This is a genomic window from Streptomyces vilmorinianum, assembly GCF_005517195.1.
GTDB classification, from domain to species: domain Bacteria; phylum Actinomycetota; class Actinomycetes; order Streptomycetales; family Streptomycetaceae; genus Streptomyces; species Streptomyces vilmorinianum.
This window is the reverse complement of sequence record NZ_CP040244.1, coordinates 2,762,044-3,211,008: the sequence shown is the minus strand read 5'-3', so window position 1 is coordinate 3,211,008 and position 448,965 is coordinate 2,762,044. Positions and strand designations below refer to the sequence as shown.

420 protein-coding genes, 3 rRNA genes, 3 pseudogenes and 3 riboswitches (2 of these 429 cut by a window edge) are annotated in these 448,965 nt (G+C 72.2%); of the genes and pseudogenes, 204 read left to right on the top strand and 222 right to left on the bottom strand.

The annotated features are described in order from the left end of the window. The 5 genes from FDM97_RS15090 to FDM97_RS15065 form a co-directional block, all read right to left on the bottom strand. On the bottom strand, positions 1-486 hold the 5' end (the start) of the coding sequence (locus tag FDM97_RS15090) for an ABC transporter permease (RefSeq protein WP_137990927.1). Its footprint begins 2,076 nt before the window's first position; 486 of the gene's 2,562 nt are visible here — the first part of the coding sequence; it begins with the start codon at positions 484-486; its stop codon lies beyond the left edge, outside the window. Continuing rightward, the gene (locus tag FDM97_RS15085; protein ID WP_137990926.1) at positions 483-1,256 is read right to left on the bottom strand and encodes an ABC transporter ATP-binding protein; all 774 of its coding nucleotides are present in this window, start codon (positions 1,254-1,256) and stop codon (positions 483-485) included. The genes FDM97_RS15090 and FDM97_RS15085 overlap by 4 nt, the downstream gene beginning before the upstream one ends. Further along, on the bottom strand, positions 1,253-1,534 hold the full coding sequence (locus FDM97_RS15080; RefSeq protein WP_137990925.1) for an SHOCT domain-containing protein: 282 nt from the start codon (positions 1,532-1,534) through the stop codon (positions 1,253-1,255). The genes FDM97_RS15085 and FDM97_RS15080 overlap by 4 nt, the downstream gene beginning before the upstream one ends. Positions 1,535-2,076: 542 nt before the next feature. Beyond that, on the bottom strand, positions 2,077-2,841 hold the full coding sequence (locus tag FDM97_RS15070; RefSeq protein WP_137990924.1) for an SAM-dependent methyltransferase: 765 nt from the start codon (positions 2,839-2,841) through the stop codon (positions 2,077-2,079). 322 nt (positions 2,842-3,163) lie between these two features. Beyond that, positions 3,164-4,390, bottom strand: a complete 1,227-nt coding sequence (locus FDM97_RS15065) for an ROK family protein (RefSeq protein ID WP_137990923.1) — start codon at positions 4,388-4,390, stop codon at positions 3,164-3,166. A gap of 134 nt (positions 4,391-4,524) precedes the next feature. On the opposite strand from FDM97_RS15065, the gene FDM97_RS15060 reads away from it, so the two are divergent. Both FDM97_RS15060 and FDM97_RS15055 read left to right on the top strand, forming a co-directional pair. After that, entirely contained in the window at positions 4,525-5,742 is a 1,218-nt protein-coding gene (locus tag FDM97_RS15060) for an MFS transporter (RefSeq protein ID WP_137990922.1), read from the top strand. A gap of 124 nt (positions 5,743-5,866) precedes the next feature. After that, positions 5,867-6,631 (top strand): maleylpyruvate isomerase family mycothiol-dependent enzyme, encoded by a 765-nt coding sequence (locus FDM97_RS15055; protein ID WP_137994832.1) that lies wholly within the window; start codon positions 5,867-5,869, stop codon positions 6,629-6,631. Here the strand turns inward: FDM97_RS15055 and FDM97_RS15050 are convergent. After that, positions 6,618-7,043, bottom strand: a complete 426-nt coding sequence (locus FDM97_RS15050; protein ID WP_137990921.1) for a MarR family winged helix-turn-helix transcriptional regulator — start codon at positions 7,041-7,043, stop codon at positions 6,618-6,620. The genes FDM97_RS15055 and FDM97_RS15050 overlap by 14 nt on opposite strands. A gap of 87 nt (positions 7,044-7,130) precedes the next feature. Between FDM97_RS15050 and FDM97_RS15045 the strand changes: the two genes are divergently transcribed. Continuing rightward, complete coding sequence (locus tag FDM97_RS15045; protein ID WP_137990920.1) at positions 7,131-8,621, top strand: MFS transporter; 1,491 nt, start codon at positions 7,131-7,133, stop codon at positions 8,619-8,621. A 117-nt stretch (positions 8,622-8,738) separates the two neighbouring features. Here the strand turns inward: FDM97_RS15045 and FDM97_RS15040 are convergent, their stop codons facing one another. From FDM97_RS15040 to FDM97_RS15030, 3 genes are all read right to left on the bottom strand, one after another. Beyond that, the gene (locus FDM97_RS15040; protein ID WP_137990919.1) at positions 8,739-9,404 is read right to left on the bottom strand and encodes a response regulator; all 666 of its coding nucleotides are present in this window, start codon (positions 9,402-9,404) and stop codon (positions 8,739-8,741) included. Beyond that, on the bottom strand, positions 9,401-10,693 hold the full coding sequence (locus FDM97_RS15035) for a sensor histidine kinase (RefSeq protein ID WP_137990918.1): 1,293 nt from the start codon (positions 10,691-10,693) through the stop codon (positions 9,401-9,403). Before FDM97_RS15035 ends, FDM97_RS15040 begins: the two co-directional genes overlap by 4 nt. A gap of 104 nt (positions 10,694-10,797) precedes the next feature. Beyond that, positions 10,798-11,496, bottom strand: coding sequence for a TetR/AcrR family transcriptional regulator (locus FDM97_RS15030; protein ID WP_137990917.1), 699 nt, complete (start codon positions 11,494-11,496; stop codon positions 10,798-10,800). Positions 11,497-11,620: 124 nt separating this feature from the next. Between FDM97_RS15030 and FDM97_RS15025 the strand changes: the two genes are divergently transcribed. Next, positions 11,621-12,082 (top strand): nitroreductase family deazaflavin-dependent oxidoreductase, encoded by a 462-nt coding sequence (locus tag FDM97_RS15025; RefSeq protein WP_137990916.1) that lies wholly within the window; start codon positions 11,621-11,623, stop codon positions 12,080-12,082. Between the two features lie 57 nt (positions 12,083-12,139). Here FDM97_RS15025 and FDM97_RS15020 read toward each other — a convergent pair whose 3' ends face one another. After that, positions 12,140-13,519, bottom strand: coding sequence for a geranylgeranyl reductase family protein (locus FDM97_RS15020; protein ID WP_254705597.1), 1,380 nt, complete (start codon positions 13,517-13,519; stop codon positions 12,140-12,142). A 158-nt stretch (positions 13,520-13,677) separates the two neighbouring features. Here FDM97_RS15020 and FDM97_RS15015 point away from each other — a divergent pair, with 158 nt between their 5' ends. Together FDM97_RS15015 and FDM97_RS15010 are read left to right on the top strand one after the other, a co-directional pair. Next, positions 13,678-15,042 (top strand): dipeptidase, encoded by a 1,365-nt coding sequence (locus tag FDM97_RS15015; RefSeq protein WP_137990915.1) that lies wholly within the window; start codon positions 13,678-13,680, stop codon positions 15,040-15,042. Positions 15,043-15,111: 69 nt separating this feature from the next. Next, positions 15,112-15,792 (top strand): MBL fold metallo-hydrolase, encoded by a 681-nt coding sequence (locus FDM97_RS15010; RefSeq protein WP_137990914.1) that lies wholly within the window; start codon positions 15,112-15,114, stop codon positions 15,790-15,792. A 1-nt stretch (position 15,793) separates the two neighbouring features. Here FDM97_RS15010 and FDM97_RS15005 read toward each other — a convergent pair whose 3' ends face one another. Continuing rightward, on the bottom strand, positions 15,794-16,837 hold the full coding sequence (locus tag FDM97_RS15005) for an NUDIX domain-containing protein (RefSeq protein WP_137994830.1): 1,044 nt from the start codon (positions 16,835-16,837) through the stop codon (positions 15,794-15,796). A 204-nt stretch (positions 16,838-17,041) separates the two neighbouring features. Between FDM97_RS15005 and FDM97_RS15000 the strand changes: the two genes are divergently transcribed. Further along, a complete protein-coding gene (locus tag FDM97_RS15000) occupies positions 17,042-17,221 on the top strand; it encodes a hypothetical protein (RefSeq protein ID WP_137990913.1) in 180 nt (59 codons plus the stop codon). Positions 17,222-17,244: 23 nt separating this feature from the next. Here the strand turns inward: FDM97_RS15000 and FDM97_RS14995 are convergent, their stop codons facing one another. Beyond that, positions 17,245-18,198: an ROK family protein gene (locus FDM97_RS14995; protein WP_137990912.1), complete on the bottom strand. Its 954-nt coding sequence runs from the start codon at positions 18,196-18,198 to the stop codon at positions 17,245-17,247. A gap of 181 nt (positions 18,199-18,379) precedes the next feature. On the opposite strand from FDM97_RS14995, the gene FDM97_RS14990 reads away from it, so the two are divergent. Continuing rightward, positions 18,380-19,414 (top strand): LacI family DNA-binding transcriptional regulator, encoded by a 1,035-nt coding sequence (locus tag FDM97_RS14990; RefSeq protein WP_137990911.1) that lies wholly within the window; start codon positions 18,380-18,382, stop codon positions 19,412-19,414. A gap of 17 nt (positions 19,415-19,431) precedes the next feature. Here FDM97_RS14990 and FDM97_RS14985 read toward each other — a convergent pair whose 3' ends face one another. From FDM97_RS14985 to FDM97_RS14960, 6 genes are all read right to left on the bottom strand, one after another. After that, entirely contained in the window at positions 19,432-21,498 is a 2,067-nt protein-coding gene (locus tag FDM97_RS14985; RefSeq protein ID WP_137990910.1) for a serine/threonine-protein kinase, read from the bottom strand. An 85-nt stretch (positions 21,499-21,583) separates the two neighbouring features. Further along, positions 21,584-22,873, bottom strand: a complete 1,290-nt coding sequence (locus FDM97_RS14980; RefSeq protein WP_137990909.1) for a DUF6986 family protein — start codon at positions 22,871-22,873, stop codon at positions 21,584-21,586. A 152-nt stretch (positions 22,874-23,025) separates the two neighbouring features. Beyond that, positions 23,026-23,988, bottom strand: coding sequence for an electron transfer flavoprotein subunit alpha/FixB family protein (locus tag FDM97_RS14975; protein ID WP_137990908.1), 963 nt, complete (start codon positions 23,986-23,988; stop codon positions 23,026-23,028). 58 nt (positions 23,989-24,046) lie between these two features. Next, complete coding sequence (locus tag FDM97_RS14970; protein ID WP_137990907.1) at positions 24,047-24,832, bottom strand: electron transfer flavoprotein subunit beta/FixA family protein; 786 nt, start codon at positions 24,830-24,832, stop codon at positions 24,047-24,049. 189 nt (positions 24,833-25,021) lie between these two features. Continuing rightward, on the bottom strand, positions 25,022-25,537 hold the full coding sequence (locus FDM97_RS14965) for a flavin reductase family protein (RefSeq protein ID WP_137990906.1): 516 nt from the start codon (positions 25,535-25,537) through the stop codon (positions 25,022-25,024). 197 nt (positions 25,538-25,734) lie between these two features. Beyond that, positions 25,735-26,049 carry a TlpA family protein disulfide reductase gene (locus tag FDM97_RS14960; RefSeq protein WP_137990905.1) on the bottom strand — a complete coding sequence of 105 codons (315 nt, stop codon included), beginning with the start codon at positions 26,047-26,049 and terminating at the stop codon, positions 25,735-25,737. Between the two features lie 220 nt (positions 26,050-26,269). Here FDM97_RS14960 and FDM97_RS14955 point away from each other — a divergent pair, with 220 nt between their 5' ends. Next, complete coding sequence (locus FDM97_RS14955; RefSeq protein WP_137990904.1) at positions 26,270-26,992, top strand: lysophospholipid acyltransferase family protein; 723 nt, start codon at positions 26,270-26,272, stop codon at positions 26,990-26,992. A gap of 24 nt (positions 26,993-27,016) precedes the next feature. Here the strand turns inward: FDM97_RS14955 and FDM97_RS14950 are convergent, their stop codons facing one another. From FDM97_RS14950 to FDM97_RS14920, 7 genes are all read right to left on the bottom strand, one after another. Continuing rightward, positions 27,017-27,709: a B3/B4 domain-containing protein gene (locus tag FDM97_RS14950; protein ID WP_137990903.1), complete on the bottom strand. Its 693-nt coding sequence runs from the start codon at positions 27,707-27,709 to the stop codon at positions 27,017-27,019. A 13-nt stretch (positions 27,710-27,722) separates the two neighbouring features. Continuing rightward, positions 27,723-28,301, bottom strand: a complete 579-nt coding sequence (locus FDM97_RS14945; RefSeq protein WP_137990902.1) for a transglutaminase-like domain-containing protein — start codon at positions 28,299-28,301, stop codon at positions 27,723-27,725. 92 nt (positions 28,302-28,393) lie between these two features. Beyond that, positions 28,394-29,491, bottom strand: a complete 1,098-nt coding sequence (locus tag FDM97_RS14940) for a threonine aldolase family protein (protein WP_254705596.1) — start codon at positions 29,489-29,491, stop codon at positions 28,394-28,396. After that, positions 29,470-30,228, bottom strand: coding sequence for an SDR family oxidoreductase (locus FDM97_RS14935; RefSeq protein WP_137990901.1), 759 nt, complete (start codon positions 30,226-30,228; stop codon positions 29,470-29,472). Before FDM97_RS14935 ends, FDM97_RS14940 begins: the two co-directional genes overlap by 22 nt. Before the next feature lie 29 nt (positions 30,229-30,257). Further along, a complete protein-coding gene (locus FDM97_RS14930) occupies positions 30,258-31,664 on the bottom strand; it encodes a DUF6421 family protein (protein ID WP_137990900.1) in 1,407 nt (468 codons plus the stop codon). Positions 31,665-31,744: 80 nt separating this feature from the next. Further along, positions 31,745-32,728 (bottom strand): alpha/beta hydrolase, encoded by a 984-nt coding sequence (locus FDM97_RS14925; RefSeq protein WP_137990899.1) that lies wholly within the window; start codon positions 32,726-32,728, stop codon positions 31,745-31,747. Further along, complete coding sequence (locus tag FDM97_RS14920) at positions 32,725-33,861, bottom strand: LLM class flavin-dependent oxidoreductase (RefSeq protein WP_137990898.1); 1,137 nt, start codon at positions 33,859-33,861, stop codon at positions 32,725-32,727. The genes FDM97_RS14925 and FDM97_RS14920 overlap by 4 nt, the downstream gene beginning before the upstream one ends. A gap of 42 nt (positions 33,862-33,903) precedes the next feature. Here FDM97_RS14920 and FDM97_RS14915 point away from each other — a divergent pair, with 42 nt between their 5' ends. Next, complete coding sequence (locus FDM97_RS14915; RefSeq protein ID WP_432816216.1) at positions 33,904-34,509, top strand: helix-turn-helix transcriptional regulator; 606 nt, start codon at positions 33,904-33,906, stop codon at positions 34,507-34,509. Between the two features lie 144 nt (positions 34,510-34,653). Continuing rightward, positions 34,654-35,337, top strand: coding sequence for a glycerophosphodiester phosphodiesterase (locus FDM97_RS14910; RefSeq protein ID WP_137990897.1), 684 nt, complete (start codon positions 34,654-34,656; stop codon positions 35,335-35,337). Between the two features lie 28 nt (positions 35,338-35,365). Here the strand turns inward: FDM97_RS14910 and FDM97_RS14905 are convergent, their stop codons facing one another. After that, complete coding sequence (locus FDM97_RS14905; RefSeq protein WP_137990896.1) at positions 35,366-35,917, bottom strand: GNAT family N-acetyltransferase; 552 nt, start codon at positions 35,915-35,917, stop codon at positions 35,366-35,368. A 144-nt stretch (positions 35,918-36,061) separates the two neighbouring features. On the opposite strand from FDM97_RS14905, the gene FDM97_RS14900 reads away from it, so the two are divergent. The 4 genes from FDM97_RS14900 (at position 36,062) to FDM97_RS14885 (ending at position 39,265) form a co-directional block, all read left to right on the top strand. Then, a complete protein-coding gene (locus tag FDM97_RS14900; protein WP_137990895.1) occupies positions 36,062-36,688 on the top strand; it encodes a DUF5134 domain-containing protein in 627 nt (208 codons plus the stop codon). A gap of 105 nt (positions 36,689-36,793) precedes the next feature. Continuing rightward, a complete protein-coding gene (locus tag FDM97_RS14895; RefSeq protein ID WP_137990894.1) occupies positions 36,794-37,729 on the top strand; it encodes a M56 family metallopeptidase in 936 nt (311 codons plus the stop codon). Between the two features lie 45 nt (positions 37,730-37,774). Beyond that, positions 37,775-38,452, top strand: coding sequence for a phosphatase PAP2 family protein (locus tag FDM97_RS14890; RefSeq protein WP_137990893.1), 678 nt, complete (start codon positions 37,775-37,777; stop codon positions 38,450-38,452). Positions 38,453-38,581: 129 nt separating this feature from the next. Further along, on the top strand, positions 38,582-39,265 hold the full coding sequence (locus FDM97_RS14885; protein WP_137990892.1) for a TetR/AcrR family transcriptional regulator: 684 nt from the start codon (positions 38,582-38,584) through the stop codon (positions 39,263-39,265). On the opposite strand, the gene FDM97_RS14880 is transcribed toward FDM97_RS14885, so the two are convergent. Beyond that, positions 39,232-40,761: an LVIVD repeat-containing protein gene (locus tag FDM97_RS14880; protein ID WP_137990891.1), complete on the bottom strand. Its 1,530-nt coding sequence runs from the start codon at positions 40,759-40,761 to the stop codon at positions 39,232-39,234. The two genes, FDM97_RS14885 and FDM97_RS14880, sit on opposite strands and share 34 nt — an antisense overlap. A gap of 154 nt (positions 40,762-40,915) precedes the next feature. On the opposite strand from FDM97_RS14880, the gene FDM97_RS14875 reads away from it, so the two are divergent. The 4 genes from FDM97_RS14875 to FDM97_RS14860 all read left to right on the top strand — a co-directional run bounded on the left by FDM97_RS14875 (position 40,916) and on the right by FDM97_RS14860 (position 44,377). Continuing rightward, on the top strand, positions 40,916-41,533 hold the full coding sequence (locus FDM97_RS14875) for a DUF305 domain-containing protein (protein ID WP_254705595.1): 618 nt from the start codon (positions 40,916-40,918) through the stop codon (positions 41,531-41,533). A gap of 136 nt (positions 41,534-41,669) precedes the next feature. Next, positions 41,670-43,061: an FAD-dependent oxidoreductase gene (locus tag FDM97_RS14870; protein WP_137990889.1), complete on the top strand. Its 1,392-nt coding sequence runs from the start codon at positions 41,670-41,672 to the stop codon at positions 43,059-43,061. Positions 43,062-43,191: 130 nt separating this feature from the next. Continuing rightward, complete coding sequence (locus tag FDM97_RS14865) at positions 43,192-43,818, top strand: hypothetical protein (RefSeq protein ID WP_137990888.1); 627 nt, start codon at positions 43,192-43,194, stop codon at positions 43,816-43,818. A 13-nt stretch (positions 43,819-43,831) separates the two neighbouring features. Continuing rightward, positions 43,832-44,377 carry a flavodoxin family protein gene (locus FDM97_RS14860; RefSeq protein ID WP_137990887.1) on the top strand — a complete coding sequence of 182 codons (546 nt, stop codon included), beginning with the start codon at positions 43,832-43,834 and terminating at the stop codon, positions 44,375-44,377. A gap of 121 nt (positions 44,378-44,498) precedes the next feature. Here the strand turns inward: FDM97_RS14860 and FDM97_RS14855 are convergent, their stop codons facing one another. Next, positions 44,499-44,861, bottom strand: coding sequence for an ArsR/SmtB family transcription factor (locus tag FDM97_RS14855; RefSeq protein WP_137990886.1), 363 nt, complete (start codon positions 44,859-44,861; stop codon positions 44,499-44,501). Between the two features lie 143 nt (positions 44,862-45,004). On the opposite strand from FDM97_RS14855, the gene FDM97_RS14850 reads away from it, so the two are divergent. The 3 genes from FDM97_RS14850 (at position 45,005) to FDM97_RS35795 (ending at position 47,462) form a co-directional block, all read left to right on the top strand. After that, complete coding sequence (locus FDM97_RS14850) at positions 45,005-46,087, top strand: NADH:flavin oxidoreductase/NADH oxidase (protein WP_137990885.1); 1,083 nt, start codon at positions 45,005-45,007, stop codon at positions 46,085-46,087. Positions 46,088-46,199: 112 nt separating this feature from the next. Beyond that, positions 46,200-47,285 (top strand): WD40/YVTN/BNR-like repeat-containing protein, encoded by a 1,086-nt coding sequence (locus FDM97_RS14845; protein WP_137990884.1) that lies wholly within the window; start codon positions 46,200-46,202, stop codon positions 47,283-47,285. A gap of 18 nt (positions 47,286-47,303) precedes the next feature. Continuing rightward, complete coding sequence (locus FDM97_RS35795; protein WP_175438979.1) at positions 47,304-47,462, top strand: hypothetical protein; 159 nt, start codon at positions 47,304-47,306, stop codon at positions 47,460-47,462. Positions 47,463-47,530: 68 nt separating this feature from the next. On the opposite strand, the gene FDM97_RS14840 is transcribed toward FDM97_RS35795, so the two are convergent. Then, the gene (locus FDM97_RS14840; protein WP_137990883.1) at positions 47,531-48,208 is read right to left on the bottom strand and encodes a uracil-DNA glycosylase; all 678 of its coding nucleotides are present in this window, start codon (positions 48,206-48,208) and stop codon (positions 47,531-47,533) included. Positions 48,209-48,316: 108 nt separating this feature from the next. Between FDM97_RS14840 and FDM97_RS14835 the strand changes: the two genes are divergently transcribed. Together FDM97_RS14835 and FDM97_RS14830 are read left to right on the top strand one after the other, a co-directional pair. Next, positions 48,317-49,312 (top strand): N-acetylglucosamine kinase, encoded by a 996-nt coding sequence (locus tag FDM97_RS14835; RefSeq protein WP_137990882.1) that lies wholly within the window; start codon positions 48,317-48,319, stop codon positions 49,310-49,312. 87 nt (positions 49,313-49,399) lie between these two features. Then, positions 49,400-50,323, top strand: a complete 924-nt coding sequence (locus FDM97_RS14830) for a sirohydrochlorin chelatase (protein WP_137990881.1) — start codon at positions 49,400-49,402, stop codon at positions 50,321-50,323. A gap of 110 nt (positions 50,324-50,433) precedes the next feature. Here the strand turns inward: FDM97_RS14830 and FDM97_RS14825 are convergent, their stop codons facing one another. From FDM97_RS14825 to FDM97_RS14805, 5 genes are all read right to left on the bottom strand, one after another. After that, on the bottom strand, positions 50,434-51,480 hold the full coding sequence (locus FDM97_RS14825) for a lactonase family protein (protein ID WP_137990880.1): 1,047 nt from the start codon (positions 51,478-51,480) through the stop codon (positions 50,434-50,436). Between the two features lie 155 nt (positions 51,481-51,635). Then, on the bottom strand, positions 51,636-53,138 hold the full coding sequence (locus tag FDM97_RS14820) for an FUSC family protein (RefSeq protein ID WP_137990879.1): 1,503 nt from the start codon (positions 53,136-53,138) through the stop codon (positions 51,636-51,638). Positions 53,139-53,579: 441 nt separating this feature from the next. Beyond that, complete coding sequence (locus tag FDM97_RS14815) at positions 53,580-54,092, bottom strand: SRPBCC family protein (RefSeq protein ID WP_137990878.1); 513 nt, start codon at positions 54,090-54,092, stop codon at positions 53,580-53,582. A 72-nt stretch (positions 54,093-54,164) separates the two neighbouring features. Beyond that, positions 54,165-54,947, bottom strand: a complete 783-nt coding sequence (locus tag FDM97_RS14810) for a metallophosphoesterase family protein (RefSeq protein WP_137990877.1) — start codon at positions 54,945-54,947, stop codon at positions 54,165-54,167. Continuing rightward, positions 54,944-55,225, bottom strand: a complete 282-nt coding sequence (locus FDM97_RS14805; RefSeq protein ID WP_137990876.1) for a hypothetical protein — start codon at positions 55,223-55,225, stop codon at positions 54,944-54,946. The genes FDM97_RS14810 and FDM97_RS14805 overlap by 4 nt, the downstream gene beginning before the upstream one ends. Positions 55,226-55,395: 170 nt before the next feature. Between FDM97_RS14805 and FDM97_RS14800 the strand changes: the two genes are divergently transcribed. The 6 genes from FDM97_RS14800 (at position 55,396) to FDM97_RS14775 (ending at position 60,540) form a co-directional block, all read left to right on the top strand. After that, positions 55,396-55,878: an Lrp/AsnC family transcriptional regulator gene (locus tag FDM97_RS14800; protein WP_137990875.1), complete on the top strand. Its 483-nt coding sequence runs from the start codon at positions 55,396-55,398 to the stop codon at positions 55,876-55,878. 150 nt (positions 55,879-56,028) lie between these two features. Continuing rightward, a complete protein-coding gene (locus FDM97_RS14795; protein ID WP_137990874.1) occupies positions 56,029-56,424 on the top strand; it encodes a TOBE domain-containing protein in 396 nt (131 codons plus the stop codon). Positions 56,425-56,509: 85 nt separating this feature from the next. Then, the gene (modA, locus tag FDM97_RS14790) at positions 56,510-57,301 is read left to right on the top strand and encodes a molybdate ABC transporter substrate-binding protein (RefSeq protein ID WP_137990873.1); all 792 of its coding nucleotides are present in this window, start codon (positions 56,510-56,512) and stop codon (positions 57,299-57,301) included. Next, on the top strand, positions 57,298-59,226 hold the full coding sequence (locus FDM97_RS14785; protein ID WP_137990872.1) for an ABC transporter permease: 1,929 nt from the start codon (positions 57,298-57,300) through the stop codon (positions 59,224-59,226). The genes modA and FDM97_RS14785 overlap by 4 nt, the downstream gene beginning before the upstream one ends. Before the next feature lie 113 nt (positions 59,227-59,339). Then, positions 59,340-59,960, top strand: a complete 621-nt coding sequence (locus tag FDM97_RS14780; protein WP_137990871.1) for a DinB family protein — start codon at positions 59,340-59,342, stop codon at positions 59,958-59,960. 127 nt (positions 59,961-60,087) lie between these two features. Next, positions 60,088-60,540, top strand: a complete 453-nt coding sequence (locus FDM97_RS14775; protein WP_137990870.1) for an SRPBCC family protein — start codon at positions 60,088-60,090, stop codon at positions 60,538-60,540. 27 nt (positions 60,541-60,567) lie between these two features. Here FDM97_RS14775 and FDM97_RS14770 read toward each other — a convergent pair whose 3' ends face one another. From FDM97_RS14770 to FDM97_RS14755, 4 genes are all read right to left on the bottom strand, one after another. Then, positions 60,568-60,912 (bottom strand): hypothetical protein, encoded by a 345-nt coding sequence (locus FDM97_RS14770; RefSeq protein WP_137990869.1) that lies wholly within the window; start codon positions 60,910-60,912, stop codon positions 60,568-60,570. 105 nt (positions 60,913-61,017) lie between these two features. Further along, on the bottom strand, positions 61,018-61,812 hold the full coding sequence (locus tag FDM97_RS14765; RefSeq protein WP_137990868.1) for an HAD-IIA family hydrolase: 795 nt from the start codon (positions 61,810-61,812) through the stop codon (positions 61,018-61,020). 299 nt (positions 61,813-62,111) lie between these two features. Then, a complete protein-coding gene (locus FDM97_RS14760) occupies positions 62,112-64,547 on the bottom strand; it encodes an endo-beta-N-acetylglucosaminidase (protein WP_137990867.1) in 2,436 nt (811 codons plus the stop codon). Between the two features lie 169 nt (positions 64,548-64,716). Then, complete coding sequence (locus FDM97_RS14755) at positions 64,717-65,748, bottom strand: LacI family DNA-binding transcriptional regulator (RefSeq protein ID WP_137990866.1); 1,032 nt, start codon at positions 65,746-65,748, stop codon at positions 64,717-64,719. A gap of 125 nt (positions 65,749-65,873) precedes the next feature. On the opposite strand from FDM97_RS14755, the gene FDM97_RS14750 reads away from it, so the two are divergent. The 5 genes from FDM97_RS14750 (at position 65,874) to FDM97_RS14730 (ending at position 73,380) form a co-directional block, all read left to right on the top strand. Further along, on the top strand, positions 65,874-67,160 hold the full coding sequence (locus FDM97_RS14750) for an ABC transporter substrate-binding protein (RefSeq protein ID WP_137990865.1): 1,287 nt from the start codon (positions 65,874-65,876) through the stop codon (positions 67,158-67,160). 67 nt (positions 67,161-67,227) lie between these two features. Next, positions 67,228-68,100, top strand: a complete 873-nt coding sequence (locus FDM97_RS14745; RefSeq protein ID WP_137990864.1) for a carbohydrate ABC transporter permease — start codon at positions 67,228-67,230, stop codon at positions 68,098-68,100. Between the two features lie 2 nt (positions 68,101-68,102). Then, the gene (locus FDM97_RS14740; protein WP_137990863.1) at positions 68,103-68,975 is read left to right on the top strand and encodes a carbohydrate ABC transporter permease; all 873 of its coding nucleotides are present in this window, start codon (positions 68,103-68,105) and stop codon (positions 68,973-68,975) included. Positions 68,976-68,992: 17 nt separating this feature from the next. Then, the gene (locus FDM97_RS14735) at positions 68,993-70,276 is read left to right on the top strand and encodes a glycoside hydrolase 5 family protein (protein WP_254705594.1); all 1,284 of its coding nucleotides are present in this window, start codon (positions 68,993-68,995) and stop codon (positions 70,274-70,276) included. Between the two features lie 32 nt (positions 70,277-70,308). Continuing rightward, entirely contained in the window at positions 70,309-73,380 is a 3,072-nt protein-coding gene (locus FDM97_RS14730; RefSeq protein ID WP_137990862.1) for an alpha-mannosidase, read from the top strand. A 116-nt stretch (positions 73,381-73,496) separates the two neighbouring features. On the opposite strand, the gene FDM97_RS14720 is transcribed toward FDM97_RS14730, so the two are convergent. The 3 genes from FDM97_RS14720 to FDM97_RS14710 form a co-directional block, all read right to left on the bottom strand. Beyond that, on the bottom strand, positions 73,497-74,831 hold the full coding sequence (locus FDM97_RS14720) for an MFS transporter (protein ID WP_137990861.1): 1,335 nt from the start codon (positions 74,829-74,831) through the stop codon (positions 73,497-73,499). 116 nt (positions 74,832-74,947) lie between these two features. Beyond that, on the bottom strand, positions 74,948-75,307 hold the full coding sequence (locus FDM97_RS14715; RefSeq protein WP_137990860.1) for an ArsR/SmtB family transcription factor: 360 nt from the start codon (positions 75,305-75,307) through the stop codon (positions 74,948-74,950). A 78-nt stretch (positions 75,308-75,385) separates the two neighbouring features. Next, complete coding sequence (locus tag FDM97_RS14710; RefSeq protein WP_137990859.1) at positions 75,386-75,607, bottom strand: hypothetical protein; 222 nt, start codon at positions 75,605-75,607, stop codon at positions 75,386-75,388. 147 nt (positions 75,608-75,754) lie between these two features. On the opposite strand from FDM97_RS14710, the gene FDM97_RS14705 reads away from it, so the two are divergent. Both FDM97_RS14705 and FDM97_RS14700 read left to right on the top strand, forming a co-directional pair. Beyond that, positions 75,755-76,426 (top strand): DUF7019 family protein, encoded by a 672-nt coding sequence (locus FDM97_RS14705; protein ID WP_284440289.1) that lies wholly within the window; start codon positions 75,755-75,757, stop codon positions 76,424-76,426. Positions 76,427-76,447: 21 nt separating this feature from the next. Beyond that, the gene (locus FDM97_RS14700; RefSeq protein ID WP_137990857.1) at positions 76,448-77,170 is read left to right on the top strand and encodes a hypothetical protein; all 723 of its coding nucleotides are present in this window, start codon (positions 76,448-76,450) and stop codon (positions 77,168-77,170) included. Positions 77,171-77,191: 21 nt separating this feature from the next. Here the strand turns inward: FDM97_RS14700 and FDM97_RS14695 are convergent, their stop codons facing one another. Further along, on the bottom strand, positions 77,192-78,457 hold the full coding sequence (locus FDM97_RS14695) for a protein kinase domain-containing protein (protein ID WP_217510231.1): 1,266 nt from the start codon (positions 78,455-78,457) through the stop codon (positions 77,192-77,194). Between the two features lie 22 nt (positions 78,458-78,479). Beyond that, a complete protein-coding gene (locus FDM97_RS14690; RefSeq protein WP_137990855.1) occupies positions 78,480-82,160 on the bottom strand; it encodes a protein kinase domain-containing protein in 3,681 nt (1,226 codons plus the stop codon). A gap of 188 nt (positions 82,161-82,348) precedes the next feature. Here FDM97_RS14690 and FDM97_RS14685 point away from each other — a divergent pair, with 188 nt between their 5' ends. The 3 genes from FDM97_RS14685 to FDM97_RS14675 are packed head-to-tail and all read left to right on the top strand — an operon-like array spanning position 82,349 to position 83,854. Beyond that, positions 82,349-82,945 (top strand): TetR/AcrR family transcriptional regulator, encoded by a 597-nt coding sequence (locus FDM97_RS14685; protein ID WP_137990854.1) that lies wholly within the window; start codon positions 82,349-82,351, stop codon positions 82,943-82,945. 53 nt (positions 82,946-82,998) lie between these two features. Then, positions 82,999-83,697, top strand: coding sequence for a DUF6338 family protein (locus FDM97_RS14680; RefSeq protein ID WP_137990853.1), 699 nt, complete (start codon positions 82,999-83,001; stop codon positions 83,695-83,697). After that, entirely contained in the window at positions 83,669-83,854 is a 186-nt protein-coding gene (locus FDM97_RS14675) for a hypothetical protein (RefSeq protein ID WP_137990852.1), read from the top strand. The genes FDM97_RS14680 and FDM97_RS14675 overlap by 29 nt, the downstream gene beginning before the upstream one ends. A gap of 17 nt (positions 83,855-83,871) precedes the next feature. Here FDM97_RS14675 and FDM97_RS14670 read toward each other — a convergent pair whose 3' ends face one another. The 4 genes from FDM97_RS14670 to FDM97_RS14655 form a co-directional block, all read right to left on the bottom strand. After that, positions 83,872-88,842, bottom strand: coding sequence for a CHAT domain-containing protein (locus FDM97_RS14670; protein ID WP_137990851.1), 4,971 nt, complete (start codon positions 88,840-88,842; stop codon positions 83,872-83,874). Positions 88,843-88,906: 64 nt separating this feature from the next. Next, entirely contained in the window at positions 88,907-92,464 is a 3,558-nt protein-coding gene (locus tag FDM97_RS14665) for a right-handed parallel beta-helix repeat-containing protein (RefSeq protein WP_175439123.1), read from the bottom strand. A 159-nt stretch (positions 92,465-92,623) separates the two neighbouring features. Further along, positions 92,624-94,984, bottom strand: coding sequence for an ABC transporter permease (locus tag FDM97_RS14660; protein WP_349775383.1), 2,361 nt, complete (start codon positions 94,982-94,984; stop codon positions 92,624-92,626). Between the two features lie 41 nt (positions 94,985-95,025). Next, the gene (locus FDM97_RS14655; RefSeq protein WP_137990849.1) at positions 95,026-95,715 is read right to left on the bottom strand and encodes an ABC transporter ATP-binding protein; all 690 of its coding nucleotides are present in this window, start codon (positions 95,713-95,715) and stop codon (positions 95,026-95,028) included. A gap of 224 nt (positions 95,716-95,939) precedes the next feature. Here FDM97_RS14655 and FDM97_RS14650 point away from each other — a divergent pair, with 224 nt between their 5' ends. Further along, the gene (locus FDM97_RS14650; RefSeq protein ID WP_432816215.1) at positions 95,940-97,250 is read left to right on the top strand and encodes a sensor histidine kinase; all 1,311 of its coding nucleotides are present in this window, start codon (positions 95,940-95,942) and stop codon (positions 97,248-97,250) included. A 13-nt stretch (positions 97,251-97,263) separates the two neighbouring features. After that, positions 97,264-97,959 carry a response regulator gene (locus FDM97_RS14645; protein WP_137990847.1) on the top strand — a complete coding sequence of 232 codons (696 nt, stop codon included), beginning with the start codon at positions 97,264-97,266 and terminating at the stop codon, positions 97,957-97,959. On the opposite strand, the gene FDM97_RS14640 is transcribed toward FDM97_RS14645, so the two are convergent. Next, positions 97,919-98,674, bottom strand: coding sequence for a TetR/AcrR family transcriptional regulator (locus FDM97_RS14640; protein ID WP_137990846.1), 756 nt, complete (start codon positions 98,672-98,674; stop codon positions 97,919-97,921). The two genes, FDM97_RS14645 and FDM97_RS14640, sit on opposite strands and share 41 nt — an antisense overlap. A gap of 143 nt (positions 98,675-98,817) precedes the next feature. On the opposite strand from FDM97_RS14640, the gene FDM97_RS14635 reads away from it, so the two are divergent. Then, complete coding sequence (locus FDM97_RS14635; protein ID WP_137990845.1) at positions 98,818-100,452, top strand: amidohydrolase; 1,635 nt, start codon at positions 98,818-98,820, stop codon at positions 100,450-100,452. A gap of 59 nt (positions 100,453-100,511) precedes the next feature. Here FDM97_RS14635 and FDM97_RS14630 read toward each other — a convergent pair whose 3' ends face one another. Continuing rightward, positions 100,512-101,591, bottom strand: a complete 1,080-nt coding sequence (locus tag FDM97_RS14630) for a LacI family DNA-binding transcriptional regulator (RefSeq protein ID WP_137990844.1) — start codon at positions 101,589-101,591, stop codon at positions 100,512-100,514. 136 nt (positions 101,592-101,727) lie between these two features. Here FDM97_RS14630 and FDM97_RS14625 point away from each other — a divergent pair, with 136 nt between their 5' ends. The 5 genes from FDM97_RS14625 to FDM97_RS14605 are packed head-to-tail and all read left to right on the top strand — an operon-like array spanning position 101,728 to position 107,000. After that, positions 101,728-103,356 (top strand): ABC transporter substrate-binding protein, encoded by a 1,629-nt coding sequence (locus FDM97_RS14625; RefSeq protein ID WP_137994825.1) that lies wholly within the window; start codon positions 101,728-101,730, stop codon positions 103,354-103,356. Next, on the top strand, positions 103,353-104,306 hold the full coding sequence (locus FDM97_RS14620) for an ABC transporter permease (RefSeq protein ID WP_137990843.1): 954 nt from the start codon (positions 103,353-103,355) through the stop codon (positions 104,304-104,306). The genes FDM97_RS14625 and FDM97_RS14620 overlap by 4 nt, the downstream gene beginning before the upstream one ends. Beyond that, positions 104,303-105,181 carry an ABC transporter permease gene (locus FDM97_RS14615; protein ID WP_137990842.1) on the top strand — a complete coding sequence of 293 codons (879 nt, stop codon included), beginning with the start codon at positions 104,303-104,305 and terminating at the stop codon, positions 105,179-105,181. The genes FDM97_RS14620 and FDM97_RS14615 overlap by 4 nt, the downstream gene beginning before the upstream one ends. Positions 105,182-105,186: 5 nt before the next feature. Continuing rightward, positions 105,187-106,167 carry an ABC transporter ATP-binding protein gene (locus tag FDM97_RS14610; RefSeq protein ID WP_137990841.1) on the top strand — a complete coding sequence of 327 codons (981 nt, stop codon included), beginning with the start codon at positions 105,187-105,189 and terminating at the stop codon, positions 106,165-106,167. Further along, complete coding sequence (locus FDM97_RS14605; protein WP_254705592.1) at positions 106,164-107,000, top strand: ABC transporter ATP-binding protein; 837 nt, start codon at positions 106,164-106,166, stop codon at positions 106,998-107,000. Before FDM97_RS14610 ends, FDM97_RS14605 begins: the two co-directional genes overlap by 4 nt. 85 nt (positions 107,001-107,085) lie before the next feature. Here FDM97_RS14605 and FDM97_RS14600 read toward each other — a convergent pair whose 3' ends face one another. From FDM97_RS14600 to FDM97_RS14575, 6 genes are all read right to left on the bottom strand, one after another. Then, entirely contained in the window at positions 107,086-107,742 is a 657-nt protein-coding gene (locus tag FDM97_RS14600) for a hypothetical protein (RefSeq protein ID WP_432816214.1), read from the bottom strand. Continuing rightward, positions 107,739-109,076, bottom strand: a complete 1,338-nt coding sequence (locus FDM97_RS14595) for an MFS transporter (protein ID WP_137990839.1) — start codon at positions 109,074-109,076, stop codon at positions 107,739-107,741. Before FDM97_RS14595 ends, FDM97_RS14600 begins: the two co-directional genes overlap by 4 nt. A 44-nt stretch (positions 109,077-109,120) precedes the next feature. Then, positions 109,121-109,585, bottom strand: a complete 465-nt coding sequence (locus FDM97_RS14590) for a MaoC family dehydratase (protein WP_137990838.1) — start codon at positions 109,583-109,585, stop codon at positions 109,121-109,123. After that, the gene (locus FDM97_RS14585; RefSeq protein WP_137990837.1) at positions 109,582-111,108 is read right to left on the bottom strand and encodes an acyl-CoA synthetase; all 1,527 of its coding nucleotides are present in this window, start codon (positions 111,106-111,108) and stop codon (positions 109,582-109,584) included. The genes FDM97_RS14590 and FDM97_RS14585 overlap by 4 nt, the downstream gene beginning before the upstream one ends. 96 nt (positions 111,109-111,204) lie before the next feature. Continuing rightward, positions 111,205-112,074, bottom strand: coding sequence for an amidohydrolase family protein (locus FDM97_RS14580; protein ID WP_137990836.1), 870 nt, complete (start codon positions 112,072-112,074; stop codon positions 111,205-111,207). Then, positions 112,071-113,081, bottom strand: a complete 1,011-nt coding sequence (locus FDM97_RS14575; protein WP_137990835.1) for an SDR family NAD(P)-dependent oxidoreductase — start codon at positions 113,079-113,081, stop codon at positions 112,071-112,073. The genes FDM97_RS14580 and FDM97_RS14575 overlap by 4 nt, the downstream gene beginning before the upstream one ends. Before the next feature lie 137 nt (positions 113,082-113,218). On the opposite strand from FDM97_RS14575, the gene FDM97_RS14570 reads away from it, so the two are divergent. The 6 genes from FDM97_RS14570 to FDM97_RS14545 all read left to right on the top strand — a co-directional run bounded on the left by FDM97_RS14570 (position 113,219) and on the right by FDM97_RS14545 (position 121,063). After that, positions 113,219-113,677 (top strand): MarR family winged helix-turn-helix transcriptional regulator, encoded by a 459-nt coding sequence (locus FDM97_RS14570; protein ID WP_254705591.1) that lies wholly within the window; start codon positions 113,219-113,221, stop codon positions 113,675-113,677. Positions 113,678-113,764: 87 nt separating this feature from the next. Further along, entirely contained in the window at positions 113,765-114,268 is a 504-nt protein-coding gene (locus FDM97_RS14565; protein ID WP_137990834.1) for a hypothetical protein, read from the top strand. Continuing rightward, positions 114,238-115,656: a hypothetical protein gene (locus FDM97_RS14560; RefSeq protein ID WP_137990833.1), complete on the top strand. Its 1,419-nt coding sequence runs from the start codon at positions 114,238-114,240 to the stop codon at positions 115,654-115,656. The genes FDM97_RS14565 and FDM97_RS14560 overlap by 31 nt, the downstream gene beginning before the upstream one ends. Then, positions 115,653-117,107: a VWA domain-containing protein gene (locus FDM97_RS14555; protein ID WP_254705590.1), complete on the top strand. Its 1,455-nt coding sequence runs from the start codon at positions 115,653-115,655 to the stop codon at positions 117,105-117,107. The genes FDM97_RS14560 and FDM97_RS14555 overlap by 4 nt, the downstream gene beginning before the upstream one ends. Before the next feature lie 24 nt (positions 117,108-117,131). Next, on the top strand, positions 117,132-118,253 hold the full coding sequence (locus FDM97_RS14550) for an ATP-binding protein (RefSeq protein WP_137994822.1): 1,122 nt from the start codon (positions 117,132-117,134) through the stop codon (positions 118,251-118,253). Continuing rightward, a complete protein-coding gene (locus FDM97_RS14545) occupies positions 118,250-121,063 on the top strand; it encodes a DUF5682 family protein (protein ID WP_137990832.1) in 2,814 nt (937 codons plus the stop codon). Before FDM97_RS14550 ends, FDM97_RS14545 begins: the two co-directional genes overlap by 4 nt. A gap of 764 nt (positions 121,064-121,827) precedes the next feature. On the opposite strand, the gene FDM97_RS14540 is transcribed toward FDM97_RS14545, so the two are convergent. Together FDM97_RS14540 and FDM97_RS14535 are read right to left on the bottom strand one after the other, a co-directional pair. Further along, complete coding sequence (locus FDM97_RS14540; protein ID WP_137990831.1) at positions 121,828-122,637, bottom strand: hypothetical protein; 810 nt, start codon at positions 122,635-122,637, stop codon at positions 121,828-121,830. Positions 122,638-122,670: 33 nt separating this feature from the next. Then, positions 122,671-124,134 (bottom strand): SulP family inorganic anion transporter, encoded by a 1,464-nt coding sequence (locus tag FDM97_RS14535; RefSeq protein WP_137994821.1) that lies wholly within the window; start codon positions 124,132-124,134, stop codon positions 122,671-122,673. 479 nt (positions 124,135-124,613) lie between these two features. Between FDM97_RS14535 and FDM97_RS14530 the strand changes: the two genes are divergently transcribed. Together FDM97_RS14530 and FDM97_RS14525 are read left to right on the top strand one after the other, a co-directional pair. Then, the gene (locus tag FDM97_RS14530; RefSeq protein WP_137990830.1) at positions 124,614-124,928 is read left to right on the top strand and encodes a hypothetical protein; all 315 of its coding nucleotides are present in this window, start codon (positions 124,614-124,616) and stop codon (positions 124,926-124,928) included. A gap of 111 nt (positions 124,929-125,039) precedes the next feature. Continuing rightward, positions 125,040-125,471, top strand: a complete 432-nt coding sequence (locus FDM97_RS14525; protein WP_254705589.1) for a hypothetical protein — start codon at positions 125,040-125,042, stop codon at positions 125,469-125,471. Between the two features lie 33 nt (positions 125,472-125,504). Here FDM97_RS14525 and FDM97_RS14520 read toward each other — a convergent pair whose 3' ends face one another. The 7 genes from FDM97_RS14520 to FDM97_RS14490 form a co-directional block, all read right to left on the bottom strand. Continuing rightward, the gene (locus tag FDM97_RS14520; RefSeq protein ID WP_432816213.1) at positions 125,505-126,437 is read right to left on the bottom strand and encodes an NAD(P)-dependent oxidoreductase; all 933 of its coding nucleotides are present in this window, start codon (positions 126,435-126,437) and stop codon (positions 125,505-125,507) included. A gap of 34 nt (positions 126,438-126,471) precedes the next feature. Then, on the bottom strand, positions 126,472-127,080 hold the full coding sequence (locus FDM97_RS35790; protein WP_175439121.1) for a hypothetical protein: 609 nt from the start codon (positions 127,078-127,080) through the stop codon (positions 126,472-126,474). Next, the gene (ctaD, locus tag FDM97_RS14510; protein ID WP_137994820.1) at positions 127,077-128,780 is read right to left on the bottom strand and encodes an aa3-type cytochrome oxidase subunit I; all 1,704 of its coding nucleotides are present in this window, start codon (positions 128,778-128,780) and stop codon (positions 127,077-127,079) included. The genes FDM97_RS35790 and ctaD overlap by 4 nt, the downstream gene beginning before the upstream one ends. Positions 128,781-129,089: 309 nt before the next feature. Beyond that, positions 129,090-129,788, bottom strand: a complete 699-nt coding sequence (locus tag FDM97_RS14505; protein ID WP_137990827.1) for a response regulator — start codon at positions 129,786-129,788, stop codon at positions 129,090-129,092. Then, positions 129,782-130,087, bottom strand: a complete 306-nt coding sequence (locus FDM97_RS14500; protein WP_137990826.1) for a hypothetical protein — start codon at positions 130,085-130,087, stop codon at positions 129,782-129,784. Before FDM97_RS14500 ends, FDM97_RS14505 begins: the two co-directional genes overlap by 7 nt. Positions 130,088-130,110: 23 nt before the next feature. Continuing rightward, positions 130,111-130,761 (bottom strand): vitamin K epoxide reductase family protein, encoded by a 651-nt coding sequence (locus tag FDM97_RS14495; protein WP_137990825.1) that lies wholly within the window; start codon positions 130,759-130,761, stop codon positions 130,111-130,113. After that, positions 130,742-131,293, bottom strand: a complete 552-nt coding sequence (locus FDM97_RS14490) for a TIR domain-containing protein (protein ID WP_137990824.1) — start codon at positions 131,291-131,293, stop codon at positions 130,742-130,744. The genes FDM97_RS14495 and FDM97_RS14490 overlap by 20 nt, the downstream gene beginning before the upstream one ends. Before the next feature lie 186 nt (positions 131,294-131,479). Between FDM97_RS14490 and FDM97_RS14485 the strand changes: the two genes are divergently transcribed. Further along, a complete protein-coding gene (locus FDM97_RS14485) occupies positions 131,480-131,917 on the top strand; it encodes a pyridoxamine 5'-phosphate oxidase family protein (protein WP_254705588.1) in 438 nt (145 codons plus the stop codon). 54 nt (positions 131,918-131,971) lie between these two features. On the opposite strand, the gene hemG is transcribed toward FDM97_RS14485, so the two are convergent. Then, the gene (gene hemG, locus FDM97_RS14480; protein WP_137990822.1) at positions 131,972-133,366 is read right to left on the bottom strand and encodes a protoporphyrinogen oxidase; all 1,395 of its coding nucleotides are present in this window, start codon (positions 133,364-133,366) and stop codon (positions 131,972-131,974) included. Between the two features lie 244 nt (positions 133,367-133,610). Between hemG and FDM97_RS14475 the strand changes: the two genes are divergently transcribed. The 3 genes from FDM97_RS14475 to FDM97_RS14465 all read left to right on the top strand — a co-directional run bounded on the left by FDM97_RS14475 (position 133,611) and on the right by FDM97_RS14465 (position 137,692). Then, on the top strand, positions 133,611-134,000 hold the full coding sequence (locus tag FDM97_RS14475; protein ID WP_137990821.1) for a hypothetical protein: 390 nt from the start codon (positions 133,611-133,613) through the stop codon (positions 133,998-134,000). Between the two features lie 115 nt (positions 134,001-134,115). Further along, positions 134,116-135,735 (top strand): MFS transporter, encoded by a 1,620-nt coding sequence (locus FDM97_RS14470; protein WP_137990820.1) that lies wholly within the window; start codon positions 134,116-134,118, stop codon positions 135,733-135,735. Positions 135,736-135,820: 85 nt separating this feature from the next. Continuing rightward, the gene (locus FDM97_RS14465; protein WP_432816212.1) at positions 135,821-137,692 is read left to right on the top strand and encodes a cellulase family glycosylhydrolase; all 1,872 of its coding nucleotides are present in this window, start codon (positions 135,821-135,823) and stop codon (positions 137,690-137,692) included. Between the two features lie 99 nt (positions 137,693-137,791). Here FDM97_RS14465 and FDM97_RS14460 read toward each other — a convergent pair whose 3' ends face one another. Continuing rightward, positions 137,792-139,042, bottom strand: coding sequence for a monodechloroaminopyrrolnitrin synthase PrnB family protein (locus tag FDM97_RS14460; RefSeq protein ID WP_137990818.1), 1,251 nt, complete (start codon positions 139,040-139,042; stop codon positions 137,792-137,794). A gap of 132 nt (positions 139,043-139,174) precedes the next feature. Between FDM97_RS14460 and pdxR (FDM97_RS14455) the strand changes: the two genes are divergently transcribed. Then, complete coding sequence (pdxR, locus tag FDM97_RS14455; RefSeq protein ID WP_254705587.1) at positions 139,175-140,614, top strand: MocR-like pyridoxine biosynthesis transcription factor PdxR; 1,440 nt, start codon at positions 139,175-139,177, stop codon at positions 140,612-140,614. Here pdxR (FDM97_RS14455) and FDM97_RS14450 read toward each other — a convergent pair. The 4 genes from FDM97_RS14450 to FDM97_RS14435 form a co-directional block, all read right to left on the bottom strand. Further along, complete coding sequence (locus FDM97_RS14450; RefSeq protein ID WP_137990816.1) at positions 140,611-141,069, bottom strand: PPOX class F420-dependent oxidoreductase; 459 nt, start codon at positions 141,067-141,069, stop codon at positions 140,611-140,613. The genes pdxR (FDM97_RS14455) and FDM97_RS14450 overlap by 4 nt on opposite strands. Positions 141,070-141,109: 40 nt before the next feature. Beyond that, positions 141,110-141,496, bottom strand: a complete 387-nt coding sequence (locus FDM97_RS14445) for an ASCH domain-containing protein (protein WP_217510229.1) — start codon at positions 141,494-141,496, stop codon at positions 141,110-141,112. 75 nt (positions 141,497-141,571) lie between these two features. Further along, complete coding sequence (locus FDM97_RS14440) at positions 141,572-141,988, bottom strand: VOC family protein (RefSeq protein ID WP_137990814.1); 417 nt, start codon at positions 141,986-141,988, stop codon at positions 141,572-141,574. Positions 141,989-142,015: 27 nt separating this feature from the next. Further along, the gene (locus tag FDM97_RS14435) at positions 142,016-142,432 is read right to left on the bottom strand and encodes a cytidine/deoxycytidylate deaminase family protein (protein ID WP_137990813.1); all 417 of its coding nucleotides are present in this window, start codon (positions 142,430-142,432) and stop codon (positions 142,016-142,018) included. Positions 142,433-142,538: 106 nt separating this feature from the next. Between FDM97_RS14435 and FDM97_RS14430 the strand changes: the two genes are divergently transcribed. Then, a complete protein-coding gene (locus tag FDM97_RS14430; protein WP_137990812.1) occupies positions 142,539-143,093 on the top strand; it encodes an AAA family ATPase in 555 nt (184 codons plus the stop codon). 529 nt (positions 143,094-143,622) lie between these two features. Here the strand turns inward: FDM97_RS14430 and FDM97_RS14425 are convergent. Further along, positions 143,623-144,303 (bottom strand): type III effector protein, encoded by a 681-nt coding sequence (locus tag FDM97_RS14425; RefSeq protein ID WP_432816211.1) that lies wholly within the window; start codon positions 144,301-144,303, stop codon positions 143,623-143,625. Positions 144,304-144,429: 126 nt separating this feature from the next. On the opposite strand from FDM97_RS14425, the gene FDM97_RS14420 reads away from it, so the two are divergent. From FDM97_RS14420 to FDM97_RS14400, 5 genes are all read left to right on the top strand, one after another. Then, a complete protein-coding gene (locus tag FDM97_RS14420; protein WP_137990811.1) occupies positions 144,430-144,861 on the top strand; it encodes an Hsp20/alpha crystallin family protein in 432 nt (143 codons plus the stop codon). Between the two features lie 101 nt (positions 144,862-144,962). After that, a complete protein-coding gene (locus FDM97_RS14415; protein ID WP_137990810.1) occupies positions 144,963-145,352 on the top strand; it encodes a DUF2267 domain-containing protein in 390 nt (129 codons plus the stop codon). Between the two features lie 115 nt (positions 145,353-145,467). Further along, positions 145,468-145,980: a DUF5133 domain-containing protein gene (locus FDM97_RS35785; RefSeq protein WP_175439120.1), complete on the top strand. Its 513-nt coding sequence runs from the start codon at positions 145,468-145,470 to the stop codon at positions 145,978-145,980. A 54-nt stretch (positions 145,981-146,034) separates the two neighbouring features. Beyond that, a complete protein-coding gene (locus FDM97_RS14405) occupies positions 146,035-146,904 on the top strand; it encodes an IS5 family transposase (RefSeq protein WP_137990809.1) in 870 nt (289 codons plus the stop codon). Positions 146,905-146,975: 71 nt separating this feature from the next. Next, positions 146,976-147,284: a hypothetical protein gene (locus FDM97_RS14400; protein ID WP_175439119.1), complete on the top strand. Its 309-nt coding sequence runs from the start codon at positions 146,976-146,978 to the stop codon at positions 147,282-147,284. Between the two features lie 49 nt (positions 147,285-147,333). Here FDM97_RS14400 and FDM97_RS14395 read toward each other — a convergent pair whose 3' ends face one another. Next, positions 147,334-147,936, bottom strand: coding sequence for a DUF998 domain-containing protein (locus FDM97_RS14395; RefSeq protein ID WP_137990808.1), 603 nt, complete (start codon positions 147,934-147,936; stop codon positions 147,334-147,336). Positions 147,937-148,080: 144 nt separating this feature from the next. Beyond that, positions 148,081-148,992: an EamA family transporter gene (locus FDM97_RS14390; RefSeq protein WP_137990807.1), complete on the bottom strand. Its 912-nt coding sequence runs from the start codon at positions 148,990-148,992 to the stop codon at positions 148,081-148,083. A gap of 80 nt (positions 148,993-149,072) precedes the next feature. On the opposite strand from FDM97_RS14390, the gene FDM97_RS14385 reads away from it, so the two are divergent. Both FDM97_RS14385 and FDM97_RS14380 read left to right on the top strand, forming a co-directional pair. Further along, positions 149,073-149,978: a LysR family transcriptional regulator gene (locus tag FDM97_RS14385; protein WP_137990806.1), complete on the top strand. Its 906-nt coding sequence runs from the start codon at positions 149,073-149,075 to the stop codon at positions 149,976-149,978. A gap of 119 nt (positions 149,979-150,097) precedes the next feature. Further along, on the top strand, positions 150,098-151,414 hold the full coding sequence (locus FDM97_RS14380) for a phytase (protein WP_137990805.1): 1,317 nt from the start codon (positions 150,098-150,100) through the stop codon (positions 151,412-151,414). Between the two features lie 49 nt (positions 151,415-151,463). Here FDM97_RS14380 and FDM97_RS14375 read toward each other — a convergent pair whose 3' ends face one another. The 7 genes from FDM97_RS14375 to FDM97_RS14345 form a co-directional block, all read right to left on the bottom strand. Beyond that, positions 151,464-152,288: a pyridoxamine 5'-phosphate oxidase family protein gene (locus FDM97_RS14375; protein ID WP_137990804.1), complete on the bottom strand. Its 825-nt coding sequence runs from the start codon at positions 152,286-152,288 to the stop codon at positions 151,464-151,466. Continuing rightward, positions 152,285-153,616: a globin domain-containing protein gene (locus FDM97_RS14370; protein WP_432816210.1), complete on the bottom strand. Its 1,332-nt coding sequence runs from the start codon at positions 153,614-153,616 to the stop codon at positions 152,285-152,287. Before FDM97_RS14370 ends, FDM97_RS14375 begins: the two co-directional genes overlap by 4 nt. A gap of 395 nt (positions 153,617-154,011) precedes the next feature. Then, the gene (gene frdD / locus FDM97_RS14365) at positions 154,012-154,362 is read right to left on the bottom strand and encodes a fumarate reductase subunit FrdD (protein WP_137990803.1); all 351 of its coding nucleotides are present in this window, start codon (positions 154,360-154,362) and stop codon (positions 154,012-154,014) included. Positions 154,363-154,366: 4 nt separating this feature from the next. Beyond that, positions 154,367-154,768, bottom strand: coding sequence for a succinate dehydrogenase/fumarate reductase transmembrane subunit (locus FDM97_RS14360; RefSeq protein ID WP_137990802.1), 402 nt, complete (start codon positions 154,766-154,768; stop codon positions 154,367-154,369). After that, on the bottom strand, positions 154,765-155,508 hold the full coding sequence (gene sdhB / locus FDM97_RS14355; RefSeq protein WP_137990801.1) for a succinate dehydrogenase iron-sulfur subunit: 744 nt from the start codon (positions 155,506-155,508) through the stop codon (positions 154,765-154,767). The genes FDM97_RS14360 and sdhB overlap by 4 nt, the downstream gene beginning before the upstream one ends. After that, the gene (frdA, locus tag FDM97_RS14350; RefSeq protein ID WP_137990800.1) at positions 155,505-157,268 is read right to left on the bottom strand and encodes a fumarate reductase (quinol) flavoprotein subunit; all 1,764 of its coding nucleotides are present in this window, start codon (positions 157,266-157,268) and stop codon (positions 155,505-155,507) included. Before frdA ends, sdhB begins: the two co-directional genes overlap by 4 nt. A gap of 39 nt (positions 157,269-157,307) precedes the next feature. Next, a complete protein-coding gene (locus FDM97_RS14345) occupies positions 157,308-157,541 on the bottom strand; it encodes a hypothetical protein (RefSeq protein ID WP_217510228.1) in 234 nt (77 codons plus the stop codon). 713 nt (positions 157,542-158,254) lie between these two features. On the opposite strand from FDM97_RS14345, the gene FDM97_RS14340 reads away from it, so the two are divergent. The 12 genes from FDM97_RS14340 to FDM97_RS14285 all read left to right on the top strand — a co-directional run bounded on the left by FDM97_RS14340 (position 158,255) and on the right by FDM97_RS14285 (position 166,992). Then, complete coding sequence (locus tag FDM97_RS14340) at positions 158,255-159,175, top strand: F510_1955 family glycosylhydrolase (protein ID WP_137990799.1); 921 nt, start codon at positions 158,255-158,257, stop codon at positions 159,173-159,175. Positions 159,176-159,214: 39 nt separating this feature from the next. Beyond that, on the top strand, positions 159,215-159,637 hold the full coding sequence (locus FDM97_RS14335; protein WP_137990798.1) for a hypothetical protein: 423 nt from the start codon (positions 159,215-159,217) through the stop codon (positions 159,635-159,637). 99 nt (positions 159,638-159,736) lie between these two features. Continuing rightward, positions 159,737-160,903, top strand: coding sequence for a sulfite exporter TauE/SafE family protein (locus FDM97_RS14330; RefSeq protein ID WP_137990797.1), 1,167 nt, complete (start codon positions 159,737-159,739; stop codon positions 160,901-160,903). Positions 160,904-160,905: 2 nt separating this feature from the next. Continuing rightward, positions 160,906-161,169 carry a heavy-metal-associated domain-containing protein gene (locus tag FDM97_RS14325; RefSeq protein ID WP_254705585.1) on the top strand — a complete coding sequence of 88 codons (264 nt, stop codon included), beginning with the start codon at positions 160,906-160,908 and terminating at the stop codon, positions 161,167-161,169. Between the two features lie 281 nt (positions 161,170-161,450). Then, positions 161,451-161,705 (top strand): DUF2933 domain-containing protein, encoded by a 255-nt coding sequence (locus tag FDM97_RS14320; RefSeq protein WP_137990796.1) that lies wholly within the window; start codon positions 161,451-161,453, stop codon positions 161,703-161,705. Positions 161,706-161,779: 74 nt separating this feature from the next. Next, positions 161,780-162,091 (top strand): hypothetical protein, encoded by a 312-nt coding sequence (locus FDM97_RS14315; RefSeq protein WP_137990795.1) that lies wholly within the window; start codon positions 161,780-161,782, stop codon positions 162,089-162,091. Next, positions 162,088-162,732 (top strand): ATP-binding cassette domain-containing protein, encoded by a 645-nt coding sequence (locus FDM97_RS14310; protein ID WP_137990794.1) that lies wholly within the window; start codon positions 162,088-162,090, stop codon positions 162,730-162,732. The genes FDM97_RS14315 and FDM97_RS14310 overlap by 4 nt, the downstream gene beginning before the upstream one ends. Next, a complete protein-coding gene (locus tag FDM97_RS14305; protein WP_137990793.1) occupies positions 162,729-164,240 on the top strand; it encodes an ABC transporter permease in 1,512 nt (503 codons plus the stop codon). Before FDM97_RS14310 ends, FDM97_RS14305 begins: the two co-directional genes overlap by 4 nt. Positions 164,241-164,356: 116 nt before the next feature. Beyond that, positions 164,357-165,010: a DUF305 domain-containing protein gene (locus FDM97_RS14300; RefSeq protein ID WP_137990792.1), complete on the top strand. Its 654-nt coding sequence runs from the start codon at positions 164,357-164,359 to the stop codon at positions 165,008-165,010. 91 nt (positions 165,011-165,101) lie between these two features. Then, positions 165,102-165,536 (top strand): hypothetical protein, encoded by a 435-nt coding sequence (locus tag FDM97_RS14295; RefSeq protein WP_137990791.1) that lies wholly within the window; start codon positions 165,102-165,104, stop codon positions 165,534-165,536. Positions 165,537-165,650: 114 nt separating this feature from the next. After that, the gene (locus tag FDM97_RS14290) at positions 165,651-166,346 is read left to right on the top strand and encodes a hypothetical protein (protein WP_137990790.1); all 696 of its coding nucleotides are present in this window, start codon (positions 165,651-165,653) and stop codon (positions 166,344-166,346) included. Positions 166,347-166,416: 70 nt separating this feature from the next. Further along, positions 166,417-166,992 carry a flavodoxin domain-containing protein gene (locus tag FDM97_RS14285; protein WP_137990789.1) on the top strand — a complete coding sequence of 192 codons (576 nt, stop codon included), beginning with the start codon at positions 166,417-166,419 and terminating at the stop codon, positions 166,990-166,992. Between the two features lie 195 nt (positions 166,993-167,187). On the opposite strand, the gene FDM97_RS14280 is transcribed toward FDM97_RS14285, so the two are convergent. Continuing rightward, positions 167,188-167,661, bottom strand: a complete 474-nt coding sequence (locus tag FDM97_RS14280; protein WP_137990788.1) for a rho GDP-dissociation inhibitor — start codon at positions 167,659-167,661, stop codon at positions 167,188-167,190. A 484-nt stretch (positions 167,662-168,145) separates the two neighbouring features. Between FDM97_RS14280 and FDM97_RS14275 the strand changes: the two genes are divergently transcribed. From FDM97_RS14275 to FDM97_RS14240, 8 genes are all read left to right on the top strand, one after another. Next, positions 168,146-168,532 (top strand): VOC family protein, encoded by a 387-nt coding sequence (locus tag FDM97_RS14275; RefSeq protein WP_137990787.1) that lies wholly within the window; start codon positions 168,146-168,148, stop codon positions 168,530-168,532. Positions 168,533-168,696: 164 nt separating this feature from the next. Further along, on the top strand, positions 168,697-169,233 hold the full coding sequence (locus tag FDM97_RS14270) for a hypothetical protein (RefSeq protein ID WP_137990786.1): 537 nt from the start codon (positions 168,697-168,699) through the stop codon (positions 169,231-169,233). Positions 169,234-169,324: 91 nt separating this feature from the next. Beyond that, complete coding sequence (locus FDM97_RS14265) at positions 169,325-170,161, top strand: DUF4097 family beta strand repeat-containing protein (RefSeq protein ID WP_137990785.1); 837 nt, start codon at positions 169,325-169,327, stop codon at positions 170,159-170,161. Between the two features lie 87 nt (positions 170,162-170,248). Beyond that, positions 170,249-171,226: an ATP-binding cassette domain-containing protein gene (locus tag FDM97_RS14260; RefSeq protein WP_137990784.1), complete on the top strand. Its 978-nt coding sequence runs from the start codon at positions 170,249-170,251 to the stop codon at positions 171,224-171,226. Continuing rightward, positions 171,223-172,014, top strand: a complete 792-nt coding sequence (locus FDM97_RS14255) for an ABC transporter permease (protein ID WP_137990783.1) — start codon at positions 171,223-171,225, stop codon at positions 172,012-172,014. Before FDM97_RS14260 ends, FDM97_RS14255 begins: the two co-directional genes overlap by 4 nt. A gap of 71 nt (positions 172,015-172,085) precedes the next feature. Then, positions 172,086-173,330 carry a cytochrome P450 gene (locus tag FDM97_RS14250; RefSeq protein ID WP_137990782.1) on the top strand — a complete coding sequence of 415 codons (1,245 nt, stop codon included), beginning with the start codon at positions 172,086-172,088 and terminating at the stop codon, positions 173,328-173,330. Positions 173,331-173,334: 4 nt separating this feature from the next. Further along, positions 173,335-173,550, top strand: coding sequence for a ferredoxin (locus tag FDM97_RS14245; RefSeq protein WP_137990781.1), 216 nt, complete (start codon positions 173,335-173,337; stop codon positions 173,548-173,550). Between the two features lie 226 nt (positions 173,551-173,776). Then, complete coding sequence (locus tag FDM97_RS14240; RefSeq protein WP_175439118.1) at positions 173,777-176,017, top strand: MMPL family transporter; 2,241 nt, start codon at positions 173,777-173,779, stop codon at positions 176,015-176,017. A 121-nt stretch (positions 176,018-176,138) separates the two neighbouring features. Here FDM97_RS14240 and FDM97_RS14235 read toward each other — a convergent pair whose 3' ends face one another. The 5 genes from FDM97_RS14235 to FDM97_RS14215 are packed head-to-tail and all read right to left on the bottom strand — an operon-like array spanning position 176,139 to position 180,865. Then, positions 176,139-176,843, bottom strand: coding sequence for an HAD family hydrolase (locus tag FDM97_RS14235; RefSeq protein WP_284440288.1), 705 nt, complete (start codon positions 176,841-176,843; stop codon positions 176,139-176,141). Beyond that, the gene (locus FDM97_RS14230) at positions 176,840-177,925 is read right to left on the bottom strand and encodes an ABC transporter ATP-binding protein (protein ID WP_137990779.1); all 1,086 of its coding nucleotides are present in this window, start codon (positions 177,923-177,925) and stop codon (positions 176,840-176,842) included. Before FDM97_RS14230 ends, FDM97_RS14235 begins: the two co-directional genes overlap by 4 nt. A 2-nt stretch (positions 177,926-177,927) precedes the next feature. Further along, the gene (locus FDM97_RS14225) at positions 177,928-178,860 is read right to left on the bottom strand and encodes an ABC transporter permease (protein ID WP_175439117.1); all 933 of its coding nucleotides are present in this window, start codon (positions 178,858-178,860) and stop codon (positions 177,928-177,930) included. Beyond that, the gene (locus FDM97_RS14220) at positions 178,848-179,747 is read right to left on the bottom strand and encodes an ABC transporter permease (protein WP_137990778.1); all 900 of its coding nucleotides are present in this window, start codon (positions 179,745-179,747) and stop codon (positions 178,848-178,850) included. Before FDM97_RS14220 ends, FDM97_RS14225 begins: the two co-directional genes overlap by 13 nt. Beyond that, a complete protein-coding gene (locus FDM97_RS14215) occupies positions 179,747-180,865 on the bottom strand; it encodes an ABC transporter substrate-binding protein (RefSeq protein ID WP_175439396.1) in 1,119 nt (372 codons plus the stop codon). The genes FDM97_RS14220 and FDM97_RS14215 overlap by 1 nt, the downstream gene beginning before the upstream one ends. A 297-nt stretch (positions 180,866-181,162) precedes the next feature. Here FDM97_RS14215 and FDM97_RS14210 point away from each other — a divergent pair, with 297 nt between their 5' ends. Continuing rightward, a complete protein-coding gene (locus tag FDM97_RS14210; RefSeq protein WP_137990777.1) occupies positions 181,163-181,912 on the top strand; it encodes a GntR family transcriptional regulator in 750 nt (249 codons plus the stop codon). Between the two features lie 38 nt (positions 181,913-181,950). On the opposite strand, the gene FDM97_RS14205 is transcribed toward FDM97_RS14210, so the two are convergent. Further along, positions 181,951-182,634 carry a CDP-alcohol phosphatidyltransferase family protein gene (locus tag FDM97_RS14205; protein WP_254705584.1) on the bottom strand — a complete coding sequence of 228 codons (684 nt, stop codon included), beginning with the start codon at positions 182,632-182,634 and terminating at the stop codon, positions 181,951-181,953. Between the two features lie 147 nt (positions 182,635-182,781). Between FDM97_RS14205 and FDM97_RS14200 the strand changes: the two genes are divergently transcribed. From FDM97_RS14200 to FDM97_RS14185, 4 genes are all read left to right on the top strand, one after another. After that, positions 182,782-183,351: an SRPBCC family protein gene (locus tag FDM97_RS14200; RefSeq protein ID WP_137990776.1), complete on the top strand. Its 570-nt coding sequence runs from the start codon at positions 182,782-182,784 to the stop codon at positions 183,349-183,351. Positions 183,352-183,443: 92 nt separating this feature from the next. Continuing rightward, positions 183,444-185,039: a radical SAM protein gene (locus FDM97_RS14195; protein WP_137990775.1), complete on the top strand. Its 1,596-nt coding sequence runs from the start codon at positions 183,444-183,446 to the stop codon at positions 185,037-185,039. After that, the gene (locus FDM97_RS14190; protein WP_137990774.1) at positions 185,029-185,826 is read left to right on the top strand and encodes a class I SAM-dependent methyltransferase; all 798 of its coding nucleotides are present in this window, start codon (positions 185,029-185,031) and stop codon (positions 185,824-185,826) included. Before FDM97_RS14195 ends, FDM97_RS14190 begins: the two co-directional genes overlap by 11 nt. A 118-nt stretch (positions 185,827-185,944) precedes the next feature. Next, complete coding sequence (locus tag FDM97_RS14185) at positions 185,945-186,337, top strand: hypothetical protein (protein ID WP_137990773.1); 393 nt, start codon at positions 185,945-185,947, stop codon at positions 186,335-186,337. A 127-nt stretch (positions 186,338-186,464) separates the two neighbouring features. On the opposite strand, the gene FDM97_RS14180 is transcribed toward FDM97_RS14185, so the two are convergent. After that, complete coding sequence (locus FDM97_RS14180) at positions 186,465-186,752, bottom strand: TetR-like C-terminal domain-containing protein (RefSeq protein WP_254705917.1); 288 nt, start codon at positions 186,750-186,752, stop codon at positions 186,465-186,467. Between FDM97_RS14180 and FDM97_RS14175 the strand changes: the two genes are divergently transcribed. After that, positions 186,743-187,645 (top strand): zinc-binding dehydrogenase, encoded by a 903-nt coding sequence (locus FDM97_RS14175; protein WP_254705583.1) that lies wholly within the window; start codon positions 186,743-186,745, stop codon positions 187,643-187,645. The genes FDM97_RS14180 and FDM97_RS14175 overlap by 10 nt on opposite strands. Positions 187,646-187,791: 146 nt before the next feature. Continuing rightward, the gene (locus FDM97_RS14170) at positions 187,792-188,766 is read left to right on the top strand and encodes an expansin EXLX1 family cellulose-binding protein (protein WP_137990771.1); all 975 of its coding nucleotides are present in this window, start codon (positions 187,792-187,794) and stop codon (positions 188,764-188,766) included. An 11-nt stretch (positions 188,767-188,777) separates the two neighbouring features. Here FDM97_RS14170 and FDM97_RS14165 read toward each other — a convergent pair whose 3' ends face one another. Continuing rightward, positions 188,778-189,413, bottom strand: coding sequence for a TetR/AcrR family transcriptional regulator (locus tag FDM97_RS14165; RefSeq protein ID WP_137990770.1), 636 nt, complete (start codon positions 189,411-189,413; stop codon positions 188,778-188,780). 137 nt (positions 189,414-189,550) lie between these two features. Here FDM97_RS14165 and FDM97_RS14160 point away from each other — a divergent pair, with 137 nt between their 5' ends. Genes FDM97_RS14160 through FDM97_RS14145 form a run of 4 tightly spaced genes read left to right on the top strand, consistent with a single transcriptional unit; the run spans position 189,551 to position 195,418 of the window. Then, entirely contained in the window at positions 189,551-190,696 is a 1,146-nt protein-coding gene (locus tag FDM97_RS14160; protein WP_137990769.1) for a VOC family protein, read from the top strand. After that, a complete protein-coding gene (locus tag FDM97_RS14155) occupies positions 190,693-191,631 on the top strand; it encodes a fumarylacetoacetate hydrolase family protein (protein ID WP_137990768.1) in 939 nt (312 codons plus the stop codon). Before FDM97_RS14160 ends, FDM97_RS14155 begins: the two co-directional genes overlap by 4 nt. After that, positions 191,628-193,277, top strand: coding sequence for a bifunctional 3-(3-hydroxy-phenyl)propionate/3-hydroxycinnamic acid hydroxylase MhpA (mhpA, locus tag FDM97_RS14150; protein ID WP_137990767.1), 1,650 nt, complete (start codon positions 191,628-191,630; stop codon positions 193,275-193,277). The genes FDM97_RS14155 and mhpA overlap by 4 nt, the downstream gene beginning before the upstream one ends. Beyond that, positions 193,274-195,418: an acetoacetate--CoA ligase gene (locus tag FDM97_RS14145; protein ID WP_137990766.1), complete on the top strand. Its 2,145-nt coding sequence runs from the start codon at positions 193,274-193,276 to the stop codon at positions 195,416-195,418. The genes mhpA and FDM97_RS14145 overlap by 4 nt, the downstream gene beginning before the upstream one ends. On the opposite strand, the gene FDM97_RS14140 is transcribed toward FDM97_RS14145, so the two are convergent. Beyond that, on the bottom strand, positions 195,391-195,810 hold the full coding sequence (locus tag FDM97_RS14140; RefSeq protein WP_137990765.1) for a secondary thiamine-phosphate synthase enzyme YjbQ: 420 nt from the start codon (positions 195,808-195,810) through the stop codon (positions 195,391-195,393). The two genes, FDM97_RS14145 and FDM97_RS14140, sit on opposite strands and share 28 nt — an antisense overlap. Before the next feature lie 88 nt (positions 195,811-195,898). Here FDM97_RS14140 and FDM97_RS14135 point away from each other — a divergent pair, with 88 nt between their 5' ends. Beyond that, positions 195,899-196,987 (top strand): NAD(P)-binding domain-containing protein, encoded by a 1,089-nt coding sequence (locus tag FDM97_RS14135; RefSeq protein WP_254705581.1) that lies wholly within the window; start codon positions 195,899-195,901, stop codon positions 196,985-196,987. An 8-nt stretch (positions 196,988-196,995) separates the two neighbouring features. Here the strand turns inward: FDM97_RS14135 and mltG are convergent, their stop codons facing one another. Together mltG and FDM97_RS14125 are read right to left on the bottom strand one after the other, a co-directional pair. Next, positions 196,996-197,859 carry an endolytic transglycosylase MltG gene (gene mltG / locus FDM97_RS14130; RefSeq protein ID WP_137990764.1) on the bottom strand — a complete coding sequence of 288 codons (864 nt, stop codon included), beginning with the start codon at positions 197,857-197,859 and terminating at the stop codon, positions 196,996-196,998. Between the two features lie 329 nt (positions 197,860-198,188). Then, on the bottom strand, positions 198,189-200,024 hold the full coding sequence (locus FDM97_RS14125) for an ABC transporter ATP-binding protein (RefSeq protein ID WP_137990763.1): 1,836 nt from the start codon (positions 200,022-200,024) through the stop codon (positions 198,189-198,191). A gap of 109 nt (positions 200,025-200,133) precedes the next feature. Here FDM97_RS14125 and FDM97_RS14120 point away from each other — a divergent pair, with 109 nt between their 5' ends. The 3 genes from FDM97_RS14120 (at position 200,134) to FDM97_RS14110 (ending at position 205,240) form a co-directional block, all read left to right on the top strand. Next, positions 200,134-200,577 (top strand): MarR family winged helix-turn-helix transcriptional regulator, encoded by a 444-nt coding sequence (locus tag FDM97_RS14120; protein ID WP_137990762.1) that lies wholly within the window; start codon positions 200,134-200,136, stop codon positions 200,575-200,577. Between the two features lie 37 nt (positions 200,578-200,614). After that, positions 200,615-203,551 (top strand): FAD-binding and (Fe-S)-binding domain-containing protein, encoded by a 2,937-nt coding sequence (locus FDM97_RS14115; protein WP_137990761.1) that lies wholly within the window; start codon positions 200,615-200,617, stop codon positions 203,549-203,551. 255 nt (positions 203,552-203,806) lie between these two features. Then, the gene (locus FDM97_RS14110; protein WP_137990760.1) at positions 203,807-205,240 is read left to right on the top strand and encodes a Gfo/Idh/MocA family protein; all 1,434 of its coding nucleotides are present in this window, start codon (positions 203,807-203,809) and stop codon (positions 205,238-205,240) included. A gap of 71 nt (positions 205,241-205,311) precedes the next feature. Here the strand turns inward: FDM97_RS14110 and FDM97_RS14105 are convergent, their stop codons facing one another. After that, a complete protein-coding gene (locus tag FDM97_RS14105) occupies positions 205,312-206,916 on the bottom strand; it encodes a peptide-N4-asparagine amidase (RefSeq protein ID WP_137990759.1) in 1,605 nt (534 codons plus the stop codon). Positions 206,917-207,083: 167 nt separating this feature from the next. Here FDM97_RS14105 and FDM97_RS14100 point away from each other — a divergent pair, with 167 nt between their 5' ends. Next, positions 207,084-208,940 carry an ABC transporter transmembrane domain-containing protein gene (locus tag FDM97_RS14100; protein ID WP_137990758.1) on the top strand — a complete coding sequence of 619 codons (1,857 nt, stop codon included), beginning with the start codon at positions 207,084-207,086 and terminating at the stop codon, positions 208,938-208,940. Next, on the top strand, positions 208,937-210,718 hold the full coding sequence (locus FDM97_RS14095) for an ABC transporter ATP-binding protein (RefSeq protein WP_137990757.1): 1,782 nt from the start codon (positions 208,937-208,939) through the stop codon (positions 210,716-210,718). Before FDM97_RS14100 ends, FDM97_RS14095 begins: the two co-directional genes overlap by 4 nt. A gap of 167 nt (positions 210,719-210,885) precedes the next feature. Here the strand turns inward: FDM97_RS14095 and FDM97_RS14090 are convergent, their stop codons facing one another. After that, on the bottom strand, positions 210,886-211,677 hold the full coding sequence (locus FDM97_RS14090) for a metal-dependent hydrolase (RefSeq protein ID WP_137990756.1): 792 nt from the start codon (positions 211,675-211,677) through the stop codon (positions 210,886-210,888). A 132-nt stretch (positions 211,678-211,809) separates the two neighbouring features. On the opposite strand from FDM97_RS14090, the gene FDM97_RS14085 reads away from it, so the two are divergent. The 4 genes from FDM97_RS14085 (at position 211,810) to FDM97_RS14070 (ending at position 216,760) form a co-directional block, all read left to right on the top strand. After that, positions 211,810-214,323, top strand: a complete 2,514-nt coding sequence (locus tag FDM97_RS14085) for a DEAD/DEAH box helicase (RefSeq protein WP_137990755.1) — start codon at positions 211,810-211,812, stop codon at positions 214,321-214,323. A gap of 12 nt (positions 214,324-214,335) precedes the next feature. Then, entirely contained in the window at positions 214,336-215,199 is an 864-nt protein-coding gene (locus FDM97_RS14080) for an acyl-CoA thioesterase (RefSeq protein ID WP_137990754.1), read from the top strand. A 79-nt stretch (positions 215,200-215,278) separates the two neighbouring features. Beyond that, positions 215,279-215,764: a glutathione peroxidase gene (locus FDM97_RS14075; RefSeq protein WP_137990753.1), complete on the top strand. Its 486-nt coding sequence runs from the start codon at positions 215,279-215,281 to the stop codon at positions 215,762-215,764. Between the two features lie 207 nt (positions 215,765-215,971). Beyond that, positions 215,972-216,760 carry a putative protein N(5)-glutamine methyltransferase gene (locus FDM97_RS14070; RefSeq protein ID WP_137990752.1) on the top strand — a complete coding sequence of 263 codons (789 nt, stop codon included), beginning with the start codon at positions 215,972-215,974 and terminating at the stop codon, positions 216,758-216,760. Positions 216,761-216,810: 50 nt separating this feature from the next. On the opposite strand, the gene FDM97_RS14065 is transcribed toward FDM97_RS14070, so the two are convergent. Beyond that, a complete protein-coding gene (locus FDM97_RS14065; RefSeq protein ID WP_137990751.1) occupies positions 216,811-218,178 on the bottom strand; it encodes a cytochrome P450 in 1,368 nt (455 codons plus the stop codon). A 141-nt stretch (positions 218,179-218,319) separates the two neighbouring features. On the opposite strand from FDM97_RS14065, the gene FDM97_RS14060 reads away from it, so the two are divergent. Beyond that, positions 218,320-218,787, top strand: a complete 468-nt coding sequence (locus FDM97_RS14060) for a VOC family protein (protein WP_175439116.1) — start codon at positions 218,320-218,322, stop codon at positions 218,785-218,787. 39 nt (positions 218,788-218,826) lie between these two features. On the opposite strand, the gene FDM97_RS14055 is transcribed toward FDM97_RS14060, so the two are convergent. Beyond that, positions 218,827-220,053: an acyl-CoA dehydrogenase family protein gene (locus FDM97_RS14055; RefSeq protein WP_137990750.1), complete on the bottom strand. Its 1,227-nt coding sequence runs from the start codon at positions 220,051-220,053 to the stop codon at positions 218,827-218,829. Positions 220,054-220,216: 163 nt separating this feature from the next. Here FDM97_RS14055 and FDM97_RS14050 point away from each other — a divergent pair, with 163 nt between their 5' ends. Next, positions 220,217-220,864, top strand: coding sequence for a TetR/AcrR family transcriptional regulator (locus FDM97_RS14050; protein ID WP_137990749.1), 648 nt, complete (start codon positions 220,217-220,219; stop codon positions 220,862-220,864). Positions 220,865-220,888: 24 nt separating this feature from the next. Here FDM97_RS14050 and def read toward each other — a convergent pair whose 3' ends face one another. Next, on the bottom strand, positions 220,889-221,449 hold the full coding sequence (def, locus tag FDM97_RS14045) for a peptide deformylase (protein ID WP_137990748.1): 561 nt from the start codon (positions 221,447-221,449) through the stop codon (positions 220,889-220,891). 126 nt (positions 221,450-221,575) lie between these two features. Between def and FDM97_RS14040 the strand changes: the two genes are divergently transcribed. The 5 genes from FDM97_RS14040 (at position 221,576) to FDM97_RS14020 (ending at position 226,176) form a co-directional block, all read left to right on the top strand. Further along, positions 221,576-222,823, top strand: coding sequence for a Mur ligase family protein (locus FDM97_RS14040; RefSeq protein WP_137990747.1), 1,248 nt, complete (start codon positions 221,576-221,578; stop codon positions 222,821-222,823). A gap of 19 nt (positions 222,824-222,842) precedes the next feature. After that, complete coding sequence (locus tag FDM97_RS14035; protein ID WP_137990746.1) at positions 222,843-223,571, top strand: type 1 glutamine amidotransferase; 729 nt, start codon at positions 222,843-222,845, stop codon at positions 223,569-223,571. A gap of 189 nt (positions 223,572-223,760) precedes the next feature. Next, positions 223,761-224,786, top strand: a complete 1,026-nt coding sequence (locus FDM97_RS14030) for a 6-phosphofructokinase (RefSeq protein WP_137990745.1) — start codon at positions 223,761-223,763, stop codon at positions 224,784-224,786. A gap of 105 nt (positions 224,787-224,891) precedes the next feature. Further along, entirely contained in the window at positions 224,892-225,842 is a 951-nt protein-coding gene (locus FDM97_RS14025) for a cytochrome c oxidase assembly protein (protein WP_137990744.1), read from the top strand. A gap of 124 nt (positions 225,843-225,966) precedes the next feature. Further along, complete coding sequence (locus tag FDM97_RS14020) at positions 225,967-226,176, top strand: hypothetical protein (RefSeq protein WP_137990743.1); 210 nt, start codon at positions 225,967-225,969, stop codon at positions 226,174-226,176. 41 nt (positions 226,177-226,217) lie between these two features. On the opposite strand, the gene FDM97_RS14015 is transcribed toward FDM97_RS14020, so the two are convergent. Both FDM97_RS14015 and FDM97_RS14010 read right to left on the bottom strand, forming a co-directional pair. Further along, positions 226,218-226,568: a PRC-barrel domain containing protein gene (locus FDM97_RS14015; RefSeq protein ID WP_137990742.1), complete on the bottom strand. Its 351-nt coding sequence runs from the start codon at positions 226,566-226,568 to the stop codon at positions 226,218-226,220. Between the two features lie 53 nt (positions 226,569-226,621). Further along, a complete protein-coding gene (locus tag FDM97_RS14010) occupies positions 226,622-227,629 on the bottom strand; it encodes a DUF3048 domain-containing protein (protein WP_137990741.1) in 1,008 nt (335 codons plus the stop codon). 84 nt (positions 227,630-227,713) lie between these two features. On the opposite strand from FDM97_RS14010, the gene FDM97_RS14005 reads away from it, so the two are divergent. Both FDM97_RS14005 and FDM97_RS14000 read left to right on the top strand, forming a co-directional pair. Further along, entirely contained in the window at positions 227,714-228,433 is a 720-nt protein-coding gene (locus tag FDM97_RS14005) for a lysophospholipid acyltransferase family protein (RefSeq protein WP_137990740.1), read from the top strand. A gap of 64 nt (positions 228,434-228,497) precedes the next feature. After that, positions 228,498-229,532, top strand: a complete 1,035-nt coding sequence (locus FDM97_RS14000; RefSeq protein WP_137990739.1) for an NAD-dependent epimerase/dehydratase family protein — start codon at positions 228,498-228,500, stop codon at positions 229,530-229,532. Positions 229,533-229,582: 50 nt separating this feature from the next. Here FDM97_RS14000 and FDM97_RS13995 read toward each other — a convergent pair whose 3' ends face one another. From FDM97_RS13995 to FDM97_RS13960, 8 genes are all read right to left on the bottom strand, one after another. Then, positions 229,583-231,106 (bottom strand): alpha/beta hydrolase, encoded by a 1,524-nt coding sequence (locus FDM97_RS13995; protein ID WP_137994807.1) that lies wholly within the window; start codon positions 231,104-231,106, stop codon positions 229,583-229,585. Between the two features lie 186 nt (positions 231,107-231,292). Further along, positions 231,293-232,036, bottom strand: coding sequence for an urease accessory protein UreD (locus FDM97_RS13990; RefSeq protein WP_137994806.1), 744 nt, complete (start codon positions 232,034-232,036; stop codon positions 231,293-231,295). Further along, entirely contained in the window at positions 232,033-232,710 is a 678-nt protein-coding gene (ureG, locus tag FDM97_RS13985; RefSeq protein WP_137990738.1) for an urease accessory protein UreG, read from the bottom strand. Before ureG ends, FDM97_RS13990 begins: the two co-directional genes overlap by 4 nt. Positions 232,711-232,791: 81 nt before the next feature. After that, positions 232,792-233,457, bottom strand: coding sequence for an urease accessory protein UreF (locus tag FDM97_RS13980; protein ID WP_137990737.1), 666 nt, complete (start codon positions 233,455-233,457; stop codon positions 232,792-232,794). 10 nt (positions 233,458-233,467) lie between these two features. Further along, positions 233,468-235,189 (bottom strand): urease subunit alpha, encoded by a 1,722-nt coding sequence (locus FDM97_RS13975; RefSeq protein WP_137990736.1) that lies wholly within the window; start codon positions 235,187-235,189, stop codon positions 233,468-233,470. Further along, a complete protein-coding gene (locus tag FDM97_RS13970; RefSeq protein WP_137990735.1) occupies positions 235,182-235,526 on the bottom strand; it encodes an urease subunit beta in 345 nt (114 codons plus the stop codon). The genes FDM97_RS13975 and FDM97_RS13970 overlap by 8 nt, the downstream gene beginning before the upstream one ends. Before the next feature lie 16 nt (positions 235,527-235,542). After that, on the bottom strand, positions 235,543-235,845 hold the full coding sequence (locus FDM97_RS13965; protein WP_137990734.1) for an urease subunit gamma: 303 nt from the start codon (positions 235,843-235,845) through the stop codon (positions 235,543-235,545). 91 nt (positions 235,846-235,936) lie between these two features. After that, on the bottom strand, positions 235,937-236,566 hold the full coding sequence (locus FDM97_RS13960) for a TetR/AcrR family transcriptional regulator (RefSeq protein WP_137990733.1): 630 nt from the start codon (positions 236,564-236,566) through the stop codon (positions 235,937-235,939). Between the two features lie 103 nt (positions 236,567-236,669). Between FDM97_RS13960 and FDM97_RS13955 the strand changes: the two genes are divergently transcribed. After that, the gene (locus FDM97_RS13955; protein ID WP_137990732.1) at positions 236,670-237,659 is read left to right on the top strand and encodes an ABC transporter permease; all 990 of its coding nucleotides are present in this window, start codon (positions 236,670-236,672) and stop codon (positions 237,657-237,659) included. A 101-nt stretch (positions 237,660-237,760) separates the two neighbouring features. Here FDM97_RS13955 and FDM97_RS13950 read toward each other — a convergent pair whose 3' ends face one another. Continuing rightward, on the bottom strand, positions 237,761-238,036 hold the full coding sequence (locus FDM97_RS13950) for a type II toxin-antitoxin system Phd/YefM family antitoxin (protein WP_137990731.1): 276 nt from the start codon (positions 238,034-238,036) through the stop codon (positions 237,761-237,763). Positions 238,037-238,090: 54 nt separating this feature from the next. On the opposite strand from FDM97_RS13950, the gene FDM97_RS13945 reads away from it, so the two are divergent. From FDM97_RS13945 to FDM97_RS13935, 3 genes are all read left to right on the top strand, one after another. After that, positions 238,091-238,714 (top strand): ClpP family protease, encoded by a 624-nt coding sequence (locus FDM97_RS13945; protein WP_137990730.1) that lies wholly within the window; start codon positions 238,091-238,093, stop codon positions 238,712-238,714. 7 nt (positions 238,715-238,721) lie between these two features. After that, positions 238,722-239,027, top strand: a complete 306-nt coding sequence (locus tag FDM97_RS13940; RefSeq protein WP_137990729.1) for a hypothetical protein — start codon at positions 238,722-238,724, stop codon at positions 239,025-239,027. A 339-nt stretch (positions 239,028-239,366) separates the two neighbouring features. Further along, positions 239,367-239,539, top strand: a riboswitch (cyclic di-AMP (ydaO/yuaA leader). Between the two features lie 3 nt (positions 239,540-239,542). Next, the gene (locus FDM97_RS13935) at positions 239,543-240,019 is read left to right on the top strand and encodes a C40 family peptidase (RefSeq protein ID WP_137990728.1); all 477 of its coding nucleotides are present in this window, start codon (positions 239,543-239,545) and stop codon (positions 240,017-240,019) included. A 69-nt stretch (positions 240,020-240,088) separates the two neighbouring features. On the opposite strand, the gene FDM97_RS13930 is transcribed toward FDM97_RS13935, so the two are convergent. Further along, a complete protein-coding gene (locus FDM97_RS13930) occupies positions 240,089-240,757 on the bottom strand; it encodes a LysE family translocator (protein ID WP_137990727.1) in 669 nt (222 codons plus the stop codon). A gap of 72 nt (positions 240,758-240,829) precedes the next feature. Here FDM97_RS13930 and FDM97_RS13925 point away from each other — a divergent pair, with 72 nt between their 5' ends. Continuing rightward, positions 240,830-241,756, top strand: a complete 927-nt coding sequence (locus FDM97_RS13925; protein WP_137990726.1) for a LysR family transcriptional regulator — start codon at positions 240,830-240,832, stop codon at positions 241,754-241,756. 358 nt (positions 241,757-242,114) lie between these two features. On the opposite strand, the gene FDM97_RS13920 is transcribed toward FDM97_RS13925, so the two are convergent. The 3 genes from FDM97_RS13920 to FDM97_RS13910 all read right to left on the bottom strand — a co-directional run bounded on the left by FDM97_RS13920 (position 242,115) and on the right by FDM97_RS13910 (position 246,863). After that, positions 242,115-242,918 (bottom strand): phosphatidate cytidylyltransferase, encoded by an 804-nt coding sequence (locus FDM97_RS13920; protein WP_175439115.1) that lies wholly within the window; start codon positions 242,916-242,918, stop codon positions 242,115-242,117. Continuing rightward, positions 242,915-244,678, bottom strand: a complete 1,764-nt coding sequence (locus tag FDM97_RS13915; RefSeq protein ID WP_137990725.1) for a pyridoxal phosphate-dependent aminotransferase — start codon at positions 244,676-244,678, stop codon at positions 242,915-242,917. The genes FDM97_RS13920 and FDM97_RS13915 overlap by 4 nt, the downstream gene beginning before the upstream one ends. Before the next feature lie 889 nt (positions 244,679-245,567). Beyond that, the gene (locus tag FDM97_RS13910) at positions 245,568-246,863 is read right to left on the bottom strand and encodes a UDP-glucose dehydrogenase family protein (protein WP_137990724.1); all 1,296 of its coding nucleotides are present in this window, start codon (positions 246,861-246,863) and stop codon (positions 245,568-245,570) included. On the opposite strand from FDM97_RS13910, the pseudogene FDM97_RS37090 reads away from it, so the two are divergent. Next, a pseudogene (locus FDM97_RS37090) lies at positions 246,774-247,229 on the top strand (NUDIX hydrolase); the annotation flags it as partial. The gene FDM97_RS13910 and the pseudogene FDM97_RS37090 sit on opposite strands and share 90 nt — an antisense overlap. 12 nt (positions 247,230-247,241) lie before the next feature. On the opposite strand, the gene FDM97_RS36380 reads toward FDM97_RS37090, so the two are convergent. Continuing rightward, on the bottom strand, positions 247,242-247,712 hold the full coding sequence (locus FDM97_RS36380; protein WP_254705580.1) for a hypothetical protein: 471 nt from the start codon (positions 247,710-247,712) through the stop codon (positions 247,242-247,244). On the opposite strand from FDM97_RS36380, the gene FDM97_RS13900 reads away from it, so the two are divergent. Continuing rightward, positions 247,711-248,049, top strand: a complete 339-nt coding sequence (locus tag FDM97_RS13900) for a thioredoxin family protein (RefSeq protein WP_137990722.1) — start codon at positions 247,711-247,713, stop codon at positions 248,047-248,049. The two genes, FDM97_RS36380 and FDM97_RS13900, sit on opposite strands and share 2 nt — an antisense overlap. Before the next feature lie 819 nt (positions 248,050-248,868). On the opposite strand, the gene FDM97_RS13895 is transcribed toward FDM97_RS13900, so the two are convergent. The 6 genes and pseudogenes from FDM97_RS13895 to FDM97_RS13870 all read right to left on the bottom strand — a co-directional run bounded on the left by FDM97_RS13895 (position 248,869) and on the right by FDM97_RS13870 (position 253,376). Beyond that, positions 248,869-250,044, bottom strand: a complete 1,176-nt coding sequence (locus tag FDM97_RS13895) for a calcium-binding protein (RefSeq protein WP_137990721.1) — start codon at positions 250,042-250,044, stop codon at positions 248,869-248,871. Between the two features lie 345 nt (positions 250,045-250,389). Further along, positions 250,390-250,753: pseudogene (locus FDM97_RS37085) on the bottom strand (ATP-binding protein); the annotation flags it as partial. Positions 250,754-250,862: 109 nt separating this feature from the next. Then, positions 250,863-251,141, bottom strand: coding sequence for a hypothetical protein (locus FDM97_RS35775; RefSeq protein WP_175439114.1), 279 nt, complete (start codon positions 251,139-251,141; stop codon positions 250,863-250,865). Between the two features lie 73 nt (positions 251,142-251,214). Beyond that, the gene (locus FDM97_RS35770; protein ID WP_175439113.1) at positions 251,215-251,382 is read right to left on the bottom strand and encodes a hypothetical protein; all 168 of its coding nucleotides are present in this window, start codon (positions 251,380-251,382) and stop codon (positions 251,215-251,217) included. Positions 251,383-251,607: 225 nt separating this feature from the next. Then, on the bottom strand, positions 251,608-252,036 hold the full coding sequence (locus FDM97_RS13875) for an ATP-binding protein (protein WP_137990718.1): 429 nt from the start codon (positions 252,034-252,036) through the stop codon (positions 251,608-251,610). Positions 252,037-252,203: 167 nt separating this feature from the next. Next, on the bottom strand, positions 252,204-253,376 hold the full coding sequence (locus FDM97_RS13870) for an 8-amino-7-oxononanoate synthase (protein WP_137990717.1): 1,173 nt from the start codon (positions 253,374-253,376) through the stop codon (positions 252,204-252,206). 144 nt (positions 253,377-253,520) lie between these two features. Between FDM97_RS13870 and bioB the strand changes: the two genes are divergently transcribed. The 5 genes from bioB to FDM97_RS13845 all read left to right on the top strand — a co-directional run bounded on the left by bioB (position 253,521) and on the right by FDM97_RS13845 (position 258,364). Further along, a complete protein-coding gene (gene bioB, locus FDM97_RS13865; protein ID WP_137990716.1) occupies positions 253,521-254,813 on the top strand; it encodes a biotin synthase BioB in 1,293 nt (430 codons plus the stop codon). Continuing rightward, complete coding sequence (locus FDM97_RS13860) at positions 254,806-256,086, top strand: adenosylmethionine--8-amino-7-oxononanoate transaminase (protein WP_137990715.1); 1,281 nt, start codon at positions 254,806-254,808, stop codon at positions 256,084-256,086. Before bioB ends, FDM97_RS13860 begins: the two co-directional genes overlap by 8 nt. Before the next feature lie 367 nt (positions 256,087-256,453). After that, complete coding sequence (gene bioD, locus FDM97_RS13855; RefSeq protein ID WP_137990714.1) at positions 256,454-257,170, top strand: dethiobiotin synthase; 717 nt, start codon at positions 256,454-256,456, stop codon at positions 257,168-257,170. Positions 257,171-257,292: 122 nt separating this feature from the next. Further along, entirely contained in the window at positions 257,293-257,637 is a 345-nt protein-coding gene (locus FDM97_RS13850) for a VOC family protein (RefSeq protein ID WP_137990713.1), read from the top strand. Between the two features lie 61 nt (positions 257,638-257,698). After that, a complete protein-coding gene (locus tag FDM97_RS13845; protein WP_137990712.1) occupies positions 257,699-258,364 on the top strand; it encodes a class I SAM-dependent methyltransferase in 666 nt (221 codons plus the stop codon). Between the two features lie 4 nt (positions 258,365-258,368). Here FDM97_RS13845 and FDM97_RS13840 read toward each other — a convergent pair whose 3' ends face one another. Together FDM97_RS13840 and FDM97_RS13835 are read right to left on the bottom strand one after the other, a co-directional pair. Next, complete coding sequence (locus FDM97_RS13840; RefSeq protein ID WP_137990711.1) at positions 258,369-258,740, bottom strand: fic family toxin-antitoxin system, toxin component; 372 nt, start codon at positions 258,738-258,740, stop codon at positions 258,369-258,371. Then, entirely contained in the window at positions 258,737-258,964 is a 228-nt protein-coding gene (locus FDM97_RS13835) for an antitoxin (protein WP_137990710.1), read from the bottom strand. Before FDM97_RS13835 ends, FDM97_RS13840 begins: the two co-directional genes overlap by 4 nt. Before the next feature lie 47 nt (positions 258,965-259,011). Here FDM97_RS13835 and FDM97_RS13830 point away from each other — a divergent pair, with 47 nt between their 5' ends. Then, positions 259,012-259,878, top strand: a complete 867-nt coding sequence (locus tag FDM97_RS13830) for a TIGR03621 family F420-dependent LLM class oxidoreductase (protein WP_137990709.1) — start codon at positions 259,012-259,014, stop codon at positions 259,876-259,878. A 29-nt stretch (positions 259,879-259,907) separates the two neighbouring features. On the opposite strand, the gene FDM97_RS13825 is transcribed toward FDM97_RS13830, so the two are convergent. Next, complete coding sequence (locus FDM97_RS13825; RefSeq protein ID WP_137990708.1) at positions 259,908-260,318, bottom strand: Fur family transcriptional regulator; 411 nt, start codon at positions 260,316-260,318, stop codon at positions 259,908-259,910. 232 nt (positions 260,319-260,550) lie between these two features. On the opposite strand from FDM97_RS13825, the gene katG reads away from it, so the two are divergent. The 7 genes from katG to mug all read left to right on the top strand — a co-directional run bounded on the left by katG (position 260,551) and on the right by mug (position 268,880). After that, positions 260,551-262,770 carry a catalase/peroxidase HPI gene (gene katG / locus FDM97_RS13820; protein ID WP_137990707.1) on the top strand — a complete coding sequence of 740 codons (2,220 nt, stop codon included), beginning with the start codon at positions 260,551-260,553 and terminating at the stop codon, positions 262,768-262,770. Between the two features lie 102 nt (positions 262,771-262,872). Beyond that, the gene (locus FDM97_RS13815) at positions 262,873-263,361 is read left to right on the top strand and encodes a GNAT family N-acetyltransferase (protein WP_349775400.1); all 489 of its coding nucleotides are present in this window, start codon (positions 262,873-262,875) and stop codon (positions 263,359-263,361) included. A gap of 161 nt (positions 263,362-263,522) precedes the next feature. Continuing rightward, on the top strand, positions 263,523-264,863 hold the full coding sequence (locus tag FDM97_RS13810; RefSeq protein ID WP_137990705.1) for a hemolysin family protein: 1,341 nt from the start codon (positions 263,523-263,525) through the stop codon (positions 264,861-264,863). Beyond that, a complete protein-coding gene (locus FDM97_RS13805; protein ID WP_137990704.1) occupies positions 264,860-265,879 on the top strand; it encodes a hemolysin family protein in 1,020 nt (339 codons plus the stop codon). Before FDM97_RS13810 ends, FDM97_RS13805 begins: the two co-directional genes overlap by 4 nt. 120 nt (positions 265,880-265,999) lie before the next feature. Beyond that, positions 266,000-266,797 carry an SGNH/GDSL hydrolase family protein gene (locus FDM97_RS13800; protein WP_137994804.1) on the top strand — a complete coding sequence of 266 codons (798 nt, stop codon included), beginning with the start codon at positions 266,000-266,002 and terminating at the stop codon, positions 266,795-266,797. A 59-nt stretch (positions 266,798-266,856) separates the two neighbouring features. After that, on the top strand, positions 266,857-268,296 hold the full coding sequence (gene purB / locus FDM97_RS13795) for an adenylosuccinate lyase (protein ID WP_137990703.1): 1,440 nt from the start codon (positions 266,857-266,859) through the stop codon (positions 268,294-268,296). After that, complete coding sequence (gene mug / locus FDM97_RS13790; RefSeq protein WP_137994803.1) at positions 268,293-268,880, top strand: G/U mismatch-specific DNA glycosylase; 588 nt, start codon at positions 268,293-268,295, stop codon at positions 268,878-268,880. The genes purB and mug overlap by 4 nt, the downstream gene beginning before the upstream one ends. Here the strand turns inward: mug and FDM97_RS13785 are convergent. Next, positions 268,858-269,226 carry a hypothetical protein gene (locus FDM97_RS13785; protein ID WP_137990702.1) on the bottom strand — a complete coding sequence of 123 codons (369 nt, stop codon included), beginning with the start codon at positions 269,224-269,226 and terminating at the stop codon, positions 268,858-268,860. The genes mug and FDM97_RS13785 overlap by 23 nt on opposite strands. Positions 269,227-269,346: 120 nt before the next feature. Here FDM97_RS13785 and FDM97_RS13780 point away from each other — a divergent pair, with 120 nt between their 5' ends. After that, complete coding sequence (locus FDM97_RS13780; RefSeq protein WP_137990701.1) at positions 269,347-270,504, top strand: ROK family transcriptional regulator; 1,158 nt, start codon at positions 269,347-269,349, stop codon at positions 270,502-270,504. Positions 270,505-270,665: 161 nt separating this feature from the next. Here the strand turns inward: FDM97_RS13780 and FDM97_RS13775 are convergent, their stop codons facing one another. Next, a complete protein-coding gene (locus FDM97_RS13775) occupies positions 270,666-271,406 on the bottom strand; it encodes a GntR family transcriptional regulator (protein WP_137990700.1) in 741 nt (246 codons plus the stop codon). A gap of 260 nt (positions 271,407-271,666) precedes the next feature. Next, positions 271,667-272,551 carry an RNA polymerase sigma-70 factor gene (locus tag FDM97_RS13770; RefSeq protein WP_217510227.1) on the bottom strand — a complete coding sequence of 295 codons (885 nt, stop codon included), beginning with the start codon at positions 272,549-272,551 and terminating at the stop codon, positions 271,667-271,669. 114 nt (positions 272,552-272,665) lie between these two features. Here FDM97_RS13770 and FDM97_RS13765 point away from each other — a divergent pair, with 114 nt between their 5' ends. Continuing rightward, a complete protein-coding gene (locus FDM97_RS13765) occupies positions 272,666-273,496 on the top strand; it encodes an alpha/beta fold hydrolase (protein ID WP_137990699.1) in 831 nt (276 codons plus the stop codon). On the opposite strand, the gene FDM97_RS13760 is transcribed toward FDM97_RS13765, so the two are convergent. After that, the gene (locus tag FDM97_RS13760; protein ID WP_137990698.1) at positions 273,413-274,381 is read right to left on the bottom strand and encodes a DMT family transporter; all 969 of its coding nucleotides are present in this window, start codon (positions 274,379-274,381) and stop codon (positions 273,413-273,415) included. The genes FDM97_RS13765 and FDM97_RS13760 overlap by 84 nt on opposite strands. Before the next feature lie 47 nt (positions 274,382-274,428). On the opposite strand from FDM97_RS13760, the gene pdxR (FDM97_RS13755) reads away from it, so the two are divergent. The 5 genes from pdxR (FDM97_RS13755) (at position 274,429) to FDM97_RS13735 (ending at position 283,240) form a co-directional block, all read left to right on the top strand. Then, positions 274,429-275,889, top strand: coding sequence for a MocR-like pyridoxine biosynthesis transcription factor PdxR (gene pdxR / locus FDM97_RS13755; RefSeq protein ID WP_137990697.1), 1,461 nt, complete (start codon positions 274,429-274,431; stop codon positions 275,887-275,889). A 123-nt stretch (positions 275,890-276,012) separates the two neighbouring features. Then, positions 276,013-277,614, top strand: a complete 1,602-nt coding sequence (locus FDM97_RS13750; protein ID WP_137990696.1) for an alkaline phosphatase D family protein — start codon at positions 276,013-276,015, stop codon at positions 277,612-277,614. Positions 277,615-277,660: 46 nt separating this feature from the next. Then, positions 277,661-279,049, top strand: coding sequence for an SWIM zinc finger family protein (locus FDM97_RS13745; protein WP_137990695.1), 1,389 nt, complete (start codon positions 277,661-277,663; stop codon positions 279,047-279,049). Next, positions 279,046-281,748, top strand: a complete 2,703-nt coding sequence (locus FDM97_RS13740; RefSeq protein ID WP_175439112.1) for a DUF7824 domain-containing protein — start codon at positions 279,046-279,048, stop codon at positions 281,746-281,748. The genes FDM97_RS13745 and FDM97_RS13740 overlap by 4 nt, the downstream gene beginning before the upstream one ends. Positions 281,749-281,824: 76 nt before the next feature. Next, on the top strand, positions 281,825-283,240 hold the full coding sequence (locus FDM97_RS13735) for a GNAT family N-acetyltransferase (RefSeq protein WP_137990694.1): 1,416 nt from the start codon (positions 281,825-281,827) through the stop codon (positions 283,238-283,240). Here FDM97_RS13735 and FDM97_RS13730 read toward each other — a convergent pair. Beyond that, positions 283,167-284,372 (bottom strand): trans-sulfuration enzyme family protein, encoded by a 1,206-nt coding sequence (locus FDM97_RS13730; RefSeq protein ID WP_137990693.1) that lies wholly within the window; start codon positions 284,370-284,372, stop codon positions 283,167-283,169. The two genes, FDM97_RS13735 and FDM97_RS13730, sit on opposite strands and share 74 nt — an antisense overlap. Before the next feature lie 59 nt (positions 284,373-284,431). Here FDM97_RS13730 and FDM97_RS13725 point away from each other — a divergent pair, with 59 nt between their 5' ends. The 3 genes from FDM97_RS13725 to FDM97_RS13715 all read left to right on the top strand — a co-directional run bounded on the left by FDM97_RS13725 (position 284,432) and on the right by FDM97_RS13715 (position 287,239). After that, positions 284,432-284,929, top strand: a complete 498-nt coding sequence (locus FDM97_RS13725) for an Lrp/AsnC family transcriptional regulator (RefSeq protein WP_137990692.1) — start codon at positions 284,432-284,434, stop codon at positions 284,927-284,929. Positions 284,930-284,978: 49 nt separating this feature from the next. Then, on the top strand, positions 284,979-286,682 hold the full coding sequence (locus FDM97_RS13720) for a DUF885 domain-containing protein (RefSeq protein WP_175439111.1): 1,704 nt from the start codon (positions 284,979-284,981) through the stop codon (positions 286,680-286,682). 110 nt (positions 286,683-286,792) lie between these two features. Then, on the top strand, positions 286,793-287,239 hold the full coding sequence (locus FDM97_RS13715; RefSeq protein WP_137990690.1) for an Lrp/AsnC family transcriptional regulator: 447 nt from the start codon (positions 286,793-286,795) through the stop codon (positions 287,237-287,239). Here FDM97_RS13715 and FDM97_RS13710 read toward each other — a convergent pair. The 4 genes from FDM97_RS13710 to FDM97_RS13695 form a co-directional block, all read right to left on the bottom strand. After that, positions 287,229-290,483, bottom strand: coding sequence for an AAA family ATPase (locus FDM97_RS13710; protein ID WP_137990689.1), 3,255 nt, complete (start codon positions 290,481-290,483; stop codon positions 287,229-287,231). The two genes, FDM97_RS13715 and FDM97_RS13710, sit on opposite strands and share 11 nt — an antisense overlap. Next, on the bottom strand, positions 290,480-291,658 hold the full coding sequence (locus FDM97_RS13705; protein WP_137990688.1) for an exonuclease SbcCD subunit D: 1,179 nt from the start codon (positions 291,656-291,658) through the stop codon (positions 290,480-290,482). The genes FDM97_RS13710 and FDM97_RS13705 overlap by 4 nt, the downstream gene beginning before the upstream one ends. A 144-nt stretch (positions 291,659-291,802) precedes the next feature. After that, positions 291,803-292,429: a YigZ family protein gene (locus tag FDM97_RS13700; RefSeq protein WP_137990687.1), complete on the bottom strand. Its 627-nt coding sequence runs from the start codon at positions 292,427-292,429 to the stop codon at positions 291,803-291,805. Positions 292,430-292,466: 37 nt separating this feature from the next. Then, positions 292,467-293,885, bottom strand: a complete 1,419-nt coding sequence (locus tag FDM97_RS13695) for a PucR family transcriptional regulator (protein ID WP_254705578.1) — start codon at positions 293,883-293,885, stop codon at positions 292,467-292,469. 175 nt (positions 293,886-294,060) lie between these two features. Between FDM97_RS13695 and FDM97_RS13690 the strand changes: the two genes are divergently transcribed. The 3 genes from FDM97_RS13690 to FDM97_RS13680 all read left to right on the top strand — a co-directional run bounded on the left by FDM97_RS13690 (position 294,061) and on the right by FDM97_RS13680 (position 297,575). After that, positions 294,061-295,542, top strand: coding sequence for a long-chain-fatty-acid--CoA ligase (locus tag FDM97_RS13690; RefSeq protein ID WP_137990686.1), 1,482 nt, complete (start codon positions 294,061-294,063; stop codon positions 295,540-295,542). A gap of 52 nt (positions 295,543-295,594) precedes the next feature. Next, the gene (locus tag FDM97_RS13685; protein WP_137990685.1) at positions 295,595-297,085 is read left to right on the top strand and encodes a carboxylesterase/lipase family protein; all 1,491 of its coding nucleotides are present in this window, start codon (positions 295,595-295,597) and stop codon (positions 297,083-297,085) included. Positions 297,086-297,152: 67 nt separating this feature from the next. After that, positions 297,153-297,575, top strand: coding sequence for a CoA-binding protein (locus FDM97_RS13680; RefSeq protein ID WP_137990684.1), 423 nt, complete (start codon positions 297,153-297,155; stop codon positions 297,573-297,575). Here FDM97_RS13680 and FDM97_RS13675 read toward each other — a convergent pair. After that, positions 297,568-298,125 (bottom strand): YbaK/EbsC family protein, encoded by a 558-nt coding sequence (locus tag FDM97_RS13675; protein ID WP_137990683.1) that lies wholly within the window; start codon positions 298,123-298,125, stop codon positions 297,568-297,570. The two genes, FDM97_RS13680 and FDM97_RS13675, sit on opposite strands and share 8 nt — an antisense overlap. Before the next feature lie 44 nt (positions 298,126-298,169). After that, positions 298,170-298,742 (bottom strand): helix-turn-helix domain-containing protein, encoded by a 573-nt coding sequence (locus FDM97_RS13670; RefSeq protein ID WP_137990682.1) that lies wholly within the window; start codon positions 298,740-298,742, stop codon positions 298,170-298,172. 118 nt (positions 298,743-298,860) lie between these two features. On the opposite strand from FDM97_RS13670, the gene FDM97_RS13665 reads away from it, so the two are divergent. Then, positions 298,861-299,727: a DMT family transporter gene (locus FDM97_RS13665; protein ID WP_137990681.1), complete on the top strand. Its 867-nt coding sequence runs from the start codon at positions 298,861-298,863 to the stop codon at positions 299,725-299,727. 92 nt (positions 299,728-299,819) lie between these two features. On the opposite strand, the gene FDM97_RS13660 is transcribed toward FDM97_RS13665, so the two are convergent. Beyond that, positions 299,820-300,563, bottom strand: a complete 744-nt coding sequence (locus FDM97_RS13660) for an acyltransferase (RefSeq protein WP_137990680.1) — start codon at positions 300,561-300,563, stop codon at positions 299,820-299,822. Positions 300,564-300,684: 121 nt separating this feature from the next. On the opposite strand from FDM97_RS13660, the gene FDM97_RS13655 reads away from it, so the two are divergent. Then, on the top strand, positions 300,685-301,212 hold the full coding sequence (locus FDM97_RS13655; protein ID WP_137990679.1) for a gamma carbonic anhydrase family protein: 528 nt from the start codon (positions 300,685-300,687) through the stop codon (positions 301,210-301,212). 78 nt (positions 301,213-301,290) lie between these two features. Here the strand turns inward: FDM97_RS13655 and FDM97_RS13650 are convergent, their stop codons facing one another. Continuing rightward, on the bottom strand, positions 301,291-301,968 hold the full coding sequence (locus tag FDM97_RS13650) for a DedA family protein (RefSeq protein ID WP_137990678.1): 678 nt from the start codon (positions 301,966-301,968) through the stop codon (positions 301,291-301,293). 208 nt (positions 301,969-302,176) lie between these two features. After that, complete coding sequence (locus FDM97_RS13645) at positions 302,177-302,614, bottom strand: DUF4442 domain-containing protein (RefSeq protein WP_137994800.1); 438 nt, start codon at positions 302,612-302,614, stop codon at positions 302,177-302,179. Positions 302,615-302,746: 132 nt separating this feature from the next. Between FDM97_RS13645 and FDM97_RS13640 the strand changes: the two genes are divergently transcribed. Beyond that, positions 302,747-303,820, top strand: coding sequence for a hypothetical protein (locus tag FDM97_RS13640; protein ID WP_137990677.1), 1,074 nt, complete (start codon positions 302,747-302,749; stop codon positions 303,818-303,820). Between the two features lie 60 nt (positions 303,821-303,880). Beyond that, a complete protein-coding gene (locus FDM97_RS13635; protein WP_137990676.1) occupies positions 303,881-305,242 on the top strand; it encodes an MFS transporter in 1,362 nt (453 codons plus the stop codon). 241 nt (positions 305,243-305,483) lie between these two features. Here FDM97_RS13635 and FDM97_RS13630 read toward each other — a convergent pair whose 3' ends face one another. From FDM97_RS13630 to FDM97_RS13620, 3 genes are all read right to left on the bottom strand, one after another. Next, positions 305,484-306,275: a spermidine synthase gene (locus FDM97_RS13630; RefSeq protein ID WP_137994799.1), complete on the bottom strand. Its 792-nt coding sequence runs from the start codon at positions 306,273-306,275 to the stop codon at positions 305,484-305,486. Between the two features lie 143 nt (positions 306,276-306,418). Next, entirely contained in the window at positions 306,419-307,588 is a 1,170-nt protein-coding gene (gene tuf / locus FDM97_RS13625; protein ID WP_137990675.1) for an elongation factor Tu, read from the bottom strand. A 261-nt stretch (positions 307,589-307,849) separates the two neighbouring features. Further along, positions 307,850-308,566 carry a DNA alkylation repair protein gene (locus FDM97_RS13620; protein WP_137990674.1) on the bottom strand — a complete coding sequence of 239 codons (717 nt, stop codon included), beginning with the start codon at positions 308,564-308,566 and terminating at the stop codon, positions 307,850-307,852. A 68-nt stretch (positions 308,567-308,634) separates the two neighbouring features. Between FDM97_RS13620 and FDM97_RS13615 the strand changes: the two genes are divergently transcribed. Continuing rightward, positions 308,635-309,417 (top strand): TVP38/TMEM64 family protein, encoded by a 783-nt coding sequence (locus FDM97_RS13615; protein WP_137990673.1) that lies wholly within the window; start codon positions 308,635-308,637, stop codon positions 309,415-309,417. A gap of 17 nt (positions 309,418-309,434) precedes the next feature. On the opposite strand, the gene FDM97_RS13610 is transcribed toward FDM97_RS13615, so the two are convergent. After that, positions 309,435-310,928, bottom strand: a complete 1,494-nt coding sequence (locus FDM97_RS13610; RefSeq protein WP_137990672.1) for an IMP dehydrogenase — start codon at positions 310,926-310,928, stop codon at positions 309,435-309,437. Between the two features lie 495 nt (positions 310,929-311,423). Continuing rightward, the gene (locus FDM97_RS13605; protein WP_137990671.1) at positions 311,424-312,593 is read right to left on the bottom strand and encodes a thiolase family protein; all 1,170 of its coding nucleotides are present in this window, start codon (positions 312,591-312,593) and stop codon (positions 311,424-311,426) included. Positions 312,594-312,711: 118 nt separating this feature from the next. On the opposite strand from FDM97_RS13605, the gene FDM97_RS13600 reads away from it, so the two are divergent. From FDM97_RS13600 to FDM97_RS13590, 3 genes are all read left to right on the top strand, one after another. Beyond that, complete coding sequence (locus FDM97_RS13600) at positions 312,712-313,173, top strand: winged helix-turn-helix transcriptional regulator (RefSeq protein WP_137990670.1); 462 nt, start codon at positions 312,712-312,714, stop codon at positions 313,171-313,173. Positions 313,174-313,359: 186 nt separating this feature from the next. Continuing rightward, positions 313,360-314,235: an undecaprenyl-diphosphate phosphatase gene (locus FDM97_RS13595; RefSeq protein WP_137990669.1), complete on the top strand. Its 876-nt coding sequence runs from the start codon at positions 313,360-313,362 to the stop codon at positions 314,233-314,235. A gap of 311 nt (positions 314,236-314,546) precedes the next feature. Continuing rightward, positions 314,547-314,762 (top strand): hypothetical protein, encoded by a 216-nt coding sequence (locus FDM97_RS13590; protein WP_137990668.1) that lies wholly within the window; start codon positions 314,547-314,549, stop codon positions 314,760-314,762. 16 nt (positions 314,763-314,778) lie between these two features. On the opposite strand, the gene FDM97_RS13585 is transcribed toward FDM97_RS13590, so the two are convergent. Next, positions 314,779-315,369 carry a flavin reductase family protein gene (locus tag FDM97_RS13585; RefSeq protein ID WP_137990667.1) on the bottom strand — a complete coding sequence of 197 codons (591 nt, stop codon included), beginning with the start codon at positions 315,367-315,369 and terminating at the stop codon, positions 314,779-314,781. An 83-nt stretch (positions 315,370-315,452) separates the two neighbouring features. Here FDM97_RS13585 and FDM97_RS13580 point away from each other — a divergent pair, with 83 nt between their 5' ends. Both FDM97_RS13580 and lnt read left to right on the top strand, forming a co-directional pair. After that, positions 315,453-315,890, top strand: coding sequence for a nuclear transport factor 2 family protein (locus FDM97_RS13580; protein WP_175439110.1), 438 nt, complete (start codon positions 315,453-315,455; stop codon positions 315,888-315,890). Positions 315,891-315,952: 62 nt separating this feature from the next. Continuing rightward, complete coding sequence (lnt, locus tag FDM97_RS13575; RefSeq protein ID WP_137990666.1) at positions 315,953-317,656, top strand: apolipoprotein N-acyltransferase; 1,704 nt, start codon at positions 315,953-315,955, stop codon at positions 317,654-317,656. Here the strand turns inward: lnt and FDM97_RS13570 are convergent. Together FDM97_RS13570 and FDM97_RS13565 are read right to left on the bottom strand one after the other, a co-directional pair. Then, positions 317,598-318,503, bottom strand: a complete 906-nt coding sequence (locus FDM97_RS13570; RefSeq protein ID WP_137990665.1) for a Gfo/Idh/MocA family protein — start codon at positions 318,501-318,503, stop codon at positions 317,598-317,600. The genes lnt and FDM97_RS13570 overlap by 59 nt on opposite strands. 61 nt (positions 318,504-318,564) lie before the next feature. Next, positions 318,565-319,752, bottom strand: a complete 1,188-nt coding sequence (locus FDM97_RS13565) for an FAD-dependent monooxygenase (protein WP_137990664.1) — start codon at positions 319,750-319,752, stop codon at positions 318,565-318,567. 81 nt (positions 319,753-319,833) lie between these two features. Here FDM97_RS13565 and FDM97_RS13560 point away from each other — a divergent pair, with 81 nt between their 5' ends. From FDM97_RS13560 to FDM97_RS13550, 3 genes are all read left to right on the top strand, one after another. After that, positions 319,834-320,460 (top strand): TetR/AcrR family transcriptional regulator, encoded by a 627-nt coding sequence (locus tag FDM97_RS13560; RefSeq protein WP_137990663.1) that lies wholly within the window; start codon positions 319,834-319,836, stop codon positions 320,458-320,460. Positions 320,461-320,503: 43 nt separating this feature from the next. Continuing rightward, positions 320,504-321,034: a DinB family protein gene (locus tag FDM97_RS13555; RefSeq protein ID WP_137990662.1), complete on the top strand. Its 531-nt coding sequence runs from the start codon at positions 320,504-320,506 to the stop codon at positions 321,032-321,034. Positions 321,035-321,190: 156 nt separating this feature from the next. Next, a complete protein-coding gene (locus FDM97_RS13550; protein WP_137990661.1) occupies positions 321,191-321,667 on the top strand; it encodes a hypothetical protein in 477 nt (158 codons plus the stop codon). A gap of 29 nt (positions 321,668-321,696) precedes the next feature. Here the strand turns inward: FDM97_RS13550 and FDM97_RS13545 are convergent, their stop codons facing one another. The 7 genes from FDM97_RS13545 to FDM97_RS13515 all read right to left on the bottom strand — a co-directional run bounded on the left by FDM97_RS13545 (position 321,697) and on the right by FDM97_RS13515 (position 327,787). Further along, complete coding sequence (locus FDM97_RS13545) at positions 321,697-322,170, bottom strand: hypothetical protein (RefSeq protein ID WP_137994797.1); 474 nt, start codon at positions 322,168-322,170, stop codon at positions 321,697-321,699. Positions 322,171-322,348: 178 nt separating this feature from the next. Beyond that, the gene (locus FDM97_RS13540; protein WP_137990660.1) at positions 322,349-323,032 is read right to left on the bottom strand and encodes a uracil-DNA glycosylase; all 684 of its coding nucleotides are present in this window, start codon (positions 323,030-323,032) and stop codon (positions 322,349-322,351) included. Between the two features lie 80 nt (positions 323,033-323,112). Beyond that, entirely contained in the window at positions 323,113-324,690 is a 1,578-nt protein-coding gene (locus FDM97_RS13535) for an ABC transporter substrate-binding protein (RefSeq protein ID WP_137990659.1), read from the bottom strand. A 148-nt stretch (positions 324,691-324,838) separates the two neighbouring features. Further along, positions 324,839-325,606, bottom strand: a complete 768-nt coding sequence (locus FDM97_RS13530) for an SDR family oxidoreductase (RefSeq protein ID WP_137990658.1) — start codon at positions 325,604-325,606, stop codon at positions 324,839-324,841. Between the two features lie 26 nt (positions 325,607-325,632). Then, positions 325,633-326,394 carry a 3-oxoacyl-ACP reductase FabG gene (gene fabG / locus FDM97_RS13525; RefSeq protein WP_137990657.1) on the bottom strand — a complete coding sequence of 254 codons (762 nt, stop codon included), beginning with the start codon at positions 326,392-326,394 and terminating at the stop codon, positions 325,633-325,635. 167 nt (positions 326,395-326,561) lie between these two features. Beyond that, positions 326,562-326,945 (bottom strand): DUF3037 domain-containing protein, encoded by a 384-nt coding sequence (locus FDM97_RS13520; RefSeq protein ID WP_137990656.1) that lies wholly within the window; start codon positions 326,943-326,945, stop codon positions 326,562-326,564. Continuing rightward, complete coding sequence (locus FDM97_RS13515; protein WP_137990655.1) at positions 326,942-327,787, bottom strand: HipA family kinase; 846 nt, start codon at positions 327,785-327,787, stop codon at positions 326,942-326,944. Before FDM97_RS13515 ends, FDM97_RS13520 begins: the two co-directional genes overlap by 4 nt. 390 nt (positions 327,788-328,177) lie before the next feature. Here FDM97_RS13515 and FDM97_RS13510 point away from each other — a divergent pair, with 390 nt between their 5' ends. Both FDM97_RS13510 and FDM97_RS13505 read left to right on the top strand, forming a co-directional pair. Beyond that, positions 328,178-330,364, top strand: coding sequence for an alpha-N-acetylglucosaminidase (locus FDM97_RS13510; RefSeq protein WP_254705577.1), 2,187 nt, complete (start codon positions 328,178-328,180; stop codon positions 330,362-330,364). A gap of 76 nt (positions 330,365-330,440) precedes the next feature. Then, a complete protein-coding gene (locus FDM97_RS13505) occupies positions 330,441-330,863 on the top strand; it encodes a Rieske (2Fe-2S) protein (RefSeq protein ID WP_175439109.1) in 423 nt (140 codons plus the stop codon). Here the strand turns inward: FDM97_RS13505 and FDM97_RS13500 are convergent. Beyond that, entirely contained in the window at positions 330,850-331,509 is a 660-nt protein-coding gene (locus FDM97_RS13500) for a cysteine hydrolase family protein (RefSeq protein WP_137990652.1), read from the bottom strand. The genes FDM97_RS13505 and FDM97_RS13500 overlap by 14 nt on opposite strands. Before the next feature lie 124 nt (positions 331,510-331,633). Between FDM97_RS13500 and FDM97_RS13495 the strand changes: the two genes are divergently transcribed. Next, positions 331,634-332,101, top strand: coding sequence for a pyridoxamine 5'-phosphate oxidase family protein (locus tag FDM97_RS13495; RefSeq protein ID WP_137990651.1), 468 nt, complete (start codon positions 331,634-331,636; stop codon positions 332,099-332,101). An 18-nt stretch (positions 332,102-332,119) separates the two neighbouring features. Here the strand turns inward: FDM97_RS13495 and FDM97_RS13490 are convergent, their stop codons facing one another. Further along, positions 332,120-333,025, bottom strand: coding sequence for a LysR family transcriptional regulator (locus FDM97_RS13490; RefSeq protein WP_137990650.1), 906 nt, complete (start codon positions 333,023-333,025; stop codon positions 332,120-332,122). 74 nt (positions 333,026-333,099) lie between these two features. On the opposite strand from FDM97_RS13490, the gene FDM97_RS13485 reads away from it, so the two are divergent. Next, positions 333,100-334,119 carry a DMT family transporter gene (locus tag FDM97_RS13485; RefSeq protein WP_137990649.1) on the top strand — a complete coding sequence of 340 codons (1,020 nt, stop codon included), beginning with the start codon at positions 333,100-333,102 and terminating at the stop codon, positions 334,117-334,119. A gap of 756 nt (positions 334,120-334,875) precedes the next feature. Here FDM97_RS13485 and FDM97_RS13480 read toward each other — a convergent pair. Beyond that, positions 334,876-336,207, bottom strand: coding sequence for an aminotransferase class I/II-fold pyridoxal phosphate-dependent enzyme (locus FDM97_RS13480; protein WP_137990648.1), 1,332 nt, complete (start codon positions 336,205-336,207; stop codon positions 334,876-334,878). A 35-nt stretch (positions 336,208-336,242) separates the two neighbouring features. Here FDM97_RS13480 and FDM97_RS13475 point away from each other — a divergent pair, with 35 nt between their 5' ends. Both FDM97_RS13475 and FDM97_RS13470 read left to right on the top strand, forming a co-directional pair. Beyond that, on the top strand, positions 336,243-336,932 hold the full coding sequence (locus FDM97_RS13475) for a pyridoxamine 5'-phosphate oxidase family protein (RefSeq protein ID WP_254705576.1): 690 nt from the start codon (positions 336,243-336,245) through the stop codon (positions 336,930-336,932). A 10-nt stretch (positions 336,933-336,942) separates the two neighbouring features. Beyond that, the gene (locus FDM97_RS13470) at positions 336,943-337,581 is read left to right on the top strand and encodes an FMN-binding negative transcriptional regulator (protein WP_137990646.1); all 639 of its coding nucleotides are present in this window, start codon (positions 336,943-336,945) and stop codon (positions 337,579-337,581) included. Positions 337,582-337,688: 107 nt separating this feature from the next. On the opposite strand, the gene FDM97_RS13465 is transcribed toward FDM97_RS13470, so the two are convergent. From FDM97_RS13465 to FDM97_RS13455, 3 genes are all read right to left on the bottom strand, one after another. Continuing rightward, positions 337,689-338,663: a DMT family transporter gene (locus FDM97_RS13465; protein WP_137990645.1), complete on the bottom strand. Its 975-nt coding sequence runs from the start codon at positions 338,661-338,663 to the stop codon at positions 337,689-337,691. A gap of 162 nt (positions 338,664-338,825) precedes the next feature. After that, the gene (locus FDM97_RS13460) at positions 338,826-339,812 is read right to left on the bottom strand and encodes an EamA family transporter (protein WP_137990644.1); all 987 of its coding nucleotides are present in this window, start codon (positions 339,810-339,812) and stop codon (positions 338,826-338,828) included. A 41-nt stretch (positions 339,813-339,853) separates the two neighbouring features. Beyond that, the gene (locus FDM97_RS13455) at positions 339,854-340,393 is read right to left on the bottom strand and encodes a Clp protease N-terminal domain-containing protein (RefSeq protein WP_137990643.1); all 540 of its coding nucleotides are present in this window, start codon (positions 340,391-340,393) and stop codon (positions 339,854-339,856) included. Positions 340,394-340,592: 199 nt separating this feature from the next. On the opposite strand from FDM97_RS13455, the gene FDM97_RS13450 reads away from it, so the two are divergent. Together FDM97_RS13450 and FDM97_RS13445 are read left to right on the top strand one after the other, a co-directional pair. Further along, a complete protein-coding gene (locus tag FDM97_RS13450) occupies positions 340,593-340,802 on the top strand; it encodes a hypothetical protein (RefSeq protein WP_137990642.1) in 210 nt (69 codons plus the stop codon). A gap of 84 nt (positions 340,803-340,886) precedes the next feature. Continuing rightward, positions 340,887-341,315, top strand: coding sequence for a type II toxin-antitoxin system Rv0910 family toxin (locus tag FDM97_RS13445; protein ID WP_137990641.1), 429 nt, complete (start codon positions 340,887-340,889; stop codon positions 341,313-341,315). A 67-nt stretch (positions 341,316-341,382) separates the two neighbouring features. Here FDM97_RS13445 and FDM97_RS13440 read toward each other — a convergent pair whose 3' ends face one another. After that, positions 341,383-342,018, bottom strand: coding sequence for a PadR family transcriptional regulator (locus tag FDM97_RS13440; RefSeq protein WP_137990640.1), 636 nt, complete (start codon positions 342,016-342,018; stop codon positions 341,383-341,385). 194 nt (positions 342,019-342,212) lie between these two features. On the opposite strand from FDM97_RS13440, the gene FDM97_RS13435 reads away from it, so the two are divergent. Continuing rightward, entirely contained in the window at positions 342,213-343,022 is an 810-nt protein-coding gene (locus tag FDM97_RS13435) for a PhzF family phenazine biosynthesis protein (protein WP_137990639.1), read from the top strand. Between the two features lie 78 nt (positions 343,023-343,100). On the opposite strand, the gene FDM97_RS13430 is transcribed toward FDM97_RS13435, so the two are convergent. Both FDM97_RS13430 and FDM97_RS13425 read right to left on the bottom strand, forming a co-directional pair. Continuing rightward, positions 343,101-343,898 (bottom strand): CPBP family intramembrane glutamic endopeptidase, encoded by a 798-nt coding sequence (locus FDM97_RS13430; RefSeq protein WP_137990638.1) that lies wholly within the window; start codon positions 343,896-343,898, stop codon positions 343,101-343,103. A 139-nt stretch (positions 343,899-344,037) separates the two neighbouring features. After that, on the bottom strand, positions 344,038-345,537 hold the full coding sequence (locus tag FDM97_RS13425; RefSeq protein WP_137990637.1) for a glutamate-cysteine ligase family protein: 1,500 nt from the start codon (positions 345,535-345,537) through the stop codon (positions 344,038-344,040). 481 nt (positions 345,538-346,018) lie between these two features. Here FDM97_RS13425 and FDM97_RS13420 point away from each other — a divergent pair, with 481 nt between their 5' ends. Continuing rightward, complete coding sequence (locus FDM97_RS13420; RefSeq protein ID WP_137990636.1) at positions 346,019-346,633, top strand: hypothetical protein; 615 nt, start codon at positions 346,019-346,021, stop codon at positions 346,631-346,633. A gap of 325 nt (positions 346,634-346,958) precedes the next feature. Then, the gene (locus FDM97_RS13415; RefSeq protein WP_137990635.1) at positions 346,959-347,165 is read left to right on the top strand and encodes a DUF5999 family protein; all 207 of its coding nucleotides are present in this window, start codon (positions 346,959-346,961) and stop codon (positions 347,163-347,165) included. An 81-nt stretch (positions 347,166-347,246) separates the two neighbouring features. On the opposite strand, the gene gcvP is transcribed toward FDM97_RS13415, so the two are convergent. After that, positions 347,247-350,132 (bottom strand): aminomethyl-transferring glycine dehydrogenase, encoded by a 2,886-nt coding sequence (gcvP, locus tag FDM97_RS13410; protein WP_137990634.1) that lies wholly within the window; start codon positions 350,130-350,132, stop codon positions 347,247-347,249. A gap of 179 nt (positions 350,133-350,311) precedes the next feature. Next, positions 350,312-350,410, bottom strand: a riboswitch (glycine riboswitch). Positions 350,411-350,524: 114 nt separating this feature from the next. Between gcvP and FDM97_RS13405 the strand changes: the two genes are divergently transcribed. Then, a complete protein-coding gene (locus FDM97_RS13405) occupies positions 350,525-350,890 on the top strand; it encodes a PRC-barrel domain-containing protein (RefSeq protein WP_175439108.1) in 366 nt (121 codons plus the stop codon). Positions 350,891-350,950: 60 nt separating this feature from the next. Here FDM97_RS13405 and FDM97_RS13400 read toward each other — a convergent pair whose 3' ends face one another. The 13 genes from FDM97_RS13400 to FDM97_RS13340 form a co-directional block, all read right to left on the bottom strand. After that, positions 350,951-352,303: a DNA polymerase IV gene (locus tag FDM97_RS13400; RefSeq protein ID WP_137990632.1), complete on the bottom strand. Its 1,353-nt coding sequence runs from the start codon at positions 352,301-352,303 to the stop codon at positions 350,951-350,953. A 110-nt stretch (positions 352,304-352,413) separates the two neighbouring features. After that, complete coding sequence (locus FDM97_RS13395) at positions 352,414-353,046, bottom strand: MerR family transcriptional regulator (RefSeq protein WP_175439107.1); 633 nt, start codon at positions 353,044-353,046, stop codon at positions 352,414-352,416. 204 nt (positions 353,047-353,250) lie between these two features. Continuing rightward, a complete protein-coding gene (locus tag FDM97_RS13390; RefSeq protein ID WP_005475662.1) occupies positions 353,251-353,724 on the bottom strand; it encodes a bifunctional nuclease family protein in 474 nt (157 codons plus the stop codon). 53 nt (positions 353,725-353,777) lie between these two features. After that, entirely contained in the window at positions 353,778-354,521 is a 744-nt protein-coding gene (ftsR, locus tag FDM97_RS13385) for a transcriptional regulator FtsR (protein ID WP_137990630.1), read from the bottom strand. A gap of 29 nt (positions 354,522-354,550) precedes the next feature. After that, positions 354,551-355,492 carry an FHA domain-containing protein gene (locus tag FDM97_RS13380; protein ID WP_217510286.1) on the bottom strand — a complete coding sequence of 314 codons (942 nt, stop codon included), beginning with the start codon at positions 355,490-355,492 and terminating at the stop codon, positions 354,551-354,553. A gap of 81 nt (positions 355,493-355,573) precedes the next feature. Beyond that, a complete protein-coding gene (locus FDM97_RS13375) occupies positions 355,574-356,371 on the bottom strand; it encodes a DUF881 domain-containing protein (protein ID WP_137990628.1) in 798 nt (265 codons plus the stop codon). A gap of 5 nt (positions 356,372-356,376) precedes the next feature. Next, positions 356,377-356,709, bottom strand: a complete 333-nt coding sequence (locus tag FDM97_RS13370; RefSeq protein ID WP_015032176.1) for a small basic family protein — start codon at positions 356,707-356,709, stop codon at positions 356,377-356,379. After that, a complete protein-coding gene (locus FDM97_RS13365) occupies positions 356,706-357,635 on the bottom strand; it encodes a DUF881 domain-containing protein (protein ID WP_137990627.1) in 930 nt (309 codons plus the stop codon). Before FDM97_RS13365 ends, FDM97_RS13370 begins: the two co-directional genes overlap by 4 nt. A 100-nt stretch (positions 357,636-357,735) precedes the next feature. After that, entirely contained in the window at positions 357,736-360,231 is a 2,496-nt protein-coding gene (locus FDM97_RS13360; RefSeq protein ID WP_137990626.1) for a mannose-1-phosphate guanyltransferase, read from the bottom strand. A 116-nt stretch (positions 360,232-360,347) separates the two neighbouring features. Then, positions 360,348-360,956: a CDP-alcohol phosphatidyltransferase family protein gene (locus tag FDM97_RS13355; protein ID WP_137990625.1), complete on the bottom strand. Its 609-nt coding sequence runs from the start codon at positions 360,954-360,956 to the stop codon at positions 360,348-360,350. Between the two features lie 146 nt (positions 360,957-361,102). After that, a 5S ribosomal RNA gene (gene rrf / locus FDM97_RS13350) occupies positions 361,103-361,219 on the bottom strand. A 79-nt stretch (positions 361,220-361,298) separates the two neighbouring features. After that, positions 361,299-364,419: ribosomal RNA gene (locus tag FDM97_RS13345) — 23S ribosomal RNA — on the bottom strand. Between the two features lie 286 nt (positions 364,420-364,705). After that, positions 364,706-366,231 (bottom strand): 16S ribosomal RNA (locus FDM97_RS13340). The 16S, 23S and 5S rRNA genes sit together here, the layout of an rRNA operon. 679 nt (positions 366,232-366,910) lie before the next feature. Here FDM97_RS13340 and FDM97_RS13335 point away from each other — a divergent pair. Together FDM97_RS13335 and ptsP are read left to right on the top strand one after the other, a co-directional pair. Further along, positions 366,911-367,360: a PTS sugar transporter subunit IIA gene (locus FDM97_RS13335; protein ID WP_137990624.1), complete on the top strand. Its 450-nt coding sequence runs from the start codon at positions 366,911-366,913 to the stop codon at positions 367,358-367,360. Positions 367,361-367,443: 83 nt separating this feature from the next. Beyond that, the gene (gene ptsP / locus FDM97_RS13330) at positions 367,444-369,114 is read left to right on the top strand and encodes a phosphoenolpyruvate--protein phosphotransferase (protein ID WP_137994796.1); all 1,671 of its coding nucleotides are present in this window, start codon (positions 367,444-367,446) and stop codon (positions 369,112-369,114) included. Positions 369,115-369,170: 56 nt separating this feature from the next. Here the strand turns inward: ptsP and FDM97_RS13325 are convergent, their stop codons facing one another. Next, the gene (locus FDM97_RS13325) at positions 369,171-370,046 is read right to left on the bottom strand and encodes a hypothetical protein (RefSeq protein ID WP_137990623.1); all 876 of its coding nucleotides are present in this window, start codon (positions 370,044-370,046) and stop codon (positions 369,171-369,173) included. Between the two features lie 22 nt (positions 370,047-370,068). Continuing rightward, complete coding sequence (locus FDM97_RS13320; protein ID WP_284440287.1) at positions 370,069-371,343, bottom strand: MFS transporter; 1,275 nt, start codon at positions 371,341-371,343, stop codon at positions 370,069-370,071. Positions 371,344-371,390: 47 nt separating this feature from the next. On the opposite strand from FDM97_RS13320, the gene FDM97_RS13315 reads away from it, so the two are divergent. Then, positions 371,391-372,710, top strand: a complete 1,320-nt coding sequence (locus FDM97_RS13315; protein WP_137990622.1) for an aminotransferase class I/II-fold pyridoxal phosphate-dependent enzyme — start codon at positions 371,391-371,393, stop codon at positions 372,708-372,710. 56 nt (positions 372,711-372,766) lie between these two features. Here FDM97_RS13315 and FDM97_RS13310 read toward each other — a convergent pair whose 3' ends face one another. After that, a complete protein-coding gene (locus FDM97_RS13310) occupies positions 372,767-374,737 on the bottom strand; it encodes an acetoacetate--CoA ligase (RefSeq protein WP_137990621.1) in 1,971 nt (656 codons plus the stop codon). Positions 374,738-374,952: 215 nt separating this feature from the next. On the opposite strand from FDM97_RS13310, the gene FDM97_RS13305 reads away from it, so the two are divergent. Next, positions 374,953-377,310, top strand: coding sequence for a glycoside hydrolase family 31 protein (locus FDM97_RS13305; RefSeq protein WP_137990620.1), 2,358 nt, complete (start codon positions 374,953-374,955; stop codon positions 377,308-377,310). A gap of 82 nt (positions 377,311-377,392) precedes the next feature. Here the strand turns inward: FDM97_RS13305 and FDM97_RS13300 are convergent, their stop codons facing one another. Further along, positions 377,393-377,953 (bottom strand): NUDIX domain-containing protein, encoded by a 561-nt coding sequence (locus FDM97_RS13300; protein ID WP_137990619.1) that lies wholly within the window; start codon positions 377,951-377,953, stop codon positions 377,393-377,395. Here FDM97_RS13300 and FDM97_RS13295 point away from each other — a divergent pair. The 3 genes from FDM97_RS13295 (at position 377,952) to FDM97_RS13285 (ending at position 380,589) form a co-directional block, all read left to right on the top strand. After that, positions 377,952-378,761: a M15 family metallopeptidase gene (locus tag FDM97_RS13295; RefSeq protein WP_137990618.1), complete on the top strand. Its 810-nt coding sequence runs from the start codon at positions 377,952-377,954 to the stop codon at positions 378,759-378,761. The two genes, FDM97_RS13300 and FDM97_RS13295, sit on opposite strands and share 2 nt — an antisense overlap. 167 nt (positions 378,762-378,928) lie before the next feature. Continuing rightward, on the top strand, positions 378,929-379,405 hold the full coding sequence (locus FDM97_RS13290; protein WP_137990617.1) for a Zn-ribbon domain-containing OB-fold protein: 477 nt from the start codon (positions 378,929-378,931) through the stop codon (positions 379,403-379,405). Beyond that, positions 379,402-380,589 (top strand): lipid-transfer protein, encoded by a 1,188-nt coding sequence (locus FDM97_RS13285; protein ID WP_137990616.1) that lies wholly within the window; start codon positions 379,402-379,404, stop codon positions 380,587-380,589. The genes FDM97_RS13290 and FDM97_RS13285 overlap by 4 nt, the downstream gene beginning before the upstream one ends. 32 nt (positions 380,590-380,621) lie before the next feature. Here the strand turns inward: FDM97_RS13285 and FDM97_RS13280 are convergent, their stop codons facing one another. The 4 genes from FDM97_RS13280 to FDM97_RS13265 are packed head-to-tail and all read right to left on the bottom strand — an operon-like array spanning position 380,622 to position 384,871. After that, positions 380,622-381,227, bottom strand: a complete 606-nt coding sequence (locus FDM97_RS13280; protein ID WP_137990615.1) for a GTP-binding protein — start codon at positions 381,225-381,227, stop codon at positions 380,622-380,624. After that, a complete protein-coding gene (locus tag FDM97_RS13275) occupies positions 381,208-381,624 on the bottom strand; it encodes a DUF742 domain-containing protein (RefSeq protein ID WP_137994794.1) in 417 nt (138 codons plus the stop codon). The genes FDM97_RS13280 and FDM97_RS13275 overlap by 20 nt, the downstream gene beginning before the upstream one ends. Before the next feature lie 50 nt (positions 381,625-381,674). After that, a complete protein-coding gene (locus FDM97_RS13270) occupies positions 381,675-382,115 on the bottom strand; it encodes a roadblock/LC7 domain-containing protein (RefSeq protein ID WP_137990614.1) in 441 nt (146 codons plus the stop codon). Next, positions 382,112-384,871, bottom strand: a complete 2,760-nt coding sequence (locus tag FDM97_RS13265; protein ID WP_137994793.1) for a sensor histidine kinase — start codon at positions 384,869-384,871, stop codon at positions 382,112-382,114. The genes FDM97_RS13270 and FDM97_RS13265 overlap by 4 nt, the downstream gene beginning before the upstream one ends. Before the next feature lie 426 nt (positions 384,872-385,297). Here FDM97_RS13265 and FDM97_RS13260 point away from each other — a divergent pair, with 426 nt between their 5' ends. Further along, on the top strand, positions 385,298-385,720 hold the full coding sequence (locus FDM97_RS13260) for a hypothetical protein (RefSeq protein ID WP_254705573.1): 423 nt from the start codon (positions 385,298-385,300) through the stop codon (positions 385,718-385,720). An 85-nt stretch (positions 385,721-385,805) separates the two neighbouring features. Here FDM97_RS13260 and FDM97_RS13255 read toward each other — a convergent pair whose 3' ends face one another. The 5 genes from FDM97_RS13255 to FDM97_RS13230 form a co-directional block, all read right to left on the bottom strand. Next, entirely contained in the window at positions 385,806-390,689 is a 4,884-nt protein-coding gene (locus FDM97_RS13255; RefSeq protein ID WP_137990613.1) for a coiled-coil domain-containing protein, read from the bottom strand. Positions 390,690-390,748: 59 nt separating this feature from the next. Beyond that, entirely contained in the window at positions 390,749-391,645 is an 897-nt protein-coding gene (locus tag FDM97_RS13250) for a hypothetical protein (protein ID WP_137990612.1), read from the bottom strand. Beyond that, positions 391,642-392,040 (bottom strand): superantigen-like protein SSL4, encoded by a 399-nt coding sequence (locus FDM97_RS13245; RefSeq protein WP_137990611.1) that lies wholly within the window; start codon positions 392,038-392,040, stop codon positions 391,642-391,644. Before FDM97_RS13245 ends, FDM97_RS13250 begins: the two co-directional genes overlap by 4 nt. Next, on the bottom strand, positions 392,037-393,581 hold the full coding sequence (locus tag FDM97_RS13240) for a hypothetical protein (RefSeq protein ID WP_137990610.1): 1,545 nt from the start codon (positions 393,579-393,581) through the stop codon (positions 392,037-392,039). Before FDM97_RS13240 ends, FDM97_RS13245 begins: the two co-directional genes overlap by 4 nt. Positions 393,582-393,771: 190 nt before the next feature. Beyond that, complete coding sequence (locus tag FDM97_RS13230) at positions 393,772-394,476, bottom strand: GntR family transcriptional regulator (RefSeq protein WP_137990608.1); 705 nt, start codon at positions 394,474-394,476, stop codon at positions 393,772-393,774. A gap of 173 nt (positions 394,477-394,649) precedes the next feature. Here FDM97_RS13230 and FDM97_RS13225 point away from each other — a divergent pair, with 173 nt between their 5' ends. The 5 genes from FDM97_RS13225 to FDM97_RS13205 are packed head-to-tail and all read left to right on the top strand — an operon-like array spanning position 394,650 to position 398,885. After that, positions 394,650-395,930, top strand: coding sequence for an MFS transporter (locus tag FDM97_RS13225; protein ID WP_137990607.1), 1,281 nt, complete (start codon positions 394,650-394,652; stop codon positions 395,928-395,930). Then, on the top strand, positions 395,927-396,604 hold the full coding sequence (locus tag FDM97_RS13220) for a D-glutamate cyclase family protein (RefSeq protein WP_137990606.1): 678 nt from the start codon (positions 395,927-395,929) through the stop codon (positions 396,602-396,604). The genes FDM97_RS13225 and FDM97_RS13220 overlap by 4 nt, the downstream gene beginning before the upstream one ends. Before the next feature lie 24 nt (positions 396,605-396,628). Further along, positions 396,629-397,393: a LamB/YcsF family protein gene (locus FDM97_RS13215; RefSeq protein ID WP_137990605.1), complete on the top strand. Its 765-nt coding sequence runs from the start codon at positions 396,629-396,631 to the stop codon at positions 397,391-397,393. Continuing rightward, on the top strand, positions 397,390-398,025 hold the full coding sequence (gene pxpB / locus FDM97_RS13210) for a 5-oxoprolinase subunit PxpB (protein WP_137990604.1): 636 nt from the start codon (positions 397,390-397,392) through the stop codon (positions 398,023-398,025). The genes FDM97_RS13215 and pxpB overlap by 4 nt, the downstream gene beginning before the upstream one ends. Next, entirely contained in the window at positions 398,022-398,885 is an 864-nt protein-coding gene (locus FDM97_RS13205) for a 5-oxoprolinase subunit C family protein (protein WP_137990603.1), read from the top strand. Before pxpB ends, FDM97_RS13205 begins: the two co-directional genes overlap by 4 nt. A gap of 7 nt (positions 398,886-398,892) precedes the next feature. Here FDM97_RS13205 and FDM97_RS13200 read toward each other — a convergent pair whose 3' ends face one another. From FDM97_RS13200 to FDM97_RS13175, 6 genes are all read right to left on the bottom strand, one after another. Continuing rightward, positions 398,893-402,489, bottom strand: coding sequence for a hydantoinase B/oxoprolinase family protein (locus tag FDM97_RS13200; protein ID WP_137990602.1), 3,597 nt, complete (start codon positions 402,487-402,489; stop codon positions 398,893-398,895). Then, positions 402,486-403,346 carry an SGNH/GDSL hydrolase family protein gene (locus FDM97_RS13195; protein ID WP_137994792.1) on the bottom strand — a complete coding sequence of 287 codons (861 nt, stop codon included), beginning with the start codon at positions 403,344-403,346 and terminating at the stop codon, positions 402,486-402,488. The genes FDM97_RS13200 and FDM97_RS13195 overlap by 4 nt, the downstream gene beginning before the upstream one ends. Before the next feature lie 212 nt (positions 403,347-403,558). Then, positions 403,559-404,770 (bottom strand): glycosyltransferase, encoded by a 1,212-nt coding sequence (locus FDM97_RS13190; protein ID WP_137990601.1) that lies wholly within the window; start codon positions 404,768-404,770, stop codon positions 403,559-403,561. Then, on the bottom strand, positions 404,767-405,894 hold the full coding sequence (locus tag FDM97_RS13185) for a glycosyltransferase family 4 protein (protein WP_137990600.1): 1,128 nt from the start codon (positions 405,892-405,894) through the stop codon (positions 404,767-404,769). The genes FDM97_RS13190 and FDM97_RS13185 overlap by 4 nt, the downstream gene beginning before the upstream one ends. Positions 405,895-406,166: 272 nt before the next feature. After that, positions 406,167-407,582, bottom strand: coding sequence for a HEAT repeat domain-containing protein (locus tag FDM97_RS13180; protein ID WP_137990599.1), 1,416 nt, complete (start codon positions 407,580-407,582; stop codon positions 406,167-406,169). A 243-nt stretch (positions 407,583-407,825) separates the two neighbouring features. Then, complete coding sequence (locus FDM97_RS13175; RefSeq protein WP_137990598.1) at positions 407,826-408,218, bottom strand: ankyrin repeat domain-containing protein; 393 nt, start codon at positions 408,216-408,218, stop codon at positions 407,826-407,828. A 289-nt stretch (positions 408,219-408,507) separates the two neighbouring features. On the opposite strand from FDM97_RS13175, the gene FDM97_RS13170 reads away from it, so the two are divergent. Continuing rightward, entirely contained in the window at positions 408,508-408,702 is a 195-nt protein-coding gene (locus FDM97_RS13170; RefSeq protein WP_046907412.1) for a hypothetical protein, read from the top strand. A 37-nt stretch (positions 408,703-408,739) separates the two neighbouring features. Further along, the gene (locus FDM97_RS13165; protein WP_137990597.1) at positions 408,740-410,365 is read left to right on the top strand and encodes a hypothetical protein; all 1,626 of its coding nucleotides are present in this window, start codon (positions 408,740-408,742) and stop codon (positions 410,363-410,365) included. Between the two features lie 354 nt (positions 410,366-410,719). Here the strand turns inward: FDM97_RS13165 and FDM97_RS13160 are convergent, their stop codons facing one another. Then, positions 410,720-412,219 (bottom strand): SCO1417 family PLP biosynthesis transcription factor, encoded by a 1,500-nt coding sequence (locus FDM97_RS13160; RefSeq protein WP_137990596.1) that lies wholly within the window; start codon positions 412,217-412,219, stop codon positions 410,720-410,722. Positions 412,220-412,323: 104 nt separating this feature from the next. Between FDM97_RS13160 and yczE the strand changes: the two genes are divergently transcribed. From yczE to FDM97_RS13140, 4 genes are all read left to right on the top strand, one after another. Next, entirely contained in the window at positions 412,324-413,004 is a 681-nt protein-coding gene (gene yczE / locus FDM97_RS13155) for a membrane protein YczE (protein WP_137990595.1), read from the top strand. After that, positions 413,001-413,765, top strand: coding sequence for a glycerophosphodiester phosphodiesterase family protein (locus FDM97_RS13150; protein WP_137990594.1), 765 nt, complete (start codon positions 413,001-413,003; stop codon positions 413,763-413,765). The genes yczE and FDM97_RS13150 overlap by 4 nt, the downstream gene beginning before the upstream one ends. A gap of 41 nt (positions 413,766-413,806) precedes the next feature. Beyond that, on the top strand, positions 413,807-415,162 hold the full coding sequence (locus FDM97_RS13145; RefSeq protein WP_137990593.1) for an MFS transporter: 1,356 nt from the start codon (positions 413,807-413,809) through the stop codon (positions 415,160-415,162). 255 nt (positions 415,163-415,417) lie between these two features. Then, positions 415,418-415,792 (top strand): RNA polymerase-binding protein RbpA, encoded by a 375-nt coding sequence (locus tag FDM97_RS13140; RefSeq protein ID WP_026278069.1) that lies wholly within the window; start codon positions 415,418-415,420, stop codon positions 415,790-415,792. Between the two features lie 91 nt (positions 415,793-415,883). On the opposite strand, the gene fxsA is transcribed toward FDM97_RS13140, so the two are convergent. The 4 genes from fxsA to FDM97_RS13120 all read right to left on the bottom strand — a co-directional run bounded on the left by fxsA (position 415,884) and on the right by FDM97_RS13120 (position 419,943). After that, a complete protein-coding gene (gene fxsA / locus FDM97_RS13135) occupies positions 415,884-416,477 on the bottom strand; it encodes an FxsA family membrane protein (RefSeq protein WP_137990592.1) in 594 nt (197 codons plus the stop codon). An 85-nt stretch (positions 416,478-416,562) separates the two neighbouring features. Further along, positions 416,563-417,342: a polyprenol monophosphomannose synthase gene (locus FDM97_RS13130; RefSeq protein ID WP_137990591.1), complete on the bottom strand. Its 780-nt coding sequence runs from the start codon at positions 417,340-417,342 to the stop codon at positions 416,563-416,565. 521 nt (positions 417,343-417,863) lie between these two features. Further along, complete coding sequence (locus tag FDM97_RS13125) at positions 417,864-419,492, bottom strand: amidohydrolase (RefSeq protein WP_137990590.1); 1,629 nt, start codon at positions 419,490-419,492, stop codon at positions 417,864-417,866. A 10-nt stretch (positions 419,493-419,502) separates the two neighbouring features. Then, positions 419,503-419,943, bottom strand: a complete 441-nt coding sequence (locus FDM97_RS13120; protein ID WP_137990589.1) for an Lrp/AsnC family transcriptional regulator — start codon at positions 419,941-419,943, stop codon at positions 419,503-419,505. Positions 419,944-420,169: 226 nt separating this feature from the next. On the opposite strand from FDM97_RS13120, the gene FDM97_RS13115 reads away from it, so the two are divergent. Beyond that, positions 420,170-420,538 (top strand): hypothetical protein, encoded by a 369-nt coding sequence (locus FDM97_RS13115; protein WP_137990588.1) that lies wholly within the window; start codon positions 420,170-420,172, stop codon positions 420,536-420,538. A gap of 37 nt (positions 420,539-420,575) precedes the next feature. Here the strand turns inward: FDM97_RS13115 and FDM97_RS13110 are convergent, their stop codons facing one another. The 5 genes from FDM97_RS13110 to FDM97_RS13090 form a co-directional block, all read right to left on the bottom strand. Next, the gene (locus tag FDM97_RS13110) at positions 420,576-421,676 is read right to left on the bottom strand and encodes a phosphotransferase family protein (RefSeq protein WP_137990587.1); all 1,101 of its coding nucleotides are present in this window, start codon (positions 421,674-421,676) and stop codon (positions 420,576-420,578) included. Positions 421,677-421,688: 12 nt separating this feature from the next. Beyond that, complete coding sequence (locus tag FDM97_RS13105; RefSeq protein ID WP_137990586.1) at positions 421,689-422,825, bottom strand: Rv3169 family protein; 1,137 nt, start codon at positions 422,823-422,825, stop codon at positions 421,689-421,691. A gap of 413 nt (positions 422,826-423,238) precedes the next feature. Then, positions 423,239-423,373: a hypothetical protein gene (locus FDM97_RS36825; protein ID WP_284440286.1), complete on the bottom strand. Its 135-nt coding sequence runs from the start codon at positions 423,371-423,373 to the stop codon at positions 423,239-423,241. Between the two features lie 5 nt (positions 423,374-423,378). Continuing rightward, positions 423,379-424,551, bottom strand: coding sequence for an acyl-CoA dehydrogenase family protein (locus FDM97_RS13095; protein ID WP_137990585.1), 1,173 nt, complete (start codon positions 424,549-424,551; stop codon positions 423,379-423,381). A 174-nt stretch (positions 424,552-424,725) separates the two neighbouring features. Continuing rightward, positions 424,726-425,355, bottom strand: a complete 630-nt coding sequence (locus tag FDM97_RS13090; protein ID WP_137990584.1) for a TetR/AcrR family transcriptional regulator — start codon at positions 425,353-425,355, stop codon at positions 424,726-424,728. A gap of 144 nt (positions 425,356-425,499) precedes the next feature. Between FDM97_RS13090 and FDM97_RS13085 the strand changes: the two genes are divergently transcribed. From FDM97_RS13085 to FDM97_RS13075, 3 genes are read left to right on the top strand one after another with little or no spacing between them, the layout of a single operon-like run. Continuing rightward, complete coding sequence (locus tag FDM97_RS13085) at positions 425,500-426,048, top strand: DUF6230 family protein (protein ID WP_254705915.1); 549 nt, start codon at positions 425,500-425,502, stop codon at positions 426,046-426,048. Further along, complete coding sequence (locus tag FDM97_RS13080) at positions 426,039-426,935, top strand: DUF6114 domain-containing protein (protein WP_137990582.1); 897 nt, start codon at positions 426,039-426,041, stop codon at positions 426,933-426,935. Before FDM97_RS13085 ends, FDM97_RS13080 begins: the two co-directional genes overlap by 10 nt. Continuing rightward, positions 426,932-427,834 carry a hypothetical protein gene (locus tag FDM97_RS13075; protein WP_137990581.1) on the top strand — a complete coding sequence of 301 codons (903 nt, stop codon included), beginning with the start codon at positions 426,932-426,934 and terminating at the stop codon, positions 427,832-427,834. Before FDM97_RS13080 ends, FDM97_RS13075 begins: the two co-directional genes overlap by 4 nt. Here FDM97_RS13075 and FDM97_RS13070 read toward each other — a convergent pair. The 7 genes and pseudogenes from FDM97_RS13070 to FDM97_RS13035 all read right to left on the bottom strand — a co-directional run bounded on the left by FDM97_RS13070 (position 427,812) and on the right by FDM97_RS13035 (position 434,042). Beyond that, positions 427,812-427,976, bottom strand: coding sequence for an SCO1431 family membrane protein (locus FDM97_RS13070; RefSeq protein WP_137990580.1), 165 nt, complete (start codon positions 427,974-427,976; stop codon positions 427,812-427,814). The genes FDM97_RS13075 and FDM97_RS13070 overlap by 23 nt on opposite strands. Before the next feature lie 75 nt (positions 427,977-428,051). Further along, positions 428,052-428,192, bottom strand: a pseudogene (locus FDM97_RS36375) (peptidase C39 family protein); the annotation flags it as partial. A gap of 591 nt (positions 428,193-428,783) precedes the next feature. Continuing rightward, the gene (locus tag FDM97_RS13055; protein WP_137990579.1) at positions 428,784-429,092 is read right to left on the bottom strand and encodes a hypothetical protein; all 309 of its coding nucleotides are present in this window, start codon (positions 429,090-429,092) and stop codon (positions 428,784-428,786) included. A 369-nt stretch (positions 429,093-429,461) separates the two neighbouring features. After that, complete coding sequence (locus FDM97_RS13050; protein ID WP_137990578.1) at positions 429,462-430,142, bottom strand: hypothetical protein; 681 nt, start codon at positions 430,140-430,142, stop codon at positions 429,462-429,464. A 15-nt stretch (positions 430,143-430,157) separates the two neighbouring features. After that, positions 430,158-432,170, bottom strand: a complete 2,013-nt coding sequence (locus FDM97_RS13045; RefSeq protein ID WP_137990577.1) for an RNase A-like domain-containing protein — start codon at positions 432,168-432,170, stop codon at positions 430,158-430,160. A gap of 128 nt (positions 432,171-432,298) precedes the next feature. Then, positions 432,299-432,550 carry a hypothetical protein gene (locus FDM97_RS13040; RefSeq protein WP_137990576.1) on the bottom strand — a complete coding sequence of 84 codons (252 nt, stop codon included), beginning with the start codon at positions 432,548-432,550 and terminating at the stop codon, positions 432,299-432,301. Between the two features lie 124 nt (positions 432,551-432,674). Then, positions 432,675-434,042 carry a peptidase C39 family protein gene (locus FDM97_RS13035; protein WP_137990575.1) on the bottom strand — a complete coding sequence of 456 codons (1,368 nt, stop codon included), beginning with the start codon at positions 434,040-434,042 and terminating at the stop codon, positions 432,675-432,677. A gap of 220 nt (positions 434,043-434,262) precedes the next feature. On the opposite strand from FDM97_RS13035, the gene FDM97_RS13030 reads away from it, so the two are divergent. The 3 genes from FDM97_RS13030 to FDM97_RS13020 all read left to right on the top strand — a co-directional run bounded on the left by FDM97_RS13030 (position 434,263) and on the right by FDM97_RS13020 (position 437,537). Then, on the top strand, positions 434,263-434,889 hold the full coding sequence (locus FDM97_RS13030) for a uridine kinase family protein (protein ID WP_137990574.1): 627 nt from the start codon (positions 434,263-434,265) through the stop codon (positions 434,887-434,889). Between the two features lie 365 nt (positions 434,890-435,254). After that, the gene (locus FDM97_RS13025) at positions 435,255-437,150 is read left to right on the top strand and encodes an AAA family ATPase (protein ID WP_137990573.1); all 1,896 of its coding nucleotides are present in this window, start codon (positions 435,255-435,257) and stop codon (positions 437,148-437,150) included. A 90-nt stretch (positions 437,151-437,240) separates the two neighbouring features. Further along, the gene (locus tag FDM97_RS13020; RefSeq protein ID WP_137990572.1) at positions 437,241-437,537 is read left to right on the top strand and encodes a hypothetical protein; all 297 of its coding nucleotides are present in this window, start codon (positions 437,241-437,243) and stop codon (positions 437,535-437,537) included. A 41-nt stretch (positions 437,538-437,578) separates the two neighbouring features. On the opposite strand, the gene FDM97_RS13015 is transcribed toward FDM97_RS13020, so the two are convergent. The 12 genes from FDM97_RS13015 to ribD form a co-directional block, all read right to left on the bottom strand. Continuing rightward, on the bottom strand, positions 437,579-437,932 hold the full coding sequence (locus FDM97_RS13015) for a hypothetical protein (RefSeq protein ID WP_254705572.1): 354 nt from the start codon (positions 437,930-437,932) through the stop codon (positions 437,579-437,581). Continuing rightward, positions 437,929-438,531, bottom strand: a complete 603-nt coding sequence (locus FDM97_RS13010; protein WP_175439106.1) for an RNA polymerase sigma factor — start codon at positions 438,529-438,531, stop codon at positions 437,929-437,931. Before FDM97_RS13010 ends, FDM97_RS13015 begins: the two co-directional genes overlap by 4 nt. Before the next feature lie 269 nt (positions 438,532-438,800). Beyond that, positions 438,801-439,904, bottom strand: a complete 1,104-nt coding sequence (locus FDM97_RS13005) for a hemolysin family protein (protein WP_137990571.1) — start codon at positions 439,902-439,904, stop codon at positions 438,801-438,803. Next, positions 439,901-441,241: a hemolysin family protein gene (locus FDM97_RS13000; protein WP_137990570.1), complete on the bottom strand. Its 1,341-nt coding sequence runs from the start codon at positions 441,239-441,241 to the stop codon at positions 439,901-439,903. Before FDM97_RS13000 ends, FDM97_RS13005 begins: the two co-directional genes overlap by 4 nt. A 208-nt stretch (positions 441,242-441,449) precedes the next feature. Next, positions 441,450-441,902, bottom strand: a complete 453-nt coding sequence (locus tag FDM97_RS12995) for a PH domain-containing protein (RefSeq protein WP_137990569.1) — start codon at positions 441,900-441,902, stop codon at positions 441,450-441,452. Between the two features lie 31 nt (positions 441,903-441,933). Then, positions 441,934-442,782: an ATP phosphoribosyltransferase gene (gene hisG, locus FDM97_RS12990; RefSeq protein WP_137990568.1), complete on the bottom strand. Its 849-nt coding sequence runs from the start codon at positions 442,780-442,782 to the stop codon at positions 441,934-441,936. An 81-nt stretch (positions 442,783-442,863) separates the two neighbouring features. Then, positions 442,864-443,136: a phosphoribosyl-ATP diphosphatase gene (locus FDM97_RS12985; protein ID WP_053643769.1), complete on the bottom strand. Its 273-nt coding sequence runs from the start codon at positions 443,134-443,136 to the stop codon at positions 442,864-442,866. A gap of 35 nt (positions 443,137-443,171) precedes the next feature. Then, positions 443,172-443,657: a 6,7-dimethyl-8-ribityllumazine synthase gene (gene ribH, locus FDM97_RS12980; RefSeq protein ID WP_137990567.1), complete on the bottom strand. Its 486-nt coding sequence runs from the start codon at positions 443,655-443,657 to the stop codon at positions 443,172-443,174. 30 nt (positions 443,658-443,687) lie between these two features. Beyond that, a complete protein-coding gene (locus FDM97_RS12975; RefSeq protein WP_137990566.1) occupies positions 443,688-444,965 on the bottom strand; it encodes a bifunctional 3,4-dihydroxy-2-butanone-4-phosphate synthase/GTP cyclohydrolase II in 1,278 nt (425 codons plus the stop codon). Continuing rightward, complete coding sequence (locus FDM97_RS12970; protein WP_432816284.1) at positions 444,962-445,657, bottom strand: nicotinamide mononucleotide transporter family protein; 696 nt, start codon at positions 445,655-445,657, stop codon at positions 444,962-444,964. The genes FDM97_RS12975 and FDM97_RS12970 overlap by 4 nt, the downstream gene beginning before the upstream one ends. Before the next feature lie 44 nt (positions 445,658-445,701). Then, positions 445,702-446,310, bottom strand: coding sequence for a riboflavin synthase (locus FDM97_RS12965; RefSeq protein ID WP_137990565.1), 609 nt, complete (start codon positions 446,308-446,310; stop codon positions 445,702-445,704). Between the two features lie 2 nt (positions 446,311-446,312). Further along, positions 446,313-447,386, bottom strand: coding sequence for a bifunctional diaminohydroxyphosphoribosylaminopyrimidine deaminase/5-amino-6-(5-phosphoribosylamino)uracil reductase RibD (ribD, locus tag FDM97_RS12960; RefSeq protein WP_137990564.1), 1,074 nt, complete (start codon positions 447,384-447,386; stop codon positions 446,313-446,315). A 160-nt stretch (positions 447,387-447,546) separates the two neighbouring features. Beyond that, a riboswitch (FMN riboswitch) is annotated at positions 447,547-447,676 on the bottom strand. Between the two features lie 242 nt (positions 447,677-447,918). On the opposite strand from ribD, the gene FDM97_RS12955 reads away from it, so the two are divergent. Next, positions 447,919-448,965, top strand: partial view of a chitinase C-terminal domain-containing protein gene (locus FDM97_RS12955; RefSeq protein WP_137990563.1) — the 5' portion only. It continues 1,311 nt past the right edge of the window; only the first 1,047 of its 2,358 coding nucleotides appear in the window; the start codon lies at positions 447,919-447,921; its stop codon lies beyond the right edge, outside the window.

The window sequence follows — 448,965 nt, the reverse complement described above, 5'->3', positions numbered from 1 at the left end:
CTTCGCCGCGCCACGGTTGACGACGACCTCGCCGGACTGCTGCGGCGCGCGGCCTTCGGCCAGGGCGTACGGGTTGAGTTCCGCGTCCTCGATCCAGTTGCCGGCGAGGGTGGGCGGGCCCTGGCCGCCGACGGGCTTGCCGTCGGCACTGACGAGCTGGCCCGCGCCCTCGATCCGGGGGACGGCCGCGGCGACGCCGGGCACCTTCGCGATCCGGTCGGCGAGGGAGGCCTCGACGGGGCTGCGAGTGCCCTGGCCCTCCCCCTCGACGGTGACCACGCTCGTACTGCGCACGACGGCGTCCGTCCCGCTGGTGGCGTTGCCGAAGAGCGAGTCGAAGCTCGCGCGCAGGGTGTCGCCCATGACGAGGGTGCCGGTCAGGAAGGCGACGCCGAGCAGGATCGCGGTGAAGGTGCCCGCGAAGCGCCGCTTGTGGGCACGCAGGGAGGAGAGGCTGAGCTTCAGGGAGGCGCGCGTGGTGCTCATCGCGGCACCGCCTCACGGGGCACGGCGCCGCCGTCGAATGCCTTCATGCGGTCGAGGACGCGTTCGGCGGTCGGCTCCCCCATGCGGTCGACGAGCCGTCCGTCGGCGAGGAAGACGACCTCGTCCGCGTGTGCGGCGGCGACCGGGTCGTGGGTGACCATGACGACCGTACGGCCGGTCTGCCGGACGGTCCGGCCGAGCAGCCGCAGGACCTCCTCGCCGGAGCGCGAGTCGAGGTTGCCGGTGGGCTCGTCGGCGAAGACGACGTCGGGCGTGCCGGCGAAGGCACGGGCGACGGCGACGCGTTGCTGCTGGCCGCCGGAGAGCTGGCTCGGCCGGTGGTGCAGCCGGTCGCGCAGGCCGACGGTGTCGATCAGCGTGTCCAGCCAGGCCGGGTCCGGTGCGGTTCCGGCGAGGTCGAGCGGCAGGGTGATGTTCTCGGCGACGGTGAGCGTCGGCAGCAGGTTGAACGCCTGGAAGACGAACCCGATCCGCTCGCGGCGCAGCAGGGTCAGCCGCCGGTCGTCGAGGGCGGAGAGGTCGGTGTCGCCGATGAGGGCGGATCCCGAGGTGAGGGTGTCGAGCCCGGCGGCGCAGTGCATGAGCGTGGACTTGCCGGACCCGGAGGGGCCCATGATCGCGGTGAAGCGGCCGGCCGGGAAGTCGACGCTCACCCCGTCCAGGGCTCTGACCTGGGTGTCGCCGACGCCGTAGACCTTGACGGCGTCGACGACGCGGGCGGCGGCCGTGGCTTGGGTGGTGGCGTTCATGCCGCACGCCCCTTGGGTCCGGCGGTGCGGCCGAACTGCTCCTCCAGGACGGTCAGCCGCCTCCAGTACTCGTCCTCGTCGATCTCGCCTGCCGCGAAGCGGTGGCCGAGGAGCGCGATCGGGGACTGCTCGTCGTAGGCCGGGCGGGGGCCGGGGCCGCGCCGGCCGCGCCATCCGGTGCGGCGCAGGACGGTGATCACGGTGACGATCACGGCCGCCCAGACGAGGGGGAAGAACAGGACCCACGGACCGGGGCCCGCGTGGGCGAGTGTGTTCATGGTCTCTCAGCTCCTCGTGCGTGTGTCGGTGCTTCGAGACTCGCGCGCGGAGGGGGGTCCGGTCGTCGTACGGCCAGCGGCTTCGCCCGTACGACGTGGGGAGTACGGCGGGTGGTCCGGGCTGCTCCCGGCCGCCCTGTCCGTCTGTACCTACTGGTACGACCACTCCGCGTATGACGACGTCCGAACGACTGAGGACCCAGCAAGCCGCCGAGGCCGGGCAGGGCACCGGGCACCGGGCACCACCACTTCGCCGGGAAGCGGGATCGACGAGACCCTCGACCGGCTGCGCGGCCGGCTCGGGGAGATCGTCCAGGAGGGCCTGGAGAGCGGGGAGTCGACCGGCCCCCTGCGTCCGGACGAGCCGGCGGCCACGGCGGCGGCGCGGAGCGCGCCGCGCCGCGCCGCAGACTGCCGGTGCCGGAGGCGCTCGCCGGCCACGCACGCGAGGTCCGTGAGGACGGCGTGGCGGCGAGCGCGCTCGCGGTCGATCCCTGGCGCTGGGAGGTGCTGCACCTCCGCGCCGGAACGGGAGTCGCTGGTCAGCCGATCGGAACGAGGGTCAGATAGGTGATGCCGAGGGCGTCGCGGTAGCCGTTCAGCCAGCCGGAGCGCTGGCGGTCGACGCGTGCCCGGGTCTCGGCGGCGAGCGGGTGGTCGGGGTTCGCGGCCAGCCAGACCTCGGTGTCGTGGCGGTAGCCGGACTCGAACTCCTCCCACTCCTCACGGCTCGCCGTCTCGATCCAGGCGGGCCGGAAGCCCGCCTCTATCGCCAGGTCCACGAGCGCTCCGAGGAGGAAGTGCTCCCCGGTGTGCGCGCCGGGCCACATCGCGGCGAGTTCCTCGTCCGTCGGGGTCCGCTGCCAGAAGCCCTCGCCGAGGACGACCCGGCCGCCCGGCTTGACCAGGCGCCGCAGCTCGCGCAGGGCGGCGGCCGGGTCGTGGGGCTGCTCGGGGTCGCACAGGGCCTGGCTGGAGCCGAGGCAGAGGATCGCGTCGACCGGCCCGCGGGTGGTGCCGAGCGCCGACTCCTCCACGAACTCGACGCGCTCGGCGAGCCCGCGCTCCTTGGCCAGATCCCGGCCCCGGGCCAGGTCCTCGGCGTTGATGTCGATGCCGACACCGGTCGCCCCCGGCACGGCCTCCAGAGTGCGCAGCAGCAACTCGCCCCATCCGCACCCGATGTCGAGCACGGTGGCGGGCGAGGACGCGGCGAGCCGCTCGATCATGCGGGTGGCGCGGGCCTCGGAGAGCGGGCCGTGAAAGGTGAGGCTGTTGAGGCGCGGAGGAAGATCAATATCGGTCATGAGGCGGAACGCTAGTGCCATCGGGTCGGCGTTCCCACCCAATTGCGCGAGATGACGCGAGCGGCGCGAGGAGCCGGCCCGCGCGCGGTGCCTGGTCGGGACCACCGCGCCGGGCGCGCCGCGGCGGTCCGATGACACCGGGCCCGCCGCGCACGGACCGCGGCTGGGCGCGGGCTTGGCCGTGTCGAGTCGAGTCGAGTCGAGTCGAGTCATGTCGTGTCGTGCCGCGCCACGCAGTGCCCTGCCGTGCCGGTCTGGCGGTCTGACCGGAGACACACTCCGTCCGCCCCACCCGGTCGACCGGCCGTTGCGCCCGCGCCCGTCAGATCGCCGGTCGGCCGAGGGCGGCCAGCGGGTCGTCGAGGACCGGCTGCCAGGCCAGCTCCGCCGCGCCGACCAGGCTGTTGTGGTCGAGGGTGCAGGCGAGGATCGGGACCCCGCCGCTGCGGCCCCACAGGCTGCGGTCCGCGACGACCGCGCGGAGCCGGTCGGGGTCGGCGTCGAGCAGCTCGCGGTGCAGGCCGCCGAGGATGATCCGGTCGGGGTTGAGGATGTTCACCAGACCCGCGAGGCCCAGCCCCAGACGGTCGATCAGCTCCGCCGTCGCCGCCCGCACCCCCGGGTCGTCGGGGCTCGTACGCAGCAGGTCGCGGGCCTGCTGCAGCAGCGACACCTCCGGCCCAGGGGCGCGTCCCGCCACGGTGAGGAAGGCGAGCGGGTCGGTCTCGACGTCGAGGCAGCCGCGGCTGCCGCAGTGGCAGGGGCGGCCCTCGGGGTTGACCGTGAGGTGCCCGACCTCCAGGGCGAGGCCCGAACTGCCGGTGTGCAGGCGGCCGTCGAGGACGAGGGCGCCGCCGACGCCCCGGTGGCCGGTGGCGACGCAGAGCAGGTCCTTCGCGCCGCGGCCGGCGCCGTGCCGGTGCTCGGCGAGCGCGGCGAGGTTGACGTCGTTGCCGGTGAAGGCGGGGCCCTCGATGCCCGCCGCGCGGACGCGTTCGGCGAAGATCTCCCGTACCGGCGCGCCGGCCGGCCAGGCGAGGTGGAGCGGGTTGAGGGCGGTGCCCTCGGGTTCGGCGACGGCGGACGGCGCCGCGAGCCCCGCCCCCACGCAGCGGCGTCCGCTCTCCTCCAGCAGGGCGGCGCCGGCGTCGACGACGGCGCCGAGGACCTGGGCGGGGTCGGCGGAGACGGTGACGCAGCCGGGCGCGGTGGCCACGATGGTGCCGCCGAGGGCGACGAGCGCGGCGCGGAAGCCGTCGGCGTGGACCTGGGCGGCGAGGGCCACGGGGCCCTTCTCGTCGACGGCGAGGCGGTGCGAGGGGCGGCCCTGGGAGCCGGCGGCGGCGCCGGGGTTGGAGTCGACCCGAATGAGGCCGAGCGCCTCCAGTTCGGCGGCGACGGCTCCGGCGGTGGCGCGGGTGACGCCGAGTTCGGCGGTGAGCACGGCACGGGTCGGCGCGCGGCCCGTGTGCACCAGTTCGAGCGCGGGCCCGAGCGCGCCGCGCCCCCTGTCCAGCCGTGTCTTGGTCGTCGTCGCCTTGCCGTTCATGGGGCCGAGTCTCCCATGATCGGGCGACCGCGCGGTGTGCGCGGGTGCCTGCGCGCGTACCGGACAGCGCGAAGAGCGACCCCCGCCCGGCGGTCAGGTTGAAAACCGTGCCGTGACGCCCCTATCCTGAGTTTGTGCCGCTACTAAACAAAGTACGGACGGCCGTTCCGGGGGGCCCAGGCGGAGACACCGCCCCCTCCCTGTCCCGCCTCCGCTCCGCCCTGACCCTCTTCTTCGCTCTCGACGGTTTCCTCTTCGCCGGCTGGGTCGTCCGGATCCCCGCCGTCAAGCAGCAGACCGGGGCCTCCGCCAGCGACCTCGGGCTCGCGCTGCTCGGCGTGTCGGCCGGCGCCGTGGTGACCATGACCCTGACCGGGCGCCTCTGCCGGCGCTACGGCAGCCACGCCGTCACCGCTGTCACCGCCGTCCTGCTCTCGCTCTCCGTCGCCCTGCCCGCCCTCACCCACTCCCCGCTCTCCCTCGGCCTCGTGCTGCTCCTCTTCGGCGCCGCGTACGGCGGCATCAACGTGGCCATGAACAGCGCCGCCGTCGACCTCGTCGCCGCGCTGCGCCGCCCCGTGATGCCCTCCTTCCACGCCGCGTTCAGCCTCGGCGGGATGCTCGGCGCGGGAGTCGGCGGTCTCGTCGCCGGCAGTCTGTCCCCCGCGACGCATCTCCTGGGTCTGACGGTCGCCGGGCTGCTCCTGACGGCCGCCGCCGGTCCCGTACTGCTCCGGCAGCCCTCCCCCGCCCTGCCGGAGGCGGTCCCCGTCGCCGACCGCCCCCGGGGCAGGGCCGGTTCACGCGGGCTCGTCGTCGTCTTCGGGGTGATCGCCCTCTGCACCGCGTACGGTGAGGGCGCCCTGGCCGACTGGGGCGCGCTGCACCTGGAGCAGGATCTGCACGCGCACCCGGGCGTCGCCGCCGCCGGCTACTCTCTCTTCGCGCTCACGATGACGGCGGGCCGGCTCTCCGGCACCGCGCTGCTCGAACGGCTCGGCCAGACCCGCACCCTCGTGGCGGGCGGGACGACGGCGGCCGCCGGCATGCTGCTCGGTGCGCTCGCCCCGAGCGTCTGGGCCGCGCTGCTCGGCTTCGCGGTGACCGGTCTCGGCCTGGCCAACATCTTCCCCGTCGCGGTGGCCCGCGCGGGCGCGCTCGCCGGACCCAGCGGGGTCGCCGCCGCCTCCACGCTCGGCTACGGCGGCATGCTGCTCGGCCCGCCGTCCATCGGGTTCCTCGCCGACTGGTTCTCGCTGCCCGTCGCCCTGACCACCGTCGCCGTCCTCGCCGCGGGCGCCGCCGTGATCGGGTACGCGGCCCGCAACGCCCAGGTCTCCAGGGCGGGCTGAGCAGCCCGTACGCAGGCGGCCTGCCCGGCCGCTCGGCGACTGAGCTCGGCCGGCCGATCCCTCCGCAGACCTGAATTCGCCCCGCCCCGCGCCCGCCCCTGGCAGAATCCACCGCATGGGGATCATGAAGGTGGACGAGCACATCGAGGCCCTCGAGAGCGCCGGGCGCGGCCTGTTCGAGGCCGCGGCCGCGGCGGGCACGGACGCCGAGGTGGCGACCTGCCCGGGCTGGCGGGTGCGGGATCTGCTGCGGCACACGACGATGGTCCACCGCTGGGCGACGGCCTTCGTCGCTGAGGGATACACCTCCCCCCACCCCGACGGCGGCGAGCCGGATCTCGACGGCGAGGAGCTTCTCGCCCACTTCCGCGAGGGGCACGCCGCGCTCGTCGCCGCCCTGCGCGCGGCGCCCGAGTCCCTGGAGTGCTGGACGTTCCTGCCCGCCCCCTCCCCGCGTGCCTTCTGGGCGCGCCGGCAGGCGCACGAGACGACAGTGCATCGCGCGGACGCCGAGTCCGCCCTCGCGTCGGGACGCCCCGGCCCGGTGGCCCCCGCGGTCGCCGTGGACGGGATCGAGGAGCTGTTGCGCGCCTTCCACAGCCGCGATCGCAGCCGGGTGCGCACGCCGGAGCCGCGGACCCTGCGCGTACGGGCGACGGACACCGGTGACGTATGGACCGTACGGCTGTCACAGGAGGCGCCGCGCACGGAGCGCGGCGACGCGGGTGCGGCGGGTGCGGCGGGTGCGGCGGACTGCGAACTGAGCGGCCCTGCCGATCAGCTCTATCTGACGCTCTGGAACCGGCTGCCCGAAGGCGCGGTCTCCGTGACGGGTGACGCGTCGCTCGCCCGGCTGTGGCGGGAGAAGTCGGCGATCACCTGGTCGTAGCCGGACCCGGCGCGTCCTCCGCCAGCATGCGGGTCAGCACCGCGCGCTGGATGGGCAGCACCTCCGCGTACCGCGCGCGACCCTCGTCGGTGAGCTCGACCCGTACGCCCCGCCGGTCCTCCGGACACATGCCGCGCGCGACGAGGCCCTCCTTCTCCAGGCGGGCGATGAGCCGGGACAGCGCGCTCTGGCTCAGATGCACGCGGCCGGCCAGCTCCTGGACGCGGTAGGACTTCCCGCCGTCCGCCGGCGTCCCCTCGGCGAGGACGTCGAGCACCTCGAAGTCGCTGGCGCCGAGTCCGTGCGGATGCAGCTCCCGGTCGAGCTCGCACACCGTGCGGGCGTGCAACGCGAGGACGTCCCGCCACTCCTGTACGAGCGCACGTTCGGACTTGTTCGCAGACCCTGCCATGACCGCACGTTAGCAGAGAACTCCCACTTTGTTGCATCGGAATTAAATGCTCTTGCATCCAATGCATGTGCATGTACTGTGCTGCGCATGACCTCTCCGCTCACCGCTTCCCCGGCACAGGAACGCTGGAGCCCCCGCCTCTGGGGCACGCTGCTGGTCCTCTGCGCCGCGATGTTCCTCGACGCGCTCGACGTCTCCATGGTCGGCGTCGCCCTGCCGTCGATCGCCACCGACCTCGGCCTGTCCACCGCCACGCTCCAGTGGATCGTCAGCGGCTACATCCTGGGCTACGGCGGGCTGCTGCTCCTCGGCGGCCGCGCGGCCGACCTCCTCGGCCGCCGCCGGGTCTTCCTGATCGCCCTCGCCGTCTTCGCCCTCGCCTCGCTGCTCGGCGGGCTCGTCGACTCGGGCCCCCTGCTCATCGCGAGCCGCTTCGTCAAGGGCCTCAGCGCCGCGTTCACCGCCCCCGCCGGTCTGTCGATCATCACGACGACCTTCAAGGAGGGCCCGCAGCGCAACCGGGCCCTGTCCATCTACACCACCTGCGCCGCGACCGGATTCTCCATGGGCCTGGTCCTCTCCGGTCTGCTCACCGAGCTGAGCTGGCGCTGGACCATGCTGCTGCCCGCGCCCGTCGCCCTCATCGCCCTGGTCTTCGCGCTCCGGCTGATCCCGCACAGCGCCCGCGAGAAGACGGCGGGCGGCTACGACCTGCCGGGTGCCGTGACCGGCACGGCCGCGATGCTGCTGCTCGTCTTCACCGTCGTCCAGGCCCCCGAGGCCGGCTGGGCCTCCGCCCGTACGCTGCTGTCCTTCCTGGCCACCGCCGCGCTCCTGGCCGCCTTCGTGGGGATCGAACGGCGCAGCGCGAGCCCGCTCGTACGGCTCGGGGTGCTGCGTTCCGGCTCCCAGGTGCGGGCACAGCTCGGCGCGGCCGCGTTCTTCGGCTCGTACGTCGCCTTCCAGTTCATCGTGACCCAGTACATGCAGTCACTGCTCGGCTGGTCGGCCCTGCAGACGGCGCTGGCGTTCCTGCCGGCCGGTGTGCTCGTGGCGCTCTCCTCCACCAGGATCGGCGCGGTCGTGGACCGCTACGGAACACCGCGCGTTATCGCGACCGGCTTCACGCTCCTCGTCGTCGCCTACGCGCTCTTCCTGCGGATCTCGCTCGTCCCGCAGTACGCGGCCGTCATCCTGCCCTCGATGCTGCTGCTCGGCGCCGCGTGCGCCCTGGTCTTCCCCTCGCTCAACATCCAGGCCACCAACGGCGTGGACGACCACGAGCAGGGCATGGTCTCGGGGCTCCTCAACACCTCGATCCAGGTGGGCGGCGCCGTCTTCCTCGCCGTGGTCACGGCGGTCATCACGGCCGGCGGAGGCGAGGGCGGCTCCCCGCAGGAGGTCCTGGACGGCTTCCGGCCGGGCCTGACGGTCGTCACGGTCATCGCCCTGGCGGGTCTCCTGATCACACTTCCCGGGCTCCGCGCCCGCCGGCAGCGGGGATCCCTGGTGGTGGCCGGCTCCGCCACCTCCGTCGAGGGGACGCCCGCTCCGGATCGCGTCGCCGTCCGCGACTGAGACACGGAGATACGCCGATACGGAGATACGGGCGTACGGGTCCGGGTGCGACCGGAGAGCGGCCGCACCCGGACCCGTACGCCATACGCCCATACGCCCGTACGCCCGTACGCGTCGTCAGCCCAGCCAGCCCGGGCGCACCAGGCCCGACTCGTAGGCGAGCACGACCAGTTGGGCGCGGTCCCGGGCGCCCAGCTTCACCATCGTGCGGCTCACATGGGTCTTGGCGGTCAACGGGCTGACGACCAGGCGCCGGGCGATCTCCTCGTTCGACAGGCCGATGCCGACCAGGGCCATCACCTCCCGCTCCCGCTCGGTGAGTTCGTCGAGACCGGACACGGCGGCCGGGGGCTTCGACCGGGCCGCGAACTCCTCGATGAGCCGCCGCGTCACCCCGGGCGAGAGCAGCGCGTCGCCGTGGACGACGGCGCGCACGGCCCTCAGCAGTTCCTCGGGTTCGGTGTCCTTGACGAGGAAGCCGGAGGCGCCGGAGCGGATCGCCTCGAAGACGTACTCGTCGAGCTCGAACGTGGTCAGCATGACCACCTTCACCCCGTCGAGCTCCGGGTCCCCGGTGATCCTGCGGGTGGCGGCGAGGCCGTCGAGGAGAGGCATCCGGATGTCCATCAGGACGACGTCCGGGCGCAGTTCGCGCGCCTTCGCCGCCGCCTCCTCGCCGTCGGCGGCCTCCCCCGCCACCTCGATGTCCGGCTGGGCGTCCAGGAGTGCGCGGAAGCCGGCCCGTACCAGTGACTGGTCGTCGGCGAGCAGGACACGGATCACGGAGTCTCCTTCGGGCGGACGGGGAGGACGGCACGCACCCGGAAGCCGCCGTCCGGGCGGGGGCCCGCCTCGATCGTGCCACCGAGGGCGGCGGCCCGCTCCCGCATTCCGGCGAGTCCGTTGCCGCTGCCGCCCGCGTCGCCGCCGGTCGCGGGTCCCTCGTCGTCGATACGGAGCTCCACGCTGCCGGGCCGGTACGCGACCACGACCCGCGCGGTGCGGGACCCGGAGTGGCGCACCACGTTGGTCAGCGCCTCCTGGACGATCCGGAAGGCTGCGAGGTCGGTGCCGGGCGGCAGCGCCACGCGCTCCCCCTCGGTCGAGGTGTGTACGGTCAGCCCCGCGGACGCCGCCTGGTCGACCAGCTCCGGGAGCCGGTCGAGTCCGGGCGCCGGGGCGCGGGGGGCCTCGCCCAAAAAGGAAGGGTCTGCGCGGAGCGCATCGCTGGAAGGGTGGTGGCGGGAGACGGGTGGGCGCAGGGTGTCGAGCACCTGGCGGACCTCTCCCAACGCCTCCTTGCTCGCCGCCTTGATGGTGGTCAGCGCGGTGCGGGCCTGTTCCGGGTCGGTGTCGAGCAGGGCGAGACCGACCCCTGCCTGGACGTTGATGACGGAGATCGAGTGGGCGAGGACGTCGTGCAGCTCGCGGGCGATCCGCAGCCGCTCCTCGTCGGCCCTGCGTCGCTCGGCAGCGGCGCGTTCGGCGCGCTGCTGCGCCCACTGCTCGCGGCGTACCCGCACCAGTTCGGAGGCGGCGAGGATCGCGACGACGAAGGTGGCGACGGGGATCTCCTGCCCCCAGGGGGCGGCGGAGTCGCCGTCCGGGGGCAGGTGGGGGTAGAGCCAGTGGGCGAACAGCAGATGGCCGGCCCAGAGCAGCCCGAGCGCCCACCAGGCGGATCGCCGGTGGCCGTGCACGATCGCCGCGTAACAGGCGACGGCGACGATGAGGAAGACCGGGCCGTACGGGTAACCGGCGCCGAAGTAGGCCAGGGTGACGGCCGCGGTGGCGAAGACCACGGGGACCGGGTGGCGGTGGCGCAGCAGGAGCAGCGCGGAGCCGAGGAGCAGCAGCGAGCGGCCGAGCGCGTCCAGCGACTCCCGGTCCTGCTGGTTCCTCGCCGCGAAACCGGAGCCCACCATCACGAAGACGGCGAGGAGGAGGGTGGATCGCCAGGGCAGTCCGGCATCGGGCTCGCGGTCGGCCCACTGCCGCAGCCAGGGCGGTCCGCCCTGCGCGCCGCGCGCCCAGGGCGGAGCGCCGTGACCGTGTCCGCGCTGTTCGTCCATGCCCGCCACGCTAGACGCAGACCGGTCCGGCGGGCGTCAGCCGGACGTGGTGATCACGTGTACTCCCGCTGGAGTACACGGTCCGGCGCCTGCGCAGGCCGGGGCTACGCGCGGGACAACAGGCCGACCTCCTGGCCCAGTCGGGCGGCGGCCGCGGTGAAGAACGCTTCGCGTTCCTCCACGATCCGGTTGAACTGGCCGAACACCTCGAAGGAGACGAGCCCGAAGAGCTGTGCCCAGGCCGCGACCAGGGCGGCGGCGAGTGCGGGCGGCAGGTCGGGGGCGAAGTCGGCGGCCATGCGCTCGGCTTCGGGGCGCAGCTCCGCGGGGAGCGGTGGCGGGGCGATGCCGTCGGTGGTGAAGGCGTCACGGGCGATGCCGATGAGCACAAGTCCGACGCGGGAGGCCGGGCCGACGGTGTCCTGCGGGGCGGAGTAGCCGGGGACCGGGGAGCCGTAGATCAGGGCGTACTCGTGGGGGTGCGCGACGGCCCAGGAGCGGACGGCGCGGCAGACGGCGGTCCAGCGGGCGAGGTGGTCCGGGGTTCCGGCGGCAGCGGCGAGGGCCTGCTCGGCCGCGGCCCCGACGGCGTCGTACGCGTCGACGATGAGCGCGGTGAGGAGCTCGTCACGGCTGGGGAAGTAGCGGTAGAGCGCGGAGGAGACCATGCCGACCTCGCGGGCGACGGCGCGCAGGGAGAGCTTGGCGGCCCCTTCGGCGGCGAGCTGTCTACGGGCCTCGTCCTTGATGGCGGCGGTGATCTCGATGCGGGCGCGGGCCCGGGCTCCCTGAACGCTGGTCATGGAGAGCAGTCTGCCATGTTTCGGAGCACTGCACTGAAACGAGAGCACCGCTCTTGCTTTGGCGCACCGATCCGTGCACACTGTTCTCAAGCGAGAGCAGTGCTCACACTTTCTGGAGGATGCGATGTCCGCTCAGCCCGCAGCCCACGTCATGAAGCCCGGCTGGTTCACGGTCAACGTGCTGAACCGGGCCGTCGCGTGGATGACCCGCCGTGGCATCAGCGTCTGGGGCTCCCGCGTACTCGCGGTCCGCGGCCGCAAGAGCGGCGAATGGCGCCGCACCCCCGTCAACCTGATGACGGTGGACGGCGCCCAGTACCTGGTGGCCCCGCGCGGCCATGTCCAGTGGACCCACAACATGCGCGCGGCCGGCGGCGGCGAGCTGCATCTCGGCAAGCACGTGGAGACGTTCACCGCCGTCGAACTGTCCGACGACGAGAAGCCCGCCCTGCTGCGCGCCTACCTCAAGCGATGGAAGGCGGAGGTCGGCGTGTTCTTCGGTGGGGTGGGCCCCGACTCCTCGGACGCCGAACTGCGGGCGATCGCCCCCAAGCACCCCGTCTTCCGGATCACCATCACCGGGTGACGCCGGGCGGGCCCGAAGCCGGCCCCGAAGCCGGCCCCTGAGCCCGCCCGCGCCGCGTCACGAGGCCTCGGCGGCAGCCCCGGCGGAAGGCTCGGTCCCGGCCTCGCCCGGTCCGGACGAGGAGGTCGAGGCGGACGCGGCGGACGAGGAAGCCGAGCCGGCCGACTCCGTGACGCCCCGGCGCGCCGTGCCGCCGGTCGCCTGCATCCGGCGGTCCAGGACGTCGAGCGCCCGCCGCGCCACCCCACTCGAACGGACCAGGCCCGCCAGCGTGGTCGAGCCCCGGGTGATGTCCGTGAACGCGTTCCAGGCCGGACGCAGACCGGTGATCGTCGCGTGCAGCAGCCCCGGACGGCGCTCGAACAGCGCGAGCATCCGGCGCCCGACCGCCATCTCCACACCCAGGCCCGCCTTGATGGCGAAGGCGTAGTTCAGCGCCTGACGGCGCGCGTCGACGGCGTCGTTCGCCTCGGCGATCCGTACCGCCCACTCCCCCGCAAGCCGGCCCGACCGCAGGGCGAAGGAGATGCCCTCCCGGGTCCAGGGCTCCAGGAGCCCCGCCGCGTCGCCGCACACCAGCACGCGGCCGCGCGACAGCGGCGAGTCGTCGCTCCGACAGCGCGTCAGGTGCCCGGACGAGACCGCCGGCTCGAAGCCCGCGAGCCCGAGGCGGGCGACGAAGTCCTCCAGATAGCGCTTGGTGGCCGCGCCCTCGCCGCGCGCCGAGATGACGCCGACCGTGAGCGTGTCGCCCTTGGGGAAGACCCAGCCGTAGCTGCCGGGCATCGGGCCCCAGTCGATCAGGACCCGGCCCTTCCAGTCCTCGGCCACCGACGGCGGAACCGGGATCTCCGCTTCGAGGCCGAGGTCCACCTGGTCGAGCTTCACCCCGACATGGGCTCCTATCCGGCCCGCGCTGCCGTCGGCTCCGACGACCGCCCTGGCCAGGACCGTCTCGCCGTCCGCCAGGACGACGGCGACGGTGCGCCGGTCCGGCACGGCCGGGCCGTGCTGCTCGACCCGGGAGACGGTGACGCCGGTGCGGAGCTCGGCGCCCGCCTTCTGCGCCTGCTCGACGAGACCGGCGTCGAACTCGGGCCGGTTGATGAGCCCGAAGAGCATCCGGCGCGAACGGCGCGTACGGGCGAAGCGGCCGTTCAGGGAGAAGGTGACGGCGTGCACCCGGTCCTGCAACGGCAGTTCGAAGCCGGGCGGCAGCGCGTCCCGCGAGGGGCCGATGATGCCGCCGCCACAGGTCTTGTACCGGGGCAGTTCGGCCTTCTCCAGGAGCAGCACCCGGCGGCCCGCGACCGCGGCCGCGTACGCCGCCGACGCACCCGCCGGGCCTGCCCCGACCACGACCACGTCCCAGACGGTCGCGGCGTCCTGCGTCTCTCCCGCGCGTACCTCTTCGGCGTCTGCGTTCTCGCTGCTCACGATGTGCTTCTGCTCCTGATCCGACCGATGGTCCAAGCTCTTCGGGCATCCTACGGCGCGGCTCGTGGGGCTCCCCGCCGTAGGATCGGCAATACGTTCGCCGTACAACCGACATACGGCAACGTCCTTACAACGTCGCACCCACCAGGAGCGTGCCCATGACCGCCAATCCGATCGCCGAGACCGTCGCCGGCCTGATGCCCCGCGCCAAGGCGGAGCTCACGGAGCTCGTGGCCTTCGAGTCGGTGGCGGACGAGGCCGTGGCCCCGCGGAGCGAGTGCGAGGGGGCCGCGAACTGGGTGGCCGACGCGCTGCGATCCGAGGGCTTCCAGGAGGTGGCGCTGCTCGACACCCCGGACGGTTCGCAGTCGGTGTACGGCGTGCTGCCCGGTCCGGCCGGCGCGCCGACCGTTCTGCTCTACGCCCACTACGACGTGCAGCCGAAGCTGGACGAGTCGGCGTGGGTCACCCCGCCGTTCGAGCTGACGGAGCGGGACGGGCGCTGGTACGGGCGCGGTGCGGCCGACTGCAAGGGCGGCTTCATCATGCACCTGCTCGCGCTGCGCGCCCTGAAGGCGAACGGCGGAGTGCCCGTCACGGTCAAGATGATCGTGGAGGGTTCCGAGGAGCAGGGCACGGGCGGCCTGGAGCGGTACGCCGAGGCCCACCCCGAGCTGCTCACCGCCGACGCGATCGTGATCGGCGACACCGGCAACTTCCGCCTCGGGCTGCCGACCGTCACCGCCACCCTGCGCGGGATGACGATGATCCGCGTCCAGATCGACACCCTCGAAGGCAATCTGCACTCCGGCATGTTCGGCGGCGCCGCGCCGGACGCGCTGGCCGCCCTGATCCGGGTCCTGGACTCGCTGCGCGCGGCGGACGGTTCGACGGTCATCGACGGTCTGCCGGCGGACGCGGTGTGGGAGGGCCTTCAGTACCCGGAGGAGGACTTCCGTCAGGACGCGAAGGTCCTGGACGGCGTCGGCCTGCCGGGCAACGGCACGGTGGCCGACCGTATCTGGGCCCGTCCGGCCGTGACCGTCATCGGCATCGACTGCCACCCCGTGGCCGGCGCGACCCCGTCGATCCCGTCGACGGCCCGCGCGCAGATCAGCCTGCGGGTGCCGCCGGGCCAGGACGCGACCGAGGCGACGAAGCTGCTGTACGCGCACATCGAGAAGCACACGCCGTGGAACGCGCGGGTCTCCTTCGAACAGGTCGGCCAGGGCCAGGCGTTCAGCGCGGACGTGTCCAGCCCGGCGTACACCTCGATGGCGGAGGCGATGCGGATCGCGTACCCGGGCCAGGAGATGCAGAGCTCGGGCATGGGCGGCTCGATCCCGCTGTGCAACACGCTCGCCGCGCTCTACCCGGAGGCGGAGATCCTGCTGATCGGGCTGAGCGAGCCGGAGGCCCAGATCCACGCGGTGAACGAGTCGGTCTCGCCGGAGGAGCTGGAGCGCCTGGCGGTGGCCGAGGCGCACTTCCTGCTCAACTACGCCCGCTCGAAGCAGGGTTGAGCGTTCGGCGAAGCTCGCCGAGAGCGTAGAACCATACGGCGGACCTGGGCGGATGCGTAGGTTCGCCGTATGGAACTCACTCGGATCGCGCCGCGACTGCACATGCTGCGTTTCTCCGTCGGCCAGGCATATCTGTGGCGGGACGACGAGGAGTTGACCCTGATCGACGCCGGCTGGGTGGGCGCGGCGGACGAGATCGAGACGGCGATACGGGGAGCGGGCCTGGACCCCCGGGCCCTGCGCCGTATCGTGCTCACCCACTGCCACCGCGACCATGTCGGCTCGGCCCAGGAGCTCGCCGACCGGTTCGGCGCCCAGATCCTGGCCCATCGCCTCGACGCCCCGGTGATCCGGGGCGAGGCCCCGGTCCCCGAACCCGTCCTGCTCGACTGGGAGATCCCCCTGTACGAGCACGGTCTGACCGTGCCCGAAGCGCCGCCGACCCGCGTCGACCTGGAGGTGGAGGACGGGGACGCGCTGGGCTTCGGGGACGGGGCGGTGGCGGTGCACACCCCGGGACACACCCCCGGCTCCCTCGCCGTCCATCTCCCCGGGCACGGCGTCCTGTTCACCGGCGACACGGTGGCGACGGTGCAGGGGGTGACCTTCGGCGTGTTCCATGTGGACCGCGAGCGCGCCCTGGAGTCGATGCGGCGCCTGGCGGCGTTGAAGCCGTCGGTCCTGTGCTGCGGGCACGGGGCCCCGGTGACGGCGGACACGGCACGGCAACTGGCGGAAGCGGTGGGCTGATTCAGCCGACCGGCACGCCGGCCTCCAGGTTGAGCACGGTGCCGCGTTCCCGGGCGCGCAGGGCCCAGCGGAGGCGGCGGTAGCGGACCGGGGGCAGCAGTTCGGCGGCCTCCTCCTCGGTGACGAAGCGCCAGCCGCGGAGTTCGGCGCCGGGCAGGAGAAGCCGGTCCGCGTCGGCGGCCGGCAGCCGGCCCCCGTCGAAGAGGAGGCGCAGGCCGCCGTAGCCCGGCGGCTGCGGGCTTTCCCAGTCGACGAGCAACAGGCGTGGTACGGAGTCGAGTTCGAGCCCTATCTCCTCGGCGACCTCGCGCATCCCGGCGCGGGCGGGCGGCTCGCCGGGTTCGACGACACCACCCGGGAACTCCCAGCCGGGCTTGTAGGTGGGGTCGACGAGGAGGAAACGGTCCTGCTCGTCGAAGAGCAGGACGCCGGCCGCGAGCGTCTCGCCGGTGGGCTCGGGGGTCTGGACGATGCCGCAGGGGGCGGCCGTGCCGGAGGCGACCGCCTCGGCGACGGCCGCGGCGGCCTGGGCGGGGGTGAGTGCGGAGGTGTCGACGATGTGGGCGTCGGCGGTCAGCCAGTCGTGCAGGGCGGCGCGGTAGGGCTCGATGTGGTCGAGCGACCACTGGCGGACGCGCTCCAGTGCCTCGGGGTCCGAGTCGTCGGGTGTACGGCCCCGGATCCGCGCGCGCAGGATCGTTTCATCCGGGGCGAGCAGCACGTGCCGCACTTGAATGCGCCGGGCGGCGAGTGCCCCGAAGATCTCGTCCCGGTACTCCTGCCGCAGCAGGGTCATGGGGACCACGAGCACGCCGCCGACCTCGGCGAGCAGCGCGGCGGCGGCGTCCACGACCAGTCGGCGCCAGATCGGCAGATCCTGGTAGTCGTCGACCTCGTCGAGCCGCTTCTGCGGCAGCAGCCAGTTCATCGCGCCGCCGATGATCTCGGGGTCGTACAGCGTGCTGTTCGGGATCAGGTCGACCAGCTCGCGCGCGGTGATGGACTTCCCCGCGCCGAACGCACCGTTGACCCAGACGATCACGATTCCCCCTCTTCGGTAGCCCTCAGTGGCTTGCCCGCAACACCCTGCCACGGAAACCCCCGGGGGGAACCGGAGAGGTCCGGGCGGGCGTGGGAGAGGGCGGGTGGACGATTGTGAGACGCCTCACTCCACGAACGGGCGTGCGGACCGGTGCGTAACACTTCGGGACGGACCGTCGTTGGACCGGCGAGGCAAGGGGGTGCGGAGATGAGCCGTACGGTATTGGAGAGGTTTCCCGCGGGAGGCCCACGGGGCAGCTGGCCCGCCGAGGAGTTCGCGCGTGCCCGCCGGGACGAGGGACTCCCGGCGGAGGTGGTCATGGACCTGGACTCCGACGCGTTCCTGGTGATCGTGCAGCAGCGGACACCGGAGCCGGTCGGAGGCTGACCGCGCGGGAGGGTGACGGGCCGTCAGTCCCGGGTGCGCGAGGCCGTGGCCGCGGCCGCCGCCGCGCCGAGGAGGCCGGCATCCGTGCCGGTCAGTGCCGGTACGACGACGAGGTCACGGACGAACGACAGCGTGGCGTACGCGCCCAGGCTGCGCCGGAGCGGTTCGAACAGCACGTCTCCCGCGCCCGCCACGCCCCCGCCCACGACGGCGATGTCGATCTCGACCAGGGTCGCGGTGGCGGCGATGCCGGCCGCGAGCGCCTGCGCGGCGCGCTCGAAGGAGGCCACGGCGACCGGGTCCCCCGCGCGGGCCGCCGCGGCGACCGCCGCGGCCGACGTGTCGCCGTCGGGGCCCGGCCGCCAGCCGTTCTCCAGGGCGCGGCGGGCGATGTGGGGGCCGCTGGCGATGCGCTCGACACAGCCGCGCCCGCCGCAGGCGCACAGCTCGCCGTCCAGGTCCACGCTGATGTGGCCGATGTGCCCGGCGTTGCCGGTGGGACCGGGGTGCACCCGCCCGTCGAGCACCAGGCCTCCGCCCACGCCGGTGGAGACGACCAGGCACAGCGCGTTGTCGTGGCCGCGCGCCGCGCCCTGCCAGTGTTCGGCGGCCGTCATGGCGACACCGTCCCCGACCAGGGTGACCGGCCGTCCGCCGGTCACCCGGTGGACCCGCTCGACCAGCGGGAAGTCGCGCCATCCGGGCACGTTGACCGGGCTGACCGTGCCCGCGGAGGCGTCCACCGGTCCCGCGCTTCCGATGCCGACCGCGTGCGCCGACTCCCACAGCGCAGAGGCCGCCAGGTCCGCGAGCACCGCCTCGACCGTCCGCATCACCGTCTCGCCGTCCTCCCGCGCGGGAGTGGGCCGCTGCGCCCGTACGAGAAGGCCGCCGTCGCCGTCCACCAGCGCACCGGCGATCTTGGTCCCACCGATGTCCAGGGCGACGACGAGACCGGCGGCGAGGTCGGTATGCATGGGCGCGGAGTCTCCAGAAGGGCGGCCGAGGGCGATGAAAGGTGGGACGTACAGTCTCCCCCGCTCTGACAACGTTGTCCAGGGCCTATGCTCGACAACATCATCATCGTCCGACGCGACCACGACAGACCGCGTCCACCGATACCGATGCCGATACCGATACCGAGGAGATGCGCGCACCGTGGCCGAGACCGCCCGCCGCCCCGAGCACCGTTACGGCAACCGGCCGACGATGAAGGATGTCGCGGCCCGGGCCGGGGTCGGGCTCAAGACGGTCTCCCGGGTCGTCAACGGCGAGCCGGGCGTCACGCCCGACACCGAGCGCCGGGTGCAGGAGGCCATCGACTCGCTCGGCTTCCGCCGCAACGACAGCGCGCGCGTGCTGCGCAAGGGCCGCACCGCCTCCGTGGGCCTGGTCCTCGAGGACCTCGCCGACCCGTTCTACGGTCCCCTCAGCCGCGCCGTCGAGGAGGTCGCCCGGGCCCACGGCGCGCTGCTGATCAACGGCTCCAGCGCGGAGGACCCGGACCGCGAGCAGGAGCTGGCGCTCGCGCTGTGCGCGCGCCGGGTGGACGGACTGATCGTCATCCCGGCCGGTACGGACCACCGTTACCTGGAGCCGGAGATCAAGGCGGGCGTCGCCACGGTCTTCGTGGACCGCCCGCCGGGCCGCATCGACGCCGACGTCGTCCTCTCGGACAGCTTCGGCGGCTCGCGCGCCGGGGTGGCCCATCTGATCGCCCACGGACACCGCAGGATCGGTTTCGTCGGCGACCAGCCCCGCATCCACACCGCGACGGAGCGTCTGCGCGGCTATCGCGCGGCGATGGAGGACGCGGGCCTGGCCGTCGACGACGCGTGGGTCTCGCTGGGACCGACGGACCCGGAGCGGGTCCGGGCGGCCGTCACGGCGATGGTCTCGGGTCCGGAGCCGGTCACCGCGCTCTTCGCGGGCAACAACCGGGTGACGGTCACGGCGGTCCGCGCGCTCGCCGGGCGCGAACACCCGGTCGCCCTCGTCGGGTTCGACGACATCGAGCTGGCCGACCTGCTCGGGATCACCGTGATCGCCCAGGACGCGGCGGCGCTGGGCCGCACGGCGGCGGAACGCCTCTTCCGCCGCCTGGACGGTGTCGACGAGCCGACCGCCCGGGTGGTCCTGGGGACCCGGCTGATCGCGCGCGGATCGGGCGAGATCCCGCCGGTGCCCGCGTAAGCCCTTGACTCCCGCTGTCAGCAGACCGGGAGTCCCGGCACCGGCTGGTCGTTGTCGCCGCCCTGGATGTACACGACGCTGAAGTACACGTTGGTGTTGCCGCTGTCGTCGTCCGTCCTGGCCCACCAGACGTTCGTCCACTGGCCGTACGTCACCCGCCGGCCCAGGTTGACCTGGCAGTAGAAGTAGTTGGTGCCGGCGTTGAGGATCCCCATCTCGGCGCCCGAGTGGCTGTACGTCTTCTCGGTGCGCCACACCTGGCAGTTGTACTTGCCGCCGCCGATGGAGTGACAGACGGGCTCGGGCTCGGCCGGGGAGCCGCCGCCGGTCGTCGTGGTCGATCCGCCGCTCGTACTTCCGCCGCCTCCGGTCGTCGTCGTACCGCCGCTGGTGCCTCCGCCGGTCGTGCCTCCGCCGCCGGTTCCCGGCACGGGCGCCTTCGACGCCGTCGACGGGGTGGGGGACGCGGGCTTCGTCGTGCCGGTCTTCGAGGGCGTCGCGGAGGCGGACGCGGACCCCGTCGCCGTCGCGCTCGCCGTCGCCGCCGGGTCGCCCGGGTCGAGGACCCGGCCGGGGCTGGTGCCGGGCGTCGTCGGCGTCGGGCCGTCGGCCAGCCGCTCCTGCTCCACGCCACGGTCGCGGTCGCGGTCGACCAGCGCGTAGGTCACGCCGCCGCCGGCGAGCAGAACGGCGGCGACCGCGGCGGCGACCAGCGCCGTGGAACGCGTCTTCCGGGGCGCCTGCGGGGCCGTGGGGGCGGGGGTGCTCGATGCCGGGTGCCCGTGCCCGGCGGGCGGCCCGTAGGGCGACGACATCGACGCCGCGGCGGGCGACCGGTAGCCGTCCGCCCCGGGCGCACCGGCCGGACCGAAGGCCCCGGCGGGACGGTCGCCTCCCGGGCCGCCGGAGCTGTCCGCGTGGCCCGCGTGTGCCGTGCCTCCCGGACCGAAGGCACCCGGCCCGTGCGGCTCGGCCGGACCGAAGCCCTCGGCGGGACGCTCGCCTCCCGCAACCCCGGGCCCAGCCGCGTGGTCCGCGTCCCCGGGTCCGAAGGCCCCGGGCCCGTGCGGCTCGGCCGGACCGAAGCCCTCCGCGGGACGCTCGCCTCCCGCAACCCCGGACCCAGCCGCGTGGCCCGCGCCTCCCGGACCGAAGGCACCCGGCCCGTGCGCCGTTGCCGGGCCGAAGCCTTCCGGGTGGTGCGGGGCCGCGTTCGGTTCGGTCGGGGCGTGCAGGTGGGGCGGAGGGGCGTCCTGGGCCACGGCGGACAGGAGGCGGGCCGCCGTACGGGCGTCGGGGCGCTGGGTCGGGTCCTTCTGCAGCAGCTGCTGGAGCACGGGGCCGAGCGCCCCGGATCTGCGCGGCTCCGGCAGCGGTTCCACGACGATCGCGTTCAGGGTCGACCAGGTCGACGTGCGCCGGAACGGCGAGGAGCCCTCCACGGCCGCGTACAGGGTGGCACCGAGCGCCCAGACGTCCGAGGCGGGTCCGGGCTGGTGCCCCTGGGCCCGTTCGGGCGCCAGGTAGTCCAGCGAGCCGACGATCTCGCCGCTGCGGGTGAGGTGCGTGGTCGAGCCGTCGCCGGGATCGTCCATCGTGGCGATCCCGAAGTCGGTGAGGACGACCCGCCCTCCCCGGTCGAGGAGGACGTTGCCGGGCTTCACGTCGCGGTGGAGCACACCGACGTCGTGCGCGGCGGCGAGCGCCTCCAGGACCGCGGCTCCGATCCGGGCGGCCTCGCGCGGGTCCAGCACGCCGTGTTCGCTCAGCATGTCGTCGAGCGAGGGCCCGTCGATGAGCTCCATGACGATGACGGGGCGGCCCTGATGCTCGGTCACGTCGTGGACGGCGATCACCCCGGGGTGGCGTACGCGGGCCGCGGCCCGCGCCTCGCGCTGCATCCGCAGGTGCAGATCGGCCAGTTCCGGCCCGGACGAGTCGTTGTACGTCCGCAGTTCCTTGACGGCCACCTCGCGGCCGAGGACCTCGTCGACGGCGCGCCAGACGACGCCCATGCCGCCCCGGCCCAGTTGGCGCACGACCCGGTAGCGGCCGGCCAGCCGCTCGTTCTCCCCCGAAGACACCGATGCCCCGTTCTCTGTCGGCTGCGTTGAACGCGTACAGAGTACGGGGCAGGGGTGGACGCCTCCGTCCGGGTGGTTCCGGCCGTTACTGGGCCGTGGCCGTCAGGTCGCCGCGGCGCGGGGCGGCGAAGCGGTCGAGGTCGGCGCGGGTCATGCCGGTGAGGGCGTCGACCTCGGCGGTGTCGAGGGCGCCGCAGTCGATGCCGCGCAGGAGGTAGGAGCTGAGCGCCTTGGCGGTGGCGGGCTCGTCCATGACGTCGCCGCCCGCGTGGTTGGCGTAGGCGGAGAGGCGCTTGGCCGCGGCCTCGAAGCCCTCGCGATAGAAGGCGAAGACGGCGGCGTACCGGGTGGGGATGTGGCCCGGGTGCATGTCCCAGCCCTGGTAGTAGGCGCGGGCCAGGGCGCGGCGGGTGAGGCCGTAGTGCAGGCGCCAGGCCTCGTGGACGTGCTCGGTGGAGCCGACCGGGAGGACGTTGGTGGAGCCGTCGGAGACCCGTACGCCGGTGCCGGCGGCGGCGACCTGCATGATCGCCTTGGCGTGGTCGGCGGCCGGGTGGTCGCTGGCCTGGTAGGCGGCGGAGACGCCGAGGCAGGCGCTGTAGTCGAAGGTGCCGTAGTGCAGTCCGGTGGCGCGGCCCTCGGCGGCGCCGATCATGCGGGCGACGGCGGCGGTGCCGTCGGTGGCGAGGATGGACTGGCTGGTCTCGATCTGGATCTCGAAGCCGAGGCGGCCCGCGTCCAGGCCGTGGGCCTTCTCGAAGGCCTCCAGGAGGCGTACGAAGGCGGAGACCTGCTCGGGGTAGGTCACCTTGGGGAGGGTGAGGACGAGGCCGTCGGGGAGGCCGCCGTTCTCGATCAGGCCGGTGAGGAAGATGTCGGTGGTGCGGATGCCGCGGTCGCGTACGGCGGACTCCATGCACTTCATCCGGATGCCCATGTACGGGGCGGCGGTGCCGTTCCGGTACGCCTCCGAGATCAGGCGGGCGGCGCGGGCGGCGTCCTGATCCTCGTCCTGGCCGGCGTAGCCGTCCTCGAAGTCGACCCGGAGGTCCTCGATCGGCTCGCGCTCCAGCTTGGCCCGTACGCGGCCGTAGACGTCCTCGGCGAGGTCGTCGGCGAGGCCCAGGACGGCGGCGAAGGAGGCGGCGTCGGGAGCGTGCTCGTCGAGGGCGGCGAGTGCCTGGTCGCCCCAGGACCGGATGGTTCCGGCGTCGAAGACGTTGCCGGGGACGTAGACGGTGTGGACGGGCTGGCGGGTGCCCGGGTCGCCCGGGTAGCGCCGGTCGAGCTCGGCGTCCACCGCTGCGAGGGAGGCGCTGATGCCCTCGCTGACCGCTCCGGCGAGGCTCGTCGACACCTTCTCCTGCTGACCCATCCCACATCCTCCTGTTTTCCGCTTCACGGAATCAACAATCCGTATAGCGAAGTTAATAGTCGGCCAGGACCTGCGTCAATGGGTGTCCGAAACGGCCGGGGGCCGCGCGGTGATGATCACCACGCGGCCCCCGGACCGTACAGAACCGCAGGTCAGCCCTTACGGGACTTGACCTCCTCGGTCAGCTGCGGGACGACGTCGAAGAGGTCGCCGACCACGCCGTAGTCGACGAGGTCGAAGATCGGGGCCTCGGCGTCCTTGTTGATGGCCACGATGGTCTTCGAGGTCTGCATACCCGCGCGGTGCTGGATCGCACCGGAGATGCCGGAGGCGATGTACAGCTGCGGCGAGACCGACTTGCCGGTCTGGCCGACCTGGTTGGAGTGCGGGTACCAGCCGGCGTCGACGGCGGCGCGCGAGGCACCGACGGCCGCACCGAGCGAGTCGGCGAGCGCCTCGATGAGTCCGAAGTTCTCGGCGCCGTTGACGCCGCGGCCGCCGGAGACCACGATCGCGGCCTCGGTCAGCTCCGGGCGGCCCGTCGACTCGCGCGGGGTGCGGGAGACGACCTTGGTGCCGTGGGCCTTCTCCGAGAAGGAGACGGCGAGCGCCTCGACGGCGCCGGCGGCCGGGGCGGCCTCGACGGGGGCCGAGTTCGGCTTGACCGTGATGACCGGGGTGCCCTTGGAGACACGGGACTTGGTCGTGAAGGAGGCGGCGAACGCGGACTGCGTCGCGACCGGGCCCTCGTCACCGGCCTCCAGGTCGATGGCGTCGGTGATGATGCCGGAGCCGATGCGCACCGCGAGGCGGGCGGCGATCTCCTTGCCCTCGGCGGAGGAGGGGACGAGCACGGCGGCCGGGGAGACGGCCTCGTACGCGGCCTGCAGGGCCTCCACCTTCGGGACGACGAGGTACTCGGCGAACTCGGGGGCGTCGGCGGTGAGGACCTTCACCGCGCCGTGCTCGGCGAGGGCCGGGGCGGCGTCGGCGGCACCGTTGCCGAGCGCGACGGCGACGGGCTCGCCGAGGCGGCGGGCCAGCGTCAGCAGCTCCAGGGTGGGCTTGCGGACGGCTCCGTCGACGTGGTCGACGTAGACGAGAATCTCAGCCATGGGGATTCAATCTCCTGCGAACGAAAAGGGGGCGGACTTCAGCGGCTCGCGCGAGCCCTTAGATGAACTTCTGGCTCGCGAGGAACTCGGCCAGCTGCTTGCCGCCCTCGCCCTCGTCCTTGACGATCGTGCCCGCGGTGCGCGCGGGACGCTCGGCCGCGGAGTCGACCGCGGTCCAGGAGCCCTCCAGGCCGACCTCCTCGGCCTCGATGTCGAGGTCCGAGAGGTCCAGGGACTCCACCGGCTTCTTCTTGGCGGCCATGATGCCCTTGAAGGACGGGTAGCGGGCCTCACCCGACTGGTCCGTCACCGACACGACGGCCGGAAGCGAGGCCTCCAGCTGCTCCGAAGCGGTGTCGCCGTCACGGCGGCCCGTCACCTTGCCGTCCTCGACCTTGACCTCGGAGAGCAGCGTGACCTGCGGGACGCCCAGGCGCTCGGCGAGGATCGCCGGCAGGACACCCATGGTGCCGTCGGTGGAGGCCATACCGGCGATGACGACGTCGTAGCCGGTCTTCTCGATCGCCTTGGCGAGCACCAGCGACGTGGCCATGACGTCGGAGCCGTGCAGATCGTCGTCCTCGACGTGGACGGCCTTGTCGGCGCCCATGGACAGCGCCTTGCGCAGGGCGTCCTTGGCGTCCTCGGGACCGACCGTGAGAACGGTGACCTCGGCCTCGTCCGCCTCTTCGGCGATCTGCAGGGCCTGCTCGACCGCGTACTCGTCGAGCTCCGACAGCAGGCCGTCGACGTCGTCGCGGTCGACGGTCAGGTCATCGGCGAAGTGCCGGTCGCCGGTGGCGTCGGGCACGTACTTCACACAGACAACGATCCTCAAGCTCACGCCGGCTCTCCTACTGCATCGTCATAACTGGGCTGCCTTGTTGCTCGCAGCATAGGCGCCTGAAGGGCGGGTTTCCGGTCGGGGCGTCCGACGCCCCGAGCGAAATATTACTCGTCAGTACACCCAGTCCGTTACCGGTAAGCAAGCGCTCAGGCATGTGACCTTGCCAACGCCCGAGGAAGGGAACCCTCAGTCGCGCAGGGCGTTGAAGCGCCCCTGGTGGTAGAGGAGCGGCCGGCCCACCCCGTCGGGGTCTCCGGCCACCGCCTCGGCGATCACGATCCGATGATCCCCGGCCGGCACGCGGGCCACCACCCGGCAGACCAGCCAGGCGAGTACGCCGTCCAGGATCGGGACACCCTCGGGGCCCACGCTCCAGCGTGTCGCGGGGCCGAACCGGTCGGCGCCGCTCCGGGCGAACGTGCCGGCCAGCTCGCGCTGGTGCTCGCCGAGTATGTGGACGCCTATGTGCTCGGCCTCGGAGACCACGGGCCAGCTGGAGGAGGCGGTGCCCACGCCGAAGGAGATCAGGGGAGGTTCCGCGGCGACGGAGGTGAGGGAGGTGGCGGTGAAGCCGACGGGGCGGTCCCCGTGGGCGGTGACGACCGCGACACCGGCCGCGTGCTGCCGGAAGACGGAACGGAGGAGATCGGGAGAGGCCTGCCGAGGGGCGCCGATGGAGCGGAGCTCGGGCGAAACCGTCATGGAATTGTCCTTCTGCGGGGGCGTGGCGAGCGGGGTCCGTGGGTTCTCAGTGACCCGGACAGCGCGCACTCGCGTTGCGGGCCAGGTCCACGTGGGCCCGCCCGTAGAGAAGGAGTTCTGAGGGCACCCGGCCAGCCTGACGATCGGTGGCGGGCGCAGTCAAGCGCGTCCCGCGATGTGGGAGATGTGTCACGGCGTCAGACCGCGCGCCCCAGGGCGGCGATGACGTCCGCCCTGCGGGGCTGGCCGGCCGCGCGGACGACGATCCGCCCGGCGCCGTCGAGGACGAGCACGGTGGGGGTGCGGACGATGCCGTACTCCCGTACGAGATCGAGGCGCTCCTCGGCGTCTATCTCCACGTGGCCCACGCCCTCGATCATCCCGGCGACCTCGGCCAGCGTTCTGCGGGTGGCGCGGCAGGGCTGGCAGAAGGCCGTGGAGAACTGCACCAGGGTGGCCTTCTCCCCCAGCTCGACCCCGAGCCGGTCCGCGTCCAGCAGCTCTTGCGTCATGTCCTTCTCCACGCTCTCCACTCCCCTGTGCAGCGTCCCATGTCACCGTTCGATTCCCGCCATGACCACCCGGCGTGACGAGAATCTCCCCCTACGAAGCCGTCAGGACTGGTCACGAGGGCCCACATGGGGCACGATCTGCCCAAAGCCGAAAACCTACGGCTGCGTAACTTCCGCCGGGAGAACCCTCCCCAGGCACAGAAGAAGGGGTTCCTCTCAGATGGCAGAACTCGTCTATCGGCCGGTCATCGGCGCCGCACTGACCATGTTCAAGGCGCTCGACCTGAAGATCGACACCCAGGGTTCGGAGCACATTCCGCGCACGGGCGGGGCTGTGCTCGTGAGCAACCACATCAGCTATCTGGACTTCATCTTCACGGGCCTGGCCGCGCTGCCGCAGAAGCGTCTGGTGCGCTTCATGGCCAAGGACTCGGTGTTCCGGCACAAGGTGTCGGGTCCGCTGATGCGCGGCATGAAGCACATCCCGGTGGACCGCGCGCAGGGCGAGCACGCGTACAAGCACGCGCTGGAGTCGCTGAAGGCCGGGGAGATCATCGGCGTCTTCCCCGAGGCGACCATCTCGCAGTCGTTCACGCTCAAGAGCTTCAAGTCGGGCGCGGCGCGGCTCGCGCAGGAGGCCGGGGTTCCGCTGATCCCGATGGCCCTCTGGGGGACGCAGCGCATCTGGACCAAGGGCCGGCCGCGGAACTTCAAGCGCAGCCACATCCCGGTGACGATCCGGGTGGGCGAGCCGATGGAGGCGCCGGCGGACCAGTACGCGGGGGCGATCACCCGGCGGCTGCGCGAGCGCGTCCAGGAGCTCCTGGAGGCCGCGCAGCGCGCCTATCCCGTACGCCCCAAGGACGCGAGCGACACGTGGTGGGTGCCCGCGCACCTCGGGGGTACGGCTCCGACCCCGGCCGAGGTCAAGGACGCCGGCTGACGGGGCGCCCCCCGCGCCGAAACGTCACACCGGGGTACGGACGGTGATCCGTGCCCCGGGGCTCAGCTTCTCCAGCGACTCGGCGAGCTCGGCGCCGGCCGCCTGGAGTTCGTCGAGCGTCATGGGCGCCAGCGACTCCAGCAGGAAGATCGCGTTGACGGTGTCGTCGTCGATCCGGGTGCGCGGCCCCTGGCGCCAGTTCCAGCGACGGCAGGTGACGCCCGCCTCGTCGCGCCAGACGATCTCGCCCGGCTCCGGGTGCTCCACGGTCTCCTCGCCGCCGGCCATGGTCACGAACGGCTCGTCGCCGGTCGCGCGCACGAGCCGCATCTCGCCCTGGATGCGGTCCAGGTCCTCGCCGCCGACCGGGATGAGGTGCGCGACGCTGATCGCGTTGTAGGCGTCGACGAGCCGGTTGATCCGGGGCAGTCCACCGTCCGCGAGGGCGCGCTTGGCCAGCGCCTCGGCGGAGTTGCGGGTACGGGACGGCTTGGCGCCGAACGCGGTGTACGCGGCGCGCCAGGCGGCGATGTGCGGGTCCTTGTCCGGCGCCTGTCCGTCGAGCCGCTCGGCGAGGCGTCGGGCGGCGTCGTCCAGGAGGGCCGAACTGGCCTCGTCGCTGGGCCCGTTGACCAGTCCGTGGGCCTCGATGGCGAGATGGGTGAAGCCGGGCACGAGGGCACGCACCTCGTCGGACACCGTCAGGGTGAGGGGCATCGTCGTCCTTGCGTCAGAGGTCGGTCGGAAGGATCCGCAGGAGCTCCACGCTGTCCCGCGCCGACTGCAGGGCGCTCAGAACTCCCGGATGCGGTACAGCGTACAGCACCGGGAAGTCCAGTTCATTGAACTCCGGGTCGGGCAGGAAGGCCAACCGCTCCTGCGCCAGAGAGAATTGGGCTTCCTTGCCCGGCTCGCCACCGCGCGGATCCTGGCGGTGCCAGGCCTCCTGGCCGGGCATCCGGATCGCGACGAGGCCGTGCAGGACCTCGAACTTCTGGTAGCAGAGGGCGGTCGGGATCGACTGGGCACGCAGCAGCGCGACGAGTGCGTGGGCCTTGGCGTGACAGATGCCGGTGCGCTGGGCGAGGACGTCGGAGGCGCGCCAGGTGACGCGCTCGTCGCCGGTGTCGCTGGAGTGCGGGATGGAGTCCCGTACGAACTCGAAGGCCGCCTGGGCGTACGCGTGGACATCGCGGTGCCGGGAGCGCAGCGCGGCGGCCGTCTCGCGCACGAGGGGGTGCCCGTGGTCGATGACGTCGTCCGCGGCGAGGTAGGCGGAGAGGTCGGGGGTCTGCTGGATCAGCTCCATGTCCGCCGAGCCTAAGGAGACGGCCGACCGGAGTCAATCAATTTCCGGTCGGCCGCATACCTATGCGATCACATGGGGTCGGGCGAGAGGCGCTATCGCGCCATCTCCTCCTTCAGCGCCTGGAGGAAGGCGTCGACGTCGTCCTCCGTGGTGTCGTAGGAGCACATCCAGCGCACGTCGCCGGCGGCCTCGTCCCAGAAGTAGAAGCGGAAGCGCTTCTGGAGGCGGGTGCTCACCTCGTGCGGCAGCCGCGCGAAGACCGCGTTGGCCTGCACCGGGTAGAGGATCTCCACCCCGTCCACGGCCCGTACGCCGGCCGCGAGGCGCTGCGCCATCGCGTTGGCGTGCTGGGCGTTGCGCAGCCACAGGTCCTTGGCGAGCAGCGCCTCCAGCTGCACCGACACGAACCGCATCTTGGACGCGAGCTGCATCGACATCTTGCGCAGATGCTTCATGTGGCTGACGGCGTCGGGGTTGAGCACGACGACGGCCTCGCCGAACATCATGCCGTTCTTGGTGCCGCCGTAGGAGATGACGTCCACACCGACCGCGTTGGTGAACGCCCTCATCGGCACGTTCAGGGAGGCGGCGGCGTTGGCTATCCGGGCGCCGTCGAGGTGCACCTTCATGCCCTTGGCGTGGGCGTGCTCCACGATGGCCCGGATCTCGTCCACGGTGTAGACCGTGCCCAGCTCGGTGTTCTGGGTGATCGAGACGACCTGCGGCATGGCGCGGTGCTCGTCCTCCCAGCCCCAGGCCTGGCGGTCGATGAGCTCGGGCGTGAGCTTGCCGTCCGGCGTCGGCACGGTGAGCAGCTTGAGGCCGCCCATCCGCTCCGGCGCGCCGCCCTCGTCCACGTTGATGTGCGCGGACTCGGCGCAGACGACCGCGCCCCAGCGGTCGGTCAGCGCCTGCAGGGCGGTGACGTTCGCGCCGGTGCCGTTGAAGACCGGGAAGGCCTCGGCGCTCGGCCCGAAGTGGCTGTGCATGATCCGCTGGAGGTGCTCGGTGTACTCGTCCTCGCCGTAGGCGATCTGATGACCGCCGTTGGCGAGGGCGATGGCCGCGAGCACCTCCGGGTGGACGCCGGCGTAGTTGTCGCTGGCGAAGCCCCGGACCGACGGGTCGTGGTGACGACGCGCGTCGGTCTTCGAGGGCAGGGCCGGGTTCACGGCTTGGGGGTCAGCCACAGACGCTGTCCATTCACTTCCTGTGCGGGCCGGTCCCAGACGGCGGCGATCTCGTCGGCCAGATCCTTGACGTCGGTGAAGCCCGCGAACTTCGCATTCGGGCGCTCTTCGCGCATGGCGTCGTGCACCAGTGCCTTGATCACCAGGATGGCAGCCGCCGCGTCCGGGGCCTCCTCGCCCCCCGCCTTGCGGAACGAGTCCGCCATGGCGAGGGTCCAGGCCTCGGCCGCGGCCTTGCCCGCGTTGTACGCCGCGTTGGTGGCCACCGGCTTGTGCGCGCCGGCCTGGCTGACCAGGACGAAGCGGCCGCGGCCGCTGCGCAGCAGCCCGTCGTGGAAGGCGATCGAGGTGTGCTGGACGGTGCGGATGAGGAGCCGCTCCAGGAAGTCCCAGTCCTTGAGGTCGGTCTCGGTGAAGGAGGCGCTGCCGCGCCAGCCGCCGACCAGATGGACCAGCCCGTCGACCCGGCCGAACTCCTTCTCGGTCTTCGCCGCCCAGTCCTTGGTCGCGGCGAGGTCGAGCAGATCGACCGTGTCACCGATGACCGTGGCACCGCCGTGCGCGTACCGGGCGGCGTCGACGGCCTCGGCCAGGCGCGCCGGGTCGGCGTCCGAGGCGACGACGATGGCGCCGGCGTCGGCGAGACGCATCAGTGTGGCCCGGCCCGCCGGACCGGCCGCTCCCGCGACCGCGATGACGGCGCCCTCAAGCGGCCCGCCGTTTCCGTTGCCGTTCATGGTCGTCCCCTCCTCCTCCGTGACTGAGTTCACGCGGCAGCCTGCCCGGTCCGCGAAGCGTTCGCGGCGGTGATGCCCTTGGTGGAGGCGATCACGTCCTTCAGCTTCTTGGACAGGGCCTCATAGAACATGCTGAGCGGAAACTCGTCCGGAAGCACGTCGTCGACGAGCTTGCGCGGCGGCAGCGTCAGGTCGAGGGCGTCGGGACCCTTGGCCCAGCGGGAGCCGGGGTGCGGGGCGAGGTAGGTGGAGACGAGCTCGTACGCCTTGAACCAGTGGACCAGCTTCGGGCGGTCGATGCCCTCGCGGTACAGCGTCTCGATCTCGGCGCAGAGCTGGTTGGTGACCTCCGGGGCACGCTTCCAGTCGATCCTGAGCGTGTTGTCCGTCCAGCGCACCACGTCGTGCTTGTGGAGGTACGCGAAGAGGAGCTGGCCGCCCAGACCGTCGTAGTTGCGGTTGCGGTCGCCGGAGACGGGGAAGCGGAACATCCGGTCGAAGAGGACGGCGTACTGCACGTCCCGGCCGTGGACGTTGCCCTCGGCCTCGAGCTTCACGGCCTCCTTGAAGGCGGTGAGGTCGCAGCGCAGCTCCTCAAGGCCGTACATCCAGAACGGCTGGCGCTGCTTGATCATGAAGGGGTCGAAGGGCAGGTCGCCGTGGCTGTGGGCGCGGTCGTGGACCATGTCCCAGAGCACGAACGCCTGCTCGCAGCGAGTCTGGTCCCCGACCAGGGTGGCGATGTCCTCGGGCAGCTCGATGCCCAGGATGTCGACGGTGGCCTCGGTGACCTTGCGGAAGCGGGCGGCCTCGCGGTCGCAGAAGATGCCGCCCCAGGTGAAGCGCTCCGGCGCCTCGCGCACGGCGACGGTCTCGGGGAAGAGGACGGCCGAGTTGGTGTCGTAACCGGCGGTGAAGTCCTCGAAGGTGATGCCGCAGAAGCCGGGGTTGTCGTAGCGGGTGCGCTCGAGGTCGGAGAGCCACTCCGGCCAGACCATGCGCAGCACGACGGCTTCCAGGTTGCGGTCCGGGTTGCCGTTCTGCGTGTACATGGGGAACAGCACCAGGCGCTGCAGCCCGTCCGCGCGGTCGGCGGCGGGGTGGAACACCATCAGGGAGTCCAGGAAGTCCGGGACCTCGAAGCCGCCCTCGGCCCACTTGCGCAGGTCGGCGACGAGCGCGCGGTGGTACGCCGCGTCGTGCGGGAGCAGCGGGGAGAGCTGCTCGACCGCGGTCACGATCCGGTCGACCGTGGCCTCGGCCAGGGCCCGGGAGGGCGCGTCCTCGGCCTCGAAGTCGATGGACCCGTCCTTGCGCTGCCAGGGCCGGATCTCCTCCACGGCATTCTTGAGCTCGGGCCAGGCAGGGTGTTCGATCACCGGAGCAGCGGTGGATATCCCCCCACCGGTCACGTCCTGCACAAGAATTTCCGTCATTCCTCTTCCTCCACAGGAGAACCTCGTGTCAAGACACCGTATCCGTCTGCGGTTCCTCCAGACAAGAGGAGCAAGAGAAATTATCCTGCGCCACCCCCATGGTCACCGTGAATTTTCCTGTCCGGACCGGTTGAGGCAATCGCATCCGCCGCGCCACGCAGGGCCCGGGCAGCGTCGCCGAGGTACTCGGCCAGGGCCAGGAAGCCGTGGAACATCCGCGGATGGTGGTCCTCGGTGACCGCGACGCCGGCCTCGGCCAGGGCGGCGGCGAAGGCCCGTCCCTCGTCACACAGCGGGTCGCAGCCCGCGGTGATCACATGGGCGGGCGGCAGGCCGGCCAGCTCGGCGCGCAGCGGGGAGGCGAGCGGGTGGCGGGGATCCCCGTCCGGGCCGAGGTAGTGGTCGCGGTACCAGCGCATGTGGGCGGTGGTGAGGTAGTAGCCCCGGCCGTTGGTCCGGTACGACGCGGGGTCGCCGGCCAGGTCGGTGGCCGGGTAGATCAGCACCTGGCGGGCGAGCGCGGGGCCCCCGCGGTCGCGGGCGAGCAGCGCGGCCGCGGCGGCGAGGTTGCCTCCCGCGCTGTCCCCGGCGACGACGAGGGCCGTGGGCTCGCCGCCCAGCGCGTCGATGTGCGCGGCGGCCCAGAGCAGTGCGGCGTAGGCGTCCTCGACGGGTGCGGGGAAGCGGGCCTCGGGGGCGAGCCGGTAGCCGACGGAGACGACCACCGCCCCGGACTCCCGGCACAGGGCACGGCAGGTGCGGTCATGGGTGTCCAGGCCGCAGAGCACCCAGCCGCCACCGTGGAGGAAGACGACGGTCGGGCGGGGCGCCGGGTCCCCTTCCGGCCGGTAGATCCGTACGGGCACGGGCGGGGCGCCCCGCGGGCCGGGGACCGTGCGGTCCTCGACCCGCCCGACGGCGGGCGGCTCACCGGGCGGCGCGGGCGCGGCGGCGAGCACGCGGCGGGCCTCGACGGGGTCGGTGACGGCGCCGCCGATGTCGGGGAAGACGGCGGTCAGCAGATCGACGAAGGGGCGGGCGGCGGGGTCGAGCCGGTCGTTCACCGGCGGCCCCTCCGCTCGCGGGTGAAGTGGGGGATGACCTTCTCGCCCCACTGGCGCAGGGTCTCCAGACAGGCCTCCTGAGGCACGGTCCCCATCTGGATCAGACACATGATCTCGTCGGCCCCCGCGTCCCGGAGCCGTTCGACGTAGGCGATGGCGTCCTCGGCGGTGCCGTAGGCGTGCTCGGCGTTGAAGGTGGCGGTGGCGGAGGGCCGTACCGGAATGCGCTGCTCGTGGAGGCGCGCCACGACCTGCTCGGCCGCCCGGCGCATGTCGGCGGCCTCGTCCGCGCCGGCCACGACCGCTTCGTCGGGGATGCCCGCTCCCCCGTACCAGTGGCCGATCGCCTGCGCGAAGAAGCGCTGGCCCCGGATGCCGACGCGCCGCGCCTCGGCGCGGTCGTCGAGGACGATCGTCGGGCACAGCACGGAGAAGTGGTCGTTGACGACGGTGGAGACGAACCGCTCGCCGGTGCGCGCCGCGCGGGCGGCGTCGTAGGCCTGGCGCATCCCGGCGATCGACTCGGGTCCGGCGAAGCCCATCACGAGCGCGCCGATGCCGAGCTCGGCGGCCTGGGTGAGGGTCTCGGCGCGGCTGCAGGCGAGGAAGAGCGGGGGGTGCGGGGTCTGGCTCGGGCGGGGCAGGATCGGATGCGGATCGATCCTGATCAGCTCGGAGCGGTACTCCAGCTCGTCCTTCTGCCAGGCCCGGCCGATGATCCGCAGGGCGTCCTCGACCTCCTGCGCCGTACGGTCGCGGTCGACCCCGCACAGCGAGGTCTCCTGTTCGGTGCCACCCCGACCGGCGCCGAGGTCGAGGCGGCCGCCGGAGAGCAGGTCCAGCATGGCGGCGCGTTCGGCGACGCGGGCGGGGTGGTTGAAGTGGAACGGCATGCAGACCACGCCGTGTCCGATGCGGATGCGGTGGGTCCTGGCCGCCACGTAGCTGAGGAAGACCTCGGGGGCGGACATATGGGCGTACCACTTCAGGGAGTGGTGCTCGACGGCCCAGATCCGGTCGAATCCCATCTCCTCGGCCAGGACGGCCTGTTCGACGCAGTCCCGGATGACCTGGTGCTCGTGTTCCACGGTCGGGTCCGCCAGCTGAGCCTCGAAGATCACGGAGAACTTCATGTGCCCTCCAGGGGGTTGTGTGGGGGCGCTGCTGTTCTTTCAATGAGCCATATGACTAGTCGTCACATCGTGAAGAGGCAAGAGCCGGAACAGGATCTGCCGCCGACCGCCTGGGCGGTGCTCGGGCTGCTCTCCTTTCCCGGCGAGCGCACCGGCTACGAGCTGAAGAAGTGGGCGGACGCGTCGTTGCGCTTCTTCTACTTCTCGCCGGCGATCAGCCAGGTCTACGCGGAGCTGCGCCGGCTGGAGTCGCGGGGGTACGTGACGTCGGCCCGGTCGGGAGCCGAGGAGCCGCGGGCGAAGCGCCGGTACGCGATCACGGAGGAGGGCCGGGCTGCGCTGGCCGGCTGGGCGGGCGGGGACGGCGGCGCCGTGATGCTCAAGCACCCTCTGGTGCTGCGGGTCTGGCTGGGGCATCTCGCCGCGCCCGAGCGGCTGCGCGCGCTGGTCGAGGAGCACATCGCCCGCACCCGCGGGGAACTGAAGGAGGTCAGGGACGCGCTGGCCCGGGCGGAGGCCGTGGCGCAGTGGCGCCATCCGGCGGTGGCGCTGCGCTGGAGCGTACGGCAGCACCTGGCGGAGCTGGAGCTCGCGGAGGCGATGCTGGCGGACCTGGCCCGCCTGGAGGGCGCCGGGCCGCCGCCATGACCCGGGGGGGCGGCGGAGCGCCATGTTCCGACGGGTCCTGGCGCGTGCGCTTCCTTCTTGCGGCGCATTCATTAGGCTGCGCGACGAGCCGCACCGGGAGCCCGGAGGGACCCGGGCCCGGACATCGACGGAAGCGAGAAGATCTTGAGTTTCCTCACCATCGGTCATCGCGGAGTCATGGGCGTCGCGCCCGAGAACACCCTGCGTTCCTTCGTCCGCGCCGAGCGGGCCGGCATGGACGTCATCGAGCTGGATCTCCATCTGAGCAAGGACGGCGCCCTCGTCGTCATGCACGACGCCGACGTCGGCCGGACCACCGACGGCAGCGGCCCGATCGCCGAGAAGACCCTCGCGGAGCTGCGCGAGCTGGACGCCGGGGACGGGGAGCGGGTCCCCGTCTTCGAGGAGGTCCTGGACGCGGTGCGGTCCCCGCTCCAGGCCGAGATCAAGGACGTGGCGGCCGCCCAGGCGCTCGCCGAGGTGATGAACCGGCGTGACCTGACCGGGCGGGTCGAGGTGCTGTCCTTCCACGACGAGGCCCTGGCGGAGATCGCGCGGCTGGTCCCCGGGGTCCGTACCGCGCTCGTGGCGGACCTGTGGGGCCCCGACGTCGTCGACCGGGCCAAGGCGGTCGGCGCGGGCGCCCTCGTCCTGAACATCCGGAACCTCACCCTGGAGACCGTCGAGCACGCCCACAAGGAGGGTCTGCGGGTCATCGGCTGGGTGGTGAACACCCAGGACCACCTGCGGCTCGCCCGGGCCCTGGAGCTGGACGGTGCGACGACCGACTACCCGGAGATCCGCCGCACCGGACGCTTCACGGCCTGAGACCCAGGCCTCACGGGCCTCACGGGCCTCACGCCAGCGGCTTCACCAGGAGCTCGAACTGCAGGTCGTCCCGCTGCGGGACGCCGAAGCGCTCGTCGCCGTACGGGAAGGGGGTCATCTCTCCCGTACGGCGGTAGCCGCGCCGCTCGTACCAGGCGATGAGCTCCTCGCGCACGGAGATCACCGTCATGTGCATCTCGCGCACACCCCAGATCTCCCGCACCCGGCGCTCCGCCTCGGTGATGATCAGGCGTCCCAGGCCCGCGCCCTGGAGCTCGGGACGGACCGCGAACATGCCGAAGTAGGCGGCCTCGCCGCGGTGTTCGAGCTGGCAGCAGGCGACGACCTCGCCGTCGCGCTCCACCACCATCATCCGGCTGCCCGGGGTGGTGATCACCGCGCGCACGCCCTCCGGGTCGGTCCGCTGCCCCTGCAGGATGTCCGCCTCGGTGGTCCAGCCGGCCCGGCTGGCGTCGCCGCGGTAGGCCGACTCGACGAGCGGGACGAGGACGGGCACGTCGTCCTCGACCGCGTCTCGGTACGCGATACGGCCGGTGTCCTGGGATGTGGCGGTGTCCATGCTGTTCGGGTCTCCCCTCGGGGCGCTGACGATCCCCCCGAGCGTAACGCCCCTGTCCTGTGCTCCCCCTTGTACGCCTGTGCGCTCGCGTACGCAGGACCGGGCGCGGGCATCGACCCGGAGGGAGACCACGGGAGGTGTGCCGTGCACGGACCGGCGCTGTCGGCCTGGCTGTTGCTGACGCTGTGCGCGGCGAGCGGGGTGTACTGCCTGCTGCGGATGCGCCGGTGTGACGGTGAGGAGCGCAGAGCCGCGGCGAGCGAGGCCGTAATGGGTTTCGGCATGGCGGCGATGGCGCTGCCCGCCGCGGTGCTGACACCGCCCGCCTGGTCGTGGGCCGTGTACGCGGCGGTGTTCGGGGTGGCGGCGCTGCGGGCGCTGGCGGCGGCGCGGCGCGGCGGACACCATCTGCACCATCTGGTGGGCTCGCTCGCGATGGTCTACATGGCGGTGGCGATGGCGGTCCCGGCGTCAGGAGCGCAGGGAGCGCACGGGGGGCACGGGGCCGGTGGCACCGGCGGTGTGCCGCTCGTGACGGGTGCGCTGCTCGCGTACTACGCCGCGTACGTGCTGCGCTCGGGGGCGCGGCTGGTCCCGGTGGCGGTGACGGCGGGGGGTCCGGCGACGGCCGGCGGTCCGGCGACGACGTCGGCGCGAGCGTCGGCGTCGGCGTCGGCGCGGGCGTCGGCGTGGGCCACGCGGCCCGAGTTCGCGCGGGTGTGCCGGCTGTCGATGGCGCTCGCGATGCTGGCGATGCTCGTGACCCTGTGACGCTCACGGGCGGGCTCCTGGGCACCGCAGGTGAAACCGTGGCGTACGTCACTTGCCGCGCGAGGCCATACCCCCGAGTAGTACGGGACTCATAGGCTGGACGGCATGTTGGTCTCCCTCGCGTTGCTCGCGCTCGGCGTACTGACCGCCGTCGTGGCCCCGCGGCTGCTGTCGCGGGCCGACTGGGCGGAACGTGAGCCCGTGGTGGCGCTCTGGGTATGGCAGTGCGTGGTGGCGGCGGTGCTGCTGAGTTTCGCGCTGTCCATGACGTTCAGTGCGGCGGCGGCCTGGCAGGCGGTACGGGGCCAGATCTTCGCGCCCGCGCCACGCGGGGTGATCGAGGCGTACGAACTGGGCAGCAACCAGCCGTGGTCGGCCGTGCTCGCGGTGGTCCTCGCCTGCGGCGGCCTGTGGACCGGCGCGATGCTCACCCGGGAGATCAGCAGGGCGCGGGCGCGCCGACGGCAGCGCCGCAGTGAACTGCTCGTCCGTTCCCCGCTGTTGCCCGGCGAGGAGCCGGGCGGCGAGCGGCTGGTCGTCCTCGAGGGCGAGCGTCCGGATGCCTGGTGGCTGCCGGGGACCGCGCCCCAGCTGGTCATCACGACGGCGGCGCTGCGCCGGTTGAAGGGGCGTCAGCTCGACGCGGTGCTCGCGCACGAGCAGGGACACGCCCGGGCGCGCCACGACTGGCTGCTGCACTGCTCGGGGGCGCTGGCGGGCGGGTTCCCGGGGATCCCTGTCTTCGCGGCGTTCCGGGGCGAGATGCACCGGCTGGTCGAGCTGGCGGCCGACGATGTCGCCTCGCGGCGGTTCGGGCGGCTGACGATCGCGCTGGCGCTGGTGGAACTGAACGAGGAGCGCGGGGTGTTCGGGCCCGGCTCCGCGCCCGACACGGATCTTCCGCAGCGCGTCAACCGCCTGCTCACGGCCGCGCCGCGGCTCACCGCCGGGCGGCGGCTGCGACTGACGGCGACGGCGGCGCTGGCGCCCGTCGTGCCGGTCCTCGTGGCCTTCGTCCCCGCGCTGAGGGCGCTCGGATAACGCGGAACGGGGCGTGGCGGCCGACGGGTCGGGGAAGATCGGCCCATGCGCTCCTCCGCCGTGGTCTCCGGTGCTCTGGCCGTGCTGCTGCTCGTCCTCGTGGCCGTGGGCTGGCCCCCGCTCCTCTCCCTGGACCGTTCGGTCGCCGACGCGCTGCACCGCAGCGCCGTCGCCGAGCCGGGGTTCACTCAGCTCAACCGGATCCTGAGCGACTGGGTCTGGGACCCGTGGACGATGCGGGCGCTGATCGCCGTCGCGGTGGTGACGTTGTGGTGGCGGCGCGAGCGCCGGCTCGCCGTGTGGGTCGTGGTGGCGAGTCTGGTGGCGGCGGGTGTGCAGCAGGGGATGAAGGCGGCGGTCGGCCGTGGGCGGCCGGGCTGGCCCGATCCGGTCGACTCGGCGCGGTACGCGGCCTTCCCCTCCGGGCACGCCCTGACGGCGGCGCTGAGCTGCGGGCTCCTGCTCTGGGTGCTCGCCCTGCACTGGCCGGACGTCCGGCGGGGCTGGAGCCTGATCGCGGTGACGGCCGTGGTGTCCGTGCTCGGTGTCGGGTGGACCCGGGTCTACCTGGGGGTGCACTGGCTGTCGGACGTGGTGGCCGGCTGGCTGCTCGGCTGGTGCCTCGCGGCTGTGTCGATCATCACCTATCGCCGGTACGGGCACGGCGGCGGCCGGGCGGCTCCACCGGACCAGGACCGGAGGAGAATGGGAGAGGCGCAGTGAAGCCGTCTGTCCTGGACGATCCCCCGCGTCGCCCAGAACAGACGGCAAACCCGCTGACCAGCCACGAAGGCGTGACAGCAGACTGCGCTGAGTATATTGGCTGCGAGCCAGTCAACGCAGGAGTCCAGCATGTCCCCGCGTAGCGCATCGGTCAATGAAGAGCTTCGACGGCGCTCTCGCGAGCGGCTGCTCCAGGCGACGGTCGAACTCGTCTCGGAGCGTGGTTACGAGGCGACGACGCTGGGGGACATCGCCGAGCGGGCCGGTTCGGCGCGGGGGCTGATCTCGTACTACTTCCCCGGCAAGCGGCAGCTGCTGCAGTCGGCGGTGCACCGGCTGATGCACCTCACACTGGAGGAGGCGCTGGAGCGCGAGCCGCGGACGGAGGACGGACGCGAGCGGATGGCGCGGGCCATCGACGCGATTCTGGGCCTCGCGGTGGAGCGTCCGGTGCTCATGCGGACGCACATGGCGGGCATCCTGCAGGCCGAGGGGTTCGTGCAGTGTCCCGAGCAGCAGCGGCTGGCGGCCCTGCTGCGGGACACCGTGACGCGGTACGGCTCCACGCAGGTGGACGCGGATTATCCGCTGCTGCGGGCCCTGCTGATGGGAGCCGTCGTGGCGGTGCTGCTGCCGGGGGCGCCGATGCCGGTGGCCCGGTTGCGGGCGGAGCTGTTCCAGCGGTACGGGCTCGACTGGGAGCAGGGCATGCCGCCGGACGGGGGTCCGCCCGACGGCATGCCGTTCACGGCCTCGGTGTCACCTGACCGGGTGCCGCGTCAGTCGTCGAGGCCGGCGAAGTCCTCGAAGTAGTTCGGCTGTGTCTGGACGTTGAGCGCGTCCATCCGGATGCGCTTCGCCGGGTCCGTACGCGGGTCGTCGAGCTTCAGCACGTCGAAGCCCTTCGCGATGTCGTTCGAGTAGATGTAGCCGTTGTAGTAGTACGCGGACCACGAACCGCCCGTGCTGATCTGGCTGGTGGAGAGCGGACCGCGCTCGAAGTAGGCGATCTCCTTCGGCTTGGCGGAGTCGGTGAAGTCCCAGACGGAGACGCCGCCCTGGTACCAGGCCTGGACCATGAGGTCCTTGCCCTTGACGGGGATCAGCGAGCCGTTGTGGGCGACGCAGTTCTCGGTGTTCGCCTGGTGGCGGGGGATCTTGAAGTAGCTGCGGAAGACCAGCTTGCGGTTCTTTCCCTTGCCGACGATGTCGTAGATGCCGTCGGCGCCGCGGTTGGGTCCGACGGCCTCGTTGCAGGTCGCGCCGGAGCCGCCGCCGAGTTCGTCGGTGAAGACGACCTTGTTGGCCTTCTGGTTGAAGGTCGCCGAGTGCCAGAACGCGAAGTTGACGTTGTCCTGGATCTGGTCGATGACCCTCGGGTGCTCCGGGTCCTCGATGTCGAAGAGGATGCCGTCACCCATGCAGGCACCGGCCGCGAGGTCCTTGCCCGGCAGCACGGTGATGTCGTGGCAGCCGGTCGTCTTGGAGACGCCCGGGTTGGTGGGCGCGCCGGGGTTGCCGCCGCCGTCGGGTCCCTCGCCCGGGAACAGGACGGGGAAGTTGACGATCGCGGACTTCTCGGGCTCGTCCCGGGGCACCTTGATGACCGAGATGCCGTCGTGCGGGGGCTGGCAGTCGGGGAACTCGACGCGCGGCGAGTACGAGGAGACGTACACGTACACGTCGTCGTCCTTGGGCACCAGCGTGTGGGTGTGCGAGCCGCAGGCGGTCTCGACGGCCGCGACGTACTTCGGGTTGGTGATGTCGCTGATGTCGAAGATCTTCATGCCCTCCCAGGAGGACTTCTCCGTGGCCGGCTGGCTGACGCTGGCACAGGAGTTGTCGCTGCGGGAGGAGTCCGTGGAGAGGAAGACGAGGTTGCCGGAGACGGAGATGTCGTTCTGCGAGCCCGGGCACAGGACCTGGGCGACCGTCTTCGGGTCCCGCGGGTTGCTGATGTCGAAGATGCGGAAGCCGTCGTAGTTGCCCGCGAAGGCGTAGTTCCCCTGGAACGCGAGGTCCGAATTGGTGCCCTTGAGCGCGTCCTTGGGGATGTTCACAAGGTGCTTGATGTTGGCGCTGTGGACGATCTCGTCCACGCCGGGTATCTCGCCGCTCTGGATGGCGGACCGGGCTTCGGCCGCCTGTTCCGAGGTCGCGGTGCCCTGCGCGGTGGTGTCACCCGGGTCGGGTGTGGCGGCCGCGGGACCGGCGGCGAGCAGGCTGACGAGCAGTCCGGCCGCGGCGGTCGCCACACCCAGACCTCTGATCCGTGCGCGCGGGGTACGCGTGGTACGCAACGAAGTCACTCCGTCCTCCCTTGTATCCGTTCGTAGTCGAACGGTTGATGGACCCCGGCAGTATCGTCCTTAGCGTGCACATCTCAACAGATGGCAACACAGACGTAATCAAGTACCTCTGGAGGTCGTGTTGTTGAACCGACGTATCCGTGGAACTGTCGCCGTGGCGCTGAGCGGCGTCGCCGTACTGGCGCTGTCCGCCTGTGAGTCGAGCCCGGACGGGGACGTGCCGCAGAGCAAGGGGTCCACGGGTCCGGCGGTGGTGGCGCCGGGCAAGCCGGGTGAACCGGCCCGGAGGATATCGCCGGCCGAGGCGTCGAAGCTGCTGCCCGACGACAAGCCCAACGCCGCGGACTTCACGTACACGCAGATGATGATCGTGCACCACCGGCAGGCGCTGACGATGACCGCGCTCGTTCCGGACCGGGCCGGATCGGATCAGGTCAAGAAGTTGGCGGACCGGATCACGGCGGCCCAGCAGCCGGAGATCGGTGCGATGGAGGGTTGGCTGAAAAGCAACGGCGGTCCGCGCGAGCAGAGCGGTCACGACCACCACACGATGCCGGGCATGGCGAGCGAGGAGCAGTTGGCCGAGCTGAGGAACGCGAAGGGCGAGGCGTTCGACGAGCTGTTCCTGACGCTGATGATCACCCACCACGAGGGGGCGGTGACGATGGCGGCCGAGGTGCTGGGGCAGGGGAACAACGTGCTGGTGGAGGAGATGGCGAACGACGTGATCGCGCAGCAGACCGCGGAGATCAACCGGATGCGGTCGATGTAGGGCGCCGGCCGTCTGTGCGGTCCTGTCGGCCCGGGGCTGTCGGCCCGGGGCTGTCGTACGCCTCCCCCGCCGGGGCTTCCGGTGGGATGCTGGAAGTCTCTCGGCGGGAATTCCCGTGGCGGGAAGGAGTACGACCGTGCTGCGTGTCGCTGTCGTCGGATCCGGGCCCAGCGGGGTCTACACCGCCCAGTCGCTGGTCCAGCAGTCCGTGGTGCCCGGAGTCAGGGTCGACGTCCTGGACCGGCTGCCCTGCCCGTACGGTCTCGTCCGCTACGGGGTCGCCCCGGACCACGAGAAGATCAAGTCACTGCAGCAGAACCTCCGGGCAGTCCTGGAGGACGAGCGGATCGCGTTCATCGGCGATGTCGAGGTGGGCGCGCGCGGGCTGACCCCGGGCCGCCTCCTGGAGCTGTACCACGCCGTCGTGTACTGCGTGGGCGCGGCGCGGGACCGGCGGCTCGGGGTGCCGGGCGAGGATCTGGCCGGCAGCTTCTCGGCGAGGGACTTCGTCGCCTGGTACAGCGCGCACCCCGACGCGGCGGGCGACGGCTTCGGTCTCGACGCACGCGCGGCGGTCGTGATCGGCGTCGGGAACGTGGCGGTGGACGTCACCCGGATCCTGTCCAGGGGCGCGGCCGAACTGCGGCCGACGGACGTGCCGCAGGGGGCGCTCAGTGCGCTGTCGGCCAGCCGGGTGCGCGAGGTGCACATGGTGGGGCGGCGCGGTCCCGGGCAGGCCAAGTTCACGACGAAGGAGCTGCGGGAGCTGGGCGCGCTCCCGGGCGCGCGGGTGGACGTGGAACCGGCCGACCTGGCGCTGGACCCGTCGTTCGCGGACCCTTCGGCGCTGCCGGCCGTGAACCGGCGGAATGTGGAGGTCGTCCGCGGGTGGGAGGCGGGCGGCGCCGGCGGGGCGGACGCGACTGACGCGACTGACGCGACTGACGCCGAGCGCCGTATCAGGCTGCGGTTCTTCCTGCGGCCGGTGGAGTTGCTCGGCGAGGACGGCCGGGTGGCCGCGGTCCGCTTCGAGCGCACGGAACCGGACGACAACGGGGGTGTGCGGGGTACGGGACGGTACGAGGAGATCGAGGCGCAGCTGGTCCTGCGGGCCGTCGGCTACCAGGGGATCGCCCCCGCCGGGCTGCCCTTCGACGAGGCCCGGGGGACGGTCCCGCACGAGGCGGGCCGTGTGCTGCGCGACGGCGCCCCCTCGCTCGGCGAGTACGTCGCCGGCTGGATCAAGCGCGGACCCACGGGCGTCATCGGCACGAACCGCCCCTGCGCCAAGGAGACGGTGACCTCCCTGCTGGCCGACGCGGCGGAGCTGTCCGGACGGACGGTGGCGGCCGATCCGCTCGACGCGCTGCGGGCGCTGGGCCACGACCCGGTCGCCTGGCGGGGCTGGCTCTCCATCGAACGCGCGGAGTCCGCCCTGGGCCGCTCGCTGGGCCGCGGCCGGGTGAAGATCCCGGACTGGGCGGGCCTGCGGGCGGCGGCGCGGGGAATCGCGGATCGGGACGCCTGAGCGCGCCTGGCCCCGGGAGGGTGCTCTGCCCTCACCCGTGCCGGTCGGCGATGCGATGGGGGACCATTCGACCCCAGCGGGGCCCGTGGCCCGTGGAACAGACTGGATGTATCGGATCCGGGAGGTCCCCATGAACACCGACATGAGCATCGCCGCGGCCGCCGAACCCCTCCTCCTCGACGCGGCTCTGCCCGAGTTCCGGTTCTCCCGCCTGGAGTGTGTGGCGATCGCCGCCACGCCGGACGCCGTGTACAACGCGGCGCGTGATCTGGACATGTTGTCCATCCACTCGCCGCTGTTCGACGCCGTCGTCTGGGCGCGGGGGGTGCCGGACCGGGTGCGTCGGCGGCCCGTGGCCACGCCGCCGTCGATGCGGGTGTCCGATCTGTTCGACACCGCGGGGTCCGAGGATCAGCCCTGGGTGCCCCTCGGGGAACGCGCGGGCCGTGAGCTCGTGTTCGGGGCGGTCGGCAAGGTGTGGCGGCCCACCATCGAGTGGCGCCGGGTCGAACCCGGGGACTTCGCGGGGTTCGAGGAGCCCGGCTGGGCGAAGATGGCCGCCGCCTTCGTCGTCCACCCCTACGGGGCGCAGCGGTCCCTGCTGACGTACGAGGCGCGCACCGCCTGCACCGACCCGGAGTCCACGACCCGGTTCGGCCGCTACTGGACGCTCGTGTCGCCGGGCGTCGGCATCGTGCTGCGCGGGGCGCTGCGGGTGATCGAGAAGGCCGCTGAGACCGGAGAACGAATCTCGTGAGGAGATGAGCGTGATGCGTGCTGTGATCGTGTACGAGAGCCTGTTCGGCAACACGCGCGAGGTCGCCGACGCGATCGGACAGGGCGTGAAGGAGGCACATCCGGACGCCGAGGTCGAGTGTGTGGCGGTGGACGAGGCGCTGCCGGAGCGCGTCGGTCCCGCCGATCTGCTCGTCGTCGGCGGGCCGACCCATATGCGGGGCATGACCACCGGAATGAGCCGGAAGATGGGGCTGAAGGCCGAGGAGAAGGAGGCCGGGAAGGAAGGACGTCCCTTCGACCCGCTGGAGGGTGCCGAGGGCCCGGGCGTCCGTGACTGGTTCCACGACACGCTCCCGAAGGCCCACACCGGCACCCATGCCGCCGCGGCCTTCGACACCCGGGCGGACATGCGCCTGGCCGGCGGGGCGGCGGGCGGGATCGCGCGCCGGCTGCGCGGCCATGGCTACGACCTCGTCGCGGAACCGGAGGGGTTCATCATCGAGGACACCGAGGGTCCGCTGCGTGAGGGCGAGCGGGACCGCGCGCGGGCGTGGGGCGCGGCGCTCCAGGTCGCCTGACCCCTCGCGGCGGAAGGACACCGGCCCGGGCGGGGACGTGAGGTCCCGCCTGGGCCGGTCGCGGCCGTCGCCGGAGCACGGACCGGATGTCCTCCACCCGTCCTCGACTACGCGTTCTCGGCTACGCGTCCTCGGCGGGCCGGCCCTGCCGCGACGCCTGTGCCCCGGCCGCCTCCAGGACGCTGTCGAGGAGGCCCGGGAAGAGGGCGTCCAGGTCCTCCCGGCGCAGGGCGTTCATCTTGGCCGTACCCCGGTAGATCTGCTGGATGACCCCGCTCTCGCGCAGCACCCGGAAGTGGTGCGTCGTCGTCGACTTGGTGACGGGCAGGTCGAAGTACGAGCAGGCCAGTTCCGTCGCCTCGTGCGCCATGTGGCAGACGATCCGCAGCCGCACCGGGTCCGAGAGCGCGTGCAGCACCCCTTCGAGGCGGATCTCCTCCCGCGTGGGGTGATCCAGGGCCCGAGGGTTGGTCGCGGTCGTCACGGCGGCGCCTCCACTTCGTCGGGGGTACGCGTCGTCCCGCGCACCGATCCATTGTACGAGGAGCTTCGTAGTTTGACAGATGACGTACTACGACGAGTATCGTACGAGCATCCCGTCGAGGCCCCCGGAATGAGGAGTCCGCCATGAGCGTCGCCCTGTTCGAGCCGTACACCCTGCGATCGCTGACCATCCCGAACCGTGTGTGGATGGCGCCGATGTGCCAGTACTCCGCAGAGGTCTTCGGCCCGAACGCGGGGGTGGCGGGCGACTGGCACTTCGCGCACTACGCCTCCCGCGCCACCGGTGGGACCGGCCTGATCCTGGTGGAGGCGACCGCCGTCGCCCCTGAGGGCCGGATCAGCCCCGCCGACCTCGGGATCTGGAACGACACGCAGGTCGAGGCGCTCCGCCGCATCGCCCGCTTCCTCAAGGAGCACGGCACCGTGCCCGGCATCCAGATCGGGCACGCCGGCCGCAAGGCGTCCACCAAGCGCCCCTGGGAGGGTCGCGGACCGGTCGCCCCCGGCGGCCACGGCTGGCAGCCGGTCGGACCGAGCCCCGTCGCGTTCGCCGAGGGCTACCCCGTCCCGACCGAGCTGACCACCGAGGGGATCAAGGAGATCGTCGGCCGGTTCGCCGACGCCGCCCGCCGCGCCCTCGCGGCCGGGTTCGAGGTCCTGGAGGTGCACGGCGCCCACGGCTACCTCATCGGCGAGTTCCTCTCCCCGCACAGCAACCACCGCACCGACGAGTACGGCGGTTCCTTCGAGAACCGCACGCGCCTGGCCCTCGAAGTCGTCGACGCCGTACGGGCGGTGTGGCCGGAGGAGCTGCCGCTCTTCTTCCGGATCTCGGCCACCGACTGGCTGGATGACCAGGGCTGGACCGCCGACGAGACCGTCCGCTTCGCCGCCCTGCTGCGCGAGCACGGAGTCGACCTCCTCGACGTCTCCACCGGCGGCAACGGCGGCCCCGCGAAGATCCCGAGCGCCCCCGGCTACCAGGTGCCCTTCGCGGCCCGGGTGAAGGCCGAGACCGGTCTGCCCGTCGCCGCCGTCGGTCTGATCACCGAGCCCCGGCAGGCGGAGAAGATCCTCGCCAACGGGGAGGCGGACGCCGTCCTCCTCGGGCGCGAACTGCTCCGCGACGCCTCGTGGGCCCGCCGGGCGGCGCGCGAGCTGGGCGCCGAGACGCACGCGCCGAGCCAGTACGCCTGGGCGATCTGAGCGCCGTAACACGCCCCTGAACTGGGGCGGAACCACGTCCGGGGGGCCGTTGTCAGTGGCCGGGTGCAGACTGTCCCGTATCCGCGACAACGGCGTCCTGGAGGTGTCGGCCATGCCCGACGTAGTTCTGACCGTAGGCACCCGCAAGGGTCTGTTCATCGGCCGAAGGCGCGACGGCCGGTGGGAGTTCGACGAACCCCACTTCAACGCGCAGGCGATCTATTCGGTCGCCATCGACACGCGCCGTGCCACGCCACGGCTGCTCGTCGGAGGGGACAGTGCCCACTGGGGCCCGTCCGTCTTCCGCTCCGACGACCTCGGCGCCACCTGGACCGAGCCGCCGAAGCCCGCGGTCAAGTTCCCGCAGGACACCGGTGCTTCGCTGGAGCGGGTCTGGCAGCTGCACCCCGCGCCCGCGCACTCCCCCGACGTCGTCTACGCGGGTACGGAGCCGGCCGCCCTGTTCAGGTCCGTGGACGGAGGCGAGTCGTTCGAGCTGGTCCGCCCGCTGTGGGAGCACCCCACGCGCTCCCGGTGGGTGCCCGGCGGGGGCGGTGAGGCCGTGCACACGGTCGTGACCGACCGGCGCGACCCGGAGGCGGTGACGGTCGCGGTGTCGACGGCCGGAGTGTTCCGCTCCCGGGACGGAGGGGCGAGCTGGGCTCCCTCCAACCAGGGGGTCTCCGCGGTCTTTCTGCCCGATCCGAACCCGGAGTTCGGCCAGTGCGTGCACAAGATCGCGCAGGACGCGGGTGACCTGGACCGGCTCTATCTGCAGAACCACTGGGGGGTGTTCCGCAGCGACGACGCGGGCGCGAAGTGGACCGACATCGGGGCCGGGCTCCCGTCCGACTTCGGTTTCGCCGTCGCCGCCCACCCCCACCGGGCCGATGTGGCCTATGTGTTCCCCATCAACGCCGACAGCGACCGCGTGCCGGCCGAACGCCGCTGCCGTGTCTACCGCACGCGCGACGCCGGCGAGAGCTGGGAGCCGCTCACGGCGGGGCTTCCTGACGGCGACCACTACGGCACGGTGCTGCGGGACGCGCTGTGCACGGACGACGGCGACCCGGCGGGCGTCTACTTCGGGAACCGCAACGGCGAGGTGTACGCGAGCGCGGACGACGGCGACAGCTGGCAGCTGCTCGCCGGGCATCTGCCGGACGTGCTCTGTGTGCGGGCGGCGGTGATCGGGTAGGGCGACACGCCGCTGTCCGTGGGTGGGCCGGTCCCGGCGCCGCGATGCGAGCGGGTCGACTGGGACCGGGTGCGGCGGGAGACGGAGGAGTCACCCATGGCCGCCGCCTTCCTCTACCTGCTCGAACTGCTCGATGTGATCGAACGCCGTGACGGTGGCGGGCAGGACGATGCCTGACGAAGGCCATGACCTGGCCGCTCCGTGCCGGTGTGGCAGGTCCGGAACCGCCGTGCGCCTGCTCGCTCTTACGGCAGTCGCCAGTCCACCGGCTGTGCGCCCTGGCGGAGCAGAAGGTCGTTGGTGCGGCTGAAGGGCCGGGAACCGAAGAAGCCGCGGTCCGCCGACATCGGGGAGGGGTGGGCCGACTCGATGGCCGGCAGGTCGCCGAGCAGGGGGCGGGCGTTGCGCGCGTCCCTGCCCCAGAGCACGGACACCAGCGGCTTGCCACGGGCGGCCAGAGCGCGGATCGCCTGCTCGGTGACCTCCTCCCAGCCCTTGCCGCGGTGGGCGGCGGGCTTGCGGGGTGCGGTGGTCAGCGCCCTGTTCAGGAGCAGGACGCCCTGGCGGGTCCACGGCGTCAGATCGCCGTTGGAGGGCCGGGGAAGGCCGAGGTCCGTGTGCAGTTCGCGGAAGATGTTCTCCAGGCTCCCCGGCAGCGACCGGACGTCCGGCGAGACCGCGAAGCTGTGGCCGATGGCCATTCCGGGGGTCGGATAGGGATCCTGCCCCACGATGAGGACGCGTACCTCGTCGAAAGGCTGTTGGAAGGCGCGCAGGACGTGCTGTCCCGCCGGCAGATAGGTCCGGCCCGCCGCGATCTCCGCGCGCAGGAAGTCGCCCATCGCCGCGATGCGTCCGGCCACGGGACGCAGGGCCTCGGCCCAGCCGGGCTCCACCAGTTCACTCAACGGTCGTGCTGCCACAGCAGATCACCCTACCGGCCTACGGGAGGGCATTCCGACGGTCGCCGAACCGCACGGCGATAGGCTGCCCGCCGTCGTCCCTTTCCCTCTGTCTCCTGGAGCCGGTCCATGAGTTCGCGCGGGCAGTCATCGGGCCGGGTCGTCGGCGTCGACTCGGGAGGCTCGGGTCTTCGGGTGGCGCTGGCCGAGGCGGAGACCGGCCGCGTCGTGGACACGTACTCCTCACGGGAGCCGGTGCGGACCGGCCCGGGCGGCATCGAAGCGGCGCATCTGCTGGAGCAGTTGCTGCCCGCCATCGAAGCGATGCTGACCCGTGCCGGGGGCGGGCCCGTGCTCGCCGTGGCGGTCGGGGCGGCCGGGATGGCGACGCTCGGCGACGAGCTGCGCGCGCACCTGCCCGGCGCGCTGGACCGGGCGCTGGGTGTACGGAGCCTGGCGCTGGCCGCCGACGCCGTCACCGCCTACGCGGGGGCGCTCGGGCAGCGGCCCGGGGCGGTCGTCGCCGGCGGCACGGGGCTGATCGCGCTCGGCACGGACCTCGTGACCTGGCGCCGGGCGGACGGCTGGGGCCATCTGCTGGGCGACTGCGGCAGTGGGGCCTGGATCGGCCGGTCCGGCCTGGAGGCGGCGCTGCGGGCCTACGACGGGCGGCGCGGCGGTTCGCCGGCGCTGCTGGCCCGCGCGGAGGAGCGGTTCGGTCCGGCGGCCGGGCTGCCGGGCGCGCTGTATCCGCGGACCGACCGACCCGCCGTGCTGGCCTCGTTCGCGCCCGAGGTGGCCCGCTGCGCCTCGGAGGGCGATCGGGTGGCGGCCGGCATCCTGCGGCAGGCCGCCGCGCACGTGGCCGAGGCGGCGGCCGCGGTGTGCCCGGCCACCGAGGCGTGCGAAGTCGCGCTGACCGGCGGGCTGTTCAAGATGGGCGACGCCCTTCTCGTACCCCTGCGGTCCGAGCTGGCGGAGCAACTGCCCCAGGCCCGCACGGTGTCCGCGGCGGGGGATCCGCTCTCCGGATCGCTCACCGTGGCCTCGGCGCTGGCGACGGGGACGCTGCGCCTGCCCGTCGACCCGCGCCTGCTGCACGTAACGGAGCAACTGGGCCGTTAGGGAGTGGTTCGGACAAAGAGGGGCAGATAACGCTCTGCTGCACCTCACCGCACTGCGCGGCGGGCAAAACCAGTAGCATGCGGCGCCATGAGCTCCCCCACTGGGCCTGCTTCCGGCCTGCCAGTACGAATGCCGCGACCCCGCCAGACCGGACGGCACCGTCGCCCCGAACCCGTGGCGGCGCCCGAGGGCGCTCCCGCACTCGTCCTCGCCGTTCCCGGCGTGCCGTCGGCTGCCATACGCTCGCTGGCCGAAGAGGTCGTGAGCATCGCCCGTTCCGAGCTGCCCGGCCTGGAGGCCGTGATCGGCTACCTGGACGGCGACGACGCCGAGTACCCGACCCTCGCGACCGTGCTGTCGCGCACGGAGTCGCTGCGCACCGAGCGGTACGAGCTGGCCATGGCCGCCGGCCGCGAGGTCAGCGCGCCCGAGGGGCCGGCCGCCGTCGTGGTGCCGCTCCTCGCCGGCCCGGACAGCGCCCTCATGCGCCAGATCCGCCAGGCCGTGATGGACAGCGGCAACGTCGCCGAGCTGACGGACGTCCTCGGACCGCACCCGCTGCTCGCCGAGGCGCTGCACGTGCGCCTGTCGGAGGCCGGTCTGGCCCGCGCCGACCGCGCCCGCCTCTTCACGGTCGCCACCGCCGCCGACGGCATCGTCCTGGCGACGGTGGGCGGCGAGGAGGCCGTCCAGGCCGCCGGGATCACCGGCATGCTCCTGGCCGCGCGTCTGGCCGTCCCCGTGATGGCCGCCGCGCTCGACCAGGAGGGCTCGATCACCGCGATCGCCGAGCAGCTGCGCGGCTCCGGCTCGGAGCAGCTGGCGCTCGCCCCCTACCTGATCGGTCCCGAGCTGGCCGACGGCCTGCTCGACGCCGCCGCCAAGGAGGCCGGCTGCGCGGCCGCCGAGCCGCTGGGCGCCTACCCGGCGATCGGCAAGCTGGTGCTCTCGCAGTACACGGCCGCGCTGGGCATCGCCCCGCAGCAGCCGCAGGGCGCCCCGACCCACTGAGCGGCGCGGGCCGCGCCGACGGGTGGAATTCACGGGAGGGCCCGTACCGGACGATCCGGTACGGGCCCTTCCGTGTGCCGGCGTCCGTAGCGGGGTAGCGCAGCAGAGGCTCAGCCGAGGACGACGCAGGAAGCCGCGGGGGCGGCGATCGAGCCCGCCCGGCGCGGGATGCCGCTGTCCGGGTCGATGTCGAACCAGGTGACGTCTCCGGAGCGCTCGTTCGCCGCGTAGAGACGCCGCCCCGAGGGGTCGAGGGTCAGGTCGCGGGGCCAGCGCCCGCCGCAGGGGACGGTGGTGACGAGCTCGGCCTTCTCGCCGCTCGCGTCGAGCGCGAGGACGGCGAGGGAGTCGTCGCCGCGCACGGCGACCCACAGGAAGCGGCCGTCGGGCGCCACGACGACCTCGGAGGGGTAGCTCGGGGCGATGGCCCCCTCGGGAAGCACGGGGACCTCTCCGAGGGCTTCGAGGACCCCTTCCGCGGCGTCCCAGCGGCAGACCGTGAGGGTGGGGCGCAGCTCGTTCAGGACGTAGGCGTGCGTGCCGGCCGGGTGGAAGGTCAGATGGCGCGGTCCGGCGCCCGCGTCCAGGCGGGTCTCGCCGTGCGGCCGCAGCGCCCCGGTCGCGGGGTCGAGGGCGTAGACGCGTACGGAGTCGGTGCCGAGGTCCACGGCCGCCGCCCACGGGCCGCCGGGAGCGGGCAGGACCTGGTGGGCGTGGGGGCCGCTCTGGCGGTCGGCGACCGGGCCCGAGCCCTCGTGCCGGACGTGGTCGGTGGCCGGCCCGAGGGAGCCGTCGACGCGGAGGGGCAGGGCGGTGACGCTGCCGCAGCCGTAGTTGGCCGTCAGGACATGGCCGGAGGTGACGGCGAGGTGCGTGGGTCCGGAGCCGTGGACGGGCCTGGGCTCGCCGAGGGGGCGGGGGACGGCCCCGGAGACGTCGAGGGCGGCGACGGCCCCCTCCTCGGTCTCGGAGACGGCGTAGAGCACCCCGCCCGCGAGGGCGAGGAAGGACGGGTCCGCGACCGCGTCGGTCGCGCCCGTGACGGTGAGGGCGCCGGTCGCCGCGTCCACGTCGGCGGCGAGCACGCCCCGGCCCCCCGCCGAGGTGAACGACCCGATGAAGGCCCGTACCGGTCGCCGCGCACCCGTGCCGCCCATGGTCTCTCCCCTTGCCGCCGGGCGGTCGCGGTCGACCGCTCCGTAGTCGGGGCCGACGTTAGCAGGCGGTCTAGACCATGTTGGATCATGCGGCGGGGTCGCGTGACGCGATCAGGTGGGGCGCGATCAGGTGGGCCCGTGGAGCGCTCCGGTGGTCAGGAGCCCACGAGCGGGGAGCGCGGAGAGGTGTGCAGGGGCTCGCCGAGCTCGGCGAGCAGCCTCTCGAGGCCGTGCACGTGCGCGAGCGCCGGCGGGCCGGCGGGCGCTGCCGAGGCCGTCGCGGGCGCCGTGGTGACCTTGCGGGGCCGGTCGGCTCCGGGCGCGGTCAGGGCCTCGACGGCCGACTCGACGCGCCAGCAGGCGGCCGCGAGGCGGGCGTCGTGGCTGGCGTCCGGGTCGGAGGCGACCGAGACCAGCCCGCGGACCTCGTGCGCGCACGCGTCGAGGAGGGCCAGCACCCGGCGGGCACGCGCCTTGCGGGCCCGGTACGGGCTGAGCGGGTGGACCAGCGGGGCAAGGGAGAGGCGCACCCGCCCGAGGAGCAGCTCCAGCTCCTTGGCGTGCGGCGTGGGGTCGGCGGTGGGCGACCCGGCGAGGCGCGCGGCCGCCTCGGCGGTGCACACGTGCACGCACCACAGGACGCGCTGGATCCAGGCGTCGTTCGTGGCGTGGGTGGTCACGGGCAGCACGATCACCACGGCGAGTGAGGCGCACACCGCGCCGACGGCCGTCTCGGCCAGCCGCAGGACGAGGAGGCCGGCGTCGAGGACGCCGAGCAGGCCGTAGAGGAGTCCCGCCATCACCGTGACCGCCAGCATCATCCAGCTGTAGGAGACGGGGGCGGTGTAGAAGATGCCGAAGACGCAGAGGGCCACGAGGACGGCGGTCGGCAGCGGCGCCCCCTGGAGCGGGACGGCGACGAGCAGCCCGACGACGATCCCGATGACGGTCCCCAGGACGCGGCGGAAGCCACGGACCAGGGTCTCCCCGCGCGAGGCGGTGTTGACGAAGATCCACCACGCCGTGCCGACGGCCCAGTACCAGCGTTCGTCCGAGACGAGCTGTCCGACGGCCAGGGCGACCGTGCACGCGGCGGCGGCCTGGAACGCCTGCCGGGTGGTGGGCCGGGCCAGCCCCGTACCGGGCAGTCCCGCCGGAACGGCCGGAGGCGGAGTACGCCGCTCGATGGGCCACAGGACGAACCGCACCACGGCGGCGGCGACCAGCGCCAGGGCGACGGCTCCGTACAGCTCCGGCAGCTGGGCGGGGACGGCGTGCAGGAACTGCGTGATGAAGAAGTTCATGAACGCGAAGATCCCGAGCGCATGGCCCCGGGGGCCCCAGCGGCGGGCGTAGACCCCGCAGAAGACGACGGCGATGAACGCGGCGTCCCGGACGAGGTCGAGGCCGTGCAGGGTGGTCGCCAGGGCGAGGACCGGGAATCCGGCGGCCGGCAGCAGGGCCGTGGTCACCGTCTGGGCGCGCACGCTCGCGTCCATGACCGTGAAGAGGGCGAGGAGGGCCGCGAGCCCACCGGTGATCGAGGCTGCGAGGGAGAGCCCGCACAGCTCGGCGACGGCGACGGCGAGCCCGACACCGATCACGGCTCGGAGCGCGATCCTGAGCCTCACAAGCCCCGGGTCCGGAGCCACGAACATCCTCTTCACGGCGGTGTGCCGCCCCCTCGCAGTGGTGCGCGCCGGGCCGTACGCCGCCCGGGGTGTGGGGCGGCCGTGTGGGCACGGCGAAGGCGCCGCGGTCCGGATCCGGCCTCGTTGCCGTCCGGCGCTGCGCGGCGCCGCTGGTACATGGATGTCCCCAGGGAAACATCCGTTCACACAATGGCTCAACCGGCCCGCTCGACACTGCGCCATTGGCCCAGTCGGAGACCGTACTGTTCGACCACCGGCGGGCCAACGGATCAGCGCGGGCGGTGATGATCGTTTTCGTCCCGGCGTGGCTCAGGAGACGAGCTCACGCGTCCGGCGTGGCGCAGGGGCCGAACTCACGCGCCCGGCGCGGCTCAGGGGCCGGGCTCGCGCGGCCGGCGTGGCTCAGGGGCCGGGCTCGCGCGCCCGGCCCCTGCCACCGGCTCCGTGTCACCCGGTGTGCGGCGGCTCCCACTTGCCGCTCGGCATCGTCCCCGTGCCGGCCTCGCCGGGGGTGATGCGGCCACGCCACGCGCCGGTCTCCTGGCCGCGGTCCTCGATGTAGCCCTTGAACCTCCTCAGGTCCGCCCTGATGCTCAGGTCGAGAAGCCCGGTCGTGTCCCCCGTCCGCTCGACCATGCCCTCCGGCTCGAACTCCATGGCCAGGCTGACGCGTGTGTGCGCCTCGTCGAGGGGCTGGAACGTGACGACGCCCTTCTGCTTGGCGTCGCCGGCGACCGTGCGCCAGGAGATCCGTTCGTCGGGGAGCTGGTCGACGATCTCGGTGTCGAACTCACGCCGGACCCCGGCCACCTTCGTCTTCCAGTGGCAGTGCCTGTCGTCCAGCTGGCGGACTTCCTCCACGCCCGCCATGAAGGTCGGGAAGTCCTCGAACTGCGTCCACTGGTTGTACGCGCGGTGCACCGGTACGTCGACGTCGATGGATTCCTTCACCATACTCACGGGAATTCCTCCTCAGTCGGTCAATCCGGATCAATCGCCCATCACTCGCGTGCCCGTCGTACGGGACTTCATTCACCTCGGGGTCTCCCCGGCCGCTCGGGCGGAGCCGGCGCCGATGGGCTCCTCCACACCCGAGGGGTGCAGGTGGTAGAGGGCGCAGGCGCGGCCGGTGACGGCCTGGGCGACGTTGCGGACACGGATGCCGCCCGGGGTCACACCGTGCTCGGTGCCCAGATGGGCGTGGCCGTGCACCGCCAGGTCCGCTCCGGCCCGGTCCATGGCCTCGGCGAGCAGATAGCTGCCCAGGAAGGGGAAGATCTCCGGCGGCTCGCCGGCCAGGGTGTCGGGTACCGGGGAGAAGTGCGTCAGCGCGATCCTCGTCTCGCACTCGGCCTCCGCCAGCTCGCGCGACGCCCGCTCCAGACCGTGCGCGCAGTCCCGGCTGTGGCGTACGAACGCCTTCATCTCGGGCTCGCCGAACTCACCTGCGCTGCGCCCCGGGAAGCCACCGCCGAAGCCCTTGGTCCCCGCGATGCCCAGGCGGGTGCCCCGGACGGGCAGGACGACGCCGCTCCGTTCCAGGACGTGCACCCCGGCGTCGGTGAGGATCTCCGCCACGGCGTCCTGTTCGTCGGCGTGGTAGTCGTGGTTGCCGAGAACGGCGACGACGGGTATCGGCAGTCCGCCGGCCTCCTGGGCCACGACGCGCGCTTCGGCGGCGGTGCCGTGGCGGGTGAGGTCGCCGGCGAGGAGCAGGACGTCCGCGGACTCGCCGAGCGTTTCGAAGGCGGGCCTGAGCAGACCGCGGCTGTCCTCGCCGAGGTGGATGTCGCCGACGGCGGCTACGCGGATCACGGCAGGTCCTCCGCCCGCTCGGGCTGTGCGGTGTTGCCCGCGACAACGACATCGTCGTGGAGGGTGAGCCCGGCCAGCTCGGTGCGCGCGAGGTCGAGGACGCGGTCGCGGTAGGCGGGTGTCAGGACGGTGCCCCGGAGCAGCACGGCGGACCCGCGCAACTCGACGATCAGGCCGAGCTCGGCCAGCTCTCCGTCGGCCAGCCGTTCCCTGAAGTGCTCGATGCGGTACTCGGCGGACCCGGGCGGGCCGCCGGACAGGTCCTCGGGCGTGTTCATGGCTCAGTCCTTCGGCTCCTCGGTCGGGGCGACGGTCGGCGCGCGTCGCTCGGAGGTCGAACCACCGCGGAGCCCCGCGAGTACCCCCGGCGGCTCCGCGCATTCGCCGCGGGGTCCGCCGTGGGTACTGTCGAGAGATCCGGTCCGGTCGGAAGGAGACCCGAGGAACGATGGCGGTGGACGAGCTCGACACCCGCATCCTGCGACTGCTGATCGAGCAGCCGCGCACGAGTGTGCGCGAGTACGCGCGGATCCTGGGCGTGGCCCGGGGCACCGTGCAGGCCCGGATCGACCGGCTGGAGCGGGACGGAGTGATCACCGCCACCGGCCCGGTCCTCTCCCCCGCCGCGCTCGGGCACCCGGTGCTCGCGTTCGTCCACATCGAGGTCACGCAGGGGCATCTGGACGAGGTCGGCGACGCGCTCGCCGCCGTGCCGGAGATCGTCGAGGCGTTCTCGATCACGGGCGGCGGGGATCTGCTGACGCGGGTGGTGGCCCGGGACAACGGTCATCTGGAGGACGTGATCCAGCGGCTGATCCAGCTGCCCGGCGTGGTCCGCACCCGTACGGAGATGGCGCTGCGCGAGCGAGTAGCGCACCGGCTGCTGCCGCTGGTGGAGGCGGTGGGGCGGGCGTCCGGACGGACCGGTTGAGGACGGGGCGCCGGAACGACCGGAACTCACACAGCCGCACGCAGCCTCACGCAGCGCACCTTGGACCTTCCGCCAAGGCGGGTGGCAGATGCTACGAGATTCAGGGTGATCGATTGCAGATGCCAGGCCGAGAGGCCTAGCGTGGCGCACATGCAGTCCTACACCATCGGACAGGCGGCGCGTCTGCTGGGCGTCAGCCCCGACACCGCGCGCCGCTGGGCGGACGCCGGCCGGGTCGCGACCCATCGCGACGACAGCGGCCGTCGTCTCATCGACGGCCGCGACCTCGCGGCGTTCTCCATCGAGATCGCGCAGGCCGCACAGGGCGACGAGGAGGTCCCGTACACCTCGGCCCGCAACGCCTTCTCCGGCATCGTCACCGCCGTGAAGCTCGGCGATGTCGCCGCGCAGGTGGAGATCCAGGCCGGCCCGCACCGGCTCGTCTCGCTGCTCACGCGGGAGGCCGTCGAGGAGTTGGGTCTGGAAGTCGGCATGCAGGCCACCGCCCGCGTGAAGTCGACCAATGTGCACATCGACCGCGCCTGACGGGCGGACTCCCATCCGTCCCCGAGCGACCCGAGCGACCCGAGCGACCCGAGCGAGCGGCGCGCGCCCAAGGAGTGCTGTCCCCATGCGTCTGATCCACAGCTTCACCGGTCGCCGCGCCGCCGCCGTCCTGACGGCGGGGCTGCTCGTGTCACTGACGGCCTGCGACGGCGGCGCACCGTCCACGGAACCTTCCGGGGGCACCGCCAGGACCCGCCTGACGGTCCTCGCCGCGGCCTCGCTCACCGACGTCTTCACGACCGCCGGCGCCGCGTACGAGAAGACGCATCCGGGCACCGAGGTGACCTTCTCCTTCGCCGGTTCGCAGGAGCTGGCCTCCCAGGTACGGCAGGGCGCGCCCGCCGACGCCCTGGTCACCGCCGACACCACGACCATGGACGGGCTGAAGGCCGAGACGGGCACGCCCACCGTCATCGCCGAGAACCGGCTCGTCATCGCCACCGGGGAGGGCAACCCCAGGAGCGTCGACGAACTGAAGGACCTCGGCGACGCGCGGCTGAAGGTCGTGCTCGCGGCCCCCGAGGTGCCGGCCGGCCGCTACAGCAGGAAGATCCTCGACGCCCAGGGGATCTCGGTGCGGCCGGTCTCCCAGGAACCGAGCGTCCGCTCCGTGCTCAGCAAGGTCGAGCTCGGAGAGGCCGACGCCGGACTCGTCTACCGGACGGACGCCGCGAGCGCCGCCGACAAGGTCGACGCCGTCGAGATCCCCGACGCCCAGAACGCCGTCGCCTCCTATCCGGCCGCCACGCTGAACAGCTCGAAGCACCCCGAGGCCGCGGCCGCGTTCGTGGCCTGGCTGAGCACGCCCGAGGCGCAGAAGATCCTCCGGGACGCCGGGTTCCAGGAACGGCGATGAGTACGCGTCTTCCCGGCCGCGCGCCCGGGCCGCGCACACCGGTCGTCCTCGCGCTCCCGGCGCTGCTCGCCATCGCGTTCCTGCTGCTGCCGCTGATCGGCATCCTCGGCCGGACCGAGTGGAGCGAGCTCGGCGGCCATCTGACGGACCCCGGCACCGTCCAGGCGCTCAAGCTGTCGCTGATCGTGTCGTTCTGGGCGCTCGGCCTCTCCCTGGTGCTCGGCGTTCCGCTGGCCTGGCTGCTGGCGCGCGTGCCGTTCCCCGGCAAGGGCTTCGTGCGCTCCCTGGTGCTGCTGCCGATGGTGCTGCCTCCGACCGTCGGCGGGGTGGCGCTGCTGCTCGCGTTCGGCCGCCGCGGTCTGCTCGGCCCCTGGCTGGAGAGCACGTTCGGCGTCACCTTCCCGTTCCACACCTCGGGCGCGGTGCTCGCCGCGACCTTCGTCGCCATGCCGTTCCTGGTGATCAGCCTGGAGGGCGCGCTGGGTGGGCTGCGGCCGCGGTACGAGGAGACGGCGGCCTCGCTCGGCGCCTCGCCGGTACGGGTCTTCTTCACCGTCACCCTTCCGATGGTCGCGCCCGGACTGATCGCCGGCGCCGCCCTCACCTGGGCGCGGGCGCTCGGCGAGTTCGGCGCCACCATCACGTTCGCCGGGAACCTGCCCGGCACCACCCAGACCCTGCCGCTCCAGGTGTATCTGCTGCTCCAGGAGGAACCGCAGGCCGCGACCTCGGTCTCCCTCCTCCTGCTCGCCATCGCGATGGCCGTGCTGGTCGCGCTGCGCGGCCGGTGGACCGGCGGAGCCCCGGCCCCACGGCGTGCCGCACCCGCGCCCGCCGTCGATGAGCCGGGCCCGGCCCCGGCGGAGGGCTCCGCCGTACCGTCCGGGGAGCGGTGGTCGCTGCGGGCCGAGGTCACCGGCTTCAACCGGCTCACGCTGGACGCGGAGCCCGGCACCACGATCGCCGTCGTCGGCCCCAACGGCGCCGGGAAGACGACCCTGTTGCGCGCGCTGCTCGGTCTGACGGACCGGGCCCATGCCACCCTCCGGCTCGGCGGGACCGAGGTCAGCGAGCTGCCCGCGCACCGGCGGCAGGTCGCCTGGGTTCCCCAGGACGGGGCCCTCTTCCCGCATCTGTCCGCGCTCGCCAACACGGCGTACGGCTTGCGTGCCCGCGGCGTCGCGCGTGCCGAGGCGCGGCGCGAGGCCCGGCTCTGGCTGGACCGGCTCGGGGTCGGGCACCTCGCGCACCGCCGCCCCGCCGAGCTCTCCGGCGGTCAGGCCCAGCGGGTCGCCCTGGCCCGCGCGCTCGCCGCCCGTCCCCGGCTGCTGCTGCTCGACGAGCCGCTCGCCGCGCTCGACCAGACGACCCGGGCGCAGGTACGGCACATGCTGCGCTCCCACCTCTCGGGCTTCGGCGGCGTCTGTCTGATCGTCACCCACGACCCCGTCGAGGCCGTCTCGCTCGCCGACCGGGTCCTCGTCCTGGAGGACGGGCGCGCCCTGCAGGACGCCGCCCCCGCCGAGGTCACCCGCCATCCGCGCTCCCCGTGGGTCGCCCGGATGCTCGGCCGCAACGCCTGGCCCGGCACGGCCACCGACGCCGGCCTCGCGCTCGACGACGGCGGCACGCTGGTCGCGGCCGACCCGCTGCCGCCCGGCACGGCCGCCCTCGCGATCATCGCGCCCGAGGCCGTCTCCGTACACCGTGAGAAGCCCGGGGGGAGCCCCCGTAACGTCTGGCCCGGCACGGTACGGGAGATCACGGCCAGCGGCAGCCGGCTGCGTGTGCTGATCACCTCGGAGCGGGTGCCGTCCCTCGTCGCCGAGATCACCCCGCAGGCGGCGGCCGAACTCGGCCTGGCGGACGGTGTGTCCGTCTGGACGGGCGTCAAGGCGACCGAGGTGACCGTGGTGGCTCTCTGAGCCGGCGCGCGGGGACGCGCAGGACGCCGGGGACGCCCGGAAAACCGCAGGCGCGGTGCGGCGGGTGTGTGTCAGGGTGCCGGGTGCCCTGCCCTCTCGTTCTGGAGCGTTCGATGGACACCCCTCCCCGCCTGATCCCTCTGCTCGACCAGTTCGACTTCGCGCGGGAGCGGCTCCGGCAGCGCATGGCCGGGCCGTTCGTGGACAGCGGGAACGGAACGGATGTCGAGGTCGTGCCGCTCTCCGACGAGGAGTATCTCTGGGAGCCGGTCCCCGGCTGCTGGTCGGTCCGCCGTCACGCGGACGGGCCGGGCCCGGGGGCGACGCTCCTGACCGGTGCCGGCGACTGGGGGCGCGACACCACCCCGCCCCCGCATCCCGCGCCGCCGCCGTTCACCACCATCGCGTGGCGGCTGAGCCACCTGAGCGAGCTCCTCACCCTCCGCGCGGACCACACGGTCGGCAGCCACAGCCTGACCCGCGACGACTACCGCAGCCGCGGCGACGCCGCCGGCGCGATCGAGGCCTTCGACGCCGGGGCGACGGCCTGGCGGGAGGCCTTGCTCGCGGCCGACGACGCGGCGCTCGACACCGTGGGGCTCAGCACGTACCCGCACGGCAGCGATCCGGAGAATCTCTTCCTGGACATCGTCTGGTGGGTCAACCAGGAACTGCTGCACCACGGCGCCGAGATCGCGCTGCTCCGGGATCTCCACCGGTCCCGCACCGCCTAGGACCGTCCGGCACGCGTCGGCGGGACGGCCGTGCGTCGATGGCGTCGCGACCCCACCCGTGGGATCATTTGTATGAAGTGACAACAGGCACGACGAAGGTACGACGAAGACAAACAAAGAGGGCGAAATGTCTGCCATCAAGGAAACCATCGACATTTCCCGCAGCCCCGCGGAGGTCTTCTCCTACGTGACCGACCCCACGCATCTGCCCGACTGGCAGGAAAACGCCGTCGCGGCCCGCCCGTTGAGCGACGAGCCCATCGCCGTCGGGTCGAAGCTCTCCGTGACGCGGCACATCGGGCGCCGGGACATGACCATGACGATGCAGGTCATCGACATGGATCCGCCGAGGAGTTGGCACATGCACGGCATCGACGGGCCCGTACGCGGCGATGTCCACGGCACGATCGAGCCGATCGACAACGGTACGCGCTCCCGGCTGACGCTCGCCGGCGATTTCGAGGGACACGGCATCGGCAAGGCGCTCGTCCCGCTGGTCGTCCGGCCGCAGGTACGCAAGGAGCTGCCCAGGAACGAGCAGACCCTCAAGGGCATCCTGGAGGCCGGAGCCACCGCGTGACTCCGGCCGGGGTTCAGCGGAGGCCGATCAACTGAACACGACGGAGCGGAGCTTCAGCCGCTCGGAGGCGTGGCCGCCGAACGGGCGGAGGCTGAACCAGTCGCCTTCGCAGTCGGGCCCGGTGAAGACGGTGGCGGTGGAGTCGGTGTGGTTGCGCGGGGAGTGGGCGGGCGTCGTCCACTCCGGCGCGACCTCGGGGAGGGCGAGGCACACGCCGCTCGGCGGGTCGGCGAGGACGCCGAGGTGGGGCGCGCCGCTCGGGTCGTCGTAGACGTAGGTGAATTCTCCGTCGGCCGCGGAGGCGGAAGGCGCGGCGGCGAAGAGCAGGGCAAGACCGCAGGCGGCGGCGGTGGTGAGGGCGCGCAGGCGCATGGACGTCGTCCCATCCTTGGTCGTTATGGCCGGCGGATCCGTCCGGCCTCCCGGGCCCTCCCCTGGGACGATCATGCCTACACCGCGACTGACCTGCGGAAACGATCAGCCATCGCCCGTTCGGAGCAGTTCGGGAACGTCGGCGAAGGAGTCGAGCACGTGGTCCGGCTCGCCGTCGGCCGCGCGGTGGGTCTCGGGCAGGTACTTGCCGGTCTTCACCAGCGCGCCGGTGATGCCGCAGCGCTGGGCGGCGAGTACGTCGGACTCGATGTCGTCGCCCACCATGAGCGTGTCGGACGCCGTGGCGCCGAGGTGGGCGAGGGCGGTCGCGAAGAAGGCGCGGGACGGCTTGCCGGTGATCTCCGCCTCGACGCCGGCGGCCTGTTCGAGGCCGGCGAGGAAGGCCCCGGTGTCGAGGTCGAGCCCGTCGGCGGTACGCCAGTACAGATTGCGGTGCATGGCCACGAGCCGCGCGCCGTCCCGCACATGGTGGAAGGCGCGGTTGAGGGCGGCGTAGTCGAAGGCGTCGCCGGCCCCGCCGATGACGACCACGTCCGCGGCGGCGTCGTCGTCCTCTCCGACCAGGTCCAGCTCGCCGAGGTCGTCACGGACGTCCCCGGTGTTGATCAGCAGACAGCGCGCGTCGGGGTAGTGCTCCCGCAGGTGGGCCGCGGTGGCGGCCGGCGCGGTGAGGATGTCGTCGACGCCGACGGGGAAGCCCTCCGCGGCCAGCGTGGCGGCGAGGGCGGCGCGGGTCCGCGAGGTGGTGTTGGTGACCAGCGCGAGCGGGATTCCGTGGGCGCGCAGACGCTCCATGGCCGCTACGGCGCCGGGCAGAGGCTTCCAGGAGACGGTGAGCACGCCGTCGATGTCGATCAGGACCGCTTCGATACGTGGCATGGGGCTGCATTCCCTGCGACCGGCCGCGTCCGGTGGTCGTACGAGGCTCGAAGAAAAGGGCCCGTACACAAGCAGTCCCCGGTAGTCCATCTCCGGACTCGGACTTTCCAGCCGTCGCTGAAAGCCCTGAGATCCGGGAGGATCTGCCGGGGGCCTGGCCAGAGCCAGCGAGTGGGTCACGCGGGTCGGTGAACGTCTTCACCGGCGAGTGCGGCTCGCTCTGGTTTTCTGGTGTATTAGGGATTTTCCTCCTTATTCCGCCCACGTCAAGAGGGTGAGACGAGTCTTTCGAAGAAGGTTCAGGTCCCCCAGGCCTCCCACTCGTAGATACGGGCGGCGGGATCGGTGGTCTGGGTCGGGCGGGTGATCTCCAGGCGTACATAGCGCGCCGTGGTGTTCACCGGGTGCGTCGTGGTGGCCGCCGTGTTGCCGGTGACGGTCGCGGCGGTCGTCCACGGGTCGGCCGTGGAGCCGCGGACCTTCAGGGTGAAGTCCCGGGTGTTCCAGGACGCGCTCTCGCCGCCCGCGGCCGCGTGCTTCACCGTGAACCGGCTGAGCGTGCGGACCGCGCCGAGGTCGACCTCCAGCCACTTCGCGGAGGTCGTGGTGCACCACTTGTCGCTGTTGCCACCGGAGACGGAGCCGTTGACGGCCTTGGCGGGGGTCTCGCTGCTGTTGCACTGGCCGGACGCGGTCGCGGGGCGGTTCAGCGCGAGGTTGGACTCGGTGGCGCCGGACCAGCCGACGGTCGTGGTGGCGGCCGGTGAGCGGCCGTACTCGGTGGAGACGGCCTCGACGTCGAGCGTCGTCGTGGTCTCCGTACCGGCGCGGTCGAGGCGGGGGACGAAGAGGGCGTCGTTGGGGGTGGCGCCGAGGAAGATACGGGTGCCGTCGGCGCCGCGCCGGTAGACCTCGTAGTGGTGGACGGAGCCGGTGGCCGAGGCCGTCCAGGACAGGCGCAGGGACTTGCGCGTGGGGCTCACGTCGGTGGTGCCGAGGACGGTGACACCGGTCGGCGCGGCGGCGGTGTCGACGGCTCCGTCGTAGACGGCGAGCTGGCCGACCCTGACGTCGTACGAGGGAACGGAGCCGACGGCGGGCGCGGCCTGCAGGCCGATCTGGGCGATGGTCCGGCCGCCGAAGGCGGACAGGTCGAGGGTCTTGCGCTCCCAGCCGGTGGTGGCGGTGGAGCCGAGGTCGAGGGTGGTGAAGGTGGTCGGCGCGTCGGTGAAGGAGACGGCGGCCTTGAGGCGGGTGGGGCCGGCGGCCGGGGTCTTGAGGACGACGGACAGCTTGGTGTCGCCGGCGACCGGCAGCTTCGTCTGGTAGAGCCGGACGGTGTTGACGGCGTCGAGGGTGCCGCTCAGACGCAGGGAGGAGCCGCCCTCGTAGGCGTCGGTGTAGTCGATCGACGGGGTCAGCCTGCTGCCGCTTGAGCCGACCAGCCAGCGGTAGGTCGGCGGGACGTCCTGGAGCGAGAGGTTGTTCCAGCCGTTCGACGAGACCCGTACGCCGCCGGAGTGGAAGAAGTCGCCCTGCCCGGCGCCGAACGAGGTGACGAAGGGCTTGGCGGTGACGGGCGAGGACTCGGGGACGTAGTGCGCGAGTCCCTTCCACGCCGAGGTCGTCGTGGTGTCGGACGGGTCGCCGTTGGCGCCGACCCAGTAACGGGCCTCGCGGGCATGGGAGTCGGCCCGGCCGGTGGAGGAGGTGAAGGTCCATTCGGGCCGGTAGATGCCGAGGGAGGTGACGTGCGGCTGCCCGGCGGGGAAGACGGACGCCCAGGGGACGGAGGTGTTGTAGCCGTTCGCCTCGGTGTCGATGCCGGAGTACAGCTCGTACTCGCCGCGGCCGAGGCTCCGGGCGAGCGTGCGGGAGGAGCTCAGCCCCGAGGCGCTCCAGCCGAAGTCGAGGAACATCGAGTCGGAGGTCCGCAGCGAACCCTCCTGCAGGAAGGAGTCGTTGGCGGAGGTGAGGGCGTCCTGCCAGCTCACGGCGCCGGACTCGGTCATCGCGTCGTACCACATGAACTCGACCGGGCCGAGGGAACGGGCGTAGCGCATCGCGCCGCGCAGCTCGGTGGCGAGGGCCGCGTCGCCGCCCGCGGTCTCCTGGTTGATGAACCAGCCGTCGAAGCCGTAGTGCCGCGCGACCTGGGCGAGTTTGTCCGCGACCGGGTAGGTGGAGCCAGTCTTCTGCGTGAAGTCGCGCACCCACTGGATCTGTCCGCCGTAGGCGGTCGGCGGGAAGAAGACGGTGCCGTAGACCTTGACGCCGTTGCGGTGGGCGGCGTCGATGACGGTCGCGTTCGGGGCGAGGATCAGGCCCTCGCTCGCGGAGCCGCCCCAGAACACGAGCGTGTCGATGTACTGCCAGTGGCCGAAGGCGTAGTGGTGCGGATTGTCGGAGCCCTGCGAGGGGTTGTCCGAGGTGGGGCCGAAGGAGACGAGGGCCGCGATCTTTCCCTCGCCGGCGCGGGCGTTGGCGTTCGCCTTGAGGGCGGGGTCGGAGACGCGCGGCCGCAGCGGGACGCGGGAACGGTTGAAGCGCGCGTCGGGGTCGGTGGCCGGATCCCAGGCCAGGAGGGTGTTGGGGTGCCAGTAGGAGGCGTAGGGCTGGTCGCCCGCCGCCCGGACGGCGGCGCCTGCCTCGGGAGTGAGGGGCGTGAGAAGGGCGAGGCCGAGCAGGGCGGCGAGCAGGGCGGCGGTCGGCAGCAGGGGCAGGTGTCGTCTCATCCGATACTCCGGTCCAGCGGGAGGGTGGGGGTGCTGGGCGTACGGGAGGTGCGGCGGTACGAAGGAGGGTGCGGCGACGCGGGAAGAGCGGCGGCCGGCCCGTGGCATGGGCCCGTGCGGGGCCGGGGTGGGCAACGGTGCCCGTCTCGACCCGGGAGGCTAAACGGCTTTAGTGGGCCCGGTCAAGAGCCGGTGGCGCCGTGCTCTCCCGGACGGTGAGGCGCGGGGTGGGGTTCTTGATGTCGCGCGCCGCGGCGGGGTCGTCGACGACCGCGAGCAGGGCCCGCGCGACCTGCTCGCCGAGGGCGAAGGTGTCGCGGGAGAGCGCGGTGAGCGAGGGGTGGACGATGCGGGCGAGCGCGGAGTCGTCGAAGGAGACGATCGACAGTTCGCCGGGCACCGCCACGCCCATCTCGGTGGCCACGCCGAGACCGGCCACCGCCATCACGTCGCTGTCGTAGATGATCGCGGTCGGCCGCTGCGGCCGGGCGAGCAGCGCCCGGGTGGCGGCGGCGCCCTCCGCGTCGCTGAAGTCGGTCGGCAGGGAGACGGCCTCCGTGAGCCCGAGGCGCCTGGCGCTGTCCCGTAAGGCGCGGATGCGGCGCTGGGTGTGCTGGAAGGCCGGGAGGCCGGCCAGGTGCGCGATGCGGCGGTGCCCGAGGGCGGCGAGGTAGTCGACGATCGACACCATCGCCTCGCGGTCGTCCGCCCAGACGCTGGGCAGGCTGCCGTGCCGGCCGGGCCCGCCGATCACCATGGTGGGGACGCCGAGCTCTTCCAGGACGGGGATCCGCGGGTCGCGGACCTGGAGGTCGACCAGGACGAAGCCGTCCACGCGGTGCTCGGACGTCCAGCGCCGGTAGACCTCGATCTCGGCCGCCGTGTCCTCGACGACCAGCAGGTTCAGGGCGGTTCCGCGCACGGAGAGCCCGGCCTGGAGTCCGCTGAGGAGGTGGCCGAAGAACGGCTCGAGGCCGATGGTCCGCGCCGGGCGGGCCAGGACGAGGCCGACAGCGCCGGCCCGGGCTCCGCCGAGGGCGCGCGCGGCGCTGTGCGGGCGCCAGTTCATCTCCTCCGCCACGCGCAGGATGCGCTCGCGGGTGTTGTCGCTCACCCCAGGGCGGCCGTTGAGCGCGAAGGACACCGCGCCCTTGGACACCCCTGCCCTGCGGGCGATGTCGGCGATCGTCGGTCTGGCCACGCGGCGGCCCCTTCGGTCTCGCGCACTGTCTTGACAGCGGAGTGTAGCGGGAGCATAGTCCCCCATCGCTAGACCGGTTTAGTAACGCTGCCTCGTCCGCCAGAACAGACCGGGAGACCTCTCATATGCGCACTAGCAGCCACTGGATACGGCTGGCCGTGGCCGCGGTCGCCGCGGTGACACTCGCCGGCTGCGGCCTCGGCGACCCGAACGGCTCCGACGATGCGGGGGCGGCCGGCGGGGGCGAGGTCCGGGGCAGGGTCGCGCTCCAGACCTGGGCCCTGAAGCCGAAGTTCACCGCGTACATGGAGGGCGTGATCGACGCCTTCGAGAAGAAGCACCCCGGTGTGCGGGTCGAGTGGCTCGACCAGCCCGGTGAGGGCTACTCGGAGAAGGTGCTCAGCCAGGCGGCCGGCGGCACCCTTCCCGACGTGGTCAACCTCCCGCCGGACTTCGCGCTGCCGCTGGTGAGGCAGAACATGCTGCTGGACGTGGCCGGGGCCGACCCGAAGCTGGAAACCGACTACGTCGAGGGCGGCACCGCCGCCTACCGCTTCGCCGGCCACGACGGCACGTACGGCTACCCCTGGTACCTCAACACCGACGTCAACTACTGGAACTCCGCGCTGCTCACCCGGTACGGCCTGGACCCGAAGAAGCCGCCGGCCACCCTGGACGAGCTGATCGCGGCGGCCAGGACGGTCAAGCAGAAGTCCGGCGGCTCGGTCTACCTGATGAGCCGCAAGCCGGGCCTGATGGACTTCGCCAACGCCGGCGTGAAGCTGATGTCCGAGGACGGCGAGAGCTTCACCTTCAACACCCCCGAGGCCGCGGCCGTCCTCGACACCTACCGCGACGCCTTCAAGGAGGGGCTGCTGCCCCAGGACGTCCTGACCGAGACGTACGCGGGCAACACCAAGCTGTTCACCTCGGGCACGGCCGCCTGGACCACCGCGGGCGGCAACTACATCACCTCGCTGGCGACGGACAACCCGAGCCTCGCCCCCAAGGTGGTCTCCTCCCCCGCCATGGGCACCCCGCCGCTGTACGTCCAGGGGCTCTCGGTCTCCCGGGCCACCAAGAACCGGGCCACCGCGCTCGCGCTCGCCCGGTGGGTCACCAACGCGGAGAACCAGGCCGCCTTCGCCCACGAGACGAGCATCTTCCCCTCCACGAAGGCCTCGGCCTCGGACCCCTTCTTCAGCGAGAGCGACGGCACCAACGCCGGGGACGCCAAGGTCACGGCGTTCGCCTCGCTCGCGAAGGCCACGATGCTGGAGCCCGTCCAGGCCAACGACGCGATCAAGACCGTGATCAACCAGCAGATCGCCCTCGCCATGGGCGGCCAGGCCGGCTCCGAGGAGGCCCTGGACACGGCGGTCGCCCGCGCGAACCAGATGCTGAAGGACTGAGAACCGGCCCCGTGCGGACGGGCGGGCCCGTCCGCACGGCCCCCCTCCCCCGCCAGGAAGGCACCCCATGACACACCGGCGCTGGTTCACCCCGTGGCTGCTCGCCGGGCCGGCCGTGATCTGGCTCGCCGTCTTCAACCTGTGGCCCGCCGTGAACACGGTGATCCTGTCGTTCACCAACGCCAAACCGCTGGGCGGCGGACACTTCAGCGGCCTGGCCAACTACCGACGCGCCCTGGACGACGAGCAGTTGACCGACGCACTCGTCAACAGCATCGTCTATCTGCTGATCTGCCTGCCGCTGCTCACCCTGCTGCCGCTGCTGCTCGCGCTGCTGGTGGAGAAGAAGCTGCCGGGCATCACCTTCTTCCGTACCGCCTTCTACACGCCCGTCGTCGCCTCCGCCGTCGTCGTCGGGTTGATCTGGGGGTGGGTCCTGGACGACCGCGGCCTGGTCAACGGACTCCTCGGGCAGCTCGGGGCGGCCGATCAGCCGGTCTCCTTCCTCACCGACCGCTGGCTCCTGCTCTTCAGCGCCATCGGACTGACCGCGTGGAAGGGCCTCGGGTACTACATGGTCATCTACCTCTCCGCGCTCGGGAACGTGGGCCGGGAGCTGCACGAGGCGGCCGCCGTCGACGGGGCGTCGGCCGTGCGCCGCTTCTGGCACGTCACCCTGCCCGGTGTACGGACCGCCATGATGCTGATCTCCGTCCTGATCTCCGTCTCCGCGCTGCGGGTCTTCTCGGAGCTGTACGTCCTGTCCAACGGCACCGGCGGCCCGGGCGGCCGGGACATGTCGGTGGTGATGCTCATCCAGATGTACAGCCGCGGCTTCACCGGGCACATCGGATACGCCTCGGCCCTGAGCCTGCTGCTCTTCGTCATCACCGTCGGCCCGATGCTGCTCCTCGCACGGCTCAACCGGAAGGCGGCCTGACCATGCCCGCACGAGGATCACGGGGATCACGGGGATCACGGGGATTCTCCACGCCCACCCCGGCCGCGAACGCGACGCGCTATCTGCTCCTGACGCTGGTCCTGCTGCTCACGATCGGCCCGTTCCTGTGGCAGCTGTCCACCTCGCTCAAGGGCCCGGGCGAGGACGTCTACTCCCGTACGCCGGACTTCCTGCCGCGCGAGGTGACGTTCTCCAACTACGCCCAGGTCGCCGACACCATCCCGGTGTGGACCTATGCGCTCAACTCGCTGACCGTGGCGGCGATCGCGGTGGCCGGCAACGTCGTGGGCGCCACCCTCGCCGGATTCGCGCTCTCCCGGCTGCGGTTCCGCGGGGCGCGGCTGGTGCTCGGCCTGTTCCTGGCCACGCTGGTGCTGCCCGGCGAGGTCACGATCGTCTCGCAGTACGTGACGGTGCGCAGCATGGGCCTGACGGACACCCTCGTCGGGGTGGCGCTGCCCGGGGCGATCGCCATGCTGAACGTGCTGCTGATGTACACGGCCTTCCAGGCCGTCCCGCCCGACCTCGACGCGGCCGCGCTCGTGGACGGCGCGAGCGTGTGGCAGCGCCTGGTGCATGTGGGGCTGCCCAACGTACGGGGCATGCTGAGCGTGGTCGTGATCTTCACGTTCATCGGCGCCTGGGACGACTTCCTGTGGCCGCTGATCGTCCTCAACGACCCCGAGCGGTACACCCTCACCGTCGGGCTCCAGTACCTCGACGGAACGTTCTCCGCCAATCCCCGGCTGATCGCGGCCGGCACCATGATCGCCTTTCTGCCGATCGTCGCCGTGTTCGCCGCGCTCCAGCGGTTCTTCTTCAAGGGCGTCGAGGAAGGCGCCATCAAGGGATGACTGAAGGAAAGGACCCGATGCCGAGCATGCCCGCTCCGCTCGACGCGCCGCGCTTCGACGCCCCGCGCTTCGGCGTCAACTACACCCCGAGCCAGGGCTGGTTCCACCACTGGCTCGACTTCGACCTCGATGCCGTCCGCGCCGACCTGGACTCGATCGCCGCGCTGGGCCTCGACCACCTCCGGGTCTTCCCGCTGTGGCCCGTCTTCCAGCCGAACCGCACCCTGATCCGCCCGCGCGCGGTGGAGCAGCTGGTCCGGCTCGTCGACGCGGCGGCCGAACGCGGTCTGGACGTGGCCGTGGACGGACTGCAGGGTCATCTGTCCAGCTTCGACTTCCGGCCCTCGTGGACCGAGACCTGGCACCGGCGCAATCTCTTCACCGACCCCGAGGTGCTCGAAGGACAGGCCGCCTATCTGCGCACGCTCGCCTCGGCCCTGGCGGACCGGCCCGCCTTCCTGGGCATGACGCTGGGCAACGAGATCAACCAGTTCTCCGGCGATCCGCACCCCGATCCGGACCGGATCACCCCGGGTCAGGCGGAGAGCTGGCTGCGCCGCATGCTCGACGCGTGCGAGCGGGGGGCACCCGGCCGGCCGCATCTGCACGCGGCGTACGACGCCGCCTGGTACGTGGACGACCATCCGTTCACGCCGGCGCACGCGGCCCGGCTCGGCGCGGTGACGGCCGTGCACTCCTGGGTCTTCAACGGCACCGCGCAGCGCTACGGCGCCGACGCCGTCGCGACCGGGCAGCACGCCGCGTATCTGATCGAGCTGTCGAAGGCCTGGGCCGAGGATCCGGCGCGGCCGGTGTGGCTGCAGGAGGTCGGGGCGCCCGCCCCGCACATCGCCGCCGAGCGGGCCGCCGCCTTCACCCGTACGACGGTGGACGCCGCGCTCGACTGCCCGGACCTGTGGGGCGTCACCTGGTGGTGCTCGCACGACGTCGACCGCTCGCTCGCCGACTTCCCGGAACTGGAGTACAGCCTCGGCCTGTTGACGAACGACCGCGAGGTGAAGCCCGCCGGCCGGGCCCTCGCGGAGGTCGTGGCGGAGGCCCGTACGCGCACGCATCAGCCCCGCCCCCGCAGCACGGCCCTGGTCCTCGATCTGCCCGACGACGCACCGAAACGGTCGACCTGCGCCCCCGGCGGGGCGTTCTTCGAGGCCTTCATGCGCCTGGCCGCGGACGGCGCGCGGCCCGCCGCCGTACTGGCGTCGCGGGCCTCCGACCGCGATCATCTCACCGCACGCGGGATCACCGAGACGGTCACCGTCGACGACGTCGGCCGGGCCTGACCATCCACCTCTTACGTGATGGAGCGACTGCCATGCATGACGACCGCACCCTGATCGAGTCCCGTCTCCGGCGCGTCCTCGACGAGCGCATCCGGCCGGCGATCCATCCGGAGTCGGTGCCGCTGGACGTCGGGATCTGGACCGCGCCCGGCGAACCGGTGCCGGTGGACGAGGGGATCGCCGCCCCGCGCCGGCCGATCGCCGTCGGTGACGCCTGGGGAGCTCCCTGGGGTACGAGCTGGCTCACCGTCTCCGGGACGGTACCGGAGGCCTGGGCGGGCCGGACCGTGGAGGCGCTGATCGACCTGGGCTTCGACGCGAACATGCCCGGGTTCCAGTGCGAGGGCCTGGTCTACCGGCCCGACGGTTCGCCGGTGAAGGGCCTCAACCCGCGGAACCAGTGGGTGCGGATCGCCGCCCCTGCGGCCGGTGGCGAGGAGGTGCTGCTGCACGTGGAGGCCGCGTCCAACCCGGTGATCCTCGACTACCACCCCTTCCTGCCGACCGAGCTCGGCGACAAGGAGACGGCGGGCGACACGCCGCAGTACCGCCTGGCGCGGATGGACCTGGCCGTCTTCGACGAGACCGTGTGGCAGCTGGTGATCGACCTGGAGGTGCTCGGCGAGCTGATGGCGGAGCTCCCGGTGGAGGGTGCCCGGCGCTGGGAGATCCTGCGGGCGATCGAGCGGGCCCTGGACGCGGTCGACCTCCAGGACGTGAACGCGACGGCCGCGGCGGCCCGTGAGCAGCTGGCCGGGGTGCTCGCCTCGCCCGCCGAGCCGTCGGCGCACCGGATCAGCGCGGTCGGGCACGCCCATATCGACTCGGCCTGGCTGTGGCCGCTGCGCGAGACGGTCCGCAAGGTGGCGCGGACCACCGCCAACATGACCGCGCTCCTTGAGGACGAGCCGGACTTCGTCTACACGATGTCGCAGGCCCAGCAGTACGCGTGGATCAAGGAGCACCGGCCGGAGGTGTACGCGCGGGTCAAGAAGGCGGTCGCGGAGGGCCGGTTCGTGCCGGCGGGCGGCATGTGGGTGGAGTCGGACACCAACATGCCCGGCTCGGAGGCGATGGCCCGTCAGTTCGTGCACGGGAAGCGCTTCTTCCTGGAGGAGTTCGGGGTCGAGAACCAGGAGGCGTGGCTGCCGGACACCTTCGGTTTCGCGGGCGGCCTGCCCCAGATCATCAAGGCGGCCGGTTCCAGGTGGCTGCTGACGCAGAAGATCTCGTGGAGCCAGGTCAACACCTTTCCGCACCACACGTTCTGGTGGGAGGGCATCGACGGGACCCGGATCTTCACGCACTTCCCGCCGATCGACACGTACAACTGCTCGATGCGGGGCAAGGAGATCGCGCACGCCGTCCGCAACTTCAAGGACAAGGGCAGGGCGCGGCACTCGATCGCGCCGACCGGCTGGGGCGACGGGGGTGGCGGCACCACCCGCGAGATGATCGCGAAGGCGGCCCGGCTGCGGAATCTGGAGGGCTCGGCCCGGGTGCGCTGGGAGCGGCCGGCGGAGTTCTTCGCCAAGGCCGAGGCCGAGTACCCCCATCCGCCGGTCTGGGTGGGTGAGTTGTATCTGGAGCTGCACCGGGCGACGCTGACGAGCCAGGCGCGGACCAAGCAGGGCAACCGGGCGAGCGAGAACCTGCTGCGCGAGGCCGAGCTGTGGGCCGCCACGGCCGCGGTGCGGGCCGGTCTCCCGTATCCGTACGAGGAGTTGGACCGCATCTGGAAGACGGTGCTGCTGCACCAGTTCCACGACATCCTGCCGGGCTCCTCGATCGCGTGGGTGCACCGCGAGGCGGAGCGGACGTACGCGGCGGTGGCCGAGGAGCTGAACGGGATCGTCGACCGTGCGCAGCGCGCGCTGGCCGGCGACGGCTCGGCCGGCGGCGAGGTCGTCTTCAACGCGGCCCCGCACGCGCGCGCGGGCGTTCCGGCGGGAGGGGCGAAGGCCGCGGTCGGGGCGGCCGGGGGCTGCACCGTGGAGGCACGGCCCGGCGGCGGGTTCGTCCTGGCCAACGGACTGCTGCGGGTGACCGTGGACGGGCGCGGACTGGTGGTGTCCGTGGTCGATCTCGCCGGCGGCCGGGAGACGGTCGCTCCCGGGGCGGCCGCCAATCTGCTGCAGATCCACCCCGACTTCCCGAACATGTGGGACGCCTGGGACGTCGACCAGTTCTACCGGAACACCGTCACCGATCTGACCGGGGCCGACGAGGTCACGGTCGCCGTCGAGACCCCGCGGGCCGTGTCCGTGCGCGTGAGCCGTTCCTTCGGCGCGTCCCGTGCGGTGCAGACGCTCACCCTCGCGGCGGGCGCGAAGCGGCTGGACCTGGAGACCGAGGTCGACTGGCACGAGACCGAGAAGTTCCTCAAGGCCGCCTTCCCTCTCGATCTCCACGCCGACCGCTACGCCGCGGAGACCCAGTTCGGCCATCTGTACCGGCCCACCCACACCAACACCAGTTGGGAGGCGGCCAAGTTCGAGGCGTGCAACCACCGCTTCGTCCACTTCGAGGAGCCCGGCTGGGGTGTCGCCCTGGTCACCGCCTCGACCTACGGGCACGACGTCACGCGCACCGTACGGCCGGAGGACGGGGGTACCACGACGACCGTACGGATGTCCCTGCTGCGCGCCCCGCGCTTCCCCGATCCGCACACCGACCAGGGTGTGCACCGCTTCCGCCACGCGCTGGTGCCCGGTGCCTCCGTCGGGGACGCCGTCCGCGAGGGCTACCGCGTGAACCTGCCGGAGCGCCGGATCGCGGGGGACGCGGATGTGGCGCCGCTGGTGGCCCTGGACGACGAGGCCGTCGTGGTCAGCGCGGTGAAGCTGGCCGACGACCGCGGTGGGGACGTGGTCGTGCGGCTCTACGAGTCACGGGGCGGCCGGGCCCGTGCCCGGCTCACGACGGGGTTCGGCTTCGACGGGGTGACCGTGTGCGACCTCCTGGAGCGGCCGCGCGGCGATGTTCCGGTGGAGACGGTCCGCGCGGAGGACGACGGTGTGGTCCTCGCGCTGCGCCCGTTCGAGCTGCTGACGCTGCGCTTCGCGGGGGTCGGCCAGCGCGGGTGGAGGGAGTCGATGCGGTAGTCGTGAACGTGGCATCGCCCCGCGCAGGCCAGGGGGTGTCCGGCGGACCAGGGCCGGACAGGACGCGGCGTCTGGTGCGGTGCATCGCAAGGCGCCGGAATGACCTCATAGCGGAGCTATTGGGGCTTTTCGGCAACGCGGCGAGGTGCCGTGCCAGGCGTCGCGGACCCGGCCCTGGTCCGCCGGACACCCCCTGGGTGCGGGTGGTCGGGGGCGAGCTCGGGGTGGAGGTGTTCCAGCTCGTCCGGGTCCGAGCGGGGCCAGAGCCGTACCGCCGCGACGGCCCCGAGGAGGGCGACGACGCTCAGCGCGCCGGCCGCGACCGCGAGGCCGGCGCGCGCGGCCGTCCAGCCGGCGAGGGGGTAGGTGAGCAGCCAGCAGCCGTGGGCGAGGGAGAAGCGGGCGGCGAAGAGGGCGGGCAGGTCCGCGCTGCCCGCCGAGCGCCGCAGCAGCCGCCCGCCGGGTGTCAGGATGGCCGAGCCGGCCGCCCCCAGCAGGAGCCAGGCGGCGAGGAGGGCGGGCCAGGTCCAAGGGCCCGGGCCCGCCGCCAGGCCTGCGGGGAGGAGCGCGAGGACGCCCGCCGTCACGAGGGCGGCGGGGAGCATCAGGGCGCGGTCGCCGATCCGGTCCAGGATCCGCGGGAGCAGCAGTGCCACGGCCATGGAGCCCGCTCCGTACGCGCCGAGGGCGAGGGTGACGTCGCCGACCGGGCGACCGAGGACCTCCCGCACGAGGACGACGGTGGTGACGAGGACCATGGCGCCGCCCGCGGCGACGACCAGGTCGAGGGCGAGGAGGGCGCGCAGGCGCGGGGTGGCGAGGAGGAGGCGGGTGCCGAAGGCTGCCTTGGCGTAGGGTCCGCCGGTCCGCTCGGCCGGTTCGGGTGCCGGAAGCAGGACGGAGGCGACGAGGGCGGCGGAGGCGAGGAACCCGGCGGCGGTGCCGGTGAAGAGCAGGCCGGCCGGGACGAGGGTGAGCAGGGCGGCGGCCAGGGCCGGGCTGAAGAGGTTCTCCAGGTCGTAGGCGAGGCGGGAGAGCGACAGGGCGCGGGTGTAGTCGCGCTCGTCGGGCAGGACGTCGGGGATCGTGGCCTGGAAGGTCGGGGTGAAGGCGGCGGAGGCGGCCTGGAGCAGCAGGATCAGGGCGTAGATCTGCCATACCTGGCTGACGAAGGGGAGGGCCAGGGCGGCCGTCGCGCGGGTGAGGTCCATGGCGACGAGCAGGGCGCGCCGGGGTATCCGGTCGGCGAGGGCGCTGATGAGCGGGGCGACACCGACGTACGCGATCATCTTGATCGCGAGCGCGGTCCCCAGGACGGCGGAGGCGTCGGCGCCCGCGAGGTCGTACGCGCGCAGGCTCAGCGCGACGGTGGCGAGTCCGGTGCCGGCCAGGGCGACGACCTGGGCGGTGAACAGGCGGCGGTAGGTGCGGTGGCGCAGCACGGACAGCATGAGGACCGCCCTCGTTCGGCTACGGGGACGTCCTCACGGTAGCCGACATGTGCGCGCTTGCGCACATGATGAAACGACAGGGGCTCGGCGGGGAGAGGTCACTCGGCGGGGGGAGGTCAGTCGTGCCAGGGCTCGCCGGTCACCTGGTGGTCGGCGTGGCTGATCGCCTCGACGACGAGGCGCCGCATGTGTCCGTCCGGGAGCGTGTACACGACCCGCCGCCCGTCCTTGCGGTGCTGGACGAGGCCGCCGAGCCGCAGCTTGGCCAGGTGCTGGCTGACCGCGGGCCGGGCCGCGCCGCAGGCCTCCGCGAGGGCGGTGACGTCGGACTCCCCGCGCGACAGGAGCCACACCAGGTGCAGCCGGGTGGGGTCCGCCAGGAGCGCGAACACCGCGGCCGCGGCGGAGAGCTCGCGCGAGCCGGGGGTGCGCTGATGCACCACGCTCGCCGTCGGGGATACCTCGCGTTCTGGCATGGGGCCATCGTAGGCACGGGTACGGGTACGGAAACCGCCCCGGTGCCAGCGGCGCCGGGGCGGTCTCCAGGAAGCACGTCAGAGCTTGTGCATGCCCTTGTAGGGACTGAGGACTCGGACCTGGGTGGCCCCGAAGTCGACGAGCATCGCACCCGTCGGCTCCTGGCCAATGATCTTCCCGAGGCCGTGGCGATCGTGGGAGACGCGGTCACCGACGGCGAACTCCTTGATCACGGGATCGACGGGAGCCGCGAAGGGGCTGGTGGACAGGTGGCGCCGGGGCGCGGATCGGTTCGTCATCGTCCCGCCAGTATGCCCCTCGCGGCGGCCGAGGCACAGACACGCACGCACCCCCGGGCCCGGGCGGGCCGGCCCGGGCGCCGCTCCCGGACGCGCCACCGTTCTCAACTCCGCCGATTCCCAGGGAGGTTCGGCGGGTAGCATGCGATGCACCGCACGAGGGAGGGGGCACGTGTGTCGGTCCGCTACTACCTGTACATCAGTGATGCCAAAATCAACATGATGCTGCCCCAAATCGACGCATCCTGGTCACGCAAGCGCGTCACGGAGTTCGGCGTCGATCTGAAGGTGGCGAGCGCCAAGCGCAGCGTCGAGGACGCGGGCGCCGGCGGGGACCGGATCGCACGCCTGGAGCGCGTCGTGCGGCACTTGGAGGACCACGGCGACCTGGGGGACGTGGACGAGCCGGGCCAGTACGTGCACGGGGTGCTGCCGATGCAGTGGGGGACTCTCAGCAACGCGGACGGGGTGTACTTCGGCGGCCGCAGCGAGCGGACGATCGTCGGACTGGGCGGGTCGACGGCCCACCTGTTGGGAGCCGTCGCGGGCGAGCCCCCGGCGCGGACCGCGATCACCTCCTCATTGCTGCCCGTGCTCATCGACCAGCTCACCACCCTCGCCGATGGAGACGGGGCGGCTTCGCACGACCACCTGGCGACGGTCGTGCGGGCCCACGCCACACTCCGCGGTCCCGCGCAGACCGTCGAGTTCGTGGCCAAACGCCTGCTGTACGGACCGCACCCCTACCCGGAACTGGCCCCCCGGGACGACATGACCGTGCTGCTCGCCAGCCCCCTCTACGTCGCACTCGTCGACTGAGCGGGCGGGAGGCGACCGGGGATGGCGACCGAGGGCCGGAAGGTGTCCGAGCTGATCGAGTCGGCTTGCGCGGTCATGTCACAGCTCGCGATGGACCCCTTGGCCCTGGAGATCGACCCGGGCGGGACACGGCTCCTGGCGGTGATGCGGGAGAGCTCGCTCAGGGTCCGCAGCCGGGGCCCGTACACCCCGGACGACCTGCCGCCCGAGGCCCTGGACATGATCGAGTGGCTCTCTCTGCTCTGGTCGATGGAGCCCGAGCGCCCCCACTGCACGATCGCGGGAGGCGGCCGGTGGCCGGCTCTGGTGGTGACGTTCCCGGTCAGCTGGGTGCGGGTGCACTACCTCGTGCCCGAGGAGGCGCCGTGGGCCTATCCGCCGCATCCCGGCAACGAGCACCTGGGCACGGACATCAAGCTGGCCCTGCGCTATCTGGCCGGATCCCTGCGGGAGGCCGCGCGCGAGAGCGGCGACGAGCCTCCCGTCACGCTGTCCCTGAGCTTCCCCGAGGACCCGACGTACGAGGAGCGGGCCGCGAAGGTCGACGCACGGTTCCGCGACATCCTCCCCACGGTCGTCCCCACCATCGAGGTGGACCGGAGCCGCTGCTCGCCCAGGCAGCGGGCCGCCCACGACAAGGCCCTGCGCACGGGGGCGTACAGCAATCAAGGGGTGGCGCCGCTGGGCCGTACGGGCTTCACGGCCCGGATCGGGAACGCGTGCTTCCGGGACTCCGGCGGGTGACCGCGGCCGTCGAGTCCGCGGTCACGTGCTCTCCCGCAGCGCCCGCGCCAGTTCCGCCGCCGTCCTGACCTGGATGCGCGGGGTGTCGACCAGCGCCGCGTCCACGACGTCCGCGAGCCGTGGCGGAATCGACGCTCCGCGGTCCCCGATGCGTACGACCGGTTCGCGCAGCGCGATGGCCACCGGGTCCTTGTGGGCGGGGAAGTCGCGCGGGGTGGCGCCCGTGAGCATCCAGTACAGGCAGGCGGCCGCCGCCCAGACGTCGACCTCCGGACCGGCGTACTTGTAGTCGAGCAACTGGCTGCGCGGGACGAAGGGAATCGTGCCGCCCAGAGCACCCGTCCTGGTGTGCCCGGAGAGGCCCGCGTGCTCGAACGCCTTGGCCAGGCCGAAGTCCGCGAGCTTGACCACCGGCCCCGCCGCCGACTCCTCGCCGGTCAGCAGGATGTTGGCGGGCTTCACATCGCGGTGCACCAGGCCCCGGGCCGTGGCCTCGGCGCCGTCCGCGAGGCGGGTGGCGGGCAGCTCGGCCCGGTGGGCGTGATCGAGCCCCGCGAGGACCTGTCGTACGACGGACAGCGCCACGGGCACGGGCACTCTGCCCGCGTGCCGGGCCGCCAGCCGCTCCAGAGTGCCGCCGGGGCACAGCTCGCAGGCGAACCAGAACGCGTCGCCGCCCTCGGCACGGTCCGCACCGGCCGTGCTGTCGCCGCTGTCGCCGGTGTCGCCGGTGTCGCCGGTGTCGAGGAAGGCGACGATGTTCGGGTGGCGCAGGGCGCGGACGCTCGCGAACTCGCGGCGGAACGCGAAGCGCGCCTGCGCGTCGACCGGTCCCTGGGCCGCCACCCGCTTGAGCGCGACCAGCTCCCCCGTGGCCCGGTGCCGCGCGAGATGGACGACGCCCTGGGACCCACGGCCCAGTTCGCGGACGAGCACATAGCCGGGGACGGGCGGTGCCTCACGAGCCTCCTCCGGGCCGTCCGCGGTCGTCTCCACGGTGATCCGCAGCCGTACGTCCCCGATCGCGATCTCGTCCCCGTCCGTCAGCGGCTGTTCGGTGAGGCGGCCGAGCCGCGAACCGTTGACGTGCGTGCCGTAGCTGCTGCCGAGGTCCCGTACGCGCACTCCGGGCGGGTCGACGTCCAGCCGGCAGTGCCGGCGGGAGACCCTGCGGTACCGGTCGGGGATACGGATGCCGCACGCGGCCGACCTGCCCACGTCGCAGCCCGCCGGCTCGTCGTACACGTACTCCTCGACGGCGTCCGGGGTGTGCACCGTGATCGTCACCCGCGCGTTCACCGGGTCGCGCTCACCGGGTGTCGGTTCCGGCCGTGAAGTCGTAGTCCCAGTCCAGCTCCCACAGCCGGAGCGCCGGCCGGAGGTCGGTCGAGAGGACATTGCGGCCGTCGGCCGTGAAGACGACCTCGGCGAGCGACTCGGGATGGCCTTCGAGCCGGTGCACACACGCTCCCGTACGGACGTCCCACATTCGCAGGACACGGTCGTCGCCCGCGGTCAGGACGTACCGCCCGTCCGGGCTGACGTCGAACATCTCCGTGAACACCGGGAGTTCGCACAGGACGCGGCCCCGCTCCGTCTCCCACACCCGCACCACGCCCATACCGGAGGTCGCCGCGACCCGGCAGTCGGCGCTCATCGCGAGCGTGGAGTGGTAGGCGACGTCCTGCGTGAGCAGCTGCCGACAGGTGCGTACGTCCCAGACCGTGGCCTGTCGGGCGTCGCAGACGTACAGCCGCCCGCCGTCAGGACCGAACCTCAGGCTCGTGTCGCCGTAGCCGACGGGAAAGGTGACCAGCGGTCGACCGGTGGCCGTCTGCCACAGTCGGCCGGTGCGGTCCTCGAACCCCGCCGAGGCGGCGTACTTCCCGTCGTCGCTCAGCCGGACCGCTCCCACCTTGCCCTCGTGTCCCACCATCGTGCGGATCCGACCGGGGATGCGTCGCCGCAGGTCCCACAGGCCCAGCGCGCCGTCGCTGTCGCCGACGAGCGCGTACCCGCCCGCCGGGTCCATGGCGATCGTGGTGACGTGCCCGAGGTCCCCGTCCAACCGGGAGCGTCTGGTCCCGGTCTCGAAGTCCCACAGATGCGCGCTGCCGCCCCAGTCCGCCGTGAGGGCGAAGGCGCAGTCCTCGGGGATGAGCACCGTGTGGGCGTGGGCCTCCCGCTCGCCGAACACATGCGCGCACTCACCGGTCTGCAGGTCCCATACGCGGATGTGGCCGTCGGCTCCCCCGGTCACGAGCAGTTCGCCGTCGCGGCTCAGGCCGAAGACGGGCTTCTTGGTGAGGATCCAGCCGCCACTGAGGTCGTACCGCTCCCAGATTCCGAGGAGATCGGCGGGCCGCCCCGCCTCGCGGCCCAGCCGGTTCCACACCGTGCGCAGCTCGGGATGGCGTTCGAAGCCGGGAATCGCGCGCGCCGTCCGCAGTTCCGCGGCCGCCGCCACGGGCGAGCCCCGCTCGGCCAGTTCCACCGCGCGCTCGACGGCGCGCCGGGCGCGCGCCGCGCCGTCCTCGAGGGCGAGCGCCGTCCGGGGGCGGGCGTAGCTCCAGCCGGCGCGGAAGCCGGGCGCCGGCAGGTGCTGGATCTGGATGCCTCCGGAGGAGCCCACGACGACGACCCGGCCGTTCCCGCTGAGGGCCACGCAACTCGCCTGCAGGAACGGTCTGTCCTCGATCTCGAGGGAGATCGTGCGCAGGCAGCGACCGGAGGCCGTCTCCCAGATCCGCAGCCGCGGGTGCCGGCCGAAGCCCGCTCCGACCGAGACGGCGAGGGCGGCGTCCCCGCTCAGCGCGAAGACGTCGTACGGGCTGAGGCTGTCCCGCGCGGTGTGGCGGATCCGGTCGGTCCTGGTCTCCCAGACATGGAACTCGCCCATGTGACGTCCGGCAAGGAGTGCGTACGTGCCGCCGTGCGGGCTCAGCACGACCTCGTCGATGCCGGTGAGGTGGAAGTCGGCGGAGGTGACCAGTTGGTGGAGCGGCCGGGCGGTGGCGACGTCCCAGACCACGACGCTGCCGTCGGACGGCGCGGCGGACACCACGACGGCGGCGTCCTCGCTCAGCCCGAGCACGGTGGCCGACGAGGGCTCGTACCGGGCACCCGGCACGATCTGGCCGGTCGTCCTGTCGGTTCTCGGGTACCGCGACGGCGGGTGGACGAACTCCCGCTGCGGGCGGCCGTCCGGGTCCCACACCTGGACGGGCCCGCCGTCGTAGGCGACGGCGGCGGTGCCCGCGCCGTTCAGGGCGACCGCGGTGACGCGCGAGGCATGGCCCGGGAGGGTACGCAGCAGGGTCCCGTGCGTGAGGTCCCACACCTCCACGATGCCGTCACCGCGCGCGGAGAGCCCGGTCCGGCCGTCGGCGGTGACGGCTACGGCGGTGACGGCGACGGCTTCGGTCTCCCTGTCCGTTTCCGTTTCCGTTTCCGTGTCTGTGTCCGTGTCTGTGTCCGTGTCGGGCGGGGCGTCGTCGCCCGGTGCCCCGGTCCCGGGCAGCACGTGGCGGCAGCGGCCCTCCGGCGTCGACCAGACCCGGATCTCGCCCTGCCCGTCTCCGGTGAGCACGATCTCGCCCGTGGCGTCGACGGCGAGGGCCGTCACCGAGCGCGCGTGGCCTTCCAGCCGCACCCGCTCGGGGGTCCGCCCTCGGCGGGCCGACTCGGCGCGGGCCGCCTCGACTTCGGGGACGTCGGGGGCGCTGGCCAGCAGTTCGCGGGCTGCGGCGTCGTCCCCTCGCTCGACGTGGACGAGGCCCAGGAGGTGGTCCGCCCGCCAGCGCGCGCCTTCGATGGTGCGTGCCGTGGTCAGCTCCGACACGACCTGTTCGTCGGTGAGCGCGCCCTGGCGCCAGCGGTACAGGGCCCAGTTGTAGACGGTGGACGGGTGGTGCGGGTCGATGTCGGCGGCGGTGCGCCACAGTTCCTCGGCCTCGTCCGGGAGCCCGAGGTCGAGGAGCGAGAGCGCCTGGTTGGAGAGGCCGTCCGCGAGCAGGTTCGCCGCCTGCGGCGCCGAGCGGGGGTAGGGGGTGCCGACGACGTCCGCGTAGATCTCCGTGACGGCGGTGGCGAGCTCGTCCATCCGCTGCGGGCGGGCCGCCGGGTCGATCGCGAAGCAGCGCGCGAGCAGATCGGCGAGCGCCCCGGGCATCGCGGGCGAACCCGGCCCCGCGCGCCCTCCGGACTCCAGGAACGCGCGGAACACCTCCGGCGCCGTCTGCCCGTACCGGCAGGGCGGGCCGCCCGTGAACATCTCCAGGACGCACAGCGCCCACGACCAGACGTCCGTCGCGCGCGTCAGCGTGACCCGTCCGCCGGACGCCGCGTCGGCCTGCTCCGGGGAGCAGTACGCGGGCGTCCTACCTCCGTAGCTGGCCGTCAGGCTCGCCCCGTGCGGCACCGCGGGGCTCTCCCCCGCCGCCATGCGGGCGCCGGCGATGCCGAAGTCGGTGACCTTCGCCGTCCAGCCGGTGTCGACCATGATGTTGGCGGGCTTGACGTCCTGGTGGATCACGCCCTCCCGGTGCGCGTGATCGAGGCCCCAGGCGATCTGCGCGGCCAGGTCCAGCGCGCGGGCGGGGAACTTCGCACCACCGGAGCCCCCGTCCCCGTCCCCGCCCCCGCCCCCGTCCTCGTACAGTCGCCCGTCGCGGACGAGTTCCGCGAGCGAGCCGCCGCCGACCCACTCGGCGAACACGCACGGGATCTCGTCGATCCTGCGGACGTAGAGACAGTTGACGACATGAGGATGCAGCCCGAGCCCGACCCACATCCCGGCCTCGACCTCGAAACCGTTGCGCCCGGCGGCGGTCGCCACGAGTTCGGGGCGCGGCACCTTGACCGCGAGGTCGGTGTTCCACGCCCGGTGGCGGACGCGGTGGACCAGCCCCATCCCGCCGCTGTCCAGCACGTCGAGCACGTCGTACAGATCCAGAACGACATCCCCGCGCCGCCAACTCCCCGCCGTCATAGGTCCATTGTGGTCGGTCGAGTGACGGACGGGAACAGGGAGTCGTCCTGCCCGGGTGCGCCCGGAGCGCCGGGGAGCGCCCGGATGTCCGGACCCCGCTTCGACCAGGTGTTATGCCGCGCCGCCGGGCGTTTCGCGCCATTCCGCTTGCGCTACTCTGGCCGTCATGACGTCGACGGGACCCCAGCATGCCTCCTAAGCAGCAGCGCGGTGAGGCCACCGTCGACCGGCTTCTGACCGCGGCGCTGCGGGTGTACGCGGAGTCCGGCCAGCAGGGGTTCACCGTGAACGCGGTCACGGCGGCCAGTGGCGTCAGTCTGGGCAGCCTCTATCACCACTTCGGCAGTTTCGACGGCCTCGCCGCCGGTCTCTACATCCGCTGCATGGGGCAGCTGTGCGACGAGGTGTTCGCCGATCTGAGCCGTACGCGCACCCCGCACACCGGCGTCCGCGCGCTCGTCAAGGGCTATCTGAAGTTCACCGTGGAGCACCGCGACGCCGCCCTGTTCCTGCACGCCTCCGCGTACTCCGGCTATCTCGCGGCGCACGCGGAGGAGATCCGCGCGTTCAAGGCGGTCAAGTTCGCGTCCATCGGCGAGTGGCTGCGGCCGCACATCGAGGCCGGAGTGATCGCGCCGCTGCCCGCCCCCGTGATCGAGGTGCTCGTCATGGGACCGATCGAGGAGACCGCGCGGCGCTGGCTGTCCAGCACGTACGACATCGACCTGAACCAGGCCGCGCGCATCCTGCCCGACCGGATCTGGCGTTCTCTGCGGCCGGACTGACTACCGTGTGAACCAGGACGCGTTCACGAGGTACGGGGCGGGGAAAGGGAGCGATGGTTCCTGGGACGGTGCAGCAGCTGACGATTCTGCTGATCCTGGTGCTGCCCGGGGTCTTCTACCAGGCCGTACGGGAGCATCTGCGCGGCGCCGCCGCGGCCGAACAGGAGCCGCAGAACCGGATCGTGCGGGCGATCGCGGCGGGGGCGCTGCTCGACGCCGCGTACGCGGTGGCCGCGGGGCCGTGGCTGGTGGGGCTGCTCGACGGAGACGGGGCCGGGCCGGTGGCGGGGGTGCTGCGGCATCCCCGGCAGGCGGGGCTCGCGGCCCTGCTCCTGGTGGTCGCGGTGCCGTCGGGGATCGCCTGGGCGGAGGCCGCGTGGGCCAGGCGGCGCAGGCGGGCGCGGTACGAGCCGACGCCGACCGCCTGGGACGCGCTGTTCCGCGACCGGGGCTCGTGCTTCGTCCGGGCCCGCCTCAAGAACGGTCTGTGGGTGGGTGGTTGGCTGGGCTCCCGGTCGGCCGTCTCGGCCTATCCGCAGCAGGGGGACCTCTATCTGCAGGCGCAGTACCGCATGGCGCCCGACGGCAGGTTCCTCGGGCGGGTGCCCGACACCGGCGGTGTCTATCTGAGGGCCGCCGACATCGACGTACTGGAGATACTGCTGCGGCCGGCGTCGCCGAACACCGGCGCCGCACCGCAGAGCGAGGAAGGAGCTACGACGCATGACACAGCCTCACAAGCCGTCGGATGAGGACGAGTTCGCGGACCTGGACGACCTGGACAACTTGATCTCCGAGTTCTCCGATCTCCGGACGTACCGGCCGACGGATGACGCGGCCGAGCCGGACGACGTGCCGCAGGCGCCGTCGGGCACCGCGATGGGCGACGCCCCGCCCTCCTCCGCCTGAGCGCCGGGGGCTCCCTCTCACGGGCCGGTGTGGATGTGCGCGGCCCACAGGTGCGGGGCGCTGACCAGCCGGCGGCGCAGCGCCCGCACCGGGCGGTGCAGGGCCGTCGCCGGGGCGATGGCCCTGCCCTGCGCGAGATCCTCCGCCAGAGCCCCGTACAGCTTCTCCGTCAGCCGGGTCGCCACCTTGTCGGACACGGGCCACAGCGTGCCGATGACGTGGGGGTATCCGGCCAGTTGGAACGAGGAGACGAGATGCACCGACTCGTCGGGCAGCATGAACCCGCCCTGGGAGGTGGAGCAGGCCGACAGGACGGCCAGCACCGCCTCGCTCGGGCGCTGGGTGGCGGCGTCGAGTGCGGTGAGCCGGCCGTCGTGAAGGATCAGGCCGCTCTCCGAGGGATTGAGCGGATCGCTGACACCGTGGCAGCTGAAGTGGACCCACGGATGGGCCGGAAGCGCACGCCTGACCGCGTCCACGGTGGCGGCGGCGCCCGCGAGTTCGACCTGTGCGGGAAAGAGCTCGCGCAGCAGCTTCGCCTCGCGTGAGGCCCCGGGCAGCGGCGCGGCGCCGGGTGTCTCGGCGAGGGTCACGACCAGCGGCGCGGGATGGGTCGCGGCGGTGGCGGGAGCCTGCCGGGCGCGGACCAGGGCGCGCAGCGTCGGGGTGTACGAGGAGACGGCGCGGTCCATGACGTTCTCGGCGGAGCGGGGGTGCGGGCGGCCCGCCGCGTGCAGCGGCAGGAACGACAGCCAGCCGGTGGGGCACCACCACAGCCGGGTCCACGGTTCGTCGTCGATCGGGACCGTACGCAGTCCCAGCCGGTCGAGCACCGGTGCGGCGACGGAGTCCCAGAGCCACTCCAGGGTGTCGGAGAGCGTCCGCATCGCGACGACGGCCTGCCCGGCGCCCTGTTCTCCGTACGCCTCGTCGACGGCGACGACGAACCCCGTCGCGCGGGTCAGCGCCTCGTCCGGTGTGAGCGCGGGCAGCGGGACGACCTGGATGCCCTCGTCGGCGGTGACGAGGAGGGCGTCCGAGCGGTACCGGCTGACGTTGACCACGACGACCGGTCCCGCGGACGCCGCGGTGAGCAGCTCCGACACCCGAGGCGCGCTCAGGAAGCCTTCGAGGCCCGGGAGTCGGCGGATCCTGTCGAGGAGCTCGTCCCAGGTCCGGGCCAGGGCGTGCCGGGACTCGGCGAGCAGCCCGGCCTCGTGCTCGCTCTGCGCCGGGCCGGGCGCGTCCATGTCCGTACGGATGGCGGCGGGGCGCGGCGCACCGGCGCTGAGGGCGTCACGTACCCGTTCGAACTCGGCGGCCAGGGCGGGGTCGGCCGCGCGCAGCCGGGTGAGGTCGCCCCGGCTCTCGAGGCCCTGGGCGAGCAGCACGCCACGCCCCTGTTCGAGGAGCGTGAGCGCCGCCTCGGGGTCGCCCCGACGCAGCGCGAGCGCGGCGGCGTCGGAGGCGAGGCCCATGCCGAAGCCGAGCCGGGCCTCCTGGTCGGCGCGGCCGAGGCTGCGCGGGGCGAGGCGGGGCAGCAGGCCGACGGCGTACGTGTAGCCGGCGAGGGCCTCGTCGTCCCGGCCGGCGACCGCAGCGGCGTCACCCCAGACCCGGGCGGCGTTCAGCCGCACGGACACGGAGGCGACCCGGCTGTGCGCGGCCTGCCGGGCCAGGCGGGTCGCCTCGGCCAGGTCGGTCGGCTCGCCGAGGAGGGCGCGTGCCGCATGGGACCGGGCCAGGACCCACTGGGTGTGGGCCTGGTCGGGGTTGCCTTCGGGGATGCGGTCGAGTGCCTCCCGGGCGGCGGCCACCGCCCTGTCGAGCGAGGACCGGACGGCAGGACCGGCGTCGTCGATCAGGTCCGCGGCGGCCATGCAGATGGCCGCCAGGTTCATCAGGGCGACGGTCCGCCGGGGGTGGTGCTCGTCGAGGCTCGCGACGGCCTCCTCCAGGACGCGCCGCGACTCCACGAGGGCGCCGGCGTCCACGTCCCCGCTCAGGCCCGGCACCTGGCCGGACAGTGCGACGCTGTGCAGCAGGACGCCGAGGTTGACTCGGGCCATGTCCCTGCCGTGGCGCTCGCCGCCCTCGAACGCGATCGCCTCGCGCAGCAGTTCGGCCGCCTCGTCGGCGACGGCCCGCTCGCCCGTGATCTCGAACCGGACGCGCAGTGCCTCGGCGAGGTTGGAGAGCAGCCCGGCGCGTTCGAAGGAGGACGGCGGGCTCTCGTCGACGGCGCGGCGCAGTACGGTCACGGCCTCGGTGAGCCAGGTGCGGTCGCCGGTGACGCGGGAGCGCTGCATCAGGGCGGCGCCCAGGTTCGTGAGCACGCCCCCGCGTCCCGCGTGGCGGGCGGGCACGGTGGCGGCGGCCTCGCGCAGGACGCCGATCGCGGTGTCCATGAGGACGTCGTCGCCGGTGTCGGCGGCTCGGCCCCACAGGGCGTAGCCGTAGCTGGTGAGAACGACGTGGCGGTCGCCGGGCGCGTGGGCGGCCTCCATGGCCGCGCGGTAGTGGTCCAGGGCCTCGTCGCGCAGGGATTCGTCGTGGGTGCGGTGGTAGCGGTCGACGAGGACGTTGGCGAGGTTGACCAGGGCGCGCGACTCGGAGGTGCGCTGCTCGCCGGCTCCGTGCGTGCCGGTCACGGTCGCGTCGGTGCCGCGCGCCGCGGCGACGGCCTCCCGGTGCCAGTGGACGGCTTCTTCGAGGGGCGTGCCGTCCCCGGTGAAGCGGGCCAGGGAGCGCAGGGCGTTGCCCAGGCGGGTGAGGTGGTCGGCCGTGCCGGTCACGGTGGGGCCGGAGGCCCGCGCCGCCTCGCGCAGCACGTCGACGGCCTCCTCGATCAGGCCGGCGTCGGCGCGCTGCTGCGCGAGCCGTTGGAGCGCGTCGCCCAGATTGGCGAGGCGGTGCGCGCGGTAGTGGTCGTCCGGTCGGGTCGCGGCGACCGCGGTCCGGTGCGCCTGTACCCCTTCGGCGAGCTGCTCCTCGTCGGCGGTCAGGGTGGCGAGGCCGGACAGGGCGGCGCCGAGGTTCGAGCTGCTGACCGCCAGGTCGTGTGCGCCGGAGTGCGCGGCGGATGCCACGGACTGCCTCAGAAGGCGTACGGCCTCGGCGTATTCGGCCGGATCGACGGTCGCGGCGGCGCGCTCCAGATGGACGCAGCCGTAGCCGGACAGGTACTCCGAGCGCCGTGGATCGTCCTCGTCCAGCAGGTCGAGAGCCTGCCGGATCAGGGTGATTCCCTCGTCGCGTTCGTGGTGTACGCCGGAAGGTGTGTCGGGCGCGTCAGGTGCGTCGGGCGCTTGGGGTGTGGCCGTGCCGTCCGCTTCGGCCCGTACCGCGCGCCGGGCGAGCGCCATGCCGAGGGCGTAGCGCACCGAGGCCTCGTGACCTTCGCTCGGGGACCGCAGCGTGAGGCACTCCCGGAACGTCCGTACCGCCTCGTCGGAGGCCTGCGCGGCGGCGTCGCCGGTCCCGTGGCCCACCGCGTCGAGCGTTCTGGCCAGCTTGAGCAGGATGCCGGCCCGCCGTGGGGAGTCCGGCGGCGTCCGAGCGGCGAGGTCGCGCAGCAGGGCGACGGGCTCGGCGAGCGCGTCGGGTGCGCCGACGGCGTCGGCGTGCATCCGCAGCAGGTCGGCGAGGTCCGCGCCACGGATCACGCGCTGGTGGTCGTCGTGGCCGGTGGCCGCCAGCGCGCTCCGGGCGTGCTCGATCGCGGCCTCCAACTGGTCGAGGCTGCCTGTCGTGACGTACCGGGTGCGCAGGACCTCGCTCAGGATGTACTGGGCGTGGGTGTGGGTGGGATGTCCCGGCGGGGCGACCGCCACGGCGTCGCGCGCGGCGCTCTCCGCCGCTTCCAGGGCGTCGGTGCTTCCGGTGCGCAGGGTGCGGCCGTTGAGGACGAAGGCGAGGTTGGTCAGGTACGCGGCGCGTTCGAAGGGGTTGGGCGCCATGTCGGCCGCGCGCCGGCAGGTGTCGACTCCTTCGTCGTAGAGCGCGGTACGGTCGTCCGCCGACGCGGCCGGAAGCGGCGCGGACTCCGGTGCCAGGGCCAGGGCGATGAGCGCCGTCCCCAGGTCCGAGAGGTACGCGGCGAGCTGCTGCCCGGACCGGGAGGCGGCCGCCACGGCCGCGCGCAGGATCCGGACGGCCTCGGGCAGCAGGGCGGGGTCGTCGTGCCGTACGGCCGCCGAGAACAGCGACGAGCCGAGCTGGGCGTGGAAGAGGTCGTGGTGCGGGTCCTCCGGTTCGCTGCTGCCCGTCGCGCGGCGCAGCTCGGCCACGCTCTCCCGCGCGGCGGCCGGGTCCGACATCGCGTTCGCCCAGTGGGTGAGGACGAGCCCCAGGTTCCCGTGCCGGCGGACCTGTTCGGCGCGGTCGCCGGGCACGGCGGCCACCGAGGCGCGGCTCAGCTCCACGGCCTCGGTGAGGACGGCGTCGCCCGCGCCCTCCCGGGCGCCGTGGAGCAGGGCGAGGCCGAGGTCGGACAGGCAGGTGCCCTGGTCGGCGCTGCCGGCGGGGAAGCCCGCGACGGAGTGGCGCAGCAGGACGACGGCCGCGGGCAGCGCGGCGGGATGGCGATCGCGTTGGTACACCATCAGGATGCCGGCGCCCGCCTGGTACGCGTGGCCGGGATCGGTGTCCGCTCCGGAGGGCTCGCCGGCCAGGATCGTGACGATCGGGCGGAGATCGGGCGGTACGAGTTCGGGGCCGGCGCGGTGGACGTCGAAGAAGCACAGCACGGCCGAGCCGAGGGCCGCCAAGTCCTTCGCGTCGCCCGCGAGATAGCGGCACCACTCGTACCATCCGATCGCGTGGACCGTGACGAGGAGGACGTTCCCGTCCGGGAGGATCCCGGCGCGGCGCACCTCGTCGGCGACCCGGGCGGCCTCCTCGGAGAGGAACCAGCGCAGCGCGTCCGGGTTCTCCTCCGCCTGCACGACCCGCTCCAGGATGCGGTTCGCGGTCTCTTCGGCCGTCATGCGCCTGCGCCTCTCACTCTCGCCCCTCGTGTCGCCCCGCTGTCACCGTCTGCACCCGGCGCTCTCACTGCTCACCGGGAATGTCGTCCGCGAGCAGCAGCGTCAACTCCTCGCGTGTGGGCCGCTCATGTGCGGCGAGGCGCCCGGCCTGGCGCTCGACCATGCCCTCGAACAGGGTGCGCGCGTCGCGTCCGTTGGCGGCCTCGCCGCGTCGTGCGCGTCGTGCGAAGCGTGCGGTGAGCTGCTCCGCGACCCCGGCCTCGAGCCGGTACTCGAGGGTCCGCGCCTGCAGTTCGACCATCCGCGTCAGCTCTTCGGGCTCGTACGCGACGAACTCGATGGTGCGCGAGAAGCGTGAGCGCAGCCCGGGGTTGGAGTTCAGGAAGGTACGCATCTCCTCGGTGTAGCCGGCCGCGATCACCACGACGTCGTCGCGGTGGTCCTCCATCAGCTTGGTGAGGACGTCGATGGCCTCCTGGCCGAAGTCCGCTCCGGCGCCGAACCTCCGCGCCAGGCTGTATGCCTCGTCGATGAACAGGACGCCGCCGCGGGCCCGTTCGAAGACGCGCTGGGTCTTCTGGGCGGTGTGTCCGAGGTACTCGCCGACGAGTTCGCCGCGGGCGACCTCGACGAGGTGCCCCTTCTTCAGCGCGCCGAGTGCGGCGAGGATCTGCCCGTAGAGCCGTGCGACGGAGGTCTTGCCGGTGCCGGGCGGGCCGGAGAACACCAGGTGGTGGGCGACGGGCGGCGCGGGCAGGCCGGCCTCCGTGCGCCACCGGGCGAGCCTGATCAGGTCGACCTGCACGCCGACCTGCTGCTTGGCCGCGTCGAGGCCGATCATGCGGTGCAGCGCGGCGAGGGGGCCCGCCTCGGGCCGGCGTACGTCCGCGTCGGTGGCCCCGGTGCGGATGTCGTCGAGGCGCACGCGGTCGTTCCCGGAGATCGCCTCGCCGCCGTATCCGGTCACCTCGCAGTCCGTGAAGCGGCCGACGACGGAGGCGGCGAGGCGGATGCCGTCGCTCTCGCCGCCGCGCAGCACGGCCCGCGTCACCTGCACCCGGCTGCTGTCGCTCGCGAGGACGCCGCACCCGGCGGAGTCGGTGACGGTGAGCCCGTCGGCCTCCGCGTCCGCGCTCGACACGGTGAGCAGGCCCGCCTCCCCCGGCGTGGTGACGACGCAGTCGCGCGCCGAAAGGTGGCTCTCGTCACGGCAGTTGAAGCCGAACAGGGCGACCCGCTCGATGGTGCAGCGCTCCGCCGTGACCCGCGCCTTGCCCTCCAGGGCGATACCGGAGTGGGACAGGTCGGTGAAGGTCGCGTCCGCGAGGGTGACGGTGACGGCCTCGCCCCGGGCGAGCAGCCCGGTGGTGCACTGCCGCACGTGTACGTCGCTCAGTTCGACGGTCGACTCGTCGCGGATCAGCACGGCGCTGGACGTGTGGTCGCTGATCCGCAGCCCGGTGAAGCGGCCCTGCGCCTTGTGGACGACGAGCCCCAGCCGTCCGTCCGTGAGGCGGCAGTCGTCCACGACGGGCGCGCCGCCGTCCAGCACGCTGATGCCGGTGTCGCCGACGGCTTCCAGTGTGCAGTCCGCCAGGCGTCCGAGCCCCTGCTCCCCCACGCTCACGCCGGTGACGCGGCAGTGGTCGAACCGGACCCCGCGCACGGTCGGGTCGGCGCCGCGGGCGATGTACATGCCGTGCTTGGCGCCGGAGACGGTGGTGTCCTCGACGGTACCGCGGGCCTGGTCGACGAAGGAGAGGGCCGTGGTGTGGATGTCGCGGACGGCGCAGCGCGCCACGCGGACGTCGGCGTGCTCGGCCGCGAACACGGCGTGGCTGCCCGTGCCGTGCAGCCGGCAGTCCTCGAGGGTGGCGGTGGAGCCGGTCACGCTGACGCCGCAGCCCCGGGCGTCGGCCACCTCGCAGTCGACGAGCTCGGCGTGGGCTCCCTGGGTGAGGGTGACCGCGTCGCCCTTGGCGCCGAGGAACGCGGTGCGGCGCGCCGTGGCGCGGGCTCCGGTCAGCGTGGTGCGGCCGACGCGGATCCGGCAGCCGTCGGCCGTCAACTCGGCCTGAGGAAGGGCGTGTACGGCATGGTCGCCCCATCCCTCGACGGTGCAGTCCCGCAGCCGCAGCAGACCGCTCACACGCACGGCGGCCGAGGACCTGCCGACGATGTGCAGCCCGGTGAGGGTGACATGACCGGTGCAGTCGACGGCCGCCGCGTCCGCCGCCCCGTCGGTCACCTCGATCACCACGGTGTCCGTGCCCTGGGCCGCGCGCAGTTCGACGGTGCCGGCGAGGGTGAGGGCCTGGGGGTAGCGGCCGGGTTCGATCAGCACGCGGACGGGCCGGCCGCCCGTGTCGGCCCGGAGGGCGGCGGCGATGGTCCGGTGGGCGCCCGGCGCGGTCGGCGAGACGTGCAGCGTGAGCGGTTCCCCGGAGGCGGGAGCGGCTGTCGGGCCGCTGTCGGCGACCGACGGGTCGGGGCCGGCCCGGCGTAGCGCGGCGGCCAACTGTCCGGGGAACACGTCGAGTCCGTGCCGGTGGAGCAGGCCCGGCGAGTGCAGCGGCACGATCTCGACCAGCCGCTGGTCGCCGTGCACGGGGAAGGTCCGGTACGGCAGGGGGGCGGGCGGCTCCGTGCCCGGCGCGAGCCGCGCGAGGACGGCGGTCGCCTGGCCCGGGACTCCGCCGCGCCGGGTCAGCGCGGGCCCGGTCTCGAGGCCGCCCTCCAGCAGGCCCCAGGGCAGGGTTCGTTCGGTCCCGGCGACCGTGAGGCGTACGCCGTACGGGTCGACGCGCAGCCGGCAGGTCCGGCTGAGGCGGCGGATCAGCAGTCCCGTACCCGTCACGGCGAGGGCGCAGCCGGCGGCCGCGGTGGCGGCCGTCGAGGGGAACCCGATCCCCTGGCCCGCGGCCGCCGCGCCCGAGGCGATGACGGCGGCCGTCACGAACAGTGGCCTCAGCCGCAGGACCGCGGCGGCGCGCCGGGACAGCAGCCTGCCGCGGACGGTCACGCCGCCGGCCCGATCGACGGGCAGGGCGTCGGTTCCGTGCCAACGACCTCCCGCGTACGGCGCGAAGAGCTGACCGAGGCGCGCCAGGGGCACCGCCAGGGTCCGCAGGTCGAGCGCGACGGCCTCCTCGTACGGAGACCACGCCGGCGACCCGCGCAGCGTGAGCCCGGCGGGGCAGCCCGCGCGGGGCCGCACCATGAGGCGTCCCCGGAACGGGGTGGACGCATCGTCTGCCGATGGCGGTGTGTGCGGCTCGGGTAACAGGAACAGCGCCTCGATGTCCTGCCAGGCGAGCCGTACGCGCCGTGGTCCGCCGCGCAGTTCGAGCCCGTCGGCCGAGACGACGAGGGCCTGCGGCGCCAGGATCCGTACGAGCAGCCGTACCAGCACGACCGCCCACACGGCCGCGCCGGCGGCGAGCACGGTCCTGCGGATCGGCGTGCCGTTCCCCGCCCAGGCCCCGAGGGCGCAGAGCGCGAGCGCGCCGGCGGTGAGCGCGGCGAGCACCACGTCCGCCCCGCGAGACGAACTCGACGTGCCGATCCGTACGGCCTCGGGCGGCGGTCCGCCATGGACGTCGGGATCCAGAGCCTGCGCCATCACACCCCCGTCGGCATGCCCCCGCATGTCCGGTCAACGTAACCCAGCCGCGAGCTCCCGCGCCACGGAGGTCCCGGGAGGCCGCCGCCGTGCGCACAATTCACGCCACGTCACACCACGTCACACGCGCCGCACCCGCGCCCCGTGCCCGAGGCCCCGTCACTCCGCCCTGAGCGCCCGTGCCGTGGGCGTCCGCGCGGCCCAGAGCGCCGGGAACACCGCGCCCGTGGCCGCGATCGCCACTCCGGCGAGCGCCAGGCAGGCCAGCAACGGCGCGCCGTACACGTCGATGTGGTCCCGCGGGATGGTGGTGCCGACCGCGCGGCCCATCGCCGGCATCACCGTGCGCTGCAGCGCCACCCCGAGCGGGGCCCCGATCGCCCCGGCCACCAGGCCGATCGCGGCCACCGAGGTGAGGACCTGGACGACGGTCTGGCGCGGGGTCATGCCCAGGGCCTTGAACACCCCCAGGTCGCGGACGCGTTCCCGGGTGTCGAGGACCACGGTGTCGAGGACGCCGAGGCAGGCGACGGCGACCAGCATGAGGGTGAGCATCGCGATCAGTGCCTGCATCGCCCTGATCACGCTGGACTTCCCGGCCTCCGTGACGGCGGCCTGCGCGCCGAGCGGCCGCAGAGCGGCGTCGAGTTCTTCGGCGTACCGTCCCCTGTCCGTACCGGGCTTGATCTCGACGCTGAAGTCGGCCGGCTGGTAACGGGGTTCCAGCACGGCGATCGACGAGGCGTGGGTCCGGAGGGCCATCCCCTTGTCACCCAGGTCGAAGACCTCGCCCACGATCCGCAGCCGGACCGTGCGCCCCCGGTCGGTCAGGACGACCGTCTCCCCCACCCGCACGCCCGTGGCCTGGAGGAAGCGCGAGGCCGCGACCGCCTCGCCGGGGGCGCCGAACCAGCGTCCCGACACCATCGTGGCGCCGCTGCCCGAGGCATCGCCTTCGTACGCGACGAGCGGTGCGCCGCCCTTCAGACCGGCCACGCCCACCTGCGTCTTGGCGATCCGGCGGAAGGACACGGTGTCCGGGCGGGCCTCGATCGCCGCCGCCACCGCCGCCGGGTCGGCCGGTTTCGGGGGCTCCGCCTCGCCCGGCCCCGCGTCCGGTCCGGGCCGGGCCAGGGTGCGGACCGTGACGTCGCCGCCCCGGTCGGGGTCCCCGCCGGTCTTGACCGCGATCAGTGTGCTGCCGAGGCCGACGGCGAACGTCACCGCAAGGGCGCCGAACGCGACCGCGGCGGCCATCGTCGCCGTACGCGCCGGGCGGGCGAAGGGACTCGCCAGGCCCAGGGTGACCGGCCGCGGCAGCGGCAGGCGGCCCAGCAGATGCCGCACGCGGCGGCCCTGTGCGCCGTCCGCGGCCCGGCCGACGCCGATCACCCGCGCGGTCCGCAGGCGCGCCGCGCGCAGCGCCGGACCGAAGGCGGTCGCGGCCACCACCGCGAGGGCGCCGGCCGGCACCGCGAGGTCCACCCATACGGGGATCAGTACGGCCGCCGTCCCGTAGGCCTCGGCCACCTCCGCCATCAGCGGCACGGCGAGCGCGTTGCCGAGGGCGACGCCCAGCACGGCGCCCACCGTCGCGGGGATCAGCGCCTGGGCGACGTACGCCCGTCCCACCTGGAACGGGGTGAAGCCGAGGGACTTGAGGATCCCGATCCGCCGGGTCGCGGCGCCGACCGCGCCGCTGACCACGATCCCGATCACCAGCACCGACAGGGCCAGGCCGAGGAAGGCGAAGGCGGTGACGAAGGGGACGAACGCGGCCGTGTTCTGCTGCGCGGTCCGTCTGACGTCGAGATACGACTGGGTGCCGGCGATCGCGTGCGGCGGCACGGCGGCGGCGACGGCCGCACGGCCGGCCGCGAGGTCGGCGCGGGTGGCGGAGTCGGCGAGCCGGTACAGCATCTGCAGGCCGGGCTGTGCCCCCGTCAGCCGGGGCAGTTGAGCGGGTACGACCCAGGCGTCGGCGCTCTCCCCCACCGACTCGGCGATCCCGACGACGGTGAGCTCGGTGTCACCTGCCCTGAGGACCGTCCCGGGCTTCGCGCCCGGCCCTCGGGAGCCCGCCTCCAGGACGATCTCCCCGGGGGCGCGGGCCCAGCGTCCCTCGACCAGCTCCACCTCGTCCACCGGGGCGTCGGCAGAGGCCCGCCCGACCACCGTCAGGGCCGGCGGCTCGAAGCCCGGGGGCGCCCCGTCGTCCGCGTGCAGCCGTACGGAGGCGACGACGAACGGGCCCGCCGCCGCGGCCACACCGGCGGTGTCCGCGGTCGCCGCGAGCCGGCCGGAGGTCACCGCCCGGCCGTCGAACTCCACGGTGAGATGCGCCCCTCGCTGCTGGGCGAAGGCCCGGTCGAACGGCGCCTGGGAGGCGACGAGCAGCCCGACGGCGAGGACGGCGGCCGCCACCGAGAGCAGCGTCGTCACGACCATCACCGCGGTCTGCGTCCGGCGCCGCCCGATCCCGCCGCGGACCACCCTGCCCAGGGCGCCGCGCCTGCGCACGACGTGCCCCGCTTTGGCCCGCCCCGATACGGCCCGCGCGCTCATCGCGCGACCGCCGGGACGTCGCGCGCGATCCGGCCGTCGGCCAGCTCGATCGTCCGGGTCGCGCACGACTCGGCGAGCGCCAGGTCGTGGGTGACGAGAATGATGCTCTGCCCGTCGGCGTTCAGCTCGCGCAGCAGGTCGCGCACGTCCGCGCCGGAGGCGGTGTCCAGCGCGCCCGTGGGCTCGTCGGCGAGCAGCAGCGGCGGACGGTTCATCAGCGCCCTGGCGACCGCGACGCGCTGGCGCTCGCCGCCGGAGAGCCGGCCCGGGTAGGCGCGGGTGTGCCGGTCGATGCCGAGCTGCTCCAGGAGTTCGGCGGCGCGGGCAGCCGCCCTGGCGGGTGCCATGCCGGAGAGCTGGGCGGGGAGGAGCACGTTGTCGGCGACGGTGAGGTCGTCGAGGAGGTTGAAGAACTGGAAGACCATGCCGATGCGCGAGCGACGGTACTTCGCGGAGGCGGTCTCGTTCAGTTCGTCGACGCGCAGCCCGTCGACGAACACGCTGCCCTCGGTGGGGCGGTCGAGCCCGGCGATCAGGTTGAGCAGCGTCGACTTCCCGCTGCCGGAGGGGCCGAGGACGGCGAGGGCCTCCCCGGCCCGCACCTGGAGGGTCAGCCCGGCCAGCGCGGGTGGGCCCTCGTCGTACGCCTTGCTCACCTCGCGTACGTCGATGAGGGGGTCGGTCATGTGTCCTCCACGGCTGGGAATCGTCGCCGCCGACGCTAGGAGCGACCGGGCCGCGGGCACGTCGGCCGCGGTGGGGAGGACGCGTACCGTGTACGGCGGACGTCCCGGGCCGTCATCCCTGCGATGTACGCCCGGGGTGGACGGCGCTGCGCCTCGCGGCTGATCCGGCGCCCTCGCCCCCTTGGCACACTGACCCGGTGAGCAGGGTGACCAGGGTGAGCGTCGTGAGCAGGGGAAAGTCGGTTCTTCGGTGGCTGCGCGTGCCGTCGCGCGAGCCGCTGTCCTTCGGCGTGCTGCCGCGGTTGTCCCGCTGGGACGCGGCGGCTGATGCGTCGATCGCCCTGGTGCTGGCCGTGTGCACCGTCCTCGGCGATCTGGACCGGTCGTACGTGGAGCTCGCGTGGCAGCCCGAGAGGCCCGACGTCCCGCCTCCCGTGGAGGTCCCGGCCCTGCCCGTCCCGCCGCCGCCCCTGCCGGCCGTCCAGTACACGCTGCCGCCGGTGGAACTCTGGGAGCTGGTGGCGGCCGTGCTGACGGCGCTGCCGCTGCTGCTGCGCCGCCGCTTCCCGCTCGCCGTCTACGGGGCGGCGCTCGGCGCGACGGTGCTGCTGCACCAGGGGGATGTCGCCAAGGACGCGACGACGGTCGTCTTCGCCTCCGGTCTGATCGCGGCGTACAGCGCGGCCCTGTACAGCCCGCACCGCAAGGCCACGGCTGTCTCGCTGTGCGCCGGAGTGGCGCTGTACGCGGCGATGCCCCTGGTCCCGGACGTGGACGGGGCCCTGGTGCCCGTACTCGTCCTGCTCCCGGTCGCCCTGGCCGCGCACGGGCTCCACAGCTGGCGGCAGCGGGCGCGGGCGCTGCGGGAGGAGCAACAGGCCGCGCTGCGGCGGGCCGTGGAGCAGGAGCGTTCGCGGATCGCCCGCGAGCTGCACGACGTGGTCACCCACAACGTGAGCATGATGACGATCCAGGCGGGCGCCGCGCGCAAGGTCCTCGACACGGCGCCCGAGCAGGCCCGCGAGGCGATGCTGGCGGTCGAGGCGGCGGGCCGGTCGGCGATGTCGGAGCTGCGTCATGTGATGGGTCTGCTCACCATGGCCGCCGACGGCCCCGATCCGGCCACGGACGTGGACCTGGCCCCGCAGCCCGGTCTCGACCGGCTGGAGGAGCTGGCCCGCCGGGTGCGGGAGACCGGGGTGCCGGTGGAGCTGACGGTGCGGGGCGCTCCGGCCGAGCTGCCGGCCGGGGTGGACCTGGCGGCCTACCGGGTCGTGCAGGAGGGGCTGACGAACGCGGTGAAGCACGCCGCGGGGGCGAGCGTGTCCGTCGTCGTGGAGCACGCGCCGGGTGAGCTGCGGGTGGAGGTGACGGACACGGGCGGGCCGCCCCGGCCGCCGGCGGGAACGGGCGGCGGCCGGGGCCTGATGGGCTTGCGTGAACGCCTCGCGGTCTACGGCGGTACGCTGCACGCGGGCAGGCGCCCGCGCGGGGGCTACCGGGTCCGCGCGGTGATTCCGGTGGAGGAGCCGTGACGGTGGAGGGTCCGTGACCGAGGCACCCCGCGTGGTGATCGTCGACGACCAGGCTCTGGTGCGCACCGGCTTCCGGATGATCCTTGCGGCCGACGGCATCGAGGTGGTCGGGGAGGCGGCCGACGGCGACGAGGCGGTCACCGCGGTCCGCCGTACGCGGCCCGACGTCGTCCTGATGGACATCCGGATGCCGGGCACCGACGGTCTCGAGGCCACGCGCCGCATCCTGCGGGACGCGCAGGACGGGGCGGCGCCGCGCGTGGTCATCCTGACCACCTACGACCTCGACCGGTACGTGTACGCCGCGCTCGGTGCGGGCGCGAGCGGCTTCCTGCTGAAGGACGTGACCCCGGAGCACCTCTCGGCCGCGGTCCGTCTGGTCCGTTCCGGAGACGCGCTGCTGGCCCCGGCGATCACCCGGCGTCTGGTCGAGCGCTTCGCCACGTCGGGCGACCGTACGGCTCCGCTGCACCGCGACCTCTCCACGCTCACCCCACGGGAGTTGGAGGTCCTGGAGGCGCTGGCCAAGGGCGAGAGCAATGCCGAACTGGCCGCCCGTTTCCATCTCAGCGAAGCCACGGTCAAGACGCATGTCGCCCGGATCCTCTCCAAGCTCCGGCTCCGCGACCGCGCGCAGGCGGTGATCGCCGCCTACGAGACGGGCCTGATCACCCCGGGCTCCGACGGCGCCGCGCGCCCGGCGCGGTGACCCGGCCGCGCCGGGCGGGTTCGTCCAGGCGCGCGGCCGCCGCGTCGAGGAGCAGCTCCAGGGCGAAGGGATAGCCGCTGTCGCGCATGTCGGCGGCGAGCAGCGGGAACGTCGCCGCGATGTTCGGGTGCGTGTCCGGCGACAGCGTGCCGTACGAGGCGAGCCAGACCGCCTCGTCGGCCTCGCGCGCCGGAGCGGGGAGGGCGCGCGCGGCGGCGTCCTGCGCCGCGAAGGCCAGGGCCTGGTCGACGAAGGCGTGGTAGATCCGTACGGCGGTGGCGTCGGGGAAGCCGGCCCGGCGCAGCACGCCGAGGATCGCCTCGACCGCCGCCGTCTCGTGGGGGCGTCCGGTCGTCCGGTGCGCGGCGAGCACGGCCGCCTGCGGGTTGGCCTGGTACGAGGCGTGGATGCGGAGCCCGATGTCGCGAAGGTCGGCGCGCCAGTCGCCGGTCGGCTCCCAGCCCTCCTGGGCGCGCCCGACGAACTCGTCCGCCAGGGCGAGCAGCAGGTCGTCGGTGCTGCGGAAGTACCGGTAGAGGGAGCTGGGGTCGGCGCCCAGGGCGGCGCCGAGCCGCCGTACCGACAGCGCGTCCGCGCCGTGCTGCGCGACGAGCCGCAGGGCGGTCTCGACGATCAGCCGCTGTGAGAGCACGGCGCCCTGCTTGGTGGGCCTGCGTCGCCGCCGCTGTCCTTCGGGAACCACTCGCTCGGCCATGGGCGGACCTTATGACAACACCATTGACGTGTAAACGGGTGCGCCAGTTCCATGGCGGTCCTGCACACCCCTTCTCTCTCCCGTTTTCCCTCCCGTTTTCCCTCCCGTTTCCCTCCCGTCTTCTCTCACGTCCTGGAGCACCCATGACCAAGGCCGATCTGGTCTTCACCCATGGCCCCGTCCACACCGGCGATCCCGCCCGCACCCGGGCGAGCAGCCTGGCGGTCACCGGGGAGCGCATCACCGCCGTCGGCCACGACGAGGTGCGCGAGCTGATCGGCCCGGCCACCGAAGTCGTCGATCTCCGGGGCAAGTTGCTGCTGCCCGGCTTCCAGGACGCGCATGTGCACGCCGTGTTCGGCGGGACGGAGCTGGCCGAGTGCGATCTGACGGGCACGGTCGGCGTCGAGGAGTACCTGACCCGGATACGGGCGTACGCCGACGCCCACCCGGACCGGCCGTGGATCACCGGCGGCGGCTGGTCGATGGAGAGCTTCGAAGGGGGCCTGCCCACCCGGCAGCTCCTCGACTCCGTGGTACCGGACCGCCCGGTCTATCTGCTCAACCGTGACCACCACGGCGCCTGGGCCAACACCCGCGCGCTCGAACTGGCCGGGCTCACCCGCGAGTCGGCCGACCCGGCGGACGGCCGCATCGAGCGCGAGCCCGACGGGACCCCGAGCGGCACGCTCCAGGAGGGCGCCACCGCCCTGGTCGCCCGGCTCGTGCCGCCGAGCACCGTCGCCGACCGGCTCGCCGGCCTGCTGCGCGCGCAGAAGCTGCTGCACTCCCTCGGCATCACGGGCTGGCAGGACGCCATGCTCGGGGTGCTGGGCAGCAATCCGGATCCCTCCGACGCGTACCTCGCGGCCGCCCGCGCGGGCACCCTCACCGCCCGGGTCAACGGCGCCCTGTGGTGGGACCGCGAGCGGGGCGCCGATCAGATCGACGAACTCGTGGCACGCCGCGAGCAGTTGAACCACGGGCGGTTCCGGGCCGGTTCGGTGAAGATCATGCAGGACGGCGTCGCCGAGAACTTCACGGCCGCGATGACCGCTCCGTATCTGGACGGCTGCGGCTGCGCCACCGCCAACTCGGGTCTGAGCTTCGTCGATCCGGTCGCCCTGCGTCCGTACGTCACCCGGCTCGACGCCCTCGACTTCCAGGTGCACTTCCACGCGCTCGGCGACCGGGCGGTGCGCGAGGCCCTGGACGCGGTCGAGGCGGCGGTCGAGGCCAACGGGCGGCGCGGCAACCGCCACCACCTCGCCCACCTCCAGGTGGTCCACCCGGACGACCTGGAGCGCTTCGCGCGACTCGGCGCCATCGCCAACATCCAGCCCCTGTGGGCGGCGCACGAACCGCAGATGGACGAGCTGACGATCCCCTTCCTGGGGCCCGAACGGTCCTCCTGGCAGTACCCGTTCGGCTCGCTGCTGCGCGCCGGGGCCACACTGGCGGCGGGCAGCGACTGGCCCGTCAGCAGCCCCGACCCGATCGCGGGCATCCACGTGGCGGTGAACAGGAGGGAGCCGGGCACCGCCGACGAGCGGGTCTTCCTGCCGGAGCAGCGGCTCGACCTCACGACCGCCGTCGCCGCGTACACCGCGGGCTCGGCGCATGTGAACGGGCTCGACGACTCCGGCACGCTGCTCCCCGGCCACCTCGCCGACCTGGTGGTGCTCGACCGCGACATCTTCACCGGGCCCCCGGAGGAGATCGCCGAGGCCCGGGTGCTGCACACCTACGTCGGCGGCACGCTCGTGCACTCCGCCTGATGCGGGCGCCGGACATGACGCCGGTACGGCGCCCGCCGGCGCCGCTACGGCGCCCGCTGTCAGCCGCGGTCCGCCCGCCGCGAGGATCCTCGTACCATCAGGCGGGTGGGCACCAGCACTCCCGACGGTTCGTCGTCGCCGTTCTCCAGGGCCGCGACGAGGAGCTCGATACCCGCCTCGGCGACCTCTCCGGGCCGCAGGCTCAGGGTCGAGACCGGAGGGTCGGTGTACGCGGCGGTGGTCTCCTCGCTCGCGCACACCACGAGCAGGTCCCCGGGCACGTCGTAGCCGTGGCGGCGCGCCGCCTCCAGGACGAGCGGGGGGCTCAGCTCCGCCACCACGAAGAGGGCGTCGGGCCGTTCGGCCGCGGTCAGCGCGCCGTCGACCGCCTCGACGACCGGACCGTTGCCGATGTCGGCGGCGAGCGTCACCCGGGGCGTGTCACCGTGCGCGGCGCACCACGCGTGGTAGGCGGTCAGGACGCCCCGGTGGAAGCGGGTCGTGCTGTCCGGCAGCACGAGCGCGGTCCGCCGCGCGCCCTGGTCCCTGAGATGGTCCAGGGTCTCGCGTACCGCCGCGCCGGCGTCGACGTCGACCCAGTGCGCGCCCGCTCTGCCTTCGACCGACGCGTCGCTGAAGACGGGGATGCGGGCGGCGAGCAGGTCCTCGACGACACCGTCGTCGGCGACCGGGTCGGCGACGATCACCGCTTCGAAGGGCAGGTCGGCCCACTCTCCCTGGAGCGAGCCCGCGGGCAGCATCACCAGCGCGTAGCCGTGTCTGAGCGCCGCCGCGGCGGTGGCGCTCGTCAGCTGGGCGAAGTACGGCGACTCCAGGTACGTCCACGGCCTGCCCGCGAACTCCCCCACGACGTATCCGATCAGCCGGGCCCGTCCCGCGCGCAGCTGTCGCGCGGCGGCGTTGGGCCGGTATCCCATCCTGCGCGCCGTGTCCCGTGCCTTCTCCCGCACGGCCGGGGAGAGGCGTCCCGTGCCGTTGAGGGCCGCCGAGACGGTGGTCTTGGAGAGGCCCGCCTCGCGTGCGACGTCGACGAGACGGACGCGGGGCGGGGCAGTCCGCGGGGCCGGGTCCGAAGCGGTCCGTGAGGGGTGCCCGCCATGTCGGGGTGCATCGGTCATGGGCTGATGCTGCCACCCCCGCGACCTCAGCAAAACCGTTCCCGCAAAGCCTTGTGCGGGAACGTTCCCGCATCAATACTCGCTCCATCCCCCAGCGCCCGTCACTACACCCGTAAAGGGGTGGGTCTCCTTGCGCATGTCCCGAACCACCGCCGTGCTCGTCTGCTCCGCCGCCCTCGCGACCACCACCGCCGGCTGTTCCGGCGCGACCGGGCCCCGGTCCGGCGCCGCCCCCGCGTACACGGTCACGCCGAACTCCCCCGCGGCGAAGGGCTCCCTCGACTCCCTCACCTGGTCGCTGTACGCCGAGCCGTACACGCTCGACTACGCCCTCGCCTACGACTACCCGCCCAACACCGTGCTCGCCAACGTGTGCGAGCAGCTGCTGCGGGTGACCCCCGACCTGAAGATCGAACCCGGCCTCGCCACGACGTACACCAACCCGGACCCGAAGACCTGGGTGTACACCCTGCGCTCCGGCGTGCGGTTCCACGACGGCTCGACCATGACCGCGGGCGACGTGGTCGCCTCCCTGAAGCGCCACATGGATCCGGCCGTCGGCTCTCCGTGGGGCTCCGCGTTCAAGAACGTGGCCTCCGTCGAGGCGAGCGGTCCGCTGGAGGTGACGATCCGGCTCACCAAGCCCGATGTCCTGCTGGGCGAGCTGATGGCGGCCTCCCCCGGCACCGTCGAGAGCGCCGCCTTCCTCGCGAAGGCCGGAAAGGACTACGGCGGCCCGAAGGGCAAGGTGAACTGCACCGGCCCGTACGCGCTCGACAGCTGGGCCCAGGGCGACAGCGTCACCCTCAAGAAGCACGCGGCGTACTGGGACCGGTCCCTGGCCCCGAAGACCGACACCGTGAAATTCACCTTCATCGAGGACCCGGCCGCCCGTGCCAACGCCTTCCTCTCGGGCACGGCCGACGGCGGCTACCTGGTGCCCTCCTCCTCCCTTGCCCAGCTGCGCAACACCTCCAAGGGCACGGTCCACTTCGGCCCCAACACGGCCGCGGCCGACCTCTCGATCCTCGACTTCACGGGCCCGCTCGGTGACCTGAAGGTCCGTCAGGCCCTCTCCATGGCCCTCGACCGGGAGAACATCATCAAGGCCGCGGCCGGGGGCGTCGGGGTCCCCGCGAAGTCCCCGACCGCGCGGGGCGCGTGGGCGCTGGTGCCGGAGAAGACCGACGCGTACTTCAAGGCCCTGCCCGAGCCGGTGTACGACGTGGCCACCGCCAAGAAGCTGGTCGCCGAGGCCGGCGCCACGGGGCGCGAGGTCACCCTCGTCACCAGCTCGCTGGCCCCCGAGATCAGCGTCGTGGCCAACGCCGTGCAGGCGGCCGGACGGCAGATCGGGCTCGACGTCCGGCTGAAGTCCGTCGCCCCGGAGGCGTACAGCGGCATCTTCGTCGACCCGAACGCCCGCAAAGGCCTGGACCTCGTCATCACCAACGGGTACGACAACACGCCCGACCCGCTGGAGTTCTACCAGTACCTGCGCACCGGCGACTTCGGCAACTACGGCAACTGGTCGAACGCCGAGTACGACGCCGCCTTCGACCGGGCCAACGCCGAGCCCGACCCGGCCCGCCGGGCCGAACTGACCGCGGAACTCCAGAAGATCGCCGTCCGCGAGCTGCCGGTCATCCCGCTGTACGAGGCGCCCTACTCGGTCTTCCTCGGCAGCCGCGTGACGGGCGCCCCGACCGGCATCGCGCAGCTGTACTACCCGTGGGCCGCGACGATCGGGGCCGCACAGTCATGACGCGCTATCTGGCGGGCCGGCTCCTCGGCCTGGCGACGGTGCTGCTCGTCACGTCGGTCGTGGTGTTCGGCACGGTGCATCTCGCGCCCGGCGACCCGGTGTCGTTCCTGCTCCACGGCCGCCCGGCGACGCCGGAGACGGTCGCGGCGCTGCGCGCCCAGTACCACCTGGACGACCCGCTGCCCGTCCAGTACGCGAAGTGGCTGGGAGGCGTGCTGCGGGGCGACTTCGGCCGCTCCACGCAGTTCCACCAGGACGTCGGCGCCCTGATCGGCTCGCGCCTGCCGGGCACGGCCGTCCTCGTCGGGTACGCGGCGCTGCTGGTCGCCGTCCTCGGTGTGACCGGCGGTGTCCTCGCCGCCCTGCGCCCGGGCGCGGTGGACCGTGCGGTGCTGCTCGGCACCGGCGTGGCCACGGCCACCCCCTCGTTCGTCAGCGCCATCGCGCTCGTCTCGCTCTTCTCCGTCCAGCTGGGCTGGTTTCCGGGGCCGGGCGGCACGCCCGAGACCTTCACCGACCGGGTGTACCACCTGACGCTGCCGGCCTTCGCCCTGGCGACCACCTTCGCCGGTCTCCTCGCCCGGGTGACCCGGTCGGCGATGCTCGACGAACTCGGGCGCGAGCACGTGGAGGTGGCGCGCGCCCGAGGCGTCGCGGCCGCCGCCGTCGTCCGACGACACGTGCTGCTGGGCGCCCTGGGGCCGATCGTCACCGTCGGCGGCACCATGCTCGCGGGTCTGCTGATCAGCACGTCGATCGTCGAGACCGCCTTCAACGTGTCGGGCATCGGCTCGCTGCTCGTGCAGTCGGTGACGGCCAAGGACTTCGCCGTCGTGCAGGCGATCACGCTGCTGAGCGTGGCGGCGTTCGTCGTCGTCAATCTCGTCGTCGACCTGCTCGTTCCGCTCGTCGACCCCCGGCTCTCGCTCCACGCGGAGGCTTCCCGATGACCACCGCCGTCTCCCCCGCGTCCGGGGCGCTGCGCCGCCGCCCCGGCCTGCGCGCGCTGCGCGTCCTCGGCCAGGGCCCGCTGTTCACGCTGTCCGTGGCGGTCCTTGCCGTGCTCGTCCTGGTCGCCGCGCTCGCCCCGGTCCTCTCGCCGTACGACCCCGAGGCGCTCGACCTGTCGGCGAGCCTGGTGGGCACCGGCGGTGACCATCTCCTCGGCACCGACCAGTCGGGCCGGGACATCCTGTCGCGGCTCATCCACGGCGCGCGCACGGGGCTGCTCGGCCCGCTCCTCGTGGTCGGTGTCTCGACCCTCCTCGGCACCCTGCTCGGAACGGTCGCCGCCTGGCGCGGCGGCTGGGCCGACGCACTGCTGTCCCGGTCGATGGACCTGGCCTTCGCGATCCCCGGGCTGTTGCTCGCGATCCTCTTGGTGGCGGTCCTCGGCTCGGGCATGACCGCGCCCGTGATCGCCATGGCCGTCGCGTACACGCCGTACGTCGGCCGGCTGGTACGGAGCATCGCCCGTCAGGAGAAGGCCCGCCCGTACATCGAGTCGTACCGGGTGCAGGGCTGGGCGGGCGGGACGATCTGTCTGCGCCATCTGCTGCCCAACATCGCCCCGACGGTGCTCGCGCAGTCGGCGATGAACTTCGGGTACGCCCTGATGGATCTCGCCGCGCTGTCCTTCCTCGGGTTCGGTGTCCAGCCGCCCACGGCCGACTGGGGAGCCATGATCAACGAGGGTCAGTCGGCGCTCCAGCAGGGGGCGATGCTGCCCGCGCTCGCGCCGTCCGTGTGCGTCGTCCTCGCCGTGGTGGCGTTCGGCATCGTCGGCGAGGGCCTCGCCGACCGGATCGCGAAGCGGGAGCGGTGAGCGCCATGACCGAGCAGCACACGCCTGTACTGAAGATCGACGGGCTCGGTGTACGTCTGCCGGGCGCGCAGGCGGCGCGGCCGATCCTCGACGGTGTCACCTTGCGCGTCGGAGCCGGCGAGACCGTCGGTCTGGTCGGCGAGTCCGGGTCCGGCAAGTCGGTCGCGTGCCGCAGCGTGCTGGGCCTGCTGCCCGCGCGGGCGCGTACGGCCGGCGAGGTGCGGGTGGCGGGGCGCGACGTCCTGACCATGGACCGCGCGGCCCTGACCCGGCTGCGCGCCCGACAGGTCGCCATGGTCTACCAGGATCCGCGCGCCTCCATGAACCCGCTGCGCCGCGTCGGCGACTTCCTCACCGAAGGACTGCGCGGCGCCGGCACCCCGGCCGCCACGGCGGCGGCACGCGCCGAGGAACTCCTCGACGCCGTCGGCATCCGCGATCCGCGCGGCGCGCTGCGCCGCTACCCGCACCAGTTCTCCGGCGGCATGCTCCAGCGCGTGGTCATCGCGGCGGCGCTCGCGGGCGAGCCCGAACTGCTGGTGGCCGACGAACCGACCACGGCCCTGGACGTCACGACACAGGCCGAGATCATCGCGATCCTCACCCGTCTCCAGGCCGAACGCGGCACCGGAATGCTCTTCGTCACCCACGACCTGGAGCTGGCGTCGGCGATCTGCGACCGGGTGTACGTCATGTACGCGGGCCGGATCGTCGAGACCCGGGGCACCGACGAACTGTTCGACCACCCGCGCCACCCGTACACGGCGGGGCTGCTGGCCTGCACCCCCCGTATCGAGTCCGGGGCCCGCGCCCCACGGCCCATCCCGGGCCGGCCCGTCTCCCTCGCCGAGGCGCCGCCGGGGTGCGCCTTCGCCGCGCGCTGCGCCCACGCACAGCCCCGCTGCGTGGAGGAGACACCCGTACTGGCCCGCCACGGCGACGGCCTGGCCGCGTGCCACCGCGCCGACGAAGGGATCGCACTGTGACCTCAACCGCAACCGCAATCGACACCGGGACGTCGGAAGAGCTCGTCGTCGAGGGACTGTACAAGCGCTACGGGGACCACACCGCCGTGGACGACGTGTCGCTCACGCTCGCGCCGGGCGCCTCCCTCGGCATCGTCGGCGAGTCCGGCAGCGGCAAGACCACGACGGTCCGGATGCTCGTCGGCCTGGAGCGCCCCGACGGCGGCTCCGTCCGCATCGGCGGACGCGACCGCTCGGCTCCCGCCCGGGGCCGGGCCGAGCGGCTGGCGCGCGCCCGGGAGATCCAGATGGTCTTCCAGGACCCGTACCTCTCCCTCGATCCCCGGGTGACCGTGGGCCGTTGCGTCGAGGAGGTGCTCCGGCTCCACTTCGCGATGGACGCGACGGCCCGGCAGGCCCGCGTCGCCGAACTCCTCGACCAGGTCGGGCTCGGCGAGCGGGAGGCGGCAGCCCTTCCGGGCAGGCTGTCGGGCGGTCAGCGCCAGCGCGTGGCGATCGCCCGCGCGCTGGCCGCCGAACCGCGGGTCCTGGTCCTCGACGAGGCCGTGGCAGCCCTGGACGTGTCCATCCAGGCCCAGGTGCTGGAACTCCTCGGCACCATCCGGCGCGAGGTCGGCATCGGCTTCCTCTTCGTCACCCACGACCTGGCCGTCGTCCGGCACATCACCGACGAGGTGATGGTCCTCAGGGCGGGCCGCGTGGTGGAGAAGGGCCCCACCGCCGAACTCCTGGACGCGCCGGCCCATCCCTACACCCGTCTGCTGCTCGACTCCGTCCCCCGCCGCGGCTGGGACCCCACCCTCGCCGCGGCCGGCCGCCGGTCCCTGGACTGAAAAGGCCGGAGAGGAGCCGGGCACCGGACGGGGTCCGGTGCCCGGCTCCACTCTCAGGGAGTCGTCGTACGGTCGTCGGTGCGGGTCAGTGTGCGGTGGGGCGGTCCGTCAGGTTGAAGGGGCGCGGATACGGCCCGGGCAGGAAGCGCGTGTGGCGGGCCTCGGAGGACGGACCGGCCTGCCGGGCCGCCGTGTTGAGGGACGCGGGCGAGGTGTCGCCCCACCGTCCCGTCCCGATGCGCCGCTCCAGGGCGTGCAGCGCGGCGACCTGCCTCGTCCACGGCGGCGTCGCGGGGTGACGTTCGGCGATGGCGGTGGTGACCGGACCGCCGTACGACTCGCCCCAGGCGATCGTGCGGCGGGCCTCGCCGATCCGGCGGGTGAACGCGTCGAGCGTGCCGAGCTGGTCGGGCACCGCCTGTTCGACGGCCCAGCCGGTGCTCGCGTACGAGGAACCGGCCAGGGCGTACCCGCTGTCGAGGAGCAGGGCACGGGTCGCCTCGTCGGGCGCGTCGGTCGCCGGGTTGGGCGCGCCGGACGGCCGGTAGCCGTGGCTGAGGAGCAGCACCGTGCCGTTCCAGCGCGCCGGTACGTCGATCTCGTACGCCGCCCCGGAGGCGTGCGTGCCGGTGAGGTGGCGGGGCGGGGGCTGCGAGGGAGCGGCGGCGGTGAGGGCCAGGACCAGGGCGGCGGCCACGGTGGTGGCGGCCGCGCCCCGGCGGTGGGAACGCGTGATCGTCATGGGGCGACTCCTTGCTCGGCCGGGGAGACGGCGGTCCGGGCGGACAGGGAGGTGCGGTTCGTCTCGCCGAGGCGCCACACGGCGAGCACGGTGAGCGCGGCGGCGACGAGCAGGAGCAGCGCCACCGGCGTGGTGCCCCCGTACGTGGCGGCGAGGGACTGAGCGAGGAGCGGGGAGAGACCGCCGCCGATGAGCGTGGCCGTCTGGTAGCCGAGCGAGGCGCCCGTGTACCGCGTCCGGGTGCCGAACAGCTCGGTGAGGAGCGCGGCCAGCGGTCCGTACATGATCGACTGGGCGATGCCGTGGCCGATGACGCAGGCGAGGATCAGCAGCCCGGGACGGCCCGAGCCGACGAGCGCGAACACCGGGAACGCGGTGGCCGCCGAGAGGAGCGCGCCGAGGGCGACGACCGGCCGTCGCCCCCAGCGGTCGGACGCGGCGGCGGCCAGCGGCAGGACCACGAGCGCGACGGCGGCGGCGCAGGTGACACCGGTCAGGACCTGTTGGCGGCTGTAGCCGTGGCCGGTGGCGTACGCGATGAGGAACGTGGTCATGACCGACTGGGCGGCGAAGGGGGCGATGCCCACGCCGGCCCCGAGAAGCACCGCCCGGGGCCGGCGGAGCACGTCGAGCACGGGCGGCCGCCGGCGCCGAGCGGCCCCCCGTGGCTGCTCGGCGCGGAACAGCGGGCTCTCGGTGACCGAGACCCGTACGTACAGGCCGATCGCGAGGAGCACCACGCTCAGCAGGAACGGCACCCGCCATCCCCAGCTGAGGAAGTCCTCGTCCGGAAGGGTGGCCACGACGGTGACGACGGCCGTCGAGGCGAGCGTGCCCGCCGGGGCGCCGAGCTGGGTGAAGGCGGTCCACCGGCCGCGCGGACGGTCGCCGGCGTGTTCGGCGGCCATCAGGGTCGCGCCGCCCCACTCGCCGCCGATCGCGATGCCCTGCACGACGCGCAGCAGGACGAGCAGGACGGGGGCCCACACCCCGATGACGTCGTACGTGGGCAGCAGGCCGATGAGCAGGCTGCCGGTGCCCATGAGCGTCATCGTCCACAGCATGCTCGCCTTGCGGCCGAGCCGGTCGCCGAAGTGGCCGAAGACGATGCCGCCCAGCGGCCGGGCGACGTAGCCCGCGGCGAACGTGCCGAGGGCCGCGATGGTGGAGACCGCCGGATCGGCCTCGGGGAAGAACAGGTCGCCGAAGACGAGGGCGGCGACCGATCCGTAGACCAGGAAGTCGTAGAACTCCACTGCCGAGCCGAGCAGTCCGGACAGTGCGACGCGCCGCAACTGTCGGATGTCACCGGCGTGTTGGGGAGGGGCGGACATGGCGTACTCCCGGGGGAAGGGGACGGGCCGAGGGGGAGGAGGGGTCAGACGTAGAAGCGGGACAGCGAGCGCAGGACGGCGGCGGGCTTGGCGCCGCCCTCGATCTCGACGGTGCCGTCGACGGCGATCTGCACGCCTCCGGGGACGTCGTCCACGGAGGCGAGGCGGGCGGCGAGCCGGATGCGGGAGCCGACGGGCACCGGGGCGGGGAAACGGACCTTGTCCAGGCCGTAGTTGACCTTGGTGGTGACGCCCTGGACGTCGAGGAGTCCGGTGAACAGGGGGATGAACAGGGAGAGCGTGAGATAGCCGTGCGCGATCGGGGCGCCGAACGGGCCGGCGGCGGCGCGCTCGGGGTCGGTGTGGATCCACTGGTGGTCGTCGGTGGCGTCGGCGAAGGTGTCGATGCGCTGCTGCGTGATCTCGAGCCAGTCGCTCGTGCCGAGGTCGCCGTCGTTCTCCAGGGCGAGCTTCTTCAGTGCGTCGATGCCGTGGACGGTGATGGTCATGTGAGGTTCTCCTCGGGGAGTGAAGGGTTCTCGACGCCGTGGCGGCGGCGGAGTTCGGGCTTGCGGAGCTTTCCGGAGGCGGTACGGGGCAGCGCGTCCGTCACCACGGCCGATTTGGGGATCTTGTACGCCGCCAGGCGCCCGGCGAGCGAGGCGAGGACGGCGTCCGCGTCGAGCGCGGCGCCGGGGCGGGGCACGAGCACCGCGTGCGGCACCTCGCCCCATTTCTCGTGCGGTACGCCGATGACGGCGCACTCCGCGACATCGGGGTGGGCGAGCAGCGCGTCCTCGACCTCGGCCGGGTAGACGTTCTCGCCACCGGAGATGATCATGTCCTTGATGCGGTCGGTGATGGTGACGTAGCCGTCGGCGTCGACGGTCGCGGCGTCCCCGGTGCGCAGCCAGCCGTCGGTGAGCGCGGCGGCGCTCGCCTCGGGCAGCCCCCAGTAGCCGGGCATCACGTGCGGGCCGCGGACGAGCACCTCGCCGGTCTCGCCGGGCGGGGCCTCGCTCAGGTCGGGCCGTACGACGCGCACATCGGTGAAGAAGTGCGGGACGCCCGCGGATCCTGCCTTGCTGACGACGTGCTCCGCGTCGAGGAACAGCACCCCGGGCGAGGCCTCCGTCAGCCCGTACCCCTGCTGGAAGTTCAGGCCGCGCCGCTGGTACGCGGAGATCAGCCGGCCGGGGACGGGGGAACCGCCGCAGTTGAGCGTGCGCAGCGAGGACAGGTCGGCGTCCGTCCAGCGGGGCGAGCGGGCCATCAGGTCGTACATGGTGGGCACGCCGAACATGGCGGTGATGCGGTGCCGTTCGACGAGGGCGAGGGTGGCGTCCGCGTCGAAGGACTCGACCAGGACGCAGGTGCCGCCCTTGAGCAGCACGGGCAGGGTGAGCATGTTCAGGCCGGCCGTGTGGAACAACGGGGCGGTGACCAGGGCGCGTTCGTCGGCGCGCAGGTCGGTGTCGACGAGGACGTTGACCGCGTTCCACGTCAGGTTGGCGTGGGTGAGCACGGCGCCCTTGGCGCGGCCCGTGGTGCCCGAGGTGTACATGATGATGCAGACGTCGTCCCCGGAGACCGGCTCCTCGGGCGGGGTGACGGTGGCGATGTCCGCTGAGGAGATCAACTCCTCGTACGCGGTGCCGACTTGGATGTGGTGGGCGAGCCGCAGTGTGGTGCGGTCCGCGTATCCGGGCGCGTGCACCAGGGTGTGGGCTCCCGAGTCGGTGAGCTGGTGGTCGATCTCGGGCGGCGCGAGCCGTGTGTTGAGCGGGACGAAGACGGCGCCGAGCAGTCCGGCCGCGAACAGCGTCTCCAGGAACGACGGATGGTTCGGGCCGAGATAGGCGATGCGGTCGCCGCGGCGCACGCCTCGCTCGCGCAGTGCGTGTGCGAGCCGGCGGACGCGGTCGTGGAGCTCGGCGTAGGTCAGGGACGTGTCTTCGTGGATCAGGGCGGTGCGGTGCGGGGTCTTGCGCGCCCGGCGTGCGGGCCAGGCCCCGATTCCCTCGTTGCGCATGGCGGCGTGCGGCGCAGGATGCGGTGCGGAGTGCGGCGCAGGGCGCGGTGCGGAGTGCGGCGCAGGATGCGGTGCGGCGTGCATGGCGGCGGCCCTTCAGACGAGCCCGAGCAGCCGGGCGGCGTTCTCCTTGAGGATCTTGGGGCGGACCTCGTCCTTGATCGCGAGCTTGTCGAAGTCGGCGAGCCAGCGGTCGGGCGTCAGGACGGGGAAGTCCGAGCCGAACAGGACCTTGTCCTTCAGCAGCGTGTTGGCGTACTGGACAAGCTGGGGCGGGAAGTACTTCGGTGACCAGCCCGACAGGTCGATGTGGACGCCGGGCTTGTGCGTGGCGACGGCGAGGGCCTCGTCCTGCCAGGGGAACGACGGATGCGCGAGGATGACCTTGAGGTGCGGGAAGTCCGCGGCGACGTCGTCGACGTGCAGGGGGTTGGAGTACTTCAGCCGGATCCCGCCGCCCCCGGGGACCCCGGCGCCGATGCCGGTCTGGCCGCTGTGGAAGAGCGCGATCGCGCCGGTCTCCTCGAGCACCTCGTACAACGCGTAGACGAGCGCGCGGTCGTTGGGGAAGAAGCCCTGGATGCTCGGGTGGAACTTGAAGCCCTTGACCCCGTACTCCTCGACGAGCCGGCGGGCCTGGCGGACCCCGGCCCGGCCGCGGAAAGGATCGATCGAGGCGAACGGGATCAGGACGTCGGAGTTCGCCGCGGCGGCCTCGGCGATCTCCTCGTTCGGGACGGGCGGGGTGCCGGTCGCGGACTCGGCGTCCACGGTGAAGACGACGGCGGCCATGTGCCGCTCGCGGTAGTAGGCGGCCATCTCGGTCACGGTCGGCTTGCGGTCGCCCGCGACCTTGAAGTACGCGGAGGAGGCGTCGTGGAGGTGGTCGGCCAGGGAGGCGTGCCCCTGGGCGGAGACCTCGGCGTGGGTGTGGACGTCGATGGCGACGAGGGCGTCGACGTTCATCGGGCCTCGTTCAGGTCCGAGGTCGGGACCTTGGGGGCGGGGACCTTCGGGGCGGGGACCTTCGGGGCGGGGGTCTTCGGGGCGGGGATGCCGACCGTCTGCGGGGTCGCCCCGACGGAGGTGTGCCAGGCGGCGGCGATCCCGTCCGGGGTCCAGCCGCCGTCGGCGTAGGCCGAGGCGACCTCCCGCGGGTGCGACCAGAGTGTCAGCCGGTCTCCACCGATGCCGACGCACTGGCCGGTCACGTCACGGGCGGCGTCCGAGGCGAGGAAGGGCACGAGCGCGGCGCAGTCGTCGACGGTGCCGAAGCCCTCGCCCTTGCGCAGGAAGTCCGGCAGCGGCTCGCCCCGCTCCCGCATGGCCTCCACGTACGGCGCGAAGGCCGGGATGGTCTCCGTCATGGCGGTGGCGGCGACCGGAACGATCGCGTTCACCGTGATGCCGGCCTTCGCCAGCTCCATGGACCAGGTGCGGGTCATGGCGGCGATACCGGCCTTCGCGGCGGCGTAGTTGGTCTGCCCGAAGTTGCCGCGCTGGCCCGCGGGCGAGCCGACGAGGACGAGACGGCCGCCCTCGCCCTGCTCGCGCATCCGGACGGCCGCGGCGCGGGCGCAGGTGAACGTGCCCTTGAGGTGGGTGGTGACGACGGCGTCGAAGTCGTCGTCGGTCATCTTCCAGAGCACGCGGTCGCGCAGGATGCCGGCGTTGGTGACCATCACGTCGAGCCGGCCGAACGCCGTGACGGCCCGGTCGACCAGGCGCTGCGCGGCCTCGGCGGTGCCGACGGCCACGGCCTCGGCGACGACCTCGCCGCCGCCCGCCTTGCGTACGGTCTCGGCCGCCTGCTCGGCGGCCTCGGCGTCGAGATCGTTCACGACGACCCGGGCGCCGGCGCGGGCCAGCGCGGTGGCGTACGCGAGGCCGAGACCGCGCCCGGAGCCGGTGACGACGGCGACCTTGCCCGTCAGGTCGACGAGCCGGCCGGAGGCGGGAGTTGGAGAAGACACAGGTGGTCCCTTCGCACGGGGTGCTGGTGATCGGTCGCCGGACGGCGCTGCCGGTCCGCGACTGAATGGAAGCTAAGACCAATAATTGTTGACGTCAATAGTTGTCGCATGGGTCATGGATGGCGCATCCTGGGGCCATGAACCTGGCGATGGACTCCGACGAACCGTGGATGCGCTCGCTCCACTCCGACACCGGCTACCTGCTCTACCGTCTGGGGCTGCGCTCGGGACAACTGTTCAACGCGGCCCTCCAGGAGTCCGGCGTACGTCTGCGCCACTACGCGCTGCTGCGCTATCTGGCCACCGTGGAGGGCGCTCTGCAGCGGGAGTTGAGCACGAGCCTCGGCTACGACCCGAGCGCGATCGTCAGCCTCGTGGACGACCTGGAGCGCCTCGGCTTCGTGGAGCGCCGCCCGGCCCCCGGCGACCGGCGCAGCCGCATCGTCGTCCTGACCGCCGCCGGCGGGGCGTTCCTGCGCGACACCGACAAGACGAGCCGCGGCGTGACCGACGAGCTGGCGGAGCCGCTCACCGCGGACGAACGGAAGGTCCTGCACGGCCTGCTGCTGCGCATGGCGGGCGAGGGCTCGCTCTGAGACGGCGTTGTCAGTGGTCGCCAGTAGGTTCAGCACTGTCTCGCCGCCACGGCGTGAAAACCCTCGTCATGCAGAGGAGATGGTGCGTTGTCAGACTGGGAGAGGTCGAGCACGGCACGGGTGATACCGCCCGCACGGCCCCGCAAGCTCGCCAAGGTCCCGTTCGTCGAGCTGGCCGACGGACGGCTGCAGGGAGTGGTGTCCAGCGGGTCGGACATCGAGCGGGTCTACGTCTCGTCGGTCGCCGCCGGCACGTACGCGTTCGCCTGCAGCACCAACAACAACCGACCCTGCGGCGGCGCTCGGGGCTCGTTCTGCAATCACATCCGGGCGCTGATCGCTGAGGCGGTGCTGCAGTACGGCGCCGAGCGTGTCGCCCGCTATCTGAAGGTCGACCTCGCGGACGCGGCACCGAGCGCGCAGAGCATCGCCGCCGGCATGAGCGGCGCCCGTCCGCCGCAGGGGACCACCAAGGACGCCGCCCCCGTCTTCAGCCGGTTCCTGCGCCACCTGGCGTATCTGGAACTCGCTCCGACCACCGCGCCGTTGCCGGAGATGCAGTGGTTCCCGCCGACCAGGGCGGTGGCCTGATGCGCGCCGACCTGCTGGCCGAGGACATCGCCGGGCTCGACGAGGCCCTGGCGGCCGTCGACGCCTTCGACCGGGCGCTCGTCTCCGGTCTGCTCCGACCCCAGCCCGCCCAGGCCGCCGGTCTGGCCGAGCTCGCGCGGGCCGTCTCCGGGACGCCGCTGGCCGCCAGGGTCGCGGAGGCGGCCGAGAAGGCGGCGGCCGGGACCGCGGACGAGGACCACTTCGTCGCGCTCGCCGCGGCCCGCACGGCACTGCTCGGTTCCGTCCACGACGCGCTGATGACGCGTATCGACGAGGCGACCGGCCACTCCCCCGGCGAGGACGGTGTCCCGGAGCCGGGCGCGCGGCAGGCGCTGAACGTCCTCGTCGCCGCCCGCTCCTGGCTGTCCGACCTGGCGCGCTGCGGCTGGCGGGGCATCGACCAGGACGTGGTCTCCGGGTCGGCACAGGTCGTCTCCGCGATGCTTCCGGACCCGGCTCTGCGCCGCCTCGCGACGCTCCTTGACGGCTTCGCCGCCGAGCTGGCGGCGTCCTGCCCCGGTGCGGCCCTGGAGCGTGTTCCGGTGCGCCGCTGGGCAGACCTGTGGTCGCGCGCCATGCTCCTGACGCTGCCCGGCGCGGCCGGCGTGCCCGTGACCGGTACGGCCACCGGCCGCCTCCTGCCGCTCGGTGTCGACCTCCAGGAGCACGCGACCGCCGTGCAGGCGCAGGTGCACGCGGTGTTCGAGCCCGCGGACGGCTCCGTGCCCCGGCTCGTGCGGGCCGGCGTGTCGGTCCCGAAGCCCGACACGGTCGTCGACGCGGGCCTGTGGCAGCTCCTCCGCCCGCACATGTCGCTTCTGGCGGCCGTCGGCGAGGGCCGCTCGATGGACCTCACCGACATGCCGGTGACGGCCGAGGGCGACCTGATCTGGAGCGACGAGCAGGCCCGCGCGGGCGAGCCCGCCGACGCCTTCGCCACCGCCCGTGTCGCCCTGTCCTCCGCGACCACCCCCGTCACCGCCCCGCTCGACCGGCACCCGACGCGGATCGCCGTGCCCGTGTTCCTGGAGGGGTACGTCTCCCAGCAGGACGACGAGGCGCTGACGTTCACCGTCGCCGGGCACCCTCTGCCCGTCGACACCGACCGCGTTCCGGCCGCCGGCCCGCTCACTCCCGCGGCCGTCGCGGCGTCCGCCGCCTGCATCGGGCTGCTGCGCTGGGACGACGGGGCCTTCCGCCTCCAGCCGCTGGCCGTCGAGACGACCGTCCGGAAGAAGACCGTCGCCCTTCACGCGGGAGCGTGGGCCGGTGGCACGACCGACAAGGCCGGCGTCAGGGCCGAGAAGGCCGCCACCGACGCCGTGGCCGTCCTGCGGGAACGAGCGGGGAGGCTGCTGCGGAAATGACGGAGCCCACGACGACCGATCCGACCAACGAGCCGTACACCGAGCCGTACACCGAGCCGTTTATCGAGCCGTACACCGAGGGGAACGCCGAGGGGAGCGCCGAGCCGGACGCGCACGACAACCGCCGTCAGGTCCTCTACTGGCGGCTCCTGGCCCGGCTCTTCGACCACGAGGAGCAGGCCACGCTGGAGTCCGCGAGCCTCGCCGTCGTCGAGGACATCGGTCTGCCGTCGGCGCTGCTGGATCCGCAGGCCTCGGTCGACTCGATCGTGCAGCGCCATCCGGAGCTGGCCGCCGAGTTCGAGGGCCTCATGGTGCCCGAGGACGCGTCCGAGGTCGCCGCGGGCGGGCGCGACCGGGCCGCCGAAGTACGCCGCGCCGCACTGGTGTCGAAAGTGCTGCTCAACGTCTTCGCCACCGGCTCCGGTACGGTCACCGCCGGGCAGCTGTCACGGTGGCAGTCCGACGCGGGCTGGCTGGAGCGCGCCCTCGGCTGCGAGCCCGGCCGGCTGCGCGGCGGCGGGCGCGGTGCGACTCCGGACCTCAACCGGCTGATCCCGGCGATCGGTCCGGAACTCGGCGCCCTCGAGGCCGACCTCGTCAAGCGGATGCACCTGCGCGAGGTGCTCGCCGACCCCAAGCTGGCCGCGCGGCTCACCCCGAGCATGTCGCTGATCGAGCAGCTGCTGCGGGACAAGAGCAACCTCTCCGGCGTGGCCCTGGCCAACGCCAAGGCCCTGATCCGCCGCTTCGTCGACGAGGTCGCCGAAGTGCTGCGCACCCAGGTGGAGAAGTCCACGGTCGGCGCGCTGGACCGCTCGGTCCCGCCCAAGCGGGTGTTCCGCAACCTCGATCTGGACCGCACGATCTGGAAGAACCTCACCAACTGGAGCCCGGAGGAGGAGCGTCTCTACGTCGACCGCCTCTACTACCGGCACACCGCCCGCAAGACGACGCCCCAGCGGCTGATCGTGGTCGTGGACCAGTCGGGCTCGATGGTCGACTCGATGGTGAACTGCACGATCCTGGCGTCCATCTTCGCCGGGCTGCCGAAGGTGGACGTCCATCTCATCGCGTACGACACGCGCGCCATCGATCTGACGCCCTGGGTGAACGACCCGTTCGAGGCGCTGCTGCGCACCAACCTCGGCGGCGGCAACGACGGCCCCGTCGCGATGGCCATGGCCCGCCCGAAGATCACCGACCCCGCCGACACGGTGATGGTGTGGATCTCGGACTTCTACGAGTTCGACCGCTCCCAGCCGCTGTTCGAGGCCATCGAGGCCGTGCACCGCTCCGGCGTGAAGTTCATCCCGGTCGGCTCGGTCACCAGCTCCGGCCGCCAGGAGGTCAACCCCTGGTTCCGAGAGCGCTTCAAGGGACTTGGTACGCCGGTGATCTCCGGCCACATCCGCAAGCTCGTCCACGAACTCAAGACGTTTCTCGCTTAAGACTTTTCCATGAAAGGCCCTGACATGTCCGACCTGTTGCGCGCCCCCGCCGAGATCAAGTACGCCGAGGAGCTGGATTGGCTGGAGTCCGTCGACGACAGCCCCAAGCCGTTCTCCTGGCGTCTGTCCCCGAAGATGGTCCGCCTGTTCATTCTGGGCTCCGAGCGCTCCGACGGCCTGGACCGGGAGATCTCACAGAAGTGGTTCGGCGACCGCAGCTTCGTCGAGCGCTCGATCGTCACCCTGGCCTCCGACCGCGGACTGCTGCTCATCGGCGATCCCGGCACCGGCAAGAGCTGGCTCGCGGAGCTGCTGTCCGCCGCGATCTGCCGCAACTCCACGCAGGTCGTGCAGGGCACGGCCGGCACGACCGAGGACCACATCAAGTACTCCTGGAACGTGTCCATGGTCATCGCCAAGGGACAGTCGCGGGAGTCGATGATCCCCTCGCCGATCATGACCGCGATGGAGACCGGCACGATCGGCCGTTTCGAGGAGCTGACCCGCTCCACCAGCGACGTCCAGGACGCGCTGATCTCCATTCTCTCCGAGAAGTACATCTCGGTTCCCGAGCTTGACAGCGAGAACGGCGAGAACATCGTCTTCGCCAAGCCCGGCTTCTCGGTCATCGCCACCGCCAACAGCCGCGACCGGGGCGTCAACGACCTGTCGTCGGCGCTCAAGCGCCGGTTCAACTTCGTCCGCATCCCGGTGGTGACGAACAAGAAGAGCGAGGCGGAGATCGTCCGCTTCCGCACCGAGGAACTGCTGCGCCGCCACCAGATCGAGCTGGACGTGCCGCCGACGCTCCTCGACGTGCTGCTGCAGAGCTTCGCCGACCTGCGCGCCTCGTCGGCCTCGGCCGGCAGCGACGACGAGAAGCTCGAGTCCGCGCTGTCCACCGCCGAACAGATCGGTGTGCTGGAGGACGCGATCCTGCACAGCAACTTCTTCGGCGAGCGCGCGCTGACCGCGCACACGCTGGCCTCCTCGCTCGTCGGCTCGCTGACCCGGCGCGAGCCCGAGGACCTGGCCATTCTCAACAAGTACCTGCACGGTGTCGTCGAGCCGCGCAGCAAGGAGGAGGGCGGGTCCTGGCCGGAGTTCCTGGAGGGCGGCCGCGACGCGATCGCCACCCTGTCATGAGCGCCCCGACGGGACGTACGGAGGGGACGTTCACCGCGCTCCGCGGCCAGCTCCAGGAAGCCGCGGCGACGTTCGCGGACGGGCCCGACGCCCTGGAGGGCATCCTCCTCGGCATCGTCGACGACGTCGACCGAGCGGTGCGCGAGCCGCTGGAGATCTTCCCCGTCTGCCACCACTCGCCGGCGTCGGCGGTCGCGATGGCGCGCCGCCTGCGCGAGAAGCAGCCCAAGGTCGTGTACCTGGAGCTGTGCGAGGACATGGCGCCGCTCCTGACGGAACTGCGCAACTGCCGGCTCCCGGTCGCGGTCCAGGCGTTCGCCTCCAAGCTCGACGGCTTCCCGGAGGAGTGGGCGCCGCTCTCGGTGGTCGCGCCGATCACCGAGGCGTCGGCCGAGTACCAGGCGATCGCCTACGCCCTGGACACCCCGGGGGTGGAGCTCGTCCTCGTGGACCGCTCCTCGGACCACGTCTTCCAGTGGGACAGGCGCCGGGAGCCGGCCGCGGCAGCCGATCCGGATGTGCCGGCGGCCGAGGAGGAGACGGCGCTGCACGGCGACGCGGTCGGCGTGGACATCGGCGACCTGCGGCCGCGTTTCGCGGAACTGGAGGAGCACCTGCTGCACCACGGCAAGGTGCGGCACTGGTCGGAGTGGTGGCACCAGTACGTCGAGCTGCCTCTCGGCGACAGCGACCACGACACCTACCGCCAGGCCATGTTCCTGATCGGCAGCCTCTTCCGGCGCCTGGCCCCCGGCGACGCGGACCGGGTGCGGGTGGACGAGGACCGCGAGCGCTACATGTGGACCAGGATGCGCGAGCACCTGGCCGCCACCGATACCGATCCGGCGGACTGCCTCTACGTCTGCGGCGCCTTCCACGCGGCCAGCCGGGTCGCGGAGTTCGGCGTCCACGGCAGCGACACCTTCGAGATCGGCCCGCGCACCGCCACCACCTGGCAGCACGGTCTGATTCCGTCCAGCCACACGGCGATCGAGGCGCAGTTCGGCCTCGCCTCCGGCTCGGTGTCGATCGCCGCGACGGTCTGGGCGAAGAACCTCAAGCGCACGCGCGTGGAGCCGTTCCGGCTGGCGGGACAGGCGGGCACGAAGAAGCCGAGGCCCAGGAAGACCGCGGCCGCGGCCGCTCCCGTACCGGTGACGGATATCCCGGCCTCGGACCGGCTCACCGGCTTCCTCCAGCGCCCGCCCGTCCTCGACAGGCTTGACGAGGCGGAACTGCTCGGCTGGTCGGTGGAGATCGTCCGCGCCGCGCGCCGCAACGGCTATCTCGCCTCCACGGCCGACGCCATCGCGGTGTTCGAGACCTCGATCCTGCTGGCCGGGATGCGCGACCGGGCCAGGCCGACGCCGTACGACTTCCAGGACGCGGCCGTCACCTGCATCGAGAAGGACGCCGTCCCGGGCCGGCGCGACGTGCGCCGCCTCGTGGAGATCATGATGGGCGGCGACCGGACCGGCCAGGTCGGCTACGACGCGCTGCCGCCGCTGGCCCGCGACGTGCACGACCGGCTCGCGCCGCTGGGCCTGAAGCTCCAGCAGCGCGGTGTGCAGCGGGCTCTCCTGGACATCACGTCCCAGCCGGAACTGGAGCGCTGCTCCGACGTGCTGTGGATGCTGCGGTATCTGATGCCGCACGGCGCCGCGCGGCCGATCATGGGCGAGCGGAAGCTGGGAGAGCGGCCGATCCAGGAGTCGTGGGACGTGGCGCTCGGCACGCACCAGCGCGCCCTCATCGAGCTCGGCTACGAGGGCGTCAGCATCGAGCAGGTCCTGGAGCAGCGCCTGCGCCGCGCGGCGTACGACGCGCAGGCCACCGCGGCGACCGTCCTGGAAGCCGTCGAGGACGCGACGCTGTATCTGCGCAGCCGCCGGCTCGCCGACGAACTGGGCACGCGCGCGCTGGAGGCGCTGTCGGCCGAGCGCAGTGTCGACGGCGCGCCGGAGGTGCTGCGCCGGGTGCGGCGGCTGCTCGCGTACTACCGCACGAGCGAGCCGGTGCTGCCGCCGTGGATCGAGTCCTTCGTCAAGGCCGGTTACGCGCACTACTGCACGCTGCTGCCGACGGCGTTCACCGACGAGGACGCGACGGTCCGCCAGGTGGCGGCGATGCTGGGCTTCCTGTTCAGCATGGAGAGCCTGGCGCTGTCGCTGGGCTGCGACCGGACGCAACTGGAGCTCGCGGTCGCCCAGTCGCATCCGGAGGACGCGTCGAAGACGGCGCTGCTGTGGGCGGCGCGGACGCATCTCGGGCACCTGTCCCGGGCGGAACTCCGTTCGAAGTGCGACGAGTTGCTGGGCAACCCCTTGGTGGTGCCCGCCTACCCGCGCTACCTCAGCGGCTTCGTCCACGCCCTGGAGCCGGTCCCGAGCCTCACCGACTTCGTCGTGGAAGCCGTGTCGAACGCCTTCGGCCGGCTTCCCGACCCGGTGCTCCTGCCGTGGCTGCCGACCCTGATCACGACCCTGCGATCGGACGGCGCCGAGCTGGCCCCACTGCTCATCCGCGAGGCGGGACGGATCCATCCCGGCCGTCTCGACACGCTGGACACGTGGGTGCCGCCGTGGCGAACGCGACCGGAGCCGGTGACGGTGCCACGCCCACGGCACACGGCCGACGTCCCGGGCGCCGCCCTGCTCGCCGCACATCCCGCGACGTGCGACGCGGTGGCGCGCCTGCTGGGCTGCGAGGGAACGTGGGACGCGCCGGCCACCGACCCACGAGGCGCGTCACTGTCCGACCGCCATCCGGCCACGGCTCTGGCACTGGAGGCACTGCTGGCCACCACCTGACGCCGACGCCCTGGGAGCCACTCGCCGACCACCGCGGTGTCCCGGCGAGCGTGCCGGGGCCCACGGCTGGGGCACCGGCGACACGCGTCCCAGCCGGGACGTCCCGGCGCGGTGCTGGAGGCACTGCTGACCACCACCTGACGCCGACGCCCGGGGAGCCACTCGCCGACCACTGCCGTGCCCCGGCGAGCGCGCCCGGGCCCCACGGCTGGGGCGCCGACTCGCGCCTCACGCCCGGGTACGGACCAGGACGTCCTCGCGCGGTGTCCGTCCGGCGCCGCACGGTGTCGGTCCAGCCCCGGCTCACGCGTCCCGGCCGCGGTCGCCGCTCGGCGTCGCACGATGTCAGTCCAGGCGCCAGCTCCGCGTCCCCACCACGCCGCTTGCGCGGGCCGCCGCTCGAGGGCGCGTGTGTCGGTCTCGACGCCGCCTCACGCGTCCCGGCCGAGACGTCCCGGCGCGGTCGGCCGCTCGAAGCCACGCGTGTCGGTCTCGACGCCGCCTCACGCGTCCCGGCCGGGACATCCTGGCGGGTCGCCGTTCAGCGCCGCACGGTCTCGGTCCAGATGCCAGCCCCGCGTCCCAACCACGCCGCCGACGCGGCCGCCGCTCGAAGCCGCGCGTGACGGTCCACGCGTCCCGGCCGGGACACGGACACCCCGGCGCGGTGGCCGCCCGACGCCGCACGATGTCGGTCCAGGCGCAGGCGCCTCGCGTCCCAGCCGGGACGTCCCGGCGCGGTCGGCGCTCGGCGGCGCACGGTGTCAGTCGGCCCGCTCTTCGAGCCTCCGTGTGGCCCGGGCAGCGGCGCGGTGGGCGTTCTGGGCCGCACGGCGGGCTGCCTTCACCGCCTTGTCGGCGGAGGCGGCCTCGGCCTGGGCTTCCCGCCGGGCCTGCTGCGCCGCGCGCAGTTGTTCCTCGCGTTCGGTGACACGGGCCTGTGCCGCGCGAAGCGATCCCTCGGCCTGATGGAGCTCCTCGTCGCGGCGGCCGGCCTCCGCGACGGCGGCCTCAGCCTCCTCGGCTGTCGTACGTCGCTCTCGGGGCGGGGGCTCCTTCGCCTTCCGCGTCGGGCGAGCGGGTACGGCCTCCGGGGTGACCACACCGAAGCCGACCGCCGCTTCGGGTGCCTTCACGAGCGTGCCCCGCGCCCATTCATTCGCCACGTCGGCGCCGGCGAGGACCGCGTGGAAGATCTGCTCGACCTCGCGCAGGACCGTGTCGCTCACAGGCTGTCCGGCCTGCTCGGCCAGGCCGGCCGCCTCCCGGGTCAGCGCGGCGATCACCTTGTGCCGCTGCCCGCTCGCTTCCCGCATCTTCTCCGGATCGAGCAGGCGATGGGCCTCCCGCAGGGTCTCGCCGAGCGCGAGCAGCCGCTCGACGTCCGCCCGCCGTTCCCGTACGAAGAGATTCGACGCCCACGCCGCGGTCGTCGGGCGCCTCAGGGCGGCGATCGCCTTCGCCGCACCTGCGTCCTGTTCCTTGCGCGCCGCGGCGACATACGCGTCACGGGCCGCGGTGAACTCGTCGGGCCGCAGCCCGTACAACTCCTCGGTGACCTGCTCGACGTCCACTCCCCCACTATCCGCCGAGCCTGCGCCGGAGGCTCAGTGGCTGCCGGCGAGTTCCCCGGTGAGTCTGCCGTGGAGACGGGCGCTGGGGTCGTTCAGGCCGGTGATCTCGACGGTCTTGCCGCGCTGGGCGTACTTGGTCTCGATCGCGTCGAGGGCGGCGACGGATGAGGCGTCCCAGATGTGGGCCGAGCTCAGGTCGATGACGACCTTGTCGGGGTCGCCCGCGTAGTCGAACTGGCCGACGAGGTCGTTGGAGGAGGCGAAGAACAGCTCACCGGTCACCCGGTAGACGACCGTCGTGCCGTCTGGGTCGACGACCGCGGTGACCTCGGCGAGGTGGGCGACGCGCTTGGCGAAGATCACCATGGCGGTGACCGAGCCGACGACGACGCCGACGGCGAGGTTGTGCGTGGCGATCACGGCCACCACCGTGATCACCATGACGGCGATCTCCCCGGCGGGCATCCGCCTGAGGGTCTTCGGGGCGACGGAGTGCCAGTCGAAGGTCGCGAACGACACCATGATCATGACGGCGACCAGTGCGGCCATCGGGATGTCGGAGACGACCGGACCGAAGACGACACACAGCACCATCAGGAACGCGCCGGCGAGGAAGGTCGACAGTCGGGTACGGGCGCCCGACACCTTCACGTTGATCATCGTCTGGCCGATCATGGCGCAGCCGCCCATGCCGCCGAAGAAGCCGGTGACGACGTTCGCGATGCCCTGCCCGATGGACTCGCGCGTCTTGTTCGAGTGGGTGTCCGTGATCTCGTCGACCAGCTTCGCCGTCATCAGCGACTCCATCAGGCCGACCAGCGCCATCGCGAAGGCGTACGGGGCGATCGTGACCAGCGTTTCCGTCGTGAAGGGCACGTCGGGCAGGCCCGGCACCGGCAGCGACGACGGCAGGGCGCCCTTGTCGCCCACGGTCGGCACCGCGATGGCCGCGCCGACCGTGATCACGGTGAGGATCACGATGGAGACCAGCGGGGCGGGGATGACGGTGGTGATCTTCGGGAAGAACACCATGAGGGCGAGCCCGCCGACGATCAGCGGGTACACGGCCCAGGGCACGTTCCGCATCTCGGGGACCTGGGCCATGAAGATCAGGATGGCGAGGGAGTTGACGAACCCGACCATCACCGAGCGCGGGATGAACCGCATCAGCCTCGCCACGCCCAGCGCGCCCAGGATCACCTGGAAGACACCGGCCAGGATGACGGCCGCGATCAGGTAGCCCAGCCCGTGCTCACGGTTGAGCGGCGCGATCACCAGCGCGACGGCGCCGGTCGCCGCGGAGATCATCGCCCGGCGGCCCCCGACGATCGAGATGACCACAGCCATCGTGAACGAGGCGAAGAGCCCCAGCGCGGGGTCCACCCCGGCGATGATCGAGAACGAGATCGCCTCCGGAATCAGCGCGAGCGCGACCACCAGGCCGGCCAGCACCTCGGTACGCCAGACCTTCGGATCGGACAGCCAGTCGGGCTTCATGCCGCGCAGACGCGCGGCCGGGGACACGGCGGAAGCAGCAGAAGGCAAGGGAGAAAGAACCTGTCGTGCTCGGGCACACCCCTACGACAGGCCGGGGCGTACAGGAAGGCAGGGGGGCGGTCGACGGGCCGGCACATCGCATGGAGCCGTCCACGCGTCGGCGAACGTCGCGTCAGGGGCGAGGACTCACGGCGGGCAGACGGCGGCGCCGAGCGTCATGGGCTCGTGCACGCGCTCTCCTACGGGAATCGGATCTTCACCGGGAGCGCCATCGGCCCCGACACGGGACGGCGCGGGCCGCGTCGAGCCGCCCTCGCCGGCGACAAGCCTATCGCGGGGCCCGGACCGGACCGGCGGGTGGCCGCGGGTCGGATGCCGCGTTCGATCAAGTCGATGACGTGCCGGCCGCGTCGGCCCTGGACGCCTCTGTCGGCCGCGCGTCCTGTCCGCGGGCCTCCGCGTGCTTCTACGCTCGCCGCATGACCGAGAACGAGATCAAGCTCAAGGCGATCGCGGCACTCACCGCCCTGCGCGCCGGCGTGGGCGCGGACTACGTCTCCGACCTGCTCGGCGAGGTGATCCCGACGCAGTTCGTGGTCCCCGACACCGACGACGCGCGCGAGGTCGGGCTCGCGGTGCTCGGCCAGCTCTCCGACCCGCTGAGCGCCCTGATCAACGGCTTCCTCCTGGCGTTCGAGACGGTCGCGAACGCGTACGACCAGACCGATCCCGAGACGCCGACGGACGCCATTCTTCAGGCGCTCGCCCTCGACATCGCACGCGAGACCGACTGACCGGTCGCTCAGGCGATCCTGCGTCCCGCCGGGTGGGGCGGATCCGGCGATACTGAAAGGAGGGCGCGAGCCCTCCGCGGCAGCCCCTCTCGCGGGATGGAGGTGGCCACGATGCTGACCGAGCTGGCGGTGGAGCGTGTGGAGTTCGCCTGTGGCCGGTGCTGGCTGGAGTGGAGCGCCGACTACGACATCCAGCACTACCGCGACGAGGTGGGCGACGACTGGGAGTACGTCTACCGGGACGGCGTTCCCGTCGCCTCGCCCTATACGCCGGCCGGCGCACCGCCGTGCCCCCGGTGCGGCCGGCGCTGGGTGGGCCGCATCGTGGCCCGTCGGACGATTCCCACCCCTCCCGGAGCCGCGCACACCCCCCGTCTGAAGATCATCGACCGATCCTCGCACCGCTCGGAGCGGCACGGCGCGCCCCTCCTCGGGGCGGACGCCCATGTGCAACCGGAGCCGCTCGGACCGCCGCCCGACGAAGAGGCCTCGTTCGACGACACGACGCTCCGTGACGACTGGCGCCGGGACGTGACGGGCTGAGGGAGGGCGGCGTACGGGATCGGGTCGAGGGCCTCAGGCGGAGGACGACTCCTCGAAGCTGGCGAAGTACGCGGCCGCCATGTCCTCGTCGCCGTGTCCCTGGGCGGCGGCCCGGGCGAGACGTTCGGCGCCCGCGGCGGCGACGTCGAGGCGGATGCCGTGCTGCCGGGCGGCCTCGACGATCAGCCGCGCGTCCTTGGCGGCGGTGGCCACGGCGAAGCTGGCGGGGGACGTGCGTCCGTCGAGGACGAGACCGGCCTTGAGCCGCAGGTATCCCATGTCGAGCGGCCCTCCGGCGATGAGCTCGAAGAAGGCGCGCGGGTCCACCCCGAGGGCCTCCGCCAGGGCCACGAGCTCCCCCGCCGCGTTGGTGGCGGCGAGGACCCAGCTGTTGGCCACGAGTTTGAGGCGCGTGGCGCTGCCGGCGGCGCCGTCCTCGCCCGTCCACACCGTGCGGGCGCCCACCGCCTCGAGGACCGGGGCGACCTTGTTCCGGCTCTCGGCCGGGCCCGCCGCGAGGACCAGCAGCTGCCCTGCCTCGGCGGGCTCCCGCGTGCCGAGTACCGGGGTGTCGAAGAAGACCAGCTCGTGCTCGCGGGCGAGGTCGGCCAGCTTCCCGATGCCCTCGACACCGGCGGTCGTCGACTGCACCCAGGCGGTACCGGGCCTCAGGGCGGGGGCGGCCTGCCGCATGACGTCCAGCGCGGCGGCCGCGTCGTGGAGCACGGTGAGGACGACGTCCGCGTCCCGTACCGCCTCCGCGGGACTCTCGGCGATGTGCACGCCGCCGGCGGACAGGGGCTCGGCCTTGGCGCGGGTGCGGTTCCAGGCCCGGACGTCGTGCCCCGCGCGGGCGAGGTTGCGGGCCATCGCGGCCCCCATGATGCCGGTGCCCAGGACACTCACGGTGAGCTTGTCGGTCATGACGTCGTCTTCCTGCTCGGGGGCTGTGCGTGCCGTCGCCACCCGGCGACCCCTTCGACGGTAGGCGCACGCGGCGTCAGGATTCCCGTAGCGACCGCTGTGTGTCCGGGTGTCGGGCGCGGAGTCGGCCGCGGAGCCGCCCGCGCTCGCGCGCCGCCGCCGCACGGGGGATCGCCCGCAGCCGGGCCGTGAGCAGGGCGAGCCCCGCGAGAATCACGGGCACCGCCACGCAGGTGGTGCCGCCGACGCCGTACGCCCTGCCCCAGGTGAGGAGCGGCGCCGCGACGGCGAGGGCGGTGAGAAGCCCCGCACCGGCCCATTTCGCGAAGACGTCCTGCGGCCGGGCCGTCGCCCGTCGCGGTACGGGGGATCCCAGCGCGCTCCAGCACGCGGCCGTGTCCCGCTCCTCCTTCCTGTGGCGGGCGGCCGCCCGTACGCGCAGGACGGCGCATGCCACGCCCGCGGCGACGACGGCGCCGTACAGGACCCACCCCGGCGCGCCGACGAGCAGCAGGAGACCGGCCAGGGCCGCCCCGGCCCACCCGGTCACACAGGCCAGTGCCGCGAGGCGTCGTGAGGCCGGGCGGTCCGCCCCCGCCCGGAGGTCGACGAGGGCGGGGGCGTACCAGACGTAGCCGGCGGCGGTCACGGCGCCGAGCCCGAGGGCGGGGACGGTCGCCGTCATCGGTGGTCCGCCGCCTCGCGTGCGCCCGCCTCGCGTGCATCCGCCTCGCGTGCGTCCGCCGCCTCGATCGCGGTGATCTCGGGGTGGTGCAGGTCGAACGCCGGGGACTCGGAGCGGATCTTCGGCAGGGAGAGGAAGTTGTGCCGCGGCGGCGGGCAGGACGTCGCCCACTCCAGCGAACGGCCGTACCCCCACGGGTCGTCGGTCTCCACCTTCTCGCCGTACCTGGCGGTCTTCCAGATGTTGTAGAAGAACGGCAGGAACGACAGACCGAGCAGGAACGACCCGATGGTGGAAAGGGTGTTGAGGGCCGTGAAGCCGTCGGCGGCGAGGTAGTCGGCGTACCGGCGGGGCATGCCCTCGGCACCGAGCCAGTGCTGCACCAGGAACGTGGCGTGGAAGCCCACCGTGAGGGTCCAGAAGGTGATCTTGCCGAGCCGTTCGTCGAGCATCTTGCCGGTGAACTTCGGCCACCAGAAGTGGAACCCGGCGAACATCGCGTACACGACCGTCCCGAACAGCGTGTAGTGGAAGTGCGCGACGACGAAGTACGAGTCGGAGACGTGGAAGTCCATCGGCGGCGAGGCCAGGATGACGCCGGTCAGACCACCGAAGGTGAACGTGACCAGGAAGCCGACGGCCCAGAGCATCGGTGTCTCGAAGGACAACGAGCCCTTCCACATCGTTCCGATCCAGTTGAAGAACTTCACACCGGTCGGTACGGCGATGAGGAACGTCATGAAGGAGAAGAACGGCAGCAGCACACCACCGGTGACGTACATGTGGTGCGCCCACACCGTCACGGACAGACCCGCGATCGCGATCGTCGCGGCCACCAGACCGATGTAACCGAACATCGGCTTGCGGCTGAAGACCGGGATGACCTCGGAGATGATGCCGAAGAACGGCAGGGCCAGGATGTACACCTCGGGGTGGCCGAAGAACCAGAAGAGGTGCTGCCACAGCAGGGCACCGCCGTTGGCCGGGTCGAAGACGTGCGAGCCGAACTTACGGTCGCATTCGAGCGCGAAGAGCGCGGCCGCGAGGACCGGGAAGACCATCAGCACGAGTAGCGACGTCAGCAGGACGTTCCAGGTGAAGATCGGCATCCGGAACATCGTCATGCCCGGAGCGCGCATGCAGATGATCGTGGTGATGAAGTTGACCGCGCCCGCGATGGAGCCGAAGCCGGACAGGGCGACGCCCATGATCCACAGGTCGGCGCCCAGGCCGGGCGAGTGGATGGCGTCGGAGAGCGGCGCGTAGAGGAACCAGCCGAAGTCCGCCGCACCGCCCGGGGTGAGGAAGCCGCTCGCCGCGATCAGCGAACCGAAGAGGTACAGCCAGTACGCCAGCATGTTCAGGCGCGGGAACGCCACGTCGGGGGCGCCGATCTGGAGCGGCATGATCCAGTTCGCGAAGCCCGTGAAGAGCGGCATCGCGAAGAGCAGCAGCATGATCGAACCGTGCATCGTGAACGCCTGGTTGAACTGCTCGTTCGACATGATCTGCGTGCCGGGGCGCGCCAGTTCCGCCCGCATCATCAGGGCCATGACACCACCGATGACGAAGAAGAAGAGCGCGGAGACGAGATAGAGCGTCCCGATCTGCTTGTGGTCGGTGGTCGTCAGCCACGACACCCACGAGGGCCGGGCCGAAGGAGACGGCCGCGCCGGGCCGTCCGGGCCGGTGGCCGGTATCGCGAGCCGCTGTCCCGGCTCCTCGCTCTTCGTCTGAGTCCTGCGTGCCTCGTCCACCGGACGGCGACCTCCACTTCCGTTCTGTTGCCGACGGACCGGGAAGCTCCGCGTACGGGGGATTCAGCGGCGCGCTTCCCGGCCGCCGACACACGATCGCCGGAGACCGGTGTGCGCCGACAGGGCCGAACAGCCCTGGGGTCAAGGGGCCGTCGGGCCGAACGGCCCCGGGCATCGGGGCACTGAGCGGCACCGCCGTGTCAACGGTGGTGCCGCTGCGGCCGTGTCAGCGGTGGTGCCGTTACGGCCGTGTCAGCGGTGGTGCCGCTGCGGCTCGCGCAGCCGCTCGGCGATCATCGCCGCCTGGACCCGGCGTCCGACTCCGAGCTTGCCGAGGATGGACGACACCCGGTTCTTCACCGTCTTCTCGGCGAGGAAGAGGCGTTCGGCGATCTGCCGGTTCGTCAGCCCGAGCCCGATCAGGTCGAGGATCTCGCGCTCCCGGGGCGAGAGCCGGTCCAGCTCCGCGGGCCCGGCGGCCGCCGCGCCCGTGGGCTCGGGGCCGCGGATACGGGCCATCACACGGCTCGTCAGACGCGGGTCGATCAGCGACTTCCCGGTGGCCACCGCACGGACCGCGGCCACCAGATCCGATCCGCCGATCTGCTTGAGCACGTATCCGGCGGCGCCGGCCATGATGGCGTCGAAGAGGGCCTCGTCGTCGTCGAAGGACGTGAGCATCAGGCACGCCAACTCCGGCATCCGCGCCCGCAGTTCCCGGCACACCTCGACACCCTCGTGGTCACCGCCGCTCCCGGCGCCGAGCCGTACGTCGAGGACGGCGACATCGGGGCGCGCGGCGGGCGCCCGGGCGAGCGCCTCACGGGCGGTCGCCGCCTCACCGACCACGACGATCCCGGGTTCGGACTCCAGCAGATCGCGCACCCCCCTGCGGACGACCTCGTGGTCGTCGAGCAGGAAGACGCGCACGGACTCGGACGACGTCAGCATGCCGGCCCCGCGCAGCTTCCGCAGCCTTCGTTCCGCGCACACCCGGGCGCGGTGCCGGGTGCCGTGCCGGGCGCGGTGCCGGGCGTGGTGCCGGGCGTGGTGCGGGGCGTGGTGCCGGGTGCCGCGGCAGCCGTCCCGCGGGCGCAGTACCAGGCCACGTTGGAGCAGAAGCCCGCCACGAGCACCCAGGCGACTCCGCTCCAAGAGCCGCGTGCGAACGACACGACGGCGGCGCTGGTCGCGAGCAGACACAGCACGAGGGCCGCGCGGGCGACGGGACGAGAACGACGGGGGTTCACAGCGGTTTCCGTCTCCAGGGGTGTCACAGCAGGCTCCGCCAGTACGGCCACCAGCGGGTCGCGATGAGCAGCAGGACGCTCGCGCACCAGACGGCCGGAACGACCCAGCGGAACTCCGCGACGCCCGAGACCACGGCCCGGGGCGCGCGGAGAATCCCGTGCTCCAGGTTGTGCGCGGTCGTGTACCAGAACATGAGGATCGTCGCGGCCCAGGCCAGGCAGCACCACAGGCACAGGGCTCCGATCTCGTACAGCGCCTGGGTCATCAGCCACATGCAGAAGCCCACGCCGAAGAGCGTGCCGAGGTTCAGCCCGAGCCAGAACCAGCGGCGGTAGCGGGCCCCGGCCAGCACGCCGGCGCCGATCGCGACGACGACCGCGTACGTGACGAGGCCGAGCACCGGGTTGGGGAACCCGAACACCGAGGCCTGCTCGCTGCGCATCACGTTCGTGCAGGACAGCACGGGGCTGAGGTTGCAGGACGGCACGAAGTCGGGTTCCGCCAGGAGGCGGATCTTGTCGAGCGTGATCACGAAGGAGGCGAGGACGCCGAGCGCTCCGGTGATCACCAGGAGCCACGCGAAGCCGCGCGACGCTCCTGTGGTGCGGTCGCCGGCGGGCGGGGCGGTCGGGGCGGCCGGGGCGTGGGCGGGGTCAGACAGCAGGCTGGTCATCGAGGTCTTCCTGGGTCGTGGGTGCGGGGCGCGGGTCCGGGCTTGTCCGCTGCCGTATCGCGCCGCGGGCCGCTCCGACCGGCCACACGACCTCGACCGGGATCCCGCGCGCACGGGCGTAGGCGACCAGGTGCGCGGTGGCGTCCCGCCCGTCGGACGGGGAGCCGTCCCACACGGCCAGAAGCCGGGCCGACGCGGAGATCAGCGCCTCGTCGGCGGTGATGCGGGAGTGCCGGTCTCCGGGCTCGTAGGCCATCAGACGCACCTCCTGCGCGAGGGCGAGCAGCTCCCTGGTCGGCTCGACGTCCGCCGGCACGAGCGGCGCCGGTACGGAGCCCTGGGCGGGCAGGAGGACGACGAGCCGCCGCCCGGTCGCGCGCACGGCCCGCCCGAAGGCCGCCGCGGGCCCCGCCCCGGTGCGTACGAGACCGGGCGCCGGGTCCTCGATCCGCTCCAGTCGCGCCGTCAGCTCGCGCTCGACCGCTCTCAGGGTCTCCGGGGTCAGGTCGCCGTGCCCCACCGCCGTGATCATCCACCCGCTCGCTTCCTCGCCCTGCGGCGCTCATCGCTGTCGTCCGTCGTCACAGTGAACTGATCCCGTCGATCCCCCGACAGGGGCCGAACGGCCCTTCCCTGTCGCCGCCCGGTTGACCTGTACTGGGGTGGTCGGAGCCGATACGGCCCCTCCCCCACCCCCTCGGCCCACAGAAAGGGCATCGTGAAAGACGCAGGTGACGACGGTCGGCGGCGCACCGTCGAGCTGGACGGCGACGAGGCCCTGCGGCTCCTCGCCGGGGTGCCCCTCGGCCGGATCGTCTTCACCCGCAGCGCGCTGCCGGCGGTGCGTCCCGTCAACCACGTCGTGGACGACGGCGACATCGTCATCCGTACGCACGAGGGAGCGGCGCTGACCCTGCGGGCGCAGGAGGGCGGCGCGCGGGGTGTCGTGGTCGCGTACGAGGCCGACGACATCGACAGCGTCGCCCGCGTGGGCTGGAGCGTCGTGGTCACGGGCTACTGCGGTCTTGTGACGGATCCTCAGGAAGTGGCCCGCTATCGCACGTTGATCCAGCCGTGGACGGACCGGCAGGCGGATCAGGTCGTACGGATCCGCCCCGACCTGATCACGGGCATCCGCCTGGTCCCGGCCGACTGATCCCGCTCGCCGCCACCGCCACCGCCACCGCCGCTACCACCGCCGCCGCCACCGTCACGCGGCGGTGGCCATCGTCTCGTCGGCGGCCCGCTGTCCGCTCGCGACGCAGTTCGCGATGCCCACACCGTCGTACGCCGCGCCGCACAGCCGTATCCCCGGCAGCTTCGCGACCGCGTCCCGCATCCGTGCGACCCGCGCGGTGTGCCCGACCACGTACTGGGGAAGTCCGTCCTGCCAGCGGCTGACCTTCGCCGCCACGGGCGCCGCGGTCAGGCCCAGGGCGGCGCCCAGGTCGCGCCGCGCGGCCTCGACGAGGTCCGCGTCGTCGAGGTGCAGGGCCTGCTCGTCGCCGTACCGCCCGATCGAGGCACGCAGCACGAACAGCTGCGGCACCGACTCGCGCAGCCACCGCCACTTGTGCGTGAGCAGGGTCGCGGCCTTGATGGTGCGCCCGTCCACGGGCGGTACGAGAAAGCCGCTGCCGCCGGGCAGGACGGGCAGGTCCGCGCGGCGGAAGGCCAGGGTCACGAGCGCGGGCGAGGCGTACTCGACCCGTGCCAGCTCGGCGGCCGCGGCCGGTACCTCGGCCGCGAGGAGCCCGGCGGCGGACCGCGCCGGCGCCGCGATGACGACGCGGTCCGCCGTCAGGGAGCGGTCGGCCGTACGGATCCGCCAGGCGCCGTCCGCGCGGTCGAGCGAGAGGGCCGGGCTGTCGAGGAGGATCCGGCCGCCGCGGGCGCGTACGGCGTCGGCGACCGCGCCCGGAAGGCGTCCGATGCCGCCGCGGATCGACATGAAGACCGGGCCGGCCGGGGCGCCCTCGGAGGAGGCCCGGCGCAGCGAGGCGACGGCGTCGAGGAGGGAGGCGTGGCTCCTGGCCGCCTCGAAGAGCGCGGGAACGGTCGCGCGCATCGAGATCTGGTACGCGTCCCCGGCGTACACGCCGTCGAGGAGGGGCTCCAGGAGCCGGTCGACGACCTCTCTGCCGTACCGCTCGGCCACGTACGCGCCGATCGCGACATCGTCGTCGACGGCGGTACGGGGCAGGGTGCGGTCCTGTTCCACGCGGGCGATGCCCTCGGGGGAGATCAGGCCCGCGAGGGCCGCCGGCTCTCCCGGTACGCCCATGATGTGCCCGCGGGGCATCGAGTGGAGCGCGCCGCGGCTCCACACGTTCGCGGAGGTGGTCACGGCCGGTTCGAGGCACTCCCCCAGACCGACGGCCCGGGCCAGCTCGACCGCCTCGGGGCGCAGCGCGAACAGCGCCTCCGCGCCGAGGTCGACGGGCACCCCGGCGATCTCTCCCGCGAGGAGCTTGCCGCCGAGCCGCGCGGAGGCCTCCAGGAGTGTCACGCGGACACCTGCCTCGGCGAGCCGGTGGGCGGCCGCGAGACCGGAGATGCCCCCTCCGACGACGATGACGTGTTCCGGTGTCGCCCGACCATCCATGTGCTCGCCCTTCGCGTGGTGAAAACCGGCGGGCCGCCTCCGGCGCGGTTCGGTTCGGTTCGGGAGCGTCGGAGGGCTGTGGACCCGCAGGCAGTCAACGCCCCGCCCGCTCCGGCACACAGGGCCGAACGGCCCCATCCCGGTCTCCGGTCGTCCTTGTCCCACTCCCGCGCGCCCCCGCACGCCCCCACGAATTCCCGCATCGCCGCCCGTGGCCGGCGGGGCGCGAACTATCGTCGCCGGCATGAGCGCGGACGAGATCAGCCCCGAGCACGAGTGGCCGCTGCCTCCGGCGTGGATGTGGGAGTGCGACCGGTGCACGGACCTGTACCGGACGATGCGACGGGTCCTGGACGAGGTGGCGGAGGCCCGGCTCACCGGGGAACGGGGCATCGACTGGGACCCCTTCGACAGCAGCGTCACCCGCCAGATGGTCCTCGGCGAGCACATGGCCGCCGAGCACGTCACCCACCTGCCCGACTGGTCCTCCTCGTGCGACACCTGTACCTACCACCAGGAGCGCATCGCCCGCGCGAAGGAGCCCGGCCCGCGCGCCGACACCGCCGTCCGCCAGGGCGACGAACACCGCGCCCGCCACGTCTACGCCCCGCCCAGCAGCGTCGGCTTCCTGTGACCGGGAGCGCGTGACAATCGGCCCCCGGCCGGCCCGTCAGGCGATCGGCGCAACCTTCCTCCGGTCCCCTTGCGGGTCGAGGGCCGGTCCTCGAATCCGTTGCGAGGATGCGGCCATGACACCCAGCGCAGACGCCTCAGGAGAGCCCGCGACCGCACGGCTCGTCCTGCCGACCCTCGCGTCGGGGCAGTTCCTGATGGCGCTCGACAGCTCCGTCATGAACGTCTCGATCGCGACGGTCGCCGACGACGTGGGAACGACCGTGACCGGCATCCAGGGCGCGATCACCGCCTACACCCTCGTGATGGCCATGTTCATGATCCCCGGGGGGAAGGTGGGCGTCCTCATCGGCCGCAAGCGCGCCTTCATGATCGGCTGCGCGATCTACGGCTGCGGATCGCTGACGACGGCGCTCGCCCCGAACCTGCCTGTGCTGTTGCTGGGCTGGTCCTTTCTCGAGGGAGTGGGAGCGGCCCTCATCCTGCCCGCGATCGTGGGGCTCGTGGCCGGCAACTTCGCCGCGGAACGCAGGCCCGCCGCCTATGGACTCGTCGCCGCCGCGAGCGCCGTCGCGGTGGCCGTCGGCCCGCTCGTCGGCGGTGTCGCGACGACGTACTTCTCCTGGCGCTGGGTCTTCGTCGGCGAGGTCGTCATCGTCCTCGGCATCCTGCTCCTCGCGCGCCGCATCGCCGACGCGCCCACCGGCGGTCACGCCCGTATCGACCTCGTCGGCGCCGTGCTGTCGGCCCTGGGGCTCGGGGTGTTCGTGTTCGGCGTGCTCCGCTCGGGTGCGTGGGGCTGGTTCCGCCCCAAGCCGGACGCGCCGTCCTGGCTCGGGATCTCGCCGGTGCTGTGGCTGATGCTGGCGGGCCTGTTCCTCATCTGGCTCTTCCTCCGCTGGCAGGCCCACGTCGCGAAGAGCGGCGGGGAGCCGCTCGTGCCCCCGGCCCTGCTGGAGAACCGGCAGCTCACCGGTGGGCTGACGATGTTCTTCTTCCAGTACCTGGTGCAGATGGGCGTGTTCTTCGTCGTACCGCTGTACCTGTCCGTCGCTCTCGGGCTGTCCGCGATGGCGACCGGCGCACGCCTTCTTCCGCTCTCGCTGGCCCTGCTCGCCGCGGCGGTCCTGATCCCGCGCCTGTTCCCCGACATCTCACCGCGGCGGGTGGTCCGGCTGGGGATCCTCGCGCTGCTCGCCGGCTCGGTGGTCCTGATGGCCGCTCTGGACGCCGACGCCGGAGCGGAGATCGTCACCGTCCCGCTGCTCCTCATCGGCCTGGGCGTCGGCGCCCTGGCCTCGCAGCTCGGCGCGGTCACCGTCTCCGCCGTATCCGACCGGCAGACTGCGGACGTAGGCGGTCTCCAGAACGCCGTGACCAATCTCGGCGCCTCGATCGGCACCGCGCTCGCGGGATCGATCCTGATCGCCTCTCTGACGACCTCGTTCCTCGCCACCGTCCAGCAGAACCCCGCGATCCCGGCCGAGGTCAGCGCCCAGGCGTCCGTCAGGCTCGAAGGCGGCGTACCCTTCCTCTCCGACGCCCAGCTCCAGACCGCCCTCGACGAGGCGGGCACGGCGCCCGAGATCACCGAGGCCGCACTCGACGCGAACGCCACGGCACGGATCGACGGCCTGCGCGCCGCCCTCGCCGTGCTCGCCTTCACCGCCGTCCTCGCCCTGTTCTTCACCTCGCGCATCCCCACGACGCAGCCCCGCTCGCCCGGCCAGGCCTAGGGGCGCGGCCTCTCAACGAAAAGTGACGGGCAGTCAGGAATAGTCGGCTCGCGTGTTGACACGCACATTTCCCGCAGGGAATGTGATGAGCATGCCAAATTCGCGGGAGCGTGTGGTCGCAATCCTCGTGCTGCTGGTCTCTCTCCTCACCCAGGCAGGCACCCCCACGGCGTCGGCCGGCCAACCGGCCGACGCCCTCTGGTTCGACGGACCGGCCGCGGCCGTCCTCACCGTCGAGGGCGGGCGGTTCACCGACGGGCTCGGCCGTGAGGTGGTGCTGCGCGGATACAACGTCTCCGGCGAGACCAAGCTGGCGGAGAACGACGGACTGCCCTTCGCCTCCGCCGCCGACGCCAGGACGTCGGCCGCCGCGCTGCGGAGCCTGGGTGGCGGCAACACCGTGCGCTTCCTGCTCTCCTGGGCGTCCGCCGAGCCCGTACGCGGTCAGGTCGACCGCGCCTATCTTGCCGCCGCGACCGAGCAGATCCGGGCCTTCCTCGACGCGGGTGTCCGGGTGTTCCCCGACTTCCACCAGGATCTCTACTCCCGGTATCTGTTCCACGAGGGCAGCTGGTACACCGGCGACGGAGCACCCGGGTGGGCCGTCGAGGCGGGCGGGTACCCCCGGGAGTCGTGCGGGGTGTGTCTGTTCTGGGGCCAGAACATCCAGCAGAACACGGCCGTGACGCGGGCGACCTACGACTTCTGGCACAACGCCCACGGCGTACAGGACGCCTTCCTCGCCACCGCCCAGACCACCATGGCGTACCTCGCCGAGCACCTCACCCCGGCCCAGTTCGCGGGCGTCGCCGGCTTCGACCCGTACAACGAGCCGTACGCGGGAACGTACGACTCCGGCCAGAACAACAGGAGTTGGGAACGGGACGTGCTCTGGCCCTTCTACGAGAAGTTCCGCGCCCGCATGGACGCGGCGGGGTGGCGGGCCAAGCCCGCCTTCGTGGAGCCGGGGCTCTTCTGGAACGCCAACCTGTCGTTCCAGAGGCAGGAGGGCGGCTTCCTCGACGCGGGGACACTCGGCCCGCGCTATGTCTTCAACACCCACTTCTACGACCAGAAGGCGATCTCCGGGATCTTCATGTGGGGCAAGGCGGGCGACGGCCAGTACACCGGCGACTTCGGCACCGTGCGCGACCGGGCCGCCGCGACCGGTACGGCCGCCGTCGTCAGCGAGTTCGGCCACCCGCTGTCGGGGTCCACCTCCGACAAGGCCCCCACCGTCGACAAGGCGATGTACCAGGCGCTGGACTCCCGTGTGCCCGGGGCCCGTTGGTGGTCCGACCCCACGGGCTCGGGTCCCGTCCTGTCCTCCACCCAGTGGCAGTGGGACATCTACAGCGGCCGCCACCACGAGCTGATGAACGGCAACCCGGACAAGGTACGCACCGAGGGCGACGCCTGGAACGACGAGGACTTCTCCGGCGTCCGGCTCGACGACTCCGGCCGGGCCGTCCTGCGCCAGGACGCCCGCCTGCTCGACCGGCTCTACCCCAGCGCCACCGCCGGCCGCACGGTCGCCTTCACCTACGAGGACCGCTCGCGCGACGGCTCCACCACCCTGACCTGGAATCCCGTCCCCGCCGGCCTGCCCCATGTCGCCAGGCTGGTCGGCTCCGGCCAGTACGGTCTCCTGCTGTGGCGCTCGGACGGCGGCTCCGCCCCCACCGAACTGCACCTGCCGGCGTCCTTCGCCACCGCCGCGACCACCGTCGTCTCCGACCTCGGCACGGTCCACGGACCGCCCCCGTACACCCGGGACACCCCCATCGCGGTGACGCCCGAGCCGGGCGGCACGGGCAGCCGCCGGCTCCTGCTCACCGCCCCGGGTGCGGACGCCCCGCACTTCGCCCTGGTCACCAACGGTGCGACGGCCCCCGATCCCCAGCTGCTCGACGCCGCTCGGACCGAACTGACCGCCTGGGCCGCCGCCCACCGCTGACCTCTGCCTGTCCCTTCGGCGTCGCGATGCGCTGCGCTGCTACCGGCGTACCGGCGTGACGCTCGGGGCCCTCACGTGACGGCCCTCACGTGACGGCCCTCACGTGAGGGTCGTCCCCGCTCGCGCGAGCGCCTCCCGCAGTCTGTCGAGCGAGGATCGCGCCCCGAAGGCGCCGCATCGCGGCTTGGCCGACCGCAGGTCGACGAGGCGGGCCAGATGCGCCACGACCACGTCGAGCGGCGGCCCGCTCGCCGTCAGATCGGCATGCTCCTCCTGCGGGGCGCGCGCGGCGGGGACCTGAAGGAAGGGCGCCACCAGTCGATGATGGTGGAAGGCGGACACGGCCCCGTGCCGACGGCAGACAGCGAGGAACAGCTCCGCGTTCTCCCGCAGTTGGGCGGTGACCGGACCCCTCGCCGTCTCCCGGAGGAAGGCGGCGAGCAGGGGTTCGACCAGGACCGTGGCGCGCAGCACGGCCTGGTCCTCCGGCGGCACGTACGGGTACTTCTCCGTCAACACCCCTTGGTAGAAGGGGTCGTTCGGTGAGCAGAGGCCGAGCAGGACGTCGATCTCGTTGATCGCCGCGAAGTCACCGGCGTTCGCGCCCCGATACTCCGCTCCTCCCACGCGGTACGGCTTGAAGTACGGCCGGATGGTGAGGAAGAACCGGTCGACACCGAGGTTCTTGCTCAGCGTCCTGCCGAAGTCCATGACGTCGTCGAGCCCCGCGTGCGCCTCCCGGAGCAGAAACGCGGCCAGGGGGCTGGACACCCCGAGCGTCGGGATGCGCCGCAGCGCGGCCGCCGTGCGCTGGTACGCCAGGACGGACAGCCCGTTGTAGACGATGAAGTCCCGCTCGTCGTCGAGCAGGGTGAACGTGCGGAACCTGTCGCCGATCGCCTGGTTGAACAGCGCCTGATGGGCGAAGACGAACCGGGGGGCCACGCCGAGCGAGGCGGCGAGGGAGCTCGCGAGGGGCCAGGCCGAGGACTGCGGACCGTCGATCTCGTGGCGGCGGCAGGCGCCGAGATAGAGCCCGACGGACCCGAGGAGCTCGTACCGGGCGTGCGGATCCCCCGGAACCGCACGGCCGCCCCCCTCAGCGCCCGCGTCCGCGCCCGCGACCGCGCCCGCGACCGCGATCCGGCGGACACGTTCCGCGCCTTCCCGGGCGAGCTTCTCCTTGAGTTCTTCGAGTTCCGTGACGCCTCGGAGGATGTGCGTCCCGGCCGCGAAGTAGGCCTCCTCCAACCGCGTGTTGAGGGCGACGAAGTCGGTCCTGATCCATCGGTCGAAGTCGTCCAGGGCGTTGTTCATCCCGCAGGCCTCCGCGGCATCGGTCGTGAGCAAGGTACGCAACCATCCGACCGCCGGGATGGTCCGGTCGCCAGTACCATTGGGTGCCTTGTGAACCGGACCAATCAGAGCGGCCGAGGATCCGATTTCCTTCAGCTGCGGCGCCCGTCCGCACCGCCAGGAGGGTTGACCACCTGGCTGGTGGACGCGGTGCGCGACGCCGTCGCCGACGGGCGTCTGACGTCGGGCGTGTACCTGCCCGCGAGCCGCGTGCTCGCGGACGATCTGAAGGTGTCGCGAGGCGTCGTGGTGGAGGCCTACCGGCGCCTGGCCGAGGAGGGGCTCGTGAGTGGGCGCCCGGGCGCGGGCACCCGGGTGACGGCGGAGATCGCACGGACTCCGCTCCCCGGGGGCGTTTCTCCGCCGCCCGAGGGCGCGCATCCACCCGCCGCCCGCCTCACACCGTACGGTGATTCCGTACCGCGCCTGCCCCTCGCGCGGCCCGAACCTCCGGTGGACATCGACCTCTCCCCCGGGCTGCCGGACCTCTCCGGCTTCCCGCGCTCCGCCTGGTGGCGTGCCGAGCGAGCGGTCCTCGGTCGGGCGCCGGCGGCGGAGTTCGCGTACGGCGATCCTCGTGGGTCGCTCACGTTGCGCCAGGAGCTGGCGAGTTGGCTCGGTCGGGTGCGCGGGGTCCGCGCGGAACCCGAGGACATCATCGTCGTGGGCGGAGTCGCCCAGTCCCTCGCGCTCGTCGCCCAGACCCTGCGGGCCGCGGGCGGCGCGCGGATCGCCGTGGAGGACCCGGGTTCTCGTGGAGCCCAGGATGCGCTGGCCCACTGGGGCATGCAACCGGTGGCCGTGCCGGTCGATGAACAGGGCCTGGTGGTGGAGGAGTTGGTCCGCAGCGGTCTGCGTACGGCTCTGGTCACGCCGGCCCATCAGTTCCCCACGGGTGTCGTCCTGGCCCCGCAGCGCCGCCGCGCGCTGCTGGCCTGGGCGAACGAGGGCGGCCTGGTCGTCGAGGACGACTACGACGCCGAGCACCGCTACGACCGCTCACCGGTCCCCGCACTCCAGGCGTCCGCTCCCGAGCGCGTGGTCCACACCGGCAGCATCTCCAAGACCCTGGCTCCCGCCATGCGGCTGGGCTGGCTGATCGCTCCGCGCTCCCTGCGGGACGAGCTGGTCGCCGCGAAACACGCGAGTGATCTCGGGTCGCCGATCCTCCCGCAACTCGTCCTCGCCCGGCTGATCTCCCACGGCGACCTCGACCGGCACCTGCGGCTCACCCGCGGCCGCTACCGCGCACGGCGCGACGCCCTGCTGACCGCGTTGACCGCGCGTCTCCCCTCTGTGCACGTCCAGGGCATCGCGGCGGGACTGCATCTCCTGGTCGTCTTCCCGGAGTTGACCGGGAAGGTCGCGGACACGGATCTCTCGGAGCGCCTGCTGCGGGCCGGCGTGCTGACCCACCCGCTCTCCTGGCACCGCGGAAACCCGGGCCCACCGGGGCTCGTGCTCGGTTACGCCGCGCACCCGGCCGACCGGCTCCGTGAAGCCGCGCACCGCATCGCCCGGACCGTCCAGGCGGCGCGCCGGACCATTCAGGCGGCGCGCCCTTAGCCCTCGACGTCGAGCGCCGTGCCGTACAGCCGGTTCACGGCGAGCCGGACGACCACCCGGCGCTCGGCCACCTGCTGCTTCAGGAACGCTTCCTCGTCGTCCGGCTTCGCGGCCTCCGGGATCATCGCGAGCAGTTCTCGCCCGACCGCGTCACCCGGTACGGCGGTGGCCTCGGAGACCTCTGCCGTTCCCTCGGCGACGGCGAAGGACCACACGTCACCGCCCTGTACGTGGACGGCGGCACGCGGGTCCCGCCGCAGGTGCGTCACCTTGATGCGGTCCGCCGTGGTGGAGAACCGCACGATGCGGGCCTCGGGGTCCCAGCTGTAGAGCATGGTGGTCAGATGAGGGTGACCACTGCGCTTGTTGGTGGCGAGCGTGCCGAACCGCTGCCCGCGCAGCAGATCGGAGAGCGCTTCGTCGGACAGGGCACGGGGTGCGGGACCTTGAGTCATGACGCGATCAACTTCCCTGTGTGCCTGGGTATTCCACCGGTCAGGCGGCCGGCGAGCTCGCGCGGGTGAAGTGCAGACAGACGACGGGGGTGGTCTCGTCGACGCTGCGGCCTTCGGTGTCCTGCCAGAAGCCGAGGTGGACGCGGCGCCAGTGGTCGAGGTCGGTGTAGCCCTCGCCCTCGGCCTGGGCGAACGCCCAGGGCACCTCACTGAAGGGCACGGTGGTCACGGCGGTGACGTCGAGTTCGGCGAGGACCGCGCCGTGGTTGTCGAGCAGGGCGAGGCGTTCGCCCGGGAACTCGAGCTCTTCTCCCTCCTCGGTGTACTCCGTCAGCAAGGTGGCGGTCGCGGTCTTGGTGCCCGCCAGGACGAGAGCATTGAGATCGTCACGGAGGCTGCCGGGGCTGCCCAGCTCCAGCGTCCGCATTCCATCAATCCGTGGCCACATCCGGCCGAGCCTACCGACCCCGCCGACGTGCCCGAAGTACGGGCACCGCCTGGCTCAGCCCTCCCGCTCGCTGATGTCGATGAGCCAGGTGATGCCGAACCGGTCCGTGCACATGCCGAACACGTCGCCCCACATCTGCTTCTCGAGCGGCACCGAGATCGTGCCGTCACCGGAGAGCTTGTCCCAGTAGCCGCGCAGCTCGCCGTCGTCGTCCCCGCTCACGCTCACCGCGATGTTGTTCCCGGGCTTGTGCTCCATCCCGGGCGGGATGTCCCCGCACATGAGCGTGAAGCCGCCGGCCGTCTCCAGCATGCTGTGCATGATCTTGTCGGCGGCCTCGCCGGCCTGCTCCTCGCCGAACTCACCGTAGGTGCTCAGCGTCAGGGTGCCGCCGAAGACCTCCTTGTAGAACTCCATGGCCTGCCGGGCGTTTCCGTCGAAGCTGATGTAGGGGTTGAGTCGAGACGTCACGAGTGGTCCCTTTCGCGGAGATGCTTTCTATTCTTCGGCGTCGAGCTGGTGGTCGGCCCAGACGTAGCTCTCGGGCAGAAGATCGGTGATGGCGACGGTCCGGAGGCGGTCCCCTTCACCGACGATGACCCCGAGGGCGGGAAAGTAGTCGAGAAGGACTTGCCGACACCGGCCGCACGGCGGAACGACCCCGCGCTCGCGGTCGCCCACCGCGACGATTGTGTCCAGCTCGTAGGCGCCCTGCGCGGCCGCCGCGCCGATGAGGACCAGTTCGGCGCAGGGGCCTCCCGTGAAGTGGTACGCGTTCACCGCCGTGACGATCCGGCCGTCCCGCGCGCGGGCCGCGGCCGCCATGGTGTGGTTGTCGCCCCGGCAACGCGTGCGCGCGACGTGGGCCGCGGCCTGGATGAGTTCGTCGTCGACGTCGTGGGTTCGCGTGTTCATGCGCATGGTCGATTATTTCTGGGTACGCCCCGTCCATGCGGATCGTGCCCGCCACGGAGCGAAATCGGATCGCGTGGCGCGGTCGGGGCCTGGCACGCTGCCTCCCATGGAGCATCCGGAAGTACTGCTCATCGGAGGGCGTGCCGGTGTCGGCAAGACGACGGTGGGCTGGGAGGTTTCGGCACGGCTGCGCGCCACGTCGGTGCCGCACGCGATCGTCGAGGGTGACTTCATGGGCCAGGTGCATCCGGCTCCGGAGGGAGATCCCCACCGCGCCGAGATCACCGAGAGCAATCTGACGGCCGTCTGGGCCAATTTCGCCCGGCTCGGCCACCGCCGCCTGATCTATACGAACACCGTGAGCGTGCTGCCCGAGGCGACGGGCATGTTCGAGCGGGCCATGGGGGCGGGCGTGCGGATCGTACGCGTGCTGCTCACCGCCTCCGATGCCACCGCCGCCGCGCGGCTGGCAGCCCGGGAACTCGGCTCGGAGCTCGAGAAGGAACTGCGGGGCAGCGCCCGTAAGGCGCGGCTCCTGGACGAGCGGGCGCATGCGGACACGGTGCGGGTGGCGACCGACGGGCGGGCTGTCATCGACATCGCCCGTGACGTGGTGGCCGCCACCGGCTGGATCGGGCGGCACCCCACCGGGCGGTCCTGATCCGGTGAGGCCGGGGATCACCCGGCGGCCGAGCGCGTCGACGACCTTCGTGGCCGGGCCGACGGGGGGCCATGTCGTGGTCGTCGCCGACCACGCTGACCCTCCCGTCGCGGAGGGCGATCGGCTCGGCCTGGGACCCACCCCGCCAGGCGCCTACGGAATCGCCCACGGGATATGCCACATGACGATCCGGTGACGGCGCGTCCGGCGACGTGCCCGGTGTCCGCCGCCGGCGTTGTTCCGGGTGTGAGCTGCTTCGAAGGATCAGACGGTCTCGCCCATCCGGCGGCCCTCCTCGGTGCCTACTGGCTCGACCGGCCGGAACACGTAGCGGGCACGTGCGGGGGGTGCCGGCGTCTCGCTCTGCCCGCCGGTCGCCTCAGGATGGTGGCGCGCTACGCGATGGCCTGGCTGGCGGCGCTGACCGTCCTCGCCGCGCTCGTGGTCACGCTCGCGGGCCGGGCACCTCGCTGACCGTCATCCCTGTCGCCCTGGCCCCTGCCCAGCGCAGCCCAGCCCAGCCCAGCCCTCAGGCCGTACCGCGCTGATCCGTGCTGTCCCGGCGCAGCTCTTCCGCGCGGTGGAGGAGGCGGTCGACGGTTTCGGCGAGGTCGGGGCGGGTGGTCCGCAGGTGGTCACGGATCCCGGCCAGGGGGGCGACGAGCGCGGCGGCGTCGCTCTCGGCGAGGGCGCGGTCCAGCTCGGCAAGGGGCGTTCGCGCCGCGTCGGGCAGGTCCGTGAGGGCGGTGATCTGCCCGGCGAGCCGGCGCAGGTCGGCCGCGTGGCCGCGCGCCCAGGCGACGACGGCACGGTCGGCGGCGCGCCGGTCGCGGGTGGCCCTGACGCGCTGTTCGGCGGTGGTTCCGTCGGCGCCGGGCCGGAGCCTCAGGTAGCGGCGCTCGGCAGCCTGGCGGCTGGCCACGCCGAGCGGGTGGGCGAGCTCGGCCCAGCTGGCCCCGGCGTCACGGGCCGCCTCGATGAGCCCCGATTCCCAGCTGCCGAGCTCGTCGCGCACCTCGCGCAGCAGAAGCAGCGAGGCGAGCGCCCGCTCCGGCCCGTCCGCGCCCGGCGCGACACCGGTCCCGTCGGGGCCCGCGGTGCGTGCCGCACGCAGAGCCGCGCTGATGACGTCGAGCGCCGCGGTGGCGGCGAGGAGGGATTCCGGCCCCGTACGCACGTCATCGCTTCGGCTCCGGTCGCTCACGGTCACGTGATTCCTTCCGATCCGTCATCCCTTGGACGACTTTCTCCTTGTCATCACATGGATGACATGTTACAACGGAATCAGGTGAAGCGCATGGGCAGATGACGACTGAACCGACTGGAGGTGTTCGTGATGCTGATGCGCACCGACCCCTTCCGCGAGCTCGACCGGCTCACCCAGCAGCTGCTGGCACCCGGCACCTGGTCGAGGCCGTCCGCGATGCCGATGGACGCGTACCAGAAGGGTGACGAGTACGTCGTCGCGTTCGATCTGCCCGGAGTCTCCCCGGACGCGATCGACATCGACGTCGAGCGGAACATGCTGACCGTGAGGGCCGAGCGGCGACCGGCAGCGGACAGGGACGACGTCCAGATGGAGCTCTCCGAGCGGCCGCTGGGTGTCTTCTCCCGGCAGATCATGCTGGCCGACACGCTCGACACCGAACACATCGCCGCCGCATACGAAGCAGGGGTCCTGACCCTGCGTATCCCCATCTCCGAGCATGCCAAGCCCCGCAAGATCACCATCGAGAGCCGGGGCGACCGCAAGGAGATCAGCGGCTGACCGGAGCCGACCGACCGCACCTGTCGGCTCCACGGCGGAGGACGAGGGAGGCCCCCGTCCTCCGCACCCCACCTTCCGCCTCTCACGAGGGGACAGCAGCGATGCTCACGGACGTGTTCCTCAAGGAAGTCCGGGAACGCGGAAGTTACGACACGACCCGCGAGGCCGACCGCGCGGCCCGTGTGGTCCTGGCGCTCCTCGGCGCCCATCTGGTCGGCGGCGAACGCGCCGAACTCGCCGCCCGACTCCCCGAGACGTACGCGTTGATCCTGCTCAACCCGCTGCAGGCCGCCGAGCCCCTGTCCCCCGAACGTTTCGTGCGCGCCACCGCCGCATGGATCGAGGGAGCCACGGACGAGACCGCTCAGTGGGACATCGGCGCCGTGCTCAGCGCGACGGCGGACGCCGCCGGCGGAGAGCTCACGCACCGCATCCTGATGCAGCTTCCCCCCGGGTACGACGTGCTCTTCGGACGACCGATGCCACTGTGACACCGCGTCCCACCGGTGGCGGGACCGGCGGCGGTCGCTGAAGATGGGCGTACCTCTCGTACTCGCGCTGCCGTGCCCGCCCCCGCGCGCTCGGCCTGAGACGAAGGGACACCAGATGGCGATACCCCTCCCCGCGGCGGAGTCCTCCAGTGAGGACGCGACCAGCCGCGCACCCCACGTCATCGGATCGCCCACCCAGGCCGTGGCGATCGGCATGCTGATGGCCAGGACGCCCTGCACCGCGCCGGCGGCCCGCGAGATCCTGGCGGCCGCCGCGCACGGAGCCGGCGTCACGGTGCCCGAGATGGCCCGGGCCGTCGTGGACCGCTCACGCGGTCTGCCCCTGCCGAGCGGCATCGACCGCGGACTGCGGGTCGCCGTCGAAGCCGCCCGCACCCCCGCCACCGGCGTGCTGCGCGGGCTCCTCCCCGGCAGAGGCCGTACGGCGGAGGTGCTGAACCGCTTCCGCGAGTGCCAGGCGCGACTGCGCCGGGCCCCGGGAGACGCGGCCGCGCACACGGCCATGGACGACATCGCGTACACGCTGTGCGTGCTCATGGCCAGACGCACGGTGCACGAGGCCGTCACGGCGGCGGAACAGCACCTCGCCGCGCCCCCTCGCGCCTAGGCCGTGTTTTAGATCGGGGTTCCGGTCCACGCCTCACGCCGTGATGATCACGGTGTGGGGCGTGGAGATCTTTCTGATGAGCAGTGGTCGGTGCTGGAGTCGGTGCTGCCCTCGGCGGGTGTGAGCCGTAGGTCCGGGAACCGACGGCGGTTGATCAATGGGGTTCGGTGGCGGGTTCGGACGGGTGTTCCGTGGCGGGACCTGCCGCGTGAGTACGGGCCCTGGCAGACCGTGTATGGGCTGTTTCGCCGATGGCAGCGCGAGGGCGTCTGGGCCCGGATTCTCACCTTCTTGCAGGCGAGGGCCGATGCGGCCGGGCTGATCACGTGGGAGGTGAATGTCGACTCGACGGTCTGCCGGGCCCATCAGCATGCTGCTGGTGCCCGCCGGGACGGGGCCGGGCAGAAGGAGCCCCCGGGAGGGGTCGGGACCGAGCCGGAGGATCACGGGCTGGGCCGGTCGCGGGGCGGGTTCTCCACGAAGATCCATCTGGCGTGCGAGCAGGGCCAGAAGCCGTTGTCGTTGTTGGTCACGGCAGGCCAGCGGGGTGACAGCCCGCAGTTCGAGCCGGTCCTCGAAGCGATCCGGGTACCCAAGCCGGGTGGTGGTCGTCCCAGGCGCAGGCCGCTGCGGGTGCGTGGTGACAAGGCGTACTCCTCGCGCGCCAACCGTGCCTACCTGCGCAGACGCGGGATCCGCTGCACCATCGCGGAGCCGGCCGACCAGGTCCGCAATCGCAAGCGCCGTGGCCGCTTCGGTGGCCGGCCGCCGGCCTTCGACGGGGAGGACTACAAGGCCCGCCACGCGGTCGAGTGCGGGATCAGCCGCCTCAAGCAGCACCGGGCTGTTGCGACCCGGTATGACAAGCTCGCCGTCCGGTTCGAGGCGACCGTCCAGATAGCGGCGATCCATCAGTGGCTGTGAACCAGCCGCCGCCCGCGCGGTCGTGCCATGCTGATCACGGCATTGGGCAGCACATCATTGGGGAGGGTTCAGTGGCCGCCAGGTACTACTGCGCCGACAGCGAGAACGGCGACCACGTCGACGACCCGTCCGAGGACACCCTGTTCATGCTGATCAGTGACCTGAACGACTCGGACAACACGTTCGTCGTGATCCAACCCGACCAGGACGACCCCGTCTGGTTCGCCTCCGTCGCCGTCCTGGACGAGGGCGGATACGAGGTCGTCCGCCGCGACACCACCCGCCGCGAACACGACGTCACCGTCGAGGCAGACACCGACCGCATCGCGGGCGACCTCACCAAGTGGCTGGCCGCCCGCGCTTCCCAAAACACGGCCTAGGCGCCGGCGCCTGGGCACCGGAGCCTGGGCACCGGCAGGAGCGCCCCGGTCACTCAGGGGGTGCGTCGTCGTCGGGATGCCAGAGGCAGGAGGCGACGACCACCAAGGGCCACAGGGACTGCATGCAGGTCACCAGGCGTTCGGCGACGCCGGCGGCACCCTCGCGGTGCATCTCGATCAGGAACCAGCCCGCGCCGACGCTCATCAGAGTGGTCGCCGCGACGGCGGGCACGGGCCGCAGCCCCCAGGGGGCGGCTCCCCCGTCGCGATCGGCAGCCAGCACCGGCCACAGCGCCAGGAGAGCGAAGCCGACCACGGCGACCGAACCGTGGGGCAGGGAGCCCCCGCTGCTCGGCGCCGGGAGCATGGCCACCACGAACGCGGCCACGCCGCCGGCGCCCAGCGCCACACGTCCGGCGAACGCGGCGGGACGCAGCCCCCACGCGGTCAGCAGGTGGCAGACGCCCAGGGCGAGGAAGGCTCCGGTCATCACCCAGAATCCCGCGGCCCCGTAGGCCCCCAGGACGCTGATCGTCTGCGCGACGGGATCGTAGGCGGGCCCCTCCAGCGCCGCGGCGATCGACCAGCCTCCGATCAACACGACAGGGGCACACCCCGACGACAGCAGGGCCCACCTCGGAACGGCTCGCATCAGCCCACCGTACGGCGCGCGGTCGTGCCTCGGCCGCGCACACGCAGGCGGGTGGAATCCGAATGGGCCTGTGCCGGCCGCGACGCAACCCGGGTGGCCGACGCGCGTTCGTGCCCCGCCGCACCTCGACGGCGGGGAGCCGCGTCAGCGGGTGGGTGCGGGCAGCTGTCCCGCGACGATCGCGGCGAGAGCGAGGCCGAACCCCACCAGTTGAACCGGGCCGAGGGTCTGGTCGAGCAGGACGGCGCCGAGAGCCGCGGCGACCAGCGGCGAGAGCAGGACGAGAACCGCGACGGAGGTGACGGGCAGGGTGGTGATGCCGCGGAACCACAGGACGAAGGAGAGCAGACCGCCGACCAGACCGAGCCACAGGTAGCCGAGAGCGGCGCTCAGGTCGACGGCGGGAGGAGCCCCCTCGACGAGAAGGGTGACGGGGACCAGGAACAGGCCTCCTGCGGTGAGTTGCCATCCGGCGAAGGCGGTGGGGCCGGCTTCGGCGGGATGTCCCCAGCGCTTGGTGAGCGTCACGCCGAGCGCCATGGTGGCCGCGCTGCCGAGGCCCGCGACCACTCCGACGGCGTCGAACGCCGCCTTCGGACCGATCACCACCAGGCCGACGCCGACCACGCCGATCAGCCCCCAGGCGAGGCGCCGGGCGGACAGGCGCTCGCGGAGGACCGCCACGGCCAGGACGGCGACCATGAGCGGCTGGGCCGCCGCCAAGGTACCGGCAACGCCTCCCGGCAGACGTTCGGCCGCGATGAACAGCAGCGGGAAGAGCAGTCCGATGTTCAGCACGCCGAGCGCCGCGGCCTTCCCCCACCACGCTCCGCGCGGCAGCGTCCGGGCGATCGCCAGCGCGATCAGACCGGCGGGCAGCGCACGCAGGAGTCCCGCGAACAGGGGGTGCCCCGGCGGGAGAAGCTCGGTGGTGACGACGTACGTCGTGCCCCAGGCCGCGGGAGCGAACGCCGTCAGGACCGTACGCGACGGATTTCCACGGGGAACACCGCTGCCGGCACCGCCAAGAACCCTCTGTGCTGCTGGACTTGTCATGACTCGCAGTCTCGGCCGAGCGTGATCGATGAGTCCAACACATGTTTGTCAGTTCATCCATCGCGATACACGATGGATCCATGGAGCTCCAGCAGATGCGCTACGTCGTCGCCGTCGCCGAGACGAACAGCTTCACCCGGGCCGCCGAACGGTGTCTCGTCGTCCAGTCCGCGCTCAGCCACCAAATCGCGCGCCTGGAACGGGAACTGGGCGCGCGGCTCTTCGAGCGCACCAGCCGCCGGGTGCGGCTGACACCGGCCGGTGCGGCGTTCCTCCCCGCCGCCCGTCAGTGTCTGGACGCCGCCGAGCGGGCGGTCGCCGAGGTCGCCGCGGCCGTCGGCGAGGTACGCGGACGGCTCGCCGTGGGCCTGATCCCGAGCGTCGCCGCGGTCGACATCCCCGGCGCCCTGCGTGGCTTCCACCGGCAGTACCCGGACGTGCGCATCGGCCTGCGCGTGGGCGCGAGCGAGGAGCTCGCCGAGCAGGTCAGGGAGGGCGCCGTCGACGTGGCCTTCCTCGGGCTGCCGACCACGGCGCGCCCGCGAGGTGTCGCCGCCCGTGAACTCGCCCGCGACCGGCTCGTCGCCGTGGTCGCACCGGACCACCCCCTCGCCGAGGAGGAGGCGGTCGACCTTCGCCGGCTCTCCTGCGAGGTGTTCGTGGACCTGCCGGCCCAGACGGCCGGACGTGTCCAGTCCGACCAGGCCTTCTCGGCCGCCGGCCTCAGCCGCGACGTCGCGTTCGAGGTGACCAACGCGGACTTCCTGGCGCGACTGGTCGGACAGGGCCTCGGCATCGCCATGCTCCCCTCCGCGTACGTACGTCAGCTCACCGGCGTGACCACCATCGAGGTCACCGACGCGCCGGCCCGCGTCGAGTACGTCATCTGGAGCCGCGCCGGCCGCACCCCCGCGGCGACCGCCTTCCTCACCATGCTGGACATCCCGGCCACGCCCGGTACGGACGGGACGGAGCAACCTCTGTAGGCGGACATCCCACCGGGCACGCGGAACTGACGGGCCATCCGGTGTTCACCACGGCGTCCGGCCGACTACACCCGCCGCCCCTAACGTCTCACGGGTCCGCAACGCTACTGAGGAGTACCGTGAGCGCTTCCGCTCTGACCGCTCTGGCCGCCGCGCTCGTGATGGTGACCGGAGCCTTCGCACACGACCCGGTATCCGTCACCGCGCGCGTGGAGACGCCCGCCGTCCACGACGACGAGGCCGGTGGTCACGCCAATGCCGATGATCCCGCCGTCTGGGTCGACCCCGACCACCCTGGCCGCAGCCTCGTGATCGGCACGCTGAAGGAGGCCGGGCTCGATGTCTACGGTCTCGACGGCAGGCGCCTGCAGCACATCGCCGCGCCGAAGGCTCCCACCGAGGAGGCCGCCCCGGGCCGGTTCAACAACGTCGACGTCGTCTACGGTTTCGAGCTGGACGGCAGGAGGACGGACCTGGCCCTCGTGAGCGACCGGGGCCGTGACCGGATCCGGGCGTTCGCGATCGACCCCGCCGCCGTCGCGGCGGGGAGGCCGCCGCTGCGGGACGTGACCGCGCCGGACGTCGAGCCGGTCTTCGCCGCGACCGAGTCCGACGTGGACGATCAGCGCACGGCATACGGCCTCGCCGCGTTCAGCGACGACGACGACGCGTACGTCGTGGTGTCGCAGCGGGAGGAGACCCGCCTGCGACTCCTGGAGCTGGAGGACCGTGACGGGCGGGTGGGCTACAAGACGGAGGACACCCTCGACCTGCCCCGCACCTTCGCCCTGCCCGACGGAACGAGCTGGGCGCCGTGCGCCGACCCGGGGGAGCGCCCGCAGGTCGAGGGCATGGCGGTCGACCAGGAGGAGCACGTCCTCTACGCCGCCCAGGAGGCCGTGGGCCTCTGGCGCATCGAGCTCGACGACGAGGAGTTCGAGACCCCGGAGCTGAAGGACCGGGTCCGTGAGTTCGGCACGCCGTGGACGTACGACGCCGAGGAGGAGGAGTGCGTCCTCGACACCGACAACGATCCCGGCTTCGGCGGCGAGAACCTGAGCGCCGACGCCGAGGGCGTCACCGTCTACCACGGCGCCGACGGAGCCGGCTATGTGCTCGCCTCCAGCCAGGGGGACGACACCTTCGCCGTGTACGAGCGGGAGGGCGACAACGACTACGTCGGTTCCTTCGCCGTCGTCGACAGCACGGCCACGGACGGAGTGCAGCACTCGGACGGCTCCACCGTGGTCAACGTCCCCCTGGGCAGGGCCTTCCCTCAGGGGCTGCTGATCACCCACGACGGTGAGGCCACCCCGGCGGACGGGGACAGGGAAGCGACCAACTTCAAGCTGACGCGGTGGGAGGCCGTGGCCGGCGCGTTCCCCGAGCCGCTGACCACCGACACCACGTCGTTCGACCCGCGGGACGCCGACTGATCCAAGGGCGCGACGGCGGCGATGTGCGCGACGGCACATCGCCGCCGGCTCATACGGACGCGCCTCTGTTGAACCAGCCGCCGAACGCCTGCTCCTCGGACTCGGCCTCGGCCGCGCGCCGCTCGGCCTTCTCCAGCGCCTTCTCGGCCTCGGCCCGCCATGTCGCCGCGTCCGCGCGGGGCGGCGGAAGGTACGGACCTCGCTCGGGCGCCTCGGCAGCGGCTCCGAAGAAGTCGCCGCCCTTGCGCCTGTGGTCGTCCGTTCCCCACGCGCGGCCGGGGCCGCGCGGCGGCACCTTCTGCAGGTGCGGGATGTGCTTGGCGCAGTGGATGTACGCCTCCTCCACGGCGATCTCCACCCACGCCTGGGCACGGCGGCCGGGCACGGGGTCGATCGCGAGCCCGGCATGGGCGCGGCGCATGTCGGCGTCGGCCACGATCCGTGCCCTGCCGTTGACGTGGAGACCGATGCGGTCCCGGAGGAAGTCCACCATCAGGATGCCGACGTGGGGGTTCTCCTCGATGTTGCCGAGGCTGGCCTGGACGCCGTTGCCCCGGTACTCGGGGTAGGCGAGGGTCCGGTCGTCCAGGACGTGCAGGAAGCCGGGCGGGCCGGCGCGGAAGGTGTTGTCGCACTCGCCGTCGCCGTCGGCGGTCGCCAGGAAGAACATCTCCTGTCGTGCCACGAACTCCCGCATCCGGGTGTTGAGCCGGTCGAGGACCTGCTCGGCGTAGAACGTGTCGGCGCGCTCGGTGGTGCCCGTGCGCTGCTGGACCAGATGTTCGCCGTCGCTGCCCGGGCGGGTGGTGCGTGCCGGCGTCCCCTGCCGCGTCCCCTGCCGCTGCCGCTGCCCGGTCTGTTCGAATGTGCTCAATTCCTTGCCCCGACCAGTTCCTCGATGGAGTCGTGCCGTATGCGGGAGGTGGGGATGCCGATGCCCACCAGGGTGTCGACGCTGCGGCGGATCATGCCGGGCGGGCCGGACAGATACGCGTCGTAGGTGTGCCACGGGCCGTACTGGCACACGGCATCCGGGAGCCGGCCGCACAGGTTGCCGACGGGGCCGTCGTCGACGACCGGACGGACCGAGAGCCAGGGGTGCGACTGCTGCATGCGGAGCATGGTGTCGATGTCGTACAGGTCGTGGTCCCGGCGGGCTCCGTAGAACACCTGGACGGAACGGCGGTGGCCGTGCCGCGCCACGTCCTCGACCATGGCTTTGATGGGCGCGATTCCGGTGCCGCCGCCGAGACACAGCAGCCCGTTGTCGGTGGTGTGGTCCACGGTCATCGATCCGGCGGGTGGACCGAGACGGATCACGTCTCCCGGGCGGGCGCGGTGCACGAGGGCGTTGGAGACCCAGCCCGCCGGAACGGCCTTCACGTGGAAGGAGAGCAGCCCGTCGGAGCGGGGCGCGGAAGCGAAGGAGTAGTGCCGCCAGACGCGCGGCCACCAGGGGGTCTCCAGCGCGGCGTACTGCCCGGCGAGGAAGGGATAGGGCTGGTCCGGCCGGAACGTCACGACCGCGACGTCCCTGGTACGCATGTCATGGGCGACCACCTCCGCGTGCCACCAGGCGGGCGCACGCAGCTCGTCCTGGGCGGCGGCGTCGATCATGATCTGGGAGATCGCGGTGTAGGCGCCCACCCAGGCGGCCTCGGTCCTCGGCCCCCAGCTCTGCGGCGCGTAGCGGGAGAGGGCGCCGATGAGGCACTCCCCCACGGCCGGATAGTGCTCGGGAAGGGTGCCGTACTTCCGGTGCCCGCGGCCGAGGTGGGAGAGGTACGCGGTCAGGGTGGCCGGGTCGTCCGCATGGGTCGCGGCGGTGAGCAGTGCCTTGAAGAGGCGGTCGCGCTGGGTGTCCATCGCGGCGGGGAAGAGGGCGCGCAGGTCGGGGTGGCGGAGGAAGAGCAGGGCGTAGAAGTACGAGGTGACCTTGTCGGCGATCGGCTCGATCTCGGCCATGGTGCGGCGCAGGAGAGCGGCGTCGGAGGTGTCCTCGGGGCGTCTCGCTGTGACAGGGCCGCCGGGTATTCGGTCCGCCCCATCCTCCCGGGCCTCCCGGACCTCCGGGGCCTCCTGTGCCCCCTGTGCCCCCTGTGCCCCCTGTGCCCCCTGGTGATCCTGCCCGGTCCCGGTCGTTCCCCCGCTCGGGTCTCGCCCGAACCAGCCGTCGGCCGACGTGGTGGTCGGAGCATTCATCGGTTCGCCTCGCCTCGAACATCATTCGGTCGGTCTTCGCACGTGGGGTCCGAGTGTGCCCCGTTTTCCCTCTCCCTTTCGGAATTACCGGTGATTCACGCCCACTCCTTCAAAGGTGGTGGTATATGCCGCACTTGACGGGCACCCAGGCGTGCGAGCGGGCTCGACCATACCCCGCCCGCGTAAATCCATGAATGCGTCTCCGGCCGTCACCACCGCACAGAGTTCTGCCTGGTCAGCGCGGTGCATGGCCAGGACCTCGGGTTTCGTCGCGAGTTACCGATGAGTTCGCATGATGCGACAAGCCGCTCCCCGCACGGTTATGAGGAATTCGCCGACCGAATAGGCGCGAGTGCGACCCGAACTCCTCACAGAGTTCGTGCGGCTTCTTCACGTCAGACCCGGAACACCACGAACCCGGCCGCGACCGACCCCAGGACGGCGCCTCCGTAGCAGAAGACGATGATCGCCTTGCTCAGCTTCTTCAGCCGCAGGCCGTCGTACAGCGTGTAGCGGAAGCGATGCGCCCAGTGGAAGAAGCAGAGGACGCACAACGCGAAGAGAATCGCTTTGGTGAGGGGGTGACGCAGCACGGAGAGCAGATGCGCGTGACCGGGGTCCCCGAGCCAGCCCAGAGGAAAGGCGATACCGAACAGGAACAGCAGGACCGGGACCAGAAGCGCGGCGGCCATTCCTCCCGCGCTGAACAGCAGCCACATCAGCGGTTCCGGCGATTTCCTGCCCATCGCCCTACCCCTCCAGGATCAGCCACGCCGTGGCCGCCGTCAGCAGCGCCCACAGCAGGTAGTGCAGTGCCACGATCGAACGCGGCCGGACGCGGCGGCCGCGCAGTCGTACCACCAGGGCGCGCGGTGCCAGGTTGAACCACGTGAGGGTGTGCAGCAGGACGAAGAGCAGGGCGATCGTGTTGAGCAGGATCATCCACCAGTTGTCGCTCCAGTCCTGGAACCGCTCGTACGCGCCCTTGCCGTCGGCGATCGCGCCGACCATGAGCAGCAGGAACACGACGAACCAGGCGACGAAGACGCTGCTGAGCTCCCGCAGCACGAAGACGAGATAGGCGCGGCGCCCCAGCCACCAGAAGGTGGGGACGGGCTTGCGGTACAGGGCCGGCCGTGGTGTCCCGCTCATCGCGCGCCCCGGGGCCACAGGAGGTCCTTGAGCGACTGTGTGGCCGCCGTCAGCTTGTAGCGCTGGATGGCACCCGCCGGGTCGACCCCTTTGGGGCAGGCCGTGGTGCACTCGCCGACCAGCGTGCAGGCCCAGACCCCCTCGGCCGACGACAGGACGTCGCGCCGGTCGGCGGCTCCCTCGTCCCGCGGATCCAGGTTGTAGCGCTGCGCGAGAGCGACGGCCGCCGGGCCGACGAAGCCGGGGTCGAGCGCGTACACCGGGCAAGCCGAGTAGCAGAGCATGCAGTTGATGCACATGCTGTACTGCTTGTACTCGTCCATCTCGTCAGGCGTCTGCAGATACTCGCCCTCGTCGAGCGGCTTGTGCTCGTCGCGGATGATCCAGGGCTTGACCTCGGTCAGCTTGTTCATGAAGTCGCCGATCTCGACGACGAGATCGCGGATGACGGGGAAGTTGGCGAGTGGTTCGACCCGTACCGGGCCGGGAGCCGAGTCGGTCAGGAAGGCCGAACAGGTCAGCCGGGGCTCGCCGTTGACGGTCATGCCGCAGCTGCCGCAGATGCCCATCCGGCAGGACCAGCGGTAGGAGAGGGTGCCGTCGATGTGGTCCTTGATGTGGTTGAGCCCGTCCAGGACGGTCCACTCCTTGCGCAGCGGCACCTCGTAGGCCTGCCAGGTCGGTTCGGTCTCCTGCTCCGGCCGGTAGCGGGCCACCTGGAGGGTGATCCGGTCCGTCATGGCCCCTGCCTCCCGTACACGCGTTCCCCGGGTGCCCAGCGGGTGACGGTCACCGGCGGGTACTCCACCCGTGCGGTGCCGTCGGGTTCACGGTGGATCAGCGAATGGGCCAGGTACCGCCGGTCGTCCCGCGCGGGGAAGTCGGTGCGCTGGTGCGCGCCCCGGGACTCCTCGCGGCGCAGCGCGCTGTGGACGATGCTCCCGGACACGTCCAGCATGAACGACAGCTCGAGCAGGGCTGTCAGATCGGTGTTGAACGTCCGGCTGTGATCGTCGACGGCCGCACCGCCGAACCGTTCCCGCAGGTCGAGCAGTGTCTCGGCGGCCGTGGTCAGGGAGTCGCTGTCCCGGTAGATCCCGGCACCGCTCTCCATGGTGTCCTGCATCGCGCTACGGATGTCCGCGATGCGGTCCCGGCCCTCGGCGTGGTGCGCGACGAGGCGATCCAGCCGGCGGTGCTCGTCCCGGGCCTGCGCGAGGATCGCGGCGCTCGGGCCGGACCCCACGGAACCGGCAGCTCTCGCGGCGTACTCGGCGGCCGCCCGGCCGGCGCGGGCGCCGAAGACGAGCAGCTCCGGGAGGGAGTTGGAGCCCAGCCGGTTGGCGCCGTTGATGCTGACGCAGGCCACCTCGCCGGCGGCGTACAGGCCGTCGAGACCGGTGGCGCCGTGGATGTCGGTGTGGATGCCGCCCATCATGTAATGAACCACCGGCCGCACCGGGATCAGCTCCCGGACCGGGTCGATGTTCTGGTACTTCAGGCACAGTTCCCGTACGAAGGGGAGCTTGGTGTCGATGAGTTCCGCGCCCAGATGGCGCAGGTCGAGGTGGACGACGGGCCCGTGCGGCGTCGGCGTGGTCCTGCCCTTGTCGAGCTCGTGCACGAAGGCCTGCGACAGCCGGTCCCGCGGCCCCAGCTCCATGCTGCGCAGCACCGGACCCGGTTCGGGCCTGCCGAGGTCGTAGTCCTGCAGATAGCGGTAGCCGTCCTTGTTGAGGAGTGTGCCGCCCTCGGCGCGGGCTGCCTCCGTGATCAGGATGCCGGTGAAGGGCAGACCGGTGGGGTGGTACTGGACGAACTCCATGTCCTTGAGCGGTGCGCCGGCCCGGTAGGCCAGGGCCATGCCGTCGCCGGTCTTGATGTTGGCGTTGGTGGTGAACGGGTAGACCCGGCCGCAGCCCCCGGTGCACACGATGACGGAGTGGGCGGTGATGGTCTCGACCCGGCCGGTGGCCAGCTCGATCGCCACGACGCCGCGCACTTTGCCGTCGTCGACGAGCAGGGTGCTGACGAACCACTCGTCGTAGCGCACGATGTCCCGGTAGGACAGCGCGGTCTGGAAGAGCGTGTGCAGGAGGTGGAAGCCGGTCTTGTCGGCGGCGAACCACGTACGTTTCTTCTTCATGCCGCCGAACGCCCGTACGGCGATGTGTCCGTCGTCCTGGCGGCTCCAGGGGCAGCCCCAGTGTTCCAGGCGGAGCAGTTCGCGGGGCGCCTCGGCGACGAATGCCTCGACGGCGTCCTGGTCGCACAGCCAGTCCCCGCCGGACACGGTGTCGTACGCGTGTTCATCGAGGCTGTCGTCGCCGCCGGCCACAGCGGCGGCTCCGCCCTCGGCGGAGACGGTGTGGCTGCGCATCGGGTAGACCTTGGAGATGATCGCCACACTCAACCGTGGATCGGTCTCCGCGATGGCGATGGCCGCACGCAGTCCGGCGCCTCCGCCCCCGATCACCACGACGTCATGGGAAGCGGTCATGTCACCACCTGTCTGTCGGCGCTGATCCCGCGCGGCCCGTCATGCCTCGTGCTCGGCGCTGCGCTCGTCCAGCAGGACCGTGCCGTCGTGGCGGACGATCCTGACGTGGGTGCTGCCGTCATGGAACGCGCGACGGACCTGCAGGCAGCCGCATGCGTAGGTCACCTCGTCGATGAACAGCCCCGCGGTGTCGTCCTCCTGGTAGCGCAGCCCATCGACGATCCACCCGCACGGTGCCCGTTCCTCGGTGAAGTCGATGGTGTTGCCGACCATCGCCCACCTCCTCGACGACCGCCGTCGGCACCGCCCAGCCGATCACTGTACGTAGGCACAGGTGGACGCTTTGACCTCATTGGCCCCATCGTGCCCGGCGCCGACGCTCACAGCGAGCGTACCGCCGGGGCATCGCCGCCGCAGCGGACCGGCTCACCGCCCCCACGCGGGACGGCGGTGGCACCGCCTGCGGCGGTTGATAGTGTCCCGCGCGGAGGTCGGACATGAACGGGAGCGCAGACGCACGCACAGGCGGTGTCCGGGGACACTTCCTGCTCGTCGGAGTGCTCGTACTCGCCGTGTTCGTCATGCACTCCGTGGGCCATGCGGATGGTTCGCCGGTCCACGGCATGGCCGCCGCTTCGCACAGCGCGGGACGAGCCTTCGAAGAACCTACGGCCGACGGCTCCGCGCACCCCTCGGATCGGCACGACTGGTCGTCGGCGCTCACCGACCCCCTCGGCGCCACGGACAAGGCGGCACTGTGTGTCGCGGTGATCAGCACCTCCGCGGCCCCTTCGCCGCTTCGGCCCGCGCTTACCCGTCACCCCGCCTGGTCGCCCACGTGCGGGGCGGGGTTCGCCGGAAGCCCGCGATCCGCCCCACCGTCACGAGAACCCCACACCACCCGGTTGCCGGTCCTACGGCTATAGGCCGCCGCGCACCTTCCCCAGCGGCTCCCCGTACGACCGACAACCCGAGGTGAATCACGCATGCCCGCCTTCACGCTTCCGTTCCGCCGACCGCGCACCCGCTCACTCGCCACCGCAGGCTCCATCGCCGTCGGTGCGCTCCTCCTTGCCGCATGCGGCAGCGGCACCACCCCCGACGACGCCACGGCCGGAGGCGATCGGGCCAAGCCGGCCCCCGCCCTGCACAGCCACATCCACGGCCTGGGAATCGACCCGGAAGACGGCAGGCTCTACGTGGCCACGCACGAGGGAATCTTCACCGCGGACGACACGGGAAGCCCGCGGCTGGTCGGGGACAGCAGGGACGACTTCATGGGCTTCACCGTGGCCGGTGCCAGGACCTTCCTGGCCAGCGGCCACCCGGCGCCCGGCAGCGATCAGCCGGCCGACCACGGACTGATCAAGAGCACCGACGCGGGAAGGTCGTGGAAGTCCGCCTCGCTCAAGGGCGAGGCCGACTTCCACAGCCTGGACCACGCCAAGGGCGTCATCTACGGGTACGACAGCACCCGCGGCCTGCTGCGCGTGAGCAAGGACGACGGTACGAGCTGGCAGAACCGTGCACAGCTGCAGGCCCTTGACTTCGCGGTCGATCCCGCGGACCCGAGTCGGGTCGTCGCCACCACGGCGGAGGGCGTCGCGCGCAGCACGGACGGCGGCGCGACCTTCGGTCCCGGCGAGGGGCCGGGGATGGAGTACCTGTCCTGGGCGTCGCCCGGCTCACTGTTCGGCATCGACTTCACCGGCGCTCTGAGCCTCAGCTCGGACGGCGGCTCGACCTGGAGGAAGACGGCCACGGTGCCCGGAGGACAACCTCAGGCGCTGACGGCCGTCGACGACCGGCACCTCCTCGCTGCCACCCAGGACGGGATCTACGAGTCCCAGGACGCGGGGAAGACCTTCACCAAGCGCCTCTCCGTGGAAAGCGGCGACCACCACTGACGTACGGCGATGCACCCGGGTGCCACTACGATGCCGCTCGTGACCACCGCCGCGCCATCCCGCCTCAGGCTGCTGCCTGTGCTGCTGGTGGCGTGCGTCGTCACACTGTGCCTGACCGGGATGGCCCGTCCGGCCACGGCGATCCCGGGCATGGCCGGCTCGGTGCGGTCCATGAGCGGCGTGGGCCACATGGTTCCCGGGATGCACGCGGACGAGGCCGGCCCGGCCTCGTCCGTCTCCGACGCGCACAGCCTTCAGCGGCCCTGCCCGATGTCGAGCGTGAGCGACTGTGCGCAGTCGTCCGTCCCGCCGGTCGGCGGCGAGCAGAGTGCGTGCTCGCATGCCGGGGCCGCGAAGTCACCGGCGTTCATGCAGCCGGGACCGCCGCGCTCCGGTGTCCCGCCGCCCCTCGCTCCCCCCTCCCCTCCTGAACCGACCCGTCTGTGCGTCATCCGGACGTGACGGCGCCCCGTCCGCGGAATCCCTTCCCCGGACGCAGCAGCCATCACGTCCACTTCGGCACGCGTGCGTGCCGCCCGTCCCGTTCAGGAGTCCCGACGCATGCCGTCGTCCATCGCCCTGCTCGTCACCGGTCTCACGACCGGTCTGATCGCCGGGGGCGCCTCGTGCGCCGCCGTCCAAGGGGGCCTGCTCGCCGGTGCGGTGACCCGCCGCGCCTCCGCCTCCGCCACCGCAGCCCCCGCCCGCGTCCGAATCCACGTCCCCGCCATGGCAGGCGCGGGCCCTTCACCCGCGAAGGCGATGCCCGCCGCTCCCCCGGAGCCCAGGGCGCTCGTCCCGGTCGGCGCGTTCCTCGCGGGCAAACTCGTCTCCCACACCTTCCTCGGGGCGCTCCTCGGTGTCTTCGGTGACGTCCTGCAGCCCAGCCCGCGGGCACGGGCCGTGATGCTCGTGGCGTCCGGCCTCCTGATGGTGCTGTTCGCGCTCGACCTGTTCGGGGTCAAGGCGGTGGCTCGCTGGGTGCCGCGCGCGCCCGCCTCGTTCGGCCGGCTGTTCCGGCGCAGCGCCAGGACCGAATCGCTCGCCACTCCTGCCCTGATCGGTCTCGCCACCGTCCTGGTCCCCTGCGGTGTGACGCTGTCCGTGGAGCTGATCGCGGTGGCCTCCGGTTCGCCGGTGGCCGGCGCCGCCGTCATGGCGGGGTTCGTGATCGGTACGGCTCCGCTGTTCGCCGCCCTCGGCTACCTCTTCCGGCGCGCCAGTAGGGCCGTGTCCGAACAGCTCGCGGCGCTCACGGGCGTGGTGGTCCTGGCCGTGGCGGTCTGGACGGTGGCGTCCGGGCTCCAGGCGGGCGGCTGGGTCAGCCTGAACCAGGGAGGTACGCGTTCGTCGGCGGCCGTGCCCGTCTTCTCCCCCGAGCCCGGCGCCTCGGACAGCCCCGACGGTGCCGAGGAGCCGCCCGCCCCGAACGACGCACCCGTGCGCGTCGACGCCTCCGGCCGCCAGGTGATCACCCTGACCGTGACGGACTTCTACACCCCGACGCGGTTCACGGCCAAGGCCGGCGTGCCCACCACGCTCGTGCTGCGTGGCAAGGACTCGGGCGGCTGCGCGCGGGCCTTCACCATCCCGGAACTCGGCGTCCAGGAGATCGTCGAGCGCAACGGCGACACCGAGATCGACCTGGGCACCCGCGATCCCGGAAAGCTCCTGTTCTCCTGCGCCATGGGCATGCAGACCGGTTCCATCGACTTCGAGAAGGCGTGATCATGCGACTGTTCGGCGGCAGGAAGAAGCGGGAAGCGGTCACGGGAGCCGTCGTGGTCCTGGAGATCGACGGCATGCACTGCACGAGCTGCGGTCTGCTCATCGACGACGAGCTGGAGGAGATCCCCGGCGTTCGATCGGCGCGGACGGACGTCCGGGGTGGGCGCAGCACGGTCCGCTTCGAGGAGGGTGCCGAGGTGGACACGGACGTGCTGGCGGCTGCCGTACGCCGGGCCGGTGAGTACGAGGCCCGTCCCGTCGGCTGACGGGCGTGAGCTGCGAGGAAGGCGGCCTGGCCGGGAGCTCCCGGCCAGGCCTACGGCGAGGGCGGGGCGGGGCGGTACAGCGTGCCGCTGGAAGCCGAAAGCCCCGGCCTGGCGAAGCAGGGACTGGTCGGCCCAGCGCCCTGGGACCGGTAGGCCCTGTATCCACGGCCGAAACCGAGCGACCATGACGGTGGCGGAGCTGCCGAGGAGGGCGCCGGGCCCACACTCGCCGTCCGGAGCCGCACGTCGCGGGCCCGCTGTCTCCCGAAGGAGGCGCCGTGATGAACAACAAGAACCTCGGCCTGTACGCGATCGCGCTCGCCATCGCCCTCGTCGGTGCGCTGGCGCTCGGCGTGCCCGTGGGCACGCTCGCCCTCTTGGCCCTCGCCGTCGCCTGCCCGCTGATGATGTTCTTCATGATGCGCGGCATGAACGGCATGAACGGCGGCAACGGCAAGGATGACGAGCCCAGGGACCACGGCGATCCGCCGCACAAGCACGACCATCACCAGCACCCCGGATCCGGGCGGCCCTGACCGACCGGGTCGCCCACGTCGACGGCATGACGGGGTGAACGCCATGAGCGCCCGCACGCGGAGGTGAGACGGACATGGACACCCTTGTCTGGACCCTGATCCTCCTGGGATACCTGGCGACCATCGCGTGCGCCGTCCACCTCGCCCGCCGCCACCGTCGCGCCCCCGCGGGACTGGACCGTACCCTCCACCGCACCGCCCTCGTACTCCTGGCCGTCGGCGTGCTCCCCGTACCCGCCCTCCTGACCGCCGACGCGCCCGCCGCCGCCTGGGGCCTGTGGGGCGCCTCCGCCATCGCCGCCGCGCTGGTCCACGCCTACGCCGACACGCTGCGCGACCTGCCGCCTCACCCCCGTGAGGGGGCCGAGGACCGGAGCCGGCCGTGAGCGTTCACCACGCGGTACTGGAGGCGACCGGGATCGAGAAGGCCTACGCGCACGGCCTATGGCCGGCACGACACCGGATTCCGGTGCTGTGCGGCGTCGACATCACCCTGGCACCGGGCGAAGTGGTCGGCATCGTCGGCGAGAACGGCTCCGGCAAGAGCACCCTGATGAAGATCCTCGTCGGCCTGCTGACCGCCGACGCCGGTACGGTGACGTACACGGGGCGACTGGGCTACTGCCCACAGGAGCCGGTCGTCTACGAACGCCTCACCTGCGACGAGCATCTCGAACTGTTCGGCCGCGCCTACGCCATGACCCGCGAGGCGGAGCGGCGCGCGCGACGGGAGATCTACACGGCGCTCGGCTTCGAACACTACGCGGGCACCCGTGCGGACCACCTCTCCGGCGGGACCCTGGCCAAACTCAACCTGGGCCTGGCCCTGCTCGCGGACCCCGAGGTGCTCCTCCTTGACGAGCCGTACGCGGGCTTCGACTTCGACACCTATCTGAAGTTCTGGGACCTGGTCGGCGAGCGTCGCCAAACGGGACGGGCTGTTCTGATCATCAGTCACTTCGTCACCGACGAGGAGCGTTTCGACCGCATCGTCGACCTGCGGGACGGGCGGGCGGTGCCGCGATGACGTCCGCCCTGCCGTTCGTCCGCCGGTTCCTGGCCGAAGCCGCCCGGACCCCGGTGAACCTGCTGGTGCTCGTGCTGGTGCCTGTCGTGTTCGTGGTGGTGGCCGCGCGCCCGCTGGCGGACGCCGCCGAACTGCTCGGCGGTACGGGAGGGCCCGCGGTGCAGACCGCCACCGCCGGGTGGGCCGCGGGCTTCATCGCCGCAATCGCCATGTACTTCCAGATGCGCGCCGCCCGCGCGGCCGATCGCCGCCTGGTCCTCGCGGGGCTGGCCCCCCGCCGCCTCGTCACCGCCCGCATGGCCACGGGTCTCGCGTTGGCCCTGCTGGCCACGGCCGCAGCCCTGCTGACCCTTCAGCTGCGGACAGGACTCGGCGAAGACCCAGGGCGCGTGCCGGCCGGAACCCTCATGTACGCGGTGATCTACCTGGCGATCGGGGCGCTGATCGGCACGACGGTGACCAGCCCGGTCAACGGCACGGTGCTGCTGCTGTTCGTGTGGCTCCTGGACGTCTTCTTCGGCCCGGTGATGGGTGCGGCGGACCGGCCGGTGACCCGGGTGCTGCCGACGCACTTCGTGACGCTGTGGATGGTGGACCTGCCCTCGGGGCACGGTGGGCGGGTCGGCGATCTGGGCTGGGCCCTGACCTGGGCGGCCGCGGCCGTCGCGGTCGGTTGGGCGGTGATCACAGCCACCAGCCGCACAGCCGGGCCCCGCCGCCACGCCCGGCCCGGCTCGACCACCGCCCAACTGGCCGCGGGAGTACGGGCGGGGCTGCGGGAGGCCGGCCGCAACCGGGTGCTGTGGGTGCTGCTCATCGCGGTGCCGGCGGTCTTCGTCCTTCTCGCGGTGGCCACCACCCCCGCGGAGTTCACGTCGCTGACGGTGCGAGAAGGCGGGCTGACCACCGTCCAGCGGGCGTGGCTTCCCGACATCCACGGCGGCACCATGGCGCCGATCGCCATCGCCTCCCTCGCGGCGCTGTTCGGGCTGTTCACCGTCCTGAACGCGCGCGCGGGTGATCAGCGTCTTTCCCTCGCCGGTTTCCGCCCGGCTGCCTTGCTCGCCTCCCGTCTGAGTGTCGTGGTCCTCGGCGCGCTCTTGGCGACCGCCGCCTCCCTCGCGGTGACCGCCACCGTCTTCGACGCCCGCCAATGGGGCCTCTACATCGCCGCCAACGGCCTGATCGCCGTCACCTACGGCCTGGTCGGCGTCCTCCTCGGCCCGCTGTTCGGACGTGTCGGCGGGGTGCTCATCGCCTTTCTGGTGCCCTTCGTCGATCTGGGCATCGAGCAGAGCCCCATGCTCCGCCCCGATCCGCCCGGCTGGGCGCACGCCCTGCCCGGCTACGGCGGCACCCGAGTCCTGATCGACGCCGCAGTCACCCCGGGCTTCGACGAGACCGGCCCCCTCCTCATCGCACTCGCCTGGCTGGCCGGGCTGACCCTCGCCGCCACGGCACTGTTCCGCCACGTCATCACCCCAGCGCGCACCGGACGGACGTCGTGAAAAGCGGAGGCTCCGGTCGCGACGGGAGCGGGCGCCTCGGCGGCGTGGCGCCCGCCGGCACGGACCGTCCGCCGCGTACAGGTATGTCCTGATCCCCTTCGATCCGAGGAGCCCCCATGAAGACCACCCCTCCCCTGCATCGCCGTAGCGCCGTTGCCGCCGCCGTCGCCGCCTCCGCGCTCCTGCTGGCCGGCTGCGGTGACGACGGCAACGGCGGTGCCGCCACCTCTCCCAGCCCCACCCCGTCCGTCTCCGTCTCCGTCCCGGCAGGCGAACACAACCAAGCGGACGTCGCCTTCGCGCAGGGCATGATCCCGCACCACCGCCAGGCCGTCCTGATGGCCGACATGGCCGAGACCCGGGCCTCCTCCAGCGACGTCAAGGCCCTCGCCGCGAAGATCAAGAAGGCGCAGGAGCCGGAGATCGAGACCATGTCCGCCTGGCTGACGGCCTGGGGTGAAGAGGTCCCCCAGGGCATGGACGGCATGGACGGCATGGACGGCATGGACGGCATGGACCACGGTGACGCCTCGTCCATGCCCGGCATGATGAACGACCAGCAGATGGACGACATGCGAGGCCTCTCCGGCAAAGCCTTCGACACCATGTTCCTGACCATGATGATCGAGCACCACGAAGGCGCCGTCGAGATGGCCGAGACGGAGAAGAAGCAAGGCGCCTACGGCCCCGCCAAGGAGCTCGCCGACGACATCATCACCGCCCAGAAGGCGGAGATCACCCAGATGCGGACGATGCTCGGCACGAACTGATACCGAAAGGCACGATCACGAACCAGCTCTTCGCGTGATCGACGACGGGGCCGCTGGACCATGCCTTCCGGCCACCGGATAGGGTCACGGCGTGATCACGGCCCGGGCTGCATTCGGCACGACGCGGTCCCGCCGAACGCCGGGACCGCTGCGGCTGCTGTGGTTGGCCGCTCTGCTGTTCGCCTTCCTCTACACCCACGCCGCCGGGTCCGACAGCGCCTCCGCGCACGTCACCGGCGCCGCCGCCGTGCCCCAGCCGGTGTCCACCAGCACCGACGACGGTCATCACCACGGCGGCTCGACACCCGATGGACGCGGTGACGGCCACGGGGACTCCCATCCCGCCGAGGAGTGTGCCTCGGGCCAACCGCAGCAGGGCTGCGAGCTGCCCGTTCCGCACCCGGATCTCCTCGCCGATCGGACCCCGGCCTTCGCTGAGGCCAGGCCGCAGCCCTGGACCCGGACGTGGCCCTCCGGCCTTCCTCCCCTGCGAGATTTCCTCACCTCAGTGGTGCAGCAGGTGTAGATCCGGGCTCTTTGCCCCCATCTGCCCTGACTCTCATCGCCGACCCCGGACCCGCCCGCCTGCGGCTCGCCGGGTGATGAGCCACGTTCGCAGCACCCCAAGGAACCCGCACACATGACCACCTCCCAGCTCCTCGACGCCCGCACGACGGACAGCAGGCCGGACGCTCCGGCCATGGGACGGGCCGCCCGGCGCAAGGCCCAGTCCCGCAAGCGCGCGCTGGCCGCCCGCTACCTCGGCTACGTCGGCTACTTCGTCGGCGCCGGCCTCATCAGCGGCGCCGTCGTCCACCACCCCCTCGACCCCGACCGCTACACCCGCATCGCCGCCTACGGCGCGCTCGTCTTCCTCGCCGCCACCGTCCTCAACGAGTTCGTCCTCACCCGCGAGCGGCCCGGACTGCGGCGCATGGCGGCCGTGATCGGCTCCTCGCTGCTGCTCTCCTTCGGCATCGGCATGCTCAGCGGCGGCCTCCAGCACTTCGACGACTTCCCCGCCCGCGGCGCCGTCCTCGTCCCCGCCGGCATCGTCGTCTCCTTCGTCGCCTACGTGATCAAGGACGCCGACACTCCCTGGCAGCGCGTCTTCAGCCTGCTGGGCCTGACCGTTCTCACCGTGGCGGCCCTCGCCTTCTTCGGCCTGCGCGAGGTCGCGGCCTCCACGCAGACCACCCCCGGCGGCGGCCACAGCCACGGCACCGCCGAGGAGCCCCCGGCGGACGACCCCGCCCCCGCCACCAGCCCTTCCAGCGCCGCCACCACGGCTCCGGCCTCCACACCCCCGGCCCACGACGACGGACACGCTCACTGACGGCACAGGACACCGGCGGCGCGGTTCGTGCGGGTCGCGGTCAGGGCCGCGGTGGAGAAGACTGGCGGACGTGACCACCGCTCCCGAGCCTTCGCGACAGCGCGACGCTGTCCGCGTGCTCGTCGCGTACGCCGGTGTCCACGGCTCGACCCGGAGCATCGCCGAACGCATCGCCGCCCGTCTGGAGGAGCAGGGAGTCCAGGCGGACGTGCGGCCCGTCGACGCCGTGGACGATCTTCGCGCGTACGACGTGTTCGTCGTGGGCAGCGCCGTTCACGACATGGCGTGGCTTCCCGAGGCGCTGACGTTCGTACACCGAGGTGCCGAGCTGCTGGTCCGTCGCGGCGTGTGGATCTTCAGCGTAGGGATGCCTGCCGCACTGCGAGGCCCGTGGAAAGCGCTCGTGGCCAAGGAGGAAGACCATGTGGTCGGCGGCCTGATCGACGAGCTGCATCCGCGCGGGCACCGTCTGTTCTCGGGCGCCATCCAACCCGAGCACCTGTCGAGGACCGGGCGCATGAAGTTCCAGGCGATGGGCCTGCGCTACGGGGACCACCGTGACTGGCCCGCGGTCGACGCATGGGCCCGGGAGATCGGCCGCGATGTCGCCGAGGGCAGCGTGGATGCCGATGACGCGTCGACATGACACCGGCGGGTGCCCGCGCGCCCGGTGGATGGCCGCCATTCGGCTGCACGCCGGATGATCGGCGGGGTCACCCCGCAGTCGGACGGCGCCTGGTGGCGGAAGATCGACTGCGGGGCGATCGCGGCGCCCGCGCCCAAGGCCGGCAGCACGCGGTGCGCGAGGAGCGTGCCGATCCGGTGCCGTGGCCGGCGCGGTTCATGCGTGCCGCGCGGCTCCTGGCGGGGCCTGGGCCGCGGTTGTCGACCGGTGGCGGCGCCGCACGCCTCTCGGCGCCGCCGACGGCCGCTGGTGGACGATCCGCAAGCGGTGGCTCTCCCGTGCGAGTTCGCGGTCTTCGGCGTCGGTGAACCGCCCCCTCACGTCGTAGGTTCCGCAACTCGCCCGCCCGACGGGAAGCCGCTCGGCCGGCAGCTCGATCTCGTACGGTCCGCCCGGCCGGAACCCGCCGAGTGCGCTCCGGGTGGTCGCGACGAGGTGCCCCGCGCGCCACCGTTCCTCCTCGAAGGCCAGGCCGTCGACCTCCTCGCCGACCCGGAAGGTCAGGGCAACGCTGACCACCGCGCCTTCCGGCAGGTCGACGACTTCCCGCCCGCCCGTGTCCAGCGGAACGGCGACCCGGCCGAGCTCGTCCGACACCAAGGCCACGCCCATCAGCTCGAAGACCGCCATCTCGGACTCACGACCTCTCGCTCCGGGCTCACGGTGGGCATGGCGTCCGCCGGTCGCCGTTCCTGCATTCAGCCCCGTGCCATCCACCGTACGCGGTACTGCGGGCGAACTCCGGCGTCGCTGGGACCACCACACGATCAGTCCCACCAGGAACGAGACGATGTCGGACGGCTTGATCACGATGCCCCCAGGCGTCGGGTGCCGCAGCGGAGCGTGACGAGTCGGGCGCGGGCCGCGTCATGGCCACCTTCCGCCCTACCGATGGCTCCTGCCGCGCGCCTACCCGCCGTGCCCTTCACCACGCACCGCTCGCGCCTCGGACGAGGCGTCGATCGCACCCGCGCTCTGCCGTCTGCCGTCTGCCGTCTGCCGTCTACCCTCGACCGTTATCCTCCGGGTTCGCAGCACCCAAGTGCCCTGGCGGGCCTACCTGTAGGCCGTCTCTCGCCAGGCAACGAAATCCAGGAAGACCGGAGGACCCATCATGCGCGTCAAAGCCTTCGACCACCTCGTGCTCAATGTGACCGACGTCGACAAGGCGCTCGAGTTCTACACCGGCCCCCTCGGCCTCGCACCCGAGAGGGTCGAGGAGTGGCGGGCCGGCAAGGTGCCGTTCCCGTCCGTGCGCATCGACGAGAGCACCGTCATCGACCTCTTCTCGCGCCCCCGAGGCGAGTCCAACGTCGATCACATCTGCCTGGTCGTGGACCCTCTCGACTGGCAGGAGGTCATCGATTCCGGGACGTTCGACGTCCTTGAGGGCCCCGTCCCGCGCTGGGGCGCCCGCGGCTCGGCGCAGTCGGTGTACGTCAAGGACCCGGACGGCAACACGGTCGAACTGCGCTGGTACCCGCAGGACGCCGACAGCTGAGCAACCCGCCGACGGTCGGCCGTGAGCCCGGTGACGCGGATGCCGGGTTCGGCCGTCGGTGCGTGGCACCACACGGCGCCACCACGGCACACCAACGCCCCTCTTGGCGCCATGTGGCGCCACAATGACTTGCCATGGCGCCACTCTGATGCCACTATGACGTTATGGACCTGACGCCCTACGTCGATCACCTCCGCCGGGAGCTCGCGGTCGCCGCGAACGCCGGCGGGGACGAAGCACGAGCCCTGGCCGAGCGGCTGACCGCGCCCCTGGAGTCGGCCGCTCGGCTGACCCTCCTGAACGCGCTGTCCGCTGCCTCCGAGGAGATCACCCGCGACCTGGCCCCCGGCTCGGTGGACGTGCGGCTGCGGGGGCTCGACCCCGAGTTCGTGGTGACGGCGCCGCCCGCGCCCGACGCCCCGGGCGAGGGTGTGCCCGACACGGTGGCACCCATGGCGCCACCCGTGGCGCCGGTGGCACCACCGGCCGCGGACGGCGACGAGGGCGGTACGGCCCGGATCAACTTCCGGCTCCCGGCCCCCCTCAAGGCCCGCGTCGAGGACGCCGCCGGCCAGGAGGGCCTGTCGGTCAACGCCTGGTTGGTACGGGCGGTGGCCCTCGCCCTCGAGCCGGGCGGACCGGCCCAGCCCGCCGCACGCACCACCCGAACGGGCAAGAGTTACCGCGGTTGGGTCCGCTAGCCGGAGCACCACCACATCACCCGCGCCACCCGCGCACCACCACCGCATCACCCGCGCGAACACACACCAGAGCCAAGAGGACGGGACAGCCATGCCTTCTTTCGAAACCCCCGAGCCCATCACCGCGATCATCGAGTTCGAGGTCGGCAACGTGCGGATCGCCGCGAGCAAGCGCACCGACACGGTCGTCGAGGTGCTGCCCAGCGACGGCGCCGAGGAGGTCGACGTACGGGTGGTGCAGCAGACCAAGGTCACGTACGCCAACGGCGTCCTGACCGTGAAGGGGCCCAAGAAGCGCTCCCCGTTCGGCAAGTACGGATCGATCGACGTGACCGTCGAACTGCCCGCCGGCTCGCGTCTGCAGGCCGCCTCCCCCCTGGGGGACTACACCTGTGAGGGCCCGCTCGGGGAGTGCCGGGTCAAGACCTCGCTCGGCGACATCCGGCTCGACGAGGCGGGTGTCACGAACCTGCGTACGAGCACCGGCGACATCCGCGTCGGCCGTGCCGTCGGCGACGCCGAGATTCACGGAATGGGCCGGGTCGAGATCGGCGAGATCGTGGGCGCGGCGACCGTCAAGAACGGCAACGGCGACACCACGATCGGCGAGATCACCGGTCATCTGAAGGCCACCTCTTCCAACGGCCGTATCACGGTCGGCGTCGCCCACGCGTCCGTGGAGGCCAAGTCCGCCAACGGCGCCATCCGTATCGACGATGTGGCCCGGGGCGTGATGCAGCTCCAGACCGCCGCGGGCGACGTGGAGGTCGGCATCCGCGAGTCCACCGCGGCCTGGCTGGACGTCAACTCCCGCATCGGCACCGTCCGCAACTCGCTCGGTGCCGCCGAGAACCCCGACACGTCCGACGAGACCGTCGAGATCCATGCCCGTACCGGCGTCGGCGACATCGTGATCCGCCGCGCCTGATTTCCCCACCAGCCGCCGAGCTCGCCTCGGAGGCGCAATGCTCCCCGTGAAATGTCACATTTCCCAGCTTCCCGAGAGGCGGGCTGCATGACCACGACATCCACCGCCACGGCCCCGCCGGCGATCTCCGCCCGCGGCCTGCGCAAGTCCTACGGTGACAAGGTCGTCCTGAACGGCGTCGACCTGACCATCCCGACCGGCACGATCTTCGCCCTGCTCGGCCCCAACGGCGCCGGCAAGACCACCACCGTCGAGATCCTGTCGACGCTCATCGCGCCCGACGCCGGCCAGGCCCGGATCGCGGGCCACGACCTCGCCGAGCGGCCCGAGGGCGTGCGCGCGGCCATCGGGGTCACCGGCCAGTTCGCCGCGGTCGACAACCTCCTCACCGCCGAGGAGAACCTGCTGCTCATGGCCGACCTCCAGCACCTGCCCCGCGCCGAGGGCAGGCGGCGCGCCACCGAGCTCCTGCACCGTTTCGAGTTGGCGGAGGCCGCCCGGAAACCCGTGAGCACCTTCTCCGGCGGTATGCGCCGCAAGCTCGATCTGGCGATGACGCTGGTCGGCGACCCGCGGATCATCTTCCTCGACGAGCCGACCACGGGGCTCGATCCCCGCAGCCGTCGCACCATGTGGGAGATCATCCGCCATCTGGTCGACCAGGACGGTGTGACGATCTTCCTCACCACGCAGTACCTGGAGGAGGCCGACCAGCTCGCCGACCGCATCGCCGTCCTCGACCACGGCAGGCTGGTCGCCGAGGGAACCGCGGACGAGCTCAAGCGCCTCATCCCCGGCGGGCACATCCGGCTGCGGTTCGCCGACGCCGGCCAACTCGACGTCGCCGCACGCCACTTCGGCGCGGCCGCACGCGACGCCGAGGAACTCACGCTGCGCATCCCGAGCGACGGCAGCATCCCGACCCTGCGGGCCGTACTCGACGTTCTCGACGGCGCGGCCGTGCGGGCCGAGTCGCTGACCGTGCACGCCCCCGACCTCGACGACGTCTTCCTCACCCTGACCGGTCACGGCACCCCCGACACCACCGTGGAGATGGCCCGATGAGCACCCTCGCGTACGCCATCAGCGACTCCAGGACCATGCTGCGGCGCAACCTCAAGCACGCACTGCGCTATCCGGCGATGACGTTCTCCACCGTCGCCATGCCCGTCATGATGCTGCTGCTGTTCACCTACGCGTTCGGCGGCGCCCTCGGCACCGGAATCTCCGGCGCCCCCACCGGCGGCGGCGCCTACATCGACTACGTCGCGCCCGGCATCATCCTCATGACCGCGACCTCCGGCGCGGTGGCCACGGCGGTCGGCGTCTGCGTCGACATGACCGAGGGCATCGTCAACCGGTTCCGTACGATGTCGATCTCCCGTGCCGCGTTCCTCACCGGGCACGTCGTCGGCAGTGTCATCCAGACGCTGGTCGCCATCGCGCTGGTGATCGGCGTCGCGCTCGCCATCGGCTTCCGCCCCGACGCCTCACCCGTCGAGTGGGTGGCCGCGCTCGGACTCCTCGCGCTGCTCAGCCTGGCTCTGACCTGGCTGGCGGCCGGCATGGGCCTGGTGGCCAAGACCCCCGAGTCGGCCAGCAACACCCCACTGCCGCTGACCTTCCTGCCCTTCCTCGGCAGCGCCATCGTGCCGACCGACTCGATGCCGACCGGGCTGCGCTGGTTCGCCGAGTACCAGCCCTTCACCCCTGCCATCGAGACCCTGCGCGGGCTGCTGATGGGCACCGGGATCGGCAACAGCGGATACATCACACTCGCCTGGTGCGTCGGCCTCACCCTCGTCGGCTACGTCTGGGCGCGGTCCTCCTTCGGCCGCACCACGAAGCGGTAAGTACGGCTCCTCTCCCGGCACTTCGTTTCGCACGACACGTTCACCACACGTCACTCTCCACGGAGGACACCATGCAGCACGAACCGTCGACCCGACTCGAGACCACTGAGACCACTGAGACCACCGAACCCGTCACGCTCCCCACGCAGCGCGCCGCCGGCTGCCCCTTCGACCCACCCGCCGGCCTGACCGAGCTTCGCCGGGCGAGCCCGCTGACCCGGATGACGTACCCCGACGGGCACGTGGGCTGGCTGGCCACCGGCTACTCCACGGTCCGCTCGATCATGGGCGACACCCGCTTCAGCTCGCGGTACGAGCTGATGCACTACCCCTTCCCCGGGGGGCCCGAGGGCCCACTGCCGCCCGCGCCCGTCGGCGACATGACCGGGATGGACGCGCCCGAGCACACCCGCTTCCGGCGGCTCCTGATGGGCAAGTTCACCGTCCGCCGGATGCGGCAACTCTCCGACCGGGTCGCGGAGATCACCGCCGAGCACCTGGACGCGATGGAGCGCCGCGGGCCCGGAACCGACCTGGTGAAGGCCTTCGCCCAGCCCATCCCCGCACTGATGATCTGCGAGCTACTCGGTGTGCCCTACGCCGACCGTGAGCGCTTCCAGGACCACACCCACACGCTGATGGCCATGGACGTGACGCCCGAGGACCGGTACGCCGCCATGGTCGGACTCCAGGGGTACATGGCCGAGTTGGTCGCCGCCAAGCGCGCCGCGCCCTGCGACGACCTGCTCGGCGACCTGGCCCAGGACTCCGACCTCACCGACGAGGAGCTGATCGGCGTCGCGGGCTTCCTGCTCGCCGCCGGGCTCGACACCACCGCCAACATGATCGCCCACGGCACGTTCGCGCTGCTCGGCAACCCGGCCCAGGCCGAGGCCCTGCGCACGGACCCGGACCTCGCCCCCCAGGCGGTCGAGGAGCTGATGCGCTACCTGACCATCGCCCACACCAGCGTGAAGTCCGCGCTGGAGGACGTCGAGCTGGAGGGCCGGCTCATCAAGGCGGGCGAGAGCGTCACCATCTCGATGGAAGCCGCCAACCGGGACCCGGAGCGGTTCCCCGACCCCGACGTCCTCGATCTGCACCGCAAGGCCACGGGACACCTGGGCTTCGGGCACGGCATCCACCAGTGCCTGGGCCAGCAGTTGGCCCGCGTGGAGATGACGGTGGCCCTGCCCGCGCTGCTGAGGCGGTTCCCCACGTTGCGCCTCGACGTGCCGGCCGAGGAGGTGCCCCTGCGGACGGACATGAACATCTACGGCGTGCACCGGCTGCCGGTCACCTGGGACGAGAACTGATCCCATGGACGTCCATGTCGATCGCGACCGCTGCCTCGGCGCCGGAATGTGCGCCCTGACCGCCCCTCAGGTCTTCGACCAGGACGAGGACGAGGGCCTCGTCGTCCTGCTGGACGCCCGGCCGCCGCAGGAGCGGCACGCGGCAGTCCGCGTCGCCGCCGGTGTCTGCCCCGCCGTGGCCATCACCCTCACGGAGCGCGGCTCCTCCCCCGCCTCGTAACCGAGGCAAGCTCTCCACGAGCGTCACCGAAGTCGCCCCGAGCGACCGCCCCTCCGCGGGCAACTCCCCACCGACACCGGTCCGCCCCTTGCGCGCGGTGTCCCTGGTGCCCGATGAGCACCGTTCCTCCCCCGCAAAGACCCGGTCCGTCGCCGACGGCGCCTCTGGCGTACCTCCGGTGTGCCGTCGGCGGCGTGACCGCCTCACAGAACAGGACTCCTCCACTGTGGCCATGTTCCTCTCCCGACTGGGCCGCTTCGCCTTCCGAAGGCGGGGCCTGGTCGTCCTCCTGTGGCTCCTTGCCCTGGTCGGTGCGGGCTTCGCGGCCTCCACCGCCGCCGCCCCGCCGGCCGACACCTTCTCGATGCCGGGCACGGAGTCGCAGAAGGCGTTCGACCTCCTCCAGGAGAAGTTCCCGGACGCCCGCGCGGACGGCGCCGCCGCCCGCGTCGTCATCCGCGCCCCCGGCACCGAGAAGATCACCTCCCCCGTCCGCAAGGAGCAGGTCGAGCGGCTCGTCGCCGACCTGGCCGAGGCGCCCCAAGTCGAGCGCGTGGCCGGCCCGTTCGAGGCGAACGCCGTGAGCGGCGACGGTACGACCGCGTACGCCTACGTCACGTACGGGGCGAAGGCGACCGAGCTGACCGACGTGGCGCACGACGGTCTCACCGACGCGATGGAGCGGGCCCGGGAGACGGGTCTCGCCGTCGAGGCGGGCGGCGACGCCGTGAAGATCGAGCAGGCGATGGGCGGTACGGGTGAGCAGATCGGCATCCTCGTCTCCGCCGTGGTCCTGCTCCTCACCTTCGGCTCCCTGGTGGCCGCCGGAATGCCCCTGCTGACGGCCGTGATCGGCGTCGGCATCGGCGTCAGCGGCATCACGGCGCTCGCGGCCACCTTCGGCCTGTCGTCGACCACCTCGATCCTCGCGATGATGATCGGTCTCGCCGTCGGCATCGACTACGCCCTGTTCATCGTCTCCCGCTACCGCTCCGAGATCGCCGAGGGACGCGAGCGCGCGGAGGCCGCCTCGCGCGCCGTGGGCACCGCCGGCTCGGCCGTCGTCTTCGCCGGGCTCACCGTCATCATCGCCCTGGCGGGACTCGCGGTGGTGAACGTCCCGATGCTCACCAAGATGGGCCTGACCGCGGCCGGCACGGTCGCCGTGGCCGTCCTCGTCGCCATCACGTTCGTGCCCGCGCTCCTCGGCTTCGCCCCCGTCCGGGTCCTCGCCCGCCGGGACCGCAAGCAGTACACCGGCAAGCCGCTGTCGGAGCGTCAGCAGCGCGGGGCCGCCAAGCGCGCGGCCCGCCGCAAGCCGAACCTCGGCGCCCGCTGGGCCGGCCTCGTACTGCGCCGCCCCCTCACCGTCCTCCTGCTCGGCGTGCTGGGCCTGGGCGCCGTCGCCCTGCCCGCCACGAGCCTCGACCTCGGCCTGCCGGGCGAGGGCGCCATGGCCACCCACACCACCCAGCGCAAGGCGTACGACATGCTGTCGGACTCCTTCGGTCCCGGCTTCAACGGGCCCCTGACGGTCACCGTCGAGGCGAAGGACGCGAAGAAGGCGGCGGAGCGGGTCCGTACCGCTCTCGAAGGGGTCCCCGGAGTCGACGCCGTCTCCCCCGTGACCACCAACCCGTCGGGCGACACCGCCCTCGTCAACGTCGTCCCCGACACCGGCCCCACCGACACCAGGACGGAGGACCTGGTGCGTTCCCTGCGAGGCATGGCGAGCGGTCTCGAATCCCGGACGGGCGCCGCCGAGATCATGGTCGCCGGTCAGACGGCGATGTTCATCGACTTCTCGCAGACCCTGGACGACGCCCTGCTCCCGTACCTCGGCCTCGTCGTCGGCCTGGCCTTCCTCCTGCTCATGCTGGTCTTCCGCTCCGTGCTCGTGCCGCTCAAGGCGGCGCTCGGCTTCCTCCTGTCGGTGAGCGCGGCCCTCGGCGCCGTCGTCGCCGTGTTCCAGTGGGGCTGGCTCGCCGACGTCGTCGGCGTCGACCAGCCGGGCCCGGTCATGAGCACCCTGCCGATCTTCATGATCGGCGTGGTCTTCGGTCTGGCGATGGACTACGAGGTCTTCCTGGTCTCCCGGATGCGTGAGGCGTACGTCCACGGCGCCCGTCCCGGCGAGGCGGTCGTCACCGGGTTCCGGTACGGCGGCCGGGTGGTCAGCGCGGCCGCGATCATCATGACCAGCGTGTTCTCCGGCTTCATCGTGGAGGACAACGACTTCGTCAAGATGATCGGCTTCGGTCTCGCCGCCGCCGTCCTCTTCGACGCGTTCGTCGTCCGCATGGCCATCGTGCCCGCCCTGTTCGCCCTGCTCGGCACGTCCGCCTGGTGGCTGCCGAAGTGGCTCGACCGGCTCCTGCCGAACATCGACGTCGAGGGCGAGAAGCTGTCGGACCACCGTGCGCTGCCCTCGGAGCACTCCGCACGGGAGAACCAGCTCGTGGGCTGACCGGCCGGCGCCCCACCGCGTACGCGGAAAGCCGCCCTGCGAGCCCGGATACGGGCCCGGCAGGGCGGCTTTCGGGCGACGACGACCTGTCGGACCTGCCAGAAGGCGTGCCCCCCGCGCGTCAGCCTCGGACCCGCGGTTCCAGCCGGCTGTCCGTCGGGAGGGCCGCTGTGCCATCGGTGACGAGGCTGCGCAGCTCGTCGAGCGACACGTCTTCCAGGCTGTCCGCGAAGGTCCGCCTCTGCCCCGAGGGCACCGGCAGCAGGGAGGGGACGACCAGGACGCGGCACCCTGCGGCATCGGCGGAGGCGGCTCCGTCCGGCGAGTCCTCGATGGCCACACACGCCTCCGGGGACGCCCCGAGCCGTCGAGCGGCCGCGCGGTACGGGTCGGGGTGCGGCTTGGTCCGGTCGGTGTCGTCGGCCGAGAGGGTGAAGGCGAACGGAACGCGCGCGAGCGCGCCGCCGACCACCGAGTCGACGACCGACCGGGGTGACGCGCTCACCAACGCGAACGGCACACCTTCCTGCTCCAGGTCGGCCAGCAGCCGCCCCGCACCCGGGCGAAGGGGCGCGCCCTCGTCGACGCGCTCCTGGAAGGCGGTGGTCAGCGCCGTCACGACCCCGTCCCTGTCCGGCGCGCCGGTGATGCGCACCAAGTGGGCGGCGGTGTCCTCGACGGCCCGTCCGACGACCTCGGGTGCGTCGGTGTGCGTCAGCCGGTGACCGAGACGCGCGGCGATCTCCTCGGTGGCGTCCCACCACAGGACCTCGGTGTCCACGAGGGTGCCGTCCATGTCGAACAGGACGGCGGCGAGTGCGCTCACCGTGTCGTCCTCGGCGCGACGAGCACGGGATGCGCGGCGAGGCCGACGGTGACCCGGACGCCCGGGGCGAGCGCGCCCGCTTCCCGCGAGGGAAGGTCCGCCTTGACCCGCGTACCGGCGTGGTCGAGGTGGACGCGGGTGACCGAGCCGAGGAAGGACGTGGAGACGACCGTGCCGTCGCCGTCGGGGTCCGCGGTCACGGTGACGTTCTCGGGCCGGACGAGCACGTCGACGTCTCCGGCGGCGGGGGCCTCGCCGTCGACGGGCAGCCGGGTGCCCGCGACCTCGACGAGGCCCGAGTCGGTCAGCCGGCCCGGGAGCCGGTTCATGGTGCCGACGAACTCGGCGACGAAGGCGGTCGCCGGCCGGCGGTACAGCTCGGCCGGGGCCGCGCACTGCTCCAGCTTCCCGGCGTTGAGGACGGCGACGCGGTCCGCCATGGACAGCGCCTCCTCCTGGTCGTGGGTCACGAAGACGGTGGTGATGCCGAGGGAGAGCTGGAGCCGCCGGATCTCCTCGCGCAGGCTCAGCCGGACCTTGGCGTCGAGCGCGGACAGCGGCTCGTCGAGCAGCAGGACGCGGGGCCGCAGGGCGAGCGCCCGGGCGAGCGCGACCCGCTGCTGCTGGCCGCCCGACATCTGGTGCGGGTAGCGGTCGCCGTGCTCGGGCAGCCCCACCAGGTCGAGGAGTTCGGCGGCACGAGCGCGGCGCTCGGCCGCCCCGACCTTCCGTACGCGCAGGCCGAAGGCGACGTTGTCGCGGGCGGTGAGGTTGGGGAAGAGGCTGTACGACTGGAAGACCATGCCGGCGTCGCGCCGGTTGGCCGGCACGTGGGTGACATCGGCCCCGTCGACGAGGACTTCGCCCGCGTCGGGCCGTTCGAAGCCGGCGAGGACGCGCAGCGCGGTCGTCTTGCCGCAGCCCGAGGGGCCCAGCAGGGCGAGGAGTTCTCCGGGTTCGACGGTCAGGTCGAGCCCGTCGAGGGCGACGGTGTCGCCGAACGCGCGGCGCAGGCCATGGAATTCGACACGCGCTCCCGTCGCTGTGGCGGGCTCGAGGCGCTCCGCTGTGGCTGAGGACATGATCAGGACTCCTTGCGGGAGGTACGGCGGTCACCGGGCGTGCTGGTCGAGTCCGTGCCCGCCCGGGACAGGACGAGCAGCAGGAGCCAGGTGATGAGCAGGCTGAGGAGGGAGACGGCCACCGACATCCGGGCCTGGGCTCCGGAGATGGAGACGATCCACACGGCGAACGGCTGGAAGCCGAGGAGCGAGGCGATGGTGAACTCGCCGAGGACCAGGGCCAGGGTGAGGAACGCGGCGCCGGCGAGCGACGTACGCAGGTTGGGCAGGATCACGCGGAGCATCACGTGGGGCCGGCTCGCCCCGCAGTTGCGGGCGGCTTCGACGAGCGTGGGTACATCGAGGGCGCGCAGTCCCGCGTCGAGGGAGCGGTACACGAACGGCAGGGCCATGACGGTGTAGGCGAGGACCAGGACGAAGGGGAAGTCCTCGTTCTGGACCGCGAGGAACGTCTGGTAGAGCGGGGTGCGCGCGAGGTGGTCGGGTCCCCAGCGCAGCACTGTGCTGATGCCGGTGACGAGCGCGATCGGCGGCACGACGAGCGGCAGCATGCACATCACCTCGACGACCGGCCGGAGCCGGGGCGCGCCCAGCCGTACGGCCACCAGGGCGGGTACGGCGAGCAGGAGGGACAGCGCGATGGTGGCGGCGGCGAGACCGAGGGAGAGCAGCAGGCTCTCGGTGAAGCCTTCGGCGGTCAGGAGCGCGGTGTACGCCTCGAAGGAGACGCCCTGGCCGGGGGTGTGCACCGTGAACACGAACGACGCGATCAGCGGGACGAGGAAGTACGCGCCGCCGAGGCCGAGGACGAGACCGCGCCACAGGCGGGGGCGGGGGCCGGATCGGCGGCCGGTTCGTGCGGGGGTGGCGGGCCGGTCCGCCCGCGCCCCGCCCTCCGGTGCGACGTCCGGGGCGGTGGGGGTCATCGCAGCCATCGGGCGCTCCTGCGCTGGAGGGGAAGGTAGACGGCCATGACCGCGCCGGCGATCAGGATCATGTCGAGGCCGAGGGCGAGGGCCACGTTCTCCTGGCCGACCAGAACGTTCCCGGAGAGCGCGTCCGCGATCTTCAGGGTGACCAGGGGTACGGATCCGCCGACGAGCGCGGCGGCCGTCGCGTGGGCGGCGAAGGCGCTGCCGAAGAGCAGCACGAACCCGCCGAGCAGCGAGGGCGCGAGGACCGGGATGCCGACGTGGCGCCAGTACTGCCGGCCGCCGGCGCCCGCGTTCTGTGCGGCCTCGCGCCACTGGGGCCGCAGGCCGTCGAGCGCGGGGAGGATCACCAGGACCATGAGCGGGATGAGGAAGTACAGGTAGACGACGGTGAGGCCGGTGAACGAGTACAGGTTCCAGCCGAGGGAGGTGAGGTCGGCGAGCTGGGTGACGACGCCGGAGATGCCGAGGGTCGCGATGAACGCGAACGCCAGTGGTACGCCACCGAAGTTGGCGAGGACGCCGGAGGCGGTGAGGACGGCGCCGCGCAGCGCCCGGGAGCGGGAGGTGACGACGGCCTGGGCGATGAGGACGCCGAGGACGGAGCCGATCAGGGCGGTGAGGGCGGACAGCTGCACGCTGCCGACGAGGGAGCCCAGGTAGGGGCCCTGGAGCGAGCGGCTCAGGTGCTCACCGGTCAGGGCGGTGGCGCCGGTGGCCGGGTCGGTGCGGGTCACGGCGCCGTACAGCAGGGCGCAGAGGGGCAGTCCGAAGCACAGGCCGGTGAAGACGATCAGCGGGAGGGCGGCGAGCCAGGTGCGCGGGCCGCGCCGCCGGCGGCGGGTGCCGCCGGCGGTTCCCTTCGTGGGGGTGGAGGAGACGGACGGCATCAGGAGACGGCCTTGTCCCACTTCTCGGCGAGCGTGGCCTTGGCCTTGTCCAGCTCGGCGGAGGTCGGGAAGGCCGGGGTGCCGTCGACCTTGGGCAGCTTGGCGACGAACGTCTTGTCGGCGCTGCCGTCGGCGGTCATGGCGGGCAGCAGGACGGGGCGGGCGTATCCCTTGAGCCAGAGGTTCTGGCCCTCGGTGCTGTAGAGGAACTCCATCCACAGGCGGGCGGCCGCGGGGTGCGGGGCGTCCTTGTTGATGGCCTGGGAGTAGAACTGGGCGTACACGCCGTCGGCCGGGACGGCGACCTTCCAGTCGACGCCCTTGTCCTTGAACTGGTCGGCGTAGCCGGCGTTGAGGTAGTCCCAGTCGATGCTGATGGGCGTCTCGCCCTTCTCGACCGTGGCCGGGGTGGACTCGACGGGGATGAAGTTGCCGCTCTTCTTCAGCTTGCCGAAGAAGTCGATGCCGGGCTGGATGTCGGCGAAGGAGCCCTTGTCGGCGAGGGCGGCCGCGTACACGCCTCCGAAGGCCGAACCGGACTTGGTGGGGTTGCCGTTGAGCGCGACCTTGCCCTTGTACTCGGGCTTGAGGAGGTCGGCGAAGGTCTGCGGGCAGTTCGCGATCCGCTTGGCGTCGCAGCCGATGGAGACGTAGCCGCCGTAGTCGTTGTACCAGCGCCCGGTCTCGTCCTTCTGGCCCGCGGGGATCTTGTCCCACGCCTCGACCTTGTACGGGGCGAACAGGCCCTCCTCGGCGCCGCTGCGGGCGAAGGCGATGCCCAGGTCGAGGACGTCGGGCGCGCGCTTCTGGCCCTTGCGTGACTTGACGGCGGCGATCTCGTCGGCGCTGGACGCGTCCGGGTTCTCGCTCTCGACCTTGATCCCGTACTTCGTCTCGAACGCCTTGATCAGCTCGCCGTAGTTGGCCCAGTCCGGCGGCAGGGCGATGACGTGGAGCGTGCCCTCCTGCTTGGCCGCCTTGACGAGGGCGTCCATGCCGCCGAAGTCCTCGGCCGAAGCCGCGGTGGCCGCCTTCGCGCCATCGCCTGCGGCGCCCGCCGCGCCCTCGGGTGCGGCTCCACAGGCGGTGACGGTGGTCAGGACGACGGCGCCGAGCAGGACGGCGGCGCCGCGGACGGAGGTTCTACGCACGGGTTCTCCCAGGAGCGAGTGACGGAACTTGTCTGAACAAGCCGCCCCTAGTTCGCCCGCGCATGCTGTCCGAGAGATGAACGGGACATGACGGCCCGCACACGGCTCCCGGAAGAGCCGGTTGCGGTGAACCGCAGGTGAATGCAGGTGACTTGAGACGGGCGGGAAGAAGCACCGGCCGCGGAACCCGCGGGTTAGGGTGAGCGGGGAACAGCACACGTCGTGACGGACTGTGCGCAATCGCGGACACAAGGAGGGGACGTCGTGACGGCGATCTACGTGGAGATCGCGGAGGGACTCCGCCGGTCGATCCTCAGGGGCGAATACCCCGTCGGCGCCCGCCTGCCGTCCGAGAGCGACCTCGCCGCCCGCTGGTCCGCGTCGCGCGGTACGGTGCGCCAGGCCGTGGCCCTGCTCACCTCGGAAGGGCTCATCGGCTCACGCCAGGGTGCCCGCCGCATCGTGCTCCGCAAGGAGCGCCGGCACAGCTTCGCCGAGCTCCACAGCTTCGCCCAGTGGGCACGGACCATGGGTTACGAAGCGACAAGCCGCTTCCTCCACCGTGAACGCCGCCGCGCCACCCCGGAGGAGGCGCGCCGTCTCACCCTCCCCGAGGGGGCCGAGATCCTGGACGTCCTGCGGCTGCGCTTCCTGGACGGCGAACCGGTGATGGTGGAGCGCACCGCATACGCCGACTGGGTCGCACCCACCGTCGAAACGCTGCCCGTCGACTGCGCCTCGATCATGGACAGCATGGCCGAGGAAGCCGGAATCGTCGCCCACTACGGCGAACACCTCATCGACGCCGTCCCCGCCGGAAGCGACGACGCCCGTCTGCTCCGCGTCCGCCGGGGAAGCCCCCTCCTCCGCCAACGCCATCTCACCAGCAACCCGGACGGCCGCCCCATCGAATGGACGGACGACCGCTACCGAGCGGGGAGCATCACCTTCAACGTGAGCAACTCCGTGGGTACGGCGCCCCTGGTCCGAGACCCGGGTTCCCGGCTCATGTGACGGGCCGGGCCTGGCGTGGGCCCTCCCCGGACGAAGCGTCAGCGGCGGGTGAGGTGGCGTAGCGCGACGAGACCCTGCAGGGCGGCGGCCGGCCGGAGCAGGGTGGGGCGGGGCCGCTCGGGCATGGCGCCGCCGCGCAGCGCGATCGCCGTGACGGTGACGACGGGCAGCGCCCAGGCGGCGACGGCGGCTGCCCGTACGGTGCGGCTGGGCTCGTGGCCCAGGGTGAGCCAGGTCCAGTAGGCGGCGTCGGCGAACGTGTCGGCGTAGTCGCCGAACGGGGAGGCGGTGCCGTGACGGCGCGCCAGGCGGCCGTCGGCGAGGTCGAGGGTGATCGCCAGCAGCCCGGACCAGCGGCTCGCCCCGCCGGGCAGCGCCGGGAGGTTGGCGCGGATGAGGGTGAGCGTGTCGGCGGTGGTGAGCCGTTCGCGCCGTTCCAGCAGGCCCAGGTGCAGTGCGGCGAGCGCCCAGCTGGTCGCCACCCAGCGGCGTCCCGGGCGCCTGCCCGCGGCCAGGGCGAGAAGCAGACCGTGCAGGGCGGTGAGCTCGGCCAGGGCGCGCGGGCGGTCGGCCGCTTGCCGTAGTGATCTGTGGGCGGCCTGGCTCATGAACCGTGCGAGGGCAGGCGGCGACATGCGGCCTTCCCGCAGGACGCTCAGGAGGGCATCGGTGGCAGCGCGGCTGTCGGCGTACTCGGATACGGACTTCGCTGCGGACTCCACGCCCGTGTCCCTTCGTGGGGTGACGGTCGTACTCACGGTATGCGGCCGGACGGTGGTCGAAGGTGGGCGCGCTCACCGATCAGCAGGGGCATCCGCCCTAGCCTCGGTCCGAGACGGAGGAACAGGCCGAGCAGGAAGGACGCGGGCATGGCATGGGTGACCGGCGGGTTGGTGGCCGTGGGGGCCGTAGGGGGTGCGGTGGCCGGGTATCTGGGGCTGGTGACGGGGGCGCTGCCCCTGGACGTGGGTATCGGCCGCAGGACGCGCCCGCTGGGGCCGCAGACGGTCGACATCGCGGCGCCCCGCGAGACGGTCTTCGAGGTGATCGCCCAGCCGTATCTGGGGCAGGCCACGCGGGCGATGCGGGAGAAAGTGCAGGTGGTGGAGCGTGGTGCCGACATGGTGCTGGCGGCGCATCACACCCCGGTCGCGGGTGGCCGGCTGACGTCGACGACGGTGGAGACGGTCAGGTTCACCCGGCCGGAGCGGGTCGACTTCCGGCTCGTACGAGGGCCCGTGCCCGCCGTCACGGAGTCGTTCACGCTCAGCGAGCGGGGGCCGGGAACCCGGCTGGTGTACGAGGGTGAGCTCTCCACGGACCTGTGGCGGGCGGGCCAGTGGTGGGGCGGCGTGGTCGCTCCGCGCTGGGAGGCGACCGTCGCGGCGTCCCTGGCAGCGGTCGGACAGGAGGCGGAGAGACGCTCGGCCCTGTCGTGAGCGCGCTTACAGTTCTCCGCTCCGATCCGGGCCTAGCGTTCGGATCATGGTGCTGCGGATCGTGGCGCACTCGCGAGCAGGAGGAGTCCAGGATGACCCAGGCCACCCCCGAGCCACGGCGCAAGGTGGACCGCGACGAGGTGTTCGTCGAGTTCACCAAGTCGATCTGCCCGATGTGCAAGACACCGGTCGACGCGCAGGTCAACATCCGCGACAACAAGGTGTACCTGCGCAAACGCTGCCGCGGTCACGGTGAGTTCGAGGCCCTCGTCTACGGGGACGCCGAGGAGTACCTGTCCTCCACCCGTTTCAACAAGCCCGGCACGATCCCGCTCGTCTTCCAGACCGAGGTGAGGGACGGCTGTCCGTCGGACTGCGGGCTGTGCCCGGAGCACAAGCAGCACGCGTGCCTGGGGATCATCGAGGTCAACACGGGCTGCAACCTGGACTGCCCGATCTGCTTCGCCGACTCAGGACATCAGCCGGACGGCTACGCGATCACCCATGAGCAGTGCGCGCGGATGCTCGACACCTTCGTGGCCAGCGAGGGCGAGGCGGAGGTGGTGATGTTCTCCGGCGGAGAGCCCACTGTCCACAAGCACGTCCTGGACTTCATCGACCTCGCCCTGGCCCGCCCGATCAGAAACGTCACTCTCAACACCAACGGCATCCGCCTGGCCACCGACCGCACGTTCGTCGCCGAACTCGGCAAGCGCAACCAGGTGCCGGGCAAGTCGGTGAACATCTACCTCCAGTTCGACGGCTTCGACGAACGCACCCACCTGGAGATCCGCGGCCGGGACCTGCGTACGTTCAAACAGCGGGCCCTGGACAACTGCGCCGAGGCCGGTCTGACCGTCACCCTCGTCGCCGCCGTCGAGCGCGGCCTGAACGAACACGAACTCGGCGACATCATCGAGTACGGCATCGATCACCCCGCCGTACGCTCCGTGGCCTTCCAGCCGGTGACCCACTCCGGCCGGCACGTGGAGTTCGACCCGCTGAACCGGCTCACCAACCCCGACGTCATCCGGCTCATCAACGCCCAGCGGCCGGAGTGGTTCCACAAGGGCGACTTCTTCCCGGTGCCGTGCTGCTTCCCGACCTGTCGCTCCATCACCTACCTGCTTGTGGACGGCGAACCGGGCAACCGCACGGTCGTGCCCATCCCGCGGCTGCTCAACGTGGAGGACCACCTCGACTACGTCACCAACCGGGTCATGCCTGACGCCGGGATCCGCGAGGCCCTGGAGAAGCTGTGGTCGGCCTCCGCGTTCATGGGCACGGAGACCACCGAGGAGAAGCTGCGCGCCACGGCCGAGGCCCTGGACTGTGTTGGGGGTACCTCCCGTGCCGAAGGCTACGGGGGAGCGTGCGGCATCGACCTGCCCGAGGCCGTGAAGGACCTCAACGACAGGGCGTTCATGATCGTGGTGCAGGACTTCCAGGACCCCTACACCCTCAACGTCAAGCAGCTGATGAAGTGCTGCGTCGAGGAGATCACGCCCGACGGGCGCCTCATCCCGTTCTGCGCGTACAACTCCGTCGGCTACCGGGAGCAGATCCGCGCGCAGATGTCCGGCGTGCCGGTCGCCGACGTCGTCCCCAACGCCCTGCCGCTCGCCGGCCGCCTCACCACCACACCGTACGGCTCCAAGACCGTGGAGGAATCCCGCGATGGACAGTGACGCGATCAAGTCCTGCTGCGCCGCCGCGTACTCCTCCGACGTCGTCGCCCTGCTGCTCGGCGACTCCTACCACCCCGGCGGCACCACGCTGACCCGACGCCTCGCCGACGCCCTCGCACTCACCCCGGGCGCGCGGGTCCTGGACGTCGCCTCCGGGCGCGGAACGACCGCCCTGCTGCTCGCCGACGTGTACGACGCCGAGGTCGAGGGGGTGGATTACGCGCCGGCGAACACCACCCTCGCCCAAGGCGCCGCCCAAGCGGCCGGACTCACCGACCGGGCCCGGTTCACCACCGGGGACGCCGAGCACCTCCCGTACCCGGACGGCGTCTTCGACGCCGTGGTGTGCGAGTGCGCGCTGTGCACCTTCCCCGACAAGCCACAGGCCGCGGCGGAGTTCGCCCGGGTGCTGAAGCCCGGCGGCCGGCTCGGCATCACCGACGTCACCATCGCCCCCGACCGGCTCCCGCCCGAACTCACCGGCCTCGGCGCCCACATCGCCTGCATCGCCGACGCCCGCCCGCTGGAGGAGTACGCGGAGATCCTGTCCGTCGCCGGCCTGCGCACCCTGCGCACGGAACGCCACGACGGCGCGATGCTTCGGATGATCGACCAGATCGAGGCGAGACTGACCCTGCTGCGCATGACCGCCCCGTACAAGCTCACTGCCACCGGCATCGACCTCGCCGCCGCCCCCACGGCCCTGGCGGCCGCCCGCACAGCCGTGGCGGACCGCGCGCTCGGCTACGCGCTGCTGACGGCGGAGAAGGCGCGTGGGGGGATCTGACGCCGCGTACGTCGCCCTCATGAATTTTTTCATGCCCTTGCGTACTCGACGGTATATTTATTTACTACTCAGTGTCGGCCGCACCCCGCCGAACAGGCCCCTTCCTAAGGCGACAACGATGTCCCATCACCGCGCTCCGATCAGCACCGACTGGCCGTACTCGGTCACGACCCCCGGCAACCGCGATTGGGAAAGCACGGCCGTCCGCTGGCTGCGGGACCTCCTGCCGGCCCGGTACGCCGGCTACACCACCCTCACGCGCCATCCCGTTCTCCTGGCCCGGCACGCCCAGCTGCAGATCGAGCACGAGATCCGCGCGGTGCGGGTGGCGATGCAAACCTGCCGCGCGGAGCTGCCCACGCTGGGCGTGGCCGACCCCACGATCGAGAGCACGATCAGGCTGTACGCCGTCGAACTGGACCAGCTGAGCCGCCTGGCCCGGGGTGTCCGCCTCATCAACGAGGCACTCCTCGCGAGCGACCAGGCCGCTCGGCGACGAGCACGGGTCTGAAGGACCCGCCCCAGACAGCACATACCCGGAAACCGGCCTCGGCTACAACGTCTTCCACCGGGTCGGCGAACTGTCGCGAGGCCAAGCCCGACTCAGGTGTGCCACCCGATGATTCGGCCCCGCGGGTTCAGGGGACTTCAGGGCTCAGCAGCGTCGGCAGGACCACGTCGTCCACGTAGCGGCTGAGGAACTCGGGGTCCGCTTCGGCGCGGTCGACGACCGGTCGGGCGAGGGTCGCCCCGGCGATGAGGTGGGGCAGGAAACCGAGTGCCAGGTTCTTCGCCGTCACCTCGCCACGCTCGACGGCGCGGTCGATCACCGCGCGCATCGTCTCCAGCTCGGGCTCGACCATGCTCTCGTACACGGCGTCAGCCAGTTCAGGACGGGCCTGCGTCGCGCCGCCGAGTGCCCGCAGCAGCGGACGTCCACCTGATCGACGGCTCTCTCGTCCCGCAGTTCGCCACCTCCGACACGGTCACCGTCGGCCACGAGGTCTCCGGTGTGATCCACACGCTTGGCCCCGACCTCAAGCGGGGCCTGACCGTCGGCACCCGCGTGACCCTGGAGGCCGGCAAGACCTGCGGCCGGTGCGCCGGCTGCGTGCGCCGCCGCCCCTGCACCCAGATGCTCACCGCCGGAATCGACTACGACGGCGGCTGGGCCCAGTACACCCTCGCCCGCGAGGACACCCTCATCCCCATCCCCGACGCGGTCTCCACCCCCTACGCCGCCGTCGTCACCACCGCCGGCGTGCGCCCCGCCCAGGCCGTCGGCGTCTGGGGCGTGGGTGGTGTGGGCGCGCACAACGTGCGCCTGGCCCGCCTGGTCGGCGCCGCGCCGGTCATCGCCATCGACCCACTGCCCGGCGCCCGGTCGCGCGCTCTGGCCTTCGGCGCGGACGTCGCCCGCTACCCGACGGCCCCCGACTTCGCCGACCACGTCCGCGCGGCGACCGGCGAACGGGGTCTGGACTTCGCCTTCGACTGCGCCGGCGTGCCCGCCGTCCGCGAGCAGGCCGCGTCCGTGCTCGGTCAGGGCGGTGCCCTGATCCTGGTGGGCATCACACCGACGCCGCTGACCATCACCGAGGGCCTGACCTTCAACTACCTGGGCAAGCAGGTACGCGGGCACTACGGCGGCACTCCGGAGTCCGTCACCGAGCTGGTGCGGCTGGCCGCGGCCGGCCGCCTCGACCTGGCCCCGTCCATCACCGACCACATCCCGCTGGCGGATGCCGCCGATGCGGTCAACCGGCTTGAGCACAAGGTCGGCGACCCGATCCGTCTCGTCCTCGTCCTCGTCCCCTGACGACTGCTGAGGAGTCATCCCTGAGTCACCTCGGGCAGGGGTGAGTGGGCGCCGGTGCTCGTTCTCGGTGAAGTCGTCGGCAACCTTTGTGCCTCCTGTGGCCACTGAGGAGTACACCGTCGAATCGATCTTCCGAACGGACAGGCATGATGACAGCGAGGCAGGCCGCGCGGCGGCGCAGACGCAGGCAGAGGCAGAGGCAGAGGCTAGGGGCGGGCGCCGCGGTGGCGCTTGCCGCTGCGGGCGTCATCGCCTGCCTGGTCATGGCCTCGGCCCCCGACCGCGAGACCGGCGCCGCGTCGGTCGCGGTCGCGCCCGGCGCCAGTACCCAGGTGAGCGCCCCGACCGAACCGCCGACCGGCACTCCGCCACTGAACGGGAGCCCCACCCCGACAGGCGGCCCGGATGCGACGGGGACCCTGGCCCCGACGGCCGGTGCGTCCACCACGGCGGCGCGGCCGTCGGCCACCAAGGCGCCCCGGACGACACCCGCCGCGGCGCCGGCGGCCGGACGGATTCAGCCCGGGACCACCTACCAGGGAGTCGCCACCGTCTACGAGGCCGGGAACGGCGACGGCTCCTGTCTGTTCGGCCCGAGCGACAGCATGATGATCGCGGCGATGAACACCACCGACTACGAGTCGTCCAGGGCGTGCGGCGCGTACGTGCTCGTCCGCGCGGCGAACGGCAACTCCGTCACGGTCCGGATCACCAACGAATGCCCCCTGCCCTGCGCGCCCGGGCAACTCGACCTCAGCGAACAGGCCTTCGCCAAGCTCGTCGACCCCAAGCTCGGCAGGATCCCGATCACCTGGAGCCTGCTGAGCCCGCGCACGTCCGACACGATCTCCATCCGGTACAAGGTCGGGTCCAGCCCCTATTGGTGCGGCATCCAGGCGATCGGCCACCGCAATCCGCTGGCGCGGCTTGAGGTCCGCGGCAGCAACGGCTGGCGGCCGTTGCCCCGTACCGACTACAACTACTTCCTCTCCGCCGACGGCAGCGGGTGCGGCGGTGCGATCAGGATCACCGACATCTACGGCGAACGACTGACGGTCGACGGGATCGCGCTGCGTCCGAACGTCGTGCAACCGACCCAGGTCCAGTTCGTCCGGCACTGAGCCCAAGAAGCTCAGCCGAGCTGGGGCAGCGGACGCCGGGTGACCTCGTGGGCGTCCTGCGCGGGGACGCCGAGCATGCGCAGGACCATCTCGGCCAGGTCGGCGGCGGCCTCGTCACCGTCGAGGTCGGGGTGGGCCAGCCGCAGTGCGACGAGGGACATCAGGGTCCCGCCCACGGCGGACAGGGCGATGGTCGCGCTGGTGCAGGTGAAGCGGCCCGAGGCGATGCCGATCTCCAGGTCGCGCAGCGCTCGTGGGGCGAGGCCCCCCTCGGAGTGAATGTGGGCCAGACCGCGATCGCGCAGGATCCGCAGGAGTTCCGGGTGGGAGTCGGCCATCTGGGCGGTCAGCCGGAAGCCCGCCGCGACGAGCTCGGCCGGGTCCTCGATCCCTCGTACGCGCTCGTCGATGACCTGCCCGAACTCCTCGAGGGCGTCCGCCACGGCGGCGTCGAACAGCTCCGTCTTCGACTCGAAGTGGTTGTAGAAGGAGCCGAAACCCACGTCCGCGCGCTCGGCGATCGCCTGGATGCTGGCACTGGTGTCGCCCGTCTCCGCGAGGATCCGCCGGGCCGCACGGACGAGCGCGAGACGGGTCTCGGCGCGGCGTCGCTCGAAGCGGTTCTTGGGCGGGGCTGACGTCGGCATACGGCCAGTCTAGCAACCGTGACGATGAGTCCCCCATGACTGATGGATTTATCAATTCTCTGGCTTCAAGCTATTGACGATGAGAAGCGCCAAAGTTGATGATTTCCTCATTACGGCAGTGTTGCTTGGAGGACACCATGCCCCCCACCCCCGTTGACAGGGCCGCTCCCCAGACGCCCCACCAAGACCTTCACAGCGAGCGGGGTGCCCTCCGCGGCGAGCACCCCGGGCGCGCCCGGAATCCCGTGATCAAGGTGGCCGACCTGGCCTGGCTGGAGTTCGAGAAGCCGGATCTGGACCGAGCCGAGGTGTTCGCGCGTGACTTCGGGTTCGCGATCGCCGCCCGCACCGAGCGGGAGCTGTGGCTGCGCGGCACGTTCGCGGGCTCCCCCTGCATGGTCATCCGGCGCGGGCGCACCTCCCGCTTCATCGGACCGGCGTTCCGCGCGGCCGAGCGGAGCGACCTGGACCGGTTGGCCCGCGCCACCGGCGGTGCCGTCAGGGACATCGACGTACCTGGAGGAGGACAGTCGGTCGCCCTGCTCGACCCCTCGGGCTTCCCGGTCCGGGTCGCCCACTGTGCCGAACAGCTGCCCGCGCTACCCGAGCAGCAGCCTCTGTCCCTCAACTTCGGCACCGAGCACCGCCGTACGAACACCACCCAGCGACCGCCCCGTGAGCCGTCCCGTATCCAGCGGCTCGGCCACGTCGTGCTGGAGACACGGGTGTTCGCCCGCGCCCTGGACTGGTACCTGGACACCCTGGGGATGATCGTCAGCGACTTCCTGTTCCTGGACGGACAGCGCGAGCGCGGGCCGACCATGGCGTTCATCCGTTGTGACCAGGGCGGCCTGGCCGTGGACCACCACACGCTGGCCATGCACCTGGGACCGGGCAACGGCTACGTCCACTCCGCCTACCAGGTCACCGACCTCGATGCGATCGCCGGAGGCGGTGAGTACCTGGCCGAGCGCGGCTACCGGCGCAGCTGGGGCATCGGCCGGCACATCCAGGGCAGCCAGCTCTTCGACTACTGGCGCGACCCCGACCGCTTCATGCTGGAGCACTTCGCCGACGGCGACCTGTTCTCCTGCGACATCGAGCCTGGCTGGGCGTCGATGTCGGCGAGCGGCCTGGCCCAGTGGGGCCCGCCGGTCACTCGCGACTTCCTGGGCACGAACCCGTCCCCCGCCAAGCTCCGCGAGGTCATGGCGGCCCTGCGCGGCGACAACGAACTCGACCCCGCACGCCTGCTGGGCCTGATGAAAGCGATGAGCTCATGAGTACCAACGTTCTGCGCACCACCGACGGCTGGTGGGTCGTCCGGGACGACCGCGCCGTCCGCATCCAGACCAAGGCGGTCACCACCGCCGAACTGCTCGCCGACCGCGCCGCCGTACGAGAGGCCGCGGGGAGCGAGGATCCGGGCACTCCCGTCGCCGACCTGGTGGCGCTTCCTCCGGTCACCACCCCGTGCCGGGTGGTCGCCCAGATGGTGAACTACCGCAGCCACGCCCGCGATTCGGGATTCACCGGCGAGATCCCGCCGACCTTCTTCCGCAAGGCGTCCGGCTCGGTCAGCGGCCCGCACGAGGCGATCGTCCGCCCCGCGCACGTGAAGTTCCTCGACTACGAAATCGAACTCGGTCTCGTCATGGGCGCCCCCCTGCCCGTGGGCACCGTCGTCGAGGAGCGGGACCTGCCGCGGTACGTCGCCGGACTCGTCCTCACCAACGACGTCAGCGCCCGGGACGTCCAGCTGACCAAGACCCAGTTCTACGAGAGCAAGTCCTACCCGACCTTCACACCGACGGGGCCCTACCTGGCCCTGCTGGAGCCCGAGGACTTCGCTCATCTGCTCGACCTGCGGCTGAGGCTGTCGGTCAACGGCGAACCGCGCCAGGACCGCACGCTCGCCGACATGATCGTACGGCCCGCGCAGGCGCTCACCCTGCTCGCCCGCTTCCAGACCCTGGATCCGGGCGACCTGCTGCTGACCGGTACCCCCGGCGGCACGGCCCTGAAGGCCCCGCCCAAGCCGGTCGAGAAGATCGGGGCGTTGCTGCCGCCCGCGCTGAAGTGGAAGGCGTTCTTCAACGGCCAGGCCAAGAACCCCCGTTACCTGCGCGAGGGCGACCTCATCACCGCGACGATCGCCACGCCGGACGGACGGATCGACCTCGGCGAGCAGCAGACCCCTGTGACGGACGCGACGTGAGCGCCGCGTCCCGGATACCGGTGGTGATCATCGGGGCGGGGCCCGTGGGAGTCACGGCCGCCCTCCTGCTCGCCCGCCACGGAGTGCGCAGCATCGTCCTGGAACGCCACCGGGACGTCTACCCTCTGCCGCGTGCCGTCGCCGTGGACGACGAGATCCGTCGGATCCTGCAGAGCGTCGGCGTCCACGAGGAGTTCGCCGCCCTCGCGCGCCCGGCGCGCGGGCTGCGGCTCCTGGACGCCCGGCGCCGCGTGATCGCCGAGTTCCCGCGCTCGGCTCACGGGCACCACGGCTTTCCGCAGACCAGCATGTTCGACCAGCCCGAGCTGGAACGCCTGCTCCGCGCAGCTCTGGCGCGGCGTCCCGAGTGCGAGCTGCGGGGCGGCGTGGAGGTCGTGTCCGTCACCCAGGACACCGACGGACCGAACGGTTCGACGGGTCCGGTCCGGGTCGCCTTCCGCCGCGACGGCAGCGACGGCAACGGCAGCGGCGAGGTGGAGCACCTGTGGGCCGATGCCGTCCTCGGCTGCGACGGCGCGGGCGGTCTCACCCGCGACGCCATCGGCGCCGTATGGGAGGACCTGCACTTCGAGGAGAGCTGGCGAGTCGTCGACGTGCGCACCAGCCGCCGCGTGTCCACCTGGGAAGGCGCAGAGCAGATATGCTGCCCGACCCGGCCGGCCACCTTCATGCGCATCGGCGAGGACCGCTACCGCTGGGAGTTCCGGCTGGCCGGCCACGAGCCCCTGGACGGCCCGGAGGGGCTGGAGCGCCTGCGCGAGCTGGTCGCCCCCTGGGTGGACCTGCCGCGTGATGCCGCGTCGGGCGGCGACTTCGAGGTGATCCGGCAGGCGCAGTACACCTTCCGGGCCCGCCTGGCCGACCGGTGGCGCCGGGGTCGTGTCTTCCTGCTGGGCGACGCGGCTCACCTCACCCCGCCTTTCGTCGGGCAGGGGCTGTGCGCGGGCCTGCGCGACGCCCACAACCTCACCTGGAAACTGGCCCGCGTTCTCCAACAGGGCGCGGACGAAGCACTGTTGGACACCTACGAGCGCGAACGCAAGCCGCACGCCCGCCACCTGATCCGCATCGCGGTCGTCGTCGGCTGGGCCATGACCGGCGGACAGGACCGCGCCGCGGCGATCCGCAGGGCCGTCGTGGGCGCTGCCTGCCGCATCCCAGGCGTGACAGCGACAGTGAGCCGCGACCTCAGCCCCGCCCTGGCCGCCGGTCCACTGGTACGGCGCCGCCCACGCCTGGTCGGCCACGTGCTTGCCGGCACCTCGTGCCCGCAGCCCTGGGTGGTCGTCGACGGCAGACGCGTGCGTCTGGATGACGTCCTCGGGGATTCCTTCGCCGTCCTGACCACCGTGCCACCCACCCCGCGGGTGACGGCCGTGGCCACGTCGATCGGCGCACGCGTGATCCGCGTGGACGACCTGGGCGACGACGGCACCCTTGCCGCCTGGCTGGCACGCGGCCGGGCGGATGCCGTCCTGCTGCGTCCCGATCGCGTCGTGCTGGACACGGTCCCCGCCGGCACCGGCGACTTCTCCGACACCGCCGCCTGGGCCCTGCTGCTGCACACGGCCCGCCGCCCCGCCGAGGGCCTGCCCTCACCCCTGCCGAGGAGCACCACACGATGAGCATCCCGCACGCCACGCCGTATCCGGAACCCTTCTTCACTCCCGACCCGGAGGCGGCCGCCGGCAGCCGCATCGCCGACTTCGCCCGATGGGCGGCCCGGCACCAGGGCGCAGAAGGCGTCCAGGACCCCACCGACTACCAGGCCCTGTACCGCTGGTCGGTCACCGACCTGGAAGGATTCTGGGCCGCGGTGTGGGAGTACTTCGGCGTCGACGCGGCGACGCCGTACGAGCGGGTGCTGGCCGAGGAGACCATGCCGGGCGCCCGCTGGTTTCCCGGCGCCACCCTGAACTACGCCCACCACGCGCTGCGCGACCTGCGGCCGGACGCTCCCGCGATCACCGCTTTGGACGAGACGGGATCCGGCTACGAGATCACGGGTCGGCAGCTGCGCGACCAGGTCGCCTCCGTCGCGGCCACCCTGCGCGAGCTGGGTGTCGGACAGGGCGACCGGGTGGTGGGCTACCTGCCCAACACCCCGCACGCGATCATCGCCTTCCTCGCCACCGTCAGCCTGGGCGCGGTGTGGTCGGTGTGCGGCCAGGACTACGCCCCCAAGGCCGCCGCCGACCGATTCACCCAGATCCGGCCCACCGTCCTCATCACCGCGGACGGCTATCTCTTCAACGGCACCACACACGACCGCCGTGCCGCTTCGCTCGAACTGGCCGACGCGCTGTCGACGCTGAAGGCCACGATTCTCGTGGAGCACGTGGGCCTTGGCTGGCCCGAGGCCCGGCACGCAGGGCTGACGGTTCCCTGGGAGGACGCGGCGGCCCGCACCGAGCACCTCGGCTTCGCCCCCGTACCGTTCGACCATCCCCTGTGGGTCGTCTTCTCCTCCGGCACCACGGGCCCGCCCAAGGGCATCGTCCACGGCCACGGCGGCGTCCTGCTCGAACACCTCAAGACCCTCGGCCTGCACACCGATCTGGGCCTCGGGGACCGCCTGCTGTGGTACACCACCACCCACTGGATGATGTGGAACCTGGTCGTCTCCACCCTGCTCACCGGCGCGACCACCTGCACCTACGACGGCAGTCCGGCGCCGCTCGCGCGACCGGACATCCTGTGGCAGCTCGCGGACCGCCACAAGGTCACCGTCTTCGGTACCAGCCCCCAGTATCTGCTGGCCATGGCCAAGCTGGGCATCGACCTCTCCGCGCACGACCTCTCGGCCATCCGCGTCATCGGCTCCACCGGATCGACTCTGCCCGCCTCCGCCTACCCCTGGGTCCGTGACCACGTGGGCGCCGGCGTCCTCCTGGCCTCCACCAGCGGCGGCACGGACGTCGTCTCCGCCTTCGCCGGCAGCGCCCCCACGACCCCGGTCCGGGCGGGGGAGCTCTCCGCCCCCAACCTGGGCGTGGCGCTCGCCGCCTACGACGCCGAGGGCTTCCCGGTCATCGACCGGGTCGGCGAACTGGTCATCACCAGGCCCATGCCGTCCATGCCGCTGTACTTCTGGAACGACCCCCAGGGCAGCCGCTACCACGACGCCTACTTCGGGGCCTACCCCGGCGTGTGGCGCCACGGCGACTGGATCACCCTCACCTCCCACGGCTCGCTGATCGTCCACGGCCGCTCCGACGCCACCCTCAACCGCAACGGCGTACGCCTCGGCAGCGCCGACATCCACGAGATCGTCGAACGCTTTCCCGAGATCGCCGAGGCCCTTGTCATCGGAGCGGAGGAGCCGGACGGCGGCTACTGGATGCCCTTGTTCGTCGTCCCGGCGCCCGGCATCACCCTGGACGACGCCCTGCGGCACCGGATCCGCGACGCGATCCGCGCCGGCGCCTCACCCCGCCACGTCCCCGACGAGATCCTCTCCGTGCCGGCCATCCCGCACACGAGGACCGGCAAGAAGCTCGAAGTCCCGGTCAAGCGCCTGCTCCAGGGCATCCCCGCCGAGCAGATCCTCGACCCCGCGGCGGTCGACAACCCCGAACTCATCGACTTCTACGCCCAGCTGGGCGCGGCACGGAGCAAGCGCGCGGCACACCGTGGGCAGCCCGCCCCGGTACCAGACCATCCGCACACCGAAGCACGAGTGGCCTGTCGGCATGACCAGCGCGGCAGCCACTCCGAGGTCGATCCTGGTCCCCCTGATCAGCCCAGGAAGCTCAACCGCACCTGACGCTCCGGGTTGTCCTTGTTCGTGTCGACCAGGCAGATCGACTGCCACGTCCCCAGCTCCAGCCGGCCCCCGAGCACCGGCACCGTCGCGTGTGGTGGCACCAGGGCCGGGAGGACGTGGTCGCGGCCGTGGCCCGGGGAGCCGTGGCGGTGTTGCCAGCGGTCGTCGGCCGGGAGGAGGTGGTGGAGGGCGGCCAGGAGGTCGGCGTCGCTGCCGGAGCCCGTTTCGAGGATGGCCAGGCCCGCCGTGGCGTGGGGGACGAAGAGGTGGAGGAGGCCGTCGCGGCCCTGGGCCGCCTGGCTCAGGAAGTCCGTGCAGGCCGAGGTCAGGTCGGTGACGGTCTCGGTGGCGCCGGTGGTGAGCGTGAGGACGCGGGTCGTGAAGGTCGACATGAGGTCATCCTGCCTCTCGTCGTACGGGATCGAACGCATCCACGCCCGTCGCGGGAAGATCCCCGCACCCGCCGCCGTTAGTGGAATCGTGAACGATTTCGTGGCGGTACGGGACATCGACGTCGTGGTGATCGGCGCCGGTCAGGCGGGCCTCTCGGCCGCCTACCATCTGCGACGCTCCGGCCTCGAGCCGGACCGGGACTTCGTCGTGCTCGATCATGCCCCGCGTCCCGGCGGCGCCTGGCAGTTCCGCTGGCCCTCGCTCACCTACGGCAGGGTCCACGGCATGCACGCCCTGCCCGGGATGGAGCTGACCGGGGCCGACGATCGCCGGCCGTCCTCCGACGTGATCGGCGAGTACTTCACGACGTACGAGGACCGCTTCGACCTGCGCGTCCACCGGCCCGTCGAGGTGAGCGCCGTCCGTGAGGGCGAGCGCGGGCGCCTGCGCGTCGAGACCTCGGAGGGTACGTACGCCACCCGTGCCCTGATCAACGCGACCGGCACCTGGGACCGTCCCTTCTGGCCCCGCTACCAGGGCCAGGAGACCTTCCGCGGCCGCCAGCTGCACACCGCTAACTACCCCGGCCCCGAGGAGTTCGCGGGTCGAAGGGTCGTCGTGGTCGGCGGCGGCGCCTCCGGGACCCAGCATCTGATGGAGATCGCCGAGGTCGCGGCGGAGACGACCTGGGTGACGCGGCGCGAGCCCGTCTTCCGTGAGGGGCCTTTCGGCGAGAGGGAGGGCCGGGCGGCCGTCGCGATGGTCGAGGAGCGCGTACGGCGCGGGCTTCCGCCGCAGAGTGTCGTCTCGGTCACCGGCCTGCCGCTCACCGACGCGATCCGCGGCGCCCGCGAGCGCGGCGTCCTGGACCGCAACCCCATGTTCGACCGCATCACCCCGACCGGGGTGGCCTGGGCCGACGGACGGACGGTGGACGCGGACGTGATCCTCTGGGCCACCGGTTTCCGTGCCGCGATCGACCACCTCGCCCCGCTCAGGCTGCGCGAGCAGGGCGGCGGCATCCGCGTCGAGGGCACGCGCGCGGTGCGGGACGAGCGCGTCCATCTGGTCGGGTACGGCCCGTCGGCCTCCACGATCGGCGCCAACCGGGCCGGGCGCGCGGCCGTCACCGAGATCCGTCGGCTGCTCGACCTGGAGCCCGCGGCGAGCCGCTGAATCGGCCGTCAGCCTCGCGCCGCGCGCCGGTTCGCGTTGAACTCGGCGACGTTCGCCTGGTGTTCCGCGTAGTCGGCGGTGAAGCGGGTGTCCCCCGGCCGCACGGTCACGAAGTACAGCCAGTCGCCCTTCGCCGGTTCGATCGACGCCGTCATCGCCTGATCGCCCGGGTTGCCGATCGGGGTGGGCGGCAGCCCGGTGCGTTCGTACGTGTTGTACGGGCTGTCGATCCTGGTGTCCTCGTGGGTGGTGTCCACGGTGGAACGGCCCAGGGCGTAGTTGAGCGTCGAGTCCATCTGGAGGGCCATGCCCCGGGCGAGGCGGTTGTGGACGACCCGGGCGACCTTGCCCATGTCCTCGGCGGTGTCGGCCTCGGCCTGCACGATGCTGGCGATGATCACCGTCTGGTGCACGCTCAGGCCGTGGCGCTGGGCGCCCGCGCCGATGTGATCGGTGCCGAAGCGCTTGCCCGCCGTGTCGACCATGTAGCGCAGCAGGCTCTCGGGGGTGGTCGAGGACGCCACGGGGTACGTCGCCGGGAAGAGATAGCCCTCGGGGTTTCCGCCGGCGGCCGCGGGAAGCGTGAGCGTGGCGGCCCGGGCGGCCGCGGCACCGCGGGTGGTGCCTTCGGCGAGGCCGAGGGAGCGGTCGACGGCCGCGTACACCTGGGCCGCCCGCCAGCCCTCCGGGATCACCAGGGTCCGCAGCTTCTCGGGGGTGGGCTTCGGCTTGTCCTCGTCGAGGAGCAGCAGCGGCACGGTGATCGCCGCCGCCACCGCGAAGGCCGCGCCGACGAGCAGCGCGAGTTTGCCCCGGCGGGTGAGCCGGGGTCGGCGGCGACGGTGTTCGGGCTGCCAGGACCGGTACGTCATGGCCGCACGCTAACCCGGTCCGCCCGCGAAACCGCGGAGCCCGCACACACGTCGGTCATGCGGCGGCGCCGCCGGTCCCCTGGGACGGGGGACCGGCGGCGCCGCGCACTGCCCGTCTCGGACGATCAGGCGTCGGACGAGCGAGCGTCAGACGAGCCAGCCCAGGAAGTGGAAGACGCCGGCGAGCAGGTTGGTGATCACGTTCATGGTGGTGCTTCTCCTCGTACAGGTACATGTGTGGGACTGCGCAGTCGCGGTCTGCAGCCCGTCGCTTGCGCACCGTAATCATCAGTCGCCACAAGGGAGTCGAGCAACGAAAACAGGGACGATCACACGTTCTGGGGAACAACCGCTCCCGCGTTCGTGTGTTCGTCACGGCGCACCAGGGCCGCGTACCGGCCATCCCGCGCCAGGAGCTCCTCGTGCGTGCCCCGCTCGGCGATCCGGCCGGCTTCGAGTACGACGATCTGGTCCGCGTCCCGGACGGTGGAGAGCCGGTGGGCGATGGTGATGGTGGTACGTCCGGCGGAGAGGGCGTCGATGGCCTGCTGGACCGCGTGTTCCGTACGGGTGTCCAGCGCGCTGGTCGCCTCGTCGAGGATGAGCACGGGCGGGTCGCGCAGGATCGTGCGGGCGATCGCCAGGCGCTGCTTCTCCCCGCCCGAGAAGCGGTAGCCGCGCTCGCCGACCAGGGTGTCGTACCCCTCGGGCAGCGAGGCGATGTGGTCGTGGATCTGGGCGGCGCGGGCCGCCGCCTCGATCTCCTCGTCCGTGGCGTCGGGCTTGGCGAAGCGGAGGTTGTCGGCGACGGAGGCGTGGAAGAGATACGTCTCCTGCGAGACCACGCCGACGGCCCGGGCCAGGGTGTCGAAGTCGAGGTCGCGCACGTCGACGCCGTCGAGCAGCACGCGGCCGCCGGTCACGTCGTAGAGCCGGGGCACCAGATAGCTGAGGGTGGACTTGCCGGATCCGGTGGGCCCGACGACGGCGAGGCTGGCGCCGGCCGGGACGGTCACGTCGATGGAGTCGAGGGTCGCCCGGCCGGGCGCCTCGCGGTCGTAGCGGAAGTCGACGTTCTCGAACGCCACCTCGCCGCTGATCTTCTCCAGACGGACGGGGTCCTCGGACTCGGTGATGTCGACGGGGAGGTCGAGGTACTCGAAGATGCGCTGGAAGAGCGCGAGGGAGGTCTGGATCTGGACGCCGGTGGAGAGCAGGCTCACGGCGGGCCGGAACAGGCCCTGCTGAAGCGAGACGAAGGCGACGAGGGTGCCCAGCGAGATGGCCGGGCCTCCCGCCTGGAGGGAGAGGCCGGCGGCCCAGTAGATCAGCGCGGGCATGGCCGCCATGACGATGCCGATGGTGGACATCCGCCACCGTCCGGCCATGGAGGAGCGCACTTCGAGGTCGACGAGGCGCTCGGACTCCTCGGCGAAGGACGTGGTGAGCGAGTCGGCGCGGCCCATCGTGCGGCCGAGCAGGATGCCGCTGACGGAGAGCGACTCGGTGACGGTCGCGGCCATGACGGCCATCTGCTTCTGGCGCTGCGTGGTGATCTTCTTGCGCTCGCGGCCGACGCGGCGGCTGATCCAGACGAAGACGGGCAGCAGGAGCAGCGAGACGACGGTGAGCCGCCAGTCCAGCGCGAGCATCGCGACGACGGTGGCGACGACGGCGGTGAGGTTGGAGACGAGGGAGGTGGCGGTCGAGGTGACCGTCGCCTGCATGCCGCCGATGTCGTTGGCGATCCGGGACTGGACCTCGCCGGTGCGGGTGCGGGTGAAGAAGGCGAGCGGCATCCGCTGCAGCTGGGCGTAGACCGCGGTGCGCAGGTCGTGCATCACCCGCTGGCCGACGGTGGTGGAGATCAGAGTCTGGAGTACGCCGAAGACGCTGGTCATCACGGCGGTGGCGATCATGCCGAGGACGAGCAGGCTCAGCAGTCCCGTGCGGCCCTGCGGGATCGCGGTGTCGAGGATCTCCTTGAGCAGGAACGGCGAGGCGACCGACACCAGGGACGAGGCACCGACCAGCAGGCCGACGACGGCGAGGCGCCCGCGGTAGGGACGGAAGAGCCGCAGGATGCGCCGCATCTGCGCGGGCTCCTTCGGCTGCGCGGGATCACGCGCGGGAGGTGTCCATGTGGACTCTTCGTGGGGACGCATGGGCTCCTACGAGGGGTGAGAGGCAGGACATGAGATCAGTCGAGCAGATCAGAGCATAGCTCATTGTTACCTATGCTCACAATGAACATAGTCCTGATAATGTTCCCTCATGAGCACCCCCGACGCCGACGGCCTCCTCGCCGAGCAGCTGCTGCGCCTCACCCGACGACTGCACCGCATCCAGAAGCAGCATCTGGAGCCGGTCGGCATCACCCCCGCGCAGTCCCGGCTGCTGCGCACCGTCGCGCACTACGACCACCCGCCCCGGATGGCCGATCTCGCCGAGCGGCTCGAAGTCGTCCCCCGGGCCGTGACCAGCCTCGTGGACGGCCTTGAGGCCTCCGGCCGGGTGCGCCGTGTCGCCGATCCGAGCAACCGCAGGGTGGTCCGGATCGAGCTCACCGACACGGGCCGCGCCACCCTGCGCGCGTTGCGGAGCGCGCGTCGGGCGGCCGCAGAGGACATCCTTGCTCCATTGACCGTCGATCAGCGCGACGTGCTCGGAGGTCTGCTGTCCGCTCTGGTCGACCACGTGCCGGAGCGCCGCTGCTGACCGACGGGGCGCGGGGAGCGCCGAGGGGAGCCGTGACATGCCACTGCTGGAGCCGAACCCGCAGGCCCTGCGTCCCGGTACGAAGCGGAGTCCGGCCCCCGACCGGGTCCCCGACCTGCAGTCCCGCGGCACACCACGCAGACTGCGGGAGGAGCTGGCGGCGCTCCTCGGCCCCGAGAAGGTCCTCTCGAAGATCTCCGACCTGGTGCGGTACGCCTCCGACGCCAGTCCCTACCGGTTCGTCCCGCAGGTCGTCGTGGTCGCGGAGGACGTCGACGACATCTCCGCGGTCCTGTCGTACGCGCGCGGCAAGGGCCGCGAGGTGGTGTTCCGGGCGGCCGGGACCAGCCTGAACGGGCAGGCGCAGGGGGAGGACATCCTCGTCGACGTCCGCAGGCACTGGGTGGGCGTCGAGGTCCTGGACGACGGCGCCCGCGCCCGGATCCGCCCCGGCACCACCGTCGTACGGGCCAATGCCGCCCTCGCCCGGCACGGCCGGGTCCTCGGACCCGACCCGGCCAGCGCCGTCGCCTGCACGATCGGCGGGGTCGTCGCCAACAACGCCTCGGGCATGACCGCCGGGACGACCCGGAACTCCTACCGGACCGTCGCCTCCCTCACCTTCGTCCTGCCGAGCGGCACCGTCGTCGACACCGGCGACCCGACCGCCGACGCGGAGCTCGCCCGCGCCGAGCCACGCCTGTGCGAGGGGCTGCTGGCGATCAAGGCCGAGATCGAGGCCGACGAGGAACTGGTCCGCCGCGTCCGCGCCAAGTACGCCCTCAAGAACACCAACGGCTACCGCCTGGACGCCTTCCTCGACGGGGCGACGCCCGTGGAGATCCTGCGCGGGCTGATGGTCGGCTCGGAGGGCACGTTCGGCTTCATCTCCGAGGTCGTCTTCGACACCCTGCCCCTGGACCGGCGGGTCTCCACCGCGCTGCTGTTCTTCCCCTCGCTGCCGGCGGCGGCCGCCGCCGTGCCGCGCTTCAACGACGCGGGGGCGATCGCCGTCGAGCTGATGGACGGCAACACCCTGCGCGCCTCGGTCAGCGTCGCCGGGGTGCCCGCCGACTGGGCGGAGCTGCCCAGGGAGACGGCTGCGCTGCTCGTGGAGTTCCGTGCGCCGGACACGGCCACGCAGGAGGCGTACGAACAGGCCGCCGCCGAGGTCCTGGACGATCTGGAGCTGGTCGCCCCCGTCGCCTCGGTGGCCAACGCCTTCACGCGTGATCCGGGGACGATCGCCGGGTACTGGAAGGCCCGCAAGGCGTTCGTGACCGCCGTCGGCGGCTCGCGCCCCTCGGGCACGACGCTGATCACCGAGGACTTCGCCGTGCCGCCGGCCCGGCTCGCCGAGGCCTGCGCCGACCTGCTCGATCTGCAGTCCCGGCACGGCTTCGACGCGGCCGTGGCCGGTCACGCCGCCCATGGCAATCTGCACTTCCTCCTCGCCTTCGACGCGGCCGACCCCTCCGACGTGGAGCGGTACGCCGCCTTCATGGACGAGTTCTGCAAGCTGACCGTGGAGCGGTTCGACGGCTCGCTCAAGGCCGAGCACGCCACCGGCCGCAACATCGCCCCGTTCCTGGAGCTGGAGTGGGGGCCGAAGGCGACCGAGCTGATGTGGCGGATCAAGGAGGTCATCGACCCCGAGGGGGTGCTCGCCCCGCGGATCGTCCTCGACCGCGACCCGCAGGCCCATCTGCGCGGTCTGAAGACGATTCCGAGGGTGGAGGCGGTCGCCGACCCGTGCATCGAGTGCGGCTTCTGCGAACCGACCTGTCCCAGCCACGATCTGACGACCACTCCGCGCCAGCGCATCGTGCTGCGCCGGGAGATGATGCGGCAGAGCGACGGCTCCCCGGTCGAGGCGAGCCTGCTGCAGTCGTACGGCTACGACGCCGTGGACACCTGCGCCGGAGACTCCACGTGCAGGCTGGCCTGCCCGGTCGGGATCGACACCGGGGCGATGATGAGGGACTTCCGCCATCGGCGGCACTCCCGGCGCGAGGAGCGCCTCGCGGCGCTCACGGCCAGGAACTTCCGCGCGGTGGAAGCCTCGGCCCGTCTCGCGGTCGCCGCGGCCCACCGGATCGGCGACCGGGTCGGCGACCGGCTCCTGGAGTCGGTGACGGGCCTGGCCCGCAAGGCGGTGCGGCCCGATCTCGTACCGGAGTGGCTGCCGGAGGTCCCGGGCGCGGCGGCCCGGCGGCTGCCCCGGACCCACCGCCCGGCGGCCGTCGCCGTCTACTACCCGGCCTGTGTGAACCGTATCTTCGGCGGGCCTGAGGGCCTGCGGGGTCCTTCGCTCCCCGAGGCGGTGGTGGCGCTCTCCGGCCGGGCGGGCAGGCCGGTGTGGATCCCGGACGACGTGGCCGGTACGTGCTGCGCGACGATCTGGCACTCCAAGGGGTACGAGCGCGGCAACGAGGTCATGGCCAACCGGATCGTGGAGGCGGCCTGGGGCTGGACGGCGGGCGGGCGGCTCCCGCTGGTGGTCGACGCCTCCTCGTGCACCCTGGGGATCGCGCACGAGGTCGTGCCGTATCTCACCGACGACAACCGCGAGTTGCACGCGGAGCTGACCGTGCTCGACTCGCTGGTATGGGCCGCGGACGAGCTGCTGCCCCGGCTCGAGGTGCGCCGCACGGTGGGCTCGGCGGTGGTGCACCCGACCTGTTCCATGCGCCACTTGGGCGACGAGGAACAACTGACGGCGCTGGCCCGGGCGTGCGCCGAGGAGGTCGTCGTGCCCGACGACGCGGGCTGCTGCGCCTTCGCCGGCGACCGGGGCATGCTGCACCCGGAGCTGACGGCCTCGGCCACCGCGCGCGAGGCGGCCCAGGTGACGGAGCGCCCCTTCGACGTGCATCTGTCGGCGAACCGGATGTGCGAGATCGGCATGGACCGGGCGACAGGCCGGAGCTATCAGTCCGTGCTCCTGGCCCTGGAGCGCGCGACGCGTCCCTGACGCCTCCGCGGGACCGCCCGCACGTGAGGGGACTCGCCCGTCCCTGAGACCCCGGCACCCTTCGTGACACGAGGGCCCCTTACCCCATGTGGGTGAGCGGCCCTCGTCGTTTGCATGCTCCGGTGATCCGGAATGGAAGAGTCCAACCACCCGTCGCAAGAGTCCAATCCGCGCCCTTGCGTACCACCAGTCTCAACGGCCAGGGTCCTGAGCGGGATTCATGAGCCAGCCGTGCACTCAGCTACTGGAGGTTCCATGAACGACAACGCACCGCGGACGCCGAGTCGCCGCTCCGTCCTGCGGACCACGGCCGGTGTCGCGGGAGCGGGCATCGGCATCGGCGCCGTGGGCGCCGGCCCGGCCGAAGCCGCCGCGCCCGAGGCGGCCGAGGCTGCCGTCACAGCCGTCACGGCGGACGACACCACCGGGACACCCCCGCGCAGAGGCGCCACCATGGCCGGCATCCCCTTCGAGGGACGCTCCACCGTGCGCGTCGGGATCGTCGGCCTCGGCAACCGGGGCGCCAGCATGATCGACCTCTTCCTCACCCTCCCCGGGGTGCGGGTGGTCGCGCTGTGCGACCCCGTGAAGGCGAAGACGGAGCGGGCCGCCGCCAAGGTCGTCGCCGCCGGGCAGCCCTCCCCCGCCGTGTACACCCACGGCGAGGACGACTACGAGAACCTCTGCAAGCGCTCCGACCTCGACTTCGTCTATGTGGCCACCCCCTGGGAGGTCCACTTCGAGATGGCGCGGGCGGCGATGCTGAACGGCAAGCACGTCGGCGTCGAGTGTCCCGTCGCGATGCGGATGGAGGACCTGTGGGAGCTGGTCGACCTCTCCGAGCAGACCCGCCGCCACTGCATGCAGCTCGAGAACTGCTGTTACGGCCGTAACGAGATGCGGGTCCTGCGGATGGCGCACGCGGGCAAGTTCGGCGATCTGCTGCACGGCGCGGGGGCGTACAACCACGATCTGCGCGAGCTGATGTTCTCTCCCACGTACTACGAAGGTCCCTGGCGCCGGCTCTGGCACACCCGGCTGCGGGGCGACCTCTACCCGAACCACGGCTTCGGACCGGTCGCCAACTACATGGACGTCAACCGCGGTGACCGGGTGACGAGCATCAGCAGCTTCGGGACGCCCGCGCTCGGCCTTGCCCAGTACCGGGCCGAGAAGATGCCCCCGGGCGACCCGAGCTGGAAGGAGACGTACATCGAGAGCGACCGGACGATCAGTCTCGTCCAGACGGCGAAGGGCCGCCTCATCCGTCTGGAGCACGACGTCTCGACGCCGCACCCCTACAGCCGGATCAACAGTCTGGGCGGCACGCGGGGGGTGTTCGAGGACTACCCGGCCCGTATCTACCTGGAGCCGGACCACCAGGGACATCAGTGGGGGGACTTCGCCGCGTACGCCACCGAGTTCGACCACTGGCTCTGGAAGGAGCACGCCAATCCGCCGGGCGGGCACGGCGGGATGGACTACATCATGATCTTCCGGTTGATGCAGTGCATGCGCCTCGGGCTCGTCCCCGACTTCGACGTGTACGACGCGGCGACCTGGACGGCCCCGGTGCCGCTCAGCCATGCCTCGATCAAGGCGAAGGGCGCGCCGCAGGCGATCCCGGACTTCACCCGCGGTGAGTGGAAGAAGACCCGGTCGGGCGTGGACTCGGCCAAGCCGGCCTGAGCGGAGTGGGGGCCCGGCACCGGGCCCCCACCTCCGCCGTCCTCCGTCGTCCTCCGTCGTCCTCCGCGACGTCAGCAGCGCAGACGGTCCTCCGTGACCGTGCCCTGGGCCGTCCTCAGGGTCCGGTCGTAGCAGCCCCCGGAGCCGTGGAGCCGGTAGCGCTCGGCCGTCGTGCCGACCGCGTGGCGCTGATCGCGGGGCACCCCGGTGGTGTAGGTGGCGTCGCCGGTGTAGCTGTTGTCGAGGTGCGACCAGGACAGCCGCGTGCCGGACCGTACGACGACGGTGTCGGCGCGGTCGCCGAGCGCGAGCACGGTCCGCAGCCGGTTGTCGGGGCCGACCGTCGTCTCGCCGTCCATGGCGTACGTGCGGTGGGTGCGGGTGCTCGTACGGCCGACGGTCACGGTCTCGTCGTCGGTCCACCGCGCCGTGAGTGCGTCCGGGTTCTCGCCCTCGGACCAGCGGTGGACGGAGGTGTGCCCGAGCGTCCGGGTGACGGTGGTGTCGACGCGGCCGTGCGAGGTGTTCAGATGGCCGGCGACGGTGAGCGCGTGGGCACCTTCGGTGTCCAGTCGGTGCTCCGAACCCGCCATGTACACCGAGGAGTTGCGCGGCGCCGTCGCCTCGTGGCGGTCGAGGGACCCCGTGACCACGGAGCTGCCCTCGTCCTGCCAGAGCAGGAGGTTGGTGGGGGTGCTCCAGCCGGCCTGTCCGGCCGGGACGCCGGCCACGGACACCTCGACCCGGTGGGCGCGGCCGTCGTTGAGGAGCCCGGCGAAGGGGGTCAGGTCGTAGACGATCGGCTGGATGTCGAAGGCGCGCGGGCCGGGGGTGACGTACCAGAGGAAGGGGTTGGACCAGCCGCCCGTCCACACCGTGGGGAACGGGGCGGCGATTCCCGCGAGCTGTCCGTCGACGGAGATCCGCACCTCGCGGTAGGGACCGTCGGTCGCCTTGCAGGAGTACGGGGCCGCGTCGGGCACGGTCAGGTACCAGTACTCCTCACAGCCGCCGCCGGAGCCGGTGGCGTACACCTCGGCGAGGACGCGTTCGGTGTTGCGCGGAGTGGTCAGGCTCGGGGAGACGAGCGGTATCACCCGGTCGGGCGTGTTCGCGGCGGGCCTCACCTGCCCCTGCGCCGTGTAGAAGGTGAGCGTGACCCGCACGTCGAAGACGCCCGTGTACGTCTCGTTCACGACATTGCCGATGAGCATCTCGACAGACTGCGGGCGGCTGAGGGTGTCGCGGTAGCGGGTGACGTCCTTCTCGACCGACCAGCTGATGCCGTCGGGCGAGGGCTGGGGCGTCGAGGTGCGGAAGATCTCCACGCCGCCCACCGTGAGGTAGCCGAGCCGGTCGTACTGGCGCCCCTTCACGGCCCCTTCGAGCCGGAGCACGACCTTGTTCCAGCGGGTGCCGCACTCCTTCGGAGGTGCGTAACTCCCTTTATACGGCGTGAAGTCGCGGAACCGGGCCTCGGCGAGGGTCACTTCGCAGGAGCGCGTGCCGGGCCGGGCGACGGGCGGCGCGGCCGTCACCGGGTCGTGCCAGTCGCTGGTGAACTCGGGCGGGGGCGTGTCGTACGGAGCCTGCGCGGCCACCGGGTGGGCGGTGAGCAGCGCGCCGGCGGCCAGCACGAGGCCTCCGATCATGCTCATGATCTTCTGCTGTCTCATGGGACGGGAGTGAAGCGCGGGGGGTCCGGGGCGTCCAGAGGGCGTTGTTGGACCTTGGCGTGTTCTGTGCCCCCATGCGAATAAATCGATTGCCGCCCGCCGTCCCCCAGGGCGAACCTTGCACGGTTTGAGCCATCTGACGAAGAACCGGAAGACCCTGGGACGACATGCAGATTCGCGATCTACCGTACGCCGATCCAGGGATCCCCGATGTCCGCACGGGCACCCGGTTCCTCCTCTGGCTCGGCCGCAACCAACTCGGCGGACAGGTCAGGGCCACCCTCTGGGGCCTCCTGCTCCAGCTCTCCATCGCCGCGCTCCCGCTCGGCGTCGGTCTCTCCGTACAGGCGGTCGTGGACCGCGACGGCACGGGGCTCGCGCTGGCGGGCGGCCTGCTCGCCCTGCTCGGGGCGGGCATCGCGGTCGGCGACATGATGCTGCACCGTACGGCCGTCACCAACTGGGTCACCGCGGCCGCCCGTGTGCAGCAGCTGCTCTCCCGCAAGACCGCGGAACTCGGCTCCGTACTGACCCGGCGGGTCGCCGCGGGCGAGGTCGTGGCCGTGTCGACCGGCGACGTCGAGAAGATCGGCTGGTTCGTGGAGGCCCTGTCGCGGTTCGCCGCGGCAGCGCTCACACTGATCGCCGTCTGCGTCGGCCTGGTCGTCTACCAGCCCGCGCTCGGCGTCGTCGTCGCGCTCGGCGTGCCGGTGCTCGCCCTCGCCGCGCTGCCGCTGCTCCCCCGCGCCACGCGCCGGGCGGACGTCCAGCGCGAGAAGGCGGGCAAGGCCACCGAACTCGCCTCCGACACCGTGGCCGGACTCCGCGTGCTGCGCGGCATCGGCGGCGAGGAGCTGTTCCTCACCCGCTACCGCAGGGCGTCCCAGGAGGTCCGCAGGGCCGCCGTCCGCAGCGCCCGCATGTGGGCGCTGATCGCGGCGATCCAGGTGCTGCTGCCGGGGGTGCTGCTCATCGTCGTGGTCGCGTACGGGGCATGGCTCGCCCTCGACGGAACGATCACGGTCGGCGAACTGGTCACCGTCTACGGCGCGGTGGCGCTGACCCATCATCCGCTGCGGAACTTCGAGGAGATCGCCATGGCCTTCTCCTTCTCCCGGCCGTCCGCCAAGCGGGCCGCCCGGGTGCTCTCGCTGACGCGCACGACGACGGCGACCGACGCACACGACAAGGCGGCAACCGGCGACCTGTACGACCCGCTCACCGGGCTGCTCGCTCCGGCCGGGCGCTTCACGGCGGTCGTCTGCGGCGACCCGGACGCGGCCGGCCGGCTCGCGGACCGGCTGGGCGGCCACCCCACCGAGGCGTCCGGGCGGCACACCTCGGTCCTCCTGGGCGGCGTGCCGCTGGACGAGCTGGACCTGGACTCCGCGCGTACGGCGGTACTGGTCCAGGACAAGGATCCGGTGCTGCTCTCCGGCACGCTGCGCGAGCTCCTCGACGTGCCGTCCTCCGGAGCGGTCACGGCCGAGGACGCCCTGGCCGCCGCGCAGTGCGGGGACGTGCTCGACGCGCTGGCCCAGGCCTCCGTCGACACCGACGGGGACCCGATGCGGACCCGGATCACCGAGCGGGGCCGGTCCCTGTCGGGCGGTCAGCGCCAGCGCCTGGCGCTGGCCCGCTCCCTGGTGACGGACCCGCAGGTGCTCGTCCTGGACGAGCCGACCTCGGCGGTCGACTCGCACACCGAGGCCCGGGTCTCCGCGGGGGTGCATCGCCTCCGCGAGGGCCGTACGACGGTGGTACTGGCCTCCTCGCCGCTCCTGCTCGACCGGGCGGACCGGGTGCTCCTGATCCACGACGACGAGGTGGTGGCCGTCGGCACCCACCGCGAGCTGCTGCGCGCAGAGCCGCGCTACCGGGCCGTCGTCACCCGGGAGACCGAGGAGGAACCGGACCTGGAGCTCGAGGCCGAGCAGGAGGATTCAGTGCCGGAAGAGACAGTGCCGGAAGAGACAGTGCCGGATGAGACATGGGAAGCAGAGCTCGAAGGAGAGTCGGCATGATCGGCCTGGCGCCCCCGGAGTACGACCCGGCGGCCCCGCAGACCGCCACGACCCTGCCCGTCGGCACCGCCGCGACCGTACGGGCCTACGTACGCGAGCTGCTCCGCCGTCACCGCAGGGCGTTCGCGCTGCTCATCGGTGTCAACGCGGTCGCGGTGATCGCCTCGATGGCCGGTCCGTACCTGCTCGGCTCGCTCGTGGAGCGGCTCGCCGAGGGAGCGCGTGATCTCCATCTGGGGCGCACCGTCGGCCTGTTCGCGCTCGCCCTGCTCGTCCAGACCCTCTTCGTGCGGCTGGTGCGGCTGCGCGGGGCGATGCTCGGCGAGGAGATGCTGGCGGATCTGCGCGAGGACTTCCTCGTCCGGTCGGTGGGCCTGCCGCCCGGCGTGCTGGAGCGTGCGGGCACCGGCGACCTGCTGTCCCGTATCACCACCGACATCGACCGGCTCGCGAACGCGATGCGCGAGGCCGTGCCGCAGCTCGCGATCGGGGTGGTGTGGGCGGGGCTGCTGATCGGCGGGCTCGCCGTCACCTCGCCCCCGCTGACGCTCGCCCTGCTGATCGCGGCGCCGCTGCTGATCGTCGGCTGCCGCTGGTACTTCAGGCGGGCGCCGTCGGCGTACCGCTCGGAGGCCGCGGGTTACGCGGCCGTCGCCGCCGCGCTCGCCGAGACGGTCGACGCGGGCCGTACGGTCGAGGCGCACCGCCTCGGCGCGCGCCGCATCGCCCTGTCGGACCGGCGGATCCGTGAGTGGACCGCGTGGGAGCGGTACACCCTCTTCCTGCGCTCGGTGCTCTTCCCGGTCGTGAACCTGACGCACACCGCGGTCCTGGCGGGCGTCCTGATGATCGGCGGGGTGTTCGTCCTGCGGGGCTGGATCGACGTCGGGCAGCTCACCACGGGCGCGCTGCTCGCGCAGATGCTGGTGGAACCGGTCGGGATCATCCTGCGCTGGTACGACGAGCTGCAGGTGGCGCAGGTGTCGCTGGGCCGGCTCGTCGGCGTCCGGGACATCGAGCCGGACGCCGGGGACGGGGAGGTACGGCCCGAGGGACGTACGGTCCGGGCGGACGAGGTGCACTTCGGCTACCGGGAGGGCGTCGACGTGCTGCACCGGGTGTCGATGGACGTCGCCCCGGGCACCCGGCTCGCCCTCGTCGGCCCGTCCGGCGCGGGCAAGTCGACGCTCGGCCGGCTCCTCGCGGGCATCTACGCCCCGCGGACCGGCTCGGTCACGCTCGGCGCCGCCGAGCTGGCGAAGATGCCGGCCGAGCGGGTCCGCGAGCATGTGGCCCTGGTCAACCAGGAGCACCACGTCTTCGTCGGCTCGCTCCGCGACAATCTGCTCCTCGCACGGACGGGGGCCGAGGACGCGGAGCTGTGGGCGGCGCTCGGCGCGGTCGACGCGGACGGCTGGGCGCGGGCCCTCGACGGGGGCCTGGACACCGAGGTCGGTTCGGGCGGGCTCGCGCTCACCCCGGCGCAGGCCCAGCAGATCGCTCTGGCACGCCTGGTCCTCGCCGACCCTCACACGCTGGTCCTGGACGAGGCGACCTCGCTCCTCGACCCGCGGGCGGCCCGTCATCTGGAGCGCTCCCTGGCCCGGGTCCTGGACGGCCGTACGGTCGTCGCGATCGCCCACCGGCTGCACACCGCGCACGACGCGGATGTGATCGCGGTGGTCGAGGAGGGCCGGATCAGCGAGCTGGGCAGCCACGACGAGCTGGTGGCGGCGGACGGGGCGTACGCGGCGCTGTGGCGGTCCTGGCACGGGTGACGTCGTGACGTGGTGACGTGGTGACGTGGTGACGTACGAGGACGTACGAGGACGTACGAAAAGGGCCGCCTCCTGTGGGGGGCGGCCCTTCGTCGTCCGAGGGGGCTAGGGGGTGTCTTGTGGATCAGGCCGGATCAGCGAGCCCGGCAAGATCCACAAGACACCCCCTAGATGTAGCCGAGCGCCGAGGCGCCGCCCACGCCGCCGAGGAGCATGAAGGCCGGCATGAGGACCTTCAGCTCGACCCAGCTGCCCGCGCGGAACCGCATCCCCTTCGGCGGGCCCACCGGGTACCACCGCTTGCGCCCGACCGGGATCGGCCACAGGATCGGGCAGCCGGAGACGGTCAGCGCGTCGCCGATGTCGTGGACGAGCGCGCCGAGGACGATCGGCAGGCCCAGCCAGAGGTACTCCTGCCCGGGAGCGGTGAAGAGCCAGTCCGCGCCGTTGCCCGGCTGGTCCAGGACGCCCGCGAGGATCCAGGCGCTGGTGGCGCCGAGCAGCCAGACCAGGATGTCGCTGGACATCCGGGCGGCCCGCCACAGCAGGCCCTCGACGGCCAGGACGAGGTGGACGAAGAGGATCGCGAGGACGGCCCAGCGGCCGCCGGTGATCGCCAGGACCGAGGCTCCGGCGCCGATCAGGACCGCCCAGAGCCAGGTGTGGGTGAGCGTGCGGTGGCCGCCCGAGCGGCGGGGGTCGGCGGTGGAGCGGGTGGACTTGTAGACGGCGTACGAGAGCTTGTCGACGATCTCGCACAGGCCCCGGGAGATCGGTCCGAAGGCGCGCGAGATGGTCGCGGACTTGTGGTCGAGGTCCGGGGCGAGTGCCGCGCCCGCGCAGATGAGCGCTCCGACGACGACAACCGGCCAGGGCATGGGGTGGCCCGCGGCGGCCGCCGCCGCGCCGACGCCCAGCCAGGCCGCTGCTCCGGACAGCGAGTGCGCCGGTCCCATCATGGTCGTTCCCGCCCCATTCCTCCTGTGCCGGCGCTCAGTTGACGACCGGTCGACGGGGCATCGTACCGTTCGTGATCTTCTCGCCGGTGGCCGGTTCCCTCATCCGGGCGGAATCCAGGCAAGATGGGGGGCGTGACCCTTATCGATCAGCTGCCGCCGAACGCCGACCCCGACGCCCTCTTCGAGGCTTTCTCCTCATGGGCGGAGGGCCGGGGCATCACCCTCTACCCGGCCCAGGAGGAGGCGCTGATCGAGGTCGTCTCCGGTGCCAACGTGATCTTGTCCACTCCCACCGGTTCGGGAAAGTCGCTGGTCGCGGCGGCCGCGCACTTCACCGCGCTCGCGAACGACCAGGTGACCTTCTACACCGCGCCGATCAAGGCGCTGGTGTCGGAGAAGTTCTTCGACCTGTGCAAGCTCTTCGGCACCGAGAACGTGGGCATGCTGACCGGCGACGCGTCCGTGAACGCCGACGCGCCCGTGATCTGCTGCACGGCCGAGGTGCTGGCCTCCATCGCGCTGCGGGACGGCAAGTACGCCGACATCGGCCAGGTCGTGATGGACGAGTTCCACTTCTACGCGGAGCCGGACCGCGGCTGGGCCTGGCAGATCCCGCTCCTGGAACTCCCCCAGGCACAGTTCGTGCTCATGTCGGCGACGCTCGGCGACGTGTCGATGTTCGAGAAGGACCTGACCCGGCGGACCGGGCGGCCGACCTCGGTGGTCCGCTCGGCGACCCGGCCGGTGCCGCTCTCGTACGAGTACCGGCTCACCCCCATCACGGACACCCTGACCGAGCTCCTGGAGACGAAGCAGGCTCCGGTCTACATCGTCCACTTCACCCAGGCACAGGCCGTCGAGCGCGCGCAGTCGCTGATGAGCATCAACATGTGCACGCGGGAGGAGAAGGACCAGATCGCCGAACTGATCGGCAACTTCCGCTTCACCACCAAGTTCGGCCAGAACCTCTCGCGTTACGTACGCCACGGCATCGGCGTGCACCACGCCGGCATGCTCCCCAAGTACCGCCGCCTCGTCGAGAAGCTCGCCCAGGCGGGCCTGTTGAAGGTGATCTGCGGTACGGACACCCTCGGCGTCGGTGTCAACGTCCCCATCCGTACAGTGCTGTTCACCGCGCTGACGAAGTACGACGGCAACCGCGTGCGCACGCTGCGCGCCCGTGAGTTCCACCAGATCGCGGGCCGCGCCGGCCGGGCGGGCTTCGACACCGCCGGCTTCGTGGTCGCGCAGGCGCCCGAGCACGTCATCGAGAACGAGAAGGCGCTGGCGAAGGCGGGCGACGACCCGAAGAAGCGCCGCAAGGTGGTGCGCAAGAAGGCCCCGGAGGGCTTCGTCGCGTGGAGCGACACCACCTTCGAAAAGCTGATCGCCGCCGAGCCGGAGCCGCTGACCTCGCGCTTCAAGGTCACCAACATCATGCTGTTGTCGGTGATCGCCCGGCCGGGCAACGCCTTCGAGGCGATGCGCAAGCTCCTGGAGGACAACCACGAGCCGCGCAAGGCGCAGCTGCGGCACATCCGCCGGGCCATCGCGATCTACCGCTCGCTGCTCGACGGCGGCGTGGTCGAGCAGCTGGACGAGCCGGACGCCGAGGGCCGCACGATCCGGCTGACGGTCGACCTCCAGCAGGACTTCGCGCTCAACCAGCCGCTGTCGACGTTCGCGCTCGCCGCGTTCGACCTGCTGGACCAGGAGTCGCCGTCGTACGCCCTGGACATGGTCTCGGTCGTCGAGTCGACCCTCGACGACCCGCGCCAGATCCTGGCCGCCATGCAGAACAAGGCGCGCGGCGAGGCGGTCGGGCAGATGAAGGCCGACGGCGTCGAGTACGAGGAGCGCATGGAGCGGCTCCAGGACATCTCGTACCCGAAGCCGCTGGAGGAGCTGCTCTGGCACGCCTACAACGTCTACCGGACGTCCCACCCGTGGGTGGGCGACCACCCGGTCTCGCCGAAGTCCGTCATCCGTGACATGTACGAACGGGCGCTGTCCTTCACGGAGTTCACCTCCTGGTACGAGCTGGCGCGGACCGAGGGCATCGTGCTGCGCTATCTCGCGAGCGCGTACAAGGCGCTGGACCACACGATCCCGGACGATCTGAAGACCGAGGATCTCGAGGACCTGATCGAGTGGCTCGGCGAGATGGTGCGCCAGGTGGACTCCTCGCTGCTCGACGAGTGGGAGCAGCTGGCGAACCCGGAGGTCGAGACCGCCGAGGAGGCGCAGGAGAAGGCCGACCAGGTCAAGCCGGTCACGGCCAACGCGCGCGCCTTCCGGGTGCTCGTGCGCAACGCGATGTTCCGCCGGGTGGAGCTGGCGGCGCTCGACAACGTGGACGCGCTGGGCGAGCTGGACGCCGAGTCCGGGTGGGACGCGGACGCGTGGGGCGAGGCGATGGACGCGTACTGGGACGAGTACGACGACCTGGGTACGGGGCCGGACGCGCGCGGCCCGAAGCTGCTCTCGATCGAGGAGGATGCGGCCCACGGCCTGTGGCGCGTCCGGCAGACCTTCGCCGACCCGAACGGCGACCATGACTGGGGCATCAGCGCGGAGGTGGATCTCGCGGCCTCCGACGAGGAGGGCCGGGCGGTCGTCCGCGTGACGTCCGTGGGACAGCTCTAAGGAGATGAGACGGTGACCAATCCCGCCGAGAGACTTGTCGACCTGCTCGACCTGGAGCAGATCGAGGTCGATATCTTCCGTGGCCACAGTCCGCAGGAGTCGCTGCAACGGGTCTTCGGCGGGCAGGTCGCCGGCCAGGCCCTGGTGGCGGCCGGGCGTACGACCGAGGGCGACCGGCCGGTGCACTCGCTGCACTCCTATTTCCTGCGTCCGGGACGGCCGGGCGTGCCGATCGTCTACCAGGTGGAGCGCGTGCGGGACGGCCGTTCCTTCACCACTCGCCGGGTCACCGCGATCCAGCAGGGCCGCACGATCTTCAACCTCACCGCCTCCTTCCATCTGCCGGAGGAGGCCGGGTTCGAGCACCAGCTGCCGCCGCGGCACATGACGGACCCGGAGACCCTGCCGAAGCTCGCGGACGAGATCCGCGACCACCTGGGGGTGCTGCCGGAGGCCCTGGAGCGGATGGCCCGGCGCCAGCCCTTCGACATCCGCTACGTGGACCGGCTGCGCTGGACGAAGGACGAGGTCAAGGACGCGGACCCGCGCAGCGCGGTGTGGATGCGCGCGGTGGGCCCGCTCGGGGACGACCCGCTGGTGCACACCTGCGCGCTGACGTACGCCTCCGACATGACGCTCCTGGACGCGGTCCGGATCCCGGTGGAGCCGCTGTGGGGCCCGCGGGGCTTCGACATGGCGTCGCTGGACCACGCGATGTGGTTCCACCGTCCCTTCCGTGCGGACGAGTGGTTCCTCTACGACCAGGAGTCGCCGATCGCGACGGGCGGCCGCGGCCTGGCCCGCGGCCGGATCTACGACCGGGAGGGTCGGCTGCTCGTCTCGGTGGTGCAGGAGGGGCTGTTCCGGAAGCTGTAGGAATCCACCGGGATTGCCAGTGGTTCCTCACTCGTGTTGGGATCGCATCCTGTTTCGACGTTCGACGAGGAGCCTGTCCATGAGCCTGTACGACATTCCGCTGCGCACCCTGACCGGCGACCCGATATCGCTGGCCGACTACCGTGACCAGGCCGTCCTGGTCGTCAACGTCGCCTCCAAGTGCGGCCTGACGCCGCAGTACGCCGGTCTCGAGCGGCTGCAGAAGGAGTACGGGGAGAAGGGCTTCACGGTGCTCGGTGTGCCCTGCAACCAGTTCCTGGGCCAGGAGCCGGGCACCGCGGAGGAGATCCAGACCTTCTGCTCGACGTCGTACGGCGTGACGTTCCCCCTCCTGGAGAAGACGGATGTGAACGGCGAGGCCCGTCACCCGCTCTACGCGGAGCTGACCAAGGTCGCGGACGCCGAGGGCGAGTCCGGGGACGTCCAGTGGAACTTCGAGAAGTTCCTGATCGGCCGCGACGGGCAGGTCACCCGCTTCCGTCCGCGCACCGAGCCCGACGCCCCCGAGGTCGTCGCGGCCATCGAGGCGCAGCTCGCCGTCTGACGAGCGGGCCGAGCGGGCCGAGCGGAATGAGCGCGGTCGGGTGATCCACACGGTGCCGATCATGTAATGTGCGTGGCTCCGACAGCGGACGACCGAGGAGGTGGGACCCATCAACGCCATGCAGGCAGGGTGCTCCCTCGCGACGACCGTGTGGTCGGCCGGACACAGGTGACCACGGGAGCGCCCTCGGCTTCCCGGAAGGTTTCCATGTCGCTCGACCCCTCTTTCTCCCTCCGTTCCACCACCGTCTCCCGACTCCGCGCCGCGGGCTGCGTGTTCGCCGAGGACGAGGCGGAACTCCTCTTCTCCGCGGCCCACAGCGACGACGAGCTCGACACGATGGTCGAGCGGCGCGCCGCCGGTCTGCCCATCGAGCATGTCGTCGGGTGGGCGGCGTTCGCCGGTCTGCGGATCGCCGTCGACCCGGGGGTCTTCGTGCCCCGGCGGCGTACGGAGTTCCTCGTGGGCCAGGCCGTGGGCCTGGCCGGTCCCGGCGCCGTGTGCGTCGATCTGTGCTGCGGCTCGGGCGCGGCCGGGGCGGTGCTGCTCTCGGCCGTCGAGGACGCCGAGGTGTACGCCTCGGACATCGAGCCGGCGGCCGTGCGCTGCGCGCGGCGCAACATCGAGCCGCGCGGCGGGCGGGTCTTCGAGGGTGACCTCTTCGCCCCGCTGCCGAGCGGGCTGCGCGGCCGCGTCGAGGTCCTGGTCGCCAACGTGCCGTACGTGCCGACGGAGGCCGTCGCGCTGCTGCCGCCCGAGGCGCGCGAGCACGAGCCGCTCGTCGCGCTGGACGGCGGCTCGGACGGGCTCGACGTCCTGCGCCGGGTCGCGGCCGAGGCCGCCGACTGGCTGGCCCCGGGCGGGCATCTGCTGGTCGAGACGTCCGAGCGGCAGGCCGCCCGGGCCGTCGAGGCGGTCTCCGGACGCGGCCTGACACCGCGGGTGCTCACCTCGGACGAGCTGTACGCGACGGTCGTCGTCTCGACGCGTCACTGACACGAACGGGCCGGTCCGGCCTCACGGTCGGGCCGGCCCGCGCGGTGTCGCTAGGCGGTACGGGGCCGGACCCGGCAGCGCGCCCAACCCGCTGCCTGGAGGGTGATCCCGGCGTTGACCGGCACTTCCGTGTCGATCGCGTCGAGCTCGTACTCCTGGAGGAGCATCGCGAGCGCGATCACCGACTCCAGCATCGAGAAGTGCTGGCCGATACAGGCGCGCGGGCCGCCTCCGAAGGGGAACCAGGCGTAGCGCGGGCGGTTCGCCTCGGCCTCGGGCGTGAAGCGCTCCGGGTCGAAGCGCTCCGGGTCCTCCCAGTAGGCGGGGTGCCGGTGGGTGACCCAGGGGGCGACGATCACGTCGGCACCGGCGGGGATGGTGTGACCGCCGATCTCGGTGGCGGCGACCGCCCGGCGGCCGATGACCGCTGCGGCCGGGAAGAGCCGCATGGCCTCCTTGAGCACCTGGGTGAGGTAGGGCAGCGCGTCGAGGTCGGCGGCGCCGGGGGTGCGGCCGGCCAGGACGCGGTCGACCTCCTCGTGAGCCCGCTTCTGCTGCTCCGGGTGGAGGGCGAGCAGGTGGAGGGCGAAGCCGAGGGAGGTGGCGGTCGTCTCGTGTCCGGCGAGCAGGAAGACGAGGACCTGCTCACGCAGTTCGGAGGCGTCGAAGCTGCCGTCCTCGGCGCTCTCGGCCTCGGCCAGGAGGGACAGCAGGTCCTGAGCCCCGCCCTCGGCCGCGCCGGCCGCCCGGCGCTCGGCGATGATCCGGTCGCAGACGGCGTACAGCTCCTCGTGGGCGGCGGCCGCGCGGCGGTTGCCGGGGGTGGGCCAGTCGCGGGGGATGTTGAGGGGCGAGAAGCCGCGGCGCAGGACGTAGTCGCCCATCACCGGGAAGGCGCGCTCCACGATGTCGGCGGCTTCCTCGACGTCCGTGCCGAAGAGGATGCGGGCGACGGCGCGCAAGGCGAGTCCGGTCATCTCGTCGAGGACGTCGACTGTGGAGTCCTCGGCGGTCCGCCAGGCCGCCGTGACGAGGGCCACCTCGGCGGCGACGGCCTCGGCGTAGCTGTCGACGCGGCGGCGTGTGAAGAGCGGCTGGACGAGCCGGCGCTGGCGGAGGTAGTCCTCGTCCTGGCTGGTCAGCAGTCCGTTGCCGAAGGACTCGCGGACCTCCTGGTAGAAGGCGTTGTCCTTGCGGAAGTTGGCGGACTCCGTGGCGAGGATCTGCTGGGCTCCCTCGGCGGAGAAGACTCCGTAGACGACGGCGCGCACTCCGGGCGGTCCGGCGGTGATCCGGACGACGTCGCCGTGTGCGCGCTGGGCGTTCAGGAAGGTGCCGAGCGAGTCGTTCCTGAGGTCGAACATCGAGCCGAGCAGCGGTAGCCCCGCCGGGCCCGGAATCGCGTTGCTGGTTGCCATGTGTGCGTTGCCCCCTTGATCGTCACCGGCCCTGCCGATTCTCTCCCACCAGGTGACCCACCGGTAGCCGTGGGGCACGAGCACCCGCCCGGATCCGGCCTGTCGGGCCGACTGTCAGTGGCGTCTGAGACGCTCGCTGCCATGGAACCGATCGAGATGACCCTGCAGCTGACCATCGACTGCGCCGAGCCGCAGAAGCTCGTGCCGTTCTGGGCCGCGGCCCTGCGCTATGTGCCTCAGCCGCCGCCGGAGGGGCACGAGACCTGGCGGGCCTACTGGGCGTCGATCGGGGTGCCCGAGGAGGAGCTGGAGGAGGGGGGCGGGGACCTGCCCGAGTCGATCGTGGACCCCAAGGGCATCGGTCCACGGGTCTGGTTCCAGCAGGTTCCGGAGCCGAAGACGGTCAAGAACCGGCTGCACCTGGATCTGAAGGTGGGCGGCGGCAGGGAGGTGCCGCTGGCGATGCGGCGCGAGCGCGTCGACGGCGAGGTGGCCCGGCTGACCGCCCTCGGCGCCTCGATCCTGTACACGATGGACGAGCCGCACGGCATGGACTACTACGCGGTGGTGCTCCAGGACCCGGAGGGCAACGAGTTCTGCGTGGTGTGACCTTCCTGGTCCCCCCACAGGGACCAGGAAGGCCGGGCCTCAGCGGATCGGCATGCCCGAGAGGGTCCGGGCGATCACCAGGCGCTGGATCTCGCTGGTGCCCTCGAAGATCGTGTAGATCGCGGCGTCGCGGTGCATGCGCTCCACCGGGTACTCCCGGGTGAAGCCGTTGCCGCCGAGGATCTGGATGGCCTGGCCGGTGACCTTCTTGGCGACCTCGCTCGCGTACAGCTTGGACATCGAGCCCTCGGCCGAGGTGAACGGCTTGCCGGTGGTCGCCATCCAGGAGGCGCGCCAGACGAGGAGCCGGGCGGCGTCGATCTGGGTGCGCATGTCGGCGAGCTGGAACGCGATGCCCTGGTTGTCGATGATCGGGCGGCCGAACTGCTCACGGGTCTTGGCGTAGTCGAGGGCGACCTCGTACGCGGCGCGGGCGGTGCCGACCGCCATGGCGCCGACGGCGGGGCGGGAGGCCTCGAAGGTGGCCATCGCGGCGTTCTTCACGCGCTCCCCGCCGCTCTTGGCGCGTTCCCGGGCCCGGGCCAGGCGCTCGTCGAGCTTCTCCTTGCCGCCGAGGAGGCACTGGCCGGGGACGCGGACGTTCTCCAGGACGACCTCGGCGGTGTGCGAGGCGCGGATGCCGTGCTTCTGGAACTTCTGGCCCTGGGAGAGGCCGGGGGTGTTCGGGGGCACGATGAAGGAGGCGTGGCCCTTGGAGCCCAGCTCGGCGTCGACGACGGCGACGACGACATGGACGTTGGCGATGCCGCCGTTGGTCGCCCAGGTCTTGGTGCCGTTGAGGACCCACTCGTCCTTGGCCTCGTCGTAGACGGCCCGGGTGCGCATCGAGGCGACGTCGGAGCCGGCGTCGGGCTCGGAGGAGCAGAAGGCGGCGACCTTGACGTCGTCGACGTCGCCGTACATCTGCGGGATCCAGGTGCCGATCTGCTCCTCGGTGCCGTTGGCGAGGACGCCGACGGCGGCGAGGCCGGTGCCGACGATGGACAGCGCGATGCCCGCGTCGCCCCAGAAGAGCTCCTCCATCGCCATCGGGATGCCGAGGCCGGTCGGGTCGAAGAACTGCTGGGCGTAGAAGTCGAGAGAGTAGATGCCGATCTTGGCGGCTTCCTGGATGATCGGCCAGGGAGTCTCCTCACGCTCGTCCCACTCGGCGGCGGCGGGCCGCATCACGTCCTCGGCGAATCCGTGCAGCCAGTCACGGACCTGCTTCTGGTCGTCGTTGAGTTCGAGCGTGAACTCGGCCATGTTCCCTCCCAGCAGTGCGTTACTTGCGGTAACAGTAGTCTGTTACTCGCCAGTAGAGCGTGTCAACCTGCGGCGGAGCGGTTCGGCCGTGCGGGCACCGCGGGCCGGTCGGGTGTTACGTTGCGACAGCCTCACGGAATTCGCACGGGCGGGGAGACACGCTATGGAGACCACACACCGGACCACCGACCAGCAGAAGCCGGCCGATCAGCGGCGCCGCGAACTGCTGGAGGCGGCGGACCGGGTGGTGCTCCGGGACGGCCCCAAGGCCTCGATGAACGCGATCGCGGCCGAGGCCGGGATCACCAAGCCGATCCTCTACCGGCACTTCGGCGACAAGGGCGGGCTCTACCGGGCCCTCGCCACCCGGCACACCGACGCGCTGCTCGCCGCGCTGCGGGCGGCGCTGGACGCGCCGGCCGACCGGCGCCGGCGGGTGGAGTCCACGCTCGACACGTATCTCGCCTCGATCGAGGCGATGCCGCAGGTCTACCGCTTCCTGATGCACCCGGCGGAGGAGACGCACCAGGCCGAGCAGGGCTTCGACGTGGGCCGCCACTCGGCGCCGGTGCTGCGGCGGATGGGCGAGGAACTGGGTCAGGTCATCGCCGAGCGCATCGACCTCGGGCCCGGGGGCGAGGCACAGGCCCGCATCTGGGGCCACGGCATCGTGGGCATGATGCACGCGGCGGGCGACTGGTGGCTCGGCGAACGGCCGTGCTCGCGGGCGGAGTTGGTGCGGGCGCTGGCGGACCTGCTGTGGGGGCGGCTCGCGGAGGCGGGCGACCGCCAAGGCGGGCCCGGATTCTGAGGGCCCCCCGGGGGGAGAACAGGGTCAGCCGCGCACCGCGTGCGCCCCAGCGCCCCACGGCTCCTTCCTGATCGCCCGTATCAGGCGTGACTTGCGCCACCCCGTCACGTGGTCCGCGTAGACGCCGCCCTCCAGGTGGTCGCACTCGTGCTGGAGGCAGCGGGCGAAGAAGCCCGTGCCCTCGACGCGGGCCGGGGTGCCGTCCAGGCGGACGCCCTCGACGACCGCGCGGTCGAAGCGGGGCGTCGGCGCCTCAAGGCCCGGCAGGGACAGGCAGCCCTCCGGGCCGCGGATCACGTCGCCGTCCGCCTCCACCAGGCGCGGATTGACCAGATGCCCGAGGTGGCGCACGTCCTCGTCGTCCGGGCAGTCGTACACGAAGACCCGCAGGCCCACGCCCACCTGGTTCGCCGCGAGGCCGACGCCGTTCGCCGCGTACATCGTCGCGAACATGTCCTCGATCAGCCGGGCGAGCTCCGGGCCGAAGTCGCTGACGGGTTCACAGGGGGCGTGCAGCACCGGGTCACCGAGCAGAGTCATCGCTCGGATGTGGCCGGAACTGCCGGGGATCGGCCGGTTTCGCATGGGCGTAAGGGTACGGTCCCCCGTGACCTCGCTGTTTCGGCAAGGGTCCCGGGGGTGCCGCGGTTCGGGTCGCTGGCCGGATCTCGATAGGCTGAGCCCGGACCGACGCAAGGAGGAACAAGAACGATGTCAGGACACCCCGGTAATCCAGAGCCGCTGTCGCCGCGCGCCAAGCTGGCCGTGACGGCGGGCAAGGCCGCCGCCGCGGTGTCGCGGGCGGCGGGACGCGGCAGCGGTTCGGTCATCGGCGGCCGGGTGGCGCTCAAGCTCGACCCCGACCTGCTGGGGCGGCTCGCGCAGCATCTGGACGTGATCCTGGTGTCCGCGACCAACGGCAAGACCACCACGACCCGGCTGATCGCCGAGGCGCTCCGGGCCAGCGGTCCGGTCGTCTCCAACGCGCTGGGCGCCAACATGCCCGCGGGCATCACCTCGGCGCTCGCGGGCGGCTCGGACGCGAAGTACGGCGTCATCGAGGTCGACGAGAAGTACCTCGCCGGCGTCGCCCGGGACACCACCCCCAAGGCGATCGCGCTGCTCAACCTCTCCCGCGACCAGCTCGACCGCGCCGCCGAGACCCGGATGCTCGCCGAGAAGTGGCGCGAGGGTCTGAGCGGCACGAAGGCCGTGGTCATCGCCAACGCCGACGACCCGCTGATCGTGTGGGCCGCCTCCTCCTCCCCCAACGTGGTGTGGGTCGCCGCAGGCCAGGAGTGGAAGGACGACGCCTGGTCGTGCCCCTCCTGCGGCGGTGTGATGCAGCGCCCCGGCGACGACTGGTTCTGCGGCGAGTGCGGTTTCCGCCGCCCGGCGCCGAGTTGGGCGCTCAACGGCGACCACGTCCTGGACCCGCACGGTTCGGCGTGGCCGATCCACCTCCAGCTGCCCGGCCGCGCCAACAAGGCCAACGCCGCGACCTCCGCCGCCGTCGCCGCCGTCTTCGGGGTGCCGCCGCAGGTCGCCCTGGAGCGCATGTACCAGGTGCAGGCCGTGGCCGGCCGCTACGACGTGGTCACCTTCCAGGGCCGTGAGCTGCGGCTGCTGCTCGCGAAGAACCCGGCGGGCTGGCTCGAAACGTTTTCCCTCATCGACCAGCCGCCGGCCCCGGTGATCCTCTCCGTGAACGCGCGCGGCGCCGACGGCACGGACACCTCCTGGCTGTGGGACGTGGACTACGGGCGGCTCGCCGGCCACCCGATCATGGTGATCGGCGACCGCAAGCTGGACCTGGCGGTCCGCCTGGAGGTCGCGGGCGTGGACTTCCGCGTGTGCGAGTCGATCGACGAGGCGGTCCAGCTGGCCCCGCCCGGACAGATCGAGCTGATCGCCAACTACACCGCCTTCCAGGACGTCCGCCGCCGCGTCGGCAACTGACCCGTAGAGGACTTGCAGCATGAGTGAGAGCAGCCTGCGCCTGGTCTGGGTCTACCCGGACCTGCTCAGCACCTACGGCGACCAGGGCAACGCCCTCGTCGTCGAGCGCCGCGCCCGCCAGCGCGGTCTGGACGTCCAGCGCGTCGACGTCCGCAGCGACCAGCCGGTGCCGACCTCCGGCGACATCTATCTGATCGGCGGCGGCGAGGACCGGCCGCAGCGGCTCGCGGCCGAGCGGCTGCGCCGCGACGGCGGCCTGGAGCGTGCCGCGTCCAACGGCGCGATCATCTTCTCGGTCTGCGCCGGCTACCAGATCCTGGGCCACGAGTTCATCAACGACCTCGGCGAGCGCGAGCCCGGCCTCGGTCTGATCGACGTGATCTCCACCCGCGGCGAGGGCGAGCGGTGCGTCGGCGACGTCCTCGCGGACATCGACCCGCGCCTCGGTCTCCCCCAGCTCACCGGGTTCGAGAACCACCAGGGCATCACCCATCTCGGCCCGACGGCCCGCCCGTTCGCCCGCACCGTCCTGGGCAAGGGCAACGGCACGGGTGACGGCACCGAAGGCGCGTACAACGACACCGTCTTCGGTACGTACATGCACGGCCCCGTCATGGCCCGCAACCCTCAGATCGCGGACCTGCTCCTGAAGCTGGCCCTCGATGTGAACGCGCTGCCGCCGACCGACGACCGGTGGTACGAGGCGCTGCGCGCCGAGCGCATCGCCGCCGCGACGCAGCCCGCCTGAACCGGGGCGCAGTCCATATAACGGACTGCACGTCTGAGCAGCCGTGTGCGCATTGGATTCGTAAGTCAATACGGTGTCCAATCCGCGGACATCCGGTTCGGCCCCGCCACCCGGCACCGATAGGGTGGCGGGGATCCAACCGGACGACGTGGTCCGGGAGTCGGCCCACGTTGCAAAGGTATTCGGGCTATGCGCATTGGTGTGCTCACCTCCGGCGGCGACTGCCCCGGTCTGAACGCCGTCATCCGTTCCGTCGTGCACCGCGCCGTCGTCGACCACGGAGACGAGGTCATCGGCTTCCACGACGGCTGGAAGGGCCTCCTGGAGTGCGACTACCGCAAGCTCGACCTCGACGCGGTCGGCGGCATCCTCGCCCGGGGCGGCACCATCCTCGGCTCCTCGCGGGTCCAGCCCGCGCATCTGGTCGACGGCGTCGAGCGCGCCAGGGGCCATGTCGCCGAGCTCGGCCTCGACGCGATCATCCCGATCGGCGGCGAGGGCACGCTGAAGGCCGCCAACCTGCTCTCGAAGGCCGGGCTGCCCATCGTCGGCGTGCCGAAGACCATCGACAACGACATCGCCTCCACCGACGTCACCTTCGGCTTCGACACCGCCGTCGGCGTGGCGACCGAGGCCCTGGACCGGCTGAAGACCACCGCCGAGTCCCACCAGCGCGTGCTGATCGTCGAGGTCATGGGCCGCCACACCGGCTGGATCGCCCTGCATTCCGGCATGGCCGCGGGCGCGCACGCCATCGTCGTGCCCGAGCGCCCCTTCGACATCGACGAGCTGACCGCCCGGGTCGGCGAGCGCTTCGAGGCCGGTAAGCGGTTCGCGATCGTGGTGGTCGCCGAGGGTGCCAAGCCGCGCGAGGGCTCGATGGACTTCCAGTCCGGCGCCAAGGACCAGTACGGCCACGAGCGCTTCACCGGGATCGCCAACCAGCTCTCGGTCGAGCTGGAGCGCCGCCTGGGCAAGGAGGCCCGCCCGGTGATCCTCGGTCACGTCCAGCGCGGCGGCACGCCGACCGCGTACGACCGGGTGCTCGCCACCCGCTTCGGCTGGCACGCGGTGGAGGCGGCGCACCGCGGAGAGTTCGGCATGCTGACCGCGCTGCGCGGCACGGAGATCACGATGGTCCCGCTGGCCGAGGCCGTGGAGACCCTGAAGACGGTCCCGGCCGAGCGCTACGCCGAGGCGGAGTGCGTGCTCTGAGAGCCGTACCGTACGCAACGAACCGCCCCCGGTCGCATCCGCGAACGGGGGCGGTTCTAGTCTGGTGCGGACAACAAGCGCGAATCGGGCTCCAGGAGTACACAGATGGATCACAGCGGGCACGGCTCATCGATGGATCTGCCGCCGTTCACGCTGGGGCGGGCGCTCGAGTTCTCTCCGGATCTCTTCTTCCTCTTCGGCTGCCTCGCGGCGCTCGGCCTGTACGCCTGGGGCGTCGCGCGCCTGCGCGGGCGCGGCGACGCGTGGCCCGTCGGCCGGACGGTCTCGTTCGTCATCGGTGTGCTGACCATCGCGCTGGTGATGTGCACGAAGCTGAACGACTACGGCATGGTCATGTTCAGCGTCCACATGGTGCAGCACATGGTGATCAGCATGCTCTCGCCGATCCTGCTGCTGCTCGGCGCCCCGGTCACGCTGGCGCTGCGCGCGCTGCCGGTGGCCGGCCGGGGCGGCACGGGCCCGCGCGAGCTGCTCCTCAAGCTGCTGCACAGCCGGTACATGCGGATCATCACCCACCCGGTGTTCACGATCCCGATGTTCATCGCGAGCCTGTACGCGCTCTACTTCACGCCGCTCTTCGACTTCCTGATGGAGTCCAAGCCGGGACACATCGCGATGATGGTGCACTTCCTGATGGTCGGCCTGGTCTTCTTCTGGCCGATCATGGGCGTGGACCCGGGCCCGCACCGCCCCGGCTATGTGATGCGGATGCTGGAGCTCTTCGCGGGCATGCCGTTCCACGCCTTCTTCGGGATCGCCCTGATGATGGCGACCGAGCCGATGGTCAAGGCGTACGAGAACCCGCCGGCCTCGCTCAGGATCGACGCGCTCACCGACCAGAACGCGGCGGGCGGCATCGCCTGGGCGTTCAGTGAGATCCCGTCGGTGCTCGTGCTGATCGCGCTCGTGTACCAGTGGTACCGCTCCGAGCAGCGCCAGGCCGTCCGCCAGGACCGGGCCGCCGACCGCGACGGGGACAAGGAGCTGGAGGCGTACAACGCGTATCTCGCCTCGCTGCAGGCCCGCGGGCGGTAGGTCCGCGCGCAGGCGGGTGCCGAGGGAGTCGCGGCAGGTCGTGCCGCGGGAGTAGCGCGTCGCCCGCCTCAGGGGTCACGATGAGCATGACGGCCCCGTGCCCCGTCAGGAGGAGGGCGGACAGATGTCCGGTCCCACGAAGGCGATGTGCGTGACCACCGTCGTGGCCCTGGTGCTGACGACGGCGTACACGGTGGCGCTCGGCAGCAGCGGCTGGCTCTGGTTCGGCTGGCTGGTGCTCGGCGTGGTCACCATCGGCATGGCGGCCGCGGACAGCGCCGCCCCGACAGGCGTTCGCCGCCCCGGACGGAACAGGCCCGGCCCCCAGCCCTGAGCTCACATCCCGGCCCCCAGCCCTGAGCTCACATGTCGGGCTCACATGTGCCGGTTCGCGTAGTAGTACTCGATCAGCTTGATGACGTTGCTGTCCTCTTCGAACTGCCCGCTCTCGAAGTCGGGCGAGTCCTTGATCTCGTCCTTGGTGCAGGAGACGTGGACCGTCTCGTTCTCCGTGTCGACGCGGGAGACCAGTCCCGCGGGCAGCAGGACCCGCCGGCCGAGGATCCACGGTCCGGTGTCGACGACGAGGTAGGACCGGCCGACGTCCTCGGTGTGCTTGTCGATCTTTCCGATGGAGCCGTCGGTGGCCTCGACGCTGTATCCGATGAGCCGGGTTCCCGGCACATGGCCCGAGGTCTCGCGGTATCCCCAGATGTCGGCGCCCATGACCGGCCTCCTCCTCCGTGGTCGTACCCCGCGCGTACCCCGGGCGGGCCGGGCTATCCACGCGGGGCGAGAACGACCCAGGTGGCGCCGGTGGCGAAGTTCAGGGGCGCCCCGGCCTGGGTCGTGAAGGCGGTGCCCTTGTCGGCCGCCGGGCGGCTCCAGCGGGCGTCGTAGGCGCGGCCGTCGCGCAGGACGAGGGCGCTGCCGCTGCCGACGGTCTCGGTGTACGGGGAGACGCTGCCGAGGAAGTCGCGGAACTTCGACTCCCGGATCGTCACGTACTGCACGACGACGGTCGACGCCGTCACGGGGCCTTCGTCGGTGGTACGGGCGGGCCTGCCGTCCATCGCCACCCGCCAGGCCTTGTCCGCTCCGGACCAGGTGAAGGTGTACCGGGAGGCCGGGAAGCGCACGGTGCGCTCGTTGACCGGCTCGCCGCCCGCGGGGGCCGGTCCGAACCGGAAGCCGATGTCCTTGGCGTTCTCCGCCTTCGGGGCGGCTGCCAGCGCCCGCTCGGGCAGGACGTACAGGTTGTGGGGGGCGGTCCGGCCGCGGTCGCGCACATAGGCGCGCGGAGCGTCCTCCGGCGGCAGCGCGTACATGGGGGCGGCCTTGAGCAGCGGTTTCAGGGCGGTCTGGGAGCCGGAGTAGGCGAGCGCGGGCCTGCCGAACTGGCGCAGCAGCTCGATGTCGGACTCGCGGGCGCTGCGTACGGGTCCGATGCGTTCGGGGAGCTCCGCGGAGTAGACCGCCAGGAGCCGGGTCTGGCCGCCCTCGACCTGCTCGACGTAGACCAGCTCGGCCGCGCCGAGGCCGGTGTGCGGCCGGGCCGGCGGCACGTTGTCGATCTTGACGGCGAGCACCGGGGCCGGGCGGGCCGGCAGGCCCGTGAAGGGCGACCGTCCCGGCTGGGCGGTGGGCGGTGGAGTGGTGGGCGCGGGGGTCGGGGCCGGTTCGGGGCTGCCCGAGTCGGAGCATCCGTACAACCCGGCGGTCATCACCGCGCACAGGGTCACGGTGACGGCTGCGCCGGGCCGTCTGTGTCGGCGTACGGCGGCCATCGGATGCACTCTCCGTCTCCAGTGTGGACCACGGTCGCGCAAGTGGTTACAAATGAACGACGCCGAACCGAACGGGGGCCGCCGGTGTTCTACTACGTACTCAAGTACGTGCTGCTCGGGCCGTTGCTGAGGCTGGTGTTCCGGCCACGCATCGAGGGTCTGGAGCACATTCCGGAGGAGGGCGCGGCGATCGTCGCCGGCAATCATCTGTCGTTCTCCGACCACTTCCTGATGCCGGTGGTCCTCAAGCGGCGGATCACCTTCCTCGCCAAGCAGGAGTACTTCACCGGTCCGGGGATCAAGGGCCGGCTGACCGCCGCGTTCTTCCGCAGCGCCGGGCAGATCCCGGTGGACCGTTCCGGCAAGGAGGCCGGGCAGGCCGCGATCCGTGAGGGGCTCGGAGTTCTGTCCCGGGGCGAGCTGCTCGGGATCTATCCGGAGGGCACCCGCTCGCACGACGGGCGGCTGTACAAGGGCAAGGTCGGGGTCGCGGTCATGGCGATCACGGCCGGCGTGCCGGTGATTCCCTGCGCGATGCTGGGAACGTTCGAGATCCAGCCGCCCGGGCAGGTCGTGCCGAGGATCAAGCGGGTCACCATCCGCTTCGGGGCTCCGCTGGACTTCTCGCGGTATGCCGGCATGGAGGGCGAGAAGGCCGCGGTGCGCGCGGTGACGGACGAGATCATGTACGAGATCCTGGCCCTGTCCGGGCAGGAGTACGTCGACGACTACGCGGCCAAGGTGAAGGCGGCGGAGGCGGAGAGCACGAAGGCGCCCCGAAAGTTCCCGCGGCGGGGACGCTGACGGCGGATCCGCGCACGGCGAAAGCCCCTGGGAGGGCGATCACCGTCGCCGTAGCGTCGCGTCCATGGCAAAGGGACACGCACTCGTCATCGGGGCGACAGGACAGGTGGGGCGGGCGGCCGTGCGGGCGCTCGCCGCGGACGGCTGGGGGGTGAGGGCCGCCTCGCGCGGGGGCGGCCGGGACGAGGAGTGGCCGGCGGAGGTCCGGCCCGTGGCGTTCGACCGCGACGAGGAGGGCGCGCTCGCCGCGGCGCTCGGCGACGGCTGTGACGTGCTGGTGGACATCGTCGCGTATCACGCCGGGCACGGGCGGCAGTTGACCGGACTCGCCGACCGGATCGGCTCGGCGGTGGTGATCTCCAGCGGCGCGGTCTACGAGGACGAGCGGGGCCGCAGTTTCGACACCCAGGACCAGCCGGACGGGTTCCCCGCCTGTCCGGTGCCGATCCCGGAGTCCTGGGGCACGGTGGCGCCGGGCGAGGGGACGTACGGGACGCGGAAGGTGGCGCTGGAGCGGGAGTTGCTCGCGGCGGGCGAGGCGCTGCCGACGACGGTGCTGCGGGCGGGCGCGATCCACGGGCCGTACTGCCCGGGTCCGCGTGAGCTGTGGTTCGTCAAGCGGGCGCTGGACGGGCGGCCGGTGCGCGTCCTCGCGTACGGCGGCGCCTCGCGGTTCCACCCGGTGCATGTGGACAATCTCGGGGAGCTGATCCGGCTCGCGGCGGCGAACCCGGGGACCCGGGTGCTGAACGGCGCCGATCCCGAGGCTCCGACGGTCGCGGAGATCGGTGCCGCGATCGATGCCGTCGTCGGGGTTCGGAGCGAGACGGTGCTGATGGAGGGGGCGCCGGACGGCACGGTGGGGCTCACGCCGTGGACCGCGGAGCATCCGATCGTCTACGACATGACCGCGGCGGAACGGGAGTTGGGGTACCGGCCGGTCGTGTCGTACGCGGAGTCCCTGCCGGCGACGGTCGAGTGGCTGACCGGGCGGCTGGCGGGCCGGGAGTGGCGGGAGGCCTTCCCCGGTCTGGCGAAGTACGAGGTGGACTTCTTCGACTACGCGGCCGAGGACGCCTGGCTCGCCTCCCGTATGTGAGGGAGGGGCGGCCGTCGTGCGACGGCCGCCCCTCCCCCGTCATCCGGTGCCTACGGCCGGGGCGTGGCGTGCGGTGCGCACGTCACGTCCTCGCTGTCGAGCTCGCCCGTCAGCAGGTAGGCCTCCACCCGCGTGTTGAGGCACGGGTTGGTGACGTTGGTGATGCCGTGCGAGCCGGCGTCCTTCTCGGTGATGAGGCGCGAGCCCTTGAACCGCTTGTGCAGTTCGAGCGCTCCGGCGTACGGGGTGGCCGCGTCGCGCTCGGCCTGGGTGATGAGCACCGGCGGCAGGCCCTTGCCCGTCCGCACCTCGGTCGGGCGCTGGCGCGGGGTGGACCAGGTGGCGCAGGGCAGGTTCATCCAGGCGTTGGCCCAGGTCATGAACGGGTACTGCTCGTGGAGCCGGCTGTTGTCCCGGTCCCACTTCTTCCAGCTGGTCGGCCAGGGGGCGTCGGCGCACTCGACGGCGGTGTAGACCGCGTTGCCGTTCTCCGAGGCGATGTTGCCCGCCGTGTCGGTGAGGTCGGCGGCCGCCGAGTCGATCAGCGGCTGCGGGTCTCCGGCGGCGTAGGCGCTCCAGGCCTCGGCGACCGGGACCCACATGGAGTCGTAGTAGGGCGCGTTCTGGAAGAAGCCGACGAGCTCGGCCGGGCCGACCTTGCCGCCCAGCGGGCTCTTCTTGGCGTCGGCGCGCAGGGTCTCCCACTGCTGCCGGACCTCGTCGTAGGTGTCGCCGAGGTGGAAGGTGGCGTCGTGCTGGGCGACCCAGGTCATCCAGTCCTTGAGCCGGCCCTCGAAGGCGATGTCCTGGTCGAGGTTGACCCCGTACCAGATCTTCCGCGTCGACGGGTTGACGACGCTGTCGAGGACCATGCGGCGGACGTGCGTCGGGAAGAGCGTGCCGTAGACGGCGCCGAGGTAGGTGCCGTAGGAGACGCCGACGAAGTTGAGCTTCTTCTCGCCGAGCGCGGCCCGGATGACGTCGAGGTCGCGGGCGGTGTTGAGGGTGTTGATGTACGGCAGGATGTCGCCGCTCTTCTCCGCGCAGCCCGCGGCGTACTCGGCGGCGAGCTTGCGCTGGGCGAGCTTGTCGGCCTCGCTGTCGGGGACCGGGTCGAGCTTGGGTCCCTTGACGAACTCGGTCGGGTCGACGCAGGAGATGGGGGCCGAGTGGCCCACGCCGCGCGGGTCGAAGCCCACGAAGTCGTAGGCCTTGGCGGCGCCCGCCCAGATCTTGTTCTGGGTGACGACCCGGCGCGGGAAGCGCAGGCCGGAGCCGCCGGGGCCGCCGGGGTTGTACAGGAGCGCGCCCTGGCGCTCGGCGGGCGTGCCGGTGGCGCCGACGCGGTCTACGGCGATCTTGATCTGCTTGCCGTTCGGCCGGGCGTAGTCGACCGGGACGGTGACCCAGCCGCACTGGATGGGCTTCTCCAGGCCCCAGTCGGCGGGGCAGTCCTGCCAGTCGATGCCCTGCTGGGCCGCCCGCTGGGCGGCGGCGGTGACGCCGCGCGTCTCCGCGTCGGGCCGGTGACGGGTGTCGGCGTTCGCCGCCGGGGCGGCCAGCGCGCCCGCCATGAGCGTGCCCGCTACCAGAGTGCCGGCCGAGCCGAGCACTGACGTGCGTCTCACGTGGTTTCTCCCCCTGAGGATGTCGGTCTGTCCAGGGGATCCTTTCGTCTGGGGGGCGCGCGACGAAAGGTCGTACTGGTGTTTCTTTGCCGAACCGATAGCCGGAGGGCGGTGTACCGCTGAGCGGTGAACTCAGGCCGGGGCAAGGGCGTTGAGCGCCTCGTCGAGGGTGCGGCGCAGGTGCAGCGCGTCGGGGGCGACGGCGGTGACCAGGGCGGCGGGGCCGGCGAGCGGGGCGAGGACGGCGTTCTCGGCGAGGAGCCTGGACTCCACCGGCTTGTCCTCGAACTCGGGGTCGACGACGAGGAGTTGGCCGGTGGCGCGGTGGCCGGCCAGGACCGCGCCGCTGTCCCAGCCGCCGGGGGCGCCGGGGCCGTACGCCAACTCCTGGTCGATCAGGGGCCGTCCGGCGCGACGGACGGTGAGGCGCGTGCGAAGGGTGCCGGTCTCCTCGCCGTGGCGGCCGAGGATCTGTTCCTCCCGGAGCACCAGCCGCGCGGTGGGCGCGAGGTCGACGGTGGTCCGCATCCGCAGGTCGGAGCCGCGCGCGGAGACGAGCTGCTCGGGCAGCCAGCGCAGCACGGCGTCGTCGCCGACGGTGATCCTGATGTCGTACGTGGCCGGTTCCGCGGCGTGGCCGGGCAGGGCCACGGTCGCGGCGGCGGAGTCGACGAGGAGCCGTGCCCCGTCCCGTACGTCGGTCTCGATCGCCAGCCGGTCGCCGCCGAGCGGCGCGCTCATCGCGCCGACGACGGTGACGCGGGTGTACGGGTCGGTGCCCCGGGTGCGGCGCAGGGCGAGGGGGCCGTCGCTTCGCAGGACCGGCAGCCCGCCGCCTGCTTCGGCGACGATCCCGGCGGTGGCGTGCAGGCTCATGCGGTCCATGCCGCGAGCCGGGCGCGCACCCAGTCGGCGACCGGGGCGACACCGTGCTCGCCGGTGAGCGAGGTGAAGGCGACGGGCAGGTCGCCGCGCTGCTCCTTCGCGTCGCGGGCCATGCGCTCCAGGTCGGAGCCGACGTACGGGGCGAGGTCGGTCTTGTTCACGACGAGCAGGTCGGCCGTGGTGACGCCGGGGCCGCCCTTGCGGGGGATGTCGTCACCGCCCGCGACGTCGATGACGAAGATCTGGGCGTCGACGAGGCCCTTGGAGAAGGTGGCGGTGAGGTTGTCGCCGCCTGACTCGACGAGGATCAGGTCGAGGGGGCCGACGCTGTCCTCCAGCTCCTCGACGGCTTCGAGATTGGCGGAGATGTCGTCGCGGATGGCGGTGTGCGGGCAGGCGCCCGTCTCGACCGCCTGGATGCGCTCGGGGGGCAGGACGGCGTTGCGGAGCAGGAACTCGGCGTCCTCGCGGGTGTAGATGTCGTTGGTGACGACGGCGATCGAGAGTTGGTCGCGCAGGGCGCGGCAGAGCGCGGCGACGGTCGCGGTCTTGCCGGATCCGACGGGTCCGCCGAGTCCGATCCGCAGCGCGCGGCGGGTTCCGTCGGGACGGTGGGCGTCGGCGGAGACCGCGCCGGCGTGGTCGTGGGTGTGGTCGAGATGCATGGGGCGGCTCCCGTGGGTGAGGGGCTGGGTTCTCGGGGCGGGTGGTCTTCGGAGGGGCCCGAAGCCCGGGGCGGAGGGGGGTCACGACGCGAAGAGGCGGACGGGCCAGGCCGCGTGCTGTTCGGCGGTGATGTCGAGGAGCGGCGCGGAGGCCGCCGGCAGGGTGTCGATGCCCTGCCGGGCGGCGGCAGCGGCCCGCTCGGCGACCCGGTCCATGTCCGGGGCGAGACGGGCGAGGACGGCGGTGGCCTGGAAGGGGTCGAGGCTGAGGAGGCGGACGGCCGCGGTGGCGGGGCCGCTGACCGTCTCGTACGCGACGCAGTGCGCGGTGTCCTCGGGCCCGAGTCCGGCGGCGCGGGCGGTGGTGCCGAGGACGACGGGCTGGTGGGCTCCGCGCGGGAACGCGGCGGCGAGGGCGTCGAGTTCGGGGCAGGGCCAGGTCGCCCGGGCCGCCCGCATCATCTGCCTGCCGAGCTTGCGGGCGGCGGTGCGCAGGGCGGGCGAGGGGGTGCGGGCGTCGGCGGCCGCGTCGAGGGCGTACGGGTCGTGGCCGAGGGCGGCCGCGGCGGCGAGGGCCGCCGCGGTGAGACCGCTGGTGTGCAGCCGCCCCCGGCAGAACGCGGCGAGGCTCGCCGCGTCCGTGATCCGGCCCGCCTTGACGGCGGCCTCCGCCCCGCCGGAGTGGGCGTGCCCGCCGGCGGGGAAGCGCCCGTCGGCGAGCACGAGAAGGGCTGCGCGGCTGCTCATGAGGGGCTCATCAGAAGAGGAAGTAGCGCTGGGCCATGGGCAGTTCGGCGGCGGGGGCCGGTTCGACCGCCTCGCCGTCGATGGTCACCGTGAAGGTGTCGGCGTCCACCTCGACCCGGGGCAGCGCGTCGTTCTCCTTCATGTCCGCCTTGGTGAGCCGGCGCGTACTGGAGATCGCCACGAACTCCTTGCCGACACGGAGCCGCCCGGCGAGATCGTCCTCGATCGCCGCCTGCGCCGTGAAGTTGACCGATCCGGCGGCGGCCGCCCTGCCGAGCGCGCCGAACATCGGGCGGGGCATGACGGGCTGCGGGGTGGGGATGGAGGCGTTGGCGTCGCCCATCTGCGCGTACGCGATCTGGCCGCCCTTGATGACGGTCTGCGGCTTCACCCCGAAGAACGCCGGGTCCCAGAGCACCAGGTCGGCGAGCTTGCCGGGCTCGACCGAGCCGATGAGGTGGTCCATCCCCTGGGCGACCGCCGGGTTGATGGTGTACTTGGCGACATAGCGACGGACGCGGTGGTTGTCCGCGCGGCCGTCGCCGGGCAGGGCGCCGCGGCGCTTCTTCATCACGTGCGCGGTCTGCCAGGTGCGCAGGACGACCTCGCCGACGCGCCCCATGGCCTGCGCGTCCGAGGAGATGATCGAGATGGCACCGAGGTCGTGGAGGACGTCCTCGGCGGCGATGGTCGAGGGGCGGATCCGGGACTCGGCGAAGGCCAGGTCCTCGGGGACGGCCGGGTTGAGGTGGTGACAGACCATCAGCATGTCGAGGTGTTCCTCGACGGTGTTGAGGGTGTGCGGCCGGGTCGGGTTCGTGGAGCTGGGGAGCACGTACGGCTCGGAGACCACGGTGATGATGTCGGGTGCGTGCCCGCCGCCCGCGCCCTCGGTGTGGTACGCGTGGACGGTGCGGCCGTTGATCGCGGCGAGGGTGTCGCCGACGAAGCCCGCCTCGTTCAGGGTGTCGGTGTGGATGGCGAGTTGGGCGCCGCTCTCCTCGCAGACGCCGAGGCAGGCGTCGATGACGGCCGGGGTTGCGCCCCAGTCCTCGTGGATCTTGAATCCGAGCGCCCCGCCGCGCAGCTGGGAGTACAGGGCGTCCCGGGACATGGTGTTGCCCTTGCCGAGCAGTCCGATGTTGACGGGGAAGGTATCCAGGGCCTCGAACATCCGGGCCATGTGCCAGGGGCCGGGGGTGTTGGTGGTGGCCTTGGTCCCCTCGGCCGGTCCCGTGCCGCCGCCGACGAGGGTGGTGACTCCGGTGGCGAGCGCCTGGTCGACGATGGTCGGGGAGATGAAGTGGACGTGGGCGTCGACGGCGCCCGCGGTGACGATCTTCCCGTTGCCCGCGATGACCTCGGTCTCGGGGCCGATCACGAGGTCGGGGTGGACCCCGTCCATCGTGTCGGGGTTGCCGGCCTTGCCGAGGGCGGTGATCCGGCCGTCGCGGATGCCGATGTCGGCCTTGACGATGCCCCAGTGGTCGATGATCACGGCCCCGGTGACGACCGTGTCGGGCGCGCCCTCGGCGCGGCTCGTGCGGGCCTGGCCCATCGACTCACGGATGACCTTGCCGCCGCCGAAGACGGCTTCGTCGCCCGCCCGGCCGGGGCCGCCGCAGCGGTCCTCCTCGATCTCGACGAGCAGGTCGGTGTCGGCGAGCCGGATGCGGTCGCCGGTGGTGGGGCCGAACAGGTCGGCGTAGACGGCACGCTGCAGTTCAGGCACCTTCGGTCCCCCTCGCTTCCGCGTCGCTCGGATCGAGCGCCCCTGCGGTCTCTCCGCGTAGACCCGGCACCACACGGCGGCCCGTCAGGGGGACGAGCTCGATCTCGACGGGGATGCCGGGCTCGAAGCGCACGGCGGTGCCGGCGGCGATGTGGAGGCGCTGCCCTCGCGCGGCGGATCGGTCGAATTCCAGACCGGGGTTGGCCTCGGCGAAGTGGTAGTGGGAGCCGACCTGGACGGGCCGGTCGGCGGCGTTGAGGACGGTGAGGCGGGTGACGGGCCGGCCCTCGTTGAGGGCCACGGGACCTTCACCGAAAAGGACTTCTCCGGGAATCATCGGCGACGCTCCTCCCTCACACGATCGGGTCATGGACGGTGACGAGCTTCGTGCCGTCCGGGAAGGTGGCCTCGACCTGGACGTCGTGGATCATCTCGGGGATCCCGGGCATCACGTCGTCGCGGGAGAGCACCTTGCGGCCGGAGGCCATGAGCTCCGCGACCGTACGGCCGTCGCGGGCACCCTCCAGGATGTGAGTGGTGATCAGGGCGACGGCCTCGGGGTGGTTGAGCTTCACTCCGCGTGCCCTGCGCTTCTCGGCCACGTCGGCGGCCACATGGATGAGCAGGCGCTCCTGCTCGTGCGGCGATAGTTGCACGCGTCCCACCTCACAAGTCCTCGCGCCCGGCCGGACGGACCGGGTGGACCGGCAGGTTAGTCGTGCGGAGTTTCCGCCTTGTTACGCCGCGTTAACCGCGGCGACCCGGCTGCTCGGGCGTCATCGACATCAGCGCCCGCAGTCCGTCCTCCAGGATCGGCGCCTCCACGTCCCCGAAGAGGGCCTGCTGCGCGATGAATCCCTGTGCGATGGCGATCATCGTGCGGGCGAGGTGGTCGGCGGGGACGTCGGCGTGCATCAAGCCGTTCGCCCGGTAGGCCTCGACCAGCTCCGCCCAGACCTCGCGCATGCCGTTGTACCCCTCGGACAGGGTCCGGAAGAGCTTCTCGTCCCGCATCGTCTCGGACCACACCTGGACGATCAGGCGCGCGAAGGCCTGGCGGTCCGCCCCCGGGATGCGCTCCTCCAGGAAGATCCGCAGGACGGCGCCGAGCAGGACGTCGGGGGTGGGCGGCGGGGTGACCCTCGACGCCTCCTCGAAGGCGACGCGGATGCCCGAGAACGCCTCGTCGGCGATGGCCGCGATCAGCTCGTCCTTGCCCCGGAAGTAGCGGTAGACGGCGCCGGCCGAGAGACCCACCTCGGCCAGCACGTCCTGCATGGACGTGGCGTGGAAGCCGTTGCGGGCGAAGCAGCGCGCGGCGCCGTCGATGATCTGACGACGGCGGGCGTCGAGGTGTTCCTGGGAGACACGAGCCATGCCCGAAATCTAAAACGAACATTCCTTCTTGACAAGCGCCCACCCCGGCGAGACAGTGAGCTCACCAAAAACGAACGATCCTTCTCTTTGAATCGAGGGCGCCATGTCTGCCACCGCCACGCGCAAGACCCTCGCGGTGATGGTGCTGATCCCCGTCGTCGTGGCCTTGGCCCTGTGGGCCTTCGCATGGCCCGCCGCCCGGATCGCGCCCCGCGACCTGCCGATCGGCGTCGCGGGTCCGGCCACCGCCACCGCCCCTCTGGAACAGCGCCTCGCCGAGCGCGACGGCGCCTTCGAGGTCCACCGCTACGACTCCGAGGCCGCCGCCCGTACGGCGATCGAGGACCGGGTCGTATACGGCGCGGTGATCGTCACACCGCAGGGCCCCGAACTGCTGACCGCGTCCGCCGCGAGCCCGGTCGTCGCCGGACTGCTGCGCGAGGCCGTCACCGCCCAGGTCCCCGCCGGCACTCAGGTCCGGGTGACCGATGTCGTACCGGCGCCCGCGGCGGATCCACGCGGCAGCGCGTTCGGCGCCAGCCTGTTCCCCCTCGTGCTTGCCGGCGCGGCCTCCGGCATCGTGGTGACGGTCCTGGGTCTGCGCCGCGGCCGCGCGACCCTCGCCCTGGTCGGCGCCGCCGCGCTCGCGGGGATCGTCGGGGCCTCGCTCGGTGACAACTGGCTGGGTGCGCTGACCGGCGACTGGTGGGCCGAGGCCGGGGTCCTCGGGCTGACCGTCCTCGCGATCGGCGCGGCGCTCGCGGGACTCGCGGCGCTGATCGGCAAGCCGGGCCTCGGCCTCGGGGCGCTGCTGATGATCCTGATCGGCAACCCGTTCTCGGGCGTGGCGAGCGCGCCCGAGCTGCTGCCCGCGCCGGCGGGTGCGCTCGGTCAGTGGCTGCCGCCGGGCGCGGGTGGCCAGGCCCTGCGTTCGGTCTCCTTCTTCGAGGGCGCCGGCGCGGGCTCGCCGCTGCTGGTCCTGGGGGTGTGGGCGGCCGCCGGACTGACCGCCCTGCTGCTCGGCGGTCTGCGCACCCGGGCCGCGTCGGCTGCGGCGCCGGCCGCGGTCCCTGAAGCGGCGCCCGTGAGCTGACGCCCTTCCCCGTACGGCCGCGTGCCCCCGCCCCAAGTGGACGGGGGCACGCGGCTCTGTCGTGTCGTACGGCGGTTCTGTCGTGTCGTACGGCGGTCGCGTCAGACGCCCGGCTCGCGGTGGCGGGCCGCGATCCCGAAGCGTCCTTGTTCACCGGGAGCGGACGTGAGCGGGCGGACCTCGGAGACCGAGCCGGCCACCGAATCCTCGGCGATTTCGTGTTCCGCTTCGAGTCGTGCCAGGTCAGCGGCGGAGACCAGGGCCACGAGCGGCTTCCCGTGCCGGGTCACGACGACGCGCTCATTGCCGTACACCACGCGGTTGATCAGGTCGGCGAGCTCTGCACGTGCTTGCGTCACCGGAATCTCGTAGGCCATGCTCCTCATCTTACGGTCTGTACGTCCTGTACATTTTTTACAAGGAGGCCGCTCATGCAGCATCGCTACGTCCTGCCCGAGTTCACCGAGCGCACGTCCTTCGGCAGCCGGACCCTCGACCCGTACTCCAAGCTGCTCGAGGAGCGGATCGTCTTCCTCGGCACGCCGATCGACGAGACCTCGGCCAACGACGTCATCGCCCAGTTCCTGCACCTGGAGTACGCCGATCCGGACCGGGACATCTCGCTCTACATCAACTCCCCCGGCGGTTCGATCAGCGCGATGTCCGCGATCTACGACACGATGCAGGTCGTCACCTGTGACGTGGAGACCACCTGCCTCGGCCAGGCGGCGTCGACCGCCGCCGTGCTCCTCGCGGCCGGGGCGCCCGGCAAGCGGCTCGCGCTGCCCGGGGCCCGGGTGGTCCTTCAGCAACCCACGACCGACGAGCCGTTGCAGGGGCAGCCCAGCGATCTCGACATCCAGGCACGGGAGTTGCTCCGACTGCGCGCGATGCTGGCCGGGATGCTGGTCACCCACACCGGGCAGAACCGCGAGCGGATCGAGGCCGACATCGACCGGCTCACCGTCCTCGACGCGCCGGCCGCCGCCGCGTACGGCCTGGTGGATCACGTGATCCAGAACCGCGGGGCGTCCGGCGGCGCCGGGGCACGGTGAGCCGGAGATGGTTCCCGAGCTGCCGCCACTGCCCGCTCTGACGCGCGCCGAGGGCGAGTTCATCGACGCCTACCTCGAAGTCGTCGATCTCCTCGGCCGGATCAATCCATCCAGGACATCGCATACCTATGGGGCGCTGCGCGCGGCACAGGCCCTGGTGGGGCGCGCGACCGCGCTGCGCGACGCGCTGACGGTGATGCATATGCGGGGCGAGAGCGAGGTCCACGCGGAGACATTGGCCCGTGCGCTGCGCGTGTTGGACGGGGAGCGCCGCGCGGGGCGGGTCACCGTGCCCGACACACGCGCGAGTTGACATTTCCGCGTGTCGTGTCGACGTCCACTCGGGCCAGAGAAGCGGCAGAAACCCTCCCTCGTTCGGCGTAGTCGACGAATCGACTTATGTGCGGGGTGAGTTGCGCAACAGGTGTACACATCTGGCGGAATCGGACGTTCCACCCCTGGTGCGGGGCTCGTCGGCCAAACCTCCGACGATCACGAAACATGCCTGTCCACCCGAATGGATCAGTCGTGAGGAGCCTCACATAACGCCGTTTCGGCTCGGATTTCGCCCCGGGTGTGGGTCAAGATCCCTCACGACGACAAGCCCCCGCCACCGCGGCGGGGCGGTCCGGGCGGACGCCGAGTCCTGCCGCTGTCCCGGATGTCTGGTCGACAGGAGTGGATCGGCAGGAGTGGAGGACCCAATCAGTACGGGACGACCGAGCAGTGGGGCCGTTCCTCGGGGTGAAGCCGCAGCCGCGGCCGGGCAACTTCGCCAGTCCGAACCCGACAGGTCATCCTTCACAGGCGGCTGACGAAGGGTTGCGCATGACTGCGCAGATTCATGTCCCGTCCCTGCTGTCCCGGGCCGGAGCCGTCTCGGCTCTCACCCTCGCCGCCGTCGGCGGCACGATGCTGGCGCCAGGCGCCGCACCGGAGGCCCAGGCCGCGACCGCGTACGCCGGCAAGGCGCTGGACATCGCGGCATCGAAGAAGGGATCGCCCTACAAGTACGGAGCGGCCGGCCCGACCCGGTTCGACTGCTCGGGGCTCACGCTCTACTCGTACAAGAAGGCGGGCAAGTCGCTGCCCCGTACCGCGCAGCAGCAGTACAACCAGACCCGGCACATCGCGGCTTCCGGCCGGCAGAAGGGGGACCTGGTCTTCTTCCACTCCGGTGGGAGGGTCTATCACGTGGGCATCTACGCCGGGAACAACAAGATCTGGCACTCGCCCAAGAGCGGTTCCTGGGTGAAGCTCGACAAGATCTGGTCGTCCAAGGTGTATTACGGCAGGGTCCGATGATCCGCTGACCGATGCCCTGCCGGGCGGGGGTGCGGTGGCGCCGCCGCAGCTTCGCCCGGCGGCGTCGCCTCAACTCCCGGCGAGCGGAGCCGAGAGCAGCGAAAGCCCCAGGGCGGCGAGCGCGCCACCCGTCACCCCCTGCACGGTCCGGGCCGTCCGCGGCCGCCGCAGCCAGTGACCGAGCCGGTCCACCAGGAGCGCCACCAGCGGGAACCACAGCAGGGCGAGGACGACGACGATCGACGCGAGCAGCAGCGTACGTGGCAGGACGGCCGCGCCGTCCGGCACGAACTGCGGCAGCAGGCTCAGAAACAGCACGGGGGCCTTGGGGTTCAGGACGTTGGTCAGGAACCCCTGGCGCAGCGCCCGTCCGGCGACCCGCTCCCCCGCCCGCGTATCCGCCCGCGTATCCGCCCGCGTATCCGCCCGCGCATCCGCCTGCGCTCCGCCGCTCGCCCGCAGCGCACCGCCCAGCGCCCGCACGCCGAGGTAGAGGACGTACGCGCCACCGGCGATCTGCAGGGCCCGGTAGAGCACCGGTACGGCGATCAGCACCGCGGCGAGCCCCGCCACCGCCAGCGCGGTGTGCACCACGAGCCCGCCCGCCACACCGACGCCACAGGCCACTCCGGCCCGGCGCGAGGCGAGAGCACTGCGGACGACGACGGTGAAGTCCGCGCCCGGCATGGCCACCATGCCCGCCGCGACTCCGATGAAGGCGATCAGCTGTCCGTCCATGAGCCCAGCGTGCCCGCCGCGAGCCTTTAGGGTGTAGACACAATCTTCTGGGTCTGCCCAAAGGAATCCTTTATGCAGGATCTGGTGAGGCTCGCGGCGCTGGTGGCGGTGGCCGAGGACGGCTCGATCACCCGTGCCGCCGCCCGGCTCGGCTACACCCCGCCCGCGCTCTCCCAGCAGCTCGCCAAACTGGAGCGGGAGGCGGGCACCCCGCTGCTCGTCCGCCACCACCGCGGCACGCGCCTGACGGCTGCGGGCGAACTGCTCGTCACCCGGGCGCGCCGGGTCCTGGCCGAGATGGAGCGGGCCCGCCACGAGCTGGCGCAGCTCGCCGGCCTCTCCGGCGGGCGCCTTCGGGTCGGCACCTTCACCACCGTGGGCATCCATCTGCTGCCGCCGGTCCTGAGCGCGTTCCGCCGGGCCCACCCGGACGTGGAGTTGACGGTCGCCGAGTACGAGCCACCGGGCGGGGTCCATGCCGTGGCGTCGGGCGAGGTCGATCTGGCGCTCACCCATGCCTACGAACCGGCGGAACCGGCCCCGCTGCCGCCGGGGGTCGAGCTGGAGCCCCTGCTGGTCGAGGAGTTGGTGCTGGTCACGGCCCCGGGCCATCAGCTGGCGGAGGCTTCGGGCCGCCTGCCGATCGCGGAGCTCGCCGGCCGGCCGCTGATCAGCAGCGCCCCGGACCATCCGCCGCGGCGGGGCGTGGAGGGCGCGCTCGCCCGGGCCGGCGCGACCGCGTCGGTGGTCTGCCGTACGCCGGGCTACGCCCTGGTGTGCGCGCTGGTCAGCGCGGGGCTCGGGGTGGCGGTGGTGCCGGAGATGGTCGCCTCGATGGCGGTGTCGCCCCTGGGCGTACGGGCGTTGGAGCCGACGTCGTTCCGTCGCACGATCTCGGTGGCGCACCGCGGCGAGGAGTCGGGCCCGGCGGCGCGGTCTCTGCGGGCGCTGCTGCGCGGCGGATTCGGGAGGGTGCCCCCAGGCCGCCAGGCGCCCTAGGAGCTGTCCGGCCGATCACGTGGTGACGGCCATCGCCCCGCAGGAGAAGCCGACGCCGTAGGACAGGAGAAGGGCCCCGCGTTCGCGTCCTCGATCACCGCCTACTGGGCCGGGCGCGCCCAGCAGGGCGTTCCCGAGCTGCGCCGGTACCGGGAGCAGGCCCTGGAAGTGGGACGGCGTGGGAGGCCTACCGTCGCGGGTAGCCACACTCTGACCTCGCCCTGCTGTTCGGTATCGACCGCTCCACCGTCACCCGGGCGGCCGTCCGCCACGGGGCAGAGGTGACTCCCAGCGCAACCGGCCCGGCCCCACCCAGCCTCACGCTCGCCCCGTCACATGGCTCACCCCGCCCCGTGGCTCACTTCAGCACCAACAGCACCGCCAGAGCGACGAGGAGGGAGTCGATCCGGTCGAGGAGGCCGCCGGAGCCGGGCAGCCACCGGCCGGCGTCCTTGGCACGGGCGCCCCGCTTGACCATCGACTCCAGCAGGTCCCCGAGCGGGCCGCCGACCGCCACGGCCACCGCCGTCTGCCACGTCAGGGAGGACAGCACGGCCAGCGTGAGGAGACCGGCCGCGGCCCCGGCCAGCGTGCCGCTCCACCGCTTGGCGGGCGACAGCGGGGAGAGCCGGGGTCCGCCGAGACGGCGACCGGCCGCGTACGCGACGATGTCGGCGATCGACACGGCCACGAACAGCACGAGGCCGAGGGCGCCGGACGATACGAGGCCGGCCAGAGCGCCCAGCCACACGAGCCCCAGCAGGCCCGCCCCCAGGCGGCGGAGTCCGTGCTCCGCGTCGCCCGAGAGCAACGGCACCCCAGCGATCGCAAGCGCCCCGGCCGCTGCCACCCGGAGCACCTCCCCGGGGGCCAGCCAGGCGGTCAGGACGAGTCCGACGATCGCCGCGCCCAGCACCGCCCGGTCCACCGGCCCCAGCCGGAGCAGCCCGCCGAACTCCGCCACCGCGACCACGCCGACCACGGCCGCGAGCACCGCGATCCCCGGTGGACCCAGCCAGAACGCGGATGTCACCAGGGGCACTCCGAGCGCCCACACGCACCAGCGGACCATCAGCTCACGGCGCCGGGTCGCCGCCACCGCGACGCCCCCGACCGCCAGTGCCCCGCCGAGGTACGGCACGAGACCGGCGACCGTCGTCACCGGGAAGCCCGCCCCGGCGCGCCCGACACCACTGCGGCCGGCGCGCGCAGCGCGTCCAGGGCGCTCCGGCACGCCGCCACGATCCGCGCGTTCTCCGCCGTGTCGCGGACGGCGATCCGGACGGTCCGCCCCTCGTACGCCGGGGACATCGGCGACAGGTCACGCAGGAACACGTCGTGCCGCCGGCACTCGCGCACCAGCCGCGCCGCGCTCGGTCCGTCCGGCGGCAGGGTCACCGTGAGGAAGTTCGCCACCCCCTCGTCGACCGAGGAGAACCCGTCCAGCTCCGAGAGGTCGTACGCCAGTCCCCGGCGCAGCACATGGGTGCGGGCCCAGCGCTCCGCGTAGTACGCGGGGTCGCGCAGCGCGTTCACGGCAGCCAGCTGGGCCGGCAGGCTCACGGGCCACGGCGGCGTCCAGCGCCGCAGCTCCCCGGCCGTCTCCGGACCGGCCACCAGGTACGCCGCCCGCATCCCCGACAGCGCGTACATCTTCGACAGCGAGGTGCAGACCACGACCCGGGAATCGGCCGAGGCGAGCCCGGCAAGCGAGTCCGCCGGATCGACGTACGCGAGGTACGCCTCGTCGATCCACCACCGGGTCCGCACGGGCGAGGCCTCGATCACCGCGCGCAGCGCGCCGGCCGGGGCGTGGCGGCCGGTCGGGTTGTTCGGGTTGACCACCACCACGAGGTCGTACCGTCCGTCGCCGGTCGCGGCGGCGAGCCGGGCCGGGTCGAGCAGCCAGCCGTCCTCCCGGCGCAGCTGGAGCCGGTCGACCCGGCAGCCGATCACCCGCTCGGTGACATGGGCGTACTCCCCGTAGCCCGGATCGAGCAGGAGCACCCGGCTCCCCGGCGTCAGCCACCGGCCGAACGCCCGGAAGATCAGATCGGACGAGCCCGCCCCGACGACCAGCGACTCCACCGGCAGCCCCCGGACCCCGGCGATCTCCGCGAGCAGTCCCTCCGCGCCAGTCGGCGGCGAGGTCCGGGCCGCCCACCCCGGATCCTCCGAAAGGACCGCGCGGACCCCTGGGGACGGCGGGAACCAGGCGTCCAGCACATCCGCCGCGACCACCTCGTGACGGCGGGTCAGGGTCCGGAAGTCGGTGCCGATCGCCGAGAAGAACGCCCCGCCGTGCTCACAGCCGTCCGCACGCGGCGCGAAGGGCATGTCGAGCCGCCAGTCGAGGCCCGTCCGCAGCCTCTCCAGGGTCCGGCCGTGGCGCTCCGCGACCGTCCTCGTCAGCTCGGCCACGGAGCCGCTGAGGACCTCGAACGAGACCGCGCCCGAGCGGACCGTGCGCCCCACCGGCCGCAGCCCGGCGGCGAGGTACATGTCGAGCAGCTCCGTGCGTCCCATCGCCACCACCCGGCGGCCGCCCCGCGCCGCGACCCAGCGCAGCGCCGCGTACATGAGGAGCGGCGCCGCCGCGGTGGACCGCCAGTGCTCCTCGACGGTCAGGACGCGGATCTCGAACGGCGCCTCCTCGGTCAGGACCGGCAGCTCCTCGCGCGTCAGGTACTTGTCGAGGGAGTAGCGGCCGACCCACGGCGGGGTGAGGCTGACGAAGCCGATCCGCGTCTCGCCGCGCGCGGCCACGAGATAGACATTGTCGCCGTCGAGTCCGTCGCTCAGCCTTCCCGACGGATCCACCGGATGCTGGCCCAGCTCCTCCGCGTACACCCGGTGGCGCAGTTCGTGGATCCAGTCGTGATCCCGAGGCGTGGCAGTGCGCAGCTGCAGGGCATGGTCCATGCGTATGTCTCCCTGAGACGGTCCGGCGTTCGCGCCCCAGCATGGAGGAGTCCGGCAGACGGCACCTGAGTACGCGTACTCAGCGGGGGAGTTGGAAGCGGTCCAGGTCAGGGCCGATTCCATGGGCAGGTGCCCAACCACCGGCGTCTGCCGTGCCCTGGCACCGCGGCCCCCGGCCGGGACTTCGAACGGCTGTGGACCACCGCCTGCTTCCACACCCCCGAGGGTCTCGCTGACGAAGCGCGGGCTGCGGGTCTGTCCGTCCGGGCGTTGCTCGCGGTGGAGGGCCCGGCCAAGCTCCTGCCGAACCCTGCCGGACAGATGGTCATCGAGACGGGTCGGGAGCGGGTCCTGGCCGCAGTCCGCCGGGCCGAAGCCGAAGCCGAAGCCGAGCCGAGCCGAGCCGAGCGTGCTGGGTCCGTCGTCCCACATCCTCGTCGTCGCCCGCACCGCCGGCGCCGCGCCCGCCGAGGGGGCGGCGTGACCACGGCACGTACCGGCGAGTTGATCCGCGCCGTGTCCGAATGGATCGACACCTTCCCGGCCAACGAGGGCCGCGATGCCGAGGCGCTGCTGTGGGGGCGGGTCGCGAAGGTCGGTGAGGAGGCCGGCGAGGTGATCGCCGCGCTCGTCGGCGCCACCCGGCCAGAACCCCCGGAAAGGCCCGTCGCACACGCTTCAGGACGTCGAGCGGGAACTCCTCGACACCGCCATGACCGCACTCGCAGCTGTCGCCCACCTCCACGCCCTCGACCCGCAACCCGCAACCGCCCGACGTGCTCGCGCTCTTCGACGACCACGTCCTGGCGGTCGCCCGCCGCGCCGGGCTCGCCTGAACACACCACTGCCCCGTCGGAACTCCCTGCCGGGGCAGTGTGCCGCTCGCTCCCTACGGCCGCCCGACCGACATGTACGTGAAGCCGAGCTCCCGCATCCGGGCCGGGTCCAGCAGGTTCCGTCCGTCGAAGAGCACCGGCCGCCGCATCGCCTCGGCCGCGTGCGCCCAGTCGACGTCGTGCAGCTGCGGCCACTCCGTGACCACCACCGCTGCGTCCGCACCGTCCAGCGCCTCCTCCGGGCTCGCGTACCGGGTCGCGGATGTCCACGGCTCCGCGTCACTGGGCCGTGCCAGCGGGTCCCAGCACCGCACGCTCGCACCCTCGGCCTGCAGCCGCGATGCGAGGACCGTCGACGGAGCCTCGCGCATGTCATCCGTGCCGGGCTTGAACGCCATCCCCAGCAGGACGATCTCCCGGCCGGCCAGATCACCGAGGACGTCCTTGAGCTTCTGGATCGATCGGCGCTTCTGGATGTTGTTCACGTCGATCACCGCCGACAGCAGCATCGGGTGGAAACCGGTGTTGCTCGCGAGCTGCCGCAGCGCCTCGGAGTCCTTCGGGAAGCAGGAGCCACCCCACCCGATCCCGGGGCGCAGGAAGTGGGGGCCGAGCCGGTGATCGAGCCCGACGGCGCCCAGGACCTCCGTTGCGTCCGCCCCGGTGTTCTCGCACAGGGTCGCGATCTCGTTCGCGAAGCTGATCTTCGTGGCGAGCAGAGCGTTCGAAGCGAGCTTCACCATCTCCGCCGAGCGGACGTCCATTGTCACGACCGGCGCGTTGATGCCCTCGTGCAGTTCCGCGATGAGCGCGGCGGCGGCCGCGTCGTCGGCTCCGATGACGATCCGGTCCGGGTTCATGAAGTCGCTCACGGCCCGGCCCTCGGCGGTGAACTCCGGGTTCGACGCGTAGCCGGTGGTCGTGAGCCCGGCCTCGTCCAATACGGCCCGCGCCCGGGCACCGGTGCCGACCGGCACGGTCGACTTCATCACGACCGCGCGCAGGTGCGCGGCGCCAGCCAGGGACCTGACGACCGACCAGACCTTCGACAGATCGGCGTCACCGGACGCCGACGGCGGGGTGTCGACGCATACGTAGGCGACCTCGGCCCCCTCCAGCGCCTCGTCGAGGTCGAGTGTGAACGTCAGCCGCTCCTTGTTCCGGGCGATCATGTCGCACAGGCCCGGCTCGTAGATCGGCACGTCACCCGCTTGGAGGAGCCGGACCTTCTCCGGGTCGATGTCCCGCACGACGACGAGGTGCCCGAGATCGGCCAGGCATGCTCCCGTCACCAGTCCGATGTAGCCCGCGCCGAAGACCGCGACTCGTCGATCCCGCCGGTCCGTCATGGTTGCCATCCAATCTCGGCAGCCCGAATCGGCCCGCTGCCGGGGGGAGTTCCAGCTGAAGCCCGCGAAGGGGGCCCCACCCTATTCCTCGCCGCGCGCCCCCCGGCCGCTCCCCGGGCCGTCGCGGGCCCGCCACCCAGCGGACCCCCAAGCTGCCGGTGTCGACCTGCGAACGCTGCCAGGAGGGAGCTTCCGAGCGGTGCCATCAAGGACGGAGAGAGCCCCGACCAGGCCGCGCTGCGGGAACGTGGCGAGGAAACCGGGATCCACGGCATCGAGCTCACTGGCCATGCAGGCTCCTTCGACCACCCCTTCAACTGCACCACCACCCGGCAGCTGGTCTTCTCCGCCCGCGTCGATGCCACCGACATCGCCCTGTCATCGGCACACGACGCCTTCACGTGGCGGTACGCCGACGTCCTGCCCGCCGTCAGCCGCGAGGTGCTCGCCCTCATCCAGCGCATCGCGCCGCCGAAGCCCCAGCTCGACCCGGACGAGTGGCAGAACACCCTTCCCCGCGTGGAGAGTTCTGGCGACCCCGGTCTTGCGCCAGGGGCGGCGGACCATCAGCTCCAGTTCGCGGCGGCCCCGCTCCCGCCGTACGGCGGCCGCGGCGAGGGCCGGGGCCGCCTGCCGGGATGCGGCTGCCACACGGTGCGCGCCGAGCGCGCGGCGGTAGCCGGCCGACGCCGTCTCCCACGTCTTCACCGGCCCGACGGGCGCCGCCGCGGGCACCGGGGCGGCGTCGTGCCGCGAACACCCGCCAGGCGTCCAGCCACCGGCCCGGGTCGCAGCCGCGCGGGGGATGATGGAGAGGGAAAGACGGAACACGAGGTCAGGAGCTTCCATGGCGAAGCGGGTTCACCAACCCCGTGAGGATGCGGAGTTCGATTTCATCCTCAGGATGAGCGGAGTCCCGGTCCTCGCGTACTTCACGGGGACATGGCCCAAGGCAATCGAGCCCTGCCGGGCGATGGACCTCGTCGTGGGTGGCATCGCCGACGAGTACGCGGGCCGCCTGACGGCCGTCCGCACCGACATCACCCGCTGTCCGGCCGCAACCGAGCGATACGGGATCACCGGAGCCCCGTCCTACGTCCTGCTGAAGGAGGGAGAGGCGGTGGCGCACGGTACAGGGCCTATGACCACCGCCGAGGTCCGGGACTTCCTGGACGGCCACCTCTGAGTCACCACATGCTCCAAGGCGGGCGACGCCCTTCAGTCCTTCACGGCGCCGGCGAGGCCTCAGCAGCTGGGTGGGCTTGCCGTCTGTCGCAGCGAGGCGGAGTACCTCGCTGCCGCGCGTAGCCCTGCGCCGCAGGATCGCGCGTAGGGCTGGTGCATGGGCGGACTGCTGGGCGCCCCATACGTCATCGACCCGGTTCTCCGTGTGCGGGTGCTGCCGCCACAGCATCTGAAGCCCACCGGGCCCCGGAAACGACCGACAAGTGCCACCTCGCACCGGTCCTCGAAGGCGTCAGCGTGGCTCGACTCGCAGAACGCACGCGAGCGCTCGCGCCCGCGCCGGAACGGGCGGCGATCGATCCCGTCGCACCGGCCGGAGTTGTCATGCCCGAGCAGGGCCGGCCCGCACGCCGCCGCTCCCCCGGTGAGTCCCGGCCGAGGAGGAGTCGCGCGGCCGCTGGTGGGGCGGGCGGCGCTGACCTCTGGGAACGCGACAAATCAAGCTGCGTGAGACAAAGACAGCAGCCCTCTGCAGCACCCCACCGAATGCAAAGGCATGGCAAAGTCTCTCGGTCGGTGTCCGAATCGGCCGCGCGGCCCGACTTGGTCCAGGTGAAGGGAGTTCTCCCCGCACCGATCAGGAGGCCACCGTGCAGGACACCTCAGCGCTTTGGCCGATTGCCTGGCGGTCGGCATGAAGGGCCCAAGGCTCGCCACTGCACAGTTCATTCTCGACGCCGGTCGGCGGCCACCAGCCGTACTCCGTCTGTGACCTGACCGCTTTTCCCGAGCGAGGCACGTCACCCGCGGGCCGTGCCGGTCAGGAAAGGTACCGCTGGAGCCTCGCGCCGAAGACGGTGGCGGTCCGCAGACCCGCCTCGCAGGCGGTGAGGGTGTCGCGGCCGCCCTCGCCGTCGCAGTCGTCGGTACCGGGGCCGCCGTCGAGGCGGTCGTCGCGTGGACCGCCGCGGAGGAGGTCGTCACCCGCTTCGCCGTACAGGGCGTCGTCACCTCCCCGGTCGCCAGTGGTCCCTGTTGTGACGAAATCAGCGTTGAAGCCCGCATTGTCGCCGAACAGTCGGTCGTTCTCGTCGCCGCCGAAGATGACGTCGGCGGCGGCTGGCGCGGTCGCACCCTCCGGTACGGAGCTGTCGCCGATGAGTTCCTCGGGCAGGCCGCCGCCGGTGATCCGGTCGCGGCCGGCGCCCAGTGCGGTGCCGCCCTCGGGGTCGAAGATGTTGTGGTCCCCGATCGCGAGCGGGCCCCCGGCGCCCATGTCCAGGATGTCGTCACCGCCGCTCCCGCCCACGGGTCCGGGACCCTGGCTGTCGCCGATGAGGAAGTTGAAGCCGCCGCCGCCGAACAGCTGGTCGTCCCCCGCTCCGGTGACCGTCCCCGTGAAGGCGGTGGAGTCGCCCAGCAGGAAGTCGACGTCGTCGCCGCCGAACAGGCGGTCGTCGCCGCCGCCCGTCGCGTCGGCGCCCCGGCTGTCGCCGGTGAGGCGGTTGAAGCCGGGGCCGCCGTGGATCTCGTCCCGGCCGCCGCCCGTGGCACGGCCCGCGAAGGTGAGGCTGTCACCGATCAAGCGGTCGTCGCCGTCCCCGCCCGCCAGGTAGTCGTCTCCGCCGCCGACGACGTCGTCGGTCGGATGGAAGACGTCCCCGAACACCTCGTCGTTACCGGCGCCGGCGTCGATCCGGTCGTTGCCGAGGCCGCCGGTGACGATGTCGTCACCGCCGAGGGAGCAGATGAGATCGCCGGCCCCGAGCCCGTTGATGGTGTCGTTCCCCGGGGTTCCGACGATCACGTCACGCCGATTGGTTCCGTTGGTGACCACGCCCTCGTTCTGGACGACGATGGTGGCGGTCCGCCCGAAGCAGGTCGGGGTCCGGGCGGCGGCGCTCGCCGCGGACGGGCCGGTGGTCAGCGCGGCGGCGAGCGCGCAGACGGCTGCGATGGGGGCGATCCGCCCCCGCCCTCGTGGGTGCGTCACCATGGGAAGGACTCCCGTCCGGTCGTGGTCTGGGTCTCAGAGGACCACTAGCCGCTGGTGAGGGTAGGGGAACCGGATTCCACGCCGCTTCATCCGCTCAGCGCACGATCGGACCGCACCACGGGCGGCCACGTGGCGCTACGGCAGCAGGATCAGCTTGCCGCGCACATCGCCCGCTTCGCTGAGTTCCTAGGCCCTCGGTGCCTCCTTCAGTGGCAGGGTCTCCGCGAGGCGGACGGAGAGGCTGCCCGCGGCCGCCAGGCGGGCGTGGGTGGTGAGCCAGGTGCGGACGGTCTCCGGAGGCGTGCCGCCGCCGCGAGCTCCCGGCCGCCGCCCGTGGCACGTTGAGCCGGCCATCGCGACCTCGGTGCCCAGAGCGATCAGCGGGTGGGACGTGCCGGTGCCGGAGTCCCCGATGAGGCAGAGGGGCAGGCCCGTCTTGATCCATTCGCACGTGGCGAGGGTACGGATCATGGCTGGGTCGAGGTCGAGGTCGGGGTTGGCGTCGACGTCGCACGTGCGGAGCGATGTGTCGCGGGGGAACCCGGCGGCCTCGACGCGGCGTTCGGAACGGCGGCGCGCCCGGTCGTCGCACTCGGCGAGGAGGACATCTGCTCACGGCCGGCTGTCTCGGCGAGCTCGGGAACTGGGACCGGATGGTGAGCTGATCGACGGCGGTGGTGGCGGCCCACCTGGCGGACAGCCACGGGATCGTGCGCGTCAAGAACCTCCCCGGTCCGGCCGGTCGGCGCGTACGACAGTTCAGCGCCGGGCGCGAGCCCTCGGCCCGCCCGCGCCCCGGTCGTCGTGCGACCGTCTCCTCAGCACTCGCCCCGCCAGACGACCCGCGTGATGTACGCCCCCGGGAAATCGGCCGTCAACTTGTACGCGCCCGGGCCGGGGTTGTACTGCAGACAGACCACACTCGTACTCGCCCCCTCCGTCGCGCCGTCCCCGGGGTAGCCCAGCCCCCTGACGCTCGCTGTGAGGTACGGGCCGGACCGGATGCGGACTCCGGGCTCCGGGCTCCGGGCTCCGGGCTCCGGGCTCCGGGCTCCGGGCTCCTTGAAGTCGCTGCCCCAGTCGGCGGGCGCCGTCACGGCCGCCGGAGCCCCGGTTCCCGCGACGGCCGCACCTCCTCGACCGACCAGGCCGATGAGGGCATCAACTGCTTCACCTGGCGAACGGATTGCCGTGCCCGGGAAGCTGCCCGCCCGGCGGCTCGTACCGCAGCCGGCCGGTCCGGTCGGTCACCGGCGTGAACCCGGCGGCCTCCAGTTGGGCGGTGTACTTGACGGCGTAGCGTCGGTTGACTGCGAACCCGACGGGCGCCAAGGCCATTCTACGAGTGCCTCGAAGCTGCCGCCGGCAAGAAGGCATTCCCACTCGACCACCGCCTCCTCGGGATCGACGTTGCCGAAGGAGAGCGACTCGAGTGCCCGCCCTGGTCCGGTGTGGCGGGTCAGAGCCGCTGACGTGTCGTCCGGCGCCACGAAGAATGTGGCGATGCTGCTCACCCGGGAATCATCCCCTGACTGCCCACACCCATGATCGCCCGGACAAGTCCTAGTTGGGGGACGCCGTCCAGGGCAGGTTGATCCAGACCGTCTTGCCTCCCTCGTCGGTCGGGGTGACCGAGAGCCGTCCCCCCGCCTCGGCGGTCAGGAAGCGGATGATGACCATCCCCCGGCCGTTGTCCTGCTGCACCGCCGCCGGCAGTCGCTTCGGCCAGCGTGGATGGCTGTCGGTGACACCGATGTGCAGCTGCTCCTCGCGCTCCAGACGGACGTCGACGGTGAAGGTGGGCGACTGTCCGAGGGTGTGCTGGACGGCGTTGGTGGCGAGTTCCGACACGATCAGTCGGACCGCGTCGGCGGTGTCGCTGCCGCCCGCGAGACCCCAGCCGGTGAGGACGTCGGCGACATACCTCCGGGCGGCGGACACCGAGGCGGGATCGCTCGGCAGAGTGACGGTTGCTTCCTGGTGGTCTGCCATGGCGACGCTGTCCCTTTCCCACCGGGGCCCGGCCCCGGTCTGCACTGCGTCAGACTGCCACCGATCGTGCCGCCCTGGGTGGCGATCCACCAAGATATGTGCATATTTGTCGCTCGAAGCGGTGAACTCTGCGACGAGAAAGCGTATTTGGGCCGCCGTCAGCGGACTTACGGTGCGGAGTCGCCCGGACCGGGATCGGGAGCCGGCGCGGTCCGTACGATCGTGGCCACCGCCCGCTCGATCTGTGCGTCCGTCAGATCCGCGCGGGCCGTCAGGCGCAGTCGCGAAATGCCGTCCGGGACCGACGGGGGCCGGAAGCAGCCGACGGCGAGCCCCTGTTCGCGGCAGTCCGCCGCCCACCGCAGCGCCGCCTCGGGTGAGGGGGCGCGCACCGAGACGACGGCCGCGTCCGGTCGTACGGCGGTCAGGCCGGCCTCGGTGAGCATCCGGTGCAGCATCGTGGCGACGGTCTGCGCGCGCTCCGCGAGAGCGGGCTCGCCGTGGAGGAGCCGCAGGCTCGCGAGGGCGGCGCCCGTGGCGGCCGGGGCGAGTCCGGTGTCGAAGATGAACGTGCGGGCCGCGTTGACCAAGTGCTCGATCACCCGGGCGGGGCCGAGGACGGCTCCGCCCTGGCTGCCCAGCGACTTGGAGAGGGTGAGGGTGGCGACCACGTCCCCGTCGCCCGCGAGGCCGGCCGCGTGCAGGGCGCCCCGGCCGCCGTCGCCGAGCACGCCAAGACCGTGGGCGTCGTCCACGACGAGCGCGGCGCCATGGGCCCGGCAGGCCTCGGCCAGCTCGGGCAGTGGGGCCCGGTCGCCGTCCACCGAGAAGACGGAGTCGCTGACGACGAGGGCGCGGCGGCCCTCGTGGGCCCGCAGGGTCTTGCGTACCGCCTCGGGATCGGCGTGCGGGACCACGGCCGTCTCGGCGCGCGAGAGCCGGCAGCCGTCCACGATCGACGCGTGGTTGCCTGCGTCCGAGACGATCAGCGAGTCGCGGCTGCTCAGCGCGGTGAGGGCGGCGAGGTTGGCGGTGTAGCCGGAGGAGAAGACGAGGGCCGCCTCGAAGCCGCAGAACGCGGCGAGCTCGCGCTCCAGGCGGGCGTGCAGCCGAGTGGTGCCGGTGACGAGGCGCGATCCGGTGGCACCCGCGCCCCAGCGGCGTGCGGCATCGGCGGCCGCCTCGGTGATCTCCGGCCGGCGCGTGAGGCCGAGGTAGTCGTTGCTCGCCAGGTCGAGCAGCTCCGACTCGGCGGCGCGGGGCCTGAGCGTACGGACGAGCCCGGCCTCCGTACGGCGGCGTGCCTCGGCGTCGGTCCAGTCGAACGCGTCCCGGTTCATGGGGCAGATCCTTTTGTAGGCAGCGCACAGACCCTAACCGTCCGTGGCCGAGGTCAGGGTGTGGCCATGCACACACCTCAAACGGGCTCGTTTGTTCAGTTCCTCCTTGGCCGCGGGGCGTGCCGTAGGCCAGGATCAGCCCTTATGGACCTGCTGAACACGCTGGTGGACAAGGGGCTGCGGCGCGAGCTGCCGAGCCGCGAAGAAGCGCTCGCCGTGCTGGCGACCTCCGACGACGAACTGCTCGATGTGGTGGCCGCGGCCGGCAAGGTGCGCCGCCAGTGGTTCGGACGGCGGGTGAAGCTCAATTATCTGGTGAATCTGAAGTCCGGGCTCTGCCCCGAGGACTGCTCGTACTGTTCGCAGCGGCTCGGCTCCACGGCCGGGATCCTGAAGTACACCTGGCTGAAGCCGGACGAGGCGTCGCAGGCGGCCGCCGCCGGTGTGGCGGGCGGCGCGAAGCGGGTCTGCCTGGTGGCGAGCGGCCGCGGCCCGACGGACCGGGACGTGGAGCGGGTCGGCAAGACCATCGAGGCGATCAAGGAGCAGAACGAGGGCGTCGAGGTGTGCGCGTGCCTCGGTCTGCTCTCGGACGGCCAGGCCGAGCGGCTGCGCGAGGCGGGCGCCGACGCCTACAACCACAACCTGAACACGTCCGAGGGGACGTACGGGGAGATCACCACCACCCACACCTACGCGGACCGGGTGGACACGGTACAAAAGGCGCACGCCGCCGGTCTGTCGGCGTGCTCGGGCCTGATCGCGGGCATGGGCGAGAGCGACGAGGACCTGGTCGACGTCGTGTTCGCGCTGCGGGAGCTGGACTCCGACTCGGTGCCGGTCAACTTCCTCATCCCCTTCGAGGGCACTCCGCTCGCGAAGGAGTGGAACCTCACCCCGCAGCGCTGCCTGCGGATCCTGGCCATGGTCCGGTTCGTCTGTCCGGACGTCGAGGTCCGCATCGCGGGCGGCCGTGAGGTGCACCTGCGCTCGATGCAGCCGCTGGCGCTGAACATCGCGAACTCGATCTTCCTGGGCGACTACCTGACCAGTGAGGGCCAGGCCGGCAAGGCCGACCTGGACATGATCGCGGACGCCGGCTTCGAGGTGGAGGGCACGGGTACGACGACGCTGCCCGAGCACCGGGCGGACGCGCTCGCCGCGGCGGCGGGCGGTGGCTGCGGCTCGCACGCCTCCGAGGGCGGGACGGGGGCCGGCTGCGGCTCGCACACCGCCGAGGCCGGGGCGGGGACCGGCTGTGGCTCGCACGCGGAGGCGGGCGGCGGCTGCGGTCCGTGCGGCGGTACGGCCCCGGCGGCGCAGGCCCCCGAGGCCCCGACCGCCGAGGCCCCGGCCGCCGAGGTGCCGAACGCGCGCACCGACCTGGTGGCCGTACGCCGCCGCGGCGCCGGCACGGACCTCGCGCCGAATGCGTAACAGCGACCTGCTGGCCCTGGACCGGGCGCACGTCTGGCATCCGTACGGCCCCATGCCGGGGCGTACGGACCCCCTCGTCGTCGCGTCCGCGTCCGGGGTACGGCTCAGGCTCGCCGAACCCGTCCACGGTCAGGCCGAGTTGATCGACGGCATGTCCTCGTGGTGGTCCGCGATCCACGGCTACAACCACCCGGTGCTCAACGAGGCCGCCCGCGGGCAGCTGGACCGGATGAGCCACGTCATGTTCGGCGGGCTGACCCACGAGCCGGCCGTCCGGCTCGCCGCCCGCCTCGTCGAGATCACGCCCGAACCGCTCCAGCACGTCTTCCTCAGTGACTCCGGCTCGGTCGCGGTCGAGGTCGCGGCCAAGATGTGCCTGCAGTTCTGGCGCTCGGTGGGCCGGCCCGAGAAGCAGCGGCTGCTCACCTGGCGCGGCGGCTACCACGGCGACACCTGGCAGCCGATGTCCGTGTGCGACCCCCAGGGCGGGATGCACGAGCTGTGGTCGGGCGTGCTGCAGCGCCAGATCTTCGTGGGCGCGCCGCCGGTCTCGTACGAGGAGTCGTACGCCGAGCTGCTGCGCGAGGAGATCGGGCGGCACGCGGACGAGCTGGCCGCGGTGATCGTGGAGCCGGTGGTGCAGGGCGCGGGCGGGATGCGGTTCCACTCGCCCGAGTATCTGCGCGTGCTGCGCGAGGCGTGCGACGAGCACGGCGTGCTGCTGATCTTCGACGAGATCGCGACGGGGTTCGGCCGTACGGGCGCGCTGTTCGCGGCCGGGCTCGCGGGCGTCTCGCCCGATGTGATGTGCGTGGGCAAGGCGCTGACCGGCGGCTATCTTTCGATGGCGGCGACGCTCTGTACGACGCGGGTGGCCGAGGGGATCTCGCGCGGCGAGGTACCGGTGCTCGCCCACGGTCCGACCTTCATGGGCAATCCGCTGGCCTCGGCGGTGGCGTGCGCCTCGATCGATCTGCTGCTGTCCCAGGACTGGGCGGTGGAGGTCAAGCGGATCGAGGCGGGGCTGCGCGAGGGGCTCGCCTCGGTCGCCTCGGTGGAGGGCGTCCTGGACGTGCGCGTGCTCGGCGCCATCGGGGTGGTCCAGCTCGACCACGAGGTCGACATGGCCGCGGCGACGGAGGCCGCGGTCCGGGCGGGCGTGTGGCTGCGCCCGTTCCGCGACCTGATCTACACCATGCCGCCGTACGTGACCGGCGACGAGGATCTGGCCCGCATCTGCGCCGCGGTACGCGCGGCCGCGGCGGCGGGCTGACCGGGAGGCCGGCACCCCACAGCGGGCCGGAGGCAGGTGACCGGACCGCAGCGGCCGGAGGCAGGTGACCGGACCGCAGGGGCCGGAGGCAGGTGGCCGGACCGCGAGGGCCGGAGGCAGGTGGCCGGACCGCGAGGGCCGGAGCCCGTGGCCGGACCGCGAGGGCCGGATCATCGCCGGGGCTCCGACCCGGACCGATGGGCCGGAGGCCGGAGGCCGGACGGCAGCGCCCGGAACCGGGCCGCCGGGCCCGGGGGTCTGACGCAATGCCGACGGCCGGCCACGGCCAGAGGCCGTACGGTCCCCCGGCCCCGGTGGACAGACTCGCCCGCGTCGACGTGGGCACGCAGAGAGGACTCGGCACACCATGACCGTCATCGTCGTCAGCGGTACGGGGACGGAGATCGGCAAGACGATCGTGACCGCCGCCGTGGCCGCCGTCGCCACGGCCCAGGGGCGGTCGGTCGCCGTGCTCAAGCCCGCGCAGACCGGTCTCCGCCCGGACGAGCGTGGGGACGCGGACGAGGTCGTACGGCTCTCCGGGGCTCGAGCTTCGGCCGAACTGGGGCGTTTCCCCGAGCCGTTGGCGCCCGCCACGGCCGCCCGGCGGGCCGGCATGGCGCCCGTGGGGCCGCGGGAGGTCGCCGAGGCGGCCGGAAAGCTGGCCGCGGAGCACGATCTGGTCCTGGTGGAGGGCGCCGGCGGGCTGCTTGTCCGGTTCGACGAGGACGGCGGCACCCTCGCCGACGTGGCCCGCCTGCTCGGCGCGCCGGTCCTCGTGGTGGCACCGGCCGGGCTCGGCACGCTGAACGCGACCGCGCTCACGGCCGAGGCCCTCGCGGCGCGGGGCATCGAGCAGCTCGGTGTGGTGGTCGGCAGCTGGCCGGCCGCGCCGGATCTGGCCGCGCGCTGCAATCTGGCCGATCTGCCGGAGGCGGCCGGAGCGCCGCTGCTGGGAGCCGTACCGGAGGGCGTGGGCGCGCTGGACCCGGCGGAGTTCCGTGCGGGCGCGGCCGCGTGGCTGGCTCCGGCGCTCGGCGGCGTCTGGGACGCGGAGCGTTTCGCCGCGAGCGCCCGGCCCTGATCCGTACGCCGGACATCCGTACGCCTGGCGATACGTCCGCCGGAGATCCGTACGCCGGACATCCGCACGCAGGCGATCCGTACGCAGGCGATCCGTACGCTGGCGATCCGTACGCTGGACGTATGCGCGCACACGTTCAGGAGATCGTCTTCGACTGCGCCGATCCGGCCGGTCTGGTGCGGTTCTGGGCCGAGCTCCTCGGCGGGGACCCGGTCAACCGGAGCCCCGACTGGTCGTACGTCGAACCGCCCGGGTTCGTCCGGATCGCCTTTCAGCAGGTGCCCGAGGGCAAGGCCGTGAAGAACCGGGTCCATCTGGACCTGGAGGTGCCCGAGGTGAGCGCGGCGGCCGACGAGGCGATCCCCCTCGGGGCGGCGCGCGTCGGCGGGGTCGTCACGGACGAACAGGGGTCCTTCCAGGTGATGCGTGACCCCGAGGGCAACGAGTTCTGCTTCGTGACGGGCTGAACGGTGCGGTACGGGGCAGAATCACCCCGTCCGCGCCTCAGAACGTCGGAGGAGGTACGCGATGTCACCGCGTTCCACCCGGGTCCCCCGGGACGCCGTCCACCATCCCCTCTTCGCCCGTTTCTACGCGCGGTTCAGCGTCTCCGCCGATACGAAGGGCGGGATCGGCGCCCTGCGCACGGAGCTGCTGACCGGTGTGACCGGCCGCGTCATCGAGATCGGCGCCGGGAACGGGCTGAACTTCGCCCACTACCCCGGGTCCGTCTCCGAGGTCGTCGCCATCGAACCGGAGCGCCATCTGCGGAAGTTGGCGGCCGACGCCGCCCTGCGCGCCGACGTGCCGGTGGATGTGGTGCCGGGCGCGGCGGAGGCGCTGCCGGTGAAGAGCGAGGCCTTCGACACGGCGGTGGCCTCCCTGGTGCTGTGCACGGTACGGGATGTCCCGCGGGCGCTCGCCGAGCTGCACCGGGTGCTGCGCCCGGGCGGCGAACTCCGCTTCTTCGAGCACGGGTTGGCGCCCTCGCGCGGTATGGCCCGGACCCAACGGGCCCTCGACCGCACCGTCTGGCCGCTGCTGTTCGGCGGTTGCCACACCGCGCGCGATCCGGTGGCGTCGATCGAGGCGGCGGGGTTCGAGTCGATCACGTACCGCAGCTTCGTCGTCCCGGAGGAGGGGCCCCGACTTCCGTCCTCCTACTGCGTGTTGGGCACGGCCCGGCGGACGTAGAAGCTCATCGGCTCCACTGGCGCAGTTCGTCGGCGATGGCGCGGACGTCCGCCTCGCCGTCCTTGACCAGGCGGGCCAGGTCCCGGACCTGTTCGGGCGAGGTGACGACCTTGAGTCCGCTGGCGACGAGGTAGCCGTAGGCGACGGCGGAGGCGAACATCGCGTTGGAGTGCTCCAAGGCCGGGATGTGCAGGAGGAGTTGGAGCAGGGAGGCGGCGCGGGCGTGCGGGTCGCTGTAGACGGGGACGCCGAAGATCTCGGCGTCGTGCCTGCCGACCGCGGCGACGAGCGCGCCCCAGTCGGTGACCTGGGGGTCGCCGGGCGTCTGGTGTTCGGCCACCATGAGCAGCCAGGAGAGGTCGACCGTGAGACTCATGCGGAACGGTCGCGCTCCGTGCCGAACTCCTCGGCGAACACCGCCTCGTACTGCTTCATGAAGTCGGCGGCCGCCTCGACGAAGGCACGACCCGATTCCCCGGCGTCCTGCTGGACGAGCTCCTCGATGTAGCGGTTGACGCTCACTCCGCGCTGTTGCGCCCGCCGGCGCGCGGTGTCGGCGGTAGTTTCGTCCACGCGTACGTTCAGCTGGGTCTTGGCCACACGACCACGCTAGCGCCGCCGCGCTAGCACCGACAAGGGGAGCCGCCATGGCATTACCGTTCCGCTTCGCCGTGAACATGCTCAGGGCGCCGGAGTCCCGCGCGGAGTGGCGCGGGCGCTGCCGCCGTGCAGAGGAGCTGGGCTTCGACCTGATCCTGGTCCCGGACCATCTGGGGATGCCGGCGCCGTTCCCGTCCCTGGTGGCCGCGGCCGAGGCCACCACCCGGCCGCGCGTCGGGACCTTCGTCCTCAACGCGGGGTTCTGGAACCCGGCCCTGCTGGCCCGCGAGGTCATGACGACGGACGCCCTCACCGGGGGCCGTCTGGAACTGGGGCTCGGGGCGGGCTATGTGCGCGAGGAGCACGAGCGGGCGGGGATCGACTTCCCGCCGCCGGGCGCCCGGGTCGGCCATCTGACCCGTACGGTCGAGGAGGTGTACCGGATCCTCCATGAGGCGAAGGCGCCTCGCCCGCCGCTGCTGGTCGGCGGCAACGGCGACCGCGTGCTGCGGCTCGCCGCACGGCACGCCGATGTCATGGCGTTCGCCGGAGGGCGCACCGAGGGCGGCCGGGTGGAGGTCCTCTCCCCCGAGGAGATGGACGAGCGGGTGGCCACGTACCGCCGTTTCGAGAAGGAGGCGGGGCGCGCGGCGCCCGCCGAACTGAACCTGCTGCTCCAGCGGGTCGTCGTGACCGACGACCGCGAGGCGGCGGTGGCGGACTTCCTGCCGTACGTCTCGCATCTGAGCCATGAGCAGGTCATGGAGCTGCCGCTGCTCGCGGTCGGCAGCGTGCGGGAGATCGCCGGCCGGCTGCGCGAGCAGCGTGCGCGGTACGGATTCTCGTATCTGACGGTCCTGGACGACTCCATGGAGGCGTTCGGGCCGGTGATCGAGAAGCTGCGCACTGGCTGAGGTCGCGGGGGGGGCGTGCTCGCCGTCGTTCAGGCGCAGGACGGGCACAGGCCGCGGTAGGTGACCTCGACCTCGGACACCGTGAAGCCGAACCGCCCCTCCGCCGGGAGGTCGGCCAGCGGGCTCCCGGTCGGCCGGACGTCGCGGATGGTGCCGCACGCGGAGCACACCAGGTGGTGATGCGGGTGGTGCGCGTTGGGGTCGTAGCGCTTGGCGCGGCCTCCCGTGGTGACCTCGACGACCTCTCCGAGGGAGACCAGCTCGCCCAGGGTGTTGTAGACGGTCGCCCGGGAGATCTCGGGCAGCCGCCGCGCCGCCAGAGCGTGCACCTCGTCGGCGGTGAGGTGGACGTGCTCGCCGTCGAGGACCTCCGCGACGACGCGCCGCTGGGAGGTCATCCGCCAGCCACGCGCGCGCAGCCGCTCCACCAGGTCACTCATATCGGTTCACCTATTCAGCTTCGGCTTCGGCGGGACACGCGAAGTTCACCAGTGGGCGCGCGGGTTTCCGATGGGTATGGGTTTGACGTTCTTCTTGACTTGGACTCTGTCCATTGTAGGATCGCTTCCGGCAATAGCCAAGGGACAACATGACTCCGGTACGGGCGGCGCGGCCCCCTGCCGGGGCCGCCCCGGCTGAGCTCCGCGATCCGCCCCGTCCGGAAGGATTCCCATGTCCGAGAACCACGACGCAATCGTCACCGACGCGAAAGCCGAGGGAACGGGTGGCTGCCCGGTCGCGCACGGCCGTGCCGCGCACCCGACCCAGGGCGGGGGAAACCGCCAGTGGTGGCCGGAGCGGCTCAATCTGAAGATCCTTGCCAAGAACCCCGCCGTGGCCAACCCCCTCGGCGAGGAGTTCGACTACGCCGAGGCGTTCAACGCCCTCGACCTCGCGGCCGTGAAGCGGGACATCGCCGAGGTGCTCACCACCTCGCAGGACTGGTGGCCGGCCGACTTCGGCAACTACGGCCCGCTCATGATCCGTATGGCCTGGCACAGCGCCGGCACGTACCGCATCAGCGACGGCCGCGGCGGCGCCGGCGCCGGCCAGCAGCGCTTCGCGCCGCTCAACAGCTGGCCGGACAACGGCAACCTCGACAAGGCCCGCCGCCTGCTGTGGCCGGTCAAGCAGAAGTACGGCCAGTCCATCTCCTGGGCCGACCTCATGATCCTCACCGGCAACGTCGCCCTGGAGACGATGGGCTTCAAGACCTTCGGCTTCGCCGGCGGGCGCGCCGATGTGTGGGAGCCCGACGAGGACGTGTACTGGGGCCCCGAGACCACCTGGCTCGGCGACGAGCGCTACACCGGTGACCGCGAGCTGGAGAACCCGCTCGGCGCGGTCCAGATGGGCCTCATCTACGTCAACCCCGAGGGCCCCAACGGCAACCCGGACCCGATCGCCGCGGCCCGCGACATCCGCGAGACGTTCCGCCGCATGGCGATGAACGACGAGGAGACCGTCGCCCTCATCGCCGGTGGCCACACCTTCGGCAAGGCCCACGGCGCCGGCCCGGCGGAGAACGTCGGCGCCGACCCCGAGGCCGCCCCGATCGAGGCACAGGGCCTGGGCTGGGCCAACGCGTACGGCACCGGCAAGGGCGCGGACGCCATCACGTCCGGCCTGGAGGTCACCTGGACCACCACGCCCGCGCAGTGGGGCCACGACTTCTTCAAGCACCTCTTCGAGTACGAGTACGAGCTCTTCCAGAGCCCGGCCGGTGCCAACCAGTGGATCGCCAAGGACGCCGAGGCGATCATCCCGGACGCGCACGACGCGTCGAAGAAGCACAAGCCGACGATGCTCACCACGGACCTGTCGCTGCGCTTCGACCCGGTCTACGAGCAGATCTCGCGCCGCTTCTACGAGAACCCCGACCAGTTCGCGGACGCCTTCGCCCGCGCCTGGTACAAGCTGACGCACCGTGACATGGGCCCGATCGTGCGCTACCTCGGCCCGGAGGTCCCCTCCGAGGTTCTCCTGTGGCAGGATCCGCTGCCGGCGCGCGAGGGCGAACTGATCGACGCCGCCGACATCGCCTCCCTCAAGGAGCGGATCCTCGGCTCGGACCTCACGGTCGCGCAGCTGGTGTCCGCGGCCTGGGCCGCGGCCTCCTCCTTCCGCGGCAGCGACAAGCGCGGTGGCGCGAACGGCGGCCGCATCCGCCTGGAACCGCAGCGCAACTGGGAGGTCAACAACCCGGACGACCTGGCGCAGGTGCTGCGTACCCTCGAGGGCATCCAGGAGTCGTTCAACTCCGCGGGCGACAAGAAGGTCTCGATGGCCGACCTGGTCGTGCTCGCCGGCTCCGCGGCCGTCGAGCAGGCGGCCAAGGACGGCGGCCACGCCATCGAGGTGCCGTTCACGCCGGGCCGTGTCGATGCCGCGCAGGAGCAGACGGACGTCGAGTCGTTCGCCGCGCTCGAGCCGGCCTCCGACGGCTTCCGCAACTACGTCGGCAAGGGCAACCGCCTGCCGGCCGAGTACCTGCTGCTCGACAAGGCGAACCTGCTGACCCTCAGCGCGCCCGAGATGACCGTCCTCGTCGGTGGTCTGCGCGTCCTCGGCGCCAACCACGCCCAGTCGAAGCACGGCGTCCTCACGGCCACGCCGGGCACGCTGTCGAACGACTTCTTCGTCAACCTGCTCGACCTGGGCACGACGTGGAAGGCGACGTCCTCCGCGCAGGACGAGTTCGAGGGCCGCGACGCGGCCACCGGCGAGATCCGGTGGACCGGCACCCGCGCCGACCTCGTCTTCGGCTCGAACTCGGAGCTGCGCGCGCTCGCGGAGGTCTACGCGAGCGACGACGCGAAGGAGAAGTTCGTGCGGGACTTCGTCGCCGCGTGGGACAAGGTCATGAACCTCGACCGGTTCGACCTGGTCTGATCACGACGTCCGGGCCGGCCCGCACGGGCCGGCCCGGACGCGTTTCGCAGCGCTCCGGACGCGTTCCGGACGCGTTCCGGACGCGTTCCGGACGCGTTCCGCATCGCGAAACACGGTCGACGCACCGCCGGAGCCGGTGGTGGGATGCGGATCATGACCGAACTGCGCATCCGGGCCGCCGTGGCGCCCGACCTCGACGCCGTCCTCTCGTTCTGGAGGGTCGCCGCCGAGGGCACCAGCATCAGCGACGACCGCGACGGCATCGAGCGGCTCGTCGCCCGCGACCCCGAGGCCCTCCTCCTCGCGGAACGCGACGGCGAGCTGGCCGGCACGGTGATCGCCGGGTTCGACGGCTGGCGCTGCCACCTCTACCGCCTCGCCGTCCATCCGGACCACCGCCGCCAGGGCGTGGGCGGCGCTCTGCTCGCCGCCGCCGAGGAGCGGTTCGTACGGCTGGGGGGACGGCGCGCCGACGCGATGGTGCTCGACCGCAACACACTGGGGCAGCACGCCTGGCGTGCGGCGGAGTACGGGCCCGAGGAGCAGTGGACCCGCTGGGTCAAGCCGCTGCCGCCCGTCGCGTACAGGTGATCACCGAACACCTTTGCCCGTCCTTTACCATGGGTACCTCTCTCTCGCACCGCCGAGAACCGCACGACCGAAAGGTGTGAGCGTCCGCCCATGGGCGAGCCTCCCAGTACCAACCGCGCGATCCCTCTGCCCGTGACTGATCATGGGACGGAGGTGAACCGATGACCGAAGTGCTTCTGCTCGTGGTGGCGCTGCTGCTCTCGCTCGCGTGCGGTGCCTTCGTCGCGGCCGAGTTCTCGCTCACCACGGTCGAGCGGTCCGAGCTCGAACGGGCCGTGGAGCGAGGTGAGCGCGGCGCGGCGAGTGCCCTCAAGGCCGTCAAGTCGCTCACGTTCCAGCTCTCCGGCGCCCAGCTCGGCATCACGGTCACCAATCTGATCGTCGGCATGCTCGCCGAGCCCTCGATCGCCACGCTGATCCGCGGCCCGATCGAAGACCTCGGCCTGTCCACCACCGTCGCCTCCTCGGTGGCCCTGGTCATCGGCACCGGCCTGTCGACCGTCGTCCTGATGGTCGTCGGCGAGCTGGTCCCCAAGAACTGGGCCATCTCCTCGCCGCTGGCGATCGCGAAGCGGGTGGCGACCCCGCAGCGGATCTTCACCGCCGCTTTCAAGCCGCTGATCAGCCATCTCAACAACACCGCGAACCGGATCCTGCGCCGGCTCGGCATGGAGCCGACCGAGGAGCTTGCGTCCGCCCGCTCCCCGCAGGAGCTGGTGGCGCTCGCCCGCCACTCCGCCAAGGCGGGCGCGCTGGAGGCGGACACCGCCGAGCTGTTCGTACGCACCCTCAACCTGGCCGAGCTGACCGCGGAGAACGTCATGACCCCGCGCGTCCAGGTCACCGCGCTCGAGGTGCAGGCCACCGCGGAGGACGTCGCCAACGCGACCCGCGCGACCGGCCTGTCCCGCTTCCCCGTCTACCGGGGCAGCCTCGACTCGGTGGTCGGGATCGCGCACATCAAGGACGTCCTGGCGATACCGGCCGACGAGCGGCCCCGCCGGCGCATCGGGGACATGCTGCGCGAGCCGCTGCTCGTCCCGGAGACGCTGACCGTGGACCGGCTCCTGGACCGGCTGTCGGGCAAGCAGACGATGGCGGTCGTCATCGACGAGTACGGCGGCACGGCCGGCGTCGCGACGCTGGAGGACATCGTCGAGGAGGTCGTCGGCGAGGTGCGCGACGAGCACGATCCGCACGAGACGCCGGACCTGGCGCGGGCGGGTGTCGACGCGGACGGGCGCGAGCTCTGGTCCGCCGACGGCGCCGCGCGCACCGATCAGCTGGAGGCCATCGGCCTGCGGGTGCCGGACGGACCGTACGAGACGCTGGCGGGTGTTCTCGCCACCGCGCTGGGACGGATCCCCTCGGTCGGCGACCGGGTGGACCTGGGCGGCTGGCGGCTCGACGTGGTGGACGCCTCCGGGCGCCGGGCCGCGCGGGTGCTGATGCACGCACCGCACGCCGAGGAGTCCGACGAGACCGGGGAGGCGGGCCGATGACCGCGATCCAACTGCTGATCGGCCTTCTGACCCTGGTCCTGAACGCCTTCTTCGTGGGCGCCGAGTTCGCCATGATCTCCGTGCGCCGCAGCCAGGTCGAGCCGCAGGCCGAGGAGGGGAACCGGCGGGCGCGCAGCGTCATCTGGGGTCTGGAGCATGTCGCGGCGCTGCTCGCCGCGGCGCAGCTCGGCATCACGCTGTGCACCCTGGTGCTCGGCATCGTCGCCGAGCCGGCCATCGCGCATCTCCTGGAGCCCGTCTTCGACGCGGTCGGAGTGGCGCACGGTCTGGTGCACCCGATCTCGTTCGTGATCGCGCTGGCCGTGGCGACGTACCTGCACATGCTGCTCGGCGAGATGGTCCCGAAGAACATCGCGCTGGCCGAACCGGCCCGCTCCGCGCTGGCCCTCGGACCGCCGCTGGTCGCGCTCGCGCGGGCGCTGCGCCCGGTGATCTTCGCGATCAACGCCTTCGCCAACGGTCTGCTGAAGCTGATGCGGGTGGAGGTGAAGGGCGAAGTCTCGGCGACGTTCTCGGACGACGAGCTGGCCAGGATGGTGACCGACGCGGGCGTCGCAGGTCTGCTCGACGACCGTGCGGCGGAGCGGCTGCACGACGCCCTGGAGCTGGGCCGCCGCCCCGTGCGGGACGTGGTCATGCCGGTGGAGAAGGTCGTGTACGCGGAGGTCGGCACGACTCCCGAGGGGCTGGAGGCGCTCTCCGCCGAGACGGGCTTCTCCCGCTTCCCCGTGATCGACTCGGGCCGCCGGATCCTGGGCTATCTGCATGTGAAGGACGCCCTGGACGTGACGCCGCGCGATCTGCCCTTCCCGGTCTCGGCCCTGCGGCCGATCGCCCGGGTCCGGGCGGCCACGCCGATGGACGACGTCCTGACGGCGATGCGCCGCAGCCGTACGCACCTGGCGGCGGTCCTGGACGAGGACGGCAGTCCGGCGGGCCTCGTCACGATGGAGGACGTCCTGCGCGAGCTGGTGGGCCGGCCGGCGGCGCCGTAGGAGTCAGGGGCCCGGGGCCCGGGGCGTCGCCGGAAGCCGCCCCGGGCTCCGGGCTCCGGGCTCCGGGCTCGGGGCTCGGGCGGGGCCGCGCGCATACCGCACGGTATGATCGCTCCCGCCATGGAGATGAATGCCACCTACACCAGCCTTGTCGCCGTCGGCGACAGCTTCACCGAAGGTATGTCGGACCGGCTGCCCGACGGGACGTACCGGGGGTGGGCGGACCTCCTCGCAGCACGGCTGGCAGCCCGGAGCCCCGATTTCCGGTACGCGAACCTCGCCGTACGGGGCAAGCTCATCGGCCAGATCGTCGAGGAGCAGGTGGACAGGGCCGCCGCCATGAAGGCGGACGTGGTGACCCTGGTCGGCGGGCTGAACGACACCCTGCGGCCCAAGTGCGACATGGGGCGGGTGCGGGGGCTGCTCACCGAGGCGGTCGAGAAGCTGGCACCGGCCTGCGGCCTGCTGGTCCTGATGCGCAGCCCGGGCCGCAACGGCCCCGTCATGGAGCGTTTCCGGCCGCGCATGGAGGAGCTCTTCGGGTACGTCGACGAGCTCGCCGCCCGCCATGGCGCGCTGGTCGTCGACCTGTACGGGGCGCCCGCGCTCGGCGACCCGCGCCTGTGGGACGTCGACCGGCTCCATCTGACCGACGAGGGGCACCGGCGGGTGGCCGAGGCCGTGTGGCAGTCTCTGGGCCTTGCCCCCGAGGACGACTGGCGCGCACCGCTGCCGCCGGCCGCGCCCCCGGGCTGGGCGGCCCGGCGCCTCGCGGACGCGCGGTTCGCCAAGGAGCACCTCGGCCCCTGGATCGGGCGGCGGCTGACCGGCCGTTCCTCGGGCGACGGCCGGCCGGCCAAGCGTCCGGAGCTGCTGCCGTACGAGCGGCCGGACTCCGGCGTGACGGGCGTCTCGTAGCAAGAGACAAACCCGGCCGTGGCGCTGGCCTGCAGAAACCGCCAGTAGAATCTGGTCACGTGACTGCTGCTGCGAAGCCCCGCATCCCCAATGTCCTGGCCGGCCGCTACGCCTCCGCGGAGCTCGCCGTCCTCTGGTCCCCCGAGCAGAAGGTGAAGCTGGAGCGCCGGCTGTGGCTCGCCGTGCTGCGTGCCCAGAAGGACCTCGGGATCGAGGTTCCGGACGCGGCGCTCGCCGACTACGAGCGTGTGCTCGACCAGGTCGACCTCGCCTCCATCGCCGAGCGCGAGAAGGTCACCCGGCACGATGTGAAGGCCCGGATCGAGGAGTTCAACGCCCTCGCCGGTCACGAGCACGTCCACAAGGGCATGACCTCCCGCGACCTGACCGAGAACGTCGAGCAGCTGCAGATCCGGCTCTCGCTTGAGCTGATGCGCGACCGCACCGTCGCCGTCCTCGCCCGCCTCGGCAAGCTCTCCGGCGAGTACGCCGAGCTCGTCATGGCCGGCCGCTCCCACAACGTCGCCGCCCAGGCCACGACCCTCGGCAAGCGTTTCGCCACGGCCGCCGACGAGCTGCTCGTCGCGTACGGCCGCCTGGAGGAGCTGCTCGCCCGCTACCCGCTGCGCGGCATCAAGGGCCCGGTCGGCACCGCGCAGGACATGCTCGACCTGCTCGGCGGCGACGCCGCCAAGCTGGCGGAGCTGGAGCAGCGCATCGCCGCCCACCTCGGCTTCGCGCACGCCTTCACCTCGGTCGGCCAGGTCTACCCGCGCTCCCTCGACTACGACGTGGTCACCTCGCTCGTGCAGCTGGCCGCCGCGCCGTCGTCCGTCGCGAAGACCATCCGCCTGATGGCAGGCCACGAGCTGGTCACCGAGGGCTTCAAGCCCGGTCAGGTCGGCTCGTCCGCGATGCCGCACAAGATGAACACCCGCTCCTGCGAGCGTGTCAACGGCCTCATGGTCATCCTGCGCGGCTACGCGTCGATGACCGGCGAGCTGGCCGGCGACCAGTGGAACGAGGGCGACGTCTCCTGCTCCGTGGTCCGCCGGGTCGCGCTGCCGGACGCGTTCTTCGCGCTCGACGGTCTTCTGGAGACGTTCCTGACGGTGCTCGACGAGTTCGGCGCGTTCCCGGCCGTCGTCGCCCGCGAGCTGGACCGCTACCTCCCCTTCCTGGCCACCACCAAGGTCCTGATGGGCGCCGTCCGCGCCGGTGTGGGCCGCGAGCTGGCCCACGAGGCCATCAAGGAGAACGCCGTCGCCTCCGCCCTCGCCATGCGCGAGCAGGGTGCCGAGCGCAACGAGCTCCTCGACAAGCTGGCGGCCGACGAGCGGATCCCGCTGGACCGCGCGGAGCTCGACGCGCTGATGGCGGACAAGCTGTCGTTCACCGGCGCCGCCGCCGACCAGGTCGGCGTCGTGGTCTCCCGTATCGAGGAGATCGTCAAGCAGCACCCGGAGGCCGCCGCGTACACCCCCGGGGCGATCCTCTGACCCGGTTCACGCCGCAGGAGCTCGAGGCCGCTCGCGACCGCGTCATTCCCGACGTGGTGGCGGGCGGCCTTTCCGTCCTCTTCTGCGGGATCAATCCGGGGCTGATGTCGGCGGCGACGGGCCACCACTTCGCGCGCCCGGGCAATCGCTTCTGGCCGGTCCTTGAGCTGTCCGGCTTCACCCCGCGGCTGCTGAGGCCCGCGGAGCAGGAGGAGCTGCTCGCGTACGGTCTCGGCATCACGAACGTGGTGGCGCGGGCGACGGCACGGGCCGACGAGCTGAGCGACGAGGAGTTCCGGGAGGGCGGCCGGCTGCTGACCGAGCGGGTGGAGCGGCTGCGGCCGCGCTGGCTGGCGGTGGTCGGCATCACGGCGTACCGGACGGCGTTCGGGGAGCGCGGCGCGGTCGTCGGTCCACAGGAGCGGACGATCGGGGAGACCCGGATCTGGGCGCTGCCCAATCCGAGCGGGCTGAACGCCCACTGGACGGCGCGGTCGATGGCGGAGGAGTTCGGCAGGCTGCGGGAGGCGGCGGGCGTTCCGGACCGGCGGGTCCCGCGCGTCACGGGGGATCCACCTCGGTGACGCAGACGAGGAGCCGGGCGGGCGCTCCGGCCTCCTCGGGCGTGCCGAGCACGATCCAGCGGCCGTCCGCCCGCCACAGCTGGACCTCGGGCAGCGCGGTGCAGAGCAGGTCCCAGGGGCGGGGTATCGCCTCCCCCGCTCCGTAGCGGTGGAGCAGTCCGTACAGGCCGAGGTGGTCGGGCGGGCCCCAGCGGTCGGCGAGGAGCAGCGCCAGCGCTTCCCGTTCCGCCTCCGCCTGCTCCGCGCGGGGGTCCTCGACGGCTAACTCCGCGAGGTGGTAACCGTCCGCGGGGAACGCGCGGGCGCGCAGCAGGTCCACGGTGGCGAGGTGCTGTGCGAGCGTCATGGGTCCAGTAAAGCGGCCGCCACCGACAGCTGGTGCTCCGTCAGACCGCCGGGCGCTCGCCGCCCTCCGGTCCATTGAGTAACATCCGCCAGACATGCGTACGAGCTGGGAGGACACACTGTGGGGCGGCTGACCGGCGGGGATCCGTCCCTGCTGCGGCGGATCAATTCCGCGGTGGTACTCCATGCTCTGCGGGGCGCCGACGCGCTCACGCTCACGGACCTGACCCGGATCACGGGGCTGTCCCGGCCGACGGTCGAGGGGGTCGTCGAGGGGCTCATCGTCGGCGGTCTCGTCGTCGAGGCGGCGCCCGAGGAGGGCGAGGCCAGGCGGCAGGGACGGCCGGCCCGGAGGTTCCGTTTCCGGGCGGAGGCCGGGCATCTGCTGGGGATCGAGATCGGTCCGCACCGGGTGGCCGCGCTGCTCTCGGGCCTGGACGGGCGGATCATCGGCGCGGGGTCGCGCGAGGTCTCGGAGACAGCTCCGGAGGACGAGCGTCTGGAGCGGGTGCGGGCGGTGGTCGCCGACGTGCTGCGCAGGGCCGGGGTCGCCCGCTCCAATCTGCGGGCGGTCGGCGTCGGTACGCCGGGGATCGTCGAGGCGGACGGCACGGTACGGCTCGGCACGGCGCTGCCCGGCTGGACGGGCCTGGCGCTCGGCGAGCGGCTGCGGCGGTCGTTCCGCTGCCCGGTGCTGGTGGAGAACGACGCGAACGCGGCGGCGGTCGCCGAGCACTGGAAGGGTGCGGCGACCGACTCCGACGACATCGTCTTCGTGCTCGCGGGGCTGAGCCCGGGCGCGGGCTCCCTGATCGGGGGGCGCCTGCACCGCGGCTTCGGCGGGGCGGCCGGGGAGATCGGGGCGCTGCATCTGCTGGGCCGGGGGGTCACCCCCGAGCACCTGCTGTCGACGACGGACGAGCCGCTGCATCCGCTGGACGAGCAGGCGGTGGCCGAGGTCTTCGCGCTGGCCCGTGGGGGCGACGCCCGGGCGGAGGCGGCGGTGGAGCGCTTCACCCAGCGGCTCGTCCACGACGTGGCGGCGCTGGTCCTCGCGCTCGACCCGGAGGTGGTGGTGATCGGCGGCTGGGCGGCCGGCCTGGACGGCGTTCTGCAGCCCCTGCGCGACGAACTGGCCCGCTTCTGCCTGCGCCCCCCGCGCGTGGTCCTGTCGATGCTGGGCGAGGCCGCGGTGGGCACGGGTGCCCTGCGCCTGGCCCTGGACCACGTGGAGGAACAACTCTTCGCGGTGGACGCGACGGTGACGGCCCGCCGCTGACGGGCCGCCGCTGACGACCGGCCGCTGACAACCGGCCGGGAGGGGCGGGCGCCGGGCGCCGGCCCCCCGACACGAGTCGAGCCCGTGTGGGGTGCTGCCGTAGCAGGACCCCACACGGGCTCGGTCTCGTTGCACCGGCGCCGCGCGGGCGGGCGGGTGGGTCAGGAGGCCATCACCAGGTCGCCCGAGTCCCCGAAGGTCAGGCGGCAGGTGTCGGCGCGGTAGGTGGCCACGGAGACCGCCGCGGTGCGGCCCTCCGAGAGGTAGCGGGTCGTGACGACCAGGACCGGGGCGCCGGGGAGGCGGTCCAGTTCCTTGGCGTCGTCGGCGCGGGCCGAGCCGAGCTCGACGGAGCGGTCCTGGCCGTCCAGGGCGAGGCGCTGGAGTTCGCGCAGCACGGCGCGGGCGCGGGCCGGGCCGGTCGGGGTGTCGAACGCGGTGAGCTCGGGGACCGAGCCGGACGGGACGTACAGGAGCTCGGCCGCGACCGGCTGGTCGTGCGTGACGCGCAGGCGGCGCACGACGTGCACCTGCTCGTCGGGGTCGATGTCCAGGAGCCGCGCGACGGCGGCGGGGGCCACGGCGGTGGCGGAGTCCATGGACTGCCAGGTCTCCTCGGCGACGCCGGGCCAGCTGTGCTGGGTCGTGGAGACGTCCACGCCCACGCGGGGCGGCGCGACGGTCGTGCCGACGCCGCGGCGGCGCTGCAGACGGCCCTCCAGCTCCAGCTGCTCCAGGGCCTGACGGAGAGTGGCCCGGGCGACGCCGAAGCGCGCGGCCAGTTCCCGCTCGTTGGGCAGGATCTCGCCGACCGCGAAGTCGGAGTCGAGCGCCTCGCCGATCACGGTCTTGAGGTGCCAGTACTTAGGCTCCGGCACCGATTCCAGCTGCGTGGTCCCCACCCTGATCCTCCGCAATTCGCCGTGTCCCGCGGCGGTTTTCCGCGCCCTTGTTTATTAAAGGTTCCTGCACTATCTCTGCGACCATAAGGCGGCACACCCCCTTGGTCAAGACCAATCCTGCTCCGGATGCCCGTGAATGCGGGGCTCTGACGTAGATCGTTCACAGGACGTTCGCGCCGCCGTGAGGCCCGCGCAGCACAGTGCCCCACCTCCGGGCGGAGGCGGGGCACGGTGAAGGGGGCGAGGCGTGGCGACCGGCGTCAGCCGGGGACCACCGCGTGGAGCTTGTCGGGGTTGCGGACGATGTACACGCACTGGACGCGCCCGTCGCGCACCTCGATCTGGAAGACCGCGTCCGGCCGGCCGTCCTCCAGGGCGACCACGGCGGTCCCTCCGTTGAGCTCCATGAAGCGCAACTCGTAGGTGGCCCATGCGTCCTGCGCGACGGCGGCGAGGAAGCGGCCGACCTTGTCCGCGCTCTCGATGATCCGCAGCGGCGCCTTCGACTTGCCTCCGCTGTCGCCGACGAGACGGACGTCCGGCGCGAGCACCGCCAGAAGTCCCTCCAGGTCACCGCCCGCCGCGGCGGCGAGAAAGCGCTCGGTGAGGTCGCGGCGCTCGGCCGGGTCGACGTCGTAGCGGGGCCTGCCCTCGTCGACATGGCGGCGGGCGCGGCCGGCGAGCTGGCGCACGGCCGCCTCGGAGCGGTCGATCGCGGTGGCGATCTCCCCGTAGGGGAAGCCGAAGGCCTCCCGGAGGACGAAGACGGCACGCTCCAGGGGCGAGAGGGATTCGAGGACGACGAGGACGGCCAGCGAGACGGAGTCGGCGAGCATGGCGCGCTCGGCGGTGTCGGGGACGGACGGCCCGAAGTCGGTGACGACGGGTTCGGGCAGCCAGGGGCCTACGTAGGACTCTCGGCGCGTCTGGACCTGGCGGAGCCGGTCGAGGGCGAGGCGGGTGGTGATCCGTACGAGATAGGCGCGCGGCTCGCGCACGTCGTCGCGGTCCGCGGCCGACCAGCGCAGCCACGCCTCCTGGACGACGTCCTCGGCGTCGGCGGCGCGGCCGAGCATGCGGTAGGCCACGCCGTTGAGCATCGGCCGGTGTTCTTCGAAGAGATCGATCAGGGTTTCGGTCGCCACTCGTCCATCCCAGCCGACCGGCCGGGCGCTGTCCAGTTCCGCCCCGGCCCTTGAACTCGTATCTACTGAAGGGTAATTCTTGCTGACAGGGTGTCTAAGTCAAGGAGCAGGCGTATGTCCGCACAGATCTCGTTCCCGGTCGAGACCCGTCAGGGTCCGCGCACGGTCTCCGTGACGTACGAACGCAGGGGCGCCGGCGAGCCTCTTCTGCTGCTGCACGGCATCGGCCACCACTGGCAGGCCTGGGAACCGGTCCTCGACATCCTCGCCACCGAACGCGACGTCGTGGCCGTCGACCTGCCGGGCTTCGGCACCTCGCCCGCGCTGCCGGCGGGCTGTGCCTACGACCTGTCGACGGTCGTGCCGGTGCTCGGCGCCTTCTGCGCGGCCCTCGGCATCGAACGGCCGCACGTGGCCGGCAACTCGCTGGGCGGGCTGCTCTCCCTGGAGCTCGGCCGGGAGAAGCTGGTGCGTTCGGTCACCGCGCTCTCCCCCGCCGGATTCTGGTCGGAGAGCGAACGGCGGTACGCCTTCGGGACGTTGCGCGCGATGCGGGCCGCCGCGCTCTCGATGCCCGTGCCGCTGATCGAGCGGCTGTCCCGAAGCGCCGCCGGACGGACGGCGCTGACGAGTACCATCTACGCACGCCCGGGGCGCCGTTCACCCGAGGCGGTGGTCGCCGAGACCCTCGCGCTGCGGGAGGCCACCGGCTTCCGCGAGACCCTGGAGGCCGGCCGGACCGTGCTGTTCGGCGACGACGTCACCGCCGTGCCGGTGACCATCGCCTGGGGCACCCGCGACCGGCTGCTGCTGCGCCGTCAGGGCGTCCGGGCCAAGCACACGCTGCCCGGGGCCCGGCTGCTACGGCTGCCCGGCTGCGGTCATGTCCCCATGAGCGACGACCCTGCTCTCGTCGCGCGCGTGATCCTCGACGGCAGCCGCTGACCGGCCCGTACGAGCCCTGGTGAACAGACCCGTCCCGAGGGCCGCTCCGGCAGCCACGAGGACACTGCCGGCGGCCTGCGGAAGGCCGAATCCGCCGGCGGAGACGAGCACCGCGGTCAGGGCCGCGGCGACCGGGATCGCGCCGGTGAACAGGGTGGCGCGCTCCATGCCGATGCGCTGCACGCCCATGTAGAACAGGACGAAGCCGACGACCGTGGCCAGGGCGGCCTGCCACACCAGGGCGCCCGCCTCCACGGGTGTCGGCATGCGCAGGAACGCGCCGCCGTCCACCACCAGTCCGATCAGGGCCGACTCGACGGCGGCGAGGCCGCAGACGACCGCCGTCAGGAGCTTCGGCCCGAGCGGGCGCAGCACGGGTACGGCGAGGACGGTGAACCCGACCTCGCCCGCCAAGGCTCCTACGGAGTAGGAGAGCCCGGCCAGGTCGGTACGGCCCCACCCCTGGACGGTGAAGGCGCCGGCGGCGACCAGCAGCGCGCCGTGGAGGACCGGCCGGCTGGGCCTGCGCCCCTCCAGGAGCGGCACGAGCACGGCCACGACCACAGGGGCGCAGCCGACCAGGACGCCGGGGACCGCGGGCTCGGCGGTGCGTTCCGCGGCGAGGACCGCGAGGTTGAAGCCGACCATGCCGACGGCGGCGAGCACGGCAAGACGGGCCCACTGGGCGGCGCCGAGCGCACGGAGCGGGGCGAGCCCGCCGCGGCCCAGCAGAGGCAGCAGAAGGAGGCAGGCGGCGCCGTAGCGCAAGGCCTGGCCACCCGCGTACGGATAGTCGCCCAGGAGGCTGTTGGCGGTGAAGGAGGCACCCACGAGCGCGTAGGCGACGGTCACGAGGAGGGTTCCTCGCAGGGAGTTCGCGTTCATGGTCCTGACGCTAGGAAGCGGGGCGGTCCCGTTTAAGGTCCACTTCCATGACGTCTTCGGGGACCACTTCCGATGTTCCGTGGGGCGGGCAGCCGGCCTGGGAGCTGCTGCTTCCGGCGGCGGCCGCCCCGGCACGGCGGCGCGGCCGGGCGCTTCAGGTGGCGCTGCGCGAAGCGGTGCGCACCGGTCGGCTGACGGCGGGGACGCGGATGCCGTCGAGCCGTGAACTGGCGGCCGATCTCGGCGTCTCGCGCGGCCTGGTGACGGAGGCGTACGAGCAGCTCACGGCCGAGGGCTATCTGCGCAGCGACCGGGGTGCGGGCACCTGGGTGAGCGAAACGGTACGGGCGGCCGCGTCGCAGCCGGCACGGGATACGGCCCCGCGCACGCCGGGTGTGCGGGTGGACTTCGGCCCCGGGACACCGGACCTCTCGCTCTTCCCGCGCGCGGCCTGGGCGGCGGCCCAGCGGTCCGTGCTGTCCACGCTGCCCCATCGGGCGCTCGGCTATCCGGACCCGCGCGGGCTGCCGGAGCTGCGGACCGCGCTCGCCGGAATGCTCGCGCGGCGGCGCGGGGTCGTGGCCGATCCGGAACGTCTTGTGGTGTGTTCGGGGGTGGCGCAGGCGTCGACGCTGCTCGGCTTCGTCCTGGGCGCGCGGGGCATGCGGACCGTGGGGATCGAGGACCCTGGCAGTCCGGAGCACGAGCGGCTGTTCGCCGCCACCGGGATGGAGACGCTGTGGCTGCCGATGGACGAGGAGGGGCTGCTGCCGGGTCCGCTCGCCGCGTCGGGCGTACGGGCCGTGGTCACCACGCCCTCGCACCAGTTCCCGTCCGGGATCGCGTACTCGGCGGCGCGGCGCGCCGCGCTCCTGGACTGGGCCCGGTCCGTGGACGGTTACCTGCTGGAAGACGACTACGACGGCGACTTCCGCTACGACCGGGCGCCGGTGGGCGCGCTGCAGGGGCTCGATCCGGAGCGGGTCGCGTACACCGGCTCGGTGAGCAAGTCCCTGGCCCCGGGGTTGCGGCTCGGCTGGATGCTGGTGCCGGAGCACCTCCTGGCGGAGGTCGTGGAGCGCAAGCGGACGATGGACCTCGGGAACCCGGCCCTGGACCAGGCGCTGCTCGCCGAGTTCGTGACGCGCGGTGGCTACGACCGGCAGCTGCGGCGCTGCCAGCGCGCGTACCGGGAGCGGCGGGACGCCCTGGTGGCGGCCCTGGAGGAGCACTTCCCCGGCACCGCGGTGAGCGGGATCGCCGCCGGGCTGCACATCATCGCGCGCGTGCCGTCGCTCTACGGTCCCCCCGCGCGTCTCGTCGAGCGGGCGGCGTCCGCCGGGGTGGTCCTGCGCCCGCTGGAGGAGTACGGCACGGCGCGGCCGACTGACGGCGCCGTACGTCTGGTCATCGGCTACGCCCATCTGACGCCGTCCGAGATCGCGCGGGGTGTGCGCCTGGCGGCGGAGGCGTGCCGCCACGGCCGCGCCGAGCGACCCGACCGCTGAAAGGAGGGCCGCCGCGGTGTGTTCACGCGGGGTTCGTGTCCGCGCCGCCCCTGGCCGCTAGTCATGGGACGGCACAACGGACCCCCAACGGACCCGTCCTGCTCACCACGTGGAGGCGCTTCGATGTCCTACTCCGTCCCCGGCCCGTCCCCCGCCCGCCGCAGCGTGCTGCGCGGCTCGCTCGCCGCGTCGGCGGCGCTCACCCTCGGCGGCGCCGCGACGGCGGCCCCCGCGCTGGCCGCCCCCGCGCTGGCCCTCTCGGGGCGGCCGCGGGCCGCGTGGGGCGTGCAGACCGGTGACGTCACCGCCCACTCGGGGCTGGTGTGGGTCCGTTCGGACCGGCCGGCGCGGATGATCGTGGAGACCTCGGCGACCGACTCGTTCCGCCGTGCGCACCGCCACGCCGGTCCGCTGCTCGGCGCGGGCAGTGACTTCACCGGGACGACCGCGCTGCACGGGCTGCCGCCCGGCGAGCAGATCCACTACCGGGTCACGCTCGCGGACCCGGACGACCCGCGCCGTACGAGCGAGCCCGTCGTCGGCACCTTCCGTACGGCTCCGGCGCGGCGGCGCGACGGGGTGCGCTTCCTCTGGTCGGGCGACATCGCCGGGCAGGGCTGGGGCATCAACCCCGACATCGGCGGCTTCCGCGCCTTCGAGGAGATGCGGAGGCTGGACCCGGACTTCTTCCTGTGCAGTGGCGACACGATCTACGCCGACGGCCCGATCCAGCCGAGCGTGACCCTGCCGGACGGGCGGGTCTGGCGGAACGTCACCACTGCGGAGAAGGCGAAGGTCGCCGAGACGCTGGACGAGTACCGCGGCAACTTCCGCTACAACCTCCTCGACCACAACGTACGGGCGTTCAACGCGCAGGTCCCCTCGATCGTGCAGTGGGACGACCACGAGGTCCGCAACAACTGGTACCCCGGCCAGATCCTGGAGGACCCGCGCTACACCGAGAAGGACGTGAACGTGCTCGCGGCCCGTGCCTCGCGCGCGTTCGCCGAGTACTTCCCGGTGTCCACCCTTCACGCGCGCGGTGACGCCACGGAGGGGCGGATGCACCGGGTGGTGCGCTACGGGCCACTGCTCGACGTGTTCGTCCTGGACATGCGCTCGTACCGGAACGCCAACTCCCCCGGCCGGCAGGCGGACGACACCACCGGCATCCTGGGCGCGGAGCAGCTGGCCTGGCTCAAGCGCGAGCTGAGCCGTTCGCGGGCGGTGTGGAAGGTGCTCGCCGCGGACATGCCGCTTGGCCTGGTCGTCCCCGACGGCTCGGTGAACATCGAGGCCGTCGCGCAGGGCGACCCGGGCGTGCCGCTCGGCCGGGAGCTGCAGATCGCGGAGCTGCTGCGGTTCGTCAAGCACCGTCGGATCACCGGAACGCTGTGGCTGACCGCCGATGTGCACTACACGTCGGCGCAGCACTACGCCCCGGAGCGCGCCGCGTTCCAGGACTTCGCGCCGTTCTGGGAGTTCGTCTCCGGTCCGCTGGCCGCGGGCGGCTTCCCCGCCAACAGGCTGGACGCCACCTTCGGCCCGGAGCGGGTCTTCGTGCGGGCCCCGGAGCGGGCGAACCTCTCGCCGATGGAGTCCCCACAGTATTTCGGCGAGGTCGACATCGACGGCGGGAGCGGCGAGCTGACCGTCCGGCTGCGTGCGGAGGGCGGAACGGTCCTGTTCAGCAAGGTTCTTCAGCCGGGGCGCGTCGGTCAGTGAGTCCGGCCGGCGGTGACTGTCAGTGGCGGGTCCTACCGTCGTTTCCATGACGCGATCCGTACAGGCGCTCGCCTATTCACGCCCGTCCGCCCTGGAGTCCTCCGGGGCCGGACGGCTGCTCGGCCTGGAGACCTCCGGTGGGCTGACGCCCGCCGGGGCCGAGGCGCATCCCCGGTTCTTCTCCGGCTTTCTGACATCGCCGCAGATCGCCGCGCGCGGTCTGCTGGCGGTGGCGGACGTGGCGGCCGCCCGCTACCACCAGCGGATACGGCCGGGGTCGCTGGACCCGGTCGTGACGGGGAACGGCGACCGGCTGCGCTTCGAGTCGTTCTCCGGCTGCGGCGGGGTGTACGCACGGCTCGACGTGCTGAGCGAGGGGCTCGACGGGGCCGAGACCGGACACGGCACCACCAATGTCGATGTCAACAACCCGCTGCGCGAGGCCCTGTCCCGCATGACGGGAAGCGATCCGCTGCATCTGCGGGTCGGACCGGACGAGTTGGCGGTGACCACGCTCGAGGGCGCGGTCGTGGAGAAGAAGGTTCCGCTGCCGGACCGCTGGCTGCGCGGCTTCGCGGAGGCCCAGGTGGCCTCGGCGGGGTTCGATCTGCGGGCGGAGCTCACCGGTCCGGAGGCCGTACGGTTCCTGCGCTCGCTGCCGCGCTCTCAGGCGCGGGGTCGGGGCCCGCTCTGGGTCGTCCAGACCGGCCGCACCCTGCGGCCCACCACCCGGCCGGTGGCGGGCGCCGTCTGCCTGCCGGGTCCCGACCGGCTGGTGGCGCTGGAGCGGGTGTTGCGGCACGCGACCGCGCTGCGGGTGTACGGGCCGGTGCCCGACGGGGCGGAGGGGACTGCCACCGCGAGCGCGTGGGAGGTGACGCTGCCGGGGATGCGCCTCACGCTCACCCTGTCGCCCGACGCCTCGCGCGGCTTCTCCGGGGAGGGCGGGGTCCTGGAGGCGCTGGCCACGCAGGAGGCGGCGCAGGACGCCGAGTTGATCTCGGTGCTCCTCGCCTGGGAGCCGCGGATCGACCTCGCCGAACTGGGCGCGCAGGCGGGCCTTTCGGTGGACCGGGTACGGGCCGCGCTGACCCGCCTCGGCACGGCGGGCCGGGTCGGCTACGACGTGGCCGACGCGGCGTACTTCCACCGGGAGCTGCCGTACGACGCGGACCGCGCCGAGCGGCACAACCCCCGGCTGGTGGCCGCGCGCGCCCTGGTCGCGGAGGGGGCGGTCGTGCTCGACGGCGAGCTCGCGTCGGTCGCCTCCGGCGAACGGCGTTACCAGGTACGGGAGTCGGGTGGAGTGCTGAGCTGCACCTGCCAGTGGTGGGCGGACTACCGGGGGCGTCGCGGGCCGTGCAAGCACGCGCTCGCGGTACGGATGGCCCGGCGCGGGGCCACGGCGTACGCGGCCGTCGGAGGCGTGCGATGAGCGGCGGGAACGAGGAGATGACGGTGAAGAGCCTGCTGGGTGCGGTCCGCGAGGGACGGGCCGAGCACGTTCCCGCGCTGCTGAAGGAGCTGGGGCCCGCCGGCCGGAAGGCGGCCCTTCCCGAGGTCAAGGACCTGCGGACCGAGGTCCGCGGCTGGGGCTGGGATCGCTGGGAGGAGCAGACGAAGGTCCGGCGCGCGCTGCGTGTCGCCGGCGCGGGGTGTCACACGGGCGCGGCGGCCGCGGCGGCCTGGATCGGTGGCCGCGATCTGTCCGACTGGGGCCGGTCGACCACGCCCCTCGTCCTTGAGGTGCTCGCCGGCCGGGAGCCGGCGTGGCTGGGAGACGTGGCCCAGCGGCTCGCCGAGCGGCCGGCCGTGGCGCAGGGCGAGTACCGGCTCGTCCATGAACTGGTCGTCCGGTCCGGCTGCGCCGTGCCGACGACGGACGGCTACATCCTCGGCTGGACGACCGAGGTCACCGACCGGAAGCTGCTGGAGCGTCTGCGGGACGATCCGCAGACCCCGATTCTGGTGCCGCGGATCTTCGACATGATCGAGACCCCCGACCGGCTGACGTGGTCGGTGGGACCGGAGGCCCCCACCCACTGGCCCACGGCGCTCACGACCCTCGCGGACGAGGGCGTCCTCGACCGCGCGGCGCTGGTCGACGGTTGCGTCGCACGGCTGCTGCGCGGCGGAAGGCCTCGCGATCTGCGCTTCCCGCTCGCGCTGCTCCAGCTGCTCGGCACCGATGGGGAGGAGCGGCGCGGCCGGACGGCCGAGTGGATCGGCATGGCGGCCGACGCGCCGTCGCCCGTCGCGGCCTACGCGCAGGAGGTCCTGGCCGGGCTCGCCGCCGAGGGATGGCTCTCCGTCCAGGACCTGGCCGAGATGTCCGGGCCGGTGCTGTTCCGTACGGAGAAGAAGCTGGTGCGGGCCCAACTGTCGCTGCTCGCCAAGGAGCTGCGGCGCCGGCCCGACGCGGCGCCCGAGCTGCTGCCGCTGGTCGCGGACGCGTTCGGGCATGCGGACACCGGAATCCAGGAGCGTGCGCTGAAGCTGGTCGCACGGCACGTGGCGGCGGTGGACGAGCAGGTGCGCGAGGAACTGGCGTGTGCCGCCGCCTCGTTGAGCCCGGCGCACCGGCAGGCGGCCGAGGAGGTGTTCGGCACGTCGACGGACGTCGGCGACGACCTTCCGTACGAGGAGGTCCTTCCTCCCGTGCCGGAGCTGCGGCGCGTGGCGGGTCCCGCGGGCACGGTCGCGGAGCTGATCGAGGATCTGGTGGCGGTATCCAAGGGCCGTACGGACGCGCCCGATGAGTTCGAGCGCGCGCTGGACGGCCTCGTCCGTCATGCGCATCGCAACCGTGAGGAGCTGACCGCGGCGGTGGCGGCCGCGTTCGCCGACGCGTTCTGGATGGAGAAGTCCACGGACGGGCGTCTCCGGGACCCCTTCGGTCACGGCACGTACGGCGTGGACGTCGTTCTCGCCGCCTTGATGGGGAGGGTGCGGCCCTCGCGGATCCAGGGTGCCGTGGCACACGGTGACGGCTTCGGCTCCTGTGTGCACCGGGCCCTGGACAGGGTGGTCGACGCGCGGCTGTGGGAGGTCGCCTCCATGGTCGGTACGGACAAGCTCCCGTTCCTGCTCGCGGCCCCCACCTGGCACACCGGGGCGATCGAGCCGTCGGTACTGGTGGGGCGGCTGCGGGCCTACCGGGACGCGGGGCTCGAACCGGCCCCGGCGGATCTCGCCCAGGCACTGCTGCGGGTCCGCAAGGCCGACCCGTCGGCCGAGGAGGCGGCCGCCGCCGCATCGGACCTGGGCACACGGGCGGGTGAGCGGCTCGCCGACTGGCTGACGGCGGACACCTCTCTCACCCCCGGCATGCGGTTCCTCGCCCGGGGACAGGACCGGCCCGAGGGCACGAAGCGGCTCGCCGAGCGGATCGTCTTCAGGATCCGTGAGCGCCGGACCATACGGGAGGAGTTCCCCGCCGCGTTCCGCTGGCTGGGCGGCGTCGAGGCCGAGGTCAGCCACCGCTGCCACCACTGGATCGGCGAACGGCGGAACTGGTCGGGCGTCCTGCCGGACGACCGTGAGACCTTGGCGACCTGGCTGCTGCCCGTCCTCGCCGAGGGCGTCGACCTGGACGAGCGCGGGGTGGCCTGGGGTCTGACCGCGCTCGCCGAGTCCGACGGCCCGGTCGGTCCCGCGCTCCACCTCGCCCTGGCCCTCGGGCTGGGGGCCCGGCACGCCGAGGACCGGCTGACCGCCGTGGACGCGCTCCTCGTCCTGGCCGCGCGGGGCGATCTCGATGCGCACCGGCTGGGCGAGACGCTGGCCGGGCTCCTCGGCGAGGGCACGGTCAAGCCCAACCGGCTCGCGGACGCGGCCCGTACGGCTGCCGCCACCGGCGCGTACGGCACGACCTGGGCCGTGCTCGCGGGCACGCTGCCCGAGCTGTCGGCGGCGGAGCAGCCGGTGCGCGGGCTCGGTGAACTGCTGGCCGTCGCGGCCGACTGCGTGGAGCGGTGCGGGGCGGCCGGGGAGATACCGGGACTCGACGCGGTGGCCGAACGCGGCGGCTCGTCCCAGCTCGTGGTCCAGGCCCGGCGGCTGCGGAAGGCCCTGCGCAATCCGTCCACCCAGACCGATCAGGCCGCGACACAACCGGCCGAAAATCGTCACTAAAACCCCAGATCGGCGCTTAACCCATCAGTCACAAAGCGTTCGTGATCACGCAACACCGCTGCGTCACAGTGAGGTCATGACTGATGTGACTTCTGCGAAGAGTGCCCGCCGCCCCCATCACTGGCGGCACGACCTCATCGAGCTGGCCGCCCTGTTCACGGCCGTGGTGGTGGCCGACACGATCGCCAAGACCGTCGTCCGCGGCGCCGAGGGTCCGTACATGCTGGTGTTCTCGGCGATCGCGCTGATCGCCACGGCCACCTTCCACACGTGGTGGGCCCGGCGTCACAGCCATGCGCCGCCCGCCGGTCATCCCGGCGGCAGCGGGAAGACCCCGCTGCCGCCGGCCTCCGGTGCCGGCACGGACGAGGGCGCCTCCGGCGACCCCGCCGAGACGGTGCTGTGGCGGATGCGGACGACGGTCCGTGACACCCCGGGCAGTCTCGCCGCCCTGTGCACGGCGCTGGCCCGCCACGGGGTCGACATCCTGACCCTGCAGACCCACCCGCTCGCCGAGGGCACGGTCGACGAGTTCCTGCTGCGCGCCCCCGCCGACCTCCAGGCGAACCAGCTCACCCGCGCGATCGCGGCGGCCGGCGGAACCAACACCTGGATCGAGCGGGCCGACGCCCACGACCTGGTGGACACCCCGACCCGGCTGCTCGGGCTCGCCACCCGGACCGCGCTCGACGCCGCCGAGCTGCCGCTCGCCCTGCGTCAGCTCCTCGGCCGCTGCACCATCCACTCCCTGCCCGCCGTCTCCCTGACCGGCCGCCCGACCGGCGAGACCGCCCCGGTCGAGGGCGTCCTCGAGGAGACCGTGATGCGGCTGCGCGACCCGAACGGCGGGGTGATCACCATCGAGCGGCCGTATCTGCCGTTCACCCCGAGCGAGTTCGCCCGCGCCCGGGCGCTGGTCGAGCTCGACGCCCGCCTCGGCCCGCGCATCCCCCGCAGCCAGGACGTCCTCACCCTGCCCGAGGGCAACGAGATCACCGTCCGCCGCGCCGACCAGCGCGACCTGGTCGCGGCGCGCGCCATGCACGACCGCTGCTCCGAGCGCACGCTCGGCCTGCGGTACCACGGCCCGGTCGGCGACGCCGACCGCTACCTCAACCACCTCCTCAGCCCGCGCTTCGGACGCACCCTCGCCGTGCAGACCGCCTCCGGCCGTCTCGTCGCCCTCGGCCACCTGCTGTGGGACGGCGACGAGACGGAGGTGGCGCTGATGGTGGAGGACGACTGGCAGCGCCGGGGCATCGGCTCCGAACTGCTCGGCCGGCTGGTCGCGATGGCCGTCGAGGCCGGGTGCGAGAGCGTGTACGCCGTGACCCAGTCGTCCAACACCGGCATGGTGGCCGCGATGCGCGCGCTGAACCTCCCCCTCGACTACCAGATCGAGGAGGGGACGCTCGTCATCACCGCACGGCTCGCCGCGACGGCGACGCGGAGCCGTCTGTCGTACGAGGAGTACCAGCAGGCGCAGCGCTGAGCGCCTGGGTCAGGTCCCGCCACAGGTCCTCGACGTCCTCCAGACCGACCGACATCCGCAGCAGCCGGTCGCTGACGCCCGCCGAGCGCCGGTCTCCCTCGGCCACGATCCGGTGGCTGATGGAGGCCGGGTGCTGGATCAGCGTGTCGACGCTGCCGAGGCTGACCGCGGGCGTGATCAGCCGTACGCCGGCGATCACGTCGTGCGGGTCGCCGTAGACCTCGAAGGAGACCATCGCGCCGCCCACCCTCGGGTAGTGGACCCGGGCGACGCGCGGGTCGGTGGCGAGGCGCCGGACCAGCTCCGCGGCCGTCACGGACGCCGCCCTCACCCGTACCGGCAGGGTGGAGAGCCCGCGCAGCAGCAGATAGCCGGCCAGCGGGTGCAGCACCCCACCGGTCGCGAACCGCACCTGGCGCAGGCCGCGGGCGAACTCCTCGTCGCAGGCCACGACGCCGCCCATGACGTCGCCGTGCCCGCCCAGGTACTTGGTCGCGCTGTGCAGCACGATCCGCGCGCCCTCCTCGACCGGCCGCTGCAGCACCGGGGTGGCGAAGGTGTTGTCGACCAGGAGCGGCACCGAGCCGCAGGCGTGGGCGATCGCCCGGATGTCGACCTCGGCGAGCGTCGGGTTGGCGGGGGTCTCCACCATCACCAGGCCGGTGTCCGGCCGGATCGCCTCCGCGATGCCCGCCGGGTCGGTCCAGGTGACCTCGGTGCCGAGCAGGCCCGCGTTCAGCAGGTGATCGCTGCAGCCGTACAGGGGCCGGACGGCCACCACGTGGCGCAGCCCGAGGCTCGCCCGTACCAGCAGGACGGCCGTGAGCGCCGCCATTCCGCTGGCGAAGGCCACGGCGGAGTCGGTGCCCTCGAGCCGGGCGAGCGCGTCCTCGAAGCGGGCGGTGGTGGGGTTGTCCAGGCGCGCGTAGACGGGCGGCCCGTCGAGGCGCGCTCCCGTGGTGGCGAACTCGTCGATCCGCGCGGCCTCGGCCCGGATGTCGTACGAGGGATAGGTCGTGGACAGGTCGAGCGGCGGGGCGTGCAGGCCGAGGGCCGCGAGATCTTCGCGCCCGGCGTGCACGGCTTCGGTGGCCAGAGCCCTGGGGGTGGAGGCGTCGTAGTCCATGTACATGGCGGAACTGTGAACGGATACCGAAGAGTAGGCCGATATCACCGTGCTACGTTCGGCCGATGGCCGATTCCGTCGTACTGGACCCGGTCGATCTGCACATTCTCCGCCTCCTGCAGAACGACGCCCGGACCACCTACCGCGAGCTCGCCGCCGAGGTCGGCGTGGCACCCTCCACCTGCCTGGACCGGGTGGCCCGACTGCGTCGTACGGGAGTGATCCTGGGGCATCGGCTACGACTGGATCCGGCCAAACTCGGCCGTGGGCTCGAAGCGCTCCTTCTCGTCCAGGTACGCCCGCACCGGCGTGAACTCATCGGTCCCTTCGTCGACCGCATCCGCGCGCTGCCCGAGGCACGGGCGCTGTTCCATCTCACCGGACCCGACGACTACTTGGTGCACGTGGCGGTGGCCGACCCCGCCGACCTGCAACGACTCGTCCTGGACGAGTTCACCTCGCGCCGCGAGGTGGCCCGCGTCGAGACCCGGCTGATCTTCCAGCAGTGGGAGTGCGGACCCCTTCTTCCGCCCGCCCCGGGCGCTCATTTGTCAGCCGACTGAGATCGATTGAGGGTGACGCGGGCCCGGTGGAGGGACGAGGATGAGCCTCATGCCAGAGACTTCCAGCAGCCCGCTGCCCCGCCAGGTCGCCGACACCTACGTCGACGCACTCATCGCACTCGACCCGATCACCGGTACATACCTGGGAGTCAAAGAGAGCGCCGGGCTCCTTCCCGACTTCTCGCCGGCCGGACAGGAGAAGGTGGCCGAACTCGCCCGCCGTACCCTGGCGATGCTCGACGAGGCCGAGCGGCGCCCGGGCGCGGACACCGATGCCGAACGGCGCTGCGGCAGGCTGCTGCGCGAGCGCCTGATGGCCGAACTCGCCGTCCACGAGGCCGATGAGGGCCTGTGCGCGGTCAGCAACATGCGATCCCCCGCGCACAGTGTGCGGATGGTGTTCACCGTGATGGCGACGGAGACCGAGGAGGACTGGGCGGCCGTGGCGCAGCGGCTGCGCGCGGTTCCCGGGGCTCTGGAGGGCTACCGTGCCTCGCTCGCCCTCGGCCTGGAGCGCAAGCTCCTGGGCGGGCCCCGGGCGACCGCCACCTTCGTCGGGCAGCTGACGGAGTGGTCGGGCGGGGACGGCGAAGGGCCGGGCTGGTTCGACGAGTTCGCCGCCGCGGGACCGGAGTCCCTGCCGGCCGCAGTGCGTGACGAGCTCGCCTCGGCGGCCCGTGGCGCGACCGAGGCGGTCGCCGCGCTGCGGGACTGGATGCGGGACGTGTACGCCCCCGCGATCGCGGACGCGCCCGACACGGTGGGCCGCGAGCGCTACCAGCGGTGGTCGCGCTACTTCAACGGCACCGACCTGGACCTCGACCAGGCCTACGCGTACGGCTGGTCCGAGTACCACCGGCTGCTCGGTGAGATGCGGACCGAGGCGGAGCGCATCCTGCCCGGCTCCGGCCCGTGGGAGGCGCTCGCGCACCTCGACGTCCACGGCACCCACATCGAGGGCGTCGAGGAGGTCAGGGTCTGGCTGCAGAGCCTGATGGACGAGGCGATCGAGGCCCTGGACGGCACCCACTTCGAACTCGCCGAGCGGGTACGGAGGGTGGAGTCGCACATCGCCCCGCCCGGCGGCGCCGCAGCCCCGTACTACACCGGCCCGTCGGAGGACTTCTCCCGGCCCGGCCGCACCTGGCTGCCGGTCGACGGACAGACCCGCTTCCCGGTGTACGACCTGGTGTCGACCTGGTACCACGAGGGCGTGCCGGGCCACCACCTGCAGATCGCCCAGTGGGCGCACGTGGCCGAGCAGCTCTCCCGCTACCAGGCGACGGTCGGCGGGGTCAGCGCCAACGCGGAGGGCTGGGCGCTCTACGCGGAGCGGCTGATGGACGAGCTCGGCTTCCTGCCGGACGCCGAGCGGCGCCTGGGCTACCTGGACGGGCAGATGATGCGCGCCTGCCGGGTGATCGTCGACATCGGCATGCACCTGCAGCTGGAGATCCCCGCGGACTCGCCGTTCCACCCGGGCGAGCGGTGGACGCCGGAGCTGGCGCAGGAGTTCTTCCAGCAGCACAGCAGCCGTCCGCCGGCCTTCGTCGAGAGCGAGATGACCCGCTATCTCTCGATGCCGGGACAGGCGATCGGCTACAAGCTGGGCGAGCGGGCCTGGCTGCTCGGCCGCGCCAACGCGCAGGCGGCTCACGGCGACGCGTTCGACGCGAAGGCGTGGCACATGGCCGCGCTCTCGCAGGGGCCGCTGGGGCTCGACGACCTCGTGGACGAGATCTCGCGTCTCTGACGGTACGACGAGGACGCGGGCGGGGAATCCCGCCCGCGCTCCGTTCCGTACCGTGAGAACTCCCCGGGCATGGCTTGATCGCCCGGGGATTCCCCTGCTACATCTCGGTCATGACCGGATACGCACCGGACGCCACCGACTGGCGCATCCTCGAAGCCCTGCAGGCCCAGGGAAGGGCCAGCTTCGCCGATCTGGCACGGGCCGTGTCCATGTCCGCCTCCGCCGTGACCGAGCGGGTGCGCAGGCTGGAGGAGGCCGGGGTGATCGCCGGGTACACGGCCGTGGTCGACCAGGAACGGCTCGGACTGCCGATCCTCGCCTTCGTGCGGCTGCGCTACCCGAACGGCAACTACAAGCCGTTCCACGATCTGATCGAGACCACCCCGGAGGTCCTGGAGGCGCACCATGTGACCGGCGACGACTGTTTCGTGATCAAGGTCGCCGCGCGGTCCATGAAGCACCTGGAGCAGATCTCCGGGAAGGTCGCCACGCTGGGGTCCGTGACGACGAGCGTCGTGTACTCCTCGCCTCTCCCCCGGCGCGCGATCAGCCGCTGAGCCCGCCTCCCGCACCGGGCGTCCTCAGCTTCACGGCCGAGCCGTGCCGCTCCTTGACCACCTCCAGCTGGGCGGGGATGCGGCGGCGCAGATCGGCGACGTGGCTGACGATGCCGACGCTGCGGTCGCGCTCGCGCAGCGAGTCGAGGACGTCGAGCACCTCGTCGAGGGTCTGGTCGTCCAGGCTGCCGAAGCCCTCGTCGATGAAGAGGGTGTCGAGCCGGACGCCGCCGGCCTCGTCGGTGACGACGTCGGCGAGGCCGAGCGCGAGCGCCAGGGAGGCGAAGAAGGTCTCGCCGCCCGAGAGGGTGGCCGTGTCCCGCTCGTTGCCCGTCCAGGCGTCGACCACATGGAGGCCGAGGCCGGCGCGTCTGCCGCCGGAGCGGGCGTCGGAGTGGACCAGGGTGTAGCGACCGGACGACATCCGCTGGAGCCGGGCGGTGGCGGCGGCCGCGACCTGTTCGAGCCGGGCGGCCAGGACGTACGACTCCAGGCGCATCTTCCGCTCGTTCTCGGCCGAGGTGCCGGCGGTGAGTCCGGCGAGCCGGGCGACCCGTTCGTACTCCTCGCGCAGCGGTCCGAGGCGGCGGACCTCGGTGTCGGCCTGGCGGGAGAGCCGGGCCAGTTCGGCGCTGCGGTCGCGTACGGCGGCGAGGGCCGACGCGGCGTCCCGCAGTGCCCGTTCGGCCGCGGCGTGGGCGGCCTCGGCGCTCGCCGGGTCGGCGGGCGGGCGCTCGGCGGCGGCCCGTGTCTCCGGCTCGGCGAGCCGGTCGGCGACGGCGGCGGCCTCCGCCTGCCAGTCGTCCAGGTGGTGCTGCAGCGTACGGCGCTCGTCGTCCGGGAGGAGCGCGGCGGCGGCCTCCGCGGGGGTGTCGAACCCGGCGCGGAACGCGGCGTCGGCGAGGCGGTCGTCGGCCTCCTTCAGGCGCTGGGCGGTGAGGTCGACGGCGCGTACGGTCTCGGCCGCGTCGAGCAGGATGGCGATCTTCCGCTCCAGGCGTGAGGCGTGCTCGGCGACGCTGCCGGACTCGCCCCTGCCCCGGGCCAGTTCGGCGTCCAGCCCGGTCTGCTCCCGGTCGAGCGCCTCGCGCTGCGAGGTCCGCGCGGCGACCCGCCGCTCGGCGTCCCGCTGGGCGCCGACCCGGCTCTCGTACTCCCGCTCGGCCCGCGCGAGCGCCTCCCGCGCGTCGTGCGTCTGCGCGGCGAGCGCATGCGCCTCGGCGTGCTGCCGGGCCAAGTCCTCCACCTCGTGGCCCAGTTCGGCGACGGTGGGCTCGTGGGCCGCGTCCGGACCGCCCGTGGCGTCGACGGCCGCCGGGGATCCGCCGGAACTCACGCGATCCGCGCGCGCGGACGCGGCGCCCGCCTTCGCGCCCCGGCCGTCCGGCCCGTCGTCCGCCTCGTCGTCCGCACGGGCTCCGCCCCCGGGGGCGGCCGGAGCCCCGCCGGGATCGTCGTCGGGCCCCGGCCGGTCGTGGGCGACCGCCCGCAGGCTCTCCGTCCCTCCCGTACGGGGCGCGCCCGCGAGGACCTCCGCGCGGGCGGCCGCCCATGCCTCGGCGGTGGCCGCCACCGTGCGTTCCGCGGCCGTGCGGGACTCCTCCGCGCGCGTGAAGGCGGCGTAGGCCTCGTCCTCCGTGGCGCGGTCGACGTGGTCGGCGCCGGTGCGGGCGGGGGCCGGGTGGTCGGCGGAGCCGCAGACCTGGCAGGGGTCGCCGGGGGTGAGGGCGGCGGCCAGTTCGGCGGCGATGCCCCGCAGGCGGCGGGACTTGACGTCCAGCCAGGCCTCGTGGGCTTTGTTGCGGTGCTCGCGAGCGGCCGTCAGCCGGGACTCGGCGGCGGTCGACTCCTGCGCCAGGGCGTCCCGGCGGCGGGCCGCGGCCAGCCTGCGGCGGGCGGGTTCGAGGCGGCCCGCGAGGTGCTCGGCGCGGGCGGCGGCCTCCTGGGCGGCTTCGATACGCGCCGTCAGCTCGGCCCGGCGGGGCTCCCACCCGGCGAGCCAGCCGCCCGCGTCCTGGAGGATCTCCTCGTCCGCGCGTGCCTGGCGCCCCAGGGCGGCGCGCTCCTGGGCGATCTCGGCGCTGCGCCGCTCGGCCCGCCGGGCGGACTCGAGTCCGCCCAGCTCCTCACGGAGCCGCCGCTCCAGGGCGGAGAGCTGTTCCGCGCCCGCGTCGGCCAGGTCGGCGGGCAGCCTGCCACGGCTCTGCTCGCGGGCCGTGCTCGCCGTCGCGTGCTCGCGCTCGGCGTCGGCGCGCAGACCGAGGGCGGGCGCCACGAGGTCGGCCTTGCGGGAGCGGTCCAGGGTGGCCTGCCGGCGGTCCCGCTCGGGCCTGCGGGCCTCCAGCTCCTCCTGCCGTCGCCGCGCCTCGGCGAACCGGGCCTGACGGTCCGCCAGCTCCCGCTCCGCGTCGAGCACGTGGCGGGCCGCCGCCTGCCGGGACTCGGCGGCCGAGACGGCCGAGTCGGCGATGTCGAGGGCCTCGCGTGCCTCGGAGCGGGCCACGGCGGCCAGGGTCTGGACGGCTTCGGCGAGTCCGGGCTCGCCGGGCCGTTCGTCCACGACGGTGCCGCCGGTGACCTGCGCCATCCGGTGGGCGAGCGCGAGCAGCCGCTCGTCCCCGTCCCGTACCTGCTGCTCGGCGGCGCGCCTCAGATCGGCGAGCCGTTCCTCCACGGCCGCGAACCGGCGGGTGTCGAAGAGCCGCCCGAGCAGCTTGCCGCGCGCCTCGGCGTCCGCCCGCAGAAAGCGCGCGAAGTCGCCCTGCGGCAGGAGCACGACCTGACAGAACTGCTCGCGGCTCATGCCGACGAGCTGGGTGATCTCCTCGCCGATCTCCTGGTGGGAGCGGCTGAGCGCGGCCCATGCGCTGCTCTCGGAGTCGTACTCCCGCAGCCAGCTCTGGGCCTTCTCGGTGGTGAAGCCGCCGCCCCGCTTCTTGGGGCGGGGCTGCGCCGGCCGCCGGGTGACCTCCAACCGCCGCTCCCCCACGGTCAGTTCGAGCGTCACCTCCGTGTACGTGCCGGTCGGGGCGTGGTCGCTGCGGAGCGAGGCCCCCGGGGACTGCCGGGCGCCGGGCACGGCGCCGTACAGGGCGTAGCAGACGGCGTCGAGGACGGAGGTCTTGCCCGCGCCGGTGGGTCCGTGGAGGAGGAAGATGCCCGCGGAGGAGAGGGCGTCGAAGTCGATCTCCTGGGTGGTGCCGAAGGGGCCGAACGCGGTGACGGAGAGGCGGTGCAGTCTCACCGGGCGCCCACCTCGCGCTCCCGCTCCGCCGCGTCCACCCGGACGTCGTCGAAGGCGCCGTACAGGACGGTCCGCTCGGCGCCGTCCGGGCCCGTGCCGCCGCGCACGTGGGCCACGAAGTCCTCGGCGATCTGCCGGTCGCTGCGGTCACGCAGCCGCTGGGCGTACGAGGCGAGGGGGTCGCTCTCGGTGCGCTCGGGCTCGAAGACGAGGTGCAGCGTGTGCGGGAAGCGTGCGGTGAGCCGCGCCATGGGTTCGGCGGGCCGCACGGGGTCGGTGAGGGTCGCCTCGATCCAGGACCGCTCGTGCCGTACGAGGGCGGGGTCGGCCAGCAGGTCGTCCAGCCGGCCCTTGATCCGGGCGAGGGGGCGGGGCACCGGGCAGTCCACGCGCTCGGCGGCCTCGATCTCGCCCGCCGGCCCCAGGTCGATCAGCCACATGCTCTTGCGGTGGTCGGTCTCGGAGAAGGAGTACGCAAGGGGGGAGCCGGAGTAGCGCACGCGCGGGGTGACGGTCTGGCTGCCGTGCAGATGGCCGAGGGCGACGTAGTCGACGCCGTCGAAGACTCCGGCGGGGACGGCCGCGACGCCGCCGACGGTGATGTCCCGCTCGCTGTCGCTCGGTTCGCCGCCCGCGACGAAGGCGTGGGCGAGGACCACGGAGCGGGTGGAGCCGGGCCGCTCGGCGAGGTCGGCGCGGACCCGGTCCATGGCGGCGCCGAGGACGGCCTCGTGCCCGGCCTTGGCGGCGCCGAACTGCTCGCGTACCAGGGCTGGTTCGAGGTACGGAAGGCCGTACAGCGCCACCTCGCCGTGGGCGTCCGTGAGCACGACGGGGGTGCCGACGCCAGCCGGGTCCGTACGGAGGTGGATGCCGGCGCGCTCGATGAGCCCGGCGCCGACGCCGAGGCGGCGCGCCGAGTCGTGGTTGCCGGAGATCATGACGGTCGGCACTCCGGCCTCGGCCAGGCGGTGCAGGGCGGTGTCGAAGAGCTCGACGGCGGAGAGCGGCGGCACGGCCCGGTCGTAGACATCCCCGGCGACCAGGACCGCGTCCACGTCGCGCTCGCGCACCGTCGCCACCAGGTGGTCGAGGAACGCGGACTGGGCGTCGAGCAGGCTCACCCGGTGGAACGACCGTCCCAGGTGCCAGTCCGATGTGTGCAGGAATCTCATGATCCAGGAGCGTATCGGTGGGGTCGGACATCGGTCGGGGCTTCGGGGATTCCCGGAGTGCTCCGCGTCCTCGGCGTCCTCGGCGTCATGGGCGTCATGGGCGTCCTCGGCGTCATGGGCGTCATGGGCGTCCTCGGCGTCCGCTCAGGCATCGCCGTACGCCTCGCCGCCCAGTTCCAGGCCCGCGGTGCCGGCCGTGGCGTCGGCGAGCCAGGCGCGGAACGCCTCCACGTCGGCGTCCGGCAGTCCGATCTCGATGGCGACGCCCTCGCCGTACCGCACCTCGCGCACGGCTCGTCCCGTCGCGCGCAGGTCGTTCTCCAGCTTGCCCGCGCGCTGGTGGTCGACGGTGACGGTGGCGAGGCGGAAGCGCTGCCGGGTGATGGTCCCGAGCGCGTCCAGGGCCTCGCCGACCACACCTCCGTACGCCCTGATCAGACCGCCCGCACCGAGCTTCACGCCGCCGTAGTAGCGGGTGACGACGGCGGCGACGTACCGCACCTCGCGCCGCATGAGCATCTGCAGCATCGGGACACCGGCCGTGCCGCCGGGCTCGCCGTCGTCGCTCGCCTTCTGGACGGAGGCGTCGGCGCCGATGACGTACGCGAAGCAGTTGTGCGTGGCGGTCGGGTGCTCCTTGCGGATGCGCGCGACGAACTCCTGCGCCTCCTGCTCGGTCGCGACGGGCGCCAGCGCGCAGATGAAGCGCGAGCGGTTGATCTCTGTCTCGTGCACGCCTTCGCGGGCGAGGGTGCGGTACTGCTCCTGCATTCCGCCACCCTATGCGCCCGCGGACGTGCTCCTGGCCTCAGTCCCTCGGCGGCCGCGGCGCCCGCTCCGGCTGCTCCGGCTGCTCCGGCTGCTCGCCGAGGTCGGCGAGGGGCAGCGCCCTGAGGGCCAGGGACCAGCCGAGGCGGGTGTCGCCCGATTCGCTGGAGCGGCCGGTGAGCTCCGAGATACGGCTGATGCGGTTGAGGACCGTGTTGCGGTGGCAGTAGAGCAGCTCGGCGGCCCGGGCGGCCGAGCAGCCGTTGTCCAGCCAGACCCGAAGGGTCTCCAGCAGGGCGGCGCGCTCGCCGCCCGTGGCCAGGACCGGTCCGAGATGGACGGTGACGATCCGGTCGGCGATGTCGCCCCGGCCGCTGAGCAGCACCTCGGCGAGCCGGTCGTCGAACGCCGCCGCCTCGCCGCTGCCCGCGGGGAGGGTACGGAGGGTCTCCTCGGCCAGTCGCAGGGCCCGGCCCGCCCGCGCGAGCCGGTCGAACTCCGGGGAGATCCCGGCGGTCGCACCCGTCCGGTGGCGGAGCAGGTCGAGCAGGGTGCGCGTGGCGTCCGTGCCGCGCGGCAGCCTGACGATGCCGGCGTACCGGCCGGCGCGGGGACGCCAGAACGACCACATGCCGCGCGCCTCCAGGACGGGTGCCGGGTTGGGCGGGGCGGCCGGGTCCTGGGCGGCCACCACGACGACGTACCGGTCCTGCTGCGGCACGCCGAGCGCGGCGGAGGCGGCCGCCGCGACGGCCGGGTCGTCGGCGCGGCCGTCGAGCAGCGCCTCGAAGAGGGCGACCCGGCGGGTGTCCTGGCGGCTCTGCATCTCCAGCTGGGTCAGGCGGTAGGCGTCGGCCATCGCGACCGAGTAGCGGTCGATCGTCTCCCAGACCGCTCCCGCGACGTCGAGCTCGGTGTCCCTGCTGTCGGAGTCGCGGCCGGGCCTGGCCCGGAGATGCTCGGCCATCACCTGCCACAGCACGCGGCCGCCGCGGCGGTAGGCGCGCAGGACCGTGTCGAGCGGCACGCTCTGCTCGGCGCGGCGGCGGCCGGTCTCGCGGGCGGCCTGCTCGAAGTCGCCGCCGGTGGGGGCGAGGCCGCCGAAGTCCTCCAGGGCCCGCATCAGGTTGTCGCGGACGAACTCCCGCAGCTCCTCGCGGCTGACGGGGGCGCCGGAGGCGTAGGTGCCGCTGTGGGCGCGGATGTCGTCGACGGCCCGGTCGGTGAGGTGGTCGATGTCGCCGAGCAGCGCGGTGGCGAGGGTGCGGCGCAGCGCGCCCGTGGCGGAGCCGACGGGGGTGTGGGCGCTCACGCTGCCGGGCGCCGTGGAGCCGCGGGTCGCGGAGCCGCCGACCGAGGAACCGCCGACCGAGGAACCGCGCGTCGTGGAACCGCGCGTCGTGGAAGCGCCCGCCGTGGAGCGGGGCGTCCTGCCGGGTGTCGAGCGGCCGTGCGTCATGGCCGCACCGTAACCCCATGGTTTGGCGAATGCCACGCGCGGGACGTCGGAGGCGGGCCGCTGCCCAGCCTCGCGGGCCGCATGCTGGGCAGATGCACATGGTGCGCGACCGGCGTCCCGGCGGATTCTGTCCCGTGTCACACCCTTGTCAACGCCGCGTTTCCTGGAGCGTCCCATGTCACTGAGCGTCGCCAACATCCTGGGCGAGTCCGCCCGCCTCCTCCCCGAACGGATCGCGGTGGTCGAGGGCGCGGCCCGGCTGACGTACGGGGAGCTGTGGAGCGAGGCGCTGCGCTGCGCCGCCGGACTGCGGGAGGCGGGGGTGAAGCCGGGCGATCGGGTCGCGGTCCTGCTGCCGAACACCACCGAGTTCGTGCGGGTGTACTACGGCGCGCTGGCGGCGGGCGCGACGGTCGTGCCCGTGCACGCGCTGCTGGTGGCCGACGAGGTCCAGTACGTCCTGGAGCACAGCAAGGCGGTGGCGATCGTCAGCGGCGGGCCGCTGTGGCCGGTGGCCGAGGAGGCGGCGCGGGCCGCCGGGGTGCGGGCGCTGCGGGGCGCCCCCTCGGCGGCGGAGCCGCTGTCGGCCGCCGAGCCGGCCGGGGCCTCCGACACGGCGGTGGTCCTCTACACGAGCGGGACGACGGGCCGGCCCAAGGGCGCCCGCCTCACGCACCTCAACATCGTGATGAACGCCTCCGTGACCTCGCAGGACCTGCTGGGTCTCGGCGCGGGGGACGTCGTCCTCGGCTGTCTGCCGCTCTTCCACAGCTACGGGCAGACCTGCGCGATGAACGGGACGCTGCGGGCGGGCGCCACGCTGGTCCTGCTGCCCCGGTTCAGCGGCCCGGCGGCGCTGGAGGCGCTGGCCGAGGAGGGCGTCACCGTCTTCATGGGCGTGCCGACGATGTACCACGCCCTGGTGGAGGCGGCCGCCGTCTCCGGCCTTCGGACGACGGCCCTGCGCGCCGCGGTCTCGGGCGGCGCGGCGCTCCCGGTCGCCGTGCTCGAGCGGTTCGAGGAGTCGTTCTCGACGCAGGTCCTGGAGGGGTACGGCCTGACGGAGACCTCGCCGGTCGCCACGTTCAACCAGCCGCACATCGGGCGGCGTCCCGGGACGGTGGGGCATCCGGTCTGGGGTGTCGAGATCGGGATCGCCGACGCGGCCGTCGACGACGGGATCCGGCTGCTCGCGGACGGCGAGATCGGTGAGGTCGTGGTGCGGGGGCACAACGTCTTCGCGGGGTACCTCGACGACCCGGAGGCCACGGCCGCGGCGGTGGTCGACGGCTGGTTCCGTACGGGGGACCTCGGCGTCCGCGACGAGGACGGGTTCCTGAGCATCGTGGACCGGAAGAAGGACCTGGTCATCCGGGGCGGCTTCAACATCTACCCGCGCGAGGTCGAGGAGGTCCTGGTCCGTCACCCGGCGGTCTCCGAGGTCGCGGTGATCGGCGTCCCGGACGAGGCGAAGGGCGAGGAGGTGTGCGCGGTGGTCGTGCCGCGGCCCGGCGTCGCCCCGGTCACGGCGGAGGAACTCGTCGCCTGGTCGAAGGAGCGTCTGGGCCGCCACAAGTACCCGCGCCTGGTGCGTTTCGTCGACGAGCTCCCGCTGGGGCCGACCGGCAAGGTCCTCAAGCGGGCGCTGGTGTCCTGACCGCCACGGAAGGAACAGCCCGATGACCGAGCCGAGTTGGGGTGGCCGAACCATGTCCGATGACAGCGACCCCCTGGGCCGCGCACCCGTGGGCCGCGCCCCCCTGGTGCGCACCCGCTTCGGCGCTCTGCGGGGCTCCTTGAAGCATGGAGTCGCCTCCTTCCTCGGGGTCCCGTACGCCAAGGCCCCGGTGGGACCGCTGCGGTTCCGCGCGCCGGAGCCGGTCGAACCGTGGGAGGGCGTACGGGAGGCCCGCGCCTTCGGGGCGACGGCGCCGAAGCGCCCGTACGCACCGCCGCTGGACGCGCTGCTCCCGGACCCGGACGTCGAGGGCGAGGACTGTCTCAACCTCAACGTCTGGGCCCCGTGGGAGAAGAGCGCGGCCGAGGGCCGGCCGGTCATGGTGTGGATCCATGGTGGTTCCCTCGTCCACGGCTCGTCGTCCGTCCCCGTCTACGACGGGGCGGCGTTCGCCCGGGACGGCGTCGTGCTCGTCTCGCTCAACTACCGCCTCGGCATCGAGGGGTTCGGGGTCTTTCCCGACGCCCCGGCCAATCTGGGGCTGCGCGACCAGCTGGCCGCCCTGGCCTGGGTGCGGGAGAACATCGCGGCGTTCGGCGGCGACCCGGAGCGGGTCACGGTCTTCGGCGAGTCGGCGGGCGCGATCTGCATCGCCGCGCTGCTGGCCTCCCCGCTCGCGAAGGGGCTGTTCCGGCGCGCCGTGATCCAGAGCGGGGCGCCCGTCGCGCTACCTGGCGACCGGGCCCGCCGGACGACGGAGGCGATCGCCGCGCACCTGGGCGTCGAGGCGACGGCGCGGGCGCTGACCCACATACCCGTCGAACGGCTGCTGGACGCGCAGACCGAGGTGACAGGGAAGGGCACGCCGCTGACCGGCGGGCACTCCTTCCAGATCGTCGTCGACGGCGAACTGCTTCCCCGTGACCCGGCCGTGGCCCTGAGCGGCGGCGGGGCGTCGGCGGACGTGGATCTGCTGATGGGCACGAACACCGAGGAGTACCGGCTGTGGTTCGTGCCCGGCCGGCTCACCGAACGGCTGAGCCGACTCGCGCTGCGCGCGGCGCTGTGGAAGACGAAGGTGCCTCGCCGCACCGCGCGCGTGTACCGGGCCAACCGGCCCCGGGAGACGCCGGGCGAGCTGCTCGGCGCGCTCGCGACGGACAAGCTGCTGCGGATGCCGCTGAACCGGCTCGCGGACGCGCGGACGGCCGGTCCGGGTTCCACGTACGTCTACGAGTTCGGCTGGCGGTCCCCGGTCCTCGGTCTGGGAGCCTGTCACGCGCTGGAGCTCGGCTTCGTCTTCGGCACCCTGGACCGGCCCGAGACGACGGCGCTGACCGGCCCGGACGCCCCGCGGGAGCTGGCGGACGCGATGCACGCCGCATGGGTGCGGTTCGCGGCGACCGGCGATCCGGGCTGGCGGGCCTGGGACGCGACCCGTCCTGTGATGACCTTCGGGCCCGGCGCTCCGACGCTGGTCGAGTCCCCGCGCGACGACGAACTGCGGGCCTGGGACGGCTGATCGCGGCGGCGGGAATCACCGGGGCGCGCGGCTCGTTGTGCGAAGGACCAGCCACGGGAGGCAGTAGATGAGCGTCGAGACGGCGACCACCGAGTCGGACACGGTACGGAAGATCCTCACGGCCACGGGAGACACCTGGGCCGTCGTGGGTCTGTCGTCGAATCAGGCGCGTGCGGCCTACGGTGTCGCGGCGGTGCTGCAGCGCTTCGGCAAGCGGATCGTGCCCGTGCACCCGAAGGCGGAGACGGTCCACGGCGAGCAGGGCTACGCCTCGCTCGCCGACATCCCGTTCCCGGTCGACGTGGTGGACGTGTTCGTCAACAGCGAGCACGCGGGGCAGATCGCCGACGAGGCGGTGGCCGTCGGTGCGAAGGCGGTGTGGTTCCAGCTCGGTGTGATCGACGAGGCGGCGTACGCGCGGACCCGGGAGGCCGGGCTCGACATGGTCATGGACCGCTGCCCGGCCATCGAGATCCCGCGCCTCAGCTGACGCCCAGGCCCTCCAGGACCGCCGCGCCGGGCAGTTGGGCGAAGGCCTTGCCCGGCACGATCAGCTTGCCGCGCCGCCGGCCGCTGCCGACGAGGACCCATTCGGTGTCGACGACGGCGGCGTCGACGAGGACCGGCCAGTCGGCGGGGAGGCCGATCGGGGTGATGCCGCCGTACTCCATGCCGCTCTCGCCGGTGGCGGTGTCCATGGGCGCGAACCGCACCTTGCGGGAGCCCAGGTGCCGGCGGACGGCTCCGTTGACGTCCACGCGGGTGGCCGAGAGCACCACGCACGCGGCCAGGGTCGTCACCTCGCCGCGCTTCCCCGCGACGATCACGCAGTTCGCGGACCGGTCGAGGAGTTCGCGGCCGTGGTTCTCGACGAAGACGGCCGTGTCGGCGATCTCCGGGTCGGTGTCCACGTAGAGCAGCTGATCGGCCGGGACGGTCCCCTGCCAGGCGCGGACGGCGGCGGCGACCGGCTCGGTGAGCAGATCCAGGCACTCGGGGGCGGGGACGGCGTTGTCGAAGTCTCCGATGGGTGCGCGCATGCCTGTCACGCTAACAGCGACCCCGACGGGTGGTGTCGGGCGTCTCAGCGTGCGGGCGGGATGGAGACGGCCATGGTCATCTCGACCGTCTCCGCGCCGTCGTTGCGGTAGGCGTGCGGCACGTTGGCCTCGAAGACGGCCGAGGTGCCGGCCGGGATCCGGTGCTCCTCCCCCTCGACGACGAGGGTGAGCTCGCCCGCGGTGACGTGCAGGAGTTCGGTCGTGCCGTCGGGGTGCGGGTCGGAGGCGCTCCCGTCGCCCGGCATCAGCGTCCAGGACCAGAGCTCCAGCGGGCCGCGCGCCTCGGTGCCGGCCAGGAGCGTGGTGTGGCTGCCGGTGGAGGTGGACCACATGCGCACGGCCTGGGCGGGCGGGACGAGGCGGACGTGCGGGCCCTGCTCGTAGTCGAGGAGGGTCGTGATCGAGACGCCGAGGGCGTCCGCGAGCTTCACGGTGGTGCCGACGCTGGGGTTCGTCCGGGCCTGCTCGATCTGGATGATCATGCCGCGGCTGACTCCGGCCCGTGCGGCGAGCGCGTCCAGCGTGAAACCGCGCTCATTGCGCCACCGCTTCAGATTCCGCGCGAGCGACTGGGTGAGCTGATCGAGGTCCGACACATTCCGTCCAATATTTTGGATGACAGAGTTCAACAGACTGAACTACTGTGTGGTCTACCACGGTGTACTCAGCTGTACACCGCACTGTACTGCGAGACCGCTACCCCGCGAGGATTCCATGACTGCGCTGTTCGCTCTGGCCACCGCCCTGCTGTGGGGCCTGGCCGACTTCGGCGGCGGGCTGCTCACCCGGCGCATGCCCGCCCTGACGGTGGTCGTCGTCTCCCAGATGCTCGCGGTCGTCGTCCTCGGCGCGATCGTCGTCGGCACCGGCGCCTGGAGCGAGGCGGGATCCGAGCTCTGGTACGCGGTCGCGGCGGGCGTGGTCGGTCCGGTGGCGATGCTGTGCTTCTACAAGGCCCTGGCCCTCGGCCCGATGGGCGTCGTCTCCCCGCTCGGCTCGCTCGGCGTCGTCGTGCCCGTCTCGGTGGGGCTGCTCGTCGGCGACCGGCCGGGGCTGCTCCAGTTCGCCGGGATCGGCGTGGCGGTCGTCGGCGTCGTCCTCGCGGGTGGCCCCGAGCTGCGCGGCGCGCCCGTGCAGCGCCAGGCGGTGCTCCTCACCCTCGTCGCGGCCCTCGGGTTCGGCTCCGTGATGGCTCTGATCGCCGAGGCGTCCACGACCCTCACCGGACTGTTCCTCGCCCTGTTCGTGCAGCGCGTCACCAACGTGGCGGTGGGCGGCGGCGCGCTGTACGTCTCCGTGAAGCGCGGCGGTCGGGCGCTGCCCGAGGCCGGCGGCATGGAGGTCGTCCGGTCGGCCCTCCCGGCCCTCGCCTTCGTCGGCCTCGCGGACGTGGCCGCCAACGGCACGTACTCGATCGCGGCGCAGAACGGCCCCGTCGCCGTCGCCGCCGTACTGGCCAGCCTCTACCCGGTGGTGACGGCGCTGGCGGCGCGTGGGGTGCTCAAGGAGCGGCTGCGCGCGGTGCAGGCGGCGGGCGCGGGCCTCGCCCTGGTGGGCACGGTGCTTCTGGCGACGGGCTGACGGCGGCTCCGGCCGGCCCCTGATCAGCGCCTGTCGACCCGGCCCGCCCCTGGTCAGCGCCTGTCGGCCCGGGCCCGGGTCGGCTCCCGTCGTCAGCCCTGGGCGAGCTCCCAGGCCGCGAGTGCGGCGAGCTGCTCGGCCGTCACCCCGTCCGGGATCGGCACAGGGGCCGGCGTCCGCAGCGGCGGCTGCCAGCCCTGCTCCGGATCCCAGCTGCGCACGACCCGCGCCGGTGCCCCCGCCACCACGGAGTGGTCCGGCACCTCACCCCGTACGACCGCGCCCGCCGCGACCACCACATTGCGGCCGAGCCTGGCCCCCGGCAGGATCACCGCGCCGGTGCCCAGCCAGCACCCGGGCCCGATCTCGACCGGCTCGGAGCGCGGCCACTGCCTGCCGACCGGCTCGTCCGGATCGTCGTAACTGTGGTTGGTCGAGGTGATGTAGACGTACGGCCCGCAGTACGTGTCCGAGCCGATGGTCACCGTGGTGTCGGCGATGACGTGGCTGCCGCGGCCCAGGACGACACCGTTCCCGAGGGTCAGGACCGTGTCGGGCCCGAGGTCGAGTCCGGGCAGCATGCCGGCGGTGAGGGTGACCTGCTCGGCGATGATGCAGCACTCGCCGATCTCGATCCACTGCTCACCGAAGACGGTCCCCTGCGGGAAGGCCAGCCTGGTGCCCGCGCCGAGGCGACGGAAACGCAGCCGTCCCGGGTGCTCGGCGGTGACGGAACCGGCCTTCTGCACCCAGCGCCATCCGCCCTGCACGGCATGGGCGAGAACGCGCCGCCGCCAGGCGGTGAGAGAGGAGAACGTGTTTCTGTTCCGGGGCACCCGCACACGGTAGTCGCCGCCGTCGTGCCTGATCAGTGGGGTGCCCTGTGATGTCCGTCATGAGAGCGGAGCTAGGGTTCGTGCAGGCGTGACGCAGACGGCGACGGAGCAGGAGCGAACGATGACAGAGGCGTTGATCAAGGGCGTGGGCGGCAAGGAGCCGCAGGTCGATCCGACCGCCTTCACCGCACCGACCTCGGTCGTGCTCGGCGATGTCACGCTCGGCGCCCGCGCGAGCGTCTGGTACCACGCGGTGCTGCGGGCGGACTGCGGTCCCGTCGTGGTCGGCGAGGACTCGAACATCCAGGACAACTGCACGGTCCATGTCGACCCGGGCTTCCCCGTCACCATCGGCGACCGCGTGACGATCGGCCACAACGCCACCGTCCACGGCTGCACGGTCGAGGACGACGTCCTTGTCGGCATGGGCGCCACGATCCTCAACGGCGCCCGCGTCGGCGCCGGCTCGCTCGTGGCCGCGCAGGCACTGGTCCCGCAGGGGATGGAGATCCCGCCGGGTTCCCTGGTCGCGGGGGTCCCGGCCAAGGTCCGGCGGCCCCTGACGGAGGAGGAGCGGGCCGGCATCCGCCTCAACGCGGAGATGTACCTGCACCTGGCCAAGGGCCACGCCGAGGCCTTCGGGAGCTGAGCGAGGCGCGTACAGGTCGCGTACGGGAAAGGGCGCGGTGCCCCTGCGGGCACCGCGCCCTTTCCCGTACCGCTGTCGTCAGTCCGCCGCCGGCACCGGCACGGGCTCGCCCACCGGTTCGGCGGCGGGTTCGGCGGCCGACTCCGCCTTGGCCGCGGCCTTCTTCGCGCGGTTCTTCAGGATCAGCATCGAGGTGAGGCCGACCAGGACGGCGAGCACCAGGCCCAGCCACGAGAAGCGCTTGAGCCAGGCCTCGGCGACGACACCGACCGAGTAGATGACGGCCGTGGTCCCGCCCGCCCAGAGGATGCCGCCGAAGACGTTGGCGATGAGGAACTTCCAGTACGGCATCCGCAGCACGCCCGCGAGCGGGCCGGCGAAGATCCGCAGCAGGGCGACGAAGCGGCCGAAGAAGACCGCCCACATGCCCCACTTCTCGAAGGACCGCTCCGCCAGCGCGATATTGGCCTCGCTGAAGTGCTTGGGGAACTTCTTCCCCAGCCAGGCGAGCAGCGGCCGCCCGCCCTTGCGGCCGATCGCGTAGCCGATCGAGTCACCGATGATCGCGCCGGCCGTGGCGCAGGCACCGAGAACGTACGGATCGATGTCGCCGTGCTGCGAGGCCAGCAGGGCCGAGCTCACGAGGACGATCTCGCCGGGCAGCGGGATGCCCAGGCTCTCCAGCCCGATCACCACTCCCACCAGCGCGTAGATGGCGACCGCGGGGATCGTCTCCAGCCACTCCTGGACGTGCAACGCGGATTCCTCCCGTGTCGTCGGCGTGCGCCGCGTCGCGCACGCCGGGGCAGCCTACCTGGTCACGGCCGGCGCACCACGACCTCCGCGAGCGGCCGGGGATCACCGGGGGAGGCCCCCGGGCCCGCGCGCGAACGCGGCCGCCCCCGCACCCGGAGACGGGGTGCGGGGGCGGCCGGTGGTGACCCGATGGCAGGAGTCAGGGATGTCAGGAGTTCGGGCGCAGGGTCCAGACGACCGTCATCTCGCCGGTCACGGCGCCGTCCTCGCGCGTGATCGCGATGTGGACGGGGAACTCCGGGCGCTCGCCGGCGTCCAGCTCGGCGACGACGTCGGCGGCCGGGCGGCCCAGCGTGGCGGTGGCCGTGACGACGCCCATGGCGAGCTTCTTGTAGCCGATCTCGGCACTGACGGCGAGCGGGACCGCGCGGCTCAACTGGTCGCCGAAGGCGGCGATGACGATCGCGCCGCTGGCCGACTCGGCCAGCGTGAACATGGCTCCGGCGTGCGGGCCGCCGACGTGGTTGTGGTAGTCGGGCTGGTCCGGCAGGCGGACGACAGCACGCTCGGAAGTGGTCTCCAGGAACTCGAGGTTGAGGGTCCCGGCCATGGGAACGGTGGCGGCGAGCATCTCGCCCACGGACATCTGGTCTGCGCTCATGCGCCGATGTTACCCACGAGTAGCACGGAAGGCCATCCCCGGTACCGGGCTCCCGGGCTGCCCGGCGGCAGGGGCGGGCGTAGCAGGGTTCCCGCCGCACCTCTATGGTTACTGGCCATGTGGCCAGGACAGCAGCCGCCCGGGGGCGAGCAGAACCCGCAGGACCAGAGTCAGAACCCGTACCAGCAGTCGGGTTATCAGCAGCCGAACCCCTACCAACAGCCGGGATACCAGCAGCAGCCCGGCTACCCGCAGCAGCCGCCGACGCAGCCGCCGGGTTACCCGCAGCAGCCGGCCCAGCCCGGGTACGCGCAGCCCAACCCGTACCAGCAGCCGACCGTGCCGCAGTACGCGGTGCCGGGCGCGCCGCAGGGCGGGCCGGGTGACGGCAAGAAGAAGCAGACGACCCTGATCGCCATCGCCGCCGCGACGGCCGTGGTCGTCGCCGCCGGTGTCACGGGATACCTCGTCCTCGGCAGCGACGACGAGAAGAACACCCAGGCGGGCGGCGACGCCAAGCCGTCCACGTCGGCCTCGACGTCCGCGTCGGCCTCCCCCTCGATCGACAACCCGCGCGACGACGCGGCGCACCAGCCGACGATCCCGGGCTGGAAGGTCGTCCACAACCCCAAGTACGGGACGCTGTTCGACGTACCGCCCGAGTGGGAGGTGCTGAAGCCCGGTTCCGTCACCTTCTTCGAGGACGAGAAGAAGGGGGACGGCTCGCCGGTCGTCACCATGTCAGCGCCCGTGCGGTACAAGAGCAAGTGGTGCACGTTCGACACCAACAAGGACGGCTCCGAGGAAAGCTGGGGCCTGAGCTCCGCGGGCACCAAGGGCGGCCAGGGCGCCAAGGACACCGCCGAGGCGGCGTACAACGAGGCCGGCAACTGGGTGTGGGCGGGCTACGCGCAGCACATGCCCAAGGGCACCATCAAGATCACCAAGGCCGTCCCGTACACCACCAAGTCCGGTCTCGTCGGCAGCGTCGCGACGGCCACCGCCCCGGGGATCACGAAGCGGAACAAGTGCGAGTCGGATGGCAAGTCCGTCGCGTTCTCCTTCAAGAACGCCAAGGGCGACTTCTCGTCGTTCGTGCTCTACGGGGCCGACGGCGTCAAGGACGAGCTGCCGGACGCGACGATCCAGCAGATCCTCTCGACGGTACGGCTGGCCCCGGAGAGCTCCTGATCCGACGTGGGGCGGTAACCGGTTTGGCAGGAGGCGGCGGCGACAGGGATAGTCCCCGGAGTGAGAACTCCCGCCGCCTCCCCCCGCACCACGCTGCTCTCCCGTCGCCCCGACTGGGCCGGCCGCAACTACCTGCTGCTGACCGCCGCCGCGATCGTCACCAACCTCGGCACCCACGGTGCCCTGATCGCGGCGGCGTTCGCCGTGATGCAGTCCGGTGGCGACGGCGGTGACGTGGGCCTGGTGGCGGCGGCCCGCACGCTCCCGCTCGTCCTCTTCCTCCTCATAGGCGGCGCGGTCGCCGACCGGATACCCCGGCACCGCGTGATGGTCGCCGCCAACGCCCTGAACTGTGTCTCGCAGGGCCTCTTCGCCCTCCTCGTCCTCGCGGGCGAACCGCAGCTGTGGCAGATGATGGTGCTGACGGCGCTGTGCGGAACGGGCCAGGCCTTCTTCAGCCCGGCGGCCGAGGGCATGCTGATGTCGAGTGTCAGCGGCGAGCAGGTCAGCCGCGCCTTCGCCCTCTTCCGGATGGCGATGCACGGCGCCGGGATCGGCGGGGCGGCGCTCGGCGGCGCGATGATCGCCGCCGTCGGCCCGGGCTGGGTCCTCGCGATCGACGCCGCGGCCTTCGCCGTCGCCGGCGCGCTGCGGGCCTTCCTCGACGTCAGTCACATCGCCGAGCGCAAGCCGGGCGGGGGGCTGCTCGCCGATCTGCGCGAGGGCTGGCACGAGTTCGTCGGACGCCCGTGGCTGTGGTCGATCGTGGCCCAGTTCTCGATCGTCGTGGCGCTGGTCGGCGCGGCCGAGTCGGTGTACGGCCCGCTGGTCGCCCGGGACGAACTCGGCGGCGCCCGGCCGTGGGGGCTCGCGCTGGCCGCGTTCGGTGTCGGCACGCTGTCCGGCGCCCTGTTGATGATGCGTTGGAAACCGCGCCGGATGCTGCTCGTCGGCACGCTCGGCGTCTTCCCGATCGCCCTGCCCTCGGCGGCGCTCGCGGTACCGCTCGACGTCGTCGGCCTCTCGGCCGCCATGTTCGTCAGCGGTGTGGCGATCGAGGTGTTCGGCGTGGCCTGGATGACGACGCTGCACCAGGAGATCCCGGAGGAGAAGCTCTCCCGGGTCGCCGCGTACGACTGGTTCGGCTCGACGGCCATGCTCCCGCTGTCCACGGCACTCGCGGGCCCGGCGGAGAGCCTCTTCGGCCGCAGCGAGGCGCTCTGGGGCTCGGCGGCGCTGATCGTGGTGGTGACGGCCCTGGTCCTGCTGGTCCCGGACGTACGGAACCTGACGCGGCGTACGAAGGAGGTCGACGGTTCCGCGAGGCAGGCGCTGCAGCTGCCGTCACCGGCCGAGGACGCGCCCGAGTCCCGTCCGGCAGCCCCGACGGCGGACAGCCGGACGCCCTCCCCGGGCGCCTGACCGGCGCCGCAGCGCAGGGACGGGTGTGGCCGGGCTTCGTGGACGACGACGTCATACGAGCGCCCCTGGACCGTGCTGCCGGCCGCGACGACGTACCCGCCAGGCGCGGGTGACGCCGGTCCGTTCCGCGGGCGTGTGCTCCGCGGCGTGGGTGGCTTCCCGCTCGCCGCAGCCCTGTCGATGCCGAACCCACGTACGGCCCAGCGGCGTGACGCCGCCCGAAGGTGGTGGCCGCCGGCCCTCAGCCCACGCTGAAGGCGCCGTCCGGGGGTACGGGGGACGGCACCGCGTCCGTGTCCGACACCGGGTGGGCGTCGGCCGTGAAGCGGGTGAGCGTCGCGCCGTACTCCACGCGCGCGGGGAAGGCGTCCGCGGCCGCGCGCCGGGCCAGGTAGGCCGTGTCGAGGGGGCCGTCGGAGGCGACGAGGACGGCGTTGCCGAAGCGGCGGCCGCGCAGCACGGCCGGCTCGGCGATGAGCGCGAGCTCGGGGAAGACGCCCGCGAAGGTGGCCAGTTGGGAGCGGAGGAAGGCGAAGGGCGCCCCGTCGGCCAGGTTCGCGGCGTAGATCCCGCCCGGCCGCAGCACCCGCCGCGCCTCGCGCGCGTACTCGGCCGAGGTCAGATGCGCCGGTACCCGCGAGCCGCCGAACACGTCGGCGATCAGCACGTCCACCGACGCGTCGGGCGCGCCCTCCAGCCACGCCCGGGCGTCCGCCCCGTGCACCGTGACGCCGGAGCCCTCCGGCAGCGGAAGGTGCTCGGCCACCAGGTCGATCAGCCCCCGGTCGGCCTCCACGACGTCCTGGCGCGAGCCGGGGCGCGTCGCCGCGATGTACCGGGGCAGGGTGAGCGCCCCGCCGCCGAGGTGAAGGACGGTCAGGGGTTCGCCCTCGTCGGCGGCGTTGTCGAGGACGTGCGCGAGCCGGCGCGCGTACTCGAACTCGAGGTGCGTCGGCTCGTCCAGGTCCACGTACGACTGGGGGGCGCCGTCGACGGTGAGGAGCCAGGCCCGGTCCCGGTCGATGTCGGGCATGAGCCGGGCGGTCCCGCCGTCGACGTCCCGGATGACGGGGATCTGCTCGTTGACGCTGTCGTTGCCGCTGTCGTCGGCGCTGTCGTTCACGCTCTCATTGTGGCCCGCATTCCGTGGGGTACGGAATGCGGGCCTCCGCCGTTTCAGACCAGCGCGGTCACCGTGCCGGCGCCGACCGTACGCCCGCCCTCGCGGATCGCGAAGCCGAGGCCCGGCTCCAGCGGCACGTCACGGCCGAGCTCGACGGTCATCGTGACCGTGTCGCCGGGGCGCGCCACCGCCGTCTCGCCGAGGTCGACGTCGCCGACCACGTCCGCGGTCCTGATGTAGAACTGCGGCCGGTAGCCGGTCGAGACGGGGGTGGTACGCCCGCCCTCCCGGCCCGACAGGACGTAGACCTGCGCGGTGAACCGCCGGCTCGGTACGACGCTGCCCGGCGCCGCCACCACATGGCCCCGGCGGACGGCGTCACGCGGAACGCCCCGCAGCAGCAGGGCCACGTTGTCGCCCGCCTCGGCGGACTCCATCGGCTTGCCGAAGGTCTCCACCCCGGTCACGACCGTCTCGGTCTCCGCACCCAGGACCTCCACACGGTCGCCGACCCTGACCGTGCCGCGCTCGATGGCGCCGGTGACGACCGTGCCGCGGCCGGTGATGGTGAGGACGTTCTCGACGGACATCAGGAACGGCGCGTCCACATAGCGCACGGGCATCGGCACATACGTGTCCACCGCGTCGAGCAGCGCCTCGATCGCCGCCGTCCAGCGCGGGTCGCCCTCCAGGGCCCTGAGCCCGGACACCCGGACGACGGGGACGCCGTCGCCGCCGTAGCCGTGCGCGGTGAGCAGCTCCCGTACCTCCAGCTCGACGAGGTCGGTCAGCTCGTCGTCCCCGGCGTCGGCCTTGTTGAGCGCGACCACGATGTGGTCGACGCCGACCTGGCGGGCGAGCAGTACGTGCTCGGCGGTCTGCGGCATGATCCCGTCGAGCGCGGAGACGACGAGGATCGCCCCGTCGAGCTGCGCGGCGCCGGTGACCATGTTCTTCACGTAGTCGGCGTGGCCGGGCATGTCGACATGGGCGTAGTGGCGGGTGTCGGTCTCGTACTCGACGTGCGCGATGTTGATCGTGATGCCGCGCTGGGCCTCCTCGGGCGCGCGGTCGATGCGGTCGAACGGCACGAAGGTGCCGGTCCCGCGCTCGCTGAGGACCTTGGTGATGGCGGCGGTCAGGGTGGTCTTGCCGTGGTCGACGTGGCCCATGGTGCCGATGTTCAGGTGCGGCTTGGTGCGCACGTATGCCGTCTTGGGCATGGTTCGCTCGTTCCTTGAGCTCGAAGCGTGTGAGGGGACCCCGGGGCCGGACCGACCCTCCCCCTGTGGGGTCCGCCGGACGAGCCGGGGAGGGTCAGCTTCGGGCGCCGTCGAATGCGGCGGTCAGGACGAAGTCGAAGACGGCAGCCTTCGGCGCGGCCGCGACTGCGGGCCGTGCTGCGAGGAAGGCGTACCGGAACATGCCCACGATGATGTCGTCGCGGCGGCCGGACGTCGAACGATTTTCGGCGGTACGGGAGTTCAGAGGTGCTTGAGCGCCTCGCGCACGGAGAGCGGCGCGAGCAGGCCGCGGTTCTGCTCGACGAACGCGCGCACCTCGGCGGGGCCGGTCTTGGCGTACTCGCGCAGGGCCCAGCCGATCGCCTTGCGGAGGAAGAAGTCGGTGTCGCCGGCCCGGCGCAGGCAGTAGCCGAACAGCCGCTCGGTGTCGGTGGCGTCCTTGAACCGGAGCTGGTGCAGCAGCGCGGTGCGCGCGACCCAGAGGTCGTCGTCCTCGATCCACTCGTCCATCCGGAGGGCGAGCGCCGGGTCGGCGGCGACGAGGCCGCCGACGACATGGACGGCGAGGTGGTCGACCGTGTCCCACCACGAGTCCGTGGTGACGAGCTGCCGGGCGACGGGCAGGAAGCCGGACGAGCAGCGCTTCACGTGGCGGCGCAGGTAGTCGACGGCGAAGTAGTGGTACTCGCGCTCGGGGAGCGCGAAGCAGCGCAGGGCGACGGCCACGCAGTCGGCCTCGTCGGGTCGCGGGGTGCCGTCGAGGACGGTACGGGACAGGGCGCGCCGCTCGGGGGTGCGGATCCCGAGGAAGGGCGCGACGCCCTTCACGTACGCGATCATCTCCTGGGCCCGGAAGGGGTCGCCGGCGGCGGGGTAGACCTCCGTGAGGCGGGCGAGCACGGTGTCGGCGAGAGCGCTGTCGGGCACGGCGGGCACAGCGGACACGGCAGTCGTCATGCGCCTCACACTACGGCGGATGACGGACATTACGGCGATCACATGTGGTTGTCGGTTACTCTCCCCGGATGCTCGACCCCGTCTCCCGGCCGCCGGGCTCTCTCACCCGCTGCTCCCGGGCTCTGCTGTCGCCCTGGTCGCGGCTTTCCCTGCTCGCCGTGGTGCTGCTCACCGCGGCGACGACCGTGGTGCTGTACGAGCCCCAGCGGCTGCTCCAGGCGGGCTGGCCGCCGCACATGAGCGGCGTGGGCGCGGTGGTGCTGTTCGGTCTCGCGTACGGGGTGTGCACCGCCGCCTTCGTACCCCGGCCGATCCTGAACCTGGCCGCGGGCGCGCTCTTCGGCACCCAGGCGGGTCTCCTGGCGGCGCTGGCGGGGACGGTGCTGGGGGCGGGCATCGCGTTCACCCTCGGGCGGGTGCTGGGGCAGGACGCGCTGCGGCCACTGCTGCGGGGCCGCTGGCTGCGGGCGGCGGACGGGCAGCTGAGCCGGCACGGTTTCCGTTCGATGCTGGCGATCCGGCTCTTCCCCGGGGTGCCGTTCGCCGCCGCCAACTACTGCGCGGCGGTCTCCCGTATGGGATACGCGCCGTTCCTCCTGGCGACGGCCATCGGGTCGGTGCCGAACACGGCGGCCTATGTGGTGGCGGGCAGCGAGGCCGGGTCGCCGACCTCGCCCGCGTTTCTGATCTCGATGGGGTTCATCGTCGTGTCCGGCTTGGCCGCGGCGGCCGTCGCCTGGCGCAAGCGCCACGGCCTGCGCGCGACGCCTACGGTCCAGTCGGCGGCCACGGAGCCGGGGCGGGTGCTGGAACGCCCCCTCGCGACCGCGGGAGCCCCGGAGGGGCATTAGGGGCCCGCCCGGTCAGATCACTCTCCGGAGTCGATGGTGGGCCGGCGCAGCTGCACCTCGGCGCCGGTCTGCTTGAACGACTCCGCGGACACCGGAACGAGCACCGCATCGCGGTGGAAGTCCCGCAGGTTCGTCGACCCGCAGCTGATCATCGTCGAGGTGAGCTTCGCCCTGGTCCGCTCCACGTTGTCGTACAGGCTGCCGGCGTAGGGCACGTAGCCGTCGACGCCCTCCTCGAAGACCATCTGGCCGCGCTGACCGTAGCGGGCCGCGTTCTGCGCGCGCCGCGAGCCCTCCCCCCAGTACTCCTTGTACCACTGGCCGCCGATCTGCATCTTCCGCGACGGACTCTCGTCGAGCCGGGCGAAGTAGCGGCCGAGCATGATGAAGTCCGCCCCCATCGCCAGCGCCATCGCCATGTGCGAGTCGTTGAGCAGACCGCCGTCGCAGCACAGCGGCACGTACACCCCGGTCTCCTGGGCGTAGGCGTCGCGCGCCTCGACCACGTCGAGCAGCGCGGAGGCCTGCCCGCGGCCGATGCCCTTCTGCGCCCGGGTGGTGCAGATGGCCCCGCCGCCGATCCCGACCTTCACGAACGCCGCGCCCGCATCGGCCAGGTATCGGAAAGCCCGCCCGTCGACGACATTCCCCGCACCGACGAAAGCGTCATCCCCGTACGTCTCCCGGGCGAATTCGAGGGTCTTCGCCTGGTATACGGAATAGCCGTCGGAGGAGTCCAGACACAGCACGTCCGCGCCGGCCTCCACCAGAGCGGGAATGCGGTCCTTGAAGTCACGGGAATTGACACCGGCCCCCACACGCAGACGCTTTTCGCTGTCCACCGTCGCACGGTGGTACGTCTTGTGGGCCTGATAGTCCCTCTTGAGGACCAAGGAGACGACCCGGCCGTCCTCGATTACCGGCAGCACGTCCAGATGGTGCTGCCAGATCAGCTCGTTCGCCTCGGACAGCGAAACCGAGGCCGGTGCGGTGACGAGATTGTTCCGGCCCCGCATCCGGTTGTGGGCCGTCTCGGAGGCCCCGTGGCGCTCCAGGTGGAAGTCGTCGAGGCTGATGATCCCCAGGAACTCGCCGTCCGCCTCCCCGCTCTCCGTGACCACGGCCACGCCCTGCTCGGTGTCGGCCAACCGCCGGGCGACCTCACCGAGTGGCGTCAGCGGCGCTACGGTGACGTCGCTGGTCCGGAAGCCGGCCTTGTGCCGCTTCACCGCCAGCACGTCCGCGACCTGGTCCTCGATCTGCTGATTCTGGTGGATGAACGACAGCCCGCCGACCTGCGCCAGCGCCACCGCCAGGCTCGGTGACGACACGGCCTGCATGATGGCGCTCACCATGGGGGTGGCGACCCGGATCCCCGGCTCCTCGCCGACCCGGTGACGGACCAACGGCGCCCCGAGATCCACATTGTCCGGCGTGCAGTCTTCTGTGGTCAGGCCCGGAATGAGGAGGTACTCACTCAGCGTGCGAGAAATCTCGGGGAGGATTTTCACGTCGTCTCCAGAAAGGAGCCTGCGCACCGATCAACGACGGATCGGCGAGGCTCGTACGGGCGGTGCGGATCGACGCCGGCCGGTAGCGCACTATCGGAAGAATGCGCTCTGAACATCCTCAGAGCGGGCGCACCCGGCGGGGCAGTGCGCACACGCGCGGCCGAATCGGCGACGAAGGCACGACAGACCCGAATCCGCACGGTGCTGCACAGGCGCTGACTTCCATTACGCCATACGGGATCGTACCGCACTGCTGTGTTCACCCCTTGACACGCGGCGAGTTGAGCGCGGCATTACCGAAGTCGCCGCGGGCCACTCGTACTTGTGCGTCGCGCCGTGAGCCACCGCGGGATCCGCTCGCCCTGACGCTCGGTGAGCATCTGGGCGAGGGGCCGGACATGTCCGGCGAGAGCTTCGAGTCCGGGACGGTCGTTCGGTCTCGTTCAGGCGTTCCGACCGCATCAACCGCCTCATTCAAGAGACAGGCCCTCACCCTCAGAGCGCCTCCACGATCATCGCGTTGGCCAGGCCGCCCGCCTCGCACATCGCCTGGAGTCCGTACCGGGCGCCCCGGGCCCGCAGGGCGTGGATCAGGGTGGTCGTCAGGCGGGTGCCGCTGGCGCCGAGGGGGTGGCCGAGCGCGATGGCGCCGCCGTGGACGTTGACCTTGGCCGGGTCCGCGCCGGTCTCCTGCTGCCACGCGAGCACCACGCTCGCGAACGCCTCGTTGATTTCGAAGAGGTCGATGTCGTCGAGTCCGAGCCCCGCCCTGCGCAGCACCTTCTCCGTCGCGGGGATGACGCCGGTGAGCATGAGCAGCGGGTCCGAGCCGGTCACGGCGAAGCTGTGCAGCCGGGCCAGCGGGCGCAGCCCGAGTCGTTCGGCGGTCTCCGCCGCCATGACGAGCACGGCCGAGGCGCCGTCGTTCGTGGGGCTGCTGTTGCCCGCGGTCACCGACCAGTCGATCTGCGGGAAGCGCTCGCCGAAGGCGGGGTCCTGGAAGGCGGGCCGCAGCCCGGCCAGGATCGCCGCCGTGGTCGAGGGACGTACGGACTCGTCGCGGCGGACGTCCCCGTAGGGGGCGACCTCGGCGTCGAAGAGCCCGGCCTCCCAGCTGCGGGCGGCCTTTGCGTGCGAGGCGGTGGCGAACTCGTCCATGGCCTCGCGGCCGATGGACCACTTGGCGGCGATCAGTTCCGCGCTGATGCCCTGCGGGACCAGGCCCTCGGGGTAGCGCTCCGCGACACCGGGACCGAAGGGGTCCGCGCCGGGCGGCACGTTCGACCACATCGGGACCCGGCTCATCGACTCGACCCCGCAGGCGACGGCGATGTCGTACGCCCCCGAGATCACCCCCTGCGCCGCGAAGTGCACGGCCTGCTGGGAGGAGCCGCACTGCCGGTCGACGGTGGTGGCGGGCACGGACTCGGGGAAGCCGGCGCCGAGCCAGGCGTACCGGGTGGTGTTCATGGCCTGCTCGCCGACCTGGTCGACGGTGCCGCCGATGACGTCGTCCACGAGGGCCGGGTCGATGCCGCTGCGCTCGATCAGGGCACCGAGGGTGTGCGAGAGCAGGGCGACGGGGTGGACCTGGGACAGAGCACCGTTCGCCTTTCCCTTGCCTATGGGCGTACGGACGGCTTCGACGATGACGGCGTCGCGCATGATGACGGGCTCCTCGATCACCTGGTGAGTTGGAAAACTGGACCAAGACCTGTCAGTAACATAGCCCAGTCAATTTGAATCTCAAACCCTCCCCACCGACTGCCTTAGGCTGGGGCGCATGAAGGCCGCCCCCCGCCCCTGCTCGATCGCCGACACCCTCGCCCTCGTCGGCGAGAAGTACGCACTGCTCGTCCTGCGCGAGGTCTCGCTCGGTGTCCGCCGCTTCGACCGGATCGCCCGCAACACCGGGGCCCCGCGGGACATCCTCACCGCGCGCCTGAAGCGGCTGGTGGAGGCCGGGATCCTGGAGAAGGTGCCATACAGCGAGCGGCCGCCGCGCTTCGAGTACCAGGCCACGGCGGCCGGACAGGAACTGCAGCCGGTGCTGCTGACGCTGATGGCCTGGGGCGACCGCCATCTGAACGCCGAGGACCGCCCGGTGCTCCTGGAGCACAGCTGCGGCGAGGTGCTCAGCCCCCGGGTCGTCTGCGCGTGCTGCGGCGACGAGGCGGACGCCGCGAGCCTGACCCATCACATGCGGGCGCCGGGCTGGACGACCACAGGCCCCGTGGAGACCTGAGATCAAGGCCGTCACTTCGGGACGGTACGCTGCGCAACGACCGGCGGTGGATCTCCGATCCGACCGTCGCGACCCCGCACCGTGAACGCCTCCGTGACCTGCGATACCCGCGATGTGCGTTTCGGTGCGGATGTCGCCGTGACCTTTTTCTGACCGCACGAGCACATTCGGGACGGCCCTAGCCCCATGAGTTGGTTCGAATCATTCATCCTCGGACTCGTCCAGGGGCTGACGGAGTTCCTTCCCATCTCCTCCAGCGCGCACCTCCGCCTCACCGCCGCCTTCGCCGGCTGGGAGGACCCGGGCGCGGCGTTCACCGCGATCACCCAGATCGGTACGGAGGCCGCCGTCCTGATCTACTTCCGCAAGGACATCGCGCGGATCGTCTCGGCCTGGTTCCGCTCGCTGCACGACAAGTCGATGCGCGGCGACCACGACGCCCAGATGGGCTGGCTGGTGATCGTCGGATCGATCCCGATCGGCGTTCTCGGCGTCACGCTCAAGGACCAGATCGAGGGCCCGTTCCGCGATCTGCGGCTGACCGCCACGACGCTCATCGTGATGGGCATCGTCCTCGGCGTCGCCGACCGTCTGGCGGCCCGCGACGAGATCGGCGGCAAGCACCGCGCCATCCGCGAGCGCAAGACGCTCAAGGACCTCGGTGTGAGGGACGGCCTGATCTTCGGCGTCTGCCAGGCGATGGCCCTGGTCCCCGGCGTCTCCCGCTCGGGCGCGACGATCTCCGGCGGTCTGCTGATGGGCTACACCCGCGAGGCGGCGGCCCGGTACTCGTTCCTGCTGGCCATCCCGGCAGTGCTCGCCTCCGGCCTCTTCGAACTGAAGGACGCGGCCGAGGGCGGCCATGTGTCCTGGGGTCCGACGGTCTTCGCGACGATCATCGCGTTCGGTGTCGGATACGCCGTGATCGCCTGGTTCATGAAGTTCATCACGACCAAGAGCTTCATGCCGTTCGTGATCTACCGGATCGTGCTGGGCATCGTCCTGTTCATCCTGGTCGGCACGGACGTCCTCAGCCCCCACGCGGGCGAGAGCGCGGAATGACCGGAGCCCGTCCGCGTGAGGCGGACGGGCTCATGTCCGGTCGGGCGGGTACCGGGTTGCGCCAGATCGGGACGGGGCGCCGGACTCGGGGGTCTCCGGCGACTCTTCTCAGGTGCGTCCCTCCCGAAGGGACGCGACGATCCTCCCGCCGTCGCGGGCGGGCCACGAGCGTGTACGCCGGCCGGGTCGACGCGTTCCGTTCACACCCCGTGCGAACGGCTCCCCGCGGTGGCGCCGGGATCGGCCCGGATACGCCCGGATCGGCCCGGATCCGCCGGGCGATCTTCGGAGCCCCGACGCACCCTGGAACCATGGCCTGGCAAGCACCCATCGTCGTGCACCGCCCCTCCCCCGGCGGCGGGCGGCGGGTCACCGTGCGCGGGCAGATCGTGGGCCTCGCGCACAACGACACCGACCTCGTCGAGTTCCTGCGCCGCGCCGGGCTCGAGGACGCCGACATGATCCTGGACGATCCCCACCTGGTGGAGTGGCGCGGCGGCCGCCCCCACCGATGGGAAGCCGCCTAGGACCAGCCGGGACCTGTCAGGCGTACGGCACCCGGGCGATCTCCCGGATGCCGCCCAGCGTCCCCCACTCGTTCCGGCCGAGCCGGGTCAGCGGCCGCATGAGCGTGATGTCGGGGTGACCGTCCACCATGACGGCCTCGTCCACAGCCGCGTGCACCACGCGCCCGAACACGACGGTCGAGTCACCGATCCGCAGCGTGGTGTGCAGCTCGCACTCCAGCGCCACCGGCGAGTCCGCCACCCGCGGCGCCTTGACCCGCAGGCTCGGCTCGCGCTCCACCCCGCACACGTCGAACTCGCTCATCCCGCGCGGGAAGTCCGTCGCCGTCGCGTTGATCTGCTCGAACAGCGGCTCGGGCGCGAGGTTCACGACGAACTCGCCCGTGTCCTCGATGTTGCGCAGCGAGTCCTTGCGGCCCACCGAGGTGAACTGGACCACCGGCGGCGCCACCGACGAGATCGTGAAGAAGGAGTGCGGGGCCAGATTGTCGGTCCCGTCCGCCGAGGTCGTGGAGATCCAGGCGATCGGCCGGGGTACGACGGTGGCGGTGAGCAGCCGGTAGAAGGCGTTCCGGTCGCTGAGGTCGGGATCGATGTCGATACGCATGTCCAGAAGTATGACCGGGATCCGACCACGCCCTCGCGGCACGGCTCTTGGCCCCGCGCCGCTCCCTGCCCGACACTGAGGCGATGACGCAGCGCGTGGATCTCGCGACCGTGATGGACCGGCTGGCCATCAACGACCTTGTCACCGGGTACGCGGTGGCCGTGGACGACTCCGACTGGGCGGGCTACCGGGCGCTGTTCACCCCCGACGGCAGGGCCGACTACCGCGGGTCCGGCGGTGTCGAGGGCCCGGCGGCCGAGATCGCCGACTGGCTCGCCGAGACGATGCGCCTCTTCCCGGTACGCCAGCACCTCATCGTGAACCGGCGGGTGAGCATCCAGGACCTCGGCGGCTACCCCGGCGACAGCGCGGAGGTCCAGGCCGACTACGTGAACCCGATGCGCTTCGAGTCGGGCGAGGACTTCGTCTGCGGCGGGCGGTACGCGTTCTCCCTTCTGCGGACGGAGCAGGGCTGGCGGCTGCGCTCGGTCGTCGTCCAGGAGAAATGGCGCCGCTCGTAGCGGGGCCGTACGGCTGACGGGGCCGTACGGCGCACACTGGAGGCGACACCTGGAGGCGCGGGATGCGGATTCCGTTCGGCCGTCGCGGCGCCGGGGCCGGTGACGATCCGGTGCCCGGGCCCGGGCCCGGGAGCGGGAGCGGGAGCGGTACGGGAGCCGAGGCAGGCCCCGAGGCCGGTCCCGAAGCCGGTCCCGAGCGCGCGCGCCGGAGGCCGGCGACGCCGCACCGCACCCCGCGCGCCCTGGCCGCGGTCGCCGCCGGCGCCCTGCCCGCGCTCGCCTTCCCCGCGCCCTCCCTCTGGTGGTTCGCGTACGTCGCACTGGTCCCGTGGCTGCTGCTCCTCCGCACCGCACCCACGGCGCGGCGCGCCGCCCTGGAGGGATGGCTGGGCGGCATCGGGTTCATGCTGGCCGTGCATCAGTGGCTGATGCCGAGCCTGCATGTCTTCATCCTCCTCCTGGCCGCGCTGCTCGGGCTGTTGTGGGTGCCCTGGGGGTGGCTGGTGCGGGCGATGCTCGGGGACGGGCCGTCCGGGCCACGGGCCGTCGCCGCGCTGGTGGTCGTCCCCGCCGGCTGGCTGATGATCGAACTCGCCCGTTCCTGGGAGGGCTTGGGCGGGCCGTGGGGTCTCCTCGGGGCCAGCCAGTGGCAGGTGGCGCCGCTGCTGCGGCTCGCCTCCGTCGGCGGCGTATGGCTCGTGACCCTGCTGGTGGTGGCGGTCAACACCGCCGTGGCACTTCTGGTGGTGTCCGCGGCCGCTGTACGCATCACGGCGCTGGTCGGGCTCGTGGTGTGCGCGCTCACCCTGGGCGTGGTCTGGTGGGGTGCCGCACCACCGCGTGAGCAGGGGACGGCACGGATCGCCGTGGTCCAGCCCGGGGTGTTCGACGGGTCCGGCGGCGCCGAGCGGCGGTTCGCCCGCGGCGAGGAGCTGACCCGTGGACTCGTCGGCCGCGACCTCGACCTGGTCGTCTGGGGCGAAAGCAGTGTCGGCTCCGATCTCACCGCCCGCCCGGACCTCGCGGCCCGGCTGACCGCGCTCGCGCGCGCGGTGGACGCTCCGATCCTCGTCAACGTGGACGCCCGCCGCTCCGACCGGCCTGGCATCTTCAAGAGCAGTGTGCTGATCGGGGAGCAGGGGCCGACCGGGGACCGGTACGACAAGATGCGGCTCGTCCCGTTCGGCGAGTACATCCCGGCGCGCGCGGTGCTGGGCTGGGTGACGTCGGTGGGCAAGGCGGCGGGCGAGGACCGGCGGCGCGGCACCGAACCGGTGGTGATGAACCTGCCGGCCGAGGACGGCGGCCCGGGGCTGCGCGTCGGTCCGCTGGTCTGCTTCGAGTCGGCGTTCCCCGACATGAGCCGCCGGCTGACCCGTGACGGCGCCGGCCTGCTGATCTTCCAGTCGGCGACCTCGACCTTCCAGAACAGCTGGGCGCCGGAGCAGCACGCCTCGCTGGCGGCGCTGCGCGCGGCCGAGTCCGGACGGCCGGTGGTGCACGCGACGCTGACCGGCGTCAGCGCCGTGTACGGCCCCGACGGCTCCCGCATCGGTACGACGCTCGGCACCGACCGGAGCGCGGCGGCCGTCTACGAACTGCCGCTCGCGCGGACGACCACCGGCTACGTCCGGTTCGGCGACTGGCCGCTGTACGGCGCGCTCACCGTCCTGGCGGCGCTCTGCGCCGCCGAGGGCATGGGCGCGCTCAGGAGGCCTGCGTCAGGGCCTCGTGCACCACGCGCTCGCACAGCTCGTGGGTCTTGAGCGCGTCCCGTGCGCTGAGCCGCTTGCCTGCCCGCACGGCGTCCAGGAAGGCGAGTACGGTCTGCTCGATTCCGCGCTGGCGGGCCACCGGCACCCAGTCCCCGCGCCTGCGGATGGTCGGCTGGCCCTTGTGGTCCACGACGTCGGCGATGTTGAGGACCTGGCGCTTGGTGTCCTGGCCCGAGACCTCCAGGACCTCCTCGGTGGAGCCGTTCATCCGGTTCATCATGCCGATGGCGGTGAAGCCGTCGCCGGAGAGCTGGAGCACGACGTGGTGCATCAGCCCCTCGCGGATCCGCGCCCGTACGTCCGTGTGCTCGACCTCTCCCGGGAGCAGGAAGCGCAGGGTGTCGACGACGTGGATGAAGTCGTCGAGCACGAGCGTGCGCGGGTCCTCGGGCAGACCGATCCGGTTCTTCTGCATCAGGATCAGCTCACGCGGGTGGTCCAGGCACTGCGCGTAGGCGGGCGCCATCCGGCGGTTGAAGCCGACGGCCAGGCTCACCCCGCGCTCCTCGGCGAGCTCCACGAGCCGCGCGGAGTCGGCGTACTCGTACGCCAGCGGCTTGTCGACGTACGTCGCCACTCCGGCCTCGACGAGCCGGCGGGCGATCTCGGGGTGCGCGGCGGTCGGCGCGTGCACGAAGGCGGCGTCGAGCCCGGCGGAGAGCAGGGAGTCGAGGTCGCTGTGGCGCCGTGCGTCCGGCACGTGGTGGGTCTCGGCGACCCGCTCCAGGGTCTTCTCCGTCCGCGTCTGCAGGTGGAGTTCGACCCCGGGGAGGGCGGCGAGGACGGGGAGATATGCCTTCTGCGCGATGTCGCCGAGTCCGATGCAGCCGACCTTCACGGGGTCTCCCTTGCGCTGGGTGGTGTGCCTTTGACGGCATGTGACCTGCCGTTCGCGCGGGTCAGCTTACGCGGGAGCGTGCGGCGGGGGCCGGTGGCCGCCAGTCCGCGATGCCGTCGAAGCCGCGCAGGACGAGGCCGGGGCCGAAGCGGGAGACAGCGGCGATGAGTCCGTTGCGCAGAGCGACGGCCGGACGGGCGGAGAGGAGGGTGAGCCGGCCGGTACGGGCGGCCTTGCAGACGATCGCCGTGGTGCGCGGCAACCGGTCGGCGGTGTACGCGGCCAGCGCGCGGCTCGGCGGCAGGCCCTGGCCGGCGTGGTGGGCGAGGACGATCGCGTCCTCGATGGCCTGGTTGCCGCCCTGGCCGAGGGTGGGCTGCATGGCGTGGGCGGCGTCACCGAGGAGGGCGACCCGGCCGCGGTGGAAGGCGGGCAGCGGGTCGGGCATGTGGTGGACGTCGTGGCGCAGGACGCCGTCCGGCTCGGCGGCGGCGAGGATCTCGGGGACGGGGTGGTGCCAGTCGCCGAAGAGGCGCAGGAGTTCGGCCTTCTCGTCGTCGGGCGCGTGGGTTCCTGCCGGGGCCGCGGCCATCGCGTAGGCGTAGATCCGGCCGTCCTTGAGGGGCTGGGTTCCCCAGAGGCGGCCGGCGCCCCAGGTCTCGTGCGGGGCGAAGGGGCGGTCGGGGGCGGGGATGACGACGCGCCAGGTGGTGAAGCCGGAGTACCGCGGGCCCGGGTGGCCGGGGAAGAGCGTGCGGCGGACGGTGGAGTGGATCCCGTCGGCGCCGAGGACCAGTTCGGCCTCGATGTCCCCGTCGGGGGTGCGGACGACGGCGGGCCGGGCGTCGTCACCGGGGTCGGCCAGGGACGCGGCCACCCCGGTCCGTACGACTCCTTCGGGCAGGGCGGAGGTGAGGATGTCGACGAGGGTGGCGCGGTGGAGCAGGACGAGCGGTCCGCCGAAGCGTGCGGCGGCGGCCTTGGCGCTGGTACGGGCGAGCCAGCGGCCGTCGGGGGCGCGCATCCCGCCGTCGCCCTGCCAGGCGGACAGTTCGCGGACGCGGTCGCCGAGTCCGATGACGTCGAGCGCGCGCTGGGCGTTGGGGGCGAGGCCGATGCCGGCCCCGACGGGGGTGAGGGCGGCGGCGCGCTCCAGGACGGTGACGTCCCAGCCGCCGCGGTGGAGGGCGACGGCGGCGGTGAGCCCGCCGATCCCGGCTCCGACGACGACTGCGCGGTGCTGTTCCATGGCTGCTCCCTGGGCTACTACACCTGTAGTGACGCCTCGACCGTACTACAGGTGTAGTCGACTGGGTAGTACGTTGTCCGCATGAGCGCACGCACCCCCGAGCCCGCCCCTGACGCCGCCCCCGAGCCCACGACCGCCTCCCGCACCGAGCGGATCGGCGACGCCGCACTCGACCTGCTCGTCGAGCGCGGCATGCGCGGGCTCACCCATCGCGCCGTGGACGAGCGGGCGGGGCTGCCCCAGGGGTCGACCTCCAACCACGCCCGGACCCGCCAGGCCCTGCTGGAGACAGCGGTCCGGCGTCAGGTCGAGCGGGAGTCGCGGGTCCTCACCCCGCACGAGATGCCGGGCCCCGGCAGCGACGCCGAGGTGCTGGTGGACGCCCTCTCGCTGGCCCTGCACCGGTATCTCACCGACCACCGGGCTCTGCTCGTCTCCCGCTACGAACTCGCCCTGGAGGCCACCCGCCGCCCGGAGCTGCGCACCTTCTTCGACGCGGCGGGGTCGGCGGCGTTCCACGGGCCGCTGATCGCGATGATGGCGGGCGCCGGCTCCTCCGCCCCCGAGCGGCACGCTCTGTCCCTGATCGCCTGGTGCGAGGGGCTGATGTTCTCCTGCGCCGTGGGCTCGTTCCACGCCGCCGTGCCGAGCCGAGCCGAACTGCGCACAGGGTTCGGGGAGTTGCTGCACGGCATGCTCGACGGGTGAACCGCGGCCGTTTCCCTGGCGCCGCCCGTGATCGTGGGCCACGATGCCCCTCATGACCTCTGTGGAACACACCGCACGCACCGAGCCGTCGACCACCGCGGGCGAGCGCGAGATGCTCGAGGGCTGGCTGGACTACCACCGACAGACGCTCGCCCTGAAGTGCGAGGGACTCGACGGGGCGCAGCTGCGCACGGCCTCCGCACCGCCCTCCGGCCTCAGCCTGCTCGGCCTCGTCCGCCACATGGCGGAGGTGGAGCGCGGCTGGTTCCGGCGGATCCTCGCCGGCGACCGGCCGGGCCGGATCTACAGCACCGAGGAGGACCCGGACCGCGCCTTCCACGTCACCGAGGCCGACACCTGGGAGGAGGCGTACGCCACCTGGCAGGCGGAAGTCGACCAGGCCCGGGCCATCGCGGCGGCCCACGGCCTCGACGACCTGGGCGCGGGCAAGCACCGCAGCGGCGAGACGTTCAGTCTGCGCTGGATCTACACCCACATGATCGAGGAGTACGCGCGGCACAACGGTCACGCCGATCTGTTGCGGGAGCGGATCGACGGCGCGACGGGCGACTAGGACGACCGGGGCGACCAGGGCGAGGCAGGCCGACCGGGAACGGGCGGGTACACCGGCGGAAATGCGCACGTCAGCCGTATCGCGGGCGTCACCCGTGCGGGGCATTCCCCGCCGGTAGGGGCGCGAAGATCGCCACGCGACCAGCAGAGTTGCCGGGTGCATGCAACGAGAACCACAGCGAGGATCCTGGTCGGGGTGGCGGTCGCCGCGCTCTCCGGCTGCGTATCGGTGGAGCCACCCCCCACGGCCCCCGCACCGCCCCAGGAGATCGGCCGCCCGGTCCAGGACGTGGACGTGGACGTGGCGCCGCAGATCGTCGAGGGACCGGCCCGCGAGGCCCTGGAAGCGGCGCTCCCCTCTCCCCCTCCGCCGTCGCCCCGCGCGACGCACGAGCAGCGCAAGGGCAAGGGCAAGGGCAAAGACAGGGACAAGGGGAAGGACGGGGCCGCGCTACGGAAGGGGAAGGGGCGGCCTTCGTCCGTACCGCATCCGCGCGTGCCGTCCGTGAAACCGCCGGCGATGCCCGAGCCGCCGCGCTCCCGGGCCGATGTCTGCGCCCTGGGCGAGCAGTACGGAGGCTGGCGCCCCGACAGCGCGCAGGCGAAGATCTGCCGGGGTACGTACAAGAACTGAGCGCCCGCCCTCGTGGCCGGGGGTCGCGGCTACCGGGCGCGGAGCCGTGCCTCCAGGCGCTCGATCGCGGCGCGGACCCCGTTGCCGTAGCCGTCGTCGTCCAGCGCGTCCGATGCCGCGCGGGCCCGGTCCAGATGGATCCGCGCCGCGTCGGGCCGCTGCAGCTTCACGTAGTCGGCGGCCAGGTTGAGATGGAGCGAGGGGTAGAGGGCCCGCAGCGCGACCGCCGAGTCGTGCTCGGCCAGCCTCTCCTCGCTCAGTCCCTCGGCCGCCAGGAGGGCGCGAAGGTCCCAGGCCAGCTCGGCGTCCGGGTCGTCCTGCGCGTCGGCCATGTAGTGCGCGAGCGTGCAGCGGTGCAGGGGGTCGCCGTCCGGGCCGATCTGCTCCCACAGCACCCCGAAGCGGTTGCGCGCCTCCTCGCGGTCGCCGCCGTGGAGGAGCATCATCGCCTGCCCGATCCTGGTCATGACGCCGTCGTCCGACACCTGCTGCTGCTCGGTCACTGCGGCCTCCACGCGCTCTCCGTCCAGGGGCTCCGACGCTAGCCGCAGGGACCGCCGATCCGGCACAGGCTCGGGCGGTGCCCCGAGCCTGTCAGCCGAGCGGGCTCCCCCGGAGGCCCCGCAGGGCCCTGGGCACCCCGGAGCCCTGGACACCCCGCACCCCGCCGGGCCCCAGGCCTCAGCCCAGGTCCGGGATGCGCCAGTCGATCGGCTCGTGGTTCTGCGCCGCGATCGCCTCGTTGATCCGCGTGAAGGGGCGGGATCCGAAGAACTTCTTCGCCGACAGCGGCGAGGGGTGCGCGCCCTTCACCACCACATGGCGCTCCTCGTCGATCAGCGGGAGCTTCTTCTGCGCGTAGTTCCCCCACAGCACGAAGACCGCCGGGTCCGGGCGCGAGGCGACCGCGCTGATCACCGCGTCCGTGAACTTCTCCCAGCCCTGGCCCTTGTGCGAGTTGGCCTCGCCGGCGCGGACGGTGAGGACCGCGTTGAGCAGCAGGACGCCCTGCTCGGCCCACGGCATCAGATAGCCGTTGTCGGGCACCGGGTGACCCAGCTCCTCCTTCATCTCCTTGTAGATGTTGCGGAGGGAGGGCGGGGTCTTGACGCCCGGCCGGACGGAGAAGCAGAGGCCGTGCCCCTGCCCCTCGCCGTGGTACGGGTCCTGGCCGAGGACCAGGACCTTCACCTTGTCGTACGGAGTCGCCGCGAGGGCGGCGAAGACCTCCTCGCGCGGCGGATAGACCGGCCCCTTGGCCCGCTCCTCCTCGACGAACTCGGTGAGCTGCTTGAAGTACGGCTTCTGCAGCTCGTCGCCGAGGACGCCGCGCCAGGACTCGGGCAGCATGTCGGTGTCGGTCACGTCAACAACCTCCGGTAGGCCATGGTTTCTACGCCACAGAACCTACCGGGGGCCACTGACAACGCCTGCCCGCGGGCCGCCTACCAGCTGGCCCTGCGGTTGAGCTCCCACATCTGCATGACGGTCTGCGGGTCGAGCGCCCGCTCGGCTCCGCCGATGTCCTCGCTGGACGCGATGTAGAGCTTGCCCTGCCACAGCGGGAGGAGCCGGACGTCCTGCGCCATGACCTCCTCGGCCTCCTCGAAGTCGCGGGCGACCGCGCCCCGGTCACTCTCGCGCCGGGACTTGGGGAGGAGCTCCTGGGTGATCCGGGGGCTCTCGTACGGCGTCTGGAGCACGTTGTCCTTGCCGACGAAGGGCGCGATGAAGTTGTCCGCGTCCGGGAAGTCGGGGGACCAGCCGCGGCCGAAGACCGGGTACTCGCCCGTCTTGAAGCCCGCCTGGAGCTGCTTCCAGGGCTTGCTCTTCAGCGTGATCTTGAAGAGCCCGGACGCGTCGAGCTGCCGCTTGAGCTCGGCGAACTCCAGCGCGGTGGCGGAGCCGTACCGGTCGGTGGTGAACCAGAAGGTCAGCTCGACGGGCTCGGTGATCCCGGCCTGCCGCAGGATCGCGCGGGCCTTGGCGGTGCTGGGCTCGCCGAAGCGGTCGAGGAACTCGGTGGTGTGACCGACGATGCCCTTGGGAATCATGGAGTACAGCGGCTCGGCCGTGCCCTGGTACGCCTTGTTGACCAGTTCGTCGCGGTCGATGAGCTGGGCGATCGCCTTGCGGACCGGCGCCTTGGCGATGACCGGGTCCTTGGCGTTGAAGACGAGGTAGCGGATGTCCGAACCGGGGGACTCGACGAGCTGGAGCCCCTCGTTCTCCTTCTTGTCCGACTGGAGGTCGACGACTTCCTCGGCGGTGAGGCCGCGGTAGGTGGCGTCGATCTCCTTGTTCTTGAGCGCGGTGACCATGGGCTCGGAGCCCTCGAAGTACCGGATGGTCACGCCCGCGTTCTTGCGGTCCGCGAACCCCTTGTAGGTGGGGTTCTTGGTCAGCTCGGCCCTGTCGCGCTCGACGTACTCGTCGAGGACGTAGGGGCCGGAGCCGGTGAGCTCGCCGTCCTCGCGGAGCTTGTCGGCGGGGTACTCGGCCGGATCCACGAGGGACATGGCGGGAGTGGCGAGGACGAAGGGGAAGGTCGCGTCGGGCTTGTTCAGCCGGAAGACGACGGTGCGGTCGTCCACGGTCTCGATCTTGTCGAGCGAGCCGAGCATGCCGTTGGGGCCGCCCTCGACGTCGATCTTCCGGATGCGCTCGATGGAGTACTGCACGGCCTTGGCGTCCAGTACGTGCCCGTTCGAGAACTTCAGGCCCTCGTGGAGCTTGCACTCGAAGATCCGGCTGGCCGTGTCGGAGAATTTGCAGTCGGCGGCATCGGACTGCGGGGTGGTGCTGCCGGTCGGGAAACTGACCAGCGTCTGGAAGACATTTCGGAACAGCTCCCAGGAATTGTCCCAAGCGGCTGCCGGGTCAAGCGTGGTGGGAGAACTCGTCGTGCCGACGACGATTCTCTGCTCCCCGGCGGACTCAGCTTCCGAAAACATGCCGCATCCGGACACCAGGGATATGGACGCAAGGGCTGCAGCGGCCTGCAGACTGGTCCGGTTGAACACGTGCACGCTCCTCGTTCAGCCATGGGTCGGCCGACCATACCGCAGCACCCCGCCAGGTCAATGTTCGGCCCTGGCGGGGCACTTGCGGCATTCAACGTATAACCGGGGCCAAACCGGTCAGGAATTCAGGAAAGTGTCCGGATATCGGTCACCCGACACCGGCGTTGAGGAAAATCCCCCCGTCGACGACGAGAGTCTGGCCGGTGATCCAGTCCGATTGGTCGGAGGTGAGGAAGGCGGCGGCGCCACCGATGTCCTCCGGGACGCCCAGCCGGCCGAGCGGGTAGGCGGCCGCCGCCTCGGCCTCCCGGCCCTCGTAGAGAGCCTGGGCGAACTTGGTCTTCACCACGGCCGGGGCGATCGCGTTGACCCGGACGGCCGGCGCGAATTCGTGCGCCAGCTGAAGGGTCAGATTGACCATGGCCGCCTTGCTCATCCCGTACGCCCCGATGAAAGGCGAGGCGGAGATGCCGGCGACCGAGGCGATGTTCACGATCGCGCCGCCGTGATCTTTCTGCCAGGCACGCCAGGTCTGCTGGGCGAATCCCAGCGCGGAGATCACATTCGTCTCGAAGACCTTGCGGGCGACATTCAGGTCGAGCTCGGCGATCGGCCCGAAGACCGGGTTCGTTCCGGCGTTGTTGATCAGGAAGTCGACCCGTCCGAAGGCCTCCATCGTCGCCGCGACGGCGGCGGCCTGGTGGGCCTCGTCGTGGGCCTTGCCGGGCACCGCGATGACCCGGTCGGAGCCGAGCTGCTCGACGGCCTCCTTGAGGGCCTCCTCGCCGCGGCCCGTGATGCACACCCGGTCGCCCCGGGCGACCAGCGCCTCGGCGATGCCGTAGCCGATGCCCCGGCTGGCGCCGGTGACGAGGGCGACCTTGCCGGACAGCTCCGGCAGTTCCTTCGTGCTCATGTCCGTATCCCCTTCCCGCCCGCGCGTCAGTTGAGCGGGCCGCCGGCCACGTACAGGACCTGGCCGGAGACGAAGCCTGCGTCGTCACCGGTGAAGAAGGCGATGGCGTTGGCGATGTCCTGCGGCGTGCCGACCCGCTGCACCGGGATCATGGAAGCGGCGGCGGCCTGGAAGTCCTCGAAGCCCATGCCCACGCGCTCGGCGGTCTGCGCGGTCATCTCGGTGACGATGAAGCCCGGGGCGACGGCGTTGGCGGTGATGCCGAACTTGCCGAGCTCCTTGGCGAGCGTCTTGGTGAAGCCCTGCAGGCCGGCCTTGACGGCGGAGTAGTTGGCCTGGCCGCGGTTGCCGAGCGCGGAGGACGAGGAGAGCGAGACGATCCGGCCGAAGCCCGCGTCCACCATGTGCTTCTGGCAGGCCTTGGCCATCAGGAACGCGCCCTTCAGGTGCACGTTCATGACCGTGTCCCAGTCGGACTCGCTCATCTTGAAGAGCAGGTTGTCGCGGAGCACGCCCGCGTTGTTGACGAGGATCGTCGGCGCGCCGAGCTCGGCGGCCACGCGCGCGATGGCGGCCTCCACCTGAGCGCTGTCGGAGACGTCACAGCCGACCGCGAGGGCGGTGCCGCCGGCGGCGGTGATCTTCTCGACGGTGTCCTTGCAGGCCGCCTCGTCGAGGTCGAGTACGGCGACGGCACGGCCCTCCGCGGCCAGCCGTACCGCGGTGGCGGCGCCAATGCCCCGTGCCGCGCCGGTGACGACGGCTACGCGCTGCTCGGTGGTCGACATGCTGGTTCTCCTCGCCCTTGGATCATCCCTGGATGCGGCCCACACGGTGCGTCCCACAGATGAGCGACCGCTTAGTACCTTCCGCAGACGAGACGCTAGAAGCCCTGGCACCCGGTGTCAACGGCCCACCGGGTGCCCCCGATCACTCCGTGTCGTCCTCCGGAGGCTCAGCGCACCAGCAGATCGAGCAGCCTTTCGACCTCACCCTCGGGATCGGCGGTCAGACCGGTGTGCACCGGGCCGGGCTGGACGACCGTGGAGCGGGGCGCGATCAGCCAGCGGAAGCGCCTGCCCGCGTCGTCGCCGGCGGCCTGCCCGGCGGCCTCGCCGCCCCGGCAGACCCCCTCGACCGCGTGCAGCGCGGCCCGTACGCCGATCACGTCGGCACCCGGGTCGAGCGCCTTGAGCTTGGTCTCGTCCAGGTGCGTGCGGGCGGCGACGAAGGACTTGGCGCGGCAGTAGACCACCACGCCGGCGTTGAAGCACTCACCGCGCTCGACGCGTGGCACGACGCGCAGCAGCGCGTACTCGAAGACATCGCGGTCGGTCACGTGGTGCGGTCCTTCTCGGTGGAGTGCGGCCTGGGGGCGAGGCGCTCGGCCAGCCAGCCGGGGGGCTGCGAGGGGCGGTGCTCGGTGCGCGGACCGAGCGTGACGCGCTCGTGGATGCTCTCGGCGCGCGGCAGCAGCGCCTCCACATAGGCCTGGCGCAGCGCGTCGGTGCTGTCGAAGCCGGGCTCGTCGACCAGCCACTCGTCGGGCACGTCGGCGGCGATCTCCTCGAGGAGCTGCCGGGTGACCAGCGGCGCCAGCTCGGCCGCGGCGGCGGCGATGTCCGGCGAGAAGGGCGCGAGCGCGTGGTCGGAGGCGTCGTACGGCTTGGCGGCGGAGGCCTTCGCGCCGGGCCAGTTGTGGTGCCAGATCATGGTGGCGCCGTGGTCGATCAGCCACAGGTCGCCGTGCCAGACCAGCATGTTGGGGTTGCGCCAGGACCGGTCGACGTTGTTGATCACCGCGTCGAACCAGACGACCTTCCCCGCCTCCTTCGCGTCCACCTCGTACGCCAGCGGGTCGAAGCCGAGCGAGCCGGGCAGGTAGTCCATCCCGAGGTTGAGTCCGCCGCTCGCCTTCAGCAGCTCCTGGACCTCCTGGTCGGGCTCGGCGAGTCCGATGACGGGGTCGAGCTGGATCGTGACCAGTTCCGGGATGCGCAGGCCCAGACGGCGGGCGAGCTGCCCGCAGACGACCTCGGCGACCAGGGTCTTGCGCCCCTGCCCGGCGCCGGTGAACTTCATGACGTACGTGCCGAGGTCGTCGGCCTCGACGATCCCGGGGAGCGAACCGCCCTCACGCAGGGGGGTGACGTAGCGGGTCGCTGTCACTTCTGTAAGCATTTTCCCAGGCTATCCGTATCGTTCGGCCCGCCCCTCCCCCCGAGCGGGCCACGATCAGCCCCGGGGCGGCACGGGGAGCGACGGTGGGCGCCAAAGGCGCGTACCGCGAGGATGATTGACAGGACGTCAGTGGGTGTCCGGCCGGCTCACGGTCGGGATCGACCCCGGGGCCGGGCGCCTGGCGGCGACTTCGCGCGCACCTTCCTCGTACGACGCCGCGTGCACCCGCAAGGATGAGCGTCGGCCGGTTCTCGGCTTCGCCTGCGCCCCCGGTGGCGCCGGCCGTCGGACAGTGGGCGAGCCATGCGCCGACCACTCCGAGCAGGGAGCCAGATGGGCAGCCGCCTCGTCCTTCGATGCCGTAACGCTCTTGCCGTCCTGACACTCGCCGTGACCGGTGCGCTGTCGCTGCCGGGCGGCGCGCCGGTCTCCGCCGCGGAGCCCGCCTTCGATCCGGCACCCGCCCGGGCGAGCCTGGAACGTCTGCTGTCGTGGCGGGCCGCGCAGTTCACCCTTGAGGCGGCCGAGCGGCCCGCCTCGGGCGACTTCTTCTCGGTCTCCGGGACGCAGGGAGCGATCCGTGTGCGGGGCACCTCGCCGGCCACGCTGCTCACCGGGGTCGGCTGGTATCTGGAGCGGGTCGCCGGTGTCGACATCGGCTGGCCCGGCGACAGCGTCGGCCGGCTCCCCGCCACGCTCCCCGCGGTCACCGGCACCCTCACCCGGTCGGCGACCGTGCCCCACCGCTACGCCCTCAACGACACCGACGAGGGCTACTCCGGCCCGTACCGCGACTTCACCGCGTACCAGCGCGACATCGACCTGCTGGCACTGCACGGCGTGAACGAGGTCTTCGTCCCGACGGGGGCGGAGTACGTGTACTACGAGGCGCTGCAGGAGTTCGGGTACAGCGAGGCGGAGCTGCGCGCCTGGATCCCCGGCCCGGCCCACCAGGGCTGGTGGCTGCTGCAGAACCTGTCGGGCTTCGCCGGACCCGTCTCGCGGCAGCTGATCGACGCCCGCGCGGCACAGGGCCGCCGGATCTCCGACCACGTGCGCTCCCTGGGGATGACGCCTGTCCTGCCGGGCTTCTTCGGCACGGTGCCACCGGGCTTCGCCGCCCGGAACCCGGGCGCGGTCACGGTGCCGCAGGGCACGTGGGTGGGTTTCGAGCGCCCCGACTGGCTGGACCCGACCGGACCGGTCTTCGACCGGCTGGCCGCCGCGTACTATCGCGTCCAGCAGCGGCAGTTCGGTGACAGCACCATGTTCAAGATGGATCTGTTGCACGAGGGCGGCAGCCCCGGGCCGGTGGATGTCGCGGGCGCGGCCGGGGCCGTCCAGAAGGCCCTCGACGCAGCCCATCCGGGCGCCACCTGGGTCATGCTCGGCTGGCAGCGCAATCCGCCCACCACCGTCCTGAGCGGCGTGGACCGCGGCCGGGTGCTGATCGTCGACGGCCTCTCCGACCGGTACGACACCCTGGACCGCGAGACCCAGTGGGGCGGTACGCCGTACGCCTTCGGCACGATCCCCAACTTCGGCGGCCACACCAGCATGGGCGCCAACACGGGCGTATGGGTGAGCCGCTTCCAGCAGGTACTGGCCAAGCCCGGGAGCACCCTGCGCGGCATCGCCTACCTCCCGGAAGGCACCGGCGGGAACCCCGCGGCCTTCGACCTGTTCACCGAACTCGCCTGGCAGCCGGGACCGATCGACCATGCGGCCTGGTTCGCCGCGTACGCGGCCCGCCGCTACGGCGGTGCGGACCCGCACGCGGCCGCCGCGTGGGAGGAGCTGCGCCGCGGTCCGTACAGCACCGCCTCGGGCACCTGGAGCGAGCCGCAGGACAGCCTGTTCACGGCCCGCCCGAGCCTGACGGCGGCCCGCAGCGCGCGGTGGAGCCCGACCGCGATGCGGTACGACGCGGCGACCGTGCGGCGCGCCCTGGGGGAGCTGCTCCAGGTGGCTCCCGAGCTGCGGACGACGGACGCCTACCGCTTCGACCTGGTGGACGTGGCACGCCAGGCGCTCACCAACCACAGCCGCGTCCTGCTGCCGCGGATCAAGGCGGCGTACGACGCCGGGGACCGGGCGGCCTTCCGCGCGCTGGCGGGCGAGTGGAATGCCGACGAGGCACTGTTGGGGCGGCTTGTCGGCTCCGATCGGCGGTTCCTGCTCGGTCCGTGGCTCGCCGACGCCCGCTCCTGGGGAGCCGACCCCGCCGAGAGCGACCGGCTGGAGTACGACGCCCGCTCGATCCTGACCACCTGGGGCGACCGGGGACCGAGTGAGGGCGCGCTGCGCGACTACGCCAACCGCGAGTGGGACGGGCTTGTCCGTGACGTCTACGCCAAGCGCTGGGCCGCGTACTTCGCGAGTCTGGACACCGCGCTGACCGACGGCACCGCTCCGGCCGCCATCGACTGGTTCGCCATGGACGACGCCTGGGCGCGGGGGCACGAGACCTATCCGACGGCTCCGTCCGGTGACCCGGTGGCCCTGGCCCGCGAGGTCATGGCAGCGCTTCCACCGGTGCCGGCGAGGGGTACGGCCAACGAGTCTGCGCGTGGCTGAACGATTCGGGGCACCCGCACGTACTCACTCCTGACACAGTGATCGCGTCGATGTGATCGGAACCCAAGGGGACTCGATGAGTGGTGAAGTGGCACGCCGGACGGTGGTCTCGGCAGCGGGTGGCGCGGGTCTGGTGGCGGTGCTCACCGCCTGCGGCGGAGGCACGGACGGCAAGACGGGTGCCGGCTCGCCGGGGGCCCCGAAGGAGGCGGGGACGCCGCTCGCCAGGGTCGCGGACATCCCGGTGGGCGGCGGCAAGGTGCTCGCCGACAAGGGGGTGGTGATCACCCAGCCGGCGGCCGGTGAGTTCAAGGCGTTCTCGTCCAAGTGCACCCACCAGGGCTGCGCCGTCAGCGGTGTCGCCGACGGGGTCATCACCTGCCCCTGCCACCAGAGCCTGTTCGACGCGTCGGACGGCAGTGTGAAGGGTGGCCCGGCCACCTCTCCCCTGCCGCCGACCCCGATCAAGGTCGAGGGGGACTCGATCACGCTCGCGTGACGCGCCGCGGGCTCTTCCAGCAGCGCAGCACCTCCTCGGTGGTGGCGATGGTGGAGACGAGCGCGAGCGTGTGGCGGATCATCGCGGGGGTGTAGTCGGCCGGCACCCCCGCGATGGCGTCACTGGGCACGACCACGGTGTATCCCAGGTTGACCGCGTCGAAGACGGCGTTGGGCACGGCCACGTTGGCCGAGACTCCGGTGACGACGAGGGTGCGGCAGCCGAGATTGCGCAGCAGCGGGTCGACGTCGGTCCCGGCGAGGGGCGAGAGCCCGTGCAAGCGCCGTACGACCAGGTCCTGCTCCGCGACCTCGATGGGCTCGGCGATCCGTACCGCCGTACTTCCGCTGTGCTGCTGTACGGGGAGTCTGGCGGCGGCCCGGAACAGCCGGGCGTTGCTGTTGGCGCCGCGCCCGTCCGGCCGGCGCTCGGCGACGGCGTGCAGCACCTGCACGTCGGCCTCGTGCGCGGCCGCGACCAGCCGGGCGATGTTGGTCAGGACGCCCGAGGAGCGGGCTGCGGTGGCGAGTTCGGGCAGGGCGCTGTGCCGGCCCACGACGCCCTGCTGGCACTCGACGGTGAGCAGTACGGTGCCGGCCGGTTCGAGCTGCTCCTGGAGCTGAGCCCACTGAGTCGCACTGGTCATGGTCCCCCTCGGCCTTCCCTCTTTCTTCGCACTCCGGGCGGAGGACGTTAGCCACCCTTGCCCCAGGAGGGAAGTGCCCCCATGCTTTCTGACACATCATCAGAATTCTAGAAGGGGGCGGCCGATGACCGTCGCACAGCGCCGCGGACGCCGGATCATGATGACCCCGGCCGAGCTGGACACCTTCCTGACCGAGCAGCGCACGTGCCGGGTCGCCACGGTCTCCGCCGACGGCCGGCCGCATGTCGGCGCTCTCTGGTTCGTCTGGGACGGGACCTCGCTCTGGCTCTACTCGATCACCAGGAGCCGTCGTTGGGCCCAGTTGCGCGCCGACCCCCGGATCGCGGTGGTGGTGGACGACGGCGAGGAGTACGGGGAGCTGCGCGGCGCCGAGCTGTCGGGCACCGCGGTCTTCGTCGGCGAGGCACCGCGCACCGGTGAGCCGTGTCCCGAACTCGACGTCCCCGAGCGGCTCTTCGCCGCCAAGAACTTCGGTCTGGACGCGATGCCGCACGACGGCCGGCACGCCTGGCTGAAGCTGACCCCGGACGCCGTCGCGTCCTGGGACTTCCGCAAACTGGCCGGCCTCTGAGCCCCTGAGAGGCCCCTGTCAGCTGCTCAGCGGCCGTCCCACACCGCGGAGCGCCTCGACCGCCGCCCTGATCGAGGGGCGCCGGTCGGCGTCGGAGCGCCAGGTCGCGTAGATGTGCCGCCGCATCTTCTGCCGTACGGGGACGAACGCGACGCCCTCCGGTGCGAGGCCGCGGCCGAGCCGAGGGGTGACGCACACGCCGAGCCCGGCGGCGACCAGCGCGAGCTGGGTGTGGTGCTCCCCGACGAAATGGGAGATGCGCGGCTCGATGCCCTGCGAGCGCAGGGTGAACATCAGCCAGTCGTGGCAGAACTCGCCCTCGGGCCAGGACACCCACTCGTCGTCGCCGAAGTCGACCAGGTCCACCTCGTCGCGCGCCGCCAGCGGGTGGCCCGAGGGCAGGGCGACGTCCGCGGCGTCGTCGAGGATGTGGGCCCGCTCCAGCCCGCCCGGCACGGGCGCCCGCTTGTTGCTCCAGTCCAGGACGAGCGCGAGGTCGGCATCGCCCCGCAGCACCTCTCGGATACCCTGCTCCGGCTCCAGCTCGGCGGTTCTCACGCGCAGGTCGGGGTGGTCGGTGCGGAGCGCGGCGAGGGCTCCGGGCAGCAGTCCGCGGGCCGCCGTGGGGAAGGCCGCGATCCGCACCTCGCCCACCACCTGTCCGCGCTGCGCCTCGATGTCCGCCTGGGCGAGCTCGACCTGGGAGACGATGCGCGCCGCGTGCTCGGCGAGGAGCAGGCCGGCGTCGGTGAGCCGTACGCCCCGGCCGTTCTTGGCGAGCAGCTGCTGGCCGACCTCGCGCTCCAGCTTGGACAGCTGCTGCGAGACGGCCGAGGTGGTGACGTGCAGGCCGTCGGCGGCTCCGCTGACCGATCCGTGGCGTGCGACGGCGTCCAGGGTCCGCAGGCGCTCCAGATTCAACATGTAAGCAATGCTAAGGGAACGGATTCAATTAATCTCGCTTGTTCTAAGAGATTGAAGCCGTCACCCTGAATGTCATGAGCCCCGACTCCCCTCCCGCCGCCCGTCGGCCCCGCATGCTCGACTGGCGCATCCGTTTCGGTGTGCTGGCCCTGATCTGGGGCTTCAGCTTCCTCTTCATCAAGGTCGGTACGGAGGGGTTCGCGCCGTTCCAGGTGACCTTCGGCCGTCTTCTGTTCGGTACGGCGGTGCTGGCCGTCGCGATGGCGGTCAAGCGCGAGCGGCTGCCGCGCGGCCGCCGCACCTGGCTCCATCTGACGGTGGCCGCGTTCCTGCTGAACGCGCTGCCGTTCTCGCTCTTCTCGTACGCCGAGCTGACCATCCCCTCGACGCTCGCGGGCATCTGCAACGCGACGACGCCGCTGTGGGGCATGGTCCTCTCACTGGTCGCGCTCTCCGAGGACCGTCCGACACGCGTGCGTGCGGCGGGCCTGGGCATCGGCTTCATCGGGGTGCTGACCGTGCTCGGCGCCTGGCAGGGCTTCTCGGGCCTCGACGTCACCGGCACGGCGATGGCCCTGCTCGCCTCCTTCAGCTACGCGGTGGGCTGGATCTACGTCCGCCGCACGCTGACCGGCACCGGCGCGTCGAACCTCTCGCTCGCGGGCACCCAGGTGGGCCTCGCGACGCTGCAACTGGCGGTGGTGACTCCCCTGTTCACCTCGCTCCCGTCCACGGTCGAGATCGTTCCGCTGCTCGCCGTGATCGCCCTGGGGGCGCTGGGCACGGGGTACGCGATGCTGCTGCAGTACGGGGTGGTGGCCGAGGTCGGCCCGACGACGGCGGCGATGGTCACGTACTTCATCCCGGTCATCGCCACGGCGGCGGGCGTCGCCGTCCTCGACGAACAACTCGCCTGGAACACCCCGGTCGGCGCCGTGATCGTCCTCGCGGGCGCGGCCCTGACCCAGACCCGGGGGCCACGCCGCGCGACGGCAGCCGGAGCGGAGGCGGCAGCGATCCGCGCGTCCGGCGCCCCAGCCACGGAGCCCGCGACACCCCCACCGAGCCGCCGCCCTGCGGCCCGCCACTCGTAGCGGACCAGGCGGGAAGCTGGGCACCGGAACCCGCATCGCCGGCCGTCGGTCGCCCGCCCACTGGGCCCGGCTCCGACCCGCCTCGGCGGGCGAGACGGTCCGCGAAGCTCGCGACGGGGGGCGCGGCCCTCACACCCTGGCCGGGCCGCCGACCGGCGACCGGCGGCCCGTCCCGTAGGAGACCGCACACGTGCCGGTCCTGCGGCCGGCTCGGGGCCGGAACCCGCATCGCTGAGTGTCGGGCACGCGACCACTGGACCGGCTCCGGCCCGCCTCGGCGGGCGAGACGGTCCGCAAAGCCCGGAGCCGGGGGCGCGGCCCTCACCCTCGCCGGGCCGCCGACCGGCGACCGGCGGCCCGTCCCGCAGGAGACCGCACGCGCCCCAGCCTGCGACCAGCAGGGGCCGGAACCCTCATCGCTGAGTGTCGGGCACGCGACCACTGGACCGGCTCCGGCCCGCCTCGGCGGGCGAGACGGTCCGCAAAGCCCGGGGCCGGGGGCGCGGCCCTCACCCTCGCCGGGCCGCCGACCGGCGACCGGCGGCCCGTCCCGTAGGAGACCGCACGCGCCGCAGCCTGCGACCAGCGGGGGCCGGAACCCTCATCGCCGGGTGTCGGGCACCCGACCGCTGGACAATCCCGACGCCGCCCGCACCGCCGCAGGCGGGGCGTCACCAGGAGGCCGTGACCGCACGGTACGGATCACGGCGCCGGGGTGCAGCCGGGGCACCGCCCCGGCGATGCCCCGGACCGCCCTCAGCCGTAGCTCCGGGCCGGCGCCGGCCCCGCCGCCCCCGCGACCGCGTCGGCCAGATCTTCGACGTCGGCCACCGTCAGGCCGGAGACGGTCAGCCGGACGGCCGGCCCCGCGTTCATCCGGAACCGGGCGCCCGGCGCCACCGCCCAGCCCGCGCCCAGCAGGCGCGTCACCGCGCCCGTCTCGTCGGAGACCGGCACCCACACGTTCATCCCGCTGCGCCCGTGCGCCTCGACGCCTCGCCGCCGCAGCGCCCGTACGAGCCCGTCGCGCCGCTCCGCGTACGAGCCCGCGACCGCCGCCGTGTCCACGGCGCCCGTCGCCCACAGATGCGCGACCGCGCGCTGCAGGAGCCTGCTGACCCAGCCGGGGCCGAGCCGCTGACGCCCGAGGACCCGGTCGACGGTCTCGGCGTCGCCGGTCAGCGACGCGATCCGCAGGTCCGGCCCGTACGCCTTGGCGACCGAACGCACCATCGCCCAGTGGTCGGTCACCCCCGCCAGCGGGTGCAGCGGCAGGTCGACGATGCCGTGGCCGTGGTCGTCCTCGATGAGCACCACGTCCCGGTGACCGGCGAGCAGCTCGCGCAGTTCGGCGGCGCGGGCCGCGCTCACGGCCGCGCCGGTCGGGTTCTGCGCCCGGTCGGTGACGATCACCGCCCGGGCGCCGTCCCTCAGCGCCCGCTCGACGGCCTGCGGCAGCGGCCCCTCGTCGTCGACCGCGATCGGCACCGGCCGCAGTCCGAGCGCCGGAACGAGGTCGAGCAGGCTCCCCCACCCCGGGTCCTCGACCGCGACCGCGTCACCGGCCCTGAGGTGGACCGCGAGGACCCGCTCCACGGCGTCCAGCGACCCGGAGGTGACCGCGACCGGCCCGCCGGGAACCCCGTCCGCGTCGAGCGCGGCGCGCGCGAGCCGGGCGAACTCCTCGTCGACAGGGGCCTCTCCGTACATCCCTGGCCGCTCGGCCTCGTGCCGCGCGGCCTCGGCGAGCGCCTCGCCGAGGGCCGGCAGCAGGGCCGGGTCCGGGTTGCCCTTGCTCACGTCCCGTACGCCGGCCGGAGCCTCCACCCGAATCGAGCCACGGGCCGTCGTGGCGGGCCTCGGCCGCACCCTGCTGCCGCGCCGTCCGTCCGTCTCGATGACCCCGCGTTCCCGCAGCGTCCGGTACGCGGCGGCGACCGTGTTCGGGTTCACTCCGAGCGTCACCGCCAACTCCCGCATCGGCGGCAGCAGTTGGCCGGGCTCCAGCGCACCCGAACCCACCCCGCGTTCGACGCTGGCGGCGATGTCCGATGCGCGACGGCCTTCGATCCGATACTCTCCTAGCACAAAACAGATTATGCACTAGTGCAATGGAGAGCGCAATGACGGATTCCTACGAGCCGACCGAGCGGACCATCCCCACCCGCTCCCGCCACCGCGCCTCGTACGACCGCGCGCTGGTGCACTCGATACTCGACGAGGCGTATGTCTGCCACCTCGGCTTCGTCCGCGACGGCGCCCCCGTGGTGCTCCCGACGCTCTACGGCCGGATCGGCGACCGCCTCTACGTCCACGGCTCCACCGGCTCGCGCCCGCTGCGCATGGCGGGCACGGCGGGCACGGCGGGCACGGCGGGCACGGGCGACGAGGCCCCCGGGCTGCCCGTCTGTCTGACCGTGACCCACGTCGACGGCCTGGTCCTGGCCCGGTCCGCCTTCCACCACTCGATCAACTACCGCTCCGTCGTGGTCCACGGCACCGCCCACCAGGTCACCGACCCCGAGGAGCTGCGCACCGCCCTCGACGCCCTGGTCGACCACGTCGTCCCCGGCCGCTCCTACGACTCCCGTCCGGCCAACGCCAAGGAGCTGGCCGCGACCGCCGTCCTGCGCCTCGACCTGGAGGAGGTCTCGGCGAAGGTCCGCACCGGCGGCCCCAACGACGAGCCGGAGGACGCGACCCTCCCCCACTGGTCCGGAGTGGTCCCGGTGCGCCGGCGGTACGGCACACCCATCCCGGCCGACGACCTCGACCCGGCCCTCGCCCTGCCCGACTACCTCTCCGTCATCTGAGGGCCGCGCCATGCTGATCCACCCCTGGGACGCCGCCCACGACACCGGCGAGTGGCGCGACTGGCTGGCCCGTCACGACTTCGGCCAGCTCGCCGTCAACGGACTGCCCGGAGAGCCGCCGTGGGTCCAGCCGATGCACTTCCGGTACGACTCCGAGCCCGGTCCGTACGGGCAGGTGCTCGCCCATCTCGCCCGCCCCAACCCACTGTGGCGGGCCCTGGACGAGAACCCCACGGTCCTGCTGAGCGTGGTCGACGACTACGTCTTCGTACCGGGCCACTGGACGGCCCCTGAGGGCGTTCCGTCCGAGCACGGCACTCCCACCTCGTACTACGCGGCCGTCCAACTGCGTTGCACCGCACACGTGGTGGACGACCCGACGGAGAAGGCAGAGCTTCTCAACCGCCAGGTGGCCCACTTCCAGCCGGAGGGCGGCACCGCGCCGGTATGCCCGGGCGAGGCCCCCTTCGGCCGCCTCCTGTCGGGTCTCAGGGTGCTGCGTCTGGAGGTGACCGACGTGCGGGCGAAGTTCAAGTACGCGGGCAACAAGCCGCAGTCGGTCCAGAACCGCGTCGCGGACCACCTCGCCGAGCGCCAGGGCCCGGGCGACAGCGCCGCCCGCGCCCACCAACTCCGCCGCCGCCGGTAGGGGGTTGTAGGGCGAAGCCCGAGGGGGAGGATCGGGGGGGGAGGATCGGGGGGGCACACCCCCACCGGCCCACACCCCCACCGGCCCCCCCACCAGCCCGCGGCCGTCTACGCCACCGCCTCCCGCCGCCGCACCGCCACTGCCCTCGCCTCCGCGAAGGCGAGGCCGGTCACCGCGGTGAGCAGCAGCAGCGTGCCCACCACGGTCGCGGCGGTGAGCTCCTCGCCCAGCACCGTGACGGCGATCAGCGCCGCGCTCACCGGCTCCAGGAGCATGATCACGGAGACGGTCGCCGCACGGACCACCGCCGCACCGGCGAAGTACAGCGCGTACGCCAGCGCGGTCGGCACCGCCGCCACGTACACCAGCAGCCCGAGCACCTGCGCGGGCTGGGCGGTGTGCGGGAGCAGTCCCTCGACGGCCGCCATCGGCAGCAGCCCGACCGAGCCGACCGCGAAGGCCCAGGTGGTCGTCGACAGGGCGTCCGGGCCGCCGCCGTCGCGGCCCAGCCGGCGGGTGAGCAGGGTGATCGCCGCGTACCCGGCGGCGGAGAGCACCGCGAGGGCCACGCCCAGCGGCCTGACCTCGCCGCGGTCGCCGCCCAGGACGAGGACCGCGAGGCCCGCGAGCGCCCCGGCCACCGCGGCCGCGCCTCCGCGGCCGAGCCGTTCACCCATGGTGAACCGGGCGCCGAGCGCGATCAGGACGGGGCCCGCGCCGAGGGTGACGACGGTGCCGACCGCGAGCCCGGTGGCCTCGACGGCGGCGAAGTACGCGCTCTGGAAGGCGGTCAGCCCGATCCCTGTACCGAGGATGCGGATCAGCCGCCGCCGGCGGGGCTCGACGGCCGCCGCGGTACGGGTACGGCCCCGGTTCCGGAGCATCAGCGCGGGCAGCAGCAGCGCGAGGCCGCCGACGCAGCGCCAGAAGGACAGCGCCAGCGGGCCCAGGTCGCTGACCCGGAAGATCAGCGAGGCCGCGGCGCCCGCAGTGCCCCAGGCGATCCCGGCGACGATCAGGAAGAGGAGACTCCGCCCGACGGCAGGCATGGCTGCCGCGGACGCGGAGGAGGAATTCGACACGTGCTTCTCCGTGTGAAGACGGGGTGGTGTGGTCGCTCGGCTCCGCACGCGGGCAGCGACGAGCCGCTCGGGGACTGCCCGAGCCCGGTCTTCGTCAGGGAGAGCGCCGCCCGCGCCTAGGCGGCGGGAGGCGGAAGGACGGTCGCATGCATGGCCGTGACCCTACGGGGTGGCCTGGCCGGCCGACAATTCGGTTTCGCGCGCGCCCTGCCCGGACCCGGCCACGGGCTCCGCCGAGGCCGCCTTGGGCGTCGACGACTGGGCGATGAACGCGCCGACCAGGACCACGGCGCCACCGATGATCTGCGGCGCCGCCAGATGCTCGCCGAGGAGCATCCACGCCAGCACGGTCGCGATCACGGCCTCCAGACAGGCGACGACACCGGCCACCTGCGGCGAGAGCCTGCGCACCGAGATGACTCCGGTGACATAGGCGAGGACCGTGGCGATCAGCACGATCCAGCCGAGCAGCAGCCAGGCGGGCGCGCTCGTGCCGTTCATGTCCGCGCTGCCGCCGAGCACCGACCACTCCATCCCCCACGGCCGGGCGACGGCGGTGAGGACGAGGGCGCCGAAGAGCAGTCCGTACGCGATGACGCCCAGCGGGTCGGCCGGGTCGGACTCGTCGCCGCCCTGGTCGGAGAGGACGAAGTAGCCGACCTGGCAGCACGCGGCGCCGAGCGCGAGGAGCAGTCCGAGCAGGTCGAAGCTGAGCCCCGACCAGACCTGGACCACGCACGCCAGGCCGCCGACGGCGAGGACGACGCCGAGCGCGGCGGCGCGGGTGACCGGCCGGCGCTGGACGAAGCGGACCCAGCCGAGGACGAGGGCCGGGGCGAGGTACTCGATGAGCAGCGCGACGCCGACGGGGATCCGGGACAGCGAGGCGAAGTAGAAGGCCTGGACGCCGGCGACGGCGAGGAGGCCGAAGCCCGCGAGGAGGGCGGGCCTGCGGCGCAGCAGGTCGCGGTGGCGCCAGGCCACCGGCAGCATGACGAGGGCGGCGCCGGCCACCCGGAGCCACACCACATGGAGCGGGTCGAGTCCCGCCTCGATGAGCGGCTTCGCCGCCACACCTGAACCACCGAATGCGAAGGCCGAGGCCAGGGCGAGTCCCAGGCCGGCGCTTCTCCCCTGAGACGCGTGCATCGCGCCATCATGACAGGACGGCGTCAGGTGCGTAACCCCCGTTACACCTGTTGAGACAGCACCCCTATCCGGTCGGCCAGAACGAGCGGATCGACCCCCGCCCGGCCGAGCACCTCGACGGCCCTGCACTCCGGATCCGCGGCGATCACGGCCAGCAGATCGAGGCCACGCGCGCGGGGATCGCCGCGCAGCGCGGCCCGCTCCCAGGCACGGGCCATCGCGGCGGCCGCGGCGGGCGACCAGCCGTCCGCCGCCGGATCGGCGTCCCGTACGACGGCCAGGGTGCCGGAGTCCTCGACGGAGCCCTGCCAGCGCAGGCCGTATCCGATGGAGCGCTGGACGAGATAGCCGAGCACGCGCGCGAGCTGCGGCCCGCCCTCGAAGGCGGCGCCGACCTCCGGGTCCGACTCGATGAGCGAGTGCAGCAGATGGGCGGTGTCGATCTGCCGGTCCCCGTCGCGCAGGGCCCGACGGCGCGCGCTCGCCACGACCGTCGCGAGTTCGGCGGTGAGCCGGCCGAGCTGGATCTCCGGGCGGCGGGCTGCGGGCTGGTGGGGCACGCGGGGAACAGGACTGTGCACCCTCCCACCTCATCAGCCTCCGGCGACCGGAACATCCCCGGCGAGGAGCATGTGCGCATCCCACCGGAGTTGGGCACGGGCGAGCGGCCCCTCCTCCTTACGGAGGAGATTGCGTCCATTCGCCCCCGAGGGGCGCGCGCGCCGCCTTGCTTTGCGCCCCGAATGCAACCACGGCGCGCTCCCGTTTCGTCTCCTGGTCATGTTCTGGATGGTCGCCCTGCTCGCACTCGACGGGCGGCAGTACGTCTACCGCGTGTACGCACCGCGGGAAGCGCTGCCGGCCGATCTCTTCTGGGCCGCGTTCCACTGCCACGACGAGGGCGGCGGGCCGCGGGCCTCCGACTGGTTCGACGCGGCCCAGATGTGGTGGATCGGCGACATCGAAGAACTGACGGTTCATCAGTATTGAATGTTCGCGGCCGTACGGCTACGTTCCGTCGACACCGAAGCCCGACGAGTACGAGTACACGTGAACGCGTGAAGGGGTGGTCGCATGGCCGAAGTCAGCGCGGAGGCACGGATCGAGGCGCCGGCCGAGAAGGTCTGGGCGCAGCTGACGGACTTCACCTCGTACGGCGAGTGGAACGCCACGCACACCAGCTTCCCGAACGGCGGTCCGGCCTCACTGGAGGCAGGCGCCACCTTCGCGGAGAACATGAAGCTGATGGGCTTCCCCGCCGAGGTGACCTGGACGGTCGAGGAGCTGGAGACCGCGCGGGTGCTGGCCATCAGGGGCAAGGGCCCTATGGGGGTCAATGTCGGTACGCGCTACTCGCTCGCGGCGGACGGCGATGCCACCACGGTGCGGATCGACGGCGAGTTCACCGGCGCGGCGGTCTCGCTCATGGCGGGCAAGCTGAAGGACTCGGCCACCGCGGCGCTGAACGAGTCCCTGCGCAAGCTGGCCGGCCTGGTGGCCTGAGCCGCACGGCACGTGAGACGCGGAGGGGCCCGTGGCGATCGCCACAGGCCCCTCGGCATGCGGGCACTCAGTGCTCGTCGGCCAGGATCAGGTACAGCTTCTTGCGGGCCTCGTTGATGACCTCGACGGCCTTGTCCCGCTGCTCGGCGCTACCGGTCTTCCAGACCTGCCCGAACGCCTCCATCAGACCGAAGCCGGCCTGCCGGACCTCGTTCAGTGCGTCCCAGTCGACCCCGCGCCCGGCCTCCTCCCAGGGAGCCTCCGGCCCCGACTCGGCCTCGGTGCGGCCGGCGTCGGTGAGCGTGAACAGCTTCTTGCCGCCCTCGCTGACGCTGGTGATCAACCCCTCGTCCTCGAGGAGCTGGAGGGTCGGGTAGACGGATCCGGGGCTCGGCTTCCACGCCCCGCCGCTGCGCTCGCCGATCTCCTGGATCATCTCGTAGCCGTGCATCGGGCGGTCCTTCAGCAGCGTGAGGATCGAGGCGCGCACATCCCCGCGCCGCGCCCTGCCCCGGCCGCCGCCGCGACCGCGCCCACCCCCGAAGGGGCCTCCGCCCCACGGTCCGCCGCCACCGAAGCCCGGCCCGAACGACCCGAAGGCGGCGCGCCGCCCCTCGAAGTCACCACCGAAGCCTCCCCGACCGCGAGGGCCGGGTCCGCAGTCTCCATGCCCGTGTCCGTGGTCATGTCCATGTGAACGCATCGCAACGCTCCTTCCATCGGGTATGCATCGTTGAACTGTCGCGATGCCTCAACGATATATCGGAACACTTCGTTTGCCAAGCATCGGTCGACCTCCCGTCGGCCTGCCGTCGACCTGCCGTCGACCTTCAACCGGTCCAGTCATCCGAGATTGGCCTTGGCCTGCGGCTTTACCGCCCCGGTACGGTCCGGGGCATGCGGATCCGAATCGTCGACGCCTTCACCGACCGCCCCTTCTCCGGCAATCCGGCAGGGGTCCTCCTCCTCGACTCCTTCCCCGACGACCGCTGGCTTCAGCAGGTGGCGGCCGAGGTCAACCTCTCCGAGACCGCCTTCGCCCACCCGCTGCCGCCCGGCGGGGAGGCCGACTGGGCCCTGCGCTGGTTCACCCCGACCACCGAGGTCGACATGTGCGGCCACGCCACGCTGGCCACCGCCCACGTCCTGCACACGACGGGCGCCGCGACAGGGACCGTCCGGTTCGCCGCCCGGTGCGGCATCCTCAGCGCCACGGCGGAGGAGGACGGCACCCTGACGATGGACTTCCCGACCTCGTCGCTGACCCCCGTCCCGGCCCCCGACGGCCTGGCCAAGGCGCTGGGCGCCGAGATCGTCTCCGTCCACGACACCGCCGCCCACATCGGCGACCTCGTCGTCGAGCTGCGCGACGAGGCCACCGTCCGTTCCCTGACACCCGACTTCGCGGCCCTGGTCCAGTACTCCGAGCGCGGAGTCATCGCCACCGCCGCGGCCGAACGGCCGGATCGCGGCTACGACTTCGTCTCACGCGGCTTCTTCCCGGGCCTCGGCATCGACGAGGACCCGGTCACCGGCAGCGCGCACACCGCGCTCGCCCCGTTCTGGTCCGCGCGCTTCGGCCGCGACGACCTGACCGGCTTCCAGGGCGGCGCCCGCACGGGCATGGTCCGCACCCGGCTGCGCGGCGACCGCACCCTGCTCACCGGCCACGCGGTGACGGTCATCGACGGCGAGCTGAACGCCTGAGCCCGCACACGCCGAAGGGGCGTACGGCCGTCGCCGTACGCCCCTTCCGTCCTTACAGTCCTTCCGTCCTTCGGTGGCCTACACGGTGGGCAGCCAGTCCACCTTCCCGGCCAGCAGCCCGTACCCGACGAAGGCCACGATGTCGAGCAGCGAGTGCGCCACCACCAGCGGCCCCACCCGCCCCCAGCGGCGGTAGAGCAGCACGAAGACGACGCCCATCACGACGTTCCCGACGAAGCCGCCGATCCCCTGGTACAGGTGGTACGAACCGCGCAGCACCGAGCTCGCCACCAGCGCCGCCATCGGCGTCCACCCCAACTGCCCGAGCCGGCGCAGCAGATAGCCGACGACGATGACCTCTTCCAGTACGGCGTTCTGCACCGCCGACAGGATCAGGACCGGGTACTTCCACCACACGTCCGGCAGCGACTCGGGCACCACGGTCAGATTGAACCCGGACGCCCGCGCCACCAGGTAGAACGCGAGCCCGGCGCTCCCGATCCCGGCCGCGACCAGGGCGCCCCGCCCGAGGTCCGGCCAGGGGCGCGTCCGGTCGAAACCGATCGCCCGCATCCCCGCGCCCTCGCGCAGCAGCAGATGGGCGACGAGCACGACGGGCACGAGCGCGGTGGCGATGCCGAAGAGCTGCCAGGCCAGATCGAGCCACGGCCGCCCGGGCGCGTACGAACCGTTGAGCGTCGCCGCCTGCTCCTTCAACCCGCCGGGCTTGGTCAGCGAGCCGATGAAGCTGATGAGGGACGACACCGCGCTGGCGCCGAGCGAGAGCGCCAGGACGATCAGCGTCTCGGATCGCAGGACCCTGCGTGGCAGGCCGCCCGGGGGAAACGAATCGGCGACCACTCGTTGCTCCGACACCACACCAGTCTCCACTTCCCCATCGCTTCCGGGTACGGAGATCATGCGTGACGGGCCGGGGCGTGCGCCATTCCGCCTCGTGGAGGCCGTGAGGCTCGTGCCGGGCACGGGAGCCCGGCACGAGCCCCGCGGCCGCTCGCTAGCCGATCCCCACCGGCCACGTGTGCACCGGCTCGCCGCCGTGCATCAGCTCGGCGTACCGGCGGGTGGTGGCCGCCAGCGCCGCCTCCCGGTCAAGGCCGGACTCCCGGGCCCGGCGGAAGGTGTCGGCCTGCCAGGAGGCCCCGTTCACCCGCCCGCGGCAGCGCCCCTCGATCACACCGAGATAGAAGTCCCGGTCGGCCGGCTCGACGTGCCAGGCGTCGAGCCCCGCCGCGGCCAGCGGCAGCAGCTCGTCGAGGACGAGGCGTACGGCCGACACGCTCGCCACCCCGCCCGAGCGCCCCGGCCGCGGCCAGCGCAGCTCCGACTCGATGCCGTGGCGACAGGCCGCGTCGAAGTTCGCGGCGGCGTCCTCGAACGGCAGCCGCTTCCACACCGGCCGGGGATCCTCGGCGAGCGCCCGTACGAGCCCGTAGTAGAAGGCCGCGTTGGCGACGACGTCGGTGACGGTCGGACCGGCCGGCAGCACCCGGTTCTCCACCCGCAGGTGCGGCACCCCGTCGACCCAGCCGTAGACCGGACGGTTCCAGCGGTAGACCGTGCCGTTGTGCAGGACGAGCTCCTGCAGCCGTGGCACACCGCCCTGGTCGAGGACCAGGAGCGGGTCCTCCTCGTCGCAGATCGGCAGCAGCGCGGGGAAGTACCGCAGGTTCTCCTCGAAGAGGTCGTACGCGGAATCGACCCACCGCTCCCCGAACCAGGTGCGCGGCCGCACGCCCTGGGCCTGGAGCTCCGGCGGCCTGGTGTCCGTGGCCTGCTGGAACAGCGGCGGGCGGGACTCGCGCCACAGCTCCCGGCCGAAGAGGAACGGCGAGTTCGCTCCCACGGCGATCTGGACCGCCGCCACGGCCTGCGCCGCGTTCCACACCGCGGCGAACCGTTCCGGCGTGACCTGGAGGTGCAGCTGCACGGAGGTGCAGGCCGCCTCGGGCACGATCGACGTGGACGTGCATGTGAGCCGCTCCACGCCCTGTATGTCGAGCGCGAAATCCTCACCCCTGGCGGCCACGATCTGGTCGTTGAGAAGGGTGTAGCGGTCGACGGCCGAGAGATTCTCGGAGACGAGATCGTCCTGCGCGAGCGTGGGCAGTATTCCGATCATGACGACACCCGCGTCGACTTCGCGGGCCTTGCGGTCGGCATATCCAAGACCGGTTCTGAGCTCTTCCGCGAGCCGATCGAAAACATGACCGTCGAGGCGGTGCGGAGCGATGTTCACCTCGAGGTTGAACATTCCGAGTTCGGTCTGGAAATCAGGGCTCGCGATCCGCTCAAGAACGGCTCCGTTCACCATCCTGGGCATACCGTCGGCGCCCGCGAGATTGAGTTCGATCTCCAGGCCCATCAGATTCCGCGGTCGGTCGAACCGCTTCTCCGCCAGGAGCCTCGCGAGCCCCGCCAGACACTGCTGGAGCTTCCGGCGGTACCTCTGCCGATCGGACAGGTCGAACCCGTCTGCCACGACCTTCTCCCCCATCGAAGGGTCCCTCCCACGATTGGGCGGCCACGGCGACGGCCGCGCGCGTCACGGACGATGATGCCCAGCCCACTGATCCATAACGCCTGCGGACCACCCCCGTTGAACGATAGGCTGGGTTGAGCAACCGCCCGGCACATCCCGAGGGCAATCGGCAAAGGACATATTCCACGGCGATATTCATCGAAAGCATGGGGTCGATATTCGGCCGTCCGCATCGATGGAGAAGCCGCAGGCAGGCGATGGGCCCTCGCCCCAAATACCGCGAATCGCCGCCGCAACAAGGCCGGATGACGTCTTGCTCGCAATATCGGAGACCGCTAGTGGAAACACTGCGTGAACACGTCTCGTATAAACTCCGCGAACGAGGCAGAGTGTTGGCGCCCGGCCATGGCTTCATGGCCCCTTAGGCCCGGCAGCCCACAGCGCCGTCGTACCTGCCCACGCATCACCGTGTCTCCTGAGTGAGAGGCGACCCACCATGCTCCGACCCTCTCCGGCCCCCGCGCCGGCCCTGCGCAGTGTCCTCGCGGCCCTCGGTTCCCCCACCGCCGTCCGTGAGGCACGAACGCCCGCCCTCCGGTCCGCCCCGGGGCCGCTCAGCCCCGAACTGCCCCTGCCCGTCCACATCCTCGACGTTCGGGACCAGGTCGTACGGGACCAGTCCCTCCCGCCCGGCCAGGCACCGCGCACGCGGCTCGTCGGCTGGCGCTTCCTGATCCGGGGCACGGACCGGGCCGTCGCCGCCGCCGACACCATGCTCACCCCGGACGGCTGGTCCTTCTCGCACTTCTTCGAGGGCCCGTACGTCACTGCCACCGAGCGCGCCCTGCTCCAGGCCGAGACACTGTCCACGCCGTACCAGCCGCGCCTGCTCTCCGTCCCGCAGCTGTACATGCTGACGCTCTGGCTCCACGGGGACACCACGGCGGACGGAGCATCGTCCTCGCCCGACCCGGCCGACCTGCTGATCCCGCTCGCCCCCGCGCCTCCGGGCATCGCGGCCCACCGCCCCCACCGGGTCGCCGACCTGCTGCCCGTCCTCACCCTGCGCCTCGCGCCGCCGCCGCTCTTCGGCACTCCGGCGCCGGCCTGATCCACCTCACGCGCACCCCCGCCCCGCGGCCGCCGACCCGGCCGCGGGGCGCAGTTCTGTCCGAACGGCGGCGTCGAACACCCCTCCCCGTACGGACTAGCCCACCAGGGCTACCCCGAACCATCCGAAAAGACCGCCCAGTTGAGCTGAACCGCTCGCGCGGGTGATACGTCTTCATGCAGTAGGAAGAGCTGCCGTGAAATACCTGCGGATCGATGTCCGTGGGGGAACACTGGACCTACCGAACCGACAACGGGGGGCGGCCATGAGTACCGCACCGAGCCGCAGGACGACACTCACCACGACGCAGCGAAAGAACCCATCCATGTGCCAGCACCAGCCTGCCTGTCCCACCGCCGACTCCGCCGACCGGGAGGCGGCCCGCCTGATGGCGCACCACCCGGAGCAGGGCTGGAGCCTGCTGTGCAACGGCGTCCTGCTCTTCGAGGACACCGGTGAACTGCTGCCGGACGGCCAGATCATCGCCCCGCACCGCCCGCTGACCGCGGGCCGGGTGACGACCGCCGCCTGACCGCACGAGGCACACGAGGCACACGAAGCGCACGACAAGGGCCGGCCCGGAGGAATCCTCCGAACCGGCCCTGACTCATGCTCAGTTGTCGTACTCGTCCAGCGGCGGGCAGGAGCAGACCAGGTTGCGGTCGCCGAACGCCCCGTCGATCCTGCGGACCGGCGGCCAGTACTTGTCCGCGGCCGAGACACCGGCCGGGAAGACCGCCTCGTCACGCGTGTACGGGTGGTTCCACTCGCCGCCCAGCGCGGCCGCGGTGTGCGGCGCGTTGTGCAGCGGGTTGTCGTCGGCGGGCCACTCGCCCGACGCGACCTTCTCGATCTCGCCGCGGATCGCGATCATCGTGTCGCAGAAGCGGTCGAGCTCGGTGAGGTCCTCGGACTCGGTCGGCTCGATCATCAGCGTGCCGGCCACCGGGAACGACATCGTCGGCGCGTGGAAGCCGTAGTCGATCAGACGCTTGGCGATGTCGTCGACGCTGACGCCGGTCTCCTTGGACAGCGGGCGCAGGTCGACGATGCACTCGTGGGCGACCAGACCGGCCGGACCGGTGTAGAGCACCGGGTAGTGCGGCTCCAGGCGCTTGGCGATGTAGTTCGCCGCGAGGACGGCCACCTGCGTGGCGCGCTTGAGGCCCTCGCCACCCATCAGACGCACGTACGACCAGGAGATCGGCAGGATGCCGGCCGAGCCCCACGGGGCGGCCGAGATCGGGCCGACGCCCGTCTCCGGGCCCGCGGTGGGCTGCAGCGGGTGGTTCGGCAGGTACGGCGCGAGGTGCGCGCGCACACCGACCGGACCGACGCCCGGGCCGCCGCCACCGTGCGGGATGCAGAAGGTCTTGTGCAGGTTCAGGTGCGAGACGTCGCCGCCGAACTTGCCCGGCTTGGCCAGACCGACGAGCGCGTTCAGGTTGGCACCGTCGACGTACACCTGACCGCCGGCCTCGTGCACCTCGGCGCAGATGTCGGCGACGTGCTCCTCGAACACACCGTGCGTGGACGGGTACGTGATCATCAGCACGGACAGCTCGTCGCGGTACTGCTCGATCTTGGCGCGCAGGTCCGCGACGTCGACCTCGCCGTCGTCGGCGGTCTTGACGACGACGACCTTCATGCCGGCCATCACCGCGGAGGCGGCGTTGGTGCCGTGCGCGGAGGACGGGATGAGGCAGACGGTGCGCTGCTCGTCGCCGTTGGCGCGGTGGTAGGCGCGGACGGCCAGCAGACCGGCCAGCTCGCCCTGCGAACCGGCGTTGGGCTGGATCGACACCTTGTCGTAGCCGGTGACCTCGGCGAGACGCTCCTCCAGCTCGGTGATGAGCGTGAGGTAGCCCTGCGCCTGCTCGACCGGGGCGAAGGGGTGGATCTGGCCGAACTCGGGCCAGGTCACCGGCTCCATCTCGGTGGTCGCGTTCAGCTTCATCGTGCAGGAGCCGAGCGGGATCATGCCGCGGTCGAGCGCGTAGTCGCGGTCGGCGAGCTTGCGCAGGTAGCGCAGCATCGACGTCTCGGAGCGGTGCGCGTGGAAGACCGGGTGGGTGAGGTACGCGTCGGAGCGCAGCAGGCCGGCGGGCAGCGTGTCCTCGGTGGCGGCGTCGAGGGCCTCGATGTCGGCGTCGACACCGAAGGCGCCCCAGACGGCGGCGAGCTGGGCGCGGCCGGTGGTCTCGTCGCAGGAGACCGACACGTGGTCGGCGTCGACGAGGTACAGGTTGACACCGGCCTCGCGGGCGGCGGCGACGGCCTCGGCGGCCTTGCCGGGCACGCGCACGGTGACGGTGTCGAAGAAGCTGCCGTGGACGACCTCCACACCGCCGGCCTTCAGGCCCGCGGCGAGGATCGCGGCGTACCGGTGGGTGCGCTGCGCGATGCCCTTGAGGCCGTCGGGGCCGTGGTAGACGGCGTACATGCCGGCCATGACGGCGAGCAGCACCTGCGCGGTGCAGATGTTGCTGGTGGCCTTCTCGCGGCGGATGTGCTGCTCGCGGGTCTGCAGGGCCAGGCGGTACGCCTTGTTGCCGTCGGCGTCGACGGAGACACCGACGAGGCGGCCGGGCAGGGAACGGGCGTGCTTGTCCTGGACGGCCATGTAGCCGGCGTGCGGACCGCCGAAGCCCATGGGCACACCGAAGCGCTGGGTGGTGCCGACGGCGATGTCGGCGCCGAGGGCGCCGGGCGAGGTGAGCAGGGTGAGCGCGAGCAGGTCGGCGGCGACGGTGACGACGGCGCCGAGCTCGTGGGCCTGGTCGATGAGCGGCTTGATGTCCCGTACGGCACCGGAGGCGCCCGGGTACTGGATCAGCACACCGAAGACGCCGCGCTCGGCGACCTCGGCGGGGATGCCCGCGCTCAGGTCGGCGACGACGACCTCGACACCCGTCGGCTCGGCGCGGGTCTCGATGACGGCGACGGTCTGCGGCAGGGCGTCGGCGTCGACGAGGAAGACACCGTTCTTGACCTTGCCGACGCGACGGGAGAGCGCCATGGCCTCGGCGGCGGCGGTGCCCTCGTCGAGGAGGGAGGCGCCGGAGGTGGGCAGACCGGTGAGGTCGGCGACCATGGTCTGGAAGTTGAGCAGCGCCTCCAGGCGGCCCTGCGAGATCTCCGGCTGGTACGGCGTGTACGCCGTGTACCAGGCGGGGTTCTCCATGACGTTGCGCAGGATGACCGGCGGCGTGAAGGTGCCGTAGTAGCCGAGGCCGATCATCGGGGCGAGGACCTGGTTGCGGTCGGCGAGCTCACGCAGCTCCGCGAGGACCTCGGCCTCGGTGCGGGCGGCGGGCAGGCCGAGCGCCTCGGCGTTCTTGATCACGTCCGGCACGGCGGCGGCCGTGAGCTCGTCGAGGGAGCCGTAGCCGACCTGCGCGAGCATCTTGGCCCGGGCTTCGGCGTCGGGCCCGATGTGCCGCTGCTCGAACGGGATGCCCTGTTCGAGTTCGGAGAGCGGAATACGGTTGGCGGTCATGTACGGAGGCCTCCTGGTCGTCACGACCTGCGAGGGGCACCACGGCGCGGGTACCCGGACGGCCTCCCCCTCTGTCATCTCAACCTGAGAGCTTCACCGGCATGCCGAAGGGGCTCGCCGGTTTTCACCGTCGGTGAGAGCGGATGCCGTCGGGCCTCCGCTCTGCTTTCCAGAGTGACCTCGTCCGTGCGGTACAGGTGCCTGAGAGATTCCGGGGAGGATTTGCTCCTTCGGCGCCTCCGAAAGGTTTCTCCGGAGGACTCTCCCGCACAGGGTCGACAGCCATAGCCAGCCTACCAGCGCGGTTCCGGTTCACATCGCTCAAGTGGCCGACATCCCAGATGTGCACTTTCGTAGTCTTTGTAGAGCAGTTGCGACCATGTGGAGGGACCGTGCAGACCGACATCGATCCGCGCAGCCTGATCGGCCGCAAGGCGTTCGACCGCGATGGACACAAGATCGGCACCGTGGACGAGGTGTACCTGGACGACGCGACGGGCGTCCCCGAGTGGGCAGCGGTCCGCACGGGCCTTTTCGGCCGGGACGCGTTCGTCCCCCTGGAGCCGAGCGAACTCGCCGGCGACGGTCTCCACGTCCCGTACGAACGCGCCCTGATCAAGGACGCCCCGGACTTCGGCGTGGGCCGCCATCTCTCCCCCGAGCAGGAGCTCCAGCTCTACCGCCACTACAACATCGCCCTCCCCCCGCCGCCCCCGGACCGCGACTTCGGCCGCCTGGCGGGCCAGGAGGAGGGCTGACGGCCGGCCGCCGACGGCGCTGTCCGGCCGAAGGCCGGGCGCCTCACTAGGCGACCGCCACTAGGCGACCGCCGCCTCATCACCCCCGCCCCCCACCAGCGGCAGCGGCTCCCCCGCCTCCAGCTCCGGGTCGTCGACGAGAAACGTCCGCACCCGCCCCGGCGCCGACCCCGGCTGCTCGAAGCGCACGGTGACCCGCCCGACCCCGCTCCCCTGCACCCACCCGGCCCCGTACACGGCATGCCGTACGTCGTGCCCGGGCGCCCACCTCCGCTCGGCCGGCGCCTCCGGCTCGGGGGTCTCCGGCTCGGGCGCCTCCTCCACGGACCGCGCCGCCGGCTCCACCGCCTGGGCGAACAGATCCTCCTGCGTGTAGTCGGCGAGCCCGCTCACCCCCACCCCCAGAAGCCGCACCCCACCCGTCGTGTCCACCCCCTCGAGCAGCCGCCCCGCCGCCTCCCGCACCACCACGGGATCGTCCGTGGGTCCCCGCAGCGTCTCGGAGCGCGTCAGCGTCGAGAAGTCGAAGCGCCGCACCTTCAGGACGATCGTGCGCCCCGAGTGCCCCGACCCCCGCAGTCGCGCCACGCACCGCTCCGCCAGCCGCTCCACCTCGATCCGGATCCGCACGCGGTCGTGCAGGTCCACGTCGAAGGTGTCCTCCACCGAGACCGACTTCGCGTCCCTCTCGGCCACCACGGGCCTGTCGTCGTACCCCTGGGCCATCTTGTACAGGGACGCCCCGTGCGCCCGCCCAAGCAGCCGTACAAGCTCGTCCTCGCCCGCTTCCGCGAGGTCCGACACCGTCGTCATCCCGGCGCGCCGCAGATGCTCCCCGGTCGCAGGCCCGACCCCCGGCAGGATCCGCACCGACTTCGGCCCCAGGAGCCCCCGCTCGGTCCCCGGCTCTATCAGCACCAGCCCGTCCGGCTTGGCCTCCTCGGAGGCGATCTTCGCGAGCATCTTCGACCCCGCGAGCCCCACCGACCCCGTCAGCCCCGTGGTGGCGAGAATGTCCCTGCGCAGCCGCTCACCGGCCGCCCGCGCGCCCGCGCTGTCCTCCGCCACACCCCCGGCCGCCAGGTCCACGAAGGCCTCGTCCAGGCTCAGCGGCTCCACCAGCGGCGACAGCCGTCCGAGCAGTTCCATGACCTGCTCGCTGATCGATCGGTAGAACGCGAAGCGCGGCACGAGATAGGCGGCGTTCGGAGCCAGCCGCCGCGCCTGCGCCATCGGCATCGCCGAGTGGACCCCGAAGCGCCGGGCCTCGTACGAGGCCGTGGCCACGACCCCGCGCGGCCCAAGCCCGCCGACGACCACCGGTTTTCCGCGCAGACTCGGCTTCGCCGCCTGCTCGGCGGCCGCGAAGAAGGCATCCATGTCGAGATGCAGAATCGTCGGCGCGGCTCTCACATCTCCGATGCTGCCCTACGCCACTGACAATCGACTCGCACCCGCGTACGGGCGCGCCCCAGCGCTCCGTGCGCTCCGTGCGCCCAGACGGCTCAGACGGCTCAGACGGCTCAGACAGCCCGGTCGCGCCGCCGCCGCGCGAGCTCGTCGCCCGGGTTGTGTCCGATGAGCGTCTCACCGGTGTCGATGCGCTCGCCGTGGAGCTGCGAGAGCGCCGCCTCGACATCGCGCCAGACCACGCCCACCGCGATCCCGAAGACGCCCTGCCCGCCCTGGAGCAGATCCACGACCTCGTCGGGCGAGGAGCACTCGTACACCGTCGCGCCGTCGCTCATCAGGGTCATCCGCTCCAGATCGCGGAAGCCGCGGGCCCGCAGATGCTGCACGGCGGCCCGGATGTTCTGCAGCGCGACCCCGGTGTCCAGGAAACGCTTGACGATCTTGAGAACGACGACGTCACGGAAGCTGTAGAGCCGCTGCGTCCCGGATCCGTACGCGGGCCGCACACTCGGCTCGACGAGCCCGGTACGCGCCCAGTAGTCCAGCTGACGGTAGGTGATCCCGGCCGCCGCGCACGCGGTCGGACCGCGGTATCCCACCGTGTCAGTGCCGGCCGCCGCGTCCTCGCCCGCACGCGCGTCCGCCGTACCGGAGTCGCCCACCCTGCCGTGAAGCGGATACGGACCGCTCTCCCCGGGCGCGCGCCCGAGGGTGCCCCCTGCCGTACCGTCGCCGCTGCTCATCACGCCGACCCTCCGTCCTTGACCTGCCCACACGAAGGTAGGCAGTCACTCGGGGTGCGTCAACGATCGCCACACTCGGCACGCCGAGTGATAATCACCCTGAGAGTGGTTTCCCGTGTCTCTCTCCGGGGAAAGGCTACTCGAATGTCCTGACAGCGCCCCGCGTACGGAGGCCGGCGACCGGCCTCGCACGGCCGGCCCGCCTCACTGGCTGTTGGTCCCGAAGTCCTCCGGGGAGATCTGGTCGAGGAACTCGCGGAACTTCTCCACCTCGTCCTCCTGCTCATCCGGGATCGCGATGCCGGCGTCGTCGAGCACACCGTCACTGCCGAAGATCGGCGTTCCGGTGCGCAGCGCCAGCGCTATCGCGTCGGACGGCCTGGCACTCACCTCGACACCACTGGCGAAGACCAGCTCCGCGTAGAAGACGCCTTCACGGAGATCCGTGATGCGGACCTCGGTGAGCTCTTGCCCCACGGCTTCAAGGACATCCTTGAAGAGGTCGTGCGTCAGCGGCCTCGCAGGGGCCATCCCCTGCTGGGCGAAGGCGATCGCGGTCGCCTCACCAGGACCGATCCAGATGGGGAGGTACCGATCGCCTCCCACTTCACGCAGGAGCACGATCGGCTGGTTGGAGGGCATTTCCACCCGGACACCCACAACGTCGAGCTCGTTCACACAGCAACCCTAGGACGTGCTCGACCGGTTTGGGTAGTCGGGCTCCCCCAAGATCACGACAGCCGGAGTCCCAGCGCGGTCTGGACCAGTGCCGCGTGGAGCCGTACGGAGAGCCCGGCGAGCTCCTTCGCGGTGGCCTCCGCATGGGCTCTGGTCTGCGGATTACGGTGCCGTCGCAGCGGCGCGACCATCTGCTCGACCAGTCCCGCCTCCCGGTCGGCGGCCGCTTTGACCGCCCTCAGGTGCCGCGGTTCCAGACCAAATCTCCCCAGATCCGCGACAAGTCTCGCGACGGTGATCGCCTCGGCGTCGTAGCCACCCTCGGCTCCCGGAGCGATGAGCCCGTACGACTCCCACTCCGCGAGCTCCTCCTCGGTCACCTCGGCAGCGGCGAGCAGCTCGGCCCGTCCCACCCGCGCGGCGGTCGGACGATCGCCCTCCGGATCCCACGCGCCGTCGAGCAGATCACGGTGCGGGCTGGGGGAAGGGAGCTTGATCTGTTCGCCCCGGGCAAGGGCGTCGAGATGCTCCCGGATGACCTTCAGCGGAAGATAGTGGTCCCGCTGCATCCGCAGGATCTGAGCGAGCCGCTCCACGTCCTGCGGGCTGAACTTCCGGTAGCCGGAGGCCGTCCGCCGGGGCTCGACGAGCCCCTCGGCCTCCAGGAACCGGATCTTGGAGATGGTCACTTCGGGAAACTCGTCACGTAGCTGGTTCAGCACCGTCCCGATGCTCACCAGCCGGTCGCCCGCGGTGGCGGTGCCGTGTCCGGCACCGCCCGTCGGTGTTCGCAGCATGGACCTTCCCTGAAGGCTTCTCCGAGGCGTCACGCGCCTCGCTGGCTCGTGTAGAAGACCAGGCGGTACTTGCCGATCTGCACCTCGTCGCCGTTGGACAGAACGACCGAGTCGATCGGCTCACGGTTGACGTACGTGCCGTTGAGGCTGCCGACGTCGGCGACGGTGAAGCTGCCGTCCTGCGCCCGCCGGAACTCGACGTGGCGCCGCGACACGGTGAAGTCGTCGAGGAAGATGTCGCTCTGCGGGTGACGGCCGGCCGTGGTCAGCTCGCTGTCCAGCAGGAAGCGGCTGCCCGAGTTCGGACCACGCCGCACGACGAGAAGCGCCGATCCGGCGGGCAGGGCCTCGACGGCGGCCAGCGCCTCGGGCGAGAGGGACGGCATCGCGGTCTGACCCGTGACCTCGGCGTCGTACGCCTCCAGGCCCGAGATCGAGATCGTCGACGTCGTCTCGGACGCGCGCTCCACGGGCGCCCCGCCCCTCAGCGGCGTGCCGCAGTGGGAGCAGAAGCGGCTGTCCGCGGCATTGCGGTGACCGCACCTCGTACACACCGGCATGGACGCATCCTCCTGCCGCGGCTGGCCCGCGGAGGTTTGGGTCGCATACGGGTCGGGGGTGAACCCTCCACCCGTACCTGAGGTTGATGGTTCTCCGAAACCTATGCGGCCGGCACCCGCAGGGTCAACAGACGACGCGCCCTGTGCGCCCGGAATGTCACCGCCCTGGCCGCCGACCTCATCACGGAAGAGCGGGCGCTCGCCGCCCTGTTCCTCGCTCTGGGCGTGGCGCGGCGCGCGGTGCTTGGCGTTGCCGCCGTCCTCGCGTGCGCTCTTGCCGAACAACTTCGCAAAAAAACTCACGGGCGATTCCCCTTGACCGAAACAGACCCGCCCGTGGGGCAGGACGAACCCTGAATGAACACACCTGCCGACCCGGACATCCTCACAACGTCCGTACCCTCCGGACAGTTTCCACCACGCACCACGCTTGTGGTGCGGCGACCCCCCGCAACGTCTTCCCCTTGTCGCGCGACCGCCATGCGCCCCGCCTCACTGCGAGGACGACTGAGCGTAGTCAGGCCGCTTCGCAGGTCGCAAGGCATCCACAACGATCTTCTCGGACCGGGCCACGGTCGCGGTGGCCTGCTCCTTCTCCAGCGTCTGGACGACTCCACCGGGGATGTTGAGCGCGGGCTCGAGATCCTCGGGCTTGCCGATGACCTTGAAGACGTACGGAGCGGTCACCTTCGTTCCATCAATCTTTATGTCACCACCGGCGCCCGAGAAGTAACTGTCCGCCACCACCCGTACGTCGTTGATCTGGATCGCCTCGGCGCCCGCGGCGCGCAGCTCCTGGATCGCGTCGAGCAGCATGTCCGACTCGACGGCCGCCGCGGCGCCCGCGACGGTCAGCGTGATGCCAGGACCCTCGGCGCCGACGGTGCCGGCCAGGATGCCGAGCTGCCGCTCCTTCTCCTGGGTCTGCTTGCGCGCCTCCTCGGCCTGGTCCGAGCTGGACTCCAGCTCGGTGCGCTGGTTCTCCAGGCGCGTCTTCTCGTCCTCCAGGCGCTGGGTCCGGTCGTCGAGCTCGTCGAGGATGCGGACCAGGTCCTCTTGGCGGGCCCCGCGCAGCGCGCTGTTGTCGCTGGTGGAGCGGACCTGGATGGCGAGGCCCAGGCCGAGGACGAACAGCAGCAGGGCGACGATGAGTTGGGCCCGGCTCACCCGCGGCGGCCACAGCCCGGCGGCCAGCCGCTGCCGCCCCGTCATCTGCTGCTCGGGCGCCACGGCGCCCGACTTGTCCTCGTCCGGGTTCTCCGGGGTGCTGGGATGCACGTCGTTGCTCATCGGCGTCACGCCCGGAACACATGCCGCCGGATGGCGGCCGCGTTGGAGAAGATCCGGATGCCGAGCACGACGACCACACCGGTGGACAGCTGCGCGCCGACGCCCAGCTTGTCTCCGAGGAAGACGATCAGCGCGGCCACGACCACGTTCGACAGGAAGGAGACCACGAAGACCTTGTCGACGAAGATTCCGTCGAGCATGGCACGGAGGCCGCCGAAGACCGCGTCGAGGGCGGCGACCACGGCGATCGGAAGATAGGGCTCGACCACCGCCGGAACCTCGGGCCGGACCAACAGTCCGACCACGACTCCCACGATCAGGCCCAGTACGGCGATCAAGATGTGCCCTTCCCTGTGTCGGCCGTGGCCTGACCGGTGGCCTTGGCCGCCCCGGCTCCCCTCGGCACTGCTGTACGTACGATCAGGCTCGGCGCGGCCGGCAGACGCACCTCGGTCTCGGCCGAGATGCTGGTGCGGATCCCGAAGTTCTCCTGCAGCGCGTGCAGGTACTGCCCGTCGGCGCTGTCCTGGAAGGCCGTGCTCAGCCGCTGCCCGTCCCCCACCGCGAGCACCGTGTACGGCGGTACCAGCGGCTTGTTGTCGACCAGTATGGCGTCACCCGCGGCTCTGATCGCGGACAGCGACGTCAGCCGCTGGCCGTTGATCGCGACGGCCTCGGCGCCCGACTCCCACAGCCCGTTGACGACCCGCTGCATGTCACGGTCGCGGACCCGGCCCGTGTCGGAGAACCCAGTGCTCTCCCTCGGACCTCCGCCGCCCTGATCGGTGCCCTTGGCGTCGTCGACCACGAGCTTCACTCCCGGGCCGTGCACCGGAGTCGCCCCCGAGAGCAGCGCCACGAGCTCCGCCTGGTCACCGCCGTGCTGCTCCAGCGCCCTGCGCTGTCGCTCTCCCACCTCGGCGCGGATCTTCTCGACGTCCTGCTCCAGCTTGTCGGCCGCCGAGGTCTCCGCGTCGATCCGGTCGATGAGCTCCTGCCGCTCCTTGGCGACGACCGGAGCGGAGATCCGCGCCTCCGCGGCGCCCACGGTCACCACGGCCGCGGCCAGCACGAGGCCGGCCGCCAGACCGAGCTTGGCCCGCAGCGTACGCGGCAGCCCGCCGCCCTCCGCCTCGCGCCGGGCCGTGGCCTCGGCGTAGCCGTCGTCGAGCGCGTGGTCGATCACGTTGTTCAGCAGCGACATGGACGCGTCCGGACGCGGGGGTGGTGTTCCGGTGCTCCGAACGGGGTGCTGCTGCGACATGCCGCACATCGTCGCACGTCGGGGGTGCTACCGCCGAATGGCCCCACCGATGAGCCGGGCGGCGTCCGGCGGACACCACCCGGCTCACCCGTCCCATCCGTCAGTGACCTGCGCTGTCCACCACGCTCGACCACTCGTCGAGCAGGGCCTGGGCGGAGGTGTCGTCGGGTCCCTCGGCCCACAGATGGGTGACGGCCTCGGCCGGGTCGGGCAGCACCATCACCCAGCGCCCGTCCGCCTCGACCACGCGTACCCCGTCCGTGGTGTCCACCGACCGGTCCCCGGCCGCCTCCACCACCCGGCGCATCACCAGTCCCTTGACGGCCCACGGCGTCGCGACGTCCCGCCGCAGGACATGCGCCCGCGGGATCCGCGCGTCGATCTGGCTCAGCGTGAGCTGTGTCCGCGCCACAAGCCCGATCAGCCGTACGAACGCGGCGGCACCGTCGAAGACGCTGCTGAACTCGGGAACGATGAATCCGCCGCGGCCGTCGCCGCCGAAGATCGTGGACTCCTCCCGTCCGACCCGGGTCAGATCGTCCGGCGAGGTCGTCGTCCACTCCACCTGAGTGCCGTGGTACGCGGCGACCTGCTCGGCGATCCTCGTGGTCGTCACGGGCAGCGCGACCCGGCCCGAGCGCCGCTCGGCGGCCACCAGGTCGAGCATGACCAGCAGCGAACGGTCGTCCTCGATGATCCGGCCTCGCTCGTCGACGAGCGAGAGCCGCTCGCCCACGGGGTCGAACCGCACGCCGAACGCGGCACGCGCCGAGGCCACGATCTCCCCGAGCCGGACGAGTCCGGCCCGTCGCGCCTCCACCGACTCCGTGGGCCGCGACTCGTCGAGTCCCGGGTTGATCGTCAGCGAATCCACCTGCAGCCGGCCGAGGAGGCTCGGCAGAACGAGCCCCGCACTGCCGTTGGAGGCGTCGACGACGACCTTGAGCCCGGCCTCGGCGATCCCGGAGATGTCGACGTTCCGCAGCAGGGAGCCGGTGTACGAGTCGAAGACGCTCGCCGGGAAGGAGAGGTCGCCGATCTCCCCGGGGAACGCCCGCCGGTACTCCTGACGTGCGAAGACCCGGTCCAGCTTCCGCTGTCCGGCCTGCGAGAGATCCGCCCCTCGCTCGTCGAAGAACATGATGTCCACGGAGTCCGGCACACCGGGGGTGGTCCGCAGCATGATCCCGCCGGCGCTTCCCCGGGCGGTCTGCTGCCGCGCCACCGGCAGCGGCACGTTCTCCAGGTCACGTACGTCGATGGCGCTGGCCTGCAGCGCGGAGATCACCGCGCGCTTCAGGGCGCGGGCACCCCTGGAGTGGTCACGCGCGGTGGTGACCGTCGAGCCCTTCTTCAGCATCGTGGCGTACGCGCCGGCGAGGCGTACGGCCAGCTCGGGCGTGATCTCCACGTTGAGGATCCCGGAGACGCCACGCGCCCCGAAGAGGTGGGCCTGGCCGCGGGACTCCCAGATGACGGAGGTGTTGACGAAGGCGCCGGCCTCGATGGTCTTGAAGGGGTAGACCCGGACGTTGCCCTGGACGATCGATTCTTCACCGATCAGGCACTCGTCGCCGATGACGGCCCCGTCCTCGATCCGGGCGGCCCGCATGACGTCGGTGTTCTTGCCGATCACACAGCCGCGCAGATTGCTCTGCTGACCGATGTAGACGTTGTCGTGGACGACGGCCTTGTGAAGAAACGCGCCGCTCTTGACGACCACGTTCGAGCCGATGACGGTGTGCTCGCGAATCTCGGCGCCGGCCTCCACCTTGGCGTAGTCGCCGATGTAGAGCGGCCCGCGGAGCACGGCGTCGGGGTGGACCTCGGCCCCTTCCGCGATCCAGACTCCGGGCGAGATCTCGAATCCGTCGAGCTCGACCTGGACCTTTCCCTCGAGCACGTCGGCCTGCGCCTTGACGTAGCTCTCGTGGGTGCCGACGTCCTCCCAGTAGCCCTCGGCGACATAGCCGTAGATCGGCTTGCCTTCCTTCATGAGCTGCGGAAAGACATCACCCGACCAGTCGACCGACACGTCTGCCTGGACGTAGTCGAAGACCTCGGGCTCCATGACGTAGATGCCCGTGTTCACCGTGTCGGAGAAGACCTGCCCCCAGGTCGGCTTCTCCAGGAAGCGCTCGACCTTTCCTTCCTCGTCCACGATGGTGATGCCGAATTCCAGTGGATTCGGCACACGCGTCAGACAGACGGTGACCAGTGCGCCTTTCTCCTTGTGGAAGGCGATGAGGTCGGTGAGGTCGAAATCGGTGAGTGCGTCTCCCGAGATGACGAGGAAGGCGTCGTCCTTCAGTGCCTCCTCGGCGTTCTTCACACTGCCGGCGGTGCCGAGCGGTTTTTCCTCGTTGGCGTACGTGAGCTCCATACCGAGCTCCTCGCCGTCACCGAAGTAGTTCCTGACGAGCGAGGCGAGAAACTGCACGGTGACAACGGTCTCGGTGAGACCGTGCCGCTTGAGCAGTCGCAGGACATGCTCCATGATCGGCCGGTTTGCCACCGGCAGGAGAGGCTTGGGCATGCTCGAGGTCATCGGGCGAAGTCGTGTTCCTTCGCCACCGGCCATCACGACGGCCTTCATGTCGGAAGCGTCCTCCTTGAAGAGACGACGGTCCTGCCGACTTCACCTGTCCGCTCAGTGGCCCTCGGGCGTCCTCGTTCATGCCGGCGACGTTGCTCGGCACAGGACAGACGGGCTCAATCGGCCGGGGTATCCGCCTTCACGAGTCGGCGGACCTGGACCACGTAGAGGATCCCTGCCCACCAATAGAGAGTTGTACCCCATCCGGCGAAGGCCCACCCGAAAACTTCGGCGAGTGACGAAAGCCAGCCCGTTCCGTCACTGAGCAGCAGCAGAGGGAAGGCGTACATCAAGTTGAAAGTCGCAGCTTTACCCAGGAAGTTCACCTGCGGCGGCGGATAGCCGTGCCGGCGGAGGATTCCCACCATCACCAGCAACATCAGCTCGCGCGCCAAAAGGGCGATGGTCAGCCAGAGCGGCAGGATCTCCCGCCAGGTGAGCCCCACCAGGGTGGAAAGGATGTACAGCCGGTCGGCGGCAGGATCGAGGAGCCGGCCGAGGCTGCTGACCTGGTTCCAGCGCCGGGCGAGCTTCCCGTCGAGATAATCGCTGACGCCGCTGAGCATCAGGACGAGCAGGGCCCAGCGATCGCTGTTGGGGCCGCCGAACTCGGGACGGAGAATCAGCCACAGGAACAGAGGCACACCCGCGAGGCGAGCCATGCTGAGGATGTTGGGGATGGTGAGGACCCGGTCCGTCTGAACGCGAGTCTCCTGGACCTCCACCCGGGGGCCTCCTGTGGGAACGTGCCGATGATGCCCCCTGACCCTACCCTCAGCCACGACGGAGCCGTGCACAGGGGTCGAACATTCCTCTGAACGCAAAAATGCCTCAACCCCCGGACAAGGTCCAGGGGTTGAGGCTAAAAATTGTTCGGCGGCGTCCTACTCTCCCACAGGGTCCCCCCTGCAGTACCATCGGCGCTGAAAGGCTTAGCTTCCGGGTTCGGAATGTAACCGGGCGTTTCCCTAACGCTATGACCACCGAAACTCTATGAAGTTGAACCGCCGCACCCCGCAGGGGGCGTGTTCGTTACTTCAGAACTAACACAGTGGACGCGAGCAACTGAGGACAAGCCCTCGGCCTATTAGTACCGGTCAGCTCCACCCATTACTGGGCTTCCACATCCGGCCTATCAACCCAGTCGTCTACTGGGAGCCTTACCCTCTCAAGGAGGTGGGAATACTCATCTCGAAGCAGGCTTCCCGCTTAGATGCTTTCAGCGGTTATCCCTCCCGAACGTAGCCAACCAGCCATGCCCTTGGCAGGACAACTGGCACACCAGAGGTTCGTCCGTCCCGGTCCTCTCGTACTAGGGACAGCCCTTCTCAATATTCCTACGCGCACAGCGGATAGGGACCGAACTGTCTCACGACGTTCTAAACCCAGCTCGCGTACCGCTTTAATGGGCGAACAGCCCAACCCTTGGGACCGACTCCAGCCCCAGGATGCGACGAGCCGACATCGAGGTGCCAAACCATCCCGTCGATATGGACTCTTGGGGAAGATCAGCCTGTTATCCCCGGGGTACCTTTTATCCGTTGAGCGACGGCGCTTCCACAAGCCACCGCCGGATCACTAGTCCCGACTTTCGTCCCTGCTCGACCCGTCGGTCTCACAGTCAAGCTCCCTTGTGCACTTACACTCAACACCTGATTGCCAACCAGGCTGAGGGAACCTTTGGGCGCCTCCGTTACCCTTTGGGAGGCAACCGCCCCAGTTAAACTACCCATCAGACACTGTCCCTGATCCGGATCACGGACCGAGGTTAGACATCCAGCACGACCAGAGTGGTATTTCAACGGCGACTCCACCATGACTGGCGTCACGGCTTCAAAGTCTCCCACCTATCCTACACAAGCCGAACCGAACACCAATATCAAACTGTAGTAAAGGTCCCGGGGTCTTTCCGTCCTGCTGCGCGAAACGAGCATCTTTACTCGTAGTGCAATTTCACCGGGCCTATGGTTGAGACAGTCGAGAAGTCGTTACGCCATTCGTGCAGGTCGGAACTTACCCGACAAGGAATTTCGCTACCTTAGGATGGTTATAGTTACCACCGCCGTTTACTGGCGCTTAAGTTCTCAGCTTCGCCCTGTCGAAACAGAGCTAACCGGTCCCCTTAACGTTCCAGCACCGGGCAGGCGTCAGTCCGTATACATCGCCTTACGGCTTCGCACGGACCTGTGTTTTTAGTAAACAGTCGCTTCTCGCTGGTCTCTGCGGCCACCCCCAGCTCACGGAGTAAATCCGATCACCAGTGATGGCCCCCCTTCTCCCGAAGTTACGGGGGCATTTTGCCGAGTTCCTTAACCATAGTTCACCCGAACGCCTCGGTATTCTCTACCTGACCACCTGAGTCGGTTTAGGGTACGGGCCGCCATGAAACTCGCTAGAGGCTTTTCTCGACAGCATAGGATCATCCACTTCACCACAATCGGCTCGGCATCAGGTCTCAGCCTTAATGTGTGACGGATTTGCCTATCACACGGCCTACACCCTTACCCCGGGACAACCACCGCCCGGGCTGGACTACCTTCCTGCGTCACCCCATCGCTTACCTACTACCACCTTGGGTCAGCGGCTCCACCACTCCCCTTTGCCCGAAGGCTCCGGGGCGGCTTCACGGCCTTAGCATTAATGGGCTCGATATTGGGCGTTTCAAAGCGGGTACCGGAATATCAACCGGTTGTCCATCGACTACGCCTGTCGGCCTCGCCTTAGGTCCCGACTTACCCTGGGCAGATCAGCTTGACCCAGGAACCCTTAGTCAATCGGCGCACACGTTTCTCACGTGTGTATCGCTACTCATGCCTGCATTCTCACTCGTGAACCGTCCACAACTCGCTTCCGCGGCTGCTTCACCCGGCACACGACGCTCCCCTACCCATCACAGCGGGCGTTGGCCCTATTGCTGCAATGACACGACTTCGGCGGTACGCTTGAGCCCCGCTACATTGTCGGCGCGGAATCACTTGACCAGTGAGCTATTACGCACTCTTTCAAGGGTGGCTGCTTCTAAGCCAACCTCCTGGTTGTCTCTGCGACTCCACATCCTTTCCCACTTAGCGTACGCTTAGGGGCCTTAGTCGATGCTCTGGGCTGTTTCCCTCTCGACCATGGAGCTTATCCCCCACAGTCTCACTGCCGCGCTCTCACTTACCGGCATTCGGAGTTTGGCTAAGGTCAGTAACCCGGTAGGGCCCATCGCCTATCCAGTGCTCTACCTCCGGCAAGAAACACACGACGCTGCACCTAAATGCATTTCGGGGAGAACCAGCTATCACGGAGTTTGATTGGCCTTTCACCCCTAACCACAGGTCATCCCCCAGGTTTTCAACCCTGGTGGGTTCGGTCCTCCACGAAGTCTTACCTCCGCTTCAACCTGCCCATGGCTAGATCACTCCGCTTCGGGTCTTGAGCGTGCTACTGAATCGCCCTATTCGGACTCGCTTTCGCTACGGCTTCCCCACACGGGTTAACCTCGCAACACACCGCAAACTCGCAGGCTCATTCTTCAAAAGGCACGCAGTCACGACCCACATCCGAAGATGTGAGCGACGCTCCCACGGCTTGTAGGCACACGGTTTCAGGTACTATTTCACTCCGCTCCCGCGGTACTTTTCACCATTCCCTCACGGTACTATCCGCTATCGGTCACCAGGGAATATTTAGGCTTAGCGGGTGGTCCCGCCAGATTCACACGGGATTTCTCGGGCCCCGTGCTACTTGGGTGTCTCTCAAACGAGCCGTATGAATTTCAGCTACGGGGGTCTTACCCTCTACGCCGGACCTTTCGCATGTCCTTCGCCTATCCATACGGTTTCTGACTCGTCTCACAGCCGGCAGACTGTGAAAGAGAGATCCCACAACCCCGTATGCGCAACCCCTGCCGGGTATCACACGCATACGGTTTGGCCTCATCCGGTTTCGCTCGCCACTACTCCCGGAATCACGGTTGTTTTCTCTTCCTGAGGGTACTGAGATGTTTCACTTCCCCTCGTTCCCTCCACATGCCCTATGTGTTCAGGCATGGGTGACAGCCCATGACGACTGCCGGGTTTCCCCATTCGGAAACCCCCGGATCAAAGCCTGGTTGACGGCTCCCCGGGGACTATCGTGGCCTCCCACGTCCTTCATCGGTTCCTGGTGCCAAGGCATCCACCGTGCGCCCTTAAAAACTTGGCCACAGATGCTCGCGTCCACTGTGTAGTTCTCAAGCAACGACCAGCCACCCACCACCCCACCACAACGTGGCGAGTTCACTGGGGCCGGCATCGCGAAGATACAAACCTTACGGCCGTACCCTCAGACACCCAACAACGTGCCAAGCGTGAGCCACCCTCCGTGTTCTCCGTTCCACGCCGAAGCAGTACTGGAAGAACCATCAGGTCACTCACGCCAACTAATCAACGTTCCACCCATGAGCTGACCGTGCGAGACGTTTGCTCGCAATCGGTACTGTGCTCCTTAGAAAGGAGGTGATCCAGCCGCACCTTCCGGTACGGCTACCTTGTTACGACTTCGTCCCAATCGCCAGTCCCACCTTCGACAGCTCCCTCCCACAAGGGGTTGGGCCACCGGCTTCGGGTGTTACCGACTTTCGTGACGTGACGGGCGGTGTGTACAAGGCCCGGGAACGTATTCACCGCAGCAATGCTGATCTGCGATTACTAGCAACTCCGACTTCATGGGGTCGAGTTGCAGACCCCAATCCGAACTGAGACCGGCTTTTTGAGATTCGCTCCGCCTCGCGGCATCGCAGCTCTTTGTACCGGCCATTGTAGCACGTGTGCAGCCCAAGACATAAGGGGCATGATGACTTGACGTCGTCCCCACCTTCCTCCGAGTTGACCCCGGCGGTCTCCTGTGAGTCCCCATCACCCCGAAGGGCATGCTGGCAACACAGGACAAGGGTTGCGCTCGTTGCGGGACTTAACCCAACATCTCACGACACGAGCTGACGACAGCCATGCACCACCTGTATACCGACCACAAGGGGGGCACTATCTCTAATGCTTTCCGGTATATGTCAAGCCTTGGTAAGGTTCTTCGCGTTGCGTCGAATTAAGCCACATGCTCCGCTGCTTGTGCGGGCCCCCGTCAATTCCTTTGAGTTTTAGCCTTGCGGCCGTACTCCCCAGGCGGGGAACTTAATGCGTTAGCTGCGGCACCGACGACGTGGAATGTCGCCAACACCTAGTTCCCAACGTTTACGGCGTGGACTACCAGGGTATCTAATCCTGTTCGCTCCCCACGCTTTCGCTCCTCAGCGTCAGTAATGGCCCAGAGATCCGCCTTCGCCACCGGTGTTCCTCCTGATATCTGCGCATTTCACCGCTACACCAGGAATTCCGATCTCCCCTACCACACTCTAGCCTGCCCGTATCGGATGCAGACCCGGGGTTAAGCCCCGGGCTTTCACACCCGACGTGACAAGCCGCCTACGAGCTCTTTACGCCCAATAATTCCGGACAACGCTTGCGCCCTACGTATTACCGCGGCTGCTGGCACGTAGTTAGCCGGCGCTTCTTCTGCAGGTACCGTCACTTTCGCTTCTTCCCTGCTGAAAGAGGTTTACAACCCGAAGGCCGTCATCCCTCACGCGGCGTCGCTGCATCAGGCTTTCGCCCATTGTGCAATATTCCCCACTGCTGCCTCCCGTAGGAGTCTGGGCCGTGTCTCAGTCCCAGTGTGGCCGGTCGCCCTCTCAGGCCGGCTACCCGTCGTCGCCTTGGTGGGCCATTACCCCACCAACAAGCTGATAGGCCGCGGGCTCATCCTTCACCGCCGGAGCTTTCAACCAGCTTCCATGCGGAAGCCGGTGTTATCCGGTATTAGACCCCGTTTCCAGGGCTTGTCCCAGAGTGAAGGGCAGATTGCCCACGTGTTACTCACCCGTTCGCCACTAATCCACCCCGAAGGGCTTCATCGTTCGACTTGCATGTGTTAAGCACGCCGCCAGCGTTCGTCCTGAGCCAGGATCAAACTCTCCGTGAATGTTTACCGGTTATCCGGTGCACACCACGAGAGCGGAACGACCGGTCGGAATAGGACCAGTCGTTCACAGCGTCCTCGCTGTGTTGTTGCCTACCCGCCGCATGGGCCGGTAGGACTTTCAAAGGAACCTCGCCATCCGAAGATGGACGGGGTATCAACTAATCTGGCGTTGATTTTTGGCACGCTGTTGAGTTCTCAAGGAACGGACGCTTCCTTCGTACTCACCCTCTCGGGCTTTCCTCCGGGCTTTTCCCTTCGGTCTTTCGTGTTTCCAGCTTAGCAGATCCGTTTTCCGTTTCCGCCACCCGCTGGAGCGGGCTTGCCGTGTCGGGAATTCGCTTTTCGCGCTTTCCCTTGCGGCGGGGTCAAACACTACCAGGCTTTCTCGCTCCCCCCGACCACCCCTCCGCAGGCATGCAGAGGTGTAGACCACTGGGGTTAGGATCTGGCTTGATAGGTGCTGCCGACCCACGACCCAAAGTCGCGTTGGGGTCAGGCAGGAGTACGACAGTACATCTCACCGCCAGCAGAGGCAAATCGTTTCCGGCTAGTCCCTAGGTCCGCCAACTGGTACGTCTCGTGCGGAACTAGGACTTCATATGACTTACGCTTCTGAGCAGTACGCCGTCCAGGACAGGCAGTGACGGCGCCACCAATCTCCGCCCCTGGGAGGCTTCCCATGACAACCGTGACGTCGCCACTTGCTGGACGCGCCATCGGTCTCGCCGCAGTACCCGACCCGGTCTTCTCCGGTGCGATGGTCGGTCCCGGCACCGCCATCGATCCCGTACGTGAGCCCTCGGAGGCCGTGTCGCCGGTCGACGGCGTCATTGTTTCTCTGCACCCGCACGCGTTCGTCGTCGTCGACGGCGAGGGGCACGGTGTGCTGACGCACCTCGGGATCGACACCGTTCAGCTCAACGGGCAGGGCTTCGAGCTGCTCGTGAACAAGGGTGACAACGTGACGCGCGGACAGTCGATCGTCCGCTGGAACCCGGCCGAGGTCGAGGCCTTGGGCAAGTCCCCCATCTGCCCCGTCGTGGCCCTGGAGGCCACGGCCGACTCCCTCTCCGATGTCGTCGACAGCGGCGACGTGAAGGCCGACGACCAGCTCTTCGGCTGGAACTGATGCCGGCGTCGTCCTCGGGGCGACCGGCAGTTCGACATTCATCGCGGCGGCCGGGAGCCGTCGCTCTATCGGAGACGGGTGAGATGGAGACAACGCTGCGAGGCGTCGGCGTCAGCCACGGAGTGGCGATCGGCGAGGTTCGGCACATGGGTACCGCGGTTCTCGAGCCGCCCGCCAAGCAGATTCCCGCCGAGGAGGCGGAGCGCGAACAGGGGCGCGCCCGCCAGGCTGTGGAAGCTGTGGCTGCCGACCTGATTGCGCGCGGCAATCTGGCCGGTGGCGAGGCTCAGCATGTGCTCGAGGCCCAGGCCATGATCGCCCAGGACCCGGAGCTCATCGCCGATGTCGACCGCCGGATCGCGGTCGGCAGCACGGCCGAGCGCGGTATTTACGATGCCTTCTCCCACTACCGCGAGCTGCTCGCGGGCGCGGGTGAGTACATGGCCGGGCGTGTCGCCGACCTCGACGACGTCCGGAACCGCATTGTCGCGCGTCTGCTGGGTGTGCCGATGCCGGGCGTGCCGGACAGTGACGAGCCGTACGTGCTGATCGCGCGGGACCTCGCTCCCGCGGACACCGCGCTGCTCGACCCGACGCTGGTCCTCGGTTTCGTGACCGAGGAGGGCGGGCCGACCAGCCACAGCGCGATTCTCGCGCGGGCGCTGGGCGTGCCGGCCGTGGTGGCGCTGCCGGGCGCGGGCGAGATCGGCGAGGGCACGGTGGTCGCGGTGGACGGTTCCACCGGTGAGATCTTCGTGAACCCGAGCAAGGAGAAGAAGGCGCAGCTGGCCGCGGCCGCTGCCGAGCGCAAGGCCGCGCTGGCCGCGTCCAGTGGTCCCGGTGCGACCTCGGACGGGCACAAGGTGCCGCTGCTCGCCAATGTCGGCGGTCCGGCGGATGTGCCGGCCGCGGTGGAGGCGGGCGCCGAGGGTGTCGGTCTGTTCCGTACGGAGTTCCTCTTCCTGGACGACAGCAGGAAGGCTCCGTCGGAGGAGAAGCAGATCGAGGCGTACCGCAAGGTTCTCGAGGCGTTCCCCGAGGGGCGCGTGGTCGTGCGTGTGCTGGATGCCGGTGCGGACAAGCCGCTCGACTTCCTGACGCCGGCGGACGAGCCGAACCCGGCTCTGGGTGTGCGCGGGCTGCGGACGCTGCTCGACCACCCGGAGGTGCTGCGGACGCAGCTGACCGCGCTGGCGAAGGCCGCCGCGGGTCTGCCGGTGTACCTCGAGGTCATGGCGCCGATGGTGGCCGACCGTACGGACGCGAAGGCCTTCGCCGACGCGTGCCGTGAGGCGGGGCTGCAGGCGAAGTTCGGTGCGATGGTGGAGATCCCCTCCGCCGCTCTGCGGGCTCGCTCGATCCTGCAGGAGGTGGAGTTCCTGTCGCTGGGCACCAACGACCTGGCGCAGTACACATTCGCCGCCGACCGTCAGGTCGGTGCGGTGTCGCGGCTGCAGGACCCGTGGCAGCCGGCGCTGCTCGACCTGGTGGCGCTGTCCGCCGAGGCGGCCAAGGCCGAGGGCAAGAGCTGTGGTGTCTGTGGTGAGGCCGCTTCGGATCCGCTGCTCGCCTGTGTGCTGACGGGTCTGGGTGTCACCTCTCTGTCGATGGGTGCCGCGTCGATTCCGTACGTGCGGGCGACGCTCGCGAAGTACACGCTGGCGCAGTGCGAGCGCGCTGCCGCCGCGGCTCGCGCGGCGGACACCGCCGAAGAGGCCCGTGTGGCCGCGCAGGCGGTGCTGTCCGGGGAGTAGTCCGGATCGCTTGGTTGTGAAGGGGCTCCCGCCGTACGGCGGGAGCCCCTTCGTCGTCAGCGCTCGGGAGCGAGCGGGAAGCCGGCGCGGTAGTCGACGCCGGGTTCCGGGGCGAGGGGTTCTCCGGTGCGGGCGTCGGTGCAGTAGGCGTTGAAGACCTCGGCCTCGGTGAGGGGCAGCAGGGTGCCCTGGGTGAGGCGCCAGCCGTGGAGGCGGTCGCGGGCGCCCGGGTTGGTGGTGCGCATGACCACTCCGCCGGGGCTCTCGCGGGCGATGCCGACGGCGAGGACGGTGACGAACTCGGCTGCCTCGCTGCTGTCGAGCCGGGCGGGGCCGTCGTCGTCGCAGAGGGCCTGGAGGATGGCGAGGAGTTGCTCGTCGTCGGCGGGGACGCTGCAGACGACGTGGTGGGTGCCGGGGCCCGCGGCTTCGAGGAGTCGCATGAGCAGGCGGGAGGCCTGGTCGAAGGCGGCCCTGCCGATGTCCTCCCCGCAGGTGGCGCAGTCGCCGGTGTCGGCGAGGAGCGTCGTCGCGTACTCCCAGGTGGCGCGGCGGACGGCGGTGTCGATGAGGGTGGGGACGAGGGTGGTCATCGGCTGGCCGGTGTAGGGGACGCGGGCGCCGGTGGCGGCGAGTTCGGCGGTGTACCGGCTGCGGCTGGCGGGCCGGTCGGGGTCGATGCCGGTTTCCTCGCAGTACTCCTCGTACTCCTCGGGGTCGAAGAGGGTGACGGTGGTGTGGCCGCCCTGGGCGGAGAGTGCCTTGAGGAGGCCTTCGACCTGGTGGAGGTAGGTGGGGTGGTCGTCGAACGTGAAGGTGTCGTACCTGCGCATGGCGGCGAAGTCGTCCTCGTCCGCGAGCAGGCCGACCGTGCTGGGTACTTCGCGGCGCAGTGCGCGGCGCATGGTCGTGGTGGTGCCGGGCTGTGTCATGTCTCCCCCTGAGCGCTGTCGATCAGTGCTCACTCACCGTAACTGTCGGCACTGACAGTGACTGCTCGCGTGTGCGTCGGCGGACGAGGCGGTGCTGTGCGGCGCAGGTGGTGACGAGGCCGGCGCCGAGGAGGGTCCAGGCGAGGGGGCCGGTGGAGATGACGGCGGTGAGCAGGAGGGGGCCGGCGAAGCGCTGGGTGGCGGCGGCGAGGCCGTGGACTCCGAGGTAGGCGCCTTGGGCGGCGTCGGGGGCGAGGGAGAGGGAGAGCTCCCAGGAGGCGGTGGTGTGGACGAGCTCGGCGAAGGTGAGGGCCAGGGCCGCGACGACGAGTGCGACGACGGCGAGGGTGCGGCCTCCGAGGGCGGAGGCGGCGAGAGCGAGGGTGCCGAGGGCGAACAGGCCGGCGAGGGGTGCGAGGAGTCGCCGGGCCGACTCCGTGGTGGTGCCGAAGCGGGACATCGGGACCTGGAAGAGGACCACGAGGACGCTGTTCATGACCAGGAGCAGGGGGGCGAGGCCGACGGGGGCGTCGGTGGCGTGGACGATCCAGAGCGGCAGGGCGACCTGGAGGATCGAGTCGTCGAGGAAGAGCGCGGCCTCGGTGGCGGTGAAGAGCAGGAAGGTGCGGTCGCGCCAGGGGGTGGCGGGCTTGTCGGTCCGGGCGCCGGTGGTGGAGTCGGCGACGGCGCGGGCGGGCGCGGGGGGTTCGGCGCAGCGCAGGGTGAGGGCGGCCATCAGGACGTACGAGACGGCGTTGCCGATGAGGAGGAGTTGGAAGGCGGTGGCGGTGGCGACCGCGAGGGCGGCCGCGGCGCCGAGGCCGCCGAAGGTCCAGCCGAGGTTGGCGGTGGTGCGGTACATGGCCTGGTAGCGGGCGCGTTCGGGTCCTGCGACGCGGGCGGCGAACAGCTTGGTGAGGACGTTGGTGGCGCGGTCGGGCAGGGTTCCGATGGCCGAGTAGAGCACCAGCAGGGCGTAGTTGTCGGTGGTGAGCAGGGCCAGGAGGCCGGCGGCGCGCAGGAGTTGGGCGCCGACGAGGAGGCGGGTGATGGGGAAGCGGTCGGCGAGGCGTCCGGCGAGAGGGGTTCCGACGAGGCCGGCGCCGCCGGAGATGGCGATGAGGAGGCCGACCTGGGCGAGGCCGAGGTGGGAGACGTAGGTGAAGTAGAGGGCCATGGCGGTGGCCCAGAGTCCCGTGCCGGTCTTGTCGATCAAGCTGATGACGAGCATGCGGCGGCCGTCGCGGCCTCCGGGGATGCGCTGCTTCCATGTCGGCCGGTGCGGTCGCTTGCTCACCGGTGCCCCCCTTGACTATTGGTTTGTATCAGTACATAGTTTCGTACGTGGCAACACAATATGCGATCAGTGGGACGACAGCCAAGGGCATTGCCGCGTCCGTCGAACGGGGCGTGGCCGAGGGCGGGTTCGGGCCGGGGGACGCGCTGCCTCCGGTACGGCGGCTGGCGGACGAGCTGGGGGTCAGTCCCGGCACGGTCGCCACCGCGTACAAGGAGCTGCGGCAGCGGGGCGTCGTCGTGACGCGCGGACGGGGCGGGACGGTCGTCGCGGACGTGCCGTCGGTGGCCTCGCGACGGCCGCCGCGGGTGCCGGCGGGTCTGGTGGATCTCGCGGGCGGCCATCCCGACCCGGCCTTTCTGCCCGCGCTGCGGCCGCCCGCTCTGGTGCGCCCGGTCTACGGATCACACCGCGCCGCGCCTCGGTTGGGCGCGCTCGAGGAGCTGACCCGGGCCTGGTTCGGGCGGGACGAGGTGCCGGCGGAGCATGTGACCTTCGCGCACGGCGCGCTGGACTGCATCGCGCGGCTGCTGTCGACGGAGCTGCGGCCGGGGGACGCGGTGGCGGTGGAGGATCCCGGGTTCCACCATCTGCTCGACCTCGTACCGGCCTTGGGGCTGCGGATGGTGCCGGTCGCCGTGGACGGGGAGGGGCTCGTGCCGGACGCTCTGCGGGCGGCGCTGCGGGCCGGGGTGCGGGCGGTGGTGTGCAGTCCGCGCGGGCAGTGCCCGACGGGTGCGTTCTTCACCCGGGAGCGGCGGGACGAACTGGTGGCGGTCCTCGGGGAGTTCCCCGAGGTCCTCGTCATCGAGGACGATCACAACGCGGACATCGCGGGGGCGCGGGCGTTCCCGCTGGCGTCGGCCGGCCTCGGGCGGTGGGCGCAGGTGCGGACCGTGTCGAAGCATCTGGGGATCGACCTGCGGTGGGCCGGGCTCGCGTGTGACGCGGCGACGCTGGCGCGGCACGACGGGCGGATGCTGATGACCTCCGGCTGGGTCAGTCACATCCTGCAGGAGACGGTGACCGGGCTGCTCGGCGACCCGTCGGTGACGGCGCTGGTGGCGGCGGGCGAGGAGGCGTACACCTCGCGGCGCACGGCGCTGATCGACGCGCTGGCGGGGCACGGGATCGCGGCGGTCGGGTCGAGCGGGCTCAATGTGTGGGTGCCGGTGCGGGACGAGTCGGCGGTGGTCAACGGGCTGCGCACGCGCGGGTGGTGGGTCGCGGCCGGGGCACGGTTCCGTATCGCGTCGCCGACGGCGGTGCGGATCACGACGGGGGCCTTGGGGGTGGAGGCGGCGGGGCGGCTGGCGTCGGACTTCGCGGAGGTGCTGGGGGAGGCGCAGGCGACGTACGGGGGGTAGCGGGGGTGAGAGGTGGGGGCGGGGGATCTCCCCCGCCCCCACCTCTCACCCGGACGTCACTTCGACCGGGTGCGGGCCAGTTCCTCGTAGAAGTGGAGGAGGTCGAGGTTGTCGACCGAGCCGGGGTTGACGGCCTTCGACATGGGGGTGCCCTGGAGGAGGCGTTTGACCGGGACCTCGATGCGCTTGCCCGTGAGGGTGTGGGGGACGCCCGGGACCTCGATGATGTCGTCGGGGACGTGGCGCGGGGAGAGTTCGGTGCGGATCGTCTGCTTGATGCGGGCGATCAGCGCGTCGTCCAGGGTCGCGCCCTGCGCGAGGTGGACGAAGAGCGGCATCCAGTAGCCGCCGTCCGGCTCCTCCAGGCCGATGACCAGGGACTCGCGGATCTCCGGGAGCCGCTCGACGGCCTCGTAGATGTCGGCGCTGCCCATGCGTACACCCTGGCGGTTCAGGGTGGAGTCGGAGCGGCCGTGGATGACGACCGAGCCGTGGTCCGTGATCGTGATCCAGTCTCCGTGGCGCCAGACGCCCGGGAACATCTCGAAGTAGCTGTCGCGGTAGCGGCTGCCGTCGGGGTCGTTCCAGAACCGGATCGGCATGGACGGCATGGGGTTGGTGACGACGAGTTCGCCGACCTCCCCGATCAGCGGCTTGCCGGAGGGGTCCCAGGACTGCAGGTCGGTGCCGAGGCCGGCCGCCTGGAGTTCGCCGATGTGGACCGGGAGGGTGGGTACGGCGCCGGCGAAGCAGGAGCAGACGTCGGTGCCGCCGCTGACCGAGGCGATCCAGAGGTTCTCCCTGACCTCGTCGTGGAGCCAGCGGAAGCCGTCGGGCGGGAGCGGGGAGCCGGTGGTCGCGACGCACTTGATCGCCGAGAGGTCGAAGTCCCGGGCGGGGTGGACGTCCGCCTTGGCGCAGGCCATGACGTACGCGGCGGAGGTGCCGTACAGCGTCGCGCCGGTCCGTTCTGCGACGCGCCACTGGGCGCCGGTGTCGGGGTAGCCGGGGCTTCCGTCGTAGATGACGACGGTGGTGCCCGTGAGGAGGCCGGAGACGAGGAAGTTCCACATCATCCAGCCGGTGGAGGTGTACCAGAAGAACACGTCCTCAGGGCCCAGGTCGCAGTGCAGGCCGAGCTGCTTGAAGTGCTCGATCAGGATGCCGCCCTGGGACTGCACGATCGCCTTGGGCAGGCCCGTCGTACCGGAGGAGTACAGGACCCACAGGGGGTGGGAGAACTCCACCTGCTCGAAGACCGGCTCGACGTCGGCGGAGGTCAGGTCCGACCAGGCCAGCGCGCCCTCGGGGGGCTCGGTGCCCAGGAGGGGGATGTGGACCACCGCGCGGAGCGTGGGGAGCTCGGCGCGCAGCTCGGCGACGGTGTCGCGGCGGTCGTGCTCCTTGCCGCCGTAGCGGTAGCCGTCCACGGTGAACAGGACCACCGGCTCCACCTGCTGGAAGCGGTCGAGGACGCTGCGCGCGCCGAAGTCCGGCGCGCAGGAGGTCCACACCGCGCCGACGGCGGCCGTGGCGAGCAGGGCGACGACGGCTTCGGGGATGTTGGGCAGGTAGCCGCTGACGCGGTCGCCGGGGCGGACCCCCAGGGCGCGGAGCTCCGCGGCGAGCGAGCCGACCTGTCGGCGCAGCTCGGCCCAGGTGATCGGGCGCGGCTCATGTGTCTCGTCCACATGCAGCAGGGCCGGGTCGTGGGGGCGCTCCGCGGCGGCGCGCAGGGCGTGCTCGGCGTAGTTGAGGGTGGCTCCCGGGAACCACTCGGCGCCGGGCATCGAGCGGTCGCCGAGGACGCGCTCGTACGGGGTGGAGAAGCGGATGTCGAACCACTCGACGACGGCCTGCCAGAAGGACTCCAGCTCGTCCACCGACCAGCGGTGCAGGGCCGGGTATCCGCCCTCGGCCGGGGCTCCGTGGCGCTCGGCGGCCCAGGACTGGAAACGGGTGACCGCGGCGGCGGCGATCCGTTCCTCGTCCGGCTGCCACAGTGGCTCGGTGTGGGCTGATGTCATGGGTCGGCTCCCTGGGCGTACGCGGGGTCTGCGTGTGTCGCGCGCACGTGCTGGGGTGTGCGCGTGACGCGGCTGACAGGGACGATGCCATGTCATGGTCATTCGCACCAGGGTTCCCCGCCCATGGTCGGGCGGCTGAATATGTGCTCCCACCACGGGTGAACGGCAGTTGAACGGACCTCGCGCGCGTCCTGCCGAATGGCAGGGTGAGCAGCATGGACGGTCGTGAGCTGGTGCGTTCGGTGAGGGTGTTCGGATCGGTGCAGGGGTTGCGGGCGGTGCGTTCGGCGTGGCGGCAGCGTCGGACGGATGCGTGGGGGCTGCCGCCGAGGGGGACGGAGCGGGCGCGGGTGCCGGGCCCGGTGGGTGAGGCGGCGCCGCTGCCCGGGGGCGGGATCGTCCGGTTCGCCCGCTCGGAGCTGATGATCAGCGTGTCGGCCGGGGGCTCGGTCTTCTGGGGCTGGGACGGGGCCGAGCCGCTGCCGTCGTACGCGCTGGCCGGCGAGCCGCCCGAGCCGGACCCCAGGGCGCGGCTGGAGCCGGACACCGACGGCGGCTGGCGGGTGGTGTCGGAACGGGTGACGGTCGCGGTGTCCCGGCACGGGGCGGTGGAGATCCGTACCCCTGGCGGGGTGATGTTGCGCCGGGATCTGCCGCCGCGCTGGTGGGAGCCGGTCGCGGGTGGGCCGGCGCGCTGGGTGCAGCGGAGCGAGGTGCCCGCGGACGCGCGGTTCTTCGGGCTCGGCGGCCGGGCGTCGGGGCCGCGGCTGCCGAACGGCTCGTACCGGCTGTGGAACACCGATCCCAAGGGGAGCTTCTCCCCCGGCGACGATCCCCTGTACATCACGATGCCGGTGCAGTTCGTCGTCTCGGACGCGGGCACGCATCTGGCGTTCCACGACAACTCCTGGGACGGCCGGGTCACGCTCACCGAAGGTGAGGAGGGCGCGGGTTCCGGACACGACCGGCCGGGGACCAGCGAGGTCCGCATGGGGGGCGGGCCGCTGCGCTGCTGGGTGGTGGTCGGCACCACCCCCGCGCGCGTGCTGCACGGCTGGGCGGCGCTGACGGGGGCTCCCGCGCTGCCGCCGTCCTGGGCGCTGGGTCCGCAGCACGCGCGCTGGGGGTTCGGCAGCGAGCGGGAGGTCCGGCGGGTGGTGGCCGGTTACCGCGAACGGGGGCTGCCGCTGTCCGTGCTGCATCTGGACATCGACCACCATGACGCGCACCAGGTGTTCACGGTGGACCGTGAGCGGTTCCCCGATCTGCCGGGGCTCGCGGCCGAGCTGCGGGAGCAGGGCGTGCGGCTCGTGTCGATCGTGGACCCCGCGGTGAAGGCGGAGCCGGGGAACGCGGTGTACGACAGCGGGACGGCGCTCGGCGCCTTCGTCCGGGACGGGCGCGGGAACGAGGTGCACGGGGTGGTCTGGCCGGGCGAGTGCGCCTATCCGGACTTCACCGATCCCGCGGTACGGGAGTGGTGGGGCGGCCTGTACGAGGAGCGGTTCGCGCAGGGCTTCTCGGGGTTCTGGCACGACATGAACGAGCCGGTGTCCTTCTCGCCCTTCGGGGACCAGTCGCTGCCCCGCTCGGCCCGGCACGCCCTCGACGGGCGGGGCGGCGACCACCGCGAGGCGCACAACGTGTACGGGCTGACGATGACGCGGGCCGGGTACGAGGGGCTGCGCCGGCTGCGGCCGGACGAGCGGCCGTTCCTCTTCTCCCGCTCGGGCTGGGCGGGGATGCAGCGGTACGGCGGGACCTGGTCGGGCGATGTGTCGACGGGGTGGCCGGGGCTGCGGGCGTCCTTGGCTCTGGTGCTCGGTCTCGGTCTGTGCGGGGTGCCGTACTCGGGGCCGGACGTCGGTGGCTTCGACGGGAGTCCTTCGCCGGAGCTGTTCCTGCGCTGGTACCAGCTGGGGGCGTGGCTTCCGCTGTTCCGTACGCACGCGGCGATCGACGCGGGGCGGCGCGAGCCGTGGGAGTTCGGTCCCGACGTCCTGGAGCACGCGCGCGTGGCGCTGGCCGAGCGGGAGCGCATGCGGCCCTACTTCGTCACGCTCGCCCAGCTCGCCCGGCTGACCGGGGCGCCGTACGTACGGCCGGTGTGGTGGGGCACACCGGAGGACCGGGCGCTGCGGGACTGCGAGGACGCGTTTCTGCTCGGCGACGCGCTGCTCGTGGCGCCCGTGCTCGCCCGGGGCACCGACCGGCGGGCGGTACGGCTGCCGCGCGGGCGCTGGTACGACACGGCGACGGGGCGGGCGTACGAGGGGCCGGGGCAGGTCCTGCTCGACGCGCCCCTGTCCCGGATCCCGGTGCTCGCGCGTGCGGGGGCGGTGATTCCGGTACGGGGGGAGGACGAGGGTCTCGAGCTGGAGGTGTGGGCGCCTGCGGCCGGGCGGACGGGCGGCGGGCTCGTCGTACGGGACACCGGGGACGGGTGGGAGAAGGCCGAGATCGAGCGGTACACCTCACGGCTCGTGGACGGCCGGGTGGTGGTGGAGCGGGTGACGGACGACGGTGTGGTGGAGGCGGGGCTTCCGGTGCGGGTGCGCGGCTTGAGGGGGTAACGGTCGATCGGGGTTCGGATCCTGGATGTTGGATCCAAGATCCAGGATCCAGCGGCCTGGATCCGATATCCCGCGCCGGGCCTCAGGCGTACCTGCCCTCGAACCAGCGTCGCGCCGCCTCCGTGTGCAGCGGAAACGCCAGCTGCGCCGGGGCGTTGAGCAGATGCCAGCCGGTGGTCTCGTCCGTCGGCGCCGAAGGCGGCAGTTCCGCGGCCGGGCGGGCCGGGAGCAGGCCGAAGAGGAGCAGGTGTCCGGCCGGGGAGCTGAGCGCGTCGGCGAGCCGCACCTCCCCCGCCGGCGCCTCGATCCCGGTCTCCTCGCGCAGTTCGCGGACGACGGCGTCGCGCCAGTCCTCGGCGTGGTCGATGAAGCCCCCGGGGAGGGCGACACCGCCCTTGGCGGGTTCGATCGTGCGGGTGATGACGACAAGTCCCGTCCCCCGGGCGTCCGTTGCGGGGAGCAGGGCGACGGCGACGGGCAGCGGGTTGCGGTAGGCGACGGAGCCGCAGGCGGCGCAGGTCCGGGGCCAGTCGGCGGTCTCGGCGTAGCGGGTGCCGCAGCTGGAGCAGTAGGTGTCCTTCACGACAGGACCGTATGCGATCACTCTTTCCCGTGCTCCATGGAACTGATAGACGGTGCACATGACAGGACTTGCTTCCGTTTTCCGTACCCTCGGCGTGTCGGCGGCCGCCGGTCTGCTCGCCGCCACCGCCGCCGTACCGTCCGCGCAGGCCAGGCCTGAGCCGAAGGCGCCGAAGGAGTTCGTGGCGCTGAGCTCGGTGGACCGGACGATCCTTCAGGAGATGCGCTACACCTCGGAGCACAACTTCGTGGGCGAGCCGGTCGACGGCTACCGCCGGCCGCTGTGCATCCTGACCCGCCCGGCCGCCGAGGCGCTGCACCGCGCGCAGGTGAAGCTCCTCGCCCAGGGCTACTCGCTGAAGGTCTACGACTGCTACCGGCCACAGCGAGCCGTGGACCACTTCGTGCGCTGGGCGAAGGACCTCGACGACGAGCGGATGAAGAAGGAGTTCTATCCCCTGGTCGACAAGTCGAGACTGTTCGCGGACGGTTACATCGCGGAGAAGTCCGGGCACAGCCGCGGCTCGACGGTCGATGTGACGATCGTGCGGCTCCCGGCCGCGCCCACCCGCCCGTATGTGCCGGGTGAGGAGCTGGTGGAGTGCTCCGCGCCGCAGGCAGAGCGCTTCCCGGACAACTCCGTCGACATGGGCACCGGTTTCGACTGCTTCGACACGCTCTCGCACACCGAGGACCCACGGATCCAGGGGACACAGCGGGCCAACCGACAGCTCCTGAAAGGGACGCTGGCGGAGCAGGGCTTCGTGAATCTGCCCGAGGAGTGGTGGCACTTCACCTTCAAGCCGGAGCCGTTCCCGAGCACGTTCTTCGACTTCCCTGTGGCGCGGCGGTCGGTGGCCGGGCACTGAGGGCGGAGGGATGACGGGCGGCCGGGACCACCCCCGTGGGTCCCGGCCGCCCGTTCCGTACGTAGGGACGCGGGAGGGGCCGTTACGGTTCTCAGCGCGCGGCATCCGTGGCAGACTTCTGACGCTTCGTCAGATTCTGTCGATCTCGGGGTTCGGGGAGGGCCGTCGTGACACGGACGCGCAGGCCGGTGGTGGCCGGATGGTTCACGGACGACAGCGAGGAGGAGAACTTCCGGCTCCTCGGGACCCGGTGCGCGGCCTGCGCCTCGGTCTTCTTCCCCCGCGAGGACTCCTGGTGCCGCAACCCCGGCTGCCCGGGCGGCGGCGAGCTCGTCGAGACGCCCCTCTCGCGGCGCGGCCGGGTGTGGTCGTTCACCGACGGCCGTTACCGCCCGCCCGCTCCCTACGTCTCCGACCCGAACGCGCCCTGGGAGCCGTACACGCTGGTCGCCGTGGAGCTCGAGGCCGAGGCGATGGTGGTGCTCGGGCAGGCGGCGCCGGGGGTGCGCACCGCCGACCTCGCCATCGGCATGGAGGTCGAGGTGGTGCCGGGCGTCCTGAACGAGGACGACGCGCACATCTGGACCACCTGGCACTGGCGGCCAGCTCCGGTGCACGCGCGCGTGAGGGAGGAGCGGTCGTGAACGACATCGCCGTGCTGGGTGCAGGGATGCACCCCTGGGGCAAGTGGGGGCGCAGCTTCGTCGAGTACGGGACGGCGGCGGCCCGCGCGGCGCTCGCCGACGCCGGGCTGAGCTGGCGGGACGTCGGTTCCGTGGTGGGGGCCGACACCGTGCGGTGCGGGTATCCGGGGTACGTGGCGGGCGCGACGTTCGCCCAGGCGCTGGGGTGGCAGGGGGCGCGCGTCACCAGCGTGTACGCGGCCTGTGCCTCGGGGGCGCAGGCGGTCGGCGCCGCCCGTGCCCAGATCCTCGCCGGCCTCGCGGACGTGGTGCTGGTCGTCGGCGCGGACTCGGCGCCCAAGGGCTTCTTCGCCCCGGCGGGCGGGGAGCGGCCGGACGACCCCGACTGGCTGCGCTTCCGGGTCCTCGGGGCGACCAACCCCGCGTACTTCGCGCTCTACGCCCGCCGAAGGATGGCCCTCCATGGGGACACGGTGGACGACTTCGCCCAGGTCAAGGTGAAGAACGCGGCGGCCGGCGCGCTCAATCCGCTCGCCCGCTACCGTACGGCGGTCAGCGCCGAGGAGGTCGCGGCCTCGGCCGTCGTGGCCGATCCGCTGCGGCTGCTCGACATCTGCGCGACCTCGGACGGAGGGGCGGCGCTGGTGCTCTCCAGCATGGAGTTCGCCCGCCGGCACGGGCACCCGGACCCGGTGCGTATCCGGGCGGTCTCCACCGTCACTCCGACGTACCCGAAGGCGGTCCTCGACCTGCCGGACATCGCGACCGACTCCGCGGTCGCCGCCTCTCCCGCGCCGCACGGCTTCCGGGCGTCGATCGCGCGGGCCGCGTACGAGGAGGCGGGGCTCGGGCCCGAGGACCTCTCGCTGGCGGAGGTGTACGACCTGTCGACCGCGCTGGAACTGGAGTGGTACGAGGACATCGGTCTGTGCGGCGCGGGCGAGGGCGCGAAGCTGGTACGGGAGGGGGTCACGGCGCTCGGCGGCCGCGTCCCGGTCAACACCAGCGGGGGTCTCGCCTCTTTTGGCGAGGCCGTGCCCGCGCAGGCCATCGCGCAGCTCTGCGAGCTCACCTGGCAGCTGCGGGGCACGGCGGGGAGCCGTCAGGTGCCCGGCGCCCGGGCCGGGATCACCGCGAACCAGGGGCTGTTCGGGCACGGATCGGCGGTGGTGGCGGTGCGTTGAGCAGCGCCACCACCACCGTCACGGCGCGCCGCTCAGGTGGCGACCGGGGCGGCTCCGCGGTCCGCCAGGACGAGGGCGTGCTCGACCACGGCCACGAGGACGTTCTTCACGGACTCCCGGTCGCGCGCGTCGCACATCAGCAGCTCGACCTCGGGGTCGAGGTCGAGGGCCCCGCGCACGGTCTCCGCGGGGAACCGCCGGGCGCCCTCGAAGCAGTTGACCGCCACCGTGAAGGGGATGCCGCGCCGCTCGAAGTAGTCGATCGCCGCGAAGCTCTCCTCCAGGCGGCGGGTGTCCGCGAGGACGATCGCCCCGAGCGCGCCCTGGGCCAGCTCGTCCCAGAGGAACCAGAAGCGGTCCTGGCCGGGTGTGCCGAAGAGGTAGAGCACCAGGTCGTCTCGGAGCGTGATGCGCCCGAAGTCCATCGCGACCGTGGTGGTCGACTTCTGCTCCACCCCGTGCAGATCGTCGACGGGCCGTCCCGCCTCGCTGAGGATCTCCTCGGTGCGCAGCGGTCTGATCTCGCTGACGGCGCCGACCAGTGTCGTCTTGCCCACCCCGAATCCGCCCGCGACCAGGATCTTCAGAGTCACCGGTTCGACGAGCGGCTTCTTGCGGCTAGAGCGCCCGAAGGCCATTGATCACCTCGCGGAGAATGCTCACGTCCGGCAGCTCGGCCGGCGGAACGGGGCGGGTCACATGGACGAGTTCGTCCTCGACGAGATCGCCGACGAGGACGCGGACCACCCCGACGGGGAGGTCGAGTCCGGCGGCGAGCTCGGCGATCGACTGGGGGGTCTCCGAGCAGCGTTCGACGATCTCCACGTGTTCCGGGGAGAGCGTCTGGTCGCGGCCGGGGTCGTCGGCGGCCGGCTCGGGCACCACCACGGCGATCAGGTCGAGACGGTGGCGGGTCGCGGCGCTGGTCCGGCCGCGGGTCATCGCGTACGGACGGACCACCGGTCCGGCTTCGTCGTCGAACCAGTGGTGGCCGGCCGGGTGCTGTCCCTGGTCCTGCGGGCCGGCCCCCGGCATACCGTCGGTCGTGCGGTCGGTCGTGCCGTCAGTCATGGCTTCCCCCCAACTCATCCTCCGGCGGACGGGCCGGAGCGGGGCGCCGTCGCGAGGTGGGCGCCGACCCGCTTGACCATCAGCGTCATCTCGTAGGCGACCTGGCCGACGTCCGAGTCGGCGTCGGCGAGCACGGCGAGACAACTGCCGTCGCCCGCCGCCGTGACGAAGAGGAAGGCGTCCTCCAGTTCCACCACGGTCTGGCGGACGCGGCCCGCCTCGAAGTGGCGGCCGACGCCCTTGGCGAGGCTGTGGAAGCCGGATGCGACGGCGGCGAGGTGCTCGCCGTCCTCCCGGGTCAGCTCGGCGGAGGCACCGGTGGGGAGTCCGTCGCTGGAGAGCACCAGTGCCTTGCGGATGGACGCCACCCGCTGGACCAGCTCGTCGAGGAGCCAGTTCAGCTCGCCGTTGCCGTTTCCGGAGGTGTTGGTTGCTGCGGCGTTCGGTGCGGTCATCGACCGTCCCCCTCGGGTGTCGTTCCTGGTGCTGTTGTGTCGTCGTTCTGCCGGCGTCCGCGCTGCCAGCCGCGCTGCATGGACGCCATGCGTCGGCGCACTTCCTCGGCGTCCCGCTCGAAGTCGTTCTCGGCGGAGGCCGTGGAGCCGGTGGGTGCCGGTGCGTCGGCGCGTTCCCCCGTCTCGCGCAGCTGGGGCGCGAGGCTCGCCTGGCGGACCCGGCGGGGCAGTCCGCCGAACGGCGCGGGCCCGTCGGGCGGTACGGGTACGAGCGTGGGCGGCGTGCGCCGCGCCCCGCCCTGGGCGTCGGAAACGTCGGAGACGTCCCGGGCGTCCCGGGCCTCGGAGGCCTCAGGGACGTCGTGGGCGTCGGGGGTGGAGGTCGGGTGGGCCCGGCCCGGCTCGTCGATCCGGCGGCCGTGGTCGACGACGAGCGTGGGCGGGCGGCGGCGCGGCAGCGGCACGGGGCCGCGGTCGTGCGCCGGGTCGTGCACGCGGTCGGCCGACTGGTCCGGGGCCTGCTGGTGCTGTTCGCCGCCCGGGGCCGGCGCGAGGCCGCGGCGCGGACGGAAGAGGCCGCCGCGCTCGCTCTCGGTGTCCTCAAGGTCCGCGGACGGGTCGAGCAGGTCCTCGAAGCCGGAGGTGCCGAGGGGGGCCTCGAGCTCGACGGGGCCGTCGAGCGGGCCGTCCAGGAGCGAGGAGGCCGCTGACCGCGCCGAACCGTTGGCCGGGGGCAGCCCGCCCGGCACCTTGGTGAGCGCGGGGCGGCGTCGCGGCTGCTCGGCGGCGCCTTTCTCACGGTCCTGGGGCACCCGGTCCAGGCTCTTGCGATCCAGCCGGAAGCCCGCGCCCTGGGTCTCGGGGGCGTCGGTGAGCAGGGCGGCCGGGATGAAGACGACCGCGGTGGTGCCTCCGTACGGCGAAGGCTGCAGCGAGACGCGGACGTTCTGGCGCTGGGCGAGCCGGCTGACCACGAAGAGGCCGAGGCGGTCGGTGTCGGACAGCTCGAACTCGGGGGTCTCGGCGAGGCGGAGGTTGGCGTCCAGGAGGAGGTCCGGGTTCATGCCGAGGCCGCGGTCGTGGATCTCGAGGGTGAAGCCGTTGGCGACCCGCTCCCCCAGCACCTGGACGGCGGTGTGCGGCGGTGAGAACACGGTGGCGTTCTCGAGGAGTTCGGCGATGAGGTGGGTGAGGTCGGCGACGGCGGGGCCGCCGACGCCGAGCCGGGGCAGCCGGCGCACCTCGATCCGCTCGTAGTCCTCGACCTCGGCGACGGCCGCGCGCACGACGTCCATGAGCTGGACGGGCTTGCGCCACTGCCGGGAGGGCGCGGCGCCGGAGAGGATCACGAGGCCCTCGGCGTGGCGGCGCATGCGGGTGGTCATGTGGTCGAGCCGGAACAGGTCGGCGAGTTCCTCGGTGTCCTCGGTGCGCCGTTCCATGGTGTCGAGGAGGGTCAGCTGGCGGTGCAGCAGGACCTGGTTGCGGCGGGCCAGGTTGACGAAGACATCGGAGACACCGCGACGCAGCTCGGCCTGCTTGACGGCGGCTTCGACGGCCGCGCGCTGGAGGGTGTTGAGGGCCTGGCCGACCTGGCCGACCTCGTCCTCCTCGTACCGCAGGTGCGGCACCTCGGTCTCGACGTCGACGTGTTCGCCGGCGGCGAGGCGGCGCATCACGCTGGGCAGGCGTACGCCGGAGACCTCCTGGGCCTCCTTGCGCAGCCGGCGCAGGTCGCGGACGAGGGAGCGGCCGACGCGGACGGAGACGACGACGGAGATCAGCAGGGCGAGGAAGCCGAGGACGCCGGCGATTCCGGCCTTGAGGAGCACGCTGTAGGCGGCGGGCTGGACGCGTTCCTGGTAGCGGTCGCCCGCGGCGGTGTTCTCGCGGGCGAGGTCGTCGAGGACCGGGCTCGCCTGCTCCTCCCAGCGCTTGGCGGTGATGGCGCGGGGGTTCTTGGCCGGCCCCGCGAGGATCAGCGCCTCCTCGGCGTGGCGCAGCGGTGCCGTGGTGGGGCTGCTCCAGTACCTCTCGAAGAGCTCCCGCTCACGGGTGGGCAGGACTTCGAGGTTGACCTCGTAGAACTGCTCGCGGTTGGCGATGAGATCGGAGACCTCGCGGAGCTCCTGGGCCGTGATGCGCTCGGCGATGAGCGCGGAGACGACCAACGCGTCCTCGCGGGAGAGCAGTTCGCGGGCGCGGGTCACGCCGACGAGTGCGCGGCCCTGCTTGTCCATCTCCACGTTCTCGAGGGCGTGGAGGGTCATCAGGAAGCTGTAGCAGGGGTCGACGAGACGGTTGTAGAAGTCGAGGGTCTGCATGCGGCCGATGCTGCGGTCCTCGACGGAGCGGCGCAGCGAGGCCAGGCTGTCGAGCGCTTCGAGGAGCGAGCCCAGTCGCTGGGAGGCGAGGGGCCGCATCTCGTCCCGTACGCCGGAGTCGGCGGCGTTGCGCTGGATGACGGCGATCTGACGGTCGGTGGCCTCGCGCTGCCTGCGCAGGGTCGCGAGGGCGTCGGAGGCGCGTGGGTCCGCGAGGTAGACGAGCGACTGGCGGCGTTCCTTCTGGATGACACGGACCGTGTCCTCCACGGGGTAGCCGACCTTGTCGACGATGTAGGCGACGTCGAGGAGTTGGTCGGCCTCGCGGCCCGTGAGCACCGTCGCGAATCCCCAGAGACCGGTGAGAGAGACGAGCGGCACCAGCAACAACGCCACGATCTTCCGGCGGATGGACTTCCCGCGAAAGCGCATGGCCTCCCCCAGTTCGGCCTCCACCGGGCGCGGAGGTCCTCCTTTGCGACGCTCGGCGTCAACACACTGCGTCAACACGAGGCGTCAACCAAGCTTCAACAAACGGCGGCGCGAGCCTACTACTGCATCACAGCCATCTCGAAGGCACGTCCGGGCGATTTTCAGCCTGTCGAGTGAGAGTTGATCATGAGATGTCCTGGTATTCCGGGAGTTGGGATTCACCACTGTGGCGCAGGACACCTGGCAGGACAGGGCGGCCGCTGCTACCGGGGATGGCTGGAAGTATTCGTTCCGGTACAGGGGCGGGGAAACCTTTTCCCTCCGCCGAGCGTCATTGTGTACGGGGAGGGGTGTGTCCGCGTAAAGCGGTTCATGACGGGCAACCACCTCTGAGGACGGGTCAGCGGTGGGGAGTGTGACAACACGATGGAGCATGAGGCGCGGTCGGCGCGGCAGTTGTGGGTGGAGGACGAGAGGGGGCGGCGCCGGATGCCGGACCCGGTGCGTACCGCCGCCGTTCGAGCCGTGCTGCTCACGTCGGTGACACTGATACAGGCGATGGTGGCGTTCTTCTGCGCGGTCAGCGGTTCCTGGCTCGCGTTTCCGATGCTGCTCAGCTCGGTGGGCAGCACGGTCGTGGCGACCTGGAGCGTGCTCGACGTCTGGATCACGCGTCAGGTCTGGCGGCAGCGCAACGGTGTGGTGTCGGAGCCGAGCAGTACGGCACGTCAGCTGCGACGCGAGCGGCGCCGGGCGCGCAAGGCCGGAGTGACGACGGACGGCGAGCCGGGCCACGGGGCCACGGCGATACGCCGGCCGGAGACGGCGGCGCTGTCCGAAGCGGCCTGAGAGCCGGCCACGGAATCGGCCACGGAATCGGAGACGGCCCGGTCCCCTCGCGGGGGCCGGGCCGTTTTCGTCTCCGTACCGTCGGCTATTCGGCCGCTGCCGTCGGCCGGGGCTCCTCCACCGGAGTGCGGCGGAACATCCGGGTCGCGGTGATCTCGCCGTGGATGGCCTCGTCCTCCGCGGTCGGCTGCGGAAGACCCGGACGCAGGTGCTCCTCCACGCTGATGTACTTCAGACCGGCCCGCAGGTCGGCGTCGTTGCGCAAGCGGATGACCAGCGGGAACTCCGCGAGCGCGGTCGTGTCGAACAGACCGGTCGTGTAGAGCAGCTGGACGCCGAGCGCGTCCGAGACGGCCCGCTGCAGTTCCAGCAGGTACGTGGCGTTGGCGCGGCCGATCGGGTTGTCGAGGAACAGGGTGCCCGCGTGGCGGTGCTTGTCGCGGCCCCGGTCGTTGGAGCGCAGCGCGGCCATCGTGCAGTACAGCGCGATGGCGGCGGTCAGCAGCTGGCCGCCGGAGAAGACGTCGCCCATCTGTCCGACCGGTACGCGCTCGGCCCGCAGCACGGCGTCCGGCTTGAGGATCTCGACCGCGATGCCGCGCGGTTCCAGCGCCGCCTGAACTCCGCGCAGGAGCAGGGACATTCCGTCGCGGCGCAGGTCGGAGTTCTTCCTGACGGCGGCGCGGGTCGCCTCGTCGATGACCTCGCCGAGCCGCTCGGTGAGGGTCGCCTGGTCCGGCTCCTCGAAGCGGATGCGCAGGAACTCCTGCCCCGACCACTCGCCGAGCCCCTCCGGCAGCCGCGACAGGCGCTGCGCGGAGCGGAGCGTGGTCAGCGCGGACTCCACAAGGCCGCGCAGCCGGTCGACGATCGAGTCGCGGTTGCGCTCCAGCTGCTCCAGCTCGTCGGTCAGCACACGCAGCCGGGGCGCGAAGGCCTCGGCCCACTTCGCGGCGTGCTCGGGCAGCGCGGCCGCGGGCAGCTCGCGGATCTGCTGCCGGGCGGGGGTGCGGACCTGTTCGTAGCGGGTGGAGTTGGCGTGCCGGACGAGGATGTCGCTCGCCTCGCGCACGGCCGCGTCGGCGCCGGAGAGCTCGGCGGCGCACGCGCGCAGCGAGCGGCGGGCCTCGGCGGCGGTGTGCCGGGCCTCCTCCAGCGTGCCCGGGTACGGCTCGGGCCCGTCCTCCTCGTCCTCCGCGTGGTCGCGCAGCAGGTCCCGCAGGAGCGCGGCCGTCTCGTCGAAGCCGCCCGCGGCGTCCTCGGCGGCGCGGTGGGCGCGCAGGAGGCCGGCGTGCGCGGTGCGCGCGGCTTCCAGGGCGTCGCTGCGGGAGGCGAGTTCGGTGGTGGCGGTACGGAGCAGGGCCTGGGCCTGCTCGGCGTCGGCGGGGACCAGTTCCTCGGGCAGCTCGGTGTGCGACTCGCCGTCCTCGGGGGCCAGCCGTTCGGCCTCGCCGCGGAGCCGGCCGAGCTTCTCGCTCGCCTCGGACGCGCGGGTCTCCAGCATCTGAACGAGCGATTCGGCGCGGGCCGCGGCGGCCTGGCGGGACGGCCCGTCGGCGCCGTCGGTGGACTCCAGGAGCTGCTCGGCGCGGGTGCGGACCTTGTTGGTGAGGCGGTCGAGCTCGGCGAGGGCGGCGGACTCGTCGCTCTCGGCGCGGGCCTGTTCGGCGCGCAGATCGGCGCCGACGCCGACCTTCTCGTACAGCTGGGACGCGGCGCGGTACGCCTCGCGCAGGGTCGGGAGCGCGGCGCGGGGCGCGTCCGCGTCCTCCTCGGGGAGCTGGTCGGGGGCCCCGGCGATCTCGGCGCGCTCGGCCCGCAGGGCACGGGCGGTGCGGTGGGCGTCGTCGGCGGCCCGCTGAGCGGCGCGGCGGTCCTCGTCGGCGGCGCGGGCGCGCTCCAGGCAGGTCTGGGCACGGGCCTCGGACTCGGCGGCGTCGTCGGCCAGTTCACGGAGCTTGGCCTGCCAGGCGGAGCGCTCGCGCAGCCGGAACGCCAGGCCCGCGAGGGCGTCGGCGGCACGGCGGGCGCGCTGGGCGGCCTCCTGGCGTTCGTCCCGTACGCGGGCGGCGTCGGCGGCGGCCTCGTCGGCCTCCGCCCGTACCGTCCGCGCCTCGGCGAGCGTGGCCGCGGCCGCCTCGGCGGTCTCGCGCGCGGTGGCGGCGACGGCGGCGAGTTCGGCGAGCATGCCGGGCGGGCAGTCGGCGCGCCACGAGCCGATCCGGGCGGCGAGCGAGCGGTCGCCGGTGAGGCGGGCCGCGAGCGTACGGATCTCCTCGTCGCGCGCGGCGGCGCGGGCGCGCAGGGCGTGCCGCTCCTCGTCGGCGGCGTGCTCGTCGTGCATGGCCGGGTTCGGCGGTACGAGGAAGACCCCCGCGTCCTCGCCGGATTCCGGGCTCGGCACGGGTGCGAGGAGCGCGGCGGCGGTGCCGACGGCAACGGTGGAGCGCGGCAGCAGGGCCGCCGTGCTCAGCACCTCGCGGGCGCGGGTGTACGAGACGGGGTCGGTGATCACGACACCGTCGACCAGCTCGGGGCGGGCGGCGAGGACGGCGGCGTGGTCGGCGGGGTCGACGGCCTGGGCGAGGTAGCGCCAGCCGGGGAGTGCGGGGATGCCCTGCTCGCCGAGGTACTCGACGGTGGCGAGCACGTCCGGGCCGGGCGGGAGGAGGCCGCCGTCGCCGAGGGCGCCGAGGATGCGGGAGTCGTCCGCGGCGGCGGTGCGCAGGTCGAAGAGCTGCCGCTCGGCGGAGGCGATGGACTGGTCGAGCAGCCGCCGCAGCTCGTCGGCGTAGCGGTCGAACTCGGTGACGGTGAGGGGGCCTTGGGTCCCTTCGGGACCGGAGGCACGGTCGGAGGCGCGGTCGGAGGCGCGGTCGGAGGCGCGGTCGGAGGCACCGTCGCGGGCGCCGGGTACCCCGGCGAGCCCGAAGGCGGCGCCGGGGGCGTGGCCGCCACCCGGGCCGCCCGAGGCGGACGCCGGTGGGTCGGTGGCGACGGCCGGTTCGGCCGCGTCACCCCTGCCGGGCGCGCCCGGACCTCGGCCCGCGGGCCGGCCGGTGGCGTCCTCGGCCGCGGGCGACGCGTCGCCCGCGCGCTGGCCGGGGAACGGGGAGGTCGCCTGCGCAGGCAGGCTCAGGAGTTCGGCAAGGCGTTCTTCGGAGGCGAGGGACTCGGCGGCGCGGCGCTCCGCGTCGTACGCGTTCTCGGCGGCCTCGGCCGCGTCCGTGGCGCGGGCGGCCGCGAGTTCGGCGCGGGACTCGGCGGCGGCCGCCTCGCGGGCGCGGTCGGCGGCGCCGCGGGCGGCGTCGCGGGCCACGTCCCAGGCGGCGACCGTGGTCTTCTCGGCGTCGCTCGCGGCGAGGGCCGCGCGGGCGGGGTCGGCGTCCGGTGCCGAGTCGTCGAGCCAGCCCGCCCGTACGGCTTCGGCGGTCTCCTGCTCGACCTCGGCGAGGCGCTGGCGCAGGTGCCCGGCCTCGCTCCGGGCGCGCTGGGCCTCGGTCGCGGCGACGGTCGCGTCGCGGTGGGCGGTCTCACCGGCCTCCTGGAGGGCGGCGGAGCGCTCCTCCTCCTCGGCGGCGTGGCGCTCACCGTCCTCGGCGGCGGCGTGCAGGGCCCGTACGAGATCGGCGGCGGCCTTGGCGCGGGCGGCGAGCGCGGGGGCGGCGTCGCGCTCGGCCTCGCGGATCGCGGCGGCCACGCGCGCGGAGCGGTCGCCGGCCGCGCGGTGGCGGAGCACGGCCTCGGCGGCCTGCCAGGCGGCGTGCAGGGTACGGGCCTCGGTGAGCTCGCGGCGCTGGGAGGCGGCGCCCTTCTCGGCGACGGTCAGCGCCAGGGAGGCGTGCCGATAGGCGAGTTCGGCGGCGATGAGGGAGCTGCGGCCGCGGGCGGTCTCGGCCTCGGAGACGGCGTGCGCGGCCGAGGTGACCTGCTGGGCGAGTTCGGCGGCGCGGCCGCGTTCCCCGGTGGCCCGGGCGGAGAGCCGGCGGGCGAGCGTGCGGGTGCGGCGCTCGGCCCCGGCGTGGACGTCACGCGCGCGTGCCCGGGTTTCGGCGGCCTCGACGATGCGGCCGAGGAGGTCGACGGAGCCGGCGGTGAAGTCGCGTTCGGCGGTGAGTTCGGCGCGGCGGCCGAGCTTGTTGCCGAAACCGCTGACGAGGTCGGCGAGGCCGTCGGTGTCACGGGTGTCGGTGACGGCCCGCAGGAGCAGATCGGTGAAGTCGGAGTCCTTCTTGACCGCGAAGAGGCCTGCGGCCTCGCCCTCGTCGGCGTTCATCTCCCGCTGGTAGCGGAAGAGTTCGGGGTCGAGACCGAGGTCGCCGAGGTGCTCGTTCCAGCGGTCGTGGATCTCCTCCCAGTAGACCTCCAGGTGCGGGTACGCCTTGCCCGCCTCCGTGAGGGCGTCGCGGAAGCCCTTCATGGTGCGGCGCCGGCCCTGCGCGCCGGAGGCTCCCTCGACGGGCGGGCGGACGGCCGTCGACTCGGCGACGGGGAGGTTGTCCAGGCTCAGGCCGGGTCCGGGACGGAAGGAGTACCAGGCCTCGGCGAACTTCCGCGGGTCGTTGGAGACCTGGCGGCCGCGCCACTCGCTGGCCTTGCCGACGACGACGAGCTCGCCGGTGAGGGTGTGCTGCCACTCCAGGGCGACGTGCCCGCAGTCGTCGGCGAGCAGGAACTTGCGCAGGACGCCGGAGCTGGCGCCGCCGAGGGTGTTGCGGTGGCCGGGGAGCATGACCGAGAAGATCAGCTTGAGGAGGACGGACTTGCCGCCGCCGTTCTCCAGGAAGAGCACGCCCGCGGGCGCGGGGCGGCGCGGCGGGCCGACCGGCTCCTCCTCGAAGAACTCCGCCTGGGTGGGGGCGGGGTTGGGCACGGGCGCGCCGACTCCGCGCAGGTCCAGGACGGTGTCGGCGTAGCGCGCACCGGCGGGACCGATGGAGTAGAGGCGGACCCGGGACAACTCGTACATGGCGGCGGACTCTCGTCGTGTCTGTCTGGTCGGTTACGCGGGGCGGTTCGCGCGGGCGGTCACGCGTGGAAGGGCAGGCCCGCGTCGGCGGCGAGCTCCAGGTCGTCGCCCTCGGGCGGCGGAAGGAGGGTCGCGGAGCCGTCGCTGACGGGGACGACTCCGAGGTCGAGGAGCTCGGCCATGGCGGCGCTGCCGGCCATGTCGCGGACCTGGAGCTGGTAGCGGGCGGTGGTGCGGTAGGCGCCTCCCGCGTCGTCGCCGGTGCGCTGGAGGAAGCCGGAGTCGGTGAGGAAGGCGACGGCCTTGCCGACGATGCCGGTGGTGGATCCGGCGAGGCGGCGGGCGTCCTTCGTGGCGCCGGTGGAGCTGCGGCGGGCGTAGATCCGCCAGGCGGCCTCCAGGCCGGGGGCGTCGGAGGCGGGGTCGGTGTTCTCGCCCTGTTCCTCGGCGCGCTCTTCGAGGCGGCGGCAGGCCTGGCGTACGAAGGCGTCGACGCCGTTGACGGTGAGGCGGCCGATGTAGCCGTCGTCGGCGAGGTCCTCGGGGCGGGGGAAGGCCATGGCGGCGACGGCGAGGTGGGCGAGGCCGTGCAGGAAGCGGTCGGCGGAGTCGGTGGAGGCGCGGCGGGCGTAGTCGCCCATGCGGACGGCGAAGACGGAGTCCTCGCCGGCGGTGACAGCCATGCCCGCGCGCGGGGAGACCTCCAGGACGACGAGTCCGAGGCCGGTGGCGACGGCGTCGGCGAGGCGGGCGAAGGCGGGGTCCTCGCGGTAGCGCCGGAGCAGCTCGGCGTACTCGGCGTCGCGCGCGGGCAGCAGCTTGGGCTGGAGCCCGAACGAGACGAGCCGCGCGGCGTCGGCGGCGTCGGCCGGGGTGACGGCGTGGGGTGCGGCGGGGGTGTGCGGGGGCTCCGGCTCGCTCCACGCGTCGGCGTGCTCGGCGTGGTGTTCGCTCACGGCTGGGGCTCCTCGGTACGGGTGGTCGGTGGTGCGGTGCGCTCGGGGCGCGGCAGGGGCAGGCGGACGGGGGTGACGCTGACGGCGGGTCGCCGGGGCGGGGTGCTCTCGGCCGCCCGGGTGGTCAGCCGGATCGCCCGTACGTACGGAGCGGGGCTGCGGGGCGCGGGCGCGGAGACCTGTACGACCCCGATCACCGGGGCGGTACGGGCGGGGGCCGCGTCGTCCTGCTCCCGCTCCCGCTCCTGCTCCTGCTCCTGCTCCTGCTCCAGTTGCTGGTCCAGCTGCTCCGCGGCGTCCTGCGGCTTCGCGGCGGGTTCCTGGTCCGGGGCGGACTCGTCGGCCGGGGCGGGCGCCTCCCCGAACGGGAAGCCGGTGTCCTGAGTCGCGCTCATGTCGCCTCCGTACGGTCCGCCGCCATGCCGATCGCGTCCAGCAGGGCCGTACCCACTATCAGGTCGGCGCCGCCGAACTCCGGGTCGTCGAGTGGTGTGCCGTCGTCGACGGCGAAGAGCAGGCGCTCCTCACCCTGGCGGTAGGCCGTGCCGACCGGCGGGCTCGCCGCGTGGACGGCGAGGAGGGCGACCAGGTAGGGCAGGTCGGGGTCGCGGCGGCGGGCGTCGGCGAGCAGGCCGGAGAGCCGCCGGGGGGCGTCGTGCTCCAGGTCGAGCAGCTCCATCGCGCTCGCGAGCTGCTCCTCGCTGAAGCGGCTGTCGTCGGGCGTGGCGATCAGGTCCGGCTCGGGCATCTCCGCGCCGAGGTGCTCGCGCTCGACGGGCGGGGTGAGCAGCATCTCGACCAGGTCGCCGACGCGCACGGACGCCGGGGTGCGCAGTCCCGTTCCCCGGGCGAAGAAGGCGTCCGTGACCTTGATCGCCTGCTCGACGGGCAGCGGGAGGACGGGGGCGACGAGCTGCCCGTACAGATCTATCCCGGTGTACGAGGTGGGGGCGGCGAAGGCCTGCCGGTCCTGCTCCGCGCGGAAGAGCGGTCCGGCCTCCAGGAGGCGGGACTGGAGCTGGGTGTGGCGGCGGATGCAGTCCTTGACGATGTCGACGAGCTCGGCGGCGCGGCGCTTGTGCTCGGCCGTCTTCGAATCGGACGCAGCCTCGGCCTCGTCGCGGGCCTTGCGGATGTTGGTGAGGATCGCGTTCTCGTGGCGGTAGCGGTCGGCGACGTGGTCGAGCGCCTCGGCGATCATGTCGGGGACGGCGCTCAGCCAGTCGACGGCGCGGACGTTGCGCCGGGTGGCCTCCAGGGTCTTGCGGAGGGTCTCGGCGTACTGGACGGTCCGGTACCGCGCCTGCTCGGCGGCGAGCTGGGCGTCGGCGAGGCGGCCCCGGCTGATCAGGACCTCCAGCTTCACCTCGGCCGCGATCTGGGCGCTGGTGACGTCGGTGTCGAGCGCGCCGACGAGGACGTTGACCGCTTCGTCGGTCGTACGGAGGTAGACGCCGCCGCCGTAGCCGGGCACCTCTTCGATCAGCTTGAAGTCGTAGTCGCGGCGGGTGTAGACGCCGTCGGCGCCGAAGGTGCCGTAGACGGCGCGGAAGCCGCGGTCGACGCTGCCGACGTTGATCAGGTTCTCCAGGACCCAGCGGGCGACCCGTTCGTGCTCGGCGGCGGGGCGGGCGGGGGCCTGGGCGGCGACACGGGGCAGGAGGCGGCCGACGATCTGCTCGTGGTCGGCGCCGGTGTCGAAGTCCATGTTGAGCGTGACGAGGTCGATGGCGGCGAGGGCGACCTCGGCCATCCCGTAGCCCGCGTACTCGCCGGCCAGGTTCGCCTTGCGCGTGTCCAGGTCGTGCAGCGGCGCGGTGCACGCGAGCGCGCGGAGGCGCCGCGCGAGCCCTTCGTCGGCGGCCGGGCCCTGCGCGGGCCGCGGCCCCGCGCTGAGCTGGGGCGGAACGAAGTCCGTCGAGGCAGGCGAAGTCACGGAGCACAGATTAGGTCCTCGCAATGACAACGGTCGAAACGGCGCAGATGCGACCGCCTCGGGCCGGGGCGGTACGGGCCCCTCTCCAGGGGACGGAGGGGCCGGAGGGCCGGAGGAGACACAGGAGCCGGAGGAGGCGGAGGAGGCGGAGGAGGAGGCGGGGGGCCGGGGGGCCGGAGGACGGCGCGGCTCAGGCGCCCGGTGCCTCCGGATCGTCGACCGCCTTCGCGTAGACCTCGACGATCCGGGTGCGGGAGTCGTCGAGGTAGCCGGCGAGAAGGCGTTCCGCCGTCGCGCGCTCACCGGCGAGCAGAGCGTCCAGAATCTCCCGGTTTCGTACGAGATAGGGCTCGTGCAGACCACGGGTGTCGTCCACGACGTGGAAGGCGAGGCGGAGTTCGGCGAGGACGCCCCGCATGAGCTCGTCGGTGCGTGCGCTGCCCGCGAGCGCGACCAGTTCGCGGTGGAAGTGGATGTTGGCGGTGGCGACGCCCTTCCAGTTCGCCGCGCGGGCCGCGGTCTCGCCCTCCTCGACGGCGGCGACAAGGCCGTCCAGGGCGAACGGCGGCTGCCCGAGGCCCTGGACGACCGCGCATTCGACGAGGCGGCGGGTGTGGTAGATGTCGGTGACGTCCTCGACGGTGAGGACCCGGACGAAGACGCCCCGGTTGAGCTCGTGGACGAGCAGGCGTTCGTGGGTGAGCAGCCGGAACGCCTCGCGCAGTGTGTTGCGGGACACACCGAGCGCGCCGCCGATGCCGTCCTCGGAGAGCCGGGTGCCGGGCGGGAAGAAGCCCTCGGCGATCCGGGTGCGCAGGATGTCCGCCACCCGTTCCGCCGTGCTCGTCCGCCCGAGCAGCGCCCGGTCGTCCGCCAGTTCGCCGATTCCGCCCACGGTGCCTCGTCTCCTCCGTCGTCCGTGGCCGAGTCAATCGCAGGTACTTCACGGAAACAAGAACGTGACGACATGCCTCTTGTCGGATCGTTCAACAATCCCCTACGTTAACGACACCGCACGGTCCTTCGGTACGTCACTCACGCACGCTCCTCCCCCTCTGCGAGGTGCACATGAGCACGACACAGACCCGGCACCAGACCCAGGGCGAACGGCCCGACGACACGGGCGCGTTCGCCTGGCTGCGGGCCCTCGGGCCGCGCGGCCGCCGCGCCTTCGGCGGCGCTTTCGGCGGATACGCCCTGGATTCCTACGACTTCTTCACGCTGCCGCTGTCGATGGTGGCCATCGCCGCCTACTTCAGCCTCGACAAGGGCCAGACCGGCCTCCTGACCACCGTCACCCTCGTCGTCTCGGCGATCGGCGGCGCGCTCGCCGGCATCCTCGCCGACCGCATCGGCCGGGTGAAGGCGCTGATGATCACGGTCATCACCTACGCGCTCTTCACCGTCCTGTGCGGATTCGCGCCCAACTACGAGACCCTGCTGGTCTTCCGGGCCCTCCAGGGCCTCGGCTTCGGCGGCGAGTGGGCGGTCGGCGCGATCCTGGTCGCCGAGTACGCCTCGGCCAAGCACCGGGGTCGTACCCTCGGCGGCATCCAGAGCGCCTGGGCGGCCGGCTGGGCGCTCGCGGTGATCGTCTACACGCTGGTCTTCCAGTTCGTCGACGCCGACACCGCCTGGCGGGTCATGTTCTGGACGGGCGCCCTGCCCGCACTCCTCGTCGTCTACGTCCGGCGGAACGTCGAGGACGCCCCGCAGGCCGCCGAGCTCCGGCGTACGTCCCCCGAACGCGGTTCGTTCACGGCCGTCTTCAAGCCGCCGCTTCTGCGCACCACGCTCTTCGCGGTGCTGCTCTCGACCGGTGTGCAGGGCGGCTACTACACCCTCGCCACCTGGGTGCCGACCTTCCTGAAGACCGAACGCGGGCTGACCGTGGTCGGCACCGGCGGCTATCTGACCTTCCTCATCTCCGGGGCCTTCATCGGCTACCTGACCGGGGGCTACCTCACGGACCGGCTCGGCCGGAAGAAGAACATCGCCCTCTTCGCCGCCCTGTCCGCCCTGTCCGTCCTCGCGTACACGAACATCCCCACGGGGGCGAACACGCTCCTCCTCGTCCTCGGATTCCCCCTCGGCTTCTGCATGTCGGCCATCTTCAGCGGCTTCGGCTCGTTCCTCGCCGAGCTGTACCCGACGGCGGTACGGGGTACCGGCCAGGGCTTCACGTACAACACCGGGCGCGCGGTGGGCGCCGTCTTCCCGACCCTCGTCGGCTTTCTCGCCGAGAGCTGGGGCGTGGGCGGCGCACTGGTCTTCGGGGCCGTCGGCTACGGCCTCGCGGTGCTCGCGCTCCTGGGCCTGCCCGAGACACGCGGGAAGGAACTGGTATGACCTCCACGGCAGTTCTCGACCCGCGCGACGCACGCGCGCGTGCCCGTGCCGGTTCCTGCCCCGTCCTGGACGTCACCGACGCGGGATCATGGACGACTGAGCTCGCGACCGGCGCCGACCTGCGGACGGACATCCCGCGCCACCGCGTCCGGGAGCACAGGCGACTTGTCGACGAACCGACCGAGGTGAGCGCGTACTGGCGCAGCGACCAGGTGTCGTTCCTCATCGGCTGCGGCTTCACCTTCGAGGCCTCGCTCGCGCGGGCCGGGGTGCCGCTGCGCCATGTCGACCAAGGGCGCAACGTGTCCATGTACGTCACCGACCGGGCCTGCCGGCCCGCGGGACGCCTGCACGATCCGATCGTCGTCTCGATGCGGCACGTGCCGGCGGAACTCGTCCCCACGGCACGGCGGATCAGCGGCCTGCTGCCCGCCGTCCACGGGGCGCCCGTGCACGCGGGCGATCCGGCCGCTCTCGGCATCCGCGACCTCGACCGCCCCGACTTCGGGGACGCGGTCGTGGCGGAGCCGCGGGACGTGCCGGTGTTCTGGGCCTGTGGAGTCACCCCGCAGGCCGCCGTGACGGCCTCACGCCCGCCGTTCGCGATCACGCACGCGCCGGGCCGGATGCTCGCCACCGATGTCCGCGACGACCGCTACCGCGTCGCCGTCTGACCAGGGAGGGAAGGAACCGACACCATGACCTGGGCCACCATCGACCTCAACGCCGACCTCGGAGAGGGCTTCGGCCGCTGGACGCTGACCGACGACGAGGAGCTGCTCTCGGTCGTCACCAGCGCCAACGTGGCCTGTGGCTTCCACGCGGGGGACGCCGTCACCATGCGGCGCGTCTGCGAGCTGGCCGCGGCGCGGGGCGTACGGATCGGGGCCCAGGTCTCGTACCGCGATCTGGCCGGCTTCGGCCGGCGCTCGATGGACGTGCCTGCGGGCGAACTGGCGGCCGAGGTCGCGTATCAGGTCGGTGCGCTCGAGGTCTTCGCCCGGGCCGCCGGCGCGCGGGTCGCCTACGTCAAGCCCCATGGCGCGCTCTACAACCGGGTCGTCCGCGACGAGGAGCAGGCGCGGGCGGTCGTCGACGGAGTGCTGCTCGCGGGAGGCGGACTCCCCGTGCTCGGTCTTCCCGGCTCGCGGCTGCACGAGGCCGCCGAGAAGGCGGGCCTGCCGGTGGTCGCCGAGGCGTTCGGCGACCGGGCGTACACGGCGGACGGTTCCCTGCTGCCACGGGGGCAGGAGGGGGCCGTCGTCACCGACCCGGCGGAGGTGGTGGAACGGTCGGTGTCCATGGCCCGGTTCGGGGTGGTCACCGCGCACTGCGGACGGTCCGTCGCCGTGCGGCCGCGGTCTCTGTGTCTGCACGGGGACACCCCGGGCGCGGTGGAGCTGGCCCGCCGGGTCCGCGCGCAGCTGGAGACGACCGGCGTCAGGGTGGAGGCGTTCGCATGAAGGCGCGGCGGGTGTTCCGGGTCGGTGAACGGGCGCTGCTCGTCGAGCTGGGGAGCGGCACGGAGACGGAGGCGTTCCACGCCGAGCTGCTGCGCCGCCGGGCGGGCGGTGCGCTGCCGGCCGTACGGGAGATCGTGCCGGCGGCGCGGACGGTGCTGCTCGACGGGGTCGACGCGCCGAACCTGCTGGCAGGACAGCTGCGGGAATGGACGATTCCGCCGCTCCACGCGCGCGTGGAGCGGGCCGTCGAGGTACCGGTCCGCTACGACGGTCCGGACCTGGCCGAGGTCGCCGCGCTGTGGGGGGTGTCCGTGGAGACGGCCGTCCGGATCCACGCGGCGACCGAGTTCCGGGTCGCGTTCTGCGGGTTCGCGCCGGGTTTCGGCTATCTGACGGGGCTCGGCGAGCAGTACCAGGTGCCGCGCCGGGCCACGCCGCGCACGGCCGTCCCGGCCGGGTCGGTCGCGCTGGCGGGGCCGTACACGGGTGTGTACCCGCGCTCCTCCCCCGGCGGCTGGCAGTTGATCGGCTCGACGGACGTCGTGTTGTGGGACGCGGCCCGAGAGCCCGCCGCGCTGCTCACGCCCGGCGCGCGGGTGCGTTTCGTGGTGGAGAGCGTGGAGCGCCGGTGACCGATCGTGCTGTCGCCGTCGTACGGGCCGGGGCGCTGACCACGGTGCAGGATCTGGGGCGGACCGGGTACGCGCATCTGGGCGTGCCCCGCTCGGGGGCACTGGACCCGGGGGCGGCGCGGCTCGTGAACCGTCTGGTCGGCAATCCGGAAGGCGCGGCGGTCCTGGAGACCACCGTCGACGGGTGCGCCGTGCGGCCCCGGTGCGCGGTGACCGTGGCGGTGGGCGGCGCGCCGTGCCCGGTCGCCGTCGACGGCCGTCCGGTGGCCTGGGGCACGGCGGTACGGGTCGGGGCCGGGGCGCTGTTCGAGGTCGGCACGGCCGTGCGCGGCCTGCGGGCGTACGTGGGCTTCGGCGGCGGGATCGCCGTCGACCCCGTCCTCGGCAGCCGCTCCACCGACCTGCTGTCCGGGCTCGGCCCGGCGCCGCTGGCGGACGGGGCCGTGCTGCCGCTGGGGGTGGAATCGGGCGTCCGTGGGCCGGTCGACGCTCCCCCGTGGCCGGGTCCGCCGGACGAACTCGTCCTGCGGGTCCGGCTCGGGCCGCGGGACGGCTGGTTCACGCGTGAGGCGCTCCACACCCTCGCCACGCGCGCGTACCGGGTCTCCCCGGCAGGCAACCGCATCGGCCTGCGTACGGAGGGGCCGGCCCTGGAGCGGGCTCTGCCCGGTGAACTGCCCAGCGAGGGCATGGTTCTGGGCGCGGTGCAGGTGCCGCCGGACGGGCGGCCGGTGGTCTTCCTGGCGGACCATCCGACGACCGGCGGCTATCCGGTGGTGGCGGTGGTACGGGAGGCGGACCTGGCCGCGGCGGCGCAGGCGGTGCCGGGGACTCCGGTGCGGTTCGTGCCCCTGCGCTGAGCCGCGCTCACGCCCGGGCGGCGGCGCCGTAGCCTCCGCCGCCCGGGGTGCGCAGGACGAGGACGTCGCCCGGCCCGACCTCGGTCGTGTCGACTCCGCCGAGGTGCTCGACCGTGCCGTCGGCGCGTTCGACCAGGTTCTCCCCGAGCGCTCCCGGCTGCCCGCCGGCCATGCCGTAGGGCGGGATCCGGCGGTGGCCGGTCAGCAGGGTCACGGTCATCGGCTCCAGAAAACGGATGCGGCGTTCGACGCCGTCTCCGCCGTGCCGGCGGCCGCGCCCGCCGCTGCCCGTGCGGACGGCGAAGGAGTCCACGCGGACGGGGTGGCGCCACTCCAGGATCTCGGGGTCGGTGAGCCGGGAGTTGGTCATGTGGGTCTGGACGGCATCGGCCCCGTCGAAGTCCTCGCCGGCGCCGGACCCGCTGGCCACCGTCTCGTAGTACTGCACGCGCGCGTTGCCGAAGGTCAGGTTGTTCATCGTGCCCGAGCCCTCGGCCTGGACGCCGAGGGCGGCGTACAGGGCGCCCGTGACGGCCTGGGAGGTCTCCACGTTCCCGGCGACGGTCGCGGCCGGGTAGGCGGGCGCGAGCATGGAGCCGGGCGGCACGCGCACCTCCAGGGGCTCCAGGCAGCCGCTGTTGAGGGGGATGTCGTCGTCGACGAGGGTGCGGAAGACGTACAGGACGGCGGCCATCACGACGGAGGTGGGCGCGTTGGCGTTGCCGGGCTGCTCGGGGGACGTACCGGTGAAGTCGAGGACCGCGGCGCGCTGTTCGCGGTCGACGCGGACCGCCACCTGGATGACCGCTCCGCCGTCGGTCTCGTAGCGGTACGAGCCGTCCCTGAGGCCGGCGACGATCCGCCGTACGGACTCCTCCGCGTTGGCGCGCACGTGCCGCATGTAGGCGTGCACCACGTCGAGGCCGAACTGGTCGACCATCTTGCGCAGTTCCTCGATGCCCTTCTCGTTGGCGGCGATCTGGGCGCGCAGGTCGGCGAGGTTGGTGTCGGGGTCGCGGGAGGGGTACTGCGCCCCGGTCAGCAGCTCCCGTGTCTCCTTCTCGCGCAGCCGCCCGTCCCGTACGAGCAGCCAGTTGTCGAACAGGACGCCCTCCTCGTGGACGGTCCGGCTGAAGGCGGGCATGGAACCGGGTGTGATGCCGCCGATCTCCGCGTGATGGCCGCGCGAGGCGACGAGGAACAGCAGTTCGTCGCCCGCGTCGTCGAAGACCGGTGTCACCACCGTGACATCCGGGAGGTGGGTGCCGCCGTGGTACGGGTCGTTGATCGCGTAGACGTCACCGGGGCGCAGGCTGTCCCCGCCGCGCCGCAGCACCTCCTTGATGGACTCGCCCATGGAGCCGAGGTGGACGGGGATGTGGGGTGCGTTGGCGATGAGGTTGCCCTCGGGGTCGAACAGGGCGCAGGAGAAGTCGAGCCGCTCCTTGATGTTGACGGAGTGGGCGGTGTTCTCCAGGCGCACGCCCATCTGCTCGGCGATCGCCATGAAGAGGTTGTTGAAGACCTCCAGGAGAACGGGGTCGACGTCGGTGCCGACCGCCACGCGCGCGGGGCGGGGCGAGGCGCGGTCCAGGAGCAGGTGTCCGCCGTCGCCCGCGGTCGCCCGCCAGCCGGGGTCGACGACGGTCGTGGCGTCCGCCTCGGCGAGGATCGCGGGCCCGGTGACGGTGTCGCCGGGCCGCAGATCCTCGCGGCGGTACAGCGGGGTGTCCTCGGCCGTGCCGCCGCTGTGCATCCGTACCGTCGCCCGGGGGGTGAGGGCGCCCGTCCGTGTCCCCGCCTCGACCTCCGCGGGCCCGTGGGGTCCGGCGAGGCCCACGGCCTCCACGGAGACGGCCTCGACGACGAGCGGCCGGTCCATGGTGAATGCGTACCGGGTGCGGTGGACGGCGGTGAACGCCTCGCTCATCTCCTCGGCGGAGGCCAGGTCGACCTGGAGGTTCGCGTCCGTGCCGGCGTAGCGCAGGAGCACGCGCGCGTGGGTGGTGATCGCGGAGTCGGGCAGTCCGTCGGCGCGCAGTTCTCCCCTGGTGCGCTCGGCGAGTTCGGCACAGAGTTCCGTCACGCGCGCGTGGGTCCCCGGGGTGTCGAGCTCCGCCTCCACCGACTGCTCCCGCATGGCGGTGGCGTCGGCGAGGCCGATGCCGTACGCGGAGAGCACACCGGCCAGCGGCGGTACGAGGACGGTGTCGACGCCCAGCGCGTCGGCGACGGCGCAGGCGTGCTGGCCGCCGGCGCCGCCGAAGCTGGTGAGGGCGTAGCGGGTGATGTCGTGGCCGCGCTGGACGGAGATCTTCTTGACCGCGTTGGCCATGTTGAGGACGGCGATCTCCAGGAAGCCGGCGGCCACCTCCTCGGGGGTGCGGCCGCCGCCGATCTCCTGGGCGAGGGCGGTGAACTTCTGGCGTACGACGGCGTCGTCGAGCGGCTGGTCGCCGTCCGGACCGAAGACGGCGGGGAAGTGGTCCGGCTGGACTCGGCCGAGCATCACATTGGCGTCGGTGACGGTCAGCGGTCCGCCGCGGCGGTAGCAGGCGGGGCCGGGGACGGCGCCCGCGGAGTCGGGGCCGACGCGGTAGCGCTGGCCGTCGTAGTGGAGGACGGATCCGCCGCCCGCGGCGACGGTGTGGATGTTCATCATCGGGGCGCGCATCCGTACACCGGCGACCTGTGTACCGAGTTCACGCTCGAACTCGCCCGCGTAGTGCGACACATCGGTGGAGGTGCCGCCCATGTCGAAGCCGATGACCCGGTCGAATCCCGCCTGTCCCGAGGTACGGGCCATCCCGACGACGCCGCCGGCCGGACCGGACAGGACGGCGTCCTTGCCGCGGAAGTGCGCGGCCTCGCGCAGGCCCCCGTTGGACTGCATGAACATCAGCCTGATCCCGGCGAGTTCGCGCGCCACCTCGTCGACGTAGCGGCGCAGGATCGGGGAGAGGTAGGCGTCGACGACGGTGGTGTCGCCGCGGGGCACGAGCTTGATGAGCGGGCTGACCTCGTGGGAGCAGCTGACCTGGGTGAAGCCGAGCGCGCGGGCGTGCTCGGCGATCCGGGTCTCGTGGGCGGGATGGCGGTAGCCGTGCATGAGGACGACGGCGGCGGAGCGGTAGCCGTCGCGGTGGGCCGCCCGCAACTCCCCGGTGACGGCGTCCTCGTCGAGCGGCCGCACCACGTCGCCGTGCGCGTCGACCCGCTCGGGGACCTCGATCACCCGCTCGTAGACGGCCTCGGGGAGCACGATGTGGCGGTCGAAGAGCCGGGGCCGGTTCTGGTAGGCGATGCGCAGGGCGTCGCGGAAGCCCTCGGTGACCAGGAGGACGGTCGGCTCGCCGCGCCGCTCCAGGAGGGCGTTGGTGGCGACGGTGGTGCCCATCTTGACGACGTCGATCAGGTCGGCGGGGACCGACTCGTCGGGACCGAGACCGAGGAGGAGGCGGATCCCGGCCACGGCCGCGTCGTGCGGGCGGGCCGGGTCGTGCGAGAGCAGCTTGCGGGTGACGAGCCGCCCGTCGGGCCGCCGGCCCACGATGTCGGTGAAGGTGCCGCCTCGGTCGATCCAGAACTCCCAGCGCCCGGTCATTCCCCCATTGTGGCCACCGCCGCGTCCAGCGACACCGCCGCGAGCGCGGCGGACAGGGCGTGTTCGGCCCGCCGGTCGAGCCGGGCGGCGGTGCCGTCCGCCCAGTGCCGCAGCTCGGCGCCCGCCAGCCGCAGCAGCTGGGGCAGCAGGTCGTGGCAGCGCCGGGCGACCCAGCCGGTACCGGCGGTGGCGAGCCAGAGCAGCGCCTCCGTGCGGGTGGGCGGGGGTTGCTCGGGTTCGGGCGAGGGCGGCGCGCCGTGGGCGAGGCCACGGGCGGCCAGGAGGGCGTGGAAGCGCGCGGCGATGGCGCGGTGGCCGCGCTCACCGGGGTGGAGCCGGTCGGCGCTCCACAGCGAGCGGTCGTCCGTCCAGAGCGCGTCGGCGAGGTGGAGATGGACGGCCCCGTAGCGGGCGGAGAGCGCGTGGACGAGGGCGTTGACGGCCTTCTGGCGCCGGGCGAGCGGGCGGGCGAGGGGCGCGGGGAGGCCGAGCATGCGGCCCGGGTCGGGCAGACAGGCGGTGAGGAGTACGGCTCCGCTCGCGGTGAGGTCCGCGCAGACCCGGTCGAGACGGCGGGCGAGCTGCTCGATGTCGAAAGTGTGGCGCAGGGTGTCGTTGACGCCGACGACGACGGAGGCGAGGTCGGGGCGGAACGCGAGCGCCTGGGGGGCCTGCTGCTCGGCGACCTCCCGGCTCTGGGCCCCGCTCACGGCGAGGTTCCGGAACTCGACCGGCTGCCGCGGACTCCCGAGCCCCTCGGCCAGCAGCGCGGCCCAGCCGCGCCAGGCACCGTCGACGCGGTCCCCGACGCCCTCGCTGAGCGAGTCCCCGAGGACGGCGAAGCGGAGCGGCGCCACGCCCCCGGCCGGGGCCGGGGCCGGCGGACCCGCGCCCCCTGCGGCGGGCGCCGGCACCGGCGCCGGCACGCGCGGGCCGGCACCGGTGTCCGCGTGCGCCCTCCGGGGCGCGGGAAGCGTGTCCGCGCGCGCGTGGACGGGCGCGGGCGGGCCCGCCTCCTCGGCGGGCGACGGCTTCTCCGGGGTGCCCGTGGCCGGTGGGGCCGTGGTGGTCATGGGCGGACCCCCTGGGGCGGGACCAGGGCCGTGGCCCGGGTCGCGGTCGCGGTGGTGGTCGCGGTCGGCGCCGCGTCGTGGGCGTGGAGGAACGCGGCGATCGAGCGGTCCCAGCCGAAGAGTTCGGCACGCGCGCGTGCCGCCGCGCGACGGGCCTGTTCCGGGCGGGCGAGCAGGGAGCGGACGGCCGCGGCGAAGGCGGCCGGGTCGTCCTGGGCGCAGGCGCCGGCGTCCCCGAGGACCTCGGGCAGGGCGGAGGAGGCGCTGGCGACGACGGGTGTGCCACAGGCGAGGGCTTCGAGCGCCGAGAGGCCGAAGGTCTCCGCCGGGCCCGGGGCCAGGCAGATGTCGGCGGCGGCCTGGAGGTCGGCCAGGGCCTCGCGGTTCGCGACATGCCCCAGGAACCGCACCGGCAGCCGCTCGTCGCGTGCCCGCCGTTCCAGCGCGCCCCGCAGCGGCCCGTCGCCGGCCACGACGAGCCCGGCCCGGACCCCTGCTGCCCGCACGTGGGCGAGCGCGTCCAGGGCCGTTCCGGGCCGCTTCTCCACGGAGAGCCGCGAGCACATCACCAGCAGCACCCGTTGGCCGTCCGCGTGCTTGGCCCGCAGGACGGTGCTGCGCCGCCCGGGCCGCCACCGCCGCAGGTCCACGCCGAGCGGGGCCCGGACGACATTGCGGGCCCCGATCCGTACGAACTCCCGCTCCGCGAACTCCGTCGTGCACACGACCCGCGAATACGCCCATGCCGTACGGCGGTTGAGCCGGTCGGCCGCACGGGCGGCGGCGGCCTGCGGCACACCCCAGGTCCGCAGGACGCCGTCCGCGGTCTCGTGGGAGACCATCACCGAGGGCACCCTGGCCCGCCGTGCCCACTCGCCCGTCCACCGCAGGGTCGTACGGTCGGAGACCTCCAGCCGGTCCGGGGCGAGCTCCTCCAGGAGCTGGCGCACCCGGCGCCGGTCGGCGAGGACACGGTAGCCGCCGGTCCCGGGCAGGACGGGCCCGGGCAGGGTGATGATCCGCCCCTGGTCGGTGACCTGGTCGCTCCCCACGTCACCGGGGACGATCAGGACGGGCTCGTGGCCCGCGGCGCGGTAGCCGCGGCCGAGCTGTTCCAGGGCGGTGCGCAAGCCCCCCGAGGTCGGGGTGACGAAGTTGGCGAGCCGGACGATGCGCAGCGGCCGAAGCGGTATCGCGGGGCCTCTCATGCCGCCACCGCCGTCCGCTCGCGCAGCACCTCCAGGTAGTGGCCGATCAGCTCGTCGCCGACGGCCTCCCAGGTCCGTCCCTCGACCGCCGTCCTGCCCGCCCGTCCGTAGGCGGCCCGCAGCGCCGGTGCCGCGGCGAGGGAGGCCACGGCGTCCCGCAGGGCTTCGGCGTCGTCGGGCGGGACGAGGAGACCGGTGCGCCGGTGGTCGACGAGGTCCAGCGGTCCGCCGGCGGCCGGGGCGACGACGGGGACACCGCTCGCCATCGCCTCCTGCACGGTCTGGCAGAAGGTCTCGTACGGGCCGGTGTGCGCGAACACGTCCAGCGAGGCGAAGATCCGCGCGAGCTCCGCTCCGGTGCGGCGGCCGAGGAACGCGGCGCCGGGCAGGGCGGCGCGCAGGGCAGGTTCGCTGGGGCCGTCGCCGACGACCACGACCCGTACGCCGGGCAGGGCGCACACCCCGGAGAGCAGTTCGACGCGCTTCTCGGGGGCGAGGCGGCCGATGTAGCCGACGAGGAGTTCGCCGCCGGGGGCGAGGGTGCGGCGCAGGTCCTCGTCACGCCGTCCGGGGCGGAAGCGGACGGTGTCGACGCCGCGCCGCCAGAGCCGTACGCGGCCGATGCCGTGCGTCTCCAGGTCGTGCGCGGCGGCGGTGGACGGCGCGAGGGTGCGGTCGGCCGCGCCGTGGACGGCCCGCAGCCGGCGCCAGGCGGCGCCCTCGCCGGTTCCCATGTAGGTGCGGGCGTAGCCGGCGAGGTCGGTCTGGTAGACGGCGACGGCGGGCAGTCCGAGCCTGGTCGCGGCCGCCATGCCGCGGACGCCCAGTACGAACGGGCTCGCCAGGTGCACGAGATCGGCCCGGTGCGCGGCGACGGCCGCGGCGAGGCGGCGGCTGGGCAGGGCGACACGTACCTGGGGATAGCCGGGCAGGGGCAGGGAGGGCACGCGAACGACCGGGCAGGGGGCGTCGGCGCCCTGCGCGTCGGCGGGTCCGGCGACGGCCGGGGCGACGACGAGCGGCTGGTGACCGCGGCGGACGAGATGGAGCGCGGTCTGCTGGGCGCAGTGCGCCACACCATTGACGTCGGGGGGAAAGGATTCGGTGACGATGACGACACGCATACCCGTGTTGTCGTCGTGTCCGGCGTGTTCCCGCCGACGTGGATCTGGACGGGCGTGGAACGTCCCATGAGCGTTTGCCCCGCGCCCCGAGCCCCGGCCCCGAGTCCCGGCCCCACGCCCCGCGCCGCGGCCCCGAGCCTCGCGCCCTGACCCCACGCGCGCGTGAGCCGTCCCCGTCCGCCGGTCCCGGGACGGGGCCACATCGGCGGGTCTCCCCCGCCGCAGGCCGCACCGCCCCGGGCTCCGTACGCCCGGCTTCCCGGGCCCGGGTCTCAGACCTGCAGGTCCGGCCCTATCCGGTTGCGTACCGCCGTCTGGACCTCGGCCTCCTCGGCCGGGTCGGCGGCCAGGCGGCGCAATCGCTCGGCGACCCGTACGTCCCCGGTCTCGGCGTGCAGCGCCGCGACCTCGCGCGTGGTCTCCTCGCAGTCCCAGAGGCATTCGACGGCGAAGCCCGTCGGAAAAGTCGGGTCGGTGGCCGCGAGGGCGCGGGCCGTCCGGCCGCGCAGCTGGGAGGAGGCGGTCTCTCGGTAGACGTGGCGCAGCACCGGGGCCGCGCAGGCGATGCCGAGGCGCCCGGCGCCGTCGACAAGGGTGTAGAGGGCGGTCGCGTCGGGGCCTTCGGACCGGACGGTCTCGCGCAGGGCGCCGAGCACGAGCGGGGCGTCCTGGGCGCCGCCCCGGCCGGCGAGGACCCCCGCGGCGGCGGCGCCGAGCGCGTCGGGCCGGTGGACCCAGCCGCGGGCGCGGTCGACGGCGGCCTCGCCGCACATCCGCTCGAACGCGGCGACGGCGGCCTCGGCGACGGTACGGGAGTCACTGCCGGCCGCGGCCTCGATGAGGTCGAGGACGGCGGGATCGCGTGCCTCGGCGAGGTAGTGCAGTGCGGCGCAGCGCGCCCCGTCGGGTCCGCTGCGGGCGGCCTCGACGATGGCCGGCCGGTCCTCGGGTCCGGCGACGGCGGTCAGACATCGGGCGGCGGGCCCGTGCAGGACGGAGCCGCGCTCCAGACCCTCCTGGGCCCAGTCGAAGACCGCCTGGACGCTCCAGCCGGGACGGGGTCCGCTCGGCCGCATCTGGCGCTGCCAGCGGTCGAAGGAGCCCTGTTCCCGGGCGGCCCTGATCCGGGCGCCGACGGCGTCCCGCTGATCCTCGGCCCACAGCCGCCACGGCCGGGGCTCGAAGGCGTCCCGTACGGTGCTCGCCAGCTCGGCGTCGCCCTCCGGGGTCGCCGGGAAGCGGGCGAGGACCGGGGCTGCGAGCGAGCGCAGTCCCGCGTCGTCGTCGCGCAGGGCGAGCTCGTCGAGCGCCCAGGCCCAGTTGGTGCCGGTCGCGGCGTACCGCCGGAGCAGCACCAGGGCGTCCCGGCGGCCGTAGGAGGCGAGGTGTCCGAGGACGGCGAGCGCGAGCCCGGTCCTGTTCTCCTCGGTGTCGAAGTGGTCCTCGACCCCGAAGAGGTGCGTCTCGATCTCCTCGAGCCCGCCGTGCAGGTCGAGGTAGAGACGTGCGTAGTAGAGGGAGCGGTTCTCGACCTGCCAGTCGTGGCGGGGGTCGTGGAGAACGCAGTGGTTCAGGGCCGTGAGGGCCTCGGCGCGTGGCGCGGCGAGCGCGTGCAGGGTGCCGTCGCCGCGGCCCCTCTGCAGCAGGCCGAGCAGGGTGCCGCTCGGCGCTATGACTGGATCGAACATGGAAGATGCCTCACATCAAGCTGTCGACGCAACCGGGGAGTACCGGGTACTGGTGATCGCCTAGGCCGCGACGCAACATGTGGGGCCGCCCGTCGTCCTTCGCTTGGTGTTGACCATCTTCCTCTGCCTCTCGTCGGTGGCCCCCTGCGGGCCCGACGTCATGATGACCCAGCCATTTCGCCACCGCGACCACATTTACGACACCGCTCTCACCTGGGGTTCAGTGCCCGTTCACCCAGGACGTCACCGGGCGTCGAACAGGTCCAGGAGTTCTGCCTTCCCAAACATCCGAGCAGTATCCACGGCAGACGGAGTCCCCGCTTCCGGATTTGCGCCACCGGCGAGCAGTGCGCGGACGACGGCGTCCTCGCCCTTGAAGACCGCGCCGGCCAGCGGGGTCTGCCCCCGGTCGTTGGCGCGGTCCGCGTCGGCGCCACGGGCCAGCAGGGCGGTGACCGCGTCGGCGTGCCCGTGGTAGGCGGCGAGCATGACGAGGGAATCGCCCTTCTCGTTGGTGAGGTTCGCCGGGACGCCCGCGTCGACATAGGCGGCCAGCGCCTCGGCGTCCCCCGTGCGTGCCAGGTCGAAGACCTTGGTGGCCAGCTCGATGACCTCGGGGTCCGGAGTCTCGCTCATCGGACGTGTCCGCCTTTCCGTTCCGTCGTGCACATGACCTGCGTACGGCGACGAAGGCCGTACGAGTGAATCGACAGGGTACTGCCCGCCCCTGGACATGACGGGGGGCGTCCACGGCAAAGATCAGCTAGCGCGCTCCGCGCATTTCGCCACTCGAGCAAGCCCCCCACATCCGCCAGTCAAGTGAAATCGCCCATCTTTCACCCTTATGCACCTTTAATCGCATAGATACTTCCTGTGAACCTGGAAGGACTCATGGTGACTGTCCCCTCAACCAGGAGAACACCTCATGATCCTGTCCATCTCAGGCGTGGTCCTGCTCGGCATCATCTGCTTCCTGTTCTTCAAGAAGGACGGGATGAAGGCGTCCCACGCCCTCGTCAGCGCGCTGTTCGGCTTCTACCTCGCGGGCACCGCCATCGCCCCGAGCATCACCGCAGGCGGCCAGAGCCTCGCCAGCCTGTTGGGCGGGATCAAGTTCTGACGTCCCACTGCCCCTTCCACAACTCCAGGAGAACGACGTGGCCCGGCGACCACTCCCCCGCATTCTGACCAGCGGCAGCGACCGGATCGCTCGCAGTCGAGAGATCGCTCGCACGGCCGCCGACAGCGCCACCGACGTCCTCCATCCGCTGATCACCATCACGCGTGGTCTGCGGAAGCTGGCCGCGACCGCGCGTGCCAGGTGGGCCGCGACCCCCAAGGAACGGCGCGGTCCCACGCTGCTCCTGGTCGCGGCCTGCGTACTGGTCGTCGCCCTCGTCCCGTACGGGCCGCTCCTCGCCCTCGTGTCGGTGATGGGCGCGGCCGCGTGGAAGGGGCGGGAACGTCCGGTCGTGAAGACCGGGCCCGACGACGCCGAGGTCGAGCGGCTCAAGGGCCTGTACGAGGCACTGGTGCCGTACTTCTCCGTTCCCGAGGACCCGGCCCCGCTCTTCGCCCACGGCGGCGACTGGAGCGGCGCGTTCGGGGACTACACCTTCGACGACGGCGGGCGCCTCACGCGCCTGCGCATCAGGTACCCCGCGTACTTCACCGACGGGGAGGCCGACTCCCGCGCCCGGATCGAGCAGCTGCTGCACGCCAAGTCGGGGCGCGGCCGGGAGTACCTCTTCGACTGGGACGAGGAGGGCAACCAGCTCCTCATGACCGTCTTGGCGGCCCTGCCGACCACGATCGCCGCCCAGCGCTTCGTCACCGTCCCGGGCGAGACCGTCCTCGGTTTCACCGACGCCGACGCCGTGCAGCGGACCGTCCCGGTCCTGGCCGCCGACGGCACGGAGGACGCGCCCCCGGTGGTCTGGCGGACGGGCCCGCGCTCCACGGAGCCGCATCTGCTCGCCGTCGGCCAGCCCGGCAGCGGCACGTCGTCGCTGCTGCGCTCCATCGCCCTGCAGGCCCTGCCGCACGGCGACGTGCTGATCATCGAGGGCAGCGGCACCGGCGAGTACGCCTGTCTGACCGGCCGGGCGGGCGTCCTCTCCGTCGAGTGCGCTCTCGCGGGCGCGCTGGCGAGCCTGGAGTGGGCGGCGCACGAGACCGAGCGACGGCTCATCGCCGCGAACCGGGCACGCCAGGCGGGCCGTCCCGCGCCCGACGACACCCGGCGCCCGCTGTGGATCCTGCTCGACCGGCCGAGCATCCTCGGTCACCTGGCGGCGGCCGACGGCCGTACGGACCCGCAGGACCTGCTGCAGGTGCCGCTGCGGCACGGGCGGGCGGCGCAGGTGACGGTGGTGGTGGCGGAGCAGTTCGACAGCGTGGATTCGCTGAGCGAGACGGTACGGACGCACACGCGCGCCCGGGTCGTGCTCGGCCCCGCGTCCCCGGAGCAGATCCGGTCGGTCCTCGGCGTCGCGCCGCACACCACGCCGACGCCCGTCGTCCCGCCGGGCCGTGGCTACGCTCGCCTCGGTACGGGGCAGGTCCTGCGACTGCAGGTGCCGGCGACGCCCGACCCGTACGACGACGCGACGAGCGAGGCGCATCGCCAGGCCGTCCTGGCCCTCCTGCCGGAACGCCAGGGCGTCACGGCGACGGCGATCGAGCCGGCCCCCGGCTCAGCCCCGGACCCGGACCCGGGGCCCGCCCCGGACCCCGGCCCCGGCCCCTCCCCCCGCCACACCCCGGTCCCGGCGGAGGGCTGACAGCAGCTCCTCCCACCCCCACCCGTGTGGGCAATCGTCCCGCTGGGGCGGGACGGGTGGGCACACGGGACGGCGCCCCTGCGGGCGCGTTCCGCTCATGGCCCCCGCACCCCGAGGCCGTTGCACGTGCGGGGGCCTCGGGGTGAACGCAGGCACACGGAACGGCGGCGCCCGCAAGGGCGCCGTTCCGTTGTGCCCACCCGTTCCGCCCCAGCGGAACGAATGCCCACAACGCGGGGCGGGGGCGAGGGCGAGGGTGGGCACCGCGCCAGCGGGACGAGTGCCCACACGGCGGGGGCCGGCGCGAGGGTGAGCATTGGCCCAGTCGGGCAGGGCGGGGGCCGGGTGGGTGGGCTACGCCACGAAGGCTCGGGGTTGTTCGTTGCCCGTGCCCGCGCCCGATTCCACCAGGCGGGCCGCGGCCGCCAGGCGGACCGCCGCCTCCTCGGCGACCGGGCCGCCGACGGTGAACGGCAGCCGGACGTACCCCTCGAACGCGCCGTCCACGCCGAACCGCGGGCCCGAGGGCACCCGTACGCCCACGCGCTCGCCGACCTCCGCCAGCCGCGAGCCCGAGAGGCCGCCCGTGCGGACCCAGAGCGTCAGGCCGCCGCGCGGCACGTCGAACTCCCACTCCGGCAGCTCGGCCCGCACCGCCGCGACCAGCGCGTCACGGTTCTCCCGCGCCTGGGTGCGGCGGATGGCGACCGCCTGCTCCCAGCCCCCGGTCCCCATCAGCCAGTTGACGCCGAGCTGCTCCAGGACCGGCGTGCCGAGGTCCGCGTACGCCCTGGCCGCGACCAGCGAGCGGATCACGTCGGGCGCGGCCCGCACCCAGCCGATCCGCATGCCCGCCCAGAACGCCTTGCTCGCCGAGCCGACCGTGAGCACCGTCGCGCCCGCCGGGTCGAAGGCACAGACCGGCCGGGGCATCTCCAGGCCGTCCTCCAGGTACAGCTCGGACATGGTCTCGTCGACGACGAGGACCGTGCCGGCCGAGCGGGCCGCGTCCACGAGCTGCCGCCGCTGGTCCTCGTCGGCCAGGGCGCCCGTCGGGTTGTGGAAGTCGGCGACCACGTACGCGAGGCGCGGCGCCGCGTCCCGCAGGACCTGGCGCCAGCGGTTCAGGTCCCAGCCGGCCAGCCCCTCGGCCATGGCCACCGGCACCAGGCGGGCGCCCGCCTCCCGCATGAGCTGGAGGATGTTGGCGTACGAGGGCGACTCGACGGCGATCCGCTCGCCGCGTCCCGCGAAGAGGTGGCAGATGGCGTCGATGGCGCCCATGGCACCGGTCGTGACCATGATCTGTTCGGGCATCGTCGGGATGCCCCGCGCGGTGTACCGGTCGGCGAGCATCTGCCGCAGGGCGGGCAGGCCTGCCGGGTAGTCCCCGTGCGTGTGGGCGTACGGCGGCAGCTCCTCCAGGGCGCCCTGGACGCTCCGGGTCAGCCACGGCTCGGGCGCGGGCAGCGCCGCGCACCCGAGGTCGATCATCGAGCCGAGCGACTCCGGAGGCAGCGGTTCGAGGCCTCGCGCGGGCAGCGGGTTCCCGGCCGGTACGGCGGTCCAGCTGCCGGCCCCGCGCCGCGACTCGAGGAACCCCTCGGCGCGCAGCGCCTCGTACGCGGCCGCCACCGTCGTACGGCTCACGGTCAGCGCGACCGCGAGCTCGCGCTCGGCGGGCAGCCGGGCCGCGACCGGCACGCGGCCCTCCAGGACGAGAAGGCGGATGCCGTCGGCCAGCGCGCGATAGGCGGGCGGCTTGCGCGCGCCCGGTCCCGCGGGACGGGGCTGCTGCGCCTGGAGCTGCCGGGCCAGCTGAGCGGGCCCGACCGCCGAAGTCCACTGAGCCATGGAAATCAGTCCACCTTCGTCGAATTGGCCATGGTTGGCATCCGTTCCCCCGCCACAGAGTGTCATGAACCAGTCCACTCACACCACACAAGGGGGGCAGTTCCTTGTCCATCACCTCCGGCCCACGCGGTCGACTCGCCGGTCGTCGCCTCACGCGCCGCCTCACCCAGCTCTACGTCGGCCTCGCGCTCTACGGCATCAGCGCGGCGCTCCTGGTGCGCGCCGGGCTCGGTCTCGCACCGTGGAGCGTCCTCGACCAGGGTCTCGCCGAGCGGACCGGACTGACCATCGGTGTGGTGTCGATCATCGTCGGGGCGGTCGTGCTGCTGCTCTGGATCCCGATCCGGCAGCGGCCGGGGTTCGGCACGGTCTCGAACGTCTTCGTGGTCGGCGTGGCCATGGACGGCACCCTGGCACTGGTCCCGGACGTGCACGGCTGGGCCGGTCGGATCGCGCTCATGATCCTCAGCATCGTCCTCAACGGGGTCGCGACCGGTCTGTACATCGCGGCCAGGCTCGGCCCGGGGCCGCGCGACGGCCTGATGACGGGGCTGCACCGGCGCACGGGCCGCTCGATCCGGGTGGTCCGTACCGCGATCGAGATCGCCGTCGTCGCCACCGGCTTCCTGCTCGGCGGCACGGTCGGGGTCGGCACGATCCTGTACGCGGTGTCCATCGGGCCCCTCGCCCAGTTCTTCCTCCGCCACTTCGCCATCCCCGAGCAGGACGCGGGCAGCCGGGTCGTCGCCTCCGGGACACCGGCACAGGCCATACTGCGGCGGTGACTCGCGTACGCCACCCCTATCTCGACCACCCGTCCCCCATCCCGTTCGCCCACCGCGGCGGCGCGGCGGACGGCCTGGAGAACACCGCGACCGCCTTCCGGCGGGCCGCGGCGGCCGGTTACCGCTATTTCGAGACCGATGTGCACACCACCGCGGACGGTGCGCTGGTCGCCTTCCACGACTCGACGCTCGACCGGGTCACGGACACGACCGGCCGCATCCGCGATCTTCCGTGGGACGCCGTCCGCGAGGCGCGGGTGGCGGGCAAGGAGCCGCTGCCGCTCTTCGAGGAGCTCCTGGAGGAGTTCCCCGAGGCCCGCTGGAACGTGGACCTCAAGGCGGAGTCGTCGCTGGCCCCGCTGGTCGACCTGATCCGCAGGACCGGAGCGTGGGACCGGGTCTGCGTGGGCTCCTTCACCGAGGGCCGGGTGGCCCGGGCGCAGCGCCTGGCGGGTGCGCGGCTGGCCACCTCGTACGGCGTGAAGGGCGTCCTCGGCCTGCGGCTGCGCTCGCTCGGCATCCCGGCGGCGCTGCGCGCGGGCGCGGTCGCCGCACAGGTCCCGCAGAGCCAGGGCGGCATCCCGGTGGTCGACCGCCGCTTCGTCCGCGAGGCGCATGCCCGGGGGCTCCAGGTGCATGTGTGGACCGTCAACGATCCGGAGCGGATGAACTCTCTCCTCGACCTGGGGGTGGATGGCATCATGACCGATCATCTGGAGACGCTGCGCACAGTGCTGACCGAACGGGGCGAGTGGGCCTGAGCGCGCGTCCCGCCACGGGGACGAACGAGGGGGCCGCGGCCGTGACCGCTGACACCACCGAGCCGGCGGAGCACACCGCCGATCCCGCCGACCGCAGACGCGAGCAGCGCGGCTGGTACTTCTACGACTTCGCCTGCTCGGTGTACTCGACGAGCGTCCTCACCGTGTTCCTCGGGCCCTATCTGACCTCGGTCGCCAAGGCGGCGGCGGACGCGGAGGGGTTCGTCCATCCCCTGGGCATCCCGGTGCGGGCGGGCTCGCTCTTCGCGTACGCCGTCTCGGCCTCGATCGTGGTGGCGGTCCTGGTGATGCCACTGGTGGGCGCGGCCGCGGACCGTACGGGACGCAAGAAGCCGCTGCTCGCCGTCTGCGCGTACATCGGCGCGGCGGCCACGGCGGGGATGTTCTTCCTGAGCGGCGACCGCTATCTCCTCGGCGCGTTCCTGCTCATCGTGGCGAACGCCTCACTGGCGGTCTCGATGGTGCTCTACAACGCCTATCTGCCGCAGATCGCCGAGCCGGACGAGCGGGACGCGGTCTCCTCGCGCGGCTGGGCCTTCGGTTACACGTCAGGCGCCCTGGTCCTGGTCCTGAACCTGATCCTGTACTCGGGGCACGACTCCTTCGGGCTGTCCGAGGGCGCGGCGGTGCGGATCTGTCTGGCCTCGGCCGGACTGTGGTGGGGCGCCTTCACCCTCGTACCGCTGCGCCGGCTGCGGGACCGCCGGGTGGCCCCGCACGGCGAAGGCGCCGTCGGCGGTGGCTGGCGGCAGCTGATGGCGACGCTGCGGGACATGCGCCGCCATCCGCTGACGCTGTCGTTCCTGCTCGCGTACCTGATCTACAACGACGGCGTGCAGACGGTGATCTCCCAGGCGTCGATCTACGGCTCGGAGGAGCTGGGGCTCGACCAGACGACGCTGATCACGGCGGTGCTGCTGGTCCAGGTGCTCGCGGTCGCGGGCGCGCTCGGCATGGGGCGGCTGGCACGTTCCTACGGCGCCAAGCGCACGATCCTGGGGTCGCTGGCGATCTGGACGCTGATCCTGGCGGCCGGGTACTTCCTGCCGGCCGGCGCGCCGGTGGCCTTCTTCTGCCTGGCGGGGGCGATCGGTCTCGTCCTGGGCGGAAGCCAGGCGCTGTCGCGCTCGCTCTTCTCACACCTGGTGCCGCGCGGCAAGGAGGCGGAGTACTTCTCGGCCTACGAGATGAGCGACCGCGGTCTGAGCTGGCTGGGGCCACTGGTGTTCGGTCTCGCGTATCAGCTGACCGGCAGCTATCGAGATGCCATCATCTCTCTGGTGATCTTCTTCGCGGTCGGTTTCACGCTGCTCGCGCGGGTCCCGATACGGCGCGCCGTGGTCGCCGCGGGCAACCCGGTTCCGGAGCGGATTTAGACGCGGAAGTGAAAGGCCGGTAGTGTACGCCTTTGGCCTGCCAGGCGGACCGTTACTGCGCGCTGCTTCAGTAAAGACGCTGGGTGACATCTGCTGCCAGATGTGACAAACCGGGCACTGGTGGGTAGAACAAGGGGCGGCACGACGGGCGACGCATGACCCGGAACGGGAATCTTTACCGCCGACCGGACGTTGACCGGATGACGACGACAGCGACACCTGTCCTGTGGGCGACAAGCCCGGGAGGCACGATTCATGAGTGAGCGAGCTCTTCGCGGCACGCGCCTCGTGGTGACCAGCTACGAGACCGACCGCGGCATCGATCTGGCCCCGCGCCAGGCCGTGGAGTACGCATGCGAGAAGGGCCATCGTTTTGAGATGCCCTTCTCGGTGGAAGCGGAAATTCCGCCGGAGTGGGAGTGCAAGGTCTGCGGAAGCCAGGCACTCCTGGTGGACGGGGACGGCCCCGAAGAGAAGAAGGGCAAGCCTGCGCGTACGCACTGGGACATGCTCATGGAGCGGCGTACCCGCGAAGAGCTTGAGGAGGTCCTGGCCGAGAGGCTGGCGGTCCTTCGGTCCGGCGCCATGAACATCGCCGTACATCCGCGAGACAGCCGCAAGTCCGCCTGACACCCGGACCGAACGGCCGGCACGGCCCGAACAACGCCGCGGGGCCCGGTACACGTTCTGTGTACCGGGCCCCGCGGCGTTGCCATTGCTCTTACGGTGTCAGGGGCGGGCGCTGCTCCTGGGAGCGCGGCGGCCCCTGGGGCGCGTCCTCGCGGATGACCTCACCCTGCACGACCTTGCCGTCGGGCCGGCGCATACGAGCTTGCTGGAAGGCGTCCTGGAGGCTGCCGGGAGGGGCGGCCGTCATCCGGCGCTCCGCGACCTTCTCCGCGTACCGCCCGAGGAACGAGCGGACGGGCCGGAGAAGCAGCAGCAGACCGGCCACGTCGGAGATCAGGCCGGGGAGCATCAGCAGCAGACCGCCGAGCATCAGGAAGCCGTTGCGGTCCTCCGCGCCGTTGCGTTCCGCGGCCGGCGGCGCGACGCCGGACTGCGCGGCCGCCTGCGCCTGCTGGAAGGTCTCGCCGAGGTTCTTGAAGGCACGGCGTCCGGCTCGCTTGATCACCACGGCGCCGAGCACGGCGCCGCCGACCAGCAGACCGAAGACCGTCAGCCCGCCGGCCGCGCCCGCCACCACCGTGAGCAGCCAGATCTCGAGGACCAGCCAGGCGGCGAGGGCCAGCGGGAGGAACGTACGCGCGCGGGAGCGCTTCGGGGCGTGAGGAGGCGGTGTGCCGGTCGTCATGCCCCCAGTGTGCCTGGCGCCCCGCAGGAACGTCGTAAAGGAGCGATCGGCCCGGCGAGGGGAGATCAGCCCTGCGTACGGGAGATCAGCGCGCGGACTTGCGGCCGAGCAGCTTGCCGACCTTGTTCGCACGGGCCGTCAGACCCCAGCCGGTGACCCGCCACAGGGCCTCGACCAGGATGTCCCGGCTCATCTTGGAGTCGCCGATCTCGCGCTCCACGAACGTGATCGGGACCTCGACGACATGGAAGCCGGCCGCGACCGCGCGCCGGGCGAGGTCGACCTGGAAGCAGTAGCCGGCCGAGGCCACGTCGTCCAGGCCGAGGCCCTCCAGGGTCTCCTTGCGGAAGGCCCGGTAGCCGCCGGTGACATCGCGGATCGGGACGTCGAGCATGACGCGCGAGTACAGGCTGCCGCCCCGGGAGATGAACTCGCGGGACTTGGGCCAGTTCACGATCCGGCCGCCGGGCACCCAGCGGGAGCCGAGCACCAGGTCGGCGCCCTTGAGCGCGGTCAGCAGCCGGGGCAGTTCCTCGGGCTGGTGGGAGCCGTCGGCGTCCATCTCGACGAGGACGCCGTAGCCGTGCTCGATGCCCCAGCGGAAGCCCGCGAGGTAGGCGGCGCCGAGGCCTTCCTTGCCCTTGCGGTGCAGGACGTGGACGTGGTCGTCCTCGACGGCGAGCTCGTCGGCGAACTTGCCCGTGCCGTCGGGGCTGTTGTCGTCGGCGACGAGGATGTGCGCCTCCGGTACGGCCGCCCGTACGCGCGAGACGATCGGCTTGATGTTCTCCGCCTCGTTGTAGGTCGGAATGATCACCAAGGCTCTGCCGAGCGGGCCGTAACGCCTCTGGCCACCGTCGTTCACTACTGCCCCTTCGGATACATACGCGAACCCCCACCATAGCGAGCCCCGCGCGCGGCTCGGCCGCGGCGGGGCTGGTTGCGTGCGGGGACATCGCGGACCGACGCCGTGACCGGCGTGCGGATCGGGGCCCGGCGCCCTTCGGGCCGACCTGGAACCCGCTGGCTGCGGGTCGACCGAGAGCCGTTGTCTACTGAACGTCCGGGCCCCACCCGGGTCGCACCCTCCGCCGGAAAAAACCTTCCCTCGCCCCCGAGGCGCGGGCGCTGAACCTGGTTCCCGGTACTGGTGAGCCGGTGCGGCACACCAATTCCTTGACCCAGCGGCGTTCGACGACTGCGTGGAGGTTTGAAACCGGTCGGACGTCCTGTGGTGGACGCGCCGAACCTACCGGCCGGTGGCCGCTCGCTGTCAACACTTGTTCGACCTGCGGAGATGATCGATACGGCCAGGTCAGCGGGGAAGATCCGCAGGTCGCGGACGAACCCGTTGATCATCGATCGGCGGTACGAAATGTCCCGACGTCACTCGTTCGGCCGGACGAAAACCGTTTGTCCGAAGACCACCGTGCGCAGGCAGACCGGCAGTTCACCGCCAGGGGTCAGATCGGGCAGACCGGGCGTACCGGACCGCGGATCGGTCGACCAGCGGGCCACCCGGTCGTCGGGCGCCTGGACCACGAGCTCGTCGGCGCGCCAGATCGCGTAGTCGGCGGGGGCGCCGGGCACGAGCGTGCCGGCGTCGTCGCGGCCTACGGCCCGCCAGCCGCCCCGGGTGTGGGCGGTGAAGGCGGCACGGGCGGAGATCCGGTGCTCGGGGGTGCGGTGGAAGGCGGCGGCGCGGACGGTGCCCCACGGGTCGAGCGGGGTGACCGGGCTGTCCGAGCCGAAGGCCAGTGGCACACCGGCGCGGAGCAGGGCGGCGTACGGGTTGAGGGTGCGGGCCCGCTCGGCCCCGAGGCGCTCGGCGTACATGCCGTCCTCGCCGCCCCAGGCCGCGTCGAAGGCGGGCTGGACGGAGGCGGTGAGGCCGAGTTCGGCGAAGGCGGCGATGGTCTCGGGCGTGAGCATCTCGGCGTGCTCGACGCGGTGGCGCGCGGCGCGGATCCGGGCGAGGCCGAGCTTCTCGGAGGCGGCCCGTACGCCCTCCACCACGGCGCTGATCGCGGCGTCGCCGATGGCGTGGAAGCCGGCCTGGAGGCCGGCCTCGGTCGCGGCGACGACATGGGCCGCGACCGCGGCGGCGTCGAGGTGGGCGATGCCGGTGTGGGGGGCGGCGGTGTCGGCGTACGAGTCGTGGAGGCAGGCGGTGTGCGAGCCGAGGGAGCCGTCGGCGAAGAGGTCGCCGGCCGCGCCGACGGCGCCGAGCGCGCGGGCCCGCTCGACGTCGAGGTCGGCCCAGTAGCCGACGACACGCGGGCCGGGCTCGGAGCGGGCGAGGTCGAGGAGCCCGGTGAAGTCGCCCTCGGAGGAGATCTCGGGTCCGCCGCACTCGTGCAGCGTGCCGATGCCGAGCGAGGCGGCGTGCCGGCGGGTGGCGCGCTGGGCCTCGGTGCGCTGCTCGGGCGAGAGGGCCGCGTAGGCGGCGCGGCGGACGGCGTGGTGGGCGTCGCCGGTCAGGGGTTCGCCGTCGCGGAAGCCGGTGAGCTCACGGATGCCCGGCACGAGGTCGAGCAGGGCGGTGGTGACGACGGCCGAGTGGACGTCGATCCGGGTGAGGTACAGGGGGCGGCCGCCGGTGAGCTCGTCCAGCTCGTCGCGGCGCGGCGCCCGGCGCTCGGGCCAGCGCGAGGCGTCCCAGCCGTGACCGATCAGGATCCGGTCGGCGGGGCGGGCGGCCGCGTGGGCGCGGATCTTCTCCGCCGCCTCGGCGAGCGAGGCGGCGGCGGACAGGTCGAGGCCGGTCAGCGCGAGACCGGTGGCGGTGGTGTGCACATGCGCGTCGACGAACGCGGGGGTGACCAGGGCACCTTCGAGGTCGACCACCTCGTCCACGCCGGAGGCGAAGGCGTCGGCCGCGCCCTCCGAACCCACCCAGGCGACATGCCCGCGCTCCACCACCATGGCGGTGGCGAAGGGGTCGGCGGGGCTGTGGACGTCACCACCGCGCAGCAGCACGGTGCGGTGTTCGGTGTCTGGGAGGGTCTCCGTCATGACGACCAGGCTAGACGCGGGGCGGCCGGGCTTCGTACGGGGTCGACAGGACGACCGTGGTGCGGCTGGAGACGCCCGCCTGGGAGCGGATACGGGAGAGCAGGTGCTCCAGCTCCAGAGGGGTCGCGACGCGCACCTTGAGGATGTAGTTTTCATCGCCCGCGACGCTGTGGCAGGCCTCGATCTCCGGGATGTCCGCGAGGCGGTCCGGGGTGTCGTCGGGGGCGCTGGGGTCGAAGGGTTTGACCGAGATGAAGGCGGTCAGCGGCAGACCGACGGCCTCCGGGTCGACGACGGCGGCGTAGCCGCGGATGACCCCGCGCTGCTCCAGGCGGCGGACGCGCTGATGCACGGCCGAGGTGGACAGGCCGGTGGCCTTGCCCAGGTCGGTGTAGCTCATGCGCCCGTCTCTGACGAGCAACTCGACGATCTGACGATCCAGCTCCTCCATGACGTCAACCTATTGCCCCGGAGGGTGATCGGCACAGTCGGGGTCATGCCATCAATGGCACCTTTGGGCATCCTCGGGGCACCTGCGAGGGGCATGTGACGAACGCCACAGGTTTGCGGCCATGTCGGGTCGAGACCTCACGGTTATGCGCGCGACCGTATGGGAATTGCTTGCTGTGGTCGAGGCCATACGTACTTGGTCGACCCACCCGAGGGGGAGATTCTCCATGCAGGAGCCTGTTGATTCGGTCGAGGCGGCCGACGAGCTCGACGCGTACGACACCTTTGAGATGTACCGGGTGATCTGCCCGGACTGCGTCCAGCCGATCGCGCTGCTCGCGGACGAGGACGTACTGCCGGAGCACGCGCTGTGCCCGACTCCGTGGAACCCGTTCGTCCTGACGGTCTGCCCCGGCACCGGCCGGGCCGCCTCGGACGCGCGCCCCGCCGACGAGACGCTGGAGGTCCAGGAGCAGGACACCGCACTGCTCCTGACGCTTCCTCGGAGTCTCGACTGGCGGACGCAGCCCTTCTCGCACGTCGGCGGTCCGGGCTCGCGTCCGATCAGGGTGCCGCAGATGCGGCGCGCGGCGTAGGGACGTCGGACGTAGGGACTCAGCTCCCTCACGGCGTCTACCAGTAGCTTCCCCGCACCATCGCCGCGAGTGTGGCGTGGTGCAGGATCAGGCTGTCCGCGTTCTCGGCGTTCACGGGCCCCCGCCCCTCTCCGAAGTGCGCCTGGCGGTACGCGACTCTGAGCATCACGATCGCGTGCCGCAGCGCCGCGTAGAGGGTGTGGAACTCCATGTCGCGCGGCGTGTGGCCGGTGAGCGCCGCGTAGCGCCGCTCGACCGCGTCGCGGCGCAGGAAGCCGGGCAGACCGGCCTGGCCGAAGCTCACCGTCAGATCCTGGAAGAAGCGGTGCAGGTAGACGGTCCAGCCGAGGTCCACCTCGCGCGGGGCGAGGGCGGCCATCTCCCAGTCGAGCACGGCCGCCGGCTCGAATCCCTCGTAGACGATGTTCCCGATGCGGGCGTCGCCCCAGTTGAGGACGGCGGGGCCCTCGTCCGCGGGCCAGTGCGCCTCCAGCCAGTCGAAGGCGGACTCGATGAGCGGCGAGCGGGCGAGACCGGCCACGACCCAGGCGTAGTAGGCGCGTTGGGCGTCGACATGGCGGCGCAGCGGGCTGCCCGTGCCCTCGGGCAGCAGGAACTCCGCCTCCTTGGCCGGGAACTGGTCGTGCAGCCGGGCGAGGACGGAGACGGACTCGGCCTCCAGGCGGGCGCGTTGGGCGTCGGTGGCGGAGTGAAGCCAGTTCCCCTCGTACGTATAGGGCATGACGTCCGGCGGGACGCGGCCCTCGGCGCGGGCCATCACGAAGAACGGGGCGCCGAGCGGCCCGGGGTCGGTCTCCAGCCACAGCACGCGCGGCACGGGGACGTCGGTGTGCTCCCCGACCAGGCTCATCACCCGGTGCTGCCGCTCCATGTCGTACACGGGGAAGATCGTGTACGCGGCGGGGTCGGCGGCCAGCCGCAGGGCGCAGCCGCGCACGGGGGCGTCGGGGTGGTCCAGGTCGAAGAGCAGAGTCTCGCTGGACATCCCGTTGGAGCCGGGCACGGCGAGCCCGGTGACCCGGGCGCCGGGAAGCCGGGAATCGAGCCAGTCGGTGAGGCGCCGGCCGAGCTCGTCGGGGTCGCGGGTGGTGGTGCGGGGTCGCGGTGCCGTGGCCACGGCTGCCCCTTTCTACTGGGCGACGGAGGAGTAGTCGACGAAGCCGCTCGGGTCGTGGCGGCCGAAGGAGCCGTGCTCGAAGATGCCGTAGCCGGTGCGGCCTTCGAGGGTGAAGCGGGCCGCGTGGTCGGTGACGCCGAAGGCGGCCATGGGGTGGGCGGCCGGGTCGGAGAGGTCGTAGACCCTGCGGTCGGTCCAGTCGCGGCCCTGCCAGGTGCCGTGCTGCCAGTCGGTCGCGGGCGGGTAGCCGGCGCCGACGGCGAGCGGGGAGGAGGCGAGGATCTCGACCTCGACGTCCTGGGGCTTTCCGGCCGGGTCGGTGAGGTGGACGACGGCCCGCTCCGGGTGGCGGGTGCCCGGTCGGTAGGTGATGTCGGTGCGGGGCCAGCCGAGTTGGGTGTCGCGCTGCCCGTTCCGTACGAGCACGGCCTCGTTGAGGGTGCGGTAGCCGTCGGCGTCCTCCTGGGCGACGACCATGACGAAGCGGTCGTCGAAGCGCATGGGGATCCAGAGCCAGTGGAAGCCCTCCGGCCGGAACTCCTCGGCGCGGCCGGGCTCTTCGCCGGGGATCGGCCGTACGCCCCAGCTGCGGTCACGGGTCCCGGTCCACTCCCCCGCGGTGACGGCGAACTCCTCGCCGCCGGCCCGGATGGTGCCGGTGCAGTGGCCGGCCTGGACGAAGCGGCGTCCTTCCAGGGTGAGCCGGTCGCCGCGGCGCTGGGTGTGGTGCGGTTCCCAGACGGTGGGGAAGTCGCCGGTCCAGGTGAGGTCGAAGGAGAGCCCTTCGGGGTCCGCCGGGTCGGGTTCGCACCGCAGGGTGAGCGTCTTCAGGGGTTCGTCGACGGTGACGCGCAGGGGGCCGACGGCGAGGTTCATGCGGTCGTCTCCGAGCGCGTCGGAGGCCCGGACGGCGTGCAGGCGGTCGCCGGTGCGGAGGGTGGCATAGGCGTCGATGACCCCGGTGTTGGGGTACACGCCGAGCCCGGCGATGAGCAGGGCGCGCCCCCGGTGGTCGAAGACATGGAAGATGCATCGGTCGTAGACGTTGCGGTCGCCGCTGACGTGGTGCTTCATCGAGAGCGGCGCCTGGTGCACGGGGTATTCGTCGAGCGCGACGGGACGGTCGTCGACGTGCCGGTACACAGACATGGGACCTCCTGGCCGCGAGCGGAATCTGACGGTAAGTCAGAAAGCTGGCCGAGGACCAGAGTCGTGCGGCACCCGATTGCGGGCGGGCGGCGAGCGGCGGGTGGCAGGGGGCGGGCCGGTGCGACCGGGCCGAGGGCGGGTCGAGGGCGGGTCGAGGGCGGGTAGCCGCCGAACTGCCGCTCGATTCCGTCCGGCGGTGACCCCGGCCGGGCGGACGCCGTTGGGACAGGCATGACCTCGCTGTACACCACCCCGATCGGCAGCGGGCGGCGACGCCTTGCCGAGCCGCGCCTTGAAGAATCGGTTCCGCACGCCTCACCGCACGCGTCGCCGCATGCCCCACCGCACCCCTCACCGCATGCCTCACCGCACCCCTCGCCCCACCCCCCGCCGCATCTCGCGGACCCGCCCATCTACCGGGCGCTGATCAGCCAGTGGGCCAGCCACGGCCGGACCCTGCCGGGCCGCACCGACCAGGAGTGGAACCGGCTGATCGCCGCGCCCGTGTGGGCCGACCGGACCGTACGGGCGAGCGGGGTGAGCGGCACCCTCGTCAGCGGGACTCTGGTCCGACAAGGTGGCGCGCGATGACCATGCGCTGGATCTGATTGGTGCCCTCGACGATCTGCAGCACCTTCGCCTCGCGCATGTACCGCTCGACCGGGAAGTCCGCGGTGTACCCGTAGCCGCCGAGCACCTGCACCGCGTCCGTGGTGATCTGCATGGCCGCGTCCGTGCAGAAGAGCTTCGCCATCGCCGCCTGCCGCCCGAAGGGCCGGCCCTCGTCGCGCAGCCGCGCCGCCTCCAGGTACAGCGCCCGGCCGGCCTCGATCCGGGTGGCCATGTCCGCGAGCAGGAAGCGAAGCCCCTGGAAGTCGGCGATCGGCCGGCCGAACTGCCGCCGCTCGCGTGCGTACGAGACCGCCATGTCCAGGGCCGCCTGCGCGACCCCCACGGCGCAGGCCGCGATCCCGAGCCGCCCGGAGTCCAGGGCGGACAGCGCGATCGTGAAGCCCTGCCCCTCCTCACCGACGCGGCGCGCGTCGGGAATCCGCACCCCGTCGAAGTGGAGCTGGGCGGTGGGTGAGCCCTTCATCCCCATCTTCCGCTCCGGGGCGGCCGCGCTCAGCCCGTCCGCGTCCCCGGGGACCAGGAACGCGGTGATCCCCTTCGGGCCCTCCCCGCCGGTGCGGGCCATGACGGTGTAGAAGTCGGCGATCCCGCCATGGGTGATCCACGCCTTGGTACCGGTGAGCACCCAGGCGTCGCCGTCCCGGACCGCCTTCGTGCGCAGCGAGGCCGCGTCGGACCCGGAGGCCGGCTCCGAGAGGCAGTACGCGCCGAGCAGGCCGCCGCCCAGCATCGCCGGCAGATGGGCGGCCCGCTGTTCCTTGGTGCCGAAGTTCGCGAGCGCGTGGCAGGACAGGGAGTGGACGCTGACGCCGAGGCCGACGGTGAGGCGGGCGGCGGCGAGCTCTTCGAGGACCTGGAGGTGGACGGCGTACGGCTGGTCGCCCCCGCCGTACTCGGAGTCGTACGGCAGTCCGAGCAGTCCGGAGGCGGAGAGCAGCGAGAAGAGCTCCCGGGGGAAGTGTCCCGCGTCCTCCTCCTCGGCGGCGCGGGGCGCGATCTCCCGCTCGGCGATCTCCCGGACCAGGGCGAACAGATCCCCGGCCTCCTCGGTGGGCAGCCGGCGTTCCACGGTCTGCGGGGCGCGGTCGGGCATGGCGGCGCACTCCTCCCTGTCGGGCGCTGCGGCGGTGCGCGGGGGTGACACGGCGCCGCCGTCGGTCACTGCTGCGCCGATGCTGCCCCCGGCGGTTCGCGCGAGGGGCCGCCCGGCATCCGTGGCGCAAGGAGTATGCCCATTCGGCGGCCCCCGTTCACACGCGGCGCGCCCTCAGCTCTCCTCCTCCGGGGCCGGGCACTCGGGGACGTACTCCCCGATCGCCGCCAGGGTGCCCCGCAGCAGCCTGACCAGCAGCGCGCACACCGTCTCCCGCTCCGGCTCCAGGTCGGCGAGCCAGGCGAGGGTGATGCCCTCGACGCTGCTCAGCCAGCCGAGAAGGGCGAGGCGGGCGAGGCGCGGGATCTCGCGGCGGCCGTAGGCGCCCTCGGCGATCGTGGCGATCAGCTCCTCGCGCACGGTGTCCCGGATCGCCTGGACCTCGGTGTCGAAGCCGACGCCGCCGGTCACGATCGTGCGGTAGGCCGCCTGGTGGTGCTGGGCGTAGCGGAGGTAGCCGTCGATCGTGCGCTCCACGCGTTCGCGGCGCGGGAGTTCGGTGTCGGACGCGGCCCGGGCGACGAGGTCGGAGACGGACTCCTCGACGATCGCGAGGTAGTAGCCGCGCTTGCTCTTGAAGTAGTAGTAGATCAGCCCCTTCGCCACGCCCGCGTGCTGCGCGATGTCGTCCATGGACAGCGCGTCATACGAGGTGTCGGCGAACAACTTCCGCCCGGTCGCGATGAGTTCGGAGCGCCGCACCTGGGATCGTTCGGTCGTTCCGCGCTGTTGACTATTATTCAAATTCAGCCCTAGTCTCCGACTTCCACGGACAGTGCCCGCAGTATGGCAGACCTATGGCAGACCTTCGGGAGGGTCCACGTGCGCGCATCCACACGGGCGTTACGGCCCGGCAGAACGTCCTGGAAGAAGACCGCGGTGATCGGTATGCCCGCCGTGGTCGCGATCGGCGTCATGGCCTCCGTGATGGCCGAGGGGGCGCTCGCCGCCTCCTTCGCCGTCTCCGGCACCAGCTTCCAGGTCTCGTCCGGGAAGCTGACCAGCCAGGGGCTCGCCTCCTACGTCCACACCGACCGCTCCGCCGACGGCCGGGGCCATCCGGTCGCCCTGCTGGGCATCGGCGACGCCCGGCTCAGCGACATCTGTCAGGCCGCCGAGGTGGACACCCCGGTCGGCAAGGTCGTCTTCAAGCTCACCGCGGGCGGCGAGGCCGGCGAGGTCACGGCGAGCAATCTGGTCATCGACGGCGAGGACCTCAGCGGGAACGCGCGCTTCGGCACCGCGGAGATCGGCCGTGACGCCTCGACGCTCGACCAGGTGCCGGGGGTGAAGGGCCCCCGGGGGAAGTTCGGACTCCAGGCCGGTGACATCGAGGTCGTCGGGGTGAAGTCGCACGCCTGGTCGGCCACCGGCGGCAACTTCCGGCTGAAGGGGATGAAGGTCGATGTGAGCATCGGCGGCCCGAAGTGCTTCTGAACCCGGCCGGGCACGACGACCGCGGTCCGCGGCGGCGGCTGCGGGCCTGGCGGCGCACCCGGCCCTTCTGGGCCGGGCTGCTGCTCCTCCTCGGCGGGACGGAGCTGCTGCTCGTCCCGCTCTCCCCGCTCACCGTGCTGGTCAGCCTGGGGATCGGCGGGATCGCGGCGATCGGGATCGGCCTGGCACTGATCGCCGCCGGTCTGTTCCTCTGGTTCCTGCCCCACACCCACCACTACGTCTCGGTGCACGCCCTGATCCTGTCCGTGCTCTCCTTCGCCGCGACCAACCTCGGCGGCTTCCTGGTCGGCATGGCGCTCGGGGTCCTGGGCAGCGCGATGGGCTTCGGCTGGACTCCCGTACGAGAGGAGGAACCGGCCAGGACGGGCGACGCGCCCCGGACCCTCGCCGCCGCCCTGCCGGTCGCGCTGCTCCTCGGCCTCGGCACGTGGCCCGCGGAGGCCCGGGCCGCGACGCCGGTCGAGGCCGCGCGCACGCCCCCGACCGTCACCACCACGCGTTTCGCCCCGCACGGCTTCACCCTCGCCGGGGTACGGACCCTGCCGACCGCCGGCGGACCGCTGAAGGTGATGGTCCTGACCATGCGCTCGGCCTCGCTCTCCGACTACCGGCTGCGGACCCGGGACGGGAGCGAGGAGCTGGCCCTCGCCGCCGACACCCTCGACCTGAGCGGGCACGTCACCCTCTATCTGACCAGGTTCAGCGGCTGCCTCCAGGGGCTCCTCTGCCTGACCTTCACCCCGGACGCGCTGCCGGTGCCGCCGGTCGTACCGCCCTTCGTCTACATGACCGACGTCAGCGCCGAGCAGGCCCTGGTCACGTCCGACGTCATCGAGACGCGCGGACTGCGGCTGGAGGCGTCGTGATCCAGATCCAGGCCGCGCTGTTCTGGGCGTACGCCATCGGCGCCACCTTCGCCCTGTCCGCCGGCCGGCAACTGCAGTGGTGGCAGCGTTCGGTGTACGAGGAGGGTGTGCGCACCCGCAGCCGCGCGGCCAACCCGTACCTCGCGCTCACCCTGCTGTACGCGGCCGTGCTCCTGGTCCCGACCGGGCTCTTCCTGCTCTGGCAGAACCCCTCGTGGGCGACCATGCACACCGTCCGCGGCCACGACGAGCTCTGGGCCGGGTTCGTCCTCCTCTACGCCGGAGGGATCGTCGTCGGGGCGCTGCTCGGCTTCCTGGCCGGGCAGTTCCTCGTCCTGCTCGGCGCCGGGTACGGGGCGTATCTGCAGGTGGTCGGCGGGTACTTCCTGCTGTTCGGGACGCTGATCCACGGCTGGGACGGCACCGGCTACCAGCGCCTGCTCACCACCGACGCCCGCGCCTTCGCCGACTGGCCGCGCGACAGCGTGGTCAATCACGTCCTCGACTTCCTCACCTCCGGCACCTTCCTCGCCCTGCTCGTCCTCGGCGCGGCGGTCATCGGCACGATGCTGCTGACGGAGATCGGCTGGCTGATGGAGGGGTGGCGGCTGCCGGGCGCGGACGAGGACCGGAAGGTGCCGCGCGTGCTCGCGATCGGCATCGCCGCGGCCGGCGTCCACGGCCTGCCCTTCGCCGGCGCGCTCGCCGCGAGCGTGCTCACCCGGCTGCTCGGCGCGGTGCCCGGCCTCGCGCTCTTCGCCGTCGGGGCCGGCCTCGTCCTGCTGCCGCGCCGGAGCCCGGTGCGGTGGCTGTACGGGACGGTGGGCGTGCCGACCCGCCACTGGCGGGCGGACGAACACCTTCAGCGGGGGGCGGTCACATCAGCCCGGCCTGGGTGACGAACATCGCGAGGACGACGACGAGGGTCCAGCCGAGGATGTGCTCGAGCACCTTGGGGCCGTCGTCCTCGGGGCCGCCGGTATGGCCGCCGGTGCGGGTGCGGGTGCGGGAGCGGGCGGCGGAGTGGGTGGTGGCGGTCATGGCCACCACAGTGCCAGCGGCCTACGGCCCCGGGGTAGAGACGTCGGTCACGCTCCCGGGGCCGCCACGCTCGCGTCAGCGGATGCCGACGGCCGCCAATGCCTTGCGCTGCGCGGGCGTCGGACGGTCGGGGAAGTAGGGGTAGCAGACCCCTCCTGTGCCGGAGACCACTCTCCCGCTCGCGTTGTACCGCTTGGTGCGGAGCCAGATGTTCTCCAAATGGGAGGGCGCGGCTTACCATGCGACGGCCTCCGGCGTAAACATGCAGGTGAGAGGCACGGACTGCGCGAGGCGAATCGGTCGCAGACGCACTCGTGCTGACCTGGTGCTGACTTCCGCTGGCGTCCGTTCCGGCGGCCACCGGCGAGCCCTGGCAGTACTACGCCCTGGGCCACGGCTTGTGCACCTACTTCTTCTTCGAACAGTGCCAGCACCGGATGGCCTGCGCCCGCTGCGACTTCTAAACCCCCAAGGGCTCCAGCAAGGCCCAACTCCTCGAAGCCAAGGAGAATCTCCAGCACCTGCTCGGCTCCATCCCGCTGACCGAGGACGAGCGTGCCGCGGTCGACGACGGTCAAACCGCCATCGACGCACTCCTCACCCGACTCGCCGACATCCCCACGCCCGCAGGGCCTACACCACAGGAGCTCGGTCTCCCCGCCGCCGTCACCCCTCATCGCTGAGCCCGTCTTAGGTCGTCGCCGCCGGGTCCCGGCCGAGGCCACCGCAGGCTTGGCGCGCGGCCCCGTCAGAGCGCCCACCGGGAGGGTTCCCGTCGCCGATGGCGGCGGGGCCCATCCGCTCCGGTCAGGAGCCCTTCTGGAAGTCATAGGTGTACGGCCCTGCCACGAACTTGTCCGTCGAGATCAGGTCCGCCGTAATGGTGCGACCTGGCGGTACTTCGCTGGCTGACCCCAGGAGGCTGGCGACATCCTTCCCGCCCTTGAACACCGTGATCGTGAACGTGTTGGTGCCGCCGTCGGGGTTGTCTCCCGTGTAGGTGATGCGACGACCAACCCCGCCTCGCCCGGGCTCCGTTCTGTTGCACTGGACACCCACGCCTGCCGGTGGGATGGACGTCACCGCGCGTCTTGGCCTGGCCTCGACGGACGTCACCCTCGCCACCTGACCGAGCCTTCACGGGGACTGAACCCCCATCGTCCACTCCACGCTGCTGGAGGTCATCGGTCTGCACGCCGCCCTGTCCGTGGCCATCGACGCGCTGCACCTCGCCAACCGCCTTGCCGGCGTCTGACTCAATGACGCACCTCGCCGAGGGGGCTGCCCCAACTGGGCAGCCCCCTCGGCGCGTGCTCAGGCGTGGGAACAGTAACGGATCAGGAGCTCCATGTTCCGGCAATGGGCACTGGCCGAGCCGGTACCCACCGCCTGCTGGTCGGCATGCCTCCCGGCCACCCGCCGAAAGCACGGGCGGGCGAACTCCGTTCGTTCACCCGCCCATTGACCGACTGGCGACGCTGCGGGTCAGTCCACGAGATAGCGGACCGCGTCGACGACGTGCGGACCGTACCCGAACGCCGCGCCGAGCCGCTCGAGGCGACCGTACGTCTCAGGCGACAGGCGCGAGCAGAACTGGTTGGCGGCCCTCAGCAGGAAACGGAACGCCAGTTCCGAGCACACCGTCTCGGCGCAGCGGACCAGTGCGTCCCGCGTCTGCTCCAGCGGTTCGCGGCTCCAGTCCTGCCTCTGGTCGAGCATCCCGACCAGCTCCACCACCTCGGTCGCCAGCCGCCGATGCTCGACCGCCGGCGTGTTCGCCCCGCCCACCCCGCATGCGGGGTACGACGTGCAGTCTGCCTCCGACGCGCCACTCGATCGCGCGAGGGGGACGAGCTCGTCCAGCAGCCGCTCCAGCCACGCACGCTCGGCGCCCCGGATCGCCGGGGACCCGCCGTGCGGTGGGTCCGTGGCCCGCCACAGCAGGTTGAGCTCTTCGCCGTCAAGGCCGGAGTTCCTCAGCCGCAGGATGTCCTCGATGAGGAGGGTGAGGCCCGTGGGGTCGCCCTCCGGGGCGCCGAGATACCTCCGGACATAGTCCAGTTCGTCCTCGGCGTCGAGGACCCAGTCCCCGTGGAAGGAGGCTCCGAGTGCGGTCACACCGAAGTCGAAGTCCATCCACTCGTGCTGAGCTTCGGGGTCGTGCACGGAACTGCTCCTCTCTTACAGCGGGTAGGCGGTCAGGACGTAGAAGCCGCCGGGCTTGTGCCCCTGCTTCACGGCCAGGGTCACGGAGAAGCGGTTGCTCGTCGTCTTCGTATGGTTGCCGAGGTGGTCGACGCTGTCACCGAGCGATCCGGTCCCATACGTCCCCGTCAGCGTGAGCTGCTGGGGCTTGCCTGGCTTGCCTGAGTCCCGTACCCATTTCTCGATGCGGGCCTTGTTCTCGTCGACGAGCTGGTTGACCGCCTTCTGGGCCAGGTCCGCGCTCGACCACCGCGAGCTGGGGGTAGGCCTGCCGACCTTCTTGGTCTTCTTGATCGCCAGGTTCTTCATCTGCTCCAGGTCCACGTCGACGTGCTCGTCGAGGGTGTGCGCGACGCCCGGGAACAGGCGCTGGGCACGCCCCAGGTCGGTGCAGTTGTGGACGAGGACGTTCTCGGTGCCGACCTGCACGTAGTAGCTGTCGATGCCGCTGACGTCGAGGTCGTACGTGTCCTGGTGTCCGGCGTACCTGTTGGTGGCGGTCACCGTGATCTCCTCGCCCTCCGGGGTCCGCAGACGGTGGCCCGCGCGCAGGGTGCCTGCGGGCACCCAGGACTGACGCTCGGGCAGCCAGTACCTGTGGCCTTCGGTGGACGTGACGGACGACTCCGCGCCGCCGTCCGCGGCGACCGTCAGCCGTACGAAGGTCTTGTCCGTCAGGGCAGAGGTGAACGGCACGGAGAGGACCGGGCGGGGCTGGGTCAGCTCCACGTCACCGCCGGCTTCGGTCGCCAGGACCTGGTCGCCCGCCCGGACGTCCTGGATCGGCCGGTGCGAACCGTCCGCCATCAGGACCCGCGTACCCGCCGGGAAGCTGTTGCACGCGAAGACGTCGTCCACCTTGCGGGCGCCACGGATGTCGTCGGGGATGAGCTTGCCGCCGGTCTTGAGCCAGCGCAGGACCGCGAGCGAGCCCAGGATCCGGTCCGTGGTGCTCAACTGCTCGCCTGTGCCGCTGTCCTTGCCGGTGAGGGCGTCCAGGATGCCCTTGCCGTCGCCGATGCCGGGCAGCAGGCCGAGCAGCAGCGACATCCGGCGCTCCTGGGCGGCGAGTTCATCGGGCGGGGTGCCGTTCGCACCGATTCTGTCGGCGATCTTCGAGAAATCGAAGTCGAAGTCCGGCAGTTCGTGGATACGGTCCGCCGCCTTGTTGAGGTCGGAGACCGCCTTCTTCGTCTGCTCCATGCCCTTGTTGGCCTGGCCGATGCCCTGGTTGAGCTGCTTCATGCCCTTGTTGGCCTGGGCCAGGCCCCTGTTGACCTGGTCGATGCTCCGGTTGACGTCGACCATCGTGTCGTTCATCTGGTCGAGGGCGGCGTTCATCTGGTCCATGCCGGCGATGGTCTGGTCGAGGGCCTTGTTGATGTCCTTGAAGAAGCCGTGGATGTCCAGGGTCGGCCCACCGTAGTCCGGGAGGTCGGTCCTGGGCGGGTGGAAGTACTCCCCCGCGGCGACGGTGAGCAGGATGAGGGCCAGGACGGAGTCGTTGTGATCGCCGAGGATCCGTGAGGCCTTCACCAGGTTGGTACGGAGCCTGTCTGTGTGCGGCTTGGCCGCCTTGAGGGCCTTGACCGTCTGCTCGAGGATCTGCCGCTTCTTCTCGGGATCCGTCTCCTTGTCCGGGTCCAGCAGGGCGAGCGGCTGGAGGCTGTCGAGCGCGCGGAGTTCCTTGTTCAACTCCGTGAAGGAGGCGCCCCCGTCCCTCATCGCCTCCCGCGAGATGTAGAGGTAGAGCCCCAGGCCCACACCGATCTTGGCGGACGTGAGCGCGAATTCCTTGTAGCACTTCGGCCGCTCAAGCAGCGGCTTCTCACCGCACTTGGAGTACTGCGAGAACCGTGCCGCGATCTCCAGCAGCGTGGGCTCCCGCTCGGCCTGCCCGGCGGCCGCCGCGGTCCCCGCGCCGCCGACGACGGTCAGGCACAGGACGGTGACGAGCGTGACAATCTTCTGTTTGACGTGCTGATACATGCGTTCCTTACGGCGCGGGCCCCCGGGCCCGCGCTCCCCCTGGCAGCGAACCCGCTGCCGTCAATGCCGTGCGCATGACGCAGCGCACGTGGTCGCGGCCGAGCGTAGACCGTTACCGCAGGTCATGATCATTCGGCCTTCGGGGAGAGAACGAGGGCCTCGCAGGGCGTTGGAAGCAGGCCGCGACGTTCTGCGTCTGGCATAAGGACGTCGATCCACCGACCCGAGCTTCTACTCGTGCCGGCGATCTCGATACGGTTGCAGACAATCATCCGGTCGCGCCGGGCTCCGCACTGCGGGCACATCACCGGGATGCCTCCGATGCGGATCTCCTCGGGGTGGATGGTGGCGCGGAGCCGGATGGTGCCGTCGCCGAGCATCGGCATCGTCTCCTCGTCCTCTTGTCGACCAGCCTTCAAAGGGGGCCGTGAGTGTCCAGCCGTTTCAAGTGCTGGTCAGCCCCGTAGGCCCGGCCTGTGGGTGCTGCCGTGGGGCCGCACATGTTCACAGCAGCCCGAGCGACCGCAGCGCGCGGTGCTGACGTGGTGCTGGCTTGACCGGCCAGAAGAGGTAGCAGACACCGCCCGTACCGCTTCTGACCTTGCCGTTCGCGTCGTACCTCTTCGTCCGCAGCCAGATGTTCTCCCACTCGCGCCGGTCGTACACCCTGCGCACGGCCTCGTTGCTGGGTGAGGCGGGGTCGTTGGCGATCACGTCGCCGTCCGCGGTGAAGCCGATGACGGTCATCAGATGGCCGGAGGTGCCGTAGCCCGCGCCCGTGAGCTCCTCCTTGCGGAAGGACTGCGAGGTGATGGCCGGGATGCCGGCCCGGATCAGGTTCTCGAGGTCCGTGAGCGAGCTGAGCCGGGTCACGACGGCGTTCATGTCCGGGTAGGTGGCGGCGTAGGCGGCGTTGAAGGGCCAGTTGCCGCAGCCCTCGTACTGGTAGTCGAAGGTGAAGCGGGCCGCGTGGCAGACCTGGGGGTCGGCGAAGGCCGGGTTCACCCAGGCCAGGTCCTCGGGGCTGGGCCGGCGTCCCCAGAACTCGACGATCATCTGCGAGGAGGTCGGGCTGCACCAGGCCTCGCCGCCGTTGTCGTACTCCGGGTACTGGCCGATGTGGGTGTTCTGCGAGTAGCGCGGTACGGCGAGCTCGCGGTCGAGGCCGGGCGTCGAGGCGGGGACGGTGAAGCGGTCGGGGATGTCGGACGCCATCGCGCCGAGCCGCCACACCGTGGGCGTCAGTTCGGTGCCGGGGGTCCGGTGCAGGGTGACGCGCAGCTGGTACGCGTCCAGGCGCAGTCCGCTCGCGGTGTCGTCGACGGAGAAGGTGTCGGTCCAGATCGAGCTCTTGCCGTCGCTCTGGTCGTCGACCGAGGTGCGCCGGATGTCACCGTCCCCCGCCGCCCAGCGGCCCATCACGAACCAGGGGGTGGCGGTGGCGTCGTTGTAGGTGCCGCGCAGCTCGATCTGGATCCAGGTGCCGGGCGGGGTGTCGGCGTTCCAGGAGGCGATGACCTCGGTGGCGGGAACGGTGGAGGTGTGGACCGGGGAGGTCCAGCTCGCCCACTCCCAGGTGGAGGTCGTGCCGGTGTGCGGGTCGGCGTAGTCGAGGCGGCCGGCGGGGGCGGCGATCACCAGTCCGGGGCGGTGGCCTGCGACGGCCCGGGTGCCGGTGGAGGTGCCGCAGCGCCAGTCGGTGTACGAGGTCCAGAAGCGGTTGTCGACGAGGCCGGGAGCGGCTTCGGCCGCCGGGGCGCCGGCATCGTCGGCGGCCAGGGCGGTCGCCGGTACGGCGGAGGCCGCCGCCGTTCCCGCGGCGGCGGCGAGGGCCGCGGCGAGGACGGTTCTGCGCGGGGTGGATCTGGTCATGGGCGGTGACCCCCAGTCGAGAACGGTTGAGACGAACGGACGGGGTGGCGGGTGCGCGTGCGGTGTGAGCGAGGCCCACTATCGCCGCTTCCCGAGGGCTTCTGCCAGCGATTCGACCCGCGTCGGCCGACCAATATTGGACTCGACCACTGGCAGCCGCACCCGGCTGACCTGCGGCGGGCCGCCCGCCGGCCGCGCACCCTCGCCTACCCTTGCCTCCATGACCGATCTCGACCGCGCCGCCGACGCGCTGCGCAGCCTGCCGCCCTCCTGTGGGCCGGTCCGGCTGATCGCGGTCGACGGTCATGCCGGCTCGGGCAAGTCGACCTTCGCCGCCCGCCTCGCCGCCCGGCTGGTCGCGCCCGTCCTGCACCTCGACGACCTCGCCACGCACGAGGAGCTGTTCGCGTGGACGGACCGGATGCGCGAGCAGGTGATCGAGCCCCTCGCGCGGGGCGAGGCCGCGCTGTATCACCCGTACGACTGGAATCTCCGGACCTTCGGCGCGGCCCGGGAGCTGCCCCCGGCGCCGGTCGTCCTGGTCGAGGGGGTCGGGGCGGGGCGGCGCGCGCTGCGCCCGTATCTCGCCGCGCTGCTGTGGATGGAGCGGGGGCCCGAGGAGTCCTGGCTCCGCGGCCGGCACCGGGACGGACCAGCGCAATCCGCGTTCTGGGACGGCTGGACAGTGGCGGAGACTCGCCATTTCGCCGCGGACCCTTCGCGGCCTTTCGCCGACACCCTGGTACGGGAGTGTCCAGAGGGATACGAGTGGCTGGCAGGGCCTTCTGCGGCCGCAGGCCCGAACCAGATCATCACAGAGAGTGATGGCGCTCGCGCACGGAAATGAGTAGCCGGAAGTCGACGTCCGCAAGTGCCTCAACTCCGCTTGACCCAAGGGGCGTACAGGTCTTACGTTCTCAATGCGCGGCTTTTCGGAGCCGTCGCAGACACGAAGCCCCCGGTTGTTCCCCCGTGATCGGGGGCTTCGTTCTGCCCTGATCATCCCTTTCTCCGGCCCGCTGCCGACCCCGATGCTTACCCAGGGTTATGGCCACCGGATCATGCGCTTCTCCTTAGTCGCGCCCCCTCTGCGCAGGTACGATGCCCCTCGGTGGGGTCATATCCCGTCCACGAGAAGGCGGTTGTGTACGGCTTCCGGCGGGCGCCCGCCCGCCGGGACAGCGAACGGGGGCACGTTTTGTGGGGGACCCGATGGACATCGGCACGCAGGGCGGACAGGCCCCGGCCGAGCTCGCCTGGCTGCGGGGAGTCGACGCCTACACGATGGGCGCCTATCCGCAGGCGGAGGAAGAGTTCCGAACGGCGGTACGCATCGATCCCGGCATGGCGGACGCCTGGCTCGGGCTGCACGCGCTGCGGGTGGACACCACCACCGCGCTGCTGCGGATGTACCGCAACCGCGACCGGTTCGGCGAACAGCGCGCCCGCCACCGCCGGACCCTGAACTCCTGGTACTGGCTGGGCTGGTGGGTGCAGCCCGTGCTCGAGAGCCCGCGCGACCTGCTCCTCGCGCACGCCTCGCACTGGCTCGACGGACGCCATGTGCCGGAGCTGGACCGCGCGTTGGCGGGCCTTCCGCCGGTCGACACCGACCCGCAGGTCCGCTTTCTGCACGCCTGCCGGTCCTATCTCGTCAAGGACTGGGACCAGTTGGTCCGGCACACCGAACCGCTGGTGGACGATCCCCTGCTCGGGATCGAGGCCGGGCTCTTCGGCGGGATGGCCCGGGTCCGGCTGGAGATGTTCGGACAGGCGGAGCCGCTGCTCTCGGCGGCCCTGATGCGGTGCCGCAGCGAGCAGCCGCAGCGCAAGGAACTGCGCTACTGGCTGGCCCGGGCGCACGAGGGCACCGGGCGGAGCGCCGCCGCCTTACCGCTGTACCGCGCGGTGCACCGGATCGACCCGGCCTTCATGGACACGGCCGCCCGGCTGGCGGCGATCACCGAGTACGACGGGTTCGAGGGGCCGGACGACGCGGCGGGACTGGCCACGGTCGCCCTGGGCGGAGTCGGACAGGACACGGCCGACGCGACGCAGGCCGATCCGGAGGGCCCCGGCGAGGGACTGCTGCTGGGCACGGAGCCCACTCCCCCGGCCGCCCCCACCGGGCCGCCCGAGCCCCCCGAGGCGGTACGCCAGAAGGCCGCCATCCCCCAGCAGCCCGCGCCGCCGCGCTTCCCCGCCAGCCCCACCGACCCCGTCCTGCTGGCCGAGGCGCTCGCCGAGCTGGAGCGCATGGTCGGGATGGAGCCGGTGAAGCGGCAGGTCAAGGCGTTGTCGGCGCAGCTGGAGATGGCCCGGCTAAGGGCCGGTGAGGGACTTCCCGTACAGCCGCCGAAACGTCACTTTGTCTTCTCCGGTCCCTCGGGCACCGGGAAGACCACCGTAGCCCGCATCCTCGGACGCGTCTTCTACGCGCTCGGTCTGCTCGGCGGCGACCATCTGGTGGAGGCCCAACGGGCCGATCTCGTGGGTGAGTTCCTGGGCCAGACGGCGGTCAAGGCGAACGAGCTGATCGATTCGGCGATCGGCGGGGTCCTCTTCGTGGACGAGGCGTACTCGCTCTCCAACACCGGCTACAGCAAGGGCGACGCGTACGGCGACGAGGCCCTGCAGGTGCTCCTCAAGCGCGCCGAGGACAACCGGGACCATCTGGTGGTGATCCTGGCCGGCTACCCGGAGGGCATGGACCGGCTGCTGGCCACCAACCCCGGGCTCTCCTCCCGATTCACGACCCGGGTCGACTTCCCCTCGTACCGCCCGCTCGAACTCACCGCGATCGGTGAGGTGCTCGCGGCGGCGAACGGGGACGGGTGGGACGAGGAGGCGCTGGACGAGCTGCGCTCGATCAGCGGCCATGTCGTCGACCAGGGCTGGATCGACGAGCTGGGCAACGGCCGCTTCCTGCGCACGCTGTACGAGAAGTCCTGCGCCTACCGGGACCTCCGGCTGGCCGGCTACCCGGGCACCCCCACCCGCGAGGACCTGGCGACCCTGCGGCTCGCCGATCTGATGCAGGCCTACGGAGAGGTCCTCTCGGGCCGCGGCCCGTCGGCCCGGGGACCCCAGGAGCCCGGAGGGCTGTGACGCGCCGGGCCAGGAGCTGGATCCGACCGTGCGGCGCGCTGCGGATGGGCGGTGGAGGTGGGGCTCAGTGGTGGTCGGTACCTTGGGCCCATGTCGATACCTGTTGGCCTCAGCCTCGACGTCTCCGGTTTGCAGCCGGGAGAGACGGCGCGTGTCGCCGAGGCGCTGACCGCGTTCCTCACCGAGCACGATCTTGACAGGGACGTGGCGGTGGGAGAGGAGACGTCGGCGGGGCAGGTCTCCGCGTGGAGCGAATACCCGATCATCGTGACCCGCTTCGGCAGTTGGGCCGACACGATCGAGCAGGGGGCTCACAACACTGTGCGTGCGGTTGCTCCCGCCGCACGCGTCGACCTCCGATGGAGTTTCGAGGACGAGGACGACTAGGACGTGTCCCAGGACGGCCGGCCCTCTTCGCCCGGCTTGGGTCACCTGGAGGCGGCCGGCTCGTCCGTGGCCTTCGCCGGCGGGTGCGCCTTGGTGAGGGTGCAGACGCCGTCCACACACTCGCGCTCCAGACGGCCGCGGGAGATGGTCTGCGCCAGGCCTACCATCCAGCAGGTGGGGCAGCCGCGGAAGGCGATCAGGGCCAGCGGGGCTGCCAGCAGGGTGACCGGGCCGGCGATGGGCACCAGGGCGATCGAGCCGATGATCAGCCCGAAGCCGATGGCGCCGCGTGCCAGGTGGCGCGGGACGGACTTGCCGGCGAAGTTCGTCCCGGGTGCGGCGGACTGTGCGGTGGCCCCGGCCTGCGCGGGCTTCACGGGCTTCACGGTATTCACGGTCGTGCGTCTCCTCCGGCTGGTCGGTCGATGGCTTGATCGGGTGTGTGGTCGGTCCCTGTCAGCGAGTGACGCAGTGCTGCGCGTGCTCTGTGCAGCCGCGATTTCATCGCGGCGTTGCTCAGACCGAGCGCATGGGCGACGGTCCTGCCGGGCAGGCCCTGTACGTCCCGCATGATCAGGACCTGCCGCTGGTCACGGGGAAGGGCACTGACCGCGGCCGCGATCCGCTCCGCCTCCAGCCTGTGCAGCACCGCGTCCTCGGCGGAGGGTTCCGCAGACGCCTCCTGTTCGGCCGATGTCTCGTCGCTGCGCGAGACGAGCAACAGCCGTACGTGCCGGAGACATTCGTTGCGCACAATCCGGAACATCCATGAGGCAAGCGCGCCAGTGGCCCGCAAGGTGCCGATCTTCCGGTAGAGGATGATCAGCGCCTCCTGCGCCGCGTCCTCCGCGTCCTGCGGGGAGGCGCACAGCGATAGGGCGAACTTGCGCACATGAGGCTGCGACTCCATGACGACGGTGGTGAGCGACGTGACGTCACCGTCCTGAGCGGCCTTGATCAGCCGCTCGTCCGGCCAGCGGAAGCGCTGGTTCATCCGCGACTCCTCCCCGAAAGGCTCCCCCGGGCCGAGGCGCTGGTCAGCTCCGCCCCTTGGAGCGCCGCATCAGGTGCCAGCTGCACGCGCCCACGAGCAGGGCTCCGATCACTACGAGACCAGTGATCATCATTCGTGTTTCCTCCCGGTTCCGCCGGCCCGTTCGGCCGGTACGAAGACAAGAGGCGGGGAGGTCCGGAAAGGATTCGCCTCCGGCCGAGGTCTTTTTCGAACCGCCCGGGCCGGGCCGGCCCGGGCGGTGACCTAGGTCAGGTCGCGAGCGCCTCCGTCGCCGGGGCCGGGGCCGGGGCCGGGGCCGGGCGGGGATCCGAGACCGTGGACAGCGTCGGCGCGCGGTGGGCGGGGTCGCGGACCTCGCCGACCAGCTTCTCCAGGACGTCCTCCAGCGCGACCAGCCCGAGCACACGGCCGGACGCGTCCGCGACCTGGGCGAGATGCGTGGCGGCCCGGCGCATCACGGTGAGCGCGTCGTCGAGCGGCAGCTCGGCGCGGAGCGTCGCCATGGGGCGCCAGATGTGCTGCGGCACCGCCCGTTCCCGCTCCTCCACGTCCAGGACGTCCTTGACGTGCACGAAGCCCATGAACGTACCGCGCCCCTCGGCGCACACCGGGAAGCGTGAGTAGCCCGTGCGTACGGTGAGCTCCTCGATCTCCCGCGGGGTCACGGACGGCGGGACCGTCACCAGCGCCGCCGGGGTGATGAGGACGTCCGTCACCGGGCGGCTGCCCAGCTCCAGGGCGTCCTCCAGGCGCTCCTGCTCGACCGGGTCGAGCAGTCCGGCCTGGCCGGCGTCCTCCACGAGCCGGCCGAGCTGCGTACTGGTGAAGACCGCCTCCACCTCGTCCTTCGGCTCGACGTGGAAGGCCCGCAGGACCAGCCGGGCGCACGCGCCAAGGGTCGTGGTCACCGGCCGGCACAGCCGGGCGAAGCCGACCAGTCCGGGGCTGAGCCAGAGCGCGGTCTTCTCCGGCGCGGCCATCGCGAGGTTCTTCGGGACCATCTCGCCGATGACGAGATGGAGGAAGACGACCGCGGCGAGCGCCACGACGTAGCCGAGCGGATGGATCAGCCCCTCCGGCACGCCCACGGCGTGGAAGACCGGTTCGAGGAGATGCGCGACGGTCGGCTCGGCGACCGCGCCCAGCGTCAACGAGCAGATGGTGATGCCGAACTGGGCCGCCGCCATCATCTGCGGCAGGTTCTCCAGGCCGTACAGGACCTGGCGTGCCCGCTTGCCGCCGAGCGGCTCGATCTGGCTGCGGCGTACGGAGACGAGCGCGAACTCGGCGCCGACGAAGAAGCCGTTGGCCACCACAAGGAGGAGGGCGAACAGCAGTTGGAACAGGCTCATCGGACCGCCTCCGGCACGGGGGGCACCTCGGCCGTCCGTACGATCCGTACGCGCTCGGCGCGATAGCGGTCGACCTGCCGCACCAGGAGTCGCCAGCCGGGGAGTTCGGCCCGGTCCCCGGCGGCGGGGATCCGCCCCAGCAGATCGGCGACGAGCCCGGCGACCGTCTCGTACGGGCCGTCGGGGACGTCGAGGCCTATCCGGTGCAGGGTGTGCACCCGGCAGGAGCCGTCCGCCTCCCAGGCGGGGTTGCCGTCCTCGGCGGCGACGGCGGTCAGCTCGGGCCGCTCGTCGACCGCGGTGTCGTGCTCGTCGCGGACCTCGCCGACGAGCTCCTCCACGATGTCCTCCAGGGTCACGACCCCGGCCGTACCGCCGTACTCGTCGACGACGACGGCGATCGGCTGCTCGCGCCGCAGCCGCTCCAGGAGCGCCTGGGCCGGCAGGGTCTCGGGGACGAGCAGCGGCTGCACGGCGATGCGGCCGACCGACGTGCGGTGCCGCTCCTCCGGGCGCACGGCGAGCGCGTCCTTGAGATGGACCATGCCGACGATCTCGTCGATGCGGTCGCGGTACACCGGGAAGCGGGAGAGCCCCGTCGCCCGGGTGAGGTTGAGGACGTCGGCGGCGGTGGCGTCCGACTGGAGGGCGCTCATCTTCACCCGCGGTGTCATGGCCTGCTGGGCGGTGAGACCGCCCAGCGTCAGGGTCCGTACGAAGAGGTCGGCGGTGTCCTGCTCCAGCGCACCCGCCCGGGCGGAGTGCCGGGCCAGCGAGACCAGCTCGCCGGGGGTGCGCACGGAGTCGAGCTCCTCGGTGGGCTCGACGCCCAGGAGCCGGACCAGCCGGTTGGCGACCCGGTTCAGCAGGGCGATGACCGGCCGGAAGAGGGACGAGAAGAGGTGCTGCGGTCCGGCCACGAACCGCGCCACCTGGAGCGGCCGGGAGACCGCCCAGTTCTTCGGGACGAGTTCGCCGACCACCATCTGCACGGCGGAGGCGAGCAGCATGCCGATCGCCACCGCGACGCCGGGGACGGCGCCCTCGGGCAGGCCGGTCGCGGTGAGCGGCCCGTCGAGGAGCTGGGCGAGCGCGGGCTCGGCGAGCATGCCGACGACGAGGGAGGTGATCGTGATGCCGAGCTGGGTGCCGGAGAGCTGGAAGGACAGCTCGCCGAGCGCCTTGACGACGGTGCGCGCGCGCCGGTCGCCGGCGGCCGCGGCCCGTTCGGCGTCGGGGCGTTCCACGGTGACGAGGCCGAATTCGGCCGCCACGAAGAAGCCGTTGGCGAGGATCAGGAGGAAGGCTGCGGCGAGCAGCAGAAGCGGGATGATCATGCCGCCGCCTCCGTGAAGGGGGCGGCGCAGGTACTACCGGACGATCCGTCCATTGCTGGAGGGAGTCACTCCTCGGGTCGCAGGGAGGCCTCGCGGGCCGCGGCGGCGGCCCTGTACACGCGAGGCGGTGGTGCCGCTCGGCACCACCGCCTCCAGAGTAGCCACGCCGACCCCGCCTGGGGCAGGGGGTCGGCCCCGTATGGGGGACTCAGTCGGCGTCCTGCCCGGTGCCGCGGCTGTCGGCCAGGGCCCGCAGGGCCTTGGCGTCGCGGATGGCCTGTTCCTTGGCGACGCCGGGCTGGATGCCGAGCGCGGGCAGGCTGGTGCCGTCGCTCAGGTCCAGGAAGACCCAGGGGTCACCGGGCCGCAGGTTGACCCGCAGGATCTCCGCCCACGCCAGTCGGCGTGTCCGGGTGATGTTGACGACCGTGACCCCCTCGTCGTCGGCGACGACCTTGGGGCGGCTCAGCATCACGAGGACGCCGAGGAAGAGCGCGGCGGTGAAGACGAAGCTGACCCGCTCCCCCGGTCCGAGCCGCTCCAGCATCAGCGCGACGGCGGTGATGACGGCGAACAGCACCAGTCCCACGGTCAGCAGGACCGCACGTGTGCGGCCCGGCCGGAAGGTGACGGGGAGGGTGGGCGTCGGTGACTCGGACATCGGTGTTCCTCAGTACCTCGGAGACCTGCCGTCAGAGGCGGCAGGCGTGGATGGCCGTCGTCAGGATGGCGCGGGCACCCAGCTCGTACAGGTCGTCCATGATCCGCTGCGCCTCCTTGGCCGGGACCATGGCCCGGACCGCGACCCAGCCCTCGTTGTGCAGGGGCGAGATCGTGGGCGACTCCAGGCCCGGGGTGAGGGCGACCGCCTGCTCCAGGTGCTCGGCGCGGCAGTCGTAGTCCATCATCACGTAGCTGCGGGCCACCAGGACGCCCTGGAGACGCCGCAGGAACGTCTGGACCTGCGTGTCGTCGGTGCCGGCGCCCTCGCGCCGGATGACGACGGCCTCGGACTTCAGGATCGGCTCGCCGATGACCTCCAGGCCCGCGTTGCGCAGGCTGGTGCCGGTCTCGACGACGTCGGCGATGATCTGGGCGACACCGAGCTGGATGGCGGTCTCGACGGCGCCGTCGAGGTGGACGACGGAGGCGTCGATCCCCTGGTCGGCGAGGTGCTTGGCGACGATCCCCTCGTACGAGGTGGCGATCGTCATGCCGTGGAAGTCCTCGGGGCCCTTCGCGGTGCCCGGCCGGGTGGCGTAGCGGAAGGTCGACCGGCCGAAGTTCAGCGGGAGGATCTCCTCGGCGTTGGCGCCGGAGTCGAGGAGCAGGTCACGGCCGGTGATGCCGATGTCCAGCTTGCCCGAGGCGACGTAGATCGCGATGTCCTTCGGGCGCAGGTAGAAGAACTCGACCTCGTTCTCGGGGTCGATGACGACGAGCTCCTTGGACTCCTTGCGCTGGCGGTAGCCGGCCTCATGGAGCATCGCCGACGCAGGTCCGGACAGTGAACCCTTGTTGGGGACGGCGATGCGCAGCATGGGATGAGCTTCCTTTGCCTGAGAGTTTCGGGGAGGGTGTGGCGTGTGCGCTCGGAGATGGGCGTGTCAGAGGTGCCCGTGTCAGAGGTGCGCGTAGACGTCGTCGAGGGAGATCCCGCGGGCGACCATCATCACCTGGACGTGGTACAGCAGCTGCGAGATCTCCTCGGCGGCGGCTTCCTTGCCCTCGTACTCGGCGGCCATCCAGACCTCGGCGGCCTCCTCGACGACCTTCTTGCCGATGGCATGGACTCCCTTGTCCACCAGCTCCGCGGTGCGGGAGGTGGCCGGGTCGCCGTTCTCGGCCTTGAGCTTGAGCTCGGCGAAGAGCTCTTCGAAGGTTTTGTTCGCCATGATGGTCCTAAGAGTACGGGGTGAGGGTCGCGTACTTAGCGCCAGGGTTCGCTGACCGTGCGCAGCGTCGTCGCGGTGGCGACGGCGGCGGTGACGGCCTCGTGGCCCTTGTCCTCGCTCGACCCCTCGAGGCCGGCCCGGTCGAGGGCCTGCTCCTCGTTGTCCACGGTCAGGACGCCGAAGCCGATGGGTACGCCGGTGTCGATCGAGACCTGGGTGAGGCCGTGGGTGACGCCCTGGCACACGTACTCGAAGTGCGGCGTTCCGCCGCGGATGACGACGCCGAGCGCCACCACGGCATCGTAGCCGCGCCCGGCGAGGACCTTCGCCACCACGGGCAGCTCGAAGCTGCCGGGGACGCGCAGCAGCGTCGGCTCGTCGATGCCGAGCTCGTGCAGGGCCCGCAGCGCGCCGTCGACGAGTCCGTCCATGATCTTCTCGTGCCACTGCGCCGCGACGACCGCGACCCGGAGGTCACCGCAGTTCTTCACGCTGAGGACGGGTGCGCCCTTGCCGCTCATGTCTCTCCTTCTGGCCGTTCTCTTGCCGACTTACTGGTTTGCGCAGGTGGACGCCGTGCCGGCATCCAGCCAGGGCAGGTCGTGCCCCATCCGGTCGCGCTTGGTGCGCAGGTAGCGGAGGTTGTGCTCGCCCGCCTGGACCGGCATGGGCTCGCGGCCCTCGACCTTCAGGCCGTGCCGGGTGAGGGCGGTGATCTTTTCGGGGTTGTTGGTCATCAGCCGGAGGCTGCGCACCCCGAGGTCGACGAGGATCTGTGCGCCGGCCCCGTAGTCCCGGGCGTCGGCGGGCAGGCCCAGCTCCAGATTGGCGTCGAGGGTGTCGCGGCCGCGCTCCTGGAGCTCGTACGCGCGCAGCTTGGACAGCAGGCCGATGCCGCGGCCCTCGTGGCCGCGCAGATAGACGACGACGCCGCGGCCGGCCTCGGTGATGCGGTCCATGGAGGCCTGGAGCTGGGGGCCGCAGTCGCAGCGCAGCGAGTGGAAGATGTCGCCGGTCAGGCACTCGGAGTGGACCCGGACCAGGACGTCCTCGCCGTCGCCGATCTCGCCGTGGACGAGGGCGACGTGCTCGACGCCGTCGACGGTGGAGCGGTAGCCGTACGCGGTGAAGTCGCCGTGCGCCGTGGGCAGCCGGACCTCGGCCTCGCGGCGGACCGTCGGCTCCGAGGAGCGGCGGTAGGCGACCAGGTCCTCGATCGAGATGATCGTGAGGCCGTGCTTGCGGGCGAACGGGACCAGCTCGGGCAGGCGCAGCATCACGCCGTCCTCGCCGGCGATCTCCACGATCGCGCCGGCGGGGCGCAGGCCCGCGAGGCGGGCGAGGTCGACGGCGGCCTCGGTGTGGCCGTTGCGGACCAGGACACCGCCGGGCTTGGCGCGCAGCGGGAAGATGTGACCGGGCCGGACGAAGTCGGACGGCTCGTACTCGCCGCTCGCCAGCATCCGCAGCGTGGTGGCGCGGTCGGCGGCGGAGATGCCGGTGGTGACGCCGTGGGCCGGGGACGCGTCGACGGAGACGGTGAAGGCCGTACGCATCGACTCGGTGTTGTGCTCGACCATCTGCGGGAGCTGGAGGCGCTCCAGCTCGTCCCCCTCCATGGGGGCGCAGATCAGGCCGCGGCACTCACTCATCATGAAGGCGACGACCTCGGGGGTGGCCGTCTCGGCGGCGATGACGAGGTCGCCCTCGTTCTCGCGGTCCTCGTCGTCGACGACGACGACGGGCCGGCCGGCGGCGATGTCACGGATGGCCTGTTCGACCGGGTCGAGGGTGAGGTCGGTGGCGTCCCAGAGCGGCAGGGCACTCATGCTTGCGTCCCTTCGATCGTGTCTTCAACCTGCGCCGGCAGGAGGGCAGCGCGTGCAGCTCCGCGCTTCGGTTCGTCGGCGCGGTGTACGGAGATGAGAACCGTCCCTTGCAGAGCGGAAGGCGTACGCGTCCGGAGCCACCAGTCGCGCAGGCCCCAGATGACGAGGGCGAAGTAGATCACGTAGACCAGGCCGGAGAAGGCCAGGCCGCTGGAGAAGGCGAGCGGGACGCCGACGAGGTCCACGAGGAGCCAGGCGAACCAGAACTCGACCAGACCACGGGCCTGGGCGACCATCGCCACGAGCGTGCCGACGAAGATGTACGCGTCGGCCCACGGGCTCCAGGAGAGCGACGGGTAGAGGGTGAACAGGCCGCCGACGGCGAGGGTGCCGAGGACCGCGCCGGCGAGGAGCAGTCCGCGCTCCTTCCAGCTCGCGAAGCGGACGGCGATGGAGCCGTCACCACCGTCTTCGGACCGCTGCTTGCCGCGGTTCCACTGCCACCAGCCCCAGGCGGCGACGCCGATGACCAGGAGCTGCTTGCCGACACCGCCGCTGAGATGGGCCGAGGCGTAGGCGCCGACGAGGATGACGCCGGAGAGCAGCTGCGCGGGCCAGGTGAGTATGGAACGCCGCCAGCCGAGCGCGAGGGCGATCAGACCGATCGTGTTGCCGATCATGTCGGACCACATGATGTGCTGACCGAAGGCGGTGAACGCCTCGGAGTTGAGCCAGCTCACTTGACGTTCTCCTTCGGCGTAGGGCCGAGCAGCCGCTCGACGTACTTGGCGATGACGTCCACCTCGAGGTTGACCGGGTCGCCGCTCTGCTTGATGCCGAGCGTGGTCAGCGCGAGCGTGGTGGGGATGAGGCTGATGGTGAACCAGTCCTCGGCGGCCTCGACGACGGTGAGGCTGACGCCGTCGACCGTGATCGAGCCCTTCTCGACGACGTACCGCGAAAGGTGGGCGGGCAGCGAGATCTTGACGATCTCCCAGTTCTCGGACGGGGTCCGGTCCACGATCGTGCCGGTGCCGTCGACGTGGCCCTGGACGATGTGCCCGCCGAGGCGGTCGCCGACGGCCATCGGCCGCTCCAGGTTGACCCGGGAGCCGACCTCGAGCGCTCCGAGGGACGACCGCCGCAGCGTCTCGGCCATCACATCGGCGGTGAACTCGCCGTCGCCGAACTCGACGACCGTGAGACAGACACCGTTGACGGCGATGGAGTCGCCGTGCTTCGCGCCTTCCGTGACCAGGGGACCACGCAGCCGGAAGCGGGAGGCGTCCGCCAGCTTCTCGACGGCGGTGACCTCGCCCAGCTCTTCGACGATTCCGGTGAACACGCTCAGCGCTCCTTGGGAGTGGCAGTGATACGAAGATCGGGGCCGATGCGCACGGTCTCGGTCACGTCGAGCCGGAACGCTTCGGTGATGGTGGTGATTCCGGCCTCGGCCAGGGCGTTCGGGCCCCCGCCCAGCAGGACCGGTGCGAGGTAGCCGACGACCTTGTCGACGGCTCCCGCGGCGACGAAGGCACCCGCCAGGGTCGGGCCGCCTTCGAGGAGTACGGAACGGACGCCGCGCTCGTGCAGGGCGTCCAGGAGAGCGGGCACGGACAGGCCGCGCTCCGCCCTGGGCAGCCGTACGACGTCCGGGAGATCCGTCTCGGCGTCCTCGGCGATGGCGATCAGGGTGGGTGCGGCGTCGTCCAGGATCCGGGCCCCGGGCCGCACGGCGCTCGCCTCGGTGTCGACCACGACCCGGAGGGGCTGGACGGCTCCCTCGATGCCTCGTACGGCCAGGTGGGGGTCGTCGGCGCGGGCCGTGCCGGAGCCGACCACGACGGCGTCGGCCTCGGCCCGCAGCCGGTGGACGTCGGCGCGGGACTCGGCGGAGGTGATCCAGCGGGAGGTCCCGTCGGCGGCGGCGATCCGGCCGTCGAGGGTGGCGGCGTACTTCCACAGCACGAAGGGGCGGCCGAGGCGTACGGAGGTGAGCCAGGCGATGTTGCCCGCCTCGGCCTCCGCGGCCAGGAAGCCGGGGACGACCTCGACACCGGCGGCGCGCAGGGTGTCCGCACCACCTGTGGCCTGCGGGTTCGGGTCGCCGACCGCGTACACGACGCGGCTGACGCCGGCCTCGATGAGGGCCTGGGCGCAGGGGCCGGTGCGGCCGGTGTGGTTGCAGGGTTCGAGGGTGACGTACGCGGTGCCGCCGCGGGCGAGGACACCGGCCGCGCGCAGGGCGTGGATCTCGGCGTGCGGTCCGCCGGCGCGCTGGTGGAAGCCCTCGCCGACCTGGTGTCCGGAGGCGTCGAGGATGACGCAGCCGACGACCGGGTTGGGGCTGGTGGAGCCGAGGCCGCGGGCGGCGAGCGTGATGGCTCGGCGCATGGCGTCGATGTCGGCTGGCGTTGCCACCGGGTCCTCCTGCCTCTTCGGGCACGGACTCCGGGGCCTGTCGATGACGACAGAGAGCGGGTACGACGCTTCGTACGGGGACGTCGACGCCGGATACACCGGTCGCCGAGGACGGCGACCAGCGGAAATACGGCCGACGCGCCCCTTGAAGGGTCGCCCGCCGCGCACTGCCTCCCATCCGGACTTTCACCGTCGGTCCAGGAATTTCACCTGGTCAACCGGCCGCTGGCTGCGGACGGGTCGCGGACTATACCGCCGGTTCGGAATTACACCGACCCCGGAGTGCGCTGCTGCTGATACAGGGCCAGTGTGCCACGGCTGGTTACCGGCCATGCGGGTGAGGTCCTGTGGGCTGGCTCACAAGGGAGTCGCCCACCTTCGTTGGTCCAGACCTATTGACGCACTGGTCTAGTCCTCTTAATCTCCGTGTCACCTCCGAGGTACGGCCCGCCGGTGTGCGCACTCCACGGGCTCAACACGACCCACCCCTTTGTTCGTTGTGTTCTGCCAACCTCCCTTGGAGGAACCGATCGTGTTGTCCCCCACGAGGACGAGAGCCTCGCTGCTCGCGTCCGGCGCCGCCGTCGCCGGACTGCTGCTCAGCTCCCTCTCCGGCGGTGTCTCGCACGCCGCAGACAACGAGAGCTGTCGCCCCGACGGCCTGTACAAGACCCCCGGTGTCGACGTCCCGTACTGCTCGGTCTACGACACCGAGGGCCGCGAGAAGATGGGCGCGGACCACCAGCGCCGGGTCATCGGCTACTTCACCGGCTGGCGCACCGGCAAGAACGGCGAGCCCGCCTACCTCGCCAACAACATCCCGTGGGACAAGATCACCCACATCAACTACGCCTTCGGACACATCGGTTCCGACAACAGGCTGTCGGTCGGCGCGGACGGCCCGGACAACGCGGCCACCGGGATGACCTGGCCCGGTGTCGCGGGCGCGGAGATGGACCCGGCGTACACGTACAAGGGCCACTTCAACCTGCTCAACAAGTTCAAGAAGCAGCACCCGGACGTCAAGACGCTGATCTCGGTCGGCGGCTGGGCGGAGACCGGCGGCTACTTCGACGACAGCGGAAACCGCGTGAACTCCGGCGGCTTCTACTCGATGGCCACCAACGCCGACGGTTCGGTCAACCAGGCCGGGATCGACACGTTCGCGGACTCGGCCGTCGCCTTCATCAAGAAGTACGGCTTCAACGGCGTCGACATCGACTACGAGTACCCGACGACGATGAAGGACGCCGGCAACCCGCTCGACTGGCAGATCTCCAACGCCCGCCGCGCGGGCCTCGTCCAGGGCTACGCGGCGCTGATGAAGTCCCTGCGCGAGAAGCTCGACCGGGCCGGCGCCGCCGACGGAAAGCACTACCTGCTGACCGTCGCCGCGCCCTCCTCCGGCTACCTGCTGCGCGGCATGGAGACCTTCCAGATGCAGAAGTATCTGGACTACGTCAACATCATGTCCTACGACCTGCACGGCGCCTGGAACGAGTACGTCGGCCCCAACGCCTCGCTCTTCGACGACGGCAAGGACGCCGAGCTGGCCGCCGCGAGCGTGTACTCCACCTCG

What these genes read in the sequence shown, in the direction of transcription:
- FDM97_RS15085 (WP_137990926.1), bottom strand. Translation starts at nt 1,256, where the DNA reads ATGAACGCCACCACCCAAGCCACGGCCGCCGCCCGCGTCGTCGACGCC.
- FDM97_RS15080 (WP_137990925.1), bottom strand. Translation starts at nt 1,534, where the DNA reads ATGAACACACTCGCCCACGCGGGCCCCGGTCCGTGGGTCCTGTTCTTC.
- FDM97_RS15070 (WP_137990924.1), bottom strand. Translation starts at nt 2,841, where the DNA reads ATGACCGATATTGATCTTCCTCCGCGCCTCAACAGCCTCACCTTTCAC.
- FDM97_RS15065 (WP_137990923.1), bottom strand. Translation starts at nt 4,390, where the DNA reads ATGAACGGCAAGGCGACGACGACCAAGACACGGCTGGACAGGGGGCGC.
- FDM97_RS15055 (WP_137994832.1), top strand. Translation starts at nt 5,867, where the DNA reads ATGAAGGTGGACGAGCACATCGAGGCCCTCGAGAGCGCCGGGCGCGGC.
- FDM97_RS15050 (WP_137990921.1), bottom strand. Translation starts at nt 7,043, where the DNA reads ATGGCAGGGTCTGCGAACAAGTCCGAACGTGCGCTCGTACAGGAGTGG.
- FDM97_RS15045 (WP_137990920.1), top strand. Translation starts at nt 7,131, where the DNA reads ATGACCTCTCCGCTCACCGCTTCCCCGGCACAGGAACGCTGGAGCCCC.
- FDM97_RS15035 (WP_137990918.1), bottom strand. Translation starts at nt 10,693, where the DNA reads ATGGACGAACAGCGCGGACACGGTCACGGCGCTCCGCCCTGGGCGCGC.
- FDM97_RS15030 (WP_137990917.1), bottom strand. Translation starts at nt 11,496, where the DNA reads ATGACCAGCGTTCAGGGAGCCCGGGCCCGCGCCCGCATCGAGATCACC.
- FDM97_RS15025 (WP_137990916.1), top strand. Translation starts at nt 11,621, where the DNA reads ATGTCCGCTCAGCCCGCAGCCCACGTCATGAAGCCCGGCTGGTTCACG.
- FDM97_RS15015 (WP_137990915.1), top strand. Translation starts at nt 13,678, where the DNA reads ATGACCGCCAATCCGATCGCCGAGACCGTCGCCGGCCTGATGCCCCGC.
- FDM97_RS15010 (WP_137990914.1), top strand. Translation starts at nt 15,112, where the DNA reads ATGGAACTCACTCGGATCGCGCCGCGACTGCACATGCTGCGTTTCTCC.
- FDM97_RS15000 (WP_137990913.1), top strand. Translation starts at nt 17,042, where the DNA reads ATGAGCCGTACGGTATTGGAGAGGTTTCCCGCGGGAGGCCCACGGGGC.
- FDM97_RS14995 (WP_137990912.1), bottom strand. Translation starts at nt 18,198, where the DNA reads ATGCATACCGACCTCGCCGCCGGTCTCGTCGTCGCCCTGGACATCGGT.
- FDM97_RS14980 (WP_137990909.1), bottom strand. Translation starts at nt 22,873, where the DNA reads ATGGGTCAGCAGGAGAAGGTGTCGACGAGCCTCGCCGGAGCGGTCAGC.
- FDM97_RS14975 (WP_137990908.1), bottom strand. Translation starts at nt 23,988, where the DNA reads ATGGCTGAGATTCTCGTCTACGTCGACCACGTCGACGGAGCCGTCCGC.
- FDM97_RS14965 (WP_137990906.1), bottom strand. Translation starts at nt 25,537, where the DNA reads ATGACGGTTTCGCCCGAGCTCCGCTCCATCGGCGCCCCTCGGCAGGCC.
- FDM97_RS14960 (WP_137990905.1), bottom strand. Translation starts at nt 26,049, where the DNA reads ATGACGCAAGAGCTGCTGGACGCGGACCGGCTCGGGGTCGAGCTGGGG.
- FDM97_RS14955 (WP_137990904.1), top strand. Translation starts at nt 26,270, where the DNA reads ATGGCAGAACTCGTCTATCGGCCGGTCATCGGCGCCGCACTGACCATG.
- FDM97_RS14950 (WP_137990903.1), bottom strand. Translation starts at nt 27,709, where the DNA reads ATGCCCCTCACCCTGACGGTGTCCGACGAGGTGCGTGCCCTCGTGCCC.
- FDM97_RS14945 (WP_137990902.1), bottom strand. Translation starts at nt 28,301, where the DNA reads ATGGAGCTGATCCAGCAGACCCCCGACCTCTCCGCCTACCTCGCCGCG.
- FDM97_RS14935 (WP_137990901.1), bottom strand. Translation starts at nt 30,228, where the DNA reads ATGAACGGCAACGGAAACGGCGGGCCGCTTGAGGGCGCCGTCATCGCG.
- FDM97_RS14930 (WP_137990900.1), bottom strand. Translation starts at nt 31,664, where the DNA reads ATGACGGAAATTCTTGTGCAGGACGTGACCGGTGGGGGGATATCCACC.
- FDM97_RS14920 (WP_137990898.1), bottom strand. Translation starts at nt 33,861, where the DNA reads ATGAAGTTCTCCGTGATCTTCGAGGCTCAGCTGGCGGACCCGACCGTG.
- FDM97_RS14915 (WP_432816216.1), top strand. Translation starts at nt 33,904, where the DNA reads ATGAGCCATATGACTAGTCGTCACATCGTGAAGAGGCAAGAGCCGGAA.
- FDM97_RS14905 (WP_137990896.1), bottom strand. Translation starts at nt 35,917, where the DNA reads ATGGACACCGCCACATCCCAGGACACCGGCCGTATCGCGTACCGAGAC.
- FDM97_RS14895 (WP_137990894.1), top strand. Translation starts at nt 36,794, where the DNA reads ATGTTGGTCTCCCTCGCGTTGCTCGCGCTCGGCGTACTGACCGCCGTC.
- FDM97_RS14890 (WP_137990893.1), top strand. Translation starts at nt 37,775, where the DNA reads ATGCGCTCCTCCGCCGTGGTCTCCGGTGCTCTGGCCGTGCTGCTGCTC.
- FDM97_RS14885 (WP_137990892.1), top strand. Translation starts at nt 38,582, where the DNA reads ATGTCCCCGCGTAGCGCATCGGTCAATGAAGAGCTTCGACGGCGCTCT.
- FDM97_RS14865 (WP_137990888.1), top strand. Translation starts at nt 43,192, where the DNA reads ATGAACACCGACATGAGCATCGCCGCGGCCGCCGAACCCCTCCTCCTC.
- FDM97_RS14860 (WP_137990887.1), top strand. Translation starts at nt 43,832, where the DNA reads ATGCGTGCTGTGATCGTGTACGAGAGCCTGTTCGGCAACACGCGCGAG.
- FDM97_RS14850 (WP_137990885.1), top strand. Translation starts at nt 45,005, where the DNA reads ATGAGCGTCGCCCTGTTCGAGCCGTACACCCTGCGATCGCTGACCATC.
- FDM97_RS14845 (WP_137990884.1), top strand. Translation starts at nt 46,200, where the DNA reads ATGCCCGACGTAGTTCTGACCGTAGGCACCCGCAAGGGTCTGTTCATC.
- FDM97_RS14835 (WP_137990882.1), top strand. Translation starts at nt 48,317, where the DNA reads ATGAGTTCGCGCGGGCAGTCATCGGGCCGGGTCGTCGGCGTCGACTCG.
- FDM97_RS14830 (WP_137990881.1), top strand. Translation starts at nt 49,400, where the DNA reads ATGAGCTCCCCCACTGGGCCTGCTTCCGGCCTGCCAGTACGAATGCCG.
- FDM97_RS14825 (WP_137990880.1), bottom strand. Translation starts at nt 51,480, where the DNA reads ATGGGCGGCACGGGTGCGCGGCGACCGGTACGGGCCTTCATCGGGTCG.
- FDM97_RS14820 (WP_137990879.1), bottom strand. Translation starts at nt 53,138, where the DNA reads ATGTTCGTGGCTCCGGACCCGGGGCTTGTGAGGCTCAGGATCGCGCTC.
- FDM97_RS14805 (WP_137990876.1), bottom strand. Translation starts at nt 55,225, where the DNA reads ATGAACACGCCCGAGGACCTGTCCGGCGGCCCGCCCGGGTCCGCCGAG.
- FDM97_RS14800 (WP_137990875.1), top strand. Translation starts at nt 55,396, where the DNA reads ATGGCGGTGGACGAGCTCGACACCCGCATCCTGCGACTGCTGATCGAG.
- FDM97_RS14795 (WP_137990874.1), top strand. Translation starts at nt 56,029, where the DNA reads ATGCAGTCCTACACCATCGGACAGGCGGCGCGTCTGCTGGGCGTCAGC.
- modA (WP_137990873.1), top strand. Translation starts at nt 56,510, where the DNA reads ATGCGTCTGATCCACAGCTTCACCGGTCGCCGCGCCGCCGCCGTCCTG.
- FDM97_RS14785 (WP_137990872.1), top strand. Translation starts at nt 57,298, where the DNA reads ATGAGTACGCGTCTTCCCGGCCGCGCGCCCGGGCCGCGCACACCGGTC.
- FDM97_RS14780 (WP_137990871.1), top strand. Translation starts at nt 59,340, where the DNA reads ATGGACACCCCTCCCCGCCTGATCCCTCTGCTCGACCAGTTCGACTTC.
- FDM97_RS14775 (WP_137990870.1), top strand. Translation starts at nt 60,088, where the DNA reads ATGTCTGCCATCAAGGAAACCATCGACATTTCCCGCAGCCCCGCGGAG.
- FDM97_RS14770 (WP_137990869.1), bottom strand. Translation starts at nt 60,912, where the DNA reads ATGCGCCTGCGCGCCCTCACCACCGCCGCCGCCTGCGGTCTTGCCCTG.
- FDM97_RS14765 (WP_137990868.1), bottom strand. Translation starts at nt 61,812, where the DNA reads ATGCCACGTATCGAAGCGGTCCTGATCGACATCGACGGCGTGCTCACC.
- FDM97_RS14760 (WP_137990867.1), bottom strand. Translation starts at nt 64,547, where the DNA reads ATGAGACGACACCTGCCCCTGCTGCCGACCGCCGCCCTGCTCGCCGCC.
- FDM97_RS14750 (WP_137990865.1), top strand. Translation starts at nt 65,874, where the DNA reads ATGCGCACTAGCAGCCACTGGATACGGCTGGCCGTGGCCGCGGTCGCC.
- FDM97_RS14745 (WP_137990864.1), top strand. Translation starts at nt 67,228, where the DNA reads ATGACACACCGGCGCTGGTTCACCCCGTGGCTGCTCGCCGGGCCGGCC.
- FDM97_RS14740 (WP_137990863.1), top strand. Translation starts at nt 68,103, where the DNA reads ATGCCCGCACGAGGATCACGGGGATCACGGGGATCACGGGGATTCTCC.
- FDM97_RS14735 (WP_254705594.1), top strand. Translation starts at nt 68,993, where the DNA reads ATGCCGAGCATGCCCGCTCCGCTCGACGCGCCGCGCTTCGACGCCCCG.
- FDM97_RS14730 (WP_137990862.1), top strand. Translation starts at nt 70,309, where the DNA reads ATGCATGACGACCGCACCCTGATCGAGTCCCGTCTCCGGCGCGTCCTC.
- FDM97_RS14720 (WP_137990861.1), bottom strand. Translation starts at nt 74,831, where the DNA reads ATGCTGTCCGTGCTGCGCCACCGCACCTACCGCCGCCTGTTCACCGCC.
- FDM97_RS14715 (WP_137990860.1), bottom strand. Translation starts at nt 75,307, where the DNA reads ATGCCAGAACGCGAGGTATCCCCGACGGCGAGCGTGGTGCATCAGCGC.
- FDM97_RS14710 (WP_137990859.1), bottom strand. Translation starts at nt 75,607, where the DNA reads ATGACGAACCGATCCGCGCCCCGGCGCCACCTGTCCACCAGCCCCTTC.
- FDM97_RS14705 (WP_284440289.1), top strand. Translation starts at nt 75,755, where the DNA reads ATGCACCGCACGAGGGAGGGGGCACGTGTGTCGGTCCGCTACTACCTG.
- FDM97_RS14700 (WP_137990857.1), top strand. Translation starts at nt 76,448, where the DNA reads ATGGCGACCGAGGGCCGGAAGGTGTCCGAGCTGATCGAGTCGGCTTGC.
- FDM97_RS14690 (WP_137990855.1), bottom strand. Translation starts at nt 82,160, where the DNA reads ATGACGGCGGGGAGTTGGCGGCGCGGGGATGTCGTTCTGGATCTGTAC.
- FDM97_RS14685 (WP_137990854.1), top strand. Translation starts at nt 82,349, where the DNA reads ATGCCTCCTAAGCAGCAGCGCGGTGAGGCCACCGTCGACCGGCTTCTG.
- FDM97_RS14680 (WP_137990853.1), top strand. Translation starts at nt 82,999, where the DNA reads ATGGTTCCTGGGACGGTGCAGCAGCTGACGATTCTGCTGATCCTGGTG.
- FDM97_RS14675 (WP_137990852.1), top strand. Translation starts at nt 83,669, where the DNA reads ATGACACAGCCTCACAAGCCGTCGGATGAGGACGAGTTCGCGGACCTG.
- FDM97_RS14670 (WP_137990851.1), bottom strand. Translation starts at nt 88,842, where the DNA reads ATGACGGCCGAAGAGACCGCGAACCGCATCCTGGAGCGGGTCGTGCAG.
- FDM97_RS14665 (WP_175439123.1), bottom strand. Translation starts at nt 92,464, where the DNA reads ATGGCGCAGGCTCTGGATCCCGACGTCCATGGCGGACCGCCGCCCGAG.
- FDM97_RS14655 (WP_137990849.1), bottom strand. Translation starts at nt 95,715, where the DNA reads ATGACCGACCCCCTCATCGACGTACGCGAGGTGAGCAAGGCGTACGAC.
- FDM97_RS14640 (WP_137990846.1), bottom strand. Translation starts at nt 98,674, where the DNA reads ATGGCCGAGCGAGTGGTTCCCGAAGGACAGCGGCGGCGACGCAGGCCC.
- FDM97_RS14635 (WP_137990845.1), top strand. Translation starts at nt 98,818, where the DNA reads ATGACCAAGGCCGATCTGGTCTTCACCCATGGCCCCGTCCACACCGGC.
- FDM97_RS14630 (WP_137990844.1), bottom strand. Translation starts at nt 101,591, where the DNA reads ATGACCGATGCACCCCGACATGGCGGGCACCCCTCACGGACCGCTTCG.
- FDM97_RS14625 (WP_137994825.1), top strand. Translation starts at nt 101,728, where the DNA reads ATGTCCCGAACCACCGCCGTGCTCGTCTGCTCCGCCGCCCTCGCGACC.
- FDM97_RS14620 (WP_137990843.1), top strand. Translation starts at nt 103,353, where the DNA reads ATGACGCGCTATCTGGCGGGCCGGCTCCTCGGCCTGGCGACGGTGCTG.
- FDM97_RS14615 (WP_137990842.1), top strand. Translation starts at nt 104,303, where the DNA reads ATGACCACCGCCGTCTCCCCCGCGTCCGGGGCGCTGCGCCGCCGCCCC.
- FDM97_RS14610 (WP_137990841.1), top strand. Translation starts at nt 105,187, where the DNA reads ATGACCGAGCAGCACACGCCTGTACTGAAGATCGACGGGCTCGGTGTA.
- FDM97_RS14600 (WP_432816214.1), bottom strand. Translation starts at nt 107,742, where the DNA reads ATGACGATCACGCGTTCCCACCGCCGGGGCGCGGCCGCCACCACCGTG.
- FDM97_RS14595 (WP_137990839.1), bottom strand. Translation starts at nt 109,076, where the DNA reads ATGTCCGCCCCTCCCCAACACGCCGGTGACATCCGACAGTTGCGGCGC.
- FDM97_RS14590 (WP_137990838.1), bottom strand. Translation starts at nt 109,585, where the DNA reads ATGACCATCACCGTCCACGGCATCGACGCACTGAAGAAGCTCGCCCTG.
- FDM97_RS14585 (WP_137990837.1), bottom strand. Translation starts at nt 111,108, where the DNA reads ATGCGCAACGAGGGAATCGGGGCCTGGCCCGCACGCCGGGCGCGCAAG.
- FDM97_RS14580 (WP_137990836.1), bottom strand. Translation starts at nt 112,074, where the DNA reads ATGAACGTCGACGCCCTCGTCGCCATCGACGTCCACACCCACGCCGAG.
- FDM97_RS14570 (WP_254705591.1), top strand. Translation starts at nt 113,219, where the DNA reads ATGAACCTGGCGATGGACTCCGACGAACCGTGGATGCGCTCGCTCCAC.
- FDM97_RS14555 (WP_254705590.1), top strand. Translation starts at nt 115,653, where the DNA reads ATGACGGAGCCCACGACGACCGATCCGACCAACGAGCCGTACACCGAG.
- FDM97_RS14550 (WP_137994822.1), top strand. Translation starts at nt 117,132, where the DNA reads ATGTCCGACCTGTTGCGCGCCCCCGCCGAGATCAAGTACGCCGAGGAG.
- FDM97_RS14545 (WP_137990832.1), top strand. Translation starts at nt 118,250, where the DNA reads ATGAGCGCCCCGACGGGACGTACGGAGGGGACGTTCACCGCGCTCCGC.
- FDM97_RS14535 (WP_137994821.1), bottom strand. Translation starts at nt 124,134, where the DNA reads ATGAAGCCCGACTGGCTGTCCGATCCGAAGGTCTGGCGTACCGAGGTG.
- FDM97_RS14530 (WP_137990830.1), top strand. Translation starts at nt 124,614, where the DNA reads ATGACCGAGAACGAGATCAAGCTCAAGGCGATCGCGGCACTCACCGCC.
- FDM97_RS14525 (WP_254705589.1), top strand. Translation starts at nt 125,040, where the DNA reads ATGCTGACCGAGCTGGCGGTGGAGCGTGTGGAGTTCGCCTGTGGCCGG.
- FDM97_RS35790 (WP_175439121.1), bottom strand. Translation starts at nt 127,080, where the DNA reads ATGACGGCGACCGTCCCCGCCCTCGGGCTCGGCGCCGTGACCGCCGCC.
- FDM97_RS14505 (WP_137990827.1), bottom strand. Translation starts at nt 129,788, where the DNA reads ATGCTGACGTCGTCCGAGTCCGTGCGCGTCTTCCTGCTCGACGACCAC.
- FDM97_RS14495 (WP_137990825.1), bottom strand. Translation starts at nt 130,761, where the DNA reads ATGACCAGCCTGCTGTCTGACCCCGCCCACGCCCCGGCCGCCCCGACC.
- FDM97_RS14490 (WP_137990824.1), bottom strand. Translation starts at nt 131,293, where the DNA reads ATGATCACGGCGGTGGGGCACGGCGACCTGACCCCGGAGACCCTGAGA.
- hemG (WP_137990822.1), bottom strand. Translation starts at nt 133,366, where the DNA reads ATGGATGGTCGGGCGACACCGGAACACGTCATCGTCGTCGGAGGGGGC.
- FDM97_RS14475 (WP_137990821.1), top strand. Translation starts at nt 133,611, where the DNA reads ATGAGCGCGGACGAGATCAGCCCCGAGCACGAGTGGCCGCTGCCTCCG.
- FDM97_RS14470 (WP_137990820.1), top strand. Translation starts at nt 134,116, where the DNA reads ATGACACCCAGCGCAGACGCCTCAGGAGAGCCCGCGACCGCACGGCTC.
- FDM97_RS14465 (WP_432816212.1), top strand. Translation starts at nt 135,821, where the DNA reads ATGAGCATGCCAAATTCGCGGGAGCGTGTGGTCGCAATCCTCGTGCTG.
- FDM97_RS14450 (WP_137990816.1), bottom strand. Translation starts at nt 141,069, where the DNA reads ATGACTCAAGGTCCCGCACCCCGTGCCCTGTCCGACGAAGCGCTCTCC.
- FDM97_RS14445 (WP_217510229.1), bottom strand. Translation starts at nt 141,496, where the DNA reads ATGCGGACGCTGGAGCTGGGCAGCCCCGGCAGCCTCCGTGACGATCTC.
- FDM97_RS14435 (WP_137990813.1), bottom strand. Translation starts at nt 142,432, where the DNA reads ATGAACACGCGAACCCACGACGTCGACGACGAACTCATCCAGGCCGCG.
- FDM97_RS14430 (WP_137990812.1), top strand. Translation starts at nt 142,539, where the DNA reads ATGGAGCATCCGGAAGTACTGCTCATCGGAGGGCGTGCCGGTGTCGGC.
- FDM97_RS14420 (WP_137990811.1), top strand. Translation starts at nt 144,430, where the DNA reads ATGCTGATGCGCACCGACCCCTTCCGCGAGCTCGACCGGCTCACCCAG.
- FDM97_RS14415 (WP_137990810.1), top strand. Translation starts at nt 144,963, where the DNA reads ATGCTCACGGACGTGTTCCTCAAGGAAGTCCGGGAACGCGGAAGTTAC.
- FDM97_RS35785 (WP_175439120.1), top strand. Translation starts at nt 145,468, where the DNA reads ATGGCGATACCCCTCCCCGCGGCGGAGTCCTCCAGTGAGGACGCGACC.
- FDM97_RS14395 (WP_137990808.1), bottom strand. Translation starts at nt 147,936, where the DNA reads ATGCGAGCCGTTCCGAGGTGGGCCCTGCTGTCGTCGGGGTGTGCCCCT.
- FDM97_RS14390 (WP_137990807.1), bottom strand. Translation starts at nt 148,992, where the DNA reads ATGACAAGTCCAGCAGCACAGAGGGTTCTTGGCGGTGCCGGCAGCGGT.
- FDM97_RS14385 (WP_137990806.1), top strand. Translation starts at nt 149,073, where the DNA reads ATGGAGCTCCAGCAGATGCGCTACGTCGTCGCCGTCGCCGAGACGAAC.
- FDM97_RS14370 (WP_432816210.1), bottom strand. Translation starts at nt 153,616, where the DNA reads ATGAATGCTCCGACCACCACGTCGGCCGACGGCTGGTTCGGGCGAGAC.
- frdD (WP_137990803.1), bottom strand. Translation starts at nt 154,362, where the DNA reads ATGGGCAGGAAATCGCCGGAACCGCTGATGTGGCTGCTGTTCAGCGCG.
- FDM97_RS14360 (WP_137990802.1), bottom strand. Translation starts at nt 154,768, where the DNA reads ATGAGCGGGACACCACGGCCGGCCCTGTACCGCAAGCCCGTCCCCACC.
- sdhB (WP_137990801.1), bottom strand. Translation starts at nt 155,508, where the DNA reads ATGACGGACCGGATCACCCTCCAGGTGGCCCGCTACCGGCCGGAGCAG.
- frdA (WP_137990800.1), bottom strand. Translation starts at nt 157,268, where the DNA reads ATGACCGCTTCCCATGACGTCGTGGTGATCGGGGGCGGAGGCGCCGGA.
- FDM97_RS14345 (WP_217510228.1), bottom strand. Translation starts at nt 157,541, where the DNA reads ATGGTCGGCAACACCATCGACTTCACCGAGGAACGGGCACCGTGCGGG.
- FDM97_RS14340 (WP_137990799.1), top strand. Translation starts at nt 158,255, where the DNA reads ATGCCCGCCTTCACGCTTCCGTTCCGCCGACCGCGCACCCGCTCACTC.
- FDM97_RS14330 (WP_137990797.1), top strand. Translation starts at nt 159,737, where the DNA reads ATGCCGTCGTCCATCGCCCTGCTCGTCACCGGTCTCACGACCGGTCTG.
- FDM97_RS14325 (WP_254705585.1), top strand. Translation starts at nt 160,906, where the DNA reads ATGCGACTGTTCGGCGGCAGGAAGAAGCGGGAAGCGGTCACGGGAGCC.
- FDM97_RS14320 (WP_137990796.1), top strand. Translation starts at nt 161,451, where the DNA reads ATGAACAACAAGAACCTCGGCCTGTACGCGATCGCGCTCGCCATCGCC.
- FDM97_RS14315 (WP_137990795.1), top strand. Translation starts at nt 161,780, where the DNA reads ATGGACACCCTTGTCTGGACCCTGATCCTCCTGGGATACCTGGCGACC.
- FDM97_RS14305 (WP_137990793.1), top strand. Translation starts at nt 162,729, where the DNA reads ATGACGTCCGCCCTGCCGTTCGTCCGCCGGTTCCTGGCCGAAGCCGCC.
- FDM97_RS14300 (WP_137990792.1), top strand. Translation starts at nt 164,357, where the DNA reads ATGAAGACCACCCCTCCCCTGCATCGCCGTAGCGCCGTTGCCGCCGCC.
- FDM97_RS14290 (WP_137990790.1), top strand. Translation starts at nt 165,651, where the DNA reads ATGACCACCTCCCAGCTCCTCGACGCCCGCACGACGGACAGCAGGCCG.
- FDM97_RS14280 (WP_137990788.1), bottom strand. Translation starts at nt 167,661, where the DNA reads ATGGCGGTCTTCGAGCTGATGGGCGTGGCCTTGGTGTCGGACGAGCTC.
- FDM97_RS14275 (WP_137990787.1), top strand. Translation starts at nt 168,146, where the DNA reads ATGCGCGTCAAAGCCTTCGACCACCTCGTGCTCAATGTGACCGACGTC.
- FDM97_RS14270 (WP_137990786.1), top strand. Translation starts at nt 168,697, where the DNA reads ATGGACCTGACGCCCTACGTCGATCACCTCCGCCGGGAGCTCGCGGTC.
- FDM97_RS14265 (WP_137990785.1), top strand. Translation starts at nt 169,325, where the DNA reads ATGCCTTCTTTCGAAACCCCCGAGCCCATCACCGCGATCATCGAGTTC.
- FDM97_RS14260 (WP_137990784.1), top strand. Translation starts at nt 170,249, where the DNA reads ATGACCACGACATCCACCGCCACGGCCCCGCCGGCGATCTCCGCCCGC.
- FDM97_RS14255 (WP_137990783.1), top strand. Translation starts at nt 171,223, where the DNA reads ATGAGCACCCTCGCGTACGCCATCAGCGACTCCAGGACCATGCTGCGG.
- FDM97_RS14250 (WP_137990782.1), top strand. Translation starts at nt 172,086, where the DNA reads ATGCAGCACGAACCGTCGACCCGACTCGAGACCACTGAGACCACTGAG.
- FDM97_RS14245 (WP_137990781.1), top strand. Translation starts at nt 173,335, where the DNA reads ATGGACGTCCATGTCGATCGCGACCGCTGCCTCGGCGCCGGAATGTGC.
- FDM97_RS14230 (WP_137990779.1), bottom strand. Translation starts at nt 177,925, where the DNA reads ATGTCCTCAGCCACAGCGGAGCGCCTCGAGCCCGCCACAGCGACGGGA.
- FDM97_RS14225 (WP_175439117.1), bottom strand. Translation starts at nt 178,860, where the DNA reads ATGGCTGCGATGACCCCCACCGCCCCGGACGTCGCACCGGAGGGCGGG.
- FDM97_RS14220 (WP_137990778.1), bottom strand. Translation starts at nt 179,747, where the DNA reads ATGCCGTCCGTCTCCTCCACCCCCACGAAGGGAACCGCCGGCGGCACC.
- FDM97_RS14200 (WP_137990776.1), top strand. Translation starts at nt 182,782, where the DNA reads ATGGCATGGGTGACCGGCGGGTTGGTGGCCGTGGGGGCCGTAGGGGGT.
- FDM97_RS14195 (WP_137990775.1), top strand. Translation starts at nt 183,444, where the DNA reads ATGACCCAGGCCACCCCCGAGCCACGGCGCAAGGTGGACCGCGACGAG.
- FDM97_RS14190 (WP_137990774.1), top strand. Translation starts at nt 185,029, where the DNA reads ATGGACAGTGACGCGATCAAGTCCTGCTGCGCCGCCGCGTACTCCTCC.
- FDM97_RS14185 (WP_137990773.1), top strand. Translation starts at nt 185,945, where the DNA reads ATGTCCCATCACCGCGCTCCGATCAGCACCGACTGGCCGTACTCGGTC.
- FDM97_RS14170 (WP_137990771.1), top strand. Translation starts at nt 187,792, where the DNA reads ATGATGACAGCGAGGCAGGCCGCGCGGCGGCGCAGACGCAGGCAGAGG.
- FDM97_RS14165 (WP_137990770.1), bottom strand. Translation starts at nt 189,413, where the DNA reads ATGCCGACGTCAGCCCCGCCCAAGAACCGCTTCGAGCGACGCCGCGCC.
- FDM97_RS14160 (WP_137990769.1), top strand. Translation starts at nt 189,551, where the DNA reads ATGCCCCCCACCCCCGTTGACAGGGCCGCTCCCCAGACGCCCCACCAA.
- FDM97_RS14155 (WP_137990768.1), top strand. Translation starts at nt 190,693, where the DNA reads ATGAGTACCAACGTTCTGCGCACCACCGACGGCTGGTGGGTCGTCCGG.
- FDM97_RS14145 (WP_137990766.1), top strand. Translation starts at nt 193,274, where the DNA reads ATGAGCATCCCGCACGCCACGCCGTATCCGGAACCCTTCTTCACTCCC.
- FDM97_RS14140 (WP_137990765.1), bottom strand. Translation starts at nt 195,810, where the DNA reads ATGTCGACCTTCACGACCCGCGTCCTCACGCTCACCACCGGCGCCACC.
- mltG (WP_137990764.1), bottom strand. Translation starts at nt 197,859, where the DNA reads ATGACGTACCGGTCCTGGCAGCCCGAACACCGTCGCCGCCGACCCCGG.
- FDM97_RS14125 (WP_137990763.1), bottom strand. Translation starts at nt 200,024, where the DNA reads ATGCGTCCCCACGAAGAGTCCACATGGACACCTCCCGCGCGTGATCCC.
- FDM97_RS14120 (WP_137990762.1), top strand. Translation starts at nt 200,134, where the DNA reads ATGAGCACCCCCGACGCCGACGGCCTCCTCGCCGAGCAGCTGCTGCGC.
- FDM97_RS14115 (WP_137990761.1), top strand. Translation starts at nt 200,615, where the DNA reads ATGCCACTGCTGGAGCCGAACCCGCAGGCCCTGCGTCCCGGTACGAAG.
- FDM97_RS14110 (WP_137990760.1), top strand. Translation starts at nt 203,807, where the DNA reads ATGAACGACAACGCACCGCGGACGCCGAGTCGCCGCTCCGTCCTGCGG.
- FDM97_RS14105 (WP_137990759.1), bottom strand. Translation starts at nt 206,916, where the DNA reads ATGAGACAGCAGAAGATCATGAGCATGATCGGAGGCCTCGTGCTGGCC.
- FDM97_RS14100 (WP_137990758.1), top strand. Translation starts at nt 207,084, where the DNA reads ATGCAGATTCGCGATCTACCGTACGCCGATCCAGGGATCCCCGATGTC.
- FDM97_RS14095 (WP_137990757.1), top strand. Translation starts at nt 208,937, where the DNA reads ATGATCGGCCTGGCGCCCCCGGAGTACGACCCGGCGGCCCCGCAGACC.
- FDM97_RS14090 (WP_137990756.1), bottom strand. Translation starts at nt 211,677, where the DNA reads ATGATGGGACCGGCGCACTCGCTGTCCGGAGCAGCGGCCTGGCTGGGC.
- FDM97_RS14075 (WP_137990753.1), top strand. Translation starts at nt 215,279, where the DNA reads ATGAGCCTGTACGACATTCCGCTGCGCACCCTGACCGGCGACCCGATA.
- FDM97_RS14070 (WP_137990752.1), top strand. Translation starts at nt 215,972, where the DNA reads ATGTCGCTCGACCCCTCTTTCTCCCTCCGTTCCACCACCGTCTCCCGA.
- FDM97_RS14065 (WP_137990751.1), bottom strand. Translation starts at nt 218,178, where the DNA reads ATGGCAACCAGCAACGCGATTCCGGGCCCGGCGGGGCTACCGCTGCTC.
- FDM97_RS14060 (WP_175439116.1), top strand. Translation starts at nt 218,320, where the DNA reads ATGGAACCGATCGAGATGACCCTGCAGCTGACCATCGACTGCGCCGAG.
- FDM97_RS14055 (WP_137990750.1), bottom strand. Translation starts at nt 220,053, where the DNA reads ATGGCCGAGTTCACGCTCGAACTCAACGACGACCAGAAGCAGGTCCGT.
- FDM97_RS14050 (WP_137990749.1), top strand. Translation starts at nt 220,217, where the DNA reads ATGGAGACCACACACCGGACCACCGACCAGCAGAAGCCGGCCGATCAG.
- def (WP_137990748.1), bottom strand. Translation starts at nt 221,449, where the DNA reads ATGCGAAACCGGCCGATCCCCGGCAGTTCCGGCCACATCCGAGCGATG.
- FDM97_RS14040 (WP_137990747.1), top strand. Translation starts at nt 221,576, where the DNA reads ATGTCAGGACACCCCGGTAATCCAGAGCCGCTGTCGCCGCGCGCCAAG.
- FDM97_RS14035 (WP_137990746.1), top strand. Translation starts at nt 222,843, where the DNA reads ATGAGTGAGAGCAGCCTGCGCCTGGTCTGGGTCTACCCGGACCTGCTC.
- FDM97_RS14030 (WP_137990745.1), top strand. Translation starts at nt 223,761, where the DNA reads ATGCGCATTGGTGTGCTCACCTCCGGCGGCGACTGCCCCGGTCTGAAC.
- FDM97_RS14025 (WP_137990744.1), top strand. Translation starts at nt 224,892, where the DNA reads ATGGATCACAGCGGGCACGGCTCATCGATGGATCTGCCGCCGTTCACG.
- FDM97_RS14020 (WP_137990743.1), top strand. Translation starts at nt 225,967, where the DNA reads ATGTCCGGTCCCACGAAGGCGATGTGCGTGACCACCGTCGTGGCCCTG.
- FDM97_RS14015 (WP_137990742.1), bottom strand. Translation starts at nt 226,568, where the DNA reads ATGGGCGCCGACATCTGGGGATACCGCGAGACCTCGGGCCATGTGCCG.
- FDM97_RS14010 (WP_137990741.1), bottom strand. Translation starts at nt 227,629, where the DNA reads ATGGCCGCCGTACGCCGACACAGACGGCCCGGCGCAGCCGTCACCGTG.
- FDM97_RS14000 (WP_137990739.1), top strand. Translation starts at nt 228,498, where the DNA reads ATGGCAAAGGGACACGCACTCGTCATCGGGGCGACAGGACAGGTGGGG.
- FDM97_RS13995 (WP_137994807.1), bottom strand. Translation starts at nt 231,106, where the DNA reads ATGGCGGGCGCGCTGGCCGCCCCGGCGGCGAACGCCGACACCCGTCAC.
- FDM97_RS13990 (WP_137994806.1), bottom strand. Translation starts at nt 232,036, where the DNA reads ATGAGCCTGCACGCCACCGCCGGGATCGTCGCCGAAGCAGGCGGCGGG.
- ureG (WP_137990738.1), bottom strand. Translation starts at nt 232,710, where the DNA reads ATGCATCTCGACCACACCCACGACCACGCCGGCGCGGTCTCCGCCGAC.
- FDM97_RS13980 (WP_137990737.1), bottom strand. Translation starts at nt 233,457, where the DNA reads ATGAGCAGCCGCGCAGCCCTTCTCGTGCTCGCCGACGGGCGCTTCCCC.
- FDM97_RS13970 (WP_137990735.1), bottom strand. Translation starts at nt 235,526, where the DNA reads ATGATTCCCGGAGAAGTCCTTTTCGGTGAAGGTCCCGTGGCCCTCAAC.
- FDM97_RS13960 (WP_137990733.1), bottom strand. Translation starts at nt 236,566, where the DNA reads ATGGCTCGTGTCTCCCAGGAACACCTCGACGCCCGCCGTCGTCAGATC.
- FDM97_RS13955 (WP_137990732.1), top strand. Translation starts at nt 236,670, where the DNA reads ATGTCTGCCACCGCCACGCGCAAGACCCTCGCGGTGATGGTGCTGATC.
- FDM97_RS13950 (WP_137990731.1), bottom strand. Translation starts at nt 238,036, where the DNA reads ATGGCCTACGAGATTCCGGTGACGCAAGCACGTGCAGAGCTCGCCGAC.
- FDM97_RS13945 (WP_137990730.1), top strand. Translation starts at nt 238,091, where the DNA reads ATGCAGCATCGCTACGTCCTGCCCGAGTTCACCGAGCGCACGTCCTTC.
- FDM97_RS13940 (WP_137990729.1), top strand. Translation starts at nt 238,722, where the DNA reads ATGGTTCCCGAGCTGCCGCCACTGCCCGCTCTGACGCGCGCCGAGGGC.
- FDM97_RS13935 (WP_137990728.1), top strand. Translation starts at nt 239,543, where the DNA reads ATGACTGCGCAGATTCATGTCCCGTCCCTGCTGTCCCGGGCCGGAGCC.
- FDM97_RS13930 (WP_137990727.1), bottom strand. Translation starts at nt 240,757, where the DNA reads ATGGACGGACAGCTGATCGCCTTCATCGGAGTCGCGGCGGGCATGGTG.
- FDM97_RS13925 (WP_137990726.1), top strand. Translation starts at nt 240,830, where the DNA reads ATGCAGGATCTGGTGAGGCTCGCGGCGCTGGTGGCGGTGGCCGAGGAC.
- FDM97_RS13915 (WP_137990725.1), bottom strand. Translation starts at nt 244,678, where the DNA reads ATGGACCATGCCCTGCAGCTGCGCACTGCCACGCCTCGGGATCACGAC.
- FDM97_RS13910 (WP_137990724.1), bottom strand. Translation starts at nt 246,863, where the DNA reads ATGACGGACCGGCGGGATCGACGAGTCGCGGTCTTCGGCGCGGGCTAC.
- FDM97_RS13900 (WP_137990722.1), top strand. Translation starts at nt 247,711, where the DNA reads ATGGCGAAGCGGGTTCACCAACCCCGTGAGGATGCGGAGTTCGATTTC.
- FDM97_RS36380 (WP_254705580.1), bottom strand. Translation starts at nt 247,712, where the DNA reads ATGGAAGCTCCTGACCTCGTGTTCCGTCTTTCCCTCTCCATCATCCCC.
- FDM97_RS13895 (WP_137990721.1), bottom strand. Translation starts at nt 250,044, where the DNA reads ATGGTGACGCACCCACGAGGGCGGGGGCGGATCGCCCCCATCGCAGCC.
- FDM97_RS35770 (WP_175439113.1), bottom strand. Translation starts at nt 251,382, where the DNA reads ATGGCCTTGGCGCCCGTCGGGTTCGCAGTCAACCGACGCTACGCCGTC.
- FDM97_RS13875 (WP_137990718.1), bottom strand. Translation starts at nt 252,036, where the DNA reads ATGGCAGACCACCAGGAAGCAACCGTCACTCTGCCGAGCGATCCCGCC.
- FDM97_RS13870 (WP_137990717.1), bottom strand. Translation starts at nt 253,376, where the DNA reads ATGAACCGGGACGCGTTCGACTGGACCGACGCCGAGGCACGCCGCCGT.
- bioB (WP_137990716.1), top strand. Translation starts at nt 253,521, where the DNA reads ATGGACCTGCTGAACACGCTGGTGGACAAGGGGCTGCGGCGCGAGCTG.
- FDM97_RS13860 (WP_137990715.1), top strand. Translation starts at nt 254,806, where the DNA reads ATGCGTAACAGCGACCTGCTGGCCCTGGACCGGGCGCACGTCTGGCAT.
- bioD (WP_137990714.1), top strand. Translation starts at nt 256,454, where the DNA reads ATGACCGTCATCGTCGTCAGCGGTACGGGGACGGAGATCGGCAAGACG.
- FDM97_RS13850 (WP_137990713.1), top strand. Translation starts at nt 257,293, where the DNA reads ATGCGCGCACACGTTCAGGAGATCGTCTTCGACTGCGCCGATCCGGCC.
- FDM97_RS13845 (WP_137990712.1), top strand. Translation starts at nt 257,699, where the DNA reads ATGTCACCGCGTTCCACCCGGGTCCCCCGGGACGCCGTCCACCATCCC.
- FDM97_RS13840 (WP_137990711.1), bottom strand. Translation starts at nt 258,740, where the DNA reads ATGAGTCTCACGGTCGACCTCTCCTGGCTGCTCATGGTGGCCGAACAC.
- FDM97_RS13830 (WP_137990709.1), top strand. Translation starts at nt 259,012, where the DNA reads ATGGCATTACCGTTCCGCTTCGCCGTGAACATGCTCAGGGCGCCGGAG.
- FDM97_RS13825 (WP_137990708.1), bottom strand. Translation starts at nt 260,318, where the DNA reads ATGAGTGACCTGGTGGAGCGGCTGCGCGCGCGTGGCTGGCGGATGACC.
- katG (WP_137990707.1), top strand. Translation starts at nt 260,551, where the DNA reads ATGTCCGAGAACCACGACGCAATCGTCACCGACGCGAAAGCCGAGGGA.
- FDM97_RS13810 (WP_137990705.1), top strand. Translation starts at nt 263,523, where the DNA reads ATGACCGAAGTGCTTCTGCTCGTGGTGGCGCTGCTGCTCTCGCTCGCG.
- FDM97_RS13805 (WP_137990704.1), top strand. Translation starts at nt 264,860, where the DNA reads ATGACCGCGATCCAACTGCTGATCGGCCTTCTGACCCTGGTCCTGAAC.
- FDM97_RS13800 (WP_137994804.1), top strand. Translation starts at nt 266,000, where the DNA reads ATGGAGATGAATGCCACCTACACCAGCCTTGTCGCCGTCGGCGACAGC.
- FDM97_RS13785 (WP_137990702.1), bottom strand. Translation starts at nt 269,226, where the DNA reads ATGACGCTCGCACAGCACCTCGCCACCGTGGACCTGCTGCGCGCCCGC.
- FDM97_RS13765 (WP_137990699.1), top strand. Translation starts at nt 272,666, where the DNA reads ATGTCCGCACAGATCTCGTTCCCGGTCGAGACCCGTCAGGGTCCGCGC.
- FDM97_RS13760 (WP_137990698.1), bottom strand. Translation starts at nt 274,381, where the DNA reads ATGAACGCGAACTCCCTGCGAGGAACCCTCCTCGTGACCGTCGCCTAC.
- pdxR (WP_137990697.1), top strand. Translation starts at nt 274,429, where the DNA reads ATGACGTCTTCGGGGACCACTTCCGATGTTCCGTGGGGCGGGCAGCCG.
- FDM97_RS13750 (WP_137990696.1), top strand. Translation starts at nt 276,013, where the DNA reads ATGTCCTACTCCGTCCCCGGCCCGTCCCCCGCCCGCCGCAGCGTGCTG.
- FDM97_RS13745 (WP_137990695.1), top strand. Translation starts at nt 277,661, where the DNA reads ATGACGCGATCCGTACAGGCGCTCGCCTATTCACGCCCGTCCGCCCTG.
- FDM97_RS13740 (WP_175439112.1), top strand. Translation starts at nt 279,046, where the DNA reads ATGAGCGGCGGGAACGAGGAGATGACGGTGAAGAGCCTGCTGGGTGCG.
- FDM97_RS13735 (WP_137990694.1), top strand. Translation starts at nt 281,825, where the DNA reads ATGACTGATGTGACTTCTGCGAAGAGTGCCCGCCGCCCCCATCACTGG.
- FDM97_RS13730 (WP_137990693.1), bottom strand. Translation starts at nt 284,372, where the DNA reads ATGTACATGGACTACGACGCCTCCACCCCCAGGGCTCTGGCCACCGAA.
- FDM97_RS13725 (WP_137990692.1), top strand. Translation starts at nt 284,432, where the DNA reads ATGGCCGATTCCGTCGTACTGGACCCGGTCGATCTGCACATTCTCCGC.
- FDM97_RS13720 (WP_175439111.1), top strand. Translation starts at nt 284,979, where the DNA reads ATGCCAGAGACTTCCAGCAGCCCGCTGCCCCGCCAGGTCGCCGACACC.
- FDM97_RS13715 (WP_137990690.1), top strand. Translation starts at nt 286,793, where the DNA reads ATGACCGGATACGCACCGGACGCCACCGACTGGCGCATCCTCGAAGCC.
- FDM97_RS13705 (WP_137990688.1), bottom strand. Translation starts at nt 291,658, where the DNA reads ATGAGATTCCTGCACACATCGGACTGGCACCTGGGACGGTCGTTCCAC.
- FDM97_RS13700 (WP_137990687.1), bottom strand. Translation starts at nt 292,429, where the DNA reads ATGCAGGAGCAGTACCGCACCCTCGCCCGCGAAGGCGTGCACGAGACA.
- FDM97_RS13695 (WP_254705578.1), bottom strand. Translation starts at nt 293,885, where the DNA reads ATGACGCACGGCCGCTCGACACCCGGCAGGACGCCCCGCTCCACGGCG.
- FDM97_RS13690 (WP_137990686.1), top strand. Translation starts at nt 294,061, where the DNA reads ATGTCACTGAGCGTCGCCAACATCCTGGGCGAGTCCGCCCGCCTCCTC.
- FDM97_RS13685 (WP_137990685.1), top strand. Translation starts at nt 295,595, where the DNA reads ATGTCCGATGACAGCGACCCCCTGGGCCGCGCACCCGTGGGCCGCGCC.
- FDM97_RS13680 (WP_137990684.1), top strand. Translation starts at nt 297,153, where the DNA reads ATGAGCGTCGAGACGGCGACCACCGAGTCGGACACGGTACGGAAGATC.
- FDM97_RS13675 (WP_137990683.1), bottom strand. Translation starts at nt 298,125, where the DNA reads ATGCGCGCACCCATCGGAGACTTCGACAACGCCGTCCCCGCCCCCGAG.
- FDM97_RS13665 (WP_137990681.1), top strand. Translation starts at nt 298,861, where the DNA reads ATGACTGCGCTGTTCGCTCTGGCCACCGCCCTGCTGTGGGGCCTGGCC.
- FDM97_RS13655 (WP_137990679.1), top strand. Translation starts at nt 300,685, where the DNA reads ATGACAGAGGCGTTGATCAAGGGCGTGGGCGGCAAGGAGCCGCAGGTC.
- FDM97_RS13645 (WP_137994800.1), bottom strand. Translation starts at nt 302,614, where the DNA reads ATGTCCGTGGGCGAGATGCTCGCCGCCACCGTTCCCATGGCCGGGACC.
- FDM97_RS13640 (WP_137990677.1), top strand. Translation starts at nt 302,747, where the DNA reads ATGTGGCCAGGACAGCAGCCGCCCGGGGGCGAGCAGAACCCGCAGGAC.
- FDM97_RS13630 (WP_137994799.1), bottom strand. Translation starts at nt 306,275, where the DNA reads ATGCCCGACATCGACCGGGACCGGGCCTGGCTCCTCACCGTCGACGGC.
- tuf (WP_137990675.1), bottom strand. Translation starts at nt 307,588, where the DNA reads ATGCCCAAGACGGCATACGTGCGCACCAAGCCGCACCTGAACATCGGC.
- FDM97_RS13620 (WP_137990674.1), bottom strand. Translation starts at nt 308,566, where the DNA reads ATGACGACTGCCGTGTCCGCTGTGCCCGCCGTGCCCGACAGCGCTCTC.
- FDM97_RS13615 (WP_137990673.1), top strand. Translation starts at nt 308,635, where the DNA reads ATGCTCGACCCCGTCTCCCGGCCGCCGGGCTCTCTCACCCGCTGCTCC.
- FDM97_RS13605 (WP_137990671.1), bottom strand. Translation starts at nt 312,593, where the DNA reads ATGCGCGACGCCGTCATCGTCGAAGCCGTCCGTACGCCCATAGGCAAG.
- FDM97_RS13600 (WP_137990670.1), top strand. Translation starts at nt 312,712, where the DNA reads ATGAAGGCCGCCCCCCGCCCCTGCTCGATCGCCGACACCCTCGCCCTC.
- FDM97_RS13595 (WP_137990669.1), top strand. Translation starts at nt 313,360, where the DNA reads ATGAGTTGGTTCGAATCATTCATCCTCGGACTCGTCCAGGGGCTGACG.
- FDM97_RS13590 (WP_137990668.1), top strand. Translation starts at nt 314,547, where the DNA reads ATGGCCTGGCAAGCACCCATCGTCGTGCACCGCCCCTCCCCCGGCGGC.
- FDM97_RS13585 (WP_137990667.1), bottom strand. Translation starts at nt 315,369, where the DNA reads ATGCGTATCGACATCGATCCCGACCTCAGCGACCGGAACGCCTTCTAC.
- FDM97_RS13580 (WP_175439110.1), top strand. Translation starts at nt 315,453, where the DNA reads ATGACGCAGCGCGTGGATCTCGCGACCGTGATGGACCGGCTGGCCATC.
- lnt (WP_137990666.1), top strand. Translation starts at nt 315,953, where the DNA reads ATGCGGATTCCGTTCGGCCGTCGCGGCGCCGGGGCCGGTGACGATCCG.
- FDM97_RS13565 (WP_137990664.1), bottom strand. Translation starts at nt 319,752, where the DNA reads ATGGAACAGCACCGCGCAGTCGTCGTCGGAGCCGGGATCGGCGGGCTC.
- FDM97_RS13560 (WP_137990663.1), top strand. Translation starts at nt 319,834, where the DNA reads ATGAGCGCACGCACCCCCGAGCCCGCCCCTGACGCCGCCCCCGAGCCC.
- FDM97_RS13555 (WP_137990662.1), top strand. Translation starts at nt 320,504, where the DNA reads ATGCCCCTCATGACCTCTGTGGAACACACCGCACGCACCGAGCCGTCG.
- FDM97_RS13530 (WP_137990658.1), bottom strand. Translation starts at nt 325,606, where the DNA reads ATGAGCACGAAGGAACTGCCGGAGCTGTCCGGCAAGGTCGCCCTCGTC.
- fabG (WP_137990657.1), bottom strand. Translation starts at nt 326,394, where the DNA reads ATGTCGACCACCGAGCAGCGCGTAGCCGTCGTCACCGGCGCGGCACGG.
- FDM97_RS13515 (WP_137990655.1), bottom strand. Translation starts at nt 327,787, where the DNA reads ATGCTTACAGAAGTGACAGCGACCCGCTACGTCACCCCCCTGCGTGAG.
- FDM97_RS13505 (WP_175439109.1), top strand. Translation starts at nt 330,441, where the DNA reads ATGAGTGGTGAAGTGGCACGCCGGACGGTGGTCTCGGCAGCGGGTGGC.
- FDM97_RS13500 (WP_137990652.1), bottom strand. Translation starts at nt 331,509, where the DNA reads ATGACCAGTGCGACTCAGTGGGCTCAGCTCCAGGAGCAGCTCGAACCG.
- FDM97_RS13495 (WP_137990651.1), top strand. Translation starts at nt 331,634, where the DNA reads ATGACCGTCGCACAGCGCCGCGGACGCCGGATCATGATGACCCCGGCC.
- FDM97_RS13490 (WP_137990650.1), bottom strand. Translation starts at nt 333,025, where the DNA reads ATGTTGAATCTGGAGCGCCTGCGGACCCTGGACGCCGTCGCACGCCAC.
- FDM97_RS13485 (WP_137990649.1), top strand. Translation starts at nt 333,100, where the DNA reads ATGAGCCCCGACTCCCCTCCCGCCGCCCGTCGGCCCCGCATGCTCGAC.
- FDM97_RS13475 (WP_254705576.1), top strand. Translation starts at nt 336,243, where the DNA reads ATGACGGATTCCTACGAGCCGACCGAGCGGACCATCCCCACCCGCTCC.
- FDM97_RS13470 (WP_137990646.1), top strand. Translation starts at nt 336,943, where the DNA reads ATGCTGATCCACCCCTGGGACGCCGCCCACGACACCGGCGAGTGGCGC.
- FDM97_RS13460 (WP_137990644.1), bottom strand. Translation starts at nt 339,812, where the DNA reads ATGCACGCGTCTCAGGGGAGAAGCGCCGGCCTGGGACTCGCCCTGGCC.
- FDM97_RS13450 (WP_137990642.1), top strand. Translation starts at nt 340,593, where the DNA reads ATGTTCTGGATGGTCGCCCTGCTCGCACTCGACGGGCGGCAGTACGTC.
- FDM97_RS13445 (WP_137990641.1), top strand. Translation starts at nt 340,887, where the DNA reads ATGGCCGAAGTCAGCGCGGAGGCACGGATCGAGGCGCCGGCCGAGAAG.
- FDM97_RS13440 (WP_137990640.1), bottom strand. Translation starts at nt 342,018, where the DNA reads ATGCGTTCACATGGACATGACCACGGACACGGGCATGGAGACTGCGGA.
- FDM97_RS13435 (WP_137990639.1), top strand. Translation starts at nt 342,213, where the DNA reads ATGCGGATCCGAATCGTCGACGCCTTCACCGACCGCCCCTTCTCCGGC.
- FDM97_RS13425 (WP_137990637.1), bottom strand. Translation starts at nt 345,537, where the DNA reads ATGGGGGAGAAGGTCGTGGCAGACGGGTTCGACCTGTCCGATCGGCAG.
- FDM97_RS13420 (WP_137990636.1), top strand. Translation starts at nt 346,019, where the DNA reads ATGCTCCGACCCTCTCCGGCCCCCGCGCCGGCCCTGCGCAGTGTCCTC.
- FDM97_RS13415 (WP_137990635.1), top strand. Translation starts at nt 346,959, where the DNA reads ATGTGCCAGCACCAGCCTGCCTGTCCCACCGCCGACTCCGCCGACCGG.
- gcvP (WP_137990634.1), bottom strand. Translation starts at nt 350,132, where the DNA reads ATGACCGCCAACCGTATTCCGCTCTCCGAACTCGAACAGGGCATCCCG.
- FDM97_RS13395 (WP_175439107.1), bottom strand. Translation starts at nt 353,046, where the DNA reads ATGAGCAGCGGCGACGGTACGGCAGGGGGCACCCTCGGGCGCGCGCCC.
- ftsR (WP_137990630.1), bottom strand. Translation starts at nt 354,521, where the DNA reads ATGCTGCGAACACCGACGGGCGGTGCCGGACACGGCACCGCCACCGCG.
- FDM97_RS13375 (WP_137990628.1), bottom strand. Translation starts at nt 356,371, where the DNA reads ATGAGCAACGACGTGCATCCCAGCACCCCGGAGAACCCGGACGAGGAC.
- FDM97_RS13365 (WP_137990627.1), bottom strand. Translation starts at nt 357,635, where the DNA reads ATGTCGCAGCAGCACCCCGTTCGGAGCACCGGAACACCACCCCCGCGT.
- FDM97_RS13360 (WP_137990626.1), bottom strand. Translation starts at nt 360,231, where the DNA reads ATGAAGGCCGTCGTGATGGCCGGTGGCGAAGGAACACGACTTCGCCCG.
- FDM97_RS13335 (WP_137990624.1), top strand. Translation starts at nt 366,911, where the DNA reads ATGACAACCGTGACGTCGCCACTTGCTGGACGCGCCATCGGTCTCGCC.
- ptsP (WP_137994796.1), top strand. Translation starts at nt 367,444, where the DNA reads ATGGAGACAACGCTGCGAGGCGTCGGCGTCAGCCACGGAGTGGCGATC.
- FDM97_RS13325 (WP_137990623.1), bottom strand. Translation starts at nt 370,046, where the DNA reads ATGACACAGCCCGGCACCACCACGACCATGCGCCGCGCACTGCGCCGC.
- FDM97_RS13310 (WP_137990621.1), bottom strand. Translation starts at nt 374,737, where the DNA reads ATGACATCAGCCCACACCGAGCCACTGTGGCAGCCGGACGAGGAACGG.
- FDM97_RS13305 (WP_137990620.1), top strand. Translation starts at nt 374,953, where the DNA reads ATGGACGGTCGTGAGCTGGTGCGTTCGGTGAGGGTGTTCGGATCGGTG.
- FDM97_RS13295 (WP_137990618.1), top strand. Translation starts at nt 377,952, where the DNA reads ATGACAGGACTTGCTTCCGTTTTCCGTACCCTCGGCGTGTCGGCGGCC.
- FDM97_RS13300 (WP_137990619.1), bottom strand. Translation starts at nt 377,953, where the DNA reads ATGTGCACCGTCTATCAGTTCCATGGAGCACGGGAAAGAGTGATCGCA.
- FDM97_RS13280 (WP_137990615.1), bottom strand. Translation starts at nt 381,227, where the DNA reads ATGGCCTTCGGGCGCTCTAGCCGCAAGAAGCCGCTCGTCGAACCGGTG.
- FDM97_RS13275 (WP_137994794.1), bottom strand. Translation starts at nt 381,624, where the DNA reads ATGCCGGGGGCCGGCCCGCAGGACCAGGGACAGCACCCGGCCGGCCAC.
- FDM97_RS13270 (WP_137990614.1), bottom strand. Translation starts at nt 382,115, where the DNA reads ATGACCGCACCGAACGCCGCAGCAACCAACACCTCCGGAAACGGCAAC.
- FDM97_RS13265 (WP_137994793.1), bottom strand. Translation starts at nt 384,871, where the DNA reads ATGCGCTTTCGCGGGAAGTCCATCCGCCGGAAGATCGTGGCGTTGTTG.
- FDM97_RS13260 (WP_254705573.1), top strand. Translation starts at nt 385,298, where the DNA reads ATGGAGCATGAGGCGCGGTCGGCGCGGCAGTTGTGGGTGGAGGACGAG.
- FDM97_RS13255 (WP_137990613.1), bottom strand. Translation starts at nt 390,689, where the DNA reads ATGTACGAGTTGTCCCGGGTCCGCCTCTACTCCATCGGTCCCGCCGGT.
- FDM97_RS13245 (WP_137990611.1), bottom strand. Translation starts at nt 392,040, where the DNA reads ATGAGCGCGACTCAGGACACCGGCTTCCCGTTCGGGGAGGCGCCCGCC.
- FDM97_RS13225 (WP_137990607.1), top strand. Translation starts at nt 394,650, where the DNA reads ATGAGCACGACACAGACCCGGCACCAGACCCAGGGCGAACGGCCCGAC.
- FDM97_RS13220 (WP_137990606.1), top strand. Translation starts at nt 395,927, where the DNA reads ATGACCTCCACGGCAGTTCTCGACCCGCGCGACGCACGCGCGCGTGCC.
- FDM97_RS13215 (WP_137990605.1), top strand. Translation starts at nt 396,629, where the DNA reads ATGACCTGGGCCACCATCGACCTCAACGCCGACCTCGGAGAGGGCTTC.
- pxpB (WP_137990604.1), top strand. Translation starts at nt 397,390, where the DNA reads ATGAAGGCGCGGCGGGTGTTCCGGGTCGGTGAACGGGCGCTGCTCGTC.
- FDM97_RS13200 (WP_137990602.1), bottom strand. Translation starts at nt 402,489, where the DNA reads ATGACCGGGCGCTGGGAGTTCTGGATCGACCGAGGCGGCACCTTCACC.
- FDM97_RS13190 (WP_137990601.1), bottom strand. Translation starts at nt 404,770, where the DNA reads ATGAGAGGCCCCGCGATACCGCTTCGGCCGCTGCGCATCGTCCGGCTC.
- FDM97_RS13185 (WP_137990600.1), bottom strand. Translation starts at nt 405,894, where the DNA reads ATGCGTGTCGTCATCGTCACCGAATCCTTTCCCCCCGACGTCAATGGT.
- FDM97_RS13180 (WP_137990599.1), bottom strand. Translation starts at nt 407,582, where the DNA reads ATGTTCGATCCAGTCATAGCGCCGAGCGGCACCCTGCTCGGCCTGCTG.
- FDM97_RS13175 (WP_137990598.1), bottom strand. Translation starts at nt 408,218, where the DNA reads ATGAGCGAGACTCCGGACCCCGAGGTCATCGAGCTGGCCACCAAGGTC.
- FDM97_RS13170 (WP_046907412.1), top strand. Translation starts at nt 408,508, where the DNA reads ATGATCCTGTCCATCTCAGGCGTGGTCCTGCTCGGCATCATCTGCTTC.
- FDM97_RS13160 (WP_137990596.1), bottom strand. Translation starts at nt 412,219, where the DNA reads ATGGCTCAGTGGACTTCGGCGGTCGGGCCCGCTCAGCTGGCCCGGCAG.
- FDM97_RS13140 (WP_026278069.1), top strand. Translation starts at nt 415,418, where the DNA reads ATGAGTGAGCGAGCTCTTCGCGGCACGCGCCTCGTGGTGACCAGCTAC.
- fxsA (WP_137990592.1), bottom strand. Translation starts at nt 416,477, where the DNA reads ATGACGACCGGCACACCGCCTCCTCACGCCCCGAAGCGCTCCCGCGCG.
- FDM97_RS13125 (WP_137990590.1), bottom strand. Translation starts at nt 419,492, where the DNA reads ATGACGGAGACCCTCCCAGACACCGAACACCGCACCGTGCTGCTGCGC.
- FDM97_RS13120 (WP_137990589.1), bottom strand. Translation starts at nt 419,943, where the DNA reads ATGGAGGAGCTGGATCGTCAGATCGTCGAGTTGCTCGTCAGAGACGGG.
- FDM97_RS13115 (WP_137990588.1), top strand. Translation starts at nt 420,170, where the DNA reads ATGCAGGAGCCTGTTGATTCGGTCGAGGCGGCCGACGAGCTCGACGCG.
- FDM97_RS13105 (WP_137990586.1), bottom strand. Translation starts at nt 422,825, where the DNA reads ATGTCTGTGTACCGGCACGTCGACGACCGTCCCGTCGCGCTCGACGAA.
- FDM97_RS13095 (WP_137990585.1), bottom strand. Translation starts at nt 424,551, where the DNA reads ATGCCCGACCGCGCCCCGCAGACCGTGGAACGCCGGCTGCCCACCGAG.
- FDM97_RS13085 (WP_254705915.1), top strand. Translation starts at nt 425,500, where the DNA reads ATGCCCGCCGTGGTCGCGATCGGCGTCATGGCCTCCGTGATGGCCGAG.
- FDM97_RS13070 (WP_137990580.1), bottom strand. Translation starts at nt 427,976, where the DNA reads ATGACCGCCACCACCCACTCCGCCGCCCGCTCCCGCACCCGCACCCGC.
- FDM97_RS13045 (WP_137990577.1), bottom strand. Translation starts at nt 432,170, where the DNA reads ATGTATCAGCACGTCAAACAGAAGATTGTCACGCTCGTCACCGTCCTG.
- FDM97_RS13040 (WP_137990576.1), bottom strand. Translation starts at nt 432,550, where the DNA reads ATGCTCGGCGACGGCACCATCCGGCTCCGCGCCACCATCCACCCCGAG.
- FDM97_RS13035 (WP_137990575.1), bottom strand. Translation starts at nt 434,042, where the DNA reads ATGACCAGATCCACCCCGCGCAGAACCGTCCTCGCCGCGGCCCTCGCC.
- FDM97_RS13030 (WP_137990574.1), top strand. Translation starts at nt 434,263, where the DNA reads ATGACCGATCTCGACCGCGCCGCCGACGCGCTGCGCAGCCTGCCGCCC.
- FDM97_RS13025 (WP_137990573.1), top strand. Translation starts at nt 435,255, where the DNA reads ATGGACATCGGCACGCAGGGCGGACAGGCCCCGGCCGAGCTCGCCTGG.
- FDM97_RS13020 (WP_137990572.1), top strand. Translation starts at nt 437,241, where the DNA reads ATGTCGATACCTGTTGGCCTCAGCCTCGACGTCTCCGGTTTGCAGCCG.
- FDM97_RS13010 (WP_175439106.1), bottom strand. Translation starts at nt 438,531, where the DNA reads ATGAACCAGCGCTTCCGCTGGCCGGACGAGCGGCTGATCAAGGCCGCT.
- FDM97_RS13005 (WP_137990571.1), bottom strand. Translation starts at nt 439,904, where the DNA reads ATGAGCCTGTTCCAACTGCTGTTCGCCCTCCTCCTTGTGGTGGCCAAC.
- FDM97_RS13000 (WP_137990570.1), bottom strand. Translation starts at nt 441,241, where the DNA reads ATGATCATCCCGCTTCTGCTGCTCGCCGCAGCCTTCCTCCTGATCCTC.
- FDM97_RS12995 (WP_137990569.1), bottom strand. Translation starts at nt 441,902, where the DNA reads ATGTCCGAGTCACCGACGCCCACCCTCCCCGTCACCTTCCGGCCGGGC.
- hisG (WP_137990568.1), bottom strand. Translation starts at nt 442,782, where the DNA reads ATGCTGCGCATCGCCGTCCCCAACAAGGGTTCACTGTCCGGACCTGCG.
- FDM97_RS12985 (WP_053643769.1), bottom strand. Translation starts at nt 443,136, where the DNA reads ATGGCGAACAAAACCTTCGAAGAGCTCTTCGCCGAGCTCAAGCTCAAG.
- ribH (WP_137990567.1), bottom strand. Translation starts at nt 443,657, where the DNA reads ATGAGCGGCAAGGGCGCACCCGTCCTCAGCGTGAAGAACTGCGGTGAC.
- FDM97_RS12975 (WP_137990566.1), bottom strand. Translation starts at nt 444,965, where the DNA reads ATGAGTGCCCTGCCGCTCTGGGACGCCACCGACCTCACCCTCGACCCG.
- FDM97_RS12970 (WP_432816284.1), bottom strand. Translation starts at nt 445,657, where the DNA reads ATGTGGTCCGACATGATCGGCAACACGATCGGTCTGATCGCCCTCGCG.